The 450,819-nt window shown below is 70.3% G+C and carries 427 protein-coding genes, 11 tRNA genes, 3 rRNA genes, 1 other RNA gene and 3 pseudogenes (2 of these 445 running past the window's edge); 232 read left to right on the top strand and 213 right to left on the bottom strand.

Annotated features, from left to right (window positions below):
• The 3 genes in view from AMR74_RS00470 to AMR74_RS00480 are tightly spaced (at most 39 nt apart) and all read right to left on the bottom strand, a layout consistent with a single transcriptional unit that may run on beyond the window.
• Nucleotides 1-66 carry the beginning of an extracellular solute-binding protein gene (locus AMR74_RS00470; RefSeq protein WP_053770124.1) on the bottom strand. 1,089 nt of this gene lie to the left of the window's left edge, so only the first 66 of its 1,155 coding nucleotides appear in the window; its start codon is at nt 64-66; its stop codon lies beyond the left edge, outside the window.
• A gap of 39 nt (nt 67-105) precedes the next feature.
• Nucleotides 106-1,287 carry an alpha-1 4-glucan-protein synthase gene (locus AMR74_RS00475; RefSeq protein WP_053770125.1) on the bottom strand — a complete coding sequence of 394 codons (1,182 nt, stop codon included), beginning with the start codon at nt 1,285-1,287 and terminating at the stop codon, nt 106-108.
• Nucleotides 1,288-1,317: 30 nt separating this feature from the next.
• The gene (locus AMR74_RS00480; protein ID WP_053770126.1) at nt 1,318-2,451 is read right to left on the bottom strand and encodes a lysylphosphatidylglycerol synthase transmembrane domain-containing protein; all 1,134 of its coding nucleotides are present in this window, start codon (nt 2,449-2,451) and stop codon (nt 1,318-1,320) included.
• A gap of 120 nt (nt 2,452-2,571) precedes the next feature.
• Between AMR74_RS00480 and AMR74_RS00485 the strand changes: the two genes are divergently transcribed.
• The gene (locus AMR74_RS00485) at nt 2,572-2,874 is read left to right on the top strand and encodes a hypothetical protein (protein ID WP_053770127.1); all 303 of its coding nucleotides are present in this window, start codon (nt 2,572-2,574) and stop codon (nt 2,872-2,874) included.
• Between the two features lie 61 nt (nt 2,875-2,935).
• Nucleotides 2,936-3,496 (top strand): rhomboid family intramembrane serine protease, encoded by a 561-nt coding sequence (locus AMR74_RS00490; RefSeq protein ID WP_053770128.1) that lies wholly within the window; start codon nt 2,936-2,938, stop codon nt 3,494-3,496.
• A gap of 101 nt (nt 3,497-3,597) precedes the next feature.
• On the opposite strand, the gene rpsJ is transcribed toward AMR74_RS00490, so the two are convergent.
• From rpsJ to AMR74_RS00510, 4 genes are all read right to left on the bottom strand, one after another.
• Complete coding sequence (gene rpsJ, locus AMR74_RS00495) at nt 3,598-3,906, bottom strand: 30S ribosomal protein S10 (RefSeq protein WP_004048854.1); 309 nt, start codon at nt 3,904-3,906, stop codon at nt 3,598-3,600.
• 3 nt (nt 3,907-3,909) lie between these two features.
• Nucleotides 3,910-5,175 (bottom strand): translation elongation factor EF-1 subunit alpha, encoded by a 1,266-nt coding sequence (gene tuf / locus AMR74_RS00500; protein ID WP_053770129.1) that lies wholly within the window; start codon nt 5,173-5,175, stop codon nt 3,910-3,912.
• Between the two features lie 174 nt (nt 5,176-5,349).
• Nucleotides 5,350-6,342, bottom strand: coding sequence for a homoserine dehydrogenase (locus AMR74_RS00505; RefSeq protein ID WP_053770130.1), 993 nt, complete (start codon nt 6,340-6,342; stop codon nt 5,350-5,352).
• Nucleotides 6,339-6,962, bottom strand: a complete 624-nt coding sequence (locus tag AMR74_RS00510) for an amino acid-binding protein (protein ID WP_053770964.1) — start codon at nt 6,960-6,962, stop codon at nt 6,339-6,341. The genes AMR74_RS00505 and AMR74_RS00510 overlap by 4 nt, the downstream gene beginning before the upstream one ends.
• A gap of 368 nt (nt 6,963-7,330) precedes the next feature.
• Here AMR74_RS00510 and AMR74_RS00515 point away from each other — a divergent pair, with 368 nt between their 5' ends.
• A complete protein-coding gene (locus AMR74_RS00515) occupies nt 7,331-7,822 on the top strand; it encodes a DUF3592 domain-containing protein (RefSeq protein WP_053770131.1) in 492 nt (163 codons plus the stop codon).
• Nucleotides 7,823-7,895: 73 nt separating this feature from the next.
• On the opposite strand, the gene AMR74_RS00520 is transcribed toward AMR74_RS00515, so the two are convergent.
• Nucleotides 7,896-10,085 carry an elongation factor EF-2 gene (locus tag AMR74_RS00520; RefSeq protein WP_053770132.1) on the bottom strand — a complete coding sequence of 730 codons (2,190 nt, stop codon included), beginning with the start codon at nt 10,083-10,085 and terminating at the stop codon, nt 7,896-7,898.
• A 217-nt stretch (nt 10,086-10,302) separates the two neighbouring features.
• Between AMR74_RS00520 and AMR74_RS00525 the strand changes: the two genes are divergently transcribed.
• Entirely contained in the window at nt 10,303-10,947 is a 645-nt protein-coding gene (locus tag AMR74_RS00525; RefSeq protein WP_053770133.1) for a bifunctional 4-hydroxy-2-oxoglutarate aldolase/2-dehydro-3-deoxy-phosphogluconate aldolase, read from the top strand.
• A gap of 210 nt (nt 10,948-11,157) precedes the next feature.
• On the opposite strand, the gene polC is transcribed toward AMR74_RS00525, so the two are convergent.
• From polC to rnz, 13 genes are all read right to left on the bottom strand, one after another.
• Complete coding sequence (gene polC / locus AMR74_RS00530) at nt 11,158-16,254, bottom strand: DNA polymerase II large subunit (RefSeq protein ID WP_053770134.1); 5,097 nt, start codon at nt 16,252-16,254, stop codon at nt 11,158-11,160.
• Between the two features lie 40 nt (nt 16,255-16,294).
• Nucleotides 16,295-16,714 (bottom strand): PPC domain-containing DNA-binding protein, encoded by a 420-nt coding sequence (locus AMR74_RS00535; RefSeq protein WP_053770135.1) that lies wholly within the window; start codon nt 16,712-16,714, stop codon nt 16,295-16,297.
• Nucleotides 16,715-16,950: 236 nt separating this feature from the next.
• Nucleotides 16,951-17,331 (bottom strand): iron-sulfur cluster biogenesis protein NfuA, encoded by a 381-nt coding sequence (locus tag AMR74_RS00540; protein WP_053770136.1) that lies wholly within the window; start codon nt 17,329-17,331, stop codon nt 16,951-16,953.
• A gap of 78 nt (nt 17,332-17,409) precedes the next feature.
• Nucleotides 17,410-17,739 (bottom strand): DUF5783 family protein, encoded by a 330-nt coding sequence (locus tag AMR74_RS00545; protein ID WP_053770137.1) that lies wholly within the window; start codon nt 17,737-17,739, stop codon nt 17,410-17,412.
• A gap of 293 nt (nt 17,740-18,032) precedes the next feature.
• Complete coding sequence (gene katG / locus AMR74_RS00550; RefSeq protein WP_053770138.1) at nt 18,033-20,162, bottom strand: catalase/peroxidase HPI; 2,130 nt, start codon at nt 20,160-20,162, stop codon at nt 18,033-18,035.
• 319 nt (nt 20,163-20,481) lie between these two features.
• Nucleotides 20,482-21,909, bottom strand: a complete 1,428-nt coding sequence (gene lpdA, locus AMR74_RS00555; protein ID WP_053770139.1) for a dihydrolipoyl dehydrogenase — start codon at nt 21,907-21,909, stop codon at nt 20,482-20,484.
• Entirely contained in the window at nt 21,909-23,543 is a 1,635-nt protein-coding gene (locus tag AMR74_RS00560) for a 2-oxo acid dehydrogenase subunit E2 (RefSeq protein WP_053770140.1), read from the bottom strand. The genes lpdA and AMR74_RS00560 overlap by 1 nt, the downstream gene beginning before the upstream one ends.
• Nucleotides 23,544-23,588: 45 nt before the next feature.
• Nucleotides 23,589-24,575 (bottom strand): alpha-ketoacid dehydrogenase subunit beta, encoded by a 987-nt coding sequence (locus AMR74_RS00565; RefSeq protein WP_053770141.1) that lies wholly within the window; start codon nt 24,573-24,575, stop codon nt 23,589-23,591.
• Nucleotides 24,576-25,679, bottom strand: coding sequence for a pyruvate dehydrogenase (acetyl-transferring) E1 component subunit alpha (gene pdhA / locus AMR74_RS00570; RefSeq protein ID WP_053770965.1), 1,104 nt, complete (start codon nt 25,677-25,679; stop codon nt 24,576-24,578).
• Nucleotides 25,680-26,031: 352 nt separating this feature from the next.
• Nucleotides 26,032-26,436 (bottom strand): CopG family transcriptional regulator, encoded by a 405-nt coding sequence (locus AMR74_RS00575; protein WP_053770142.1) that lies wholly within the window; start codon nt 26,434-26,436, stop codon nt 26,032-26,034.
• 138 nt (nt 26,437-26,574) lie between these two features.
• Nucleotides 26,575-27,225 (bottom strand): RPA family protein, encoded by a 651-nt coding sequence (locus tag AMR74_RS00580; protein ID WP_053770143.1) that lies wholly within the window; start codon nt 27,223-27,225, stop codon nt 26,575-26,577.
• A 1-nt stretch (nt 27,226) separates the two neighbouring features.
• Complete coding sequence (locus AMR74_RS00585) at nt 27,227-28,153, bottom strand: replication factor A (protein WP_053770144.1); 927 nt, start codon at nt 28,151-28,153, stop codon at nt 27,227-27,229.
• Nucleotides 28,154-28,845: 692 nt separating this feature from the next.
• On the bottom strand, nt 28,846-29,775 hold the full coding sequence (gene rnz, locus AMR74_RS00590) for a ribonuclease Z (protein WP_053770145.1): 930 nt from the start codon (nt 29,773-29,775) through the stop codon (nt 28,846-28,848).
• A gap of 138 nt (nt 29,776-29,913) precedes the next feature.
• Between rnz and AMR74_RS00595 the strand changes: the two genes are divergently transcribed.
• Together AMR74_RS00595 and AMR74_RS00600 are read left to right on the top strand one after the other, a co-directional pair.
• A complete protein-coding gene (locus tag AMR74_RS00595) occupies nt 29,914-30,189 on the top strand; it encodes a DUF7538 family protein (RefSeq protein WP_053770146.1) in 276 nt (91 codons plus the stop codon).
• A 220-nt stretch (nt 30,190-30,409) separates the two neighbouring features.
• Nucleotides 30,410-32,353 (top strand): ABC transporter ATP-binding protein, encoded by a 1,944-nt coding sequence (locus AMR74_RS00600; protein WP_053770147.1) that lies wholly within the window; start codon nt 30,410-30,412, stop codon nt 32,351-32,353.
• Between the two features lie 39 nt (nt 32,354-32,392).
• Here the strand turns inward: AMR74_RS00600 and AMR74_RS00605 are convergent, their stop codons facing one another.
• On the bottom strand, nt 32,393-32,728 hold the full coding sequence (locus AMR74_RS00605) for a DUF5789 family protein (protein WP_199236339.1): 336 nt from the start codon (nt 32,726-32,728) through the stop codon (nt 32,393-32,395).
• Between the two features lie 106 nt (nt 32,729-32,834).
• On the opposite strand from AMR74_RS00605, the gene AMR74_RS00610 reads away from it, so the two are divergent.
• On the top strand, nt 32,835-33,596 hold the full coding sequence (locus AMR74_RS00610; protein ID WP_053770149.1) for a creatininase family protein: 762 nt from the start codon (nt 32,835-32,837) through the stop codon (nt 33,594-33,596).
• Between the two features lie 14 nt (nt 33,597-33,610).
• Here AMR74_RS00610 and AMR74_RS00615 read toward each other — a convergent pair whose 3' ends face one another.
• The 3 genes from AMR74_RS00615 to AMR74_RS00625 all read right to left on the bottom strand — a co-directional run bounded on the left by AMR74_RS00615 (nt 33,611) and on the right by AMR74_RS00625 (nt 35,232).
• Nucleotides 33,611-34,009, bottom strand: coding sequence for a DUF5790 family protein (locus AMR74_RS00615; RefSeq protein WP_053770150.1), 399 nt, complete (start codon nt 34,007-34,009; stop codon nt 33,611-33,613).
• Between the two features lie 127 nt (nt 34,010-34,136).
• A complete protein-coding gene (locus tag AMR74_RS00620; RefSeq protein WP_053770151.1) occupies nt 34,137-34,352 on the bottom strand; it encodes a hypothetical protein in 216 nt (71 codons plus the stop codon).
• A 79-nt stretch (nt 34,353-34,431) separates the two neighbouring features.
• On the bottom strand, nt 34,432-35,232 hold the full coding sequence (locus tag AMR74_RS00625; protein ID WP_053770152.1) for an aldo/keto reductase: 801 nt from the start codon (nt 35,230-35,232) through the stop codon (nt 34,432-34,434).
• Nucleotides 35,233-35,420: 188 nt separating this feature from the next.
• Between AMR74_RS00625 and AMR74_RS00630 the strand changes: the two genes are divergently transcribed.
• Nucleotides 35,421-37,100, top strand: coding sequence for a methyl-accepting chemotaxis protein (locus tag AMR74_RS00630; protein ID WP_053770153.1), 1,680 nt, complete (start codon nt 35,421-35,423; stop codon nt 37,098-37,100).
• A gap of 1 nt (nt 37,101) precedes the next feature.
• Nucleotides 37,102-37,866 carry a bacteriorhodopsin gene (locus AMR74_RS00635; protein WP_053770154.1) on the top strand — a complete coding sequence of 255 codons (765 nt, stop codon included), beginning with the start codon at nt 37,102-37,104 and terminating at the stop codon, nt 37,864-37,866.
• A gap of 58 nt (nt 37,867-37,924) precedes the next feature.
• Here the strand turns inward: AMR74_RS00635 and ahbB are convergent, their stop codons facing one another.
• Both ahbB and AMR74_RS18905 read right to left on the bottom strand, forming a co-directional pair.
• Entirely contained in the window at nt 37,925-38,983 is a 1,059-nt protein-coding gene (gene ahbB / locus AMR74_RS00640; protein ID WP_053770155.1) for a siroheme decarboxylase subunit beta, read from the bottom strand.
• Nucleotides 38,984-39,091: 108 nt separating this feature from the next.
• Nucleotides 39,092-39,250: a DUF7317 family protein gene (locus AMR74_RS18905; RefSeq protein ID WP_167551882.1), complete on the bottom strand. Its 159-nt coding sequence runs from the start codon at nt 39,248-39,250 to the stop codon at nt 39,092-39,094.
• A 327-nt stretch (nt 39,251-39,577) separates the two neighbouring features.
• On the opposite strand from AMR74_RS18905, the gene AMR74_RS00645 reads away from it, so the two are divergent.
• Together AMR74_RS00645 and AMR74_RS18910 are read left to right on the top strand one after the other, a co-directional pair.
• Nucleotides 39,578-40,675, top strand: coding sequence for an anthranilate phosphoribosyltransferase (locus AMR74_RS00645; RefSeq protein ID WP_053770156.1), 1,098 nt, complete (start codon nt 39,578-39,580; stop codon nt 40,673-40,675).
• A 243-nt stretch (nt 40,676-40,918) separates the two neighbouring features.
• Entirely contained in the window at nt 40,919-41,068 is a 150-nt protein-coding gene (locus AMR74_RS18910; RefSeq protein ID WP_167551883.1) for a DUF7563 family protein, read from the top strand.
• A 94-nt stretch (nt 41,069-41,162) separates the two neighbouring features.
• Here AMR74_RS18910 and AMR74_RS00650 read toward each other — a convergent pair whose 3' ends face one another.
• From AMR74_RS00650 to AMR74_RS00660, 3 genes are all read right to left on the bottom strand, one after another.
• Complete coding sequence (locus AMR74_RS00650; protein ID WP_053770157.1) at nt 41,163-41,996, bottom strand: NAD+ synthase; 834 nt, start codon at nt 41,994-41,996, stop codon at nt 41,163-41,165.
• Between the two features lie 127 nt (nt 41,997-42,123).
• Nucleotides 42,124-42,762 (bottom strand): NUDIX hydrolase, encoded by a 639-nt coding sequence (locus AMR74_RS00655; protein WP_053770158.1) that lies wholly within the window; start codon nt 42,760-42,762, stop codon nt 42,124-42,126.
• Entirely contained in the window at nt 42,759-43,142 is a 384-nt protein-coding gene (locus tag AMR74_RS00660) for a hypothetical protein (RefSeq protein WP_053770159.1), read from the bottom strand. Before AMR74_RS00660 ends, AMR74_RS00655 begins: the two co-directional genes overlap by 4 nt.
• A 128-nt stretch (nt 43,143-43,270) precedes the next feature.
• Between AMR74_RS00660 and AMR74_RS00665 the strand changes: the two genes are divergently transcribed.
• The 4 genes and pseudogenes from AMR74_RS00665 to AMR74_RS00680 all read left to right on the top strand — a co-directional run bounded on the left by AMR74_RS00665 (nt 43,271) and on the right by AMR74_RS00680 (nt 46,884).
• Nucleotides 43,271-44,227 carry a DUF5787 family protein gene (locus AMR74_RS00665; protein ID WP_053770160.1) on the top strand — a complete coding sequence of 319 codons (957 nt, stop codon included), beginning with the start codon at nt 43,271-43,273 and terminating at the stop codon, nt 44,225-44,227.
• Nucleotides 44,228-44,261: 34 nt separating this feature from the next.
• Nucleotides 44,262-44,669, top strand: coding sequence for a CBS domain-containing protein (locus AMR74_RS00670; RefSeq protein ID WP_053770161.1), 408 nt, complete (start codon nt 44,262-44,264; stop codon nt 44,667-44,669).
• 114 nt (nt 44,670-44,783) lie between these two features.
• The gene (locus tag AMR74_RS00675; protein ID WP_053770162.1) at nt 44,784-46,148 is read left to right on the top strand and encodes an LLM class flavin-dependent oxidoreductase; all 1,365 of its coding nucleotides are present in this window, start codon (nt 44,784-44,786) and stop codon (nt 46,146-46,148) included.
• A gap of 363 nt (nt 46,149-46,511) precedes the next feature.
• A pseudogene (locus AMR74_RS00680) lies at nt 46,512-46,884 on the top strand (tautomerase).
• A gap of 46 nt (nt 46,885-46,930) precedes the next feature.
• On the opposite strand, the gene AMR74_RS00685 reads toward AMR74_RS00680, so the two are convergent.
• Nucleotides 46,931-47,404, bottom strand: coding sequence for a deoxyuridine 5'-triphosphate nucleotidohydrolase (locus AMR74_RS00685; protein WP_053770163.1), 474 nt, complete (start codon nt 47,402-47,404; stop codon nt 46,931-46,933).
• 275 nt (nt 47,405-47,679) lie between these two features.
• Here AMR74_RS00685 and AMR74_RS00690 point away from each other — a divergent pair, with 275 nt between their 5' ends.
• Complete coding sequence (locus AMR74_RS00690; protein WP_053770164.1) at nt 47,680-49,665, top strand: aconitate hydratase; 1,986 nt, start codon at nt 47,680-47,682, stop codon at nt 49,663-49,665.
• 246 nt (nt 49,666-49,911) lie between these two features.
• On the opposite strand, the gene AMR74_RS00695 is transcribed toward AMR74_RS00690, so the two are convergent.
• From AMR74_RS00695 to AMR74_RS00735, 9 genes are all read right to left on the bottom strand, one after another.
• Nucleotides 49,912-50,565: a 30S ribosomal protein S7 gene (locus tag AMR74_RS00695; protein ID WP_053770165.1), complete on the bottom strand. Its 654-nt coding sequence runs from the start codon at nt 50,563-50,565 to the stop codon at nt 49,912-49,914.
• The gene (locus AMR74_RS00700) at nt 50,562-50,990 is read right to left on the bottom strand and encodes a 30S ribosomal protein S12 (protein ID WP_006111505.1); all 429 of its coding nucleotides are present in this window, start codon (nt 50,988-50,990) and stop codon (nt 50,562-50,564) included. The genes AMR74_RS00695 and AMR74_RS00700 overlap by 4 nt, the downstream gene beginning before the upstream one ends.
• A gap of 202 nt (nt 50,991-51,192) precedes the next feature.
• On the bottom strand, nt 51,193-52,005 hold the full coding sequence (locus AMR74_RS00705; protein ID WP_053770166.1) for a DUF7537 family lipoprotein: 813 nt from the start codon (nt 52,003-52,005) through the stop codon (nt 51,193-51,195).
• A gap of 44 nt (nt 52,006-52,049) precedes the next feature.
• The gene (locus tag AMR74_RS00710) at nt 52,050-52,469 is read right to left on the bottom strand and encodes a NusA-like transcription termination signal-binding factor (RefSeq protein ID WP_053770167.1); all 420 of its coding nucleotides are present in this window, start codon (nt 52,467-52,469) and stop codon (nt 52,050-52,052) included.
• Nucleotides 52,469-53,683: a DNA-directed RNA polymerase subunit A'' gene (gene rpoA2, locus AMR74_RS00715; RefSeq protein WP_053770168.1), complete on the bottom strand. Its 1,215-nt coding sequence runs from the start codon at nt 53,681-53,683 to the stop codon at nt 52,469-52,471. The genes AMR74_RS00710 and rpoA2 overlap by 1 nt, the downstream gene beginning before the upstream one ends.
• Nucleotides 53,676-56,609: a DNA-directed RNA polymerase subunit A' gene (locus AMR74_RS00720; protein WP_199236338.1), complete on the bottom strand. Its 2,934-nt coding sequence runs from the start codon at nt 56,607-56,609 to the stop codon at nt 53,676-53,678. Before AMR74_RS00720 ends, rpoA2 begins: the two co-directional genes overlap by 8 nt.
• Nucleotides 56,610-58,439, bottom strand: coding sequence for a DNA-directed RNA polymerase subunit B (gene rpoB / locus AMR74_RS00725; protein ID WP_053770170.1), 1,830 nt, complete (start codon nt 58,437-58,439; stop codon nt 56,610-56,612).
• Between the two features lie 2 nt (nt 58,440-58,441).
• On the bottom strand, nt 58,442-60,007 hold the full coding sequence (locus AMR74_RS00730; protein WP_053770171.1) for a DNA-directed RNA polymerase subunit B'': 1,566 nt from the start codon (nt 60,005-60,007) through the stop codon (nt 58,442-58,444).
• Nucleotides 60,004-60,234, bottom strand: a complete 231-nt coding sequence (locus tag AMR74_RS00735) for a DNA-directed RNA polymerase subunit H (protein ID WP_004599097.1) — start codon at nt 60,232-60,234, stop codon at nt 60,004-60,006. The genes AMR74_RS00730 and AMR74_RS00735 overlap by 4 nt, the downstream gene beginning before the upstream one ends.
• 276 nt (nt 60,235-60,510) lie before the next feature.
• On the opposite strand from AMR74_RS00735, the gene AMR74_RS00740 reads away from it, so the two are divergent.
• Together AMR74_RS00740 and AMR74_RS00745 are read left to right on the top strand one after the other, a co-directional pair.
• Nucleotides 60,511-60,583 (top strand) — tRNA-Asp (locus AMR74_RS00740).
• 30 nt (nt 60,584-60,613) lie between these two features.
• Nucleotides 60,614-60,686: transfer RNA gene (locus AMR74_RS00745), tRNA-Asp, on the top strand.
• A gap of 106 nt (nt 60,687-60,792) precedes the next feature.
• Here the strand turns inward: AMR74_RS00745 and AMR74_RS00750 are convergent.
• The 3 genes from AMR74_RS00750 to AMR74_RS00760 all read right to left on the bottom strand — a co-directional run bounded on the left by AMR74_RS00750 (nt 60,793) and on the right by AMR74_RS00760 (nt 63,772).
• Nucleotides 60,793-61,797, bottom strand: coding sequence for a histone deacetylase family protein (locus AMR74_RS00750; RefSeq protein ID WP_053770172.1), 1,005 nt, complete (start codon nt 61,795-61,797; stop codon nt 60,793-60,795).
• Nucleotides 61,798-62,229: a histone family protein gene (locus AMR74_RS00755; protein ID WP_004599099.1), complete on the bottom strand. Its 432-nt coding sequence runs from the start codon at nt 62,227-62,229 to the stop codon at nt 61,798-61,800. It abuts the gene before it with no gap.
• A 79-nt stretch (nt 62,230-62,308) separates the two neighbouring features.
• On the bottom strand, nt 62,309-63,772 hold the full coding sequence (locus AMR74_RS00760; protein WP_199236337.1) for a single-stranded DNA binding protein: 1,464 nt from the start codon (nt 63,770-63,772) through the stop codon (nt 62,309-62,311).
• Nucleotides 63,773-64,020: 248 nt separating this feature from the next.
• Here AMR74_RS00760 and AMR74_RS00765 point away from each other — a divergent pair.
• Nucleotides 64,021-64,093 (top strand) — tRNA-Arg (locus AMR74_RS00765).
• Nucleotides 64,094-64,463: 370 nt separating this feature from the next.
• Here AMR74_RS00765 and AMR74_RS17040 read toward each other — a convergent pair.
• Complete coding sequence (locus tag AMR74_RS17040) at nt 64,464-64,820, bottom strand: hypothetical protein (RefSeq protein WP_077152239.1); 357 nt, start codon at nt 64,818-64,820, stop codon at nt 64,464-64,466.
• Between the two features lie 196 nt (nt 64,821-65,016).
• On the bottom strand, nt 65,017-66,852 hold the full coding sequence (locus tag AMR74_RS00770; RefSeq protein WP_053770174.1) for a cation:proton antiporter domain-containing protein: 1,836 nt from the start codon (nt 66,850-66,852) through the stop codon (nt 65,017-65,019).
• A 451-nt stretch (nt 66,853-67,303) separates the two neighbouring features.
• On the opposite strand from AMR74_RS00770, the gene AMR74_RS00775 reads away from it, so the two are divergent.
• On the top strand, nt 67,304-67,582 hold the full coding sequence (locus AMR74_RS00775; RefSeq protein ID WP_233561675.1) for a hypothetical protein: 279 nt from the start codon (nt 67,304-67,306) through the stop codon (nt 67,580-67,582).
• A 141-nt stretch (nt 67,583-67,723) separates the two neighbouring features.
• On the top strand, nt 67,724-68,440 hold the full coding sequence (locus tag AMR74_RS00780; protein ID WP_053770176.1) for a hypothetical protein: 717 nt from the start codon (nt 67,724-67,726) through the stop codon (nt 68,438-68,440).
• Nucleotides 68,441-68,454: 14 nt separating this feature from the next.
• Here AMR74_RS00780 and azf read toward each other — a convergent pair whose 3' ends face one another.
• From azf to mutS, 3 genes are all read right to left on the bottom strand, one after another.
• Complete coding sequence (gene azf, locus AMR74_RS00785) at nt 68,455-69,357, bottom strand: NAD-dependent glucose-6-phosphate dehydrogenase Azf (protein ID WP_053770177.1); 903 nt, start codon at nt 69,355-69,357, stop codon at nt 68,455-68,457.
• A gap of 121 nt (nt 69,358-69,478) precedes the next feature.
• Nucleotides 69,479-69,829 (bottom strand): cell division protein SepF, encoded by a 351-nt coding sequence (locus AMR74_RS00790; RefSeq protein WP_053770178.1) that lies wholly within the window; start codon nt 69,827-69,829, stop codon nt 69,479-69,481.
• Nucleotides 69,830-69,878: 49 nt separating this feature from the next.
• A complete protein-coding gene (gene mutS, locus AMR74_RS00795) occupies nt 69,879-72,674 on the bottom strand; it encodes a DNA mismatch repair protein MutS (protein ID WP_053770179.1) in 2,796 nt (931 codons plus the stop codon).
• A gap of 142 nt (nt 72,675-72,816) precedes the next feature.
• Between mutS and AMR74_RS00800 the strand changes: the two genes are divergently transcribed.
• Nucleotides 72,817-73,710, top strand: a complete 894-nt coding sequence (locus AMR74_RS00800; protein ID WP_053770180.1) for a hypothetical protein — start codon at nt 72,817-72,819, stop codon at nt 73,708-73,710.
• Nucleotides 73,711-73,738: 28 nt separating this feature from the next.
• On the opposite strand, the gene AMR74_RS00805 is transcribed toward AMR74_RS00800, so the two are convergent.
• Nucleotides 73,739-74,314 (bottom strand): DUF7344 domain-containing protein, encoded by a 576-nt coding sequence (locus AMR74_RS00805; protein ID WP_053770181.1) that lies wholly within the window; start codon nt 74,312-74,314, stop codon nt 73,739-73,741.
• Between the two features lie 273 nt (nt 74,315-74,587).
• On the opposite strand from AMR74_RS00805, the gene AMR74_RS00810 reads away from it, so the two are divergent.
• Complete coding sequence (locus AMR74_RS00810) at nt 74,588-75,457, top strand: hypothetical protein (RefSeq protein WP_053770182.1); 870 nt, start codon at nt 74,588-74,590, stop codon at nt 75,455-75,457.
• 101 nt (nt 75,458-75,558) lie between these two features.
• Here the strand turns inward: AMR74_RS00810 and AMR74_RS00815 are convergent, their stop codons facing one another.
• Nucleotides 75,559-76,089, bottom strand: coding sequence for a DUF7344 domain-containing protein (locus AMR74_RS00815; protein WP_053770183.1), 531 nt, complete (start codon nt 76,087-76,089; stop codon nt 75,559-75,561).
• A gap of 392 nt (nt 76,090-76,481) precedes the next feature.
• Between AMR74_RS00815 and AMR74_RS00820 the strand changes: the two genes are divergently transcribed.
• The 10 genes from AMR74_RS00820 to AMR74_RS00860 all read left to right on the top strand — a co-directional run bounded on the left by AMR74_RS00820 (nt 76,482) and on the right by AMR74_RS00860 (nt 87,952).
• Complete coding sequence (locus tag AMR74_RS00820; RefSeq protein WP_053770184.1) at nt 76,482-77,984, top strand: vWA domain-containing protein; 1,503 nt, start codon at nt 76,482-76,484, stop codon at nt 77,982-77,984.
• Nucleotides 77,985-78,107: 123 nt separating this feature from the next.
• Nucleotides 78,108-79,436 carry a choice-of-anchor W domain-containing protein gene (locus tag AMR74_RS19485; protein ID WP_082356839.1) on the top strand — a complete coding sequence of 443 codons (1,329 nt, stop codon included), beginning with the start codon at nt 78,108-78,110 and terminating at the stop codon, nt 79,434-79,436.
• A 97-nt stretch (nt 79,437-79,533) separates the two neighbouring features.
• Nucleotides 79,534-80,988 carry a SipW-dependent-type signal peptide-containing protein gene (locus AMR74_RS00830; RefSeq protein WP_053770966.1) on the top strand — a complete coding sequence of 485 codons (1,455 nt, stop codon included), beginning with the start codon at nt 79,534-79,536 and terminating at the stop codon, nt 80,986-80,988.
• Nucleotides 80,989-81,114: 126 nt separating this feature from the next.
• Nucleotides 81,115-82,821 carry a vWA domain-containing protein gene (locus AMR74_RS00835; RefSeq protein ID WP_053770185.1) on the top strand — a complete coding sequence of 569 codons (1,707 nt, stop codon included), beginning with the start codon at nt 81,115-81,117 and terminating at the stop codon, nt 82,819-82,821.
• Nucleotides 82,822-83,023: 202 nt separating this feature from the next.
• Entirely contained in the window at nt 83,024-83,806 is a 783-nt protein-coding gene (locus AMR74_RS00840) for a hypothetical protein (protein ID WP_053770186.1), read from the top strand.
• Nucleotides 83,803-85,233 (top strand): DUF7467 domain-containing protein, encoded by a 1,431-nt coding sequence (locus tag AMR74_RS00845; RefSeq protein WP_053770187.1) that lies wholly within the window; start codon nt 83,803-83,805, stop codon nt 85,231-85,233. Before AMR74_RS00840 ends, AMR74_RS00845 begins: the two co-directional genes overlap by 4 nt.
• Nucleotides 85,233-86,267, top strand: a complete 1,035-nt coding sequence (locus tag AMR74_RS00850) for a signal peptidase I (RefSeq protein WP_053770188.1) — start codon at nt 85,233-85,235, stop codon at nt 86,265-86,267. Before AMR74_RS00845 ends, AMR74_RS00850 begins: the two co-directional genes overlap by 1 nt.
• Nucleotides 86,264-86,905: a hypothetical protein gene (locus AMR74_RS19490; protein ID WP_053770189.1), complete on the top strand. Its 642-nt coding sequence runs from the start codon at nt 86,264-86,266 to the stop codon at nt 86,903-86,905. The genes AMR74_RS00850 and AMR74_RS19490 overlap by 4 nt, the downstream gene beginning before the upstream one ends.
• A 2-nt stretch (nt 86,906-86,907) precedes the next feature.
• A complete protein-coding gene (locus AMR74_RS18915) occupies nt 86,908-87,066 on the top strand; it encodes a hypothetical protein (protein WP_158293557.1) in 159 nt (52 codons plus the stop codon).
• An 88-nt stretch (nt 87,067-87,154) separates the two neighbouring features.
• A complete protein-coding gene (locus tag AMR74_RS00860) occupies nt 87,155-87,952 on the top strand; it encodes a ZIP family metal transporter (RefSeq protein WP_053770190.1) in 798 nt (265 codons plus the stop codon).
• 25 nt (nt 87,953-87,977) lie between these two features.
• Here the strand turns inward: AMR74_RS00860 and thiD are convergent, their stop codons facing one another.
• On the bottom strand, nt 87,978-88,820 hold the full coding sequence (gene thiD / locus AMR74_RS00865) for a bifunctional hydroxymethylpyrimidine kinase/phosphomethylpyrimidine kinase (RefSeq protein WP_053770191.1): 843 nt from the start codon (nt 88,818-88,820) through the stop codon (nt 87,978-87,980).
• A gap of 110 nt (nt 88,821-88,930) precedes the next feature.
• Here thiD and AMR74_RS00870 point away from each other — a divergent pair, with 110 nt between their 5' ends.
• Nucleotides 88,931-89,590 carry a DsbA family oxidoreductase gene (locus tag AMR74_RS00870; RefSeq protein WP_053770192.1) on the top strand — a complete coding sequence of 220 codons (660 nt, stop codon included), beginning with the start codon at nt 88,931-88,933 and terminating at the stop codon, nt 89,588-89,590.
• A 43-nt stretch (nt 89,591-89,633) separates the two neighbouring features.
• On the opposite strand, the gene AMR74_RS00875 is transcribed toward AMR74_RS00870, so the two are convergent.
• The 4 genes from AMR74_RS00875 to AMR74_RS00890 form a co-directional block, all read right to left on the bottom strand.
• Nucleotides 89,634-90,494, bottom strand: a complete 861-nt coding sequence (locus AMR74_RS00875; RefSeq protein WP_053770193.1) for a phosphatase PAP2 family protein — start codon at nt 90,492-90,494, stop codon at nt 89,634-89,636.
• Nucleotides 90,491-92,359, bottom strand: coding sequence for an ABC transporter substrate-binding protein (locus AMR74_RS00880; protein WP_053770194.1), 1,869 nt, complete (start codon nt 92,357-92,359; stop codon nt 90,491-90,493). The genes AMR74_RS00875 and AMR74_RS00880 overlap by 4 nt, the downstream gene beginning before the upstream one ends.
• A gap of 108 nt (nt 92,360-92,467) precedes the next feature.
• A complete protein-coding gene (locus AMR74_RS00885; protein ID WP_053770195.1) occupies nt 92,468-93,661 on the bottom strand; it encodes a hypothetical protein in 1,194 nt (397 codons plus the stop codon).
• Between the two features lie 82 nt (nt 93,662-93,743).
• Nucleotides 93,744-94,046 (bottom strand): DUF7091 family protein, encoded by a 303-nt coding sequence (locus AMR74_RS00890; RefSeq protein ID WP_053770196.1) that lies wholly within the window; start codon nt 94,044-94,046, stop codon nt 93,744-93,746.
• A 114-nt stretch (nt 94,047-94,160) separates the two neighbouring features.
• Between AMR74_RS00890 and AMR74_RS00895 the strand changes: the two genes are divergently transcribed.
• Nucleotides 94,161-94,592: an HIT family protein gene (locus AMR74_RS00895; RefSeq protein ID WP_053770197.1), complete on the top strand. Its 432-nt coding sequence runs from the start codon at nt 94,161-94,163 to the stop codon at nt 94,590-94,592.
• Nucleotides 94,593-94,672: 80 nt separating this feature from the next.
• Entirely contained in the window at nt 94,673-95,491 is an 819-nt protein-coding gene (locus tag AMR74_RS00900; protein WP_053770198.1) for a cell division inhibitor, read from the top strand.
• A 24-nt stretch (nt 95,492-95,515) separates the two neighbouring features.
• Here the strand turns inward: AMR74_RS00900 and AMR74_RS00905 are convergent, their stop codons facing one another.
• Complete coding sequence (locus tag AMR74_RS00905) at nt 95,516-96,067, bottom strand: DUF7858 family protein (protein WP_053770199.1); 552 nt, start codon at nt 96,065-96,067, stop codon at nt 95,516-95,518.
• A gap of 163 nt (nt 96,068-96,230) precedes the next feature.
• On the opposite strand from AMR74_RS00905, the gene AMR74_RS00910 reads away from it, so the two are divergent.
• Nucleotides 96,231-97,235: a transcription initiation factor IIB gene (locus AMR74_RS00910; protein ID WP_053770200.1), complete on the top strand. Its 1,005-nt coding sequence runs from the start codon at nt 96,231-96,233 to the stop codon at nt 97,233-97,235.
• 344 nt (nt 97,236-97,579) lie between these two features.
• Here AMR74_RS00910 and AMR74_RS00915 read toward each other — a convergent pair whose 3' ends face one another.
• Complete coding sequence (locus tag AMR74_RS00915) at nt 97,580-98,425, bottom strand: HFX_2341 family transcriptional regulator domain-containing protein (RefSeq protein ID WP_053770201.1); 846 nt, start codon at nt 98,423-98,425, stop codon at nt 97,580-97,582.
• A gap of 128 nt (nt 98,426-98,553) precedes the next feature.
• Here AMR74_RS00915 and AMR74_RS00920 point away from each other — a divergent pair, with 128 nt between their 5' ends.
• The 6 genes from AMR74_RS00920 (at nt 98,554) to AMR74_RS00945 (ending at nt 106,751) form a co-directional block, all read left to right on the top strand.
• Nucleotides 98,554-100,203, top strand: coding sequence for a GTPBP1 family GTP-binding protein (locus tag AMR74_RS00920; RefSeq protein WP_053770202.1), 1,650 nt, complete (start codon nt 98,554-98,556; stop codon nt 100,201-100,203).
• 220 nt (nt 100,204-100,423) lie between these two features.
• The gene (locus AMR74_RS00925; protein ID WP_053770203.1) at nt 100,424-102,079 is read left to right on the top strand and encodes an ABC transporter substrate-binding protein; all 1,656 of its coding nucleotides are present in this window, start codon (nt 100,424-100,426) and stop codon (nt 102,077-102,079) included.
• Nucleotides 102,080-102,285: 206 nt separating this feature from the next.
• On the top strand, nt 102,286-103,281 hold the full coding sequence (locus AMR74_RS00930; protein ID WP_255410388.1) for an ABC transporter permease: 996 nt from the start codon (nt 102,286-102,288) through the stop codon (nt 103,279-103,281).
• On the top strand, nt 103,281-104,267 hold the full coding sequence (locus AMR74_RS00935; protein WP_053770205.1) for an ABC transporter permease: 987 nt from the start codon (nt 103,281-103,283) through the stop codon (nt 104,265-104,267). The genes AMR74_RS00930 and AMR74_RS00935 overlap by 1 nt, the downstream gene beginning before the upstream one ends.
• A 1-nt stretch (nt 104,268) precedes the next feature.
• Nucleotides 104,269-105,390: an ABC transporter ATP-binding protein gene (locus AMR74_RS00940; RefSeq protein WP_053770206.1), complete on the top strand. Its 1,122-nt coding sequence runs from the start codon at nt 104,269-104,271 to the stop codon at nt 105,388-105,390.
• A complete protein-coding gene (locus AMR74_RS00945) occupies nt 105,387-106,751 on the top strand; it encodes an ABC transporter ATP-binding protein (protein ID WP_053770207.1) in 1,365 nt (454 codons plus the stop codon). The genes AMR74_RS00940 and AMR74_RS00945 overlap by 4 nt, the downstream gene beginning before the upstream one ends.
• 64 nt (nt 106,752-106,815) lie before the next feature.
• On the opposite strand, the gene AMR74_RS00950 is transcribed toward AMR74_RS00945, so the two are convergent.
• The 3 genes from AMR74_RS00950 to AMR74_RS00960 all read right to left on the bottom strand — a co-directional run bounded on the left by AMR74_RS00950 (nt 106,816) and on the right by AMR74_RS00960 (nt 109,057).
• Nucleotides 106,816-107,313 carry a hypothetical protein gene (locus AMR74_RS00950; protein WP_053770208.1) on the bottom strand — a complete coding sequence of 166 codons (498 nt, stop codon included), beginning with the start codon at nt 107,311-107,313 and terminating at the stop codon, nt 106,816-106,818.
• A gap of 68 nt (nt 107,314-107,381) precedes the next feature.
• Nucleotides 107,382-107,759 (bottom strand): dihydroneopterin aldolase family protein, encoded by a 378-nt coding sequence (locus AMR74_RS00955; protein ID WP_053770209.1) that lies wholly within the window; start codon nt 107,757-107,759, stop codon nt 107,382-107,384.
• A gap of 65 nt (nt 107,760-107,824) precedes the next feature.
• Entirely contained in the window at nt 107,825-109,057 is a 1,233-nt protein-coding gene (locus AMR74_RS00960; RefSeq protein WP_053770210.1) for an LEA type 2 family protein, read from the bottom strand.
• 108 nt (nt 109,058-109,165) lie between these two features.
• On the opposite strand from AMR74_RS00960, the gene AMR74_RS00965 reads away from it, so the two are divergent.
• The 9 genes from AMR74_RS00965 (at nt 109,166) to AMR74_RS01000 (ending at nt 117,968) form a co-directional block, all read left to right on the top strand.
• Complete coding sequence (locus AMR74_RS00965; protein WP_053770211.1) at nt 109,166-110,485, top strand: amidohydrolase; 1,320 nt, start codon at nt 109,166-109,168, stop codon at nt 110,483-110,485.
• 567 nt (nt 110,486-111,052) lie between these two features.
• Nucleotides 111,053-112,231: a hypothetical protein gene (locus AMR74_RS00970; RefSeq protein ID WP_053770967.1), complete on the top strand. Its 1,179-nt coding sequence runs from the start codon at nt 111,053-111,055 to the stop codon at nt 112,229-112,231.
• A 123-nt stretch (nt 112,232-112,354) separates the two neighbouring features.
• Nucleotides 112,355-113,644, top strand: a complete 1,290-nt coding sequence (locus tag AMR74_RS00975) for an adenosylhomocysteinase (protein WP_053770212.1) — start codon at nt 112,355-112,357, stop codon at nt 113,642-113,644.
• A 73-nt stretch (nt 113,645-113,717) separates the two neighbouring features.
• Complete coding sequence (locus tag AMR74_RS18920; protein WP_017341828.1) at nt 113,718-113,867, top strand: hypothetical protein; 150 nt, start codon at nt 113,718-113,720, stop codon at nt 113,865-113,867.
• Between the two features lie 89 nt (nt 113,868-113,956).
• Complete coding sequence (nucS, locus tag AMR74_RS00980; RefSeq protein ID WP_053770213.1) at nt 113,957-114,709, top strand: endonuclease NucS; 753 nt, start codon at nt 113,957-113,959, stop codon at nt 114,707-114,709.
• Nucleotides 114,710-114,837: 128 nt separating this feature from the next.
• Complete coding sequence (locus tag AMR74_RS00985; RefSeq protein WP_053770214.1) at nt 114,838-115,368, top strand: 50S ribosomal protein L16; 531 nt, start codon at nt 114,838-114,840, stop codon at nt 115,366-115,368.
• Between the two features lie 138 nt (nt 115,369-115,506).
• Nucleotides 115,507-117,561 carry a DEAD/DEAH box helicase gene (locus AMR74_RS00990; protein ID WP_053770215.1) on the top strand — a complete coding sequence of 685 codons (2,055 nt, stop codon included), beginning with the start codon at nt 115,507-115,509 and terminating at the stop codon, nt 117,559-117,561.
• A gap of 73 nt (nt 117,562-117,634) precedes the next feature.
• A tRNA-Pro gene (locus tag AMR74_RS00995) sits at nt 117,635-117,705 on the top strand.
• 189 nt (nt 117,706-117,894) lie between these two features.
• Nucleotides 117,895-117,968, top strand: a tRNA-Phe gene (locus tag AMR74_RS01000).
• Nucleotides 117,969-118,175: 207 nt separating this feature from the next.
• On the opposite strand, the gene AMR74_RS01005 is transcribed toward AMR74_RS01000, so the two are convergent.
• The 3 genes from AMR74_RS01005 to AMR74_RS18925 all read right to left on the bottom strand — a co-directional run bounded on the left by AMR74_RS01005 (nt 118,176) and on the right by AMR74_RS18925 (nt 125,266).
• On the bottom strand, nt 118,176-124,157 hold the full coding sequence (locus AMR74_RS01005; RefSeq protein WP_053770216.1) for a PGF-pre-PGF domain-containing protein: 5,982 nt from the start codon (nt 124,155-124,157) through the stop codon (nt 118,176-118,178).
• 557 nt (nt 124,158-124,714) lie between these two features.
• Nucleotides 124,715-125,008, bottom strand: a complete 294-nt coding sequence (locus tag AMR74_RS01010) for a zinc ribbon domain-containing protein (protein ID WP_053770217.1) — start codon at nt 125,006-125,008, stop codon at nt 124,715-124,717.
• A gap of 87 nt (nt 125,009-125,095) precedes the next feature.
• Nucleotides 125,096-125,266, bottom strand: coding sequence for a hypothetical protein (locus AMR74_RS18925; RefSeq protein ID WP_167551884.1), 171 nt, complete (start codon nt 125,264-125,266; stop codon nt 125,096-125,098).
• Nucleotides 125,267-125,325: 59 nt separating this feature from the next.
• Here AMR74_RS18925 and AMR74_RS01015 point away from each other — a divergent pair, with 59 nt between their 5' ends.
• On the top strand, nt 125,326-126,045 hold the full coding sequence (locus tag AMR74_RS01015) for an HAD family hydrolase (protein WP_053770218.1): 720 nt from the start codon (nt 125,326-125,328) through the stop codon (nt 126,043-126,045).
• On the top strand, nt 126,042-127,037 hold the full coding sequence (locus AMR74_RS01020) for a phosphotransferase family protein (RefSeq protein WP_053770219.1): 996 nt from the start codon (nt 126,042-126,044) through the stop codon (nt 127,035-127,037). The genes AMR74_RS01015 and AMR74_RS01020 overlap by 4 nt, the downstream gene beginning before the upstream one ends.
• Nucleotides 127,038-127,100: 63 nt before the next feature.
• Here AMR74_RS01020 and AMR74_RS01025 read toward each other — a convergent pair whose 3' ends face one another.
• Nucleotides 127,101-127,691 carry a hypothetical protein gene (locus AMR74_RS01025; RefSeq protein ID WP_053770220.1) on the bottom strand — a complete coding sequence of 197 codons (591 nt, stop codon included), beginning with the start codon at nt 127,689-127,691 and terminating at the stop codon, nt 127,101-127,103.
• Between the two features lie 185 nt (nt 127,692-127,876).
• On the opposite strand from AMR74_RS01025, the gene AMR74_RS01030 reads away from it, so the two are divergent.
• Complete coding sequence (locus AMR74_RS01030) at nt 127,877-128,071, top strand: cold-shock protein (RefSeq protein WP_004599158.1); 195 nt, start codon at nt 127,877-127,879, stop codon at nt 128,069-128,071.
• Between the two features lie 183 nt (nt 128,072-128,254).
• Here the strand turns inward: AMR74_RS01030 and AMR74_RS01035 are convergent, their stop codons facing one another.
• The gene (locus AMR74_RS01035) at nt 128,255-128,569 is read right to left on the bottom strand and encodes a 2Fe-2S iron-sulfur cluster-binding protein (RefSeq protein WP_053770221.1); all 315 of its coding nucleotides are present in this window, start codon (nt 128,567-128,569) and stop codon (nt 128,255-128,257) included.
• A gap of 160 nt (nt 128,570-128,729) precedes the next feature.
• Between AMR74_RS01035 and AMR74_RS01040 the strand changes: the two genes are divergently transcribed.
• The 4 genes from AMR74_RS01040 (at nt 128,730) to AMR74_RS01055 (ending at nt 131,977) form a co-directional block, all read left to right on the top strand.
• Entirely contained in the window at nt 128,730-129,797 is a 1,068-nt protein-coding gene (locus AMR74_RS01040) for a DUF7093 family protein (RefSeq protein WP_053770222.1), read from the top strand.
• A 90-nt stretch (nt 129,798-129,887) separates the two neighbouring features.
• Nucleotides 129,888-130,271 (top strand): DUF5611 family protein, encoded by a 384-nt coding sequence (locus AMR74_RS01045; RefSeq protein ID WP_053770223.1) that lies wholly within the window; start codon nt 129,888-129,890, stop codon nt 130,269-130,271.
• Nucleotides 130,272-130,453: 182 nt separating this feature from the next.
• Nucleotides 130,454-130,912 (top strand): universal stress protein, encoded by a 459-nt coding sequence (locus tag AMR74_RS01050; RefSeq protein WP_053770224.1) that lies wholly within the window; start codon nt 130,454-130,456, stop codon nt 130,910-130,912.
• Between the two features lie 87 nt (nt 130,913-130,999).
• Nucleotides 131,000-131,977, top strand: a complete 978-nt coding sequence (locus AMR74_RS01055; RefSeq protein WP_053770225.1) for an ROK family protein — start codon at nt 131,000-131,002, stop codon at nt 131,975-131,977.
• A gap of 27 nt (nt 131,978-132,004) precedes the next feature.
• Here the strand turns inward: AMR74_RS01055 and AMR74_RS01060 are convergent, their stop codons facing one another.
• On the bottom strand, nt 132,005-133,015 hold the full coding sequence (locus AMR74_RS01060) for a PrsW family intramembrane metalloprotease (RefSeq protein WP_053770226.1): 1,011 nt from the start codon (nt 133,013-133,015) through the stop codon (nt 132,005-132,007).
• Between the two features lie 165 nt (nt 133,016-133,180).
• On the opposite strand from AMR74_RS01060, the gene AMR74_RS01065 reads away from it, so the two are divergent.
• From AMR74_RS01065 to AMR74_RS01075, 3 genes are all read left to right on the top strand, one after another.
• Complete coding sequence (locus AMR74_RS01065; protein WP_053770227.1) at nt 133,181-133,573, top strand: DUF7532 family protein; 393 nt, start codon at nt 133,181-133,183, stop codon at nt 133,571-133,573.
• A gap of 2 nt (nt 133,574-133,575) precedes the next feature.
• Nucleotides 133,576-135,060 (top strand): DUF402 domain-containing protein, encoded by a 1,485-nt coding sequence (locus tag AMR74_RS01070; RefSeq protein ID WP_053770228.1) that lies wholly within the window; start codon nt 133,576-133,578, stop codon nt 135,058-135,060.
• Nucleotides 135,061-135,242: 182 nt separating this feature from the next.
• Nucleotides 135,243-139,127, top strand: coding sequence for a glycoside hydrolase family 97 catalytic domain-containing protein (locus tag AMR74_RS01075; protein ID WP_053770968.1), 3,885 nt, complete (start codon nt 135,243-135,245; stop codon nt 139,125-139,127).
• A gap of 36 nt (nt 139,128-139,163) precedes the next feature.
• Here AMR74_RS01075 and AMR74_RS01080 read toward each other — a convergent pair whose 3' ends face one another.
• From AMR74_RS01080 to AMR74_RS01090, 3 genes are all read right to left on the bottom strand, one after another.
• The gene (locus tag AMR74_RS01080) at nt 139,164-139,499 is read right to left on the bottom strand and encodes a NifU family protein (protein WP_053770229.1); all 336 of its coding nucleotides are present in this window, start codon (nt 139,497-139,499) and stop codon (nt 139,164-139,166) included.
• A gap of 136 nt (nt 139,500-139,635) precedes the next feature.
• Nucleotides 139,636-139,974 (bottom strand): hypothetical protein, encoded by a 339-nt coding sequence (locus AMR74_RS01085; protein WP_053770230.1) that lies wholly within the window; start codon nt 139,972-139,974, stop codon nt 139,636-139,638.
• 84 nt (nt 139,975-140,058) lie between these two features.
• Nucleotides 140,059-140,673, bottom strand: coding sequence for a 2Fe-2S iron-sulfur cluster-binding protein (locus AMR74_RS01090; RefSeq protein WP_053770231.1), 615 nt, complete (start codon nt 140,671-140,673; stop codon nt 140,059-140,061).
• A gap of 146 nt (nt 140,674-140,819) precedes the next feature.
• On the opposite strand from AMR74_RS01090, the gene AMR74_RS01095 reads away from it, so the two are divergent.
• Nucleotides 140,820-141,302 carry an RNA-binding protein gene (locus AMR74_RS01095; protein WP_053770232.1) on the top strand — a complete coding sequence of 161 codons (483 nt, stop codon included), beginning with the start codon at nt 140,820-140,822 and terminating at the stop codon, nt 141,300-141,302.
• Nucleotides 141,303-141,330: 28 nt separating this feature from the next.
• Here AMR74_RS01095 and AMR74_RS01100 read toward each other — a convergent pair whose 3' ends face one another.
• The gene (locus tag AMR74_RS01100) at nt 141,331-141,549 is read right to left on the bottom strand and encodes a YgaP family membrane protein (protein WP_053770233.1); all 219 of its coding nucleotides are present in this window, start codon (nt 141,547-141,549) and stop codon (nt 141,331-141,333) included.
• 108 nt (nt 141,550-141,657) lie between these two features.
• Here AMR74_RS01100 and AMR74_RS01105 point away from each other — a divergent pair, with 108 nt between their 5' ends.
• Entirely contained in the window at nt 141,658-142,494 is an 837-nt protein-coding gene (locus AMR74_RS01105; protein WP_053770234.1) for an endonuclease/exonuclease/phosphatase family protein, read from the top strand.
• A gap of 10 nt (nt 142,495-142,504) precedes the next feature.
• Here AMR74_RS01105 and AMR74_RS01110 read toward each other — a convergent pair whose 3' ends face one another.
• Nucleotides 142,505-143,245, bottom strand: a complete 741-nt coding sequence (locus tag AMR74_RS01110) for a DUF1028 domain-containing protein (RefSeq protein WP_053770235.1) — start codon at nt 143,243-143,245, stop codon at nt 142,505-142,507.
• Nucleotides 143,246-143,708: 463 nt separating this feature from the next.
• Between AMR74_RS01110 and AMR74_RS01115 the strand changes: the two genes are divergently transcribed.
• Genes AMR74_RS01115 through AMR74_RS01130 form a run of 4 tightly spaced genes read left to right on the top strand, consistent with a single transcriptional unit; the run spans nt 143,709 to nt 151,613 of the window.
• Entirely contained in the window at nt 143,709-145,784 is a 2,076-nt protein-coding gene (locus AMR74_RS01115) for a PrkA family serine protein kinase (RefSeq protein ID WP_053770236.1), read from the top strand.
• Nucleotides 145,785-145,786: 2 nt separating this feature from the next.
• Nucleotides 145,787-148,192 carry a kinase anchor protein gene (locus AMR74_RS01120; protein ID WP_053770237.1) on the top strand — a complete coding sequence of 802 codons (2,406 nt, stop codon included), beginning with the start codon at nt 145,787-145,789 and terminating at the stop codon, nt 148,190-148,192.
• Nucleotides 148,183-149,571, top strand: a complete 1,389-nt coding sequence (locus AMR74_RS01125) for a DUF444 family protein (RefSeq protein WP_053770238.1) — start codon at nt 148,183-148,185, stop codon at nt 149,569-149,571. The genes AMR74_RS01120 and AMR74_RS01125 overlap by 10 nt, the downstream gene beginning before the upstream one ends.
• Nucleotides 149,568-151,613 carry a SpoVR family protein gene (locus AMR74_RS01130; protein ID WP_053770239.1) on the top strand — a complete coding sequence of 682 codons (2,046 nt, stop codon included), beginning with the start codon at nt 149,568-149,570 and terminating at the stop codon, nt 151,611-151,613. Before AMR74_RS01125 ends, AMR74_RS01130 begins: the two co-directional genes overlap by 4 nt.
• Before the next feature lie 114 nt (nt 151,614-151,727).
• Here AMR74_RS01130 and AMR74_RS01135 read toward each other — a convergent pair whose 3' ends face one another.
• The 10 genes from AMR74_RS01135 to AMR74_RS01180 form a co-directional block, all read right to left on the bottom strand.
• Nucleotides 151,728-152,408 carry an alpha/beta hydrolase gene (locus AMR74_RS01135; protein ID WP_053770240.1) on the bottom strand — a complete coding sequence of 227 codons (681 nt, stop codon included), beginning with the start codon at nt 152,406-152,408 and terminating at the stop codon, nt 151,728-151,730.
• A 1-nt stretch (nt 152,409) separates the two neighbouring features.
• A complete protein-coding gene (locus AMR74_RS01140; RefSeq protein ID WP_053770241.1) occupies nt 152,410-153,024 on the bottom strand; it encodes a VOC family protein in 615 nt (204 codons plus the stop codon).
• A gap of 146 nt (nt 153,025-153,170) precedes the next feature.
• A complete protein-coding gene (locus tag AMR74_RS01145) occupies nt 153,171-153,377 on the bottom strand; it encodes a hypothetical protein (RefSeq protein WP_053770242.1) in 207 nt (68 codons plus the stop codon).
• Nucleotides 153,378-153,467: 90 nt separating this feature from the next.
• On the bottom strand, nt 153,468-154,292 hold the full coding sequence (locus AMR74_RS01150) for a hypothetical protein (protein WP_053770969.1): 825 nt from the start codon (nt 154,290-154,292) through the stop codon (nt 153,468-153,470).
• Nucleotides 154,293-154,386: 94 nt separating this feature from the next.
• Nucleotides 154,387-154,462: transfer RNA gene (locus AMR74_RS01155), tRNA-Cys, on the bottom strand.
• 130 nt (nt 154,463-154,592) lie between these two features.
• A 5S ribosomal RNA gene (gene rrf / locus AMR74_RS01160) occupies nt 154,593-154,714 on the bottom strand.
• Nucleotides 154,715-154,847: 133 nt separating this feature from the next.
• Nucleotides 154,848-157,764 (bottom strand): 23S ribosomal RNA (locus AMR74_RS01165).
• Between the two features lie 276 nt (nt 157,765-158,040).
• A tRNA-Ala gene (locus AMR74_RS01170) sits at nt 158,041-158,112 on the bottom strand.
• Nucleotides 158,113-158,279: 167 nt separating this feature from the next.
• Nucleotides 158,280-159,749: ribosomal RNA gene (locus tag AMR74_RS01175) — 16S ribosomal RNA — on the bottom strand.
• Together the 16S, 23S and 5S rRNA genes with 2 tRNA genes alongside form the textbook arrangement of a ribosomal RNA operon.
• A gap of 509 nt (nt 159,750-160,258) precedes the next feature.
• A complete protein-coding gene (locus tag AMR74_RS01180) occupies nt 160,259-160,588 on the bottom strand; it encodes a non-histone chromosomal MC1 family protein (RefSeq protein WP_053770243.1) in 330 nt (109 codons plus the stop codon).
• A gap of 345 nt (nt 160,589-160,933) precedes the next feature.
• Between AMR74_RS01180 and AMR74_RS01185 the strand changes: the two genes are divergently transcribed.
• Nucleotides 160,934-161,137, top strand: a complete 204-nt coding sequence (locus AMR74_RS01185) for a hypothetical protein (RefSeq protein WP_049931938.1) — start codon at nt 160,934-160,936, stop codon at nt 161,135-161,137.
• A gap of 97 nt (nt 161,138-161,234) precedes the next feature.
• A complete protein-coding gene (locus AMR74_RS01190; RefSeq protein ID WP_053770244.1) occupies nt 161,235-162,290 on the top strand; it encodes a quinone-dependent dihydroorotate dehydrogenase in 1,056 nt (351 codons plus the stop codon).
• A gap of 30 nt (nt 162,291-162,320) precedes the next feature.
• Here AMR74_RS01190 and AMR74_RS01195 read toward each other — a convergent pair whose 3' ends face one another.
• Together AMR74_RS01195 and AMR74_RS01200 are read right to left on the bottom strand one after the other, a co-directional pair.
• Nucleotides 162,321-164,966: a valine--tRNA ligase gene (locus tag AMR74_RS01195; protein ID WP_053770245.1), complete on the bottom strand. Its 2,646-nt coding sequence runs from the start codon at nt 164,964-164,966 to the stop codon at nt 162,321-162,323.
• A gap of 93 nt (nt 164,967-165,059) precedes the next feature.
• Nucleotides 165,060-165,314, bottom strand: coding sequence for a hypothetical protein (locus AMR74_RS01200; RefSeq protein ID WP_053770246.1), 255 nt, complete (start codon nt 165,312-165,314; stop codon nt 165,060-165,062).
• 436 nt (nt 165,315-165,750) lie between these two features.
• On the opposite strand from AMR74_RS01200, the gene AMR74_RS01205 reads away from it, so the two are divergent.
• Nucleotides 165,751-165,993: a ferredoxin gene (locus tag AMR74_RS01205; protein WP_053770247.1), complete on the top strand. Its 243-nt coding sequence runs from the start codon at nt 165,751-165,753 to the stop codon at nt 165,991-165,993.
• Nucleotides 165,994-166,346: 353 nt separating this feature from the next.
• On the opposite strand, the gene hemB is transcribed toward AMR74_RS01205, so the two are convergent.
• From hemB to AMR74_RS01215, 3 genes are read right to left on the bottom strand one after another with little or no spacing between them, the layout of a single operon-like run.
• Nucleotides 166,347-167,327 carry a porphobilinogen synthase gene (gene hemB / locus AMR74_RS01210; RefSeq protein ID WP_053770248.1) on the bottom strand — a complete coding sequence of 327 codons (981 nt, stop codon included), beginning with the start codon at nt 167,325-167,327 and terminating at the stop codon, nt 166,347-166,349.
• Between the two features lie 48 nt (nt 167,328-167,375).
• A complete protein-coding gene (locus tag AMR74_RS18930) occupies nt 167,376-167,540 on the bottom strand; it encodes a DUF6757 family protein (RefSeq protein WP_006114727.1) in 165 nt (54 codons plus the stop codon).
• A 25-nt stretch (nt 167,541-167,565) separates the two neighbouring features.
• A complete protein-coding gene (locus tag AMR74_RS01215; protein WP_053770249.1) occupies nt 167,566-168,495 on the bottom strand; it encodes a PHP domain-containing protein in 930 nt (309 codons plus the stop codon).
• A gap of 146 nt (nt 168,496-168,641) precedes the next feature.
• Here AMR74_RS01215 and AMR74_RS01220 point away from each other — a divergent pair, with 146 nt between their 5' ends.
• The gene (locus AMR74_RS01220) at nt 168,642-168,926 is read left to right on the top strand and encodes a DUF5789 family protein (protein WP_053770250.1); all 285 of its coding nucleotides are present in this window, start codon (nt 168,642-168,644) and stop codon (nt 168,924-168,926) included.
• A 140-nt stretch (nt 168,927-169,066) separates the two neighbouring features.
• Here AMR74_RS01220 and AMR74_RS01225 read toward each other — a convergent pair whose 3' ends face one another.
• Nucleotides 169,067-170,116: a DUF5784 family protein gene (locus tag AMR74_RS01225; protein WP_053770251.1), complete on the bottom strand. Its 1,050-nt coding sequence runs from the start codon at nt 170,114-170,116 to the stop codon at nt 169,067-169,069.
• 125 nt (nt 170,117-170,241) lie between these two features.
• Between AMR74_RS01225 and AMR74_RS18935 the strand changes: the two genes are divergently transcribed.
• Entirely contained in the window at nt 170,242-170,409 is a 168-nt protein-coding gene (locus tag AMR74_RS18935; RefSeq protein WP_233561650.1) for a DUF5786 family protein, read from the top strand.
• Between the two features lie 102 nt (nt 170,410-170,511).
• On the opposite strand, the gene AMR74_RS01230 is transcribed toward AMR74_RS18935, so the two are convergent.
• Both AMR74_RS01230 and AMR74_RS01235 read right to left on the bottom strand, forming a co-directional pair.
• Entirely contained in the window at nt 170,512-171,192 is a 681-nt protein-coding gene (locus tag AMR74_RS01230; protein WP_053770252.1) for a DUF7530 family protein, read from the bottom strand.
• Nucleotides 171,189-172,133 (bottom strand): NAD(P)H-binding protein, encoded by a 945-nt coding sequence (locus AMR74_RS01235; RefSeq protein ID WP_053770253.1) that lies wholly within the window; start codon nt 172,131-172,133, stop codon nt 171,189-171,191. Before AMR74_RS01235 ends, AMR74_RS01230 begins: the two co-directional genes overlap by 4 nt.
• 80 nt (nt 172,134-172,213) lie before the next feature.
• Here AMR74_RS01235 and AMR74_RS01240 point away from each other — a divergent pair, with 80 nt between their 5' ends.
• The 4 genes from AMR74_RS01240 to AMR74_RS01255 all read left to right on the top strand — a co-directional run bounded on the left by AMR74_RS01240 (nt 172,214) and on the right by AMR74_RS01255 (nt 175,003).
• Nucleotides 172,214-173,128, top strand: coding sequence for an MBL fold metallo-hydrolase (locus AMR74_RS01240; RefSeq protein ID WP_053770254.1), 915 nt, complete (start codon nt 172,214-172,216; stop codon nt 173,126-173,128).
• A 111-nt stretch (nt 173,129-173,239) separates the two neighbouring features.
• Complete coding sequence (gene pspAB / locus AMR74_RS01245) at nt 173,240-173,845, top strand: PspA-associated protein PspAB (protein ID WP_053770255.1); 606 nt, start codon at nt 173,240-173,242, stop codon at nt 173,843-173,845.
• Between the two features lie 22 nt (nt 173,846-173,867).
• Entirely contained in the window at nt 173,868-174,374 is a 507-nt protein-coding gene (locus AMR74_RS01250) for a hypothetical protein (protein ID WP_053770256.1), read from the top strand.
• Entirely contained in the window at nt 174,371-175,003 is a 633-nt protein-coding gene (locus tag AMR74_RS01255) for an IMPACT family protein (RefSeq protein ID WP_053770257.1), read from the top strand. Before AMR74_RS01250 ends, AMR74_RS01255 begins: the two co-directional genes overlap by 4 nt.
• 39 nt (nt 175,004-175,042) lie before the next feature.
• On the opposite strand, the gene AMR74_RS01260 is transcribed toward AMR74_RS01255, so the two are convergent.
• Nucleotides 175,043-176,710 (bottom strand): DNA-directed DNA polymerase II small subunit, encoded by a 1,668-nt coding sequence (locus tag AMR74_RS01260; protein WP_053770258.1) that lies wholly within the window; start codon nt 176,708-176,710, stop codon nt 175,043-175,045.
• A gap of 129 nt (nt 176,711-176,839) precedes the next feature.
• Between AMR74_RS01260 and AMR74_RS01265 the strand changes: the two genes are divergently transcribed.
• Nucleotides 176,840-177,919 carry a S26 family signal peptidase gene (locus AMR74_RS01265; RefSeq protein WP_053770259.1) on the top strand — a complete coding sequence of 360 codons (1,080 nt, stop codon included), beginning with the start codon at nt 176,840-176,842 and terminating at the stop codon, nt 177,917-177,919.
• Nucleotides 177,920-177,962: 43 nt separating this feature from the next.
• Here the strand turns inward: AMR74_RS01265 and AMR74_RS01270 are convergent, their stop codons facing one another.
• Together AMR74_RS01270 and AMR74_RS01275 are read right to left on the bottom strand one after the other, a co-directional pair.
• Nucleotides 177,963-179,771 (bottom strand): Cdc6/Cdc18 family protein, encoded by a 1,809-nt coding sequence (locus AMR74_RS01270; RefSeq protein ID WP_053770260.1) that lies wholly within the window; start codon nt 179,769-179,771, stop codon nt 177,963-177,965.
• A 922-nt stretch (nt 179,772-180,693) separates the two neighbouring features.
• Nucleotides 180,694-181,446, bottom strand: coding sequence for a TetR/AcrR family transcriptional regulator (locus AMR74_RS01275; protein ID WP_053770261.1), 753 nt, complete (start codon nt 181,444-181,446; stop codon nt 180,694-180,696).
• Nucleotides 181,447-181,910: 464 nt separating this feature from the next.
• On the opposite strand from AMR74_RS01275, the gene AMR74_RS01280 reads away from it, so the two are divergent.
• The 4 genes from AMR74_RS01280 (at nt 181,911) to AMR74_RS01295 (ending at nt 185,149) form a co-directional block, all read left to right on the top strand.
• Entirely contained in the window at nt 181,911-182,552 is a 642-nt protein-coding gene (locus AMR74_RS01280) for an Era-like GTP-binding protein (protein ID WP_006114713.1), read from the top strand.
• Nucleotides 182,552-182,965: a DUF2073 domain-containing protein gene (locus tag AMR74_RS01285; protein WP_006114712.1), complete on the top strand. Its 414-nt coding sequence runs from the start codon at nt 182,552-182,554 to the stop codon at nt 182,963-182,965. Before AMR74_RS01280 ends, AMR74_RS01285 begins: the two co-directional genes overlap by 1 nt.
• Nucleotides 182,966-183,604, top strand: a complete 639-nt coding sequence (locus tag AMR74_RS01290) for an OapC/ArvC family zinc-ribbon domain-containing protein (protein ID WP_053770262.1) — start codon at nt 182,966-182,968, stop codon at nt 183,602-183,604. It abuts the gene before it with no gap.
• A gap of 363 nt (nt 183,605-183,967) precedes the next feature.
• On the top strand, nt 183,968-185,149 hold the full coding sequence (locus AMR74_RS01295) for an aspartate kinase (protein ID WP_053770263.1): 1,182 nt from the start codon (nt 183,968-183,970) through the stop codon (nt 185,147-185,149).
• A gap of 26 nt (nt 185,150-185,175) precedes the next feature.
• On the opposite strand, the gene AMR74_RS01300 is transcribed toward AMR74_RS01295, so the two are convergent.
• Nucleotides 185,176-185,601, bottom strand: a complete 426-nt coding sequence (locus tag AMR74_RS01300; protein WP_053770264.1) for a hypothetical protein — start codon at nt 185,599-185,601, stop codon at nt 185,176-185,178.
• A gap of 89 nt (nt 185,602-185,690) precedes the next feature.
• Here AMR74_RS01300 and AMR74_RS20020 point away from each other — a divergent pair, with 89 nt between their 5' ends.
• Together AMR74_RS20020 and AMR74_RS01305 are read left to right on the top strand one after the other, a co-directional pair.
• Nucleotides 185,691-185,780: a hypothetical protein gene (locus AMR74_RS20020; RefSeq protein WP_443984494.1), complete on the top strand. Its 90-nt coding sequence runs from the start codon at nt 185,691-185,693 to the stop codon at nt 185,778-185,780.
• A complete protein-coding gene (locus AMR74_RS01305) occupies nt 185,780-186,661 on the top strand; it encodes a DUF7089 family protein (protein ID WP_053770265.1) in 882 nt (293 codons plus the stop codon). Before AMR74_RS20020 ends, AMR74_RS01305 begins: the two co-directional genes overlap by 1 nt.
• Before the next feature lie 30 nt (nt 186,662-186,691).
• On the opposite strand, the gene AMR74_RS01310 is transcribed toward AMR74_RS01305, so the two are convergent.
• On the bottom strand, nt 186,692-187,270 hold the full coding sequence (locus AMR74_RS01310) for a DUF7090 family protein (protein WP_053770266.1): 579 nt from the start codon (nt 187,268-187,270) through the stop codon (nt 186,692-186,694).
• Nucleotides 187,271-187,508: 238 nt separating this feature from the next.
• On the opposite strand from AMR74_RS01310, the gene AMR74_RS01315 reads away from it, so the two are divergent.
• Both AMR74_RS01315 and AMR74_RS01320 read left to right on the top strand, forming a co-directional pair.
• Entirely contained in the window at nt 187,509-188,081 is a 573-nt protein-coding gene (locus AMR74_RS01315) for a magnesium transporter (RefSeq protein ID WP_053770267.1), read from the top strand.
• Nucleotides 188,078-188,653: a magnesium transporter gene (locus tag AMR74_RS01320; RefSeq protein WP_053770268.1), complete on the top strand. Its 576-nt coding sequence runs from the start codon at nt 188,078-188,080 to the stop codon at nt 188,651-188,653. Before AMR74_RS01315 ends, AMR74_RS01320 begins: the two co-directional genes overlap by 4 nt.
• Before the next feature lie 22 nt (nt 188,654-188,675).
• Here the strand turns inward: AMR74_RS01320 and AMR74_RS01325 are convergent, their stop codons facing one another.
• Nucleotides 188,676-189,119, bottom strand: a complete 444-nt coding sequence (locus AMR74_RS01325; RefSeq protein WP_053770269.1) for a hypothetical protein — start codon at nt 189,117-189,119, stop codon at nt 188,676-188,678.
• Between the two features lie 66 nt (nt 189,120-189,185).
• Here AMR74_RS01325 and AMR74_RS01330 point away from each other — a divergent pair, with 66 nt between their 5' ends.
• From AMR74_RS01330 to AMR74_RS01355, 5 genes are all read left to right on the top strand, one after another.
• On the top strand, nt 189,186-189,863 hold the full coding sequence (locus AMR74_RS01330) for a class I SAM-dependent methyltransferase (protein WP_053770270.1): 678 nt from the start codon (nt 189,186-189,188) through the stop codon (nt 189,861-189,863).
• 459 nt (nt 189,864-190,322) lie between these two features.
• Nucleotides 190,323-192,773, top strand: a complete 2,451-nt coding sequence (locus tag AMR74_RS01335; RefSeq protein WP_053770271.1) for an ATP-dependent DNA helicase — start codon at nt 190,323-190,325, stop codon at nt 192,771-192,773.
• Nucleotides 192,770-193,357, top strand: a complete 588-nt coding sequence (gene cgi121, locus AMR74_RS01340) for a KEOPS complex subunit Cgi121 (RefSeq protein WP_053770272.1) — start codon at nt 192,770-192,772, stop codon at nt 193,355-193,357. The genes AMR74_RS01335 and cgi121 overlap by 4 nt, the downstream gene beginning before the upstream one ends.
• A gap of 362 nt (nt 193,358-193,719) precedes the next feature.
• Nucleotides 193,720-194,313, top strand: a complete 594-nt coding sequence (locus AMR74_RS01350; RefSeq protein WP_053770273.1) for an IMP cyclohydrolase — start codon at nt 193,720-193,722, stop codon at nt 194,311-194,313.
• 81 nt (nt 194,314-194,394) lie between these two features.
• Complete coding sequence (locus tag AMR74_RS01355; protein WP_053770274.1) at nt 194,395-196,524, top strand: S9 family peptidase; 2,130 nt, start codon at nt 194,395-194,397, stop codon at nt 196,522-196,524.
• Nucleotides 196,525-196,548: 24 nt separating this feature from the next.
• Here AMR74_RS01355 and AMR74_RS01360 read toward each other — a convergent pair whose 3' ends face one another.
• The 4 genes from AMR74_RS01360 to AMR74_RS01375 form a co-directional block, all read right to left on the bottom strand.
• Nucleotides 196,549-196,923, bottom strand: a complete 375-nt coding sequence (locus AMR74_RS01360) for a helix-turn-helix domain-containing protein (protein ID WP_053770275.1) — start codon at nt 196,921-196,923, stop codon at nt 196,549-196,551.
• 55 nt (nt 196,924-196,978) lie between these two features.
• Nucleotides 196,979-197,218 carry a hypothetical protein gene (locus AMR74_RS01365; RefSeq protein ID WP_053770276.1) on the bottom strand — a complete coding sequence of 80 codons (240 nt, stop codon included), beginning with the start codon at nt 197,216-197,218 and terminating at the stop codon, nt 196,979-196,981.
• Between the two features lie 38 nt (nt 197,219-197,256).
• A complete protein-coding gene (locus AMR74_RS01370) occupies nt 197,257-197,943 on the bottom strand; it encodes a DUF5828 family protein (protein WP_053770277.1) in 687 nt (228 codons plus the stop codon).
• Between the two features lie 92 nt (nt 197,944-198,035).
• A complete protein-coding gene (locus AMR74_RS01375; RefSeq protein WP_053770278.1) occupies nt 198,036-198,293 on the bottom strand; it encodes a hypothetical protein in 258 nt (85 codons plus the stop codon).
• A 157-nt stretch (nt 198,294-198,450) separates the two neighbouring features.
• On the opposite strand from AMR74_RS01375, the gene AMR74_RS01380 reads away from it, so the two are divergent.
• Together AMR74_RS01380 and AMR74_RS01385 are read left to right on the top strand one after the other, a co-directional pair.
• Nucleotides 198,451-198,834 carry a cupin domain-containing protein gene (locus tag AMR74_RS01380; RefSeq protein WP_053770279.1) on the top strand — a complete coding sequence of 128 codons (384 nt, stop codon included), beginning with the start codon at nt 198,451-198,453 and terminating at the stop codon, nt 198,832-198,834.
• Nucleotides 198,827-199,459, top strand: a complete 633-nt coding sequence (locus AMR74_RS01385; protein ID WP_053770280.1) for a hypothetical protein — start codon at nt 198,827-198,829, stop codon at nt 199,457-199,459. Before AMR74_RS01380 ends, AMR74_RS01385 begins: the two co-directional genes overlap by 8 nt.
• A 90-nt stretch (nt 199,460-199,549) precedes the next feature.
• Here AMR74_RS01385 and AMR74_RS01390 read toward each other — a convergent pair whose 3' ends face one another.
• The 4 genes from AMR74_RS01390 to AMR74_RS01405 all read right to left on the bottom strand — a co-directional run bounded on the left by AMR74_RS01390 (nt 199,550) and on the right by AMR74_RS01405 (nt 203,242).
• Nucleotides 199,550-201,436, bottom strand: a complete 1,887-nt coding sequence (locus tag AMR74_RS01390; protein WP_053770281.1) for a carbon starvation CstA family protein — start codon at nt 201,434-201,436, stop codon at nt 199,550-199,552.
• Between the two features lie 224 nt (nt 201,437-201,660).
• On the bottom strand, nt 201,661-202,614 hold the full coding sequence (locus AMR74_RS01395) for an ArsA family ATPase (RefSeq protein ID WP_053770282.1): 954 nt from the start codon (nt 202,612-202,614) through the stop codon (nt 201,661-201,663).
• A 28-nt stretch (nt 202,615-202,642) separates the two neighbouring features.
• Nucleotides 202,643-202,939: a hypothetical protein gene (locus tag AMR74_RS01400; protein ID WP_053770283.1), complete on the bottom strand. Its 297-nt coding sequence runs from the start codon at nt 202,937-202,939 to the stop codon at nt 202,643-202,645.
• Nucleotides 202,940-203,032: 93 nt separating this feature from the next.
• Nucleotides 203,033-203,242 carry a hypothetical protein gene (locus AMR74_RS01405; protein ID WP_053770284.1) on the bottom strand — a complete coding sequence of 70 codons (210 nt, stop codon included), beginning with the start codon at nt 203,240-203,242 and terminating at the stop codon, nt 203,033-203,035.
• A gap of 116 nt (nt 203,243-203,358) precedes the next feature.
• On the opposite strand from AMR74_RS01405, the gene AMR74_RS01410 reads away from it, so the two are divergent.
• Complete coding sequence (locus tag AMR74_RS01410) at nt 203,359-204,618, top strand: CobW family GTP-binding protein (RefSeq protein WP_053770285.1); 1,260 nt, start codon at nt 203,359-203,361, stop codon at nt 204,616-204,618.
• A gap of 30 nt (nt 204,619-204,648) precedes the next feature.
• On the opposite strand, the gene AMR74_RS01415 is transcribed toward AMR74_RS01410, so the two are convergent.
• Together AMR74_RS01415 and AMR74_RS01420 are read right to left on the bottom strand one after the other, a co-directional pair.
• Nucleotides 204,649-204,888: a hypothetical protein gene (locus AMR74_RS01415; RefSeq protein WP_053770286.1), complete on the bottom strand. Its 240-nt coding sequence runs from the start codon at nt 204,886-204,888 to the stop codon at nt 204,649-204,651.
• Between the two features lie 104 nt (nt 204,889-204,992).
• A complete protein-coding gene (locus AMR74_RS01420) occupies nt 204,993-205,319 on the bottom strand; it encodes a hypothetical protein (RefSeq protein WP_053770287.1) in 327 nt (108 codons plus the stop codon).
• 58 nt (nt 205,320-205,377) lie between these two features.
• Between AMR74_RS01420 and AMR74_RS01425 the strand changes: the two genes are divergently transcribed.
• The 4 genes from AMR74_RS01425 (at nt 205,378) to thrC (ending at nt 208,089) form a co-directional block, all read left to right on the top strand.
• On the top strand, nt 205,378-205,623 hold the full coding sequence (locus AMR74_RS01425; RefSeq protein WP_053770288.1) for a hypothetical protein: 246 nt from the start codon (nt 205,378-205,380) through the stop codon (nt 205,621-205,623).
• A gap of 99 nt (nt 205,624-205,722) precedes the next feature.
• A complete protein-coding gene (gene upp / locus AMR74_RS01430; RefSeq protein ID WP_053770289.1) occupies nt 205,723-206,400 on the top strand; it encodes a uracil phosphoribosyltransferase in 678 nt (225 codons plus the stop codon).
• A gap of 82 nt (nt 206,401-206,482) precedes the next feature.
• Nucleotides 206,483-206,698, top strand: a complete 216-nt coding sequence (locus AMR74_RS01435) for a DUF7569 family protein (protein WP_053770290.1) — start codon at nt 206,483-206,485, stop codon at nt 206,696-206,698.
• Between the two features lie 107 nt (nt 206,699-206,805).
• Nucleotides 206,806-208,089: a threonine synthase gene (gene thrC / locus AMR74_RS01440; RefSeq protein WP_053770291.1), complete on the top strand. Its 1,284-nt coding sequence runs from the start codon at nt 206,806-206,808 to the stop codon at nt 208,087-208,089.
• Between the two features lie 230 nt (nt 208,090-208,319).
• Here thrC and serA read toward each other — a convergent pair whose 3' ends face one another.
• Entirely contained in the window at nt 208,320-209,924 is a 1,605-nt protein-coding gene (serA, locus tag AMR74_RS01445) for a phosphoglycerate dehydrogenase (RefSeq protein ID WP_053770292.1), read from the bottom strand.
• A 170-nt stretch (nt 209,925-210,094) separates the two neighbouring features.
• Between serA and AMR74_RS01450 the strand changes: the two genes are divergently transcribed.
• Nucleotides 210,095-211,369, top strand: a complete 1,275-nt coding sequence (locus AMR74_RS01450) for a hemolysin family protein (protein WP_053770293.1) — start codon at nt 210,095-210,097, stop codon at nt 211,367-211,369.
• A gap of 10 nt (nt 211,370-211,379) precedes the next feature.
• Here AMR74_RS01450 and thpR read toward each other — a convergent pair whose 3' ends face one another.
• Complete coding sequence (thpR, locus tag AMR74_RS01455; RefSeq protein ID WP_053770294.1) at nt 211,380-211,955, bottom strand: RNA 2',3'-cyclic phosphodiesterase; 576 nt, start codon at nt 211,953-211,955, stop codon at nt 211,380-211,382.
• A 122-nt stretch (nt 211,956-212,077) separates the two neighbouring features.
• Between thpR and AMR74_RS01460 the strand changes: the two genes are divergently transcribed.
• Together AMR74_RS01460 and AMR74_RS01465 are read left to right on the top strand one after the other, a co-directional pair.
• Nucleotides 212,078-212,974 (top strand): alpha/beta fold hydrolase, encoded by an 897-nt coding sequence (locus AMR74_RS01460; RefSeq protein ID WP_053770295.1) that lies wholly within the window; start codon nt 212,078-212,080, stop codon nt 212,972-212,974.
• Nucleotides 212,975-213,218: 244 nt separating this feature from the next.
• Nucleotides 213,219-213,863, top strand: a complete 645-nt coding sequence (locus AMR74_RS01465) for a helix-turn-helix domain-containing protein (RefSeq protein WP_053770296.1) — start codon at nt 213,219-213,221, stop codon at nt 213,861-213,863.
• Nucleotides 213,864-213,894: 31 nt separating this feature from the next.
• Here AMR74_RS01465 and AMR74_RS01470 read toward each other — a convergent pair whose 3' ends face one another.
• The gene (locus AMR74_RS01470; RefSeq protein WP_053770297.1) at nt 213,895-215,661 is read right to left on the bottom strand and encodes an excinuclease ABC subunit C; all 1,767 of its coding nucleotides are present in this window, start codon (nt 215,659-215,661) and stop codon (nt 213,895-213,897) included.
• A 145-nt stretch (nt 215,662-215,806) separates the two neighbouring features.
• On the opposite strand from AMR74_RS01470, the gene AMR74_RS01475 reads away from it, so the two are divergent.
• The 3 genes from AMR74_RS01475 (at nt 215,807) to AMR74_RS01485 (ending at nt 219,240) form a co-directional block, all read left to right on the top strand.
• On the top strand, nt 215,807-217,423 hold the full coding sequence (locus AMR74_RS01475) for a methyl-accepting chemotaxis protein (protein WP_053770298.1): 1,617 nt from the start codon (nt 215,807-215,809) through the stop codon (nt 217,421-217,423).
• 155 nt (nt 217,424-217,578) lie between these two features.
• A complete protein-coding gene (locus tag AMR74_RS01480) occupies nt 217,579-218,970 on the top strand; it encodes a cytochrome P450 (protein WP_053770299.1) in 1,392 nt (463 codons plus the stop codon).
• Nucleotides 218,971-218,973: 3 nt separating this feature from the next.
• Complete coding sequence (locus AMR74_RS01485; protein ID WP_053770300.1) at nt 218,974-219,240, top strand: hypothetical protein; 267 nt, start codon at nt 218,974-218,976, stop codon at nt 219,238-219,240.
• Between the two features lie 10 nt (nt 219,241-219,250).
• On the opposite strand, the gene AMR74_RS01490 is transcribed toward AMR74_RS01485, so the two are convergent.
• The 3 genes from AMR74_RS01490 to mdh form a co-directional block, all read right to left on the bottom strand.
• Nucleotides 219,251-219,826: a 2'-5' RNA ligase family protein gene (locus tag AMR74_RS01490; RefSeq protein WP_053770301.1), complete on the bottom strand. Its 576-nt coding sequence runs from the start codon at nt 219,824-219,826 to the stop codon at nt 219,251-219,253.
• Between the two features lie 13 nt (nt 219,827-219,839).
• A complete protein-coding gene (locus AMR74_RS01495; RefSeq protein ID WP_053770302.1) occupies nt 219,840-220,028 on the bottom strand; it encodes a DUF7554 family protein in 189 nt (62 codons plus the stop codon).
• 66 nt (nt 220,029-220,094) lie between these two features.
• Complete coding sequence (mdh, locus tag AMR74_RS01500; RefSeq protein WP_053770303.1) at nt 220,095-221,009, bottom strand: malate dehydrogenase; 915 nt, start codon at nt 221,007-221,009, stop codon at nt 220,095-220,097.
• Between the two features lie 107 nt (nt 221,010-221,116).
• Here mdh and AMR74_RS01505 point away from each other — a divergent pair, with 107 nt between their 5' ends.
• The 3 genes from AMR74_RS01505 to AMR74_RS01515 all read left to right on the top strand — a co-directional run bounded on the left by AMR74_RS01505 (nt 221,117) and on the right by AMR74_RS01515 (nt 225,073).
• Entirely contained in the window at nt 221,117-221,710 is a 594-nt protein-coding gene (locus tag AMR74_RS01505) for a DUF7474 family protein (RefSeq protein WP_053770304.1), read from the top strand.
• A gap of 35 nt (nt 221,711-221,745) precedes the next feature.
• Nucleotides 221,746-223,158, top strand: a complete 1,413-nt coding sequence (locus AMR74_RS01510; protein ID WP_053770305.1) for an MFS transporter — start codon at nt 221,746-221,748, stop codon at nt 223,156-223,158.
• A gap of 79 nt (nt 223,159-223,237) precedes the next feature.
• Nucleotides 223,238-225,073: a sensor histidine kinase gene (locus tag AMR74_RS01515; RefSeq protein WP_053770306.1), complete on the top strand. Its 1,836-nt coding sequence runs from the start codon at nt 223,238-223,240 to the stop codon at nt 225,071-225,073.
• 55 nt (nt 225,074-225,128) lie between these two features.
• On the opposite strand, the gene AMR74_RS01520 is transcribed toward AMR74_RS01515, so the two are convergent.
• From AMR74_RS01520 to AMR74_RS01530, 3 genes are all read right to left on the bottom strand, one after another.
• Nucleotides 225,129-225,872 (bottom strand): DNA polymerase sliding clamp, encoded by a 744-nt coding sequence (locus AMR74_RS01520; protein WP_004599283.1) that lies wholly within the window; start codon nt 225,870-225,872, stop codon nt 225,129-225,131.
• A 61-nt stretch (nt 225,873-225,933) separates the two neighbouring features.
• Nucleotides 225,934-226,239, bottom strand: a complete 306-nt coding sequence (locus AMR74_RS01525; RefSeq protein WP_053770307.1) for a hypothetical protein — start codon at nt 226,237-226,239, stop codon at nt 225,934-225,936.
• A gap of 130 nt (nt 226,240-226,369) precedes the next feature.
• Nucleotides 226,370-227,773, bottom strand: a complete 1,404-nt coding sequence (locus tag AMR74_RS01530) for a phosphoglucomutase/phosphomannomutase family protein (RefSeq protein ID WP_053770308.1) — start codon at nt 227,771-227,773, stop codon at nt 226,370-226,372.
• Between the two features lie 144 nt (nt 227,774-227,917).
• Between AMR74_RS01530 and AMR74_RS01535 the strand changes: the two genes are divergently transcribed.
• The 7 genes from AMR74_RS01535 to AMR74_RS01565 all read left to right on the top strand — a co-directional run bounded on the left by AMR74_RS01535 (nt 227,918) and on the right by AMR74_RS01565 (nt 234,661).
• Complete coding sequence (locus tag AMR74_RS01535) at nt 227,918-228,472, top strand: NADPH-dependent FMN reductase (RefSeq protein WP_053770309.1); 555 nt, start codon at nt 227,918-227,920, stop codon at nt 228,470-228,472.
• A gap of 70 nt (nt 228,473-228,542) precedes the next feature.
• Complete coding sequence (locus AMR74_RS01540; protein WP_053770310.1) at nt 228,543-228,914, top strand: rhodanese-like domain-containing protein; 372 nt, start codon at nt 228,543-228,545, stop codon at nt 228,912-228,914.
• A gap of 83 nt (nt 228,915-228,997) precedes the next feature.
• Entirely contained in the window at nt 228,998-229,546 is a 549-nt protein-coding gene (gene hjc, locus AMR74_RS01545) for a Holliday junction resolvase Hjc (protein WP_053770311.1), read from the top strand.
• Nucleotides 229,547-229,612: 66 nt separating this feature from the next.
• Nucleotides 229,613-230,581 (top strand): serine/threonine-protein kinase Rio1, encoded by a 969-nt coding sequence (gene rio1 / locus AMR74_RS01550; RefSeq protein ID WP_053770312.1) that lies wholly within the window; start codon nt 229,613-229,615, stop codon nt 230,579-230,581.
• 103 nt (nt 230,582-230,684) lie between these two features.
• Nucleotides 230,685-231,227, top strand: a complete 543-nt coding sequence (locus AMR74_RS01555) for a KH domain-containing protein (RefSeq protein WP_053770313.1) — start codon at nt 230,685-230,687, stop codon at nt 231,225-231,227.
• An 809-nt stretch (nt 231,228-232,036) separates the two neighbouring features.
• Complete coding sequence (gene thsA / locus AMR74_RS01560) at nt 232,037-233,692, top strand: thermosome subunit alpha (protein ID WP_053770314.1); 1,656 nt, start codon at nt 232,037-232,039, stop codon at nt 233,690-233,692.
• A 312-nt stretch (nt 233,693-234,004) separates the two neighbouring features.
• Entirely contained in the window at nt 234,005-234,661 is a 657-nt protein-coding gene (locus tag AMR74_RS01565) for a lactate utilization protein (protein ID WP_053770315.1), read from the top strand.
• A 136-nt stretch (nt 234,662-234,797) separates the two neighbouring features.
• On the opposite strand, the gene AMR74_RS01570 is transcribed toward AMR74_RS01565, so the two are convergent.
• A tRNA-Lys gene (locus tag AMR74_RS01570) sits at nt 234,798-234,871 on the bottom strand.
• A 105-nt stretch (nt 234,872-234,976) separates the two neighbouring features.
• On the opposite strand from AMR74_RS01570, the gene AMR74_RS01575 reads away from it, so the two are divergent.
• Entirely contained in the window at nt 234,977-236,308 is a 1,332-nt protein-coding gene (locus AMR74_RS01575; RefSeq protein ID WP_053770316.1) for a M20/M25/M40 family metallo-hydrolase, read from the top strand.
• Nucleotides 236,309-236,340: 32 nt separating this feature from the next.
• Here AMR74_RS01575 and AMR74_RS01580 read toward each other — a convergent pair whose 3' ends face one another.
• On the bottom strand, nt 236,341-237,003 hold the full coding sequence (locus AMR74_RS01580; protein WP_053770317.1) for a DUF7119 family protein: 663 nt from the start codon (nt 237,001-237,003) through the stop codon (nt 236,341-236,343).
• A gap of 83 nt (nt 237,004-237,086) precedes the next feature.
• Nucleotides 237,087-237,785 carry an SdpI family protein gene (locus AMR74_RS01585; protein WP_053770318.1) on the bottom strand — a complete coding sequence of 233 codons (699 nt, stop codon included), beginning with the start codon at nt 237,783-237,785 and terminating at the stop codon, nt 237,087-237,089.
• Between the two features lie 108 nt (nt 237,786-237,893).
• Here AMR74_RS01585 and AMR74_RS01590 point away from each other — a divergent pair, with 108 nt between their 5' ends.
• From AMR74_RS01590 to AMR74_RS01600, 3 genes are all read left to right on the top strand, one after another.
• Nucleotides 237,894-238,757 (top strand): tetratricopeptide repeat protein, encoded by an 864-nt coding sequence (locus AMR74_RS01590; RefSeq protein WP_053770319.1) that lies wholly within the window; start codon nt 237,894-237,896, stop codon nt 238,755-238,757.
• Nucleotides 238,758-239,057, top strand: a complete 300-nt coding sequence (locus AMR74_RS01595; protein WP_053770320.1) for a DUF424 domain-containing protein — start codon at nt 238,758-238,760, stop codon at nt 239,055-239,057.
• A gap of 115 nt (nt 239,058-239,172) precedes the next feature.
• Entirely contained in the window at nt 239,173-239,475 is a 303-nt protein-coding gene (locus tag AMR74_RS01600) for a hypothetical protein (RefSeq protein ID WP_053770321.1), read from the top strand.
• 33 nt (nt 239,476-239,508) lie between these two features.
• Here the strand turns inward: AMR74_RS01600 and AMR74_RS01605 are convergent, their stop codons facing one another.
• Nucleotides 239,509-240,618, bottom strand: coding sequence for a pyridoxal-phosphate-dependent aminotransferase family protein (locus AMR74_RS01605; protein ID WP_053770970.1), 1,110 nt, complete (start codon nt 240,616-240,618; stop codon nt 239,509-239,511).
• Nucleotides 240,619-240,814: 196 nt separating this feature from the next.
• Between AMR74_RS01605 and AMR74_RS01610 the strand changes: the two genes are divergently transcribed.
• Nucleotides 240,815-243,193: an amino acid permease gene (locus tag AMR74_RS01610; RefSeq protein WP_053770322.1), complete on the top strand. Its 2,379-nt coding sequence runs from the start codon at nt 240,815-240,817 to the stop codon at nt 243,191-243,193.
• A gap of 42 nt (nt 243,194-243,235) precedes the next feature.
• Here AMR74_RS01610 and AMR74_RS01615 read toward each other — a convergent pair whose 3' ends face one another.
• The 4 genes from AMR74_RS01615 to AMR74_RS01630 form a co-directional block, all read right to left on the bottom strand.
• A complete protein-coding gene (locus AMR74_RS01615; RefSeq protein WP_049932058.1) occupies nt 243,236-243,493 on the bottom strand; it encodes a DUF7561 family protein in 258 nt (85 codons plus the stop codon).
• Nucleotides 243,494-243,898: 405 nt separating this feature from the next.
• A complete protein-coding gene (locus tag AMR74_RS01620) occupies nt 243,899-245,041 on the bottom strand; it encodes an ABC transporter ATP-binding protein (protein WP_053770323.1) in 1,143 nt (380 codons plus the stop codon).
• The gene (locus AMR74_RS01625) at nt 245,031-246,839 is read right to left on the bottom strand and encodes an ABC transporter permease (RefSeq protein WP_053770324.1); all 1,809 of its coding nucleotides are present in this window, start codon (nt 246,837-246,839) and stop codon (nt 245,031-245,033) included. The genes AMR74_RS01620 and AMR74_RS01625 overlap by 11 nt, the downstream gene beginning before the upstream one ends.
• Nucleotides 246,840-246,866: 27 nt before the next feature.
• Complete coding sequence (locus AMR74_RS01630; RefSeq protein ID WP_053770325.1) at nt 246,867-248,096, bottom strand: thiamine ABC transporter substrate-binding protein; 1,230 nt, start codon at nt 248,094-248,096, stop codon at nt 246,867-246,869.
• A gap of 84 nt (nt 248,097-248,180) precedes the next feature.
• Here AMR74_RS01630 and AMR74_RS01635 point away from each other — a divergent pair, with 84 nt between their 5' ends.
• From AMR74_RS01635 to AMR74_RS01655, 5 genes are all read left to right on the top strand, one after another.
• Nucleotides 248,181-249,020 (top strand): hypothetical protein, encoded by an 840-nt coding sequence (locus AMR74_RS01635; protein WP_053770326.1) that lies wholly within the window; start codon nt 248,181-248,183, stop codon nt 249,018-249,020.
• Nucleotides 249,021-249,339: 319 nt separating this feature from the next.
• Nucleotides 249,340-250,080: a 1-(5-phosphoribosyl)-5-[(5-phosphoribosylamino)methylideneamino]imidazole-4-carboxamide isomerase gene (gene hisA / locus AMR74_RS01640; RefSeq protein ID WP_053770327.1), complete on the top strand. Its 741-nt coding sequence runs from the start codon at nt 249,340-249,342 to the stop codon at nt 250,078-250,080.
• 416 nt (nt 250,081-250,496) lie between these two features.
• Entirely contained in the window at nt 250,497-251,093 is a 597-nt protein-coding gene (gene hisB / locus AMR74_RS01645; protein WP_053770328.1) for an imidazoleglycerol-phosphate dehydratase HisB, read from the top strand.
• A gap of 65 nt (nt 251,094-251,158) precedes the next feature.
• Nucleotides 251,159-252,055 carry a YkgJ family cysteine cluster protein gene (locus AMR74_RS01650; RefSeq protein WP_053770329.1) on the top strand — a complete coding sequence of 299 codons (897 nt, stop codon included), beginning with the start codon at nt 251,159-251,161 and terminating at the stop codon, nt 252,053-252,055.
• A gap of 75 nt (nt 252,056-252,130) precedes the next feature.
• Nucleotides 252,131-253,915, top strand: coding sequence for an L-aspartate oxidase (locus AMR74_RS01655; protein ID WP_053770330.1), 1,785 nt, complete (start codon nt 252,131-252,133; stop codon nt 253,913-253,915).
• A gap of 19 nt (nt 253,916-253,934) precedes the next feature.
• Here AMR74_RS01655 and AMR74_RS01660 read toward each other — a convergent pair whose 3' ends face one another.
• The 7 genes from AMR74_RS01660 to larE form a co-directional block, all read right to left on the bottom strand.
• The gene (locus AMR74_RS01660) at nt 253,935-254,213 is read right to left on the bottom strand and encodes a DUF7861 family protein (protein WP_053770331.1); all 279 of its coding nucleotides are present in this window, start codon (nt 254,211-254,213) and stop codon (nt 253,935-253,937) included.
• On the bottom strand, nt 254,210-254,833 hold the full coding sequence (locus AMR74_RS01665) for a GNAT family N-acetyltransferase (RefSeq protein ID WP_053770332.1): 624 nt from the start codon (nt 254,831-254,833) through the stop codon (nt 254,210-254,212). Before AMR74_RS01665 ends, AMR74_RS01660 begins: the two co-directional genes overlap by 4 nt.
• A gap of 71 nt (nt 254,834-254,904) precedes the next feature.
• Complete coding sequence (locus AMR74_RS01670) at nt 254,905-256,038, bottom strand: Brp/Blh family beta-carotene 15,15'-dioxygenase (protein ID WP_053770971.1); 1,134 nt, start codon at nt 256,036-256,038, stop codon at nt 254,905-254,907.
• Complete coding sequence (locus AMR74_RS01675) at nt 256,031-256,864, bottom strand: lycopene cyclase domain-containing protein (RefSeq protein WP_053770333.1); 834 nt, start codon at nt 256,862-256,864, stop codon at nt 256,031-256,033. The genes AMR74_RS01670 and AMR74_RS01675 overlap by 8 nt, the downstream gene beginning before the upstream one ends.
• Nucleotides 256,865-256,970: 106 nt before the next feature.
• A complete protein-coding gene (gene serB, locus AMR74_RS01680) occupies nt 256,971-257,621 on the bottom strand; it encodes a phosphoserine phosphatase SerB (protein WP_053770334.1) in 651 nt (216 codons plus the stop codon).
• A 180-nt stretch (nt 257,622-257,801) separates the two neighbouring features.
• Nucleotides 257,802-258,005: a hypothetical protein gene (locus tag AMR74_RS01685; protein ID WP_053770335.1), complete on the bottom strand. Its 204-nt coding sequence runs from the start codon at nt 258,003-258,005 to the stop codon at nt 257,802-257,804.
• Nucleotides 258,006-258,101: 96 nt separating this feature from the next.
• The gene (larE, locus tag AMR74_RS01690; protein WP_053770336.1) at nt 258,102-259,046 is read right to left on the bottom strand and encodes an ATP-dependent sacrificial sulfur transferase LarE; all 945 of its coding nucleotides are present in this window, start codon (nt 259,044-259,046) and stop codon (nt 258,102-258,104) included.
• Nucleotides 259,047-259,178: 132 nt separating this feature from the next.
• Between larE and AMR74_RS01695 the strand changes: the two genes are divergently transcribed.
• A complete protein-coding gene (locus tag AMR74_RS01695) occupies nt 259,179-261,194 on the top strand; it encodes a MutS-related protein (protein WP_053770337.1) in 2,016 nt (671 codons plus the stop codon).
• A 49-nt stretch (nt 261,195-261,243) separates the two neighbouring features.
• Here the strand turns inward: AMR74_RS01695 and AMR74_RS01700 are convergent, their stop codons facing one another.
• Nucleotides 261,244-261,624 carry a RidA family protein gene (locus AMR74_RS01700; protein WP_053770338.1) on the bottom strand — a complete coding sequence of 127 codons (381 nt, stop codon included), beginning with the start codon at nt 261,622-261,624 and terminating at the stop codon, nt 261,244-261,246.
• Nucleotides 261,625-261,741: 117 nt separating this feature from the next.
• Here AMR74_RS01700 and AMR74_RS01705 point away from each other — a divergent pair, with 117 nt between their 5' ends.
• Nucleotides 261,742-261,990 (top strand): hypothetical protein, encoded by a 249-nt coding sequence (locus AMR74_RS01705; RefSeq protein ID WP_053770339.1) that lies wholly within the window; start codon nt 261,742-261,744, stop codon nt 261,988-261,990.
• Between the two features lie 24 nt (nt 261,991-262,014).
• On the opposite strand, the gene uvrA is transcribed toward AMR74_RS01705, so the two are convergent.
• On the bottom strand, nt 262,015-264,966 hold the full coding sequence (uvrA, locus tag AMR74_RS01710; RefSeq protein ID WP_053770340.1) for an excinuclease ABC subunit UvrA: 2,952 nt from the start codon (nt 264,964-264,966) through the stop codon (nt 262,015-262,017).
• A gap of 97 nt (nt 264,967-265,063) precedes the next feature.
• Nucleotides 265,064-267,280: a twin-arginine translocase subunit TatC gene (gene tatC, locus AMR74_RS01715; RefSeq protein ID WP_053770341.1), complete on the bottom strand. Its 2,217-nt coding sequence runs from the start codon at nt 267,278-267,280 to the stop codon at nt 265,064-265,066.
• Between the two features lie 156 nt (nt 267,281-267,436).
• Here tatC and AMR74_RS01720 point away from each other — a divergent pair, with 156 nt between their 5' ends.
• Nucleotides 267,437-268,672, top strand: coding sequence for a twin-arginine translocase subunit TatC (locus AMR74_RS01720; protein ID WP_053770342.1), 1,236 nt, complete (start codon nt 267,437-267,439; stop codon nt 268,670-268,672).
• Here the strand turns inward: AMR74_RS01720 and AMR74_RS18350 are convergent.
• Nucleotides 268,614-269,138 carry a DUF4440 domain-containing protein gene (locus AMR74_RS18350; RefSeq protein ID WP_139042951.1) on the bottom strand — a complete coding sequence of 175 codons (525 nt, stop codon included), beginning with the start codon at nt 269,136-269,138 and terminating at the stop codon, nt 268,614-268,616. The two genes, AMR74_RS01720 and AMR74_RS18350, sit on opposite strands and share 59 nt — an antisense overlap.
• Nucleotides 269,139-269,894: 756 nt before the next feature.
• Here AMR74_RS18350 and AMR74_RS01725 point away from each other — a divergent pair.
• Nucleotides 269,895-271,592, top strand: a complete 1,698-nt coding sequence (locus AMR74_RS01725; RefSeq protein ID WP_240471119.1) for a choice-of-anchor I family protein — start codon at nt 269,895-269,897, stop codon at nt 271,590-271,592.
• A gap of 676 nt (nt 271,593-272,268) precedes the next feature.
• On the top strand, nt 272,269-272,532 hold the full coding sequence (locus tag AMR74_RS18355; protein WP_139042952.1) for a hypothetical protein: 264 nt from the start codon (nt 272,269-272,271) through the stop codon (nt 272,530-272,532).
• 461 nt (nt 272,533-272,993) lie between these two features.
• On the opposite strand, the gene AMR74_RS01730 is transcribed toward AMR74_RS18355, so the two are convergent.
• Entirely contained in the window at nt 272,994-273,647 is a 654-nt protein-coding gene (locus AMR74_RS01730; RefSeq protein WP_053770343.1) for a helix-turn-helix domain-containing protein, read from the bottom strand.
• Nucleotides 273,648-273,784: 137 nt separating this feature from the next.
• On the opposite strand from AMR74_RS01730, the gene AMR74_RS01735 reads away from it, so the two are divergent.
• Nucleotides 273,785-274,516, top strand: coding sequence for a TlpA family protein disulfide reductase (locus AMR74_RS01735; RefSeq protein ID WP_167551885.1), 732 nt, complete (start codon nt 273,785-273,787; stop codon nt 274,514-274,516).
• 511 nt (nt 274,517-275,027) lie between these two features.
• On the top strand, nt 275,028-275,183 hold the full coding sequence (locus AMR74_RS18940; RefSeq protein ID WP_167551886.1) for a hypothetical protein: 156 nt from the start codon (nt 275,028-275,030) through the stop codon (nt 275,181-275,183).
• A gap of 47 nt (nt 275,184-275,230) precedes the next feature.
• Here AMR74_RS18940 and argF read toward each other — a convergent pair whose 3' ends face one another.
• The 14 genes from argF to AMR74_RS01805 all read right to left on the bottom strand — a co-directional run bounded on the left by argF (nt 275,231) and on the right by AMR74_RS01805 (nt 290,903).
• Entirely contained in the window at nt 275,231-276,130 is a 900-nt protein-coding gene (gene argF, locus AMR74_RS01740; protein WP_053770345.1) for an ornithine carbamoyltransferase, read from the bottom strand.
• Nucleotides 276,131-276,187: 57 nt separating this feature from the next.
• Nucleotides 276,188-277,351, bottom strand: coding sequence for a [LysW]-lysine hydrolase (locus AMR74_RS01745; protein WP_053770346.1), 1,164 nt, complete (start codon nt 277,349-277,351; stop codon nt 276,188-276,190).
• Nucleotides 277,351-278,478: an aspartate aminotransferase family protein gene (locus tag AMR74_RS01750; protein ID WP_053770347.1), complete on the bottom strand. Its 1,128-nt coding sequence runs from the start codon at nt 278,476-278,478 to the stop codon at nt 277,351-277,353. The genes AMR74_RS01745 and AMR74_RS01750 overlap by 1 nt, the downstream gene beginning before the upstream one ends.
• Nucleotides 278,475-279,407 (bottom strand): acetylglutamate/acetylaminoadipate kinase, encoded by a 933-nt coding sequence (locus tag AMR74_RS01755; protein ID WP_053770348.1) that lies wholly within the window; start codon nt 279,405-279,407, stop codon nt 278,475-278,477. Before AMR74_RS01755 ends, AMR74_RS01750 begins: the two co-directional genes overlap by 4 nt.
• Complete coding sequence (gene argC, locus AMR74_RS01760; RefSeq protein WP_053770349.1) at nt 279,404-280,477, bottom strand: N-acetyl-gamma-glutamyl-phosphate reductase; 1,074 nt, start codon at nt 280,475-280,477, stop codon at nt 279,404-279,406. Before argC ends, AMR74_RS01755 begins: the two co-directional genes overlap by 4 nt.
• Nucleotides 280,474-281,391, bottom strand: a complete 918-nt coding sequence (gene lysX / locus AMR74_RS01765) for a lysine biosynthesis protein LysX (protein ID WP_053770973.1) — start codon at nt 281,389-281,391, stop codon at nt 280,474-280,476. The genes argC and lysX overlap by 4 nt, the downstream gene beginning before the upstream one ends.
• A 41-nt stretch (nt 281,392-281,432) precedes the next feature.
• Entirely contained in the window at nt 281,433-281,621 is a 189-nt protein-coding gene (gene lysW / locus AMR74_RS01770; protein WP_004599337.1) for a lysine biosynthesis protein LysW, read from the bottom strand.
• A gap of 222 nt (nt 281,622-281,843) precedes the next feature.
• Nucleotides 281,844-283,358, bottom strand: coding sequence for an argininosuccinate lyase (argH, locus tag AMR74_RS01775; RefSeq protein ID WP_053770350.1), 1,515 nt, complete (start codon nt 283,356-283,358; stop codon nt 281,844-281,846).
• Nucleotides 283,359-284,597 (bottom strand): argininosuccinate synthase, encoded by a 1,239-nt coding sequence (locus AMR74_RS01780; protein WP_053770351.1) that lies wholly within the window; start codon nt 284,595-284,597, stop codon nt 283,359-283,361.
• Between the two features lie 359 nt (nt 284,598-284,956).
• On the bottom strand, nt 284,957-286,294 hold the full coding sequence (gene hemL / locus AMR74_RS01785) for a glutamate-1-semialdehyde 2,1-aminomutase (protein WP_053770352.1): 1,338 nt from the start codon (nt 286,292-286,294) through the stop codon (nt 284,957-284,959).
• A 97-nt stretch (nt 286,295-286,391) separates the two neighbouring features.
• Nucleotides 286,392-288,119, bottom strand: a complete 1,728-nt coding sequence (locus AMR74_RS01790) for an ammonium transporter (RefSeq protein WP_053770353.1) — start codon at nt 288,117-288,119, stop codon at nt 286,392-286,394.
• A gap of 497 nt (nt 288,120-288,616) precedes the next feature.
• Nucleotides 288,617-289,648, bottom strand: a complete 1,032-nt coding sequence (gene radA, locus AMR74_RS01795; protein ID WP_053770354.1) for a DNA repair and recombination protein RadA — start codon at nt 289,646-289,648, stop codon at nt 288,617-288,619.
• A 227-nt stretch (nt 289,649-289,875) separates the two neighbouring features.
• A complete protein-coding gene (locus AMR74_RS01800; RefSeq protein WP_053770355.1) occupies nt 289,876-290,376 on the bottom strand; it encodes an ACT domain-containing protein in 501 nt (166 codons plus the stop codon).
• 56 nt (nt 290,377-290,432) lie between these two features.
• Entirely contained in the window at nt 290,433-290,903 is a 471-nt protein-coding gene (locus tag AMR74_RS01805) for a hypothetical protein (protein WP_053770356.1), read from the bottom strand.
• A gap of 186 nt (nt 290,904-291,089) precedes the next feature.
• On the opposite strand from AMR74_RS01805, the gene AMR74_RS01810 reads away from it, so the two are divergent.
• Entirely contained in the window at nt 291,090-293,306 is a 2,217-nt protein-coding gene (locus AMR74_RS01810; protein ID WP_053770357.1) for an ATP-dependent DNA helicase, read from the top strand.
• Nucleotides 293,307-293,366: 60 nt separating this feature from the next.
• Here the strand turns inward: AMR74_RS01810 and AMR74_RS01815 are convergent, their stop codons facing one another.
• Nucleotides 293,367-293,726, bottom strand: a complete 360-nt coding sequence (locus AMR74_RS01815; protein WP_053770358.1) for a DUF7473 family protein — start codon at nt 293,724-293,726, stop codon at nt 293,367-293,369.
• A gap of 80 nt (nt 293,727-293,806) precedes the next feature.
• Nucleotides 293,807-294,367 carry a TATA-box-binding protein gene (locus AMR74_RS01820; protein ID WP_053770359.1) on the bottom strand — a complete coding sequence of 187 codons (561 nt, stop codon included), beginning with the start codon at nt 294,365-294,367 and terminating at the stop codon, nt 293,807-293,809.
• 84 nt (nt 294,368-294,451) lie between these two features.
• On the opposite strand from AMR74_RS01820, the gene AMR74_RS01825 reads away from it, so the two are divergent.
• From AMR74_RS01825 to rpiA, 3 genes are all read left to right on the top strand, one after another.
• Nucleotides 294,452-295,501 (top strand): RNA methyltransferase, encoded by a 1,050-nt coding sequence (locus tag AMR74_RS01825; protein ID WP_053770360.1) that lies wholly within the window; start codon nt 294,452-294,454, stop codon nt 295,499-295,501.
• A gap of 147 nt (nt 295,502-295,648) precedes the next feature.
• Nucleotides 295,649-296,773, top strand: a complete 1,125-nt coding sequence (locus AMR74_RS01830; protein WP_053770361.1) for an ORC1-type DNA replication protein — start codon at nt 295,649-295,651, stop codon at nt 296,771-296,773.
• A gap of 102 nt (nt 296,774-296,875) precedes the next feature.
• A complete protein-coding gene (gene rpiA / locus AMR74_RS01835; RefSeq protein ID WP_053770362.1) occupies nt 296,876-297,607 on the top strand; it encodes a ribose-5-phosphate isomerase RpiA in 732 nt (243 codons plus the stop codon).
• Between the two features lie 84 nt (nt 297,608-297,691).
• Here the strand turns inward: rpiA and AMR74_RS01840 are convergent, their stop codons facing one another.
• On the bottom strand, nt 297,692-297,859 hold the full coding sequence (locus tag AMR74_RS01840; protein ID WP_004047560.1) for a DUF1931 family protein: 168 nt from the start codon (nt 297,857-297,859) through the stop codon (nt 297,692-297,694).
• Between the two features lie 303 nt (nt 297,860-298,162).
• Here AMR74_RS01840 and larB point away from each other — a divergent pair, with 303 nt between their 5' ends.
• From larB to AMR74_RS01850, 3 genes are all read left to right on the top strand, one after another.
• Complete coding sequence (larB, locus tag AMR74_RS01845) at nt 298,163-298,930, top strand: nickel pincer cofactor biosynthesis protein LarB (protein WP_053770363.1); 768 nt, start codon at nt 298,163-298,165, stop codon at nt 298,928-298,930.
• 136 nt (nt 298,931-299,066) lie between these two features.
• Entirely contained in the window at nt 299,067-299,219 is a 153-nt protein-coding gene (locus tag AMR74_RS18945) for a DUF7563 family protein (RefSeq protein WP_004599353.1), read from the top strand.
• Between the two features lie 110 nt (nt 299,220-299,329).
• Entirely contained in the window at nt 299,330-299,578 is a 249-nt protein-coding gene (locus AMR74_RS01850; RefSeq protein WP_053770364.1) for a GIY-YIG nuclease family protein, read from the top strand.
• 15 nt (nt 299,579-299,593) lie between these two features.
• Here the strand turns inward: AMR74_RS01850 and hisG are convergent, their stop codons facing one another.
• On the bottom strand, nt 299,594-300,484 hold the full coding sequence (hisG, locus tag AMR74_RS01855; RefSeq protein WP_053770365.1) for an ATP phosphoribosyltransferase: 891 nt from the start codon (nt 300,482-300,484) through the stop codon (nt 299,594-299,596).
• Between the two features lie 497 nt (nt 300,485-300,981).
• On the bottom strand, nt 300,982-301,395 hold the full coding sequence (locus AMR74_RS01860; RefSeq protein ID WP_053770366.1) for a hypothetical protein: 414 nt from the start codon (nt 301,393-301,395) through the stop codon (nt 300,982-300,984).
• 129 nt (nt 301,396-301,524) lie between these two features.
• On the opposite strand from AMR74_RS01860, the gene uvrB reads away from it, so the two are divergent.
• From uvrB to AMR74_RS01885, 5 genes are all read left to right on the top strand, one after another.
• Nucleotides 301,525-303,579 carry an excinuclease ABC subunit UvrB gene (uvrB, locus tag AMR74_RS01865; protein ID WP_053770367.1) on the top strand — a complete coding sequence of 685 codons (2,055 nt, stop codon included), beginning with the start codon at nt 301,525-301,527 and terminating at the stop codon, nt 303,577-303,579.
• Between the two features lie 98 nt (nt 303,580-303,677).
• Nucleotides 303,678-304,208, top strand: coding sequence for a hypothetical protein (locus AMR74_RS01870; RefSeq protein ID WP_053770368.1), 531 nt, complete (start codon nt 303,678-303,680; stop codon nt 304,206-304,208).
• A 76-nt stretch (nt 304,209-304,284) separates the two neighbouring features.
• Nucleotides 304,285-304,875: a hypothetical protein gene (locus AMR74_RS01875; protein ID WP_053770369.1), complete on the top strand. Its 591-nt coding sequence runs from the start codon at nt 304,285-304,287 to the stop codon at nt 304,873-304,875.
• Between the two features lie 425 nt (nt 304,876-305,300).
• Nucleotides 305,301-306,329: a ribonucleotide-diphosphate reductase subunit beta gene (locus AMR74_RS01880; protein ID WP_053770974.1), complete on the top strand. Its 1,029-nt coding sequence runs from the start codon at nt 305,301-305,303 to the stop codon at nt 306,327-306,329.
• 1 nt (nt 306,330) lies between these two features.
• Nucleotides 306,331-308,019 (top strand): ribonucleoside-diphosphate reductase subunit alpha, encoded by a 1,689-nt coding sequence (locus tag AMR74_RS01885; RefSeq protein WP_053770370.1) that lies wholly within the window; start codon nt 306,331-306,333, stop codon nt 308,017-308,019.
• Between the two features lie 146 nt (nt 308,020-308,165).
• Here AMR74_RS01885 and AMR74_RS01890 read toward each other — a convergent pair whose 3' ends face one another.
• Nucleotides 308,166-309,377, bottom strand: a complete 1,212-nt coding sequence (locus AMR74_RS01890; RefSeq protein ID WP_053770371.1) for an SPFH domain-containing protein — start codon at nt 309,375-309,377, stop codon at nt 308,166-308,168.
• Between the two features lie 159 nt (nt 309,378-309,536).
• Here AMR74_RS01890 and AMR74_RS01895 point away from each other — a divergent pair, with 159 nt between their 5' ends.
• Complete coding sequence (locus tag AMR74_RS01895; protein WP_053770372.1) at nt 309,537-310,841, top strand: O-acetylhomoserine aminocarboxypropyltransferase/cysteine synthase family protein; 1,305 nt, start codon at nt 309,537-309,539, stop codon at nt 310,839-310,841.
• A gap of 339 nt (nt 310,842-311,180) precedes the next feature.
• Here the strand turns inward: AMR74_RS01895 and AMR74_RS01900 are convergent, their stop codons facing one another.
• The 5 genes from AMR74_RS01900 to AMR74_RS01920 form a co-directional block, all read right to left on the bottom strand.
• Complete coding sequence (locus AMR74_RS01900; RefSeq protein ID WP_053770373.1) at nt 311,181-311,927, bottom strand: archaellin/type IV pilin N-terminal domain-containing protein; 747 nt, start codon at nt 311,925-311,927, stop codon at nt 311,181-311,183.
• Between the two features lie 234 nt (nt 311,928-312,161).
• The gene (locus AMR74_RS01905; RefSeq protein ID WP_053770374.1) at nt 312,162-313,301 is read right to left on the bottom strand and encodes an aminopeptidase; all 1,140 of its coding nucleotides are present in this window, start codon (nt 313,299-313,301) and stop codon (nt 312,162-312,164) included.
• A gap of 454 nt (nt 313,302-313,755) precedes the next feature.
• Nucleotides 313,756-315,555: an oligoendopeptidase F gene (gene pepF, locus AMR74_RS01910; protein ID WP_053770975.1), complete on the bottom strand. Its 1,800-nt coding sequence runs from the start codon at nt 315,553-315,555 to the stop codon at nt 313,756-313,758.
• 90 nt (nt 315,556-315,645) lie between these two features.
• Nucleotides 315,646-316,146 carry a ribosomal protein S18-alanine N-acetyltransferase gene (gene rimI / locus AMR74_RS01915; protein ID WP_053770375.1) on the bottom strand — a complete coding sequence of 167 codons (501 nt, stop codon included), beginning with the start codon at nt 316,144-316,146 and terminating at the stop codon, nt 315,646-315,648.
• Between the two features lie 67 nt (nt 316,147-316,213).
• Nucleotides 316,214-317,830, bottom strand: a complete 1,617-nt coding sequence (locus AMR74_RS01920) for a PAS domain-containing sensor histidine kinase (RefSeq protein ID WP_053770376.1) — start codon at nt 317,828-317,830, stop codon at nt 316,214-316,216.
• Between the two features lie 188 nt (nt 317,831-318,018).
• Here AMR74_RS01920 and AMR74_RS18950 point away from each other — a divergent pair, with 188 nt between their 5' ends.
• The 3 genes from AMR74_RS18950 (at nt 318,019) to AMR74_RS20025 (ending at nt 318,560) form a co-directional block, all read left to right on the top strand.
• Nucleotides 318,019-318,186, top strand: a complete 168-nt coding sequence (locus AMR74_RS18950) for a hypothetical protein (RefSeq protein ID WP_158600067.1) — start codon at nt 318,019-318,021, stop codon at nt 318,184-318,186.
• A 27-nt stretch (nt 318,187-318,213) separates the two neighbouring features.
• Nucleotides 318,214-318,286 (top strand) — tRNA-Arg (locus AMR74_RS01925).
• Between the two features lie 118 nt (nt 318,287-318,404).
• Nucleotides 318,405-318,560 (top strand): DUF7386 family protein, encoded by a 156-nt coding sequence (locus AMR74_RS20025; RefSeq protein ID WP_449272029.1) that lies wholly within the window; start codon nt 318,405-318,407, stop codon nt 318,558-318,560.
• 43 nt (nt 318,561-318,603) lie between these two features.
• On the opposite strand, the gene AMR74_RS17045 is transcribed toward AMR74_RS20025, so the two are convergent.
• Complete coding sequence (locus AMR74_RS17045) at nt 318,604-319,020, bottom strand: type IV pilin (RefSeq protein ID WP_077152240.1); 417 nt, start codon at nt 319,018-319,020, stop codon at nt 318,604-318,606.
• Nucleotides 319,021-319,221: 201 nt separating this feature from the next.
• On the opposite strand from AMR74_RS17045, the pseudogene AMR74_RS19495 reads away from it, so the two are divergent.
• The 7 genes and pseudogenes from AMR74_RS19495 to AMR74_RS01960 form a co-directional block, all read left to right on the top strand.
• Nucleotides 319,222-319,437 (top strand): annotated as a pseudogene (locus tag AMR74_RS19495) (hypothetical protein); the annotation flags it as partial.
• A 189-nt stretch (nt 319,438-319,626) separates the two neighbouring features.
• Nucleotides 319,627-319,845 carry a DUF7511 domain-containing protein gene (locus AMR74_RS01935; protein WP_053770377.1) on the top strand — a complete coding sequence of 73 codons (219 nt, stop codon included), beginning with the start codon at nt 319,627-319,629 and terminating at the stop codon, nt 319,843-319,845.
• A gap of 139 nt (nt 319,846-319,984) precedes the next feature.
• Nucleotides 319,985-320,863 (top strand): hypothetical protein, encoded by an 879-nt coding sequence (locus AMR74_RS01940; RefSeq protein WP_240471121.1) that lies wholly within the window; start codon nt 319,985-319,987, stop codon nt 320,861-320,863.
• Between the two features lie 202 nt (nt 320,864-321,065).
• The gene (locus AMR74_RS01945; protein WP_053770378.1) at nt 321,066-321,395 is read left to right on the top strand and encodes a hypothetical protein; all 330 of its coding nucleotides are present in this window, start codon (nt 321,066-321,068) and stop codon (nt 321,393-321,395) included.
• Between the two features lie 168 nt (nt 321,396-321,563).
• The gene (gene ppk1, locus AMR74_RS01950) at nt 321,564-323,945 is read left to right on the top strand and encodes a polyphosphate kinase 1 (protein ID WP_077152241.1); all 2,382 of its coding nucleotides are present in this window, start codon (nt 321,564-321,566) and stop codon (nt 323,943-323,945) included.
• A gap of 388 nt (nt 323,946-324,333) precedes the next feature.
• Nucleotides 324,334-324,906, top strand: coding sequence for a peroxidase-related enzyme (locus AMR74_RS01955; protein ID WP_053770380.1), 573 nt, complete (start codon nt 324,334-324,336; stop codon nt 324,904-324,906).
• An 82-nt stretch (nt 324,907-324,988) separates the two neighbouring features.
• Nucleotides 324,989-325,993 carry a Gfo/Idh/MocA family protein gene (locus tag AMR74_RS01960; RefSeq protein WP_053770381.1) on the top strand — a complete coding sequence of 335 codons (1,005 nt, stop codon included), beginning with the start codon at nt 324,989-324,991 and terminating at the stop codon, nt 325,991-325,993.
• A gap of 86 nt (nt 325,994-326,079) precedes the next feature.
• On the opposite strand, the gene kdgK1 is transcribed toward AMR74_RS01960, so the two are convergent.
• From kdgK1 to dgoD, 5 genes are all read right to left on the bottom strand, one after another.
• Complete coding sequence (gene kdgK1 / locus AMR74_RS01965; protein WP_053770977.1) at nt 326,080-327,036, bottom strand: bifunctional 2-dehydro-3-deoxygluconokinase/2-dehydro-3-deoxygalactonokinase; 957 nt, start codon at nt 327,034-327,036, stop codon at nt 326,080-326,082.
• A gap of 164 nt (nt 327,037-327,200) precedes the next feature.
• A complete protein-coding gene (locus AMR74_RS01970) occupies nt 327,201-327,653 on the bottom strand; it encodes a type II toxin-antitoxin system VapC family toxin (protein WP_053770382.1) in 453 nt (150 codons plus the stop codon).
• Nucleotides 327,650-327,958 (bottom strand): AbrB/MazE/SpoVT family DNA-binding domain-containing protein, encoded by a 309-nt coding sequence (locus AMR74_RS01975; protein WP_053770383.1) that lies wholly within the window; start codon nt 327,956-327,958, stop codon nt 327,650-327,652. Before AMR74_RS01975 ends, AMR74_RS01970 begins: the two co-directional genes overlap by 4 nt.
• A 184-nt stretch (nt 327,959-328,142) precedes the next feature.
• Nucleotides 328,143-328,973 carry an SDR family NAD(P)-dependent oxidoreductase gene (locus AMR74_RS01980; RefSeq protein WP_053770384.1) on the bottom strand — a complete coding sequence of 277 codons (831 nt, stop codon included), beginning with the start codon at nt 328,971-328,973 and terminating at the stop codon, nt 328,143-328,145.
• Nucleotides 328,974-329,013: 40 nt separating this feature from the next.
• Nucleotides 329,014-330,165 carry a galactonate dehydratase gene (gene dgoD / locus AMR74_RS01985; RefSeq protein ID WP_053770385.1) on the bottom strand — a complete coding sequence of 384 codons (1,152 nt, stop codon included), beginning with the start codon at nt 330,163-330,165 and terminating at the stop codon, nt 329,014-329,016.
• A gap of 196 nt (nt 330,166-330,361) precedes the next feature.
• Between dgoD and AMR74_RS01990 the strand changes: the two genes are divergently transcribed.
• A complete protein-coding gene (locus AMR74_RS01990; RefSeq protein WP_053770386.1) occupies nt 330,362-331,000 on the top strand; it encodes a bifunctional 4-hydroxy-2-oxoglutarate aldolase/2-dehydro-3-deoxy-phosphogluconate aldolase in 639 nt (212 codons plus the stop codon).
• An 84-nt stretch (nt 331,001-331,084) separates the two neighbouring features.
• Here AMR74_RS01990 and AMR74_RS18955 read toward each other — a convergent pair whose 3' ends face one another.
• The 3 genes from AMR74_RS18955 to pheS all read right to left on the bottom strand — a co-directional run bounded on the left by AMR74_RS18955 (nt 331,085) and on the right by pheS (nt 334,649).
• Nucleotides 331,085-331,240 (bottom strand): hypothetical protein, encoded by a 156-nt coding sequence (locus tag AMR74_RS18955; protein ID WP_158293540.1) that lies wholly within the window; start codon nt 331,238-331,240, stop codon nt 331,085-331,087.
• A gap of 119 nt (nt 331,241-331,359) precedes the next feature.
• Nucleotides 331,360-333,120, bottom strand: coding sequence for a phenylalanine--tRNA ligase subunit beta (gene pheT, locus AMR74_RS01995; protein WP_053770387.1), 1,761 nt, complete (start codon nt 333,118-333,120; stop codon nt 331,360-331,362).
• On the bottom strand, nt 333,120-334,649 hold the full coding sequence (gene pheS / locus AMR74_RS02000) for a phenylalanine--tRNA ligase subunit alpha (protein ID WP_053770388.1): 1,530 nt from the start codon (nt 334,647-334,649) through the stop codon (nt 333,120-333,122). Before pheS ends, pheT begins: the two co-directional genes overlap by 1 nt.
• 123 nt (nt 334,650-334,772) lie before the next feature.
• On the opposite strand from pheS, the gene AMR74_RS02005 reads away from it, so the two are divergent.
• On the top strand, nt 334,773-335,078 hold the full coding sequence (locus AMR74_RS02005) for a HalOD1 output domain-containing protein (protein ID WP_053770389.1): 306 nt from the start codon (nt 334,773-334,775) through the stop codon (nt 335,076-335,078).
• A gap of 27 nt (nt 335,079-335,105) precedes the next feature.
• Here AMR74_RS02005 and AMR74_RS02010 read toward each other — a convergent pair whose 3' ends face one another.
• From AMR74_RS02010 to AMR74_RS02045, 8 genes are all read right to left on the bottom strand, one after another.
• Nucleotides 335,106-335,801 (bottom strand): peptidase, encoded by a 696-nt coding sequence (locus tag AMR74_RS02010; RefSeq protein ID WP_053770390.1) that lies wholly within the window; start codon nt 335,799-335,801, stop codon nt 335,106-335,108.
• A 75-nt stretch (nt 335,802-335,876) separates the two neighbouring features.
• A complete protein-coding gene (locus AMR74_RS02015; RefSeq protein WP_053770391.1) occupies nt 335,877-336,527 on the bottom strand; it encodes a nucleotide-binding protein in 651 nt (216 codons plus the stop codon).
• Entirely contained in the window at nt 336,524-337,369 is an 846-nt protein-coding gene (locus tag AMR74_RS02020; RefSeq protein WP_053770392.1) for a DUF7857 domain-containing protein, read from the bottom strand. Before AMR74_RS02020 ends, AMR74_RS02015 begins: the two co-directional genes overlap by 4 nt.
• Before the next feature lie 24 nt (nt 337,370-337,393).
• Complete coding sequence (locus tag AMR74_RS02025) at nt 337,394-338,206, bottom strand: DUF7856 family protein (RefSeq protein WP_053770393.1); 813 nt, start codon at nt 338,204-338,206, stop codon at nt 337,394-337,396.
• Nucleotides 338,203-338,541 carry a DUF7855 family protein gene (locus tag AMR74_RS02030; protein ID WP_053770394.1) on the bottom strand — a complete coding sequence of 113 codons (339 nt, stop codon included), beginning with the start codon at nt 338,539-338,541 and terminating at the stop codon, nt 338,203-338,205. Before AMR74_RS02030 ends, AMR74_RS02025 begins: the two co-directional genes overlap by 4 nt.
• Before the next feature lie 106 nt (nt 338,542-338,647).
• A complete protein-coding gene (locus AMR74_RS02035) occupies nt 338,648-338,947 on the bottom strand; it encodes a DUF7854 family protein (RefSeq protein WP_053770395.1) in 300 nt (99 codons plus the stop codon).
• A complete protein-coding gene (locus AMR74_RS02040) occupies nt 338,948-344,587 on the bottom strand; it encodes an LAGLIDADG family homing endonuclease (protein WP_053770396.1) in 5,640 nt (1,879 codons plus the stop codon).
• A gap of 92 nt (nt 344,588-344,679) precedes the next feature.
• Entirely contained in the window at nt 344,680-345,042 is a 363-nt protein-coding gene (locus tag AMR74_RS02045) for a TRAM domain-containing protein (protein ID WP_053770397.1), read from the bottom strand.
• Nucleotides 345,043-345,241: 199 nt separating this feature from the next.
• Between AMR74_RS02045 and AMR74_RS02050 the strand changes: the two genes are divergently transcribed.
• Both AMR74_RS02050 and AMR74_RS02055 read left to right on the top strand, forming a co-directional pair.
• Nucleotides 345,242-347,584, top strand: a complete 2,343-nt coding sequence (locus AMR74_RS02050) for a DEAD/DEAH box helicase (RefSeq protein WP_053770398.1) — start codon at nt 345,242-345,244, stop codon at nt 347,582-347,584.
• Nucleotides 347,585-347,672: 88 nt separating this feature from the next.
• The gene (locus AMR74_RS02055) at nt 347,673-348,440 is read left to right on the top strand and encodes a topoisomerase DNA-binding C4 zinc finger domain-containing protein (RefSeq protein ID WP_205625941.1); all 768 of its coding nucleotides are present in this window, start codon (nt 347,673-347,675) and stop codon (nt 348,438-348,440) included.
• Nucleotides 348,441-348,461: 21 nt separating this feature from the next.
• Here AMR74_RS02055 and AMR74_RS02060 read toward each other — a convergent pair whose 3' ends face one another.
• The 3 genes from AMR74_RS02060 to AMR74_RS02070 form a co-directional block, all read right to left on the bottom strand.
• Nucleotides 348,462-349,448 carry a tyrosine--tRNA ligase gene (locus AMR74_RS02060; protein ID WP_053770399.1) on the bottom strand — a complete coding sequence of 329 codons (987 nt, stop codon included), beginning with the start codon at nt 349,446-349,448 and terminating at the stop codon, nt 348,462-348,464.
• A gap of 120 nt (nt 349,449-349,568) precedes the next feature.
• Complete coding sequence (locus tag AMR74_RS02065) at nt 349,569-351,617, bottom strand: DUF460 domain-containing protein (RefSeq protein ID WP_053770400.1); 2,049 nt, start codon at nt 351,615-351,617, stop codon at nt 349,569-349,571.
• 75 nt (nt 351,618-351,692) lie between these two features.
• Complete coding sequence (locus tag AMR74_RS02070; protein WP_053770401.1) at nt 351,693-352,877, bottom strand: CBS domain-containing protein; 1,185 nt, start codon at nt 352,875-352,877, stop codon at nt 351,693-351,695.
• 84 nt (nt 352,878-352,961) lie between these two features.
• On the opposite strand from AMR74_RS02070, the gene AMR74_RS02075 reads away from it, so the two are divergent.
• A complete protein-coding gene (locus AMR74_RS02075; protein WP_053770402.1) occupies nt 352,962-353,342 on the top strand; it encodes a cupin domain-containing protein in 381 nt (126 codons plus the stop codon).
• Here AMR74_RS02075 and AMR74_RS02080 read toward each other — a convergent pair whose 3' ends face one another.
• Together AMR74_RS02080 and AMR74_RS02085 are read right to left on the bottom strand one after the other, a co-directional pair.
• On the bottom strand, nt 353,343-354,146 hold the full coding sequence (locus AMR74_RS02080; RefSeq protein WP_053770403.1) for a succinylglutamate desuccinylase/aspartoacylase domain-containing protein: 804 nt from the start codon (nt 354,144-354,146) through the stop codon (nt 353,343-353,345). It lies immediately after the preceding gene.
• 81 nt (nt 354,147-354,227) lie between these two features.
• Complete coding sequence (locus AMR74_RS02085; RefSeq protein ID WP_053770404.1) at nt 354,228-354,779, bottom strand: DUF309 domain-containing protein; 552 nt, start codon at nt 354,777-354,779, stop codon at nt 354,228-354,230.
• Between the two features lie 105 nt (nt 354,780-354,884).
• Between AMR74_RS02085 and AMR74_RS02090 the strand changes: the two genes are divergently transcribed.
• The 12 genes from AMR74_RS02090 to AMR74_RS02145 all read left to right on the top strand — a co-directional run bounded on the left by AMR74_RS02090 (nt 354,885) and on the right by AMR74_RS02145 (nt 367,340).
• Complete coding sequence (locus AMR74_RS02090; RefSeq protein ID WP_053770405.1) at nt 354,885-355,766, top strand: EamA family transporter; 882 nt, start codon at nt 354,885-354,887, stop codon at nt 355,764-355,766.
• Between the two features lie 60 nt (nt 355,767-355,826).
• Nucleotides 355,827-356,879 (top strand): PAS domain-containing sensor histidine kinase, encoded by a 1,053-nt coding sequence (locus AMR74_RS02095; protein WP_053770406.1) that lies wholly within the window; start codon nt 355,827-355,829, stop codon nt 356,877-356,879.
• A 30-nt stretch (nt 356,880-356,909) separates the two neighbouring features.
• Nucleotides 356,910-356,993: transfer RNA gene (locus AMR74_RS02100), tRNA-Leu, on the top strand.
• A gap of 166 nt (nt 356,994-357,159) precedes the next feature.
• On the top strand, nt 357,160-358,485 hold the full coding sequence (locus AMR74_RS02105; RefSeq protein WP_053770407.1) for an outer membrane protein assembly factor BamB family protein: 1,326 nt from the start codon (nt 357,160-357,162) through the stop codon (nt 358,483-358,485).
• Nucleotides 358,486-358,596: 111 nt separating this feature from the next.
• Nucleotides 358,597-360,252, top strand: coding sequence for a CTP synthase (locus AMR74_RS02110; protein WP_053770408.1), 1,656 nt, complete (start codon nt 358,597-358,599; stop codon nt 360,250-360,252).
• Nucleotides 360,253-361,170 carry a glutamine-hydrolyzing GMP synthase gene (gene guaA, locus AMR74_RS02115; protein ID WP_053770409.1) on the top strand — a complete coding sequence of 306 codons (918 nt, stop codon included), beginning with the start codon at nt 360,253-360,255 and terminating at the stop codon, nt 361,168-361,170. It abuts the gene before it with no gap.
• Nucleotides 361,170-361,550, top strand: coding sequence for a DUF7126 family protein (locus tag AMR74_RS02120; RefSeq protein WP_053770410.1), 381 nt, complete (start codon nt 361,170-361,172; stop codon nt 361,548-361,550). Before guaA ends, AMR74_RS02120 begins: the two co-directional genes overlap by 1 nt.
• Nucleotides 361,547-361,855: a glutaredoxin family protein gene (locus tag AMR74_RS02125; RefSeq protein ID WP_053770411.1), complete on the top strand. Its 309-nt coding sequence runs from the start codon at nt 361,547-361,549 to the stop codon at nt 361,853-361,855. The genes AMR74_RS02120 and AMR74_RS02125 overlap by 4 nt, the downstream gene beginning before the upstream one ends.
• 80 nt (nt 361,856-361,935) lie before the next feature.
• On the top strand, nt 361,936-363,135 hold the full coding sequence (locus AMR74_RS02130) for a metal-dependent hydrolase family protein (protein WP_053770412.1): 1,200 nt from the start codon (nt 361,936-361,938) through the stop codon (nt 363,133-363,135).
• Between the two features lie 82 nt (nt 363,136-363,217).
• The gene (gene ligA, locus AMR74_RS02135) at nt 363,218-365,386 is read left to right on the top strand and encodes an NAD-dependent DNA ligase LigA (RefSeq protein WP_053770413.1); all 2,169 of its coding nucleotides are present in this window, start codon (nt 363,218-363,220) and stop codon (nt 365,384-365,386) included.
• Between the two features lie 71 nt (nt 365,387-365,457).
• Complete coding sequence (locus tag AMR74_RS02140; RefSeq protein ID WP_053770414.1) at nt 365,458-366,528, top strand: ABC transporter ATP-binding protein; 1,071 nt, start codon at nt 365,458-365,460, stop codon at nt 366,526-366,528.
• Nucleotides 366,525-367,340, top strand: a complete 816-nt coding sequence (locus AMR74_RS02145) for an ABC transporter permease (RefSeq protein WP_053770415.1) — start codon at nt 366,525-366,527, stop codon at nt 367,338-367,340. The genes AMR74_RS02140 and AMR74_RS02145 overlap by 4 nt, the downstream gene beginning before the upstream one ends.
• A 474-nt stretch (nt 367,341-367,814) precedes the next feature.
• Here the strand turns inward: AMR74_RS02145 and AMR74_RS02150 are convergent.
• Nucleotides 367,815-367,888, bottom strand: a tRNA-Val gene (locus AMR74_RS02150).
• Nucleotides 367,889-367,949: 61 nt separating this feature from the next.
• Between AMR74_RS02150 and AMR74_RS02155 the strand changes: the two genes are divergently transcribed.
• Both AMR74_RS02155 and AMR74_RS02160 read left to right on the top strand, forming a co-directional pair.
• Nucleotides 367,950-368,429 (top strand): DUF192 domain-containing protein, encoded by a 480-nt coding sequence (locus tag AMR74_RS02155; protein ID WP_053770416.1) that lies wholly within the window; start codon nt 367,950-367,952, stop codon nt 368,427-368,429.
• A gap of 64 nt (nt 368,430-368,493) precedes the next feature.
• Nucleotides 368,494-368,907 (top strand): SHOCT domain-containing protein, encoded by a 414-nt coding sequence (locus AMR74_RS02160; protein WP_053770417.1) that lies wholly within the window; start codon nt 368,494-368,496, stop codon nt 368,905-368,907.
• A gap of 48 nt (nt 368,908-368,955) precedes the next feature.
• On the opposite strand, the gene AMR74_RS02165 is transcribed toward AMR74_RS02160, so the two are convergent.
• From AMR74_RS02165 to AMR74_RS02180, 4 genes are all read right to left on the bottom strand, one after another.
• Complete coding sequence (locus AMR74_RS02165; protein WP_053770418.1) at nt 368,956-370,074, bottom strand: ABC transporter ATP-binding protein; 1,119 nt, start codon at nt 370,072-370,074, stop codon at nt 368,956-368,958.
• 102 nt (nt 370,075-370,176) lie between these two features.
• A complete protein-coding gene (locus tag AMR74_RS02170) occupies nt 370,177-371,121 on the bottom strand; it encodes a carbohydrate ABC transporter permease (RefSeq protein WP_053770419.1) in 945 nt (314 codons plus the stop codon).
• A complete protein-coding gene (locus tag AMR74_RS02175; RefSeq protein WP_053770420.1) occupies nt 371,118-372,104 on the bottom strand; it encodes a carbohydrate ABC transporter permease in 987 nt (328 codons plus the stop codon). Before AMR74_RS02175 ends, AMR74_RS02170 begins: the two co-directional genes overlap by 4 nt.
• Before the next feature lie 53 nt (nt 372,105-372,157).
• Nucleotides 372,158-373,456, bottom strand: coding sequence for an ABC transporter substrate-binding protein (locus tag AMR74_RS02180; protein ID WP_053770421.1), 1,299 nt, complete (start codon nt 373,454-373,456; stop codon nt 372,158-372,160).
• A 171-nt stretch (nt 373,457-373,627) separates the two neighbouring features.
• On the opposite strand from AMR74_RS02180, the gene AMR74_RS02185 reads away from it, so the two are divergent.
• The 5 genes from AMR74_RS02185 to AMR74_RS02205 all read left to right on the top strand — a co-directional run bounded on the left by AMR74_RS02185 (nt 373,628) and on the right by AMR74_RS02205 (nt 378,049).
• A complete protein-coding gene (locus tag AMR74_RS02185) occupies nt 373,628-374,284 on the top strand; it encodes a DUF4013 domain-containing protein (RefSeq protein WP_053770422.1) in 657 nt (218 codons plus the stop codon).
• Between the two features lie 60 nt (nt 374,285-374,344).
• A complete protein-coding gene (locus AMR74_RS02190; protein WP_053770423.1) occupies nt 374,345-375,394 on the top strand; it encodes an AAA family ATPase in 1,050 nt (349 codons plus the stop codon).
• The gene (locus AMR74_RS02195; RefSeq protein WP_053770979.1) at nt 375,391-376,044 is read left to right on the top strand and encodes a protein sorting system archaetidylserine decarboxylase; all 654 of its coding nucleotides are present in this window, start codon (nt 375,391-375,393) and stop codon (nt 376,042-376,044) included. Before AMR74_RS02190 ends, AMR74_RS02195 begins: the two co-directional genes overlap by 4 nt.
• 88 nt (nt 376,045-376,132) lie before the next feature.
• Nucleotides 376,133-376,783: an HVO_2922 family protein gene (locus AMR74_RS02200; protein WP_053770424.1), complete on the top strand. Its 651-nt coding sequence runs from the start codon at nt 376,133-376,135 to the stop codon at nt 376,781-376,783.
• 105 nt (nt 376,784-376,888) lie between these two features.
• The gene (locus AMR74_RS02205) at nt 376,889-378,049 is read left to right on the top strand and encodes a DNA primase (protein ID WP_053770425.1); all 1,161 of its coding nucleotides are present in this window, start codon (nt 376,889-376,891) and stop codon (nt 378,047-378,049) included.
• Between the two features lie 55 nt (nt 378,050-378,104).
• On the opposite strand, the gene AMR74_RS02210 is transcribed toward AMR74_RS02205, so the two are convergent.
• Complete coding sequence (locus AMR74_RS02210) at nt 378,105-378,320, bottom strand: DUF7472 family protein (protein WP_053770426.1); 216 nt, start codon at nt 378,318-378,320, stop codon at nt 378,105-378,107.
• 176 nt (nt 378,321-378,496) lie between these two features.
• Between AMR74_RS02210 and AMR74_RS02215 the strand changes: the two genes are divergently transcribed.
• The gene (locus AMR74_RS02215) at nt 378,497-379,138 is read left to right on the top strand and encodes an SWIM zinc finger family protein (RefSeq protein WP_053770427.1); all 642 of its coding nucleotides are present in this window, start codon (nt 378,497-378,499) and stop codon (nt 379,136-379,138) included.
• Here AMR74_RS02215 and AMR74_RS02220 read toward each other — a convergent pair.
• From AMR74_RS02220 to AMR74_RS02235, 4 genes are all read right to left on the bottom strand, one after another.
• A complete protein-coding gene (locus tag AMR74_RS02220; RefSeq protein ID WP_053770428.1) occupies nt 379,119-379,310 on the bottom strand; it encodes a hypothetical protein in 192 nt (63 codons plus the stop codon). The two genes, AMR74_RS02215 and AMR74_RS02220, sit on opposite strands and share 20 nt — an antisense overlap.
• 121 nt (nt 379,311-379,431) lie before the next feature.
• Entirely contained in the window at nt 379,432-379,776 is a 345-nt protein-coding gene (gene rpl12p / locus AMR74_RS02225) for a 50S ribosomal protein P1 (RefSeq protein ID WP_053770429.1), read from the bottom strand.
• Between the two features lie 16 nt (nt 379,777-379,792).
• Nucleotides 379,793-380,833, bottom strand: a complete 1,041-nt coding sequence (locus tag AMR74_RS02230; RefSeq protein ID WP_053770430.1) for a 50S ribosomal protein L10 — start codon at nt 380,831-380,833, stop codon at nt 379,793-379,795.
• Entirely contained in the window at nt 380,830-381,468 is a 639-nt protein-coding gene (locus AMR74_RS02235; protein WP_053770431.1) for a 50S ribosomal protein L1, read from the bottom strand. Before AMR74_RS02235 ends, AMR74_RS02230 begins: the two co-directional genes overlap by 4 nt.
• A 294-nt stretch (nt 381,469-381,762) precedes the next feature.
• On the opposite strand from AMR74_RS02235, the gene AMR74_RS02240 reads away from it, so the two are divergent.
• A complete protein-coding gene (locus tag AMR74_RS02240; protein ID WP_053770432.1) occupies nt 381,763-383,307 on the top strand; it encodes an acyl-CoA carboxylase subunit beta in 1,545 nt (514 codons plus the stop codon).
• Nucleotides 383,307-383,630, top strand: coding sequence for a hypothetical protein (locus AMR74_RS02245; protein WP_053770433.1), 324 nt, complete (start codon nt 383,307-383,309; stop codon nt 383,628-383,630). The genes AMR74_RS02240 and AMR74_RS02245 overlap by 1 nt, the downstream gene beginning before the upstream one ends.
• Nucleotides 383,631-383,928: 298 nt before the next feature.
• Here AMR74_RS02245 and AMR74_RS02250 read toward each other — a convergent pair whose 3' ends face one another.
• Entirely contained in the window at nt 383,929-384,141 is a 213-nt protein-coding gene (locus AMR74_RS02250) for a hypothetical protein (protein ID WP_053770434.1), read from the bottom strand.
• A gap of 86 nt (nt 384,142-384,227) precedes the next feature.
• Between AMR74_RS02250 and AMR74_RS02255 the strand changes: the two genes are divergently transcribed.
• Nucleotides 384,228-386,102, top strand: a complete 1,875-nt coding sequence (locus AMR74_RS02255; RefSeq protein WP_053770435.1) for an ATP-binding protein — start codon at nt 384,228-384,230, stop codon at nt 386,100-386,102.
• Nucleotides 386,103-386,107: 5 nt separating this feature from the next.
• On the opposite strand, the pseudogene AMR74_RS19870 reads toward AMR74_RS02255, so the two are convergent.
• Nucleotides 386,108-386,335, bottom strand: a pseudogene (locus AMR74_RS19870) (3-keto-5-aminohexanoate cleavage protein); the annotation flags it as partial.
• Between the two features lie 99 nt (nt 386,336-386,434).
• On the opposite strand from AMR74_RS19870, the gene AMR74_RS02265 reads away from it, so the two are divergent.
• From AMR74_RS02265 to AMR74_RS02275, 3 genes are all read left to right on the top strand, one after another.
• Nucleotides 386,435-386,782 carry a hypothetical protein gene (locus AMR74_RS02265; protein WP_053770437.1) on the top strand — a complete coding sequence of 116 codons (348 nt, stop codon included), beginning with the start codon at nt 386,435-386,437 and terminating at the stop codon, nt 386,780-386,782.
• Nucleotides 386,783-386,928: 146 nt separating this feature from the next.
• The gene (locus tag AMR74_RS02270) at nt 386,929-387,402 is read left to right on the top strand and encodes a TRAM domain-containing protein (RefSeq protein WP_053770438.1); all 474 of its coding nucleotides are present in this window, start codon (nt 386,929-386,931) and stop codon (nt 387,400-387,402) included.
• 126 nt (nt 387,403-387,528) lie between these two features.
• On the top strand, nt 387,529-388,014 hold the full coding sequence (locus AMR74_RS02275) for a Tfx family DNA-binding protein (RefSeq protein ID WP_053770439.1): 486 nt from the start codon (nt 387,529-387,531) through the stop codon (nt 388,012-388,014).
• 28 nt (nt 388,015-388,042) lie between these two features.
• On the opposite strand, the gene AMR74_RS02280 is transcribed toward AMR74_RS02275, so the two are convergent.
• Complete coding sequence (locus AMR74_RS02280) at nt 388,043-389,158, bottom strand: succinylglutamate desuccinylase/aspartoacylase family protein (protein ID WP_053770440.1); 1,116 nt, start codon at nt 389,156-389,158, stop codon at nt 388,043-388,045.
• 124 nt (nt 389,159-389,282) lie between these two features.
• On the opposite strand from AMR74_RS02280, the gene AMR74_RS02285 reads away from it, so the two are divergent.
• Nucleotides 389,283-390,110, top strand: a complete 828-nt coding sequence (locus tag AMR74_RS02285; RefSeq protein WP_053770441.1) for an MBL fold metallo-hydrolase — start codon at nt 389,283-389,285, stop codon at nt 390,108-390,110.
• 56 nt (nt 390,111-390,166) lie between these two features.
• The gene (locus AMR74_RS02290; protein ID WP_053770442.1) at nt 390,167-391,255 is read left to right on the top strand and encodes a molybdopterin-dependent oxidoreductase; all 1,089 of its coding nucleotides are present in this window, start codon (nt 390,167-390,169) and stop codon (nt 391,253-391,255) included.
• A gap of 6 nt (nt 391,256-391,261) precedes the next feature.
• On the opposite strand, the gene AMR74_RS02295 is transcribed toward AMR74_RS02290, so the two are convergent.
• The 3 genes from AMR74_RS02295 to AMR74_RS02305 all read right to left on the bottom strand — a co-directional run bounded on the left by AMR74_RS02295 (nt 391,262) and on the right by AMR74_RS02305 (nt 394,377).
• Nucleotides 391,262-391,654 carry a PIN domain-containing protein gene (locus AMR74_RS02295; protein ID WP_053770443.1) on the bottom strand — a complete coding sequence of 131 codons (393 nt, stop codon included), beginning with the start codon at nt 391,652-391,654 and terminating at the stop codon, nt 391,262-391,264.
• Nucleotides 391,651-391,863 carry a DUF7557 family protein gene (locus tag AMR74_RS02300; RefSeq protein WP_053770444.1) on the bottom strand — a complete coding sequence of 71 codons (213 nt, stop codon included), beginning with the start codon at nt 391,861-391,863 and terminating at the stop codon, nt 391,651-391,653. Before AMR74_RS02300 ends, AMR74_RS02295 begins: the two co-directional genes overlap by 4 nt.
• A 69-nt stretch (nt 391,864-391,932) precedes the next feature.
• A complete protein-coding gene (locus AMR74_RS02305) occupies nt 391,933-394,377 on the bottom strand; it encodes a DEAD/DEAH box helicase (protein ID WP_053770445.1) in 2,445 nt (814 codons plus the stop codon).
• Nucleotides 394,378-394,714: 337 nt separating this feature from the next.
• Here AMR74_RS02305 and AMR74_RS02310 point away from each other — a divergent pair, with 337 nt between their 5' ends.
• Entirely contained in the window at nt 394,715-395,155 is a 441-nt protein-coding gene (locus AMR74_RS02310; RefSeq protein ID WP_053770446.1) for a DUF5807 family protein, read from the top strand.
• 44 nt (nt 395,156-395,199) lie between these two features.
• Here AMR74_RS02310 and AMR74_RS02315 read toward each other — a convergent pair whose 3' ends face one another.
• The 3 genes from AMR74_RS02315 to AMR74_RS02325 form a co-directional block, all read right to left on the bottom strand.
• A complete protein-coding gene (locus tag AMR74_RS02315; RefSeq protein WP_053770447.1) occupies nt 395,200-396,852 on the bottom strand; it encodes a long-chain fatty acid--CoA ligase in 1,653 nt (550 codons plus the stop codon).
• Between the two features lie 498 nt (nt 396,853-397,350).
• Nucleotides 397,351-398,634, bottom strand: coding sequence for a homoserine O-acetyltransferase MetX (gene metX / locus AMR74_RS02320; RefSeq protein WP_053770448.1), 1,284 nt, complete (start codon nt 398,632-398,634; stop codon nt 397,351-397,353).
• A 1-nt stretch (nt 398,635) separates the two neighbouring features.
• On the bottom strand, nt 398,636-399,937 hold the full coding sequence (locus AMR74_RS02325; protein WP_053770449.1) for an O-acetylhomoserine aminocarboxypropyltransferase/cysteine synthase family protein: 1,302 nt from the start codon (nt 399,935-399,937) through the stop codon (nt 398,636-398,638).
• A 197-nt stretch (nt 399,938-400,134) separates the two neighbouring features.
• Here AMR74_RS02325 and AMR74_RS02330 point away from each other — a divergent pair, with 197 nt between their 5' ends.
• Nucleotides 400,135-401,553: a single-stranded-DNA-specific exonuclease RecJ gene (locus tag AMR74_RS02330; RefSeq protein ID WP_053770450.1), complete on the top strand. Its 1,419-nt coding sequence runs from the start codon at nt 400,135-400,137 to the stop codon at nt 401,551-401,553.
• A 595-nt stretch (nt 401,554-402,148) separates the two neighbouring features.
• Here the strand turns inward: AMR74_RS02330 and AMR74_RS02335 are convergent.
• Nucleotides 402,149-402,712, bottom strand: coding sequence for a HalX domain-containing protein (locus AMR74_RS02335; RefSeq protein ID WP_053770451.1), 564 nt, complete (start codon nt 402,710-402,712; stop codon nt 402,149-402,151).
• A gap of 144 nt (nt 402,713-402,856) precedes the next feature.
• Between AMR74_RS02335 and AMR74_RS02340 the strand changes: the two genes are divergently transcribed.
• On the top strand, nt 402,857-403,588 hold the full coding sequence (locus AMR74_RS02340; RefSeq protein WP_004597593.1) for an RAD55 family ATPase: 732 nt from the start codon (nt 402,857-402,859) through the stop codon (nt 403,586-403,588).
• Nucleotides 403,589-403,615: 27 nt separating this feature from the next.
• Here the strand turns inward: AMR74_RS02340 and AMR74_RS02345 are convergent, their stop codons facing one another.
• Nucleotides 403,616-403,954: a helix-turn-helix domain-containing protein gene (locus AMR74_RS02345; protein WP_053770452.1), complete on the bottom strand. Its 339-nt coding sequence runs from the start codon at nt 403,952-403,954 to the stop codon at nt 403,616-403,618.
• A gap of 187 nt (nt 403,955-404,141) precedes the next feature.
• Between AMR74_RS02345 and AMR74_RS02350 the strand changes: the two genes are divergently transcribed.
• From AMR74_RS02350 to AMR74_RS02380, 7 genes are all read left to right on the top strand, one after another.
• Entirely contained in the window at nt 404,142-404,480 is a 339-nt protein-coding gene (locus tag AMR74_RS02350; protein ID WP_053770453.1) for a hypothetical protein, read from the top strand.
• A 191-nt stretch (nt 404,481-404,671) separates the two neighbouring features.
• Nucleotides 404,672-405,262, top strand: a complete 591-nt coding sequence (locus AMR74_RS02355; RefSeq protein WP_053770454.1) for an SHOCT domain-containing protein — start codon at nt 404,672-404,674, stop codon at nt 405,260-405,262.
• A 325-nt stretch (nt 405,263-405,587) separates the two neighbouring features.
• On the top strand, nt 405,588-406,178 hold the full coding sequence (locus AMR74_RS02360; protein ID WP_053770455.1) for an archaellin/type IV pilin N-terminal domain-containing protein: 591 nt from the start codon (nt 405,588-405,590) through the stop codon (nt 406,176-406,178).
• Nucleotides 406,179-406,180: 2 nt separating this feature from the next.
• Nucleotides 406,181-406,861: an archaellin/type IV pilin N-terminal domain-containing protein gene (locus AMR74_RS02365; protein WP_053770456.1), complete on the top strand. Its 681-nt coding sequence runs from the start codon at nt 406,181-406,183 to the stop codon at nt 406,859-406,861.
• A gap of 169 nt (nt 406,862-407,030) precedes the next feature.
• Complete coding sequence (locus tag AMR74_RS02370) at nt 407,031-407,606, top strand: archaellin/type IV pilin N-terminal domain-containing protein (protein WP_053770457.1); 576 nt, start codon at nt 407,031-407,033, stop codon at nt 407,604-407,606.
• A 2-nt stretch (nt 407,607-407,608) separates the two neighbouring features.
• Nucleotides 407,609-408,280, top strand: a complete 672-nt coding sequence (locus AMR74_RS02375; RefSeq protein WP_053770458.1) for an archaellin/type IV pilin N-terminal domain-containing protein — start codon at nt 407,609-407,611, stop codon at nt 408,278-408,280.
• A gap of 82 nt (nt 408,281-408,362) precedes the next feature.
• On the top strand, nt 408,363-409,139 hold the full coding sequence (locus AMR74_RS02380) for a DUF7500 family protein (RefSeq protein WP_053770459.1): 777 nt from the start codon (nt 408,363-408,365) through the stop codon (nt 409,137-409,139).
• Between the two features lie 787 nt (nt 409,140-409,926).
• Here AMR74_RS02380 and AMR74_RS02385 read toward each other — a convergent pair.
• The gene (locus AMR74_RS02385) at nt 409,927-410,382 is read right to left on the bottom strand and encodes a zinc ribbon domain-containing protein (RefSeq protein ID WP_053770460.1); all 456 of its coding nucleotides are present in this window, start codon (nt 410,380-410,382) and stop codon (nt 409,927-409,929) included.
• A 208-nt stretch (nt 410,383-410,590) separates the two neighbouring features.
• Here AMR74_RS02385 and AMR74_RS02390 point away from each other — a divergent pair, with 208 nt between their 5' ends.
• From AMR74_RS02390 to flaJ, 10 genes are all read left to right on the top strand, one after another.
• Nucleotides 410,591-412,957, top strand: coding sequence for a BGTF surface domain-containing protein (locus tag AMR74_RS02390; RefSeq protein WP_053770461.1), 2,367 nt, complete (start codon nt 410,591-410,593; stop codon nt 412,955-412,957).
• 121 nt (nt 412,958-413,078) lie between these two features.
• A complete protein-coding gene (gene cheY, locus AMR74_RS02395; RefSeq protein ID WP_053770462.1) occupies nt 413,079-413,435 on the top strand; it encodes a chemotaxis protein CheY in 357 nt (118 codons plus the stop codon).
• On the top strand, nt 413,435-414,625 hold the full coding sequence (locus AMR74_RS02400; RefSeq protein ID WP_053770463.1) for a chemotaxis protein CheC: 1,191 nt from the start codon (nt 413,435-413,437) through the stop codon (nt 414,623-414,625). Before cheY ends, AMR74_RS02400 begins: the two co-directional genes overlap by 1 nt.
• A complete protein-coding gene (locus AMR74_RS02405; protein WP_053770464.1) occupies nt 414,622-415,209 on the top strand; it encodes a chemotaxis protein CheD in 588 nt (195 codons plus the stop codon). The genes AMR74_RS02400 and AMR74_RS02405 overlap by 4 nt, the downstream gene beginning before the upstream one ends.
• 171 nt (nt 415,210-415,380) lie before the next feature.
• Complete coding sequence (locus tag AMR74_RS02410) at nt 415,381-417,201, top strand: FlaD/FlaE family flagellar protein (RefSeq protein ID WP_053770465.1); 1,821 nt, start codon at nt 415,381-415,383, stop codon at nt 417,199-417,201.
• Complete coding sequence (locus tag AMR74_RS02415; RefSeq protein WP_053770466.1) at nt 417,191-417,664, top strand: flagellin; 474 nt, start codon at nt 417,191-417,193, stop codon at nt 417,662-417,664. The genes AMR74_RS02410 and AMR74_RS02415 overlap by 11 nt, the downstream gene beginning before the upstream one ends.
• Nucleotides 417,665-418,159 carry a flagellar protein G gene (locus AMR74_RS02420; protein ID WP_053770467.1) on the top strand — a complete coding sequence of 165 codons (495 nt, stop codon included), beginning with the start codon at nt 417,665-417,667 and terminating at the stop codon, nt 418,157-418,159.
• Nucleotides 418,159-418,908, top strand: a complete 750-nt coding sequence (locus AMR74_RS02425; protein ID WP_053770468.1) for an ATPase domain-containing protein — start codon at nt 418,159-418,161, stop codon at nt 418,906-418,908. The genes AMR74_RS02420 and AMR74_RS02425 overlap by 1 nt, the downstream gene beginning before the upstream one ends.
• 69 nt (nt 418,909-418,977) lie before the next feature.
• Complete coding sequence (locus AMR74_RS02430; RefSeq protein ID WP_053770469.1) at nt 418,978-420,651, top strand: type II/IV secretion system ATPase subunit; 1,674 nt, start codon at nt 418,978-418,980, stop codon at nt 420,649-420,651.
• Between the two features lie 46 nt (nt 420,652-420,697).
• Nucleotides 420,698-422,434 (top strand): archaellar assembly protein FlaJ, encoded by a 1,737-nt coding sequence (gene flaJ, locus AMR74_RS02435; protein ID WP_053770470.1) that lies wholly within the window; start codon nt 420,698-420,700, stop codon nt 422,432-422,434.
• A 30-nt stretch (nt 422,435-422,464) separates the two neighbouring features.
• Here the strand turns inward: flaJ and AMR74_RS02440 are convergent, their stop codons facing one another.
• Nucleotides 422,465-423,403, bottom strand: coding sequence for an NAD-dependent epimerase/dehydratase family protein (locus AMR74_RS02440; RefSeq protein ID WP_053770471.1), 939 nt, complete (start codon nt 423,401-423,403; stop codon nt 422,465-422,467).
• Between the two features lie 140 nt (nt 423,404-423,543).
• On the opposite strand from AMR74_RS02440, the gene htpX reads away from it, so the two are divergent.
• Both htpX and AMR74_RS18960 read left to right on the top strand, forming a co-directional pair.
• Entirely contained in the window at nt 423,544-424,413 is an 870-nt protein-coding gene (htpX, locus tag AMR74_RS02445; RefSeq protein ID WP_053770472.1) for a zinc metalloprotease HtpX, read from the top strand.
• Between the two features lie 212 nt (nt 424,414-424,625).
• Nucleotides 424,626-424,766: a hypothetical protein gene (locus AMR74_RS18960; RefSeq protein WP_158295105.1), complete on the top strand. Its 141-nt coding sequence runs from the start codon at nt 424,626-424,628 to the stop codon at nt 424,764-424,766.
• A gap of 73 nt (nt 424,767-424,839) precedes the next feature.
• Here AMR74_RS18960 and rnpB read toward each other — a convergent pair.
• Nucleotides 424,840-425,202, bottom strand: an RNA gene (gene rnpB / locus AMR74_RS05105) — RNase P RNA component.
• A gap of 129 nt (nt 425,203-425,331) precedes the next feature.
• On the opposite strand from rnpB, the gene AMR74_RS02450 reads away from it, so the two are divergent.
• Nucleotides 425,332-425,934: a TIGR00296 family protein gene (locus AMR74_RS02450; RefSeq protein ID WP_053770473.1), complete on the top strand. Its 603-nt coding sequence runs from the start codon at nt 425,332-425,334 to the stop codon at nt 425,932-425,934.
• 40 nt (nt 425,935-425,974) lie between these two features.
• On the opposite strand, the gene AMR74_RS02455 is transcribed toward AMR74_RS02450, so the two are convergent.
• Nucleotides 425,975-427,132 carry a nicotinate phosphoribosyltransferase gene (locus AMR74_RS02455; RefSeq protein ID WP_053770474.1) on the bottom strand — a complete coding sequence of 386 codons (1,158 nt, stop codon included), beginning with the start codon at nt 427,130-427,132 and terminating at the stop codon, nt 425,975-425,977.
• Nucleotides 427,133-427,240: 108 nt separating this feature from the next.
• The gene (locus AMR74_RS02460) at nt 427,241-428,992 is read right to left on the bottom strand and encodes an Hvo_1808 family surface protein (RefSeq protein WP_053770475.1); all 1,752 of its coding nucleotides are present in this window, start codon (nt 428,990-428,992) and stop codon (nt 427,241-427,243) included.
• A 180-nt stretch (nt 428,993-429,172) separates the two neighbouring features.
• Here AMR74_RS02460 and AMR74_RS02465 point away from each other — a divergent pair, with 180 nt between their 5' ends.
• The 16 genes from AMR74_RS02465 (at nt 429,173) to AMR74_RS02535 (ending at nt 441,142) form a co-directional block, all read left to right on the top strand.
• On the top strand, nt 429,173-429,745 hold the full coding sequence (locus tag AMR74_RS02465) for a cysteine hydrolase family protein (protein ID WP_053770476.1): 573 nt from the start codon (nt 429,173-429,175) through the stop codon (nt 429,743-429,745).
• Nucleotides 429,746-429,897: 152 nt separating this feature from the next.
• Nucleotides 429,898-430,458: a hypothetical protein gene (locus tag AMR74_RS02470; RefSeq protein WP_053770477.1), complete on the top strand. Its 561-nt coding sequence runs from the start codon at nt 429,898-429,900 to the stop codon at nt 430,456-430,458.
• A 131-nt stretch (nt 430,459-430,589) separates the two neighbouring features.
• A complete protein-coding gene (locus AMR74_RS19770) occupies nt 430,590-430,721 on the top strand; it encodes an HVO_2523 family zinc finger protein (RefSeq protein ID WP_255409708.1) in 132 nt (43 codons plus the stop codon).
• 158 nt (nt 430,722-430,879) lie between these two features.
• Nucleotides 430,880-431,845 (top strand): phytoene/squalene synthase family protein, encoded by a 966-nt coding sequence (locus AMR74_RS02475; RefSeq protein ID WP_053770478.1) that lies wholly within the window; start codon nt 430,880-430,882, stop codon nt 431,843-431,845.
• A 9-nt stretch (nt 431,846-431,854) separates the two neighbouring features.
• Entirely contained in the window at nt 431,855-432,064 is a 210-nt protein-coding gene (locus tag AMR74_RS02480; protein WP_053770479.1) for a hypothetical protein, read from the top strand.
• 38 nt (nt 432,065-432,102) lie between these two features.
• Nucleotides 432,103-433,380 carry a histidinol dehydrogenase gene (gene hisD, locus AMR74_RS02485; RefSeq protein WP_053770480.1) on the top strand — a complete coding sequence of 426 codons (1,278 nt, stop codon included), beginning with the start codon at nt 432,103-432,105 and terminating at the stop codon, nt 433,378-433,380.
• Between the two features lie 386 nt (nt 433,381-433,766).
• Nucleotides 433,767-434,789, top strand: a complete 1,023-nt coding sequence (gene phnD, locus AMR74_RS02490) for a phosphate/phosphite/phosphonate ABC transporter substrate-binding protein (RefSeq protein ID WP_053770980.1) — start codon at nt 433,767-433,769, stop codon at nt 434,787-434,789.
• Nucleotides 434,790-435,620, top strand: a complete 831-nt coding sequence (phnC, locus tag AMR74_RS02495; protein ID WP_053770481.1) for a phosphonate ABC transporter ATP-binding protein — start codon at nt 434,790-434,792, stop codon at nt 435,618-435,620.
• Nucleotides 435,621-436,421, top strand: a complete 801-nt coding sequence (phnE, locus tag AMR74_RS02500) for a phosphonate ABC transporter, permease protein PhnE (protein WP_053770482.1) — start codon at nt 435,621-435,623, stop codon at nt 436,419-436,421.
• On the top strand, nt 436,421-437,215 hold the full coding sequence (gene phnE, locus AMR74_RS02505) for a phosphonate ABC transporter, permease protein PhnE (RefSeq protein ID WP_053770483.1): 795 nt from the start codon (nt 436,421-436,423) through the stop codon (nt 437,213-437,215). Before phnE (AMR74_RS02500) ends, phnE (AMR74_RS02505) begins: the two co-directional genes overlap by 1 nt.
• The gene (locus AMR74_RS02510) at nt 437,212-437,979 is read left to right on the top strand and encodes an HAD family hydrolase (protein ID WP_053770484.1); all 768 of its coding nucleotides are present in this window, start codon (nt 437,212-437,214) and stop codon (nt 437,977-437,979) included. The genes phnE (AMR74_RS02505) and AMR74_RS02510 overlap by 4 nt, the downstream gene beginning before the upstream one ends.
• Before the next feature lie 83 nt (nt 437,980-438,062).
• Nucleotides 438,063-439,211, top strand: a complete 1,149-nt coding sequence (locus tag AMR74_RS02515) for a mechanosensitive ion channel family protein (protein WP_053770485.1) — start codon at nt 438,063-438,065, stop codon at nt 439,209-439,211.
• A gap of 157 nt (nt 439,212-439,368) precedes the next feature.
• Entirely contained in the window at nt 439,369-439,743 is a 375-nt protein-coding gene (locus AMR74_RS02520) for a HesB/IscA family protein (protein ID WP_053770486.1), read from the top strand.
• Between the two features lie 75 nt (nt 439,744-439,818).
• Nucleotides 439,819-440,064 carry a DUF5816 domain-containing protein gene (locus AMR74_RS02525; protein WP_053770487.1) on the top strand — a complete coding sequence of 82 codons (246 nt, stop codon included), beginning with the start codon at nt 439,819-439,821 and terminating at the stop codon, nt 440,062-440,064.
• 212 nt (nt 440,065-440,276) lie between these two features.
• Nucleotides 440,277-440,615 carry a DUF7116 family protein gene (locus AMR74_RS02530; RefSeq protein ID WP_053770488.1) on the top strand — a complete coding sequence of 113 codons (339 nt, stop codon included), beginning with the start codon at nt 440,277-440,279 and terminating at the stop codon, nt 440,613-440,615.
• A 92-nt stretch (nt 440,616-440,707) separates the two neighbouring features.
• Nucleotides 440,708-441,142, top strand: coding sequence for a pyridoxamine 5'-phosphate oxidase family protein (locus AMR74_RS02535; protein WP_053770489.1), 435 nt, complete (start codon nt 440,708-440,710; stop codon nt 441,140-441,142).
• Nucleotides 441,143-441,203: 61 nt separating this feature from the next.
• Here the strand turns inward: AMR74_RS02535 and AMR74_RS17055 are convergent, their stop codons facing one another.
• Nucleotides 441,204-441,839: an IS6 family transposase gene (locus AMR74_RS17055; RefSeq protein ID WP_077152242.1), complete on the bottom strand. Its 636-nt coding sequence runs from the start codon at nt 441,837-441,839 to the stop codon at nt 441,204-441,206.
• Nucleotides 441,840-441,943: 104 nt separating this feature from the next.
• Here AMR74_RS17055 and AMR74_RS02540 point away from each other — a divergent pair, with 104 nt between their 5' ends.
• The 5 genes from AMR74_RS02540 (at nt 441,944) to AMR74_RS02560 (ending at nt 446,555) form a co-directional block, all read left to right on the top strand.
• Nucleotides 441,944-442,144, top strand: a complete 201-nt coding sequence (locus AMR74_RS02540) for a dodecin (protein WP_053770490.1) — start codon at nt 441,944-441,946, stop codon at nt 442,142-442,144.
• A 351-nt stretch (nt 442,145-442,495) separates the two neighbouring features.
• Nucleotides 442,496-443,713, top strand: a complete 1,218-nt coding sequence (locus AMR74_RS02545) for a serine-tRNA(Ala) deacylase AlaX (RefSeq protein WP_053770491.1) — start codon at nt 442,496-442,498, stop codon at nt 443,711-443,713.
• Nucleotides 443,710-444,714: an AIR synthase-related protein gene (locus AMR74_RS02550; RefSeq protein WP_053770981.1), complete on the top strand. Its 1,005-nt coding sequence runs from the start codon at nt 443,710-443,712 to the stop codon at nt 444,712-444,714. Before AMR74_RS02545 ends, AMR74_RS02550 begins: the two co-directional genes overlap by 4 nt.
• Nucleotides 444,715-444,798: 84 nt before the next feature.
• The gene (locus AMR74_RS02555; RefSeq protein ID WP_053770492.1) at nt 444,799-445,971 is read left to right on the top strand and encodes an acyl-CoA dehydrogenase family protein; all 1,173 of its coding nucleotides are present in this window, start codon (nt 444,799-444,801) and stop codon (nt 445,969-445,971) included.
• Nucleotides 445,968-446,555: an HAD family hydrolase gene (locus AMR74_RS02560; RefSeq protein ID WP_053770493.1), complete on the top strand. Its 588-nt coding sequence runs from the start codon at nt 445,968-445,970 to the stop codon at nt 446,553-446,555. Before AMR74_RS02555 ends, AMR74_RS02560 begins: the two co-directional genes overlap by 4 nt.
• A gap of 45 nt (nt 446,556-446,600) precedes the next feature.
• On the opposite strand, the gene AMR74_RS02565 is transcribed toward AMR74_RS02560, so the two are convergent.
• Nucleotides 446,601-446,978, bottom strand: coding sequence for a DUF5822 domain-containing protein (locus AMR74_RS02565; protein WP_053770494.1), 378 nt, complete (start codon nt 446,976-446,978; stop codon nt 446,601-446,603).
• A 134-nt stretch (nt 446,979-447,112) separates the two neighbouring features.
• Between AMR74_RS02565 and panB the strand changes: the two genes are divergently transcribed.
• A complete protein-coding gene (panB, locus tag AMR74_RS02570) occupies nt 447,113-447,919 on the top strand; it encodes a 3-methyl-2-oxobutanoate hydroxymethyltransferase (protein ID WP_053770495.1) in 807 nt (268 codons plus the stop codon).
• Between the two features lie 21 nt (nt 447,920-447,940).
• On the opposite strand, the gene AMR74_RS02575 is transcribed toward panB, so the two are convergent.
• The 4 genes from AMR74_RS02575 to AMR74_RS02590 all read right to left on the bottom strand — a co-directional run.
• Nucleotides 447,941-448,819 carry a CPBP family intramembrane glutamic endopeptidase gene (locus AMR74_RS02575; protein WP_053770496.1) on the bottom strand — a complete coding sequence of 293 codons (879 nt, stop codon included), beginning with the start codon at nt 448,817-448,819 and terminating at the stop codon, nt 447,941-447,943.
• Between the two features lie 85 nt (nt 448,820-448,904).
• On the bottom strand, nt 448,905-449,489 hold the full coding sequence (locus AMR74_RS02580) for an NUDIX hydrolase (RefSeq protein WP_053770497.1): 585 nt from the start codon (nt 449,487-449,489) through the stop codon (nt 448,905-448,907).
• Nucleotides 449,490-449,593: 104 nt separating this feature from the next.
• Nucleotides 449,594-450,028, bottom strand: coding sequence for a hypothetical protein (locus AMR74_RS02585; RefSeq protein WP_053770498.1), 435 nt, complete (start codon nt 450,026-450,028; stop codon nt 449,594-449,596).
• A gap of 63 nt (nt 450,029-450,091) precedes the next feature.
• Nucleotides 450,092-450,819 carry the 3' end of a Y-family DNA polymerase gene (locus AMR74_RS02590; RefSeq protein WP_053770499.1) on the bottom strand. The gene runs 739 nt beyond the window's last position, so the window shows 728 of its 1,467 coding nt (coding positions 740-1,467); its start codon lies beyond the right edge, outside the window; the stop codon is at nt 450,092-450,094.

Raw genomic sequence — 450,819 nt, forward strand, 5'->3', positions numbered from 1 at the left:
GGCCGCGAGGAACTTCCGTCGTCGAACGTCGCGTCCGTCGTTGGAGGTGGAATCGTGAATCGTCATGTGTTTTAGGCGTGCCTAAATGGTTTTAGTCGTGTCGGTTCAGTCGTCCGCGGGCGCCGGCGTCCGCCGGATCGCGTCGAGGCAGTCGAGCCAGTCGCGCATGTACTCGCCGCAGTGGTTGAGGAACGCGCCGTTGTTCCACTCGTCGAAGTCGCCCTCGGCGAGCGCGTCGGCCATCGCGTCGAAGACCGCCGCGTACGAGTCGGCGTCGGCCCCAGCGTCGTCGATGACCTCCCAGACGTGTTCGTTCAGCTCCAGTCCGGCGACTTCGTTCGCGAGGTCGTCGAACGTCGAGCGCGGGGCCTTGTTGTGTTCACAGAGCGGGTCGCCGTTGTAGATGCGCTTGCCGAGCACGTCGCAGGCGCGTTTCAAGAACAGCCCCGACCAGATGTCGTCGAACCGCCCCACGTCCCACTCGTTGTCGTCCATCGGCAGCTGGTAGAACGCCGGGATCACCTCGCGGCGGAACGCGAGGTTCATCGAGCAGACGGTGAGGTAGTTGCCGCGCGCGGCGACGAAGTCGTCGCCGAAGTCGTCGGCGGTCGTCCGCGTCTGCGCCTGGCCCTCCAGGTCGCCATCCATCAGGATCCGGACCGCGTCGAGGTCGGGGACGTTCGTCCACAGCCCCTGCGAGGCGACGACCTCGCCGGACTCGACCTCGACCGCGTCGGCCTCGACCGTCTCGTCCATCGCCGAGTAGGGGTAGCCGCGCGGGTAGAGGCCGTGCTCGTCGGCGTTGTCGTAGAGGACGTTGACCCAGTCCTCGTCGGAGCTGACGCGCTCGACCTCGCCGCCGAACGCGAGGTTCTCCATGTGGCGCCCGAAGTAGTCGACGTCGTCGTGCGGGAGCGTGTCGTCGTCGATGAAGACGCCGTAGTCGAACGACTCGTCGGCCCACATGTACAGCAGGCCGAAGCTCGTCTCGGCGTGGCTCGCGGCCGGGACGACGTGGCCGTACTCCGCGACGTCGTTGGCCTCGTACCACTCCTCGCGGCGGCTGCCGTCGAACACCTCGCCGGAGACGTCGAGGTCGTCGAGCATGGCGCGCATCTCGTCGGTCTCGCAGAAGTCCTCGGTGACTAAGAGGAAGTGGAGCCGCGAGACGTCGAAGCCGTGCTCGCGGGCGTTCGCGACGTACGCGCGAAGACACTCGTACTCTCGAATCGTCGGGACGATCACGCAGATGTCCTGACCGTCGCTGTTGGGGTCTGTCGGGCTCATACCCGATCGTTTTTAGGCTGACCTAAAAGACTAGCGGTCCGTCGTCGGCCGCGTGGCGCCCGCGTCGGGCTCCCGGTCGGAGTCGTCGGGGGCGCGCGTCACGGAGAGGTCGAGCGCGGCCGCGACGAGGCCGCCGCCCGCGAGCGTGACGGCGTTCTTCAGCGCGTGGTCGAGCGCGGCGGCGGCGAGCGCGACCGCGGCCGGGATCGGCGTGGCGGCGACGACGATGCCGGTGAACGCCGCCTCGTACAGCCCGATGCCGCCCTGCGAGAGCGGCAGCACCTTCGCGAGGTTCCCGGCCGAGACGGCGAGGGTGCCGACGACGCAGAGCGCGACCGGGTCGACCGCCGTACCGAACCCGCCGAGGAGCGCCGCGAGGACGAGGACCGCGGTCGCCACGTCCGCCGCCCACACGACGCCGCTCGCGAGCGACACCCGGACGAGCGCGCCCGCGTCGGCGGCGACGACGCGGACCGCGGCGCCGAACCGGACGGCGGCGTCGACGGCGCCGGACAGTCGGGACTCCGCGGCGCGCTCGCGGAGCGCCGGACCGAACCGGCGGTCGCTCCGAGCGACCGCGACGACGCCGGCCGAGCCCACCGCGGCCGCGAGCGCGAGCGCGGCGGCGGCCGCGACGGCCCGCCCCGACCCGTCCGGCGCGACGGTGCGTCCGTCGAGGAGGAGGACCGCGAACGCCGCGCCGCCGAGCGCGCCGAGCGCGACGAGGTCGAACGCCCGCTCGACCGCCAGCGACGCGACGCCGGTCGGGTAGGGGACCTCGCGCCGGTCGTGCAGCAGGTACGCCCGCACGCCGTCGCCGGCCCGGGCGGGGACGATCAGGTTCGCGGTCTGGCTCGCGAACACCGCCGCCGTGAGGAACGCCGTGCGACACCGGTGGCCCATCGGCGCGAGCACGTCCCCGTATCGGCGGCCGCGGACAGGCCACGACGCGAGGTAGACGACGAGCGCGGCGGTAAGGAACGCCGGGTCCGCGTCGGTCGCCGCCGAGACGACGGCCTCGACGTCGAGGGTCCGCGTCAACACCACGCCGCCGACGGCGAGGACGAGGACCGTCCCCGCGACCGGGAGCGCTCCCCGAGGGAGCCGCTCCCGGAGGCGGAAGAAGCGTTCGCGGAGTCGAGCGGCGGCGACGCGCGGCTTCATGTGTTCGTTTAGGTAGACCTAAAGAATAAAACGCTGGCGGTTCGGGGCGGCGAGCGCCGGCGGAGCGGGCCGGACCGTCCCGCCGCAACGCGTTTGTGTGTGTGAATCGAAATACTACGCATGAACGCTGACGAGGCGGCCCCCGGCGCCGCGACCGAGCCCGTGCGGATGTGGCTCGTCGAGCGCACCTACTCCGACGACGAGCAGAACATGGTGATCCTGACGTACGCGACCCCGGACGGCGAGCGCTACTTCCGCAAGGAGCGCGCGCTCACCTCGTTCTCGGACGTGCGCGACACCACGGCCGCCGTCGACGCGGCGCCGTCGAACGTCGGCACCGTCGACGACCCCGACGACCGCGAGCGCTACGCCGCCGAGGCGGCGCGGATGGCGCGCGCCCACGACCCCGACGACGTGATCTGAGTCGGTTCCGCGACGGTCGGCTCACCCACCCTTTTCACCGCGCGGTCCCAACCGTCGCCAGATGCGCGCCACACTCGAAACGCTCGGAATCACCCTCCTCGTCGGCGCCGCGCAGGCCCTCCTGAGCCTCGTCGGTCTCTTCGGACTCCTCGCGCTGTCGACCCCGCTCTCCGTCGCCCCGTGGACTCTCGTCACGAGCGTGTACGCGCACCGCTCCGTCGGTCACCTCGTCGCGAACGCCGTCGCGCTGCTGCTCGTCGGCCCGCTCGTCGAGCGCCGGACGACCCGTCCGCGCTTCCACGCGTTCGTGATCGCCACGGGCGCGCTCGCGGGCGCGGCGCAGGTGACGCTCGGGGGACTGCTCGGCCCGCCGTCCGCCGTGCTGGGGATCAGCGGCGCGGTGTTCGCGCTCGGCGGCTACCTGCTCGCCGGCAACGTCGTGAGCGCGACGCTGTTCGACCGCCTGCGGCTCTCCCCGCGGGCGCAGTTCCTCCTGTTCGGGCTCGTCGCCGTCGTGCTCACGGCGACGACCGCCGCGCCGGGCGTCGCGCTCGTCGCGCACGCCACCGGGGCGTTCTGCGGGCTCGCGGCCGGTCGCGTCGGCCTGCTCGACGCGCGGTGACCGAGACGGTGACGCGGTACCGCCGCGGTCGAAGCCGAGGGACGGCGCCGTCGCTGGGCGGGGTGAAAAACGGAGGAGGTGAAAGAGAAACGCCCTAGCGCTCAGTCTTCGAGAACGATCTCGATGCTGACGTCGTTCGGCACTTGGACGCGCATGAGCTGGCGGAGCGCGCGTTCGTCGGCGTCGATGTCGATCAGACGCTTGTGGACGCGCATCTCCCAGTGCTCCCACGTCGCCGTCCCCTCACCGTCCGGGGACTTGCGCGACGGGATCTCGAGCGTCTTCGTCGGCAGCGGGATCGGGCCCGACAGGGCGACCCCCGTCGAGTCCGCGATCTCGCGGACGTCGTCGCAGATGTCGTCGAGGTCCTCGGGGCTCGTGCCGGCGAGGCGGACGCGTGCCTGCTGCATCGATTATCGCTCGTTGACTTCCAGCACCTTGCCGGCCGCGATGGTCTGACCCATGTCGCGGATGGCGAAGCTGCCGAGCTCCGGAATCTCGCCGGACGGCTCGATGCTGAGCGGCTTCTGGGGGCGCACGGTGACGACCGCCGCGTCGCCGGACTTGATGAAGTCCGGGTTCTCCTCGGCGACCTCGCCGGACGACGGGTCGATCTTCTGGTCGATCGACTCGATCGTACAGGCGACCTGCGCCGTGTGAGCGTGGAAGACCGGGGTGTAGCCGGCCGTGATGACCGACGGGTGCTGCATGACGACGACCTGGGCCTGGAACGTCTCGGCGACGCTCGGCGGGTCGTCGGCCGGGCCACAGACGTCGCCGCGGCGGATGTCGTCCTTGCCGATGCCGCGGACGTTGAACCCGACGTTGTCACCGGGCTCGGCCTTGGGCACCTCTTCGTGGTGCATCTCGACCGTCTTCACCTCGCCGCCCACGTCGGACGGCTGGAACGAGACGTTGTCGCCGGTGTTGAGGATCCCGGTCTCGACGCGTCCCACGGGGACGGTCCCGATGCCGGAGATGGTGTAGACGTCCTGGATCGGCAGGCGGAGCGGCGCGTCCGTCGGCGGCTCGGCCTCCGGCAGGTCGTTGAGCGACTCCAGCAGGGTGGGGCCGTCGTACCACGGCGTGTTCTCGGACGCCTCGGCGACGTTGTCGCCCTCGAACGCCGAGATCGGCACGAACGTGGTGTCGTCGGTCGCGAAGCGGACCTGGTTGAGCAGGTCCTCGACCTCGCCGATGACCTCCTTGTAGGAGGACTCCTGGTAGTCGACCAGGTCCATCTTGTTGACGCCGATGATGAGCTCGTTGATCCCGAGCGTGCGGGCCAGGAACACGTGCTCGCGGGTCTGGGGGGCGACGCCGTCGTCGGCCGCGACGACGAGCACCGCGTTGTCGGCCTGCGAGGCGCCCGTGATCATGTTCTTCACGAAGTCACGGTGGCCCGGACAGTCGACGATGGTGAAGTAGTACTCGTCGGTGTCGAACTCCTGGTGGGCGATGTCGATCGTGACGCCGCGCTCGCGCTCCTCGGCGAGGTTGTCCATCACGTAGGCGAACTCGAAGCCGCCCTTGCCCTTCTCTTCGGCTTCCTCGCGGTGCTGCTCGATTACGTGCTCGGGGACGCTCCCCGTCTCGAAGAGGAGGCGACCCACGAGCGTACTCTTGCCGTGGTCGACGTGGCCGATGATGGCCAGGTTCTGGTGCGGTTTGTCACTCATGGGGTAATCACGCGCTAAGGCGCTCTGTGAGTAGGTTTCGGTAGATTCCACTAAAACGGTTTCGATACGGCCCACAGAGCATCGCGACGCCGTCTGTCGATTCTCGACAACGCGGGGCACGACAGATCGGCACACGCCCCGGCCCGTGGCGACGGGACCGGTGACCGGAGCGGCCTACTCCAACCGGCCGACGTCGCCGAGGACGGCGCTCGCGGTCTCGGGGCCGCCCGCGCCGCGGCCGGAGATGTTGAGCCGGCCGGCGTGGGAGGTCTCGATCTGGACGATGTTCTGGGTGCCGGAGACCGCGAGCGTCCCGTTCTCGGGGACGAGCCGCGGCGCGACGCGGACCGTCTCGCCGGTCGCCTCGCCGATCAGCCGCACCGTCCGCCCGTCCTCGGCCGCGAGCCGGAGCGCGGAGCCGGGCACGTCGCGGATCCCTGACACGTCCGCGTCGTCGAGCGTGAACTCCCGGGCGTCGGCCGGGTCGTCGGCCGCGCCGAAGGACAGCACGTTCGCGAGGATGACGCACTTCAGCGCCGCGTCGGTGCCGTCCACGTCGAAGGAGGGGTCGGCCTCGGCGACGCCGAGGTCCTGCGCCTCCGCGAGCACGTGGTCGTAGTCGAGCCCCTCGGCGGCCATCCGCGTCAGGATGAAGTTCGCCGTGCCGTTGAGCACGCCCCGGACCGCGGTGACGTGGCCCGGCTCGATGTCCTCGACGGTCGAGACCGCTGGGATCGCGCCGCCGACCGTCGCCTCGAACCGGATCTCGCCGTCGCTGTCGTCGACGGCCGCCCGGAGGTCGCCGAACCGCTCCGCGACCGGGCCCTTGTTCGCGAGGACCGCGTGGCGGTCGCGCTCCAGCGCGCGAGTCACGTGCGAGAAGCCGGGCTCCGCGTCGCCGAGCGTCGTCGGCGTCGCCTCGACGAGCACGTCGTAGTCCGCCTCGAGGGCGTCCTCGGGGTCCGCGTCGCCGACGATCCCCCGCTCCGCCTTCCGCGCGACGACCGCGTCGGGGTCGACGCCGGCGGTCCGGCTCCCGGCGCCCGTTCCGTCCGCGACGACCGCCGTCGAGGAGTCCGCGAGCGCGACGACCTCGTGGCCGTGTTCGCCGGCCAGGTCGACGACGGAGCGCCCGACCGCGCCCGCGCCGATGACGGCGAGCCTCACGCGTCCACCCCCGTGAGCGGCTCGACGACGCGGAAGTCCTTCTCCGCCGCCAGCTCGCGGACCGCCGCGAGCGCCGCGTCCGTCTCGCCGGCGCGGGCCTCGAGCCGGAGCCGCGCGCTCGACACCTCCTCGGTGCCCTGCGGGGCCGCGAGCGACACGTCGGCGACCGACGCCGACTCGCAGGCCTCGATCCGCGAGAGGGTGTCGGAGAGGTCGGTGTCGATGAGGTGGCCGAACAGGAGCAGCGTCACCTCCTCGGCGTAGCGCTCCGTGCCCGCCTGCATCACGTTCACGCCCTCGCTGCGGAGCGCGTCGACGATCTCCTGGAACCGCTCGGGGGTCGCCTCGAAGTCGACCTCGACCGGGATCCGCCCGCGGGGCGTCTTGTTCCCGCGCTCGTGGTAGATCGACAGGAGGTTCCCGCCGTTGTCCGCGATCGGGTGGAGCGCGGCGAGCAGCTGGCCGGGCTCGTCGACCAGCTCCAGCCGCACCGTGTGCGTCGAGGGGGCCGCGGCCGCGTGGCCGCCGTCCGGAGAGGCCGGGTCCGCGCTCTCCGCGGCGTCGGTCGCGTCCTCCGCGTCGAGCGCGGCCGCCGGCGTCCCGTCGCGACGGTCGCTCACGGCGCCACCCCCGGCGCGGCGGCGCGCCGGTCCGGACCGCGCGGTCGCGGGCACGCTCCTGTCCCGGGGCCGGAGCGGTCGCTCGGTGGCTCCGTCGCGGTGCGCCGGGGTGGAGTCGTACCCGTCTGCATACCCGAACGGAGTCGGACGATCGGGTATAAGCCTTCGGCGATGGCAGGCGTTGCCTCGCCGCAGCGGGTGCCAACGTACCGCACGGTTCGGGGAGCCCCCACATATTTGACCGACGGGGCTCGACGACTCCGCGTGCGACACCCTCCACGCAGTCCGCCGAGCGTCGTAACGCGGTCCGCCGCGCCGACCCACCACGTCCCGATCCACCGCTCCCCGAACCGAGGTGTGCGCCCCGTATGAGCGACGGCCTGTCCATCGACGGCCCGAAGACGCTGAAGGGCGCGCTGCTCCTGTTGGCGGTCGGGCTCGCGGTCACCGGCTACGGCGCGTACGACTACACGCAGCAGTCCGACGCGGTCGACGACGCCGTCGCGGTCGACGCCGCGATCACCGACGTCGGCGTCGAGTCGACCTCGACCGGGAGCAGTCCGGGCGCCGACTACCGACCGACCGTCCGGTTCACCTACGAGTACGAGGGGACCGAGTACGCGAGCACCAACGTCTACCCCTCGGCGATCACGTCGAACTACGACACCGAGTCGGCGGCCCGCGAGGTCGTCGCGGCGTACGCCGTCAACGAGTCGACCACCGCCTACGTCGACCCGGCCGATCCGGACGGGGCGTTCCTGAAAGCGCAGACGTCGAACGCGCCGCTGTTCGCGGCCGCGCTCGGGCTGTTGCTCGCCCTCGGCGGCGGGGTGTCGGCCGTCGGGCGGATCCGCGGCTGACGGTCGCGCCGCTGGGGGAATCGAGCGCGGAAAGGAGAATAGAAACCCGACTACCGCGGACCGCGTCGTCGACTCAGAAGTAGTCGATCGACTGCGGCAGCTCCAGCTTCATCCCCTTGCGCTCGCGGATCTCCATGATCTTCTCGCGCTGGAGGTTGTCGACGAGCACGCGGAAGCCCGCGTTCTCGGTGTTCCACGAGGCGCGGCCCTCGGTGGCCGAGCGGATGTCGGAGGAGAACCCGATCATCTCCTCGACGGGCGCGATGCCCTCGACGACCATGAGGTCGCCCTCCTGGTACATGTCGTCGACGCGGCCGCGGCGGCCCTGGATCTCGCCGGACGCCGCGCCCATGTGCTCCGAGGGCACGTCGATCCGGACGTCCTGGATCGGCTCCAGCAGGCGGACCTCGCCGTCGATCAGCGCGCGGTGGACCGCGTCGCGGACCGCCGGGATGACCTGCGCCGGACCGCGGTGGATGGTGTCCTCGTGGAGCTTCGCGTCGTGGAGCCGGAACAGCGACCCCTGGACCGGCTCGGCCGCGAGCGGCCCGTCGTCGAGCGCCTCTTGAAGCCCCTCGAGGACGAGCTCCATCGTCTCGTTGAGGTGCTGAATCCCCTTCGTGTCGTCGATGAGGATGTTGGTCCGGTGGATGTCCTCGACGTTCTGCGAGGTGTCCTTGTCCATGCCGGCCTCCTGCAGCGCCTCGCGGCGCTCCAGTTCGGGCATGTCCATCGAGACCTCGCCGAGCTGGATCGCGTCGACGATGTCCTGCTCGAGCGGCTCGACGGTGATGTAGAACTTGTTGTGGCGGTTCGGCGACTGCCCCTCGACCTCGCGGGACTCCTCCTGGGGCTGCTCGCGGAACACGACGATCGGTTCGCCGGTGATGACCGGGATGCCCTGGTTGTCCTGGATCCGCTGGGTGATCACTTCGAGGTGGAGCTCGCCCTGCCCGCTGATGAGGTGCTCACCCGTGTCCTCGTTGATCTCGATCTGGATCGTCGGGTCCTCCTTGGCGACCTGCTGAAGCGTCTCGATGAGCTTCGGCAGGTCGTCCATGTTCTGCGCCTCGACGGACTTCGTGATGACCGGCTCGGAGATGTGCTCGATCGACTCGAACGGCGTCATCTCGACCGAGGAGACCGTCGAGCCGGCGATGGCGTCGCGCAGGCCCGTGACCGACGCGATGTTCCCGGCGGGGACGCGATCCACTTCCTCCCGCTCCGACCCCATGAAGAGGCCGACGCTCTGGATGCGGTTCTTGCCCGCGGTGCCGGAGACGTACAGCTCCTGGCCCTTCTCCAGCGTGCCGGAGAAGACGCGGCCGGTCGCGATCTCGCCGGCGTGCGGGTCCATCGAGATGTCGGTGACCATGAAGACGACCTCGCCGTCCTCGTCGACGAGCTGCATGCCCTCGGCGAGGTCGGTGTCGGGATCGCCGCGCCAGATGCGCGGGACGCGGCGGGGCTGGGCGTCGACCGGGTTCGGGAAGTGCTCGCAGACCATGTCGAGCACGACGTCCGAAAGCGGCGTGCGCTCGTGGAGCTCCTGCCGCTTGTCGTTCCGTTCCAGCTCCATGATGTCGCCGAAGTCCATGCCGGTCCGCTGCATCGAGGGCATCGAGACGCCCCACTTGTACAGCGCGGAGCCGAACCCGACCGTGCCGTCCTCGACGGAGACGGTCCAGTCGTCGGGGATGTCGTCCATGTTCTCGGCCATCCCGCGGATGAGCTCGTTGACGTCGGCGATGACGGACATCAGCCGTTCCTGCATCTCCTGGGGCCCCTCCTGAAGCTCGGAGATGAGGCGGTCGACCTTGTTGATGAACAGCGTCGGCTTCACGCCCTCGCGGAGCGCCTGCCGGAGCACCGTCTCCGTCTGGGGCATCGCGCCCTCGACGGCGTCGACGACCACTAAGGCGCCGTCGACCGCGCGCATCGCGCGGGTGACGTCGCCCCCGAAGTCGACGTGGCCCGGGGTGTCGATGAGGTTGATGAGGTGGTTGGTGTCCTCGTACTCGTGGGTCATCGAGACGTTCGCCGCGTCGATGGTGATGCCGCGCTCCTGCTCGTCCTCCTTCGTGTCCATCGCGAGCTGCTCGCCCGCGGTGTCCTGGGAGATCATGCCGGCGCCCGCCAGCAGGTTGTCGGAGAGCGTCGTCTTCCCGTGGTCGACGTGGGCGGCGATGGCGATGTTCCGGATGTGCTCCGGGTTGTCCATCAGCCGCTCACATTCCTGAACGATCTTCTTGCGTCGGCCCATTATACCGACTGTTACCGAAAGCAGGGTCAAAAGGGTAGTGTTTCGTCGCGGCCGTTTCGCGGCCGAGTACCCCCGATCGCCGCCGATTTCGTGTCGACCGGTGTCACGGAGGGGCCGCGGAGCGACGCCCCGTCGCGACCGGACGGGTCGCCCGCGTCGGCGGCAGCGCCCGCGGGCATCGGCGCGGTTTTAAGTACCGACTCGGGAAACGGAGAGTATGAGCGAGACGCTCTCACGGCTCGTCGACAGCGGCGTCGTCGCGGTGCTGCGCGGCGTGCCCGCCGACCAGCTCATCGAGATCGCCGAGGCGCTGCGCGAGGGCGGGGTCACCGCCGTCGAGATCACCGCCGACACGCCGGACGTCGCCGACCTCATCGGCGAGGTCGCCGGCTCCTTCGACGACGAGGTCGTCGTCGGCACGGGGACGGTCCTCGACAGCGAGACCGCGCGGGCCACGCTGATGGCGGGCGCCGAGTTCGTCGTCTCGCCCAGCCTCCACGAGGACGTCATCGAGACGTGCAACCGCTACGGCGCCGTCACCGCGCCGGGCGTGATGACCCCGACCGAGGCGGTCCGGGGCTACGAGGCCGGCGCGGACTTCGTGAAGGTGTTCCCGGCGAAGACCGTCGGCCCGGACCACCTCGGCGCGATGAAGGGACCGCTCGGCCAGATCCCGATGATGCCGACCGGCGGCGTGAGCCCCGACAACGCGGCGGAGTACATCGACGCGGGCGCGTTCGCGGTCGGCGCGGGCGGCGCGCTCGTCGACTACGAGGCCGCCGAGCGCGGCGACTACGAGACCATCACCGAGACCGCCCGCGAGTTCACGCGGGTCGTCGAGGAGGCGCGCGACGACGACTGACCGCTCGGTCCGCACGGTCCTGCCACCGCGTGCCACAGATTCAATAGCGTGGAGACATAACGCGCGATCGGCTTCCGGCCGGCCGACGAGAGGCACGGGCTGGAAGTCGCTCGCAACACGCTGTCGGTATACCCAACCACGCTCGCCGTTTCCTCCCCGCCCGGGGAGGTCGACCCCGTCGTCGCGGAACAGGACGCGACGGCGGGGTCGTCACATGAAGTCCGCGATCCCGGACTGCTTGTTCGTGTCGTCCTCGAATATCGACTCCAGCGACCCCTCTAACACCTTCAGCCGCTGTTTCGTGTAGGGCCGGCAGTCGAACCGCTCGGCCACCTCGATGGCGGTGTCGACGTACTTGCTCACCGACCCCTCGTGGACCGTGAGGTTCACCCGGCCGCCGCACTCGCGGCAGTCCCCGGTCAGCGGCATTCGGCGGTACTTCTCGCCGCAGTCGAGACAGCGCGTCTCCTGCCGCGAGAACGCGCGGAGGTTGCCGATGATGTCCGGCAGGAAGTGGTACTCGATGACGCGCTCGGCCACGTCGGTCTCGTCGACCGCGCGGAGCTTCCGAGCCAGCTCCAGCTGCGCGTCCATCTTCTCCATCATGTCGCCGAGCGTCTTGTACGCCGAGAGGTCCGGGCCCATCGCGATGTCCGTCGTGTCGTGGGTGTGGTCGAACCCGTGGTACTCGTCGTCGGTCCCGAGCGTGTCCTCGCCGATCCGGATCAGCTCCTCGACCGCCTCCGGGTCGGCCAGCTCGCGCGACGCCTCGTACAGCTCCAGCGGGTACTCCCGCACGATGTCGACGTTGTGCGCCTCGTCGTCGATCTCCGAGGGGTCGATTCGCGAAGACATCACTAAGGGTGCATCCATCCGCCCGCCGCGTTGGTCTGGTAAGAAAGTTTTGGAAAAATTAAGTAAACCGTCCATGAGCAGCATTACGCAATCCTCGTCTCCATCGCACTGATCGACCGACAGATCGTTCGCGACGAGTGAATGCGTGTCCTCAACGGTGAGACAGTACACGTGGTCGACGTCGCTCTCGACAGCCTCGACCTCAGCGACGTCTTCGACGAGATACTCGCCGGACCCGCCGTCAGACGCTTTTCGCGCGTACGGTTCGACGGACGAGACGTTCTCAGTCAATCGGTCCTGCTTCCGGGAGAGGTGGAATCCGGCGATTTCGGAGAATCGAACGGCGTCGTGTGACGAGACACTGAGGACGTACGTCTGTGCGGTCATCCGCGTGTCGCTGTCGTCGTAGAATTCGGGGAACTTATCACGGAGCTGAACCCGCTCGGGTCGGTCGACGCTCGCGTGGACTTCGAGCCGCCGCAGAAGGCCGAGCAAGTCTTCGCGAAGCTCTTCGCTGACCGTCGTTGCCGTGATTCGGAGCGATCCGTCGTCGACGCTGCCGTCGCCGCTGAAGTATCCGCTCAGATACGCACCGATGATCTCGTCGGATACGTCGAATATTTGATCGGGGACGCGCTTCGTGTGTGCGTACACGCCGGAGTCGAGCACCGAGTCGAAGAACGCACGCAACAGGCGACCGGAGACGGTCACTTTCGCGTGGTTCTCTTCGTACGGGTCGACCCCGAACTCCTCCCGCAGAACGTCGAGGAAGAACTCCCTCGCTTCCGTTTCCGTCCCGCAGATCGTTGTCTGGTGGATCGTCCCCTTCGGCGTCTCCTGCTCGCGGGCGAACCCCTCCGCCGCGTAGTACCCGAGCAGCGTCGCGACGCGCTCGTTGAGATCGACGAACCGATCGATCTCCGTGCGATCGCGTTTCATTCCGAGCGAGACGTCGTCCGGAACGAAGGCGAGCATCTCGTCGAGCGAGGAGAAGCACCGCAGGAGATACGACACGGGGAAGCTCTCTCTGTACAGGTAGTTACTCAGCGTCTTCTTGTTCGTCCCGAAGACCTCCGTCATGCTCTGGAGCGGGTAGAATCCCCCCTCCCAGTCGTCGGCGAACGCGTCCTCGAAGAGCTCGTACAGGCGGTCCTTGTCCAGCCCTTTGATCATGAGACGGTCGGTCGGAACCGCGTCGGACCGAATAAATTCGGCGAGCAAATCGAACCGGCGTGAGTCGCGGTCGACGTCGTCGACCCCGACCGAATCGGGAATTACGAGTCTGTCGTCCGCGTCGATTTCCCGCGCTTCCTTGCCGGCGACTGCGTCCCGTTCGCCGTCGTACACGTGGACACCGTGGTCAGGAGTGACGGTTATCGATCTGCCGGATTCGGTCCGGACTCGGACGAGGTGGTCCGGTGCGTCGTGCTTGCTGACCGCCTCTACCGGACGAGAGACGCGATCTCCGTCCGCGGTCAGCGACGGAACGCGCAGGTCGCCGTCGACATGTTCCAGTTCGCCGACGGCCGTTCCGAAGTCGTCGAACTCGACCTCAGACCGATCGAGGTACCTCTCGACGAACGCTTCGATTTCGTCGTATCGTAGCTGACCGGTCTCGTCCTCGTACCAGAGTTTCGTCTCCGGGTGGAAGCAGTTCCGCCGCTTGGCGGCGTGGAAGTACGGATGAGCGTATCCCACCGCGGCCGATGTGAATCCTACCACTCTACCGACAGTTGCCGCGCTCGTGTGGGGCGCCATCCCGAAGACGAGCTCGCCGACGAGGTCGTCGCGCTCGTTGACCTCGTAGAAGCGGTCGAGCCCGTAGAACTGTTCGAGCAGGTCGTCGACGAAGTCGGCGGTCTTCAGCATGTGCTCGGCCGCGCCGTCGGAGAGGACGATGTCCTGGACCCGGAGCTCGACCACCTGGTCGTCGTGGCGGAGGGGCTCGCCGTCGATGTCGGTCTCGTACCCGAGTTCGCGGAAGTGGTCCGCGGTGACGTCGAGCTCCTCGGGCCGGACCGCGGTGACCGGGAGGTCGGTCATGTCGTACCGGACCGTCCCGTCCTTGAACGACGTGACGCCGTTCTTCGCGCGGAGGACCCCCTTCTCGATCGGCTCGGGCGTCTTGTTCCGCGAGGTGAGCCCCTGGACCCCCTTCAGGATCTCGAAGGCGGACTCGCGCTCGCCGACCCGCTCCAGCGCGGAGCGGTACGCGTCGTTGACGTCGACCTCTTGATAGCTCGCGGCCGTCACCTCCCACTCGCAGTTCGGGCACTCGACGCGGCCGGCCTCGTCCGGCTCGCAGACGGTGCCGCAGTCGTTACACTCGTAGTGCGGCTCGGTGTGCGTCTCGCAGTCGGGACAGAGCGCGGCGTAGGTGTGCTCGCCGCAGTCGGGGCAGACGCGGTCGGAGACCTCTAGTTCGTGCCGCCCGCGGCGGCCGGTGTCGTCCATGACGCCCGCGGCCTCCGCCACGTCGCGCTGCGGGCCCCCCGCCTCGTTGATCGGGAAGAGCGTGTGGACCGCGGGCGAGAGGTCGCGGCTCTCGGACTTCTCCGGCCGACCCATCCGGTTGCCGATCCGGGTCGGCGCGCGCTCGCGGACCTCGAACGGGGCGACCTCGTTGACCGCGCGAATCGCGTTCTCGCCGTCGGCGTACTCGCGGGCCGCCGCCGAGAGGTCGTCCGCGTCCCACTCCCTGCGGAGGCCGTCGTCGATCCCGAGCGACCGCGCGAGCGGGCGCCACGTCGGGATCCGGAGCGCGTCGGGAGTCGCGGCGTGTTCGACCAGCAGCGACTCCAGGGCGTCCCGGACCGGCTCGGTGCGCTCGATCGCGAGGACGCCGTCGGCGACCTCGCCGGCGGCGACGGCGTCGGCCAGCGCCGCGAACGCGTCGACCGAGACGTCGTGCCAGAGGTAGGTGTACTCGGGGTGGAGCGGGCAGTCGTACTCGCGAGCCCACGCGAGCGCCCGGTCGACGCCCGGGTGTTCTAAGTCGACGTGCGGGTCGTCGCCCATGGCCTGTACGTCGGCGCCGGCCGCCTCGAACTCCTGGACCCACCACTCGGGGGCGTACGACGCGGGCGCGAGCGGGTGGTTGTTCTCGACGAACTCCCCGTAGTTGACGAGGTACTCGCCCAGGTCGAGCACCTTCTCGACCCCGTTGCTGACCGCCTTCGCCTCCTCGGGGTCGTCGATCCGCCGCACCTCGCCGTTCGCCAGGCGGACCGTCGGCCCCTCGATGGAGTCGACGGGGACGACGCCGTGGGCCTTCCCGGGCCGCTCCGTCTTGATCTGCGTGCCCGCCGCGAGGAAGTCGTCGACGATGTGCATGGTCGCCGGGTGGACGCCGCCGGTCGCGAACCCGTGGTTGCGCGCGCGACCGTACCGGAGGCGGAAGCCGCCCGCCTCGCTCGGGTGCGTGAAGACGGGGCGGCCCGCGATCAGGTCCCGGAGGAACTTCTGGGAGGGGTCGGCGCGGGGCGGGCCGTCGGGCGAGTCGTCGGCCGCGGGGTCGGCCGCCGGCTCGTCGGGTTCCCCGTCGGCGTCGTCGCCGTCCTCGTCCGCGTCGCCCTCGGACGCCGGCGCGTCGCCGTCGCCCGCGCCGTCCTTCCCGATCGTCCCGTCGATCAGGTCCTGGAGCCACGGCCAGTCGACCTCGTCGAGGTTCCGGGTGTACCGCTGGATCTTCGGGGCCTTCAGCGCGATCCCCTCGGCGGCGACGAGACACATCCCGCCGCGCGCGGAGTTGGTGTCGACCCGTTCGAGGTCGCGGAAGCCCGAGACCTCCTCGTCGCTCGTCGCCTCCCCGTCGAGCATGACGGGGATGTGCTTCGCGATGAACTTCGACTCCTTGTCCTTCGGGGTGTACTGGAGCCCGGTCTCCTTGTCGTATAAGGCGATCTCCTCGGCGTAGCGCTCGACCTCAACGTCGCGGGGCTTGTACTCGTCGACGTCGAGCAGCGACCGGGCGTAGTCGGCGACGAGCACCGACAGCGCCTGGGCGGTCCCGCCCGCCGAGCGGATCGGGCCCGCGTAGTAGACGTTGACGAACTCGGTGCCGTCGTCGTTCTCCAGCAGCTCCACGCGGTCGATCCCCTCGATCGGCGCGGCGACGACGCCCTCGGTGAGCAGCGCGACGGCGGTCCGGACGGCGCCCTCGATCTTCCCCTCGCGGGAGTCGTAGTCGCCGACGTTCCCGTCGACGAAGTCGGTGACCAGCTCCAGCGCCGCCTCCTCGCGGGACATCTCGCCCTCCAGCTCGCGGACGCGCTCCGCGACGCCGTCGATCCCGAGGATGTTCTCGACGCGGTCCGCCATGTCGCGGGCGACCGGGATCTCGATCTCGGGCTCCGGGTCGCGGCCCTGCTCTTTGGCCGTCTCGGCCACGTCCCACGCCTCGTCGAGGCGCTCCTCGATCCGCGCGAAGTAGCGCTCGTCGTCCGGTCTCATCGCGGCTCGGTCGCGGGGGAGACGCGGTGCGCTCGGCGGGTCACAGCCACAGGTCCAAGTCGGTGGCCTCGTCGTGCGAGCGCTCCAGCGGCTCGGCGAACGCGCGCAGGTGGCACTCGCCCGCCCAGACGGTCGCCGAGTCGAGGTGCCCCGCGAGGGCCTGCCCGCTCGGGCGCGAGAGCACCGCGTGGGTGTGGGCGAACACGTCCCCCTCCAGAAGCGAGACGTTGCCCACGCAGGCGGCCACCTCCAGCGGCTCGTCGAACGTCACCGACCGGTACTCGGTCTCCTCCTGGTCGTAGAACCAGACGTCCGCGTCCTGGACCGCGCCGAGCGCCGTGAACCAGCCGGCCTCAACGTCCTCCTCGCGGGCGAGGGCCTCTATCTCCTCGCGCCAGTCGGCGCCGGTCTCGAACCGCGCGACGTACTCCGCCGTGGGTTCGACCTCGCGATGGTACATAGCGATTCCCCACGGCTGCCGGGGAGAAAAAGGCTTCAGTCGGACTGAGATCGGGGCGGCGTACGAATTTGATATAGCGCCATAAGATTTACTCCGGGATCCGGTTCGATAACCGTATCCCACGGATTCAGCTCCGAGGAGGCCGCTTCCGTGCGAAATCGGCTACTGGGCGGTGGACGGCGATGCGACTCGGGAGTCGGAGAGAAAGGGAGAGAGAAACCGTCGGTCGAACCGATTCAGAACGGGGCCTGCGGGCCTTCGTCGTCGCCGCCGTCGTCGTCGGTCGTCTCGCCGGGGAAGGAAGGAGACATCCCGCCGCTGCTGGTCCCGCCGAGGTCGCCGTCGGCGCCGGCCGCCGCGCCGGTGTCCGCGTGGACCGTCTCGATCTCGGGGATCTCCTTGACCATCCGGGACTTGATCGCCTGGATCGTCATCGGCGAGATGCCGCAGCCGGAACAGGCGCCGCCGAGCTGGACCGTCACCTCGCCCTTCTCGCGGTCGAGGTGGGCGATGGCGGCGCTCCCGCCGTGCATCTGGATCTGCGGGAAGTTACGCCGCAGGAAGTTCGTGATCCGCTCGCGGAGCTCGTTTTCCGCGTCAGTCGTGTCCGTGCTCATGCCCGCGAGTTGGCGGGCGGCGGGCTTATGCCTTTGGTTCGGCCGGATCCGGGCGCGACGCGGACCCCTCACGGTTGGTCACTCCGGGCGGTCGACGCCCAGCGTCCGGTACAGCTCGGACTCGATCCGCTCGACGTACTCGTCGAGCGTCTCCTCGAACGTCTCGTCGTCGACCGCGACGGCGCCGCGGATGCGCTCGCGGGGGTTCTCCGGGAGTTCGACGCGGAACTCGCCGTCCTCGTAGAACGGCTCCGACTCGTTGAGCACGGTCTGGTCGATGCCGTGGATCAGCTCCGAGTCGTGCCGGTCGTTCATCTGGTTGAACGCGTTCTTGTACGCCCGCTGGAGCTCCTGGAAGTAGTTCGCGTACTTGTCTTCGAACTTCTCCGGGTCGAACTCGTCGGCCATGTCGCGAACGAGGGCCCGGCGGGAAAAAAGGCGGTCGATCGCCGCCGAGACGCCGGTTCGGGCCGGGAAATCGGGCCTGCGGTCGAACGGGAGATTCGGCCGTCGGCGCAGTAGTAAATCACATGTCGCGATATAGAATTCGTTGCGCACGGCGATAGCCGGAAAGCCAGCCGTCCGTTACAAGCCGAGGGTTCGGCAGGTGAGAGGGTCGATTCGGGCCGCGTCGGCGAGGAAGAGCCGGAGCTACCGGAACCGCGCTGCGAGACCGAAAAAATCCGACTGCGACGGGGGCGTTACTCGAGGTCGAAGCGGTCGAGCGTCATGACCTCGCTCCAGACCGCGACGAAGTCCTCGACGAACTTCTCCTCGTCGCTGGCGTACACGTCGGCGATGGTGCGGAGCCGCGCGTTCGAGCCGAAGATGAGGTCCGCGCGCGTCGCCTCCCACGCGACCTCGCCGGTGTCGCGGTCGCGGACCTCGTAGACGTCCTCGGCGTCGGTCACCTCGTCCCACTCGTACGCCATGTCGAGCAGGTTCACGAAGAACTCGTTCGTCAGCGTCCCGGGCTCGTCGGTGAACGCCGTGCGGTCGCCGTAGGTCGCGCCGAGCGTTCGCAGCCCGCCGGCCAGCACGGTCATCTCGCTGGCGCTCAGGTTCAGCAGGTCGGCCTTGTCGACCATGAGGTCCTCGACGTCCTCGTCGGTGTCGCCGAGGTAGTTGCGGAACCCGTCGGCCTGCGGCTTGAGCGCCTCGAACGACTCCTCGTCGGTCTGCTCGGCGGTGGCGTCGACGCGACCGGGCTCGAACGGCACCTCGACGTCGTAGCCCGCGTCGGCCGCGGCCTGCTCGACGGCCGCGGTCCCGCCCAGCACGATGAGGTCGGCGAGCGAGACGCGCACGTCGTCGGAGCGCGACTCGTTGAACTCGGCCTGTACGTCTTCGAGCGTCGAGAGGACATCGGCGAGCCGTTCGGGCTCGTTGGCCTCCCAGCTCCGCTGCGGTTCGAGGCGGATGCGGGCGCCGTTGGCACCGCCCCGCTTGTCGCTGTCGCGGTAGGTGGACGCCGCCGCCCACGCGGTCTTGACGAGCTCGCCGGTCGAGAGGCCGGAGTCGAGGAGGGCGCCCTTGAGGTCGCCGACCGCCGCGTCGCCGATCGGTTCGTAGTCGGCGTCCGGCAGCGGGTCCTGCCAGATCATCGTCTCCTCCGGGACCTCGGGGCCGAGGAACCGCTCCGGCGGGCCCATGTCGCGGTGGATGAGCTTGTACCACGCCTTCGCGAACGTCTCCTGGAACTCGTCGGGGTCGTCGCGGAACTCCTCGAGGACGGCCCGGAAGTCGTCGTCGTGTTTCAGGGCGACGTCCGTCGTGAGCATCATGACGTCCTCCTTGTCGTCGGGGTCCGCGACGCCCGGGGCGGCGTCGTCGAGCTCGTCGTTCTTCGTGGTCCACTGCCACGCGCCGCCGGGACCCTTCTCCGGCTCCCACTCGTACTCGAGCAGGTTGTCGACGTAACTCGTGTCCCAGACGGTCGGAGTGGCGTTCCACGGACCCTCGATGCCGCTCGTGATCGTGTCGGGGCCCATCCCCTCGCCGAACTCGTTGTCCCAGCCGAGGCCCTGGAGGTCGATGGGGGCGTCCTCGGGCTCCGGACCGAGGTTGTCGCCGTCGTCGGCGCCGTGGACCTTCCCGAAGGTGTGGCCGCCGGCGATGAGCGCGACGGTCTCTTTGTCGTTCATCGCCATCCGACTGAACGACTGGCGGATGTTCTTCGCCGAGCCCTCGAGGTCGGGCTCGCCGTTCGGCCCCTCGGGGTTGACGTAGATGAGGCCCATCACGGTGTTCCCGAGCGGGGCCTTGAGGTCGCCGTCCTCGTCGAACCGGTCGGGGGAGGTGGCCTCGAACTCGCTCTCGGGGCCCCAGTCGACGGCGTCGTCGCCGCGGAAGTCGTCCGCGCGGCCGCCCGCGAAGCCGAACGTCTCGAAGCCCATCGACTCCAGCGCGACGTTGCCGGCGAGCACGATGAGGTCGGCCCACGAGAGCTTCTCGCCGTACTTCGTCTTGACCGGCTCCAGCAGCCGCCGGGCCTTGTCGAGGTTCACGTTGTCCGGCCAGCTGCTGATCGGCGGGAGCCGCTGGTGTCCGCCGGCGGCGCCGCCGCGCCCGTCGAGCGAGCGGTACGTGCCGGCGCTGTGCCACGCCATCCGGATGAACAGCGGGCCGTAGTGCCCGTAGTCGGCGGGCCACCACTCCTTCGAGTCGGTCATCACGTCTTCGAGGTCGGACTTGACCTCGTCGAGGTCGAGCTCCTCGAACGCCGCCGCGTAGTCGAACTCCTCGTCGTACGGACCGATATCGGCGGCGTTCTGGTCGAGCAGTTCCAGATCCAGCTGATCCGGCCACCACTCTTTGGTGTTACCAGCCATCAAAAAACGGTCGCTCCTCTTCGCAGATAATATTGTCTAATTCTGTGAGGGAAACATCGTTATAACGGAGGGTTTCTATCGAAATAATGAAGTTCTATTTGCGGATCCACGAATTCCCCGTCGGAGACCGTAGCGGCGCTCCGAGGGGTTTACCGCTCGGAGAGGCCCGCTGCCGGCGCATATCTGTCAGAATTCCGGTAATTCGACGGGTGTGAGCGAGAGTAACACGCGAGGGTCCGGCGGCCATCAGTACGCCTCGTCGGGGGACCTCCGCGGGACGGGACCGGGGTCACGCGTGACGGGGAGGGATCGAACGCGGTCAGCGGTTCAGCGTGTGGATCGCCTGCCCGCGCGCGTTCTCCGCGGCCTCCATCACCGCCTCCGCGAGCGTCGGATGGGTGTGGACGGTGGCGGCCACGTCCTCGAGGGTGGCGCCCATCTCGACCGCGAGCGCGACCTCGGCGATCAGCTCCGACGCCTCGGGGCCGACGATCTGTCCGCCGAGGACGAACCCGGTCTCCTCGTCGGCGACGATCCGGACGAACCCCTCGGTGTGGCCGGTCGTCATCGCCCGCCCGGAAGCGTTGAACGGCATCTCGCCGACCGCGGGCTCGAAGCCGGCCTCGGCGGCCTCCGCCTCCGTCATCCCGACCGTGCCGATCTCGGGGTCGGTGAACACCGCGGCGGGGACCGCCTGCCTGTCGAGCGCGGCCGGTTCGCCGGCGATCACCTCGGCGGCGACGACCCCCTCGTTGGAGGCCGCGTGCGCGAGCATCGGGTCGCCGGCCACATCGCCGACGGCGTGGACGTGCTCGACCGCCGTGCGGGTGCGGTCGTCCGTCTCGACGAACCCGTGGTCGTCCGTCTCGATCCCGGCGTTCTCCAGGTCGAGCCCGTCGGTGACGGGCTGGCGACCGACCGCGACGAGGATCTTGTCGACGCCGTACGTCGACTCCTCGCCCTCCTCCGTCTCCGTGCGGAGGAGGTAGCCGCCGTCGGGCGCCTCCGCCCACTCGCTCGCGCCCTCGCCGAAGTTGAAGTCGACGCCGAGCTCCTCGGCGCGCTTGCGGACGACGCGCTTCACGTCGTCCTCGTAGGGGTCGAGGATGTCGTCGAGCATCTCGACGACCGTGACCTCGGCGCCGAGCTTGGCGTACGTCGTCGCCAGCTCCATGCCGATGTAGCCGCCGCCGACGACCCCGAGGCGGTCCGGGACCGTGTCGGCGTCGAGCGCGTCGGCGGAGCTCCAGACGTGGTCCTCGCCGAAGTCGAAGCCGGGGACCTGGATCGGCCGCGACCCGGTGGCGATCACCGCGTGTTCGAACTCCAGCGTCTCCGAGCCCTGCCCGTCGCCGCCGTGCGCGACCCGGACGGTGTTCTCGCCGACGAACGAGGCGACGCCCTCGACCAGGTTCACGCCGTTCGCCTTACAGAGCTTCTCGACGCCGCCCGTGAGCCGGTCGACCACGCCGTCCTTCCACTCGATCATCTTCCCCATGTCGACGGCGGGGTCCGCGTGGACGCCCATGAACTCCGCGTTGCCGGCCTCGTGGGCGAGCCCGCTTCCCGTGATCAGCGCCTTCGAGGGGATACAGCCGCGGTTGAGACAGGCGCCGCCGTAGGCGTCCTTCTCGACTAAGGTCGTGTCGAGCCCCTCCTGTGCGGCGCGGATGGCGGCGACGTAGCCGCCCGGCCCCGCGCCGATGACCAGTACCTCCGTTCCCGTGGTGACGTCTCCGACGACCATTATTCGTTGAGTAGCAGCAGGGGGGTTTCTAAGTGTTCCATGACGGTGTTCGCGAACTCGGCCGCGACCGCGCCGTCGACGACCCGGTGGTCGATCGACAGGGAGAGCGGCAGCGTCGGCGCCGGGACGACCTCGCTGTCGCCGCCGTCGCCCTCGCGGACGACGGGGCGCTCCTCGATGGCGCCGAGCCCGAGGATCGCGGTCTCGGGGTAGTTGATGATCGGCGTGGCGTACTCGCCGCCGATGGCGCCGAAGTTGGTGATCGAGAAGGTGCCGCCCTTCATCTCCGCGGGCTTGAGCTTCCGCTCGCGGGCGCGGGCGGCGAGGTCGTTCACCTCGTCGGCCAGCTCGAAGAGCCCCTTCTCGTCGACGTCCTCGACGACCGGGACCATGAGGCCGGCGTCGGTCGCGACCGCGATCCCGAGGTTGTAGTCGCCTTTCAACACGATCTCCTCGTCGTCCTCGCGGAGCTCGCTGTTGAGGTACGGGTACTCCTTCAGGCCGGCGACGATGGCCTTCATCACGAACGGCATGTAGGTGAGCTTCACGCCCTCGGCCTCGGCCTTCGGCTTCAGCTCCTCGCGGGCCTCGACGAGCGCGTCCACCGCGGCGGTGTCGTGGTGGGTGACGTGCGGCGCCGTGTACTTGGACCGCTCCATCTGCTTCCCGATGGTGCGCCTGACGCCGCGGTAGGGGACGGTCTCGTCGCCCTCGGCGCTCACGGCGGCGTCGGTCGCGGCGGTCGCGTCCGGCGCGGTGTCAGCGTCGACGGTCGCCGGCGCGGTGTCAGCGTCGACGGTCGCCGGCTCCGGCTCGGACGGCGACTCCAGCGCGTCGGCGTACGCGTTCACGGCGTCGACCGTGACGAACGCCTCGCCGTCGCGGGTCTCGTCGGTCGGCACGTCGTCGAGGTCGACGCCGCGCTCGCGCGCGACCTTCCGGGTCGCGGGCGTCGCGAGCGTCGTCTCGCGGCCCGCGGGCTCGGGCGCGCCGGCGGCGGTCGCCGACGCCCCGTCCGAAGAGTCGCCGCGCTTGCTGACCGCGGACTTCCGGCCGGTAGAGCCGGTGTCGGTCGGCGCGGGGCGGGGTTCGGGGCCGTCGTCCGCGCCGCCCGCGTCGGCGGATCCGCCGCCCTCGGCGTGGGCGCGCACGTCGGCCTCGGTCACGCGACCGCCGGGGCCGCTCCCGTCGACCGCACCGACGTCGACGCCAAGCTCGCGGGCGAGCCGGCGGGCGGACGGCGGCGCGAAGGTGCGACCCGAGGGCGTGTCGGGCTCGCTCGTCGTCCCGTCGTCCGCGTCGGCGGTCGCGTCCGGCGCCGGCTCGTCGCCCGCGTCGGCCTCGGGCTCCGGTTCGGCTTCCGCCTCGGCGGTCGCCCCGCCGTCGCCGTCCTCGTCGATCCGGAACGAGATGATCACGTCGCCGACCGGGACCATGTCCCCCTCGTCGACGAACAGCTCCTCGACGGTCCCGTCGTAGCTCGACGGCACCTCGACGAGCGCCTTGTCGGTCTCGACCTCCGCGACGGGCTGGTCCTCCTCGACGCGGTCGCCGGGCGCGACCAGCCAGCTGACGAGTTCGCCCTCCGCGACGCCCTCGCCCACGTCGGGCAGCTTGAACTCCTCGACCGTCACGCGTCGGTCACCTCGGCGTTCATGGGTGTATCTCCGGCGGCCATGTTAAAATTCGACCGCCTCCAGGATGCCGTCCTCGATGCGCGCCGCCGACGGGAGGTAGTAGTCCTCCAGCGCGTACAGCGGGTACGGCACGTCGAACCCGGTGACGCGCCCGATCGGCGCCTCCTGGTACAGCAGCGCCTCCTCTTGGAGGATCGCCGTGACCTCGCCGGCGAGCCCGCCCGTCTTGGGCGCCTCGTGGACGACGACCGCGCGGCCGGTCTTCTCGAACGCCTCGACGATCGCCTCGCGGTCGAGCGGGGAGACCGTCCGGAGGTCGACGACCTCGCACTCGATCCCCTCCTCGCCGAGCGTCTCGGCGGCCTCCAGCGTGGGGCGAGTCATCGCGCCGTAGGTGAACACCGCCACGTCGTCGCCCTCGCGGCGCGTGGCCGCCTCGCCGATGGGGACCGTGTACGGCTCCTCGGGCACCTCCTCGCGGAACGCCCGGTAGATCAGCTTCGGTTCCAGGAAGACCACCGGGTCGGGGTCGCGGATCGACGCCGCGAGCAGGCCCTTCGCCTCGTACGGCGTCGAGGGAATCACCACCTTCAGCCCCGCCTCGTGGGCGTAGAACGCCTCCTTCGACTCGGAGTGGTGTTCCGGTGCGCGGATGCCGCCGCCGTAGGGCGCCCGGAGCGTCATGGGGAGCGTGAACCGCCCGCGACTGCGGGTGCGGAACCGCGCCATGTGCGAGACGACCTGGTCGAAGCCGGGGTACATGAACCCGGAGAACTGTATCTCCGGGACCGGGCGCATCCCCATCGCCGCCATCCCGACCGCGGTCCCGACGATGCCCGACTCGGCGAGCGGGGTGTCGATCACCCGGTCGCCGCCGAACTCGTCGTAGAGCCCCTCCGTGGCGCGGAAGACGCCGCCGTTCTTCCCGACGTCCTGGCCCATCACGACGACGTCGTCGTCCTCGCGCAGTTCGGTGTGTAGTCCGTCTCGTATCGCCTGTACCAGCGTGAGGTTCTGTGTGTCAGTCATTCAGTCCTCCAGGAACGCCGCGTCACCGCGTTCGTCGCGCAGCGCGGCGAACTCCTCGTACTGCCGCTCCAGTTCGGGCGGGAGCTCCGCGTAGGCGTGCTCGAACAGCTCCCGCGGGTCGGGCCGCGCCATCGACTCCGCCGCGTCGATGGCGTCCGCGACCCGCGTCTCGACCGACGACTCGACCTCGGCCACGCGCTCGTCGTCGAGGACTCCCTCGTCCCGGAGGTACGCCTCCAGTCGGTCGATCGGGTCCTTCCGCTTCCAGCGCTCGACCTCGTCGTCGTCGCGGTAGACCGTCGGGTCGTCGGCGGTCGTGTGCGCGCCGAAGCGGTACTGGACCGCCTCGATGAGCGTCGGCCGCGGGCGGTCGGCGCCGGGGTCGCGCGCCTTCTCCAGGGCCGCTTCCGTGACGCTGTACACCGCGAGCGGGTCCATGCCGTCGACCTGGACGCCGTCGATGCCGTACGCCTCCGCCTTCTGCGCCAGCGTCGCGCTCCTGGTCTGCCGCTCGCGGGGGACGGAGATGGCCCACTGGTTGTTGTTACAGAAGAAGACGGTCGGCGTGTCGAACACGCCGGCGAAGTTGACTCCCTCGTGGAAGTCCCCCTCGCTCGTCGCGCCGTCGCCGAAGTAGCAGAGGAACGCGTCCTCCTCGCCGCGGAGCTTCGAGGCCCAGGCGGCGCCCGTCGCGTGGGGCACCTGCGACGCGATGGGGACGGCGACCGGGAAGACGTTGACGTCGTCCGGCGCGCGGTTGCCGTCCTCGTGGCCCATCCAGTAGAGCAGCGTCTGTTTCAGCGGGAGCCCGTGGACCAGGGCGGCGCCGTGTTCGCGGTACGACGGGATCATCCAGTCGTCGTCGGCGAGCGCGTACGCCGAACCGATCTGGGCGCCCTCCTGACCGGAGAGCGGGGGGTACGTCCCCATCCGGCCCTGCCGTTGGAGGCTCACCGCGCGGCCGTCGAAGTGCCGCGCCAGCCGCATGTGCCTGTACATCTCGACGAGCGACTCGTCGTCGAGGTCGGGGACGTCGCCGACGACCTCGCCGTCCTCGTCGAGGACGCGAACCGTATCGTCGTACGCCCTGTCGAACACGGTCACGGTCGAACCCACCTTCGCATGTCCGATCCGTCCACCGCCCGGGTAATATCGTTTTCGTAAATAATTTAGTATAATCAGAAATAGCGCCTTCGCACTGAGAAACCGTCCATCGCACTGGAAGAGAATCGGACGTTTCTGAACAAACTTCGGGCCATCCGGCAATATTTTCGCCAAGATGTGCGGTTCGGCGGTCAGTAACGGACGAACAGGAAGGTTTTCGCGCCGGGGGTCGCCGGTCGGAGCGGGACCCGGGCGGCGCGGCGCCGCGGCTCGGCGGGCGAGCGCGGCGAGAGAAGCGCCGGGGCGGACGGTCTCGGTCGGAGCGGAAGGCGGTCCGGGGCGACGTGTGCCCCTATCCGAGTCGGAACGACGGCTCGTCCGACTCGCCGTCGAGGTCCTCTAGGTGGATCACGTCCTCGTCGTCGCCCTCGACCTGCTCCCGGAGGTGGTTGATGTACCGCTTGTGCTCTTCGAGCTGTTCGCGGAGGTGTTCGGCCTCGAGCTCTAGCCGCTCGTGCTCCCGGACGAAGCTCTTCGGCACCTCGACCCGGGGCGGGAAGGCCTCGCCGTCGCCGTCCGCGTCGGTCAGCTCGTGTTCCGGGACGACCCGGACCTGACCGTCGTGGGCAACGAGCATGTCCACGTAGTCCCGGAAGACCGCCGACAGCGAGATGTCCCGCTCCTCGGCGATGTCGCGGAGCGCCTCGAACGCATCTTCGTTGACGCGGAACGAGACCGTCTTGTTCTTGTTGCCCATTAGCGGGTCGTAGGTCTCGCTGCGTACTTAACAGTTTGTCAGACGGTCGCACGGCGAGCGGCGCCGTCGGGGCGCCGGGCGGGCGTCCCCCGGATCAGGGCTGCAGCGCGCTCGCCTCAGGGCTGCGGCGCGCTCGCCTCAGGGCTCCGGTGCGCCGGCCGAGTCGGACCCGTCGGGGGCGTCGCCGAGCGCGGCGTCGTCGCCGGCGAGCTCGTCGCCGCTCTCGTCGAGGTCCTCTAACGCCGACAGCGCGGCGGCCTTGTACGTCTCGGGGTCGAGGTCGTACTCCTCGCGCGCCATGCGCGCGTACTCGTTGCCCTCGTCGTCGAACGCGGCGACGCGCTCGACGGTGCGGCGGGCGGTCTCCGCGACCCAGCGGTCGCGGGTGGCGGCGTCGACCTCGGTGATCGACTCGGGGCGGACGGAGACCCGGACCGTGCCGTCGTCGGTCTCGTAGGTCCGGGGCTTCCCCACGACTGCGACGTAGGCCGGGGGCTCCAGGTCCCGGAGCTTGGAAGCGGCTTCCGGCTGGTACTGGCCGGCGTACACGAAGAACGTGCCCGTCGGGTCGACGATGCGGCCGCGCCAGTACTCGCTGTCCTCGCCGACGTCCTCCTTCTCCGTGAGCGTGCCCACGAAGAACACGCGGTTCGAGGACTCGCCGGTCGGGAGCAGCGCGTAGACGGGGGCGCGCTCGTCGTCGGACTCGGTGAACGTGTAGCCGGCGTCGTCGAACTCGCTCGCGAACACGCGCCGGGCGACCTCTCGGGTGGGTGCTGACCCGCTCATTTCAGATCGACCTCGCTTCGATCAGCGCGCTTTCAACGTCGACCGCGCCGGGGTCCTCCATCTCGTCGACCAGGACGTACCGGCCGAAGGTGGGGCCGGTGACCCGGTAGTAGCGGCCGAGCACGTCCTCGCCCATCTCCTCGGCGACGACGGTGGTGTCGAGCGCGTCCATCGCCATGTCCTTGGCTTCCTCCAGGGTCATGCCGGTGAGCTCCTCGGTGGCCTCGCGGTCGAAGATGACCTCGGTGACCGTCTCGCCGTCGTCTAAGACGCCCTTGATCCGGAGGTCGAACTCGCCTTCGACCTGGCCGTGTTCGGAGCAGCGCCCGTTCTGGAGGACGCGCGTACAGTCCTCCTCGGGGCACCGCTTGATCAGCCCGGAGCCGGACTGGATGTCCACGAGAGCGCCCTCGACGGTGTCGGCGTTGTCGCCGACCTCGATCGCCTCGTCGATCTCGGTGATACCAGTCGTCCGGTTGAGCTTCACCGAGTAGCTCCCCTCGTACTCGTCGGTGACGACGTTCGAGAGCTCGTACGCCTGCCCCTCCGTCAGCTCGGGGAGGTCGGAGGTCTCGAAGGCGACGAACTTGATCGTGCCCGACTCGTCGCCGAGCAGGCCGACCTGCGAGATGGAGTCGCTGCGCGGCTCCCAGAGGTCGACCAGCGTCACGCGTAAGTCGACCCACTGCTCGTCCTCGTCGATGTCGTTGACGAGGACCTCCTCGCTGCCGCCGCGGCCGAGCTCGTCGCGCTCCATGCCGGCGTCTTCGAGGTAGCTGTTGGTGACGCTCCGGCTTGCCTCGTCGAGCGGCACGCGGTACTCGTCGACGAGCGTTTCGAGGCGCTCCTCGACGTCGTCGGGGTCGACGTCGGTGTGGTCCGAGAACTGTTCCGCTATCGCTTCCGCTTCCTGTCGCAGTTCGCTCATGGGGTGTCTCCGCCTCCGGTCTTGTTTTCAGTGGGAGGCGTACGACGGTTGGTTCCAGATGGTATTAAAACGTACGTGACCGCGGTGAAAGTGGAACGAAACGCCCGCCTGAGGCCCGCTACGTGGAGTTCTTTCGATCCGCGGAGATCGACCGACGGGACGACCTCGCTCGCGTCAGACGCCCGTCAGCCGTGCGCGGGCTTCGTTTCAAGTGGAACTGTTTCACGGGTCAGAGTGACACAAAAGCGGATCCGACGGAGGTGACGAAGCGAAGCGGTGGCGTCGCCGGCGGCTCTGCCGCCGGCTGCAAGAGGCGCGTCGCGCCTCACTGCGTGCCTTCGAGCGCCCGTCGGGCGCGAGGAGCACGCGCGAGGGAGTCGCGAACGCAGTGAGCGACGAGGCTGGGGAGGCGTGAGGTGCGGTCGCTGTGCGGGCGGGACTCGAAGGGGCAGTCGCGAGGCGGGCGCAGGCGACGCAAGCACCGCGGCGAAGGAGCGAGCAGCACGAGCGACTGAGCGAGGCGCACAGCGATCGTGCGCCCGCCTCGCGACTGGGGCTTCAGCGGTCTCCGTGTCGAACGACCGTTTATGAGTAAAACCGTCATCGTACGGTCGAGCGACCGGGGCTTCGGCAGTCTCCATGCCGGTCACGAAGTCATCCGAGTGGGACCGGCCGGTCGAACCCTCAGCGACTCAGTCCGCGTCGGGGAACGGCACCTCGATGAGGTCGCCGTCGTCGGGCAGGAGACACTCGCCGTCGAACGCCTCGCGGGCGTCCCGGAGGATCGGGCTCGGGTCCGCGGCGTAGCGCGAGGAGATGTGGACCAGGGCGAGCCGCTTCGCGTCCGCGCGGTCGGCGATCGACCCCGCCTCGCGGCCGGTGGAGTGGGCCGTGTCGCGGGCGCGGTCGGCCATGTCGTCGGCGAAGGTGGCGTCGTGGATCAGCAGGTCGGCGCCCTCGGCGGCCTCGACGGTGCTCTCTCGCGGGCGGGTGTCGGCGGTGTACGCCAGCTTCCGGCCCGGGCGCGGCGGGCCGACGACCTGCTCCGGCTCGACGACCGTGCCGTCCTCGGCCTCGACCGCCTCGCCCTCGTGGAGGCGGCCGAACTTCGGGCCGACGGGGACGCCGAGCGCCTCCGCCTTCGGGCGGTCGAAGCGGCCGGGGCGGTCGTCCTCCTCTAAGACGTACCCCTGCGAGACGGTCCGGTGTTCCGTCTCGAAGGCGCGGACCGCGTACTCGTCGGTCTCGTAGGCGACCTCGCCGGGGGCGACCGGCTCGATCCGGACCGGGAACGCCGGGTCGTGGCCGACCGCGTGGACGAGATCGCGGAGGTGGTCGTCGGTCCCCGGCGGGCAGTGGACCGTCAGCGGGTCGGTGCGGTCGTTGAACCCGAGCGTCTGGACGAGGCCGGGGATCCCGAGGACGTGGTCGCCGTGGAGGTGCGAGACGAACACGCGGTCGACGGCGAACCCCGTGCCGCTGCGCATCATCTCGCGCTGGGTGCCCTCGCCGCAGTCGAAGAGGAAGCGGTCGCCCTCGCGGTTGACGAAGACGGCGCTGGCCGCGCGCTCGACGGTCGGGACGGCGCCGCCCGTCCCGAGGAACGTGACGCGAAGAGACATGGCGGGTCATCGGGACGGCGGTTGTAAACCGGTGTCGATGCGGGCGGAGCGGGGAGCGGGCGACCGAGCGCGCCGGCGAATAGCCTCGGTCGCGACCCCGGCCGACACCCACATGTGTCCGGGCCCCCGAGCGCGGCCATGCGAGACCCGATCGCCGCCTTGGTCAGACAGGAGGGGTGGCGCGCGGAGGGCGCGGCCGCCCGCGTCCACTACGAGGGAGGCAGCGACCGATACGCGGTGGAGTTCTACGCCGAGACGCCCCGCGTCCTCTACTGGTCCGTCCCGACCGACGACGAGGGCGAGACGGCGGCGCCGGTCCCCCGCGACGGGGTGCCGGACCCGCTGCGCCGACGCATCCGGGAGGACCTCGACGAGGCCGGGGTCGACCCCGACGTGGAGCGGCGCGAGCTGTGAGGCCGACCCCGGGCCGCGAGGAGCGAGTCCGCGGTGCGGTCGTCGGAGCCGGGACCGGCGCGCGCGACGGTCGCGCTCTCGGATCGGCCGAGGCGTCCGCGCGGCGACCGCGGTCGGCCGGGCGAAATCGCCCGAACGGCCGCGCGCTACCGGCGTTTTCTGCCGATGTATTTCGGTTCGAAGGAAACCTATTTGCCCGCCTGACTGATACGACCGTGTGATGAGTGGCGTCGAATGGGAGGAAGACGATCCCTTCGAGGAGCAGCGGGACAAGATCGAGAATCCGATGAAGCGGCTGTTCGTCGAGTACGGCCGCGACTACGTCCCGCAGGTGACGGTGGGGATCCTCGCGAGCGTCTTCGCGCGGCTGCTCGACCTGCTCCCGCCCCTAATGTTAGGGATCGCTCTCGACGCCATCTTCCGCGGCGAGGCCGCGTTCGACGAGCAGATCCCGCTGGTGCTACTGCCCGACGCGTGGCTCCCGACGACGCAGGTTGACCAGTTCTGGTTCACGATCGCGGTGCTGGTCGGCGCGTTCGCCTTCGGCGCCGGGTTCCACTGGGTCCGGAACTGGGGGTTCAACGCCTTCGCCCAGAACATCCAGCACGACATCCGGACCGACACGTACGACCAGATGCAGCGGCTCAACATGGACTTCTTCTCGGACAAGCAGACCGGCGAGATGATGTCCATCCTCTCGAACGACGTGAACCGCTTGGAGCGGTTCCTCAACGACGGGATGAACTCCGTGTTCCGGCTGTCCGTGATGGTGATCGGGATCGGCGTCCTCCTGTTCTGGATCAACTGGCAGCTCGCCTTGGTCGCGTTGCTCCCCGTCCCCGTCATCGCCGGGTTCACCTACGTGTTCATCAAGATCATCCAGCCGAAGTACGCCGAGGTGCGGTCGACGGTCGGCAAGATGAACTCCCGGCTGGAGAACAACCTCGGCGGCATCCAGGTGATCAAGGCGGCCAACACCGAGTCCTACGAGTCCGAGCGCGTCGACGACGTCTCCTTCGACTACTTCGACGCCAACTGGGACGCGATCGAGACGCGGATCAAGTTCTTCCCCGGCCTCCGCGTGCTCGCGGGCATCGGCTTCGTCCTCACGTTCGTCGTCGGCGGGCTCTGGGTGTTCCAGGGGCCGCCGGGCCCGTTCACGGGCGAGCTCTCCGAGGGGATGTTCGTCGTGTTCATCCTCTACACTCAGCGGTTCATCTGGCCGATGGCACAGTTCGGCCAGATCATCAACATGTACCAGCGCGCCCGCGCCTCCTCCGCGCGGATCTTCGGGCTGATGGACGAGCCCTCGAAGCTGGAGGAGGACCGCGACGCCGAGGAGCTCGTCGTCGACGACGGCCGCGTCGTGTACGACGACGTCTCCTTCGGCTACGACGACGAGACCATCGTCGAGGACATCGACTTCGCGGTCGAGGGCGGCGAGACGCTCGCCTTGGTCGGCCCGACCGGGGCCGGCAAGTCGACCGTGCTCAAGCTGCTCCTCCGGATGTACGACGTCGACGACGGGGAGATCCGGATCGACGACCAGAACGTCAGCGACGTGACGCTGCGGTCGCTGCGCCGCGCGATCGGCTACGTCGGGCAGTCGTCGTACCTGTTCTACGGCACCGTCCGCGAGAACATCACCTACGGCACGTTCGACGCGACCGACGAGGAGGTCCGCGAGGCGGCCGAGGCTGCCGAGGCCCACGACTTCATCCAGAACCTCCCCGACGGCTACGACACGATGGTCGGCGAGCGCGGCGTGAAGCTCTCCGGCGGCCAGCGCCAGCGGATCACCATCGCCCGCGCCGTGTTGACCGATCCGGACATCCTCGTCCTCGACGAGGCGACCTCCGACGTCGACACGGAGACCGAGATGCTGATCCAGCGCTCGCTCGACCGCCTCACGGAGGACCGGACGACGTTCGCGATCGCCCACCGGCTCTCGACGATCAAGGACGCGGACACCATCCTCGTTCTGGAGGGCGGGAAGGTCGCCGAGCGCGGCACGCACGACGAGCTGCTCGACAACGACGGGCTGTACGCGCACCTCTGGGGCGTTCAGGCCGGCGAGATCGACGAGCTGCCACAGGAGTTCATCGACCGGGCGCAGGAGCGCACCGCCCGGATCGTCGAGGACGCCGAGAGCGACGACGACTGACCGCGGTCGATCGGAGCGACCCGTCGGCCCGGTCGACCGTCACCGCGGCAGCCGAGTCCACTCGTCGGCGGGCGCCGGGGAGTCGTCGGCGTACCCGAGCGCGTCGAGGACCGCCTCGCGGACCTCTGCGGGGTCGCGGAACTGCGTCTCCTCGCGGCCCTCGAGCAGGCTGTCGAGCCGCTCCGTCGTCGTCTCCGCCTCCAGCGTCGCGGCGCCGTACTGCTCTATCAGCTCCGCCGCCGTCACCGGGTAGCGGTGCTCGCGGAGCGCCCGCTTCAGCGGGCCGAACGTCACGGCGGGGGCCGGCTCGTGCGCCTCCGAGTCGTGGTCCGCGTTGTCACCGCTCATGCGGCCCGGATCTACGGGGAGGGGCATAATACCTCGGGAGCGCCCGCGACACCGGTCTCGCCGCCAGTGGCCGCCGGACGGCGGCGTCGGCGGTGACCGCCGCCTATACCACGCCGCGCGCCGAGGTGCGGATATGCGCCTCAGCGAGGTCACGTGGACCGACGTCCGCGACGCCGACGTCGACGTCGCGTTCCTCCCGGTCGGCAGCACGGAACAGCACGGGCCGCACGCCCCGCTCGGCACCGACACCCTGAACGCCGTCGCGGTCGCCGAGGCGGGCGCCGACGCCTACGAGGCGGCGGCGTCGAGCGAGGCCGCCGCCGCGGAGCGCGGAGGGGTCGCGGTCGCGCCGGCGGTCCCGGTCGGCGTCGCCGAGGAACACCGCGCGTTCGACGGGACGATGTGGGTCTCGCCGGAGACGTTCCGGGCGTACGTCCGGGAGTCCGCCGAGTCGCTGGTCTCGCACGGGGTCGACCGCGTCGTGTTCGTCAACGGCCACGGGGGGAACGTCGAGGCGCTCGCGGAGGTCGTCCGGCGGTTCTCGCGCGACGACGCCCACGCGGGGTACGGCGTCGCGTTCACCTGGTTCGAGGCGGTCGGCGACCACGCGAGCGACATGGGTCACGCCGGGCCGCTGGAGACCGAGCTGCTGCGCGCGACGAACCCCGACTTGGTCCGCGAGGAGCGGGTCGACGAGGCGAGCGCGGGCGCCGCCGAGCGGTGGGGCGAGTGGGTCGCCGGGGTGAACCTCGCGCACGACTCCGACGAGTTCACCGACAACGGCGTGGTCGGCGACCCGCGGGCGGGCGACGCGGAGCGCGGGCGGGAGCTGCTCGACCGCGCGAGCGCGTCCCTCGCCGAGCTGGCGGCGGCGGTGGTCGACCGGGAGACCTGAGGAAGCGAGAGGGGCTACTCCTCGTCGGCCGCGTCCTGGAGCGCGCCGCGGATCGCGGGGACGGTGCCGGTGAGGGAGGCCACCTCGTCGGCCGCGCTCTCGATGTCGCCGACGAGCGACTCCAGCTCCTCTATCTCCGCCTTCAGGTCGTCGGCGTCGTCGAACGCGTCGGCCCGCTCGCCGAGGACGTACGCCTTCTTCGCCGAGCGCACGCTGTCGACCGCGTCGCCGGCGTCGAGCGCGGACTTCAGCCCGTTGAGCGCGCCGAGGACGTTGTCCGCGTCCGTCTCCCACACCGCGTCCGGGTCGGGGAGCTGGTCGCGCGCCGCCGCGAGGTGCTCTTCGACCTCCGCGCGGGTCTCCTCGGCCGCCTCGCCGAACAGGTCGTCGTCGTCGAACGTGGACTGAGCCATGTCCGGACTGTCGTGCCCGCACCTTTTAAAAACGCGCCCGAAAGCGGAAGTGAAACCACCGGGGAGGACGGATCCGCCGGCGGATCGGGGGGATCTGGCGTTCAGTTTCGGTCCGGCGGCGGACGGGTCAGAGACGGACGAGCAGTTCCAGCGCGATCAGCGTCAACAAGAGACCGAGGAGGCCCGCGAGGGCGGCGAGCGTGCGGAGCCGGTCCGACACCGCCTCCGGGTCGGGCGTGGCGGCGAGGAGGGCCGGACGGTCGCGGGGACCCGACTCGCCGTCCGCGTCGCCGTCGGCTTCCGGGGCGGGGCCGCGGTCGGACCGTGGGCTCGACTCCGGCACACACTATCACTCGACACGGAAGACCGTTAAACCGACTATGAGGGGACAGTAGCGGTATTGAACGCTCCGGAGCGCGGGCTCAGTTCCAAGGGGCCTCCGCGAAGTCGACGACCCGCTCGCCGCGGTCGAGCCCGTCGATCCGGGCGATCTGCTCGTCGGTCAGGTCGATCTCGCGGGCGGCCCAGTTCTCCTCGACGTGACCGTGGTCGGCCGCCTTCGGGATCGGCGCGACGCGCTCCTTGGAGAGCAGCCACGCGAGGCTCACCTGCGCGGGGGTCGCGTCCTGCGCCGCGGCGACCTCGCGGAGCGCGTCGACGTCGGCGACGCGGTTGCGCGCGATCGGCGAGTAGGCGACGAGCCAGTGACCGTCCTCGACCGCGTACTCGCGGAGCCGCTCCTGTTGGAGCAGGGGGTGACACTCGACCTGGTGGGCGAACACGTCGTGGTCGAGGCGGTCGATCGCCTCGTCCAGTTGGTCCGGCTCGAAGTTCGAGAGCCCGATCCGGTCGATCACGCCGTCGTCGACGAGGTCGTCGAGCGCGGGCAGCGTCTCCTCGGGGTCGTAGCTGTTGATCGGCCAGTGGACGTACAGCAGGTCGATCGAGTCGACGCCGAGCCGGTCCCGGCTGGCGCGGGCGGTCTCGACGGCGTCGTCGTACGAGAGGTTGTCCGTCGAGAGCTTCGTCGCGACGAACAGGTCGTCGCGGTCGACGCCGCTCCGGTCGATCCCGTCGCCGACCGAGGCCTCGTTGTCGTACCCCTGGGCGGTGTCGACGTGGCGGTAGCCGGTCTCGATCGCGTGCGCGACCCCGGCCGCGCACTCCTCGCCGTCCGCCAGCTTGTACGTCCCGTATCCGAGCCTGTCGAAAGCGGTCGCCATGTCTCACCGTGCGGCCGGCGGCGGCCTCAACGTACCGGTCCGGAGCGGGTCGAGAGACCGGCCTCGGTCGGACCGCGTCGCCGGAGTCGCCTCCCCGCGACCGCCGGGCGCCGCGCCGAGAGTGATTATCACTGTTAATATCCTGGGGAGGGTTATTATCACGGCGCGATCCCTGCGGTCGAGTACACATGCAAGCAGGATCGGCCCCGGGCGTCCGATCGAGCTACGGCGCGAAGCTCGCTCTGTCGCTGGTCGGGGTCATGGGGGTCTCAGTCTCATACGGAGTTATCGTCTACCTTCGCGCCGAGGCGGCCGGCGCCGCGGGCGAAGCGGTGCGGTCCGGGCTCGTCGGGATGACGCTGTTGACGGTGATCGGGCTCGCGCTCATCGGCGTCACGATCGGATCGAACACGGTCATCTCCCTGCGGCAGCTCACGGGTAAGGCCGAGCGGATGGCCGAGGGCGACCTCGACGTGCGGCTCGACACGGGCCGGACCGACGAGCTCGGGCGGCTGTTCGGGGCGTTCGACGAGATGCGCGGCTCGCTGCGCTCGGAGATCGCCGACGCCGAGTCGGCCCGCGAGGAGGCGGAGCGGGCGCGGCGGGAGGCCGACGCGCGCGCCGAGACGGTCGAGGAGAAGGCGACCGAGTACGAGACCGCGATGCGCGCGCTCGCCGACGGCGACCTGACGCGGCGGGTCGACCCGGAGAGCGACAGCGCGGCGATGGCGCGCGTCGGCGCCGCGTTCAACGAGATGGCCGACGAGCTGGAGGGGACGGTCGCGTCCGTCGCGACGGTCGCCGAGGACACCGCCGACGTGGCCGGGACCGTCGACGACCGCACGGACGACCTGCGGGCGACGACTGGGACCGTGAGCGAGGCGGTCTCGGAGATCGCCGAGGGGGCCCGCACCCAGCGCGACGACCTGCGGGCGGCGACCGACGAGGCGGAGAACCTCGCCTCGTCCGCCGAGGAGGTCGCCTCCACCGTCACCGACGTCGCGGAGACCGCGGAACACGCGGCCGAGGTCGGCGAGGAGGGCCGCGAGGCCGCCGAGGAGGCGCTCGCGGAGATGGACGCGGTCGAGGAGACGACCGCGGAGACGACCGCGGAGGTCGAGGCGCTCGCGGCGGAGGTCGAGGAGATCGGCGAGGTGGTCGACACCATCTCGGAGATCGCCGAGCAGACGAACCTGCTCGCGCTGAACGCCTCCATCGAGGCCGCCCGCTCCGGCGCCGAGGGCGCCGGCTTCGCGGTCGTCGCCGAGGAGGTGAAGTCGCTGGCCGAGGAGACGCAGGCGTCGGCCAGCGAGATCGAGGCCCGGATCCACGCCGTTCAGGAGCGCGCGGAGACGGGCGCCGACGCGATGGCGCGCACCGAACAGCGGATCTCCGCCGGCGTCGACACGGTCGAGACCTCCATCGACGCCTTAGAGCGCCTCGCGGAGGCCTCCGAGCGTACCGACGCCAGCATGACCGAAATCACCCGCGCCACCGAGACGCAGGCGGACTCGGTCGACGCGGTCGTCGGCCACGTCGAGGACGTCTCCGCGATCAGCGCGCAGACGGCCAGCGCGGCCGGCGACGTGACCGGCGCGGTCGACGAACAGGAGCGGACCCTGGGGGCGGTCGAGACCGCGGCCGGGTCGCTCTCCGACCGCGCGCTCGCGCTGCGCGACGCGGTCGACGACTTCGCGTTCGCGACCGACGAGGGCCTCGACGGCCCGAACAGAGCGACGGGGCGCGGCGCGGCGCCCGACGCCACCGCGGTCTCCGACGGGGGGGCCGCGGGCGGCGCCGGGACCGAGTTCGATTTCTCGCGCGACGACGGCGGCGACGGCGCGGCCGCCGGGGAGGAGGTGAACTGAGATGCTCGTCGACACCGCCGTCTGGGCGTGGATCGGCGCCCTCGCGATGGGCGCCGGGACGGTTCCCCCGCTGTGGGCGTGGTTCTCCCGGTCCTCGGAGGCCGGCGAGTCGCACGCCGTCTACTACGGCACCCTCGCCGGCGTCACCGGTATCGCGGCGGTCGCGTACCTCCTGATGGCGCTCGGGTTTGGCAGCGTCTCGCTGTCGGCCGGGGAGCTCGACGTCGCTCGATACGTCGACTGGCTCCTGACGACGCCGCTTCTCCTCCTCTACCTCGGGCTGCTCGCGCGACCGTCGCGGCGCGTACTCGCCGGGCTGATCGGGGTCGACGTGGTGATCATCGCCGGCGGTATCATCGCCGCCGCGACGACCGGAGCGGTCTCGTGGGTCGCCTTCGGCGTCGCCGGGGCGGCGTACCTCGCGCTCGTCTACGGGCTCCTCGTCTCGCTCCCGCGGTCGGCCTCGGCGGCGGGCGACCGAGTCCGTGCCGTCTTCGGCACGCTCCGGAACATCACGGTGGTGCTGTGGACGCTGTACCCGGTCGTGTGGCTGCTCGCGCCCACCGGGCTCGGGCTGCTGACGCCCGCGACGGAAATGCTCGTGTTCGTCTACCTCGACATCGTCTCGAAGGTCGGCTTCGTCGTCGTCGCGGTCGCGGGCGCCGACGCGCTCGACCGCCTCGGCGCCGACCGCGGCGTCGCCGCCGGCGACGGCGTCGGGACAGACGCCGCCGGCGGGCGGACGACCGCCCTCGGCGACGACTGAGCCGCGGTCCGGTCCGGCTCGCGTCGCCCGTCCGGTCCCTCCCGCTTCCCGCCGCCGGTCAGTCCCCGTCCGCGACCAGGTCCTCGTAGCGCGCGCCGGTCTGTTTCAGCGTCTCGGTCGAGTAGAGCCGCTCGTGGGCGAACGGGAGGTGGTCGGCCGCCAGCTCGTCGATCTTCGCGTCGACCGCCTCGGCCTCGCGGCCGTGGATCATGGTGAACATGTTGTACGGCCAGTCCCGGTCGGGGCGGCGCGGTCGGTGGTAACAGAGGGTGACGTACGGGAGGCTGCCGACCGCCTCGCCGCGCTCGTCGAGCTCGTCGTCCGGCACGTCCCAGACCACCATACAGTTGTTCGTGAACCCGGTGACGACGTGGTTGACGATACAGCCGACGCGCTTGATGCAGCCGTCGGCGAGCAGGCGCTCGACCGCGGCGAGCACGTCGTCGACGGGGGCACCGATCTCCGCCGCCACGTCCTCGTAGGGGGTCGCGGACAGCGGAAAGCCGTCCTGGATCGCCAAGAGGAGGTCGGCGTCGAGCGCGGAGAGGTCGCCGCGCGCGTCCTCGGAGATGCGGGTGGCGGACACGTCGGTCTCGTCGAGGGACTCGCGCGCGAACCGGTCGGCGTTGACGACGGGGAACTCCAGGTCGATGTAGTAGTCAGTGAGCATCGGCAGGGCGAGGACCTCGCAGCCGGTCCGTTCCTCGATCTCGTCGAGGATCTCGTCGCGTCGCTCCCGCGAGCCGGCGGTGACGACGAACCACTGGTTCCACTCGTGGTCGCGGCGGTAGTTGTGGTTCACCTGCCGGTAGCCGTTGATGACCTCGGCGACCTCGTCGAAGCGGTCCTCGGGAGCGCGCACCGCCGCCAGCGTTGAGGAACCGATGACCGGCGGGTTGAGAACCGCGCCGAACCGGCGGAACACGCCGCGCTCGCGGAGGTCGCGGACGCGCCGGAGGATCTCGTCGGCGTCGACCGCGGCGCCCGTCTCGGCCGCTATCTCGTCGGCGACCCGCTCGAACGGGCGCTCCGCGACGGGGAAGCCGCTCTGGTACTCGTCGATGAGGGCCGCGTCGACGGCGTCGACGTCGGCCCGCCAGTCGGCGTCCAGACTCATTACCTCGAATAGGGGGCGGGCGTACGTACGGGTTTCGGAGGGCGTCGAGCGTCAAGCGTCAGCGCGTCGAGCGTCAGCGAGACGGGTGTCGATGCGGACGAGCGCGCGTCAGTCGTCGGCGGGGGGCTCGCCGGGCGTCGCCGCGAACGCCCGGGCGCTCTCCTCCAGCTGCGCCGTCGAGCAGCCGCCGACGGTCGCGGCCTGTTCGAGCGTCAGCGTGCGGGACCGGTACAGCGTGAGCGCGGTGGCGACGGATTTGGACGTCATCGGGTACAGCCGGCCAGTAGATGGACAAACATATAACTCTAACGCTGATTAGGCCCTGATACAGAATTAGAAAAGCGCAGAACAACCGAAACGTATTACATTTCTTTGTATAAACAGACATCCATACGGTTATTGTTTGCGAACAACTACCACGATTCCCGAGAGAGCGACCCGGTCGGCCGGGCCCGGCGCTCGCGCGCGATGCGAGGGACGGGCGGGCGCGCGTCGCCTGCGGTGGCGTTCCAAAGAGACGGTCCCGACCCGACGCGTTCCCGACGCGCGGGAGTCGAACGGGGGACTTTTCGTCCGAGAACCCGAACGATGCGTATGGCTCAGGCGACCCAGGAGTTCGGCGACTGGCCCCTCAAGCGGCTGATGACCGAGGTCTGCGGCTCCGGCCACAAGTCGGCCGACGACCTGACGCGCGCGCAGGCGACCGAGGCGTTCGAGCGCATCCTCGCGGACGAGCCGGACCCGACGACGCTCGGGGCGTTCTGGCTCTCCAACCGCTGGAAGCGGAACACGCCCGAGGAGCTCGGCGCGTACGTCGACGTGATGTGCGACCGCGTCGAGTACGCCGAGCCCGACGCCGACCCCGTCGACTGCGGCGCCAACTACGACGGGAAGGGCCGGACCGCAATCTTAGGCGTCGCCGCGGGCGCCGTCGCGGCCGCGGCCGGCACCCCGGTCGTCGTCCACTCCGGCGACCGCGTGCCGACCCAGAAGCAGGACGCGTACAAGCACGTCTTAGACGAACTGGGCGTCCACACCGAGCTGACGCCCTCGGACTCCGCCGACATGGTCGACGAGACCGGCTTCGGCTTCTACTACCAGCCCGCGTTCAACCCCGCCATCGACGACCTGTTCGACCGGCGCGACCAGATGGGCGTCCGGACGTTCGTCAACACCGTCGAGACGCTGGCGAACCCCGCCGGCGCCTCCGTCCACCTCGGCTCCTTCTACCACCTCGCGTTCGCGAAGAAGGTGGTCGACACGTTCGTTGAAAGCGAGTTCCACGACCTCGACCGCGTCCTGATGTTCCAGGGCATGGAGGGGTACGACGACGTGCGCCCGGGTTACACGAAGGTCGCCGAGTGGGACGCCGCGGGCGACGACGGCGACGAGGCCGGAAGCGAGGGCGCCTCCTTCGACGACTTCGAGATCGAGACCGCGGAGTACGGGATGGACCTCGAGGAGGAGGACCTCGCGGTCGACGACGTGGCCGCCGACTCGGCGGCGGTCACGGAAGAAGTGCTGGCCGGCGAGCGCGACGGCGCCTTCGCCGACGCGGTCGCGGTCAACGCCGCGCTCCGGATCTACGCCGGCGGCGACGCCGACTCCATCGAGGACGGCCTCGACGCGGCCCGCGAGGTCATCGACGACGGGAGCGCCTACGACGTGCTCGACGCCCTGCGCGAGTTCTGACCGCCGGGCCCGTCGGCGGCGCGTCGCGCGGAGCGATCGACGGTCGCGGGGAGAGCGGCGGCGCGACGGGACCGCGTCGCCGTCCCGCCCGCTAACCCCCTTCTCGGCCCGCGTTTTTCGCCCGTGTTCCGGCTTCGGTCCCCCAATTTGGGCCTGATTTGGGACGGAGTTTGAAAAGCGCTCTTGAGGTCTGGGCACCAAGTGAACGTGTGTCGAATATGACCCGCGATACCATTCACCGCCATGCCGACCTGTGAACACTGCGAGGCGCACGTCTCCGAGCGGTTCGTCCAGGTCTTCGGGGACGACCGGAGACGGGTACACGCGTGCCCGAACTGCTCGGCGAACGCCGGGATCGCCGAGGTGGCGAAGGAACGGGCGCAGAACGCCTGACCCCCGCTGACCGCTCCGGCTCGCCGTCCCGCACGGTCCTCCCGACCCCGGCGGCTCCCCGCCGCTCCGACCCCTCTTACCGCTCTGAGCCCTCTTACCGCTCCGGCGCCGGCGGCATCGCCCGCTTGTGGGCGCTGCGCTCGTGGAGGTCGACCACGCGGTCGACGGCCGCCTCGGGCACGTCGAGTTCGCGGACCGTCGCCGCCCGGGACAGCCCGCCGTCGACGTGGACCGCGAGGATCGCGTCGACGGTGTCGTAGTCGAGTCCCATCTCCTCGGCGTCGGTCTGCCCCTCCCACATCCCCGCGGTCGGCTCCTGCATCACCAGTTCGCGGGGGACCCCGACGTGCGCGGCCAGCTGGCGCACCTGCTGTTTGTAGAGGTTGCCGATGGGGTTACAGTCGACCGCCTGGTCGCCGTACTTCGTGTAGTAGCCGGTCATCGCCTCCGCGCGGTTCCCGGTCCCGAGGACGACGCGGTCCTCGGCGTTGGCGACGAAGTAGTTCAGCACGGCGCGGGTGCGGACGTAGACGTTGCCCGCGGCCGTGCGGTCGTCGGCCGCGTCGGGGACGGCGTCGAAGACGGCCTCCGCGATCGGCTGGATCTCGACCACGTCGTACTCGATGCCGAGGTCCGCGGCGACCCGCTCGGCGTCGCTCATCACGTCCGGGTCGTTGACCGCGGAGGGCATCGTGAGCCCGTGGAGGCCCTCCTCGCCGAGCGCCTCGACCGCGAGGTACGCGGTGAGCGTGGAGTCGATACCGCCCGAGAGGCCGAGGACCGCGCCCGTCGCGCCCGCGTCGTCGACCACGTCGCGGATGAACGAGACGATCCGCTCGCGGGTCGCCGCAAGCTCCGACTCCGAGAGGCGGAGGTCGAGCGGGGGGTCGTCCGACAGCAGCACCGACTGCTCCGAGGTCTGGCTCATGACAGAGTACAGGGGCCGAGGCGACTAATACCTCCCCGTCGGCGCCCGAAACTGGACGCGCGTCGGGTTCTGCGCCGGTTCGCGGCGACGGTCGGGCACCGACGGGTCGCGGTCCGGCGGCGGGCGCCTACAGCAGTCCCTCGCGCTCGGCGAGCAGGAGCCCCTCAAGGGTCGCGTCGTTCGTCGGCGGCTCCCGCGCGGTCGCCAGCGCCTCCTCGACCGGGACCGACCGCGGGGCGAGGAACTCGTTGCTGTCGTGGTCGACGTCGACCGGCTCCAGCCCCTCGGCGAACACGTAGCCGCGCCGGTGGCGCAGCACGCCCGTCGAACACCACACCTCCTGGAGCAGCGAGGTCGACGACGGCTCGAAGCCGGTCTCCTCGGCGAGCTCTCGGGCCCCGGCCTCGGTGTACGACTCGCCGGCCTCGACGACCCCCGCCGGGAGCTCCAGCTGCGTGTTCCGCACGGTGGGGCGGTACTGCTCGACGAACAGCACGCGGTCGTCGGCGACCGCGACGATGACGGTCGCGGGCGACAGCTCCGCCCAGTAGTACTTCTTCTCCGTCCCGTCGGGCTGTTCGACGCGGTCGTAGCCGCCGACGAACCACCCCTCGTCGTACTCGACCGCGACCTCCCTGACGGGCCACTCCGGCTCGCCCGGCAGCGAGTGGTTGCGGCCGTCGGAGAACGCGGGGAGGTCGCGGAGGTCGGCCGCCGGCGCGTCGGCGGGGGCGTCGCCCGCGTGCCCGCCGCGGTCGCCCGTCACGGTCGGACCACCTCGGCGTGGTACACCTCGCCGTCGCGGCGCACCCGCACGCCGCCCTCGGTCGCGGCGCCGGGCACCTGTTGGGTGAGCGCGTCCACCTCGTCGAACGGCGTGTGCGTGAACCACTCCTTCACGCCGTACGGGCCGGTCTGGTAGCCCTTCGACCGACCGTCGTCGCTCTCTATCGCGCCGATCAGGTACGGGTACCGGCGGTCGGAGACGTTGTTCACGTCGGCCGCGGTGCCGTTCGTCTCGATCGGTTCGACCGTGAGGTAGTAGGGGTCGCCGCTGCCGAGGTAGCTGGGGAGCGCGCCGAGCGCGAGCAGCGCGACGACGACCAGCGCGATGGCGACGACGACGTTCCGGGTGACCCGGCGCATGGTCGGGGTAGGTACCCGCGGGGAATACCGGTTTCGACCGGCGGCGGGGCGACGACCGGGGGCGGGCGGAACCGGAGCCCGAGCGCGGTCGCCGACGCGCTTTAGCCCGCCGCGTCCCTTCCTCACCCATGGAGTACCGGTTCGAGCTGGCGCTGTGCGCCGCGCTCGAATCCCCCGACCGGGTCGTCGCCCGCCAGCTCGGCGCGGGCGTCGAGACGCCCGGGACGCGCATCGTCGACGTCTGCCTGCTGTCGCGGGGGCCCGGCTTCGACGACCGGGCCGCGATCAGCGCCGAGCGGATCCCGGACCCCGCCGTCGAGGCCGCCGTCGGCCCGGGCGAGGCCGTGCCCGTCGCCGACGCGTTCGACCTCCCGCCGGACCGGGCCGCGGCCGTCGTCGACCGGGCCGTCGAGGTCGGCTACCTCGAACGCGAGCGACGGAACGGGCGGGACGCCGTGCGCGCGACGGCGCGCTACCCGGACGACTGGGTCGGCGGCCTCGTCGCCGTCGAGAACAAGCCCGATCTCGGCACGCCGGGCGACCTGGAGGCGCAGCTGCGCTACGACGCCGCGCTCGGCCTGTTCGACGAGGTCGTGCTCGCGACCGCCTCCTACGTCACCCGCGCGCACCTCAACCGGATCCCGGAGGCGGTCGGCGTCTGGCGGTTCGACCCGGAGACGGGCGAGCGCGAGGTGGTCCGCGAGCCGACGCCGCTCGACCCGGACGCCCCCGGCGTCGAGATCCGCGCCGAGCGCCCCTCCCGCACGGACGTCGCCCTGGTCAATCCCGAGGCGAAGGCGCGCAAGCGGCGCCGGGTCGCCGAGCGCGCGTACGGGAAGGGGTGGCGCCCCGAGCCGCCGGCGTGCGCGCACGGCGAGGCGACCGCCGACGGCCGGCCCCGCTGCGCGCACTTCGACCGCGTCGTCGACCCCGGCCGCGAGTGCGGGAGCGGGTGTCCCGCCTTCGAGCCGGCCGACCCGACCACGGCGGACCGCGACCGCCTCCGCGACGAGCGGACGGCGTGGGTCGCGGAGCCCGAGGGGGCCGGGCCGCGCCGGCAGTCCGGGCTCTCACGGTATCTGTGAGAACGCTTATACGGTGAGGGCGGCTGTTTCGGGTATGGACGAGATCGAAGACGTGTTCGTCGCGCGGCTGATGTCGACGGACCTCCACACGGTGACGCCGGACACGCTGGTCGAGGACGCGGCCGCCGTGCTGCTCGACAACGACATCAGCTCGGTGCTGGTCGTCGACGACGACGGGGAGCTCGTCGGAATCTTGACCTCCACGGACTTCGTCGACATCGTCGCGAAGAGCCGGCCGAAGGCAGAGACGACCGTCGAGCGGTACATGACGCGCGATCCGATCACGGCGGGCGCGCAGGACGGCGTGGCGGCCGTCGCCGAGACGATGCTCGAACACGGGTTCCACCACGTCCCGGTCGTCGACGGGGGGACGCCCATCGGCATCATCACCACCTCCGACTTCGCCGCGTACGTCTCCTCGCCGGAGTCGGTCTCGGCGTAACGCGCCCCGCGTCGACCTCGGCCGCGGTCGTCGAGTCCCGGGAGTCCGTCCGTGACCGCGACAAGTCCCGCCACTTCCTGTGCCCGTATTACCCCGGAGCGCGTACCGAGGGCCGTGTCCGATCACCTACACCTCAACCTCTTTACCATGGCCTCGGTGGAGCACGTCTCGCCCGGGTCGTGGCGGTACCCCGGCGACCGGTCGGCGGACTACGCCGACCGCGAGTACTGGACCGAGGTCGCGCGCACCGCCGAGCGCGGGGGGTTCGACGCGGTGTTCTTCGCGGACGTGCGCGGCATCTACGACGTGTACGGCGACGACCGCGAGACCGCCGTCGAGAAGGCCGTCCAGACGCCCGCGAACGACCCGCAGCTCGTCGTCCCCGCGATGGCGGAGGTCACGGACGACCTCGGCTTCGCGGTGACGCGCTCGACGACGTACACTCACCCCTACCAGCTCGCGCGGGAGTTCTCGACGCTCGACCACCTCACCGACGGGCGGGTCGCGATCAACGTGGTCACCTCCTACCTGGAGTCGGCCGCCGAGAACCTCGGGCTCGACGAGCGGATCGACAAGGAGACGCGCTACGACCGCGCCGACGAGTTCCTCGACGTCTGCTACAAGCTGTGGGAGGACTCCTGGGAGGAGGACGCCGTCGAGGGCGACCGCGAGGCGGGCCGGTACACCGACCCGGAGAAGGTCCACGCGGTCGACCACGAGGGCGACCACTTCTCGGTGCCGGGGCCGCACGGCTGCGAGCCGTCGCCGCAGCGCACCCCGGTCGTCTACCAGGCCGGCTCCTCCGACTACGGCCGCTCGTTCGCCGCGCGCAACGCCGAGGCCGTCTTCGCCAGCCAGCCGACGGAGGAGGGCGTCGTCGAGTACATGGAGGACGTGAAGGCGCGCGCGGCCGACGCCGGCCGCGACCCCGAGAGCCTCCGCTTCTTCATCGGCGTGGTGCCGGTCGTCGGCGAGACGCAGGCGCTCGCGGAGGCGAAGCACGAGGAGTACAAGCGGCACGTCGACGTCGAGGCGACGCTCGCGCTGCTCTCCGGCTTCCTCGACATGGACCTCTCCGAGCTCGACCCCGACCAGAAGGTCGAACACATCGAGACGGACGCGATCCAGGGGACGATGAACGCCTTCACGAAGGCCCAGCCCGACCGGGAGTGGACGGTGCGCGAGGTCGCAGAGTTCTGCGGGCTCGGCACCACCTCGCCGAAGATCGTCGGGACCCCCGAGCGCGTCGCCGCCGAGCTCCAGCGCTGGCACGAGGAGGTCGGCGTCCACGGGTTCAACGTCAAGGAGGTCGTCCGCCCGGACTCGCTCGTCGACTTCGTCGACCTCGTCGTCCCGGAGCTGCGCGAGCGCGGCCTCGTCCCCCCGGCCGACGCCGAGCCCCCGGGGGAGACGCTCCGCGAGCGGCTCCTCGGCGAGGGGCAGACGCGGCTCCGCGCGGACCACCCCGCACGGCAGTAGTCGGGTCGGATCGACAGACAGATCGGCGGTCGTCGGGTCTCAGTCGGGCGGATTCCCGGTTCCTGTTGACCGCGTGTTGTGAACGCGTCGCCGCTGACTAATACGACAACGCTGCCGCCCCCGGCACGCTTAAGTGTCTACCACCGCTTGTTCCAGGTGACGCTTCGCTTGGAGGGCCGAAGCGTCAGCGGGGACCTACAGAACGACACGCTCGTGCCATCTTTTCCCGGCACGGGCGTGCCGTTCGTTCCTTTCCGTACCGAGCGACGCGCTCGCGCAGCCGCCGCGCGCGCCGAGGCGTCCGCACGCGAAGTCGCACTCCTGGGGCGATAGCGCGAAGTCGCACCCGGCCGAACCGCGGGTATGCCCCTGTTACACTTCTCGACCACGCTGTCGCTGTCGCCCGCGGAGCGGGAGTCGTTCGTCGCGTTCGTCACCGACCGGTACGCCGAGGAGATGGAGGACGGCCGGACACGTCGCCGTGACGATCGCCGAGCGCGAGCCGTCGGCGATGGCGATCGGGCGGGCGGTCGACGGCCCGCTCCTGTTCTTAGACGCCGAGATCCGCGAGGGCCGCCCGTTCGAGTACAAGCGCGCGTTCGCGCTGGCCGTGATGGAGCGGGCGGTCGAGGCGTTCGGCGTCCCCGGGCCGAACTGTACGGTCGCGTTCACCGAACACGCGGGCGAGGACATGATGGGCATCGACCGCGTCGGCGGGGACTGGGACGAGGCGTAGTCGCCCTCGGGGGGTTCCCGGACGGGGGCGGCCCCGGACCGCCCGCTCAGAGGTTCTCTTCCTGGTAGGCGCCCTCGTACGTCCCGTCGTGGTCGGCCGCGGCGAGGACGAGCTGCGCGATCCGCGCGCCCGGCTCGATCTCGATCGGGTGGCCCACGTCGAGCCGGCCCTCGCCGACGCCCTCGTAGCCCGCGTCCCACACCGCGGTGTCGAGGGTACAGGCGTTCCGCAGCAGCGTCGAGCGCGGGAGGACGAAGCCGATCCGGCCCTCGGGGATCCGCACCGGCTCGCCGTAGCGCACGACGTAGCTCCCGCGTTCGAGCCGGTAGCAGTCGCCACGGGGCTCCAGCTCCCGCCGCTCGCCCACGCGCTTGCCGTCGCGTCCGAGGCGGCCCGGTTCGGTCTGTGCGAACACCGCGTCGACGGTGAGGTCGACGCCGTTCGGCTGTCGCTGCGCGTCGTCGAGGTCGGCGCCGGCCGCCTCCAGCGCCGCCGCGACCGCGGCTCCCGAGTCGAACATGCGCGTCCGGAACCGCGGGCGAGCCAAAACGGTGTCGCCCGCGAGTCGCGGCGCCGGCGGGGGAACCGGCCGGTATCACCGGGACCGCCTATTCGGCCGATTTTGGCCGTTTCAGGCGTTTAATGTCCTAAGACACTCGGGACGGCTACGTATTTCACGGTGCGTGGTACCACGCGGAGATCGGGGCGAAGGTTGCCGTATCGCGGGATCTAACACGGTCGATCTTCTGGAAACTCGCGGGTTTTATATCCACGGGAGGGCCATCATCGCGTACTATGGGACAAACGATTACCGAGAAGATCCTCGATGACCATCTCGTCGAGGGCGAGCTGACGCCCGGCGAGGAGATCGGCATCGAGATCGACCAGGTGCTGACCCAGGACACGACGGGGACGATGGTGTGGCTCCAGTTCGAGGCCCTCGAGATGGACGAGGTCCAGACGGAGCTCGCCGCGCAGTACTGCGACCACCAGACGTACCAGTTCGACTTCAAGAACACCGACGACCACCGCTTCCTCCGCTCCGCGGCCGGCACGTACGGCGCCTACTTCTCGCGGCCCGGCAACGGCATCTGCCACCAGGTCCACAAGGAGAACTTCGCCGCGCCCGGCAAGACGCTGCTCGGCTCCGACTCGCACACGCCGACCCCCGGCGGGCTCGGCCAGCTCGCGATCGGCGCGGGCGGGCTCGACATCGCCGTCGCCATGGGCGGCGGCCCCTACTACGTCGAGATGCCCGAGGTCGTCAACGTCCACCTCGAGGGCGAGCTGCCCGAGTGGGCGACCGCCAAGGACATCGCGCTCCACCTGCTCGGCGAACTCACCGTCAAGGGCGGCGTCGGCAAGATCTTCGAGTACACCGGCCCCGGCGCCGAGAAGCTCACGATCCCCGAGCGTACCACGATCACGAACCTCGGCACCGAGCTCGGCGCCACCTCCTCGATCTTCGCGACCGACGAGAAGACGAAGGACTGGCTCGCGCGCCAGGACCGCGAGGACGAGTACGTCGACCTCCAGCCCGACGACGACGCGGAGTACGCGGAGACGATCGAGGTCGACTTAAACGAGCTCGAGCCGCTCGTGGCCGCGCCCTCGATGCCCGACAACGTCGCCCCCGTCAGCGAGTACGAGGGCACCGACGTCGAGCAGGTCATCGTCGGCTCCTGTACCAACGGCGCCTACGAGGACATCCTCCCCAGCGCGAAGATGCTGGAGGGCCGCGAGGTCGCCAAGCAGACCGAGATGATCGTCGCGCCCGGCTCGAAGCAGGCCTCCGAGATGCTGGCCCGCGAGGGCTGGACCGCGGAGATGATGGCGGCCGGCGTCAACTTCTCCGAGGCGACCTGCGGCGCGTGTATCGGTATCGGCCACGTGCCCGCCTCCGACTCCGTCTCGCTGCGCACCTTCAACCGCAACTTCGAGGGTCGCTCCGGCATCGAGGACGACTCCGTCTTCCTCTGCTCGCCCGAGGTCGCCACCGCGGCGGCCATCGCCGGCGAGATCGTCGACCCGCGTGACCTCGCGGACGAGCTCGGCGACCTCGAGGCCCCCGGCCTGGAGATGGGGACGAAGTACGGCCCCGGCATGGGGAAGGACGACTCGGACATCATCTCGCCCGACGAGGCGATCGACGACGGACTCGTCAAGGGCCCGAACATCGGCGACGTGCCGCTGAAAGACGGGATCGACGTGGACGGCGGCGAGGCCCTCCTCAAGATGGAGGACAACATCACCACCGACCACATCATCCCGGCGACGGCGGACATCCTGAAGTTCCGCTCGAACATCGAGAAGCTCTCCGAGTTCACGCTCTCGCGCGTCGACGACACGTTCGCCGAGCGCGCGCTCGACGCCGACGGCGGCGTCCTCGTGGCCGGCGAGAACTACGGCCAGGGCTCCTCGCGCGAACACGCCGCGCTCTGTCCGATGTACCTCGGCATCGAGGCCGTCTTCGCCCAGAGCTTCGCCCGCATCCACAAGGCGAACCTCTTCAACTTCGGGATCGTCCCGCTGGCGATCGACGAGGAGACGTACGAGAAGATCGACCAGGGCGACGACCTCGAAATCGTCGACGACGTGCCCGCGGGCGTCCGCTCCGGGCAGGAGGAGTTCACCGTGAGCGTCAACGGCGAGTGGGAGTTCACCGCCGACCTCGACGCCTCCGAGCGCGAGCGCGACATCCTCGCGGCCGGCGGCAAGCTCTCGTGGGTCAAACAGCAGCACGCCGACGGCGGCTCCGGCGCGGCGCCGGCCGACGACTGAGCCGACGGCCGAGCGGACCGCTCGACGCCGACGGCCGAGCGGACCGCTCGACGCCGACGGTCTCGTTTTTTCACGCGCCGACAGCGACGGTGCGACGCCCGGCTATTCCGACCGGTACGCGACGAATTTACTGACCGACGAGAAGTGGGGACGCGACGACGGAATCGACGACCGGCGACCCGATCGGGACGGACCCGCGGGTGGCCGACGGGAGAGAGACGAGAGAGAAAGCGCCGGCGGCCGAGTTCAGCGGGCCGCGGCGGCGACGCGCTCGCGCTCCTCCTTCTGCGAGATGGAGTAGGAGCCCTCGACGTCGTAGTCGGCGGCGGCGACGAGTTCGTTCGCGAGCGCCTCGGCGGCGGGCGTCGACGACTTGTACGTCGCGCTGGCGACGGCGTCGGAGATGAACAGCAGCGCCTGGTCGACGCGGCGCTGGGGCGCGACGTCGACGGCCTTCGGGACGGAGATGCCGCCGTACTTCAGGCGGACGGTCTCCTCGCGGGGCGCGGCGTTCTCGACGGCCGTCACGAGGATCTGGACCGGGTTCTCCTCGGTCCGCTCGTGGACGATGTCGAAGGCGTCGCGGACGATCCGCGTCGCCTGCTGCTTCTTGCCCGTGTTCTCCTCGGTCTGCATCAGGCGGTTGATCAGCCGCTCGACCAGCGAGATCTCGGACTTCTTGAACTGCTTGGACGCGTGGCGACCCATCGTATGGGCGATGGGCGTCACCGTCATGTACCGCTTCGTCGAGGGGTCCTCGTAGGCGATCTCGGTGACGTCCCAGACGCCGAACAGCTGGGCGTTCTCGTTGGCGGCCTCGCTGGAGGCGGGCGCGTCCGGGTCCGGCTCGTCGGCGGCGACGTCCTCCTCGGACGGCGCCTCGGTCTCCTCGCCGCTCATCTGACCGGCTTCTCCGCGTTCCCGCGAACCAGTTCGATCATCGACACGCCGTTGACCTTCTCGACCTTGTAGTTGACGCCGGAGAGGTCGCCCATCGCGCGACCCTTCGCACCGCCGATCCCGGCGATGGTGACCTCGTCGTGCTCGTCGATAAAGGAGATCGCGCCGTCACCGGGACAGAACGCGGTGACCTGCTTCCCGTTCTTGATGAGCTGAACCCGAACGCACTTTCGGATCGCCGAGTTCGGCTGCTTTGCCTCGATGCCGACCTTTTCGAGGACGATGCCGCGCGCCTGCGGGGCACCCTCCAGCGGGTCGGACTTCGTCTTGAGCCCGCGCTCTCGCCGAGCGTACTCGGAGTCGGACCAGCGGCGCTTCTGCCGGTCCTTTTTGAGCTTACGGGCCGCGTACTTGCCGTTCGCCATCGTATGCCTACTTCCGAACGGAGCTACTTAAGCGTCGTCTTTCTCCGTCGCGAAACGGCCTCAGATCCTCCGAGCGGTACCTCTCGACGGATCTGAGGGTGTTTCACGAGGCGTCGATGGTCGGAAACGACGGACGTTCGCTCCCGCTGAGCCGGTAAGCGGGCGAGAGCGCCCGTCGTTTCGTCCAGAACGGGACGGGGCGTCAGCCGCTCGTCTCGTCGCGCGCCGTCGCGACCCACGCCGGCTCCGTCACCGTCGCGCCGAGGTCGCGGTAGCCGATGTCGACGTCGACCGTCGCCCCCTGCCCGTCGTGTTCGCCCGCCCACGACTGTTCGAGCCGCGGCACGACGCCGGACTCGTACACGTGGACGGTCGCCGACGCCGTCTCGACGGTCTCGGGAACGTTCCGGTCGCCGTCGAAGGAGTCGGACGCGAACCGCGCGGTCGGCTCCCCGCGCACCTCGCCCGCGCCGTCGCTCGTCGGGGCCCAGAGGTTCAGCCCCTCGTACGCCGTCTCGCCGCTCGCGGTCTCGTTCCCGACGCGGATCCCAGTCAGGACCTCCGCGCGCATCGCCGATTCGAGCTCGCTCGCCGAGCGGTCCGTCGACTGCCGACCGTACCGCGTCCCGTCGGCCGTCTCGCGACGGATCAGCGCCACCCCGTCGGCGACGTACAGCTCCGAGACGTCCGGCTCGTCGGTCTCGGTCACCTCTTGTCGCACGTACTGGCGGCCGTTTTCGAGGTCGTAGGCGGCCTCGTACTCCTGTGACGGGAGCCACGGGGTCGGCTCCGCGTCGCCGTCGTGGCTCGTCGCCGCCGTCGAGAACAGCGTGGCGCCCTCGGCGTCGACGAGCGCGGCGGCGTGCCGCTCCGCGAGGGTCGCGACGTCGAGGCCGTCCTCGCTCCGCCAGTCGGCGTCGGGGAACGGCCGCTCCGCCGAGTCGCCGCCGAGACAGCCGGCGGCGCCGACCGCGGCGCCGGCGCCGACTCCGGCGAGGAAGCGTCTCCGGTCCATGCGACGAGGAACGGGCGCGTCGGCAAAAGGGCGTGGGTTCGCCGTCAGGTCAGCTGCACGTCGTCGACGTCGTAGTGCCGCTCCGCGAGCCGGCGGGCGGTCTCGATGTTCGCGCCGTCCGCGCCGATGGCGACGCCGCGGTCGGCCTCCGGGACCTCGACGTACGCCACGCGGTCGTTCTGCTCGGAGATGGTGACGGCGTTGACGGCCGCCGGCGCGAGCGTGCTGGCGACGAACGCCTCGGCGGTGTCCGCGTCCTCGACCAGTTCGATCGACTTGTCGAGCCGCCGTTCGGCCTCCGCGACGGTCTCGCCGCCCTGGCCGATCGCGGCCGCCATCTCGCCGGCCGGGACCACGAACACGAGCCGGTCGCCCTCCACGAGGCAGTCGGTCGGCGTGACCCCGGTCAGATCGTCGAACCGGCCGATGTACCGCCGCGCCTCGTCGGAGAGCTCGACGCGCATTAGTCGTCGCTCACGACGCGCGACCCCATCCGGAGGTCGACGTCGCCGGTCCCCATCGAGATGGGCTTGCCGGCGATGACGTTCTCGATGACGCCGTCGAGGTCGTCGTACTCGCCGTGGATCGCGGCGTCGAGCAGGTGGTTGACCGTCACCTCGAACGCCGCGCGCGCGAGCACCGAGTCCTTGTTGCCGGAGATGCCGTGCCGGCCGATCGACTCGATCTCGCCGTTGTTCGTCATGATGTCGGCGACGAGCATGAGGTGCCGGACGTTCACGTCGTCGAGCCCCTGCTCTTCGAGCGTGTTCTTCGTCTCGTCGATGATCGTCTCGCGGGCCGCCTCGACCCCGAGGTTCCGGTAGATCTCGTGGATGTTGTTACACGTCGTCCGCGAGGCGTCGACGCCCTCGATGTCGAGGGTGTCGCCGAACGCCGACCCCTCGGTGTAGAGGACGAACTCCTCGTCGCCGTCGATCTCCTCTTTGCGGATGACGACGCGCTCGATCTCCTCGATGCCCTTGAACACGATCTCCCGGAGCCGCTCGACGAGCTGGAGCAGCTCACGGTAGCTCGGCTCGTTGGGGCCGAACTCGATGACCGTGCCGGCCTGTCGGGTCTCGACGCCGAGCGAGTCCTCGATCGTCTCGGCGATGATCTCCGCGACCTCCGTCGGGTCAGAGTGGGTGGGCCACCGCTCCAAGAGGGTGTCGTCGTTCAGGTCGATCCGGACCAGCATGTCCGCGACGTTCGTCGACACGTCGCCGAGCGCGAGGATGCGCGTCGCCTCGATCGACCAGACGACTTCGTGAGCCTTCTCGCGGTCGGTCGCGTACTCGCCGTCGAGGTGGACCGTCATCATCGGCGTGTCCGGCGTCTTCCGGGCGTCCACCAGCTCGATGAGCCGGGGGAGCCCCTGCGTGACGTCGATCTCCGCGACGCCCGCGTAGTGGAACGTGTTCATCGTCATCTGCGTCCCGGGCTCGCCGATCGACTGCGCCGAGACCGTCCCGACGGGGTCGAGGGGGTCGACCCGCGTCTGCTCGTAGCGGTTCACGACGCCGTCGACGATGTCGGTCGCCTGCTCGATGGTGACCTCGCCGGCCTCCTCGGCCTTCCGGTCGATGGCCTCGTACACCTTCGTCTTGAGCCGACGTGGGAGCTCGGTCGCCTCCACGACCGCCTCCATGTCGTCGGTGACGTGGTCGTACTCAGTCATCGGACTCCACCCCCGGCCCGCCGGCCTTGTTCAGCCCCGGCCCGGCGTGCTCCGAGAGGTTCGTCGGCGGCTCGCGCTCGCCGAGGAACCGCTCCTTCTCCTCGTCCGAGGCGAACTCCGCGTCGACCACGCGGTCGACGATCCCCTCGACGTCGATGCCGTCTTCCTCGCCGGAGGAGACCTTCACCGGCGAGGTGCCGTCCTCGCCGAACTCGAACTGGACGATCCGGCCCGAGGTGTCCCGGACCGTGCCGTCGTACTGCGCCTCCAGCTCGGAGAGCGCGTTGATGAGCCGGCGCTGGAGGTAGCCGGACTTGGAGGTCCGGACCGCCGTGTCGACGAGCCCCTCGCGGCCGCCCATCGCGTGGAAGAAGAACTCCTGGGGCGTGAGCCCGCCGCGGTAGGAGTTCTCCACGAAGCCGTGGGCCTCCGAGGAGAGGTCGTTCGGCCGGTAATGCGAGAGCGTCCGGTCCTCGTAGCCGCGGTTGATCCGCTCGCCGCGGACCGCCTGCTGGCCGACCGAGCCGGCCATCTGCGTCAGGTTCAGCATCGAACCGCGGGCGCCGGAGCGGGCCATCACGACCGCCGGGTTGTCGTCGCCGAAGTGCTGGTCGGCGATCTCGCCGGCCGAGTCGCGGGCCTTCCCGAGCGTCTGCATGATCTTCATCTCCAGGGTCTCGTCGACGCCGCGGCCCGGGAGCGACTCCAGCTCGCCGGCCTCGTACGTCTCGATGAGCTCCTGGACGCGGTCGTAGGCGCTCTCGATGGCGTCGTCGACCTGCTCTTCGGCCTCCGGCGGGATCGACTCGTCGTCGATCCCGATCGAGAACCCGAAGTTCATGATCGCGCGCATCGCCAGCGACGCGATCTCGTTGATGAACACGCGGGCGCGGGTCTCGCCGTACTCCTTCGTGAGCGTGTCGACGACCTCGCCGCCGAACGCGCCGACCGCGTCCTCGTCGATGGTGCCCTCGATCAGCTGGCCGCCCTCGATGACGACCTCGTCGCCGGCCGAGGAGGCGAAGGAGAGGTCCAGGTCGTCCGGGAGCAGTTCCGAGAACAGCGTGCGACCGGTCCAGAACTCGCGGCCGTCGTCGTCGACGCCGTCGGCCTCGGGCAGCTCGTCCACGCGCGTGGCGCGGAGCAGGTCCAACGCCTGGGTCTCCGTGAACTCGGGGTTCGAGTGGGTGAGCAGGTAGGTGCCGGAGATGTGGTCCTGGATGGCGCCGATGATGTTCCCGCCGAAGCGGGGCGAGAGGATCTGCTCCTGGACGCGCATGAGGACGCGGGCCTCGGCGCGGGCCTCCTCGTTCTGGAGCGCGTGCATGTTCATCTCGTCGCCGTCGAAGTCGGCGTTGTACGGCGGACAGACGACGGTGTTGAGCCGGAACGTCTTGTACGGCATCACCACGACCTCGTGGGCCATGATGGACATCCGGTGCAGCGAGGGCTGCCGGTTGAAGATCACGATGTCGCCGTCCACGAGGTGGCGGTTCACCTCCCAGTCGGCCTCGACCTTCTCGGCGAGCTCCTCGCAGTTCTTCTCGGTCACCTTCAGGCGGCGACCGTCGGGGCGGCGCACGTAGTTCGCGCCGGGGTGGGCCTCGGGCCCGTTCCGGACGTACTGCCGCGCCTCCTCGACGTTGCGCTCGGTGACGTTGAGCGTCTGGGTCATCTCCTTGGCCACGCGGTCGGGCACGCCGACCTCGTTCAGCGAGAGCGTCGGGTCGGGCGAGATGACCGTCCGGGCGGAGAAGTTGACGCGCTTGCCGGACAGCGAGCCGCGGAAGCGGCCCTCCTTGCCCTTCAGCCGCTGGCTGAGGGTCTTCAGCGGGCGCCCGGAGCGGTGTCGCGCCGGGGGCGTCCCGCTGATCTCGTTGTCGACGAACGTGGTGACGTGGTACTGGAGGAGCTCCCAGAGGTCCTCGATGATCAGCTGCGGGGCGCCGGCCTCGCGGTTCTCCATGAACCGCTGGTTGATCCGGATGATGTCGACCAGCTTGTGGGTGAGGTCGTCCTCGGAGCGCTGGCCGTTGTCCAGCGTGATGGAGGGACGGGTGGTCACCGGCGGCACCGGCAGCACCGTCAGGATCATCCACTCCGGCCGGGAGTGTTCGGCGTCGATGCCGAGCACTTCGAGGTCCTCGTCCGGGATGTCCTCGAACCAGTCGCGGATGTCCGAGGGCATCAGCTTGTTCATGTCCTCCTCGGTGAGGTCGACGTCGAGCGCCTTCTCGATGGCGCGGCGGTCCTCCTTGCGCGGGCGGAACTCGCCGGCCATGATCTCGTTGATCCGGTCGAGGGCGATGTCGGTCGCGTCGGCGAGCTCCTGCGGGGAGGTGCCCGGGTCGTCCTCCTCCTCGTCGGGCTGCATCGCGGCCGCGATGCGCTCGGAGTAGTCGCCCGAGAGCACGTCCTGGACCTCGTAGTAGGTGGTCGGCTTCTCGTGTTTGATGTCCGCCTGCGGCTCGCCGCAGAACGGGCAGGTCGACGCCTTCCGGGCCTGCCGGACGGCGGCCTTCAGCACGTCGTGCTCGTCGTCGCCAAGCTCCTTCGCCCGCTCGTAGCGGTCGCGGAACTCGTCGCGCTGCGCGTCGTCCAAGGCGAGCCGCCCGCACTCGCGGCACGTCGAGCGGAGCAGCCGTCGGATGAGCTTCGTGAAGCCCACGTGGATGACCGGGGCGGCCAGCTCGATGTGGCCGAAGTGGCCGTTACAGGACCCGGAGTGGGAACCGCAGGTTCGGCACTCCAGGCCGGGGTCGATGACGCCCAGTCGCGGGTCCATCAGCCCCATGTCGATCGGATAGCCGTCGTCGTCGTACGTGTCGGCCGTGATCACCTTCGTCGCGGACATGTCCCGGTACGTCTCCGGGTCCATGAGGCCGAAGTCGATCCCGCCGAGCACTTTCGGTGTTTGCGTTGACATCTAAATCGCGTCCTCCAGTTCGAGTTTCGGTCGGATGCCGAGGGCGATCATCTCGTCGAGCAGGAGCTTGAACGCGTAGCTGACCTCCAGCTCGTGGATGTCGTCCTCGTCGCCCGTGACCGGGTCGTACACGCGGCGCTGCTCGCGGTCCTCGACGGCGACGAGCCCGGTCTCCGCGGAGACGTGGACCGTCTCGGCGTCGGAGGACTCCAGGAGTCGCTCGTTGAGCACCATCGACGCGCCGTGGCCGATGATCGTGTCGCGCTCCATCTCCCCGACGCGCAGGCCGCCCTCGCGGGCGCGCCCCTCGGTCGGCTGGCGCGTGAGCACCTGGACCGGCCCGCGCGAGCGGGCGTGGAGCTTGTTCGACACCATGTGGTACAGCTTGTGGTAGAAGATCGTCCCGACGAAGATCTCGGCGTCGATCTTCTCGCCCGTGACGCCGGAGTACATGACCTCCTTGCCGGAGGACTTGAAGCCGTACTCCTCGAGCTGGTCGCGGAGCTCCTCCTCGTCTTCGCCCTGGAACGGCGTGCCGTCGACCCGCGAGCCGCGCAGCGAGCCGACCTTGCCGCCGAGCATCTCCAGCACGTGGCCGACCGTCATCCGCGACGGCAGCGCGTGCGGGTTCATCACGAGGTCGGGGACGACTCCCTCCTCGGTGAACGGCATGTCCTCCTGGGGCGCGAGGTGGCCCACGACGCCCTTCTGTCCGTGTCGGGACGCGAACTTGTCCCCGAGCTCGGGGACCCGCTGGTCGCGCACCTTCACCTTCGAGAGCTTGGAGCCGTCCTCGCCCTCCATCAGCGTCACGGTGTCGACGACGCCCGACTCGCCCGAGCGCATCGTCACCGAGGTCTCGCGGCGCTTCTGCGGGGAGAGCCCGCCCATGTCGTCCGGCTCTTCGAGGAAGCGCGGCGGGCTGGTCTTGCCGAGCAGGACGGAGGACTCGTCGACCTTCGTCTCCGGGTTGACGAGGCCGTCCTCGTCGAGGTGCGTGTAGGCGTCCTCGCCGCGGGCGCCGCGCACGTCCTGGTCCGGGATCTCGAAGCGGTCCTCCTGGCCGCCGGGGTAGCGGCGCTCCTCGCCCTCGTAGGTCCGGAAGAAGTGCGAGCGGGTGAGCGCGCGGTCGACGGAGCCCTGATTCATCACCAGCGCGTCCTCGATGTTGAACCCCTCGTAGGACATCACGGCGACGACGAAGTTCTGCGCCGCCGGCCGCTCGTCGAAGCTGATCTGGTCGGAGGTCTGCGTCTTCACCATCGCCAGCTGCGGGTAGTGGAGGAGGTGCTGGCGCGTGTCCGGCCGGATCCGGTAGTTCGCCGAGGGGAGCCCGAGCGACTGCTTCATCATCCCCGCGCCCATGGTAATCCGCGGGCTAGCGTTGTGTTCTGGGTACGGGATCATCCCCGCGCCGATGCCGAAGACGAGCTGCGGGTCGATCTCGAGGTGCGTGTGGTCCTCGGTCACGTCCTCCTCGTCGACGGCGACGAGGATGTCCTCCTCCTCCTCGGCGTCGATGAACTCGACGTAGCCGCGCTCAACGAGGTCCTCGAACTCGACGTCGCCGCGTTCGAGGGCCTCGATCTCCTCGTCGCCGAGGAGCGGCTCGCCGTTCTCGACGACGATGAGCGGGCGCCGCGCCCGCCCCGCGTCGGCGTTGACGATGACCTCGCGGGTCCGGTCTTTGACCGAGACGTTCACCATCTCCGAGACGTCGCCCCGGCGGCGCGCCTCGCGGATCTGTTCCGCGAGCTCGTGGGGGTTCTCGTGGGTGCCCACGAGGCTCCCGTTGACGTACACCTTCGCTTCGCGTTCTGCTTGTGCCATGATCAGTCGTCCGCCGTCTGTCGGTCGACGCCCTCGATGCCGGGGATCCCCTCGACACCCATCGACGCCAGTTCTCGTTTCAGCCCCTGTTCGTCCTCGACCGTCTGCGAGAGCTCCATCGCCTGCGCGAAGTTCTTCACGAGCCCGCAGTTCGGCCCCTCCGGGGTCTCGGAGGGACAGATGCGACCCCACTGGGTCGCGTGGAGGTCCCGCGCCTCGAAGTGCGGCTGCGACCGCGACAGCGGCGACCGCAGGCGCCGCAGGTGCGAGAGCACGCCCATGTAGTCCGTCCGGTCGACGAGCTGGGAGACGCCCGAGCGGCCGCCGACCCAGTTGCCCGTCGCGATCGGGTGTTCGAGCCGCTCGGTCAGCACGTCCGAGCGGACGACCGTGTTGACCGTGAGCTGCCGGTTCCGCATGTTCGCGCGTTCGAGCTGGTACTTCACGTCGCGCGCCAGCTTGTTCAACGCGGTGCGGAACAGGTCACGCATGAGGTCGCCGGAGACCTTCAGGCGCTTGTTCGCGTAGTGGTCCTTGTCGTCGGCCTCCCGGCGGTCTAAGGCGAGCTCGAAGCACGCCTCGGCCATCCGGCAGAGGTAGTACGCCTTGTTGATCCGCACGTCCTCCTCGTCGACGCCCTCCTCGTGGAGGTGCGGGAGCAGGTAGCGGTCGATGACGTAGTTCGCCCGCTTGAGCTGGTAGTTCTTCCCCTGACCGGAGGCGACGCGCTCGCCGAGGGTCTCGATGGCCTCCTCGGTCGTCTGGACCGAGGCCTCCTCTAAGTTCTCCAGCATGAACTTCACGATCTCGGGGTCGTCCGAGACGCGGTGGACGATCTCCTCGTCGGATTCGAGCCCGAGGGCGCGGACCAGCGTCACGAAGTCGATAGAGCCGGAGACGGAGGGGAACGACACTTCGAGCAGCCCCTCGCGGTTGCGCTCACAGAGGACCAGCGCGCGGTACCCGCGGCGCTGGGAGAACGTCTTCGCGACCTGGATCTCGTCGCCGTACTTCGAGTCGTACTCCGCGAGGATCTTGTTCGGCGCCAGGTCCTCCGAGGTCATCAGCACGCGCTCGGAGCCGTTGACGATGAAGTAGCCGCCGGGGTCGACGGGGTCCTCGCCGATGTCGATGAGCTCCTCGTCGGAGAAGCCCGCCATGTTACACTTGTCCGAGCCGACCATGATCGGCATCCGGCCGACCTTGGTCTCGGTCGTGTCGACGACCTGTTCGGGCTCGTCCTCGCCGCCGCGCACGATGGACATCTCCATGAACACGGGCGCCGAGTAGGTGATGTTCCGGAGGCGCGCCTCCTGCGGGTAGAGCAGCTCCTCGGAGCCGTCGGCCTCGCGGACCCGCGGGGTGACCATCCGCACGTCGCCGAGCTCGACGTACACCGGTTCCTGGCCCTCCTTGTCGCCGATGTCCGTCTCGATCGTCTCCTTCTCGTCGACCACCTCCTGCATGCCGCGGTCCAGGAAGTTGTTGAACGAGCGGAAGTGGTGTTCGGCGAGCCGTTCGTCCGAGAAGTACTCGCGTGAAACCACGCGTCGGTCTTGCCTGTTCATGAGACGACCAGTCGGTACACGACCGCCTCGTCGGTCGTACGGGAGTCGCGGACGATCTTCACCACGTCACCGACTTCGGCCTCGTCGGGGAGCGCGGGGTCTGTGCGCTTGATCTTCGGTAAATTCGTTTTCTTCACGTCGTACTCCGCCAGGACCTCCTCGACCTCCTCGGGGTCGTCGAGGAGAACGTGGTCCGGGACGAGTTCGTGTTGGCTTACGTCTACCATGGGTGCTGGTGGTGGGGAGAAGCTATCACGAGATACTACAGATTCGTATATACGCCAGCGGCATAAGAGTTACCAAGCGCGCCGCGCACGGCTCACGGTCGCGGGGCGAGCGACACTCCCACACACGCGCGGTCGGCACAAAAGCATACCGGCCGCGACCCCGACCGGCCCCGCAACGTCGCGGCCCGCAGGCCGCAGTTCCCTGTCACCCACCCGCACTCCCGCCAGGGATGACAAGCCTTATTTGCCAGACAGGGATACGAACTGATGCGACAAGCCCGGATGGTGTAGTGGCCCATCATACGACCCTGTCACGGTCGTGACGCGGGTTCAAATCCCGCTCCGGGCGTCCCCACGTTTCGGGGCGCTGTCGCTGTCTGCCCGGATGGTGTAGTGGCCCATCATACGACCCTGTCACGGTCGTGACGCGGGTTCAAATCCCGCTCCGGGCGTTCTTCTCGACGCCGACTACGAACGAGGAGCGGTAGCGACGAGCGAATCCGGCGTCGACGTACCCAGAAGGGATTTGAACAAGAAAGCGAAGCGACTCCCCGCGCCTTACAGGCCCAGTTCCGCCCGGAGGTCGTCGACGAGCGACTCCGTCTTGGCGTCGGGATCCTCGTCGGTGTCCACGGGCGGCCGCCCGTCGTACGTCTCGTGGACCATCGAGACGCCCTCGGCCAGCGTGTCCAGCCCGTAGCCGCCCTCCAGCACGTACGCGTCCGCGGCGCCGACGTTCTCGGCGAGCGTCCGGATCCGGTCGGTTAACAGCGCGTACCCCTCCGAGGAGACGCGCATCCGCGAGATGGGGTCGTGGCGGTGCGCGTCGAAGCCCGCGGAGACGATCAGCAGGTCGGGGTCGAACCGGTCGACGGCGGGCGCGATCCCCTCGTCGACGGCGTAGAGGTAGTCGGCGTCGCCGGCGCCGGCCGCCAGCGGGAGGTTCGCGGTCGCCCCCTCGCCGTCCCCCTCGCCGGTCTCGTCGAGATCGCCGGTGTCCGGGTAGAGGCCGTCCTCGTGGAGCGACGCGTAGAAGACGTCGCCGCGGTCGTAGAAGATGTCCTGCGTCCCGTTGCCGTGGTGGACGTCCCAGTCGAAGATCGCGACGCGGTCCGCGAGGTCCTCGTCGAGCGCCGTCTGGGCCGCGACGGCGGCGTTGTTGAAGAAGCAGAAGCCCATCGCGTCGTCGGTGACCGCGTGGTGGCCCGGGGGGCGGCCGAGCGCGAACGGCGTCTGTCGACCGGTCGAGCCGTCGAGCGCCGCGCGGGCCGCCCACTGGGCGAGGCCGGCGGAGGCGAGCGCGGCGTCCCACGTCCCGTCGCTTGCGACGGTGTCGGGGTCCCAGCTCCCGCCGCCGTCCGCCACGAACGACTCGAGCTCGTCGACGTACGCGGCGTCGTGGACCGCCGTGACCGCCGCCTTCTCGGCGGGGTCGGCCTCGACGTACTCGACGCCGTGGCGCTTGGCGAGCCCGCGGCGGATCGCGCGGAGCCTGTCCGGGTTCTCCGGGTGTCGTTCGCCGGTGTCGTGGTCGAGGCACCGCTCGCTGTAGCCGAACCGCATCTACTCGAACAGCGCGAAGTACGTCTCGATGTCCTCGGCCTGTACCGTCCGTCGGTCCGCGTGGCGGGCCAGCGTCGCGGCCGCGCTCGCGACGTTGTCCGCGTAGTCCTCCAGGATGTCCGCCAGCGCGACCCGCGCGTCGACGCCCACGCGGTACCGGTCGTCGATCCGGAGCCGAGCGATCCGGTCGATGGGCGCGACCGGCAGCGTGAGGTCCTCGCGGCTGACGACCTGCTCGACCCCGAAGTCGGCCGCCATCAGCGTTTTCCGACCGTCCGCGGTCGCCCGCTCGGCCGCGTCGACGGCCAGCTCCGCGCCGTGCGACTGGATCCGTCGCGCGAGCTCCTCGGCGGCGTCCGCGCTGACGCGGAGTTCCCCCGCGTTCCGCCGGATGATCCCGTCGACCGGCGCGAACGGCAACTCGACACTCATACACACAGTCGCGTCCGTGTATCGTATAACGCTTTCCGTTACCCGCGTGGCCGCCGGTTCCGGAGGGGAGCCGGCCGCGTCAGAAGACGTCGTCGGCGTCGATGGTGCCGTCTCGCTCCGGCCCGCGAACGGTAATCTCCTCGCCGAGGCGGAGGCTCGCGTCGGTCTCGACCGTCTTCGTCCGCTGGCCGTCGTCGAGGACGACCGGGTCGCCCGTCTGGACGACCGTCCCGGTGAACTCCACCGCCTCGCCCGACTGCTCCGCCGTCGCGGCCGCGGCGCCGCCCGCGCCGCTCGCCTCGTCCTCGCCGCCCTCGCCGGCGACGGCCTCCGCGGCCGCCTTCCGTCCGTCCTCGGCGAAGGCGCCGAGCCCGGTCTCGTCGGCGTCGCGGTCGTCGCCCGAGCGTCCGCCGCCGGCGGCGTCCGCCGCGTCGCCCTCTCCCTCCAGGACCGAGACGGTCGAGCGCCAGTTCGCGGACGCCTCCAGGTCGTCCTGCCAGCCGTCCTGGATCTCCACGTCGGTGAAGACGACGCGGTCGGCCAGTTCGATCTCGCGGTCGGCCTTGTCGCCCCACAGCGCGACGCGGATCTCGCCCGTCTCGTCTTTGATCCGGACGTTGCGGACCTGCCCCTCGCTGCCGTCGTCGCGGTCGAACGTCCGTTTCGGGTCCGTCTCGATGACGCCGCCGGCGACGTCGACGGTCTCGCCGATCTCGAGGTCGGCGATGTCGGTCGTCTCCGGGACGTACTCGACGTCCTCGTCGACGCGCTCGACGGTGCCGCGGTCGCCGACGTGGAGCTCTAAGTCGCCGTCGCGCTCGCGGACGTAGCCGTCGCCGACCTCGACGACCTCGCCGGGGTCGAACTCCCCGGCGAGGTCGGCCTTCCCGTCCCACAGCGTGACGCGGACGCGGCCCGTCTCGTCGCCGACGGTGAGGTTCGCCACGCGCCCCTCGCTGCCGTCGTCGCGGTCGAACGTCCGGATCGAGTCGGTGTCGAGCACCTGACCGACGAGGTCGACGTCGGACGCGCCGAGCGTGAGGTCCTCGACGCGGTAGGTGTCGAGCACCTGGACGTCGACCTCGGCGTCCTCGTCCGGTTCGACCTTGTCCGCGCTCACTTCGAGGCCGCTGTACCCCTCCTTGGGGCGGCCCATGACGCGGAGGACCTGCCCGACTTCGAGCTCCTCCTCGGCGGCCGCGGCCATGTCGTCCCACAGCGCGACCCGGACGGAGCCGGAGGCGTCCGCGACGTCGACGTTACACACCCGGCCCTCCTCGGCCTCGTCGTCGTCGCGCTCGAAGGTCCGGACCTCGCCGATGGCGGTCACCTTCCCGAGGAACTTCACCTCGTTCATTCCCGGCTCGATGTCGGCGATGGTGTCGGCCTCCTCGTCGCGCAGCTCGTGCGCGATGAGCATCGCGGCGGTCTCCTCGTCGGCGAGCCCGCCCATCTGCTCGACCTTGTCCTCGACCGCGGCCTCGAACTCCTCGAACTCGACCTCGGTGTCGAGGTCCTCGTACACCTCTTCTATGGCTCCCATACTCGTCCCTCCGTGGTCGGCGAGGTCGCGCATAAGCGTTGCCGTTGCCCGGGGTTCGCGCCGGCTCCCGGCCGGTCGGCGGGGCGACCGGCGCGGGGCGCGGTCGCGGCTCGAAGGCGTCGCATAGCGGTTCATGGTGCCCGTCGATACAAAAGGTGTTCATCCCGCCCGGAGAGTCCGTGCGGACCGGGAGCACGCGGCCGCCGGACCGTAACCGTCTTAAGTTCTACCGCGATACGTAGAGATGAGTCCTGGTAGGGTAGTGGACTATCCTCTTGGCTTGCGGAGCCAGGGACCGGAGTTCAAATCTCCGTCAGGACGTTTTCGGACACACAATACGGCGAGCGTAGCGAGCCGTGCGTGTGTCCGAAAACTCCACGGAGATTTGAGCAGGAACGTCGCAGCGGCCGAGCGAAGCGAGGCCGACCGTCGTTCCGAGTTCAAATCTCCGTCAGGACGCTCACTTTGCGGCTGTCTCACTTCGTTCGACAGCCGCTGCGTTCGGTCCTGACGGGCCCTGCGCTCGCTTCGCTCGCGCAGGACTCCGTCAGGACGCCTCGTTGGTGCGGCTCGGCTCTGTTGAAATCCTCAGGCGGTGACAGGTTCCGGGCTACTGTGGTCAGTACAGGTGAACCGCGGATCGCTCAAGACGGAACAGTAGTAGACTGGTCAGTACAAGAGATCAGGACTGTCAATCAATGTCTTCTGATCCTTCAGCAGTTGTTTGTCGAGTAGGAAATATCGCTGTGTCGGGTGCGTTGAACGGACTGTTTGGTCCGGTAAGCCACGCAGAGAGGTAGACAACACAGGCGGCGATGACAGCCACCGGCAGCTGGCGCATAAAAATGCCATAGGCAACCGTGACAGCGATCGCAGCACGAGTGAGCGTATGACGTTCGGAATCGCCGTAGTACACCAGTGCCGCGACACCAAATGCTGAAAGCGTCAACCACGCTCCAATTATGACTTGACCAGTCAGTACCGAATACGCCAATCCAATGATACCGATCAGTACCAACACCGCCGCAATACGTTTTGAGGAGGGCATATGAAACTCGTTATGTCCGAATGTCTTAAATTACAGTCATTAGTCACGAAGCGGATCTCACCGACCGGCTGTTTCGGACGAGAATATGTCTGAATGGTGGTATTTCAACAACGCCTACGGCTGCTAAATGGCTCAAAATCAGGTCATCAGCCGCAGTTCCCCCACCGCGAGCGGTTCGAACGCCGTAATGTACGTCTTAGTCGTGCGGGTGGAAGCGCTCCATCGCGCGGCGGACCCCGTCGGTGTCGCCGATGAACGTCAGGTGGTCGCCCACCTCGACGACGCTGTCCGCCGAGGGGACGCGGTTGTCGCCGTCGCGGCTGACCACGGCGACGAAGGTGCCGTCGGGGATCTGCGCGTTGAGGTCGCGGATGCTCTGCCCCGCGAGCGTCTCGGAGGTCACCTCGATCTCCTGAACGTCGTGGCTGTCGCCGAGCTCGTTCATCCAGTGGGTGAGCGCGGGCCGCTCGATCTCGTCGTCGATGGCGACCGCGGTCGCGGTCGTGGCGTCGATGCCGGTGACGCCGATGCTGTCGAAGGCGTCGACGTTGTCCGGGTCGTTCACGCGCGAGTAGACGGACTCGACGTCGAACTTAGTGATCGCGAGCTGACAGGCGAGGAGGTTGATGTCGTCGTCGGCCGTCGTCGTGATGAACCGCTTGGCGTCCTCGATGTGCGCCTCGCGCAGCGTCTCCGTGTCGCTGCCGTCGCCCTCGTAGACGGTGAACCCGGCCGAGCGCGCGCGCTCGACGACGTCGGGGTCCGTCTCGACGACCACGACGTACTCGCCCCTGTTCTCCAGTCGCGTGGCGAGCGCCTGGCCGACCCGACCCCCGCCGATGATTATCGTGCGCATTGGTGACACTCCGAGGAACTCTCCGATCTGCCGCGCGAGCCCCGCCTCCACGAGGACCGTCGCGAAGATGACCGCGAACACCGTGCCGACGAGCAGCTCGCCGGCGGCGACGCTGCCCGCGAGCTCCAGCTCGATGGCGAACAGCGTCGCCACGCTCGCCGGGATGATCCCCCGCGGGCCGACGCTCGCGAGGAACAGCCGCTCGGGCCGGGTGAACCGCTCGACGCCGGCCGTCGCGATGAACGCCCCCAGCGGCCGGAGGACGAGCATGACGACGACCACGATCGCGACCACGCCGAGCCCGAGGCCGGCGATCGCCTCCACGTCGATAAGCGCCGCGAGCGAGATGAACACGAACGATAAGACGATCGTGGTGGTGTTCTGCGCGAACCGCTCGATCTCCTCGCGGTTGTCGATCCCGAGGTTCCCGAGGAGGATCCCGCTCGTCGCCGCCGCCGCGATGCCCGCCTCCGCGGCGACCGCCTCCGCGGCCGCGAACGACCCGATCGCGGCCGCGAGCACGAGGAACTGCGACGCCTGCACGTCGCGTTCGGGGACGAGGTCGCTCTCCAGCAGCGCGTAGATGACGACCGTGGCGAGCAGCCCCGCCGCGACCCCGACGCCGAACCGCTGGAGGAACGAGACCACCGTCGCGGGGACGCCGAGGTCGTCGAGCAGCAGCGTCTCGAAGATGACGACCGCGACGATCGCGGCCGTCACGTCGTTGACGATCCCCTCGGTCTCCAGCGCGGTCGCGACGTGGTCGCGCACTCGGACGACGTCGAGGATCGGCGTGATGACGGTGGGGCCGGTGGCCACGAGCAGCGCGCCGATCAGGAGCGCGATCTCCCAGGTGCCGTCGGTGAAGGCGCGGACCGCGGCCGCGGTCCCGACGAACATCACGAGGGCGCTGACGGTCACCAGCCGGAGCGACGCCGTCGACGCGCGCCGGATCCGGTCGATCCGGAGCGCGAACGCCCCCTCGAAGACGATGATCGCGACGCTGAGCCCGACGATGATCTCCAGGCCGTCACCGAACGTCTCCAGCGTCACCAGCCCCAGCAGCTCGGGCCCCAACAGCACCCCGATCGCGAGGTAGAAGATGACGCTGGGGACCCGCAGTCGGTGCGCGAGGAGCTGGACCCCGAGCCCCGAGACGAGGACGACCGCGATCACCGGGAGCAGGCTACTGGACACGGCTACCGGCGATACGCTCCCGGCCTTCCTTAGTGTACTGGTGATCGGGGGGCGTGGCCGGTCGGCCGCGACCGCCGGGCGCGGCATTGGGTCACACACACGAGCAACTATTAACTCGATTCCGTTTCTGGGTGAGAATACGCCCGGTCGGTCCCCACCGCCGGGTCGAACCCATGACCGTCCGCGACCCCATCCCGACGTTCGCCCCCCGCCGGAGCGTCCGGAAGGTCCGCGGGCCGGTCGCCGCTCTCCTCGGCGCCGTCGCCGCGTGACCCCGACGCGGGGACGGCCGGCTCGTCCACCGAGGCGAGCCCCCCACCGCTCCCTTCGCCGACGCGACGGCCTCGACTCGTAGCGCGTCCCGCCGTTCTCGACGGCCGAACCGACTCGACCCGCGAGGCGTCCGCCTCGCACCACACCCCATCCGACGATGAACGCAGACCGATCCCCCTCCGGACGCACCGCCCGCCCCGACCCGAACGCGGGTCCCCGACCGTCCGAACCGCTCCCGTCGCGCGGCGCGATGGTCGCCTTCGCGGCGCTGCCGGTCGCGACGGTGGCGGCCCTGTCGTTCCCGACCGCGGCCGCCGTCGCGCTGGCGGCCCTCTGCGGTGCCGTCGCCGGCGCGGCGGTCCACCGGCGCTACCCCGCCACGGTCGACCGAACGGTCCGCCTGCCGGACGACGACGGCGCCGTCCGGGAGGCCTGATCCGGCGGCCGGTCCCGATTCCGCCGCTGACGCGCCGCCCTCCACTTCCCCGCTGACGCGCCGCCTTCCACTCCCCCCTGACGCGCCGCCCTGCCGGCGCGGAACTCGACATTTATCATGCGCCGTCGCCGACCGTGAGGCGTGACCGACCGCCACCGCGGTCCGGATCGAGGCCCACGCGACGCGCCCGGCCCGTCAGCCGCGCTCGGGGCCGGCGCCGCGCTGTTCAACGAGCGGCGCTTCCTCGCGGCGCGCGTCGCCTGGGACCGGGGCCGACGACCCGCCCCCGACGAGCGCGACGGAGACACCGATTCGGCCGGCGAGACCGGTCCGGGCGACGGCGAGCGCGACCGCGCCGACGAGCGATTGCTCCGGGCGCTCGCCGCGACCGCGGCGGCGTCGCACCGGGCGGCCGACGGCGACCGCGCCGGCGCGGCGGCGGAGGCGGACGACGCCGCGGCGGCGCTGAGGGGCGTCGCTGACGTGCGGGGCGTCGCGCTGGCTCCCGCCCGGGAGTGGGCCGAACGGCTCGCGGCCGATCCGGGGGGAGCGGACCCCGCGAGCGCGCCGCGGATCCGGGTCGGCGGCGAGGCGCCGACGGTCGACGGCCTGTCGCTCGCCGCGGCCGGGGTCGCGGCGCCGGCGCTCGCGACGGCGGGCGAGCCGGGCGACCCGGAGACGCTCGCGACCGCGGCGGCCTTCGCCCGGGAGGAGCGCGGGACGGGTCGGACCGAGTTCGCCGAGTTGCTGTTCGCGTACCTCCGGACGCCCGACGCCCGGCCGCAGGTGGCCGCGCGGCTCGGCGATCACGTCGACCGGGAGGAGCGGAAGCGCCGCGACGTCGACGGGCTGTTCTGAGCGCGGCGGGCTGGTCAGGCGTCGTCCGGGTCGGCCGGGAAGTTCGGGTCGGCCGGCGACTCGTTGGCGGGGCGGTCGGCGTCCGGCGCGAAGGACTCGGGCGCGTAGCGGTCGCCGTCCGCCTCGGCGTCGCGGTCGGGCTTCGGCTCGCCCTCGAAGGTGTAGTCGGCGGAGTTGTCGGCGGGGTCGTACCCGAGCGCCTCGCGGGCGCGCTCGATGGAGTAGTAGCGGCGGTCGTTGTCCGAGATGCCGTACACGATCTCGTAGCCGTACTCCGCGCGGAGACAGCGGTCGAACAGGTGCGCGCAGTCGCGGTGCGAGAGCCACATCGCCTGCCCGCGCTCGTACTCGCGGGGCGGGTGGTCCTTGGTGAGGTTCCCGACGCGGACGCAGACGACGCTCATGTCGAACTCGTCGTGGTAGAAGCGGCCGAGCGACTCGCCGGCCGCCTTCGAGACGCCGTAGAGGTTGCCGGGGCGGGGCAGCTCGCTCCCGTCGAGCCGGTAGTCGTCCTCGGCGCGGTACAGGTCCGGGGTCCGCTCGGCCGTCTCGTAGCCGCCGACGGCGTGGTTCGAGGAGGCGAACGCGAACTTCTCGACGCCGGCCTCGGCGGCGGCGCGCATCACGACCTGCGTCCCGTCGATGTTGTTCCGGAGGACCGAGTCCCACGGCGCCGTCTTCCGCGGGTCGCCGGCGAGGTGGATCACCGCGCCGACGTCGGCGACGGCCTCGCGGACGGCGCGCTCGTCGGTGATGTCGGCGACGTACCGGTCGGCGTCGGTGACCCCGTCGGGCACCTTCGCGGCCGGGAGCGGCTCGCGGTCGAGGAGCCGCCAGTCGTACTCGTCGCCGAGACCGCGGAGGATGGCCTGTCCCACCCGTCCGCCGGCGCCCGTCAGGAGGACCGGCTCGTCCATTCGACTCTACGTGGGCGGGAGAACGGCATATATGACACGGTTCGACCGATACGGGCGAACGCGGGCTACAAAGGGGTGCCTGCGGGAGAATCGGAGAGAGAAGATCGCCGGAACGCGGCGCTTACAGCTTCTGCCGCGAGACCTTGACGCCGGTCGGGGTGACGATGATCTGGTCGTCGCCCTTCTGGACGATGTCGCCGTCGACCTCCTGGACCACCTGGCGGAGCTCGTCGTAGACGTGTTCTATCGTCCGGTCCGACGTGGAGTGGCGAGTGATGTCCGCGATGACGAAGTCGCCGTCGTAGACGGCGTCTTTGATCGGGATGACGTCGCTCTGGTCGCCGATCTCGGCGAAGTGTACCTGCGTCCCCGTCTCCGCGTGCGCGTCGGCGAAGTCGTCCGAGTCGAGCTCGACGTAATCGTCGACGGAGCGGCTCCCACTGCCGCCGAGGATCTTGCTCATGATGCCCATACACACCACACGACGAGGTCAGACATTAGTTCTTACGTCAGACGCGCCCTCACTCCAGCCGCTCCTGCCACTTCTGGACGCGGGAGAGCAGGTCCACCGGCGCCGTCGCCGCGACGTCGACGTCGCTCAGCTCCTCGATCACGGCGCGGGTCTCGGGGTCGAGGCCGTCGGCGGGCCCGGAACTCTCGGGCTCGCCGCCGCCGGTCGCCGTCGACTCGGCGGCTTCCGCCGGTTGGGATCCGGGGGCCGCGCCGTTGCGACCCGCCTCGGGGACCGAGGTGTCCGCGGTCGCCCCCTCGGCGTCGCCGCCGCCCGAGAACGACCCCGACGAGAGGTCGAACACGACCTGCTGGGTCCCGCCGTCGCCGGGGGACCCGTCGGTGGCGTCTCCCCCGTTCCGCGAGCCGCGGGCCTCGATGGCCTTCTCCTCGCGGAGCCGGTCCAAGACCTCGTCCGCGCGGGAGACGACGGGGTCCGGCACGCCGGCGAGGTCGGCGACGTGGACCCCGTACGAGCGATTCGTCGGGCCGTCGCGGACGGTGCGGAGGAAGGTCACCTCGCCGTCGCGCTCGTCGACGGCGACGTGGACGTTCGCGACGCGCGGGAGGTGGTCCGCGAGCGTCGTCAGCTCGTGGTAGTGGGTGGCGAAGAGGGTCCGCGCGCGCACCTCGTTGTGGAGGTACTCGGTCGCGGCCCACGCGATGGAGATGCCGTCGTAGGTGGCGGTGCCGCGGCCGACCTCGTCGAGGATGACGAGCGACTCGTCGGTCGCGGAGTGGAGGATGTTCGACAGCTCCTGCATCTCGACCATGAACGTCGACCGCCCCTGCGCCAGCTCGTCGAGCGCGCCGACGCGGGTGTAGATGCCGTCGACGAGCCCCACCTCGGCTGCGCGGGCGGGGACGAACGAGCCCGCCTGCGCGAGCAGCTGGATCAGCGCGGCCTGGCGCATGTACGTCGACTTCCCGCTCATGTTCGGGCCGGTGACGATGAGGAAGCCGCGCTCGGCGTCGAGCCGGAGGTCGTTCGGGACGAAGTCGGTCGTCCCCTCGACGACGGGGTGACGCCCGGCCTCGACGTCGAGGCGGCGCTCGTCGGTCAGCTCCGGGCGCGTCCAGTCGTTGCGGGCGGCGTGGGTCGCGAGCGAGGCGAGCGCGTCGAGCTCCGCGACCGCCCGGCCGGCGTCCTGGAGCAGCTCTGCGCGCTCGGCGACGCGCTCGCGCAGCTCCTCGAACAGCTCGTACTCCAGGTCGCCGCGGGCCTCCTCCAGGCGGAGGACCTCCCGCTCCTTCTCCGCCAGCTCGTCGGTGACGAACCGCTTCGAGTTCTTCAGCGTCTTGATTTCGCGGTAGCCCTCGGGGACCCGATCCGCCACCGACTTCCCGACCTGGATGTAGTAGCCGTCCGTCTTGTTGCGGTCGACGGTGACGTGACTGAGCCCGTGCCGGCGCTTCTCGCGCTCCGCGAGTTCGTCGAGCCACGACTTCACCGACTCGTGGCGCTCGATCAGCTCGTCGAGCTCGTCGTCGTAGCCGCACTTGAGGAGCCCGCCGCCCGTCTTCGCCTTCGGCGGGTCCTCGGCGAGCGCCTCGGCGAGCTCCTCCCGGAGGGCGGCCGCGCGGTCGCGGTCGACGCGTTCGAGGACGGCGGCCGCGGGCGAGTCGGCGAGGGGAGTGTCGGCGACCGCGTCGGCGAGGTCCGGCAGCAGCGCGAGCGTGTCCCGCACCGAGAGGAGTTCGCGTGCGCCCGCGCTTCCGCTCGTCGTCCGCGCCGCGAGCCGTTCGAGGTCGTAGGCGTCGCCGAGCACCTCGCGGATCCGGTCGCGGGCGAGCGCCGCGGACGCCAGCGCCTCCACGGCGTCGAGGCGGTCGGCGAGCGTCTCGCGGTCGCGCCGGGGGCGAGTGAGCCACTCCCGGAGCAGCCGCCCGCCGGCGGCGGTGACGGTGTGGTCGACGGTGTCGAACAGCGAGCCGTCGGCGTCGCCCCGCATCGTCTCCGTGATCTCGAGGTTGCGCTGGGTGGTCGCGTCCACGTCGACGCGGTCGTCGGCGCCGTAGGCGGTGAGGCGGGTCATCGACGCCAGCACGCCCGCGCCCGTCTCCTCGACGTACGAGAGGACCGCGCCCGCCGCGCGGACCGCGAGGTCCGCGTCCAGCCCGACGCTGTCGGTCGTCTCGCGGCCGAACTGCTCGCGCACGGCGTGTCTCGCGCGGCCCGCCGCGAACGCCTCCGCGTCGAAGGCGGTCACGCGCCCGGAGAGGTCCTCCCGGACCGCGCCGAGCAGGCCGTCGTCGTTGCGGACGTGCGGGCCGGGCAGCACCTCCGCGGGGTCGAACCGGTAGAGCTCGGCGCGCAGGTCGCCGCCGTCCTCGACCGTCGTCGCGAGGAACCGCCCCGTCGTCACGTCGGCGAAGGCGAGCCCGTAGGGGCCGTCGGCGGCGTCGACCGCGCCCGTCGCGCCGCCGGCGTCCCCCTCCCGGACGACGGCCGCGAGGTAGCGCGCGTCGTCGTCGCTCGTCTCCAGGACCGTGCCGGGCGTGACGACGCGGACGACCTCGCGGGCGTGGCCGCCGTCGTCGGTCTCGTACTGGTCCGCGACCGCGACCCGGTATCCCCGCTCGACCAGCGCGTTCACGTACGGCGTCAGCTCCGAGAGGGGGACGCCCGCCATCGGGTACGACGAGCCGTGGGAGGACTTCTGCGAGATGGAGAGGTCCAGCTCGTCGGCGACCAGCTCCGCGTCGTCCGCGAAGAACTCGTAGAAGTCGCCGCACTGCATCGCGAGGACGTCCGCGTCCGTCTCCGCCTTGAGATCGAGGAACTCCCCGACGATCCCCGTTGCCATATGTCCGTACACCCGCCGTGCGCGGCTAAAACCCTGCGGGTATTAGACGGGCGGTAGTGAGCGGCCGGACCGCGACGGGCGGCGAGACTGGTCTGCCCCAGCGCGTCCGTAATTACAAGCACCCGCCCCGCGTAGGCGCGGTATGGACGCGTCGGGCAGCGGGGTCGTTGATCGCCTCCGCCAACCGGAGTACACCGGCGAGAATCGCTGTACCCCCTGTACCGCTGTCAACGTCACGATCGGCGTCGCGCTCGGCGCGGCGGTCGCCGTCGCCGTCGATCCCGTTGTCGGCGCGGCCGCGACGGGGCTCTCGCTCGCGGCGATCTGGCTGCGCGGCTACCTCGTGCCCGGCACGCCCGAGCTCACGAAGCGCTACCTCCCGGAGTCGGTGCTCCGGCTGTTCGGCAAGGCGCCGCCGGCGGCCGGGGTGGAATCGGGGGCTTCGGCCGCGATCGGGACGCCGACGGACGAGGCCGACCCGTCGGGCGAGTCGGCCGAGGGCGTCGCCGTCGACCCGCAGTCGTACCTGCTCGCCGCGGACGCGCTCGTCGAGACCGACGACGGGAGCGACCTGACGTACGCGCCGTGGTTCGCGTCCGCGTGGCGGAGCGAACTCGAGACCGCCCGGGAGACGGCCGACGGTCCGGCGGTGGCGCGGCTCGCCGACGTGCCGCCCGACGACGAGCCGAGGCTGTCGGTCGAGGAGCGCGGAAACGCGGTGGTCGCGGCCGTCGACGGCGAGCGGGTCGGCCACTGGGTGTCGCGGCCGGCGTTCCTCGCGGACGCCGCCGCCGACCGCGTGCTTCGCGCGAGCGACGACGAATGGACCGACCTCCCGCAGGCGGCGCGCAGCGGGGTGCTCGGCGGGCTCCGACTGTTCGTCGAGGAGTGTCCGGCTTGCGGGGCCGAGGTGACGCTTAGCGAGGAGGTCGTCGCCTCCTGCTGTACCGCTCGGGACGTGGTCGTCGGGCGCTGTGACGGGTGCGAAGCGCGGGTCTTCGAGCTGGAGCCCGCCGCGCTCGACGGGGTCGAGTGACGGGAGGCTGCGGACGCTCAGCCGCCGCCTACCCCAGTCGGTTCCGCTTCGTCGACAGCCGATGGAACAGTCCGGACACGCCGAATATCCCGGCGAAAAGCACCGCGTACGCGTATCCGGAGACGGCGTCGAACGGGGCGGTGCCGGTCCACGCCGCGGCCGCCAGCAGCCCGCACACGGCCGCGAGCCCGACGTAGTACTCGCTCCAGAGGATCTCGTTTTCCGAGACGACCTCCAGATACACCTCAAGCTGCCGGCTCTCCTCGGTGAGCGACACCAGCCCGCGGTCGCGCTCGTAGTCGATGAACCCGCTTTCGGCCAGCTTCGGGAGGTGCGACTGGTGGAGGGCGGTGTACACGCGCTTGCGCTGTTTGTACGTGACCTCGTTGATCTCGACGTCGTTCTCCCAGGCCGCCAGCTGCTCGGCGATGTCGCGGACTCGCGCCTCCGAACCGTTCGTTTTCAGGTACTTGATGACGTTCCGCCGCCGCGCGTTACTCAGCGCGGTGAACACCTCGTCGCGCGAGGGACCGGCGGCGTCCCGCGAGGAGCCGTCCTCGCCGTCGGCGAGCGATGCTTCCGACCCAGTGAGTTGTGGTGTCATGGCTCATCCATTCAAGTTGAAGCTAGATTATCAGGAGAGGTCTTATCAGTTGCGGTTAACAATAATTTGAGATGTCGCGATCCAATAGTGCGGTAGAATCACGCCGTTCAGGGCTTCAAAACGGCGCTGACACCGATCAAAAGAACGCTATTACAGTCTACTTCTGCTATACTCTCTATATAGTATATTTTGTGACTTTTCGAGACGGCGAATCGGGCACGACTGGGTGGTAGGCGGCCCATACATAGGTCGGTTCGCCGCCGTTCCGTGTGTATGAACGCGTCACGCGCCACGCTGTCGGCCAGACTCGGACGACCCGCCCGGACCGCCGTCGACCGCCTCCGGCAGCCCGAGTACACCGGCGAGAACCGTTGTCTGCCGTGTACGGTCGTCAACGTCGGGATCGCGGCGGTCGGCGCGGCGGCGGTGACGGCGGTCGGCGCGCCGCTCCTCGGCGCGGCCGGGTTCGGGGCCTCGCTCGCGGCGATCTGGCTGCGCGGCTACCTCGTCCCGGGGACGCCCGAGCTCACGAAGCGCTACCTCCCCGAGCGCGTCCTCGCGCTGTTCGGCAAGGCGCCCGGCGAGACGAAACGCGGGACGCGTCCGGCGGGCGACGTCGACCCGGAGGCGTACCTCCTCGACGCCGGCGTCCTCGTCGAGACGCCGGGGGGCGACGACTTCGCGTTCGCGCCCGACTTCGCCGCGGCGTGGCGGGCGGCGGTCGACGCCGACGCGCCGACCGACGGCGACCTCGACGCGCTCGCGTCGCTCACCGGGGTCGACCGCGACGAGCTGGCGATCGACTGGTACGAGGGCGTCGGCTTCGCGTACGCGGGCGACGAGAAGATTGGCCACTGGGAGTCGCGCGCGGCGTTTCGGGCGGACGCCGCGGCCGACCGCGTGCTGACGGCGACCCGCGACGACTGGACCGACCTGCCGCTCGCGGACCAGAGCACCGTCCTCGGGGCCCTCCGGCTGTTCGTCGAGGAATGCCCCGCCTGCGCCGGGGACGTGGCGCTCGAAGAGCGGGTCGTCGAGTCCTGCTGTGCCAGCTACGACGTCGTCGCCGGGCGGTGTGCGGGCTGCGACGCCCGACTGTTCGAGCTTCGGCTACCGCCGTCGCTCGCGGCCGCGAGCGAGTAGGAAAGCCAGGAAATCGAACCGACGGAAGAGAACTGAAGCGACGGAGGGGAATCGAAGGGAAGTGGTCGAAAATCGAGTAGGAGCTGTTTTTTCGAGCCGAGTCACCGCGGCCGTAGCTGTCGCAGCACCGAGAAGCGGTTGACCCACAGCTGGACGGCGCTCGCGGCGGCGAAGGCGCCGAGCGCGAGGCTGGTCCAGAGGACCGGGTCGACGGCAGACACGAGCGGGGCGTCGAGGAGCGCGGCGAGCACGACGAGCAGCGACGCCACCGCGAGCGCCCGGTAGATCTCAGACCACGTCGCGCCGCCGGGCGCGAGGATCTCCGTGTAGAGCCGGACGTCTCGCGCGCGTCGCGAGAGCTCGATGGTCTGTGAGTCCCGGTCGTACGTGATGACGCCCGCGTCCGCCAGCTTCGGGAGGTGGGTCTGGACGAGCGACGTGTACACGCTCTCGCGACAGCGCTTCGGCGGCGGGCTCTCGCCGGTCTCGCGCCCCGCGACGAGCGTCGACAGTTCGTTGACCGAGACGGGCCCGCCGACGGACCTGAGCTGTTCGATCGCGCGCCGTCGGCGCTCGTTCGCGAGGATGGTGTACACCTGCTCGGCCGGAAGCACGTCGGTTCGGAGTTTCATGGGTGGGGATCCGGAGACCGCGCTCGGCGGCGTCCGAGGTCTGTCGCCTACTGCGTCAGACAGGGGTATATGTATGAACTCGCTACCCGGTGAGATCCCCCTTCGAGCGGCGGGAGTACGAGGTCCCTGTCGGATTCGGCCCGACGAGTACGGTCTCCGTGCCGCGTTCCGAGGCGGCGGTACGGGGGCCATACCGGCAATATCGGCCGGAGTAGGGGCGCCGGACCGCCGGTCGAACGCTCCGTTCGACTCGGCGACTGAGACGTTCTATCACGTGGAATCGGTCGTTCGACGGTGACATGGGAGCGCGTAACTACGTCGGTATCCCTCGGAGGGGGAAGTAACCGATTCGGCTGTCCGGTCGCGGACGGGGGCGGGTCGGGGGAGAAAGCATGAGCCAAGACACAAACGACACAATCGGACTCTCGCGGCGCAAAGTCCTCGCCGGCCTCGGGGCCGTCGGCGTGGCCTCCGCGGGCGCGGGACTCGGTACCACGGCGTACTTCAACGACACGGAGGCGTTCGAGGGCAACACGCTCACCGCGGGCGAGCTGGACCTGAAGCTGGACTACAAGTCGACGTACCTCGGCGGCCCCGGCCGCCTGGAGCACGTCCAGTCCATGGGCTACCCGGACGCCGAGGACCTCGGCGACGGGCGCTACCTGCTCGACCAGGCGCCCAGCCCCGCGGACATGCAGGCGTGGGAGGACCTCGTCCAAGACGAGGAGTTCGACTTCTGTTCGCCCGAGGCCGACGAATTCCTTGTCAACGGCGACGGAATCCCGGTGTTCACGCTCGACGACGTGAAGCCCGGCGACTCCGGCGAAGTCACCATCAGCGTCCACATCTGTGACAACCCCGCGTTCCTCTACCTCGCGGGCGAGCTGACCGAGAACGCGGAGAACGGGCAGAGCGAACCCGAGATGGAACAGGAAGGCGAGGACACCGACGGCATCGGCGAGCTCGCCGACGCCATCGAGGTCTGCGTCTGGTACGACGAGGACTGCGACAACGTGTACGAGCCCACGGGCACGGGCCAGCAGAACGAACTGGAAGTCGCCCTGGTCAGCGACGTCTCCGGTTCGATGGGCGGCAGCAAGATCGCGGCGTTGAAGACGTCCGCGACGAGCTTCGTCGACAACCTCTCCTCGCCCGACGAGGCCGCCGCGATCTCGTTCGCCTCGTCCGCGAACGTCGACCAGGAACTGACGACCGACTACCAGGCGGTCAAGGACGCGATCGACGCATACAACGCGAGCGGCGGCACCTCGATCGCGGCCGGCGTCAGCGCCGGTGAGAACGAACTGCTCAACGGGACGATAGCCACCGCGGGCGCCTCGAAGGTGATGATCGTCCTGAGCGACGGGCAGTCCAACGCCAGCGCGGCCATCGCGGCGGCCGACGCGGCCAAGGCGAACGGCATCCGCATCTTCACCATCGCGCTCGGCGCCGGCGCGGCGACGGGGCTGCTCGAGGACATCGCCACCTCGCCCGACGACGCCTTCGTCGCTCCCGACGCGGCCGACCTCGACACCGTCTACGCGGAGATCGCGCAGGTCGTCCTCGCGGGCGAACAGAAGATCTTCGAGGGGTCGATGGCCGACTTCTTCGGGACCTTCCTCGCCGACGGGCACGCGCTCGACGGCGACCGGCAGGAGGAGGGTCGCCAGCCGTACCCCGGCGCGACCACCCAGTGTATCGGCTTCGAGTGGACGCTCCCGGCGGAGGTCGAAAACGAGGTCCAGACCGATTCGGTGGAATTCGACATCGGCCTCTACGCCGAGCAGTCGCGCCACAACGACAACCCCCAGGTGACGTTCAACGGCACGGAGGCGAACAGCACCAGCCCCGGTCCCGCACCCAACGGGACCGGCAACGTGAGCGGGCAGAACTAGCTCCTCGGAGCAACGCGGCCCTCCGGACGACGAGACACGTCCGGGTCCCGGTTCGGCGCCTTCGGGCGGCCGACTCGGCGGTTCGCGACCGCCGCCGGGGGTTCCCTTCGGGGATGATACACAATGAACGACGACACAATCGGACTATCGCGGCGGAAGATGCTGGTCGGCCTCGGAGCGGTAGGCGTCGCCTCCGCCGGCGCCGGGCTCGGCACCACGGCGTACTTCAACGACACGGAGACGTTCGAGGACAACACGCTGACGGCGGGCTCGCTCGACCTGTTCGTCCACGTCGACTACTCCGAGGACCAGGGCAGCTACGCGCAGTACTCGACGCCCCCGGGGAGCTTCATCAACGGCAACGTCGTCGGGCAGCTCGTCGACGGCGAAATCGTCACGCAGGAGGGCGAGGGCCTGAGCATCCGGGTCTCCGACCTGAAGCCCGGCGACTCCGGCGAGGGCGAGTTCTGCTTCTCGATCGTCGACAACCCCGCGTACATGTGGATGTGCGGCGAGTTGACCGCGAACGACGAGAACGGGATGACGGAGCCGGAGACGGACGACGACGAGACTTCCGGTGGAGACCTCGCCGACGCGATGGAGGTCACCGTCTCGTACTGTACGCCCGACGGCGAGAAGGGCGAGGAGATCCTCTCCGGATCGCTCGCCGATGTCATGGACGCGCTCATCGAGGGCGTGCCCCTGTCCGGTGACGGCGACGCGAGCGCGGCGGTCGCAGACCGCCCCGCGTTCGAGGGCGTCACCGAACCGTTCGTCGACGGAGTACCGAACGTCGCGGAGCAGTGCGTCTGCTTCGAGTGGGTCGTCCCCACCAGCGTCGAAAACGAGATCCAGACGGACTCGGTTAGGTTCGACTTCGAGTTCTACGCCGTCCAGTCGCGGCACAACGACGGGACCCACAACCCCTGCGTCGAGAGCGTCGAGGGCGAGGGCTTCCCCGAACTTGAGGACAGCGTCTGGCACGCCCGCGGTATCTACGGTGACGGCGGCGGCGCGGCGAACCGCGAGCTCGACATCCGACTCCCCGACGACACGCCCGTTCACAGCGGGAACGAGAACGTCGCATGGCCGAACGGCCAGCCCGTTCCCTTCGAGCTCACCATCGACGGCGGCGACGCGAAGTGGACCGTCGACGGCTCCGAGGTTACCGTCTCGCCCGCGCCGATGCCGACCAGCGACACGGTCGTGGTGATGGCGAAGGCGTCGAGCGCCGACTCGACCATCGAGGTTAACGACATCGCGTTCAACGGCAGTTCGCCGACGGGCGCCAACTCCGTCTCCGCCGACGGTAACGTCGGCGAGCAGCAGAAGGTGAGCCTGAGTACGGTCGCCTTCGGCGAGGGCGACGTCATCACCGGCACGGTGACGATGTCGTGGCCCGCCGGGTCGCCCCCGAACCGCGAGGGGCTGGGCTTCCGTATCGACGTGTAACGCCGCGACAGCGGCACCCTCCCATTCCGGACCCGCGCGGGCGGCCGGGACGGCGGTTCGACTCCGTCGGTGGGACTCCCCTCGGGGAATGACAATCATGGCAGACAACGACAACGGCAGGACAATCGGACTCTCGCGACGCAAGATGCTGGTCGGCCTCGGAGCGGTCGGGGTCGCCTCCGCCGGCGCCGGACTCGGCACCACGGCGTACTTCAACGACACGGAGACGTTCGAGAACAACGAGCTGACGGCGGGTGAGCTGGACCTGTTCGTCCACGTCGACTACTCCGAGGACCAGGGGAGCTTCGCGCAGTACGCCACCCCCGAGGGGACGTTCATCAACGGGAACGTCGTCGGCGGCGGCGAGGGCGAGCCCCTCAGCATCGACGTGGAGGACTTAAAGCCCGGCGACTCCGGCGAGGGCGAGTTCTGCTTCTCGATCGTCGACAATCCCGCGTATCTGTGGATGTGCGGCGAGCTCACGGCGAACGACGAGAACGGCCAGACCGAGCCCGAGGCGGACGACGACTCGACCGGCGGCGACCCCGGCCCGGGGATGGGCGAGATCGCCGACGCGATGGAAGTCAGCGTCTCGTACTGCACCCCCGACGGCGAGGTCGGGAACGAGATCGTCTCCGGGTCCCTCCGCGACGTGATGCTGGCGCTCCGCGCCGGCGTCCCGCTGTACGGCGACGGCGACCCGAGCGCGCCGGTGGCGAACCGCCCCGCGTTCGAAGGGGTCGAGGCGCCGTTCGACGAGAGCGACGAGCCGGTCGTCGCCGAGCAGTGCGTCTGCTTCGAGTGGGTCGTCCCCACCAGCGTCGGCAACGAGATCCAGACGGACTCGGTCACCTTCGACTTCGAGTTCTACGCGGAACAGGCCCGCCACAACGACGGGACGAACAACCCCTGCGTCGAGTTCGACACCGTTCTGACCACGGACGCCGACACGGGCGTCGACCGCGACGGCGACGGCCAGGGCGACGCGGAGGGTAACTGGATCACCGCGCGGGTGAGCAGCGGCCCCACCACGGTCGTGCAGGTGGAGCTCGACGGCGACATGTACGGCGGCGGCAGCTCCGGCCTCGGCGAGTGGCCGAGCAACCCGAACTCCTACGTCGTCGAGGCCAACTTCGACGTCGACACCGACGGGCTCGGTGAGAGCCCGAACGACGACTTCCGGTTCGGCTTCGGCAGCGCGAGCTCCGGGGCCCGGTCCGCGGGCATCGCGAACAGCACGAGCGGCGCGAGCGGCGACGGCGGCTACATCCGGCGCAACACCGGCACGGGCGGGACCAACAACCGCACCGACACCGCCGCGGAGGACGCGCCCGGCTTCCTCGCGGTCGAGAGCGCCGACCGGCTGACCTACACGTTCGTCATCGACTGGACGAGCGGCCTGCCGGCGCTGTCGAGCGTCCCGACGCAGTTCGTGGTCAACGAGGTCTTCGCCAGCGACGGCGGCGAGGGGGTCGCGTCGTCGAACAGCTCGAACGACGGGCGCGCGGCAATCGACAACGTCACCGACGCGTCGGGGACCATCACCGTCTGATCGGCGCGTGGCGCGGCGGGCGCGACGGCGCCCGTCCGACCGACCACCACCCATTCCGGACCCGCGCGGGCGGCCGGGACGACGGTTCGACTCCGTCGGTGGGACTCCCTTCGGGGAATCACAATCATGAACGACAAGGAAAACATCGACACGATCGGACTGTCGCGGCGAACCGTGCTGGCCGGCCTCGGCGCGGTCGGCATCGCCTCGGCCGGTGCGGGCCTCGGCACCACGGCGTACTTCAACGACACCGAGTCGTTCGAGGGCAACCAGCTGACCGCCGGGCAGCTCGACCTGCTCGTCGACTGGCAACAGACCTACGACTTCGGCGACGGGCGCCAGTTCGTCAGCGCGCACCCCGACCACGACGGCGACGGCGAGCAGTCGATCGAGATCGACGGCGAAGTGTCCAAGTACAGCGACTTCCCGGACGAGGAGGACGAGGACAGCAACGGCGCGAACATCCCGACCCTGGACTGTGAGACCATCCCGCCGCTCTCGGAGGCGAACTTCAACGTCGACCCCGTCACGGGCGAGGAGATGGAGACGCTGGTCCAGCTCACCGACGTGAAACCCGGCGACTCCGGCGAGATCACCTTCTCGCTCCACCTCTGTGACAACCCCGGCTACATCTGGATGCAGGCGGGCAACATCTCCGAGTCCGGCGGCGCCGGCACCGAGCCGGAGCTCATCGTCGACCCGGACAACATGGGCGACCTCGGCGACGCGATCAACGCGAAGCTCTGGTACGACGAGGACTGCGACAACGTCTACGACGCGGCGCGGCCGGTCGACATCATGCTGACGCTCGACTTCTCGGGCTCGATGCTGTACGACCGGTTCGGCGGCGTGGTCAGCAGCGACCCGATCGCGATCAACGGGAGCAACTACACCGAGACGACGAAGATCGACCTCGTCGAGCTCGGCACTCGGCAGTTCATCGACTTCCTACAGAGCGCGGGCGCGGACGTGCAAGTGGGCGTGGCGTACTTCGACGGCGAGAAGCAGGGCGATAACGAACCCCGGACCGGCATCCTGCAGACGCTGACCAGCGACCTGTCCGTGGTCGACGGCGCGCTGTCGGGCCTGCGGCAGAAGCTCGCGAACGTTGTGAGCGGCAGCGCTGGTTCGACCCCGTTCGACGGCGACGGGGACCCGAACCCGTTCGCTGGCGGCGGCATCGCGACGGGCACCTACATCGGTGAGGGCGTCGACGACGCGCAGGGCGAGCTCGACGCGAACGGCCGCGCGAGCGCCGACAAGCGCAACATCGTCCTCTCGGACGGCGAGTCGTTCAACGGGACCGGCAGCACCCAGTTCTCCTCGCCCATCGGCGCGGCCGACGACGCCCGCGCGGCGTCGCCGAGCCCGGCGACCGACGTGTTCACGATCAACGTGAACGGCAGCGCCAGCACGCTGCTCGCGATGGCCGGCCCGGCCGGCGGCTCGGGCGGTGACTCGACGTTCTTCAACGACCTCGACGACCCGCTGAACATCCCGACGGTGTTCGGGAACCTCGCGGCGCAGGCGACGCAGGAGAAGATCATCATGGAGGATTCGCTCGCGAACGTCCTCGCCGAGCTGGCGGACGGGAACGGCATCCCGCTCGACGGCAACCGCTCGACGCTGTACGACGAGCTCTCGGACCCGGCGGACGACCCGGACCGCGACGCCTTCCGCGGCGACGGCGTGATGCACTGCGTCGCGCTCGAATGGGAGCTCCCGCTCGACGTGGGCAACGAGGTCCAGGGCGACACGCTCGGCTTCGATCTGAGCTTCTACACCGAGCAGGCGCGGCACAACGACGGCGCGGGTCCGTCCCAGACGGCCTGATCCGGCGGTTCGGTCCCGCCGCGGCGCCGTCGAGCGAGACCGACCGACGGTCGAGCGGATCGAGCGACCGCGGACGGGTACGGTACCCGTACCGTCGGGGTACGGAGCCCCGGCCGCACGGGTAGGACGCGCATACATACGAGCACGGTGGGAGTAGGGAGGGTGTCGACGACACGGCCGTTCGGAGCCGCGACGACAGATAATGACACAGAAGGAATCAGGACTGACGCGGCGGGAGGCACTCGCGGGCGCCGGAGCCGTCGGCTTCGCCGCCCTCGGGGCCGCCTCCGGTCGACCGACGGGCACGGACAGCTGGGGTGAGTACACGGATTACACGTACGCGCAGACGGACCGGCCGTGGGACCTGCTCGTCGGCTGGCGGCGCACGGAGAACGGGACGGTCGTCGATTCGAGCCCGACCGACGCCGAAGACGACGTCGAGGCGGCCGGAATCCGCCTCGTCGACGTCGACAACGCCCTCCCCCACGACGCCGGGACCGCGAGCGTGGGCCTCCGCTTAGAGGACCCCGCCGGCGCGGCGCCCGACGGCGTCCGGGTGTGGCTGAAGATAGGCTCGGCCCTCGACGACGCGGACGCCGCGAGCCGCGCGCTCGCCGACCGCATCCGGCTGGAGGTCCGGTACGACACCGGCCTCCTCGGCGTCGGCGCGTGCGCGGGCGCCGAGAGCGACTTCGCCGGCTACGGCGAGCTGATCGCCGCCGGCACGCTCGCGGAACTCAGCGCCGCCCCGGTGGCGACGGGGATCGAACTCGATCCAACGCTGCTCGGGAACGGCTGTCTCACGACCGAGGAGCGCCGCTGCCTGACCTTCACCTGGGAGTTCGACGGCGAGGGCGGCAACGCCGGACAGGGCGGCGCCGTCGACTTCGACGTGCGGTTCGCCGCCGACGACTGCTCGGCCGAGGGGAACCCCTTCGCGATGAGCGACGCGACCGGCGGCGACGCCGCCGAGGTGGGGCAATGACCCCCGGAGACGGCGCCGGACGGCGCCCGAGCGGGCTGAGCCGCCGCCGGCTGCTCGCCGGGATCGGCGGCGTCGGCGCCGTCGGGATGGCGAGCGGCATCGGCACGGGCGCGTACCTCGCGGACCGCGAGACGTTCGCGAACAACGTCTTCGGCGCCGGCGAGGTCGGGCTGACGGTCGACGGCACGCCGACGAACGGCGTCGTCACCGTCGGGCCGCTCGCGGTCGACCGGACGACGTTTGCCGACCGGCCCGAGCCCGAGACGTTCGAGGTAGAGGCGTCGGCGAACCCCGTGCGGGTGTGGCTCGCGACGGACTGCCCGGACGGCGACTCGCTCGGGAACGCCCTCGAAGTCGAGGTCGTCGTCGACGGCGAGTCGGTGACAGGCGGCTACCGCCCCCTCGCCGAGGTCGAGCGCGACCTCGCGACCGGAGTGCGGATCGACGCCGGCTGCCTCGACCCGGACGGCGACCCGATCGTCGTCGAGGTCGCGCCGTACCTCCCGGTGGATTCGCCCGACGTGGGCGGGCAGGCGACGGACCTGACCGTCCGACTGTACGCCGAGCAGTGCCGCCACGTCTCTGAGGAGCAGGCGAACGCGCCCGGGGGGAACCCCTTCGCGGCCGTCGTCTGCGAGGAGACGGACTGCCCCGAGTGCGTCCCGTTCGGCAAGGCGGACTTCGGCGCGTCGACCGCGGTGGGCGACGTGCTCCCGCTGGAGATGCTGCTCGACGGCGCGGGGCCCCACCAGATCGAGATCACGGGCGTCGAGACGAAGGACGACGGCGAGGTCGTCGGCGTCGCGTTCCGACTCCGAGACGCCGACGGCGACTCGGGACCGGACATGTGTACGGTGGTGGTCAAGGGCGGCCCGGACCGCGACCCGGACCCCGTCGCGGTCGACCCGGTCGACCCGGAGACGGACGGGATCGTGTTCGCGCCAGTGAATCCCAAAAACGGCACGCGGTACGGAGTCAGCAACGTCACGATCGGCGTCTGTATCGACACCGTCGAGACGGGCGGCGGGGGCGACTGCGTCGTCTGCGACGACGAAGCAGTCTCGCTCGCGTCGCTCGACATCGGCTACCGTGGCAGCGACGAGCAGTCGATCGCGGTCGTCTCGACGAAGGGCGGCACGAGCGGGACGCTCTTCGCGGGCAGGGTCGCCGACGGAGACGCGTTCACGCTCGACGGGAGCGATGTGACTCGGAAGGGTAAGAACGGCAACACCAACGGCGGCGGCCCGGCGGACAGACTCGGGCCGGAGATCGAAATCGCGGTCGACGGCGGAGCGACGATACCCATCCACGTGAGCTGTTCGGAGCCGCTCGCGGTCGGGATGCGGTTCGGCCCCGCCGACGAGTTCGAGATCGTGGGTGGAACGACCACGGACGACGAGCCGCTGTGCGGCACGGAGGCGAACTGATGACACAACTACTCACATCACGGCGGGCGAAGCGCGCGGCGAACGTACTCGGGATCGTCCTGCTGATCGCGGTCGTCGCGCCGTTCGCGGTGTTCGCGGTCCCCGAGGTCGTCGGCGCCGACGAGAGCTTCGTGGTGCTCACGGCGAGCATGACGCCCGCCATCGCGCCGGGCGACGTGGTCATCGTCGCCGAGCGCGACCCGACCGCGATCGCCGAGGGCGACGTGATCACGTTCGTCCGCGGCACGAGCGACGTGCCGGTGACGCATCGGGTGATCGGCGTGAGCGGCGAGGGAGCGGCGCTCGCGTTCGAGACGATGGGCGACGCCAACGAGGGGCCGGATCCGGGGCTCGTCCCGGCCGGGAACATCGTCGGCGTCGTGGCGCTGACGATCCCGTGGATCGGCTACGTCATCCAGTTCGCGGGCACGCGCGTCGGGTTCGTCGCGCTGGTCATGCTCCCCTTCGGCCTGCTCGCGGCCACCGAGGTCTGGTCGATCGTCCGCGGCCGCAGCGAGTCCGAGGGACGGACCCCGACGACCGCCGAGCCGGTCGGAGAGTCGGACGACGACACGGGCGCGGAGGCGGTCGGGCCCGAGCCCGCGACCGGGTCCGACGCCGCCCCGACGGCGGACGCCGCGGGCGGTTCCGGCGGCGTCTCGGTCGACGCGGTCGGGGGCGCGGCGGCGGTGCTGGCCGCGGTCACCCCGTACGCGATTTACGTCGCGTTCGAGCTGCGCACCGCCGTCGCCATCGCGGTGGCGGTCGCGGCCGCGACGCTCCTGCTGGGCGCGCTCGCGGCGTGGATCCCGGCGAGCGGCGTCCTCGACCGGAGCGGCTCGGGCGCGGCGTCGGCGGAGACCGACGCGCCGGCCCCGACAGCCGACGGCGGCGTGTCCGAGACCGACGGGGGCGCTGACGCGGCGACGACCGGCGCCGGGGAGGCCGACGTCGACGCGATCGACGACCCGGATCGGGGGATTCCCGCGACGACGCCGGCGCCGGCGGACGGCACCGCGGAGGCGGACAGATGACCGCGAACCGCGGACTGGTCGCGCTCGTCGCCCTCGCCGTGTTGGTGTGGGGCGTCGCGTTCGCCGGGGGGGCCACGATCGCGGTCCTCACCGCGAACGCCACCGTGACGACGACGTTCGAGACGCCGGACGAACTCCGGCAGATAGACGAGTCCGCCGGCGAGGGGTTCGCCGTCGCGGCCGTCGCGAACGGAACGGCCGAGGTGAACGGAACCGCGCCGACGGCGACCGCCGCCGGCCCGGGCGAGAACGTCTCGGCGCCTCCCGACGGCAACACTTCAAGCCCGACCGACGGCAACGTCTCGGCACCGACCGACGGCAACACGTCGAGCCCGAGCGAAACGGCACCGTCCACAGACGGTAACGCCTCTGCGCCCGACGGTGACGGCGCTTCGGTGCCGGGGGACGGGAACGCATCGAGCCCGCCAGAGACGGCATCGACCGCGGGCGGTAACGCCTCGTCGCCCGCGGACGGCGGCGAGTCGAGCCCGAACGAAACGGGCACGGAACCGTCGGAGACCGGCGAGCGGTCGACGGACGAGTCGAGCGGCGCGGAGAACTCGACGGCGGTCTCGGCCCCGGCGAACGCGTTCGACGCCGATCCGCGGCCCGCGTCCGACCGGTCGAACGGGACGTGATCATGGACGCGCCGAACCGCTCGCAGCGGACCGGAGAGGAGCGTGGGAGGAGACCGTGCGCGCTGCGACCGGCGATCGGGATCAAGCTCACCGCGCTGCTGCTCTTCGTCGCGCTGCTGCTGCTCGCGTTCCTCGCCGCCACGATCCGCGGGCTCGGGTGATCGGACCGGGCCCGGCGGGCGACCGATTCCCGGATCGTGGGGGCATCCCGCGGAATTATCACCGGGAGCGTCGTAGTCTCGACACGGAATGGCCGCTATCGACGCCTACGCGTTCGTGTTCGTCGCCGGGCTGATCACGGCGCTGGCGACCGGGATCGGCGCGCTCCCGTTCTTCTTCTTCGAGACGATCAGCGACCGCGGGAACGTGGCGCTGTGGGGCTTCGCGTCGGGGATCATGCTCGCGGCGTCGCTGTTCGGCCTCGTTCAGGAGGGGCTCGCGGAGGGGACCGCCGTCGAGATCGGCGTCGGGATGCTCGCGGGAGTCGTCCTCGTCGTCCTCGCCCACGAGGTGCTGCTGGACGCCGACATCGATCCGCGGGAGTACGCGGAGGCGGACTTCAAGAAGCTGATCCTGATCCTCGGCGTGCTGACGGTCCACAGCTTCCCCGAGGGGATCGCGGTCGGCGTCTCCTTCGCGGACCTCGGACTCGAGGGCGGGACGGAGCTGTTCGGCTTCACCGTCCCGCTGTTGGCCGTGTTCATGACCGTCGCCATCTCGATCCACAACGTCCCCGAGGGGACGGCCATCTCGATCCCGCTGCGGTCGATGGGCGTCTCGAAGTGGAAGATGGTGTGGTGGTCGGTGTTCTCCAGCCTCCCGCAGCCGATCGGGGCGGTGATCGCGTTCGCGTTCGTGCGGTACGCCCGCGAGTTCCTGCCGTACGGCTTCGGCTTCGCGGCGGGCGCGATGATCTACCTCGTGCTCACCGAGTTCGTCCCCGAGGCGCTCGAAACGGGCGCCGACCTCCCGCGGGGCGGCAAACCGGTCCTCGTCGGCGGGATCGCGCTCGGCGTCGCGCTGATGGTCCCGCTGGCGTACCTGTGATCGCCCGGGTCCGAGCGGGCGGCCCTCACTCAGCGCCCAGCACGGTCGGGTTGACCGCGCCGGGCCCCTCGCCCACGTCGTAGCCGCGCCGGACCGCCTCGGTCATCCCCTCGACCGCGGCCTCGACCGCCTCGCGAACCGATTCGCCCCGCGCCAGCCGCGCCGCGATCGCGCTCGACAGCGCGCAGCCGGAGCCGTGCGTCGCCGCGGTGTCGACCCGCGGCGTCTCGAAGCGGTCGACCGCGACCCCGGACTCGCCCTCCTCCTCGGCGCGGACGAGGGTGTCGACGACGGTGTCGTCGCCGCCGTCTCCGCCCGTCAGGTGTCCGCCCTTCACCAGCGCCGCGTCCGCGCCGAGCGCGACCAGCTCGCGCCCGGCCGCCGCGGCGTCGGCCGGCGTCTCGACCGGGTCGCCGGTCAGCACCGCGGCCTCGTCCGCGTTCGGCGTGACGAGCGTCGCGGCCGCGACCAGGTCCTCGTAGGCCGCCTCGGCCGCGGGCGAGAGCAGGCGGTCGCCGGTGGCCGCGACCATCACGGGGTCGACGACGAGGGGAACGTCGGCGTCCGCGACCGCCTCGGTCACCGTCTCGACGATCCCTGCGGTCGCGAGCATCCCCGTCTTGACCGCGCGCACGTCGAAGTCGTCGGCGACCGCCGCGTACTGGCTCGCGACGTGGTCGGCCGGGAGCGGGTTCACGTCCGCGACGCCGCGGGTGTTCTGGGCGGTCGTCGCCGTCACGACCGAGGCGCCGAAGACGCCGTGGGCGGTCATCGCGGTCAGGTCGGCCTGGATCCCCGCGCCGCCGCCGCTGTCGCTGCCGGCGACCGTCAGCGCGACCGGCGGGTCGACCGGGTCGTACTCGGGCATACGCGGTGGTACAACGTAGTTGTATTAATTGGTAGTGATCTGGTCGCGCGCGCTCGTCGGCGCCTGCCGTCGCCGAACGGCCTTTTCGGCTCCGCGGCGTACCGGCGGGCATGGCAACCGACTCCGACGCCGCGGCCGGCGCCGACGAGCGCGAGGCGATCACCGTCTACTCCGACTACGTCTGTCCGTTCTGCTACCTCGGTCGGCGGTCGCTCTCGCGGTATCAGGAGACGCGCGAGGAGCCGCTCGGGATCGACTGGCACCCGTTCGACCTCCGCGCGGGACAGCGCGGGCCGGACGGCGAGATCGACCACGACGCCGACACCGGGAAAGGCGACGAGTACTACGAGCAGGCCCGCGAGAACGTCCGGCGCCTCCAAGCGGAGTACGGCGCCGACGAGATGGAGCTCGAACTCGCGACCGAGGTCGACTCGCTGCCCGCGCAGGTCGTCTCGGTCCGCGTGCGCGAGACCGCGCCGGACGCGTGGCTCGCGTTCGACGAGGCCGTCTTCGACGCGCTGTGGCTTGAGGGCCGGGACATCGGCGACCGCGACGTGCTGGCCGACATCGCGGCGGAGGTCGAGGGGCTCGGCGCGGGCGTCGTCGACGAGGCGCTCGGCGACGACGACCTCCGCGAGCGCGTGACCGACATGTTCGACGCCGCGCGGCGCCGGGGGGTCTCCGGCGTCCCGACGTTCGCGTACGACGGCCACGCCGCCCGGGGCGCGGTCCCGCCCGAACAGCTCGAACGGCTCGTCGAGGGCGTCTGATCGGGACGAGATCGCCGCGCCGACGGGACGCCGGAACGGGCGGTCAGTCGCCCGCGCCGGCCTCGGACCGGTCCTCGCTCGCGTCGCTCCGCGACTCGACGGGGTCGCTCCGCGGGTCCACGAGGCGGAACGCGAGCGCGACGCAGCCGAACGCGAGCGCGAACCCGGCGACGACGTCGGTGAGCCAGTGGATCCCGAGGTACATGGTCGCGACGACGACCGACAGCGAGAGCGGGACCGCCAGCGGCGTCCACCGCGGGAACGCCTCGCGGGTCAGGACCGCGAACGTCCCCACGGTGACCGCCAGCGACGTGTGGAGCGACGGGAAGACGTTCGTGTTCACGTTCACCTCGCTCGCGAGGCGCATCACGTCGGGCTGGTTGGTGAACAGGAGCGGCGTCACCATGTCGGGTATCACGTTCCGCGGACCGTAGGCGAACACGAGGGTGTACAGCGCCAACCCGATCCCGTAGTTGAGCGCGTAGGCGACGAGGAGCCGCCTGAGCGCCGTCGTCCGCGGGAGCGCGAGGTACGCGATCACCGGGAACGAGAGGAGGAAGGCGTAGCCGTACACGTACACCCACGAGAAGTACGCGGTCAGCGCGGGGGTCGCGAACGTCGCCTGGACCCACGCGACGAACCCGCCCTCCAGCGCGTAGATGAGCGCCGTCGCCTGAACGCCGAACAGCCTGGAGACGGTCTGGAGCGAGCCCCGGCCGACGGCGCTGGCGAGCAGCACCACGCAGACGAGCGCGATCGCCCGACGGGCGTCCCAGATCCGGTCGCGGAGCCCGCGCCACGCCGCCCGGATCCGGGCGGGACCGAGCACCGCGAGCGACGCGGCGGTGAGCATCGCCCCGACCCACGCGACGACCGACGCGACGACCGAGAGGAACGGCGTCATTGGCCCCGCGAGAGCAGCCGCCCCTCGTCGTCGAAGCGATACCCGATCTCGCGGAACGCCTCGCGGGCGGCCGCGACGTCCAGCGACCCGTCGTCGTCGAAGAACGGGTGGACGGGGTCGGTCCCGTCGGTCCACGCGAGCGACTGCGGCACCGCGTCGGGCGACGCCGCCAGCGGCGACGCGGCCGCCTTCGCGTACCCGTCGAACGCCTCGTCGACGAGCGCGGCCTTGTCGATCAGCCGGGCGACGACCGCCCGGAATCGGGGGTTCGACAGCGGGCTCCGCCGCGCGTTGTAGCCGACGTGGTAGAACGCCGCCGACCGGCCGCTCACGAGCCTGGCGGCGTCCGAGCGGCCGATCCGCGGGACGGACGCCGGGCCGAGGTTCGCGGCGGTCGCGTCCGCGAGCCCCTCGGCGACCGCCTCCACGGCCGAGATGTCCGACGGGAGCACCTCGACGCGGAGCCGGTCGAAGGCCGGCTTCCCGTGGTACCGCGACGGGATCCCCGCGCGGGGGGCCGCCGTCTCGTCGTCGGCGTCCGGCGCCGGGCGGACGAGGAAGTGGTCGGGGTTCCGTTCGAAGACGACCGACTCCTCCGCGGTCGCCTCGACGAAGCGGAGCGGGCCGCTCCCGACCGGGTCGGGGTTGTTCGAGACCACCGCCTCCGTCGTCTCGAAGTCGAACTCGAAGCCGGCGATCGTCGCCGCCTCGGTCCGGTCGGCCCAGACGTGTTCCGGGAGGACCGGCACCTGAAGCGCCCGGGCGGCGACCCGGTCGTTGACCTCGGGCAGCGTGAGCCGGACGGTCGCGTCGTCGAGGGCGCGCTCGTCCTCGACGAGGGAGCTCCGCCCGCGGAACCGCGGCGTCGGCACCGAGGTCTCGACGCTCCCCAGCGAGGTGTCGCGGAGGAACCGGTAGGTGAACGCGACGTCGTCCGCCGTCACGGGCTCGCCGTCGTGCCACCGGGCGTCGCGGAGCGTGACGTCGACGGCGGTCGCGTCGACCCGCTCCCAGTCGGCCGCCAGCCACGGGAGGATCGACTCCCCGTCCGCGCGGACGAGCGGGTCGTACAGCAGCCCGGTGAACGTGCCGTGCCGCCGGAACTCGGCCGCGATCGGGTTCCAGTTCTGCGTGATCCGGTCGTCGGTCGTCACGAGCCGGAGCACGCGCTCGGACTCGTCGTCGGCGTCCGCGGCCGTCGCGTTGCCGCCGGTCGCGTCGCCGTCGCCGGCCGATCCGTCCTCCGGGGGCGCGGGGTCCAAGCCGAGCAGTCCGGAGACCGACACCGGCTGGCGGTCCTCCGTCCAGCCCTCGAAGCGGTCCCCTTGGACGGCGGTGAGGGCGTCGGGGAACGCGACGACGGAGAAGGGCTGGAGGTCGCACACCGTCTCCTGGAGCGCGGCGACGGCGTCGCTCCGTTCGTCGGCGGTCGCTCGGCGCTGTCGCTCCAGCAGGTCGTCGACCGCGATCTCCGTGAGCCCGAACGGGTTCTGCCACCCCGGCTCCGCGACGAACCGCGAGTGGGTCAGCCCGTACAGCGCGTCCGGGTCGAAGGGGTCCGTCTCCACGAACTGCCCGACGTAGACGTCGAAGTTCTGGTTTATCAGCACCTTCCGCCAGAGGTCGGTCTGTCCGACGGTGTTGAGTCGGACGTCGACGCCGACGGCGGTCAGGTGCTCCTCGAGCTGCCTCGCGATGCGGATGCCGTTCGGGTCCGCGTCCGCGGGCGTGGTGTTGATCTCCAGGGTCAGCTGCGAGTGGGGGTCCCGTCCGGCGATGTTCTCCGTGCGACCGAGACAGCCGGCGCTGGCGGCCGCGAGGCCGAGTCCGGTGAGCGCGGCTCGTCGGCTGATCGGTCGCGCCATCGGTTCGTCTCCCCCTGTTTTCCGCCACCGGATATATCTCTTCTGTGCTGTCGGCGCGCCGAGAGGTCGCGTCGAGGGCGCTGGGCGCCGCGAGCGTCCGTGACGCCCTCAGATCAGGTCCGCCAGCGGGAGCGCCAGGCCGACGGCCCACGCCGACAGCCCGGCGACGGCGACGGGTCGGTCGGCCGTCGCCCGCCCGATCGCGACCACGGCGAGCGCGGCCAGCAGCGCCACCCGGTGGACGATGAGGTCGGGTGGAACGGTCACCCCGAGCGCCGCGAAGTCGGCGAGGAAGCCGGCGCCGAGGCCGACGACGACGGCCGCGGCGGCGGCCGCCGGGTCGGACCGCGGCGCGCGCCGGGCGACCAGGGCGGGCAGCCCGGCCGCGAGGACGAGGTACAGCGGGGCCGCGATGGCCTTCGGCGACACGGCCGGGAACGCCGTCTCCAGCGCCACGCCCGCGACGCGGACGCCGACGAGGACGGCACCGAGCGCGACCCCGAGCGTCGCGGCCGCGGCGTGTCGCCGCGCGTCGGTCCGCAGCCGGCCGAGGAGGTCGACGGCCGCCTCGCGGGTGCGCCGGCGGAGCAGCGCCCCGGCGAGGGCCGCGGTCGCCGCCAGCTCGATCACGGAGAGCCAGCCGTCGCTGCGCCCGCCGTCGATGCCGCGGTACTCGCGGCGCACGTCGGTCGCGCGGCCCGACTCGACGAACTCGTCCTCCAGCCGCGTCGCGGGCGCGTCGATGTCGGGGACCGTGTGGCGGAGCCGGAACCAGTCGTAGTACTCCTCGTGGGCCTGGATCGCGGTGTAGGCACCGTCGGGCGACTCGTACGCGCGGAGGTGGTCGCGGACGCCGAGGTACCGCCCGTCGTGGAGCTCGAACGTCTCGGCGAGCCACGCGCCGCCGTCCGGCCCCTCGACGTAGGAGTAGCGGAGCGAGCCGCGGGCGTCCCGCCAGTCGCGCCCGACGACCTCGCGGAGCTGGTCGTCGTCGCCGGCGGTCGCCGCGGCCTCGTCCGGGGGCGTCTCCTCCCAGTCGGTGCCCGGGTCGCCCTCGATGGCGGCCCGGGTCGCCTCGGCGTCGGCGTGGAAGACGACGTTGATCGCGAGGGTCCGCCCCTCGACCGTCCGGCTCCGGCTCGTGTACGGCCAGAGCCGGTAGTCGCCGTCGACCTCGATGAGCCGGTCGTCCGCGACGTCGTCCGCCCGCGGCTCATCGGCGACGCCCGCGAAGGCCCCGGAGAGGGCGAGCCCGACCCCGACGACGGCGAGGAGCGCGACGACCGCGCCGACCCGGTTCATGCGCCGCACCACGGCGCCGGGGAACAAACCCCTTCGGGCGGGACGCGGCGCGACCGCCCGGGCGTCCCGCCGGTCCCGGCGCTCACCACGTCTCGACGAACCCGTCGCGGACGTCCTCCGCGCAGCCCTCGCAGTCGGGGTGTCCAGACTCGAAGCAGGCGGGACGCCCCTCGTCGTCGACCGGCACGGTCCGGCGCTCGGCGTGGCGGCGGCAGACGATTCGGGCGCGCCCGGCGTCGTCCGTCGGCAGGCCGAACCGCGCCGCGGCGGCCGCGCTGCCCTCCGGGTCGTCGCGCCCCTCGGCGTAGGCGCGTCTGGCCTCCTCGAACTGCTTGCCCGCCTTCCGGAGCTGCTGGCGGATGACGCGTTCGAGCCGGTCGTCCATACGGCCCGTTTCGGCGCGGCGGATATAGGTCCGTTGGCGGCGGGGAGTGGGCGGACCGCCCCACGCCCGCCGCCGCGGGAAACCTTGATGAGAGCGCCGAGCGATCGGTCGGCCATGTCCGACGACTGTATCTTCTGTTCGATCGTCGCCGGCGACATCCCGGCGCGGACCGTCCACGAGACCGACGCCGTGCTGGCGTTCCTCGACGCCAACCCCCTCGCGCGCGGCCACACGCTGGTGATCCCCAAGTCGCACGCCCGGCACGTCGGCGACCTCGACGCCGACCTCGCGAGCGACCTGTTCGACGCGGTCGCGGCGCTCACGCCCCGGATCGAGGCGACGGTCGACGCGGACGGCGCCAACGTCGGCGTCAACGACGGCGAGGCGGCCGGCCAGGAGGTCCCGCACGTCCACGTCCATATCGTCCCGCGGTTCGAGGGCGACGGCGGCACGGCGATCCACGCGGTGGCGGGCGCCCGCCCCGACCTCTCGGACGACGAGCTCGACGCCGTCGCCGACGAGGTCGCGACCGCGATGGCGGAGTAAGGGGACGAGCCGCACCGCGGTCCGGCGAACCGCGGCCCGGCTTCGCGATTTTTACAAGCGACCTCCGGCGAGGGCGGCGTATGAACGCGACGACGCTCGCGCTGGTCGGGGCGACCGGCGGCGCGGGGACGACGCGGACGGCTGTCGAGCTGGCGGCGATGGGCGCGCGCGACGGGGCCGAGGTCGCGGTCGTCGACGCCGCGTTCACGACCCAGGGACTCTCGGAGTACGTGACCGGGCGGATCGACCCCGACCTCACCGCGCTCCTCACCGACGACCCGGACGCGGCGCTGTCGGCGGCGGCGTACCCGATCGCCGGCGCCGGTGCGGCCGCCGAGCGTCCCGGGGTCGGCGACTCCGGCGACGACGGGGGGAACGCGACGGACCTCCCCGGGCGCGTCGACGCGGTGCCGGCGCGGGCCCCCTTCGAGCGGGTCGCGCGGGCGAAGACGGCGGAGGCGGCCCGGAAGCTGGAGCGCCGGATCGACGAGGCGGCGGCGACGTACGACGCGGTGGTCGTCGACGCCGCGCCGGTCGGGTCGAACGAGGCGGTCGCGGCCGCGACGACCGCCGACCGCGCGGTCGCGGTCAGGCCGGCGACGGCCCACGGGCGCGACGCGGCCCAGCGGCTCCGCGGGCGCGTCGCCGACGTTGGCGGGGGCCTCGACGCGACGCTCGCCGTCGAACGGGCGGGGTCCGGAGACGACGAGGACGACGGGAGCGAGTCCGGCGTCGTTCGCGTGCCGGCGACCGATCCGGACGTGGCGGCCGCGCCGACGGCGGCGACGGGGAACGGCGCGTACGCGCGGGCGGTCGCGACCGCCTACGAGGCGGCGTTCGACGCGTCGCTCGGCGTGGAGTTCCCGGAGCCGGAGCTCGTCGAGCGGTTCACGCCCTGAGACGAGTTGAGGAAGAGCCGCGGTTCAGCGGAGCCCGTCGGTCGAGCCGAGCGCGTCGCCGAGTGGGTCGTCGGCGCCGAGGCCGTCGCCGAGTGGGTCGTCGGCGCCGAGGCCGTCGCCGAGCGGCGCCGACCCGGCGACCTGCGCGTCGACCGCCTCCGCGAGGGGCTCGACGGGGTCGTGGGTCTCGACGTACGTCGCCAGCGCGAAGTCCGCCTCGTCGCCGCCGGCGAGTTCGACGGCCTCGCTGCGCGAGGTCCGGCCGGCGAGCCAGTCGCGGACCACGTCGCGGCCGGTCGGCGAGAGCGGGCAGACGCCGGCGACGCCGCACCGGTGGAGCGCCTTCGCGGCGGTCATCGGGGAGACGCCCGCCTCGCGGGCCGCGTCGCCGACGCTCCGGCCGGCGGTGTAGGCGTCGACGAGCGTGGCGGTCGCCTCGGGCGTACACGGGAGCGCGTCGGCGTGGGCCGACAGGCGGTCGACGAGCGGCGTCTCCGTGTCGTCCGCGAGGGCCACGCCCCGATCGCGCTGGCGGGAGGTGACCTCGACCCCCGCCGCGATCTCCGACAGCGTCATGCGAGGTGATGGCGCGGGCGGCGGGTTAAAACCACCGTACTGCGGCGCCGTCGGCCGCGCGATCACCGACCGATAACCGGTCGGTTCGGCGGCGCCGATCCGGCCGATCGACCGCCGATTCGCCCGGGTTTAAGTAAGGCATCGGGCCGGAGTTCGACGTGTGATGAGTGACGCACGCTCCACCCGCGTTCGTTCGCCCCGGACCGAGACCGACGACGCCGCGACGACGGACCGCGCGGCGACCGGTGACCGCGCCGCCGTCGCGGAGCGGAGCCCGACCGGCGACGGGAGTCGGACGGCCAACGAGACCGGCGACCGCGAGACGTGTCCGGAGTGCGACGGCCGCACGCGCGTCGAGGACGCGGAGCGCGTCTGCGCCGACTGCGGGCTGGTCGTCGAGGCGGACCGGATCGACCACGGCCCCGAGTGGCGGTCGTTCGACGACGAGGACACGGACCCGAAGCGCACCGGCGCGCCGCTGACGCGGTCGCGGCACGACCGCGGCCTCTCGACGGAGATCGGTCGGTCGACGAAGGTGAAGGGGCGCAAGCGCCGGCGGCTCGCCCGGATGCGGACTCAGCACAACCGCGCGCAGATCTCGACGAAGCGCGACCGCAACAAGGTGTACGCCTACACCGAGATCCGTCGGCTCACCGGCGTCTTGGAGCTGCCCGACAGCGTCCGCGACAGCGCCTGCGCGCTGTTCGACTCCGCGCAGGAGGAGAGCCTGCTCCGCGGGCGCTCGCTCGAAGGGTTCGCTGCGGCCTGCGTCTACGTCGCCTGCCGCACCGCCGACGTGGCCCGCACCGTCGGCGAGGTGTGCGCCGAGGCGAAGGCGACGGAGGACGAGCACCGGGCGGCCTTCGACGCGATGAACCGCGAGCTGGGCCTCCCCATCGCGCCGAGCGGCCCGGCGGAGTACCTCCCGCGGTTCGCCAGCGACCTCGGCTGCGACCCGGCCGTCGAGCGCCGCGCCGGCGAGCTGGCCGAGCGCGCCGTCGAGGAGGGGATCGCGAACGGCCGCAACCCGGTCGGCGTCGCGGCCGCCTGCCTCTACACCGCGGCCCGCGAGCTCGACGCCGAGTGTACCCAGCAGGAGGCCGCCGACGCCGCCGGCGTGACGCCGGTGACCGTCCGGCGGACGTACGTCGACCTAACGGAGGAGTGAGGACGCGGCGGAGAACGGCGACGGCGGCGCCGTCGCCTCGTGACGATCCGTCGGACGGCCGCGGCGGCGTCAGCGGGGACCGTCGCCGGCCGGAAGCCGGCGGCGACCGACCGCCGCCGGTTGGGGGCGGCGACCGACCGCTGATAGCGGACAGGCGGTGTGGAGGGCAGGGAGGGCGCCCCGACCGCCCGGCGGGCGTCACGCATCTGTATCGAAGGGCGGGGCACAATTCTACGTTAGTCGTCGATAGTACGGACGGACCGAACAACACGTTCGAATCGGACCGGTCACGCGGTGCGTGTCGGAGCCACCGTTCGGCGAGCGAGCGAGCGAGCGCGGCCCCGCTACCCGTCGATCTTGTGTTTGAACGCGAAGAAGACGCGGCGACCGACCTCGGTGAGCCGGACGGTGTCGGACCGGCCGATGTCCTCCAACTCGACGTAGCCGCGCTCGCGCAGCGGCGAGAGCACGTGCGTCTCCAGCGCGCGGTACTTCGCCGTCCGGCTCTCGCCGGCCTCGCGGAGGAACGTGAGGCCGCGCTCGCGCGCCCACTCGATCAGGTTCCACTTGTCGGTGGTCAGACTCTCCTCCGCGCGCTCGTGGAGCCGACCGAGGACGGCCACCTGGTCGGTGGTGGGCGCGTCCATCGGGTAGATCGGGAGGTCGACGGTGCGGGCGACGCCCTCGGTGAGCGGCTCCTGGCGCCGGTCGTGCCGGTGGCGCTCGGGCTCGACGCTGTACGGGCGCGCGCCGACGATCATACAGGCCAGCGCGACGCCGACAGCGGCGATCCGCGGCCCGGTCGAGACGTTCCCGAAGAGCCGGTCGCCGTCCTCGGCGCCGGCCCGGTGGCGGGCGGCGACCGTCGTCGTCACGCCGAGCACGTCGTACACGTCCGCGAGCGCGACGGGGATCGGCCTGACCTCGGCGAACTCGGCGACGGCCGTCCACGCGTCGCGCTGGTAGTCGGTGAGCCCGTCGGGGTCGACGCGCGTGTCCGCGGGGTCGGCGGCGCCGGCCGCGTCGAAGTCCACGTCGCCGCGGTCCCCGTCGCGGTCGGGGGCGTCGACGAGGAGGTAGGCGACGTCGGCGCCGTGGCGCCGGAGGGGTTCGACGATCCGGTCGCGCTCGTAGCCGAGCGGGACCACGTGGACGCGGCGTTCGGCGACGCTGGGGACCGAGGTGTCCATACAGTCGTTGTCCGCGGCGGTCGGTTAAATAGCTCGCCGGAGCGCTCCGGAGGAGCAGCGAGCGATCACGTGTCGTGGGGGCACGTACCACGAAAACCGTTAAGCCCGGCCCTCGCCTACGATCGAACATGAGCGCTGACCGGTCCGCCCTCAGGCGGGCCATCGAGCGCGGCGAGCGGGACGGCGGCGCGATCGAGTTCAAAGAGCGGCTGACGCGGGAGGTCCACCTCGCGGACGGGCGCATGGAGTCGCTGGTCGCGCAGCTCCGGCACCGGGTGCTCTCCGGCGACGGCGAGGCGACGTACGCCCTCGGAGTCACCGACGACGGCGGGCTCGCCGGGATCTCCCCGGAGGCCTTCTCCGAGACGATGGACGTGCTCTCCCTCCTGGCCGACGAGGCGGACGCCCACATCGCCGACGCCGAGACGTGGAGCGCCGGCGACGGCGGCGACGGCGACGAGGCGGGGCTCGTCGGCCTCGCGACCCTCCGCGACGGCGGCGTGTTCGAGGCCGACGAGGACCACCTCGTGGTCGGCACCGCGGGCCACGTCGACCACGGGAAGTCGACGCTGGTCGGCACGCTGGTCACCGGGCGCGCCGACGACGGCGAGGGCGGCACGCGTGGCTTCCTCGACGTCCAGCCCCACGAGGTCGAGCGGGGCCTCTCGGCTGACCTCTCGTACGCCGTGTACGGGTTCGCCGACGACGCCGACGAGCCGGTGCGGATGGACAACCCGCACCGGAAGGCCGACCGCGCGGGCGTCGTCGAGGCGGCCGACCGGCTCGTCTCCTTCGTCGACACCGTCGGGCACGAGCCGTGGCTGCGGACGACGATCCGCGGGCTGGTGGGACAGAAGCTCGACTACGGACTCTTGGTCGTCGCCGCCGACGACGGGCCGACGAAGACGACCCGCGAGCACCTCGGGATCCTCCTCGCCACCGAGCTGCCGACCGTCGTCGCGGTCACGAAGGCGGACGCCGTGAGCGACGAGCGGCTCGCCGCGGTGGAACGCGAGGTCGAGTCGATGCTGCGCGACGCCGGGCAGACGCCGCTGCTCGTCGGCCGCCACGGGGTCGACACCGCGGTGGCGGAGGTGGGCGACGGCGTCGTCCCCCTGCTGCGGACCAGCGCGGTGACGAAGGACGGGATCGAGACGCTCGACCGGCTGTTCGAGCGGCTCCCGAAGCGGGCGACGCCCGACCGCGAGACGTTCCGGATGTACGTCGACCGCAGCTACAAGGTGACCGGCGTGGGCGCGGTGGCGTCGGGCACGGTGAACTCGGGGACCGTCGAGACCGGCGACGAGCTCCTGCTCGGCCCCATGCCCGACGGCTCGTTCCGCGAGGTCGAGGCGCGGTCGATCGAGATGCACTACCACCGGGTCGACAAGGCGACCGCCGGGCGGATCGTGGGCATCGCGCTGAAGGGCGTCGACGAGGACGAGATCGAGCGCGGGATGGCCCTGGTCCCCCGCGACGCGGAGCCGGACCCGGTCCGCGAGTTCGACGCCGAGGTGATGGTACTCAACCACCCGACCCGGATCCAGGAGGGGTACGAGCCCGTGGTCCACCTCGAGACCCTCTCCGAGGCGGCGGCGTTCTTCCCGGAGCAGGGGCGACTGCTCCCGGGCGACACGGGCGAGGCGCGCGTCCGCTTCAATTTCCGCCCGTACCTGGTCGAGGAGGGACAGCGGTTCGTGTTCCGCGAGGGGTCGAGCAAGGGGGTCGGGACCGTGACGGACACCGACAGCGACGGGGCGTCGTCGGACGGGCGCTGAGCGGTCGCCCGGCGCGGCGCGCGCGAGGGTCGAACGCTCCGGCCGACGCGTCCGACCGCGGACCGACCGGCGTATTTCGGATCCCGGCAGTCGTTTCTTCCTGATTCGGACGGCGTTCGTGGAAAAGAATACGCACAAAATGATGATAAATCAACCGGAGATGACCGTATGGGCAGGGCCTCCCAAAATACTTATTAGAGTGAAACAAGAGGACGGTTGTATGCGTCGACAACACACACAACGCATTTCGCGACGAAAGGTCCTCGCCGGCGGCGCGGCCGGCACCTCGCTCCTGCTCGCCGGGTGTGCCGGCGGGGGGGACGGCGGCGACGGGTCCGACGGCGGCGACGGCGGTGACGGGTCCGACGGCGGCGACGGCGGTGACGGGTCCGACGGCGGCGACGGCGGCAGCGCCCCGACCCTGTACTTCGCGCAGGCGAAGGGCCCGCTCGACATGGACCCCGTGGTCATGAACGACGTGCCGTCCGCGCAGATCGCCGGGCGGATATTCGACGGCCTCTACGAGTACGGCGACGGCGTCAGCCTGGAGCCGAAGATCGCCGCGGACATGCCCACCGTCGAGCGCGACGGTACGCGGTTCATCGTCCCGATCCGCGAGGACGCCCAGTTCCAGAACGGCGACCCGGTCACCGCGGAGGACGTCGTTCACACGATGATGGCGCCCGTCGAGGAACAGACCGAGAATGCCTCCGAGGTGGACATGATCGACACCGGGGAGGTCGTCGACGAGACCACCGCGCAGTTCGACCTCAAGTACCCGTACGGCGCGTTCACGATCGCCATGGCGCGGAACGTCGTCAACGCCTCCGTGCGGCAGGAGGACACCGAGGCGTACAACATGGACCCGGTCACCTCCGGGCCGTTCAAGCTCAGCGAGTGGGAGCCGGAGAGCTACGCGACGCTTGAGCGGTGGGACGACTACTGGGACAGCGACAACCTCCCGGAGATTGGCGCCGTCGAGTTCGAGCCGATCGTCGAGCAGACGACGCGCGTCACCGAGCTGGAGACCGGGAACGTCGACATCATCGAGTCGATCCCGCCGCAGCTGTACGAGACGGTCGAGGCGAACCAGAGCGCGACGCTGACCGAGGAACCGGGCATCGGGTACTTCTACCTCGCGTTCAACTGCGGCGAGGGACCGACGAGCGACCCGCTCGTCCGCGAGGCGGTCGACTACTGCGTCTCGATGGACCAGGCGGTCGAGAACTTCGTCGAGCCGGCCGGCGTCCGGCAGACCAGCCCGTTCCCGTCCTCGATCTCCGAGGAGTGGGACTTCCCGACCGACGAGTGGTCCGACATCCAGCACGATCAGGACCTCGAGGAGGCGCAGGCGCTGTTCGAGGAGGCCGGCGTCCCGATGGACTACAACTGGCGGATCATCGTGCCGCCGGACGACAAGCGCGAACAGATCGGCATCTCGATCGGCGACGGGCTCCAGAACGCTGGCTTCCAGAACGTCGAAGTCCAGCGCCTCGACTGGGGCACCTTCCTCGACGCGTACGTCACCGGCAGCGAGGACGACTACAACATGTACACCCTCGGTTGGTCCGGCTCGCCGGATCCGGACACGTTCGCGTACAACCTGCTGAGCCAGGAGACGGAGGGCGTGACGAACGGGACGTTCCACGACTACGAGGAGGCCTCGCAGAAGCTGACGCAGGCCCGCGAGTCGGCCGACCGCGAGGAGCGGCGGCAGCTCTACATCGAGGCGACGACCTCGCTGCTCGAGGGGCGCGTCCACCTCCCGGCGTACAACCTGAACAACTCCTACGGCGTGCGCAACGTCGTGGAGGGCTTCAGCTCGCACCCGATCTCGACGGAGATCCAGCTGGGCGGCGTCACGGTGACCCGGTAATCGGACGCGCCGACCGAGAGATCGGATCCGCGGAGCGGACCCGGGCGGTCCGCGCCCGGGTCGGAATCGAGACGTAAACGCGGCCCTTCGGGGCGGTCGGCGACGGGGCCGGCCGCCCGCTCGCGGCGCCGAATTGGTGCCTCGGCGGGAGCGAAACGGATAAGCGACAGCAAAAACCGAATCGAAGCAACGAGGAATCCACGACAGTGAGTTTACTTCGGTACACACTCCGGCGGTTCGCACAGGCGATACCCGTACTGATAGGTATCGTGACGATAACCTTCTTCCTGGCAAACCAGATCCCCGGCGACCCGGTCGACATCATGCTCGGGCCGACGCCGGCCCAAGAGCAGGTCGAGGCGATCCGCGCCCGGTACGGCCTGGACCGACCGATACACGTGCGGTACTTCGCGTACCTCAGCAGCGTCGCGACGGGCGACCTCGGCCTCAGTATCTACTACGACCGCCCCGTCCTCGAGATGATCATCCTCCGGCTCCCGGTCACGCTGCTGCTCATGCTGTCCGCGTTCGCGTTCGCCATCGTCACGGCCATCCCGCTCGGCGTGATCTCGGCGAAGCGGCGGAACGAGCCGGCCGACCACGTCTCCCGTATTATCTCGCTGATCGGCGTCTCGACCCCGTCGTTCTGGATCGGGCTGGTGTTGATCATCGTCTTCGCGTTCCACCTCGGGTGGTTCCCCGCGCGGGGGCTCGTCCTCCCGTGGGAGAGCCCGGCGAACGTCCGCGGGGCGGCGACGCAGGTGGAGGTGATACGCCAGTCGGCGCATCACCTCTTCCTGCCGATGATCGGGCTCGGAACGCTTCAGATGGCGCAGATCACCAGGATCGAGCGTTCGTCGATGGTCGACTCGCTCCAGGGCGAGTACGTGAAGCTCGCCCGCGCGTACGGCGTGCCCGAGTCGACGATCGTCCGCAAGCACGCGTTCCAGGTGGCGCAGCTGCCGGTGATCACCATCATCGGGCTCGGGCTCTCGACCGCGCTCGGCGGCGCCGTCCTCACGGAGACCGTCTTCGGGATCCAGGGGATGGGGAGACTGATCATCACGGCGATCCAGAACCAGGACTACCAGCTGATCATGGGGACGACGCTCGTGTTCGGGTTCGTCTACGTGATCGGCGTGATCGTCACGGACATCACGTACAGCTACCTCGACCCGCGGGTCACTTACGGTGACGAGTAATGTCTTTTAACAGCGCGACTTCGGACGACGACACGCCGGACGACGGGGACGAGAGCGGCGGGCCCGAGGAGGTCGAGGCCCGCGTCGGCCTGCGGTACACGCTCAAGCAGGTCAGACAGGACACGACGGCGCGGATCGGGACCTACATCGTCGGGTTCATGACCTTCGTCGCGATCTTCGCCGCGTTCGACTACTACGTCCTCGATTACGCGATCGCGGAGGCGGTGCTGTACAACCCCGAGGCCGACCCGGAGAACGTCCAGCGGCTCCTCCCGCCGGTCGGTATGGAGAACCAGTTCGGGCAGGGGATTATCGAACACCCGCTCGGCACCGACCACCGCGGTCGCGACCTGCTCTCCCGGACCATCTACGGGACGCGGATCGCGATGACAGTCGGGTTCCTCGCGACCGCCATCGGCCTCGGCGGCGGCACCGTCATCGGCGCCGTCTCCGGCTACTACGGCGGCTGGGTCGACGACGTGCTCCAGCGCGTCACCGAGACCATCTACGCGATCCCGTTCCTCGTGCTGGTCATCGCGTTCATGACCGCGTTCGGGCGGGACCTCACGTTCGCGATGATCGGCGTCGGGATCACGGCGGTCCCGGTGTTCAACCGGCTCATCCGGTCTCGCGTCGTCTCCATCCGCGAGGAGGACTACGTCGAGGCCGCCCGGGCCGCGGGGGTGAAAGACCGGAACATCATTTTCCGGCACATCATCCCCAACAGCTTCGCGCCGGTGCTGGTCCAGGCGACGCTCCAGGTCGGCGTGAGCATCCTCATCGTCGCCGGCCTCTCGTTCCTCGGCTTCGGCGCGCAGCCGCCGACGCCGTCGTGGGGGCAGATGCTGTCCGCCTCGCGCGGCTACATGCTCCCCGCGCCGACGTTCAGCATCTTCCCCGGCATCGCCATTCTGATCACCGTCATCGGCTTCAACATTCTCGGCGACGGCCTCCAGGACGCCCTCGATCCGCGGATCAACAACTGATATGAGCGAACCACTACTCAGCGTACGCGATCTCAAGACACAGTTCTTCACCGAAGACGGGACGGTCCGCGCCGTCGACGGCATCTCCTTCGACGTCAACGAGGGGGAGATCGTCGGGCTCGTCGGCGAGTCGGGCGCGGGCAAGTCAGTCGCGACCTCCAGTATCCTCCGGCTCGTGGACAGCCCCGGCGAGATCGTCGGCGGCGAGATCGAGTTCAAAGGCGAGACGATCTTCGGCCTCGAAGAGGGCGACGGCGGCGAGTTGCGCCCGCGCGACGAGATGCTCACCGAAGAGGAGATGCGGAAGCGGATCCGCGGCCGCGAGATCGCGATCATCTTCCAGGACCCGATGGAGTCGCTGAACCCCGTGTTCACCGTCGGGGGACAGCTCCGGGAGTTCATCGAGATCAACCGCGACCTCGGGGCACAGGAGGCGAAAGCGGAGGCGATCGACATGCTCAGAGAGGTGGGGATCCCGGCGCCGGAGTCCCGGTACGACGAGTACCCCCACCAGTTCTCCGGCGGGATGCGACAGCGCGTGCTGATCGCGATGGCGCTGGCCTGCCAGCCCGACCTGATCATCGCCGACGAGCCGACGACCGCGCTCGACGTGACGGTCGAAGGCGAGATCCTGGAGATGGTCAAGGAGCTCCAGGAGAAGTACGACACCTCGTTCATCTGGGTCACCCACGACATGAGCGTCGTCGCGGAGATCTGCGACCGGGTGAACGTGATGTACCTCGGCGAGATCATCGAGCAGGCGGAGGTGGACGACCTGTTCTACGACACGAAACACCCGTACACCTCGGCGCTGCTCGACTCGATGCCGCGGCCCGACCGGACGGTCGACGAGCTCAGGCCGATCCAGGGGGTGATGCCGGAGGCGATCGATCCGCCCTCGGGCTGTCGGTTCCACTCGCGGTGTCCCGAGGCCAGGGAGGTGTGCCGCGAGGTCCACCCCGAGCCGCGGGACCTGAGCGAGGCGGGCGAGCCGCCCCACACCGCGGCGTGCGTGAAACACGACGCGTTCGAGGTCGGCTACGACGAGAGCCCGGCGATCGAGACGGAGGCCACCGGCGGGTTCTCCGCCGGCCTCACCGAGACCGGGGGTGAGGCGGAATGAGCCGAGTCGGCCCGCCGGAGTCCGACCCCGAGGCGCTGTTACAGGTCCGCGACCTCTGCAAGTACTTCGACAACGAGAGCGGCCTGCTGGCCGGCGTCGAGCTCGACGACGAGTTCCCGTACGTCTCGCGGTCGACCTCCGACGTGCGCGCCGTCGACGGCGTGAGCTTCGACATCAAGGAGGGGGAGACCCTCGGGCTCGTCGGCGAGTCCGGCTGCGGGAAGTCGACGCTGGCGCGCACCGTCCTCCGGCTGCTCGAACCGACGAGCGGGAGCGTCTACTTCCAGGGCGAGGACCTCGCCGAGCTGTCCGGCGAGCCGCTGCGGCGGATGCGGAAGGACATGCAGATGATCTTCCAGGACCCGCAGTCGTCGCTCGACCCCCGGATGAAGGTCGGCCCCATCGTCGAGGAGCCGATGAAGGCCCACGACATGCTCGACGAGGAGGGGCGGGAGGCCCGCGCCAAGGAGCTGTTAGAGAAGGTCGGGCTCGACCCGCAACACTACAACCGGTACCCGCACGCGTTCTCCGGCGGGCAGCGCCAGCGCGTGAACCTCGCGCGGGCGCTGTCGGTGAATCCGGACTTCATCGTCTGCGACGAGCCAGTGTCGGCGCTCGACGTGTCGATCCAGGCGCAGGTGCTCAACACGATGGAGGAGCTCCAAGCGGAGTTCGACCTCACGTACCTGTTCATCGCGCACGACCTGAGCGTCATCCGCCACATCTCCGACCGCGTGGCGGTGATGTACCTCGGGAACATCGTCGAGCTGGCCGACAAAGAGGAGCTGTTCGAGAACCCGAAGCACCCGTACACCCGGGCGCTGCTGGACGCCATCCCCGTCCCGGACCCCCGGAGCGGCGGGCGGACGGCGCTGCTGTCCGGCGACGTGCCGTCGCCGATCGACCCGCCCTCCGGCTGCCGGTTCCGGACGCGGTGCCCGGAGGTGATCCAGCCGGACGAGTACGACATGAGCGACGACGCCTGGCGGAACGTCATAGCGTTCCAGCGGGCGGTCGACCGCCGGGAGTTCGAGGAGACCGACCCCGACGCGCTCCGGTCGCGGTACTTCGCGGACGCGGCGCCGAGCGGCGAGGCCGGCACCCTGCTCGACGAGGCGCTCGGGCACATCGAGCGCGACGAGTTCGACGAGGCCGAGCGGCTCCTCGTCGAACGGTTCGCGGACCGGAGCGTCTGCGCGACGACGACGCCGGCCTACGAGGTGCCGTCCGACCTCACCGACGGCCGTCACTACGCGGCGTGTCACCTGCGTCGCGACGAGGCGCTCGCGAGCGCCGTGGACGAGGCCGCGGCGGACGTCACGGCTCCCCGCGGCGCGGAAGCGCCCGAAGCGGACGACTGAGCGCCGGCGGTCTTCGCCGGCCGCTCCGGGAGGGAATCTTCTTTCGGGAGCGCGAGTCGCCGGGCTATCGGATCCGGATCTGCGTGGCGTCCTCGTGGCGCTCGTCGGCGCCCGGGACCGGTACGAACACGGAAACCGTGTGGTCCCCGCGCTCGGCCCGGACGGACCGGTCGAGCCCGTCGTCGTCGGTGCGGCGGAACCGACCGTTCCACGTGGCCGTCGCGCGCTTCGTCTCGCCGGCCCGGAGCGACAGCGACGAGCCCTCACCGCGGACGTAGCGCCGCTCGTCGGTGGCCTCGACGACGCCGTCGACCGCCCACCCCCACAGGCGGCCGGTCGACGTGGGGACCTCGACCGGGACCGGGAGGCGGTTGCGGATCGCGACGGTGATCGCGACCGGCTCGTCGGGCGCATACTCGGCGGCGTCGGTGCTGACCGTCACCTCGATCGCTCGCCGCGCCACCGACCGCGGCACGACGCGGCCGATGGCTTCGGAGAGGTAGTTCTTCGTCTCGTCGAAGCCGGTCCGGTCCGACTGGCTGTCGTGTCGTCTGTCGACCATGTGCGTCTCTGAAGGCGGGAACCCGGCGATGCCGGCGGCGTTCGGGTCGCGGTAGGCGCGTCGCGGTACTAAGCGTTCGGGTCCGCGGACTCCGACGACTCGCCGCCGTCGACCACGTCGACCAGTTTCATCAGGGGGTAGCCGTCCTCCATTTCCATCCGGGTGCGGACGGTGACGCCCGCGTACTCGATCCGCATCTCCACGTCCATCAGCGAGCCGGTGAGTTCGGTGTAGCCGTTCTCGTGGTCGACGGCGTCGGCGACGCGGTCGTCGTGGACCGTCACGTCGACCGCCTCACAGAACGGCTGGTTCTCGATCGCTTCCGCCATCGCGGCCTCCAAGCTCCGCGTGCTGGACGTGCTGACGGGCGTCCCGGCGAACTGGTGGTACAGCGAGCCGAACTTGATCCCCGCCTCGAAACACGCCTGCTGGGCGTCGGTTGCCATGGCGGAACGCGGCCGCGAGCGGGCAAGAAGGTTCGGACGGCGGCCGACGCGGGTCGGGCGCGCGGCTATCCGTCGGCGCTCAGCGGGAGCAGGCCGTCGTCGTCCCCGGACCCGTCGTCGCTGGTGTTGTCCCCGCTCGTGCCGTCGCCGGAACCGCCGTCGGTCGTGTCGTCGCCGCTCGTGTCTCCGCTCCCGTCGGTAGTGTTGTCGCCGTCATCGGTCGTCCCGTCGTCGCTCGCCGTCTCGTCGCCATCGGTCGCGGTTCCCCCGTCGTCGGAGCCGTCGTCACCGGACGAGCGGTCGGCGCTCGTTCCGTCTCCGCGATGGAGCCCCTCGTCGAAGATGTCCGTCTCGATCGTCTCCTCGTACGTCAGCGCGTCCAGCGGGACGGTGAACTCCTCGCCGGTCGGGAGCTCGACCACCGCGTAGAACTCGATCCGGAGGTCGCTCACCTGGTGGCCGTTGACGGACTCGTCGAGGTGGGTCACCCACCACTCGTCGAGGCGCTCGTTGCGGAGCGCGGCCGTGAGTTCGACCGTCTCGGAGCCGTGCGAGGGGATGACGTACTCCTCCTCGGTCGACCCGGAGCCCATCGCGACGCCGTTCATCGTCACGTCGTAGCCGATCTCGGTGACGACGTACGGTTCGAGGTTGGGGTTGTAGACGTCGAACTCCATCTCGATCGGCGTCTCGGCCTCGCTTACCGTTCCCCAGCGGCCGCGCGTCTCGTTGACGTAGAGGACCGGGTCGTCCACGAGCGGCGCGTCGGCGTTCACCGGGCGCGTCTCCTCGGACGCGAACGCGCCGATGAGGTCAGTCTCGATCTCGCGGGTGCGGGTGAGGTCCGCGCTCCGGCCGAGGAGGTCGGAGGTGACCGTCGCGTCGATCGCGACCGTCGTCCGCTCGCCGTTCCGGACGTGGCTGGTCCACCACGGCGGGATCGCGTCGTTCGCGAGGGCCGTCTCGAAGGCGATCGAGGAGTTGCCGGACGCGACGCCGATCCCCTCGCGGCCGCCGCGCGCCATCTCGACGTCGTTCATCGAGACGGTGTAGTTGACCGAGACGCCGTCGAGGCCGACGCCGACCGGGTTCGGGTTCGAGACGACGAGGTCGGTCTCGACGACCGTCGTCTCGGTCGTCACGTCGCCGAAGGAGTTGTTCACGGCGGCGACGCTGGGGACGCCGAGGACGCCGAGCGCGAACGCCCCGCCGACGGCGGCGGCGACGACGAGCAGTCCGACGAGCGCGACCCGCAACTTGCCAGCGGTGAGCGCCGAGACGAGGCCGTTCAGAGCCATACGAGTGCGTTTCGATCGGCGGATAAAGGCGTGTCGCTCGGGGGGCGGGAGTCGGCGGGCGGGGAGGCGAACCGAAGGCGTTTGGTGCGGCGGGCGGAACGGGCGGACATGAACTACCTCCGCGTCACCGGCGGACGAGTGCTCCGGCCGGACGGCCGGGTCGAGCGGGCGGACGTCGCGGTCGACCGCGACGAGGGAACGGTCCGGGCCGTGGGGCCGCCGGACGAGGTGGACGAGGCGCTCGGCGGGGCGGCCGCCGAGACGCTCGACGCGTCGGGGTCGCTGGTGATGCCGGGGCTCGTCAACGCGCACACGCACGTCGCGATGACGCTGCTCCGCGGGTACGCGGACGACAAGCCGCTCGACCCGTGGCTCCGCGAGGACATCTGGCCGGCGGAGGCCGAACTGACGCCCGACGACATCGAGGCGGGCGCCGAGCTGGGCGTCCTAGAGATGATCCGGTCGGGCACGACCGCGTTCGCGGACATGTACTTCGCGATGGACCGCGTCGCCGACGTCGTCGACCGCGCGGGGCTGCGCGCGCGGCTCGGCCACGGCGTCGTGACCGTTGGGAAAAACGACGCGGACGCACGCGCGGACGTCGCGGAGAGCCTCGCGGTCGCCCGTGACCTTGACGGCGCCGCGGACGGGCGGATCCGCACCGCGTTCATGCCGCACTCGCTGACGACGGTCGGCGAGGAGTTCCTCCGCGAGGGGGTCGCCGAGGCCAGGGCGGCGGGGGTCCCCGTCCACCTCCACGCGAACGAGACGACGGACGAGGTGGACCCCATCGTCGACGAGCGCGGGCAGCGACCGATCGCGTACGCCGACGACCTCGACGCGCTCGGCCCGGACGACTTTTTCGCGCACGGCGTCCACGTCGACGGCTCGGAGATCGACCGGCTCGCCGAGGCGGGGACCGCGGTGGTCCACTGCCCGGCCTCGAACATGAAGCTCGCGAGCGGGATGGCGCCGGTCCGGCGCCTGCGCGAGGCGGGCGTGACGGTCGCGCTCGGCACGGACGGGGCGGCCTCGAACAACGACCTGGACGTGTTCGACGAGATGCGCGACGCCGCGATGCTCGGGAAGCTGGCCGCGGACGACGCGAGCGCGGTCCCCGCGGCGGCGGTCGTGGAGATGGCGACGGCCGGCGGCGCGGACGCCTTGGGCCTCCCGGGCGGTCGGATCGAGGCGGGCGCCGCGGCCGACCTCGCGGTGGTCGACCTCGACGCCCCGCACCTGACGCCGGTCCACGACCCCGTCTCGCACCTCGCGTACGCGGCCCGCGGGAGCGACGTGCGCCACACGGTCTGCGACGGCGAGGTCCTCATGCGCGACCGCGAGGTGCTGACGCTGGACGCCGACGCGGTCCAAGAGCGCGCCGCGGCCGCCGCGAACGGCCTCGTCGACCGGGTCGAGGGGAACTGAAACGGGCGAACACCCGCGCGAGAACGACACGGAGACGGTGGCGCGCGCCTTCGAGCGGCCGCCGACGGCGGCCGCGAGACAGCACGCGCGAGGGAGTCGCGAACGAAGTGAGCGACGAGGCTGGGGAGGCGTGAGGCGCGGGTGCGATGCTGTCGGGTGGGGCTCAAAGGGGCAGCCGTGAGGGCGGCGCAGGCGACGTGAGCACCGCAGCGAGTGAGCGGAGCGAACGAGCGAGGAGCGCAACGAGCGTGCGCCGCCCTCACGGCTGGGGCTTTGGAGGTTTTCGCTGCCGACCGATTATGCGTTGTTTATAAGAGAACAGCTAGGGATTCGGTCGTGGTTATCGTGACACTCCCTCTGGACGCGACTGCGTAATCGTATCGCGCACGAGCGGCGACCGACGCGCGTCCGGGCCCGAAACGGTCCGATCGCGCCCGAAACCGGCTCCCGACTCCCCGATCACCCGAAACAAACGGTACAGCGCCGTTAAGCCGAATACAAACCGAATTAAACCGCGTTAAGGGAGTTCGCTCTTTATGTGTGAACAGGGGATGGACCCGAGTGGACATGAGCGAACGCACGACAGCCATCCTACTGATCGCGGTCGTCACGCTCGGCGCGATGACCGGCGTCGCGGCCGCCGACGGCCACCTCGAAGTGGCGGTCGACGACGCGGACGGCGAACCGACGGCCACGGTGACGGAGAACGGCACCGCGGTCGAGAACGCGACGGTCCTCGTCGAGGTGGTCGACGAGGAGAACGAGTCGTACGCGGGAGCGGGCGAGTACGAGACGGACGCGAACGGCACCGTCGAACTCCCCGCCGCCGAGGAGGACGTGACCGTCGAGGTGACGGCCGGCTCGGGTAACGACACCGCCTCGGCGACGGTCGACCTCGAGGCGCCCGACGGCCTCGAACTGGAGGTCGACGACACCGACGGCGAGCCCGTCGTCACGGTGACGAACGACGACGAGCCGGTCGCGAACGCTTCGGTCGTCGTCGCGCTCGCAGACGACGCGGACGAGAACGCCTCGTACGCGGGGACGGGCGAGTACGAGACCGACGAGAACGGCACCGTCGGACTCCCTGCCGCCGAGGAGGACGTGACGGTGAACGTCACGGCCGAGTACGAGAACGAGAGCGTCTCCGGGACGGTCGATCTGACCGTCGAAGAGGAGGACGACGAGTCCGAAGCGGGAACGCCGTTCGGCCAGCTCGTCCGGGAGTTCATCGAGGGGCTCGAAGACCGGGAGGGCGGCATCGGCGGCGCCGTCTCGGACTTCGTGACGGAGAACAACCCCGGTAACGCGCCGGACCACGCCGGCGGCCCCGGCGGCCCCGACGAGGCGGACGACGATGACGACGAGGCCGACAACGAGACCGACGCGCCCGGCAACGGCAACGCGCCCGAGGGCGTCGGCAACGGTCAGGGCGGCCCGCCGGACCACGCCGGGAACGGCGACGACGATGACGACGACGCGGACGAGACTGAGGAAGACGACGCGGGCGAGGACGAGACCGAAGAAGACGACGCAGAGGAAAATGAGGCCGAGGAAGACGACGCGGACGAGGACGAGACCGAAGAAGACGACGCAGAGGAAAATGAGGCCGAGGAAGACGACGCAGAGGAAAATGAGGCCGAAGAAGACGACGAGGACGAGGAGGACGACGAAGAGGAAGCGGATGACGACGAAGGCGACGACGGCGGTCCGCCGGACCACGCCGGCGGCCCCGGCGGTAACTGACGGCTCGAACCGAGCGGCGAACTGACGGCCTGACCCGGCCCTCCTTCGGACGACGCGGGATTCTTTTCGCGGTCTCGGTCCGGTGTCGGCAGGGTTTAGTGCGCCGTGAGCGAAGCGATCGGTATGAGCGAGACCGCGTATCCGCCGGTGTCACAGCACCTCTCGGACGTCGATACGGCCCGAGAGGAGGGGCGCCGGAAGATGGACTGGGCGCTCCAGCACATGCCGATATTGAACGCCCTCCGCGAGGAGTTCGTCGACGAGCAGCCGCTCGCGGGCGAGACGATCGCGATGGCGATGCACGTAGAGGCGAAGACGGCGAACCTCGTCGAACTGCTCGCAGAGGGCGGCGCCGAGGTCGCGATCACCGGCTGTAACCCCCTCTCGACGCACGACGACGTGTCGGCCGCGCTCGACGCCCACGAGTCGATCACCTCCTACGCCGTGCGCGGCGTGGACGACGACGAGTACTACGACGCGATGCACGCCTGCATCGCCCACGAGCCGACCATCACCGTCGACGACGGGATGGACATGGTGAAGCTCGTCCACGAGGAGTACCCCGACCTGATCGACTCCATCGTCGGCGGCGCCGAGGAGACGACCACGGGCGTCGACCGCCTGCGCGCGATGGACGCCGACGGCGAGCTCCACTACCCCGTCTTCGCCGTGAACGACACGCCGATGAAACAGCTGTTCGACAACGTCCACGGCACGGGCGAGTCGTCGCTCGCGACCATCGCGATGACGACGAACCTCTCGTGGGCCGGGAAGGACGTCGTCGTCGGCGGCTACGGCCAGTGCGGCAAGGGCGTCGCCAAGAAGGCCGCCGGACAGAACGCGAACGTCATCGTCTGCGAGGTCGACCCCCGGAAGGCGCTCGAAGCGCACATGGAGGGGTACGAGGTGCTCCCCATGGCGGAGGCCGCGAAGAAGGGCGACGTGTTCATCACGACGACGGGCAACCGCGACGTGATCACCCGCGAGCACTTCGAAGAGATGAGCGACGGCGTCCTCCTCGCGAACGCCGGCCACTTCGACGTCGAGGTGAACCTCGGCGACCTCGCCGACCTCGCCGTCGACCGTTACGAGGTCCGCGACGGCGTCGAGGGGTTCGAGATGGAGGACGGCCGCGTCCTGAACGTCATCGCGGAGGGGCGGCTGGTCAACCTCGCCGCGCCCATCGCCCTCGGCCACCCGGTCGAGGTGATGGACCAGAGCTTCGGCGTTCAGGCGGTCGTCGTGCGCGAGCTGGCAGCGAACGGCGACGCGTACGACGCCGGCGTCCACGACGTGCCCGACGAGCTCGACCGCGAGGTCGCGGACATCAAGCTGGCCGCCGAGGGGGTCGAGTACGACGACCTCACCGACGAGCAGCGCGAGTACATGGGCAGCTGGGAACACGGGACCTGAGACGGCGCGGGACGCCCGGCGGCCGCCCAGCCGCCTTCGACCCGTTTTTGTGCCGCCCGACCGTACCGATCCCATGAACCTCACCGCGGTGTTACACGCCGGATTCGGCGTCTCGGTGCTGGCCGGAATCCTCGTCTCGGACACGACGCTTCGGATCGCCGCCTTCGCGCTCGGCGTCGTCCTCTTCGTCGCCGGTATCGTCGTCTCGCGGCGCGGCGACTGAGAGGGAGCGGACGCGCTGACGGTCCCGACCGAGCGGCTACGGCCCCCGGCGCGCGCCCTTTTTCACTCGGAACCGCCTACGACGCACCAGTGACAGTCACGAGCGTCCACGACCCGAGCCACCGCGAGGCCCTCTGGGAGCTGGAGGACGCCTTCGGACGCGGGGACCTCGTCAGCCTGTTCGGCCGCTGTACGGTCTCCTACGAGGGACGCGCGGCCTCTGACCTCGGCGCCGGCGACCGGCTGCTCGTGTTGAAGCCCGACGGCGCCGCCCTCGTCCACACCGACGAGGGGCGCCAGCCGGTCAACTGGCAGCCGCCGGGGTCGGAACACCACGCCGCGGTCCGAGAGGGGCGGCTCCGGGTGCGCTCGACCAGGAGCAACCCCGACGAGACCCTGACGGTCCGCTTTTCGGACGTTCACCAGCTCTCGGCGATGGCCGTCACGGGCGGGCGCGACCTCACCCTCCACGGCAGCGAGGAGGACCTCCGAACCCGGATCGTAGAGCGCCCCGAGCTCGTCGAACCCGGGTTCGAGCCCCGCGAGACCGAGCGCCCCTCCAGCGCCGGGCCGATGGACGTCTTCGGCGTCGACGCCGACGGGACGCCGGTCGTCGTCGAGCTGAAGCGCCGCCGGGTCGGCCCGGACGCCGTGGGACAGCTGGCGCGGTACGTGCGGGCGCTCCGCGAGGAACTGGGCGTCGGCGACGCGGGCGAGGCCGACGACGACTCCCCCGCGGTCCGCGGCATCCTGGTCGCGCCGTCGGTCACCGACCGGGCCGCGGAGCGGCTCGCGGACCGCGGGTTCGACCACGTCGCGCTCGAACCGACGCCCGAGGAGTGAGCCGAGCGGCGTGCCAACGCGGGACGCGATCGGGCCGAACGGCGGCGCTGACGCCCGCGGAGCCGACGAGGACGCCTCGCTATCGAAGGGTTTATCGCCGCAGCGAGGGCTACTTCGGACAAGTAGCCATGTCTGACAAACCCGCCTCCATGTATCGGACGATCGACAAGCCGTCGTACACCCGCCGCGAGTACATCACGGGCATCCCCGGCTCGAAGATCGCCCAGCACAACATGGGCGACCTCTCCGCGGAGCCGGACGACTACCCCGTCCAGATCAGCCTCCGCGTCGAGGAGGAGCTCCAGGTCCGACACGGCTCGCTCGAGAGCGCGCGCCTGTCGGCGAACCGCCACCTGATCAAGGAGCTCGGCGAGGGCAACTACAAGATGACCCTCCGCAAGTTCCCCCACCAGGTCATCCGGGAGAACAAGCAGGCGACCGGCGCCGGCGCGGACCGCGTCTCCGACGGCATGCGCCAGGCGTTCGGGAAGCCGGTCGGCACCGCCGCGCGGCTCGACAAGGACGACGTGATCTTCACCGCGTACTGCGACGTCGACCAGGCGCCCGTCGTGAAGGAGGCGTTCCGCCGCGCGTACAACAAGCTCTCGCCGCCGTGCCGGATCACGGTCGACCGCGGCGAGAAGCTCCTCGTCTCGTAACGACCCCCGACCGCCCCGTCCGTGAGGCGGGTTCTTCTCCGCGCGTTCGCGTGACGTAGCCGCGGGACTGCGCAGCCGTCCGGGGCGCCGCGCGGCGAGCCGAACTCCTGAAATACCTCGCTCGCGTACCGCACGGCAGTGTCACAGCAGCTGGCCGAGGTCGAGACGCTGTTCCTCCACGAGTCGCGGAGCGACTACACCGTGGTCGCGAACCGCGACGGCAAGCGCGTGCTCCGGGGGCGGCTCGAACTCAAGGAGACCTCCGCGGGCCCCCGCCCGGGGAAGTTCCGAGTGATCCGCGACGGCGAGGACCACCCCCGCCAGCCGGACGAGTTCGTCGACCTCGCGCGGGCGGCCGGCCGGATCCGCATCTCCGAGCAGACCACGCCCGAGAACCGGGCGCGGCTGAAGGAGATGCTGGACGGCTACCAGCTGGAGGCGACGGCGGTCCGGACCTGCCGGCGCTGCGCGAGCGACGGGCGGTACGGACCGATCACGAGCGAGGACGCGATCGAACACAACGGCGAGCTGATCTGCCGGGACTGTGCCCGCCGAGAGCTAGAGCGGGAGCTGTCGTACAAAGGCGAGTTCACGGGTGCGGCCGAGGAGCGCTTAGAGGAGCTGCTGTACGAGTCGGGCGACTTAGACCGGATCGTGAGCCTGCTTCAGGGCGGGCTCGACCCCGACCTCACGAAGTACGACGAGGTCTCGGCGAACGTCGACGACGTCTCGCCGGTGCGGACCGAGGACTTAGCCCTCCATCCGGACCTCTCCGCGCACCTCCAGGGCCGGTTCGAGGAGCTGCTTCCGGTCCAGAGCCTCTCGGTGCGGAACGGGCTCTTGGACGGCGACGACCAGCTGGTCGTGAGCGCGACCGCGACGGGGAAGACCCTCGTCGGCGAGCTGACCGGGGTCGACCGCGCGCTGAAGGGCGACGGGAAGCTGCTCTTCCTGGTGCCGCTCGTCGCGCTCGCGAACCAGAAGCACGAGGACTTCGAGGACCGCTACGGCGACCTGCTCGACGTGTCGATCCGCGTCGGCTCCTCGCGGGTGAACGACGACGGCAACCGCTTCGACCCGAACGCGGACGTGATCGTCGGCACCTACGAGGGAATCGACCACGCGCTCCGAACGGGGAAGGACCTCGGCGACGTGGGCACGGTCGTCATCGACGAGGTCCACACGCTGAAGGAGGGCGAGCGCGGCCACCGGCTCGACGGGCTCATCTCGCGGCTGAAGTACTACAGCGAAGAGCGGATGCGGACGCGTTCGGGATACGACGGCACGCAGTTCGTCTACCTCTCGGCGACCGTCGGGAACCCCGAGTGGCTCGCGGAGAAACTGCGGGCGACACTGATCGAGTACGAGGAGCGGCCCGTCCCCATCGAGCGCCACGTCACGTTCGCGGACGGCCGCGAGAAGGCGCAGATCGCCGACAAACTCGTGAAACGCGAGTTCGACACGAAGTCCTCGAAGGGGTACCGCGGGCAGACGATCATCTTCACGAACTCGCGGCGGCGCTGCCACGAGATCAGCCGGAAGCTGCGGTACGACTCCGCGCCGTACCACGCCGGCCTCGACTACGGGCGTCGGAAGAAGGTAGAACGCCAGTTCGGGAACCAGGACCTCTCCGCGGTCGTCACCACCGCGGCGCTGGCGGCCGGCGTCGACTTCCCGGCCTCGCAGGTGATCTTCGACTCGCTGGCGATGGGGATCGAGTGGCTCTCCGTGCAGGAGTTCTCGCAGATGCTCGGGCGCGCCGGGCGCCCCGACTACCACGACCGCGGCCGCGTCTACCTCCTCGTCGAGCCCGACGGCGTCTACCACGGCTCGATGGACCGCACCGAGGACGAGGTGGCGTTCACCCTCCTGAAAGGCGAGATGGAGGACGTGGCGACCCACTACGACGAGACCGCCGCGGCCGAGGAGACGCTCGCGAACGTCGTCGTCGCCGGCAAGAAGGCCAAGCGCCTCAACGACCGCATGATCGGCGAAGTCCCCACCAAGCACGCGCTCGGAAAGCTGTTGGAGTGGGAGTTCATCGACGGCTTCGAGCCGACGCCGCTCGGTCGGGGCGTCACCAGGCACTTCCTCGCGCCCGACGAGGCGTTCTTCATCCTCGACGCGGTCCGGAAGGGGACCGACCCCTACGACATCGTCGCCGACCTCGAACTGCGCGACGACGAGGAGTGAGGGCGGCCGCGGTCGACCGCGGCGCGGAGCGCAACGAAACCCTTTAGCGGCCGATGCGGGTAGATATAGGCGCGGGACCGTGGGTTAGTGGTATACTCCGGGCCTTGGGTGCCCGTGACCCCGGTTCGAATCCGGGCGGTCCCACTCCTGCGGCGCGAGCGACTCCGCAAGCGCCGCGGCCGTGGAGCGGATTCGAAGCAGGGAGCGGAGCGAGCGACGTGAGCGGAGCGACTGGGGTTCGAATCCGGGCGGTCCCACTCCTGCGGCGCGCGATCGGTCGACTGCGGTCTTTCGAAATCCTTTTGTTCGGAATCGGCGTTAGTCCGAGTGCGAGCCGCCTTAGCTCAGACTGGGAGAGCACTCGACTGAAGATCGAGCTGTCCCCCGTTCAAATCGGGGAGGCGGCATAGTTCGAGACGGTGAGCGGAGCGAACCGTCGAGAAAACGACGCCGGGACGATTTGAGCACGGAAGTCGCGCGCAGCGAGGCGAGCACGTCTTCCGGAGTTCAGATCGGGGAGGCGGCATGGCTTTTCGGCGCAATTCACATTCGTCAGTCGTGACTGAAAATCGGATCGACTCCGTCCCTGCAGGTGAAGACCGGTAAGCCCGGGGTCACGCCGACCGACGGCGGGCGAGCGCGGCGGCCCCGGCGAGCGCGGCGAGGGTCGCCGGCAGCCCGAGGCCCGGCACGCTCTCGTCCGACGAGCCGGTGGCGTTCGCGGGTGCGGAACCGTCGGCGGTGCTACCCTCCGAGGCGGACGCGTCGCCGGAGTCGGCCGTCGACTCCGCATCCGTCCCGTCGTCGGCGGCGCCCTCGCCGTCGTCCTCCGAACCGTCGTCTCCCGCCTCGCCGCTGGCCGCGTCGCCGGCGGAGACCGCGAGCGTGCCGGCAGTGGTGTTCCCGACGGTGAGCCGGTAGTCGCCGGGCTCGTCGAAGGCGACCGTGACGCCGGTCGTCACCGTCGACCCGGGGGGCACCGAGACGCTCCGGGTGGCAACGACCTCGTCGCCCGCGACGACGGAGAACGCGCCGTCGACGCGCCAGCCGGCGTCGTTCACGAGCGTCGCGGAGACGGTCATCGGTTCGCCGACCGCAGCGGTCGACGCGCCGGCGGTCGCGCCCGCGATCCGGAGGGCGTCGGCGCTCGCCGTGCCGACGGCGAACGTCGAGAAGCCCGGGGTCTCCGCCCGCAGGAGGTACGAGCCGTCATCGCAGGCCGCGACCGCGGTTTCGAGCCGGCGCCACGCGCCGTCGTGGTAGCGGTAGACGGCCGCCGTCTGCGGGTCGACGGCCACGTCGGCGAAGCGGTCTGCGTCGACGCGGACGCGGACGGTCGCGCCGGTCACCGCGTCGTCAGGCATCGAGTGTTCGACGGTGAGGTACCCGACCGCGCGGCCGTCGAAGGCGGGCGCGTCGGGGGCGGCCGTCGGCGACGACGAGACGGACAGCGAGTAGTCGGTCGGCCGGTCGACCGAGACCGAGAGGTCAGCGACGGCGACGGGGCCGTCCGTGGCGTTCCGGAGGTCGATCCCGACCGGAGCGCCGACGCCGGCGTCCTCGACGGTCACCGCGGCCGCCGTCGGTCCGGTCGGCGCGACGGAGACCGTCGGCTCGCGGTCGCCGCCGGCCCCGCGGTCGCCCCCGCTCGCCGCGCCGCCGGCCGTCCCGCTCGGGCCGCCTCCGCCCCCGGCTACCGGCCGCGCGCTCGCGGCCACCGCGACCGAGGCGGACTGGCCGTCGGCGCCGTTCGCCCCGGCGCCGGCCGCAGCCTCGAACAGCGTCGCGGTGTAGTCGCCGGCCGCGTCGACGGCGACCGTCGCCGTGTACGTCCCGTTCGCCTCGGTAAACGCCTCGCGGGTGAGCGTCGTCGCGTCCGGGCCGGAGACGGCGACGCCGACGTCGGCGAGCGGGGTGTCGCTCCGGAAGGAGACGCGGAGCCGCCGGTCCGCGGGGCTCGTCGCCGAGAAGTCGGAGACGGCCGGGCCGGCGGGCGCCGCGTCGGTCGGACCGACGGTGACGCTGTTGGTCTGGCCGCTCGCGCCGTCGTCGCCGTCGGCGTCCGCCGCGGTTCGGAGGACGGCGGTGTAGGTGCCGTTCGAGGAGCCCTCGTAGGTCGCCGTGTAGGTGTTCCCGTTGGTGGCGAACGCCGCCTCGGTCAGCGTCGCCGACTCCGCGCCGGAGATGTCGACGGTGACGTTCGCCAGCGGTTCGTCGCTGCCGAACGCGACGGTGACGTTCTGGCCGCTCGGGTTCGAGGCCGCAAACCCGGAGATGATCGGGGTCGCCGTCGTGACGTTCACCGTTCCCGAGCGGTCTGGCGCGTCGTTGCCGAAGGCGTCGACGGCGCCGGTCACCGTCGCGGTGTACTCGCCGTCGGTGTTGCCGGTGTAGCCGACGACGTACGACCCGTCGACGACGGTCGGGTTGTCCGTGCTGACGCTCGCGGTCTCCGGCCCGGAGAACTCCACGGCGACCGTGTCGATCGGCTCGTCGGCGTCGAAGTGGACTCGGACCTGTCGGCCCGAGGGGTTCGTCACCGAGAGGTTCGACAGCGTCGGCGGGGTCGTGTCGACCTCGACCGCCGCGGTCTGTCCGTCCGCACCGTCGTTTCCGAGCCCGTCGTCCGCGGTGACGAGCGTCGCGTTGTAGACGCCGTCGGCGCCCTCGTCGTACGTCGCGGTGTAGGTGTACGGTCCTGACCCGGTCTCCGAGAGCGAAGAGAGGGTCTCCGTCGTGGAGGGCGTCTCCAGCTCGACGGCGGTCGCCGACAGCCGCTCGCTGGCGTCGAAGCTCACGTTCACCGTCTGGCCGCTCGGGTTCGACGCCGAGAAGTCGGAGATCGTCGGCGTCACGGTGTCGACCTCGACGGAGTCCGACTCGCCGCCGGCGCCGTCGTTACCGGCGGCGTCCGCGGCGGTGTTGAGGGTCGCGTCGTAGGTGCCCTCGGTGCCGTCGTTGAACGTCGCCTCGTACGTGTACGGGCCGGTGCCGGTCTCGGTGAAGTTCGACAGCGAGAGGGCCCTAGTGGAGGCACCCGAGACGTCGACCGACAGCGCGCCGAGCGCCTCGTCGGTCTCGACGGCCACCGTGACGGCCTGCCCGCTCGGGTTCGACACCGAGAACGACTCGACGGTCGGCGGAGTCGAGTCCACTTCGAAGGCCCCGTCACTCACGTCCGACCCTGTGTTGCTGCTGTTGTCGCTCGCACTCACTCGAACGAGCGCGTCGGTCGTGTCGTCGTCGGGAACCGTCCAGTCGTAGGCGCCGTCGTTCGCGCGGCCGGACGCCACCGGCTGCCACGACCCCCCGCCGTCGGACGAGTACTCCACGACCACGTCGTCCGTGACAGTGACGTTGTCCGTCGCGGCCCACTCGACCGTCACCGTCTCGCCGCCGCGGTAGAGGCCGCCGCCGTTCGGCGCGTCGACGGTCACGTCCGGGACCGCCTCGTCGACGAGGACGGACGCGGTCTGCCCGGCGGCGCCGTCGGTCACGCCGTCGTCGGCGGTGTCGAGCGTGAAGTCATACGTCCCGTCGGTGCGTCCCTCGTAGGTCGCGTCGTAGTCGAAGCCGTCGCCGTTCGGCGTGACAGAGAAGTCCGCGAGCGAGAGGGTCGCCGTCTCGGCGCCGGAGACGGAGACGGACACGGCGTCGAGCTCGTCGGAGGAGGAGAACGAGACGCTGACGTTGCGCTCGGAGGTGCCGGTGTCGCTCGCGGAGAAGCCCGAGACGACCGGCGGGGTGTCGAGCGCGAACGAGAAGGCGGTCTGGTCGGCGTTGCCGGCGGCGTCGGCGGCGTCGACGGTCACGTCGATGCTGCCGTTCGGGAGCGTCGGCACGCCCGATCCGGCGGGGTCGACGGTCAGCGTTACCCCGTCGAAGGCGACGCCGTCGGTGTTCGTGCCGGCCCCGGCGAGGATCGTGTCGGTGTCGTTCGACAGCGTGACTTCGATCGTCGACGCGTCGACGCCCGCGGTCGCGTCGGCGACGTCCACGGAGACGACCGACCGGTCGTCGGTCACCGTCTCGTCGGCGGGCGCGGCGTTCGAGAACTGCGGCGGCGTCGTGTCGACGGTGAAGGAGAACGCGGTCTGGTCGCCGTTGCCGGCGTCGTCGGCCGCCGAGACGGTCACGTCGACGGCGCCGTCGACGAGCGAGACGCCCGCCTCGGTCGTGTTCACCGTGAGGGTCGCGCCGTCGACGGAGATCCCGGTCGTCGCGTTCGTTGCGGCGTCGAACTCGGCGCCGTCGCCGCCGTCGGCGTCCGCGACCGTCACCGCGACGCTGGAAGCGTTCACCCCACGGGTGGCGTCGGTCACCTCGATGGAGATCTCCGGCCGGTCGGTCGTGACGGTCGCGCCCGCCGGCGACGCCGCCGAGAACGTCGGCGGGGTCGTGTCCACGGTCGCGGTGTCGCTGTCCCCGGCGGCGCCGTCGTTTCCGGCGGCGTCCGCGGCCGCATCGAGCGTCGCGGTGTAGTCGCCGTCCGCGCCGTCGTACGTCGCCGTGTACGCGTAGGGCGCGCTCCCGTCAGCCGTCGTCGGGGTAAGCGTCGTCGACCCGGTCGGCGTGTCGAGGTCGACGGACGCCGTCGGGAGCGCCTCGTCGCTGTCGAACGACACCGTGACCGTGCCGTCCCCGTCGTGGACGACTGAGAAGTCCGAGACGGTCGGCGTCAGCGTGTCGACGGTGACGGCGCCCGACTGGTCGGGGTCCGGCGTCTGCGAGTTCCCGACGGCGTCTTCGACACCCGCGACCTCGACCGTCGCGGTCGCCTCCTCGTCGTCGTCGGCGACGGTGACGCTTCCCGTCCAGGTCTGGCTGTCAGTGAAGCTCCCCGTCACGTCGTACGACCGGTTCAGCCCGAGGACCGTCACGTTCGGCGCGACGCTCGTGTCGACGGACTGGTTGAACGTGACGGACACCGACTGCGCGGTCCCGGCGTCGCTGGCGTTGACCGTGCCGTCGCCGACCGACACCGACGCCACGCCCGGCCGGACCGTGTCCTTCGTCACGGTCACGGGCTGGACGAACCCCTCGGCGTTCTCGAAGCCGCCGTCGAGCGCGCGCGAGGTCACCGTGAGTGGCCCGTCCGCGAGCGACGAGACGTCGATCCCCGAGACGGTGACCGAGTCGCTGCCGCCCGTCGAGGCGGTCTTCGTCACGTTCGTCGTCCCGTCTGAGACGCGGACCTCCACCGTCTCCGCGTTCGAGCCGCTCACGAGGTCGACGGTCGCCGCGTAGGTCGTGGCGTTGCTCGCCGTGACGTTCCCGGCGACGGTGTCGACGGGCGCGATCGGCCCGCGGGTGTCAACCTGAAAGGTGTTCGAGTCGTCGGGGTCCGGCGACTGGACGTTCCCCGCGAGGTCGGTCGCGTTCGTCACCCGGATCGTGGCGGTGGCCGCCTCGTTGTCGTCGACGATGGTGACGGTCCCCGTCCACGTTCGGGCGTCGTCGAAGCTCCCCGTCACGTCGTAGGTCCGGTTCAGGTTCGACCCGAGGACCGTCACGTTCGGCGCGGCGCCCTGGTCGACGTCCTCGTCGAAGTCGACGGTCACCGTCTGTGCGACGCCGGCGTCCTCGGTGCCGATCGTCGCGTTCGTGATCGTCGCGTCCGCGACGCCCGGGAGGTCGGTGTCCTTCGTCGGCGACGCGAGGCCCGCGCCCGTCGCGTCGTTGCCGCCGTCGTCGGTCAGCGTCGCGTCGACGGTCACCGCGCCGTCGGCGAGCGACGAGACGTCCAGTCCGGTGAACGCGATAGTGTCGGGGTCCGCGTCGCCGTCGTCCTCGCTGGCGACGGCCTTGCTCTCGGTGACCATCCCGCCGTTCGACAGCGACACCGCGACCGTCCCGGCCTCGTGATCGTCGGGCAGGTCGACGGTGAGGTCGTAGCCCCCCGCGTTGCTCGCGTTGATCACGCCGGCCGTCGCGTCGACCGGCGCGCTCGGGTCGAGGGTGTCGGCAAGCGCGAGGTCGGCGGTCGGCGCGTCGTTCCCCGCGCCGTCCGCGATCGCGCCGGCGGCCGCCGCGACCGTGTCGTTGCCGAGATCCGTGGCGGTCACATTCGCGTCGAGCGTCAGCGTGGCCGTATCGGCTCCTACCGTGTGAGACACCGCGTCCACGCCGGTCGCCCCGCCAGATTCCACGTTCCCGTAGGTGAAGTTCGACGCCGAGAGCGCGCCGCCGTCGCTGGCGTTCACGCTCTCGTTGAACGACACGTTCACGGTGTCGCTCCCGACTTCGGCTTCGACGCCGGCGATCCCCGGCGGGACCGTGTCGACGGAGGCGGAGTCGTCGAGTTCGGCGCTCGTCTGGTTGGTCCCGGCGTCGTTGCCGACGGCGTCGACCGCGGACGTGACCTCGACGGTGTACTCGCCGTCCGAGCTCCCGTCGTACGTCAGATCGTACGTGTACGTGCCGCTGGCGTTGGTCTCGGTGAAGTCGCCGAGTCCGAACGTCGCGGTTTCGGCACCGGTGAGTTCGACGGTCGTCGCGTTCAACCGCTCGTTCGTGGTGAACGAGACGTTGAGGTCCTGTCCGGAGGGGTTCGTGAGGGTGACGTCGGAGACGTACGGTGTGACCCCATCGATCATGACTTGATCCTCGTTTGCGTACGTATCGGAGGATAAGTTCTGCCCGGGTGAGAGCGAGTCAGTTTCAACTGAAAAAAGCGTGTAAGTCCCGTTTAGTCCGGAGGTTTCAGCACCAGGAAACGTCCCAGTTTGACTACGATCGTCGAGACTCGGAATAGAAATATTCCTCTCACCAAGGTCGAACTCTTCATCATCGTCTTCGTCGATTACGACGAATATTTTATTTCCGTCATCAGAAGTATTGTTGTCGTCATAAACATCGAATGCTAGGTCCTCTCCGGGCTGTATCGAATCCTCAGCAACTTCAAGCGTATATATACTACCGACGGCCACGCCCGCGAACACTGTTACTGACACCAGTACGACCGCAACGAGCGAGACCGCGAGCACGGTCCGTGCCCGCTGTGAAGGTATCATGGGGTGTGATTCGGCGCGTGCGCCGCAGTCGGCCGGCCGTGGTCCGTTCCTCGGAACGAACGCCGATCAGGTAATAAACAGTTCGCCCCTGATTCCGAGAGTTGATAACTTTGAGAACGGTCAGTCGGGAATCGTCAACGTCACGGGTCAGGCCCGAGCGGCGCCGCGCACTCGCGACAGAACGTGAACTCGGCGTCGTTGTCCGCGCCGCACTGGGGGCAGGTCGAGGGCGTCTCCGCGACGCCGTCCGAATCGGGCGGCTCGCGGTCGTACACCGGGTCCATCGTGTAGCGTTCGAGCTCGCCCTCCCGGCGCTTCCGGCTGCGCTCGCGGCCTTCGCGGAAGACGCCGACGAGGGCGCGGAGGCCGACCGCGAGCGCGGCGAGCAGCAGCGCGCCGGCGGCGACGAGGTAGACCGTCCCGACGTCGAGCATGGGGCGGCTACGAACCGGAGACGTAGGTATTGTGGGGCGTCACCACGGAACGTGACGAGCGCCGACCCGGGCGGCTTCGGCCGAGACTCACTCGTCGCCGACGAGGACGGTCGCGAGCCGGTCCCCGCAGTGCGGGCAGTTCAGCGTCTGCCACGTCTCTGGGTCGAGGTCGCCGAACGGTTCGGAGCGGCGGGCGTCCGCGACGGCGACGCGCGCGCCGCACGTCTCGCAGTCGTACGTGTCCTCGGAGTCGGTCATCGTCGGGGCTACGGGCCGGTCGCCGAAACCGACTTCGCCGCGCGGCGCCACCTCCTCCCATGAGCCGGTTCGCGGCGGTCGCGTTCGACCTCGACGACACGCTGTGCCGCCACGACCACGACGTGGACGCCCTCTACCGACGGGCGTTCGAGCGGGCGGGCGTCGAGCCGTTCGGGGAGCCGTCAGAGCTGTGGCCCCTCCTCGACGGGCCGCCGGACCCCGACGACCGGGTCGGGTACCTCGGCGCGGGGTTCGCGCGGCTGGCGGCCCAGCACGGCCGGGACGTGGACCCCGTCGCGCTCGCGGCGGCGTTCGAGGCGGTCGCGGACGAGTCGCGGGTGGCGTACCTGCCGGGCGCCGCCGACGCGCTGGCGGCCGCGGCGGACGCGGGCCCCGTGGGCGTGCTCACGAACGGTCCCGAGGCGCGCCAGCGGGCGAAGGTGGAGGCGCTCGGGTTGGCCGACCGCGTCGACGCGATCGTGTACGCCGGGGACCTCCCGCGCCGGAAGCCCCACGCGGAACCGTTCGAGCGGCTGGCGGCGACGCTGTCGGTCGAGCGGCGAGAGATGCTGTACGTCGGGAACTCGCTGGCGTACGACGTCGCCGGCGCGCACAACGCCGGCCTCCGGTCCGCGTGGCTCCGGCGGGACCCCGACGACGCGGCGGCCCCGTACCGCCCGGACTACGTCGTCGACTCGCTGGACGAGGTGGCCGCGCTGCTGACGGCGGACGGCGGGACGGGAGGCGAGGCGGCGACCCGGACGGAGGAGAACGGGTGAGCGACGCCGTCCGCGAGCGGGCCCTCGCGGCCACGCGCCCGAGGGCGACGCCCGTGAGCGTCGAGTCGTTGGAGCGGGGGAACCGCAAGCGGACGGAGGTGGTGCGGTTCGCGGCCGAGCAGCCGGTCGTCGTCCAGTGCTCGGAGGCGCCGGGGGCGACGAGGACCGAGGCGGCGCTGCTGGCGGCGATCGACGCGCGGACCGACGTGCCCGTCCCCCGACCGCTCGGCGACGGCGTCGTCGACGGCACCGGGTGGCTGGTCACGCCGCTGATCGAGGGGCGCGACCTCCACGGGGCGTTCGTCGACCTCGACCCGACCGACCGGCGCGGGGTCGCGCGCTCCTTCGGTCGGTTCCTCGCGACGCTCCACGAGGCGTTCCGGTTCTCCGGGTGCGGGGGGCTGACGGCCGACGAGTCCCCGGCCGACGAAGCGACGGGAGCGGAATCGGCCCCCGAGCACGGCCCGTCGCTGTCCGTCGGCGACCCCGCCGACGCCGCGGAGTGGGTGCGGCGGTTCGGCGAGCGGCACGCGGCGCGGCTGCCGGCCGACTTCGACGACCTCCGGGAGCGGGTCCGCGACGCGCTCCGGGGGCCGATCGGGGCCGACGGCGACCCGCGCCTCTTCCCGTGGGACTTCCGCCCCGGGAACGCCCTCGTCGCGGACGGCGCGGTGACGGCCGTCCTCGACTGGGAGGCGCCGCTCGCGGCCCCGCCCGGAGTGTCGGTCGCCAAGGCGGAACACCTCGTCGTCGACTGGTACGTGCCCGCGGGCGAGACCGGACCGCTCCGCCGGGCCTTCCGCGAGGGGTACGAGTCGGTCGCCCCGCTGCCGGCGGTCGAGCGCGCGCACCGCGCGGCCGCCGTCGCGAGCGCGGTCGTCGACGGCGGGGGCGCGGTGACGAACCCGCGGTACCCGCCGGTCGACCGCGACGCGGCCGTCGAGTTCCACCGCGCGGCGCTCCGCCGGGCGCTCGACGGGACCGACGGCTGAGCGGGGGGAGGGAGTGCGGCCGTCGGGGCGGGGAGACGGGAGCGGGCTGGGGGACGGGGCGAGTCAGTACAGCGCCGTCGCCGCGAGGATCCCCGCGGTCTGGCCGAGGCCGACGAGCGCGATTCCGGCGACGACGCCGGTCTGGGAGCCCGCGAGCGCGGCGACGGCGGCGCCCGCGACCGAACAGGCGGCGGCGACGCCGTGGACCGCCGACCGCCGGCCGTCGGGGTCGCGCAGGGCCGTGTAGCCGAACGCGGGCGCCGGCAGCAGCATCCAGCCGTAGAAGGCGACGGCGAGGAGCGCGTCGGCCGGCACCGCGGCCGCGAGCACCGGCGCGGCGCCGTCGCGCGCGAGGAACCCGGCGACGCCGGCGACCGTGACCGGCGTGCCGGCGAGGATCACCAGCTTCCACGCGCGGAGGACCCCCGTCGCCATGTCGCGCCACGAGGCGGCGACGAAGGCGACGAGCAGGACGCTCATGACGACGTGCGCGACGAACAGCGCGTGCGCGGAGACGAGGCCGACGACCGCTCCCGCGGCGACTCCCCACGCCGCCGGGACCAGCAGGGCGGGGCCGTTCTCGCGGAGGAGCAGGCCGGGGCCGTCCGCTCGGTGCGCGTGAGACACACGCGCCGTTTTCGCGGCCGGACGCATAAACGTCCGCGTCGGAGGGCCCGTCGGAGAACTCGACGGATCGACCGGCGTCGGAGCGAGAATCCGTCGTTCGGTCAAGATTCGCCCCGGAAAGCGGGGTTTTTCGAGAACGAACGTTCAGCGAGCGTCGTGGTAACTGTACACTCGCAATTCTTATCCCGGGTCGGGGCCTCTCTACAGTCGCAATGGCGACCGGAAAGGTTGATTTCTTCAACGACACTGGCGGCTACGGATTTATTGAGACTGACGACGCGGACGACGACGTGTTCTTCCACATGGAAGACGTCGGCGGCCCGGACCTCGAAGAGGGCCAGGAGCTCGAGTTCGACATCGAGTCCTCCGAGAAGGGCCCCCGCGCGACCAACGTCGTTCGGCAGTAAGCCGATCCGAAAGGTGGGTCGGTCCGGCTGGCGCCGAACGCGACTCTGACACACGGTACCAAACGTTTTCGTCCGCGTCGCGGGCTCACGTCCGCTGCGGCCGTATTTCAGCCTCGACCAGCGCGCCGCTCGTCGCGCGCCGTCGAGCCTCGAAGAGAGTCCGCGAGAGCGGCGCGTCCGCGCTCAGATGTGCTGTCCGAAGAGCCCGCGGCCCTTCGTGACGGTCACGTCGCCCTCGACTTTCGTCTGACAGGCGAGGCGGACGTCGTGGTTCGGGTGGTGCGGCGGGAGCCAGAGGCGGGCGCGCTCCTTCTTGCTCGGCTCGCTGACCTCTCCCTCGACCTGGACCGCACAGGAGCCGCACGACCCGGCGCCGCGGCAGTTGAGCTGTTCCATCTTGCCGTTGTAGACGGAGAGACCGGCCTCTTTGAGCACGTCGCGTAGGTTGGCGCCCTCCTCGCACTCGATTTCCTCGCCCTTGTAGGATACAGTAGGCATGTCGACGGAGGGTACGCGAGCGATCCACAAAGAGTCTGTGTCCGCGGGGCGCGAGGCCGGACCCGGACGGGACGCCGGCGTCGGGCGGCGATACCGGTCGTGTGCCGAGCGTCGGACGCCGACGGGGCGTTTTTTACCCTCGGCACCGCAGGGTGGCACAATGGGACTCAGGTGTCTGCTCGGACACGACTTCGGCGAACCCGAACTCCGGCGCGAGCGCGAGGAGGAGGGCGACGAGGTCGTCACGACCGTCAAGGAGGTGAAGACCTGCGCTCGCTGCGGCGAGACGCAGATCGTCAGCGAAAACACCGAGGTGACGACGATGGAGCAACTGGCGGACGAGGCCGCCGCGGACGCGGACGCCGGGAGCGACGCGGGCGCGACCGCGACGCCGGGGGGCGGTCCCGCGCCGGACGCCGGCGACGGGGCGGCGCCGGGGACCGTCGACGGGGACGGCGCCGCGGCCGGCGCCGAGGGACTGACGCTCGACGAGGAGCCCGGCGCCGGGAGCGACGACGCCGTGATCCTCGACGACGGCGCGGCGGGCGACGACGAGGCCGAGCCGCCGCGGGGCGACGACGGCCCGGCCGACCCGAGCGCAGCGGGCGCGTCGGACGCCGCGGCGGAGTCGGACCCGGCGGACGAGGACGCGGAGCTGTTGGACGCCGGCGGGGAGTCGGCGGCCGCGTCGTCGTCCGCGGCCGACGCCGAGCCGGAGGACCGGCCGACCGACGAGGCGGACGCCGAGACCGACGACGGCGTGATCCTCGACGAGGGGACGGCGGACGCCGACGACGACAGGGAGCGGGGCGCGTGGCCGTCCGTCGACGAGGCGGACGCCGAGGCGGGCGGGTCGACCGCCTGGCCCGACCACGGCGGCGAGGACGAGGGGTTCAGCGCGGAGGTCGGCGAGGGCGGCGACGCCGAGGTGGAGTTCGGCGACGGGCTCACCCCGGAGGCCGCGGATCGGCCGGAGGACGGGGAGCAGACGGAGTACGTCGAGGCGCCGGACGACGGCGAGGCGGTCTCGTTCGACGCCGGCGACCCGGGAGAGACCGGCATCACCCGCGGCGAGAGCCCCGACCTGGAGACGATGGGGGACGACGAGCCGACGGAGTACTACTGCCCCGAGTGCGGGATGGTCCGGGCCGCCGGCGGGAGTTCGATGCGCGCGGGCGACATCTGCCCGGAGTGCAAGCGCGGGTACGTCGACGAGCGGCCGCGGTAGTCGGGCGGTAAAAGGCGTCGCGTTGCCGGCCGAACCCGCCGAGCGGCCGTGACGAAACTGGTTTACGCCGGCCTGTCGAACGGTCGCGGCATGAAGGAGTACAAGATGCGACGCGGCGAGCATCTGGACGACCGCATGCCGGACCTGAAGGGCTCCATCGAGGAGTACTTCGGCGAGGTCACGGGCACCGAGGAGTGGGAGGGCCACGAACTGTACGTCGTCTCGGACCCCGACAACCCGGTGTTCGACCGGATCGTCGCGGGCGCCGCCGAGTACGGGAGCAAGAAGGACAAGCTGGCGGTCCACTTCGAGGAGCGGCCCGCCGAGGACGTCATCGCCGAGGGCAACGCCGACGCCGCCGCCGACGCCGTCGACGCGAAAAACGAGTTCCTCCTGGAGGCGACCGGCCGCGACGCGAAGTCCCGCCGCGACTCGCTGAAGCGCGAAGTCGAGGACGACGCCCCCGATTACTGACCGGACCCCGCCGCCGTTTCTCGTCGACGCCCCGTTCCAGGAGCCGTCAGCTTCGCGTTCGATCGGCCGTTAGTCGCGACGCCGCGCGCCGGCGGGAGTGTCAGGATCGATCGGGCGAATGTTTATTCAGATTCGAGTTAAAACTCCACCAATCTTAACTCGGTCGGGGACGAAAGGCCTGTATGAGCATCGAGACGGTCGTGCTGGCGGTCGGGAGCGCAGACGAGAAACGGACCGAGCGGCTCGCGAACGAGCTCATCGCGCTCGCGGGGCCGGCGGACGCCGAGGTCGTGTTGACCCACGTGTTCGACGAGGAGGAGTTCGACGAGACGCGCGCGCGGCTCGGCTTCGACGCGGACGCGGAGAACGCGACGCCCGACGCGGTCGCGGGGCGACACAGGACCACCCGGGAGCTCTCGAACCTCCTCTCGGCGGCCGGCGTGCGACACTCGATCCGCGGCGCGGTCGGCGACCTCGCGACCGAGGTCGTCGAGACCGCAGAGGGGGTCGAGGCCGACCGCGTCGTCGTCGGCGGGCGGCAGCGCTCGCCGACCGGGAAGGCCGTCTTCGGCAGCGCGGCCCAGGAGGTCATGCTCTCTGCGCCGTGTCCGGTGACGTTCGTCCGCGAGACCGCCTCGTAACGCGGTTTCGCGCCGCCGCGCTTCTTTACCCCCGCTCGACCGCCCGAAGCGTCCCGCTTAAGTGAGACGGGGTCGCGCTTACACCCGATGTACTACGTGGGCGTCGATCTCGGGGCGACGAACGTCCGAGCGGTCGTCGGCGACGAGACCGCGGCCGTCCTCGGCGCCGCGTCGCGAGGCACCCCGCGAGGACCGAACGGCATCGCCGTCACCGAGGCCGTCTTGGAGGTGGTCCGGGGAGCCTGTACCGACGCGGGGATCGCGCCGAACGAGGCGGTCGCGGCCGGGATCGGATCGATCGGCCCGCTCGACCTGGCGGAGGGGGTCGTCCAGGGCCCCGCGAACCTCCCGGACACCGTCGAGCGCATCCCGCTCGTCGGCCCGGTCGGGCGGCTGCTCGACACCGACGAGGTGTACCTCCACAACGACACCATCGCGGGCGTCATCGGCGAGCGGTTCCACTCCGAGCGCAACCCCGACGACATGGTGTACCTCACCATCTCTTCGGGGATCGGCGCCGGGGTGGCCGTCGACGGCAACGTGCTCTCCGGATGGGACGGCAACGCCGGCGAGGTCGGCCACATGACCGTCGACCCGCACGGGTTCATGACCTGCGGCTGCGGGCTCGACGGCCACTGGGAGGGGTACTGCTCGGGGAACAACATCCCGAACTACGCCCGCGAGCTGCACGAGGAGGACCCGATCGAGACGAGCCTCCCCATCGAGGACCCCGACTTCTCCGCGGTCGACGTGTTCGAGGCCGCGGGCGAGGACACCTTCGCCGACCACGTGATCGACCAGGTCGCCCACTGGAACGCCATGGGGATCGCCAACGTCATCCACGCGTACGCCCCGCTCGTCGTGAGCGTCGGCGGCGCGGTCGCGCTCAACAACCCCGACCGCGTCCTCGACCCCATCCGCGAGAAGCTCCCGGAGATGGTGTTCATCAACGTCCCGGAGGTGCGGCTCACGGACCTCGGCGACGACGTCGTGGTGAAGGGAGCGCTCGCGAGCGCGCTGACGGACGGCACCGGCGACCGCTCGCGGGTCGAGGCGCGGCCCTGACGGCGGCGAGGGGTCCCGGTCCGCTGACTACTGCTCGAACTCGTCGAGCTCCGGCGCCACGTCCTCGCCCACCGCGTCGCGCGTGTCGAGGTACGCGTCGCGGTACCGCCGGATCTTCCGGAGGAGGACGTACCCGAACGTGCCCTGGAACACGAGGACGAAGCCGAACAGCGCGACGACCTGCGGGAGGCCGAGCAGGCCGGAGGCGACGCCGGTGACCGGACCGACGAGCGTGTTGTACAGCGCGTGGATCGCCGCCGCGAGGACGAGCCCCTTGACGATGATGGGGCCGCGGTTCTCCGGGTTGAACTTCGCGAGCCCGAGGTAGTAGCCGGCGAACGCCGAGTAGACGACGTGGCCCGGGCCCGCGAGCGCCCGGAGGGCGGCGATGCCGTCGCCCGCGCCGAGCGTCGCGATGCCCACCGACAGCTCCCCCATGTCGACGTTCTGGGCGATGTAGACGAAGTTCTCGATGACGACGAAGCCGAGGCCCGCGAGGGCGCCGTAGACGGCCCCGTCGATGACGGCGTCGAAGCGGTCGTCGGTGTACGCGTACAGCCGCACCGCGAGCAGCTTGACCGTCTCCTCTATCGGGCCGACGACGACGAAGAAGAACACGACGAGTCCGAGGAAGCCGAACGGCCGGAAGTACGGCTGGAGCACGCTGTTCAGTATCGCCGCGAAGGTGGCGGTGAGGATGGAGAGCAGGAACGTCGCGACGAGCAGCGACAGCGGCTCGGCGGTCGTCACGTCGGACCGGTACACGTACGCGGCCAGGCCGAGGGCGGGAACGGCGGAGAGCCCGAGGAGGATGGCGATGGCCGGATCGAAGATGAGCCCCAGCCCGAACGAGCCGAGGATCGCCAACAGACCGACGAAGGCGACGAAGACGACCCCCGCCTTCGCCGACCGCGTCAGCAGCCAGTACAGGGCGACCGACAGCCCGTCGAGGGAGGTCCGCTCCTCCCACGTCGCGACGTCGTAGAGGTCGCGGTCGTCGTCGGCCCGGGACGCGATCGGGTCCTGCTCGGATGGCATGCGAGCGGATTACCCCCGCGGTGACTTAACCGTCGGTGTCGGCGGAAGACTCGCGGGGAGCCGAAGGCGGCGCCGGCCCGGACCGCGCGGCGGCGGTGGATCGGAACCGGGGGCGCGGGGCGACGCGGCCGACAGGATTGAAACGGCGGCGCCCGAATGCGGGGTATGCACTTCGATCCTCGGGTCCAGCGCGCCCTCCGGGAGGCCGGGCTGGACGCGGACGCGGTCGCGGACGCCTCGGACCGCGTCGCCGAACTCGTCGCGCGGGACGCCGACCGCCTCCGGTCGTTCTTCGGCGCGGAGGGCCCCTACCACTCGGACATGGAGATGGCCCACAGCGCGGACGCGATCCAGGAGCACCCGACCGCCGAGGTCGACCTGTTCACTCACGGGAGCGACCTCCGCGGCTACCTCTCGCTCGACGGCTGGGGCGTCCCGGTCGAGGGCGGGCGGATCCTCCGGGAGGACGACGGCGGCGAGCCGGTCGTCGTCGAGCTCTCGCTCGGCGACACGGTGAACGACCGGGTGCGGTTCGCGCGCGAGCGCGGAGAGCTGTGACGATGGCACGGGCCCGCGTGCGCGGCATCTACGCGACGGCGCTCACCGCGCGCCTGCTCGACGCCGGTCACGAGGTGGTCGACGCCTCGCCGCCGATCCGCCGGCGGTTCGACGCCCCGTTCGGGACCGACCCGCCGGACGTCCGGGTCGAGACGAGCGACGACCGGCAGGGCGTCGGCGCGCACGGCGACCCGGACGCGCTCGATGCGGTCCGCGACCTCTTGGTCGACGCCGGCCGCGACGCGCTCGCGTGGGCGGACCCGACGCCGCCCGGCGCGGTCCTCGACGGCGAGGTGACGGAAACGCTCGGCGGCGGCGCCGTCGTCGACCTCCGGGTCGGCGGCGAGGGCGGGGAGGCCGCCAGCGCGCCCGCTACCGCCGCCGAGGGGTACCTCCCGTACGGCGCGGTCGACGCCCGGGTGGAGACGGGGGACGCGGTCCGCGTCCAGGTGCGCGAGTCCGCGGCGCCGTGGACCGACCGGCGCCCGGAGCTCGCCGGGGAGCTGCGGGTCGGCGGCGACCTCGTCGCGCTCGAACCGGGCTCCGGGACGCGGGTCGACGTCCGGGACGACGAGGCCGCCCGCGAGCTGTCGGGGATGCTCGACCTGCTCGACCTCGACCCGCCGGACGGGTGGCGCGCGGTGTGGCGACCCCCCGCGGTCGACGCCGACACCGAGGCGCTGAGCGCGGGCCTCGACGCGGCGGTCGACGCCGCCGAGGATCTGCGCGACGCGGCCGCGTCGGCAGACGGGACGGGGTCCGGGGTCGGCGTCCTCGACGACCGGGGGCGGCTCCGCGACGCGCCGGTCGCCGCGCCGGACGCCGGCGTCTGGGTCTGGTTCGGCCGCGAGAGTCGGTTCGGGCTCGACGACGCGCGCCGGGGCGCGACCGCGACGATGCCGGGCCACCACCGCGTGAAGGCGGGCTCGGCGGACGCCTCGGCCGGCGTCGACCTCGCGGAGGCGCTCTGTGACCCCGACCCCGACGCCGAGTTCCCGTTCGCGGTCGTGAGCGACGCGTTCGGGCCCCGGGAGGGCGACGCGCTCCGGATCGACCACGGCAAGCCCGACGGGCGGCTGATCACCCTCGGCGAGGCGACCGTCACGGGGGTCGACCCCGACGGGACCGTCACCGTCGAGCGGGAGATGAGCGGCGGCGGCACCTACGACGGGCTCGGGGTCGACCGCGTGGCCGGCGACGTCGCCGAGACGAGCCTGAAGGAGGGGCGCTGGTGGTACCCGACGACGTATCGCGGCCGCGACGGGAGCGTCCGCGGGACGTACGTCAACGTCTGTACGCCCGTCGAGGTGTTCCCCGACGCGGCCCGCTACGTCGACCTCCACGTCGACGTGGTGAAGCGGCCGGACGGGACGGTCGAGCGCGTCGACGACGACGAACTCGACGAGTCGGTCGCCGCGGGGCGCACGCCGGAGCCGCTGGCCGAGAAGGCGCGGCGCGTCGCGTCGGCGCTGGAGAACGCGCTGTAGCGACCGATCCGCGGACGGCACGGCGATCGACGGGGGCGTCGACTCGGTCGTTTCGAAATCCAATCACTTCGATTGGTTACAATAGCATTATTGTTCATCATATACACGGTGTTGACGGAATGCGTGAGAAACGATCACAGCAAACGTCGAGCGGGACGACGCGCCGCGGCTTCCTCGGGAGCGTGGGGGCGCTTGTGGCGGCGGCCGCCTACTCGCGGGACGTGTCGGCCGACGACGCCGCGCCGGTGGCCAACGACGCCGACGACCCGGTTCAGACGATCGAATCGCCGGACGGGTCGATCGCGGTGACGGTCGACGTCTCGGACGGCGTCCCGACCTACGAGGTCGCGCGGAACGGAACGAGCTACGTCAGCCCGTCGCGGCTCGGGTTCGACTTCCGGAACCAGTCGGCGTTCGGCGCGAGCGCCGGGGGGGCGGACGGGCCGGTCGCGGTCACCGGGACGATCCGGGCGGTCTCGACCGAGGAGTGGGAGCCGGTGTGGGGCGCCTACGACGAGGTCGAGGCCGAGTACAACGCCCTCAGCGTCGGGCTCGCGGACGCGGCCGCCGACGGCTCCCCCGCCGAGGACGGCCGCACCGCCACCCTCCAGGTCCGCGTGTTCGACGACGGGATCGGGTTCCGGACGGTGCTGCGCGAGGAGTTCGCGAGCAACTCGGAGAAGGCGGTGATCGACGCGGAGAACACCGGAGTCGACTTCGCGGACGACTACGACGCCTGGTGGATCGCGAACGCGGTGACGAACCCCCGGTTCGAGCAGGAGTACGCCGAGACGCCGCTGTCTGAGATCCCGGGCGGGGTCGAGAACCGGCGACCGAACGGCACGCCGATGCGAGAGGGCGCGCACACCCCGCTCACGGTGGACGCGGGCGACGCGTACCTCAGCGTCCACGAGGCGAACCTCGACGACTACGCGGCCGCGACGCTCGCGCCCCGGAGCGACGGCGGCGGGACGGCGTTCGCGACCGAGCTCACCCCGCTGCCCGACGGGTCGCGGGCCTCGCTCGATCTCCCGGCGGCGACGCCGTGGCGGACGATCCAGGTCGTCGACCGGCCGGGCGAGCTGATCGAGTCGCAGCTGGTGCCGCTGCTCTCCGACCCGCTCGACGAGGAGGCGCTGCCGACCGCCGGCGGCGCGCCCGACACCGACTGGATCGAGCCCCGCAAGTACGTCGGCATCTGGTGGACGATGATCGCGGGGCAGGCGAACTGGGAGTACAAGACGGACGACGAGGTTGCGAACGACGGCGGGAACCCGGCCGCGTACGTCCACGGCGCGCGCACCGAGCGGATGAAGCGGTACATGCGCTTCGCCAGCGAGAACGGCATCGACAGCGTGCTCGTCGAGGGGTGGAACCAGGGCTGGGACACCTACCCCGGCGACGGCACCGGGTTCGGCTTCGGCGTCGACGACTCCTATCCCGACTTCGACGTGCCGGAGGTGACCGGCTACGGCGCGAACCTCCCCGACCCCGTCGAGATGACGATCCACAACGAGACGGCGGGGAACATTCCGCAGTACGAGGCCGCGATCCTCGACGAGGACGTGTTCGCGGGCTACGAGGCCGAGGGGATCAACTCGATCAAGAACGGGTACGTCTCCGACCCCGGGCTCGGCATCGACGGGGACGGCGCCGACCCGACCCACAACCAGCACAACCAGCTCGCGGTGAACCACCACCGGCTCGTGATCCGCGAGGCGGCCGCGAACCGCCAGCTGTTAGAGATCCACGAGGGGATCAAGCCGACCGGCGAGATCCGCACCTACCCGAACGTGGCGAACCGCGAGGTCGTGAAGGCCCAAGAGTACGACGGGTTCGGCCAGCTCGGCTCGAACGTCGGCCGCGACCACCACGTCACGCTCCCGTTCACGCGGAACCTCGCCGGCCCGGTGAGCTACCAGCCGGGCATCTTCGACATCACGTTCGGCGACGACCGCGGCGACCAGATCCAGACGACGCGGGCGAAGCAGCTCGCGATGTACCCGACGTACCTCAGCGGGCTCCAGATGGCCGCCGACCGGATCGAGGGGTACGTCGACGAGACGTTCGGGGTCGGGGAGGCGCTCCAGGCCGCCGCCGGCGACCTCGACGGCCTCGTCACCGACGACTCCTGGCGGGACGCGTTCGGCACCAACTTCGTCGCCGTCGACCCCAACCGCGCGCCCAGCGGGTCGTCGGTGTCGTTCGCGGTCGAGGACGTGCCGAGCGCCGGGACGTACGACCTCCACCTGCGCTACGCGAGCGACGCCGAGGAGAACGCGGGCCGCGTGATCGACGCCGGCACGCCGCGCGCGACGCTGCGCGTCAACGACGCGCGGGAGACCATCGAGCCCGACTTCACCGACTACTGGGACGACTGGCAGGTGTTCACGACCGAGGTCGAGCTCGACGCGGGCGACAACGAGGTCGCGATCGAGCTCGACTACGAGAGCGGCGACGACGGCTTCAGCGGCGACGTGGGCGGGTTCAACCTCAACGCCGTCGCCGTCACCGAGTCCGGCGAGCCGTCACCGGTCCCGGCCGAGTACGAGGGGTACGTCCCCGAGAACGAGAACTTCGAGGCCGAGCCCGAGTTCGGCTTCATCGAGTCCGTCCCGGCCGCCGGCTGGGACGAGACGCGCGTCGTCGGCTCCGCGATCGGCGACTACCTCGCGATCGCCCGGCGGCGCGGCGACGAGTGGTACGTCGGCGCCATGACCGACGGCGACGGCCGCGCGGTCGACGTGCCGCTCGACTTCCTCGCGCCGGGGAACTCCGGCGACGCCCCCGGCAACGCCGGCAACGCGCCGGGGCGCGGCAAGGGGAAGGGCAAGGGCCGTGGCAAGGGGAAAGGCAAGGGCCGCGGCAAGGAGAATGGCAAGCGAAACGGAAACGGCCGCGGGAAGGGCCGGAACGGCCCGAAGTACGTCGCGGAGATCTACTCCGACGCGGTCGGGACCGGCGTCGATCGCGACCCGACCGAGGTCCGCATCGACGAGGCGGTCGTCACGCCCGACGCGACCCTGCTCGCGTCGCTCGCGCCGAGCGGCGGGACGGCGGTGAAACTGCGCCCGGCGCGGGGCCGCGAGGTCAAGCGGCTCCCCGAGTACGAGCGGCCGGAGCAGACGTTTTCGGCGTCGATCGCCGACGAGGCCGACCTCGGCGAATCGTTCGTCACCGCGACGGGGTCGAACGACGCCGCCTTCGTGGGCGGAACGACCGTCGAGGTCACCGTCGACGGGGATGTCGCCGCGCTCGACAACGTCCGACTGCCTCCGAATTCGACTGACGCGACGGTGGGCCTCGGATTCAGCATATCTCGGATCGGGACGTTCGACGTCGCCGTCCGGGAGGCCGACGGCGGCACCGAGTTGGCGTCGGAGACCGTCACGGTCGCGCCCGGCGACCTCGTCGCCGAGTTCACCGACCCGCAGGGCGACGACGACGGCCCCGGCGAGTACGTCTACCCGACCGACGGCGCGTTCCAGGACGGCGCGTTCGACCTGCGCTCGTTCCGGGTCCTGGAGACCGACGAGGAGTACCGGTTCGCCTTCGAGGTGGAGAACCTGTACGACACGTTCGGCGGGACGTTCTCGCCGCATTACTTCGTCGTGTACCTGCGCGATCCGTCGGCCGAGGGCGGACGGACGACGGAGCTCGGGGGGCTCGGGATCACCGCCGAGTTCGCCGAGCCGTGGCAGTACCGGGTCGACGCGAGCGGCTTCAGCGCCGGGATCGTCGACGCGGAAGGGAACGGGCTCGGCTCGCCGACCACGTTCGCCAGCTTCGGCGCGAACGTGGCGATCGTCTCGATTCCGAAGGCGGCCCTCGGCGGAGTAGACATCTCCGACTGGGAAGTCCTCCCGGTCGTCGGCTCGGAGGACTTCGGTTCGTTCCGCGACGTCCAGGAGGACGCCGGCGGGTTCGTCTTCGGCGGCGCGAAGCAGGGCGCGGCGGGCAACGCGCCCCGCGTGATCGACATGATCACGCCGGAGGGCGTCTCGCAGTCCGACGCGCTCGCCTACGACGCCGACACGCTCGCGTCGCTGCCGTTCACGCCGCTGTAGGGGAGAAGAGAGAGGCGACGAGAGCGCCCGTCGCGTTCAGAAGTGGTTCGCGGACTCGGTCTCGTGTTTGAGTTCGCCGCCGCGGCCGCCCTCGACGGTGGACGCGCCGTTGTCGCCGGAGGAGGCGGTCCGGACGGTCACGTCGTCGACCTCCTCGAAGTCCATGATGAGGTCGCGACGGATGTTGTCGGCGGTGATGTTCGAGATGCCGCACCCGGAGCAGGTGCCGCCGAGCTCGACGACGACCTCGCCGGTCTCGGGGTCCGCCTCGCGCACGACGCTCGTACCGCCGTGCATCTGGATGATCGGCATCTGTCCGACCATCCACTGCTCTACCCGGTCCGCAAGGCTCTCGTCGCTCTCGTCGCTCATTACCCCTCATACATCGCCGACGGTATGGAAAGTTGCGGTTTAGGAGCCGGCGGCCGCGCCGAAAGGAACTGTGTCATCGTCGATGAGACGGAACGGCGCCGAGAGGGACCGCGACGGGGCGCGTCCGCGTCGCCCGCTATCGCTCCGGGTCGTCGCCCGGGTCCGCCGACTCCCCGGACTGGCTGGGGAGTTGGGTGGGGTCGGCGGCGGCGTCGCCGTTCATCGAGTCGTCGCGTTCGAGCAGGTAGAGGAGCGGGCCGAGCACGGTCAACACGAGGACGCCGGGGAGCGGGGCGTCGGGCACGAGGACGAACGTGACGAGGCTCGCGCCGCCGGTGAGGACGACGAGCGCGGCCCAGGTCGCCGGCGAGCCGAGGTCGACGCCGACGCGGGCGGCGTCGCGGTAGACGGCCGCGGCGATCAGCGCGACGGTGACGGCCCCGCCGCCGCCGACGAGCGCCGTGGTGACGGTCATGCGATCGGTTGGAGCGAGACGCGAAAAAGGGTGTCGCGAGCGGACGCGGTGAGAGGAGACGGAAGAGAGAGTGCGAGCGCGGTGCTACGGCGCCTCGCCCGTCTCGATGCTGAAGGAGTCGCGGGGGTAGGCGACGCAGGTGAGCGTGTAGCCGTCGTCGATCTCGGCCTCTTCGAGCATCTGCTGGTTGTCGTGCTCGACGAAGTCCTCGGAGGGGCCGTCGGCGATCCGGCCGGCACAGGAGACGCACTGCCCCTGCCGGCAGGCGTACGGGAGGTCCCACCCCTCGTCTTCGCCCTGGTCGAGGATGGGCTTGTCGTTGGAGAGTTCGACCGTCTCCCCCTGCTTGACGAACTCGACCTCGAAGTACTCCACCTCGTCTTCGGGGATGTCGCCGGGGCCGGAGCTGACGGTGCCGCCCTCTTCGAGCTCGCTCTCCTCGCCCTCGGCGCCGCCGGCCGGGATGGCCCCGCCGCCGCCACCGCCGCCGACGGCGCGGTTACCCGGCTCGGGGAACTCCGTCTCGGGGACCGCGGACGCGCGGTGTTCGAGGACTTCTTCCGAGATGTCGGTCGTGGGTTCCCACCCTGTCCCCTTCACCGAGGTGACAAGGACCACGAGCAGCGTCGCGACCGCCGCGAGCACGATCGCTGGGGGGTTCACGATCGCCACGAGCACGATCGCCAGTGGGTTGAGCATACGAAGTGATATGGAGAGGTGGTTTAAGGCCGTTTTGATCGGTCCAACGAGTCGAGACCGGCCTCAGGGGCGGCAGCGCGAAGCGATCGCCGACCGCCACGGCGGGGAGCGGTCCATTTATCGGCCGAGCGGTCGACGGGACGCGCATGGAAGTGAAATCCCGGCACCACCTCCGAAGCGACGAGATCACGGCGATCCGCGAGGCGGTCGCCGACCACCTCGGGGTCGACATCGAGGGGGACACCTTCGAGTTCGTGGAGTTCGTCGACGCCGGCTACGAACTCGTCTTGGTGGACGGCGACCCCGCCGTCTTCTACGTCGACGACGACGAGCCGTTCCTCACCGTTCGGGGCGCGAACGACTTCGACCCGGAGACCGGCGTCGTCACCGTCGACGCCGGCGCGATCTCGTTCGTCTCCGACGGCGCCGACGTGATGCGCCCGGGCATCGTCGAGGCCGACGAGACGATCCGGGAGGGAGACCTGGTCGTGATCGCCGAGGAGACCCACGGGAAGGTGCTGGCCGTGGGCCGCGCGCTGGCCGACGGCGACGACATGGTCGGCGACAGCGGGAAGGTGGTCCGGTCGATCCACCACGTCGGCGACGACCTCTACGAGTTCTCGGTCTGACCGGCCCGCCCCGCGGGCGGTCGGAGCGTCAGTCGACCGGACAGCGGTCGATCCCGAGCGCCCGGTACAGCAGACACCGGCGGGTGGCACCTTCGACGATCAAGACGACGCCGATCACCCCGAGGCCGACCGCGGAGAAGACCGGGACGCTGACCGCCCCGACGGCGACGGCGACCGCGAGGACCGCGACGGCGACCCCCGCGACGACCCGGACGAGGGCGTCGATCCGACCGACGTTGCGTTCCATACTCGTCCACCGGGCCTCGGCGGCGATAAATGCCCTGTGCTGGTGGGGGCGCCCGCCGGGCGGGACGCTCCCCGCGTTTTAATCCCCCCGCCCGCGAGACCCGAGGTAATGACCGCGATCCGGGTGTTAAGCTACAACGTCCGCTACGCCAACCGGGGCGACCACCACGACGCCTGGCACGACCGCCGGGACGCGGTGGGGCGGCTCGTTCGGTTTCACCGGCCCGACGTCGCCGCCTTCCAGGAGCCGCTGCCCGAGCAGCGGCGCGACCTGCGCGAGCGGCTCCCGGAGTACGAGTTCGTCGGCCGCGGGCGCGAGGCGGACGGCGAGGGCGAGGGGTGCCCCGTCGCGGCGCGGAGCGACCGCTGGGAGGTCGTCGACGACGGGACGTTCTGGCTCTCCGAGACCCCCGACGAGCCGTCGACCGGGTGGGGCGCCTCGCACCCGCGGATCGCGACGTGGGCCCGGGTGCGCGCCGTCGGCGGAGACGCGGCGCTCCGCGTCGTCAACACGCACTTCGACCACGTGAGCGCCCGCGCGCGGCGCGAGTCTGCGCGCCTGCTCCGCGAGCGGCTACCGACGGTAGCGACGGCGGACGAGGGCGGGGCCGACGCGAGGGCGCCGCTCCTCCTCGTCGGCGACCTCAACTGCACGCCGGGCTCCGACCCGCACGGGATCCTCCTCGATGACGAGTCCGGCGTTGAAGACGGCGCTCCGTCGGGCGACGCCCCCTCGCTCCGGGACGCCGCGGCCGAGGCGGACCTCCGACACGGGCCGGAGACGAGCCTCACCGACTTCGCGCGCCTCATCGACGGCCGTCGGATCGACCACGCGCTCGTCTCGCCCGCGGTGTCGGTCGAGGCGTTCGCGACCCTCGCGGACCGGGACGACCGCGGCCGGTACCCCTCCGACCACCTGCCGATCCTCGCGCGGCTGTCGGTGTAGCGAGGGCCCGCTACTCGTCGGCCGCGTCGTCGGCCGCGCCCCCGTCGTCGTCGCTCTCGTCGTCCGCCGCTTCCTCCTCGGCGTACTTCTCTAAGATGGTCTCGTAGCCGCGCTTGGCGGTCTCGTACGTCTCGCGGAGGTCCGCGACCGGCGTCTCGCTCGCGTCGACCCGGAGGTCGTTGTAGTAGGGATCGTCGGCCTCCTCCTCGGTGTTCCGCACGAGCAGCGCCGCGGACTGAACCTCGAGGTCCTCGCGCTTGTCGCCGCCGGCGGCGTGGCCCGCCGCGAGGGCGTCGATCAGGCGCTCGGCGAGCGGCGCGTCGCCGTGCGCGTCGGACTCGTAGGCGGCCGCGGTGTCCGCGATCACGTCCTCGCCCGTCAGGAGGTTGCCCGCGACGGTGTAGTTCTCGCCCTCGCGGTGGCCGTACCAGTCGTTACACTCGTCGCCGGAGAACGCGAACGTCCCGTCGGCGTCGACGCCGTGGAGCTGGCGCTGGGCGCTCCCCTCGTCGGCGTTCAGGAGCGCCTGGAGGGCGTCGTCGACGGCGAGCCCGTCCCCGAGGTACTCGACCCCCTTCCGCCCCAGTTCGACGTTGACGAGCGACTGGGTCGCCACCGCGCCGTCGGACGACGCGAAGGGGCACAGCGTGCCGACGCCCGGCAGCCGAGTGGTCACCGCCACGCCGAACCGGATCTGGTCGTCGCCGCCCTCGTCGGTGTACCGCTCGCGAGCGCAGATGCTGAACGTCACACCGGGTCTGCGGCGGCGACTCGCAAAAGGGTGCCCTCCGGGGCCGATGGTTCCGGTTCTCGGCCGGCGCTCGCGAGCGGCGACCGCGACTGCGACGCGCCCCGCCGCGTCCGGACCGCGCGCGAGGGCTTCGCGGGGGGTCGCGACGCGCCCCCGCCGTCGATCTCACGAGCCGCTGATAAGACCGACTGACGGACCGTCGGCGAACCGGCCGGATCCGACGAGGGCGAGGGCCCCGAACGGATCGCGGCGGGTGTCAACTGGCGACATACTTATCCGTGCCAATCCCTCCCACATATATAGCCTCGGATACGGGCGAGGCGTCCACCGGCACCGACGCGCACTCCGACGACGCGCCGCTCGCGGCTCGACGAGTTGCCGACACGCGCACGGAGAGCCGCTGCTCCGGCCGTCGCGTCGCACGCCGGCGACACCGCCTCGCGGTCCGAGCGAACGTGATACGATGGCAGACCGACACACGCTCGAACGGCTCAGCGAGGAGTACCGGACGGAGGTCCCCGACGACCTCAGAGCGGCGCGCTCGTTCGACTGGTACCTCGACGCGCTGTACGACGACCCCGAGATCGCACGGAACGCACACCAGCGCGTCGCGGACATGTTCGACCACTACGGGACGCACTACGACGAGGAACACGGCGTCGTCGAGTACGCGCTCGCCGCCGAGGACCCGCTCCACGACGGCGAGAACGTCTTCTACGGCCGCGAGGTCCACGAGGCGATCCACGAGTTCGTCAACAAGGTGAAGTCCGGCGCCCGCGGGCTCGGCCCCGAGAAGCGGATCAAACTCCTCTTGGGCCCGGTCGGCTCCGGCAAGTCGCACTTCGACTGGCTGGTGCGCCGCTACTTCGAGGCGTACACCCGCGAGGACGCCGGCCGGATGTACACCTTCCGCTGGGTCGACCTCTGTTCGGTGATCGACGACCAGGACCCGGACGACGACGTGGTCCGCTCGCCGATGAGCCAGGACCCGCTCGTCCTCCTCCCGAGGCCGCAGCGCCAGGCGGTGATCGACGACCTCAACGAGCGGCTCGACGCGCCCTACACGCTGCGGAACGAGCAGCACCCCGACCCGGCCTCGGAGTTCTACCTGAACGAGCTGCTCGCCCACTACGACGACGACCTCCAGCGCGTCCTCGACGAGCACGTCGAGGTCGTCCGGCTCGTCGCCGACGAGAACCGCCGGCAGTCCATCGAGACGTTCGAGCCGAAGGACAAGAAGAACCAGGACGAGACCGAGCTCACCGGCGACGTCAACTACGCGAAGCTCGCCGTCTACGGCGAGTCCGACCCGCGCGCGTTCGACTACGCCGGCGCGTTCTGTAACGCGAACCGCGGGCTCTTCTCCGGCGAGGAGCTGTTGAAGCTCCAGCGGGAGTTCCTCTACGACTTCCTCCACGCCTCCCAGGAGTCGACGATCAAGCCGAAGAACAACCCGCGGATCGACATCGACCAGGTGATCGTCGGTCGGACGAACATGCCGGAGTACCGCGAGAAGACCGGCGACGAGAAGATGGAGGCGTTCAACGACCGCACCAAGCGGATCGACTACCCGTACGTGTTAGAGTACGAGAGCGAGGCGAAGATCTACGAGAAGATGCTCGCCAACGCCGACGTGCCCAACGTCAACGTCGAGCCGCACGCCTTGGAGATGGCCGGGCTCTTCGGCGTGCTCACCCGCTTAGAGGAGCCGACCGACGAGACGGTGACCCTCGTCGAGAAGGCGAAGGCGTACAACGGCGAACTGGAAGACGAGGAGATCGACCGGCGGAAGCTCCGCGAGGACGCCGCCGAGTCCGCCGACATCGGCGAGGGGATGGACGGCATCTCCGCGCGGTTCGTCGGCGACGAGATCGCCGAGGCGATCATGGACGCCACCCACCGCGACCGCAGCCACCTCTCGCCGCTGTCCGTCTTCGACCACTTCGAGGCGAACCTCGGCGGCCACGGGTCGATCGCGGCCGAGGACCTCGACCGCTACGAGCGCCTGCTCGACCTGGTCCGCGAGGAGTACCGCGAGCGCGCCATCGAGGACGTGCGCCACGCGCTGGCGTACGACGTCGACGAGCTCCGCCGGCAGGGCGAGAAGTACATGGACCACGTGATGGCGTACATCGACGACGACACCGTCGACGACGATCTGACGGGCCGGGAGACGGAGCCGGACGAGACGTTCCTGCGCGCCGTCGAAGAGCAGCTCGACGTCCCCTCCGACCGGAAGGACGACTTCCGGCAGGAGGTGTCGAACTGGGTGTCCCGACGCGCCCGCGAGGGCCGCGGGTTCGACCCGCAGGAGAATGACCGGCTCCGCCGGGCCCTCGAACGGAAGCTGTGGGAGGACAAGAAGCACAACATCAACTTCTCGGCGCTGGTGTCCGCGACCGACCTCGACGACGAGGACCGGAGCGCGTGGGTCGACGCCTTGGTTGACCGGGGCTACTCCGAGGACGGCGCCGCGGAGGTGCTGGAGTACGCGGGCGCGGCGGTCGCGCGCTCGGAGATGGCGGACGACGGGGACTGAAAATGAGCGACCGCACCAGATCCGGCGGCGAGCGGTTCCGGAGCGCGGCCGACGAGGCCCTCCGGGGAGCGTACGACCCGCCGATGGACCTCGCGTCCTACGTCGACCGCGTGTTGGAGCACCCGACCGCGGCCGCGTCCGGTGCGGGGTACGTCCTCGCGGCCGTCGAGTCGTACGGGACCCGCGAGGTCCGCGAGCGCGGCGAGACGCTCGACCGATACCGGTTCTTCGACGACCCGGCGAACGACGGCGAACACGCCGTCCTCGGCAACACCCGCGCGCTCAACGGGTTCGTCGACGACCTGCGCGCGGCCGCGACCGGGCGGGGCAACGACGAGACGATAGTCTGGATCGACGGCCCCACCGCGACGGGGAAGTCGGAGTTCAAGCGGTGCCTGGTCAACGGGCTCCGCGCGTTCTCGAAGACGGACGCCGGCCGGCGGTACACCGTCGAGTGGAACGTCTCGGGCGCCGGCGGGGTCGGCGGCGGCGGCGCCGCGTCGCTCTCGTACGGCGACGGCGGCGACGCCGGGGAGTGGTACCGCAGCCCGGTCCAGTCGCACCCGCTGTCGGTGTTCCCCGAGACGGTCCGGGAGTCGATCGCCGACGCGGTCGACGACGACGCCTACCCCGTCGCGGCCGACGTGGAGCTCGACCCGTTCAGCCGCGAGGCGTACGACCACCTGGAGTCGGCCTACCGCGAGCGCGGGCGCCGTGACCTCTTCTCGGCGATCACCGACCGCGACCACCTCCGCGTGACCAGTTACGTGGTCGACGTGGGGCGCGGGATCGGCGTCCTCCACGCCGAGGACGACGGGACGGCGAAAGAGCGGCTCGTCGGTTCGTGGATGGGCGGCATGCTCCGCGAGCTCGACTCCCGCGGGCGGAAGAACCCGCAGGCGTTCAGCTACGACGGCGTCCTCTCGCAGGGGAACGGCGTCGCCACCGTCGTCGAGGACGCGAGCCAGCACGCCGACCTGCTCCGGCGGCTGCTCAACGTCCCCGACGAGCGGCGCGTGAAGCTCGACAAGGGGATCGGGATGGACTTGGACACCCAGCTCGTCGTCATCTCGAACCCCGACCTCGACGCGGAGCTGGACCGCCACGCCGAACGCGGCGACGCCGACCCGCTGAAGGCCCTGAAGCGCCGGCTCTCGAAACACGAGTTCCGGTACCTCACGAACCGCCGGCTGGAGGCGCGGCTGCTCCGCCGCGAGATCGCCGGGGCGACCGCGGTCGAGGAGGCGACCGGCGGCGCCGCCGACCCGTCCGGCGTCGGCCGCGGGGGCGCTCCCGACGAGGGGGCCCGGGACCCGGGGGCGGCGCCGCTGTCGATCGAGGTCCGGGAGGCCGACGGGAGGGCGGTCGAGCGCGAGGTCGCGCCGCACGCGATCGGGGCCGCGGCGCTGTACGCGGTCGTCACGCGCCTCGACGGCGACGACCTCCCCGGCGACCTCGACCTGATCGAGACCGCGACGCTGTACGAGACCGGCGAGGTCCGGCGCGGCGACGACGCGGTGACCGTCGACGACGTCGACCTCGCCGCGGGCGACGGCCGGAACGGGATCCCGGTCACCTACGCCCGCGACGCGGTCGCCGACCTGCTCGCGACGACCGCCGACCGGAGCCACCCCGACCTGCCGGTCGAGCGCGTCGTCACCCCGACGGACGTGCTCGACGCGATGGCGGACGGGCTCGCCGACGCCCCCGTCTTCTCGCGGGCCGAGGCCGCGGAGTTCGAGGGGCGCCGCGGGCCGGTCGCGGCGCGGATCCGCGAGCGGCAGCGCGAGGACGTGATCGACGCGATGCTCGCCGAGGAGACCGTCCCGACCGAGACCGTTGCGGAGTACGTCGAGCACGTGTACGCGTGGGACGAGGCGGACCCGACGGCGCGCGACCGCGAGGACGCGGCGCCGGACCCGCTCGCGATGAAGGTGTTCGAGACGGAGACGCTCGGGCGGTTCGACGAGGACGAGTACCGCGGGACCGAGCCCGGCCGCGACGTCGAGCGCTTCCGGCGCGAGCGGGTGATCCGCGGACTCACGCGGTACGCGTGGCGCAACCGCGGCGAGGAGTTCAGCGTCGACGAGGTCGACCTCGGGGAGGTGCCCGAGCTGAAGGCGGTGATCGACGCGAACGACCTCGCGGACGTGAAGCGGCGGTTCCCGGACCTCGACCCCGCGGCGTGGTCCGACCCGCCCGCCGACACCGAGACCGAGCGGGTGAAGGCCGAGACGATCGACCGCCTGTGCGAGCGCGGGTACAGCCGCGCGTCCGCGGAGCTGGCGAGCCGCGCCGTGATGGCGGACGTGCGCGACGAGTGGCCCGACGTCGACGGCGGGGACGCCGACGGCGAGGCGCCGGACGGCGGCGCCGGCTCCAACGGGGGTGACGACCCGTGGGACTGACCGAGGACCGCGAGCGGTTCCGCGAGGTCGGCGAGACGCGCCGGGAGGACCTCGCGGAGTTCATCGGCCACGGCGACCTCGGCGGCTCCGACGCCGACCGGATCCGGATCCCGATCAAGGTGGTCGACCTCCCGTCGTTCGAGTACGACCAGCGCTCCGCCGGCGGGGTCGGGCAGGGCGGCGACGGCCAGCCGCAGCCCGGCCAGCCGGTCGACCCCGAGCCGGGCGACGGCGACGAGGAGGGCGACCCGGGGGAGGAGGGCGGCGACCACGAGTACTACGAGATGGACCCCGAGGAGTTCGCCCGCGAGCTGGACGAGGCGCTCGGGCTCGACCTCGAACCGAAGGGGAAGCGGGTGGTCGAGGAGGTGGAGGGCGACTTCACCGACACCGCGCGCTCCGGGCCGCGCGGCACCCTCGACGTCGACGAGTTCTTCAAGCGCGGGCTGAAGCGGCACCTCGCGACCGACTTCGACGGCGACTACGTCCGCGAGGGACTGTTCGTCGACGGCGCCGACGTGGACGACGTGTTCGCGTGGGCGCGCGGCGAGGGGATCCCCGTCTCCCGGGCGTGGATCGCCGACGCGGCCGCGACGCTCGCCGAGGAGCGGGGCGAGCCGGTCGCGGCGCTCGACCGCTGGGAGAGCTTCGACGCGCTCGACGAGGCGGTCGACCGCGAGCCGGTCACCCAGCGGATCCGGCGCGAGGGGCTCGACAGCGTCCCGTTCCGCCGAGAGGACGAGCGGTTCCGTCACCCGGAGGTGATCGAGAAGCGCGAGCGCAACGTCGTCGTGATCAACGTCCGCGACGCGTCCGGCTCGATGCGCGAGACGAAACGCGAGCTCGTCGAGCGGGTGTTCACCCCGATGGACTGGTACCTGACCGGGAAGTACGACGCCGCGGAGTTCCGCTACGTCGTCCACGACGCGGAGGCGTGGGAGGTCGACCGCGAGGAGTTCTTCGGGATCCAGTCCGGGGGCGGCACCCGCATCTCCAGCGCGTACGACCTCGTCGAGGAGCTCCTCGAAGAGTACCCGTACAGCGAGTGGAACCGGTACGTGTTCGCCGCGGGCGACTCGGAGAACGCCGGCAGCGACACGACGGAGAACGTGATCCCGGCGATGGAGTCGATCGACGCCAACCTCCAGGCGTACGTCGAGACCCAGCCCGGCGACGGCGCCGCGAACGCCCGCCACGCCGACGAGGTCGAGGCCGCGTTCGCCGACGCCGACGACGTGGCCGTCGCGCGCGTCTCGGAGCCGGACGACGTGACGGACGCCATCTACGAGATCCTCAGCACCGAGTCGTCGAGCGACGGCGGCGCGGGCCGCGGCGGGCCCGCCGCCCGCGGGCGGACCGACGGGGGTGACCGGCGATGAGGGACGACCGCGTCGAGGCGAAACGCGAGGCCGCGGCCCTCGACGAGCCCGCCCGGGAGGCCCGCGAGCTGGCGGAGCGGCTCGGACTGGAGCCGTACCCGGTTCGGTACTGGATCGTCGACCACGATCAGATGAACGAGCTGATCGCCTACGGCGGGTTCCAGCGGCGCTACCCGCACTGGCGGTGGGGGATGAACTACGAGCGCCAGCGGAAGAAGGACCGCCACGGCTTGGGGAAGGCGTTCGAGATCGTCAACAACGACGACCCGGCGCACGCCTTCCTCCAGGAGTCGAACTCGGCGGCCGACCAGAAGGCCGTCATCACCCACGTCGAGGCGCACGCCGACTTCTTCGCGAACAACGAGTGGTTCGGGCTCTACGCCGACCGCGGCGACGACGGCCCGAACGCGGCGGCGCGGCTGGAGCGCAACGCGGACCGGATCGCGGCGATCGCGAGGCGGACGGACGTCGACCGCGACGAGGTCGAGCGGCTGATCGACGCCGTGAGCGCCCTGGAAGACACGATCGACCAGCACAGCCCGGTCGACGCCGCCCGCTCCGTGGCGGACCCGGGGATCGCCGCGGACGTGAGCGACGGCGACGAGGACCCGCTCGCGGCGATCGAGGCGCGGATCGACGACCTCGACCTCTCCGAGGAGGTGCGCCGCGACGTGTTCGACGACGAGTGGCTCGAAGCGCGCGGGGAGGGAGTCGAGCCGGAGGCGCCGCGCCCGGACGTGCTCGCGTTCCTGCGCGACCACGGCAAGCGGTACGACCCCGAGAGCGGGAAGGCGGTCGACCGGGAGCCGTGGGAGACGACCGTCATCGACGCGATCCGCGAGGAGGCGTACTACTTCGCCGGACAGAAGCAGACGAAGGTGATGAACGAGGGGTGGGCGACGTACTGGGAGTCGGTGATGATGGGCGGCGAGGGGTTCGCCGGGCCCGACGAGTTCCTGACGTACGCCGACCACATGGCCCGCGTGCTCGGCTCGCCCGGCCTCAACCCCTACAAGCTCGGGTTCGAGCTGTGGACGCACGTCGAGCTGCGGGCCGCGCGTCGCGAGGTGCTCGACAAGCTGCTCCGCGTCGAGGGCGTGACCCCGGAGAACTTCCACTCCCGGATCGACCTCGACGAGGTCGCCGACCTGCTCGAACCCCACCCGGCGATCGCGGGCGCCGGCCCGGCGACGCTGGACGAGTTGGCCGAGATGGCCGCCGACGGCGACCCGCGAGTCGACGGCGAAGCGGTGGACCGGGCGCTGTCCGCCGGCGACGGGCCCGAGGGGATCGACGTCGAGCGGTACCCGTGGAAGCTGCTCACGCGCGAGGGGCTCGCGGAGCGTCACTACGTCCTCTCGCGGCCGGAACACCGGGGCGCGCTCCGCGACGTCTCCCGAGAGGTGCTCGAAGAGCAGGCCCGGTACCTGTTCGACGTCGACCGGTACGAGACGGTGGCCGCCGCGATCGACGACGTCGACCGCGGGGCGGGCTGGGAGCGCATGTTCGAGGTGCGCGAGAGCCACAACGACGTGACGTTCATCGACGCGTTCCTCACCGACGAGTTCGTCCGCGAGGGGAACTACTTCACCTACGAGTACAGCCGGGCCGCCGGGGAGCACCGCGTCGCCAGCGTCGACGCCGACGACGTGCGCAAGAAGCTGCTCCTCCGGTTCACCAACTTCGGGAAGCCGACGATCGTCGTGTTGGACGGGAACTTCCGGAACCGGGGCGAACTGCTCTTGGGGCACCGGTACAACGGCGTCGCGCTCGACGAGGAGCGCGCGAGGGCGACGCTGAAGCGCGTCTTCGAGCTGTGGGGGCGCCCGGTGAACCTCGCGACGATCCGCGTCGAGTACGACGACGGCGAGGTCCGACGCGCCAAGCGGCGCGGCGAGGAGCCCGAGGGCACCGAGGTCGGCGTCCGCTTCCAGTACGACGGCGGCGAGGTGACCGAACACGACCTCGACGACGCGATCGAGGCGCGGATCGCCGCCGACGAGGCGGACTACGACACGAAGCCCGACGACTGGCTGGCGTGAGCGGGAGAGCCGCCGCGAGCCCCCGCGGATCGGGACCTGTCGGCGGGCCGTTCGCGGCGGCGCTGCCGGCGCTGCGGCCGTCGGTCGCGACGTTTCGTGACGAACGGGGGCGAGCTACGCCAGCGACGCGACCAGCTCCGACACCGCCGCGACCTCGTCGTCGTTGATCCCGTGGCCCATCCCCTCGTAGATCCGCTCGTCGACGTCGGCGCCGAGCGCCTCCAGCACGTCGGTCGTCTCGTGGACCCGCTCCTCGGGGATGTGCGGGTCGATGTCGCTACACCCGACGAACGTCGGGGTGCCGGCGAGGGGGTCGTCGCCCGCCGCGAGGTAGCCGTCGACCGCGACCGTCTCGCCGATCAGCCCGCCGCTGAAGACGGCGAGCCCGCCGTAGCGGGTCGGGTTGCGGGCGACGAACTCGCTCGCGAGGCAGGCGCCCTGCGAGAAGCCGCCGACGAGGACGCGGTCCCGGGCGATCCCGGCGTCGACCGCGCGGTCGACCGCGGCGCCGACCGCTCGCAGCCCGGAGCTCCGCCCGGGCTCGTTGTCGGCGACCGGCGCGAGGAAGGAGTTCGGGTACCAGGTGTTGCCGGCGGCCGCGGGCGCGAGAATCGCCACCTCTCGGTCCCCCGCCAGCCGCTCGCCCAAGTCGACGACGCTGCGGGCGGTCGCGCCGCGGCCGTGGACGAGCACGAGCGCCGCGGCCGCGTCGTCGAGCGACGCGCCGGCCGTGACCAGCGGCTCGTCGCCGTGCGGGTCGTCGCCCGCGTGCGGACCCGGGTCGCGCCCGGTCATCTCAGACCCCCACGCCGGCGTCGGCGTCCGGTAGGTCGTGCTTGTTCACCGGGAGGCCGAGCTCTTCCAGGGCCCCCTCCATGTGACGGTCCTGCGCGAAGTCGGCGTCGTCCTCCTCGCGGAGGCGCTGCGCGGTCGCCAGCACCTCGCCCTTCCGGTCGGCCGGGATCTCGTACTTGTCGGCCGACAGCTCGACGACGAGCCCGTTGTTGTCCTGCGTGTAAATCGAGTGGAAGATGCCGCGGTCGAACACGTTGTACCCCTTGCCCGCCTCCTTGAGCGCCGCCATGATGTCCTCGTACTCGTCGGGTTCGACGCTGAAACACAGGTGGTGGACGGCGCCCGTGCTGACGCGCTGGCCGCGCGCGGACGCGCGCTCGTCGCTCACGAACACCGTGAGGATCCGCCCGTCGCCGGTGTCGAAGAACAGGTGCGTCTGCGAGGGGTCGTCGAGGTTCGGCTGCCGCAACACGAGCGGCATCCCGAGCAGGTCGCGGTAGAAGGCGAGGGTGTCCTCCTGGTTGCTCCCCCAGACCGTGATGTGGTCGGTGCCGCTGGTGTGGAACGGTGCGTCCGGGAGTTCCGGCGTGACGGCCGCCGGGTTCTCGTCGCTCATACCGATCGGAAGGCGGCCGAGCCGTATAAAAACGAAAGGGACGGGACGGTGACCGGCTGACACCGGTGTTATCCGTCGACCGCCGCGGCGTCAGTCGGCGGACGCACACCCGGCGGGGCGGGACCGTCGACCGCGGCGGCCCGCCGTCACCGCCGCCAGACGGGCGGCGCGACGCCGAGCGCCCGGACCGCGACGGGATACGCGACGGCGATGACGAAGACGATCACCAGCGACGCCGCGAGCCCGACCTCGCCGGCGAGGCGCTCGACGCCAGCCAGCGCGACGAACATGACGATGAACATCACCGCCCAGTGGGGCGCGAGCTGTCGTACCTTCTCCGCTGTCGAAGTCATAGGCCCCGTAGCGGTCCCGCCGAGTAGTGGTTGTCGGTGAAAATGCGGTCGGTAGAACGCGGCCGAAGAAAATCGCCCGTTCGGCGTCGATCAGTACCGCGACGGGATGAAGGCCATCCCGGCGAGCATGATCGACGAGAGCACGGAGAGAACGAGGACGCGCGTGAGACCGCTGTTGTACTGTTTGAACCGTTCTATCTCGGTGACCTGCGCCTGGTACGACTCGACGTCGGTCGTCATCCGAAGCGTCGAGGCGTCGGGGAAGTGCGCGGCGTAGTCGGTGTCGCCGATGGTCACCGTCGACTCCTGGGCGATCTCGACCGTCTCCGTCTCGGTGGTCTCCCACACGAGGACGGCGCCGCCGGCCGTCACCTCGTCGACCGTAACCGTCTGTCCGTCGTATTCGAGCGTGTCGCCCGACGGGTGCGTCCGCTCCTCGGGCGCGGGGAAGTACTCGTCGGCGGGCACGAGCGTCCGCTCGCCGCTCTCGTCGGTCACCGCGACGTACTCGCCGTCGTCGAGCGTGACCGTCTCGTTTTCGGCGTCGTCGTCGGCCTCAAGGATCGCCTGTCGGTCGAGCACCTCGACGAGCGTGAACTCTGTGGCGTTCTCTCCGCCGATCTCGACGCGCCACTCGCGGTCGTCGACCGAAACCGTCGACCCGTTCGCCCAGGTTTCGGAGGTCTGCGTCGTGAACTCGCGTTCGAGTGTCCCCGAGATGACCATCTGTCCCGCGTCGTTCTCGCTTTCCGAGATGTCGGCCACCACGTACGACTGGCCGCCGACCTCGATCGACTCATTTTGCGAGGCGTCAATCTCCGGGTTCTCGAAGGCGATTTCGGGACTCTCAGCCGTCGCAGTCAGCGCGCCCGCCACGCCCGCGACACCGAGGAAGAGCGCGACGAACACGGCCACAGCGCGTCGTTGCATAGTTGACGCATGGGTCACCCGGTGTTTAACGGTTACTAAGCGGGGCAGTTTGCGGGCACGACGGAGGCGAAGAAACGGAAGCCAAGGGCCGGATTTGAACCGGCGTTGGGCGGCTCTGCAGGCCGCTGCGTCTGACCGGACTCTGCCACCTTGGCGCCGTCCGAACGTACCGCTGTTGAGCGTTTAAGTTTAGCGGTCGGCCACGGGCCTGCGGCTCGTTGGATATGAAGAAAGCCCACGGACGCGCTGTCCGTGGGCTGTAGTGGGAGTATTCCCGTATGAGTGGGCAGGCGGCGACTCGTGGTTCCCAGAGGATCGCTCACTCCAGTACTTCACGATACGCTGGTGGGCTTAACTTCCGTGTTCGGAATGGGTACGGGTGTTTCCCCACCGCTCTGGCCGCCTTCATGCCGACTCTCGGACTCGAACCGAGACGCTCTATGAGCGACGCCTGTGTCGGTCGTGGTTCGAAACAACCGTGTATACGTGCGATCCAGATACCGCCTGAACTCATGCGAGTTCGTGGCGCGTCAGCGCCAATGAATGTGGCTCGGTCTGTTAGTTCTCGTGGGCTTAACACCTCGTTGCCTCGGTGCGTACACCCCGAGTCTATCGAACTCGTCTTCTACGAGTGACCTCGGTGGTACCTCTTTTCCATGTGGGTTTCGAGCTTAGATGCGTTCAGCTCTTACCCCGTGTCGCGTGGCTACTCGGCATCTGCCCTTCCGGACAACCGATACACCAGTGGCGACCAAACGTAGTTCCTCTCGTACTATACGTTCGTTCACGTCAGGTACCTCACACCCCCAATAGATAGCAGCCGACCTGTCTCACGACGGTCTAAACCCAGCTCACGACCTCCTTTAATAGGCGAACAACCTCACCCTTGCCCGCGTCTGCACGGGCAGGATGGAGGGAACCGACATCGAGGTAGCAAGCCACTCGGTCGATATGTGCTCTTGCGAGTGACGACTCTGTTATCCCTAAGGTAGCTTTTCTGTCATCTACGGGTCCCATTCCGGAACCTCGTAGGTTCGCTAGACCACGCTTTCGCGTCAGCGTTCCTCGTTGGGAAGAACACTGTCAGACCATCTTTTGCTCTTGCGCTCTTCGCCGGATTCCCGACCCGGCTGAGATGATCTTCGGGCGCGCTCGATATCTTTTCGAGCGCGTACCGCCCCAGTCAAACTGCCCGGCTACCGGTGTACTCCTCCCGGAGTGAGAGTCGCAGTCACCGACGGGTAGTATTTCAATGCTGTCTGGGTGGCGTGCTAGCGCACGTACCTCTGTAACGACTCCTACCTATGCTGCACATCGGCGACCACGTCTCAGCGACAGCCTGCAGTAAAGCTCTATAGGGTCTTCGCTTCCCCTTGGGGGTCTCCAGACTCCGCACTGGAACGTACAGTTCACCGGGTCCAACGTTGGGACAGTGGCGCTCTCGTTTATCCATTCATGCAAGCCGCTACTGAAGCGGCAAGGTACTACGCTACCTTAAGAGGGTCATAGTTACCCCCGCCGTTGACGGGTCCTTCGTCCTCTTGTACGAGGTGTTCAGATACCCGCACTGGGCAGGATTCAGTGACCGTACGAGTCCTTGCGGATTTGCGGTCACCTGTGTTGTTACTAGACAGTCGGAGCGCCCGAGTCACTGCGACCTGCTCCGTCGAGAGCAGGCATCCCTTCTTCCGAAGGTACGGGACTAACTTGCCGAATTCCCTAACGTCGGTTCTCCCGACAGGCCTTGCCTTGCGCTGGCAGAGCACCTGTGTCGGATCTCGGTACGGACATCATGCTTGCCTTTTCACGGGCCCTATGTACGGCTGACTTTCGCTGTCTCGCGTTTCGCTCGCTTCGTACCGTGACGGTTTCCACGAGTTTCCACGATTCGACCGGGCGAGTGCCCGGCTCAGCGTTCCACACGGCGTCGGCGTTTACTGCACGATGGCGCTGGAATATTAACCAGCTTCCCGTCGGTGTAGTCAAGTTGTGGTACACCTTAGGACCGGCTAACCCTCGGCTGAACGGCAGTGCCGAGGAACCCTTGCTCTTCAGGCCGTCGAGGTTCTCACCCGACTATCGCTGCTACTGTGACCAGGATTGTCGTTACTGGACGGTCCACACGAGCTCTCGCCCGGGCTTCCGTCCGACCAGTACGCCAACCTACGCGGTTATCCTTTGACGGATACGGCCAGGTCTCGGTGGTAGATTTGAGCCCCGATCATTTTGGGCGCCTCAAACCTCGGCCGGTAAGCTGTTACGCTTTTCTTAGCGGGTAGCTGCTTCTAAGCTCACCTCCCGGCTGTTTAGGGCTTGAGACCACCTTCGAATCGCACTTAATCTACACTTTGGGACCTTAACCCGGCTCTGGGTTGTTCCCCTCACGGTACACAGGCTTACCCCGCGCACCGGACTCCCTTCGTCTACAGCGCCTGCGGGTTTGGAGTTCGACAGGATGGCCGACTCCTCTCGGAGGCGGGTCATCCAATCGGTAGCTCTACCCCGCGGGCTACCTCGGAAGAGGTCATGCTTCGACATGTTTCGGTTGGAACCAGCTGTTGCCAGGCTCGATGGGCCTTTCACCCCTACACACGAGTCACGAGAGGGTATTGTAGAACACCAACTCTAACAGGCCTCCACGTGGCTTTCGCCACGCTTCACCTTGCTCGCGCGTAGATCGCCTGGTTTCGGGTCGCACCCGATTGACTCCCCGCGCTTGAACACGGTGGCCCTCGCACGAATGTGCTGCGGCCGTATCGGTTTCCCTGCGCCTTCCCCGGTTCACGGGTTAGACTCGCCAATCAAGTGCACTCCCTGGGTCGTTTTTCAAAACGCACGACACGACGCCGGCTCGTCTCTTTTCCTACTAGAGAATCGCTTCTCGGTCGTTTCAAGAGACGCCTTGTACGCCCTGTCGCTCGATCGCCAGCTGATTTCAGGCCCTATTGCACCGCCCTTTTCGGGGTGCTTTTCAGCGTTCGCTCACGCTACTTGTTCGCTATCGGTCTCGAGGAGTGTTTAGCCTTCTCAGGGGATGCCTGAGGTGTTCACAGAGGATATCCGACCCCTGCTACTCTGGATTTGACGCCAACGGTACTGTTCTCTCATACGGGGTTGTCACCCTGTTTCACGCTCCGTTCCAGGAGACTTCTGAGAGAGGGTCGCGTTTTGGTTGTCAACCCGAACACCACATTGGTCCGAAGACCTTCGGTTTGGGCTGTGTCGCGTTTACTCGCGGTTACTGACGACATCGCTGTTGCGTTCTTTTCCTGCCCTTACTGAGATGTTTCAATTCAGGGCGTTCCCTATTGCGCGTGGCAATTGTTGAACGGATTCCGATTGGGAGATCTCGTGTTCTTTCCCTCCATGCGGGTCCCACGAGCTTTTCGCAGCTTGGCACGTCCGTCGTCGGCTCTCGAGCCGAGCCATTCACCAGCTGGCACAGTAGCCAGTAGTGTGTCAACGAACTCTCGAAGGAGAGTTGTTGACGGTGTCAGAAACACTCGTCAGAGTGTTCCGACTGTATATGGTTCACTGACGTTCCACGAACTCGGATGAGTTCAGTGGACGTCTGGATCGCACGTATACACGGTTGTCATTGAATCGCCCCGGGTGTGACGGGGCGTTCRTCGAACCCTTCCCATCCGCGGTTTCCCGGGATGGTGCATCGGTCGTCGTGTCCRAATCGAGTCGCGTCTCCCACTTAAGGGGACGGATTCGCTTCGGACGGACATGGACTCACTGGGATTCGAACCCAGGGCATCCTCCTTGCAAGGGAGGCACTCTACCGCTGAGCTATGAGCCCACCTTCCCCGAAGGGAAGGTTGTCTCGCGTGTTGTGTGAGCCGTGGTCGTTCTGAAGTGTCCAAGCCGGTGGRTGGGCGGACGGACACAGTCCAATGCGAATGAGTAGTGACCGTCTTAGGAAGACGGTCGTAAGGTGAGCCTCCCGTGTGGGAGGTCTCGGGTCGGTGGAGGTGATCCAGCCGCAGATTCCCCTACGGCTACCTTGTTACGACTTAAGCCCCCTTGCGAAGCCCAGATTCGACGTTCGTGGAACGCCTCATCCGGACCTCACTCGGGTGCTTTGACGGGCGGTGTGTGCAAGGAGCAGGGACGTATTCACCGCGCGCTTGTGACACGCGATTACTACCGAATCCAGCTTCATGTGGGCGAGTTGCAGCCCACAATCCGAACTACGATCGAGTTTCTGAGATTACCGTCTCCTTTCGGAGTTGGAACCCTTTGTCTCGACCATTGTAGCCCGCGTGTTGCCCAGCACATTCGGGGCATACTGACCTACCGTTGCCCGTTCCTTCCTCCGTGTTAGCCACGGCGGTCCCCCTACTGTCCCCAGCTACCTCGCGGTACTGCTGGCAAGTAAGGGTGCGGGTCTCGCTCGTTGCCTGACTTAACAGGACGCCTCACGGTACGAGCTGACGGCGGCCATGCACCTCCTCTCTGAAACTCGGACAAGGTCATCAACCTGGTCGTCATTATTACAGTCGATGCTGGTGAGATGTCCGGCGTTGAGTCCAATTAAACCGCAGGCTCCTCCGGTTGTAGTGCTCCCCCGCCAATTCCTTTAAGTTTCATCCTTGCGGACGTACTTCCCAGGCGGTCTGCTTAGCGGCTTCCCTACGGCACAGCACCCACTCGTAGTGGGAGCCACACCTAGCAGACATTGTTTACGGCCAGGACTACCCGGGTATCTAATCCGGTTCGAGACCCTGGCTTTCGTCCCTCACTGTCGGATCCGTTCTCGCGACGTGCTTTCGCCATCGGCGGTCCGTCCAGGATTACGGGATTTCACTCCTACCCCGGACGTACCCGTCGCGCCTTCCGGTCCCAAGCCACGCAGTTTCTACCGGGCGCCCACCTGTTGAGCAGGTGGATTTCCCGATGGACTTGCGCGGCCAGCTACGGACGCTTTAGGCCCAATAAGATCGGCCATCACTTGGGCTGCCGGTATTACCGCGGCGGCTGGCACCGGTCTTGCCCAGCCCTTATTCTGGTACCGCCTTAGGGTACCGAAAAGCACAGGCGCTATGCCTGTGCACTTGGGATCCCCCTATCGCACTGTCGTGCAGTGTAAAGGTTTCGCGCCTGCTGCGCCCCGTAGGGCCCGGAATCTTGTCTCAGATTCCGTCTCCGGGTTCTCACTCTCATGACCCGTACCGATTATTGGCACGGTGGGCCGTTACCCCACCGTCTACCTAATCGGCCGCAGCCACATCCTTCGGCGCCGGAGCGTTTGGCATACCACTCATTCCAGTGGTGGTATGGGATACACTATTAGCCTCAGTTTCCCGAGGGTATTGTGTTCCGAAGGGTAGTTTGGCCACGTGTTACTGAGCTATTCGCCACGAGTCTGAACTCGTGCGACTAGCATGGCTAAATCGGATCCCAATAGCAATGGCCTCCGGCAGGATCAACCGGAATGTATGTCCTTCRRGCCTGATTCCCGGCTCGAAGGGGGTGTTGGCGGGTGTCAACGTAGTGTTGACACACCATTGCATTGGTCTGTGTGGTGTCCGGGCCAGCCAACGGCTTGGATGGCACCGAACGACCACGGCTCACATCAGATCACCGCTTACGCCGGAGCGCAGGGGGCGTGATCCTCATCCTTCGCGGACCTGAACGTACCGGACGACGGGTGATAAACCCATCGGAACGGTACGGGTCCTGCGAAACCGGGCCGGATTGAACGGCCCGAGTCCGCGATGCGTCCTTCGCATTTCTTCGAATGCCCGGGTTGTACTTAACCCCGTCGAACCATCGGCGCCACGTCATGCGGTTTCATGCCGAGAGACGGGAACTGCCCGGATCCGATCGAACCGGCGACGCGACTGTTCGGGGCGGTCACTCTGCGGCGCAACGGTGATCATGCCCGAAACGTTCCGGTCGACCGGCGGCTAAAACGAGAGATCGGGATCGGAGTGCCCGGGGAACTACTCCTCGTCGAGGTACTCGATGCCCTGCTTCGAGACGTTGGCTTTGGTGATGTTGTCGAGGTCGTTGAGCCAGAAGTCGTCGTCGGCGTCGTCCACCTCCGGGGCGCCGTCCTTCCACGCCCAACCCTCGTACTCGTGGACCTTCTGCGTCCCCTTCTCGCGGAGGCGGAGCGTCGTTCGCTCGGCCTCCTCCTCCGAGGGCGCCGGGTCGAGCGTCCGAGCTGCCTTCAGCGCCGCCTGACGCGGCATGTTGCCCGAGAACTCGCTCGGTTCCGATCCGTCTTCCTCCCGAAGGGCAAAGTTTCGCTTACCGTCTTCACGTACCATGGTTTTGCCTCCGTGTGACACCAGCACACAGTCTGTAATAAATATATCGGGGAAATGAAAGCTGCACGCCACAATTTTTATATACTATCCCGGTCGCTGGTTGCGATTTTCGCTCTCTGCGACGCGAGACGGGAGGCGGACACCAGTTCGCGATGAGGCGTTCGCTCCGGCCGGCCGTCGATTCGCGGCCCGCGTGACGGCTCGGGTCACCCCGCAGAGCGCGGACGGCGCCTCAATGTCCGTTCCGGGTCACGTCGACGCACGCGCGCAGTCTGGGACTCCCGCCGACTGCGGGTAAACAACACTTATGTGTCTGCTATGGCGACATGCGACAACACACCCGCGATGGTCCGTAAAAAGAAGCTCAGCCCCAGTGGCGCCAAGGACGACGAGGGGGAGTACCACAACGTCCACGTGAACCTCCACGAGGACGAACTCGCCGTCGCCGGCATGGAGATCGGCGACGAGGTGTTCGTCCGGGTCCGAGACGGGAAGATAATCATCCAGAAAGCGGACGCCAACCCGGAGCAGCTGGAACACGACTTCTGAGACGGACCGCGGGGTTTCACCGGATCGATGCCCGCGAGCGGCCGCGACGCGGACCGCGGTCGGCGGATTGATTGTCGCTCGTGACGAGGCCCAGACGATGGGCGCGTACGACCTGTTGAAGCCGGCGCTGTTCCGGCTTCCACCCGAGACCGCACACGGACTGGTGCATCGACTGCTCGGCGGCGTCCAGGGGACGCCGGTCGCCGCCGCGCTCGCCGAGCGGTACGCGGTCAACGACGAGCGGCTCGCGGTCGACGCGGTCGGGTCGTCGTTCCCGAACCCGGTGGGCGTCGCGGCCGGGTTCGACAAGAACGCGCACGTCCCGCGAGCGCTGGCGTCGCTCGGGTTCGGCCACGTGGAGGTCGGCGGCGTGACCGCCGAGCGGCAGCCCGGGAACCCGCGACCGCGACTGTTCCGACTGAAGGCGGACGAGGCGCTCGTCAACCGGATGGGGTTCAACAACGAGGGCGCCGACCGCGTCGGGAAGCGCCTCGACCGCGACCCGCTCCCGGACGTGCCGGTCGGGATCAACATCGGGAAGTCGAAGTCGACGCCGCTGGCCGAGGCCCCCGACGACTACCGCTACACGTACGAGCGCGTCGCGGACGCGGGCGACTACTTCGTCGTCAACGTCTCCAGCCCGAACACGCCGGGGCTCCGCGAACTCCAGAACCGCGAGGCCTTAGAGCGCATCCTCGGGACCCTCGACGACGCCGGCGCGGACCCGCTCCTCGTGAAGCTCTCCCCGGACCTCCCGGAGCCGGCGGTCGAGGACGCGCTCGGCGTCGTCGACGACCTCGACCTCGACGGCGTCATCGCGACCAACACGACGACGTCGCGGCCGGACTCGCTGCGGAGCCACAACCGGGCCGAACGCGGCGGCCTCTCGGGGAAGCCGATCGAGTCGCTCGCGACGGAGCGGGTGCGGTTCGTCGCGGAGCGCACCGACGTGCCCGTGATCGGCGTGGGCGGCGTCTCGGACGCCGCGGGCGCCTACGAGAAGATACGGGCGGGCGCCTCGCTCGTCCAGCTGTACACCGGGCTCGTCTACGAGGGACCGGGGCTCGCACGCGATATCAACGAAGGGCTGCTCGAACTGCTCGAACGGGACGGGTTCGACTCGGTCGGAGACGCCGTCGGCGCCGATCTGTAATCGAGTCGAATACGAGAAGGAGAGGCGCGGTTACGCGTCGTTGCGAACGATGACGACGACGCCGTCCGCCTGGAGCAGCTCCCCCTCGTCCTGATACTGACGTTCTTCCTCGACCGTGAACTCGTCGCCGACGAGCGTGACGCCGGCGACGTGAAGCTCGTCGCCGTCGAGTTCGTACTCCTCCTGAGCCAGGGCGGCCTCGATGTCGCCGACCTGGTCGCCGTACTTCGGGCCGACGGTGGCGTAGTCGAGGTCGATCCCCGTGATCACCGTCTCGACGGGCGCGTCGCCGTCCGGGTGGACCGCGAGGTCGTCGACGTGCATCACGCCGGTGATGTCGTCCTCGAACCCGCGCACGTCGGCGTACACCTCCACCGCGTCGAGCGCGGCGGTGAGGGGGAGCTGGTTCTCGCTCTTGTACTTGCGGAGCGCGCCGACGACCGCGGTCGCGGCGGTCCCGGCGTCGCGGTCGGCCTCGATCCCCAGCGGCTCGGGCCAGTCGGTGAGGTGAACCGAGTCGGTCGCGCCGCCCGCGAGCCCGGCCGCCGCCGCGTCGCCGGCGTACATGTCGTGCCACAGCTCCTCGGTGACGTGCGCGAGGAGGGGCGCGAACAGCTTCAGGAACCGGCGGTGCGCGGCGCGGAGCGTGTACGCGGCCGCGTCGTCCTCGCGCTGTTTCGCGATCTCGAGGTAGTCGTCGCAGAACGTGTTCCAGAAGAAGCTCCGGAGCTCGTCGCGCGCCTTCGAGAACGCGCGGTCGTCGAGGAGGTCGGTGAGCCGCTCGACCTCGGCGTCGAGCTCGGCGAGCAGCCAGCGGTCGAGCTCGCGGAGCTCGTCGTCCGGCTCGGCCGGGAACGGCTCCGGCGCGAGCGACTCGACGAGCTTCGAGGCGTTCCACAGCTTCCGGATCAGCTTCTCGCCCGCGCGGAGGTCCTTCTTCTTGAAGGGGAAGTCGTCGCCGACGGCGGTGCCGGCCGCCCAGTAGCGCGTGGCGTCGACCGGGAACTCCTCCAGCACGGCCTCGGGCTCGACGACGTTGCCGACCGACTTCGACATCTTCTCGCGGTTCTCGTCGAGCACGTGACCGTTGATCATCGTCTCTTCGAACGGGACCTCGCCGGTGTGCTCGTAGCACTTGACGATCGTGTGGAACAGCCAGAAGCTGATGATGTCGTGGCCCTGCGGCCGGAGGTCGAACTGATACAGCTCCGGGCGCTCCATCGTGAACTCCCCAGCCGCCTCGTCCCAGTCCCAGCCGGCGTTGATGAGCGGCGTCAGGCTGGAGGTGGCCCACGTGTCGAGCACGTCGTCCTCCGGCTCGAACTCGTCGTGCCCGCACTCGGGACAGGCGTCGGCGGGCGGGTCGTCGGAGAGCGGGTCGACCGGCAGGTCGGCCTTGTCGGCGATGACCGCCTCGCCGCAGTCGGCGCAGTACCACACCGGGAACGGGATGCCCGACGAGCGCTGGCGGGAGATGAGCCAGTCCCACTGGAGCCCCTCGACCCAGTGTTCGTACCGGGTGAACATCTTCTCGGGCGACCAGTCCATCTCCCGGCCGACCTCGAGGTACTCGTCGGTCTTGTCGAGCATCTCGATGTACCACTGCTCGGTGACGAGGAACTCGACGCTCGTCCCGCAGCGCTCGTGGACGTTGACCGTGTGGGTGATGTCGCGGCGGTCGAGCAGCGCGCCCGCCTCGTCGAGGTCCTCGACGATGGCCTCGCCGGCCTCGTCGGCGTGGAGCCCCTCGTACTCCTCCGCGACCTCGGTCATGTGCCCGGACTCGTCGATGGCGACGCGCAGGTCCAGGTCGTGGACCTGGTACCACTCGATGTCGTTCTGGTCGCCGAACGTACAGCACATCACGATGCCGGAGCCCGTCTCCATGTCGACGCGCTCGTCGGCGATGATCGGCACCTCGTGGCCGAACAGCGGGACCTCGGCGGACTCGCCGACGAGGTGCTGGTTCTCGTCGTCGTCCGGGTGGACGAAGACGGCGACGCAGGCGGGAAGGAGCTCGGGCCGCGTCGTCGAGATGGTGAAGGTCTCGCCGTCGCCGCCCGCGACGGGGAAGGCGATGTCGTTGAAGTGGCTGCCCTGCTCGTCGTCCTCGGTCTCGACCTGCGAGATGGCGGTCTCGCACTCGGGACACCAGATCGCGGGCGCCTTCTCGCGGTACTCGCGGCCCTGCTCGTAGAGGTCGACGAACGAGAGCTGGGAGACGCGCTGGACGCGCGGCTCGATGGTCTGGTACGTGTGGTTCCAGTCCACCGACACCCCGAGCGACTGGACGTTCTCGGTGAACTGCTGCTCGTAGTCGGCACAGACCTCCCGGCACTTCGCCTGGAACTCGCGCCGCTCGAACTCCTGGTGGCGGATGTCGAGCTCGTCCTCGGTGAGCCGCTCGGAGGCGATCCCGTTGTCGTCGTAGCCGAACGGGAAGAACGTCTCGCCGCCGTTCATGCGCTCGAAGCGCGCGACGAAGTCCTGGAGGGTGAACCCGTACAGGTGGCCCATGTGGAGGCTCCCCGATACCGTCGGCGGGGGCGTGTCGATGGAGAAGACGGTGTTCGGATCGACCGGGTCGTCGTCGGAGTAGGCGTACGTCTCCTCGTCGACCCAGCGCCGCTGCCAGCGCGGTTCGACGGCGTCGGGGTCGTACTCACCACTGGGCATTTCGGTCACACGTTCCGCCGGTTCCCTCTTAACGGACTCGGTTGTGTGGGGCGGCGTTGCGCGGTCGAGCGCGGTGAGGTGCGGAGAGCGGGGTCAGACCCGGTCGTCGAGGTCGTGGTCGGCCGCCATCTTCGACGCCTCGGTCGCGAACCGCTCGACCTCCTCTTCGGGCGTCTCGCCCAGGGCGCTCTCGTCGACCTCGCGGCCGGCGGTGATCCCGTCGCCCGTGACGAGCCGCTGTTCGGCCAGCTCCTTCGTGTGGACGCGCTCGCCGTCCTCGGTGGCGTACGTGAGTCGGACGAGCCCCTTCGAGTCGAACTGCCGGTCGACGAGCCAGACGGTGGGCATGCGCGGGGATCCGTCCCTGCGAGGCTTAAGAAGGACGGTCGGCGCGCGGCGAGATCGGTAGTACCCTCTTTTTGATCGACCGAACGAATCCGGTCGGCGCGTGCCGACGAACGCCCTGCGGGCGTGAGTCGCACGCGCGAGGGAGTCGCTGGCTCCCGGAGCGTAGCGGAGGGTGCCAGCGACGAGGCTGGGGAGGGGTGAGGTGCGGTCGCGGTGCGGGGTGGGATCCAAAGGGGCGGTCGAGAGGCGGGCACAGACGACGCAAGCACCGCAGGGAGCGAGTGGAACGAGCGACTGAGGAGCGCAGCGAGCGTGTGCCCGCCTCCCGGCCGGTGCTTTGGGGGGTTCTCCGGTGACCTGTCGGCGGGTCCAAATCGACCGGACTCTCACTCGTCTCGTCGCCACGGCTTTGTATCGGCTCGCCGAACCGGTGATCATGTACGTCGAGTTCGACCGCGACACCTGCGTCGGGATGTACCAGTGCGTCGCCGAGTGGGACGCCTTCGAGAAGAACCTGAACGACGGGAAGGCGGATCTGGCGGGGAGCACGGAGGAGGACGAGGACCTGTTCGTCGTCGAAGTGCCCGACGGGGAGGAGCTCGACGCGAAGTTCGCGGCGCGCTCGTGCCCGGTCGACGCCATCGAAGTGTACGACGACGACGGCGAACAGGTGGTGTAGCCGGTTCGAGATCCGAGAGGTTGCTGTGTGTCGAGGGAGACCACCTCCAAAGCCCCAGCCGCGACGGCTCGCGCGGCTCGGTGCGCTCCTCGACCGCTCACTCCGTTCGCGGTCTGCGGTGCTTCCGTCGCCGTGCTTCGCCCTCGCGGCTGCCCCTTTGAGTCCCGCTCCGCACAGCACAGCTACCACAGCCTCACCCTCCCCAGCCTCGCGGTTCGCTCGGGGCTCCCTCCGGTCGCCCCTCACTCACCGCGTCCCTCGCACGCGCTCCTCGCGGCCGCCGGGGGCGGCCGCTCGCAGGCGCGCGCCGGGGGAGTATTTGAGAAAGCGCGTCTGCTCCCCTCCGGCTTTATTTATAAGTGATCGGCCACGTCCTCGGCGAAGTACGTGATGATCAGGTCCGCGCCCGCGCGCTTGAGCGCGGTGAGCGACTCCAGCGCGGTCGCCTCTAGGTCGAGCCACCCCTTCTCCGCGGCGGCGTGGAGCATCGCGTACTCGCCGGAGACGTTGTACGCGGCGATGGGGCGGTCGAACTCTCGCCGGAGGTCCCCGACGACGTCGAGGTACGGCAGGCCGGGCTTCACCATCAGCACGTCCGCGCCCTGCTCGGCGTCGAGACGAGCTTCCCGGAGCGCCTCGCGGCGGTTCGCGGGGTCCATCTGGTAGTGCCGGCGGTCGCCGAACGCGGGCGCGCCGTCGGCCGCGTCGCGGAAGGGGCCGTAGAAGGCGGACTCGTACTTCGCGGCGTAGCTCAGGATGGCCACGTCCTCGTGTCCCGCCTCGTCGAGCGCCGTGCGGATCGCCCCCACCTGCCCGTCCGCCATCGCGGAGGGGGCGACCACGTCCGCGCCCGCGTCGGCCTGCGAGACCGCGGTGCGCGCGAGCAGGTCGAGCGTCTCGTCGTTCTTCACGGTGAGCGTCGGGTCCGACTCGGCGGTCTCCTCGATGACCCCGCAGTGGCCGTGGTCGGTGTACTCACAGAGGCAGACGTCGCCGATCACGGTGGCGTCGGTCTCGGCCGCGATCCGGCGGATCGCGCGCTGGACGACGCCGTCGTCGGCGTACGCCCGGCTCCCGGACGCGTCCTTCGACTCGGGGACGCCGAAGAGGATGACGGCCTCGACGCCGGTCTCGCCGATCTCGGCGACGCGGTCGACGGCCTCGTCGACCGGGACGCGCTCGTGGCCGGGCATCGTCTCGATGGGCACGCGCTCGTCGGTCGTCGCGTCGACGAAGACGGGCGCGACGAGGTCCGACGCCGAGAGGTCGGTCTCGGCGACGAGCGGGCGAACGCCGTCGGTCCGGAGGCGCCGCGGCCGGTCCGTGAGGTCCATGCCGACCGGTTGGTCCCGCGCCGCCTTTTACCGTTCGTCTCGGTCCGGCTACTCCGAGGACTCGATGTCGATCCGGTCGCGGAGCTCGGCCAGCTCGTCCGACTCGGCGAGCTCCTCGACGCGCTGTTTGAAGTGGGACTCGCAGAGGCCGACGACCACGCCGCGCTGCTCCGCCTCGTACGTGGCCTCCCGGTCGCAGTAGTGACACCGCATACGCGCCTCTCCGGCCGGCGCGGGCTTAATCCTGTTCGTCGGGCGCCGTGACGGAGGGCGACCGGACGGGGACCGGTTCGGGGAGCCGTTCGCGGACGGCTTCGAACGCCGATTCCGTCAGCCCGGCGACCCCGAGGGTGCGCTCGTGCGCGTCCGTGCCGCCGGTTCTGAGCAGGCCGGCCTCGGCGGCGACGCGGTCGATCCGCTCGTCGTCGACGGCGCGACCGTACGGGTAGAAGCGCTCGATCGCGCCGATCGCGTCGCGGTCGCGGGCGACCCCGAGCGCCTCGTCGACGCGCTCGTACCGGAACGGGTGCGCGAGCCCGACGAGCGCGCAGGCGTCGGCGAGCAGGTCCAGCCCATCGTCGAGCGGGGTCACCTCACGCGCGACGTAACAGGGGCCGTCGTTCCCGATCAGTTCGTCGAACGCGCCGGCGTAGTCGTAGGGCGCGTCGGACTCCTCGATCGCCCGCGCGATGTGCGGGCGCCCCAGTCCCTCGCGGGGCGCCACGTCGAGGTCGACGCCGAGCCGGTCCTCGACCGCGTCGAGGATGGCGGCGCCGCGCTCGCGGCGGTCGCGCTGGAGGCGCTCGACCTCCGCGTCGAGCGCGTCGGTGTGTTCGACGCCGTACCCGAGGAGGTCGAGGCGCTCGAAGCCGGCGTCGACCCGGAGTTCGATCCCCCTGACGACCCGGACGCCGTCGCGTTCGACGACCGGCGCGTCGAGTCCGGGGTGGATCCGGTCGTGGTCGGTGACGGCGACCCAGTCGACGCCGGCCTCGCGGGCGGCCGCGGGCACCTCGTCGAGCGTCAGGGTCCCGTCCGAGACGGTCGTGTGCGCGTGGAGGTCGGCGACGACGGAGTCGACGGAGTCGGCCTGGGCAGCGGAGTCCGCCGGTTCGGCGGAGTCGGTCGATCCGGCGGAATCGACGGAATCGGCGGATTCTGGGGGCATGGGAGCGAATAGCCCGCCCCGGCACTAAGCGACGGCGGTCCGGTTCGCGGCCGCGGAACTCGCATATAAGGAGGTATAAGGTATCCCCTCCGACTAAGGTCGTACATGGACAATCATTAAGAACCATCGGCGGTTTTCAACTATTGATGCGCTTGAACGGCGTCGACGACCGACTCGAACGGCACCAGTACCCGACCACCTCTGAGGAGATCATCGCGGCTCACGGCAACGCGACCGTAGAGCTCGCGAACGGGTCCGAGCGGCTCGGCGACGTCTTGGAGCGGTTCGGCGACCAGACGTTCGAGGACGCGGAAGACGTGTTCACCACGCTCCGGGCCGGCGTCTGTCACCGCGGCGTCGGTCGCCGGTTCTACTCGGACCGCGACCCGACCACCGACGCGGAGGACGGGCCCGCGCCAGTCTCGTTCTGACGCGGCGAACCGCGCGAAGTCCATACCCTTCTTTCCGAAGCCCGACCGCGGAGCGTCGCCGATCCGCAGATTCCGGACGCCGCGACCCGCGACGCGGCTACGACACGCCGTCGACGACGAGCGACGCGACTGCGACGCGGCTACGACACGCCGTCGACGACGCCGGAGAGGTCGAGCGGGACCGACCCCTTCCGGTACCCCTCGATCGACCCGTCGGGCTCGGCGCGGTACACGACCGCGGGCTTGTGACGGACCGCGGGCTCGGCCGCGCGCACGGCGGCCCACTCGTCGGCGGGGAACGACGAGCAGTCGACGAACAGCGTGACGCCGCCCGCGTGGGCCGCGAGCTGGCCGCTGGTCTTCGTCTCGGCGGTGTCGCGGACGGCCGCGACGGGGTCGTTCGCGGAGCGGCCGGCGGTCGGCTGCGGGCGCGTCACCTCGACGAGGTGGCCGGCGCCGGTCGCGGGATCGGTCGCGCGGAAGTCGAGCGAGTGCCCGGTCGTCACCTCGATCTCCGGCGTGATCTCGTACCCCGCGTCGGAGAGGATCCGGGCCGCGGCGAACTCGGCTATCGCCGCGCTCATGCGGACGAGGTCCCGCGACGCGGAGGTGCCGAGCTTCCCGGCCATGACTTCGCGGTAGTCGTCCAGCGTCCCCGGCCGGAGGGTCTCCTCGACGAAGCCGGTGCCCGCCTCGCGGGTCGCGTCCGGGAACCCGGCGGCGTGGTCGCGGAAGAACGCCCGGCTCGTCTCCGCGCCGTCCTTCGAGCAGAACACCGGCAGGAAGTACCACGAGACGTGCGGGTAGTCGGCCAGCCACGGCTCGTCGTCGTGGAGCCCGGCGAGGAGCTCGCGCTGCGCCCACCGGGAGACCGGGTAGGGCGCCTCGTCGAACCCGTACTTGTCCGTCCGCCAGAGCTCGCTCGGGGTCTCCGTGTTGCCCAGCCAGTACCCGACCGGGCCGCCGTCGGCGCCGGCCGGCGGGTCCGAGTCACTGTTGGTCCAGCAGAAGAGCGCGAACGACCCGTCGTCCATGTCGAACCGACGCGCCTCGTAGTCCGGCGGCGGGGCGAACCACGGGTCGCCGGCGGTCGCTCCGAGGTTCTCGTCGAGGGGACGAGCGAGCTGCGACCGGACGCGGTCCGCCGTCCACCGACCGGGCGAGCGCCTGAAGCGGAGCGGTTGTGCCACGCCCGTTCGGTATCACGCCGCGCGGTTAATCGATTCCGGTGGCCGGCCCCGAACGTTCACGGTCTTTGATGCGTTTACCGACAGGTATATTACAGGAAACGGCCAAGTGTAGTCGTACCATGTCAATGGGTGCCTATGACGAGACCGAACACGAGCGTCGCGAGAAGAAGACCAGCGAAGTCGACGCCGACTTCGACGCGGAGCGGCCCGAGTACTCCGGCTCCCTGACCTACGACTCGGGCGACTCGACGGAGGCACTCCTCGACAAGTTCGAAGAGCTTCAGGGCGAGTGACGCGGCCGCGGCGACGCCGCGTTTTCTGATTCCGTTCTCACCCGCCGAGTACGAAGCCGTAGGCGACGACGACCGCCGAGTGGCGACGCCGCGAGCGACGGCTCAGGTGAGCCAGATCGCGAGCGAGCAGACGACGGCGACGGCGATGACGTGCCCGACCACCGCGCCGAGCAGCACGGGCTCGGTGAGCAGGAACGGGACGAGCGCCAGCTGGACGAGCGAGAAGCCGATGTTCTCGGCGTCGAGCCGGCGGACGGTCGCCCGCTCCTCGTCCGGGAGGTCGACGTGGACCGCGCGCCACAGCGCCACGACCGCGCTCCACCACGAGGTGCCGATCCGGTAGGTCAGGTCCCAGAGGACGAGCAGCGTGAGGTAGACGACGGGGAGCGGGGGGTCGTCCCCGAACAGCCGGTCGATGAGGGTCGGCCCGCCGGTCGCGTCCCACGCGAACAGGTAGGTGAGCAGCGCGATGAACGCCAGCACGCCCAACACGATCTCGATGCTCGACCCGAACAGCAGGCGCTTGTGCTCGGGCGGCGTGCCGAGCAGCCGGTTCTTCGCCCCGAGGCGGTGCATCTCGACGCTGCCGACGGCCGCGACGACGACCGCGACCGTCCCGGCGACGACGGCGTCCCAGGTCCCGTAGTACCAGCCGAGCGCCACCACGCCGACCTCGAAGATGGCGAACTGGAGCGCGACCGCCAGCGTGCGCGAGACGTCGAGCCCCGGGATCCCGCCGACGAGGCTCTCGTACACCCACGTCTCCCCGTACTCGCGGCTCACGGCGAGACCCCGGGCAGCGCGCTCAGCGGCGACGCCTCCGCGTTCTGCGACTCGGTCAGCGCCCGGGCGACCGCGAGCTCGAAGGGCGTGCGCTCGACGGGCACCAGCTCCCGGATCCGGTCGTCCTCGACGATCACGGTGTTTCGGAGCCCCTCGACCAGCGACCGGGCGAGGTAGGGGTTCACGTCGGTGACGAGCCGGAGCCACCGGGCTGACAGTCCGGGGCTCAACACCGGGACCCGCACGATCCGGAGGGAGTGGCCGAGCTGGCGCCTGGTCCGGCGGAGGATCTCGGCGTATGTCAGCACTTCCGGTCCTCCGATCTCGAACGTCTCGCCGGCGGTCTCGGGGGCGGAGAGGACCCCCGCCAGATACGCGATCACGTCGCCGATCGCGATCGGCTGGCACAGCGTGTCGACCCACTTCGGCGTGACCATCACGGGGAGTCGCCGAGCGAGCCCGGACACCACCTCGAAGCTCGCGCTCCCGGCGCCGATGATGATCGCGGCGCGCAGCGTCGTGAGCGCCGGGTCGCCCTCGGCGAGGATCCGCTCCACCTCGCGGCGCGACCGGAGGTGCTCGGAGAGCTCCTCGCGGTCTTCTCCGAGCCCGCCGAGGTAGACGATCCGGTCGATCCCGGCGGCCGACGCGGCCGCAACGAAGTTCCTCGCGCAGTTCCGGTCGCGCTCCTCGTACCCCGGGCCGCCGTCCATCGAGTGGACGAGGTAGTACGCGGCGTCGACCGCCTCGCCGTCGAGTTCGAACGCCGGGGGGAGCGTCTCCGGTTCCAGGAGGTCGCCCTCGACGACCGAGACGCCCTCGGGCGCGTCGTAGCCGTCGGCGTCGCGGACGAGCGCGACCACGTCGTGGCCGCGCGAGAGGAGCGTCGGGACGAGCCGGCTCCCGACGAATCCGGTCGCGCCGGTGACGAGCACTCGCATACCGTCTCCTGGGGCGGAACGACCATAAGCCTCGGCCCCCGGACCGATCGCTAGAAGTGCCCTCGGGTTCCTCCTCCGGTATGCGCGCAGGCGAGTTCGAACCGGTCCGCGGCGTCGAGGACCTGTACGTCCACGACACCGGGATGTTCGACACCGACGAGTACGGCGCCGTTTACGTGTACGACGCCGAGCGACCGATCGTGATAGACACGGGGACGGGGGCGAACCGGGAGTCCCTGTTCGAGAGCATAGAGGCGATCGGGATCGACCGCGAGGAGCTCGCGTGGATACTCCCGACCCACGCCCACCTCGACCACGCGGGCGGCGCCGGGTACCTCGCGGAGCGCTATCCGAACGCCGAGGTCCGGGTGCCCGAGAAGGGCGTCCGCCACCTCGTCGACCCCGACGCGCTCGTCGCCGGCACCAAGTCGGCGGTCGAGGAGCAGTGGGAGTACTACGCCGAGCCGCGGCCGGTCCCGGACGAGCGGATCGCGGGCGTCGCCGACGGCGACCGGATCGACCTCGGCGACCGGGAGCTCGTCGTCCGCGACGCGCCGGGGCACGCCCCCCACCACGCGGTCTATCACGACCCCGACGCGGACGTGGTGTTCGCCGCCGACGCCGCCGGCATCTACGTCCCCGCGGTCGACGCGGTGACCCCGACGACGCCGCCGCCCCAGTTCGACTTCGAGCAGTGCCTCGACGACATCCGGCTGATCGAGGAGATCGACCCCGAGACGGTCTGTTTCGGTCACTTCGGCCCGCGGACCTGCGACGAGGCCCTGATCGGCGAGGCGAAGCGGGCGTACGTCGAGTGGGTCGAGCGCGTCAGGGAGAAGCGCGCCGAACTCGGCGACGACGAGGCGGTCGTCGAACACTTCGAGTCCGCGAGCCGCGACGTCGACTACTGGAACCGCGAGCGCGCGCGGGCGAACGCGAGCCTGAACGCGAGAGGCGTGTTGACGTACCTCGACCGCGCCGGCGACGAGGCGTGACTCGTCGGAGGGGGGCGAAGGGCAGGAAAGCGACTCGGCGGGAAGCGGCGACGGAGGCGCGGACCCGGCGAGAGAAACGCCCTAAACCCCGCCGCCCGTAGGCCGCGGCAGATGGGCATCTTCGACACGATCCGGGCCGTGCTCGGGACGAGCGCCGAGACCGACGCGACCCGCGAGGCGGACCCCGAGGACCTCTTCGGGATGTCGACCGCGTACATGACGATGGAGGCGGACCTCCGCTACGACCACTGCGGCGAGGCCGCCCTGTGCTTCTCCGGGATGGACAGCACGCGCTTCGACGAGGCGGTCGAGACCGTCGAGGCCATCCTGGAGGCCGGCGAGATCGACACCGGCACCGGCTTCCACCGGTACGAGGACGACCACGGCTACCAGTGGTTCGTGCTGGAGGACGACGACCCCGAGGACCTGGTGACGAGCGTCCACTTCGCGGCCGACCAGTTCATCGAGGAGGGGTTCGGGTCGCGGCTGCTCGCGGCCGTCTTCGGCTTCGAGAACGACGACGGTCCGGTCTACTGGATCTACTCGTTCCGCCGGGGCGCGTACTACCCGTTCGCGCCGCGGGGGACGAACGACCGGAACCAGCGGGTCGAGTTCAAGCTCCAGTCCGTCCTGGACGGCGAGCTCGGCTTAGAGGACGACGAGTCGTACTGGTACCCGCTGTGGCCCGACGCGCCCGGGAGCCACCCGTGGGAGTGACCGCCGAGCCGACGGTGGTCCGATGAGCGACGGCCGCGGCCCGACCGGCGGGCCGGAACTCGGCGTCGGGTCCGACGCGGACGGTCGGAACGCCCCGAAGAAGCGCCTGCTCCGCGGCGTCGCCGTCCAGGCCGCGGCCGTCGCGGCGGCGGTCCACCTGCTGTGGGCGTGGCCCCGGCTCGGCTCGCCCCCGGACGCCCGCCCGTACCTCTTCCTCGCCGGAAGCGCGCTCGCCGCGGCGGTCGCCGTCGCGACGCTCCGGGCGGGCGAGTACCGTCGTCTGTACGCCCTCGGGGCGGGGACGCTCGGGACGTTCCTCGGCGGGTTCCTCGCGTGGCACGGGACCGGCGCCTCCGCGGCGCTCGCGGCCGAGCCGCTGGCGGTCGTCGCGGCGATAGCGGAGGTCGTCGGGGTCGTCGCCTTCCTCGCGCTGTACCGCCTCGCGCCGCCGACGAGCGTCGCCCTCGAACGGCGACGGGACGAGGCACCGGACGAGGCGTCGGGGGACGGGGGGGAGGGGCCGCCGTGAGCGACGCGTACCTGACGGTCGCCGAGCGCGCGACCGCGCGGTTCGAGATTCAAGGGTCGGAGTTCCTCGGCCACGTCGCGCCCGTCGACACGGTCGAGGCGGCCGAGTCGTTCGTCGCGGCGGTCCGCGAAGAGTACGCGGACGCGACCCACAACGTGCCCGCGTACCGCGTGCCCGCGGGCGAGCCGTCCGAGCGGACGCCGGGGTCGGAGCCGATGCTCAGGGAGTACTCGTCGGACGACGGCGAGCCGACCGGATCGGCGGGCAAGCCCGCGTTGAACGTGCTCCAGCAGCGCGAGGTCCGGAACGTCGCCGCGGTGGTGACGCGGTACTACGGCGGGACGAACCTCGGGGTCGGCGGGCTCGCGCGCGCCTACTCGCGCGCGGTGAAGGACGGTATCGACGCCGCCGGCGTGGTCGAGGAGCGGCCGCACCGCGCCCTCGTCGTCGAGACCGAGTACGACGACTCGGGGACGGTCCGGGGCGTGATCGAGTCGGCGGGCGTCGAGTTCGACGCCGACTACGGCGAGCGCGTCCGGTTCGATCTCCGGGTTCCTGTCGAGGAGGTCGAGGCGCTCCGCGAGCGGCTCAACGACGCGACGAGCGGACGGGTCGAGATCGGACGCTAGCGGTCGCCGGAGACCCGGAACGCGGTCCGAGGGCTCCACCTACGAGAACTTCCGGACCGTCATGTCGAGGGTGTCGAGGTCGAGGATGGGGGCGTAACCGGCGTCGGGGTCGATGTTGACGGACTTCTGGAAGTCGGTCTGGGCCTGCCAGCAGCCGGAGTTGACCGCGAGCACGTTGTGGTACTTCCCCCAGCCGAGCTTGTGGACGTGGCCGGTGTGGAACACGTCGGGCACGTCCTCGATGACGAGGTAGTCGCGCTCCTCGGGCGCGACGCGGGTGTGACCGCCGAACTGCGGGGCGACGTGGCGCTTCTTCAACAGGTGGTACATCGCCTTGTGCGGCTCGTCGTAGCTCGCCTTCTCCTCCGGCAGCTCCGCGATCGCCTCGTCGAGCGAGACGCCGTGGTACATCAGGACCTCCACGCCCTCGACCGAGACGGTGGCCGGGTTCGAGACGATCCGGGCGTCGTGGACGTCCAGAATCTCCCGGATCTCGTCGTCGAAGCCCGGCTGCGGCTCGGCGAGCCGGACCGCGTCGTGGTTGCCGGGGATCATCACGACCTCGGTGTCGGCGGGCACCTCCTTGAGGTGCTCCGAGAAGGCCTCGTACTGCTCGTAGATGTCGACGATGTCCAGCTCCTCGTCCTGATCGGGGTAGACGCCGACCCCCTCGACCATGTCGCCCGCGAGGAGGAGGTACTCCACGGGGTCGGCCTCGGGGGTGTGGAGCCAGTCGGTGAACGAGTGCCACGCGTCGGCCATGAACTCGTCGCTGCCGACGTGGACGTCGGAGATCAGCGCGGCCTGGACGTGGCGGTCCGCGCCGCCCGGGCGGTGGGTCCGAGGGACGTCCGGGAAGTGGAGCGAGTCGGCGAAGAGGATGCCGGCGTCGTCCGCGAGCGACCCCTCGACGGCGACGCACTCGTCTAAGAGGATCTCGTCGACCACGTCGGCGAGGCCCTTGTCCTTCATGACGAGGGCGGGGAAGGTCCCGGTGGTGTCCTCCAACTCGATCAGCCAGTGGCCGGACTTCGTGGAGCGCACGTCGTTGACGAGGCCGATCATCGCGGCGTCGCTGCCGCCCGGCATGTCGGCGATCGCCTCCGCGGGCCGGTGGTTGACGCGGCCGCGGAGGATCTTCGAGAGCCGCTCGTAGCGGTCGCGGAACGTCGTGACGAAGTCCGTGTACTCGCCGGTCCCCGTGCTGCGCCCGGTCATGTCGTTGCCGACCGCCAAGTCGCGCAGGTCGGGGTCGCCGCGGCGTTCCGAGTTGTCGGAGGAGGCGGCGGTGGCCTCGGCGACCTCGGCAGTCCCGGCGGCTCCGGCGGTGTTGTCCGTCCCGGCAGCGTCGGCGGTCTCGACGGGATCGTCCGTCTCGACGGCGTCCGCGGTCGCGGTCGGTGCGTCGGCGGTCCCTCGCGAGGCCGCCCCGACGTCCGCCGGTTCCGGATCCGCAGACCCCTTCGTTTCGACTGGAGATTGTCCCGTTTCGTCGGGAGAGGCGTCCGATCTGTCGGCGTCACCGATCGCCTCGCGGACGTGGTCGGCGGTGATCCGCAGGGCGTCGTCGGGGGCGCGGTCGACGGCGGCCGCGACGGCGGCCGTCGGGTCGGTCGCGCCGGCGAGCAGGGTGACCGCCTCGCGCTCGGCGTTGTAGCCGCGCTCGGCGAGGGCTTTCGCGATCCGGGCGTTCGACTCCAGCGGCACGCTACCCGAAAGGGGGGTCGCGGGCAAAACCGTTCCGGAGGCGTCGGAGGAAGTCGGTGCGCGGGAGCCCGAGCCCCCGGAACGCGGGGACCCGGAAGCTTATGAACGGAACCCTCCAAGGCCGACGTAATGTATGAAGGGGATCGGCCGACGGACTCCGACGAGTCGGCCGGTCGAGACGAGCGGACGGACGAGGAGTCCGCGGCGGCGTCCGAGGGCTCGGATGACGGAGCGTCCGGCGAATCGGCCGACCGGTTTTCTGACGAGTCGGCAGACCGGCTTCCCGAGGAGTCGGATAACCAACCCCCTGACGAGTCGGACGACCGACTTCCCAGCGAGTCCGCCGCTCCGACCTCCGTCGGCGAGGGCGACGTGCCTCCCGATTCCGAGGCCGACGCTCAGCCTCGGGACGAACCCGGGTCGCTTGGGCAGAGCGACGCCGCGACCGGGCAGCGGAGCGCGTCGAGAGCGGGAGGGGAATCGGGAATCGAGTCGGGAGAGCCGACGGCGGACGAGTCGCTCGTACACCGGTTCCGGCACGATCGGGAGGGCGCGCTGATGTGGATCCGGGAGATGCTGTCGAGCGTCGCCGTCGTCCTCCTGGTCGGACTGCTGCTGTTCGGCGTCAGCGGCGTGTGGCCGCCGATGGTCGCCGTGGAGTCGGGGAGCATGGAGCCGAACATGCAGGTCGGCGACCTGGTGTTCGTCACCGAACCCGGCCGGCTCGCGCCGGACGCGGCCGAAAACGGGGTCGGCGTCGTCACCCACGAGGTGGGCCAAGAGGTCGACTATCGGACGTTCGGGTCCTACGGGTCGGTGGTGATATACACGCCGCCCGGCCGGACCGGGGCGCCGATCATCCACCGGGCGATGTTCCACGTCACCGAGGGCGAGAACTGGTACGACCGCGCCGACGCGGAGTACCACAACGCCGTCGACTGCGGGTCGCTCGCTAACTGCCCGGCGCCGCACGACGGGTACATCACCCTCGGCGACAACAACGGCGCCTACGACCAGGCCAGCGGCCTCTCGCCGCCGGTCAGGGCCGAGTGGGTGAACGGAGTGGCGCGCCTCCGGGTCCCGTATCTCGGCTACATCCGGCTGATCGCGACGGGACAGGTAGAGCTGAACGAGGCGATAGCGGGGGCGGTGGGAAGCGGCCTCCCGGCGACCGGACCGGTGGGCGCTTCGACTGCGCCGGCGGCGTAGCTTCTGGGGGATCCGGTATTAAGGAAACCTCGACGGACCGAGATTAGTTGTCGAACCGCGCCTGGACGAACGGCTGCGCGTTCTCGATGTCGCCGAGCCGCGAGTCCGACAGGAGCACCGCCTCCGTCTCCTCGACGGGCACGGAGAGGCCCATCTCCTTCGTCCGGCCGTAGCGGCCCTTCGAGACGACGACGGCGTTGACGATCCCGAGCATGTCGAGTTCGCTGATGAGGTCGGTGACCCGTCGCTGGGTTAAGACGTCGGCGTCGATCTCCTCGCAGAGGCGCTTGTAGATGTTGAACACCTCGCCCGTGTTGATGTTGTGGACGCCGTTCTTTTCGAGGAGGATCACCGCGAACAGGACGATCTTGCTCTGCGTCGGGAGCGTGCGGACGACCTCGACGACGCGGTCGAGCTCGATCTTGTCCTGGGCCTGTCGGACGTGTTTCTCCGCGACGATCTCGGCCTGCGAGCGCTCTGCGAGCTCGCCGGCGGTGCGGAGGAGGTCGAGCGCGCGTCGGGCGTCGCCGTGTTCTTGAGCCGCGAAGGCGGCGCAAAGCGGGATCACGTCGTCGGTGAGCGCGTCGGGCTTGAACGCGGTGTCGGCGCGGTGCTGGAGGATGTCGCGGAGCTGGTTGGCGTCGTACGGCGGGAAGACGATCTCCTCCTCGCCGAGGCTCGACTTGACGCGGGGGTCGAGGAAGTCGGTGAACTTCAGGTCGTTCGAGATGCCCATGATCGAGATGCGCGAGCGGTCGAGCTCGGAGTTCATCCGGGAGAGGTTATAGAGGGTGTCGTCGCCGCTCTTCTCGACGAGCTTGTCGATCTCGTCGAGCATGATCACGACCACGCGCTCGTGGTAGTCGACCGCCTCGAAGAACGTCGAGTAGACGCGGTCGGTTGGCCAGCCCGTCATCGGCACCTCCTCCATCTCGTCGGCGTCCTCTTCCAGCGTCTCGATGCGGTCGTCGAGCTCGTCGACCGAGTCGAACTCGGTGTCGGCGAGGGCGGCGGCCGGGTCGCGCCCGGCGGTCTCCGCGGCGTCCGTCGCGTCGGCGCGGAGCCCTTCCAGCCGCTCTAACCGGTCGGCGATCACCGCCTGGTTCTCCTCGATGAACGTGTTCGCGAGCTGGGCGAGGACGCGGTACTGGGTGTCGGTCACCTCGCAGTTGATGTACTCGACCTCGCAGGGCACGTCGTACTTCTGGGAGGTGGACTCGAGCTCCTGGGAGACGAACTTCGCCGAGGCGGTCTTTCCGGTCCCCGTCTTCCCGTAGATGAGGATGTTCGAGGGGGTCTCGCCGCGGAGCGCGGAGACGAGGATGGTCGCCATCCGGTTGATCTGATCGTTGCGGTGGGGGAGCTCGTGCGGCGTGTACGAGGGGCGGAGGACCTCCTTGTTCTCGAATATCGGTTCGCCGGAGAGGAGGTCGTCGAACAGCCCCTGGTTGTCGTCGTCGTCGTCGAGCACGACGCCGTCGAAGTCGACGTCCGGCGACGACCGGTCGCGGCCGCCGTTGTCGAGCCCCGCCGTTTCGGGTCGAGCGTCGGTCGAGAGGGAGGCCGCGTCGGGGTCCGAGTCGGCGTCCGAGACGCCGAAGTCCGATCCCACGTCGACGCCGGTGTCGGACCCGGTCGGAGCGTCGGGGTCGAAATCGTCGACGTCGGGAGAGTCGGACCTTTCGTCCCCGGACTCGGCGGTTGCGGAGCCAGTACGCTTGACGTCGTCGGGATCGGTCGCCGAAGATCGGTTCGACGGCGAGTCCTCGGAGCCGCTGCTATGATCTGATTCGTCGCCGTCGTCCGGGTCGATGCCGCCGTCGGCCCGTGGTGTGTGATCGCCTTCGTCCATGTGAACCCCTCTGTTTCAGGTGGAGACTGCGACGGAAAACCCGTCAGACGCCGTCTCCGGTCGGAAACACGCGTTCGCGGTCGGAATCGAGGCCGACCACGTCCAGTTGATACAGTCGAACCAGATGAAGAGACGGTACAAAAGTGTTCCTCTCTGGAGTTGAAACGCCCCCCTCGATCGAGGCGTCGGGGCGATGGAGGGGTCGATTCGGGTCGGACGACGCGTCGGTCGGACCTATCGGGAAACGGATCTGACTCGGACGAGGGCCGGACAGATCGCGAGGCATCTCGACGGGAACAAGACGTGTTGTGGACATCGGCCGCCGTTGCGGTTATTTCGCCCTTCGGCGATTGTCTCGGCAATGTCTGTATCCGAACCCCGCGCACCGCCTCGTTCTCGGCGATTTCGGGCCCCGGTTTCTCGCTCGGAGAGCCGCGTCGGCCGGGGATACCCCCACACCCCTTCGTTTCGGGTGGAACGACGGATAGGTGGGGTGGGGGTGTTAGGCCGTCTATAGATAGCGGGAGTTTTAATACAAATACTATACAACAGTACCCTCGACAATCTACTAAAGATTATATTTGTAGAGTTGTGGTTATTTTATTTGATCTCTACCCTGATTTTATCTGGTGGGATTCCAACTGACACCCGAGCGGCCACCATCCGCCCCGGCAGTTCTCCGGGTTCCACCTGAAACGAAGGGGTGGGGGGCTACCGTCCGACCCTGATAGGTCACCGACCTGTCTCGGGTAGCGACAGACCCCAGCCGGGCTACGGCGACGTCGTCCGCTTCGAGGGGTCCAACCGGCTCCGCGACGGCCGCAACGGCCGCGACCGGGCCGGTCTGCGGCTCGTCGCGGTCGACGGTTCCTGACGGCACAAGACGGGCCGGAAACGACTCTTTCGACTTCTTGCCGCCTTCCTACTCGCTCCCGTTCGACTGCTCGCCTGCTCCGCTACTCTCGGTCCGTTCGAGCGACTCGAAGATGAACTCGTCCATCGCCTGCCGGGCCTCCTCGGGCGCGTCCTCGTGGCCGAGCGAGATCCGCCGCCCGCGGGCGGCGTGGATGACGTCGGTCACCAGCTGGCCCATCCGCTCCGCGTCGACGTCCCGGAAGACGCCCTCCTCGATCCCCTCCTCGACCACCTCGACGATGCCGCCGCGGATGCGATCGTAGTGCTCGTTGAACACCTCGCGGTGTTCGCCGTCGTTCTGCGCGTGCGTGTACAGCTCGTGGTACACCTTCATCCGGTCCCAGTGGCTGAACTCCTCGAACTCGGGGCCGAACATACACTGGTCGACGCGGGCTCGGAGCTCCGTCCACGGGTCCGCCCCGCCGTCGACGACCACGCTCCCCTCGTACTGGTCGATGATGTGTTCGAGGAACGAGGACATCAGGTCGTACTTCCCGTCGAAATGGTAGCGGATGACCTGCCGCGTGAGGTCCATCTCCTCGCCGATGTCGCGCATCCGGAGGTCCTTGTACCCGTGCTTGCTCAGCGCGCGGAACGTCGCCTCCATGATCACCTCTTTCGTGTCCTTCGAGGAGACCGTCTCCTCGCCGGACTCGTCCGAGGGGCCGTCCGCCGGAGGGTCTCGATCGGACCCGTCGGCGCCGGCGTCGCTCGGGGACTCGACGGAGTCGCCCGCCGGTCCGCCCTGTGATTCGCTCATACCCACACTCTACGGGTGGGGTAGATAATACGACTGCCTCTTGATGGGCTACAACCCGGGAAAATTCAACCCCTCGATCAAATCCTATCCTCGAACATGACACGGAACATCGTGCGAAGCGGGACCGTCGTCTCCCTCGACGCTGCGACCTGTCGCGACGAGGCGAGCGCCCCCTCGACCGGTCGCGACGAGGCGTAACCGGTGACTGGTCGCGACGAGGCGTAACCGGTGACTGGTCGCAACGAGGCGTAACCGGTGACTGGTCGCGACGAGACGTGACCGGTCCCGCGTTTCGGGTCCGTCCGGCGTCGACGCTCCGGATCGGGGATGTCTGACGCAGTTCTTAAGTGAGAGCGGCGAGGACCCTACCGTAATTCCCCGAACGGGCGTCGAGCGCGCGGATCGAACGGCGTCGCGAAACGACCGCGGTGTTCGGGTCAACCACACACGGACTGGAGGTCAGGATGGGACTGCTCACGAATCTCAGAGACAGCATATCGCGGGTCACGGACGGCCTGTTCGCGGCCGACGAGCCCAAGCGGATCGGGATCTACGGACCGCCGAACGCCGGCAAAACGACCCTCGCAAACCGGATCGCACGCGACTGGACGGGTGACGCCGTCGGGCCCGAGAGCCACATCCCCCACGAGACTCGCCGGGCCCGCCGGAAGGAGAACGTGGAGATCGAGCGCAACGGGCGTAAGGTCACCATCGACATCGTCGACACCCCCGGGGTGACGACGAAGGTCGACTACAAGGAGTTCCTCGACCACGACATGGAGAAGGACGACGCCGTCCGCCGGTCGCGCGAGGCGACCGAGGGCGTCGCGGAGGCGATGCACTGGCTCCGCGAGGACGTCGACGGCGTCATCTACGTGCTCGACTCTACCACCGACCCGTTCACGCAGGTGAACACGATGCTGATCGGGATCATCGAGTCGCAGGACCTGCCGGCGCTCATCCTCGCGAACAAGACGGACTTGGAGGGGTCGGACGTCCAGCAGATCGCGAACGCCTTCCCGCAACACGAGACGATCCCGCTGTCCGCGCTGGAGGGCGACAACATGGACGAAGTGTACACCAAGATAGCGGAGTACTTCGGCTGATGCCTGGCCCGAAAGCCAACGTCGACGCCGCGGACGACCCGGACGACGGCGACGACGGCGTCCGGATCGACATGATAAGCGGCGCGCGGATGGAGGGGCTCACGGGGATGGAGAAGATCCGGCTCATCCTCGACGGCGTCCGCGAGGGCAACATCGTCATCCTCGAAGAGGGGCTCTCCCCCGACGAGGAGTCGAAGCTCATCGAGGTGACGATGACCGAGATCAGCCCCGACGACTTCACAGGCATCGAGATAGAGACGTACCCGAAGGCCGAGGCGGGCGACCAGAGCTTCCTCGACAAGCTGATGGGCCGCGAGTCGACCCAGAAGCTCACCGTCATCGGCCCGGCGAACCGCATCGAGACCCTCCACAAAGACGAGAACCTCATCAGCACGCTCGTCTCCCGCAAGTAGATGCCCCACCAGTGTACCTCCTGCGGGCGGACGTTCCCCGACGGCTCCAAGGAGATGCTGTCGGGCTGTCCCGACTGCGGCGGGAACAAGTTCCAGTTCAAGCCCGCCGGGGCCGCGGACGACGCCGGCGCCGACGCGGGCGGCCGGGCGTCCGAGTCCGCTCCCGACCGGTCCGACCGGACGGCACCGAGCCCGGACGACTCGTCGCCGGCGACGCCCGACGAGCCCGCGGCGGACCGCCGTCCGACCGAGCCCGCGGACACGGCGTCGAGCGACGCCTCCGCGAGCGTTGACGCCACGGGCGAGTCCGACGGCACCGAACAGATCGCCGACCGGAGCGACGAGGACACCGCGCAGGCGAGCGCCCGCTCGGAGGTGGTGTCGCCGGACGAACTCGACCGCGCGAGCCGCGACGTCGAGCCCGCGGAGACGCCGGCGGCGGAGGAGCCCCAGCCCGGCATCGACGCGCTCCGCGACGAACTGAACGACCAGTTCGAGAGCATCCGCATCGTCAGCCCCGGGCAGTACGAGCTCAACCTGATGGAGCTGTACGACAGACAGGAGTACATCATCTCCCTCCAGGAGGACGGCCGGTACGTCATCGAGATGCCCGACGCGTGGGGCCTTCAGGACGAGTAGGGACCTCTCCGCCCCGACCCCGCGGGCCCGGACTCCCCGACTCCCCGGCCCCTCGGTTCCGCGGTCGCCACGCCGCGTTCCGCGACTGCTTCCCCCGTCGATCGACGCCGTCCAGATCTCCGGTGATCGTTCGTTTCGATTTCCCGGTGTCTCCCCCGTCCTTTCGTGCGGTTCTGCGATTCGGGCGACCCTTGTCGAAGAGGATACTGTTATCCGGCTTCCTCCGCTACGCAGTGGCATGTTTACCGATCGCCGCAGACCGAGCCGGGACTCCGGCTCCGGTTCGGGCCGCGCCGTCCCGCTCGCCCGCCGCCGACCACACCCCCGACACCGAGCGCCTCGCGCTTCCGACGAGGTAGCCGCATGCGCGTAGTCGCGAAGTTCGGCGGCACGAGCCTCGGGAGCGGCGACCGGATCGAGCGCGCGGCCGACTCGGTCGCGAGCGCGGTCGCCGCCGGCCACGAGATCGCGGTCGTCGCGAGCGCGATGGGGTCGACCACCGACGACCTCCTCGACGACATCACCTTCGAGACGGACGACGCCGACCGCGCCGAGATCGTCTCGATGGGCGAGCGCACCAGCGTCCGGATGCTGAAGGCTGCCCTGTCGGTCCGCGACGTCGACGCCGTCTTCCTCGAACCCGGCCACCCTGACTGGCCGGTCATCACGGACGAGCTCGGGGAGGTCGACGTGGCGGAGACGAAGAAGCGCGCGCGGGAGGTCGCCGCCGACATGGACGGCGTCGTCCCGATCATCACCGGGTTCCTCGCCGAGGACCACGACGGCAACGTCACCACGCTCGGGCGCGGCGGGTCGGACACGACCGCGGTGATGCTCGGCAACTACGTGGACGCCGACGAGGTCGTGATCGTCACCGACGTCGAGGGCGTGATGACGGGCGACCCGCGCGTCGTCGAGGGCGCGCGCAACGTCGGGCAGATAACCGTCGACGAGCTGCGAAACCTCTCGTTTCGCGGGGCCGAGGTCGTCGCGCCCTCCGCGCTCTCGTACAAGGACGAGGACCTCGCCGTCCGGGTCGTCCACTACCAGCACGGCGACCTCCTCCGGGGCGGCACCCGGATCGAGGGCGAGTTCGAGAGCCTGATCGACATGCGCGAGGAGCCGCTGGCGTGTCTCACCATCGCGGGCCGGGCGATCCGCAACCGACCCGGGATCCTCTCGGAGCTTTCGAACGCGCTCCGCGCCGAGGAGATCAACATCGACGCCGTCGCCTCCGGCATGGACTCGGTCACCTTCTACGTCGACGTCGAGGTCGCCGAGACCGCCGAGGCGCTGCTCCACGAGGCGGTCGTCACCGACGAGGCGCTCTCCTCGGTCACCGTCGCCGACCCCATCGCCGTGATCCGCGTCACGGGCGGCGAGCTCCCCAACCAGTCCGGCGTCATCCAGGACATCATCGCGCCCATCGCGGACGCCGGGATCAACATCATCGACCTGATCACCAGCGCCACCTCCGTCGCGGTGTTCGTCGACTGGGACGACCGCGAAGAGGCGCTCGGCATCGTCCAAGAGCGGTTCGACTGACCGGATCGATCCGACCTCACCGGCTCTCAGCCGCCCTCCTCCGGATCGAACCGATACCGCGTCGTCGCACCGTCGATCCGCGGTCCCGAGCCGACCGCCCGGAACCCGACCGCCTCGGCCGCGTCGGCCGCGGTTCTGTCGGCCGGCAGGACGGCTTCGACGGTCATCCCTTCCCGGGTCGCGAACCCCACCGGCTCCTCGAACAGGCGCTCGACCGGGTCGGGGGCGCCCTCGACGTTCGTCACGTGGACGACGCCGTCCCGCACGTCGAACGCGACGAACCCCGCGACCGCGTCGACCGCGGTGTCGTCGCCGGCGTCCGCGTCGGCCCCGTCGGTCACGCCGACGCGAACCGACCGATCGTGGATCATGTCGCGGACGACGCCCTCGGGGCGCCCCGTCATCGACGCGAGGGCCGCGGCGTCGGCCTCGACCCCGTCGCGAACTCGCATACCTCCGCACTCTCCCCCGACGACATAAAATCGCCGCCCGGTCGCCGCGGACCGGATGATTTTAACGACCGGCGCGCCCAGTGGCACGCATGAACAAATCGACCCAGATCGTGGTTGGTACGATCGGCGTCTCGGCCGTCCTCTCGGTGCTCATCGTCCTCTCGTACGTCTTCGCCTGATGTTCTCGTCCCGGTCGCTCGACGACGACCTCGCGGCGGTCCGCGACCGGTACGCGCCCGGGTCGCCCGTCCTCGACGTCGACGCCGACTTCGAGACGCTCCCGCCGGCGGCCGCGGAGGACCTCGGGCTCTTCGTCGACGGGCTCGACCCCGCCTCCTACCCGGCCGAGTGGCTCCCGGACTCGGTCCCGGACCTGCTCCGGAAGCACGCCGGGCCGGCGTTCACCGTCGGGCTGCCCGGCGACGGTACGGTCGTCCGGACGGCGCAGACCGACCCGCCGGCCGTCCTCGTCAAGCGCCGCGCGGAGGGGACGCCGGACGACTTCCTCGCGTTCCTGATCGCCGAGCGGCTGGTTCAGATCGGCCGCGAGCCGGCGCCGGGCGCGGTCCACGGCGACGCCTCGAACGGCGGCGACCCGGTCGGCCTCCCCGAGTCGTTCCTCCCCTTCTTCGGCGAGCGCTACCGCGACCTCGACGCCGCGATCCGCCGCCCGGACCCGGAGACCGGCGAGTCGACGACCGGGTTCGGTCCGACCGACGTCTTCCAGGTCGCGAACGCGCTGTTCGACGCGCGGGTCGGGCTCCACGCCCGCGACGCGTTCGCGTCGTGGGAAGACGAGTATCCTCGGCTGTTCGACGCGTGGGTCGACGCGGGCGACCGGCTCTCCGGGCGGCTCGGCGACCTCTCCGGCGAGGTGGCGCGCGGCGACACCGACTTCCCGGCCGCGACGGAGTACGCCTGCTCGGCGGTCAAACACGACCTCGACCCGCCGGCGCCGTACGGCGCGCTCGACACGACCGCCTACCGGGAACGCGGGGCGCCCTACGCGGTCGCGTGGGCGGAGAAGACGTTCGCCGCGCTCGTCGACGACGAGGAGTAACGGGGCGCCCGCTCGCGGCGAAACCGCCGTTCAGATGTCGACGACGACGTTGCCGTCGCCGTCGAGGTCGATGACGCCGTCGAACAGGTCGCGGAACCGGTCGAGAGTCGCAACCTCGTGGACCTCCTCGGAGAGGTGGAAGATGCCGACCGCGTCGTGTTCGTCGAGCAGGTCGAGGATCTCGGCGGCCGCCTCGTACACGGCGTCGTCGTCGGCGTAGTAGGCCATCTCGGTGAGCGAGTCGACGGAGACGCGTCGCTTCCCCTCGTTCTCCGTGAGGAACCGCTCGACGCGGTCGACGACGCCGTCGAGGTCGTCCGGCGCGGAGACGTAGTAGACGTCGTCGGACGTGCGGCGCGAGTAGCCGCGCTCGACGGAGAGCGTGTCGAGGATGGTCGCCTTCGTCTCGTCGACGTCGTAGTACTCCAGCTTCTGTTCGACCTCGCGCGCCGTCGTCCGCGTCGAGACGACGAGGAACGCGTCGGTGTCGGTCTTCAGGAAGTCCGTGTCGATCCGGTCCGTCTCGCCGATGCTCGGGTGAATGAGGAGCAGTCCGGTCCCGCCCGGTATCGCCTCCGGCCCGTTCTCGATGGCGAGGGAGTAGTCCATGGGATCGGAACTCGCCGGACCGACTTAACGGTGCGGGCCGGGGCGTCCGAGACCGTCGGACGCGAGCGGGTCGCTCGGTCCGCGTCCGGCCGGCATTGCGCTCGATCGCGTCCACCCCTTCGTTTCGTTTGGAAGTTCTGATAGGTATGCGTCTGTCGGTCGGCCGACCGCCCGCAAGCCGACGGCTCTCGGGTCGCGCCGGTCGGTTTTTTTGCCCCGCCCGCCGTCGGTGCGGTCGATGCCCGGGCACGACTCCGCGCGCGACGTCTACCGGCAGGCGCTCCCGGTGATAGCCGTCAGCCTGATCGCCGGGCTGTTCGCGGGGACGATACTCGCCTCCGAGACAATGCGCGCGAACATCGCGGAGGTCCCCGGCCTCCTGCTGCTGCTGCCGGCGTTCCTCGCGACCCGCGGCGGGGTGTACGGCTCGCTCGGCGCCCGGCTCTCGACCGGCCTCCACCAGGGGATCATCGAGCCGCGGTTCCGCCCGGACCGCCGGCTCACCAACGCCGTCGTCGCCTCCTTCCTCAACGGGATGACCGTCTCCGTGTTCATCGCGGTCGTCACCTACGCGACGCTCGTCCTGTTCGGCGACGGCGGCAGCCTCTTCCAGCTGGTCGGCGTGATGGTCGTCGCCGGCTTCCTCTCCGCCGTCCTCATGATCACCGTGCTGATCGCGGTCATCTTCGTCGGCTACCGCCGCGGGCTCGACCCCGACAACGTCATCGGGCCGGTCGTCACGACGCTCGGCGACGTGTTCGGGGTGTTCTTCCTCCTCGTCGGGGTGGCCGTCGTGGGGGCCGTCTCGTGACCGAGCCGCAGTCGACCGTCGTCGACGAGTGGTCGGTCCGGCGGATCGTCCGGACGATGATCCCGCTTTTGGCCGCGCTGTCGGTGCTCCAACTCGTCTCAGGCACCGTGCTGGAGACCTACGAGGCGGTCCTCCTCCGGTACCCGGCCCTGCTCGTCCTCGTCCCGGTCCAGATCGGGACGGCCGGCAACCTCGCGTCGATCACCTGCTCGCGGCTCACGACGCAGCTGTACCTCGGGACCTACGAGCTCAGCCCGTCGAACCCCGCGCTCCGGGCGAACGCGGGCGCGGTGTTCGCGCTCGCGGCGACCGTCTTCGGCGCCGTCGGGATCGCCGCCTGGGCCATCGGGCTCGCGCTCGGCGGATCGCTCGCGCTCGGCCGGGTGCTACTGATCTCGCTTGTCTCCGGCATGGCGCTCGCCGCGCTCGTCGTCGCCGCCAGCGTCGCCGCCGTCGAGGCGTCCTACCGGATCGGGCTCAACCCCGACGACACGACGATTCCGGTGGTGACGAACCTCTGTGACATCGCCGGCGTGTTGATCCTCTTCGCGGTCGTCTCGGTCGTGCTGTGAGGACCGACCGGCTCGAACCCGACTAGAACACGCTGTCGGCGGTCGCGGCGCCGACGACGCTGAACACGGCGCCGACGGCGACGGCCTTCGCGGTCGTCGCGACCACCGCGCCGTCGCCGATCCCGCCCTCGACGAGGAACGTTTCGGGCGCGTCGAAGATCAGCGCGAGCAGGAGGACGGAGCCGAACGCGACCGTCATCAGCGAGACGAACCGCGTCGGGATCCCGACGAGGTCCGGCTCCTCGTCCACGTCGCGGCCGGTGTCGGCCCGGTACAGCGCGGCGTAGCCGATCAGCCCCACGAGCACGGCGGTCACGGTGGCCTGGATCCAGTTCATCCCCGCGGCGAGCTCCCACACCTCCGCGGTGACGACGAACGGCCCCGCGAGCAGGAAGCCGCCGACCGACTGCTGGGCAATGTCGGCCACCCGGAAGTGCGGTCGGCGGAGCGCTCGCGGGCGTTTCATGTCCACCTCCGGGACCGGAGTCGGTAAAACACCGCCGTTTTTCACCGCTCTCCCCGTTCGGCCGGTATGAGCGTTCGCGAGGAGTTCGACGAGTGGGCGGCCGCGGGGAAGGACCGCGGCATGGAGGACCGGCACTGGCACACCGCGAAACACGTCTTGGCGCGGATGCCGGTCGAGGCGGGCGACGCCGTCCTCGATCTGGGGACCGGCTCCGGCTACGCGCTCCGCGCGCTGCGCGAGCGGGGAATCGGGCGGGGGTACGGCCTCGACGGCGCCCCGGAGATGGCGACCAACGCCCGCGAGTACACGGACGACGGCGCGGTCGGCTACCTCGTCGGCGACTTCGACGAGCTCCCCTTCGCCGACGACTCGCTGGACCACGTCTTCTCGATGGAGGCGTTCTACTACGCGAGCGACCCGGTCCACACCCTCGAAGAGATTCGTCGGGTACTCCGGCCGGGCGGCACCTTCTACTGCGCGGTCAACTACTTCGAGGAGAGCGAGACGACCCACGCGTGGCAGGAGAACATCTCGGTCGAGATGACGTTGTGGTCGCGCGAGGCGTACCGCGAGGCGTTCCGCGAGGCCGGGCTGTACGTCGCCGAACAGGACGCGATTCCGGATCGAGAGGTGGAGATTCCGGAGGCGTCGGAGTTCCCGACCGAGGGGTACGAAACGCGCGAGGCGATGGTCGACCGGTATCGGACGTGGGGGACGCTGTTGACGGTCGGCGTCGCTCCCTAACGCGTATTCCCGTTCGATCGACGGCGTCCGTCCCGATCCCTCGTGAGCGACTGCTCTCGTGAGGGCCGCCGCCGAAGCCCCAGCCGTGAGGGCTCGCGCGGCTCGCTGTGGTCCTCGCTCCGTCGCTCGTTTCACTCGCTCCGTCGCTCCGGTCCTTGCTTCGCCGTGCTTCGCCCTCACGGCTGCCCCTTCGAGCCCCGCCCTGCCGCGACCGCCCCGCACCTCACGCCTCCCCAGCCTCGGGGTTCGCTCCGGGCTCCCTGCGGTCGCCCGTCGCTCACCGCGTCCCTCGCGCGTGCTCCTCGCGACCTCCGCTTCGCTCCGGCCGCTCGCAGGCACGCGCCACCGCGGTTCTGTTTGTGCGTATCCGTCGCCGTCGGCGGTCGCGGCCGCCTTCGTCGTCTCCCGCCATCGCGCTCTTCCGACGGTTTAAATCGAGTCGGGGCCCAGACTCCGGTAATGGAACCGAGTTCGCTCTCCGGGCTCCCCGCGGGCGTCGGCGAGGCGCTCGAGGCGGAGGGCGTCGCGGAGCTGTACCCGCCCCAGGAGGCGGCCGTCGACGCGGGCGTCACCGACGGCGAGAGCCTCGTCGCGGCCGTGCCGACCGCGTCCGGCAAGACCCTGATCGCCGAGCTCGCGATGCTCTCCTCGGTCGAACGCGGCGGGAAGGCGCTGTACATCGTCCCGCTGCGCGCGCTCGCCAGCGAGAAGAAGGCCGAGTTCGAGCGCTGGGAGGACCACGGCGTCACGGTCGGCGTCTCGACGGGCAACTACGACTCCGACGGCGAGTGGCTCGCCAGCCGCGACGTCATCGTCGCCACCTCGGAGAAGGTCGACTCGCTCATCCGCAACGGCGCGCCGTGGATCGACGACCTCACCTGCGTCGTCAGCGACGAGGTCCACCTCGTCGACGACTCCCACCGAGGCCCCACGCTCGAAGTCACCCTCGCGAAGCTCCGCAAGGTGAACCCGGGCCTCCAGACGGTCGCGCTCTCCGCGACCGTCGGTAACGCCGACGTCATCGCCGACTGGCTCGACGCCGAGCTGGTCGAGTCCGACTGGCGGCCCATCGCGCTCCGCACCGGGGTCCACTTCGGCAACGCGATCAACTTCGACGACGGGAGCCAGCGCGAGGTGCCCGTCGAGCGCGGCGAGGACCAGACCGCGAGGCTCGTCGCGGACGCCTTGGACACCGAGGAGGACGGGCAGGGCGGCTCCTCGCTCGTCTTCGTCAACTCCCGACGCAACGCCGAGTCGTCGGCCCGCAAGCTGACCGACGTGACGGGCCCCCGGCTCACCGGCGAGGAGCGCGACCGCCTCCGCGAACTCGCCGAGGAGATCCGCGGCGTCTCCGACACGGACACTTCCGAGGACCTCGCGGACGCGGTCGAGCGGGGGTCGGCGTTTCACCACGCCGGGCTCGCGAGCGAGCACCGCAGCCTGGTCGAGGACGCGTTCCGCGACCGGCTGATCAAGTGCGTCTCCGCGACGCCGACGCTCGCGGCCGGCGTCAACACCCCCGCCCGCCGGGTGATCGTCCGCGACTGGCGCCGCTACGACGGCGAGTTCGGCGGCATGAAGCCGCTCGACGTCCTCGAAGTCCACCAGATGTGCGGCCGCGCGGGCCGCCCCGGCCTCGACCCCTACGGCGAGGCGGTCCTGCTCGCGAACAGCGCCGACACCCGCGAGGAGCTGTTCGACCGGTACGTCTGGGCCGAGGCCGAGCCGGTCCGCTCGAAGCTCGCGGCCGAGCCCGCGCTCCGGACGCACGTCCTCGCGACGGTCGCGTCCGGCTTCGCCGCCACCCGAGACGGGCTGCTCTCCTTCCTCGATAACACCCTCTACGCGACCCAGACCGACGACGAGGGGCGACTCGCCGCCGTCACCGACACCGTCCTCGACTACCTCGACGTGAACGGCTTCGTCGAGCGCGACCGCGACGGCGGGAGCGAGGGCCTCGCGGCGACCGGCATCGGTCACACCGTCTCGCGGCTCTACCTCGACCCGATGAGCGCGGCCGAGATACTCGACGGGCTCCGCACCGTCCCGGACGGCGCGGACGACGGGGGCGCCGGCGACTTCGTGCCCGCCGACGGCGCCGCCCCCGGCCCCGACGCGGACGCCGACGACGCCGGGTTCACGACCTACACGCGGGCGAACGACGACGGGAACGAGCCCGCCGAGACGACCGAGTCGGACGCCGGCGACGGTCCCGCCGTCACCCCGCTCGGTCTCTATCACCTCGTCAGCCGGACGCCGGACACCTACCAGCTGTACCTCAAGTCCGGCGACCGCGAGGAGTACACGGAGGTCTGCTACGAGCGCGAGGCCGAGCTGCTCGGCGACACCCCCTCCGAGTACGAGGACGTGCGGTTCGAGGACTGGCTCGCCGCGCTGAAGACGGGCCGCCTCCTGGAGGACTGGGCGAACGAGGTCGACGAGGACCGGATCGCGGAGCGGTACGGCGTCGGGCCGGGCGACATCCGCGGAAAGGTCGACACCGCGGAGTGGCTCCTGCGCGCCGCCGAGACCCTCGCGCGCGACGTGGATGGCATCGACGGCGACGTGGTCGTCCAGGTGCGCGAGGCCCGCAAGCGGCTGGAGTACGGCGTCCGCGAGGAGCTGCTCGACCTCGCGGGCGTCCGCAACGTCGGCCGCAAGCGCGCCCGCCGCCTCTACGAGGCCGGCATCGAGAGCCGCGCCGACCTCCGCGAGGCGGACAAGGCGGTCGTCCTCGGCGCGCTCCGCGGCCGCGAGCGCACCGCCGAACGCATCCTGGAGAACGCCGGCCGCGAGGACCCCTCGCTCGACGGCGTCGACCCCGACAGCTCGGCCTCCGCGGCGGCGACCGCGGGCGCGGACGCCGACGGCGACGGCGACGGGCAGGCGAGCCTGGGTGACTTCGGATGACCGACGCCGCGGTCGACGCTGACGCGGAGCCGGATCCCCCGGTCCGCCTCGTCGCCGGCACCTTCGCGATAGCCGACCTCGACGACTTCCTTGCCGACCTCGACGAGATCGCCGAAGCGACCGGCGCGGTCGTCCAGGCGTTCGACGCCGACCTCGTCGTCTCCGGGACGCAGCTCCGCGAGGCGGCGCGGCTCGCCGCCCGGGCTATCGCCCGCGGCGAGGCAGTCGCGCGCGACCCCGGCGTCGAGGTCCTGCTGTACGCCGCCGGGCGCCGACAGATCGACCGCGCGCTCGAACTCGGCGTCGCGGAGGACGAGCCTCGGGCCGTCGTCCTCGCCGCGGACTTCGGCGACGTGCCCGGCGCGGACCGTCCGCCGGCGGACCTCGACGGGGCGGTGGAGGCGGTCCGGGGACTCGCGCTCGACTCGGCCGAGCTCGCCGAGGGGGACGCGCCCGCGACCGGATTCGACGAGGAGCGCGTCCGCGAGTTCTACGGCATCACCGACCGCGAGTTCGCCGCGACGAACGGCGGCCTCGCCGACGCCGTCCGCGAGCGCGTCGCGCTGCTGGACGTCGAGAAGTGACCGCGGACGCTCCGCTGCCACCCCTTCGTTTCGACTGGAGACCGCGGGACGGCGGCGCCGCTCGGTTCTAGGCGAAGCGAGACGCGAGAGAAGTAGTCCATCCTGGATTCGAACCAGGGTCGTTGCCCCCAGAAGGCAACAGGATTGGCCACTACCCCAATGGACTCCGTACCCATCGATAGCCAGTACGTCTTTGTAAGCGTTGCGCGTTGCGGCCGCCGTGCGATCGGTTGACGGGACGGCTTCCCGGCGGGGCGCGGTCGGGAGGGAGGGGTGGCCGCGCCGGGGCCGACCACCTCTCGCCGGATCGCGTTCGTGGGCATATCGACGCGCTTTACAGGACCGAATCCGCACGACCCTGTATGTACGTCGGACGATTCGTCGTCGTCGCGCCCGGCATCGGCGGCTACCGCGTCTCCTCGCGCTCGTTCCCGAACCGTCGCGTCCGCGACTGCGGCGGGACGCTCACCGTCGGGCCGACGGCGGACGCGCCCGAGACCGACAACCCGTACGTCTCGTACAACTGCGCGCGGGCGGTCGAGACCCCGACCGGGGAGCCGCTCGCGGTCCTCGGCAACGGCTCGCACGTCGACCCGATCGCGGAGAAGCTGGCGCGCGGCTACCCCACCCGCGACGCGCTCGCGTCGGCGCTGCTCGCGCTCGACTACGAGAAGGACGACTACGACACGCCCCGCGTCGCCGGCGTCGTCGGCGCCGACGCGGCGACGATCGGCACCGTCCGCCGCGACGCGCTGCTCGTCGAGTCGGTCGAGGAGCCGACCGTCGTCGCGACCTACGAGACGGACGCCCCCGAGCCGTACGACCTGACGGCGACCGACGCCGGGTCGGTCGCGACCGAACTGCTCGGCGCCGACCTCGAACACCCCGTCTGCGCCGCGGGCGCGACCGTCGACGGCGACGGCGTCTCGCTCGCGTTCGACAACGGCGGCGACTGATCGTCCCCGCCCGAGAATATCGACCGCCGACCGCCTTTCCGCCTCCCGACGCCTTTTGGCTCCCCCGTCCGAGTGACGGGCATGGAGCCGATCACCGCCGCCGACTACCACGATCTCGCGGTCCCGTCCGACCCCCGCGTCTCGCCGGACGGCGACCGCGTCGCCTTCGTGCGCCGACAGCCGAACGGCGACGACAGCTACGAGACCACGGTGTACCTCGTCGACGCCGCGGGCGAGGGCGAGCCGCGCCGCCTCACCCTCTCGGAGGGTTCGGACGCCGAGCCGCGCTGGAGCCCCTCCGGCGACCGCCTCGCGTTCACCTCCACCCGCGGCGCCGACGACGACCGCCAGCAGCTGTGGGTCCTCCCGCTCGACGGGGGCGAGGCCCGCCGCGTCACCGACGCCGTCGGCGGCGTCTCGCAGATCGCGTGGTCGCCCGACGGCGAGCGGATCGCGTTCGTCCAGTCCGCGACCGCCGACGACCGCGAGGCCGACCGCGACCTCGCGGTGCCGGACGGCTACGAGCCCGAGGAGCACCCCGACCCGCGCGTCATCGACCGGACCGTCTACCGGGCCGCGGAGCGCTACTTCGACGGCCGGCGCCCCGGCGTCTACGTCGTCGACGCCGACGCCTCGGTGGGCGGCGTCACCGACCCGGATCCGGCCGAGTCGGGCGCCGTCGAGCGCGTCACCGACCGCGACGCCGACTTCGCCGCCCCGTCGTGGGGCGACGCCGACACCCTGTACTACACCGAGGCGGTCGGCGACGACCCCGACGACTCCGTCGAGATCGCGATCTGCGCCCACGACCTCGCGAGCGGCGAGTCCGAGGCAGTCCACACGACGACCGGCTGGGGCGCCGCGCTCGCGGCGACCGCCGACGGCCGCGTCGCCTTCACGCACGCGGAGCCGGAGCAGGTGTCGATGCAGCCGACCGACCTCCGCGTCCTCGACGCCGAGTCGGGCGCCGTCACCGACCTCACCGGCGGTATCGACCGGGGACTCGCCCGCGACACGGCGCCGCAGTGGGGCCCGGACGACGAGACGCTGTACTTCGCCACGCCCGACGAGGGGAAGACCGCGCTGTGGCACGTCCCCACCGACGGGAGCGCCGAGCCCGAGCGCCTGCTCCGGCCCGGGACCGTGTCGGGCGCGACGGTCGGCGGCGACGCGGGCGCCGACCCCGAGTCGGTGACCGTCGCCTACGCCGCCAGCGAGTGGGACCACCCCGGCGACGCGTTCGCGTACGACGCCGCCGCGGACGAGACGACGCGGCTGACGGAGCTGAACGCCGACTACCTCGCCGAGCGCGCGGTCGGCGAGCCGGAGGAGGTCCGCTTCGAGTCCGACGGCGTCGAGATCCAGGGGTGGCTGCTGACGCCGCCGGCGGCCGACGGGGACGCGGCCGCCGACGCCGACGAGCCGTACCCGCTCGCGGTGGAGATCCACGGGGGGCCGCACGCGATGTGGTCGACCGCGGGGACGATGTGGCACGAGTTCCAGACGCTCGCCGCCCGGGGCTACGCCGTCTTCTGGTCGAACCCCCGCGGCTCGACCGGCTACGGCGAGGCGTTCATGCAGGCGATCGAGCGCGACTGGGGCGCGGTCACCCTCGACGACGTGATGGCGGGCGTCGAGACGGTCGCCGACCGCCCCGAGATTGACGCCGACAACGCCTTCGTCACCGGCGGCTCCTTCGGCGGGTTCATGGCCTCGTGGGCGGTCGGGCAGACCGACTACTTCCGCGCGGCCGTCGCCCAGCGCGGCGTCTACGACCTCACCGGCTTCTACGGCTCGACCGACGCCGCCTACAAGCTCGTCGAGGGCGACTTCGATACGGTGCCCTCCGAGGAGCCGCAGTGGCTCTGGGAGCAGTCGCCGACCGGCCACGCCGACGCGGTCGACACGCCCACGCTGCTCATCCACTCCGAGGACGACACGCGGACGCCGATCTGTACGGCGGAGCTGTACCACCGGATCCTCCGCAAGAACGGCGTCGACACGCGGTTCGTCAGGTACCCCCGCGAGGGCCACGAGCTCTCCCGGTCGGGCGAGCCGGCACACGTCGTCGACCGCATCGAGCGGATCGCGCGGTGGTTCGACGGCTACTCCGAGCATCACGACGCCGAGCGCGCGCTCGACCGCCCCGAGGACGACGGGCTGACGGCGGGCGCGGACGGGGACGGCGAGGGGAACGGCGACGAGTCGTAACCGGAACGCGCCCGCAGCGCCCGCTCAGCGCTCGTCGGGGTCGAACCCGTCGATGGCGTCGTGGACGTCCGCGACCCACTCGTCGAGCGCGTCGTGGAGGCGGCGCTTGGCCTCCGGGACCGGGATCGCGGTGTACTGGTACACGTAGCCGCCGGAGTCGAGCAGCCGGCGGCGGCGCTCGACGAGCCCCTTCTCCCGCAGGGTCGACAGCGACCGGTTCACGTTCGACCGGTCGCGGTCGAGCGCGTCGGCGAGCTCCGAGACGGTGCTGCCCGGGTACTCCAACAGCGCGAGGTACGCGCGGCTCTCGTGGTCGCGCACGCCGAAGACGCAGGAGAGGACGTGTTCGAACGACGGGGAGGCGTCGCCGACGAGGTCCTCTATCTCGGGGTCGCTCATGTCACTCGTTCCGCGCGCGGCGGTGTTAAACCTCCGTCATCCCCGCGCGGCGCGGTCACTCCTCGGCCGCGTAGCCCATCTGGTCGAGACAGCCCCGCATCCCGGACTCGTCCGCGTGCCGGTGGAGGTTCGTCGGCGTGTCGCAGTGGTACGTCTCCCCGTCGTACCGCAGCGCGACCTCGTGGTTGGCGCCGGCGACTTCCACGTCGACGAGGATCCGCCGGCCGTCGTTGAGCGCGTCGATGAGTTCGTCGGCGGACAGCTCGCCCGCCTCGACTCGGAGTACCTCGCTCATGGATGCGATTCGGCGGTCAGCGAGTTAAAAGCGACCGATCACGTCGTCGTCGAGTCCGGGCCGCCCTCCTCGGCGGGCGGCTCGACGCCCTCGGCGGCCGCGACGTCCTCCGTCCGCTTCTCCGCCTCGACGTGCCAGCGGTCGATATCGGCCTCGTACTCGTCGAGGACCGCGGACACCTCGTCTTTCAGCTCGTCGTCGTTCACGTTCACCTCGAAGACGAACGTCTCGCCGTCCTCGGCGCGGGCGACCTCCTGGATGTTGGCGCTGACGAGCTCGTTGTCGAAGTAGTACGGCGCCATCTGGGTCATCACGTTGCGGTAAACGGCGTCCTCGACCTTCCGGAGCGCCTTCCGACTGGCGGAGTCGGCCGCGCGGGCGACGTGTTCGATCGACTCGCCCCAGCTCTCGCGGGCGCTCTCCGTGTCGTTCTCCTCGACCTTCTCGTAGGACTCCGTGAGCTTCTCGCCGGCCGTCTGGAGGTCGTCGCCCGGCGACTGCCCCGCGCGCTCGCCTTCCCCCTCGTCGACTGACGCCTGCGCCGCGGTCTTCTCCGAGACGTCCTCGTCGATCCGCTCGTGGGTCTTGGGACGCCACTCGTCGAACTCGTAGTAGGCGTCGCCGTCGACGCCGACCTCTCGGAGCGCGAGGGCGATCCGCTCGCCGTGTTCGACGACGTCGCCCCAGTCGCCGCGCACTTTGAAGCCGGAGATGCTCTCTTCCATCGGTTGCCACCGTTACGGAACGGACGCGTATAAGTCTCCCCGAACTGACGTGACCTGCCGCTCGCGGGTCGACGGCCGAGCCGCGGCCGACGCTACTTACCGTACGCGACCCGGCGCGCGAACGCGTCCAGCCGATCCTTGAGGTCGCCGAGGTACCCCGCGGGCGAGACGCGCCGGACCGCCGACTCGTCGACCTCGATCCGGTCGCCCCGGAAGGGATCGCGCTCGGCCCGCTCCTCCGGCGACTGGTCCTTCGCGACCGCCCCGACGACCGTCGACATCGAGCAGCGCCCGCACGCCTCCGCCTCGACCGACTCGTCGGCGCCCGTCCGGTCGGCCTCGTCTGTCATGGTCGTTCACCGTGCGATACGGTGTCGCGGGTCTTAAATCCGCGGCTCACTCCGAGCGAGGCGGGTTCGCGCCCGCCGCGCGCTACCGCCGCCGCCCGAACCGCCGCTCGCTACCGCCGCCGACGCCCTTTTGACCCCCTCCGTGGAATGCGTTCGCATGGGATATCGCGTCGTGGACGTCGACGCCGTCGAACCGGAGCCGGACCGCCCCTGCGAGTGTCGAAAACTGTCCGACCCCGGAGGGCTCGACGCGGCGGCCGTCAACCGGTTCCGGGCGGCGCCCGGCGAGCAGCTGCCGCTCGCGTACCACTACCACGAGACCCAACAGGAGGCGTTCTACGTCCTTGACGGGACGCTCGCGGTCGAGACGCCCGACGAGACCTACGAGGTCCCGGCCGACGACCTGTTCGTCGTCAACCCCGAGAGCCCGCAGCGCGCGTACAACCCGGCCGACGCCGACGACCCGGTGACGGTGCTGGCGATCGGCGCCCCGCCGGCCTCGGGCGACGCCGTCGCCTACGACCCCGACGACGATGAGTGAGAACGCGGCGCCGGGCGAGGCCCCCCGTCGCGACCCCGAGGAGCTGCCGGCGGAGATCCGCGAGGCGGTCCCCGACTACGACGACGAGTACCTCGACCGCGTCTCCGACCGGCTGATGTACAGCTACGACCTCGACCGCGACGTCGTCGTCGACGGCGAGCGGTTCGACATGACCGCGGAGATGCGGGTGCGCAACCAGAAGCAGTTCCTCCACCCCGCGCTGAGCTACGCAGACCACGACATGCGAGAGTTCGTCTTCGCCCGCCGGGTGGCGACGCCGAGCGTCGACGAGGCCGAGCGGCTCGTCGAGTTCGCCCACGGCGTCGCCGACGAGCGGGTGGACGCCCACGAGGAGCACTACGGCACCGACGTCACCGTCGTCCTCGTCGCCGACCGGATCCCCGACGACGTCGCCGAGTTCGTCGACGGGTTCCGCGACCGCACCCTCCTGACGTTCGGGTACTACGGCCACTACGAGGTGAACCTCGTCGTCGTCGCGCCCGACCGAGAGTCGCTCGTCGCCAGCGAGAACGCCGACACCGCGGCCGCGTTCCGCCTGTGGGAGCGGGTCGACTCGCAGGACGAGGGGTTCCTCTCGCGGTTCGCGAAGCGCTTCTGGAGCTGAGCCGCCGACCGGGCGGCGCCGTCGCTCCCCGTCCGGGCCGTCGAGTCGGCGAAAAAATCCGTTCCGCGACGAACGCGACCGGAGCGCCGGTCAGTCGTCGCTCGGTTCGGCGGCCGCCCCGCTCCCGCCCCGCACGCTCGTGATGTTGCCGTAGCCGATGCGCACGAGCGACAGCGCGAGATAGATGAGCACGAACGCCAAGCCCATCTGGACCACCGCCGATATCTGTCCGCTGAGCGCGGTGACGTTCCCGAGGATGAGCTTCTGATAGAGGTTGTCCCACAGCGCCACCCACGACAGCCCGAGGACGGTGATCGTCACCATGATCGTCATCGGGACGCCGGTGGAGGCGAGCTGCTTGGACTCGTCCCAGTTGGCGAGCCAGACGGTCGCCGCGAGCAGCGCCAGCGCGGCGAGCAGCTGGTTCGCGCCGCCGAACAGGGCCCACAGCGTCACCCACTCGCCGGAGATGACGAGCAGGTACGCGACGAGCGACTGGACGACGGGGTTGGTGTACCGCCCCTTCGCGAAGCTGCCGAGGTCGGTCGAGAACCCCGTGGTCGTCCCGCTCCCCCGGGTTCCGACGATCTCCTCCATCATGTACCGACCGAGCCGCGCCGCGGTGTCGGTCGAGGTGAGGAGGAAGCTCACCAGCACGAGCGCCATGAACGGCGCGCCGAAGCTCTGCGGGATCCCGAGGCTGGTGAGGATGATCCCGCCGCCGGTCGCGAAGTTCGGCAGCGCGCCGCCGATGCCGCCGCCGGCGGCCGCCGAGGTCGCGCCCGCCACCGCGAGCGTCGAGATCGCGACGGACGCGAGCAGCCCCTCACCGAGCATGCCGCCGTAGCCGATGAGGCGCGCGTCGCTCTCCTTGTTCAGCTGCTTGGCCGTCGTCCCCGACGACACCAGCGAGTGGAAGCCGCTGATCGTCCCGCAGGCGATGGTCACGAACAGCAGGGGGAACAGCGGCGTGATCCCTCTGGTGTCGATCGCGAGTTCGCTGCCGAAGAAGCCCATGTACGCCCCGATCGAGGGGTCGATCGTCAGCGGCTGCGCGGAGGTGCCGAGCAGCGTGCCGACGATGATCGCCAGGAGCGCCCCGCCGACGCCCGAGTACAGCAGGAACGACGACAGGTAGTCGCGCGGCTGGAGCAGCACCCACACGGGGAGCGCGCTCGCGAGCGACGCGTAGATGAGGATGACCGGCACCCACGCGGCGACGTTCGGCTGGAGGATGGCGTCGGCGCTCATCACGGCGCCCGGCAGCCAGGCGCCGTTCCCGAGGAACTCGAAGAGCACGATGGTCCCCGCGGGGTAGGCGCCGGTCTCGACCGCCGGGAACAGCGCGAGCGGGTACTGGATACCGAGCCAGACGCCCGCGAACACGCCGGCGACGAACACGACCGTCCCCGGCAGGAACGGGCCGTCGAGCTGGTAGAGGTAGACCCCGAACGCGAACGCGAGCCCGATGTACACGAGGCTCGCGGTCGCGGCCGACGGGAACGCGTTCAACACGATTCCGACGACCAAGGCGAACACCGCCACCACGAGGATGATGGTGAGGAACGCGAACCACAGCAGCATGTTCTTGCCGCGCTCCCCGACGTACTCCCCGATGATGTACCCGATCGACTTCCCCTCGTGTCGCATCGACCCCGACAGCGAGATGAAGTCGTGGACCGCGCCCATCAGCGGGTTGCCGATGGCGACCCACAGAAGCGCCGGGACCCACCCCCAGATGGCCCCGGCGGTGATCGGGCCGACGATCGGCGCGCCGCCCGCGATGCTTGAGAAGTGATGCCCCAGTAGCACCGGCTTCTTCGCCGGTACGTACTCCTGGCCGTCCTCGTACTTGTGTGCCGGCGTCTCCCGGTCGTCGTCGAGTTCGACGAACCGAGAGAGGTACCGCGAGTAGCCCATGTATCCCACGGTGAACGTACTGAGCACGGCGACGACGATCCAAATTACACTTGTCATGAGTTCCCTGCCTCGTGGTACCGGTTCACTATGCCGAACTTAAACGTTACTTTCGTTCATGATGGTTAACGACAATATCTGCCAGTCGCACTTTCGTCGCCGCGGGGATTCGATTTATTTCTCCAGTTAATAGATAAAATCCGATCCGTCGTCGCCCCGATCGACCTCGCGCGCGATCCGGGGCGGCGGTGCGGTCCGGCGGAACTCGGCCGGCGCGCCGCGCGTCACGGCTCGACGTCCAGCGACGCGGCCACGTCGGCGAGCACGTCGCCGCGGACCTCCGTCGTGCGCGACTCGATCTCGGCGACGAGCGGCGGGTCGAACCCCTCGCGCACCTGCGCGAGGCGGTCCCGTTCGGTCTCGACCTTCTCGCGGAGGTAGCGCGCGCCGCGCCCGGTCTCGTCGTCGTCCGGCGACGGCGTGAGCTTGTTCGCCACCAGGCCGCGGACGCGCAGGTCGCGGTCGGTGAACCCCTCGATCGCCCGCGCCGTCTCGTTGACCGACAGCTGGTCGGGGTTGAACACGAGGAAGAAGGCGGCCTCGTTTCGCATCGTCTCGCCGGCGTACTCGAAGAACTCCTTGCGCTGCTGGAGCCGCTCGATCACGGGGTCGCCCTCCAGCAGGCGTCGCGGCTCCATGTCGCCGACCGCGGCCTTCTCGAACAGGTCGATCGACTGCTTGCGCTTGTACAGCAGCCGGTCGATCCAGTCCCCGAGGAAGTCGGGGAGCCCGAGCAGCCGCAGCGTCGAGCCCGTGGGCGCGGTGTCGAAGACGACCCGGTCGTACGGCTCGCTCTCCGTGCGCATCACGTCGACGAACGCGTCGAACAGCGCCGACTCGTACGCGCCGGGCGTCCCGTGAGACATCTCCAGCTGGCGATTGATCTCCGAGACCATCGCCGCCGACACCTGCTCCGAAAGCGACTCGCGGATCTCGTCTAAGTGCCGTTGCATCTCGTCTTCGGGGTCGATCTCCATCGCGTCGAGCCCCTCGACCCCGGTGACCGACTCCGGCTCGTCGCCGAACCGCTGGTCGAACACGTCCGACACCGAGTGGGCCGGGTCGGTGGAGACGACGAGCGTCCGGAGGCCCTCGCGGGCGCAGCGGTGGGCGTACGCGCACGAGACGGTCGTCTTCCCGACCCCGCCCTTGCCGCCGAAGAAGACGAACTGCTCCATCAGTCGGGGAGTGAGCGCCGGGCCGTCATCAGAAGTGGTACTGCTGGCCCTTGCGCTCGATGAGGCTGTCGCGGTCCCACAGCCGCCGCTCCCACGCCTCGAACTCGTCTTCGAGGTACGGGAGCAGCTCGGCGGTGTAGTACGACACGGGTGACGGGATCCCGAAAGCGTCGGGGAAACACGCCAGCATGAACTCGTCTTCGGTGTCCTCGGCCTCCTTCTCGATCTTCTCGTAGGCCGGGTGCGTGATCATCCCGTGATACAGGCCTCGGGCCCACTCCTCGAGGACCGCGCGGAACCGTTCGATCCGATCGGCTACTGTCATCGTCTGTCATGACTCCCCTCGCGTGCTAAAAGCTGTCGCGGTCGGGGCGGCGAGGCTCGGATCCGGGGCGGGGGTCGCCCGCTACGTCGGTCCTCAAGCGGCGTTGCCGTCCGGGAGTTCGCTCGCCGACTCGTCGGACTCGCCGTCCTCGGCGTCGTCCAGTTCCGGTCGGTCGTCGTCGCCGGGGCTCGGGCTGTGGATGTCGCTGTCGAGTGCTCCCCAGACGAGGTACAGCATCGCGGCGACCATCAGCACCGTCACCGTGATGCTGACCAGCGAGACGGTAGCGGCGGACAGAACCATATCCCGAGTTCGACGACCACCGCCTATCAACGTATCGGCTCGGAACGCGCTCGGTCCGCCCCCGATCCGGCGGACGCCGCCGGGGGCTTGAAGAGCGTCGTGGCCGATCCGGCCGTATGGACGACCGCATCCCGGTGACCGTGCTCTCGGGGGGGCTCGGCGCGGGCAAGACGACGCTGCTGAACCACCTGCTCCGGAACGTCGGCGAGCGCGACGTCGCGGTCCTCGTCAACGACATGGGCGACGTGAACGTCGACGCGGACCTGATCGCCGAGGAGTCCGAGGTCGGCGTCGAGGGCGTCACGGAGCTGTCGAACGGCTGTATCTGCTGCGAGCTCCAGGACGACCTCGAGAGCGCCGTGGTGCGGCTCGCCAACGAGCGCTCCTTCGACGCCCTCGTCGTCGAGTCGTCGGGCATCTCGGAACCCGCGCCCGTCGCGCGGCTGTTCACGACCGAGTCCCGCGCGGCGGCCCGGTACCGCGTCGACGCGCTCGTGACGGTGATCGACACCCGCCAGTTCCTCGACGCGTTCGCCGGCGACGAGGCGCCCGAGCGCCGCGTCGACCCGGACGCGGGCGGCGGAGACGCCGACCGGCCCCTCTCCGACCTCCTCGTCGAGCAGGTCGAGGTGTCGAACCTCGTGGTGTGTAACAAGGCGGACCTCTGTACCGGGGCGGAGATCGACGAGGCGGTTGACCTCGTCGGGGCGCTCCAGCCCGACGCGGAGACGGTCGTCACGGAGTTCTCCGCGGTCGACCCGGACCGGATCCTCGACGTCGGCCTGTTCGACGAGCGCGCGCTCGGCGACCTCCCCGGCTGGAAGCGCGCGCTGGCCGAAGCCGATTCGAACGGCGGCGAGCACGGTCACGGCGACGACGGCGGCCACGACCACCGCCACCCCGACGAGGTGTACGGCGTCACCTCCGTCACCTACCGCCGCCGGCGCCCGTTCCACCCCGACCGGATCGCCGCCGTCCTCCGCGACCTCCCGGCGGGCGTGGTCCGCTCGAAGGGGACGCTGTGGGTCGCAGGCACCGGCCAGCGCCAGCAGGTCGGGCAGGCGGGGCGCTCGGTCCGCGTCACCGCGCTCGGCCCCTGGATCGCGAGCGTCCCGGCGGTCGAGCGGGACATGCTCCGCGCGAACCGCCCCGACCTCGACTGGGACGACGAGCGCGGCGACCGCCGGACGGAGTACGTCGTCATCGGCACCGAGTTCGACGCGGACGGGCTCGTCTCGCGGTTCGACGACGCGCTGCTGACCGACGCCGAACTCGCGGAGCTCGGCGACCCGGGCGTCGGCGACGACCCGGCCGCGGTCGACCCCGCGCCCTTCCCCGCCGAGCAGGGTGACGAGGTCGCGCTCCGGGAGCCGTAGAACCGTTCGAAACCGTGGCCGTTCGGCCGCTCAGCAGGCGCAGCCGCTCCCGGTCGCGCGCTCGAAGCGCATCGCGTCGCCGCAGTCGGGACAGGTCGGCGTCCCCTCGGCGTCGCGGTCGAGCCCCTCGTCGTCCACGTCGACGTCGCGGACGCGGACGCCGCAGCCGTCGCACCAGTACGCCCCCTCGGAGCCGTCGTCGCCCGCGGTGCCGGGCGCCCGCTGCGTCGAGCCCGCGAGCGCGTCGGTCACCGTGTCGAAGATCCCCATGCCCTAACTGTCAGCATCGATCGTCTTAGTCTCCCGGTGTCGTGCGATCGAGTCGCACAGCCGACTCGCGGTCCCGAATCGCCCCGCTCGGCCCCGCCGCCCCGTCACAAAAGCGGCAGCGTGAGCGCGAGGAACGCGACGCCCAGCCCGACCCCGGCGTACAGCAGCCGCTCGAACCGCTGTCCGGAGGGGAGCGGGCCGGCGTCGACCGGCGGCGCCGACCGGACCAGCCGCCGGTGCGCGACCAGCGCGACCGCGGCGAACCCGACCGCCGAGGCGGCGAGCGCGAGGGGGAGCGACAGCCCGTAGGCGAGCCCGTACAGCGGCCCGAACGAGAAGACGAGCGTGAACGCGAGCCCGGTCGTCACGAGGAACGGGACCGGGTCTATCGGCTCGCCGCGGCGGTTGCGTGGGCGGGGCGCTGCGACCATGGCCGCCGTACGTCCCGGACGGACAAGAGCTAAGTGGCGCACACCCGCCAGTCGGCGTATGAGCGCCGAGGAGAGCGTCGACGGGGGAGACGACGAACGGGGCCCCGGGATCCGCGAGGGGGTCGAGCGCTCCTCGGGGGACCCGAAGGTGCTGCTCGCGATGAACGCCGTGCTCTCGACGTGGTTCGCGTGGATGGTCGTCTGGGGGCTCGACCTCCTCGGCGCGGCGACGCTGTCGGCGCGCAACGTCGCGACGCTGGCGCTGATCCTCTTCGCCGCGACGTACGTCGCCGTGCTCCGGTAGCGGTCGGCCGGTGCGGCCGGCGACTCTCGGCGTCGACCGCCGTCGGTCGAGCGGCCAACACGCCACGTTTTAAGACCGTTCCGGCCGCGGTTCCGACCAATGACGATCGAAGACCGCGACGACGCGTACCTCATCACGCACGCGCTGGCGACGGACACCCTCTCGCGGCTGCGCGACGCCGAGACGGAGCAGGTCGCGTTCCGGAAGGGCCTCGTGAAGCTCGGCCGCATCTGCGGCTACGAGATCATCGACGGCGCGATGGAGACCGAGTACGTCCCGGTCGAGACCCCGCTGGAGGAGACCACCGGCGAGCGCGTGAAGGGCCTCGACGACGTGGTGATCATCAACGTCCTCCGCGCCGCGACCCCGTTCGTCGAGGGGCTCCTGAAGGCGTTCCCCCGCGCGAAGCAGGGCGTCATCTCCGCCGGCCGCGACGAGGAGGCCGGGATGACCGAGGACGGCGAGTTCCCGATCACCGTCGACTACGTGAAGCTCCCCGAGATCCGACCGGACGACACCGTCATCGTCGCGGACCCGATGCTCGCGACGGGCTCGACGATGGTCGCCGTCCTCGACCACGTCCTCGACGAGGCCGAGGACTTCGAGGACCTGTTCGTGCTGTCGGCGGTCTCCGCGCCCGCCGGCCTCGTCCGCGTGAGCGAGGCCGTCCCCGAGGCGGACCTCCTGACGGTCGCCATCGACGATCACCTCGACGACGACGGGTTCATCGTCCCCGGCCTCGGCGACGCGGGCGACCGGGCGTTCCGTACGGTGTGAGGTTCGCGGCAGGCGCGTCGCCCCCGCGAGGCCCCGCTCCCGTCGACGTACTTTTAAGAGCCGCCGCCGCGACCGGTACGACATGAGCGACGCGCCGACGACCGAGCCCTGCGACGCCTGCGGCGACCCCACCACGGACGCGCTCGCGCGCACCGTCCGGCTGAGCGTCGACCGGGCGAACATCGACACCCAGCGGCTCTGCCCCGACTGCTTCGCCGACTGGATCCAGCGCTACCAGGACCGCCTCGGCTCCGGCGGCGAGGAGAGCGACGACACCTCCGAGATCATCGTCGACTGAGCCCCGCGGCGGTCGCTCCGAGCGGGACGGCCGAACACCTTCGCTCCGGCCGGCAACGTCCGTTCCGACCGGCCGGCTTAAGCGTCGGCGGGACGGACCCCGTGGTAATGGATCTCGCCATCGACGCCCCGGCCCCGGCGGCGCCCGACTGCGCCGCCGACGGGACGTGGCTCGCGTGTATCGACTGCGACGAGACGTTCGCCCCCTTCGAGGACGTCCGGTACACCTGCGACGAGTGCGACGGCCTGCTCGAAGTGCGGTACGACGACCCGCCGTCGTTCGACCAGTTCGGGTCGGGCGCGCCGACCGACGGCCCCGAGCGCGGCGTCTGGCGCTACCGCGAGGCGCTCCCCTTCGACCTCGGCGTCACCCTCCCCGAGGGCGACACCCCCCTCCACCGCGTCCCGCGCATCGAGGAGGCCGTGGGCGTCGACGCGCTCCGGATCAAACACGAGGGGATGAACCCCACGGGCTCGTTCAAGGACCGCGGGATGACGGTCGGCGTCCGCGTCGCGAAGGAGCTGGGCGTCGGCGCGCTCGCGTGCGCGTCCACCGGCAACACCTCGGCCGCGCTCGCGGCCTACGGCGGCCGCGGCGACATGCAGACGCTCGTCCTCCTCCCCGCGGGGAAGGTCGCGGCCGGGAAGGTGGCGCAGGCGAGCCTCCACGGCGCGCGCATCCTGGAGGTGGACGGCAACTTCGACGCCTGCCTCGACATCGTCCAGGCGCTGGCCGCCCGCGGCGAGGCGTACCTGCTCAACTCGCTGAACCCGTTCCGTCTGGAGGGACAGAAGACGATCGGCTTCGAGATATTAGAGGAGTTCTACGCCGACTACGGTGCGTTCCCGGACCGGATCGTCCTCCCAGTCGGCAACGCGGGCAACACCTCGGCGCTGTACAAGGGGTTCCGCGAGCTCGTCCAGGCGGGCGCGCTCGACGTCGACGAGGTCCCCAAGCTCACCGGCGTCCAGGCAGAGGGGGCCGCCCCGATGGTCGAGGCGATCGAGGAGGGGAACGACGAGATCCGGCGCTGGGAGGAGGTCGAGACGCGCGCGACCGCGATCCGCATCGGCAACCCGGTCAACGCGCCGAAGGCGATCCCGGGGATCCGCAACACCGGCGGCACCGCGGTCGCCGTCAGCGACCCGGAGATCACCGCCGCCCAGCGTCACCTCGCCGCCGAGGGGGTCGGCGTCGAACCGGCCTCCGCGGCGAGCCTCGCGGGCCTGAAGAAGCTCCGTCGCTCGGGCGTCGTCGGCGACGACGAGCGGGTCGTCTGCCTCACCACCGGGCACCTCCTGAAGGACCCCGACGCCGCCTACGAGGCCGGCGGCGAGCCCGAACCGGTCCCGAACGACGTCGACGCCGTCGTCGAGCACCTGCGGGACTGAGTCCCCCGCGACGATCCTCGCGGTCGCCGACCTCTCGGTACCCCGCCGCTCGGACGCACGGGCGGCACGGCTCGTAGTAAATACCGGCCTACGGTACAACAGACGCGTCGGTAGACCGCTCGATGACGGCGCCGGACGACCTCGTCGCGCCGACGGGGGCGCTCGCGGCGGAGGAGTGAGCGGCTCGGCCGCGCCGGTTTCCGCTCGCCGGCGCGTCGGTCAGTCCGGTTCTACTCGTCGGCGCGCCCGCTGGCGCCGTCCAGCGTGATCTCGGTGATCTCCACGACGCGGCCGTCCGCGAGCAGCTCCTCGATCGCGGCGTCGGGGACCGCCGAGTCGAGGTTGTAGACGGTGAGCGCCTGCCCGCCCTGGGTTTCCCGGCCGTTGAACATCCCGGCGATGTTCACGCCGTGGTCGCCGAGGACGGTGCCGATGAGCCCGATGACGCCGGGCTCGTCGGTGTTGCGCGCGACGAGCATGTGGCCGTACGGCACGGCGTCGACGCGGAACCCGTCGATCCGGACGATGCGGGCGTCCTCGCCCGCGAACAGCGTCCCCTCGACCGCGATCTCGTCGTCGCCGTTGCGCACGGTGACGCGGACGAGGCTCTGGAAGTCGTCGGTCTGTCGGGTCTTCGACTCCGTCACCTCGATACCGCGCTCCTCGGCGAGCCGCGGTGCGTTCACGGCGTTCACCTGCCACTCCAGCGGCTCGAAGACGCCCTTCAGCGCGCTCGCGGTGACGAGGTCCACGTCCTCCGCGGCGATGTCGCCCTCGTAGGTCGCCTCGACCTCGGTGATCCGGCCGTCGAGCAGCTGGGCGGCGACCTTCCCGGCGGTCTCGGCGACGTCGATGTACGGCTCGATCCGCGGGAAGGCGCTCTCGTCGACCGAGGGCGCGTTGAGCGCGGTCAGGACGGGCTCGTCGTCGAACGCCGCCAACACCGCCTCCGCGGTGTCGACCGCGACGTTCTCCTGGGCGGCCTCCGTCGAGGCGCCGAGGTGGGGCGTCAAGACGATCTCCTCGACGTCGAGCAGCGGCGAGTCCTCGGGGAGCGGCTCCTCCGCGAAGGAGTCGAGCGCGGCGCCCGCGAGGACGCCGTCGTCGACCGCCGCGGCGAGCGCGCCCTCGTCGACGATGCCGCCGCGCGCGCAGTTGATCAGGTAGCCGCCCTCCAGCTGGGCCAGCTCGGCCTCCCCGATCATCCCCTCGGTCTCGGGGAGGAGCGGGGTGTGGATCGTCGCGAAGTCGCCCGCGGCGAGCGCGTCGTGGAGGTCCTCGACGAGTTCGGCGCCCATGCGGTCGGCGCGCTCCTCGGAGATGTACGGGTCGTAGACGACCAGGTCCATCCCGAGCGAGTCGAGGCGCTTGGCGACCTCCTGGCCGACGCGGCCGAGGCCGACGATGGTGAGCGTCTTGTTGTTCACCTCGGTGCCGAGGAACTCGCCTTTCGCCCACTCGCCGCCGACGAGGCGGCCGTGCGCCTGCGGGATCGAGCGCGCGACGGCGAACGTCATCGCGACGGTGTGCTCGGCGGCGGCGCGGACGTTCCCCTCGGGCGCGTTCGCGACGATGACGCCGTGGTCGGTGGCGGCCTCGATGTCGATGTTGTCGACGCCGATGCCGGCGCGGCCGACGATGACGAGGTCGCTCGCGGCCTCGAAGACGGCCTCGCTCACGTCGGTTCCGGACCGCACGATCAGCGCGTTGGCGTCGGCGACGGCGTCGAGCAGCGCCTCCCCCTCGGCCTCGTAGTCGGTGACGACCTCGTGGCCGGCGTCTCTGAGTCGGTCCAACCCCGCGTCCGCGATGGGGTCGGTCACGAGTACCTTCATGCCGAAACGCACCCGCGGCGCGGGGTTAACGCTTTCCTCATCGCGCCGTTTTGCCGCCCGATCGGATCCGCGCACGTGGGCATCGACCCCTGCGTTTCGGGTGGAGAATGCGCGTTCGTGGGTACCTCCCGCGTCGGTATTCCCTTTTATACCCGTCCGCATGGGACGGTATGGACCTCACGATCGCGTTCGTCGGCGTCGGCGCCATCCTCGCGTTGACCGCCGTGAGCGCCTTCTTCTCCAGTTCCGAGCTCGCGGTGTTCTCCGTGCCCACCCACCGGATCGACTCGCTCGTCGCGACGGACGCCCCGGGCGCCCGGGCGCTGTCGGCGCTGCGCGACGACTCGCACCGGTTCCTCGTCACGGCGCTGGTGAGCAACAACGTCGCCAACATCGCGGCCGCGTCGGTGGCGACCGCGGTGTTCGTCCGGTTCGGCTTCTCCGGCGGCGAGGCCGCCACGGGGTCGACACTCGTCACCTCGGTGTTCGTCATCGTCTTCGGCGAGATCGCGCCGAAGTCGTACGCGGTCGCGAACGCCGAGAGGCACGCGCTCCGCGTCTCGCGGATCGTCGTCGCGATCCAGCGCGTGCTCCGCCCGGTGCTGTACGTGTTCGAGGCGCTGTCGGGCGTCGTCAACCGGGTCACGGGCGGCGAGTCGGACATCGAGTCGTACCTCACCCGCGAGGAGATCGCGACGCTGGTTCGCTCGGGCGAGGCCGCGGGCGCGCTCGACCCCGACGAGGGCGCGATGATCCGCGGCGTCCTCGATCTGGAGACCACGACCGTCGCCGCGGTGATGGTCCCCCGCACCGACGTGGTCTCGCTCCCGCGGACGGCGACCCCGTCGGACGCGCTCTCGACGGCCGCGAGCGAGGGCGTGACCCGGATGCCCGTCTACGGCGAGAACCGCGACGACGTGGTCGGCATCGTCGACGTGCGCGACGCGATCCGCGCCGAGGAGAGCGGCGCCGACCTCGCGAGCGCGCTCACCGAGCCGGCGTTCGTCCCCAAGACGAAGCCCCTCGACGAGCTGTTCGCGGAGATGCGCGCCAGCGAGGCGCGGATGGTGATCGTCGTCGACGAGCACGGCGCGGTCGTCGGGATCGCGACGCTGGAGGACCTCTTCGAGGAGGTCGTCGGCGAGCTGGTCGGGCGATGGGAGACCGACGCCGTCGCCGTCGTCGCCCCCGACGCCGCCGTCGTCCGCGGCTGGACGACCGTCTCGCACCTCAACGAGGCGCTCGGGCTCGCGCTCCCCGCGGACGCGGGCGCCGAGACCGTCGCGGGGCTCGTCACCCGACAGCTCGGGCGGCTGCCCCGGGAGGGCGACCGCGTCGCCGTCGGCGCCGTCACGCTCGCCGTCACCGGGGCGACCGCGACGCGCGTGACGCGCGTCCGGGTGGAGCACGCCGACGAGAACGGGTTCGCCGTCGACGCCGCGTGAGGGCGCGGCCTCAGGCGAGCGGGAACCGCTCGACGACCTCGTACTCGGGGCCGGACGGCGTAAGCGTCGATTCGACCAGCCGGACCTCGTCGACGGCGAAGGTCCCGACTTCCGGGGCCTCGGCGTCGAGCGCGTCCCGGACCGCGTCGGCGCCGGCCGCGTTCTCCACCCTCGCCAGCGTGACGTGCGGCGTGAAGTCGTGATCGGCCGGGTCGACCCCGAGCGCGGTCGCCTCCGCTTCGAGCGCCTCGTGGAGCGCGGCGAGGGCGTCGCCGCCGCGCTCGACCCCGGCCCAGGCGACGGAGACGTACTCGCGATTCGGAAAGACGCCGAGCCCCGCGACCTCGGCCTCGAACGGGGCGACGCCCGCGCGGTCGACGGCGCGCTCGCCGGCCGCGATCACGTCGTCGAGCGGGGGGTCCCCCCCGTCGCCGCGGCCGCCGATTTCGCCGAGGAACTTCAGCGTCACGTGCGCCTGTTCGGGGTCGACCGGGTTGACGCCGGGCGCGTCGGCGAACCGGGCCTGCGCGTCCGCGACGGCGGGCGCGAGAGGGTCCGGGAGGTCGACGGCGAAGAACGCGCGCATCTCGGTCGAGGGATCGGCCGAGGGACGGATACGGCTTGGGGCCGGGCCTCCGAGCGACACGTAAATACTCCCGTATCAGTCCGGCACCAGTCCCACCACTGGCGCGGTCGTAGTCGACATCGATGGCTACCACCGACTCCGCGCGGCCGGAACCGACCCCGGAGCCTCGGGTCTCGGAGCGTCGAGCACCGAGCGTCGTCCGGACCGACGACGGCCGTCGGATCGCGTACGCGACGTACGGGCCTCCGACCGGCGACCCGCTCGTCTTCCTCCACGGGACGCCCGGGTCACGCCGACTGGGGGCGCTCCTCGAACCGTCCGCGCGGGCGAACGACGTCCGCGTCATCGCGCCCGACAGGCCCGGATACGGTCGGTCGTCGCCGAAGCCGGGCCGGACAATCGCCGACGCCGCGGCGTCCGTGCGGCCCGTCCTGGACGACGCGGGCGCCGAGCGCGCGCCCCTCGTCGCGTTCTCCGGCGGGGCTCCCTACGCCCTCTCGACGGCGGCGACGCTGGGTGACCGGGTCACCTGCGTCGACCTCGTCGCCGGGGCGACGCCGCCCTCCTTCACCGAGGACGCGCCGGCGGTACAGCGGTTGCTGACCGGTCTCGCGTCCGCGACGCCCTCGGTCCTCGGGGCGCTGTTCCGCGGACAGGCGTGGGTCGCGGGCCGGGCCGACCCGTCGTTCGTGGTCGGGCAGTACGCCGCGGACGCCGACGCCGTCCCCGCCGACGCCGCGGCGACGGTGAAAGCGGACTTCCTCGCGGCGTTCGAGCGCCACCGGAGCGGCGCGGTCACCGAGTTCCGGGTCGCTGGGGGCGACTGGGGGATCGACCTCGGCGCGGTCGGCGTCCCGGTGCGCCTGTGGCACGGGACGGCCGACGCCAACGTCCCGATAGCCGGGGCCCGGCGACTGGTCGAGGCGCTCCCGACGGCCGACCTCCGCACCCTCGACGGCGCGGACCACCTCGGGACGCTCCTCCGGGCCGCCCCCGAGGCGCTGGCGCGTCCCCGTTGACCGCTTCGGCCCTCCAGGTTCCCGCTGACCCCTCCCACCCATCCCGCGTTCCCGCTGACCGATCTCGCCCCCTCCGCGTTCCCGCTGACCGCTTCCGCCCGCTCCGCGTTCCCGCTGACCGCTTCCGCCCGCTCCGCGTTCCCGCTGACCGCTTCAGTCTGCCCCGCCTCTCGAACCCGTCCCGAAGCCGCGCCGAACCATGCGGATTGATGTGTAGGAGCGCCGAACGGGGAGCGAGCGCCGCATGAAACGGATCCGGTTCTCGGCCGCCTACCCGGAGCGGCTCCGCCACCCCCTCCACCGATCGATCGTCGGTGAGTCGCCGATCGCTCGCGCCGAGTTGCTGATGTGGAGTCCGACGGCGGACGCGACGACGCTGCTCTGGTTCGACGGCGACCGCGACGCGACGACCGCCGCCGTCGAGGCGCTCGACTCGCTGGTCGCGCGCAGCCTCGTGCGCGGCGCGGGCGGGACCTACGCCTTCCTCCGACAGGACGACTACGAGTTCCCGGCGGCCCTCCTCGACACCGTCGCGTCGTCGCGGGTGATCTTCCTCCCGCCGGTCGTCTTCCGCGAGGACGGCGACGTGCGGTTCGAGGCGGCGGGCGCGACCGAAGCGCTCAGCGCGTTCCACGACGACCTCGCCGACCTCGCCGACCTCACCATCGAGCGGGTCCGGGAGTTCGAGCGCCGGCGGACCCCCTCCCGGCTGACCGACCGACAGCGCGCGGCGCTGGAGGCGGCGGTCTCGGCGGGGTACTACGAGGTGCCCCGCGGGGGGACCGTCGCGGACGTCGCGGCCGCGCTCGACTGCGCGACGAGCACGGCCGGGGAACTGCTCCGCAAGGCGGAGGCGGCGGTCGTCGAGCGCGCCGTCGAGTCGGAGTAATCGGAGTCCGCCGCGAAAGAGAGACCCGCGTTTACAGCCGCTCGCGGAGCGTGTCCGCGGTCGCGTCGCCGACGCCGTCCACGTCGATGAGGTCCTCGCGGGAGGCCTCGCGGACGTTCTCCACCGAGCCGAAGCGGCGCAGGAGTCGGCGGCGCGTCTCGGGGCCGACGCCGGGCACGTCGTCGAGGACAGTCGCCACCTCGTCGCGGACGGTCTGGTGGTACGCGACCGCGAAGCGGTGCGCCTCGTCGCGCACGCGCTGGAGGAGGTGGAGCTCGGGCGCGCCGTCGTCCCACCGCCGGGTCCCGGTCGGGGTGACGACCAGCTCCTCCGCCTTCGCGAGGGCGACGACGGGCACGTCCCACCCCGTCTCCGCGAGCGCGTCGCGGGCGGCCCCCAGCTGTCCGTCGCCGCCGTCGATGAGGAGGAGGTCCGGGTCGGGGCGGTCGTCCGAGCCGTCGAGCGCGCGCTCGGCGCGCCACCGGACCAGCTCGCGCATGTTCGCGTAGTCGTCGTTGCGCTCGGTCAGCTTCTTCCGGCGGTAGTCGGCCGTCTCCGCGCTCCCGTCGACGAAGCACACGTCGGAGCCGACCACCGCGGTCCCCTGCGCGTGGCTCACGTCGAACCCCTCGATCCGCTCGGGGCGGGCGATCCCGAGCCGCTCGCCGAGCGCGCCCACGGGGTCGTCGCGGCCGCCGCGCTTCCGGGCGTTCTTCAGCGCGAGCTCGACCAGCTTCGCCTCGCGGCCGGCGCCCGGCACGCGGACCGCGACCCCCTCGCCCTCCAGCCAGTCGACCACGTCCGGGTCGGCGGGCCGCTCGGCGAGCAGGACCGCGTCCGGGAACTCCCGCTCGGCGTAGTACTGCGCGAGGAACGCCGCGAGGACGGCGGCCGGGGTGTTGGCGTCGGCGGACGAGGGGCCGCCGTCCGCGCCCTCGACCGCCGCGGCGTCCAGCCGGTGCCGGCTCCGGTCGACGAGCTGGCCCCGTTCGCTGTGGAGCCGGGCCACGCGGGCGGCGTCGCCCTCGACGGCGGCCGCCAGCACGTCGACCGTGCGGTCGTCGCTCCGGTCGCTGACGGCCTCGCCGCCCTCGCCGTGGAACGCCTCGACGGCCTCCAGCCGGTCGCGGAGGTTCGCGGCGCGCTCGAACTCGTTCGCCTCGGCGGCCGCCTCCATCCGGCGGCGGAGGGGGTCGGCGAGGACGCCGGTCTCGCCCTCGAAGAAGCGCCGCGCCGCGGCCACGTCCTCGGCGTACTCCTCCGGCGGGATTTCGCCCGTACACGGCGCCGAGCAGATGCCCATTTCGTAGTCGAGGCAGGGCCGGTCGCGGCCCTCGTACTTGTGGTCCGAGCAGCCGCGCAGCCGGTACTCGTCGCGGATCGCCTTCACGACGGTCTCGACGCGTCCCACGTCGGTGAAGGGACCGTACGCGACCGCGCCCGCCTCGGGGTCGCGGGTCACTTCGATCCGGGGCACCTCGTGGTCCGAGAAGGCGACCAGGGGGTACGACTTGTCGTCCTTCAGCCGGACGTTGTAGCGCGGCCGGAGCCGCTTGATGAGGTTCGCCTCCAAGAGGAGCGCCTGCGTCTCCGTGTCGGTGACCGCGAACTCGATCCGGTCGGCGCGCTCGACCATCCCCCTGATCCGCCCCGAGCGCGGGTCCGCGTACGACCGCACCCGGTCGCGGAGGTCGAGCGCCTTCCCGACGTACAGCGTCGCCTCGCCCGCCCGGAACTGGTAAACCCCCGGCTCCGTCGGGAGGTCTCGGGCCCGCTCGCGCACCGCGTCGGCGTCCATCGGTCTCGGACCGACGTAGCCGCCCGACGCCATTGAACGCTGCGGGGCGCGGTCCCCGCCGCCCCGAGGCCGCTCGTCGAGGTTATCAGAATCGAATATCGGGACGGACGCTTTATGATGGCGCTTGGGAGACGGTGACGTAGACATGAGTAGACTTCGCGAGCGCCTGCGGAACGCACTCGGGTGGGGGAGCGATTCCCGGTCGGTCCCCGACGGGGGCGTCGTCGTTGAGGACGGCGAGGGAACGGACGCCGGGACGGCCGCGGCGGACGAGGCCGTCGGCCCGGGCGAGGAGGGGCACGGCGTCGCCGACGAGGCCGGCGTGAACCGCGCGGCGACGCTCGCCGGCGCCGGCTTCGAGCAGGTGTTCAACGCCACCAGCATCCCGACGTTCATCCTCGACTGCGACGGGAACGTCGCCGAGTGGAACGAGTCGATCGCGACGCTCACCGGCGTCGACCGCGACGAGGCGGTCGGGCACGGCCACGTCTCCGAGCTCTTCTACCCCGACGGCCGCCGGGCCGACACGCTCGCGGACAAGGTCCTCGACGCGCCGACGAACGCCGACGAGGTGTACGGCGTCGAGCCGTGCGACTCCGCGCGCGACCGCTACCGCGACGCCAGCACGATGGTCGACCGCCACGGCGAGGAGCGCCACATCGAGTTCACGGCGACCGCGCTGTACGACGACGGCGAGCTCGTCGGCGTGACCGAGGTCGTCATCGACCGGACGGAGACGGTGAACGAGCGCGACGCGACGAGCGAGCTGGTCGCGGAGGTCCGCGAGACCGCCGAGGCGATCGGCGAGGGGGACCTCGACGCCCGCGCGGGCCACCGCGACTCCTTCGAGCACCTCGACGGCGACCTGATCCGCGTCGTCGACGTCGTCAACCGGATGGCCGACAACCTCGACGAGCTCTCCTCGGGCGTCCACGAGAAGGCGCGCGACCTCGACGAGACGGTCGAGGAGGCGAGCGCCGCGGCCGCCGACATCGCGGAGAACGTCGACGAGCAGAACGAGCTCTTGGAGGAGAGCGTCTCGGAGATGCAGTCCTTCTCCGCCGGGATGGAGGAGGTCGCCGCCACCGCCGACCAGGTCGACTCCGCGGCCGTCGCCGCGAGCGAGGCGGCCGACGAGGGCCTCGACGCCAGCGAGGACGCCCGCGAGGCGACCGAGGACGTCGTCGAGATCGGCGACGAACTAGTCGAGAGCGTCGGCGCGCTCTCCGAGCGCATGGACGACATCGAGGAGGTCATCGAGGTCATCTCCGACGTGGCCGAGCAGACGAACCTGCTCGCCCTGAACGCCAACATCGAGGCCGCCCGCGCCGGCGAGGGCGGCGACGGCTTCGCGGTCGTCGCCGAGGAGGTGAAGAAGCTCGCCGACGAGACCCGCGGTTACACCGAGGAGATCACGGAGAGCCTCGACAAGCTCCAGACCCAGTCGGCGGAGACGACGACCGCCGTCGAGCGTTCCCACGAGCGCATCGAGGACGCGGGCACCGAGATCGAGACGGTGCTCGACTCCCTCGAAGAGATCGCCGACGCCGTCGACGAGGCGGCCGCGGGCGTCGCGGAGGTCGCGCGGACCACCGACGACCAGGCCGCGACCGTCGAGGAGCTCACCTCCTCGCTGGAGGCGGTCCGCGAGCGCTCCGACCGCACCGAGGACGCGACCGAGCGCATCGTCGACGCCACCGACGACCAGGAGGCGGCCGTCGACGAGCTGATCGCCCGCGTCGAGCGCCTCGACGCCCGGTAACGGCCCGTCGACGCCGCGGCCCGCCCGCTCTTCCGGCAACGCCCCGTCGACGCCGCGGCCCGCCCGCTCTTCCGAGGTCTCGTTCTCCGCGTTTTTCCCCCGCGTACCCTTCCCCTCCGCCGAACGTTTAACCCCGCTCAACCCCCAGAAATCGTATGTCCGTTACGCCGCCCGGACCGCTCGGCGACCCCCTCTTCGGGAACGGTCGCCAGTTCGCTGACGACCCGTTCGGATTCCTGCGCGCCTGCGCCGACAGCTACGGCGACGTGGTGGGGCTTGACCTCGGCCCGCGAGAGACGTACCTGCTCACGAACCCCGCCGACGTCGAGCGCGTGCTCGTCGCGGACGCCGAACGCTACCGCAAGCCGCAGTTCGACGACGCGATGGACACGCTCCTCGGTGACGGCCTCCTGCTGAGCGAGGGCGACACGTGGAAGCGCCAGCGCCGGCTCGCGAACCCCGCCTTCCACAACCGCCGGATCGGCGCGCTCGCCGGCGTGATGGCCGACCACGCCGAGTCGCACGTCGCCGACTGGGAGGACGGCGACGTCGTCGACGTCCAGCTGGAGCTTGCGCGGCTCACCGTGAAGATCATCGTCACGGCCATGTTCGGTGCCGACATCAGCGACGAGGAGGTGAAGACGGTCCAGGAGAACCTCGAACCGCTCGGCGCCCGGTTCGAGCCGGACCCCCGCCGGTTCCTGATCCCGGACTGGCTGCCGACTCGGGAGAACCGCGAGTTCGACGCCGCCATCGACACGCTCGAATCGGTGATCGACGACATCGTCGCCCGCCGCCGCGGTACGGAGCGCGACCCGAGCGTCGACCCCGCCGGGCCCGACGGCACCGGCGTCCGCGGGCCGCCCGGCGACCCCGACGCCGACCTCCCGATGGACCTGCTCTCCGTCCTGCTCCGCGCCCGCGACCGCGGCGAGCAGACCGACGAGAACCTCCGCGACGAGCTGGTGACGATGCTGCTCGCCGGCCACGACACCACCGCGCTCGCGTTGACGTACGCGTTCTACCTCCTCTCGAACCACCCCGAGGCCCGCGACCGCGTCGCGAGCGAGGCCCGGGAGGCGACGGCCGACGGCCCCCTGACCGCGGCCGCCGTCCGCGACATGGACTACACCGAGCGCGCCCTCAACGAGTCGATGCGGCTCTACCCGCCGGTGTACACGCTGTTCCGCGAACCGAAGCTCGACGTGAAGCTCGGGGGGTACCGCATCCCCGAGGGGTCGGCGCTGATGGTGTCCCAGTGGGCGATCCACCGGTCCGGGCGCTGGTACGACGACCCCGAGGCGTTCGACCCGGACCGCTGGACCCCGGAGCGCCGGAGCGAGCGCCCCCGGTTCGCGTTCTTCCCGTTCGGCGGCGGGCCTCGCCACTGTATCGGGAAGGCGTTCTCGCTCCTGGAGGCGAAGATCATCCTCGCGACGGTCTGCTCGCGGTTCGACCTCGATTACGAGGGGCCGGACCTCTCCTTACGCGGGTCGCTGACGATGCACCCGAACCACCCGGTGCCGATGCGGATCCGCGAGCGCTGAGGGATGGCCGGCGCCGACGAGGCGACCCCCGACGGCGAGGCGACCCCCGACGGCGAGGCGACCTCCGAGGCCGACGTCTACTGCGCCCGCTGCGGCGATCCGCTCTCGCGCGGCCTCGTCGCGAGCGGACGGCGCGCCTGCTGTCTCAACGCGACCCCCATCGCCGGCGTCTGCCCGACGCACGGTCCGGTGGGGCCGCACCACGCGGTCGAGGAGCCGAACGACGACGAGGCGGCCGACGCCGGCGTAACGCCGACCGACCCCGCGTGACCGCGTAACGCTACAGCTCAACGCTCGACGCGACCTCCCGGAACTCCGGGTCCCACACGTCGAGCGCGTGGACCCGCCACCGGACCGGGTCGAACGCGGCGTCGACGAGGTCGGCGACGACGCCCGGCTCCGGGTTCCCGCCCCGCGCCAGCGTGACGTGCGGCACGTAGTCGTCGCCCTCGATTCCCTCCACCGCCCCGAACGCCGCGCAGAGCCGTCGGTGGAGCCGATCCAGCCCGTCGCCCTCGACGGTCAGGTAGACGACCGGCCGCGACCCCGACCGCGGCGCGTCGAAGACGTCGATCCCGGTCACGGCGACCTCGAAGGGGCCGACGCCGGCGAGCGGCCGACGAAGCCGCTCGCGCAGGCGGTCGAGGGCTTCTTCCCGAGGCGGCGGCTCCCGACTCCCTTCCCGCCCACCTCCTTCGTCCCCGTCGCGCTCCCCGTCCCGTACGTCCGCGACGCCGAACCGCTTACAGACGAGGGTGCGGCGCTCGCGGACGCGGTCGAACCCCGACAGTTTCGGGTGGAGATCGGCCGCGAGGCGGTCGACGCCGGGCGGCAGCGGGACGTTGAGGCTGAACACGTCGGCGGGCGCCTCAGATCCGATCGGTGAGGTGTAAGGCGATCACGACGACGAGCGCGATCCCGATCAGCGTCGGGAGCGCGTCGAGCAGCCAGAACGCGACCTCCAAGACGGTCCCGACGATCTCCAGGAGAAGCCACACGACGACGAGCAGTAACACGACCTTCAGCAGGTCGTCGGTGTCGATCTCGGCGCGGTTCATGCTCCGAAGCGACGCGGCAGCGATAAAAATCCGGTGGGTGTCGGCGGCCGACCCCCGCGAACGGCCCTACGCGATCTTCTCGTACTGCTCGGAGAGCTTCTCGGCGGCCTCGTCGAGCAGATCGGCCTCGTACTCGTCGAGGTCCCACTCGACGACCTCCTCGACGCCGTTCGAGCCCAGCTTCGCGGGCACGCCGAGCGCCGTGTCGTCGTAGCCGTACTCGCCGTCGAGGACGACCGAGCACGGGAGCACCTCGCCGGTGTCGTTGAGGATGGCCTCGACCGTGTGGGCGACGCCGGTGGCGGGCCCCCACTGCGTGGCGCCCTTCCGGCTGATCACGTCCATCGCGGACTCCTGGAGGTCCGCGAGGATCTCTTCCTTCTCGTCGGCGTCGAACGACGGGTCCCGGCCGTCGACGCGCACCTTCGAGAAGACCGGCGCCTGCGCGTCGCCGTGCTCGCCGAGGATCGTCGCCTCGACGTTCTTGACGGGCGCGTCGAAGCGCTCGGAGAGGACGTAGCGGAAGCGCGCGGAGTCGAGCCGGCCGCCGAAGCCGATCACCTTGTGGCGGTCGCGGTCGCCCGCCTCGTAGAGGTGGCGGTTGAGCAGGTCGACCGGGTTCGACGTGGTGACGGTGACGAAGTCGTCGTTGTGCTCGGCGATCGACGACCCGATGTCCTCCATGATCGGCGCGTTGTCGCCGGCCAGGTCGATTCGGGTCTGTCCCTCCTTCCGCGGGATGCCGGCCGTGATGACGACGACGTCCGATCCGGCCGTGTCCTCGTACTCTCCCTGCCGGACGGTCGTGTTCGAGTCGTAGGCGACGCCGTGGTTCGCGTCGGCGGCCTGTCCGATCGTCGTCTCGCGCTGGTCCGGGATGTCGACGAAGACGAGCTCGTCGACCACGTCGCGCAGCGCGAGGTTGTAGCCCGCCGCGGCTCCGACGGTCCCCGCCGCACCGATAACGCTGACCTTTGTCATACCGTCTTGATCCGCGACCGGACGGCGAGTAAACGTTTCGGAACCCCCCAACGTCCGCGGGCGCCGTCGCGAAACCCCTAACTCCCGCGGCGTCGAACCGTCGCCTCGTGCCGACGTTCCGCTACCCGTGCCCGGGCTGTCGGACGACGAACAGCCTCCACGACGCCGACTGCGAGTTCGAGGGCGTGAGCTGGCCGACCGTCGAGAAGGCCTACACGGACCTCCTCTCGGTGCTGTCCGCCGAGCCCGACGGCCTCTCGGAGGCGGCGCTGCGGGACGCGGTCCCCGCCGACTGGGGCGGGCTCCACAAGGCCGCGCTCGGCGCGCTCCGCCGCGACCAGCGCGTCGTCGAGGACGGCGACCGGCTCCGCCTGCTCACGGCCGCGGAGTTCAAAGAGCGCGTCTCCGAGCCCACCCGCGAGCCGATGCGCACCGTCTACCAGCACGGCTCCGTGCCGGGCTGTCACGACAACGCCGTCTTCGCGATGGTGGCGTGGTACGAGATGGTCGGCCTCTCGTGGCCCGAGACCCGCAAGAACGTGATCGAGTGGCTCCGCGAGTCGGGGGCGTGGGACCGCGGCGGCTTCGAGGAGTCGACGCCGGGGGAGCTCGTCGACGCCAAGCGCCACGTGTACGAGGAGGGGTACGGCTGGAAGGAGAAGGGCCAGGCCGCGAAGCGCGTCATCGAGCGCCACCTGTAGCGCCGACTTAAGTCGCCCCGCGACCTCTCGACACCGTGACACACCCGGAAGCCGGCGCCGCGCCGACCGCGGACCCCGACGCGGCCGCCGTCAGTGACGCCGACGCCGCCGACGCCCCCGACGGCGACGGCGCCGACCGCCCTCCGGCCGTCGCCAACCCCCGCCGCGCGCTCGCCGTCGTGATCGGCGTCGTGTTCATCGACCTCGTCGGCTTCGGGATCGTGATCCCCATCCTCCCCTTCTACGTCCGGTCGTTCGGCGTCAGCGACGCCTTCATCGGGCTGCTCGCGGCCTCCTACTCGCTCGCGCAGTTCGTCGCGGCGCCCACGCTCGGCCGGCTCTCCGACCGGATCGGGCGCCGCCCCGTCCTCCTGGCGTCGCTCGCGGCCGCCGGCGTCGCGTGGGTGACGTTCGGCTACGCCGGCTCGGCCGGCGCGCGCTTCGGCCCCGTCGCCGCGCTGGCGGTGCTCTTCGCCTCCCGCACGCTGGCCGGCGCGATGGGCGGCAACATCGCCGCCGCGCAGGCGTACGTCGCCGACATCACGCCCCGCGACCGGCGGGCGGGCGCGCTCGGCCTCGTCGGCGCGTCGTTCGCGCTCGGGTTCGTCTTCGGGCCGGCGATCGGCGGCCTGCTCGCCGCCGACGCCGTGGTGGCCCGCGCCGACGCGCTCTTCCCCGCGTTCGTCCCCGCGACGCCGTACTCCCTGTCGAGCTTCGCGGCGGCGGGGATGAGCCTCCTCGCGGTCGCCGTCGGGTTCCTCCTCCTCGAAGAGCCGGCGCGGACGCGACCCGCGGGTGACGCGCCGGGCGCCCGCACCACCGCGATCGGCCAGTTCCGCGACGCGCTCGCGTCCGCGTCGCTCCGGCCGCTGACGGTCGCGTACTTCGTCGTCGCCGTCGCGTTCGCGGGCGTCCAGGTGATGTTCATCCCGTACGTCGCGGACGCGTTCGGTTACGACGCGACGGCCGCGGCGTTCCTGCTCACCTACGTCGGCGTCCTCGGCGCGGTGAACCAGGGCGTCGTCGTCGGTCGGCTCTCGCGGGTCGTCCCCTCGCGGACGCTCGTCGCCGCCGGGTCCGTCGTCCTCGCGGGCGCGCTCGCCGCGATCCCCGCGACCGGACTGGTCGACCGGGTCGCGGGCGGAGTCGCCCTCGGCGGGCCGGGGTGGCTCACGCTCCCTCTGCTCGCGCTGCTCGCCGCGCTCGCCGCGCTCTCGCTCGGCAACGCCCTCGTGAACGTCTCGCTGGCGACGCTCGTCTCCGCGTCGGCCGACGACGCCGACCAGGGGGCCGCCTTCGGCGTGACGCAGGGCGCGTCGAGCCTCGGGCGGACCGTCGGCCCGCCGCTGATGGCGGTGCTGTACACGGTCGCCGTCGCGTCGCCGTTCCTGATCGGCGCGCTGCTCCTCGCGCCCGTGGCGCTCGCGTTCGGACGCCGGGCCGGGTGAGCGCCCCGGGCGGGCGGTGAGCGGCCGTCCCGCCTCCGCACGACAGTTTTACGCCCGCCGTCGCCGTCGTGCCTCGCACATGGCCCTCGACCTCGTTCCCGCCTGGCCCGCCGTCGGATCCCTCGCGGGCGGGGCGGGGGCGGTCGCGCTCGCGTGGGCGATCCGCCAACACCGCGGCCGCCCCGGCGTCGACTGGTTCCTCGGCGTCTTCGCCGCGCAGGCGACGTGGTGCGTCTCCTACGGCGTCGGGCTGCTCGTCGCCGACCCGGCGGTCCGCGCCGCGCTGGAGACGGCGATGTGGCTGGGCGTGATCTGGACCGGGGTCGCCTTCCTCGGCTTCGCCTTGGAGTACACCGGCCGGAGCGACGTGGTCCGGAGCCGCCCGTTCGGGGCGGTCGCCGGGTTCGGCCTCCTCTCGTCCGTCCTCGTCGCCACGAACCCCCTCCACGGCGCCTTCTGGACCGACCTCTCGCGCGCCCCCGTCTTCGGCGTCGAGACCGTCTCGTACGCGTTCGGTCCGTGGGCGTACCTCACCGTCGCCGTCGAGACCGTCCTCGTCGCCAGCGCGGTCTTCCTCCTCGTCGACACGCTGCTCAGCTACGGGCCGCTGTACCGCCGCGAGAGCGCGGCGGTCGCCCTGAGCTCGCTGCCGCCGGGGTTCGCCTTGGTCGCGTGGACGCTCCAGCTCGGCCCGGTCCCGCAGCTCCAGCTCGCGCCGGTGATGTTCGTCCCGCACGTGATCCTGGACGCGTACGCGTTCGACCGCGCGGAGATGTTCGACCGGAACCCGACCACCAGCCGCGCCGCCGAGCGCACCGCGATCGACGACCTCCGGGACCCGATCGTCGCGCTCGCGCTCGACCGCCGCGTCGTCCGGCTCAACCCCGCCGCAGAGACGGTGTTAGGCGTCGACGCCGAGACCGCCCGCGACCGGCCGCTCGCCGACTTCCTCGACCTGCCCGTCGGGATCGGCGACGAGGCGATCGACGCCGCCGACGACGACCCCGGCGACGACGAGGCGGGCGGCGGCTCCCGCGAGACGGTTCAGGTCGACACCGCCGACGGCGCCGGTCGCCGCACGTACGCGGTGTCGGTCTCTCGGCTGACCGATCCGAACGGAACCCACGTCGGCTACACGGTCGTCCTCTCGGACGTCACCGAGCGCGAGCGCCGCCGCCAGCAGTTAGAGGTGCTCAACCGAATCTTGCGCCACAACCTCCGCAACGACGCCGGCGTCGTCCGCGGCTACGGCGAGATCCTCCGCGACCGCCTCGACGACCCGGAGCTGGTCCGGATGGCGGACGCCGTCGAGCGCCGCGCCGGCGCGCTGGCCGCGCTCGGCGAGAAGGCGGGTACCGTCGAGCGGCTCCTCGCCGACAGCGACGCCGGGGCGACCGACGTCCGCGACCTCGTCCGCGCGGTCGTCGCCGACGCCCGCGAGCGCGACCCGGACGCCGTCGTCGAACTCGCGGTCGCCGGCGAGCCCGACGCGGAGACCGACGGCGGCGGAGCGGCCGACTGGACCACCCACGTGAGGCCCGACGCGCTCCGCGCGGTCGTCGAGAACACCGTGGAGAACGCGGTCGACCACCACGACGGCGAGGGCGTCGAGCGCGACGACGGCGGGGCCTGGGTGCGCGTCTCGCTCCGCGGAGAGGGCGGCGCGACGGGCGAGTCCGAGGGCGACGACCCCCGATTCGTCCTCACCGTCGCGGACGACGGGCCCGGGATCCCCGACCACGAGGTCGAGGCGGTCGAGTCCGGGCGGGAGACCGCCCTCGAACACGGCTCCGGGCTGGGACTGTGGGTCGTCGCGTGGGGCGCCGCCGCGGTCGGCGCCGAGGTGGAGTACGCCGAGCGGGAGCCGCGGGGAACGCGGGTGACGGTGTCGATCCCGGTCGTGGACGGCGAGTGAGTCGGGTCGGAAAACGAGACCGCTGTTCCTCCCGAAAAGGCAGAATTCGGGCGCGTTAGTCGCTCTGAATGCGCGGAGCTAGCATGAAGGTCACGTTCCCCAGCCCCTCGGCGAAGCCGTAGTGGAGCTTGACGGGGAACTCCTCGCCGAGCTCGACGGTGACCTCGGCGTCGGAGGGGATCGCCTTGTTCATGTCCTTGAGGTAGTCGAGGCTGAACAGCGAGTCGGCGGGGCCGGCGGTGAGCGCGATGAGGTCCTCGCGGTCGAGCTTGAGGTTCACGTCGTCGGTGTCGCCCTCGGCCTCGATGAAGAACGCCTCGTCGGTCTCGTCGACGCGGAGGCGGATGTGGTCGGAGACCATGTCGGCGGCCTTGATCCCGCGGTCGAGCTGGGCGCCCTCGACGACGATCTCGGAGGCGAGATCGAGGTCCGGGATGTCCGGCTCCTGGCGGATCGAGTCGGGGTCGATGAGCGCGAGGGTGTACGAGAGGCCGTCGATCTCGATGTGGAGCTTGCGGGTCTCCTCGTCGAGTTCGAGGTGGATCAGGTCGCCGGAGTTGGCCATGCCGGCGATGTCCTCCAAGCGAGCGAGGTTGACGCCGATGACGCCGCCGTCCGCGTCGTACGACTCGAACGCGGCCGCCTCCAGCGTGAGGTCGACCATGCCGACGTTGGCGGGGTCGACGGCCCGGATGGAGAGCTCCTCCTCGTTCAGGCGGATCTTACACTCGTCGACCAACACGCTCACCGAATCGAGCGCGTCCTGAAACGTCGACGCGCCCACGATGGCCTTGAACATATACGTTCAGCTTGGGCGGTATCACCTAAAAAGGCACCCGATCGGAGCGGCGACCGCCGGCTCAGAGCGACCGGATGAGGCGGGCGACGACGACCGCGAGCGTGACGACGGTCCGCCACAGTCGGAGCCGTTCGAGCCGGTATTCGCGCGTGTCGGGCTCGCCCGCCTCGTCGGCCTCGGCCTCCGGCCCGCGGTCGCATTCGCAGGCCGCGTCGCCGTCGGACCGGTCGGGCGGCGGATCGGTCGTTCGGTCCGGCTCGGCTCGGGCGCTCCGATCGGTCGCGTCGCGCTTCGGCGGCTCGCCGCGCTCGGTCGGGCTCGGTTCGGCGTCGGTGCGTTCGGTCGCGGGCAGCGGCTCGTCGGGCATGGTGTCTCTCGGCCGCGTCGGGCCGTACGCGACGATACGCGGTTAATTTATAAATAAACGAGCCGAACGCAAGGCGGAACTGAAACTCGTCCGGGCGGCCGGGGCTCCGATCGGTCGGCCCGCCCCGTTCTCAGACCAGCGGCTCGACGAGGTCCCGCCCCTCGTCGAGGAGCTCGTCGACGGCGGCCTCCGAGTCCGCCTCTGCGTACACGCGCAGCTTCGGCTCCGTGCCCGAGGGGCGGACGAGCAGCCACGAGCCGCTCTCCAAGAGGAGCTTGAACCCGTCGAGGGTGACGACCTTCGCGACGGGGGAGCCGCGGACGGACTCCGGGATGTGGTCCTCCAGCTCGTCGAGGACGCCTTCCTTCCGGTCGTCCGGGCAGTCGAGGGACACCTTCCCGGCCGCGATATGCCCGTGCTCGTCGAGCAGGCGGTCGACGCGCGCGTCGAACGGCTCGGCGGCGTGGGTCGCGGCCGCGAGCAGCGCCATCAGCACGCCGTCCTTCTCGCGGACGTGGCCGCGGAGGGCGAACCCGCCCGACTCCTCGCCGCCGAACAGCGCGTCGTGCTCGCCCATCGCCTCGGCGACCCACTTGAAGCCGACCGGCGTCTCGTACACCGATTCGCCGTGTGCCTCCGCGATGCGGTCGACGAGGAACGTCGTCGAGACGGTGCGGACCGCGGGCCCGGAGTCGGCCTCCAGCAGGCGGTCGTAGCAGGCGGCGTAGAAGAGGTTCGCGTCGAGGACGCCGCGGTCGGGCGTGACGACCGCGATCCGGTCGGCGTCGCCGTCGTTTGCGATCCCGAGGTCCACGTCGCTGTCGGGGTCGGTGACGCGGTCGGCCAGTTCCCCGAGATGTTCCGCCGAGGGCTCGGGGGAGTCGCCGCCGAACGTCACGTCGCGCTCGCAGCGCAGGCGGACGACCTCCGCCCCCGCAGATTCGAGCAGCGCGTCGGTGACGCCGCGCCCGCTCCCGTGCATCGCGTCGTACGCGACCGTGAGCCCGGAGAGGTCGACGCCGCCCTCCGCCCCGGCGAGGTTGCCCACCACCTCGCGGGCCGCGTCGGCGTGGTCGCTCACGAGGTCGACGCGCTCGATTCCGCCGCGCTCGGCCTCGGGCAGCAGGGCGGGCTCCGCGAGCCGGTCGACGACGTCCTCGGTCACGTCGGGGAGCGCGGGCGCGCCGTCGTGGGGAATGAACTTCACGCCGTTGTACTCGGGCGGGTTGTGCGAGGCGGTGACCATACACGCGCCGGCGAGCCCGCGGGCGACGATGGCGTGGGCGATGACGGGCGTCGGCGCGTCGCGCTCGGGCAAGAGTACGTCGAAGCCGTTGCCGGCGAGCACCTCGGCGAGGCTCTCGGCGAACCCCTCGGAGGTCTCGCGGGCGTCGTACCCCACCGCGACCGGTTCGTCGCGACCGGCCGCGTCGAGGTGGTCGGCGACCGCCTGCCCGACGATCCGCACGCGCTCGTCGGTGAAGGTGTCGAGGGTCGCGCGCCAGCCGTCAGTGCCGAAGGCAATCTCGTCCATACCGACCACGTCGGCGGCGAGGGCAATAATGCCCCGTGCCGGTCGCGAGGCTTGCGACGGGCGCGGCGAGCGGCGGAGCCTGGTGAGCGCCCGACGGCTCCGTCGATCGACCGCGTTTTTGTGGTCGGACCTCGAACCCGAATCATGACTCGAATCGCCGCCGTCTCCGGCAGCCGGAGCGCGGACAGCACCACGCGGGCCGCGCTCCGCGTCGCGCTCGACGCCGCGGCCGACGCCGGCGCGGAGACCGACCTGATCGACCTCGCGGCCGTCGACCTCCCGCTGTTCCATCCCGACGAGGGCGCGCAGGGCGACAGCGAGGCCCTGAAGCGCCGCGTCCGCGAGGCCGACGGCGTCCTCGCCGGCACGCCCGTCTACCGCGGCTCCTACTCGTCGACGTTCAAGAACTTCCACGACTTCTGCGGCTCAGACGAGTACGCGGACACGGCCGTGGGGCTGCTCGCGACCGCCGGCGGCGGCTCCTACGGCGGGACCTTGGAACACCTCCGGTCGACGTTCCGGAACGTTCACGCGTGGACCGTCCCCCACGAGGTCGGGATCCAGGGCGCCTCCTCGAAGGTCGAGACGGCGGCGGCCGCCCCCGACCGCGGGCCGCGGATCACCGACGGGGACATCCGGCGCCGCACGGAGCGGCTGGGCCGGGTCGTCGTCGAGCACGCCGAGCGGATGCGGGAGTGAGAGTGGTCCCGGTCGCCGAGTGCCGGCCGCGGTCGGCAGGGGTTTCCCCCGCGAGGCCGTCCGTCCGCCCATGAGCCGCATCCGCCCGGACGAACTCGACGAACGCCTCGGCACCGACGACGAGCCGTTCCTGCTGGACATTCGGCCCGAGTCGGACTACGGGCGCCGCGCGATCGACGGGAGCCGGAACGTGCCGGTGTACGACGACCTCCGGAGCGGCGACGACGCCCAACTCCGCCGCCGGCTCGACGAGATCCCCGACGACCGCGAGGTCGTCACCGTCTGTAAGATGGGGATCGTCGCCAAGCGCGCGACCCGCGTGCTCGACGAGGCGGGTTACGAGGCGTCGACGCTCGCCGGCGGAATAAGCGGGTGGAGCGGGTACCAGCGCGGGTCGCTCGGCTACAGGATCCGGTCGCTGTGGTGGCGGCTGCGAGGGTGATCGCGCGCGGTCGCGGCACTCGGGCGCCGGAACCCGCCGCCCTTTTGCCCGCCTCGCGCCTACGGCGCCCATGACCGAACCGGGTGACGACGACCGTGTCCGCTAACCGGAAGGGGGACCGCCGCGAGCGCGAGCTGGTGAACGCCTTGGACGAGGCGGGGTTCGCGGTAATGCGCGCGCCGGCCAGCGGCTCCGCCACGGAGCGCGAGCTGCCCGACGTGCTCGCCGGCGACGGCGAGACGTTCTACGCCATCGAGGCGAAGTCGAGCGCGGGCGACCCCATCTACCTCACCGGCGAGGAGGTGGAGGCGCTGCTCTTCTTCGCGCGGAACTTCGGCGCGAAGGCCCGGATCGCGGTCCGGTTCGACCGCGAGGACTGGTACTTCTTCCACCCGGGCGACCTCTACACCACGGACGCCGGCTCCTACCGCGTGAAGAAGGAGACGGCGCTGGCCGACGGCACCGACTTCCCCGAGTTCGTCGGTGAGACCGAGAAGGTGACGCTCGGCGAGGTCGGCGGGGGCGACGGCGACGCGGACGAGGTCGACCCCGAGACCGGGGAGCGGCGGACGATCCTAGAGGCCGTCCGCGACGGCCACATGCCGGTCGAGGACGCGCTCGACGTGTTGTAGCGCGGCGGACCTCCCGCGCCGCGCGACCCCCTCGCTTATCCCTCGTCGCGTCGAACCCCGGGACGAATGAGCGAGGACTTCGGCCTGCTCGAACCCGCGGACCAGCCCGGCGACGAGTGGGAGCAGCTCGACGTCTCCGACACCGAGGCCGACCGGATCGCCCGGCGGCAGGACCGCGAGTTCGACGAGTTCCGCAAGCGGATCAAGGACACCGAGCAGTTCAAGCTACAGGAGTCGGTGTTCGATGACGCCACGCTCGCGGCGGTGTACAAGCTGGTCCAGGACGGCTACGTCGACGCCTTCGGCGGGCCGGTGTCTACGGGGAAGGAGGCGAGCGTCTTCGAGGCGCTCGGCGGGCAGGCCGGCGAGCGACCGGAGCCGGGGTCCGAGGCGGCCGGCGGCGGCCCCGAGGGCGTCGCGCCCGATCGCGAGGTCGCGGTGAAGGTGTACCGGATCAACTCCTCGAACTTCCGGCAGATGCGCGAGTACTTAGAGGGCGACCCGCGCTTCGAGGGGATCGCGAACGACAAGAAGGCGGTCGTGTTGGCGTGGACCCGCAAGGAGTTCGCGAACCTCGAACGCGCGCGGCAGGCGGGCGTCCGGGTCCCCGAACCGATCGCGGTCCAGCGGAACGTCCTCGTGATGGAGCTGGTCGGGCACGCCGAGGACCGCGCCCGGCGGCTGAGCGAGGTCGACGTGGAGAACCCCGAGACCGCCTACGAGGTCGTCCGCGAGTACATGCGCCGCCTGTACGGCGCCGGGCTGATCCACGGCGACCTCTCGGAGTACAACATGATCATCCACGAGGGCGAGCTGGTGATCATCGACCTCGGGCAGGCGGTGACGGTCCACCACCCCAACGCCGGGGAGTTCCTGACGCGCGACTGCGAGAACGTGGCCGCCTTCTTCACGCGTCAGGGGATCGACGTCGACCCCGACGACCTCCGCGCGTACGTGACGGAGCCCGAACCGGATCCGACGGGTGAGCCGGGAGCGGACGGCGAACCGGAGTCGGACGAAGGGGCGACCGAGTAGACCGACGCGGGCTCCGGCGTAAGCGGCCGAAGACCACCGTCACGCGGCCACACACCGCCCGCGGCGGAACACGCTTAAAAGGCTCCGCCGGGTACCCCGTGGCATGCAACACGTGACGGTTCCGCAGGACCGGATCGGCGTCGTCATCGGCGCCGGCGGCGAGACGATGCGGGAGATCGAAGAGCGGGCGAACGTGCGGCTCGACATCGACTCCGAGTCGGGGAGCGTCGCCATCGAGGAGCGCGACGACCCGGTCGCGGCGATGGTGGCCCCCGACGTGATCAAGGCGATCGGCCGCGGCTTCAAGCCGGAGACGGCGCTGTCGATCCTCGACCACGACCTCCGGACGCTCGATCTGATCGACCTGTCGGAACACACCCGCAACGACAACGACCTCCAACGCAAGAAGGGCCGGATCATCGGCGAGAACGGTCGCACGCGCGAACTGATCGAGGAGCTGTCGGGCGCGAACGTCGTCGTCTACGGCTCGACGGTCGGCGCCGTCGGCCAACCCGAGGAGCTGGAAGTGGTCCGGCGCGCGGTCGGGATGCTGCTCGACGGCGCCCCGCACGGCGCGGTGTACTCGTACTTGGAGCGGATGTCGAACGAGCTCGACGACGACGTGAGCTTCAGCGCGCCGCAGTAAGCGATATTCGGTCTCGATCTCTGGGCCGTTGATATCGTTCTCTGATTGGTCTCCGCGTGACCCGTAACCGAGGATCAGCGGAGTGTACTAACAGTCGCATATCACGAATACGAATTAAATAGGATCGACCCAGAGAGAATGAGCAAGACCCCAAACGCAACTTGAGGCACAATCGCAAAGAGAAACGATAGGCCAGCAATCATGAGTCCGATACCGAGAAGGGTTGGGACCGTTCTCCCTTCGAATAATCTCGCAGAGTCCTTTGGTTTCGGGGAACCGTCCGTTGCCATGCGAGCACGTCGACATGGACATTATAATAAGTTTTGGTGCTTGGAATAAAATAAACCGGCCACACAGTTACTATCTCTATTCGGCATGCGGTCGGAACCCCCCAGAACCAGTAGTTTCCAACACAGCCGTTTCTGTTTATCATTCCGTGAGCAGTACGGACACTCCCGACTGCCCATTTGAGTCCCGCCCGACCCCGACCGCCACCGCAGCCTCGCGCCTCCCCAGCCTCGTCGCTGGCACCCTCCGCTTCGCTCCGGGATCCAGCGTACTCCCTCGCGCGTGCGACTCACGCCCTTCGGGCGTTCGTCGGCACGCGCCACCGCAGTCCGTTCACAAACACCCAACGCCCAGTACGTGATCTGAAGTTCCATATAAAGGGCCGTGTGAACGCACCGCATGACTCTCGCTAATACCTCCACCGTGTTGCGGTTTCTCACGCACCGAGCAAAGGATTTATATAGAATCACAATCAATCAAAGGCTGTAATGTCACAGCGTCAGCGGATGGGCAATCAGCCCATGATCGTACTTTCTGAAGAGTCGCAGCGTACCTCCGGAAAGGACGCGCAGAACATGAACATCACGGCCGGCAAGGCGGTCGCGGAGTCCGTCCGCACGACGCTCGGCCCGAAAGGGATGGACAAGATGCTCGTCGACTCCGGCGGGTCCGTCGTCGTCACGAACGACGGCGTCACCATCCTGAAGGAGATGGACATCGACCACCCGGCGGCCAACATGATCGTCGAGGTCTCCGAGACGCAGGAGGAGGAGGTCGGCGACGGCACCACCTCCGCGGTCGTGGTCGCCGGTGAGCTCCTCGACCAGGCCGAGGAGCTCCTCGACCAGGACATCCACGCGACGACCCTCGCGCAGGGGTACCGCCAGGCCGCCGAGAAGGCCAAGGAGATCCTCGACGAGGAGGCCATCGACGTCTCCGCCGACGACCGCGACACGCTCGTCGAGATCGCCGAGACGGCGATGACGGGCAAGGGCGCGGAGAACTCCAAGGACCTCCTCGCCGAGCTCGTCGTCGACGCCGTCCTCGCGGTCCAGGACGACGACGGCATCGACACGGAGAACGTCTCTGTCGAGAAGGTCGTCGGCAGCTCCATCGACGAGTCCGAGCTCGTCGAGGGCGTCATCGTCGACAAGGAGCGCGTCGACGAGAACATGCCCTTCGCGGTCGAGGACGCCGACGTCGCGCTGTTCGACGGCGCCATCGAAGTGAAGGAGACGGAGATCGACGCCGAGGTCAACGTCACGGACCCCGACCAGCTCCAGCAGTTCCTCGACCAGGAAGAGGAGCAGCTCCGCGAGATGGTCGACCACCTGACCGAGATCGGCGCCGACGTCGTCTTCGTCGGTGACGGCATCGACGACATGGCGCAGCACTACCTCGCGCAGGAGGGCATCCTCGCCGTCCGCCGCGCGAAGTCCGACGACCTCAAGCGCCTCGCCCGCGCGACCGGCGGCCGCGTCGTCTCCAACCTCGACGACATCGAGACGGACGACCTCGGCTTCGCCGGCTCCGTCGCCCAGAAGGACATCGGCGGCGACGAGCGCATCTTCGTCGAGGACGTCGAGGAGGCGAAGTCCGTCACCCTCATCCTCCGCGGCGGCACCGAGCACGTCGTCGACGAGGTCGAGCGCGCCATCGACGACTCGCTCGGCGTCGTCCGCACGACGCTGCTCGACGGGAAGGTGCTGCCCGGCGGCGGCGCCCCCGAGGCCGAGCTGGCGCTCCAGCTCCGCGACTTCGCCGACTCCGTCGGCGGCCGCGAGCAGCTCGCCGTCGAGGCGTTCGCCGACGCGCTGGAAGTCGTCCCGCGCACCCTCGCCGAGAACGCGGGCCTCGACCCCATCGACTCGCTGGTCGACCTCCGCTCCCGCCACGACGGCGGCGAGTTCGGCGCCGGTCTCGACGCCTACACGGGCGACGTGATCGACATGGAGGCCGAGGGCGTCGTGGAGCCGCTCCGCGTCAAGACCCAGGCCATCGAGTCCGCCACCGAGGCGGCCGTCATGATCCTCCGCATCGACGACGTCATCGCCGCGGGCGACCTCAAGGGCGGCGGCACCGACGACGGCGGCGACGACGGCGGCGGCCCCGGCGGCGCGCCCGGCGGCATGGGCGGCGGCATGGGCGGCATGGGCGGCATGGGCGGCGCGATGTGAAGTTCGGCGAGAACTCACACAGCCCCCCTGACCCCGACCTGACGCCGAGCCGCACCGCCTCTCGACCGACCGTCGCGCGCCCCTCCGGGCCCGACGACACGCGACGTTTATCGACGACCGGACCCGCGTAGCGACGCGCTCGTTCCTCGATCCGGATCTACACCTCTCCCTACCGAGTCCCGCGCTACCGACCCCCACATTCGGCTCGCGCGACACGAGGGTAACACCCGCGTCACCACCGGACGGCGGTGTCCGCGAGCGGTTAAGTGACTCCCGACCCTCCGTTCGCCCGACGAGGTTTTCACGTTCACCATGCCACAGCAGAAGGCCGATTACGCAGCCGACGCCGATATCGACGCGGAACTGGACGAACTCCCCGACGACGAGACGGTCGAGGAGACGGTCGCGAACTTAGAGGAGCGCGGCTTCGACGCGGTCGTCGTCGACGACGCCGACGAGGCGCTGGAGGCCGTGACGTCGCGGATCCCCGCCGGGGTCTCCGTGATGAACGGGCACTCGACGACGCTCGAAGAGATCGGGTTCGACGAGTTCCTGAGCGAGGGCGACCACGAGTGGGAGAGCCTCCCGGACCGGATCTGGAACATCGACGACGACGCGGAGCGTCAGGCCGCGCGGCGCGAGTCCCAGACCGCGGACTACTTCCTCGGCGGCATCAACGCGGTCGCGCAGACGGGCGAGCTCGTCGCCGCCGACCTCTCCGGCAGCCGGATCGGCGCGTACCCGTTCGCGGCGGGTAACGTCGTCATCGTCACCGGGATCAACAAGATCGTTCCGACGCTCGACGACGCCCTCGACCGGCTCGAGTCGGTCGCGTACCCGCTGGAGAACGAGCGCGCGCAGGAGGCGTACGGCGTCGAGTCCGCCATCGCGAAGCAGCTGATCTACCGCCGCGAGACCGAGGAGGGCCGCACGACGGTCGTCCTCGTGCGCGAGCAGCTCGGGTACTGAGCCCGCGCCGACGCTCCAGGCGCTTTTTCCTCCTTTCGACGGCCTCGCCTACTCCGTTCGCTGCGCGCGACCGGTCTCTTCGAATCCCTCCCGATCGGTTCGCTCGACGGTTCGCGCTGCTCACCGTCTCGCTGTACGGGCCGGGAGGGATTCGAACCCCCGACCGTCCGGTTAAAAGCCGGACGCTCTCCCTAACTGAGCTACCGGCCCAGACGAACTGTCGTAGGGTCAGCCGACGGATAAACGTTTAGAACCGCGGTAGGGGTCGGCGTCGCCACCCGAAACGGTTTCCCGGCCCCCGCCGTCGCCGCAACCATGGACTTCGACATGCGCGCGTTCGCCGCCGACCTCTGTCGGCACCGCTCGACCGCCGGCGAGGAGGCGGCCGCGGCCGCGTTCGTCGCGGAGCGACTCGCCGACCTCGGCTTCGAGACGTACGCCTGGGACGCCGACCCCGCCGTCCTCGCGGACCACCCCTCCTTTCCGGACGACCTCGACGCGGCGGCCGTCGAGGGGCGGCGCAGCGTCGCGGGCGTTCTCGAACTCGGCGACGCGACCGACGCGACCGACGCGGGCGACGGGGACGACTCGGTCCCCACCCTCGTGTTGAACGGCCACCTCGACGTCGTCCCCGCCGAGCCGGCCGAATGGTCGAGCGACCCGTTCGAGCCGGTCTGGGGCGACGGTGCGGCCCGGGACGCGCCGCCCGGCCGCGACGGCGAGACGCTCACCGCCCGCGGCGCCGCCGACATGAAGTCGGGGCTGGCGGCCTGCGTCGGCGCCGCGGTGGACGTCCGCGAGGGGGTCGCGGACGGCTCGGTCGACCTCCCCCCGTCCGGGCTCCGGCTCGTCGTCGAGGCCGTCGCGGGCGAGGAGGACGGCGGCTACGGCGCCGCGACCGCCGCGCTCGCGAGCCCGTTCCCCTTCGAGCGCGACGCGGCGATCGTCGCGGAGCCGACCGAGCTGCGCCCCGTCGTCGCCTGCGAGGGGTCGCTCATGGCCCGGCTGGAGATCGACGGGCGGAGCGCGCACGCGGCCACCCGGTGGCGCGGCGAGGACGTGCTCCCGGGGTTCGAGGCCGTGCGAGAGGCGTTCGCCGACTTAGAGGCCGAGCGCGCCGAGTCGGTGTCGCACCCGCTGTACGAGTCCTTCCCGGTCCCGTGGCCGGTCGTCTGCGGTCGGGTCGAGGCCGGCTCGTGGGCCTCGACGGTCCCGGCGACGCTCGACGCGGAGTTCCGGATCGGCGTCGCGCCCGGCGAGACCGTCGCCGAGGTGGAGGCGGCGTTCCGCGAGCGGCTGGACCGGGTCGCGACCGACGACCCCTGGCTGCGCGAGCACCCGCCCCGGTTCGAGCGGTTCTCGGTCCAGTTCGAGCCGGCCGAGATCGCCGTCGACGAGCCGGTCGTGGAGGCGGTCCGCGCCGGCCTCGCCGCGACCGGCCACCCGGACGTCGAGCCGCGGGGCGCGACGTACGGCGCGGACTCGCGACACTTCGTCGCCGCCGGGATCCCGGCGGTGCTGTTCGGTCCCGGCACCATCGACGAGGCGCACTACCCGGACGAGACGATCGCGTGGGAGGAGGTCGTCGCGGCGCGGGACGCCGTCGCCGCCGCCGCCGAGCGGTTCGCGACCGACTACGCCGCCTAGTCGGCGACGCGCGGTTCCCTCGGTCTCGTCGTCTACCGGTCGTCGCCGAGGTACTCGTCGAGCGCGTCCGCGACGATCGCGCCCGGATCGACGGTCTCCATGGAGGCCCGGCGGCGCAGTTCGACGTAGGTGTCCGCCGGGAGCCGGAGCTGAAGCCGGCCGAGTTCGACCCCCGCGTCGCGGACCGCGGCCGCGACGTCCGCCCCGTCGTTGACCGCCGACGCGACGGCGCGCACCTCGCGGACCGTGAGGTCCCCGTCTATCGTCGCCCACGCGAGCAGGTAGCGGTCCCGCCCGCCGAGCCGCGCGACGTGCTTCGCGGCGCTGGGCGCGATCCGCCCGTTGGCGACCTGCCGCCGGACCGCCTGCGGCAGGTCGTGGACCCGCGCCCACTTGCGGATGAACGCGACGGAGACGCCCTCGCCCCCGCGCTCGGCCGCCTCTTTGTACGACCCCACGCCGCGGACGAGCGCCGCGCAGGCGGCGGCGCCGCGCAGCATCAGGACGTTGTCGTCGTCGCTCACGTCGCCGGCCGCGAAGCGGGCCACCGTCTCCGCGGCCTCCGCGACGCTGTCGGGGTCGTTCGGGTCGAACCCCACCGCGTCCGCGGCCCGGTCGCCCGTCACCGCCGGGTCCGACCGGACCACCGGTTCGCCGACGGGGGACCGCCGGTCAGCGCGTGACTCCTCGGTCATACACGTCCCTTCGGGGCCGCAGGTATAAACGCCGGGCACCGGGGCGGAACTCGCCCGAACGCGGGACGCCCCCGGCGCGGGCCTTACTTCGCCGTCCGGGCGCTCGCGTCGCCGTCGTCCCCCTCGTCCGGTCCGCGCGCGTACAGGACGTACGAGTACGCGACGGTGGCCGCGGCGGTCGCGAGCGCCGGCCCGACGAGGAAGTACACCGCGTACTCGCCGGCGAAGAGGCCGACGACCGCTATCGCGGCGGAGAGCTTGAACAGCCGCGCGCCGAGCGCGTGGGTCCGGTCCCACACGGCGTCGTCGCTGAGCGTCCACGGCGTCCGGATCCCGACGAACCAGTTCGGCTCGACGTGCGGGAGCAGCGTCCCGAGGTAGTAGAACAGCGCGGCCGCGCCGGCCACGGCGAGCGTCGTCACGTCGACCGCGTAGCCGAGGTTGACGGCGAGCACGGCGAGGTGAACGGCGACGAGGAACGCGGTGACCACGACGACGAACCGGTCGTAGTGGACGCGGAACGCGGCGATGTTCTCCCCGAGGGGGTCGATCTGCGGGAGCAGCGCGAACAGGCCGATCAGCCCGGCCGCGAGCCCCGGCACGAACCACATCCCGAGCGTTCGCGGGAGGGTTCCGGTCGGCTCGCCGGCGCCGTTCCACTGCGTCACCATCCGCTCGGGCAAGCCCGGTGCGACCGCGAGGCTGGCGGCGGCGCCGACGGCGACGAGGAGGGCCGCGACGCCGAACCGGAGCCGCGTGGAGAGTCGGGAGTCGGAGGGCATACGCGCGGAGAGACGGGCCCCACCGACGAAAAGCTTCACCCGTGGGAGTCGCCCCCGCGGGCCCGGCACGACGCAACCCTTACGCGTCGTGACCGCCAATCCGGGCGTATGACCGACGAACGCGACGACGACGGCCACGAGTTCTCCTCGGGACAGGGCGTCGACGCCGACTACGACGCGTTCACCCTCGACCCGCCCGAGTTAGGCGAGGACCCGAGCCGCGTCGACCCCGTCGACTCCCGGGTGCTGACCGAGGAGCTGGACCGCCGGAACATCGGCAGCGAGGACGTCGACGTCGAGCAGCTGATCGACGTCGGCCTCTCGTACATGGGGATCAACCGCTTCGAGGAGGCGACGGAGACGTTCGAGCGCGCCGCCAACTTCGCCGAGGAGGGCTCGCTGGAGGCCCAGGAGGCGTGGGTGAACAAGGGCGCCGCCCACGCTCAGTTGGAGGAGTTCGACCAGGCGATCGGCGCCTACCAGGAGGCGCTGCGCATCGACGAGGAGTCCGAACACGCCGCGACCGCCGAGACCAACCTCGCGTACGCCCTCTGGGAGTCCGGCCGGGGCGAGCAGGCGCTCGAACACGCCGAGCGCGCCGTCGAGACCGACCCGCGCTTCGCCGAGGCGTGGTACAACCGGGGGTTCCTCCTGGTCGAGCGCGGCCTCGCCGAGGACGCCGTCAAGTGCTTCGACAACGCGATCCGCCTCGGCTACCGCGACGCGGGCGTCTTAGAGGAGAAGGCCCGCGCCCTCGAGGAGGCCGGCGACCACGAGCAGGCCGAGGAGGTCGCCGACCGCGCCGAGGAGCTCCGCCGCGAGGCGGAAGAGCAGATGGTCGAGGAACAGACCGGGCAGGCGCCCGGGCCGGGCGGCCAGCCCCCGCGGGGCGGTCGCGGCGGTGCCGGCGGTCGCGGCGGCGAGGAGGCCCCGGAGCGCGAGCTCCAGGGCGAGGGGCCCGAGGGCTTCTGAATGCTGCTCCGCGAGCGCGAGACCGCCGAGGGACGGCTCGTCTCCGTCTGCGACCCGGACTGTCTCGGCGAGACGTACGACAACGGGCGCGCGACGCTCACCGTGAGCGAGGCGTTCTACGGCGGCGACGACGCCGTCGAGGCGACCGCCGACGAGGTGGTCGAGGGGCTCCGGCGCGCGCAGGTCGCGAACATCGTCGGCACCGAGGCGGTCGGCGTCGCCGTCGAGGCCGGCCTCGTCGACGAGGAGACCGTCCTGGAGTTCGACGGGACGCGGCACGCGCAACTGCTCTGGCTGTAGACGCGGCCCGGTCCGACTGACTCGGACGCGCGGTCCGTCGACGTCGCGGTCGCCGTCGCCCGCCGTCTCGCCGGGATCCGAACCGGCTAAGGGCAAGCGCGACGAGGCGGATCCGATGAGACGACTCACGCGGAGCGAACTGGCGTCGCGGCTGGGGCCGCGGCAGCCGTCGGACGCGTTCTGGCGCCGCGCCGTCGACCGGGGGGAGGCGGCGCTCGGCGTCGGTCCCGACGCGGTCGCCGCGGCGGCGAGCGGGGGCGCGACCGCGGACGGCGGCGACGAGCGGCGCGAACCGCTCGCCACCGGCGACATCGTCGATGTCGGCGACCACGCGTTCGTCGTCGTCGACGCGACCCCGACCGAGGCCGACGGGCGGACCTACCGGATCGAACTGGTCGCCGACCGCGACGGGGACTGACGCGGCTCGAACTCGGTCGGTGCGGGCGCCGGATTACAGGTCCGCCACGTCCTCGATGGCGTCGGTGAGCGCTTTCACGCTCTCGACCGTGTGCTCGCCCATGTGGCCGATCCGGAACGTCTCCTCGCCGAGGTCGCCGTAGCCGTTCGAGAAGGCCATGTCGTACTCCTCGTTCACCTCCTCGATCGTCGCGGCCACGTCGATCCCCCGCGCGTTCTCGATGCAGGCGACCGTCTGCGACTCGTAGCCCGCCTCGGGGAACATCGCGAAGTGCTCGTCGGCCCAGTCGTGGACGTACTCCATCATCTCGCGGTGGCGCGCGTCGCGGGCGCGGTGCCCCTCGTCGAGCATGCGCTTCATCTGCGTGCGGTACGCCAACATGATCGGGATCGCGGGCGTCGAGTGCGTCTGTCCCTTGCGGTCGTAGTAGTCGATGGTGCGGCGGAAGCCGCCGTACCACGAGGAGTCGCCCTTCTCGACCTCGCGGTCGTAGGCGTCGTCGCTCACGACGCAGACGGCGAGCCCCGGCGGCATCGCGAACGCCTTCTGGGTGGACGCGAAGACGGCGTCGATCCCGTGTTCGTCGATGTCGACGTAGTCGCCGCCGAGCGAGGAGACGGCGTCGACGGCGAAGTAGGTGTCCGGGTACTGCTTGAGGACGTCGCCGATCTCCTCGACCGGGTTCCGGACGCCCGTGGAGGACTCGTTCATCACGCCCGCGACCATGTCGTAGTGGACGTCCGCGGACTCGATCGCGTCGCGCACGTCCTCGGGCTTGACCGCCTCGCCCCACTCGTACTCCAGGCGGTGGACGGTCTTCCCGAGGCGCTCGGCGACGTTGGCGTAGCGCTCGCTGAACGCGCCGCAGGTCGGCACGAGGACGTGCTCGTCGACGAGGTTGAGCGTCGTCGCCTCCCAGAACTCCGTGCCGGAGCCGGTGAGGATCACGACCTCGTTGTCGGTGCCGAGGAACTCCTTCGTGTCCTCGACGATGGTGGTGTAGAGGTCGGTCATCCGGTCCATCCGGTGGCCGAACATCGGCTCGGCCATCGCCTCGATGACGTCGTCGCGGACCTCGGTCGGGCCGGGGATGAACAGCGTCTTCTCGTCGTAGTCGTCGCGGTATTCGCGTTTCTTCGTCACGGGATCCACCTGTTAGATCGTACCGGGGCGCGTGAGGGTATGGTCCTTGTGTTCCGTTCAAAAGGCGCGACGCGCGGTCGCCGTCGCCTCACGGAAACGGTGCCGTCGCCCGGATCAGCCGGGTTTATACGACCGGGCGGTTGAATTGTGGTATGATACACGCACCGAGAGTCGCAACCGCCGGAGGTGGCCCGCCGTGAGCGGCGACGAGGAGCTCGCGAAGGACCTCGGTCCGCTCGCGGCGCTCACCATCGGGATCGGGACGATGATCGGCGCCGGGATCTTCGTGCTGCCCGGCACCGCGGTCGCCCGCGCCGGCCCGCTCGCGGCGTTCACCTTCGTCCTCGGCGGCGTGATCGCCTTGTTCACCGCGCTGTCCGCCTCCGAGCTGGGGACCGCGATGCCGAAGTCGGGCGGGGCGTACTTCTACGTCAACCGCGCGCTCGGCCCCATGTTCGGCTCCGTCGCGGGGTGGGCGAACTGGCTCGGGCTCGCGTTCGCGTCGGCGTTCTACATGTACGGCTTCGGCGAGTACGTCAACGCCTTGGTCGGCCTCGGGCCGATCGGGCTCGGATTCGTGACGCTGGAGGCGGCGCAGGTGATCGGCCTCGCGGGCGCGCTGCTCTTCATCGCCGTCAACTACTTCGGCGCGAAGGAGACCGGCGGGCTCCAGATCGTCATCGTGATGTCGCTTCTGGGCATCCTCGCCGTCTTCACCGTTGTCGGCCTGCTGAACGCCGAGATGTCGTCGCTTCGCCCCCTCGCGCCGCCGGGGACGACGAGCGAGGTGCTCCCGGTCACGGGGATCATCTTCGTCTCGTATCTGGGCTTCGTCCAGATCACCTCGGTCGCCGAGGAGATCAAAAATCCCGGGCGGAACCTCCCGCTCGCGGTCCTCGGCTCGGTGATCATCGTTACGGTCGTCTACGCGCTGTTCCTCCTCGTGCTGCTCGCCGCGGTGCCGAACGAGCTGGTCGCGAACAACGAGACCGCGGTCGTCGACGCCGCCAGGCTGCTGTTCGGCGAGTACTCGCTGTTCGGCTTCTCGCTGGGCGCCGTCGGCGCCGCCATGCTGCTGATCGGCGGGCTGCTCGCGACCGCCTCCTCCGCGAACGCCTCGATCCTCTCGTCGTCCCGGATCAACTTCGCGATGGGCCGCGAGAAGATCGTCACCCCGAAGCTCAATCAGATCCACGAGCGGTTCGGCACCCCGTACAAGTCGATCGCGCTCACCGGCGCGCTCATCGTCCTCTTCCTTGTCGCCGGGAGCGTCGAGTCGCTGTCGACGATGGGGTCGGTGCTCCACCTCGTGGTGTACGGCCTGCTCAACCTCGCGCTCATCGTGATGCGCGAGTCGGAGGTCGAGGGGTACGACCCCGACTTCGAGGTCCCCTTCTACCCCGTCGTCCCGATAATCGGCGCGGTGTCGTCGTTCGCGCTGATCTACTACATCGACCCGACGATCATCCTGCTGTCCGCCGGCCTCGTCGTCTTCGCGCTGCTCTGGTACCTGCTGTACGCCCGCGGGAAGGTGGAGTCGCGCGGCGTGCTCGGGACGTGGATCCTCGACCGCTCCGAGGACCTGCCCGAGCCGGCCGTCTCGGCGGCGACCTCCGTCCAGCCGAGCGGCGGCGACTACCGCGTGATGGTGCCGCTCGCGAACCCCGCGACCGAGGAGCACCTGATCACGCTCGCGTCCGCCATCGCGAAGCAGCGCGACGGCACCGTCGTCGCGGTCAACATCGCGAACGTCCCCGACCAGACCTCCCTGGAGGCGGCCCGCGACCGCGGCGCCCACGAGGCGGCCCACGGCCTCCTCGACCAGGCCCGCGAGGACGCCGAGACGTTCGGCGTCGACGTGGAGACGCACGTCGTCCTGTCGCACCGCGTGTTCGAGGAGGTGTTCGACGCCGCGCGCACCTACGGCGCCGACATGACCGTGATGGGCTGGGGGAAGGACTCCCACGGGGCGCCGGGGCGCGCCGAGTCCGCCGTCGACGAGCTGGCGTACTCGCTCCCCTCGGACTTCCTCGTGTTCCGCGACCGTGGCTTCGACGCCTCGCGCATCCTCGTGCCGACCGCTGGCGGTCCGGCCTCCGACCTCTCCGGGGCGGTCGCGAAGATGCTCCAGACGGAGTTCGACGGCGAGGTCACCCTGCTCCACGTCGCCGAGGATGGCGAGGAGGAGGGCCGCGCGTTCCTGTCCGAGTGGGCCGACGAGCACGACCTCTCGGACGCGGCGCTCCGGATCGAGACCGGCGACGTGGAGGACAGCATTGAGCGCGCCGCCCGCGACGCGACGATGCTCATCATCGGCGCGACGCAGAAGGGGCTGCTCTCGCGGCTGGTCCGCGGCTCGCTCGTGTTAGACGTGCTCAACGAGGTGGAGTGCTCCGTGCTGCTCGCGGAGAAGCGCAGCGACCGCGGCATCCTCGACCGGCTGTTTGGGAGCGGCGCGCGGTCGAACGAGGTCACCGACGGAGCGGAGACGCCCGCCGATACCGGCGTCGAGCCGGCGCCGTCCACGCCCGAGATAGACGAGGGCGGGTCCGGCGAGGAGTCGAAGGCGGACTGACGCGGCGGTCGCTTTTTACTAGCGGAGGGCGAGTGCCCCGCGTCAGCCCCAGTGCCAGAAGTGGTTGTCGTCGTCCTCGACCGGGTCGGTGCGTTCCCGGAGGGCGGCCACGTCCTCGGCGGTCGGCTCGTGGTCGTCCGGCAGCCGTTCCATGCAGTCGAAACAGAGGAAGAACTCCGAGCCGTCGGTGAGTTCGAGCGTCAGTCCCTGCGTCGACTCGAACGCGAAGTTCCACAGGTCGCCGATCCCGCCGGCGATCCGGACGGACCGCTCGCAGACGTCGCACGCCTCGGAGGCCATACTCGGAGGTAACGGGGCGCGCGGGGTAAGGCGTGTCGCCTCGATACGTGTACTACGTGGCTGGTTTCGATGGAACTGTTCGGTAGACGGCCGTTAGCGAGTCGACAGACGACACCGCCAAAGCCCCAGCCGGCGAGGCGGGCGCACGCTCGCTGCGCGCCTCACTCGGTCGCTATCGCTCCCTCGTTGCGGTGCTTGCGTCGCCTGCGCCCGCCTCGCCGGCTGCCCCTTTGAGTCCCACCTCGACAGCACAGCAACGCACCTCACACCTCCCCAGCCTCGTCAGTCGCCGTCGCTGCGCTCCGGCGACCGACTCCCTCGCGCGTGCTCACTCGCGGCCTCCGCTTCGCTCCGGCCGCTCGCAGGCACGCGCCACCGCACGTATTTATAACTAGTCGGTGCCGTTCACCGCGATTCGACCCCGATCACGTGCGCGTCTTCGGGGTCGAACCCGACCGCGACCGCGCCGTCGATCGGGTCCACGACGCGGACGACGAGCTCGCGGTCGCCCCAGTCGAGCGTGACGCGCGTCGTCTCGCCGAGGAACTCCGCGCTGGCGACGGTCGCGCGCAGCGCGTTCTCGCCCGCGGGGGCCGCGGCGTCTCTGGGACCTCCGTCCGCGCCGGCGACGCGGAGGTTCTCCGGACGGACGCAGAAGGCGATCCGGTCGCCGACCGACGGGGCCGCTCCGGGGTCGTCGTCGGTCCGCACGCGCAGGGTCTCGTCGCCGCCGTCGACCTCGACCGCGAGTTCGCCCGCCGCGGACGCGTCGGTCACCGTCCCGGCGAACACGTTGTTGTCCCCGACGAACTCGGCGACGAACCGCGTCGCGGGCTGACGGTAGACCGTGCGGGGCGCGGCCACCTGCTCGGGGGCGCCGTCGTTCATCACCGCCACGCGGTCGGAGATCGCCAGCGCCTCCTCCTGGTCGTGGGTGACGTATATCGTGGTGATGTCCAGCTCGGACTGAATCCGCTTCACCTGCGCGCGGAGCCGCTCGCGGAGCCGCGCGTCGAGCGCGCTCATCGGCTCGTCGAGCAGGAGCACGTCGGGCCCGGGCGCGAGCGCCCGCGCCATCGCGACCCGCTGCTGTTGCCCGCCCGAGAGGCTCTCGGGGTCGCGGTCGGCGGCGTCGGGCAGGTCGACCAGGTCGAGGAGCTCGGCGACGCGCTCGTCGCGCGTGACGCCCTCGGGCGGGTCGGCGAAGTTGAGCCCGTACGCGACGTTCTCGCCGACGGTCATGTGCGGGAACAGCGCGTAGCTCTGGAAGACGACGCCCACGTCGCGGTCCTCCGGGGGCACGCCCGCGACCGACGCGCCAGCGAAGCGGACCGTCCCGCTCGTCGGCTCCTCGAACCCCGCGATCAGGCGGAGCGTGGTGGTCTTCCCGCAGCCGGAGGGCCCGACGAGCGTGAAGAACTCCCCCTCGCGCACCCGGAGCGTCACGTCGTCGACGGCGGTCGTCTCGCCGTAGCGCTTCGTCACGCCGTCGAGTTCGACCGCGACCTCGCCGTCGCTCTCGAACGCCGCGTCGCGCTCAGAGCCCACGGTGATCACCCCCGAGCCGCTCGATGACGACGAAGCTGAGCGCCGTAACGACCAGCAGGACGACGCCCATGGCGGTCGCCGGTCCGAGCCGCCGCCCGATGAACCGTTCGATCGCGACGGGCATCGTGTACGCGTCGGCGCCGGTCGAGAGCACGACCGTCGAGGTGAACTCGCCGATCGAGACCGCGAACGCGAACGCCGCGCCCGCGACGACCGCGGGCCAGACCAGGGGGATCTCGACGTCGCGGATCACCCGCGCCCGCGAGGCGCCGAGCGCCCGCGCGGACTCGACGAGCGAGCGGTCCAGCCCGGCGAGCCCGGGCGAGACGGTGCGCACGACGAACGGGTACCCCGAGACCGCGTGCGCGACCACGATGGCGACCGCGCCGCCGGCGGCGATCCGCCACCCGGCGACCTCGACGCCGAAGACGAGCCCCCGCAGGAGCCCGAGGCCGACGATGATCCCCGACACCGCCAGCGGCGCCATCGCGGCCGCGTCGACCAGCGTCCGCCCGCGGTAGCGTCGCGTCGTCAGCACCGCGACGACGACGCCCATCGGGAGCGCGAGCAGGGTCGCCGCCGTCGCGAACGCGAGCGAGTTGTAGATCGCGGGCAGCGGCCGCACCTGGAACGCCGCCCCCGTCCGCTGGCGCTCGACCAGGAACCGGTAGTGCTCCAGCGTGAGCGCGCCGTCGCCGCCCGTTAGCGACGCGAGGACCATCGACGCGATGGGCGCGACGAAGACGACCCCGGCGACGACGGCGTAGGCGGCCAGCCCCGCCCGCGGCAGCAGTTCCCGGAGCGTGGGCGCGGGCGGTGACAGCGAGCGCCGGGGCAGCGGGCGCGCCCCTCGCGCGCTCGTCGCGTTCCGGGCCTCGTACCGGAGGTACGCCAGCAGGACGGCGAGCGACACCGCGAGCTCGACGATCGCGAGCGCCGCGGCCTCGGCGTAGCTCAGGTCGCGGACCAGCCGGTAGACGAGCACCTCGACGGTCACGAGCTCGAACCCGCCGAGCGCCAAGACGATGGGGAAGGTGCCGAAGGTGAACACGAACGTCAGCGCCGCGCCCGTGAGGACCGCGGGGTACACCTGCGGCGCGACCACGTCGTAGAACGCCCGGACCGGTCCCGCCCCGAGGCTGCGGGCGGTCTCGACCGCGCTGGCGTCGACCGACTCCCACGCCGCGGTCGTCACGCGCGCCACGAGCGGAGCGTTGTAGAAGGCGTGCGCGATCACCACCGCTTCGAGGGTGAACATGAGTTCGACCCGCGGGAGCCCGAGCGCGGTCAGGGCGGCGTTCAGCGTCCCGTTCTCGCCGAACGTGGCGACGAACCCCACCGCGACCATGATCGACGGCAGGACGAACGGGACGATGGTGAGCGAGCGCAGCGTCCGCCGGCCGGGGAACTCGTAGCGCGCGAGCAGGTACGCGGCCGGGAGCCCGAGGGCGACGCTCGCGAGCGTCGAGAGGACCGCCTGGTACGCGGTGAAACCGACGACCCCGAGGCGGCGGTCGGGCGAGAGCAGCGACCGGGCGACGGCGGCCGGCGGCTCGCCGGACAGCAGCCGCGCCAGCTCGCCGAAGTAGAACGGGTCGGTGAGCACGTCCGCGAAGACGCGGAGGGTGACGGCGCCGTCGACGACGACCGCCTCGATCAGGACCGTCGCGGCCGGGTAGTAGAACGCGACGACGAGCGCGGCGCTGGTGAGGACCGCGAGCGCGGTCAGCGCGTTCGCCTCGACGCCCTCGCGCAAGCGAGCCAGCCGCCCCGCGCGGCCGCCGTCAGGTCCCGTCACGCGCTCGGCCCCACGTCGGCCACGCGCTTAGTTCCCGGCGAACTGCCGCTCCCAGGCCTCGACCCACGCGTCGACCGAGCCTTGGAGCTCGTCGTAGGTGAACGTCACCGGGTCGCTCGGCTCCTTGGCCAGCTCGGCGTAGTCGCTCGGCAGCTCGGCGCCTTCCGTCGCGGGGAACGCGACGTTGCGCTGGGCGATCTCGCCCTGGACCTCGGGCTCCAGCATGAACGACATGAACCGCCGCGCGAGGGCGGGCTCGTCGGCGTCGGCGAACAGGGCCATCCCCTCGGGGTTCGCGTACGCCTGGTCGTTCAGGAAGCGGATCTGGTGTTCCTCGAGGTCCGCGCCCTCCATGTCGGCGAACACCTGGTCGGTGGAGTAGGAGACGACGATCGGCGCCTCGCCCTCGCTCCAGGCCGAGTACGCGTCGTCCCAGCTCCCCAGCACGCGCACGTCGTTGGCCTGGAGGTCCGCCCAGTAGTCGAGGTAGTCGTAGTCGGGGTCGCCGTCGCCGCCCTCGATCGCCTCCCCGTCCCCGTCGCTCGCGACGCCGCCGTCGCCGAAGCGGCTGATCGTGTGGAGGAGGAACGCGCGCCCGGTCGAGGAGCCGCCGGGGTTCTGCGCGATGAGCGCGCCCGCGTGCTCGTCGTCGAGCAGCCCCTCGAACGTCTCGGGCGCCTCCGTCGTCGTGCCGTCGTACACGAGGCTGACGTACCCGGTGTCGAACGGGACCGCCCGGTCGAACGGGTCGAACCGGAGGCCCTCCTTGACCGCGTCGCGCCCCTCGACGTCGCCGGCCTCGGCGAAGAGGTCCTCGTCCAGTTCGCCGTCGACGCGCACGAGGTCCTCGGTGGTGAGGCCGACGTAGAGGTCGGCGTCGATCCCCGCGCCCGACGCGGCGCGCTCGATGTAGTAGTTCACCTCGTTGTCCGGGGTCGCCCACTCCAACTCGGCGTCGTACCGGCTCTCGAACTCCTCTTTGAGCCACTCGCCCGGGCTCACCGAGGGCGCGTCGATGAAGTTCGTGTACGTGGCGACCGTCAGCGTCGGCGTCTCTCCGTCGCCGCCGTCGGTGCCGTCCTCGTCCGCCCCGTTCCCGCTGCCGTCGCCGCCGTCGGACCCGTCGCCGTCGTCGACCCGCTCGGCGCTGCAGCCGGCGAGCGCGACGGCCCCGGCCGCCCCGGCCGCGGTCAGGAAGCGTCGTCGGGTGCGTGGCCGGGCCGATCGCCGCCGCGTCTCGCTCTCGTCGGTGGTCATCACTCGGTTGTTGTACTCGGTGGTTACATAAGCGATCCGTGTCGACGGCGACACGAATTTCCCCGTCGCGCCCGTCGAATTCGCATGGGAGAGGCACCGAGAAACGGCTCCGCAGAGAATTCGGCGCAGTTCGGGCCGACCACCCGACGGCGGCTGCTCGCCGGCGGCGCGGCGGTCGGCGTCGCCGGCCTCGCCGGCTGTCTCGGCGGCCGCGACGGCCCGGTTCCGGCCCCCGAGGTGACGAGCGACCGCATCGAGGACTGGCGGCGGACGGACGCGTCCGAGGGCACCGCGTCCGAGCAGTCGTACGGCCCCGTCACCGTCCGGGCGCTCGAACGCACGCGGATCTTCGAGTACGCGCCCGTCGCGGACGCGCTCGCGGAGATTGTCGACGCTGACGGGTCGCCCGTCGTCTTCTTCGCGACGCGGGTCGACCTCCGGCCCGCGATCGACCGGCTTCCGGGCGAGGTCGGCCGCGACCGGGTGATGAGCGAGGTCGAGACGGCGGCCGTCGACGCCTTCCGAACGCGGCTCCGGAACGCCGGCATCGAGGACGTTCAGGTCGCCGACGAGGGGATCACCACCGTTCGGTCCGGTCACACCGCGACGGCGTGGCGGCTGACGGGCGCGCACGCGATCGACGGCGCGATTCCCCTCCCGAACGGCACGACGGCGGAGATAGACCGGCGGCTCGAAATCGGGGCCCGGCTCGGCGTCTGGCACGACGGGACGGACGTCATCGTCTCCGGCGGCGCGTACCCGACGGAGCGGCTGACGGCCGTTCTCGACGAGTCGCTTCCCGACGCGGTCGACGCCGAGACGGTCGTGCGACGGGTCGCCGACGCGGAGACCGCCGAGGCGCTCGCGACCGACCCCGCGGAGTTCGACGTCGAGGTCTCGCAGCTGCTCATCTCGGTGGCGTGAGCGGGGAAGGGATCCGGAATTTCCGAGTTCCGTCGAAATATATTGCTTAGAGAAGTGCGGCGGCGCGTGCCTCCGAGCGGCCGCCGCCGGCGGCCGCGAGGAGCACGCGCGAGGGAGCGGTGAGCGCTCGGAGAGCGCGAACCGCGAGGCCGGGGAGGCGTGTGGCTGCGGTGCTGTGCGGGGCTTTGGCGGTGTCCGCCCTCGATCTACCGTGCCTATTGATACACGGGCGACTGAGCCTTCCGAGACGTCCACCGCGTACTCCTCCGTTTCGTCTCGAACCGACCCGTTTAATCGGCGTCCCCGACTCTCACCCCGCATGAGCGACTTCCCGGAGTTCGAGGTGATCCCCGCCGTCGACGTCCAGGACGGCGAGGTCGTCCAGCTGGTCGGCGGCGAGCGCGGGACGGGCAAGCGCTACGGCGACCCGGTCGCGGCCGCCGAGCGCTGGATCGAGGCGGGCGCCGAGACGCTCCACCTCGTCGACCTCGACGGCGCCTTCGAGGGCGAGCGCGTCAACGCGGCGGCGATCGAGGCGGTCGTCGGGAGCGTCCCGGACGGGGTCGGCCTCCAACTGGGCGGCGGCATCCGGACCGCCGATGGCGCGCGCGACCTCCTCGATCTGGGACTCGACCGCGTCATCCTCGGCACCGCGGCCGTCGAGACGCCCGAGATCGTCGACGAAATCGACGCGACTCACCCCGGGAGCGTCGTCGTCAGCCTCGACGCGAAGGACGGCGAGGTCGTCGTCTCGGGCTGGACGGAGGAGACCGGACTGGAACCGGCCGCGGCCGCCGCGCAGTACGAGGACCTCGGCGCGGGCGCCATCCTGTTCACGAACGTCGACGTGGAGGGTCAACTGGAGGGGATCGACCGCGATGCCGTCGCGAGCGTGGTCGACGCTGTGGACATTCCCGTGATCGCGTCCGGGGGCGTGGCGAGCGTCGAGGACGTTGTTGATTTAAAAGAGGCCGGCGCGGCCGCGGTCGTCGTCGGCACCGCGCTGTACGAGGGCGAGTTCACGCTGCGAGAGGCGCAGGACGCGGCGGACGAGATTTAAATAGTGGACTCCGGATGTATCGCTGATTGCTTATAAACAATTGACTGCGGGTCGCCGGCGAATATCTTCAAAGCCCCAGCCGGGAGGCGGACGCACGCTCGCTGCGCGCTTCAGTCGCTCGCGGTGCTCGCTCCTTCCAGTGCTTGCGTCGCCTGCGCCCGCCTCCCGGCTGCCCCTTTGAGTCCCACCCAACCGCACCGCAACCGCACCTCACACCTCCCCAGCCTCGTCGGCCGCCGTCGCTTCGCTCGGCGCCCGACTCCAGCGAGGGACCGAAGGTCCCTCTGGCAGCCGGCGCGTAGCGCCGGCGACCTCGCGCGTGCTCCTCGCGGCCTGGCGGCCGCTCGCAGGCACGCGCCACCGCGAGGCGCGATTTCACCCGCAACCGACTTACGAATCCCCCGCGACGGGCCGGTATGAGCGAGCACGACCGGACCGCGGCCGTCACCCGCGAGACCTCGGAGACGACGATCGAACTCACCCTCGCTGTCGACGGCGACGGCGACAGCGAGGTCTCGACGGGGATCGGCTTCTACGACCACATGCTGGCGTCGTTCGCCAAGCACGGCCTCTTCGACCTCACGGTCCGCTGTGACGGCGACTTAGAGATCGACGACCACCACACCGTCGAGGACGTGGCGATCTGCCTCGGCGAGGCGTTCGACGAGGCGCTCGGCGACAAGCGCGGCATCCGTCGCTACGCCGACCGCCGCGTCCCGCTCGACGAGGCGGTCGCGAGCGTCGTCGTCGACGTGGCCGGGCGCCCGTACTACGAATTCGACGGCGAGTTCTCCCAGGAGTCGGTCGGGGAGTTCACGAGCGTCATGGCCGACCACTTCGCGCTGTCGCTGGCACACAACGCCGGGCTGACGCTCCACGCGACCGTCGAGAAGGGCGACAACGCCCACCACGAGGTCGAGGCGCTGTTCAAGGCGATGGCGCGGGCGCTCGACGACGCGACCCGCCTCGACGAGCGCCGCAGCGACACGCCCAGCACGAAGGGCGAGCTGTAGCCGGAACCGTCGACTCCGCCCCGCCGCCGATCGCTTATCACCGCGCGAACCGTTACCACGGACGTATGGAACTCGATTGCGAGGGGTGTGCCGGCTGCTGCGTCGACTGGCGCCCGCTCGACCCGGCCGCGGCGGGCTCCGACCGCACCGGCCCGCGCCCCCCGCTCGACGACGTGTACGCCCTCGCGCCGCTCACCCGCGACGAGGTCGCGCGGTTCGTCGGCGACGGCCTCGGCGACGCCCTCGCCCCCCGACTCTTCGAGCCGGCCGAGCGGGACGAGGCCGTGACCGTCGACGGGACCGACCTCGCCGCGGTCGACGGGCGCCCGGTCTTCGTCGTCGGCCTCCGGAAGCCCCCGAAGCCGGTCGCGCCGATCGGCACGGACGAGCCGCGCTGGCTCGGCGCCTGCGCCTTCCTCGACCCGACGACGCTCCAGTGCCGGATCCACGACACAGACCGCTACCCGCGCACCTGTTCGACGTACCCGGGTCACAACCTGGAACTCGGCGCCGAGACGGAGTGCGAGCGCGTCGCGGCCGCCGGCGGCGGCGAGCGCCTCCTCGACGACGAGCCGCCCGCTGACCTCCCGGCGCCCGCGTTCGGCCCGCAGGCGCTCGGCGCGACCGTGTTCGCGTACCCCGACCCCGCGGATCTCGACGGCGTCGTCGCCCGACTCCGCGACGGGGAGGCGACCGCCGACGACCGCGCGCGCTTCGTCGGCGCCGCCGTCGGCTCTCGCCCGGGATCGCTGTCGGTGACCCGCGACCGCATGAGCGACGCGCGCGAGGCCGCCCGCGACGCCGACTCGTGGGTCGGCGCGGCGATCCGCTCGTGGACCGAGCGCGCCGGCGGCGACGGCGAGCGCGTCGGCCTCGGCCGCGACGCCCGCGACCGGCTCGTCCGCGAGGTCGAGGACGACGCGGGCGCGCCCGGAACCCCGGGATGGGACGCCGAGCGGTAGGCGGAGCCCGGCCCCTCGTTTGCGCGTGCGCACACGCGCGTGAGGCTTACCAGTGTGCGGCCCCTCCCTTCGCACATGGCCGAACTGACATCGACTGACGAGCCGGTCGAGTACGCGCGCGAGGACGTGTCCGTCCTCGTCGTCGGCGCCGGCGCGGCCGGCGCGCGCACCGCCATCGAGCTGGCCGAACGCGGGGTCAAGGACGTGCTCGTGCTCGGCAAGCGCGGACACGGCGACGCGCACACCACCTGGGCGCGGGGCGGGATCAACGGTGCCCTCGGCACCCACGACCCCGAGGACTCGCCGGCGATCCACGCCGCCGACACGCTCAACGAGGGCCACTTCGTCAACGACCCGGCGAAGGTGGAGACGGTAACCGAACAGATGCCAGAGCGCCTCCGCGAGCTCGACGAGTGGGGGATGGCGTACTCGCGCACGGACGGCGGCGAGATCGACCAGCGCTTCTTCGGCGCGCAGTCGTTCCGCCGGACCGCCTTCGCGGGCGACCACACCGGCGAGTCGCTGTTGGACACGCTCGTCGAACGCGCACAGGAGCTGTCGGTGCCGTACCGCGAGAACGTGATGATAACGAAGCTCGTCTCCGACGGCGACGCGGTCCACGGCGCCGTCGGCTTCGACATGGACACGGGCGAGTTCCTCCTGTTTAACGCCGGTATCGTCGTCCTCGCGGCCGGCGGCCACGCGGCGATATACGACCGCCACACGTCGCGCGACGACGAGAACAACGGCGACGGCGCGGCGCTGGCGTACGACGCCGGCGCGTCGCTCATGGACATGGAGTTCATGCAGTTCCATCCCACCGGGATGGCGGTCGACGAGACCGACCCGGAGTGGGCGCCGTGGAGCGGTCGGCTCGTCACCGAAGCCGTCCGCGGCGAGGGGGGCCGCCTGTTCAACGCCGAGGGCGAACGCTTCATGGAGCGCTACTCGCCGGACCAGATGGAACTCGACGCCCGCGACGTGGTCGCCAGGGCGATCGCGCGGGAGATCGCCGAGGGGCGCGGCACGGAGAACGGCGGCGTCTACCTCGACATCTCCCACCGCGACGCCGACTTCGTCCGCGAGCGCCTCCCGCGGATGTACGAGCGGTTCGACGACCTCGGGGTCGACATGGCGGAGGAACCGGTCGAGGTGGCGCCGACCTCCCACTACGGGATGGGCGGCGTCGCGGTCGACGACGACGGCGAGACCGACGTGGACGGGCTGTTCGCCATCGGCGAGACGATGGCGGGGGTCCACGGCGCCAACCGCCTCGGCGGGAACTCGCTGGCCGAGACCGTCGCGTACGGCGTGGTCGCGGGCGAGCGGATCGCCGACCGCGCCGACGGACCGGGCGAGGTCCCGACCGACCTGCGCGAGACGCTCGTCGATCCGCACCTCGCCGACCTGCGGGCGATGGCCGACAGCGACGGCGAGAACGAGGTTGACGCGGTGCTCGCCGACCTCGGCGAGCTGATGTGGGACCACACCGGGATCCTCCGCGACGAGTCGTCGCTCCGCGAGGGACTCGACCGCCTCGCCGACGTCCGCGACCGCGCGGCCGACCTCCGCGTCGGCCCGGTGACGAGCGAGTCGTTCGAGCTCGCGGTCGACCTCGGATTCATGATCGTCGCCGCCGAGGCGGTGCTCCGCGGCGCGCTCGAACGCGAGGAGTCCCGCGGCGCTCACTACCGGACCGACTTCCCCGACCGCGACCCCGACTGGCGGCGTAACCTCTACTTCGACGCCCCCGACGTCGGCGGCATGGCGCTCAGGAGCGAGCCGGTCGACGAGCCGAGCGAGGCGGTCCAGGCCGCGCTCGACGAGGGGCACGAGCTGGACTACCACCAGTTGGAGTAGCGGTGTCGAAGGCTCCGGATCACCCGCCCCGCTTCCGGTACCAGACGCGCTCGCCGACCGGCGACTCCCCCTCCGCGGTCGGTAGCCGGCTCACGAACAGGTCCCTGACGGCGAACGTGATCACCAGCTCGATCGGCCCGTCGTCGCCGTCCGCCTCGCCCTCCGATTCGGCTTCCCCGACCGGTCGCACCGTCACGACGCAGTGGCCGTCGCGCTCCCCGACCGACTCGACGACGCCGACGGACCACCGGTCGACGTGGTGCGACGGCTCCCTCGCGTGGACGCGGTCGTGGTTCACGACCGGCCCGCTCCCGGGTCGACCTCGTCGTCCGCGACCCGTCGCACCGCGAGCGCTCCCTCGCAGACGCACTCGCCCTCGCACTTCGGACACTCGTCGGCCGACCGCTCGATCGGGTCGCGGTGGACCGTCTCGTAGCCGTGCGCGTCGAACAGCTTCTCCGGGGAGTCGTCGCCGCCGTGGTACCACGAGTCCGCGAGGAAGCAGTCGACGCCGCGGTCCGCGCCGACCGCGTGGAGGCGTTCGAGCAGCCGGCTCCCGATCCCGCGCCCGGTCGCGTCCGGCCTGACGTACCCCATCTCGAGGTGCCCGTACAGCCCCGCGTCGGGGAGCAGGTCGGGGTCGTCGAAGAAGTACATCTCGTCGGCGACGGCGTCGGGGGACGCGAGCTCCCGGAGCGCCATCACCCCGAGGATCCGGTCGCCCTCGCGGCCCCCCTCGGCACCGGTCTCCCCCGCGTCTTCCGCGCCGGCCTCGACCGCGACCAGCACGTGGTACGTCGGGTCGTCGAGCCCGAGGTCGACGCCGTAGGAGCTCCCCTCGCTGAAGTGCGAGGTGATGAGCGCCTCCAGCGCCTCGGCGTCGTCCGGCCGCGGGTCCCGGATCGCGATCTCGTCCATCGACGGAGGGAACGTCGCCGCGGAGTAAGAGCGATGCGGTGCCGGAACCCCGCCGGCCCCGCGGCCCGCGGTCACCGGCCGGCGTCCGGCCGCCACACCGCCTGCCGGCGGTCGAGCCACGTGACCACGGCGACGTGCGGCAGCGTCATGGCCGCGATGGCGACCAGGGACACGGCGAGCAGGTCGCCCGGCGCCGCCACGCCGGCGGGCACCGAGACCCCGACCGCGCCCACGACGAGGAACCCGCCGAGCGTGAGCGGCGCGGCGTCGCGGCCGAAGCGGGCGAGCGCGCCGACCGCGTCGCCGGCCGACGCCGCGCTCGCCGCCTCGGGGTCGACGAGGACGAGCCGCCCGACGTGCCGGAGCGCGTGCCACAGCGCGAAGTACACCCCGACCGCGAACACCGGCGCCGCGAGCAGGAACCACGCCCACAGCACCGCCAGCTCGCCGACGTCGCGGCGCCACCCGCCCGCGTCGCGGCCGCTCCTCACGCGACGGTAGCCGAGCCCGACCGACGCCAGCGTCGCGGCCGCCATCCCGACCCCGACGCCGACCCGGACGCCGGGCGCGAACAGCGGATCGACCGCGGCCGCCGCCGCGCCGGCGTCGACGAGGAACAGCCCGACGATCCACTCGGCCACCAGCCGGTACTCCTCGGGGTGCGCGAGGAGGGGGACGCCCATCGGGAGGCCCCCGCGGACGACGAGCGCCAGCCACCGCTCCGCCGACGTGGGGAGGTGGTCGACGCCGGCGATCGCGAGCGCCGCCACGTCACCCTGGCCCCAGTGGAGCCACGTGAGCGCGATGAACCCGACGAACGCGGCGACGGGCGCCGCGAAGAACGCGGCGACGACCGCGCCGCCGAGGACCGCGTAGACGACCGAGACGACCGCGATCGACCGCCGGAGCGACACGCTCGGGTCGGCCCGCAGGGGGACGAGGTGGTCGACCGCGCCGTGCGCCATCCCGACGGCGAGGGTGCCGAGCGCGAACGTCGCGACGCCGACTTCGACCGGAAACAGGGGGGTCACGGCGCCGATCGGCAGCAGCGCGGCCAGCGCCAGCGCCGGGCGGCGCGCGAACCAGCGGTCGACGCGCTCGTTCGCGGCGTCGGCCGCCTCCGGCGCGTCCCCCGCGCCCGCTCCTGGGTCGCGCGTCGCCGCGGTCCGGGACTCGGCCGCGCCCGTCGACGCCGCCTCAGTCATCGACCACGTCGGGGTCCGGGTCGGCGGGCGGTTCCGGGCCGGGAACGTCGCGCTCACCGTCGCCCGGCGGGGACGGCTCCCCGACCGCCCGTCCCCGGCGGTCGTTCCAGTCGAGCACCCACTCGAAGAGGACGAGTCCGTTGACGGTCATCACGCCGGCCGAGGCGAAGAACAGCATCTCCTCGATCGGGAGTCCGAGAACGGTGACGCCCGTCGTCAGCTCGGGCGAGAGGTACCACGTGCCCATTCCGATCGCGATCCGGTCCGCGATCCAGAAGTACGCGGCCGGGAGCAGCGTGGCCGCGAGCCACATCTTGGGCGTCCGCACGAGGTACCCGCCGCCGACCCCCCACTGGAGCGCGAGGACGGGACCGACCCACGCGATCAGCCCGCCGAGGTAGAGGAACGAGGGGTCGAGGAGGACGAGTCCGAGCCCGATCGGCACCATCGCGAGGCCGACCGCGACGCCGGCGATCCGCGGCGCGCGGTCGAAGTCGCCCTCGCGGAACGTCGGGTCGAACCCGATCAGGTGGAGCGCGAACGCGGTGACGACGGTCTGGATCGCGAAGAAGAGGTACTCGCCGAGCGGGATCGACAGCGCGCGGACGAGCACCGCGCCGTCGGCGTACCCCCACGCGCCCTGCCGGATCATGTAGCTGATCCACGGGGTCGTGTAGAGGTACGCGATGGCGACGAGGATCGCGATCCCGGCCGTCGCGCGACGCCGCCGGACCGCGTCGTACCGCGGCGCGAGGTACCACAGGAGCGCGAGGACGGGGAGGCTGAAGACGAGGTGAAACTGGAGATACGTCAGCGTCGGCAGCATCGAACCACCCCAGCAGAGACACTCATACCAGTATATTTCCCTTCGTTTCTCTTTAACCCTTCAGCCGAACGTCGTCAGGTACCGCCGGACCGAACCGGTTCGGGCGTCACTCGTCGGCCGCGAGGACGCCGTGCGCCTCCAGCACCTTCCCGAGCCGGTACATGGAGGCGACGACCGAGTCGCAGACGGGGCGGACCGCGGACTTCGGGACGAAGCCGACCGCGAGCCCCGCGGCCTCCAGCATCGGCAGGTCGTTCGCGCCGTCGCCGACCGCCACCGTCTCGGTCATCGGGACGCCCACCTCCGCGGCGAGGTCGGCGAGCGCGTCGTCCTTCGTCCCCTCGATCAGCGGCCCCTCGGCCTCGCCGGTGAGCGCGCCGTCCGCGTCGGTCGGCAGCCGGTTGGCGACGATCGTGTCGACGGCGACGCCCTCGCGGTCGAGCGCCGCCTCGACGCCGCGCTCGAACCCGCCCGTGAGCACGGCGACGTGGTGCCCCTCGTCGCGTAAGCGCTCGATGAGGCGCGCGGCGCCGGGACGGATTCGGACCGCGTCGAAGGCGTCCTCGGCGTCGGCCGCCGACAGGCCGGCCAGAAGCTCCGCGCGCCGGTAGAGGCTCTCGGCGTAGCCGATCTCGTCGTTCATCGCCCGCTCGGTGATCTCGGCGACCTCGTCGGTGGCGCCCGCCCGCTCGGCGAGCAGGACCGTCATCTCGGAGTCGGAGAGCGTCCCGTCGAAGTCGAACGCGATGAGACTCATGGCGTTCGTTCGTCGCGGCGGGGCCTTGAAGCGCGCGGTCGGCCGCGAATGTCGCCGACGGAAACGTCCGTCGAGCCGCCCGTTCACAGCCGCTCGCCGCGGTACTCGACGTACGTGACCGCCTCGGCGCAGCCGCACTCGCTGTCGCAGCCGCTGCGACCGACTTCCGGCCGCGCTCGCTCACTCGCCGTCCGCGTCGGCGAGGAACTCCACGTCGCCGGCGATGACCGCGCTCGCGATGACTCCCACGCCGACGAGCGTCGCGACCCCGAGGGTGGTCAGCGTCACCGAGAGCGCCGACCCGCCGACCGCGACGCCGACGAACGCCCCGACGGCCCCGCCGACGCCGCCGGCGATCACCGCCAGCGTCTGTGCCTCCCGCATAGGTGTCGATTCAGCAACACCGTTTATAAGCGTTCCTGCCGGGTTCTCTCGGGTGATAACGCCGAACGGCGTCGCGTCAACCCCCTCTCCGGCCTCTCAGCGCGGGTACTGCCGTCCGAGGTCGCCGCCGGCCGCCGCCGACTCGCTTCCGTCCGCCCCGTCCGCGCCGTTCGCGTCGTCCGCGGGCTCGCCCTCGCCGCCCGGACTCACGCTGCCGGTCCGGTAGCCGGCCATGTCGAGGGTGACGTACTCGAAGCCGAGGTCGGTCAGGTGCTCGTGGACGGCGTCGGCGAAGGCGGGATCGAGCGCGCGCTCCAGCTCGTCGGGCGCGATCTCGACGCGGGCGAGCCCGTCGTGGTCGCGGACGCGGAACCCCTCGAAGCCCCACTCGCGGAGCACGCGCTCGGCCTTCTCGACGCGGGTCAGCCGCTCCTCGGTCACTTCGAGGCCGGTCGGGATCCGCGAGGAGAGACACGCCATCGACGGCTTGTCGGCCACGGAGAGGTCGTAGGCGTCGGCGATCGCGCGGACCTCCTCCTTCGCGATTCCGGCGTCCAGGAGGGGGGAGAACACGTCGAGCTCCTCGACCGCGCGGAGCCCGGGTCGGTGCCCCTCGCCCGGGTCGTCCGCGTTCGTCCCGTCACAGACCGTGTCGATCCCCCGTTCCTTCGCCGTCTCGTACATCTTCCCGAGCCGCATCGTCCGGCAGTGGTAACACCGGTCGCCGTCGTTCGCGACGAAGTTCGGGTCGTCGAGCTCGGAGAACGCGACCGTCTCATGGTCGATCCCGATCTCGTCGGCGACCCGCCGCGCGTCGTCGAGCTCCGCCGCGGGGAGCGTCTCGCTGCGGGCGGTACACGCCACGGCGTCCTCACCGAGCGCGTCCCGGGCCAGCGCCGCGACGACCGCCGAGTCGACGCCGCCCGAGAACGCGACGAGCACGCCGTCCCGCTCGGCGAGCGCGCCGCGGGCGCTCGCCGCCTTCGACGCCGTCTCGGGGCCGAGCGACCCGTCGCCGACGGGCCGCGCGTTCTGACTCATGGCCGGCGTTCGCGGCCCGCGCGAAAAAGCCCGTCGCACGCGGAACCGACGGCGGCCGTCCGGGGTTCGGCAGCGGCGGCCCGCGGGAGCGACCCGCACGCTTTAGACCGTTGCCGCGATACCGGCCGGTAGATGGATCTGGAGGCGATCCCCGGCGTCGGCGCCAAGACGGCCGCGGCCCTGCGCGAGCTCGACGACCCGGCCGCGACCGTCGAGTCCGGCGACGTGGCCGCCATCGCCCGCGCGCCGGGCGTCAACGAGGCCCGCGCGGCCCGCATCGCGCGCGGGGCGATCCGCCGCCGCCACGGCGACGACGGGCGGGTGCTGGCCACCGACCGGGCCCGCGAGCTGTACCGGGAGGCGATCGACCTGCTGCGCGAGCGGACCGTCACCGACTACGCCGCGAAGCGACTGGAGACGTTCTACCCGAGCGCGTCCGCCTCGCGCATCGACGAGGCCCAGGCGTTCGCGGCCGCCGCGACGGAGCGCGACCCCGACCCGGCGGTCCGCGAGGCGCTCGCGGACTGCGCGCCGCTCGCCGACCCCCCGACCGTGCGCGTCCGCGACCGGTGCCTCGCGAGCGCCGACGCCGAGACGCTCGCGCGGGCCGAGGCCGAGGTGCCCGAGCTCTCCGTCGAGACGGTCGAGGACGCCCGTGACGTCTCCGAGCTCGGCCGGTCGTACGCCTCGGTGATCGTCTTAGACGAGTCGTTCGCCGGCCTCGACGTGGAGGGCGACGTGAGCGTGCGCCCGGACGCGCTGGAGACCCCCGCGGAGACGGTTCCGGAGCGCCTGCTCGCCTTCTTCGCGGAGAACCGCGAGCGGCTGGAGGCGGCTGCGGCGGTCCACGAGGCCGCCGCGGCGGCCGGGGACCCCGTCTCGGACGGCGACCCCCCCGTCGACATCGACCGCCTGCGCGACGCGCTCTCGCGGCTCGACGACGACGGCACCATCGCCGGCGACGCGGAGTTAGACCGGTTGACGGCCGCCGTCGACGACCTCGACGCCGCGGTGTCGACGGCGGCGTCCGTCGCCGACGACCGGCTGCGCGAGGCGATCCGCGAGCGCGACGTCACCATCGAGGGGACCGACTTCCTCTCCCTCGTCGAGCAGGGCGCCCGCGTCGACTCGCTGCTCGACCGCGAGCTGGCCGACGAGTACGACGCGGCGGTCGACGCCGCCCGCGAGCACCTCGCCGACGCGCTCCGCTTAGAGCCCGAGGAGGCGGAGCTGGCGGAGCGCGTCTTCGGCGGCGACCCCTCATTTCCGGTCGACCACGACGAGAGCGCGGTCTCGCGGCTGCGCACCGAGCTGTCGGCGGCCCGCGACCGCCGCGCGGCGACGCTGAAGGCCGACCTCGCGAGCGACCTCGGCGACCTCCGGGAGCCGGTCGAGGCGCTGGTGCGCGACGCCCTCGAACTCGACGTGGAGCTGGCGATTTCGCGGTTCGCGCGCGACTTCGACTGTGCGATGCCGGAGGTCGTCGGACCGGAGGACGCCGACGCGGACGCCGGCTTCCGCATCGAGGGCGGCCGCTCCCCGCTGCTCGACGTCGACTTCGCCGCCGTCGAGCCCGTCGACTACGCCGTCTCGGGCGCGACGCTCCTGTCCGGGGTCAACTCCGGCGGCAAGACCTCGACGCTCGACTTGGTCGCGCTGGTCGTCGTCCTCGCGCAGATGGGCATGCCCGTGCCCGCCGAGTCGGCCACCGTCGAGCGGTTCGAGGAGATCCACTACTACGCGAAGTCGCAGGGGACCCTCGACGCGGGCGCGTTCGAGGCGACGCTGCGGGACTTCGGCGACCTCGTCGACGGCGCGGACGGCCGGCTCGTCCTCGTCGACGAGCTGGAGTCGATCACGGAGCCGGGCGCCTCCGCGAAGATCATCGCGGGCATCCTGGAGGCGCTCGACGACCAGGACGCCACCGCGGTCTTCGTCTCCCACCTGGCCCGCGAGATACGCGACGCCGCCGACTTCGCGGTCGCGGTCGACGGTATCGAGGCCGCGGGGCTCGTCGACGGCGAACTGCGCGTGAACCGCTCGCCGAAGAAGGGGCACCTCGCGCGCTCGACGCCGGAGCTCATCGTCGAGAAGCTCGCGGACGACCGCGGCGGCGAGTTCTACGGCGACCTGCTGGAGAAGTTCTGAGGGCGGGGCCGCCGCGCTCGGCCGTTCGCGCCGCCGCGTTCTGCCGGCCTCAGTCGCCGTCGAGCTCCGCCGTGACCGTGATCTCCACGTCGAGCGGCGCGGGGAGCCGAGACACCTCGACGCAGGTCCGCGCCGGGTACGGGTCCGAGAGGAACGACCGGTACGCCTCGTTCACCGCGTCGTAGTCGTCCATGTCCGTGAGGTAGACGGTCGCCGACACGATCGCGTCCGGGATCGTCCCGGCCGCCGCTACGATCGCGGCGACGTTTTCGAGCGTCTGCGTCGTCTGTTCGCCGACCGACTCGGGCGCCTCCCCCGTGTCGGGGTCCACGCCCGTCTTCCCCGAGACGTGGACCGTGTCGCCGGAGACGATTCCCTGTGAGTACGGGCCGAGCGCTTCCGGCACGTCGTCCGTCGTGATCTCTCGCATGACCGGGGGACGACGCGCCGCAGCATCAAGATGCGGGTCGCGGGGGTCACCCCGCCCGCTCCGGATGCTTTCCCCCGCGCCGACATATTCATACAGGCTCGGTCGGAACCGAGCCGTATGCCTGCCGTGTCCCCGTTCGGCGTCCTCCTCTTCGCGGCGCAGGCCGGCGTCGGCGCTCAGGTGTCCCGCTCGCTCCCCGACCGTGACCGCGCTCGTCGCGCCGCGGTCGGGCTCGCCGTGGCGGTACTGGGTCTCTTGGTCCTGTTCAGATTCGGCGTCGTCGCGGCGCTCGCCGCCGACCTGATCGCGCTCCTCGCCGTCGCGAGGGTGACGGGGACGTCCGGTCGCCGCCCGCTCCGAGGGTAGACGCCGGCCTCGCGGTGGGGCGTCTCAGTCGTCGTCGGCCACCGCCGGCTTCCGGCGGTCGTCGCGGGGGCCTTCGAGGTCGACCTTCGGGAGCATGTCCCGGAGGTAGCGACCGGTGTGAGAGGCGTCCACGTGGGCGATCTCCTCGGGCGTGCCGTCCGCGACCAGCTCGCCGCCGCCGTCGCCGCCCTCGGGGCCGAGGTCGATCACGTGGTCGGCGTTCTTCACGAGGTCGAGCTCGTGCTCGATGACGACGACGGTGTTGCCGGCGTCGACGAGCCGGTGGAGCACGTCGATCAGCTTGCGCTCGTCCTCTTTGTGCAGGCCCGTCGTCGGCTCGTCGAGGAGGTACAGCGTGTCGCCGGTCGCGCGCTTGCCGAGCTCCTCGGCGAGCTTCACGCGCTGGGCCTCGCCGCCCGAGAGCGTGGTCGAGGGCTGGCCGAGTTCCATGTAGCCGAGCCCCACGTCCTTCAGCAGCTTCAGCCGGCGTTCGAGCCCGCGGTGGCTCTCGAAGAACTCGTGGGCCTCCGCGACGCTCATGTCGAGCACGTCGGCGATGGTCTTCCCTTTGTACTCCACGTCGAGCGTCTCGTCGTTGTACCTGGCCCCGCCGCACTCCTCGCAGGGGACGTACACGTCCGAGAGGAAGTTCATCTCGATCTTGACGGTGCCCTGCCCGCCGCACTCCTCGCAGCGCCCGCCCTTCACGTTGAACGAGAAGCGCCCCTTCTCGTAGCCGCGACGCTTCGAGAGCTTCGTCTCCGCGAACAGCTCGCGGACGTGGTCGAACACGTCCGTGTACGTGGCGGGGTTCGAGCGCGGTGTCCGCCCGATCGGCGACTGGTCGATGAGCCGCACCGTCTCGACGTCGTCGAGCCCCTCGATCGCGTCGTGTGCGCCGGGGTCGACCGAGGTGTTGTCGTTCATCTCGCGGGCGAGCCCCTTGTAGAGGATGTCGTTGACGAGCGTCGACTTCCCGGAGCCGGAGACGCCGGTCACCGTCGTCAGCGTGCCGAGCGGGATCGGCACGTCCAAGTCCTTCAAGTTGTGCTGGCGGGCGCCGCGCACGACGAGTTCGCCCTCGGGCTCGCGCCGCTCGTCGGGCACCGGAATCCCCTTCCTACCCGCGAGGTAGTCGGCGGTCACCGACTCGTCGGCGGCGACGACCTCGTCGAAGTCGCCCTGCGCGACGACCTCGCCGCCGCGCTTGCCCGGGCCGGGGCCCATGTCGATGATCTCGTCGGCGCGCCGCATCGTCTCCTCGTCGTGCTCGACGACGAGGAGGGTGTTGCCCAGGTCGCGGAGCCCTTCGAGGGTGTCGAGCAGCCGGTCGTTGTCGCGCTGGTGGAGCCCGATGGAGGGCTCGTCCAAGACGTAGAGGACGCCGACGAGCCCCGACCCGACCTGCGTCGCGAGCCGGATGCGCTGGCTCTCGCCGCCCGACAGCGTCGACGCCTCGCGGTCGAGGGTGAGGTACTCCAAGCCGACCTCCTCCATGAAGCCGAGGCGCGCGCGGATCTCCTTGAGGATCTCCTCGGCGATGGTCGTCTCGCGCTCGGTCAGCTCCGCCTCCATCCCCTCGAAGTGCTCGCGGGCCTCGGCGATCGACAGCTCGTTGACCTCGGTGATCGACGTGCCCGCGACCAGGACGTGCCGCGACTGCTCTTTCAGGCGCGTCCCCTCGCACTCGGGACAGGTCGTCACGGCCATGTACTCCTCGATGTGGTCGCGGGCGCGCTCGGAGTCGGTCTCGACGTGGCGGCGCTCCAGGTTCGGGATGACGCCCTCGAACCGCTCGGTCTTCTCGCGGGTGCCGTTCTTCGTCGTCCACTCGAAGTGGACCAGGTCGTCGGTCCCGTAGAGGAACTGCCGCCGGATCTCCTCGTCGAGCTCCTCGAACGGCGCGTCGAGGTCGACGCCGAAGTGGTCGGCGACGTTGTCGAGCTGTCGCGAGTAGTAGGTGCGGTCGTAGCTCCACGGCTCGAACACGTGCTTCAGCGGCTTGGAGGGGTCCTCGATCACGAGGTCCTCGTCGACCTCCTTCGTCGAGCCGATCCCCTCGCACTCGGGGCAGGCGCCGTACGGGCTGTTGAAGGAGAACGAGCGCGTCTCGACCGCGGAGAACTGCACGTCGGAGTTGGGGTTGCCGAGCTCCTCGGAGAACTCCACGACGAGCCGGTCGTCGCCGTCGGCGTCGGCCGCGAGCGACCCCGTCGAGCGCGCGTTCGACGCGAACGGCACGTCCTCGGGCGGGTCCGGGACGATCAGCTTGAGGACGCCGCCGGCCGCTTCGAGGGCGGTCTCGACGGAGTCGGTGATCCGCGAGCGGGCGTCCGGCGAGACGGTGACGCGGTCGACGATCACGTCGATCGTGTGGTCGTAGTTCTCGTCGAGCTCGGGGTCGTCGAGCGTGAGGTCGACCGGCTCGCCGTCGACCTCGACGCGGCTGTACCCGTCCGACACCAGCTCCTCGAACAGGTCCTCGAACGCGCCCTTCTGGTCGCGGACGATGGGCGCGGCGATCTTCGCGCGGGTGTCCTCGGGGAGGTCGAGGATCTGGTTCACCATGTCCTGGGCGGACTGCTCGCCGACCTCTTCGCCGGTGACCGGGTCGTACTGCGTGCCGATCCGGGCGTACAGCAGGCGGAGGTAGTCGTGGAGCTCCGTGACGGTCCCCACCGTCGACCGGGGGTTGTTCGCGGCGTTCTTCTGGTCGATGGAGATGGCCGGCGAGAGCCCCTCGACGGACTCAACCTGCGGTTTGTCCATCTGTCCGAGGAAGTTGCGGGCGTACGCGGATAGTGACTCGATGTAGCGCCGCTGCCCCTCGGCGTAGACGGTGTCGAACGCGAGCGACGACTTCCCCGAGCCCGAGAGCCCGGTGACGACGGTGAACTCCTCGCGCGGGATCCGGACGTCGAGGTCCTTGAGGTTGTGCTCCTCGGCGCCGCGGACCTCGATGTAGTCCTTGCTCATTTCTACTCTGCCGTTGCGGGCGCGCGCGGGAATAGTCGTCGGTCGCGGGGGCCTCGCCAGGCCGTTGCCGCCGGCGACCGCGCCGAGCGCGCGGGCCTCACTCCCCGATGAACTCCGCGGGCGGCGAGAGGTCGCGGCGCCCGCCGAAGGTGACGAGGAAGAGGACGCCGACGCCGATCCCGTACGCCAGCATTAGCGGGATCGTCGCGAGGAACATCGTGATCACGTCGGCGGGGGTGAACACCGCCGCGACGAGCATGATCCCGATCGTCACCTCGCGCCAGCGCTCCCGGAACACGCGGTACGGGACGCCCGCGTTGTTGAGGAGCACCATCGCGATGGGGATGTCCGCGAGGAAGCCGATCCCGATCGTGGTGTAGATGACGAGCCAGAGGAAGTCGCTCACCTGGTAGGTGATGACCATGTCGGCGAGGCGCGCGTCCGTGACGAGCCAGCCGATGATCCCGGGCGCGATGGTCGTGTACCCGAGCGCGAAGCCGCCGATCATCCCGGCGCCGAGCGCGCCCGCCCAGAGGTACACCTGGTAGATCCGCCCGGCGACGAAGCCGCGCTCGCGGAGCGCGGGCCACGCGTAGTAGAGGGCGACGGGGAACGCGGCGAAGATGCCGAGCATCACCGAGAACTTCACCATGAAGATGAGCGCCTCGACCGGGTGGAGCGTGATGATGTTGATCCCGCCCTCCACCTCCGCCGGCACGCGCCGTTCGAGGTCGGCGCGGACGGTGCCGAGGCCGCCGAGGTACAGCCACGTGAACGCGGCCGCCATCACGGCGCCGAACACCGCGACGATCCGGAACGACCGCGTGCGCAGCGAGTCGAAGATGAACTTGAGGTCCTTGTAGTAGCCGCCGATGTCGTCCTCGGCCGCCTCCTCGTTGCCGTCCGTCAGCTCGGCGAGGAACGTCGAGCCGGCGCGCGAGGTCCGGTTCTGGACGGAGCCGACGAGGCCGCCCCCGCCGCCCCCGGCGTCGCCCGCGGCGTCGGCGTCGCTCGCGTCCGACTCGCCGTCGTCGTCGCTCCCCTCGTTCACCTCGTCGTAGCGGTCGAGGATCGCCTGCGCCTTCTCCGGGTCGTCGTCGTCGATCGCGGCCTGTGCCAGCGCGAGCGACTCCTCTTCGCCCATCTCGGCGAACGCGTCCGCGGGGGCCGCCCGCACCCCCGCGGCGTCGAGCTCGCCCACGTCGATCGCGGTCGGGTCGCCGTACTGCGCGCCCGCGCTCGTCGTGTCGAGGTCGGTGTACACCGCCCACAGCGTCGCGACGGCCGCGAACGCGAGCGCCCAGAGGGCGGCGTAGACCCAGAGCGCGGTCGCGGGGTCGAGGCCGAGCCCCTCGCCCGGCGCGAGGAAGCGGCGGGTGCTCCCCGCGAGCCGCAGGAGGCCGTTGACCGCGGTCCGGCCGCCGTACTCGTAGAAGCCGTACACGAGCGCGCCGCCGAGGACGGTCGCGCCCCCGACGACGTTCCAGTGGTCCCGGACCGCGCCGAGCACGTGGATGCGGTCGGAGCTCCGCTTGGCCGTGACGACGAGCTTCGCGAGGTAGAGGCTGAACCCGTACAGCGCGACCAGCGGGAACGCCCACAGGAGCTGCGTGAACGGGTCCGGCGGGGAGAAGACGGCGCCGAACACGAAGATGGCGACGACCGCGTAGCGCCACTTGTCCCGGAACGTCTCGTACGGGACGATCTCCGCGTACGACAGCCCGGTGATGAGGAGGGGCATCTGTCCGGCGAGCCCGAAGGACAGCGAGAGGAAGACGATGAACTCCGTCCACATCACGATCCCGTAGGTCGGCTGAATGTCGGCCTCCAGGCCGAACTCGGCCAGGAAGCCGAACATCAGCGGGAAGAAGGCGAAGACGCCGTAGGCGACGCCGGCGGAGAACAGGCCGGCGCCGAGCAGCCCGAGCAGCGCGAGCTTCCACCGAGCGATCGGCGACTGCGGCCACATCCCCCGGGCGCGGAGCTCGTCGCGGGTGACGTAGATCAGCGGCGGGATCGCGGTTATCGCGCCCACGATCAGTCCGATCTTCGCTTGGAGGAGGATCACCTCGAACGGAGTCGTCGCGATGATGTCGGCCTCCTCGGCGACCGCGGCGCTCATGTTCGATTCCGTCACCTCGCGGAGCCGGTCCCAGATGTACGTGCGCAGCGCCCAGAACGTCGCGAGGAAGCCGATGAGGAAGACGACGAACACCTTCTGGAGGTCCTTCTGGATCGAGCGAAGGAACGCCTTTGCCGTCTCCTGGCCCTCCGCGATCGACCGTTGGGTGTCCTCGTCGAGGGCGCTCGCCATACGGAGGGCGAGGGCCGTCGCCGTTATCAACCTTTTCGACCGCGGGCGCCGCCGCCGGCGCCGTTCCGGGACGGCCCGCGGAGCGACGCCGATCGGTCCCGCGCGGCGCCGCTATCCGAAAAGGTTGATAACCGCCCGGTCGCGTAGGGAAACTGAATGGACGACTCGGACCGGTCGCGCGACGACGACTCGGCCGCCGCTGACGGGTCGACCGACGAGGCCGAACCCGAGAGCGACGGCGCCGTCGACGACGGGTCCGAGACCGACGCGGAGCCGTCCGCGGGCGTCGAGTCCGAGGTGACAGCCGAGGTCGAGCCCGAGGTCGGGTCGACCCACGGCGACGACGACTCCGCGGCGGGCGAGACGGACGGCGACGACGACGGGTCGCCGGAGACGCTCTCGGACCCGGACGAGGTGGTTGAGGCCGAGGACGCCGGTCGGTCGGCCGCGCTCGACGACGGTGACGAGGCCGACGAGGAGTCGGTCGAGGCCGAGGCGTCTGCGGACGACGAGGCGTCTGCGGACGGCGAACTGTCGGCCGACGACGCGACGGTGGACGACGCCGAGGCCGCCGGCGACGGCGGCACCCCGGCGACGACCGCCGAGGCCGCGGACCCCGCGACCGCCGGCGTGCCGACGACCGAGGACGACGAGCCGTTCGACGGGATCGAGGGCCCCGAGACGGACGAGGAGATGCCGCTCGCCGTGCACATCGAGGAGATGATGCGCCGGCTCGCGGTCGTGTTCCTCATCGGCGGCCTCGCGACGCTCGTCGTCGTCACCGAGTCGACGGAGCTCATCAACTACTTCTGGAGCTACCACATCCCGGCGCCGATGGAGAACCGGCCGCGACTGTACGGCCCGCTCGAACTCCCGCTCACCCGGCTGAAGGTGGCCGGCCTCGCGGGCGTCGTGGTCGGGCTCCCGGCGTTCGTCTACGAGACGTACCGGTTCATGCGGCCGGGGCTGTACCAGACCGAGCGGCGCTACTACCTCGCGGCGGTGCCGACGAGCCTCATCCTCGGCGGGATCGGAATCGCCTTCGCGCACTTTCTCGTGTTGCCAGCGATCTTCTCGTATTTCACCACCTACACCTCCGACGCGGCGACGATCGCCTTCGGGCTCGCGGAGACGTTCAACCTGATCGTCATCATGCTCGCGTTCATGGCGATCGTCTTCCAGATCCCGCTTTTCATCATGCTCGCGATCATGATGAACCTCGTCACCCGGCAGTGGCTGGAGGCGAAGCGGCTGATCTTCTGGGGGACGTTCCTCGGGATCGCGTTCCTGTTCAGCCCGGACCCGACCGGGATGGCGCCGATCATCGTGACGCTCACGATGATCGCCCTCTTCGAGGGGACGCTCGCGATACTGCGCTGGACCGGGAATTAGATCCGGGCGGTGTCGCTCGTTTGGCTTCGTTGAACCCCTCAGTAGGTGATATGTCTTTAGAGCTGTGCTGCATAGAGAGCGCGAGTCGGTCAGCGACGACGGGACCCAACTCACTCGTCGATTGGCGTCTGTTGATGAGAGCTGAGTCGCCAAGACCCGTCGACCCGGACATATGTCGTGGTGATGAACGCCGTGTATCGGACCCGTCCTCACTACGTTCTGCAACCGCCCGATATACCAGCTGGAAAATGTCGTCGTCGATTTTGAGCAACTGTTCGTCGCCGAACTCGATACGTTGCCACCTGTTGGCTCCACCCAGTGATTCAAGCACAGCCGAACGGTCCAGTATGCCGGTCGGCTCCGGGAACACCATCACGGCATCCTCAGAGAGCTTGTCTCGATAGAACTCCTCGTCGGCGTTCCACAACTGGCGCTCCAGTTCCAGTAACGACTCCTTGGAGCCCATAATCAAGAGCAGAACAGCGCTCAGGATAATTCTACCGCCAGCTTGCTATCAGGAGTGCTGGCACGCATGAACGCCGTGACAGTGTCGAGGGACTTCCGCTGCCGTATACACTCTCTGTATTCAGCATTACCTCAGAAACCTCCCCGAACGCTGTCAGAAAAGGCGTGCAACACTCAGAGTGTGGATACATTATGCCTGCTAACGTGCCTCGGTAGGTATTGTTCCCGAGAATCAGGTCGCTACGGTGTGGAACGTTCGCCGCCAAGTCGCTCGCCTTGACGATGACGTGCTGACAGTTCGCGTCCGGTCGGAGGGCAAATGATCCGTCCGGGTAATGTTCGACGTACACCTCAACACCGTGACTGTGGCCGTGGTCACTTATTTGATCTAACAGTGAGCGCCGTCGGCCACCGCTTCGACGACCGATCGTACCCTCCTGTGGGGTAATCGTGGACAGCTCCAAACCGTTTGCCGCCGGTCTCCACACCCAACTTGAGATGTCAGAAGAGAAATATAGAGCTTGATATGGGCATAGGCGACTTGTTGTCTCCGAACCTCTCAATATATAAATTATAAAAGAATATCACATAACTCTAAAAGTGACTATCTGTGAAACAACCACAACAGACGGACGATTTGAAACGCCGGACCGTCCTCAGTCTGGCTGGTGGGACCGCTTTAGGACTGCTTGCGAGCACGGCCGGTGCGAGCGAGTCGGGGCTGACGAGCGGGGCGTCAGGTGCCGAGGCGGCAAGTGTGTTCGACGGATCGCAGACCGTCAGGCTAGAACAGATCGGTCGCTACGAGGGGCAGGATCTTTTCGATGAGGGTGGGGCGGAGATCGTCGCCTATCACGCCCCGACCGAGCAGCTGTTCGTGGTCAACGCCAACATCGGCGGCGTCGAGGTGCTCGACGTCGCGGACCCGTCCGATCCGACGCCCGTAGAGAACAGCCCGATCGACGCCGTGGGCTCCCTCGATGCCGTGGCGTCTGCGAACAGCGTGGCGACGTCCGAAGAGCTCGTCGCCGTCGCGCTCGAGGCGACCGTCGCACAGGACCCCGGGCTGGTCGGCTTCTACGACCCCGAGACGCTCGAGTTCCTGGGTACCGCGCCTGTCGGCCCGCTCCCGGACAAAGTCACCTTCACTCCCGATGGCGAGCGGGTGCTCGTCGCGAACGAGGGTGAGCCGACGGAGAACTACGCGTACGACCCGCGGGGCTCGGTCAGCATTGTCGACCTCTCCGAAGGCGTTGACGACGCCACGGTCGACACTGCAGGATTCCAGCGGTTCAACGGCCGAGAGAACCAGCTCCGCCGACAGGGCATCCGTATCTTTGGGCCGAACGCGAGCGCCTCGCAGGACTTCGAGCCGGAGTACGTTACGATCAGCGACGACTCTCGGACTGCCTGGGTCTCACTCCAGGAGAACAACGCCATCGCGGAAATCGACATCCGGCAGGCGCGGGTCACACGCCTACTGCCGCTGGGGTTCAAAGACTTCAGCCAGACAGGGAACGAACCCGACGCTAGCAACGAAGACGGCGGTGTGAACACCCGCAACTGGCCGATCAACGGCATCCTCCAGCCCGACGCTATCGGCGCGTATAGCCCGAACGGGCAGACCTACATCGTCACGGCGAACGAGGGGGACAGTCGCGACTACGACTCGTTCAGCGAGGAGGTGGAGGTGTCGGAGCTCCGACTCGACCCCGACGCCTTCGACTTCGACGAGATCGAGGGCATCGACAGCGTCGAGGAACTGCAGGCACCCGAGAACCTCGGGAATAAGAACGCGACGACGACGCTCGGCGACATCGACGGCGACGGGCTCTACGAGGAACTCTACGTCTTCGGCGGGCGGTCGTTCAGCATCTTCACCACGAACGGCAAGCTGGTGTTTGACAGCGGGAGCGACTTCGAGGAGATCACGGCCGAGCGGTTCGGCGAGGACTTCAACAACGACAACACGGAGAACACGGGCGACAGCCGCAGCGACAACAAGGGTCCCGAACCCGAGGGGCTCGCGCTCGGTCAGGTGGGTGACCGCCACTATGCGTTCATCGGCCTCGAGCGCGTCGGCGGGGTCATGGTTTACGACATCACCGACCCCGAGAAAGCCACGTTCGTCGATTACGTCAACAACCGGGACTTCGATTTCGACATCCAGGGCGAGATCGCCAACGGCGACGCCGAGGCGAGTGCCGCCGGCGACCTCGGTCCCGAAGGGCTCGACTTCGCGACTGCCGGGGAGAGCCCTACAGACGACCCGCTCGTGTTCGTCGGCCACGAGATAAGCGGGACGACAGCGGTGTTCCGTGTGATTAGCGAAGAGCAGGGTATCGACGACGACGAACGCGAGGATGGCGACGATCGCGGAGACGACGATGAGGACCGGGGTAATGGGAAGGGCCCTCATAACAGTAACGGGAAGGGTAATGGCCGCGGTCGGTGACGCCGACCCGGTAGCCGTCGAGTCGTCCCCTTGGCCCCGGAACGACTCCCCGGACCGTCGCGGCTGACCTGAATGGTGCCTGCCTCCTCGGGTCACCACCGTCCCCTGACCGTTTAGAAATTAGTGGCTCTGTTGAAATCCTCACTCGGTGATATGTTTTCAGACCCGTGCTGCATAGAGGGCGCGAGTACGGTACGACTTGATTTCATTTGTTAGCAATCGACACTAAGAAGAACGACTGTTCCTACTAGTTTTCGTCAATCCGGTTAGAAACTAATCTCCCGACAAATCGTGGGAGGTAAAGAGGATTTCAATGGAGTCGGCTTTTCCCAGCTTTCGGAATAATGTCTCAACTATCAAAAACTGGAATATCTTTATCAACAAAAAATAGTCTCAAACAATTCTTTGACCCTTCATGGCTTTTTCGTCTAATAGACTTAATTGACAAATTGTGATGCCCTCCGATCAGCCCCGCCGGACCTTCCTCAAAACGAGCGTCCCTATGACAGTAATTATTGCTGGTTGTCTGAGTACACCGTCTGATACGACCCAATCAGGTGACCCTAGGCAGGGACCTCCACGGACAACCCCTCAGTGGTTACACGAAAATGTCGAATGTGAGTCCATGGAGCCACCAGAAGACGGACCACATAAAACGAGCCTTACCCTCGATTCGGTGGCTGACGAACTCCGTTCATCTGCACCATCGATCGGATTCGAATCACTCTCATCAGACACACGCATGGTAGTCGCCTTTGCGGTGGATCATGGATCCGCCGAAACGTGCGTTTATCCTCCCCCAGACCCGTTTCGAGAACTTGCAGACAGAATCCGTGACATCATCGTTACAGCCGAAAAAAGGCCAGAAAACGTCTATATCGAGAAGGGAACAAATTATTACGATATCAGCTTTCAATCGGCCGATGCGGTCTATATTTAACACCTATTGATCCGGCATTTATGCGTCACCGATACGGACACAATAAAGTCTTGTACTGCGATATTACATTCTCAAAACCGCGGTTCGCTCTTTTATAGGGATTGTTGATATTGTTGAGTTGATGCCTTTGAGTCGAAGAAGACAAATATACCGCGTCTGCGGTGTCCGACACGAATCATTCTGGACAAGGAGACGACAAATGCGAAACGAATAGCCTGTGTTGACCGATCCGACCTGATCGAATCTGGAGATAACTCTGTGCGAGATTCACCCTCTGTATCGGTCAGGCCGATACTGACAGGAGACGAGTGGTTCAGCTGATTCGTGCTGCATGGAGGGCGCGAGTCTTGCATAGAGAGTTCTTTCGAAATCACCTCGAAAAGTAATCTATCGATCGTTTTCATCACCCATTCATGGAGTCGAATCCTACCGGATACGGAGGCTCGCGCGACCGAGTTGGTTTAGGAACGGAATGCCTCGAACACCCGAGACTCGATTTTCTGGAGGTGTTCGCCTACCGTTCCAGCAGAAAGCTCCAATCGGTCTGCGATATCCCGATGGGTCGTTTGGCGTGGTACGTCATAATACCCGAGATCGAGGGCGACATTGAGCACCTCTCGTTGACGGTCCGTCAACTGGACAGGCAGCGGCGTCCCTGCCTCCAAATAGGGTCCGATCCGTTCAATCGACACGTCGAGTGTTGGTGGTAGATCGGCGAGGGCCTCCTGTATCACCTGGTTCGTTTCCCCGATCAGAACCACTCGGAGTCGCCCGTCCTGCGTGCTCCCGATGGGGAAGTCGAAGAACACCTCGTGCGTACGTGGTAACTTGAGGAACTCCTTGAGTTCGGGTGGTGGGTGGGCATGGACGTACACAAGCGCGCTCCCGCCCTGCTCGCTGGAGATGCTGTGACCGAGGACGTCCGCGTTTTCGCTCAACAACCTCGCCGCGTCGTCCATATCACCGCGCAGCCGGCCGAGCAGGACAACAGTTTCGTCCGCCAGGATGTTCAGGTGATGAATTCGATCCCGTTCGAACTCCGAGTCCGGGCCGAACATCCGAGAGGAGATATGCGAACCGGAAGGCTGTCCGAGGGTGAACGTGACCGCTCTCATACGACGTACGTTTCTCGCTTCGGTCCTCGCTGCGGACACCAATCAACGCCTCTCTCACCGGCTCTCATATATACTACCGATAGTGCTAGGCAGTAGCCTAACTCTTCCCCCCACCGTACCCAACTGCTATGAGTGCCATGGAAACGCCCGAAACAGCCCGCAGAGATGTCACAGATACGTACAACTACCGGCATTTCGGGCCGGAGTACTACGATTTCAAGCGATTCGACGGTCCCAGACCGGGTGACGAGGCCCCCGATTTCGAGGCGACCACGCTCGATGGGAATGCCGTCAGCCTCTCCGACTTCGGGGGATCCTGGGTAGTCTTAGAGACGGGAAGCCTCACGTGTCCGATTACCGATTCGAAGGTCCAGGCTATGGATAAACTCTCTCAAAAGTTCGAAGACGTCGTATTCATCCTCTTGTACACGCGGGAGGCCCACCCAGGAGAGAACTGCGAGGCGCACCACTCGTTCCAGGACAAACTGGAACGCGCGAGGAAGTTTGAGGCCGACTACGATGTCGAGCGCACGGTCCTCGTGGACGATATCGAAGGAACGGGCCACCGGAAGTACGGCGGTATGCCGAATTCGGTGCACGTCATCAACCCGGACGGAGTCGTTGTGATGCGGGGCGACTGGAACCACGTGAGCAAGGTCAGGGAGATACTTGAGCGACGGGAGGACGATCGGATATACAAACGGGATATCTACCGGGGGCGGCCGCTTTTTTTCACCCGAAAGAAGGGTGCCATCCGAGTGCTAGTTGAGGCGGGCCCGAGAGCTGTCTGGGACTTCCTGAAGAACATGCCGGTGCTCGGCTGGATGCATCTGAAAAAAGAGTTCAGAAGCAAGTCGTCGAACAAGTAGTTAAGATACGATCCGCCGCAAAAAGCCCGGAATTCCGCTCAATCGTGATGATCGGTTACCGGTCACGCCGGGCCCGTTAATCCGATGCCGTGATAGATACACGCTCTGTATCTCGCACGGCGATCCTATCCGTTCTTTAGGGTTTCAACGGAGCCGTGATAACGGACCGTCGGCGGACACCGCCAATGCCCCCGCCGTGAGACGGGCGCACGCTCGCTGTGCTCCTCAGTCGCTCGCGCTGCTCGCTCCCTGCGGGCTGCCGTCGTCATCAGAGCGCGGAGCGTTCTGATTGGCTCACGAGCGGTTGCCCTCGTGAAGGCCCGTGCCCGCTCACGGCTGCCCCTTTGCGTCCCGCTCCGCACAGACCGCACCTCGCGCCTCCCCAGCCTCGTCGGCCTCCCTCCGGTCGGCCGACTCCCTCGCGCGGTGCTGTTCGCGGCCGCCACCGGCGGCCGCTCACGGGCGCGCGCCGTCGATACGCCTTTGTCGCCGGACGAGCGAACGGTCGCGTATGGTCCTCGGTCTCCTCGTTCCGGCAGCGGTCTCGTTCGTGTTCGCCGCGATCGCGGCGTACGTGGGCGCCCTCCGCGCGCTGGAGGTGTACTTCGACCCGCATCAGGACAGCGTCTTCCTCATGGACGACCGCGACCCGCCGCGGCGTCAGTGAGGACGCGGCGGCCCCCCGACGCGTCGCCCGCCGAGCGCCCGCAGGCCTCAGTCGTCGCCGAGCAGTTCGACGAGCAGGGCGTTCTGCGCGTGCATCCGGTTCTCCGCTTGGTCCCAGACGAGCGCGCGGTCGGATTCGAGCACGTCGTCGGTGATCTCCTCGCCGCGGTGCGCGGGGAGGCAGTGCATCACCCTCGCGTCGGTGCCGGCGAGCAGGTCGGCGTTCACCTGGAACCCGTCGAAGGCGGCGAGCTTCTCGTCGCGCACGTCCTCCTGGCCCATCGAGATCCACACGTCGGTGTACACCACGTCGGCGTCCTCGACGGCGGCCTCGGGGTCGGTCGTCGGCGTCACGTCCAGCCCGAACTCGGCGGCGCGGTCGAAGACGGAGGGGTTCATCCCGTAGTCGGCGGGGGTGGCCACCTCCACGTCGATCCCGGCCATCGCCGCGCCGACGACGAACGACTGCCCGACGTTGTTGCCGTCGCCGACCCACGCCACCGTGGCGTCCGCGCCGACCGTCTCGCGGATCGTGAGGAGGTCCGCGAGCGTCTGGCAGGGGTGCGCCTCGTCGGTGAGTCCGTTGATCACGGCGCAGTCGGCGTACTCCGCGAGCACCTCGACGTCCGCGTGGTCGAAGAGGCGCGCCATCACGCCGTCGACGTAGCGGCCGAGGACGCGCGCGGTGTCGCGCAGCGGCTCGCCGTGGCCCAGCTGGATGTCGTCGGGGCCGAGGAACATGGCGTGGCCGCCGAGCCGCGTCATCCCGGTCTCGAAGGAGACGCGGGTGCGCGTCGAGGGCTTCTCGAAGATCATCCCGAGCGTCGCGTCCGCCAGTCGGGGGTCGGTCTCGCCCGCCTTCATCGCGGCGGCGCGGTCGAGCAGGGCGTCCAGTTCGGCGGGCGTCACGTCGTCGATGTCGAGGAAGTCGTCGGTGGCGAGTGGCATCGTTGGGTGGTGTGGTGTCGTTGGAGACCGGTCGAGTTCGAAGGTCGCGGCGGTCGGTCAGCGTCGCTCGCGGCAGACCTCGGTCAGCACGGACACGGCGCGGTCGAGGTCGGGCAGCGGGAGCCGCTCGTCGGGCGCGTGGTCGAGGTCGGAGTTCCCGGGGCCGTAGGTGACCATCGGGCAGTCCCACGCGGCCGCGAAGAGGTTCATGTCGCTCGTGCCGGTCTTCCGGAGCAGGCGCACGTCGCCGCCGGCGCCCCGGATCGCGACGCGGAACGCCCGCGCGAGGTCGGTCCGGGGGCTCTCCATCACCGGCGGCATCGGCTCGCCCCAGTGGACCGAGCCGGTGGTCAGCTCGGCCTCCGCCAGCTCGTGGATCTCGTCGACCGGCCGCGAGGGCGGGACCCGGAGCTGGACGTCCATCGTCGCCTCGACGGCGAGCCCGTCGTCGCTCAGGCCGCCGTCGACCGAGATGGGCTTCGTCGTCACCTGGTCGAAGACGGCGGTCTCGTCGTCGTCGGGGGTGAACGTCTCCTCGACGCCGTGCCACCAGTCGATCGCGTGCTGGATCGCGTTCGGCTCCGGCCGCGAGGAGTGGCCCGACTCGCTCGTGTTCACGTACGTCCCCTCCAGCAGGCCGCGGTAGCCGAGGGTGATCCCCCGCCAGCCCGACGGCTCGCCGTTGATCACCGCCTCGGGCGCGTCGCGGTCGCCGATGAGGGCGCGCGCGCCGCCGGAGTCGACCTCCTCGCGGACGACGCCCGCGAACGAGACGCCCGTCTTCACCGCCGCGACCGCCATCGCGACGAGCGGGCCGGTCGCGTCGACCGCGCCGCGGCCCCACAGCACGGGGTCGCCGGGATCGCCGACGCGCACGTCCGAGGGCTCGGGCAGCTCGCCCTCGGGCGGCGCCGGCCGCACCTCGACGGGGATGTCGCCCGGCACCGTGTCGACGTGGGAGGTGAGGAGGACGGCGTCGTCCGCCGGCGCGCGGACGTTCCCGGCGTCGTCGATCCACGCCTCCCGGCCGTTCGCCTCGAAGAAGTCGACGAGCCGCTCCGCGGCCCGCTCCTCCTCGCCCGACGGCGAGGGGATCGAGACCATGTCGTACAGCAGCTTCCGGGCGGGCGTGTCGCAGGCCGCCGGGTAGCCGCCGCCGGCGACCACGTCGCCGCCCTCCTCGGACGCGGCGTCGGCCTCACGTCCCTTCCCGGCCGCCATCAGCCGATCACCTCCTCGATCGCGTCGACGACCGCGTCGGCGTGCCCGCGTTCGATCGTCAGCGGCGGGAGCAGGCGGAGCACGGTCCGCCCCGCGGGGAGCGCGAGGATCTGGTGCTCGATGGCGAGGTCGCGCAGCAGCCGGTTCGAGCCGCGGCGCACCTCGATCCCCACCATCAGCCCGTCGCCGCGCACGTCGCGCACGTCGTCGCCGAGGCGGTCCCGGAGCTCGCCGCGGAGGTACGACCCCACCTCGTCGGCGTGCGCGGGCAGGTCCTCGCGCTCGATCACGTCGAGGGTGGCGCCCGCGGCCGCGGAGACGACCGGGCCACCGGAGAACGTCGAGCCGTGGTCGCCGGCGTCCGCGGCGATCCAGTCGCGGCACAGCGTCGCGCCGATCGGGAGCCCGCTGCCGAGTCCCTTCGCGGTCGTGAGGATATCCGGGACCACGTCGTGATTCTCCGCGGCCCACATCGACCCGGTCCGGCCGAGCCCGGTCTGGATCTCGTCGAGGATCATCGCGGCCCCGCTCGTCGCGGTCGCGACCCGGACGGCCTGGAGGTACTCGGTTGAGACGGGGTTGATCCCGCCCTCGCCCTGGAGCGGTTCTAGGATGACCGCGGCGGTGTCCTCGTCGACGGCCTCGCGCATCGCGTCGGCGTCGCCGTACTCGACGAACTCGACGCCGCCCGCGAGCGGGCCGAACCCCTCCTTGTACTTGTCCTTCCACGTCGTCGCGAGCGTCCCCATCGTCCGGCCGTGGAACCCCTGCGTGGTCGCGACGATCTTCTCGCGGCCCGTCGCGTGCCGGGCGAACTTCAGCGCGGCCTCGTTCGCCTCCGTGCCGGAGTTACAGAGCCAGACGTTGTCGATGTCGACTGGCGCGAGCTCGGCCAGCCGCTCGTACAGCGCCGTCCGCGCCGCGTGCGGGTACGACGCCTGAACGTACATGAGCTCCTCCAGCTGGCTCGTCGCGGCGTCGACGACCTCGGGGTGGCAGTGGCCGACCGGCGTACAGGCGTAGCTGGCGCCGAAGTCGAGGTACTCGGTGCCGTTCGCGTCCGTGAGGTGGACCCCGTCGCCCGAGGCGATCTCGATCGGCTTCTCGGAGAAGACGAAGCCGCTCACGCGGTCTCACCCCCTTCCTCGGGGGCCTCGCCGCCGCCGGCGTCGTCGCCCGCGCCGTCGCCGAGCGCGGACCGCTCGATGGCCGTCCCCTCGCCGCCGAGCGCGGCGACGACCGGGTCGCGGACGTTGGCGTCCGCGATCACGACGCGGCCGGCGCCGCCCTCGAGCGCCTCCGTCGCGGCCATCACCTTCTTGCCCATGAACCCCTCGGCGGCGTCCTCGACGGCCGCCAGCTCCTCGGGCGTCGCGGCCGCGTCGATGCGCGTCTCGGGGTCGTCCGGGTCGGCGTACACGCCCGACACGTCGGTCAGGAGGACGAGGTCGGCGCCGAGCGCGCCGGCGACCGCCGCGGCCGCGCGGTCGGCGTCCGCGTTGACGGGTTTCACCTCGCCGTCGCCCTCGTCGCCCGCCATCGGCGGCGAGACGACCGGGGTGTAGCCGTCGTCGAGGAGGCCGGCGAGCAGGTCGGCGTTCACCGACTCGATCCGTCCGGAGTGATCGCCGCGGCGGATCTTCCGCTTGCCGTCTTCGACGACGCGGACCGCCGACTTGCGGGGCCCGGAGAGGAGCCCGCCGTCGACGCCCGAGAGGCCGACCGCGTCGACCCCGGCCGACCGGAACCGCGCCGTCAGCTCGGTGTTGAGCTTGCCCGCCATCGCCATCGCGAACGCCTCCATCGTCGCCGCGTCGGTGAAGCGACCGGTGACGCCGGAGGCGGACTCGACGTATTCGGGCTCGATGCCGAGCCGTTCGAGCGTCTCGTCGACGACCGTCGAGCCGCCGTGGACGACGACGACCTCGCGGCCGTTCGCCGTCAGGTGCGCCACGTCGCCGACCGCGCCGGCGGGGTCGACCGCCTTCGCGCCGCCGACCTTCACGACGACCGGGGGCTCGTCGGCGGCCGCGCCGCCGGTCCGCTCCCCGCTCATGGCGATCCCACGGGGTGGAGCCCGTCGAACTCGAGGCCGGCGGTCTCGGGCAGCCCGAGCGCGACGTTCGCCGCGTGGACCGCCTGTCCCGCCGAGCCCTTGGTCATGTTGTCGATGGCCGAGAAGACGACGACGCGCCGGTTCCCGGGGTCGAGCTCGAAGCCGACCTCGCCGTGGTTCGTCCCGGCGACCGACTTCGGCTCGGGGTAGCGGTAGACGCCGCCCCCGCCCGAGACGATCCGCATGAACGGTTCGTCGGCGTAGGCGTCGCGGTACGCGCCCCACAGGTCGCCCTTCGAGACCGGCTCGTCGGGGAAGACGTGGCAGGTCGCGCTCGCGCCGCGCACCATGTCGACCGCGTGGACGGTGAAGGAGACGGAGAGGCCGAGGTACGCCTCGATCTCCGCCTCGTGGCGGTGCCCCGTGGGCGCGTACGGGCGCACGACGCCCGACCGCTCCGGATGCGAGGAGGCCGCGCCGCCGCCGGCGCCGCCCTCCGAGGAGCCGACCTTCACGTCCACGACGACCTCGCCGGCCTCGGGACCGAGCGCGCCCGCGTCGACGAGCGGCTTCAGCCCGAGGATCGCCGCGGTCGCGTTGCAGCCGCCGCCGGCGATCAGGTCGGCGCCGGGGAGATTTTCGCGGTTGATCTCCGGGAGCGCGTACTCGGCGCGTTCCAGGTACTCGGGCGACTCGTGGCCGTCGTACCACTCGTCGTAGGCGTCGGCCTCGGGGAGCCGGAAGTCCGCCGAGAGGTCGACGACCGTGTCGGCCGCCTCCAAGAACTCGTCGACCCGGCCCATCGAGACGCCGTGCGGCGTCGCCGCGAACAGCACGTCGACCGACGCCAGGTCGTCTGGGTCCGAGAAGCGCAGGTCGAGCCCGCGCAGGTTCGGGTGCGAGCGCCCGACGGTCATGTTGTCGGCCGACCGCGAGGTGGCCTGGACGACCTCGAATCCCGGGTGGCCGGCGAGGAGCCGCAGCAGCTCGCCGCCGGTGAAGCCGGTGCCGCCGACGACGCTCGCGGTGTACGTCTCCGCGGTCGCGTCGCCGCCGTCGGTCGTGTTCACGCGTCCACCCCCGCGACCGATCCCTCGGCGAACTCGCCCGCTTTCGCCTCCAGCCAGTCGACGACCCGCGCCGGAACGTCCACATCGGTGGCCGCGTCGAGCGCCTTGAACTCGACGGTGTGGTTCACCTCGTGGACGGTGTAGTCCTCCGCGCCGCCCTCGGCGGGGTCGGCGTCCGCGTCGACGCCCACTTCCATCAGGTCGACGCCGAGCATGCCGCCGCCGACCGCGTCCGAGGCCTTCTCGACCAGTTCCGTCGCCCGCTCGTCGAGGTCGAACGACTCCGTCTCGCCGCCCTTCGCGGCGTTCGTGAGCCAGTGGTCGGACGACCGCGTCATCGCCGCGACCGGCTCGCCGTCGACCGCCAGGACGCGGACGTCGCGGCCGGGCTTGTCGACGAACTCCTGGACGTAGAACACCTTGTGCTCGTAGTGGCCGAGCGTCTCCTTGTGTTCCAGTATCGCCTCGGCGGCGTTGCGAGAGTCGATCTTCGCCATCAGCCGGCCCCACGAGCCGGTGACCGGCTTGAGGACGCACGGGTAGCCGAACTCCTCGATCGCTTCCAAGGCGGCCTCCTTCGTGAACGCCACCTCCGTCGCCGGGGTCGGCACGTCCGCCTCGGCGAGCGCGAGCGAGTTCCTCGCCTTGTCGGCGCAGACGTCGCCCGTCTCGGGGGAGTTCACCACCGGGACGCCGTAGCTGTCGAGGAAGCGGGTCGCGTACAGCGACCGACTCGTCGACAGGCAGCGGTCGACGACGAGGTCGAGGTCGTCGACCGCCGCCGTCGTGGACTCCAGCCCGAACCGCTCCTTCCGGACGTCGATCTTCTCGACCTCGTGGCCCCGGTCGCGAAGCTCGTCGAGGAGGAGCTTCTCGTCTTTCCGGATCCGAGAGTAGAGGACCCCTACGCGCATGTCGACCACTCGCGTGTCGCGGCCGTGGCGGTCGTCGCCATCTACTCGCCCCAGTCCTCCTCGAGCTCCGGCGCCTCCTCCAAGACGACCGGGTCGAGCGAGATGACCTCCAGTTCGGTCCCGGTGACCGGACTGTCGATGATCTCGCCGACCTCGACGTCGGCCGGGATCTCGATCTCCTCGCCCGTGATCGGGTCCTCCGCGGTCAGGGTGTCGGTGTCGCTCGTCATCGTGCTCACATCTCCGCCGTGAACGGGCATAAAGGCTTCGAACTTGTAAGATAATTTATACAAAGTAGACCGGCCGCTAACGGAAGCAGATCGGCGAAATACCGGCGTGTCGAGATCGAATGTCAGATCTCGGTAGTAAGTATGTCCCCCTACGGGGACGGTCGTCGTCGTCGGTCGGGTCGGTCCCGACCGAGCCGACGCCGACCTCGCGGGCGTCGCGGCTCAGACATAGCGGTCGACCTCCGCGTCCAGCGCCTCGCTTGCGTCGGCGAGCGCGTCGCGCTCGGCCGTCAGCGCGGCCTCGTCTCCCTCGATCCCCGCCTCGGCGTCGGCGAGCGCGTCGGCGAGCGCGTCGGGCGCCGGTCCCCCGACGGAGTCGCGGCTCGCGACGCTTTCGGCCGGGTCGAGCGTCGACTCCACGTCCTCGCGGCTCACGTACGCGGAGAGGGGCTCGCCCGTCACCTTTCGAGCGGCCTCGTCAACTTTTGCGGCCGCCGCGGCCGGCGAGTCGTCGTCCGCGACCGTCTCCGCCGCGGCCGCGACGATCTCGTGGGCCGTCCGGAAGGGTAACCCGCCGGTCGCGAGCAGGTCGGCGACGCCCGTGGCCGTCGAGAACCCCTCTCCGGCGGCCGTCGCGAGCGCCGCCTCGTCCCACTCGGCGGTCGCGACCGCGCCCGCGGCGACCTCGGTCGCCTCCCGCACGTCGCCCGCGACCTCGAAGACGCTCGCGTGAGCGCGCTGGAGGTCGCGGTTGTAGGCGCGCGGGAGCCCCTTCAGCAGGCTCAGCGTGCCGGTCGCCTCGCCGATCGCGTCGCCCGCCACGCCGCGGGTCAGCTCCAGCGTGTCGGGGTTCTTCTTCTGGGGCATGATCGAGGAGGTGGAGGCGTACGCGTCGGCCAGTTCGACGACGCCCTTGTTCGAGAAGACGATCAGGTCCTCCGCGAGCCCCGACAGCGTCGTCGCGAGCGTCGCGAGCGCGCTCGCCGACTCCGCGAGGAAGTCGCGCGCGGAGGCGGCGTCCATCGAGTTGCGGACCGTCCCGTCGAAGCCGAGCAGCCCGGCGGTGCGGTCGCGGTCGACGTCGAACGGGGTCCCCGCGAACGCGGCCGCGCCGAGGGGCGACCGGTTCACGCGGTCGTACGCGTCGAGCAGCCGCTCCGTGTCGCGCGCGAGCCCGCCCTCGTACGACAGCAGGTAGTGTCCGACCGTCGTCGGCTGGGCCGGCTGGAGGTGGGTGTACCCCGGCATCACCGTCTCCGCGTGCTCTTCGGCGACCTCGACGAGGGCCTCGCGGGCCGCGACCGTCGCCTCGACGGCGTCGAGCAGGTCATCGCGCAGGCGGTAGCGGATACACGTCGCCACCTCGTCGTTGCGCGAGCGGGCGGTGTGCATTCGGCCGCCGTCCGGGCCGACCCGGTCGATGACCGCGGTCTCGATTGCCTCGTGGACGTCCTCGCCGGCGGGGAGTTCGCCGTGCCCGGCGGCCTCGACGGCGTCGAGCGCGCCGAGGATCTCGCCCGCGACCGCGTCGTCGACGATCCCCTGTTCCGCGAGCATGACCACGTGCGCGCGGTCGACCGCGAGGTCCGCCTCGAAGATGGCCGCGTCGGCCGCGAGGCTCGACAGGAACTCGCGGGCGGGGCCGCCGCTGAAGCGGTCGCGGCGGACGGCGGTGTCGCTCCCGCCGCTCGCTCCGCCGTCGGCGTCCGCCGCGGCGTCGGGATCGTCGTCGGTCATCTACTTCCCGTCGTCCGTCGCGTCCGGTTCACCGGATCCGTCGGTGGCCAGTTCGGGCTTCGAGACGCTCGCCTTCACGTCGTTCGCGAGGCGCTCCTGGAGGCCGTGGTACTTCGCGACGCCCGTCGCGTCGGACTGCGCGATGCCCGCCACGTCCTCGGTGTTGAACGAGGCCATCTCCTCGGAGTAGACGGCGTACTCGGAGTCGCGCGCGACGACGCGGCAGTCGCCGCCCGAGACCTTCACCGTCGCCGTGCCGGTGACCACGTCCTGCGTCTCGTCGACGAAGGCGTTCAGCGCGTCGACGACGGGCGCGAACACGAGCCCCTCGTAGGCCTTCTCGGACCACTCCTGCTCGATCCCCTTCTTGAACGAGCGCTCGTTCTTCGTCAAGACGAGGTCTTCGAGCGCCTGGTGGGCGGTCAAGAGGACGGTCGCGGCCGGGTGCTCGTAGTTCTCGCGCACCTTCAGCCCGAGCATGCGGTCCTCCATCACGTCGGTGCGGCCGACGCCGTAGCCGCCGGCGTACTCGTTGAGGTGCTGGATGAGCGGGACCGGGTCCATCGCCTCGCCGTCGACCGCGACCGGGACGCCCGCCTCGAACGTCACCTCGATGGTGGTCTCGCCCTCGGGCTCCGCGGTCCACTCGTAGATGTCCTCCGGCGGCTCGTAGTCCGGGTTCTCCAGCTTCCCGCCCTCGACCGCGCGCGACCAGATGTTCTCGTCGATGGACCAGACGCCGCCGTCGCCGGCCTCGACGGGAAGGTCCTTCTCGGCGGCGTAGTCGATCTCCCACTCGCGGGTGAGGCCCAGCTCGCGCACGGGGGCGATCACGTCGAGGTCGGAGCCGCGCCAGACCGCCTCGAAGCGGAGCTGGTCGTTGCCCTTCCCCGTACAGCCGTGCGCGATGGCGTCGCAGCCCTGCTCCTCGGCGACGCCGAGGATCGCCTCGGCGATGACCGGACGCGCGAGGGCGGTGCCGAGCGGGTAGCCCTGGTAGCTGGCGTTCGCCTTCACCGCATCGAAACAGAGGTCCGCGAACTCGTCTTTCGCGTCGACGACGTGGATGTCGAGCCCCAGCGCCTCCGCGGTCTCTTCTGCCTCGTCGAACTCCTCCGTCGGCTGGCCGACGTCGACGTTGACGCCGATGACCTCGTCGTAGCCGTACTCCTCTTTCAGCAGCGGTACGCAGACCGTGGTGTCGAGTCCCCCGCTGAACGCGAGTGCAACGCTCGTCATTACCAGTGTACACCCGGCCTAGACCTTTAAATTCAGCGGTTTTAATACTGTAAGAAAAACACGGGGCGGCCGCTCGCGGAACGCGGAGTCGGGACTCTTCGGAACGGAGCGGCGCGAACGCGACGAGAGGTGAGGATTACTGGCCCGAAGGGCCTCGTCGTCGCGCCGCGCCGGAGGCCGGTCGCGGCGGTCGGACATCTCGTCGCGGTCGCAGGGCTCGTCGGTCTCGGAGAAGGGCGGCGTCGAGACGAGCCGCTGCGGTCATCACGTGTACGTATCCGATCTCCGGTATAAAACTGTTCCGCACCGCTCCACCGTCGCAAGGCTTGCCGGACCGGTTCCCGAGGGCGTCCGCCCGACTACAGCGCCTCGCGGTACGCCGCCAGCGTCTTCTCGACGTCCTCCTCGGTGTGCGCGTAGGAGGTGAACTGGCACTCGAACTGGTTCGCGGTGAGGAACACGCCGCGGTCTTTCATCTCCTGCCAGAACACGCGCTCCCAGCGGTCGGTCGCGGCGTCGGCCACGTCGGCGCCCGTCTTCGGGCAGGCGTCGTACCGGGCGCAGTCGGGGTCCTGTCGGCAGCCGCCCGCGCAGCAGGCGTCGACGTCGTCGGGCGCCTCGCGGGTGAACACCGTCTTGAACATCGAGTCGGTGCCGACGACGGTGTACTCCGGCGCGCGCTCGGCGCAGATCTCGGCGATCCCCTCGCGGAGCTTCCGACCGAGGCGGTTGACGTGCTCGTACACGTCGTTCTCGGCGGCGTACTCCAGGCCGGCCTTCCCGGCGGCCATCGTCACCGGGTGCCCGGAGAAGGTCCCGGACTGGAACACCTCGCCGGCCGGGGTGAACCCCTCGACGATCTCCGCCTTCCCGCCGATGGCGCCGACGGGGAAGCCGCCGCCGATGATCTTGCCGAACGTCGTCACGTCGGGGGTGACGCCGAACTTCGACTGCGCGCAGCCGAGGCCGCCCACCCGGAACCCGGTGATCACCTCGTCGAAGATCAGAAGCGAGCCGTGGTCGTCACAGAGGTCCCGCAGCGTCTCGTGGTAGCCGTCGACGGGCATCACGATCCCCATGTTGGCTAAGATTGGCTCCACGAGGACGGCGGCGATGTCGTCGCCGTGCTCCGCGAACACCTCCTTGGCCGCCGCCGGGTCGTTGAACGGGATCGGCAGGGTGTGTTCGGCGAACGACTCGGGGATCCCCGCCGTCGAGGGGTGCGCGTCCCCCGGCGACCCCTCGACGAGGGTCGACTCCTGCGCGCCGTGGTAGCCGCCCTGCATCACGACGATCTTGTCGCGGTCGGTGTGGCCGCGGGCGAGCCGCACCGCCGACACCGTCGCCTCCGTGCCGGAGTTGACGAAGCGGATCGACTCCACGCTGGGGACGTGGCGAGCGACGAACTCGGCGTGTTCGACCTCGACCTCCGTGGGCGCGCCGTACATGGGCCCCTCCGCGACGTGGGACTGGACCGCCGCCTCGACCGGGTCGGGGAGGTCGTGGCCGTACAGCAGCGGCCCGTACCCCATCACCCAGTCGACGTAGCGGTTCCCGTCCGCGTCGATCACGTGGCCGCCGTCGCCGCGCTCGACGAAGAACGGATGCGGCATCGTCGCCCGGACCGAGGAGTTGACGCCGCCGGGCATCGCCGACAGCGCGCGGTCGTACAGCCCGCGCGAGCGCTCGTGGTTCATACCGATCGGTTGGGGCGTCGGGCTGAAAGTAGTTGCCGAACCGGGCGAACCGCTTCGGACGCCGAAAAAACGACCCGTCGGACCGCGCGTCGCGCGCCTACACCGCCTCCGGACCGGTCGCGCCCGTCCGGACCTGTAGCGCGTCCTCGACGGGCATGATGAACACCTTGCCGTCGCCCGCCTCGCCGGTCTTCGCGGCGTCGGCGATGGCGTTCGCGACCTCGTCGGCCGGGATGTCGGCGACGACGACCTCGACTTTCACCTTCTGGTGGAGGTCGACAGTGAACTCCTCGCCGCGCCACTGGCCGGTCTTCGCGGGCTGGGAGCCGCGACCGGAGACGTTCGTGACGGTGAGCGACGGCGCCTGCACCTCGGCGAGCGCCTGCTTGATGTCGCCGAGCTTGTCGGGCCGGACGACCGCCGTGACCATCTTGATCTGCGTGCCCGCCTCCGCGCCGCCGTCGGCGCGCGGCGACCCGCCGTCGGACTCGGTCGTGTCGACGACGGCCGGGCCGCCGTCGGTGGCGACGCGGTCGCCGCCGAACTCGGGGTAGGTCTCGACGCCGTGCTCGGAGATGTCGAGCCCCTCCTGTTCGTGCTCCGGCGTGACGCGCGCCTCGCCGGACGTCTTGAGCACGTACCAGACCGCGGCGGTCGCGGTGATCGTCCAGCCGCCGATGATGACCACGCCCACGAGCTGGGCGACGAAGTGCGCGCCGATGCCGGCGCTGAGCTGGCCCGGCGCGGCGACGAACGGGAACAGCAGCGTGCCGAGCACGCCCGCGCTCCCGTGGACCGGGAACACCGCGCAGACGTCGTCGATCTTCAGCGTGTCGGAGACGAACTCGAAGACGATCGGGAGCTGCGCGCCTGCGAGGCCGCCGACGACGACGGCGCCCCACCACGCCGTGGTGTCGGGGATGGCGGTGATGCCGACGAGACCGGCGAGCAGGCCGTTCGCGACGTACAGCGTGTCGACCTTCCCGGTCTTGAGCCACACGACGAGCGCGGCGCCGATCCCGCCCGACGCCATCGCGATCGTCGTCCCCATCGCGACGAGGTTGAGCGTCAGCGTGTTGAACACGCCGCCGCTGACGACGGACGCCGTGCCGACGTTGAAGCCGTACCAGCCGAACGCGAGGACGAGCGTCCCCAGCACGGCGAACGTCAGCGAGTGGCCGGGGATGACGTTCGTCGAGCCGTCCTTCGCGTAGCGGTCCATCCGCGGACCGAGGACGGCCGCGGCCGTGAGGCCCGCGATACCGCCCATGCCGTGGACGATCATGCCGCCCGCGAAGTCGTGGAACGCGACGCCGGTCAGCTGAGCGACGAGCCCGTCACCGGAGGCCGACCAGGTGAACGCGATGACCATCGGGTAGATGACCGCGGCCAGCAGGAACGTGTACGTGACGTACGCGCGGAGCTTCGCGCGCCCCGCGACCGCCCCGGAGACGATCGTCGCGGCGGTCATCGCGAAGACGGCGCCGTAGAGCCAGTTGACGTACGGGCCGACGACGCCGGACTCGACGGCCATCTCGCCGCCGGAGAACAGCGCGCCCGCCGCCGACATGATCCCCGCCGACCCGTTCACGAGGCTCGTGAACGCCGTGCCGATGAGGAAGAACACCGTCACCCCGACGCTCCAGGTCAGGAGGTTCTTCGTCAGCTGGTTCGCGACGTTCTTCGAGCGTACCTGGCCCGCCTCTAGCATGGCGAAGCCGGCGTGCATGAAGAAGATGAGGAAGGTGACGACGAGGATCCACGTTCCGTTCATCGCGGACGCGAACGTGCTCGGGTCGATCGTCGCGAGGACGCCGGCCGTCACGCTTCACCCACCTCTACTGAACGCGCGTCTGGTTCGAACCGTGTTTCGCTCGTGTTCATGCGTTGAATCACGTCTCGACTCCCGGGAACGCCCACATATAAACGTTCGAGTTGGGTTTCTCAAAAAATGTGTTTGATAATACGCCGTACGTCAGATATAAAGACGAAGATATGTAATATAAGGATGTTTAACGCGAGATTCCGCGGCAATCGTTGCGAGAGAACCGAACGGACGTATTATCAAAAAGTTGCTATTTCACCGCCGATCGGGTGGAATCCGGCGCATCGCGCCGAGGCGCGGGCGGTCGTGGCAAAAATCGCCACAGCCAAATCGCGTCTACCGGTGAAAAAGGCCCCCTACCTGTCGATATCGGGCGTTTCGGCGGCGTTCGAAGAAAGTTGACGTTCGTCAACCGGCCGCGCGGTCGGGCGACCGCCCGTCCGATCCGCGCGAGCCGCCCGCCCGACGCGCCGCCCGCGGGGAGACCGACCCGCCGGTCACTCGGGCTTCAGCCCCTCGTTCTGGACGCGCATCACGGCCTCGCCGTCGGCGAGGTTCGGCGCGTCGACGAGGCGGACGATCCGCTTGTCGCCCTTCGACTTCCGGAGGTAGATCCGGAAGGTAGAGGCGTGCCCGAGGATGTTGCCGCCGATCGCCTGGGTCGGGTCGCCGAAGTAGGAGTCCGGGTTCGACGCGACCTGGTTGGTGACGAGGATGGCGGTGTTGTACAGGTCGCCGAGGCGCATCAGGTCGTGGAGGTGCTTGTTGAGCTTCTGCTGTCGCTCGGCGAGCTCGCCGCGGCCGACGTACTCCGCGCGGAAGTGCGCGGTGAGCGAGTCGACGCAGACGATCCGGATCGGCCACTCCGTCTCCTCGTGTTCGCCGGCAAGCTCCTTCGCCTTCTCGGCGAGGAGGATCTGGTGGTTGGAGTTGAACGCCTTCGCGACGTGAATCTGGTCGAGGAACGCCTCGACGAGCGCCGCTAACGCCTCCTCGTCCGAGGGCGTGCCCTCGATCTCGCGGCGCTCCATCTCGTCGGCGAGGATCTCGTCGTCGAGCCCCCGGACCATGTCGTCGATCCGCTCCGGGCGGAACGTGTCCTCGGAGTCGACGAAGATACAGCCGCCGTCGAGGCCGCCGTTCTCCGGCTCCAGCTGGACGTTGACCGCCATCTGGTGGGTGACCTGCGACTTGCCGGACCCAAACTCGCCGTACACCTCGGTGATCGACTGGGTCTCGATGCCGCCGCCGAGGAGGTCGTCGACCTCGTCGATCTGCCAGGAGAGCTTGCCGATCTCCTGGCGGCGCTCAAGCACGCTCGCGCCCGTCTCGAACCCGCCTACGTCGGCGGCGTCGCGGGCGGCGTTGATGATGTCCGCGGCGGACGACTCGCCGATGTCGGCGGTGTTGGACATCTCGCCGGGGCTCGCGACCGCGATCGACTGGTAGCTCTCGAATCCGTTGTCCACGAGCTTGTCCGCGGTCGCCGGGCCGACGCCGGGGAGGTCCTCGAGTTCGTCTTCAGGCATGTACACGGTCCTTGTTCGCCATCGGGTATAAAGACTGGTTTACACCCGAGTGAAAGTGAAACGGACGCGGCGAGTCCGCTCGCTCGCGGTTCGCTCGCTCTCGAACGGACTCGCCGGAGCGGATGCCCCGACGGGCCGGTGAAACTGGTCGGAGGGGCGCCGCCGCGGCGGGTGCGCGCCTCGGGCGTCGCCGCCGCGAAAAGGACGTGACGCCGACCGAGGGGGCCTCAGAAGCCGACGCGGCGGACGTAGTCGAGGTCGCGGATCTCCACGAGCAGGTCGCCCGACAGGTCGGCGTCGGTGATCACGTACAGCTTCGGGTCGTCGGTGAACTCGGGGTCCTCGCTCAGCACCTGTCGGATCGAGACGCCACGGTCGGCTAAGATTCCGGTCACCTCGGCGACGATCCCGGCCTCGTCGGCGGCCGCGACCTCGATGGTGAGCACCGTGAGGTCCAGGACGGGCGCTAAGTCCATCAGGCTCGGTACCGACGAGATGTTGGTGAAGATGCGCTTCAGCTCGGGGTCGGCCAGGATCGCGTCCGTCGTCGAGTCGACGACGCGGCGGTCGACGTCGAGCTCGCGCGCGATGCCGGTGTACGGGATCTCGATCCCGCCGGAGACGACCCGGCCCTCCTCGTTGACCGAGAAGCCGCGCTCCAGGAACAGCCGGATCACCGCCTGCTGGCTGGGTGACCCCTCGAACTTCTCGAGGATCTCGTCGAACATTCGTTGCTACGGATCGGCGATACGAGGGGTTAAAAAACGGGGTCCCGTCGCAGCGGTCAGTTCGCCATCGCCGAGTAGACGCCCCCGAGGACTGCGCCGTAGACGACGTGGCCGACGAGGCTCTCGACTCCGACGTTCGGCAGCGGAGGCGCGCCCGCGAAGCCAACGGCGCCCAGCCAGATCGGCATCACGACGACGGCGAGCGCGACCCACACGACGAGGCCGTAGCCCGCGCCGGCGCCGACGCCTGTCCCGATCGAGTCGCCGAGAGCGGGTCTCAGGCTCGCGATCGCGACGAGTCCGAGACCGATGATCGCGCCGTGGGACACGTGGATCACCCAGCCGAGGGCGCCGGCGGGCCCCGCGATGCCGTACATCGCCGGGATCCCCATCTTGAGGACGCCGGGCGTCAGTATCGACATCATCGCGCCGAAGGCGAGCGCTCCGACGATGCCGCCGGTCACGCCCGCCTGCCAGCGTCCGGTCTCGGTCGGTACGTCGGTCGCAGTCGCAGTTTCTGTGGCCATGTCACTACCGAGGTGGCCTGAGAACCGGTAATAGATGCCGGAATAATGCGACTCGCTCGCACCGACCCCAAAGAAATATATATTTGTTGAAGCCTCAAATACGGACTAAAATCGGCTCGCCCCCCGCCGGACCACTTCCGCCTCGCCACCCCACCCCTTTTGGCCGGTGGCGCCGAACCCCACCCCGTGTCAGAGTCGCCGCACCTGCGGTTCTTCCCGTACGAGGAGCCCTACCCGAACCAGCGCGAGGCGATGGACAGGGTCGCCAACGCGTTAGACCGGGGGCAGGACGTGCTGTTCGAGGGGGCGCCCGGGACGGGCAAGACGCTCTCCGCGCTCGTGCCCGCCCTGGAACACGCCCGCGAGCACGACCGCACGGTCGTCATCACGACCAACGTCCACCAGCAGATGCGGCAGTTCGTCGAGGACGCCCGCGCCATCACCCGCGAGGAGCCGATCCGCGCCGTCGTCTTCAAGGGGAAGTCGTCGATGTGCCACATCGACGTCGACTATCAGGAGTGTCAGACCCTCCGGGACACCACCCGCGAGATGGTCGAGACGGAGTCGGAGGTCCGCGAACTGGAGTCGCGACAGCGCGAGCTGTTAGCCGAGAGCCGCGAGGGCGACGCGAGCGCCGCGGAGGCCCGCGAGGCGATCATGGACGAGCTCGACGAGCTGGAGGGCGAGCTCGACGAGTACGAGGCCGCGAACGTCTGCGAACACTACCGGAACAACCTCACCCGCGACACCGACGAGTTCTTCGGCTGGCTGTTCGAGGACGTCCGGACCCCCGAAGACGTGTACGCGTACGCCGACGAGCGCGAGCTGTGCGGCTACGAGCTGCTGAAGGAGGGAATGGAGGGCGTCGACCTCGTCGTCTGTAACTACCACCACCTCCTCGACCCGAACATCCGCGAGCAGTTCTTCCGCTGGATCGACCGCGACCCGAGCGAGATAATCACCGTCTTCGACGAGGCGCACAACATCGAGGACGCCGCGCGCGACCACGCCACCCGGACGCTGACCGAGAACACCTTAGACGCCGCGCTCGACGAGCTGGCCGACAGCGACGATTCCCGCGCGGAGCCCGCGGAGAACGTCCTCCGCGCCTTCCGCGACGCCCTCGTCGAGACCTACGAGGACGGGCTCGGGTTCGGCGGGGTCGACGAGAACTGGGAGGACGTCTCCATCGCCAACGACGACCGCCGCGACGACCTCACGCTGGCGTTCCTCCGCAACTACGAGGGGCGAGGGATCGACGCCGAGGCCGAGCTCGCCGTCCAGCTCGGGCAGGCGATAGACGAGGAGTACGAGCGCCGCTACCGCGACGGCGAGGCGACGACCCGCTCGGAGTCGCAGACGCTCGCGGCCGCCCGGTTCGTCGCGACGTGGATGGACGAGGGGGCCGAGTTCGGCCAGTATCCGGTTGTCTCCGTCCGGCGCGACGCGGGCACCGACGAGGTGTACGGGCGGGCGGAGCTGTACACCTGTATCCCGCGGAGCGTCACCGGCGAGCTGTTCGACGAGGTGGCCGCCTCGGTCCTGATGAGCGCGACGCTGCGCCCGTTCGACGTGACCGAGGACGTGCTGGGGCTGGAGGACGCCGCGTCGATGGCCTACGAGATGGGCTATCCCGAGGCGAACCGCCGGACGTTCGCCGCCGACGTGCCGCCGCTTTTCGCCTCGGACCGCAACGACCCGGAGACCCAAGAGGCGGTGTCGTCGCTGCTCCGCGACGCGATCCGATTCACGCCGGGCAACACGCTCGCCTTCTTCCCCTCGTACGCGGAGGCCGAGCGCTACCACGAGCGGCTCACCGGTCCGGGCGGGGCGGCGTCCGGCGGCGTCGCCGAGGGCTCCGGCAAGGCGGGCGCGGCCGACCTCGGAACCGTCTACCTCGACGGCCCGGGCGTGGACGAGGAGCGGCTCCGCAGCGAGTTCGTCGAGAGCGACGGCGCCGCGCTGTTCACGTCGCTGTGGGGGACGCTCGGCGAGGGGGTGAGCTTCGACGGCGACGACGCACGCACGGTCGTCGTCGTGGGCGTCCCGTACCCGCACCTCTCGGACCGCACCCAGGCCGTTCAGGACGCCTACGACCGGGCGTTCGCGGACCGCGACCGCGCCCGCGACCCGGGGTGGACCTACGCGGTCGAGATCCCGACGATCCGCAAGACGCGGCAGGCGCTCGGGCGCGTGATCCGCGGGCCCGACGACTTCGGGGTTCGAATCCTCGCGGACCGCCGCTACACGACCGCCGACATGGGGAAGTACTCGGTTCGGTCCGCGTTCCCGCCCGAGGAGCGCGAGGAGCTGCTCGACGTCGACCCGACGAAGCTGAAGTTCGCGATGCTGAACTTCTACCAGGACCACGACGCCTACAACGGCCAGCCGCCGTCGCCGTGAGGCGGTCGCGGGCGGGGTCCGCCGCCGCGCCGCGGTCGTTCGCGAGGACCGCCGGCGACCCTACCCCGGCATCGACGCGATCAGGATCGAGGCCACGAGCAGGAGCCCGCTGAGCAGCGTCGTGACCACGCCGTGGATCAGCGTCATCGCGAGCACCGTCCGCCGCGGCTGCTCGTAGCTCCACCAGAACATCGTCCCGTCGACGAGGAGCGCCGCGAGGAGGATGAGCGCCCCGGAGAGTTCGAACGCGTTCCCGACGACGCTGATCACGGCGGGCAGGGGCCCGACGTAGAGGGCGCGCCGGGGGTCGACGTCGCCGAGGACGTTCCGGGCCGCGATGTGCGCGGTCACGGAGAGGAACAGCGCCAACAGGACGGTCGTCCCGAGCACGGAGACCGGCGTCACCGTCTGTAAGAGCATGGTCGGTCTACGGGGCGACGACTAAAAGTGGTCGCGGAACGCGGCCGCGTCGGTCCCGCTCCCGTCGCGGGGTCGCGGCGTCACCCCAGCAGTCCGAGCCCGTTCAGCTCCTCGACGATCACGTCGACGGCGGCGGCCGCGTCGTCGGCGCTGGTGCCGCCGGTGACGACGACCTTGCCGCTGCCGAACAGCAGCGCGACGACCTCCGGCTCGTCGAGGCGGTAGACGAGCCCGGGGAACTGCTCCGGCTCGTACTCGATGTGCTCCAAGCCGAGGCCGATCGCGATCGCGTTCAGGTTCAGGCTCTCGCCGAGGTCGGCCGAGGTGACGATGTTCTGGACCGTTATCTCCGGGTCCTCGATCGGGATCTGGAGCGCGCGGAGCTCCCCGAACACGGTGTCGAGGCTCTCGTGGACCGCCTCGATCGAGTTCGCCCCCGTACAGACGATCTTCCCCGACCGGAAGATCAGCGCGGCCGATTTCGGGTCCGTGGTCCGGTAGACGAGCCCGGGGAACTGCTCTGGGTCGTAGTCGGCGCCCTCGAGGTCCATCGCGACGCTCTGGAGATCGAGCTCCTGTCCGATCCCCGTGGAGGCAACGACGTTCTCTACGGTGATCGTCTCCTTCGGGTCGGCCGTCATCACCTCGATTCTCGCCCGAACGCACTTAAATGGTGGCCGGCCGGAACCGCCACGCTATTGCCGCCGCCGCGCGGAGCCGTCGGCGTGTACTGGCTCGAACTCGCCGGCGAGACGGACGCCTTCGCGGCCCGCGAGGCCGCGACCGCCGCGACCGGCGTCGACCTCCTCGCGCCGGGAGTCGCGCGCACCGGCGGGATCGATCCCGATCACGCCGGCCGGCTCGCGTACACTCGCGCCGCGCACGAGGCGATCGCGCGGACGGACGCCGACGTCGACGCCGCGGCCGCCGCGCTTCGGGCCGCGCCGCTCGACCGATCCGGGAGCGTGGCGGTTCGCGCCCGCGACGTCCGGGCCACCTCCGGCGTCTCGACGGGGGCGGCCGAGCGCGCGCTCGGCGGCGTCCTCGTCGACCGCGGGTTCGAGGTCGACCTCGACGACCCGGACCACGTCCTCCGCGCGCTGTTCGCGGCCGGCCCGCGCGCCGAGCACGACGCGGTGGCCGGCGCGGACGGCGGCGACGCGGACCTGTGCGCCCTCGGCTGGGTCGCGGTCGAGGCGGCCCGCGACTTCGCGCCGGACCCCACCGACCGCCCCTTCTTCCAGCCGGGGAGCATGGCCCCGGCCGACGCCCGCGCCTACGCCAACCTCGCGGGCGCGGCCCCGGGCCGGACCCTCCTCGACCCGATGTGCGGCACCGGCGGCCTCCCGCTGGAGGCCGGCCTCGTCGGCGCCGACGCCGTCGCCTGCGACGCGCAGGCGAAGATGGTCCGCGGCGCGCGGCGGAACCTCCGCGAGTACCTGGGCGACGCCGGCGGCGAGGGGTCCCCCGACTGGCACGTCGCGCGCGGCGACGCGACCGCGCTCCCCCTCCCCGACGACGCCGTCGACGGCGTCGCGTTCGACGCCCCGTACGGCCGGCAGTCGAAGATCGCTCGCCACGAACTGGCGGACCTCGTCGGGGGCGCGCTCGACGAGGCCGCCCGGGTCGCGCCGCGCGCGGTGCTGGTCGCGGACCGCGACTGGCGCGCCCCCGCCCGCGCCGCCGGCTGGACGGTCGACGCGGCGTTCGAGCGCCGGGTCCACCGCTCGCTGACGCGGCACGTGCTGGTGCTGCGCCGCGGCGACGCGAGGTGATCGGCGGCGAGCGCGGCGGGGATCCCGCCGGACCGAGAGTGAACGACCGATCGGCGGAATCGATTCTCTCCGGGGCTCGCGCGACAAGTTTCAGTTTCGCCCCGGCGCCGGGCAACGGTTAAGTGCGCGGCCTCTCGTGGTACTCGCATGACCGGGGACGCCGGGGACATGCTCTCGTGGGACGAGTCCGTGTTCCGCGACGAGTCGGTGTTCGAGATCGACCACGTCCCCGAGACGTTCCGCCACCGGGAGAGCCAGCTGGAGAACCTGAAGTACGCGCTCCGCCCCGCGGTCCGCGGCTCCCGCCCCCTCAACACGATGGTCCGCGGCCCGCCCGGGACCGGCAAGACCACCGCGGTCCAGAAGCTGTTCGGCGAGCTCGGCGCCCGTACCGAGGTGCGCACGGTCCGCGTCAACTGCCAGGTCGACTCCACGCGCTACGCGGTGTTCTCCCGGCTGTTCGAAGGGATATTCGAGTACGAGCCGCCCTCTTCGGGGATCTCGTTTAAGAAGCTGTTCGGACAGATCACGGACCGGCTCGTCGAGGAGGACGAGGTCCTCGTCGTCGCCTTAGACGACGTGAACTACCTGTTCTACGAGAACGAAGCCTCCGACACCCTCTACTCGCTCCTGCGGGCCCACGAGGCGCACTCCGGCGCGAAGATCGGCGTCATCGTCGTCTCCTCCGACCTCGGGCTCGACGTGATCGACGACCTCGACACCCGGGTCCAGTCCGTCTTCCGCCCCGAGGAGGTGTACTTCCCGGTCTACGACGCGACCGAGATCTACGACATCCTCGCGGAGCGCGCCAAGCGCGGCTTCCACGAGGGGGTCATCGGCGACGCCGAACTGGAGCGCGTCGCGGACCTCACCGCCGAGAGCGGCGACCTCCGTGTCGGGATCGACCTCCTGCGCCGGGCGGGACTCAACGCCGAGATGCGCGCCTCGAAGACGGTCTCGGAGGCGGACGTCGAGGACGCATACGACAAGTCGAAGCACGTCCACCTCTCGCGGTCGCTCCGCGGCCTCTCCGACTCCGAGCGCGACCTCGTCCGCGTCCTCGCCGAACACGACGGCGAGCGCGCCGGCGCGGTGTACGACGCCTTCAACGACGCGACCGACCTCGGCTACACCCGCTACTCGGAGATCATCAACAAGCTCGACCAGCTCGGCGTGATCGACGCCGAGTACGCCGACGTCGACGGCCGCGGCCGCTCTCGCGAGCTCTCCCTCGCCTACGACGCGGAGGCGGTGCTGGACCGGTTGGAGTGAGCGGTCCCGCCCCGTCCCGCCGTCTCCGCCTCGTATCGCCCTCTCCGCCCCGCCGTCTTCCTCCCCGACGCCTTTTCAACGCCGCCGCACGCACTCGACCACATGAAGACGAGCGGCGGGAGCGACGCGGCGAAGCGACGCGCCGGCGAGTCGGCGGCCGAGGCGGTGACCGACGGGGACGTGGTCGGGCTGGGGACCGGGTCGACCGCGGCGCACGCCATCCGGCGCCTCGGCGAGCGGGCCGACGCCGGCCTCGACGTGCGCGGCGTCCCCACCTCCTTCGCGAGCCGCGAACTCGCGGCCGAGGAGGGGATTCCGCTCCTCGATCTCCCCGACGCGGTCGGGCCCGAGGGCCCGGGGATCGACGTCGCGATCGACGGCGCCGATCAGGTGGCCACCGGCGCCGCGGGCGACGACCCCCTCTCCGGCGGCGCGCTGATCAAGGGGGGCGGCGCGGCCCACGCCCGCGAGAAGCTCGTCGACGCCGCCGCGGACCGCTTCCTCGTCGTCGCCGACCCCTCGAAGGAGTCGCCGCGACTGGACCGGTCGGTGCCGGTCGAGGTGCTGTCAGCGGGGCGGACCGCGGTCGCCGCGGCGGTGCGAGACGCGGGCGGGGAGCCGACGCTGCGCCGCGCGGAGCGGAAGGACGGCCCCGTCGTGACGGACAACGGGAACCTCGTGACGGACTGCGCGTTCGGCGAGATCGCCGACCCGGCCGCCCTGTCGGCGACGCTGTCGGCGGTCCCGGGCGTCGTCGAGCACGGGCTCTTCGTCGGGCTCGCGGACGAGGTTCACGTCGGCACGGAGTCCGGCGTCCGGGTCGACGAGGTCTGAACCGTCGCCGAGCGGCGACGCGAGCGACGGCGCGGCCGCTGGCCGGTCGGCGTCCAAATAAAGTGGAACGGAAACGGGTCCGGCTTACAGGTCGCGCGGCTGGACCGTCTTCCGGTCGTTGGCCTCGGCGCGGCGCGCGGCGTCTTCGAGCAGCTCGTCCACTTCGTCGTCCAGCGCGTCGTAGAAGTCCGAAGCGACGTTCTTGTCGTCCAGGGCTTCCTTGACGGCCGCTTTGACAATGAGGTCTGCCATGCGATCGGGCCTACCCGGTGATGGTTAATAAGAGTTCCTGAATTCGCCCGCGAGGGGCGCCGTGACGCCGGTTCGCGGGGGGTTGCGAGGATAGTCGCTTATAAGCCTTGTGGGATTCTCGTCCGCGCTCCGCCTCAACGACGCTCGGAACCGCCGCTGACCCCGGGTCGGTCCGGCCTCGCTCGGGCCGCGTCCCCCGTCGCGTGACCCCCGGGGGCCCGCTCCGCCCCCGGCCGAAGTCGGCGCGCGGCGGGCCGGACCCGAACCGACAGGTTCGACCGGGGCCGCCGCGCACCACCGTCCATGCGAGAGACGCTGGCGGCGCTCGAGGCGGGCGACATCGGGATCGAGGAGGCGGAGTCGCGGCTCGCGGGCTACGCGACCACGGACGCGGGGCGGTTCGACGCCGCCCGCGAGCGGCGGCGCGGGATCCCCGAGGCGATCCTCGCGGAGGGGAAGACGCCCGCGGAGGTCGCCGCGCTGGCGACCACGGCGCTCGACACCACCGGCCGGGCGCTCGTGACCCGCGCGGACGAGGCCGCCGCGTCCGCGGTCGCGGCGGCGGTCGGCGACGTCGAGGCGGACGCGACGGTCGACCGCGACGACCGCGCGGGCACCGTCGTCGTCCACGCGGCCGACTTAGAGCCGCCGTCGCTCGACGCCGCGGTCGCGGTCGTGGCCGCCGGCACCGCGGACGCGGCGGTCGCCGGCGAGGCGGCGGTCGTCGCCCGCGAGGTCGGGGCCGCGGTCGACCGGGTCGACGACGTGGGGGTCGCCAACCTCGACCGGATCCTCGACCAGGTCGACCGGGTCCGCGAGGCCGACGCGGTCGTGGTCGCGGCCGGCCGCGAGGGCGCCCTCCCGACCGTCGTCGCCGGCCTCGTCGACGCCCCCGTGATCGCCGCCCCGGTCTCGACCGGCTACGGGGTCGGCGGCGAGGGGGTCGCGGCGCTGGAGGGCGCGCTCCAGTCGTGCTCCGTGCTCACAACCGTCAACGTCGACGCCGGGTTCGTCGCCGGCGCGCAGGCCGGCCTGATCGCCCGCGCGGTCGACGCGGCCCGGGCCGAGTAGGGGGGCCCGCCGACCGCGGGCTCCGGCCCGGATCTCGGCTCGCATTAAACGCGCGAATACCGGAAGTCGACGGGCCCGAGAAAGGGTATTTGTTCGTCCAGCCCCTACCGATCGTGCCGACGCACGTCGGCATCACATGCCACGCTGTGACCACTGCGGGTCGCACGTCTCGGACCGCTTCGCGCGCGTCTTCGCGGACGAGCACGGCGACCTGAACGCGTGCCCGAAGTGCTCCGCGAACGCGGGCATCGCCGAGGTGTCTCGCGAGCGGACGCGAACCGGGGACTGACCGCCGAACCGCCGGTGTGAGACCGAGCGCACGGGGAGCGGCGGCTCCGTCCGGGTCCCCCCGCCGGGCACATCCCTACTCACTTTGCGCTCGCGCTCGCACGGCCGTTCGTGGCCGACCACTACGTGTACGTGATCGAGTGCGCCGACGGCACCCTCTACACCGGGTACACGACCGACGTCGAGCGCCGCGTCGCCGAACACGACGCCGGAGAGGGCGCGAAGTACACCCGCGGTCGGACCCCCGTAACGCTGCGTCACGTCGAGTCGTTCGACTCGCGGTCGGCGGCGATGTCGCGGGAGCACGCCGTCAAGTCGCTGTCGCGCGCCGAGAAGGAGCGGCTGATCGACGACGAGTAGGGCCCCGTCCCGGCCTCACTCCACGAGCCGTTCGATCTCCGTGACGAGGATGCCGGTCGCGCCCACCGAGCGCAGCTCCGAGATGGTCTCGAACACGTCGCGCTCGTCGACGACGGCGTGGACCGCGACCATCCCGTTGCCGTTCTCGTCGGCCTCGACGTCCATCACGGTCGGCCCTCCGAGCCCGGGGATCACGTCCTTCACCTCGTCGAGCCGCGCCTTCGGGGCGTTCATCATCAGGTAGCGGCGGCCGTCCGCCGCGAGGACCGACTCGAAGGCGGTCAGCACCTGCTCGACTTTCGGGCCGTCGACCACGTCCGGGCGGGCGAACAGCCGCACCGAGGAGTCGAGCACGTCGTCGATCACGGCCAAGCGGTTCACCTTCAGCGTCGTCCCCGTCGAGGTGATGTCGACGATGGCGTCGGCCATGTCGACGTGCGGCGTGAGTTCGGTCGCGCCCGTCACGGTGACCACGTCGGCGTCGACGCCCACGCGGTCGAGGTACGCCTCCGTGACGCTCGGGAACTCGGTGGCGACCGTCCGTCCGGCAATGTCCTCGACGGCCGCCACGTCGCCGTCCTCCGGCGCCGCGAGGACGAGCTTACAGGAGCCGTAGCCCAGGTCGAGCAGGTCGACGAGGTCGCCGTCGGCCGCCTCGTCCGCGGAGCCGACGACGCCGCCCGACTCGGCCGCCTGGTCGAGGCCGGTGACGCCGAGGTCGGCGGCGCCGTCCCGGACGTACTCCGGGATATCGGCCGCCCGCGCGAACAGCACCGTCACGTCCTCGTCGACGGTGTCGGCGTACAGCTGGCGGTCGGCGGTCTCCTCGACGTGGAGCCCGGCGCGCTCCAACAGCGAGAGCGTCGGCTCGTGTAGGCGGCCCTTGTTGGGGACGGCAATGCGCATACGCCACGCCTCGCGGGGACAGGGGGAAACGTTTTCGTCCGGAGCGCGAGGAGCACGCGCGAGGTCGTCGGGCTCCGCCCGGCTGCCAGAGGGACCTTCGGTCCCTCACTGGAGAACGAAGTGAGCGACAGGGCGAGAGCGAAGCTCTCGCTTGAAACCGGACGTAGTCCGGTGACGAGGCTGGGGAGGCGTGAGGTGCGGGGCTGTGCGTTCCCGCGAGCGCAGCGAGCGGGAGCACGGAAGTCGCTGCCCGCGCAGCGAACGGAGTGAGCGAGCAGGACCGTCTTCCGGAGGGGCGGGACTCGAAGGGGCAGTCGCGGGGCCAGCGTAGACGAAGTAAGCACCGCAACGAGGGAGCGAACGGAGTGAGTGACCGAGTGAGGAGCACAGCGAGTGTACGCTGGCCCCGCGGCTGGGGCTTTGGAGGTGTTCGCGGCCGGTCCGTGAGCGGCCGTTTGTGAGCGAGCGACCGGCGCTTTGGGGTGTCTGCCGTCGATCTACAATCGATTATTCATAGGCGAGCCGCCGGTCGCGTCGAACCTCCTTCTGACCACCAAGTACGCGAGGGGGAGACAGCCGGCGAACGCGACCGGCCAGACGGTCAACTGCGAGGCCGGGTCGGGCGGCGAGACGAGGCTCGCGGCGACCAGCCCCGCGGGACCGGCGACTGCGACGGCGGCCGCCCCTCGCTCCCACCGTGACGGGGGATACCGGCGGCCCCGTCCGGGGCGCCACCACAGCAGGTAGTACAACAGTACGATCCCCGAGAGCGGCGCGAGGACGCCCCAGACACCCGGGTGGTCGCTTCCGCGGGCGTGGGCGTCGAAGTTGACCCACGCGCCGATGGCGACCCAGACGAGCAGGAAGCAGAGGACGCCGACGGCGACGACGGGCGTGAGTTGGAGGGACACGCTCCCCCGTCCGTCCGGGCGACACGTAGGTCTTCCCTCGGAACCCGAGACGCGCCGTCGCGGTCGCGTCGTCGCCGTCGTCCCCGCGGCCGCGCCGCTCAAGTGTATCGCCGCCCAACGACGCGTATCGTGAGCGACGCCGACTCCCCCCTCTCGGAGGACCGCCCGACCGTCGACCGCCCCCTCCGCGTCGACGCCCCGTTCGAGCCCGCGGGCGACCAGCCCGAGGCCATCGAGGGGCTGGTCGAGGGGTTCGAGTCGGGCGCCGAGAAGCAGACGCTCCTCGGCGTGACGGGGTCCGGGAAGACGAACACCGTCTCGTGGGTCGCCGAGGAGCTCGACCAGCCGACGCTCGTCTTGGCCCACAACAAGACGCTCGCGGCCCAGCTGTACGAGGAGTTCCGCGAGCTGTTCCCGGACAACGCCGTCGAGTACTTCGTCTCCTACTACGACTACTACCAGCCGGAGGCGTACGTCGAGCAGACGGACACGTTCATCGACAAGGAGATGTCGATCAACGAGGAGATCGACCGCCTCCGCCACTCCGCGACGCGCTCCCTTTTGACCCGCGACGACGTGATCGTCGTCGCCTCCGTCTCGGCCATCTACGGGCTCGGGGACCCCCAGAACTACCGCGACATGGCGCTGCGCTTGGAGGTCGGCGAGCGGATCGGCCGCGAGGAGCTGCTCACCCGGCTCGTCGACCTGAACTACGAGCGCAACGACGTGGACTTCACGCAGGGCACGTTCCGCGTGCGCGGCGACACAGTCGAGATCTACCCGATGTACGGCCGGTACGCCGTCAGGGTGGAGATGTGGGGCGACGAGATCGACCGGATGATCAAGGTCGACCCGATGCACGGCGAGGTCGTGAGCGAGGAGCCGGCGGTGATGCTCCACCCGGCGGAGCACTACTCGATCCCGGACGACAAGCTGGAACAGGCGATCGCCGAGATCGAGGACCTGATGGAGAAGCGGGTCAGCTACTTCGAGCGGCAGGGCGACCTCGTGGCGGCCCAGCGCATCGAGGAGCGAACCACCTTCGACATCGAGATGCTTCGCGAGGCGGGCTACTGCTCGGGGATCGAGAACTACTCGGTCCACATGGACGACCGCGAGTCGGGCGACGCCCCCTACACCCTGCTCGATTACTTCCCCGACGACTTCCTCACGGTCGTCGACGAGTCCCACCAGACGATCCCCCAGATCAAAGGGCAGTACGAGGGCGACAAGTCGCGGAAGGACTCGCTGGTCGAGAACGGGTTCCGGCTCCCGACCGCCTACGACAACCGCCCCCTGACGTTCGAGGAGTTCGAGGAGAAGACGGACCGCACCCTCTACGTCTCGGCGACGCCCGGCGACTACGAGCGCGAGACCTCCGACCGGATCGTCGAGCAGATCGTCCGCCCGACGCACCTCGTCGACCCGAAGGTGGAGGTGACCGACGCGACGGGGCAGGTCGACGACCTCTTGGAGCGCGTCGACGACCGGATCGAGCGCGACGAGCGCGTCCTCGTCACCACGCTCACCAAGCGGATGGCCGAGGACCTCACGGAGTACCTCGAGGAGGCCGGCGTCGACGTGGCGTACATGCACGACGAGACGGACACCCTCGAACGCCACGAGATCATCCGCGACCTCCGGCTCGGCAACATCGACGTGCTCGTCGGCATCAACCTGCTTCGCGAGGGGCTCGACATCCCGGAGGTGAGCCTCGTCGCCATCCTCGACGCCGACCAGGAGGGGTTCCTCCGGTCCACCACGACCCTCGTCCAGACGATGGGCCGGGCCGCGCGCAACGTCAACGGCGAGGTCGTCCTCTACGCCGACGAGGTGACCGACTCGATGGAGGCGGCCATCGAGGAGACCCAGCGCCGCCGCGAGATCCAACTGGAGTACAACGAGGAACACGGCTACGAGGCGACCACCATCGACAAGCCGGTCAGCGAGACGAACCTCCCCGGGTCGAAGACGGACACCTCCAACGTCAGCGTCGGCGACGTGGAGAGCGAGGACGAGGCGAAAGCGCAGATCGAGGCGCTCGAAGACCGCATGGACGAGGCCGCGAGCAACTTGGAGTTCGAGCTGGCGGCCGACATCCGCGACCGGATCGCGGAACTGCGGCGCGCCTTCGAGATCGACGCGGGCGACGAGGGCGTCCCGGCGCCGGCGATCGACGAGTAGCGACCCTCTGCGCCGGCGATCGACGGGGGGTCGCCCGATTCTCAGTCCGTGTCACCGTGACGGCGGGATTTTTACCTCGGTACGTCGCAGTCGAGGTCGTGTACCGTCGCGCCGTCGTCGCCGGAGCGCTCGCCGTCGCCACCGGCGGGTGCGTCGACCGCCTCCACGACGTCGCCGCCTCGACGCCCGGCGACCTCGGCGTGCGGAGCCGCTACGTCGACGGCAACCCGATGGTCGACTCGCGCAGCGTCCTCGCCCGGCCCGAGGAACTCCTGACGCACGCGGCCTCCTTCCGATCTGCCTCGTCGGCCCGCCGCGCGCTCAAGCCCGACGCGACCGAGTCGCGGGAGTTCGTCGAGCGCACCGACTTCGTCGACGACGGCGGCGACGCGGTGCTGGTGATCGCCCAGCGGCTCACGGCGCCCGAGGTCAAACTCCGGCTCGGCGGGATCAGCCGGACCGGCGACCACTCGCTCCGGATCGCGGTCGACCAGAGCGGCGTCCGCGGCGAGATCGAGACCGACGACCCGGTGGTCAAGACGCTCTTGTTGCGGCTCTCCGACGAGCGCGGCCCGCCGGAGCGGGCGATCGTCGTCATCGGGGACGGCCGCGCCGGGATCACGATCTGACGGTCGCGGTCCTCCGCCCCGTCGACCGCGGTCCCGTCCCGCGATCGTTTTGTGCTCGGAACGTCTCCCCCCGACCATGTCACTCCGCAGTCGCCTCCTCGGATCGGCCCTCCTCGTCGCCGCCGCGGCCGCGCTCGCGGCGACGGTCTCTCTCGCCCCCACGGTCCCGCCCGAGTCGGCGGCCGGGTCCGTGTCGGCCATCGCGCCCACGCCGTACTCCTTCGTCGCCACGCCCCCTCTCCTCGCGGTCGGGTCGGTGCTCCTGATCGGCGGCGCGGCCGCGCTCGCGAGCGCCGACCTCTCGGCGCGCGCGGCCCTCTTCGCGCCGGCGCTCGGCGGCGCCGCCGCGTTCGCGCTCGTCGCCGGCGTCGCCGCCGCGCCCGCGGCGATCCTCTCGGCGCTGGCCGATCCCGCCGCGCTCGCTGCCGCCGTCGCCGGGGCGCCCGGCACCGTCGCGACCGGCGTCGTCGCCGGAGGCGCCGTGGCCCCGGTGATCCGCGCGACGACCACCGAGGACACGGCCGCGCTCGTCGCCGGCGCCGTCCTGTTGCTCGCGGCGCTCGCGGCCGGCGCCTCGGACCCCGTCTCGCTTCTCACCGGCGGCCTCGGCGGCGCGGTCGCCGTCGGCCTGCTCTGGGCGGTCGACCCCGAACGCTGGCGGCCCTGAGTCCGGGGATCAACCGCTCACGTCTCGACGCTCCCTCGTTCGCGCCCAGATTCGAGTTCGTCCCTCTCGCCGAACTGTCCGGCGGAGCCCTCGCGATTGGACCAGCGTCGACGCCGCCAGTTGGGTGCTGTCGCGACCTCCCGTAACCGGAACTCACCGCTGAGTCACCGTCACGGCACCGCTCGTTCGTCAATCGGACGAACGACTCCGATCTCGCAGTATGAAAGTGAATTTGTAGTATTACAACTTTGTTGGTAATACTTATACCAGTGGAGTCTGTGTGGTCTGACACGGTTCACGCGGCTACGCTCACGTCACGCTGTGAGACCGTCCCCCGAGCGACACGACTGCGGTCGGACTCACCGGACCGACGCTGGAGTGGCAGAGGCAACCCAACGAAATCGGTCACGTTCGAGATGACCAAGATGAGTGAAAGCGACAACGCGAACACGAACGCGAGCACAGGCGCAGATACGGAGAGGGACATCTTCTCGGAGAGAACGCAGCTGAAGCCCTACGAGTACGGCGAGTTTCTCGACTACGTCGAGGCGATCCGGAACAGCTACTGGGTCCACACGGAGTTCAACTTCGACGGCGACGTCCAAGACTTCAAGGTCAACACGACTCCCGCCGAGCAGACCGTTATCAAGCGGACGATGTTGGCCATCGCACAGATCGAGGTACAGGTGAAGACCTTCTGGTCGGACATCTACGCGGAGATGCCCAAAGCCGAGGTCGGGAACGTGGGCATGACCTTCGCGGAAAGCGAGGTGCGCCACATGGACGCCTACAGTCACCTCCTCGACGTCTTGGGGATCACGGACGACTTCGAGCAGGTGACGGAGGAGCCGGCGATGAAAAAGCGGATCGAGTACCTCGACGAGTACCTGGGCAAGAGCGAGAGCGACGACGAACGGGAGTACGTGATGAGCATCCTGCTTTTCAGCGCGTTCGTCGAGCACGTATCGCTGTTCAGCCAGTTCCTCATCATGACGAGCTTCGACAAGCACGAAAAGAAGTTCACGGGGATAGCGAACGCCGTCGAAGCGACCAGCAAGGAGGAGCAGATTCACGGGCTGTTCGGGGTCGAACTGGTAGAGACGATCAGAGCGGAGAACCCGGACCTCTTCGACGACGATTTCGAGGACGAGGTCCAAGCGGCCTGTCGGCAGGCCTACGAGGCGGAGACGGAGATCCTGGACTGGATATTCGAGGACGGGGAACTGGAGTTCCTCCCCCGCCCCCACGTCGACGCGTTCCTGCGAGACCGGTTCAATCGGAGCTTGGACAACGTCGGCGTGGACCCGATATTCGAGCCGGACGACGACCTGCTCGAAGAGACGCGCTGGTTCGACGAGGACATCATGATGACGAAGGATAACGACTTCTTCAGCAAGCGGTCGACCACGTACAACAAGCACACGCAGAGCGTTACCGCGGAGGACATGTTCTAAAATGGCACAAACAGCACTCGACGGCGTTTCGGAACAGTACACGGAACCGTTCTACTGGTTGAACGAGGACAGCAGGGAGTTTCTCAGAGAGGGGTACCTGATCGAGGGCGTCGAAGCGGAAGAGCGGGTCAGACAGATCGCCGAGCGCGCCGAAGAGATCCTCGGTGAGGATGGGTTCGCGGACCGGTTCTACGAGTACATGAGCCGCGGCTTCTACAGCCTCGCCAGCCCGATATGGGCCAACTTCGGACTGGACAGGGGGCTTCCCATCAGCTGCTTCGGCAGCTACATGGAAGACAACATCGAGAGCATCCTCTACACCCAGGCCGAGGTGGGTGAGATGACCAAGCAGGGCGGCGGCACGAGCGGGTACTTCGGTGAGCTGCGGCCGCGGGGCAGTCCGATAACGAACAACGGCAAGAGCAACGGGAGTTACAGCTTCACGGAGCTGTTCGACACGATCATCAACGTCATCAGCCAAGGGGAAACCCGGCGCGGGCAGTTCGCCGGCTACATCGACGTCGAACACGACGACCTGGAGGAATGGCTCAACATCAAAACCGAGGGGGACCCGGTACAGGACATCTACTACGGCGTCATCGTCGGTGACGACTGGTTCCAGGCGATGATCGACGGCGACGAAGAGAAGCGGGAGACCTGGGCGGACATCATCGAGACCCGGATCAACGTCGGCGTTCCGTACATCATCTTCCGGGGGAACATGAACGAGGGGAAGCCGCAGGTCTACAAGGACAAGGACTACCAGATAAACGCGTCCAACCTCTGTACCGAGATAGCGCTGCCGGCCACCGCGGACGAGAGCTTCGTCTGCTGTCTCTCGAGCATGAACGCGCTCCACTACGACGAATGGAAGGACACCGATGCGGTGGAGACGCTGACCCGGTTCCTGGACGCGGTGATGGAGGAGTTCATCCAGCGCACGGAGGGCGTCCGGTTCATGGAGCGGGCCGTGCGGTTCGCGAAGCGACACAGAGCGATAGGGATCGGCGTCCTCGGGTGGCACAGCTACCTCCAACGCAACATGATCCCCTTCGACAGCATGGAGGCGATGGAGAAGAACGAGGAGATATTCCGGACCATCAGAGAGCGGAGCTACGAGGCGAGCGAAGCGCTCGCCGACGAGTTCGGGGAGCCGGAGGTGCTCGAAGGGTACGGCAGGCGGAACACGACGACGATGAGCGTGGCTCCGACGAAGTCGAGCAGCGTCATTCTGGGGCAGGTCAGTCCGAGCATCGAGCCGCTGAAGTCGAACTACTTCGTGCGGGACGGTGCGAAGCTGAAGTCGACGCAAAAGAACAGGTTCCTTCAGGCGATACTGGCGGAGCGAGGCGAAGACACCCGCGAGGTCTGGGACAGCATCGCGAACAAGGACGGGAGCGTCCAACACCTCGACTGCCTGACCGACCGAGAGAAAGAGGTGTTCAAGACCTTCGCCGAGATTCCGCAGATGGCGATCATCAATCAGGCGGCACAGCGGCAGAAACACATCGACCAAGCACAGAGCGTGAACGTCTCGATCGACCCGAGCGAAGTGAGCGTGAAAGAGATCAATCAGCTCTACATCGAAGCGTGGAAGAAGGGCGTCAAGAGCCTCTACTATCAGCACAGCGTGAACGCCGCACAGAAGTTCAGTCGAGACATTCTCGAGTGTCGGGCCTGTGAGAGCTGATCGCTGCTCGTAGTCGGCCTGCCCGTTACCCCGGTCCCTCCGTCTTCGAATCCAGGTCGTCGTCGGGCTGCTCCGGGCTGTCGACCCCGAGACCGCCGGCGGCCTGAGAACGCGCCCCGTCGCGCGGCCGCGACCCCGCTCCCGGCCTAATCGCTCGGCCGCTCGCTCTCCGTTTCGAGGTCGATGTCGACCTCGTCGACCTCGAACTCCTCCACCTCGGCGTCCGGGATCTCCTCGCCGTCGCGGCTCGCCGAGAGGTTCTCGTCGGAGTAGCTGTCGAGCTCCTCCAACGCGGACTCGATGTCCTCCAAGCCGAGCATCTGCTCCGTCTCCGCGTCGAACTCCTTGCCGTCGAGCCCCTCCATCTGCTGGACGTCGGAGCCGGAGAGGGCCTTGCCGTAGCGGCCGACGAGGCTGGTGAGCTCCTGCGGGAGGACGAACGTGGTGGACTCGCCCTTGCCGATCTCTTCGAGCGTCTCCATGCCGCGCTCGATGATGGCGCGCTCGCCCATCGACTCGGCCGAGCGGGCGCGGAGGACGGTCGAGATGGCGTCCCCCTGCGCTTCGAGGATCTGGGACTGCTTTTCGCCCTGTGCGCGGATGATGTTCGACTGCTTGTCACCCTCCGCCTGCTCGACGGCGGAGCGGCGTTCCCCCTGCGCTTCGAGGATCATCGCGCGCCGGCGGCGCTCGGCGCCGGTCTGTTGCTCCATCGCGTGCTGGACCTCCTGCGACGGGCTCACCTCGCGGACCTCGACGGCCTCGACGCGGATCCCCCACTCGTCGGTGGGCTCGTCCAGCTCCTCGTTGATCCGGTCGTTGATGAGCTCCCGCTGCGAGAGCGTGTCGTCGAGCTCCATGTCGCCGATGACGGCGCGGAGCGTGGTCTGCGCGAGGTTCGAGACGGCGTTCTTGTAGTTGTCGACCTCTAAGAACGCCTTCTTCGCGTCCATCACCTTGATGTAAACGACGGCGTCGGCGGTCACGGGGGAGTTGTCGCGCGTGATCGCCGACTGGCTCGGCACGTCGATCGTCTGCGTCCGCATGTCGAACGCGTACGTCCGCGAGACGAACGGCGGGATGATGTGAACGCCCGGGTCCAGCAGCTTGCGGTACTCGCCGAAGACGGTGAGCGCCTCCTTGTCGTAGGCGTCGACGATCTCGACGGCGCTGACGACCGTGACGGCCGCCAGAAGCACCGCGAGCGCCGCGACGCCGAAGACGAGGCTCTGCCCGAGGAGGGCGACCCCGACGAGGAGGGCGACGCCGAGCGCGAGGTACTGCCAGACCCCGTCCGGGACCTCCGCCAGCAGATCCTCCAGCTCGGGGGACTCGCCGCGCGGACCTTGTGTTCCCATACCCGGAGTTACGGCCGGACGCTGTTAACGGTTCGCACGAGCCCGCGCCCGATCCGCGTCGCGCCCGTCGATTCTCCCCCGCGGCGTCGGACTCCGAGATACCGGAAAGGTCGGCACGGGCCGGCCGGCTTTAATTGGGCGGCGGCCGAACCTGATAGCATGCCATCCGACGAGGAGACAGACGGCCCCAAATTCAGCACACGAAGCGTCCACGCCGGCGAGGACCCGGACCCGGCGACCGGCGCCCGCGCGACGCCCATCTACCAGACGACCGCCTACCAGTTCGACGACGCCGACCACGCGGCGGACCTCTTCGCCCTCGAAGAGGCCGGCAACGTCTACTCCCGGCTGATGAACCCGACCAACGCCGCCCTCGAAGAACGGATCGCCTCGCTGGAGGGCGGCGTCGGCGCGGTCGCGACCGCCTCGGGCATGGCCGCGCTGGACGTGACGACGTTCCTGCTCGCCTCGGCGGGCGACAACATCGTCTCCTCGTCGGCGCTGTACGGCGGCACGTACACCTACCTCACCCACTCGGTCGAGCGCCGCGGCGTCTCGACGCGGTTCGTCGACCCGCTCGACTACGAGGGGTACGCCGAGGCCATCGACGAGGACACCGCCTACGTCCACATCGAAACGATCGGCAACCCCGCCCTCGTCACCCCGGACATCCAGCGGATCGCGGACATCGCCCACGAGCACGGCGCCCCGCTGTTCGTCGACAACACGTTCGCGACGCCGTACCTCTGCCGGCCGCTCGATCACGGCGCCGACCTCGTCTGGGAGTCGACGACGAAGTGGCTCACCGGCAACGGCACCACCGTGGGCGGGGTCGTCGTCGACGGCGGCTCGTTCCCGTGGGCCGATCACGCCGAGAAGTACCCGGAGATCGCGCAGGACAACCCCGCGTACCACGGGATCAACTTCGCCGAGCGGTTCGGTGACGCCGCCTTCACCTTCGCCGCGATCACCCGCGGCCTGCGCGACCTGGGCGACCAGCAGTCGCCGTTCGACGCCTGGAACACGCTCCAGCAGACCGAGTCGCTCCCGCTGCGGATGGACCGTCACTGCGAGAACGCCGGGATCGTCGCCGAGTACCTCGCGGACCACGGCGAGGTCGCGTGGGTGAACTACCCCGGCCTGGAGGACCACGAGACCCACGAGGAGGCGACGGAGTACCTCGACGGGGGGTACGGCGGCATGCTCACCTTCGGCCTGGAGGCCGGCTACGAGGCGGCGCGCGCGACCGTCGAGGAGGCGGACCTCGCCTCGCTGGTCGCGAACGTCGGCGACGCGAAGACGCTCCTCATCCACCCGGCGTCGACGACTCACCAGCAGCTGACCGAGGACGAACAGGAGGCCGCCGGCGTCACCGCCGACATGGTGCGCCTGTCGGTCGGCATCGAGGACCCCGCGGACATCGTCGCCGACTTAGAGGCCGCCATCGAGGCGGCGACGGCGTAACCGCGGTCCGCCTGCCTCCGACTGGGTGGCTCCGTTACTACGCCTTCGGACTGACACGATCTGCGTGCGAGATACAAGGGATACAGTCAGCACGAGGGCTGCGATATCTTTGTTTGACCGCTGTATCAACCGATAGAGCGTACCCTCTGTATCGTCCGATACCCTGTTCGACCGCGAAATCTGGATCTTCCGAACGAGCGGGCAAGTAGCGTCGTGGACCAGCGAATACACCGCCTGCGAGCCGGGAAGCCGCGTCGTATATCATGGGGAAGACATCACCTCAGGGCCAGTGTCGACCCCGTGGCAATATGTGCGCGGTTCCGCGACGGTCGACGAGTTTCAGGGACACGCCGGCTTGTCCCGCTCCGTGGGTTCGCCAGTCGCCGCGGTTGCGACTGCGGTCGTTTTGGCGATGGGCTGTTCGTCGTTGACGCCGATGAAGAGGATCTCGACCGAGTCTCCCGGCTCCATCGGGCGGTCACCGCTGAAATAGACCGGATACCTGTTTTCGACTCGGAAGAAGGGCTCGTCGCCGCCGCGAGCGATGTCGTTCTGGTTCGACTCGACGTACTGCTCACCAATATCTTCCACATCGGTCCCGGTTCCCCCCGCTTGATACCGGTTGTGTGCCATCCGGATCGCCAGCGTTTCACCGACGGCGAAATCGCCGGTACAGAACTCGCCGACGTCGTCGTCGTGAAACGTCTGATTGGTGTCTGCGTCGAAGCGGTTCGGGTTCAGGAACCGGACCTGACCGCCCTCGCCGTCGCTGCCCTCCCAGCGAACCAGTATCGAACCGATCTCGTCGCCCTGGAAGGTCGGCCCCGAGACGTAGGGCACTCGAACGACGTCAATGTCTCCGCGAGGTGGGGTACTGTTCCCATCGTTCCATCCGCCCCACGCTCGGTGTTCGGGACCGAGCGTTACCTCGGCGTCGCTGAACCCGCGCAGCTCTTGCGGTTCGGAGAGCCCGCTCTCGAAGTCAAGAACGGCGACGCCGATAGTCGCAGCGATTATCACCACGATCGCAACCATGAGAATCGTGGCAACGACGGTAGTGACGCCGCGGTCACGGCTACCGTCCATCGCTCACTTCGGCGCAGGCGACCTGACTGCCACTCATATCAGCACGGCGGTCTGTCACGGTGGTATACATTCCGATCCACGTATCAGTTCTAATATCGCCCATCACTGTCCGGTCACACGCCAACTGAGGGCCGGAAATACGCGCTCTACATTCAGCGCGCCTATGGGAACGTGCCACTAGTTGCGGATTTCGACGGCGCCGGCGGCCTCTCACGGAGCGACCGTCCTTCCGGCCTACTCCTCGAACCCGCCTTCCCACCGGAACGTCCCGTTCCGCTGGACGACCTCGCCGTCGACCTCCATGCGCGAGTCGGCGCTCACGTCGGTGATCATGTCGACGTGGACCGCGCTGTCGTTCCCGGACTCGTCTTCGGGGAGGCAGGCGTCGTAGGCGCGGCCGACCGCGAGGTGGACGGTGTCGCCCATCTTCTCGTCGAAGAGGATCGAGTCGGTGAACCGGTCGATGCCGCGGTTCATCCCGATGCCCAGCTCGCCCAGCCGCCGGGCGCCCGGGTCGGTGTCGAGGATGTCCGCGAGCGCGTCCTCGCCCGCCTCGGCCGAGAAGTCGACGACCTCGCCGCCCTCGAACGCGAGGTGAACGTTCCGGACGCGCGTCGCGTCGATGGTCATCGGCACGTCGAAGAAGACCTCGCCCTCGGTGTCGTACGGCGCCGTGAACACCTCGCCCGAGGGGAGGTTGTGGGAGTCGTACGCGACGGAGGCCGCGGAGTTGACCGCAGTGCGGCCCGCGATCGACATCCGCACGTCGGTGTCGGGCGCGCCGTCGCGCTCGGTGACGATCCGGACCTCGTCGCCCGCGTCGAGCACGTCTTTCATCTGCGCCATCTCCTCGGCGAGCGACTCCCAGTCGCGGAGGACGGCGTCGTACACGAAGTCCTGATACTCCTCGTAGGCCATCCCCGCCTGCTGGGCGAGGGAGCGGGTCGGGTGGACCGTCGACACCCAGTCGGTGTCCATCCGCGCCTCGCGGACGCCCTTGCGGGCCGTCGCGTACGCCTGCCGGGTCAGGCGAGCGACGTCCGCGGACGCGGTGGTGTTGCGTCCGCCCCCGATCCGGAGGTAGGCGTCGGCGGCCTCGAAGATCGCGCGGTCGACGGCGGGGTCCGAATCGAAGTCGCCGGCCTCGACGTCGCCGTCGGTTCCGGCCTCGACGCCTTTTAAATAGGCGCGGGAGAGTTCGTCGGAGCCGTACAGCGTCGTGACGTTCGCCCCGCGCTCGCCGAGGGCTTCGGCGACCGCCACGCCCAGCTCGTGGGCGTCCTCCGCGACGCTGACGACGACGTCGTCGCCGGCCTCCACCCGCGCGCTCCAGTCGACGAGCACCGCGGCGTGCTCGCGTACGCGTTCATCCATGAGTACTCGTCTTGCGGGGGAGCGGTAAATCGGTGCCGGGACGGAGAGTATTCATAAGCGGTCGACGCCGTATCGGGAACGGGTCCCGCTATCCGCTCAGTTGGTGGTTTATAAACACTCGACCGGAGACTAGGTGAACACCGGCAAAGCCCCAGCCGCGAGGGCTCGCGCGGCTCGCTGCGCGCTTCACTCGGTCGCTTCGCTCCCTCGTTCCAGTGCTTACGTCGCCGTGCTTCGCCCTCGCGACTGCCCCTTTGAGTCCCACCCCGCACCGCAACCGCAGCCTCACGCCTCCCCAGCCTCGTCGGGCGCGTCCGTCGGGCTCCCCGCGGTCGCCCTCGGTGCGCCCGACTCCCTCGCGGGCGGTTCGCGGCCGCCGGTGGCGGCCGCTCACCGGCGCGCCACCGCATTTTTATTTATAAAATGGAACGTCCGTCAGATCGCGCCGAGCCGACTATTCGAGGTCGAGCAGCGCCGCGATCTCGTCGAGGTAGTCGTCGTAGACGCCGACCGCGGACTCGATCGGGTCGGGCGAGGCCATGTCGATGCCGGCGAGTTCGACCACGTCGAGCGGGTACTCGGAGCCGCCCGCCTTCAGCATCTCGCGGTAGTCGGCGGCCGCGGACTCGCCCTCGTCGAGGACGCGCTCGACGATGGCGGCCGCGGCGGAGATGCCGGTCGCGTACTGGTAGACGTAGAAGTCGTAGTAGAAGTGCGGGATGCGCTGCCACTCGCGCTCGATGCCGCCGGTCAGCTCGGCGGGCGCGTAGTAGTCGCTCTTCAGGTCGCCGTACATCTCGTCGAAGGCGTCGGGCGTGAGCGCGTCGCCGGCCTCCACGCGCTCGTGGATCCGCTGTTCGAACGTCGCGAACATCGTCTGGCGGAAGAGGGTCGAGCGGAAGCGTTCGAGGTACTCGTCGAGGACGTGCGTCCGGAGTTCGTCGTCCTCGACGGTGTCGAGCAGGTGGTGGGTGAGCAGCGTCTCGTTGACCGTCGAGGCGATCTCCGCGACGAAGATCTCGTAGCTCGCGTCGTGCCACGGCTGCGCGTCGCCGGCGAGCTCGGAGTGCATCGAGTGGCCCAGCTCGTGGGCCAGCGTGTACATCGACGCGATGTCGTCCTGGTAGTTCATCATGATGTACGGCTGGGTGTCGTAGGTGCCCGAGGAGAACGCGCCCGAGCGCTTCCCGCGGTTCTCGTACACGTCGACCCACCGCGAGTCGAGTCCCTCGGCCAGCCGCTCCTGGTAGGCGTCGCCGAGCGGCGCGACCGCCTCGATCACCCACTCGCGGGCCTGCTCGTACTCCACGTCCGGCCCCTGGTCGCCAGTCAGCGACATGTAGAGGTCGTGGCTCTGGAGCTGGTCGACGCCGAGCGCCGCCGCCTTCAGCTCCGCGTGGCGGTGGAGCACGTCGAGGTTGTCGTCGACGGTGTCGACGAGGGTGTCGTACACCTCGACCGGGACGTTCGAGTCGTCGAGGGCGGCGGCCCGCGCGGAGTCGTAGTCGCGGATCTCGGCGCTCGTGACGTGCTCGCGGACGGCCTTCTCCAAGGAGGTGCCGACCGTGTTGCGCACGTCGGCCCACTCGTCGTAGAACGTCTCGTGGACGCGCTCGCGGAACTCGCGGTCCGGGTTCGTCTGGAGCTTCGTGAAGTTCGCCTGCGTGATCTCGACCTCCTCGCCGTCCGGGTCCTCGACGACGCCGTAGGTCATGTCGGCGTTCGTCAGCATCGAGTAGATCTCGCTCGGCGCGTCGGTGACCTCCGAGAGGTCCGCCAGCACCTCCTCGACCTCGCTCGACCGCGTGTGCGGCTTCTTTCGCAGGACGTCGTCGAGGTAGTGCTCGTACTCGGCGAGGGCGGGCTCGTCGTCGACGAACGCCTCGACGTCCGACTCCGTGAGCGACTGGATCTCCGGTTCGAGGTACGAGACCGCGCTCGACGCCTCGGAGCCGAGCGACGACGCCCGCGCGGACATCGCCTGGTACTCCTGGTTCCGCGTGTCCTCGGCGCTGCGCAGGCGGGCGTACGTCATCACCTGCTGGAGCTCGCGGAATATCTCCTCGCGCAGTTCGAGCAGTTCGAGGAGGGTGGCGGCGTCCTCGACCGCCCGCCCCTCGTAGGCGGCCAGCTCGTCGATCCGGTCGGCGACCGTCTCGTAGGCCGACTCCCACGCCTCGTCGTCGGCGTAGATGCCGTCGAGGTCCCACTTGTACTCGGTGTCGATCTCGGACCGCTCGGGAACCGAACTCATACCGTTCGGGTCGGCCTCCCGCACACTAAGCCTTGTCAAACCCCGCGCGGCGGACCGATATGCGTGCGAACCGGAACCACCCGTGGCGTGTCAACGCGGCTCGCCCCGTCCGCCGCTTTCATCGCCCTCGGCCCACGCCGCGAGGTCGACGACGAGCACGAGCGCGTCCTCGCCGTCGCGGTAGTAGCCGCCGACCCGGCGGATCGGCTCGAACCCCTCGTCGGCGTACAGCGACCGCGCCGGGTCGTTCCCCTCGCGCACTTCGAGCCGGACGACGGCCACGCCGGTCGCACGGAGGCGGGCCAGCGCCGACCGGAGGAGGGTTCGGCCGACCCCCTCGCCGCGGGCGTCGGGGTGAACGGCGAGGTCCTTGACGTGGCCGATGTCGCGGCCGTGGTTCGGGGTCCGGTCGGCGACGACGAACCCGACGACCGCGCCCGCCCGCTCCGCCACGAGGAACGCCGGCTCGTCGAGCAGCCGCTCGAAGGCGTCGTGCGGCCACGGGTCCGAGAAGCAGGCCCGCTCGATCCGGACCACCGCGAGGAGGTCGGCGGACTCGGCGCCTCGGATCGTGACGTCGGCGGCGCTCACGGGTCAGTTTGCGGCCCGCGGGGAATAAACGCGCCGGGTCGACCGGGGCGGCGGCGCGCCGCCTCGCTCACGCCTCGATCCAGGGCTCGCCCGGGTCGGCGTCGGCGGGGTCGGGCGCGCACACCTCAAAGCAGGCGCCGTCCGGCGGCCGGAGCCGACGGCCGTCGGCGAGGCCGACGGGGCCGTCCGCGGTCGTCCGAAGGTCGACGCGCCACCCGTGCGACTCGACCACCTCGCGGACGATGTCGAGCCCGTAGCCCGTCCCGTCCGCTCGCGTCGTGTACCCGGAGTCGAACACGGACTCCCGGTCGTCGGGGTCGATGCCGGTCCCGTCGTCGGCGACGAGGAACCCCTCGTCGGTGGCGGTGACGAGGACGGTGAGGTCGTCTGCGTCGCCGCCGGACTCGGGCACGTCTTCCCCCGATTCGGGTGCCTCAGACTCGTTTGCGTCCGGATTCGCGTGTTCGGTCGCGTTGCGGAACAGGTTCTCTAAGGCCTGTCGCACCCGACCGCGGTCGCCGTACACCCGGGCGTCGCGGGCGACGACCAACTCCGCGTTCTCCTCGCCCTCGGCGGCGGTCTCCCAGGCGTCGCGGGCGACGCTCGCGAGCGCGAACTCCGTCGGTTGGTCCATGCCGGTCCCCTGTCGCGCGAGGGTGAGCAGCTCCGAGACGAGCTGGTCGATCCGGTCGACGGCGCGCTCGCCGCGTTCGAGGGGCTCCGTCTCGCCGCGCAGCCGCGCCATCTCGATCGACCCCCGGATCACCGACAGCGGGTTCCGCAGGTCGTGCGAGACGATGCTCGCGAAGCGGTCGAGCCGCTCGTTCCGGTCCGTGAGCCGCCGCTCGCGCGCCTTCCGAGCGCTCACGTCCCGGGAGTTGATGAGCAGTTCGCCCACTGGGCTGTCGGCCGGCAGCGAGCGGGTCCGCGACTCCAGCCAGACCCAGTCGCCGTCGGCGGTGCGGTAGCGGTACTCCAGCGTCGGGGACGCGTCCGGCTCGCCGAGCGCGCGATAGAACCGCTCCGTCACGCGCTCGCGATCGTCCGGATGGACGTAGCCGAGCGGCGAGCGCCCGACGGTCGACCCCTGCTCGTAGCCGAGCACCTCCGCGACGGAGGGGCTCTCGTAGACGACGACCCCGTCTCCGTCGACGACTGTGACGAGGTCGCTGCCGTACTCCAGGAAGGCGCGGTAGCGCTCCGGGAAGGTGCGGTCGACGTCGACGCGCCGGACCGTGACGATCCGCCCGGCGAACTGCGGGGCGAGCTCCTCGTCGACGACGGACTCGACCCACGCGTACCCGCCGCTCGCGCGGCGGATGCGGTGGGTGACCGTCCGGCTCGTCGCGACCGCGGACAGCGCGTCGGCGACCGGCTCGCGGTCGCTCGGGTGGACGCGGTCGAGGAGGTCGCTGCCCACGAGTTCGCCGCGGTCCACGCCGACGACGTCCGGCGCCGACGGCCCCGCGAACAGGACTTCGCCGTCGACGGCCACGGCCAGCAGGAACCGGTCCGCCTCGGTGACCCGGGACCGGCTCTCGGCGGGCGTCGCGTCCGCGCCGGCCGACGCCGATGCGGTGTCCGTGCGGAGGGCGTCGACCGCCGATCGGTCGTCGGTGTTCGAAGCGTCGCCCTCGTCGGCGCCGCGGCCCGGCGTCGACGTGTCGGATGGCCGGAGGGTCACAGTCAGTTCTGCTAGATAGTACGACTACGATAGCATAAAACTGCGCGCCGTCGGAATCAGAATTGATAATTGACTATCGCGCAGCCGATGGATCCCGGCCGCGTACCACCGTTGGTGTCCGACGAAGCCTCGCGGATCGTGAGACGTCGCCGCTGCGAGGCCCACACCTCTCTGACGGCGGCGCGGACATGGTCGAACATACTTGGCGGGAGCGGCACCGAGACGTCGACGCCGAGAGCGACGCGACTGACCGCGCCCGGACCGACGGCGGTACTGACGCGGCGGTCGACGCCGGCGCCTTCGAGTGGCAGACTGATCCGCGACCGGCGGCCGAGGATCCGAGTCAGAAGGGTTAAACGCGCTCCGCGGGTATCGCCTCGTGAGGGCGCGTAGCTCAGCGGACAGAGCACTTGGTTCCGGACCAAGATGCCGCGGGTTCAAATCCCGTCGCGCCCGTCACGTTTTCTGACGGGCAAATTGACAGAAATGAGCCGTTGAACCGACCTCAAGATCACCGACAGACGCGAGCGACGGCTCGAAAGAGCGAGTGAGGTTGTGGTGAGCGATCCCGGCGATGAGCGTGGTAATTCACGTGGCGCTGGCGCACCTGATCAAGTCAGGGGAGAACATCCTCGAAGCTCGCGACGAACTAAATTGCCTGACGATCCAGCAGTTTAAAACTGACGTGCTTGGGCTGCGGTACGGGATAATAGAAAACTGGGGGAGGTAGCCCAGATTAAATCTATCTCACCGGAGACATTTGGTTACGGTGTTTACGGGATGTCAACGGTGTCTTGGTAGATTGCGTTACCACTGGGATCATGGATTATCCTAATGACAGCACCATTGGTACCTGAATTGTTGTGTGCTATCGACTTTGACTCTCCAGACTCCCAAGTATCATTGCCACCCCAAGTCTCTGTGTCCTGCCGGTCTCCGTTAACTGAGAGAACAAGATTCGTCTTATCGATCGGTTCCCCACCTGTCTTCGTAATTGTGATATTGGTACTGTCTACGTCTTGAACTGTGAACGACGCCTGCGGAGCGGTATCTCCTAACTGATCGCCGAGTCCGAGCACGAACGTCCCGATAACGGCCGCCAAGATGACAGTGATTGCGACCATGAGGATGACGCCGATGACGGGACTCACTGCCCTGTCGTCCGCGTTGGATTGGTTGCTTGGTTTCATTGTTTGAACCCAGCGGCCACCGATGAACGAGATCTCGGAGACGTAAGCGCCGCCGCCGACGTCTGTCTGTCTCTGTCTTCGTTCGGATCGGTTGCTGGTTGTACACCCATTCATCTAACTGCCTTATGTACTTATTGGCATGAGTATCAGCGTAGAAAATTGGACGGAGAGAGTCAAAATTGTTGATGTGAATTAATTTCTCTGGACCCCACGGCGAAGGCCCTCGCTCGAACTCACAGCGATCGCGTGTATCCAGGGCCCGTGGGAGAAGGTTCTCGATTACCGCCGTGTTCGCGGGTACGCTGCCGAACACCGGACGCCGGACGGGTCCGCGTCGGTCGCGCGCTCGACCGCCCTCCCGAGCGCGTTCGCGGGTGGCTCAAGGACACCGTTCCGGACCACGTCCGGGACCGCGACATCGGCGTGTTACTTTGACCGAAGGCAGTCGTAGTTAACACTCAGAATGAGGTCGTCTTCGCCGAGCGAGACCGAGCGTAACGGACCGGTCACGACGAGTATATAGTCCACTGGTCAGATGCCGACGCGTTCGGTCACCTATTATAAGGGTTCAAGCACCGGCCGCCGAATCCCCCGACCGAGTAACGGATGACAACGGACACTAATCGGACGCCGACGACCCCCGAGACGACCGGACCGAAATCGACGACCCCCCCGTACACAGATCTGGTTCATCAGGTCGACAGGCGCTCGTCGGGCCCCGACCGGGTCACGGTGTTCCCGGCTGACGCGACTGACGACGAGCGGATGTCGGCGTGGGTGACGGTTGATCTCGACTCCGTCATCGAGCCCGAATGCTTCCGGTAACCGCCCGAACACACCCCGAGCGCGGCCGGAGAGAAGGGCGAGGGGTTCGACGCAGTTCGCCCGGGACAGGTCCACCGCCCCGGCCGACGAGTACCCAGGTGCCTTCCCCGGTAACGGGTGAGGTTGAGGTGATCCCTCGGTGGGTCTGAAACGACGGGAACTCCTTGGCTCCGCGCTGGATCGAGTCGCGTTCGGGGCCGTCGTCTCCTCTGTGGTCGACCCGTCCGATCTGCGGTCCGTGGCGTCGTCTCTCTTCTCTGCCGAACCGACGCGGCCAGCACCCGTCGACGAGGGCGGTGCGGCCTCCCGAGAACGGACTGCGGACGGCTACGCGATGACGTACGAGTGGACGGACCGGGCGGGGCGAGAGTGGCGTCTGGAGTTTCGACTCGAGCGGTCCGCGTACAGACAGGCGGTCGACGAGACGCACGGATACCTGAGCGGCTTCGAGGCGGCGAAGGCGAGCGGTCACGCCGAGCGGCTCACGGACCTGCTCGCGGACGCGAGCGTGACGGATGACCGCGCTCACCGGTCGCTCCCCGAGTCGGTTCGGTTTGAAGGAGCGATCGGACTCGTCCACTCGCTCGAGTACGTGACCGACGCGGAATCGACGGGACTGCCGGACTACATTCGAACCGTCGAGGAGACCCTAGTCGACGGCCGTGGTGACTGTGAGGACCTCACGTACCTGCTGGCCGGAATGCTCTCCCAGCCGGCGTTCGGCTATCGAACCGCGGTGGGGGTCCTCCCCGGTCACATGCTGGCGGCCGTTCACCAAGACGACCTCCCGGGAGCGTACGCTGACGCGCCGACGCTGCCGGGAGACACGTACGTCGCAGTGGAGTGTACCACGTCTCGCCCGATCGGCGACTTCCGAGACGAGCCGGTCCTGGCGGTGTATGGCGACGGCATCGAGTACATCGATCGGTCGGCGATCGCCGACGCAGGACGGGGGTTCCTCCGAGATCCGACGCAGTTTCAGACGATCGCCGACGCGTCGGAGCTCCGCCAGCATTAGCTATCAAGACATGGGTCCTCCAACGAGGCTACCAAGGCGAATATCGTCCGCAGCACTATCACACACGAACAGCGGTTCATACGAGGATCGTTTCGAACGTTGGGCCTCGACCGAGAGCTAGACCGTATATTGTTACATATGTCATATTGATATATAGACCTATTAATAGGGATTCTTATAGCTAGCAGTTCACCGATTGGCTATGAAACCGGCCGTGGTCCTTCGGTGTCCGATCTGTGACGCTGTCCGCGCGCTTGGAGGCCGACGAAACGAGTACTCGAAACAGAAACTGTCCTCGCAGGCGGAGACTCACTTGCGCGGCCACGATCTCGATGAACCCAAGGTGGCAATCCGGAAGTACGGGATCGTTTCGGACGCGACCGAAATTGTGGTGCCCTCGGAGAGCCACCGCCGACTCCCGACCAAAGAGTGGACCGGCCGCGACGACACATGGCTCCCGGACGGCGCACTGTCCGGCGGCGAACGGTCCCAGTCAGCGTCAACCTCTTCCGTCGAGGTTTCGTCTCTCTAGTTCGATGTTGAGGCGTAACCGTCCACGCTCAGGTGGATTCACCGACCGAGCGCCGCTCGCTCGTCCAGATGGAGCCGCCGTCACCGTGTCAGCGGCGGCACGGCAGCTCACATCTCACACGTTCCGGAGTCGCTCCGCGGTATCGACGCTCTCCGCGCGGGTGATGCCGTGACCGAGAGAGACCTCACGGACTCGGAGTACTACCTCAACAGAGAACTCTCCGAGTTGGCGTTTCAAAAGCGAGTTCTCCGAGAGGGAATGGACGATCGGAATCCGCCGCTCGAACGGCTCCGGTTTCTCGCGTTCTTCACGAAGAACACTGACGAGTTTTTCATGAAGCGCGTCGGCGGACTCAAACAGCAGATCGACGCCGGCGTGACGAAGACGACGCCCGACGGACGCACACCGAAAGAGCAGTGGGTCGAGGTGCTCGACGCCGCGCGACCACTGTTCACACAACAGTCAGCGTACTGGCAGTCCGTTCTCAAGCCGACGCTCGCTGACAACGGGATCGAGATCTGTACCCCTGCCGAACTCTCCGACGAGAATCAAGCACAGCTACGGACGCACTTCGAGGAGTCCATCCTACCGACGCTGACGCCGCTCGCGTTCGACCCCGCTCACCCGTTCCCGTTCATCTCCAACCTCTCGCTTTCGCTCGCCGTTCTCTCGTCGACCGGGAGCGACGAGCCGACGTTCACTCGCATCAAGGTCCCGCCGAACCAACCCCGCTTCATCACCGTCCCCGGTGAGGCAGACCGGTACGTTCTCATCGAGGACCTCATCGAACGGAATCTCGATCTGCTACTTCCGGACCTCGACATCCGTGACGTCTCGAAGTTCAAGGTGACGAGGAACGCAGAGGTGCGGCGGAACGAAGAGGTCGCCGAAGACCTCGTCGATATGGTCGAAGACGTTATCGAACAGCGACGCTTCGCGACGGTGGTCCGGCTGGAGGTCGACGCCGACATGCCCGACGAGTCGCTGGCGATTCTCAAAGATCAACTCGAGGTCGCCGACCGGGAGGTGTTCCACCGCGAGGGGCCGATCGACTTCGAGGACTTCTTCGAACTCATCGACCACGACCGGCCCGACCTCAAACTCCCGGCGTGGTCACCCAAGCCGCATCCGCGACTGGGTTCGGTGACGAGCGAGGCCAGCGACGAGACGGCGCGGATATTCGACGAGATCAAGAACGGCGACATCCTGGCGCATCATCCGTATCACTCGTTCGAGGGTACCGTTCAGCGGTTCCTCAACGCGGCGGCGACCGACCCCGACGTGTTGGCGGTGAAGGCGGCAATCTATCGAACGGCGAGCGACTCGAAGGTCATTCAGAGTCTCATCAACGCCGCCGACAACGGGAAGCAGGTCGCGGTGATGGTCGAACTCAAGGCTCGCTTCGACGAGAAGAACAACCTCGAATGGGTACGGCAACTTGAGGAGGAAGGGATCCACGTCGCGTACGGCACTGTGGGACTGAAGACGCACACGAAGACGGCACTCGTCGTGCGCCAGGAAGACGACGGCGTTCAGCTCTACTCGCACATCGGGACCGGAAACTACCATTCCGGGACCGCGAAAGGGTACTCCGACTTGGGGCTGTTGACGGCCGACCGGGACATCGGGTTCGATCTCACGAAAGTGTTCAACTTCTTTACCGGACCGACGATCGACGATCGCTTCCGGAAGCTCCTGATCGCGCCCGTCACGATGCGTGAGCGGTTCACGGAGATGGTCAGACGCGAGGCCGAGCACGCTCGCGCCGGTCGACGGGCACGGATGGTGGTCAAGGTAAACGGGCTCGAGGACCCGTCGATGGTCGAGGAACTCTACCGTGCCTCGATGGCCGGCGTCGAGATCGACTTGATCGTCCGGGACATCTGCCGACTCCGTCCCGGTATCGACGGACTGAGTGAGAACATCACCGTCCACTCGATCGTCGGTCGATTCCTCGAACACGCGCGGATATTCTATTTCGAGAACGGGGGCAGCCCCGAGTGGTACATCGGGTCCGCCGATTGGATGACCCGGAATCTCGACTATCGAGTGGAAGCGGTCACGCCGGTCGAAGACACGCAACTGCGCGAACAGCTCCGGTTCATCTTGGAGGCGTCGCTAACGGACAACCGCCGTCGATGGCTGATGCAAAGCGACGGGACCTACGAACCGGTCTCTTCCGACGACGAATCGGTGCGAGACATCCAAGAGATTCTGATGACGGCCACGGAAGCAGCGCTTGACAACGGCTACGGTCCGGGGATGATCGTCGATACGGATCTGGTCGAGGAGGAACTCCTCGTCGAGGATGCGGCGGAGACCGAGACAGACGCTAGCCCCGAAGGGTCGAACGAAGCCTCCTCCGATACCGACGACGAACAGACCTACTCGGACGGCGGAGACGCGTCTGCGTTCGACGTGTACGCTGACCACTGGTACCGTCCTGATAGCGAGACGTACGATTGGGCTGTTCGAACGGCGGAGGGCGAACGGCGATACTTCAAAACGCGCGACGGAGCACGGAATCGGCTTCGGACAGAGTATGAGTGACCTCTGCCGGAGTTCCGTTTATCACGGTAGTGAATATTCACCGCCGGCGGACCTCCGACTACCGAGGCCGCCTGCGTGGAGTCGTTCGGGCCGGGTCGACGCTCTTCGAGCGAGCGCGCTCGATGACTCGTCGCCTCGACGGTGAGGGATTCGTCGGTTCGGCAGTCGTCGGCGGCGAGCGTTCCGCCGTAGGCGCGGCTGATAGCGAGGCCGACGGCGCGAGAACGCCCAGCCGGGGGGTCACCGGTGAACAAAAAGCGTGTCGTCGGGAACTGTCACGTCGCGCCCTCCCGGAGGTTCCGCGAGCGCAGGCGTTCGCGCTTCCGGACGGACGGGCGCGGAATCGGTAGGGGGAACGGCTATGTTGTCTCAGCGTGGCCCTGCGATCATGAACGATGACGCGATGCGACGGTTCCCAGTGCCTGAGTACGAGGACCTCCCGGAGGACCTCCGCAACAGGATTGACGAGGAGACCGAGGACGCTGGATTCACTCCCAACGTGTTCTCGGCGTTCGCTTACAAGCCCAGTCACTTCCGCGCGTTCTTCGCGTACTACGACGCGCTCGTGACAGACACGCCGCTCGCGCGTGAGGAAGTCGAGATGATCGTGGTGGCGGTGTCGGGCGCGAACGACTGTCTCTACTGCGTGGTCGGTCACGGGGCGCTCTGTCGTATCTACGCCGGAGCACCGAAACTCGCCGACCAGCTCGCGACGAACCACCGACAGGCGGACATCTCGGACCGCCACATGGCGATGGTGGACTTCGCCGTCACACTCACGAACTCCCCCGAGAGCGTGGCCGCCGAAGATATCCAGCGACTCCGCGACGCCGGATTCTCACAAGAGGAAGTGTGGGACGTGGCCGCTGTGGCTGCCTTCTTCAACCTCTCTAACCGCATGGCGACCGTGGCCGACATGCGCCCCAACGACGAGTTCTACGCGATGGGCCGAGGCGACTGACCGGCTCGATTGACTTGGGACCCGACCGCCGTCGCGCTCACCGACCCCAACCGACTTGCCCGGGGGGCGCGTCGCCCCGGCCATGTCCGATTCATCGGCCGGCTCGACGAGCCTCGAATTCGGCGTCCTCGGCACCGCGTCGATCGCCCGTAAAGCGGTGATCCCGGCGATCGCCGCCAGCGGTCACGCCGTCGGCGCGGTGGCGTCCCGCGACGCCGCCCGCGCGAAGCGGTTCGCGACCGAGAACGGAATCCCACGCAGCTACGGCTCCTACGGGGCTCTGCTCGACGACGACGAGCTCGACGCCGTCTACGTCCCGCTCCCGAACGGAAGCCACGCCGAGTGGACGAAACGCGCGGCCGACGCCGGGCTGGACGTCCTCTGCGAGAAGCCGCTGGCCGCAGACGCCGACGAGGCGCGCGACGTGGTCGCCCGTTGCGACGAGCGGGGCGTCACGCTGATGGAGGCGTTCATGTACCGCTATCACCCCCGCACCGAGCGCGCCGTCGCGCTCGCGGCGGACGACCTCGACGACGTGCGCACGGTGACGGCCACCTTCCGCTTCCCGCTGTACGACCGCCCGAACGACGTGCGGCTCGACGCCGACCTCGCGGGCGGGTCGCTGATGGACGTGGGCTGTTACCCCGTCTCGATCGCGCGGACGATACTCGGCGAGCCCGACCGCGCCTACGCCCACGCCGGCGACACCCGCGGCGCCGGGGTCGACACGGAGCTCGCGGGGGTGCTCTCGTACGACGACGGCCGCTCGGCGCGGGTCGCGTCCGGGTTCGACACGCAGCTGGTCCAGCGGTACCGCGTCGACGCGACGAACGGCTGGGTCGAAGTCGAGCGCGCGTTCGACGCGCCGACCGACGAGCCCGTCGAACTGACGTACGAGATCGACGGCCGGCACGGCGTCGAGACGTTCCCCGCCGTCGACCAGTACCGGCTCCAGGTCGAGCACTTCGCCGAGCGCGTCGCCGACGGGAGCGCCCCCCTGACCGGCGGCGAGGAGGCGGTCGCCAACATGGCGGTCATCGACGCGCTCGCCGAGAGCGCCGCCGACGGCGGCCCGGTCGACCTCTGACCGCCGGAACCGGGCCCGACCCGCCCTCGCCGGGCGCCGGCGCAGCGCCCCGAGAGTCCGTCAGTCTCCGCTCGGCGCCGCCCGGCTCACCGGTCGATCCCGCCCTCGCCGTCGATGACGCCGCGGACCTCCGCCCGGGTCGTCACCGCGAGGTCGCCGTCGGTGGTTCGTTTCAGCGCCGCGGTCGCCGACCCCCACCGGAGCGCCGCGGAGAGGTCGCCGCCGCGCAGCCGCTCGGCGACGAAGCCGGCGACGAACGCGTCGCCGGTGCCGATCGCGTCGAACGTCTCCGCCTCGTACACGTCCTGTTCGTACACCGAGCCGTCGTGGAGCGCGACCGCCCCCTCCAGCCCGCGGGTGACGACCACCGTGTCGAAGCCGAACTCCGTGGCGAGCCCGTGGGCTATCTCGACGGCGCCCCCCTCGCGGTCGAGCACCTCCCGGGCGTCTCGCCGCGGGACGAACAGCGTGTCGACGTCCTCGAACAGGTCTTCGTAGGCCGCCCGCGCGGTCTCCGGGTCCCAGAGCTTCGCCCGGTAGTTCAGGTCGAACGAGCGCGTCGTCCCCGCCTCGCCGGCGGTCCGCAACAGCGCGCCCGTCGTCTCGGCGGTCGCCTCGGAGAGCGCGGGCGTGATCCCCGTCGTGTGGAACCAGTCCGCTTCCGCGACCGCGTCGGTGGGGAGCTCGTCGGGCTCGACGGTCGTGATCGCCGCGTCGGCGCGGTCGTAGATCACGTTCGTCCCGCGCGGCTCGCCGCCGTGTTCGAGGTAGTAGGTCCCCACGCGGCTCTCGTCCGGGTCCGCCCACGCGACGCTCGGAGTGACGCCGTGGCTCTGCAGTTCGGTCGCGATCCGCCGGCCGAGCGGCGAGTCGGGGAGCTTCGAGAGCCAGCGGGCGTCGGCGCCGAGCCGCGCGGCCCCGACCGCGACGTTGCTCTCCGCCCCGCCGGCCTGGACGGTGAACTCGCGCGTCGTCTCCAGCCGCTCGCCGCGCGGCGGCGACAGCCGGAGCATCGTCTCGCCGAACGTGACGAGGTCGGTCATCGGCGCCACCCCGCGGCGCAGGTCTCGGACGGGTTCATATTGGGTGCTACTCTCGGCCGATTATAAGAGGGGGTGATCGCCGTCGACCGACGAGTGTCGGGTGCGTCAGTAGCCCTCACAGTATATGAGAAGTATCGGGCCCACGCTCTCAGTGGGTCTCCGGGCTATGCGCTTCCGTGCCGGAATCGTTCGATGGACAGGCACGCGTCGGCATCAGCAATTATCTCATTGTAATCGTCGTCCCCACCGATCAGTAGCGTCGCTCCAAGGCGGTCAGCAGTTGCGAGTGCGTATGCGTCACCGAGTGCGGGGTTGTAGTCGAGGATGTAGTCGGAAGCAGTCTCCCAAACGCGTTGCCCTTGAGTGGGATGGATACCGATCGTGCCGAGCCACTCGAAGTATTCGTCAGCGACGGATTCGCCGTATTTTCGGCCGAGGATGTAGCGTACTTCGGTCGCGTTCACCCGGTTCAAATACCCTTGTGAAACCCCGTCCGCAACAGCATCGAGGTATGCGGCAACCTTCTCATAGCCCGGTTCTTCATCCGCGTGCGCCACCAACGGCTCGGCGTCGAAGACGATCTCGGGCGGCGGCGAGTAGACTTCGCGACCGCTCACTCGGAATCACGCTCGGCTTTGTCGGCTTCTCGCTTCTCACGGAGCATTTCGCTCGCTGGATTGTCTGTCGACGGCTCACCAGAGCGAGCCGCGAATCCAGCCATCTCCTGCGCGGACCGGACGCGTTCGATCACCACCTCACCGTCATCGGTCTCGCGGAACGTCACCTGTCCCGGAGCGTCAATACCGAGCTTGTCACGGAACTTTTTCGGAATCGTTGCTTGTCCCGACGACGATACAGACACCGTCGCTGAGGTGTCCTCACCGCCTGATTCAGTCTCGTTTTTCGACCTTGATTCGCTCATACTCTTAATTTACGAGCGTTAATAATATAGTTTGGGTATTAATTTTCGGGACTTACTAATTCTCCCGTTAGAGATTCGCGAGTCACTTCTGAGTGCCGGGCGGGGCACAATCATATACGAACAGTGAGTGTGACGGGAGCCCTCGCGGTGCCCAGCCTCCCAGTCTCAACCGCGCAGTCCACGCCTACTCCGCGTCCTCTCGCGCCCGGTAGTCCGGGAGGGTGTCGTCCTGCATCACCGCGCCGCGGCCGCCGTCGACGAGCAGCGCCGCCCCAGTGACGAAGGCGGCGTCATCGCTCGCGAGGAAGGAGACGGCGCCGGCGACGTCGGCCGGCGTCCCGATCCGCCCGGCCGGGTGGATCGCCTCGACCTCCTCCAGCCGCCCCTCGGGGAGCTCCTCGCGCGTCCGCTCGACCTCCACCCAGCCGGGGACGACCGTGTTCACCCTAACCTGGGGGCCGAAGTCGACCGCGAGCGACCGCGTCATGCCGTTGATGCCCGCCTTGACCGCGTTGTACGGGAAGTGTGCCGGCATCGTCGCGTACGCGTGGTTCGACGAGACGTTCACGATCGCGCCGCGGTCCATGTGTTCGAGGGCGGCCCGCGCCGCCAGCCAGTACGCCCGGAAGTCAGTCTCGACGACGAACGCCCAGTCGTCGAGCGTCGCCTCGTCGGCGGCCGTCTCCGTCTGGACCCCGGCGTTGTTCACGAGCACGTCGACCGAGCCGTAGCGCTCGGCGGCCGCCTCCGCCAGCGCGGCCACGTCGTCCGGGTCGCGCATGTCGGCGCGGACGAACGTCGCGTCTCCTCGCTCGCCTCCCGCCGCGATCCGCTCGACGACGGCCTCGCCGGCCGCCTCCGAGCGCCCGCTGACCACGACGTTCGCCCCCTCGGCGGCCAGCCGCTCCGCGACGCCGGCGCCGATGCCCCGAGTCGACCCCGTCACGACCGCGGTCTCGCCGGCGAACCGGCCCGGGACCGCGCCCTCGGTCGGCGACTCCGGTCGACGGGTCATCGGCTCTCCCCCCGTCGCCGCGGGTCGATCGCCATCGGGATCACCACTCCGCGACCGACCCGTCGTCGTGGCGCCAGACGGGGTTGTGCCAGTCGACCGCCTCCTCGGCCTGCTCGCGCACGTGCGCCTCGTCGACCTCGATCCCGAGCCCGTCGCCGTCGGGGACCTCCACGAACCCGTCGCGGTACTCGAACACCGAGGGGTCGGCGAGGTAGTCCAAAACGTCGCTCGTCTCGTTGTAGTGGATGTCGAGCGACTGCTCCTGGATGAGCGCGTTCGGCGTGCAGGCGTCGACCTGGATGCAGGACGCGAGCGCGATCGGGCCGAGCGGGCAGTGCGGCGCGACCGACACGTCGTACGCCTCGGCCATCGAGGCGATCTTCTTCAGCTCGGTGATCCCCCCGGCGTGGGAGACGTCCGGCTGGATCAGGTCCACCGCGTCCGCCTCCAACACTTCCTTGAAGTCCCACCGCGAGTACATCCGCTCGCCGGTCGCGATCGGGATCGTCGTCGACGCCCGGATCGCCGGCAGCGCGTCGTTGTTCTCGGGCAGCACCGGCTCCTCGATGAACATCGGGTCGTACGGCTCCAGCGCGGCCGCGAGCCGGCGGGCCATCGGCTTCGCCACCCGGCCGTGGAAGTCGACGCCGACGTCGACCTCGTCGCCCACCGCCTCCCGGACGGCCGCGATCCGGTCGGCCGCGGCGTCGACCGCGGCCGGCGAGTCGATCGACTCCAGCTCCGGGGTGGCGTTCATCTTCAGCGCGGAGAAGCCGGCGTCGACCTTCTCGCGGGCGGCCTCGCCCACGTCCGCCGGCCGGTCGCCGCCGATCCACTGGTAGACGCGGACCCGGTCGCGCGCGCGACCGCCGAGCAGCTCGTGGACGGGCGCCCCGATCCCCTTCCCCTTGATGTCCCACAGCGCCTGGTCGACGCCAGCGATGGCGCTCATCAGGACCGGCCCGCCGCGGTAGAAGCCGCCGCGGTACATCGCCTGCCAGTGGTCCTCGATCCGCGCCGGGTCCTCGCCGAGCAGGTAGTCGTCGAGCAGCTCCTCGACGGCCGCGACGACCGTGTGGGACCGCCCCTCCACGATCGGTTCCCCCCAGCCGACGGTCCCGTCGCTCGTCGTGAGCTTCAGGAACAGCCAGCGGGGCGGCACTTCGAACAGCTCGTAGTCGGTGATGTGCATGGTGTGTTGGGGTCTCCGGACCGGTCCGACGGCCGCGGGACTCGGGCGTCGTCCGTCGCCGTCGCCGTCCGACGCGGACCGGTCCGTCGCCTCGGTCGTACTTGCCCGTCCGCCGGTTAAATAGCGGGCGGGTGCGGTCGTCCGCGCCCGATCCCCACACGGCCGATTTAAGCCCCCCCGCGGGCAGGTACCACGCATGCGAACCGACCGACTCGGCCGGATCACGGACGGCGGCGTGATCGCGATCCTCCGCGGCGTCGAGCGCGACGACGCCGTGCGGGTCGCGGACGCGGTCGTCGACGCCGGCGTGACGGCGCTGGAGGTGACGACGGACACGCCGGACGCGACGGCGTCGATCGCGGCGATCGCCGACCGCGTCGACGACGCGGTCGTCGGCGCCGGCACCGTCCTCGACGCGGAGACCGCGCGCGCGGCGCAGTTCGCCGGCGCCGAGTTCCTCGTGACGCCGACGGTGAACCGCGGCGCGATCCGCACCGCGAACCGCTACGGGACGCCGATCGCGGTCGGGGCGTACACGCCGACCGAGGCGCTCGACGCCTTCGAGGCGGGCGCCGACCTCGTGAAGGTGTTCCCCGCGGCGACCGGCGGCCCGGACCACGTCGCGGCGATCGGCGGCCCGCTCGGTCAGATCCCGCTCGTGCCGACCGGCGGCGTCGGCGCGGACGACGCCGGCGAGTACATCGACGCGGGCGCGGCCGCGGTCGGCGTCGGCAGTTCGATCGCCGACGGCGAGGCGATCGCCGCCGGCGACTTCGACGCGGTCCGGGCGAACGCGCGCGCGGTGGTCGAAGCCGTCGCGGCGGCCCGCGAGTGACCGCTCCGCTCTCCGGCGCGCCGGGAGCGGCCGCTCCGCGCGCCGACGCTCCGGCTTCGGCGTCGCCGTCGCGGGCGACGCGCGCTACTGCGCGGTCGAGCGCGTCTCGTCGCCGGCCTCGGGCGACGAACCGCGGACCGCGTCCCACCCGTTGATACAGGCGTCACACAGGTAGTACGCGAAGCCGTCGACGTCCCGGTGCGCGAGCGAGGCGTCGACGCCGCATCTGTCGCAGTTCATGCCCGGCGAGTACGGCAAGACGAATATATGTCTTCTGCTCCGGATCGGACTCGTGATAATTCGTGACGGAACCGCCGAACCGGAAGTTCCGTCGTCCTCCGATCGAGCCTCCCGGCCGCTCAGCGCAGCGCGTCGAGGTCGAACTCGAAGGCCGCGACCGGGACCTCCAGGTCGTGCTCGACGAGCACCGCGGGGTGGAGCTCGCCGATGACGCCGACGCGCTCGCCGTCGATCGCGACGGCGGCGGCGCGCCCCTCGATGAACGAGGGGTGTTCGGTCCGCGGGGTCGCCAAGTCGGCGTCGAAGTCGTCACAGAGCGCCTGGAGCCGTCCCTTCGCGGCCTCGTAGGAGGCGTCGCGGCGGGCGACCGCGCCCGCGACGCGGCGCGACTCGGCGACGTTCGTGTCCGCGTCTTCGTCGCGCTCGGCGACGAAGCCGACCTCGGCGACGTCCTGCGGGTAGGCGTTGTGGGTGTTCCGCTCTAAGAGCATCACGAGCGACGGGAGCGCCCAGGTGCGGAGCTGGGTGTACTCCTCGCTGTACGGCTCCGTGATCTCGACCGGCTCGCCGCCGCCGAAGACGCCGTCCCCGTCGACCGCGGCGCCGCCGGCGCCCGGCTCGATCCGCATCCGGTCGTAGTTCTCGGTCCCGCTCGTCATGTGGAAGTTCAGCAGGTCCTCGAAGCCGAGCCCCACGAGGCTCGTCCGGACCGCGTCCTCCAGCCGGGAGCGCTCGTGGCGCCCGCCGACGGTGCCGACGTCGGGGTAGCGCGGCTCCAGCTCGTCGAAGCCGTACGCCCGCCCCACGTCGTCGACGAGGTCGAGCGGGTGGAGCACGTCGACGCGGTACGGCGGGATCTCCACGTCGTACCGGACGTCGTCGCCGAGCGTGTAGGATGCGTCGAGGCCGGCGCGCTCGAAGCAGTCGACGACCTCCTCGGGCTCGAAGTCGACGCCGAGCAGCGTCTCGATCCGGTCGTGCGAGACGCTCTTCTCGTCGGTGTCGAGGTTCGGGCGGACCAGCTCGGCCCCGTACTCGCTCGGGTGCGTCGCGCCGTCGGCGTAGTTCACCTCGACCTCCTCGATCGTCGCGCCGCGAGCCGACAGCGCGTAACAGATGATGTTGCACATCCGGTCGATCGTCCACTGGTCGGTGCCGGTGAGCTCGACGAACAGCTCGCGCGAGCCGGTCGTCACCTCGGTCCGCTTCCCGTTGATGACGGGCGGGAACGAGAAGAGACCGAGCTCGTCGTAGATCGCCGGGTAGCGGTCGAGGCCCTCGACGAGGTCCGCGTAGGTCGTCCCCGTGTCGTGCTCCGCCAGGACCTCGGCGGGCGTCAGCTCGTCGTTCGCGTCGAGCGGGACGAACGCGTCGCCCTCGGGGTCGACGCCGCGGTAGGTGATCGACGGCTCCGCGCCCTCCTGGAGCGGCGCGCCCTTCACCATCGCGAGGTCGTGGATCCCGATGGCGCCCTTCGCGCGGCCGCGCCCCATCGTCGCGTGGAGCTTCTCCTGGAGCTGGATCAGCGACTCCAGCGCCGCCTCGTCGAGGTCGACGCCGCGGACCACGGCGCCGGTGACGAACGGCCGCTCGTCGGGCACCGACTCGTCGACCTCGATGGTCCACTCGGGGTCGTTCGCGCTCGGCACGTAGACGCCGCGCGCGTCGCCGTAGTGGTAGCGCAGCGAGCGCGCGACCCCCTCGACGGAGAGCCGGTCGAGGCGGTCGGGCGCGAACTCGAACTGGAACATGCCGTCGTCGGTCTCGCCCTCGAACTCTAAGCCGAGCCCGAACAGGTCGTCTTTCAGCTCCGCGTCGCCCTTCTCGTCGTGGCCGGTGAGCTCGCGCAGCTCGTCGGGGTCGACGTCGACGACGGGCATCAGTAGCTCACCTCCGCGTTCCGCAGGAAGTCGATGTCGGCGAGGGTGCCGTGGAGGTCGCGGATGTCCTCCGCGCCGGTGGTTAACATCGCGAGGCGTTCGAGGGCGAGCCCCCACGCCATCACGTCGCAGTCGACGCCGAGCGGGCCGGTGACCTCCTCGCGGAAGACGCCGGAGTTCCCGATCTCGATCTCCTCGCCCGTCTCCGGGTGCTCGCCGAACAGCTCGAAGGAGGGCTCGGTGTAGGGGTTGTAGTGCGGCTTGAACCGGATGTCGGTGATGCCGAACTGCCGGTAGAACTCCTCGAAGGTGCCCATCAGGTCGCGCACCGAGAGGTCCTCGGCCATCACCCACCCCTCGATCTGGAAGAACTCCAGGAGGTGCGTCGGGTCGAGCGTGTCGTTGCGGTACACCTTCTCGACGGAGAAGTAGCGCTGGGGGGGCTCCAGCTCGGCGCCCGCGACCCCGGAGAGGTAGCGCATCGACAGCGACGTGGTGTGGCCGCGGAGCGCCACCTCGCGGGCGAAGTCGGCCGACCACGGCGAGTGGTAGCCGTCGCCGTCGAGCCCCCACCCGTCGCGGTGGGCGGCCTCGACCCGGGCCATCAGCTCGTCCGGGATCGAGTCCATCGGGTCCACGTCGAGCGCGAACCGGTCCCAGTGGGTCCGCGCCGGGTGGTCCTGGGGCATGAACAGGCAGTCGTTGATCCAGAAGTCGGCGTCGGCGTGGGGGCCCTCCATCTCCTGGAACCCCATGCCGACCAGCACGTCCTTCACGCGGTCGGCGGTCCGGCGGAGGACGTGTTTGCGGCCGCCGCGGGCCGTCTCCGCCTCGGCCTCGACGTTGTACTCGGCGAACTCGGCGTCGCGCCAGTCGCCGCTCGCGAGGAGCTCGGGCGTGAGCGCGCCGACCGTCTCGGTCGCCTCCACGCCGGTCATCAGCGCGTCGACGCCGTCGTCGGTCAGCGTCACCGTCCGGGTGACCGACTCGCCGACCGCCACGAGCCCGCGCGAGTCGAGCTGCTCGATCACGGCGCCGTCGACGCCGAGGGCGTCCGCGTCGAGCCCCTCGCCGCCGGCGTCCGCGAGCGCCGCGAGCGCCGCCGCCTCGGGGTCGGCGTCCGGGTCGGCGTCCGGGTCGACCGAGAGCTCGCCGCCGTCGACGCTCCCGAGGCCCTTCCGCGCGAAGTTCGCGAGCGCGATGTCGACCTCGGGACCGTCCAGGTCCGCCTCGCCGATGACCGCGCCCATCGCGGCCGGCTCGGCGTCGGCGCCCGCGTCGAGCCCGGCCCGGTAGAGCCGCGTCTCCGGCAGCCCCGCCTTGACGTAGCGCCGCCCCTCGTCGGTGAGATCGAGCGTCTCGTCGGTCGCCGAGCCGACCTCCACGAGCCCCTCGTCGGCCAGGTCGAAGGCGGCGCCGGCGACCGTCTCCGGCCTGAGGTCTGTCCCGTCGGCTATCTCCGCCACCGTTCGTTCGTCCGTCGCGCTCGCGGCCTCGAGGACCGCGAGCTGTCGTTCCGGGAGTCGCATTCGAGTTATCCCTACACGCGGGCGGCTGGTTGGTAACGGTTCCGGGACCGGACCGCGACCTTCGATAATCATTTCTGATAAGTTGAACGACTGAGTTATATAGTATATGCGAGTAGAGTGGGTATGAGCAGCGTAACGGCCGAATCGAGCGATTCCGGACCGGTCCCGGAGACGGCGCGCGTCAGTCACGGCGGCGACGGCCCCGCGCCGAGCCTCGCCGTCGTCGAGGCGATCGCCGAACTCGCCGGCGTCGACCCGACCGAACTCCCCGAGGAGGGCGTCGTGCTGTACGACCACGTCGATCCCGACGCGCTGAACGCGCTCGTCGCCGGTCGCTCCGGCGCGGACGTCGACGTCTCGCTCACGGTCGCGGGCTACGACGTCCGCGTCGGCCCCGACTCCGCGGTCGCTCGCCGGGCGCGGAACTAACTCGGGAATCGGTTCCGAACGCCGCCGTTACTCACCTTCCGCCGCCCGTTCGCGGAGCCGCGCGATCCGGTCCCCGAGCGGCGGCTGGACCTCGAACCACGTCGACCAGTCGCCGGTCTCAGGCTCGGCGCCGCGGCGCGCCGCGACCCGCTCGAACGCGTCCGCGACGCGGGCGGCGCCGACGGCGTCCGCGGCGCGGCCGTCCGCCGCGTACTGGACGCGCCGTCCGGCCCAGAAGGAGACGAGCCCGACGGCGACGAGGGCGGCGAAGCCGGACTCGAACGGGACGAGCGCCGTGACGACGGCCGAAAGCGCCGCCAGCACCGCCCCGACCGCGACCGCGCGGAACTCGGCGTAGTACGTCGCGACCCGCCCCGCCTCCGCCGCGAACAGGCCGATCGCGGCGTCCTCGTCGAGGTCGGTCAGCACGTCCTCCGTGAGGAACAACACCCGTCGGCCGGGCGGTCCCCGGACCGACACCTCCGCGGGGCCGGCGGCCGCCGAGGCGCCGTCGACGCCCGCCGCGTTTTCCTCGTCGACGGACTCGATCGCGATCCGGTCGACGCCGAGCCCGCCGGGGTCCGCGAGCGCCGCGATCTGCGCCCGCTCGGCGTCCGTCGGCTCCCGGAGGTCCCGGAAGCGGTCGGCCGCGTACAGCGGTCCGACGGCGACGGCGAGCGCGGCGACGACGGCGACGCCGACGACGAGCGCGACCCTGATCATCGCTCTCGCCGACGGGACGCCCGGAGTAAAAAGGCGCGGTGTCGCGACGTGCCGCCGGGTCGCCGCCTCCGCCGGTCACTCCGGAACGCGGCGAGCGAGCGCCCGGACCGCCGCCGCGGCCTCGCTGTCGGGCGCGGCGCCGACGACCGGCCGCTCCCCGGCGACGGACCGGCCGACGCGGGGATCGGCCGGGATCACCTCGACCGGCGCGCCGAGCGCGTCGCCGATCGCTTCGACCGGCGGCGGCTCTGTCACGCGGTTGACCGCGCAGCCGACCAGCCCGGCGTCGAGTTCGCGGGCGAGCTCTCGGGTGCGGATCGCGTCGGCCAGCGCGAACGCCCGGGGCGAGACGACGAGGAGGCAGGCGTCCGCGACCGCGAGCGGCACGCCGGCGTCGGCGCGGCGCCCCGCGGGACAGTCGAGGACGACGGTCCCGAACTCCCGTTCGACCGCGGCGACCGCCCCCTCCAACCGCGTCAGGTCGGCCGCCCGCGCCCCTGCCAGCGTCCGGCCGCACGGGACGATGTCGACCGGTCCCGGCCGCACCGCATCGACAGGGTCCGCCGCGCCGCCCAGCACGTCGTGGAGGTCGGGGCCGCGGCCGTCCGGCAGGTCGGCCATCCCGAGGTCCGCGTCGACGACGATCCCGCCGAGCGCGGCGGCGACGTTGTACGCCAGCGTCGTCTTCCCCACGCCGCCCTTCCCGCCGGCGACCGCGAGGATCACGCCAGATCCTCCAGCGCAGCGGTCGGCACCTCGCTCGCTTCCGCCCGCTCGGCCAGCGCCGCGGCGCGGTCGCGGACCGCCCGCAGCCGCTCGGCGTCTGCCGCGACGCGCTCGTCGAGAGACGCGACCGCGTCGAGGCCGCCGGCCTCCTCGACGACCGCGGTCGCCGTTTCGAGGTCGGCGCCGCTCAGCCGCTCCGCCCGCTCGACCCGGTCCTCGACGGCCGCGAACCACGCGTCGACCCCGTCGGCCGCCGTCGCAGTCGGCGGTGACTCGGCTGTCGCCGACCGCTCCGCGTCGCCCTCGGCGGCCCCCCCGCTCGCGTCCGCGTCGTCGTCGGTTCCCGGGTCGCCCCCGCTTCGCGCCCGCTCGGTCTCGTCCTCGTCCGAGTCGCTCGCTCTCGCGCTCCCGGATTCGTCGCCGTCGCTCACGTTTCCGTCACCGTTGACCGCCCCCGCACCGTCGACCACCTGCCGCGGAGGACGATGGGAGTCGAGGTCGCGGACCGCTTCCCGCACGCGGTCCGCGTCGCCTCCGGTCGCCGCGTCATCCCCGTTCGGCTCCGCGGTCGCGGGCTCGACCCCCGCGATTTCGACCGGCGGGTCGACCGGCTCCGCCACCGCCGCGAACCCGAACGCCGCGCGCTCGCCCGGGTCGATCACCGCGGTGACGCCGGTCGCGTCCCATCCGCGTTCGGGGACACCGCCGCGACGCGGCGGCAGGACGGGACCGTCCAGCCGGCTCTCGATCCGGACCCGCCGCGGGACCGCCCCGTCGTTGCGAACCCGGACACCCACGAGCGACGCCTCCCCCTCGCGGTCGACGGACCAGTCGAGTTCCATGCGCCGACTCCCGCGGAATCGTATTTAACCGTCGGGGTCGGACGCCGCGCGGACGTCGGGGGTCCGGAGCAGCGACCTCGCCGCTCGGTCGGCGGCCGCGATCCTCCGGGCCGCGTCCCCTCGCAGTTCGACGGCGCCGTCGAGCGCCGCCACCCTGACCGCCGCGAGCGACGCCGCGACCGGGTCGCCGTCGTACGCGTCGGGGGCCGCGCCGGCGGCCCCGGGATCGCCGCCCGGGACGACCGCGAGCGCGCGCCGAAACGCCGGATAGATCCCCTCGGCGAGTTCGCGGCGGGCGGCGCGGCGGCGGTTCCGGAGCCGGTCGCGGAGCCGCAGGCGCCGTCGCCGCTCGTCGCGGTTCCGGGCCGCCTCCGCCCGCGCGCGTTCGAGCGCCTGCTCGGCGGCGATCGCCTCCGTCTGCGCGGCCGACAGCTCCGCCGCCGCCGCCTCCAGGTCGTCGAGCGCGTCGTCCGCTTCGGCGTCGACCGCGCGGCGCGCCCGGGCGTCGCCGCGCAGCGCCGCCACCCGCTCTTTCAGGCGCTCTATCTCGCCGCTCGTCTCGGCGACCCGCCGCCGCGCCGCGGTCAGGTCCACCGGTTCGACTTCGATCGCCGCGAGCTCCGCCTCGATCTCGTCGATCTCCGCCGCGACCGACGCGGTCCGTCCCCGCGAGCGCGCGGCCGCCGCGAGCTGCCGACGGAGTCCCGCGTCGGTGGGGAGCCGCCGGAGCACCGCGCTCGGCTCCGACGGTCCCTCGACCGCGGCCGACTCGTCCTCGTTGCCGTCGGCCTCCCCTTTCCGGTCCGGCCCCCGCGGTGTCGGTCTCGTCTCGGTCACAGCTCTCTGCCGCGCATGGCGTCCGGGTCCGGGTGGTCCGTCCCCGCCGCGAACGCCGCGTACGGCGTCGACTCCGCGCTCCGGTCCGCGTAGGCCGCGGCGGCCTCTCGGACCGGCTCGTCGACGGCGACGAACTCGTTGAACGGCTCGGTGCGCTCGATCTGGACGTCCCCGCCGTGCGACTCGCGGAGCCGCAGCGCGAGGAACGCGGCGTACACCGTCTCGTCGAGCAGCGCGGCGCGACCGAACCGCCGGGCGACGACCGCCTCGTGGCGGCGACACAGGTTCCGGAGGCCGGTTCGGGCGGCCGCCGAATACGTCACGACCAGCAGCACGCCCGCGGGTGGTCGATTTTCCAATTTATCCGTTCCGGACCGGAACGTTTCAGTCGGCTTCAGCGACCGCCCTCCCGGCCGACGCTCCCGCCTTCGAGGCCGGTCCTCAGAAGCGCTCGACGTCGAACGCCGGCCCGTCCCCGCCGTCCGGGTCGCGCTCGCCGTCGACGCCGCTGGCGGCGAGGACGCGCTCCCGGGCCGCCGGCTCCGAGGGCGCGACGACGACGGTGCCGTCGACGGGCTCGTCGCCGACCGCGCGGAACACGTCGCCGTCGCCGTCGAACTCGGTTGCGTACGTGCGGAGGACGGCCGCGACGCGCCGCTCCGTGGCCGCGAGGTCGGCCTCGCCGTCCTCGAACTCGCGGAGCGCGTCCTCGACGTTCCGTATCGCTGAGATGCGGTCCATCTACGTCGTCCGGAGGTGGCCCTGCTTGGGCTCGTACACCTCGCCCTTCGTCCGGAGCTTCTCGATCTCCTGTTCCGCCTTCCCCGGGTCCATCCCGATCTCGTCGGCGCGGTCGAGCACCTCGTCGACCGGCGCGCCCTCCTCGTACTCCTCCTCGATGTCCGCGATGAGCCCCTTGATGTTCTTGATGCGGTCGCGCTGGCTCTTCGAGGTGCCCGTCTCGACCACGTCGGCGTCGAACTGCCCCGTCTCCGGGTCGACGCCGATGTCCTTGAGACACGACTCGACGATGTCGGTCGCGCGGTCGGCGTCCTCCCGCTCGACCGTGTCCGACAGGCGGACCCGCGCGCTCGCCTCCGAGAGGCGCACCAGCGCCTCCAGCTTTCGCGCGGTGACCGGCACCGGCGCGTCCTCGTCGGCGCCCTTCGACCGGAGGTCGACGTAGAACTCCTCGATGATGTCCTTCGCCTCGTCGGTCATCGTCGGGTAGCAGTTCCGCTTCGCGTGGGCGATGTACTTCCGTAACAGCTCCGCGTCGATCTCCGGCGCCACCTCCTCCGTGACGCTGTCGACCTCCTCGGCCGTGAACTCCGAGGAGGGCACCTCCGCCCGCTGGGTGTTCAACTCGCCCGCGTAGTTGGTCTTGAGGATGTGCTGGGCCAGCCGGGAGTCGTGCTCCGGGTCCGGGCTGTCCGTCACGGTGAAGATGAGGTCGAACCGCGAGATGAGCGCGGGCTCTAAGTCGATCTGCTCGCCGATCGGCTCGTACTGGTCGAACCGACCGTACTTGGGGTTCGCGGCGCCGAGCAGCGAACACCGCGCCTTGAGAGTGGCGTTGATCCCCGCCTTCGAGACCGAGATCTTCTGCTGTTCGAGGCCCTCGTGCATGGCGGAGCGGTCCGAGGAGTTGTGGACGACGAGCCCGTTCGCGACGAAGTTGTGCGTCCCCTCGACGGTCAGGTCGTACACCCTCGGTCGCTCGCCGTCGTCGATCCGGGAGAGGATCGACCGCAGTTCCGCCTTCACGGCGCCGACCTCCTCAACGACGGCCTCGCGCAGGTCGTCGAGGTGGTCCGTCTCGACGGTACCGGACAGCCACCGCGACACGGTCGCCTGACTCACGTCGAGCTCCGACGCCACGTCCGCCTGACTGACCCCGTACGCGTCGAGCGCCGCCGACAGCGCCGCTCGCGTCTCGCCGACCGGACCGCGGTCGAGCAGGTCGCGAGCGCGTTCTTCCGCCGTGTCGGCCGGCCCGCCGACGACGTCGGCGAGACGCTGCCGGAGCACCTCGCCGCGGTGCTCGACCGACCCGGGCGGGACCGTCTCGACCGACTCGACCCGACGCCACTTCACGTCGCCGCGGACGAACTCGCGGAGGTCGCCGAGGTCGGTCTCCGCGACATCGGTGAGTACCTCTCGGAGTCGCGCGGCCACCGTCCGACGGACCTCGTCGCTCTCCCCCCACTCGCGGGAGACCTGCTGCTGGGACAGCGTCGTCCCCTCGGCTAACTCGGACTGCGAGACGTGGTATCGACTCCGAAGCTCCGAGAGCGTCTCCCACGTCGGCGTCGCGTCGAGCGCGCCGCGGTCGTCGGCCGCGCGTTCGCGCCGCCCCTCGAACGCCGCGAGTATCCGCTCCGCGCGGTGGAGCGAGACGTTCGCGCTCCCGGTCTCGAAGTCGTGGTAGGTGACGGCGCCGATACCGCACTCGCTCTGGTGAAGCCGGAGCGAGTCGCGACACCGCGCCAGCACGTCGTCGACCTCCGGGACCACGTCGAGAATCGTGCGGTCGCCGTCGGCGGCGTCGACGACGCGGTCGAGGGCTTCGGCCTTCCGCGTGGCCGTGAACCCGACGTACCGCCGGAACGCCGCGAGCGAGTCCGCGTCGGTCACCGTGAGGTAGTACACGTCGCGCCCGCCGTCTCGCTCGCGGTGCTGGAGCTGGCTCGACACGCCGAACTGTAAGAGGAGGTTCTTGGTGCCGCGGAGGAGGTCTCGGCTCGCCGACGCTATCCGAACGTTGCCCGCCGACTCGTCGACGTGGCCCTCGCTGTCGGCCAGCGCGCGGACGAACGCGGCCTTCGCCGCGCGGCTCCCCGTCGTCACGGCGGTCGGGAAGCACTTCTCGTCGTACCGACCGAGGTTCATCCCCGCGTCGAGGACGGCGTCGGCGTGCTCCTTCCCGGCGACCCGGACCGTCTCGACGCCGTCGTCGCGCCGTTCGCTCGGCGGCCGCACCGGCTCCGCGTCGAACGCCGCCCGCGCCGCGCGCTCGAAGTCGTTCAGGAGTTCGTCGTCCGTGTTCGTGAACCGGACGCCGTAGACGCCCTCGTCGCGGTCGTAGTAGACGTTGCCGTCGCCGGAGAGGTACCCGAGGACGCTCGCCGTGGCGGGGTCGACCCCGTCAGCGTCGACCGTCGGGCCGTCGCCGGGCTCGGTCGCCGGCCCCCCTCCCCCGCTCGCGGCCACCGCTCCGCCGTCCGCCGCCCTCGTCGGGATCTCGCGCGGGACGTACACCCAGTCGCCGTCGTTCAGCGCGGCCGCCTCGCGCTCGACGCGCTCGCCGTCGTCGAGGACGAAGAACGGGTGGTCGGCGGTCGCGGTCAGCGACTCGCCCGTCTCCGTCGTCACTCGGGTCAGTTCCGACGGCACGTCGTACTCGTGGACCGCCGAAACCGACCGCTCGACGAGGTTTCCGTCCTCGTTCATCGACCAGACGTCGAGGTCGACGTCGCGGATACGTCGCCCGTTCGAGAGCTCCTCGACCTCGCCGTCCTCGGCCGCTTCCCGCGCCAGCTCTCCGATGCGCTCGACGCGCCCGTCGGCGAGAGAAACCAGCGCGTCGCCGGTGACGCAGTCCATCTTGTCCAGCTCGTCGACCGCCGCGATCCCCTTGTCCGCGAGGACAAGAGCACCGGCTTCGAGCGACCACTGCTGGCCGTCGCCGAAGTCGTCTCTCACGGCCGCGGCGGTGAGGCCCGCCGCAGACGACCCCTTCCCGGAGGTGTACACCGAGCGGGGAGCGATGTTTTCTACGTACGAAATCATCTGCGAGTTGTGCGAGACGACGCCGTTTCCGAGATACGTGTGGGTGTCTGCGACCTCAAGATCGTAGACCCACTCATAGCTTGGATCGACCGATTCGATCGACTCGATCCGGTCCCAGTGAACGTCGTTCGCACACAGACGATCGAGTTCGGAGACATCTTGCGCGACCGATAAGGCCTCATCGAGACGATCCAAAATCACGCCCTTTGCGTCCGCGACCTGTCCACCGTCGGGAGCAACGTCGTTCCGCTCGTAGTAGCTGATCGCCGTTTGAGAGACGTCCATTCCCTCTGAGAGCATCTTCTGAGAGATGTTCAGTTCCTCCCGCAGCGTCTCGACTGCCTGCCAGTTACCGTCCAGCAGTTCTCCACGCCTCTCGCGAAGCCAGTTCAGCCGAGTTTCGAACGCGTCGACAACCGCTCTCAGACTCGATCTACTCGGGTTTCTGTCGCCACGTTCGTAGTGTTGATACGTCGGACGCGGCAGTCCGATATCGAATTGCGACAACGCGAGCGCCTCTCGGATCCGCCGGAGGTCGTCACTCAGTCCGGGAATCACGTCGGTGTTTGTGTTCTCTGGAACGTCATCGAACGCGTTCGAGGCCGTCGCCTTACGATTGGTAACGAATCCAATTTCGTCGACGTACTTGACGAAATCCCGTCCACTGATGCGCAGTCGATAGCTATCGTTGTGTCGTTCTCGAAGATGGCTCCGGATCCCGAAGGCGAGGAGTAACGTCTGTACCCCGGCCAGAAGTTCTCTACTCATCGAAGAAACTGTGATCTCGCGTTCTTTGGCTGAGACCGTCCCCTCGCTGTCAACGTACGCCTGTAGGAATCCCTTCTTATTCTCGGGACTCGCCCGTTTGAGACAATCAGGGACGAGTTGATCCTCAGTGTTTTTGAGGATTGCCGGTTCGATTCCTCTGAGGAACCGGACGAACTCCAACGAGGAACAGCGGACGATTTCGGCAGTCTCGTGATCTCGCTTCTCTAGGCGGGACCATCGAACGCCCAACTCGCGGAAGCAGTTCTCCACGTCCGCTAGTATCTCGTCGTCGACGTTCGTAACCTCGGTAGCGGCACTCGATCCTGAGAGATAGGTGTGACCCTCAGCGATGATATAACTGAGGAGTCGAGCCAGAGTGGGATCGATTCGAGTGGGCGGCGTGAACGAATTCGCGTTGTAGGCTTCGACCTGCTGGAACGAAACGTCAAGCGAATCGTCCCAATCCGCGTCGATGTTTCCGGGAACAGCAATGAGATCACCCTCGCTTAATTGGTCTGCCCGTTGGGGGGACAACCCTCTGTTCAACTGTTTGAACAACGGGTGCGACGGTGTTACCTCTACTTCGCGCCCCGATGCCATCGAAATTCTGTACATCCTATCCGGCGCTTCCCGTTTCCAGACTTTTGTCGCGGTCCCAGTCTCGACGGCTCCCGATTCCGTTACTGTTTGAACGTCGACATTTACCGGTTCGTACACCCCGTCGTCGACTTCTATCGGGTCTTCGAGATTTGACTCTACTATATCTCCGATGGCCCGTTCTGTCCCGTCAGCAAGTGTCACTTCAGTGTCGTATTTTTGACACTTCCCGGTACCAGGGTCGCCGATCAGGAGCATGTGGAGGTCGCCGCGGATCCGCGAGCCGTCGGGGAGGTGCTTCGTGACGCCGGAGAACAGCTGGAGGATCATCGCGAGCTTCTCCTCCTCGTAGCCGTAGATGGCGGGTGCGATGGACCCGACCATCGCCTCGTAGATGTCGTCGCGCTCGGAGAGCTCGATGATGTCGCGTTTGTCGGCGTCGGTGATGTCCATGTCCTCGAACTCCTCGTCCTCGATGGCGATGGAGACGCCGTCCATGTACAGGTCGAAGATGGCGGACTTCTCGTTGCCCTGCTCGACCTGTTCGATGTGGAGGACGCCGACGCAGGTGACGTGGTCGCCGGGGCTCACCTCGCCGGTGATGTCGTCGATGATGTCGACGTCGAGCGACTGGGGGGTCTCGCCGCCGCGGAGGCCCTCGGGCGACTCCTGGATGCGGAGCTTCTGGGAGTCGACGAACTCGGACTGGTCGAAGTTGACCCGGAACGGGCCCTGTCGCTCGCAGCCCTGACACTCGTGAGGCTCCTGGAAGCCACCGTCGGACTGGGGGATGTACGTCATCGTGCCGCAGCGCTGGCACTCGAAGGCGGCCTCGGTCACCTTGGGGCGGACGTCCGTGGCCTTGCGGACGATGCCCTGGATCGAGACGAGTTTGCCGATGTGGTCGTCGTGGACCCGAATGCCGCGGATGTCGACGCTCTCGGGGAGGTCCTCGATGCGGACGTGCGCGCGGCCGAGGCTCACGTCGGCGGGGAGGTCGTAGAGCCGCAGCGCCTCCTCGGCGTACTCGCGCATCTGTTCCGGCTTGTTCAGGAAGTCCTCGGCGAGGTCGCGGTCGAACTGGAAGAGGTCGTCGTAGGAGACGTACAGCGAGCGCTGCTCGTTGGGGTACCGCTGGGCGAGCTGTCCGATCTCCTCACGGTAGTAGTTGCGATAGAACTGGATGAACCGCTCCGTGAGGTCCTGGGTGCCGGCCTGAGCCATTGCGACACCACTTCGTCGGCATCACGTATGAACCTCCGGTTCGGAGCGGACGTGGTCTCGGCCGCCGTCTCGCTCTGCCGGTCCGCCCTCGGCTACGCGCGTTCGACGAACGTCGCGTCGGCGGAGGTGCGGCCCTCGTTGAAGGAGAGCACCTTCGCGCGGATCACGTCGCCCGGTTCGAGCCCGCTCGGGATCTCCTCGGTGAAGACGACGAACCCCTCGACCTTCCCGACGGCGACCTCGTCGCCGGAGTGGTGGTCGGTGAGCTCGGTGACGCCGAACTCGTAGGTCTCGCCGATCTCGACCGGCGGCTCGCGCTCCTGTGCCGCCTCGTGGGCGCGTTTCGACTCGCGCGCCTCGCTCGACGGCCCGCGGAGCCGGCGGGCGAGCACGAACAGCGCGAGCAGCGCGACCGCCACGGCGATACCGACGACGAGCGGCGACGTTGGAATCATACCCGGGCGGTCGGCCGCGGTCACCTAAACGGTGTGGGTACGCGGCGCCGCGGGACTGATCACCTCGCCTGTGTCTCCCTCGACCGCCTCGGCTTCCCCGCGGGCGCATGAGAAACGCCTTTGCCCTCGAAGCCCCCCTCTCGATCCGAATGCGACACAGCCGCGGATCCCGACGACTCGTGCACGGGTGTGGTGTGCCGTGAAGGTCGCGGACGCGGTGCCGGAGTTCGCCGACGCCTTCGGCTTCGACGAGTTCAACCGGATGCAGCGGGAGGCGCTGCCGGGCATCTTAGAGACCGACCACAACGTGGTCGCGTCGGCGCCGACGGCCTCCGGGAAGACGGCGCTCGCCGAGCTCGCCATCTGTAAGACGCTCGACGCGGGCGGGACGGCCCTCTTCGTCGCGCCGCTGCGCGCGCTCACCAACGAGAAGGAGAGCGAGTGGGAGCGCTTCGAGGAGCTGGGCTACTCCGTCTACGTCGTCTCCGGCGAGCGGAACCTCAACCCGCGCCGCGCCGAGCGCGCCGACGTGCTGGTGACGACGCCCGAGAAGGCCGACAGCGCGACCCGGAAGCACGACTCCGCGCGCTACTCCTTCATCACCGACGTGGACTGCGTCGTCATCGACGAGGTCCACCTGCTCGACTCCGAGAAGCGCGGCGCGGTGCTGGAGGTGACCGTCTCGCGGCTCCGCCGGCTCCAGGACCCCCGCGTCGTGGCGCTGTCGGCGACGATGCCGAACATCGACGACGTCGCCGAGTGGCTGGACGCGCCCGCGGAGACGACCTACGCCTTCGGCGACGAGTACCGCCCGGTCGACCTCGAAACGGGCGTGAAGACGTACTCGCACGGCTCGAACGCCTTCGCCGACAAGTACCGGCGGCTCTACCGCGCGCTCGACCTGGCCGAGCCGCACGTCCGCGAGGACGGGCAGGCGCTGGTGTTCGTCTCCTCTCGGCAGGACACGGTTCAGGCCGCCAAGAAGGCGCGCGACGAGATAACCGAGCGGGACATCCCGATCGACTCACGCGACGACTACGACTTCCACAACGAGGCCAAAGAGCTCACCAACGACACGCTCCGCCAGTCGGTCACGGACGGCGTCGGCTTCCATCACGCCGGCCTCGGGAAGGACGACCGCGACCGCGTCGAGGAGTGGTTCAAGCAGGGGAAGATCAAGGTCCTCTTCTCGACGTCGACGCTGGCGTGGGGGGTGAACCTCCCCGCGCGCTGCGTCGTGATCCGCGACACCAAGTACCACGACCCGCTGGAGGGTGAGACCGACATCTCGCCGCTGGACGTGCTCCAGATGCTCGGGCGCGCCGGCCGGCCGGAGTACGACGACGTGGGGTACGGCTGGGTGGTCTGCGACCGCGGGGACGCTGACAGGTACCGCAAACTGTTGCGCGACGGCAAGGAGATCGAGTCGCGGCTCGCCGCCGACCTCGAGTCGCACCTCAACGCCGAGATCGCGATGGGGACGATCCGCGGGCTCGAGGACGTGATTGCGTGGCTGGAGACCACCTTCTACTACGTCCGCGCGCAGTCGCAACCGGAGCAGTACGACTTCCCGACGCTCCGCGACCGCGTGCGCGACCACCTCGAATCGCTCGTCGACGACGGGTTCGTCGCGGCCGACGACGACCTCGCGATCGAGCCGACCGCCCTCGGACGGCTCGCCTCCAAGTACTACCTCCGGCTCGACACTGCCCGCCGCTTCCGCCGCCTCGCCGACCGCGAGACGCTGACGGTCGATTCCGTGCTGGAGACCGTCGCGTCGGCCGGCGAGTTCGACTCCGTCTCGGCGCGGTCCGCCGAGTCGGACGCGATCGACCGGGTCCTCGACGGGCGCGACACCGACCTGGAGGACGGCCACCGCAAGGTGTTCGCCATCCTGCTCGCCGGCATGGCGGACTCGATCCCCTCGGACCTCCGGTCCGACGCGTGGGTGATCCGGCAGAACGCGCTCCGCCTGCTCGCCGCCCTCGCGGAGTTCCTCGACCGCTTCGCCGGCCCGCGCGCCGCCAACCTCGCCCGTCGCGTCGAGGCGCGCGTCGAGCACGGCGTCTCCCGCGAGGCGGTCGCGCTCACGGCGATCGAGGGGGTCGGCTCCGGGCGCGCCGAGCGCCTCGCGGACGCCGGCCTCGCCTCCCCGGTCGACGTGGTCGACGCCGGCGCGGCGGACCTCGAACGCGCCGGCATGAGCGACTCCGTCGCGGAGCGGATCGTCGACGCCGCGCGCGACTGCCCCCGCGTCGACGTCGACTGGGGGGACTTCCCCGAGGCCATCGCGGTCGGCGACAACGAGATGTGCGAGGTCGCCGTCGAGGCCGTCTCCGGAAGCGCCCGCGCGGGGATCCGCGTCACGGTCAACGACGTGGAGATGACCGCGACGACGACGTACCTCGACGGGACGGCAACGGTCCCGGTCGGCGTGTTCGGCCCCCCAGACGCCGACGAGCTGGAGTTCGTCGTCGAGGTCGTCTTCCCCGACCTCCCGCTCCTCCCCGTCACCGCGACGCGGACGGTCCGGGTGGAGTGACGGCGTCGCCCCGCCCGCTACCGGCGCTCCGCATCCCGGATAAACCCCGTCACGAGCGCTTTTCAGCCATTCCGCGGCCAGTCGCCCCATGCCGCAGCGACTCCGCGTGCTGGCCGGCGACTGCGAGGTAACCGACCGCGGCGACCGCACCCGCACCCACCGGGGACGGGTCGTCGTCCTGATCAAACCCGACGACACGACGCTCGTCCACGACGCCGACGGCTACCAGCCCGTCGCGTGGCTCACCCGCCCCGAGAGCGTCGTCGTCGAGGGCGACGGCGACGGGTTCACCGTCACCGCCCGCGACGGCTCCCGGCGACTCCGCGTCGTCGCGGCGGAGGCGACCGCGAGCCGGGTCCTCCCCGTCACCGAGGCCGGCGTCCCGGTCGGGACCTGCCCGGACGACGGCGGGCCGCTCGTGCGCTCGCGCGGCGACGTGGTCTGCCTGGACTGCGAGGAGCGGCGGGGGCTGCCGGCGGGCGCCAGCGTCACGGACGCCACCTGCGACGACTGCGGGCTCCCGAAGATTCGCGTCGAGCGCGGCGAGCCGTTCCACCTCTGTCTCGACCCGGGCTGCGACCCCATGGCGGAGGCAGTCAGCGACCGCTTCGACGGCGTCTGGGACTGCCCGGACTGCGACGGCGACCTCCGGGTCCGCTCCGCGCCCGGCCGCGTCTACCTCGGCTGCGAGAACTACCCCGACTGCGAGACGACCTTCTCGTTCCCGGCCGGGGTCGTCGTCGACGAGTGCGACTGCGGGCTCCCCGTCTTCGAGACCGCGGCGGGGCTCGGCTGTCTGGACGGGGCCTGCGCCCTCGACGGTCGCGCGGCGAGGAACGAGGCGGACGCCGAGTGAGGGCGCCGCGGAACGACCGACCTACTCCGCGAGCTGCTGGCGCCCCGGCGCGATGAGGCGGTCGAGGTACTCCGCGAGCGCGCCCTTCGCGTCCGCGGGGTGGAGTTCGCCGGACTCCAGGTCGCCCTCCAGGTCGTCGTAGGCGTCGTACTCCAGGTTCCCGCCGTACTCCTCGGGGCGCTCGACGGTCACCGCGTCGAACCGCGGGAAGACGTGGTACTCGAACACCTGGAGGACGGGGTTCTCGCGCTCGGCGCCGTCGTCGGTCGGCTCGGGGTCGGCCGTCGGCGGGCAGTAGGCGTCGTTCACCTTCGACTCGATGTCCTCGCGGGAGTCCTCCATCGAGATGGTGACGCCCTCGCTGGAGGACATCTTCCCGCGGCCGGTGCCGAGGTCGGCGATAAGCGGCGTGTGGAGGCTCGTCGGCGGCTCGCGGTCGATGCTCGGGAGCACGTCGCGCGCGAGCATGTGGACCTTGCGCTGCTCCATCCCGCCGACCGCGAGGTCGACGCCGAGGTACGGGATGTCGAGCGCCTGCATCAGCGGGTAGACGGCCTGCGACACCTTCACCGAGTCGCCCGAGCTGATCTCCGCCATCGCGCGCTCGGCGCGGGAGAGGGTGGTCTCCAGTTCGAGGGCGTGGAGGTCGAGCGTGTAGTCGTCGTCGAGCTGGAAGTCGGAGCCGAGCACGAACTGCGTGTTCGACTCGTCGAGCCCGTAGGCGATGAACTGGTCGCGCATGCGCTCGGCGGTGTGGCGGATCTCCTCGAACGATCCCTTGTCGTTGAGGTAGGCGTGTACGTCGGCCAGCAGCACGGTGACCTCGAAGCCCGCCTCCTGGAGGTCGATGAGCTTGTTCGCGGTGAGCATGTGACCGATGTGGAGCACGCCCGAGGGCTCGTAGCCGACGTACGCCCGCTTGCCCTCGGGGTCGTCGGCCAGCGCCTCGATCTCCGCCTCGGTGACCACCTCGGCCGCGTTCCGGGTGATCAGCTCGTGAGCGTCCATACCTCCGAGTGTGCGTTCCCGGACATATGACTTCTGGATGCGTGCCGACGACTCACGGGGAGCGCCGCCAGCGCGGCCGTCGACCGCCGGTTCCTCGGTTTCGAGGCGACCGGGTCGGGGTCACTCCTCGGTCTCGGGCAGCGTCCGCCCCGCGCGGTGCTCGGAGATGATCCGGTCGATCCGCTCGGCCTTCTCGTCGCGGCGGCGCTGCTCGGCGCGCTCCTCCCACTCGTCGACGGCCTCGACGAGGGCCTCCTCGCTCGCGACCGCCAGCTCGTCCACCTCGCGGACCGGCACCGCGTCCGCGGGCACCACCGGAACCGCCCGCTCGAACAGCACCTCGTCGGCCACGTCCGAGAGGTTCCCCTCGCCGCGGATCACCGCGCGGGGCTCCGCCTCGGCGAGCCGCTCGGCGGTCCGGCGACCCGCCCCGGAGGCGTCCCGGAGGAACACCACGTCGCCGGCCACGAGCCCGTACGCCTCGTCGGCGGCGTCGAGCGCGTCGAGCGTGAACTGCTCGACGACCTTCACGCTCACGAGGCCCTGCCCCTCGGCGACGTCGCCGAAGTTCGAGTGGTCGAGCCGCCACAGCTCCTTCAGCGTCTCCACCTTCCGTTCGAGGTCCTCGACGCGCTCGCGGGCCTCGTCGCGCTCGCGCTCCAGCCGGTCCGTCTCGCGTTCGAGCCGCGAGACCGCCCGCCGCGTGCGGGCCTCGATGCGCTCCTCGCGTTTCGCCTCCTCCAACTCGGACTCCAGCTCCGCGATCCGGTCGTCGCGCTCGTCGAGGTCTTCCTCCAGCGACTCGGCGTGGGACTCCAGCCGGTCGACGCGCTCGCGGAGCCGGCGGATCGTCTCCTCCTCCTCGGTGCGCTCCGGCTCCGTCGGGTCCGCCTCCGCCTCGTCGCCCCCGTCGTCGCCGGCGCCGTCGTCCTCGCTCAGGTCCTCGACGACGGCCTCGACCGACGAGCCGCCGGCGACGACGCCGGCGATCACCGCCTCGCGGTCGAGCCGCGGCGGCGTCTTCGCCGCGATCCGCTCGAACTGGTCCTCGTGGTCGTCGTAGGCGTACAGCGCGGCGGCGAGCGCGTCGCGCTCGTGGTCGTTGTCGTAGCTCGCCTCGCGGGTGCGGTGGAGCTTCTCGTCGACCGGGAGGTCCGTCGTGGGGCGCCACCCGGCCGCGTCGAACGAGCGCCGGAACTTCTCGACGGTCTCCGGCATCGGCTCCACGTCGGCGGCGACGATGATCGGTCGCCCCTGCTCGACGATCCACTCGGTCACCTCGGCCGTGTCGCCGGTACGCGAGGAGTACAGCGCGTGGACGGTGCCGTCGAGGCCGACGACCGCGGCCGCGGTGGTGGTGCCGGGGTCGATGCCGACGATGACGCGGTCGCGCCGCTTCACCAGCGGCTCGTACTCGATGCCGTCGCGGCGCTCGCGCTCGACCTCGACGCGCACGTCGCCGGCCCGCGAGTCCGAGACGGGGATGTCCTCGGGGCGGGCTTCGACGGTGAACGTCGCGTTCGCGTAGCCGCCGTACTTCTCGGTCACGTCGCGCTCGAAGTCGAGGTTCGCCTCGTTCAGCTTCGACTGGACCTGCCGCGTCCGCTTCCGGACGTTGCCGTGGATCCGCCGGGTGTAGCGGTCCTGGCTCCACCCGCCCTTGCCCGTCGAGCGGCCGCGGGACACCTTCACCGTCGTCTCGTCGGTGAAGGCGGTCACCTCGTGGCCGACGTTGGCCGCGGCGAGCCGCGCGGCCGCCTCCGCCTCCTTCATCGGCTCCTTCCCGTAGGGGATCCCGTGCCGGGAAGCGACCCGCGAGAGCGGCTCCGGGCGCTCGGCGCCGGTCACCTGGACCAGCCGCGTCCCGTCCGGCAGCGACCGGAGGAAGCCGACCAGCTCGTTCTTATCGGCCGCCAGCTCGTAGGCGTTGTCGGTGGCGACGTAGAGGGGCTCGCGGTCGTCGATCAGCCGGCAGAGCTTCCGGAAGGAGACCACGTCGCGGGTGACCCGGGCCATCGGCCCGTCCGCGTCCGGGGCGTCCGGGTCGTCCTCGTCGACGGGGTCGAGGATGACGAGCGCGTAGGAGGGGCTGTCGCCGCGGACGTCGCCGCTGTGGACGTCGACGCCGAACACCGGCCGGTCGCGGGCGCGGATGGTCCGGGTTGTCACGTACCGAGGTAGGTCGTTGCCGCGTATATACCCCACGCCGGGGGGTGCGGCCGGCCGTCGCCGGGGCGCGAGCGGTCAGAGGATCCGCGACTCGTCGCCGGCCCCCTGTCGTCGGCCGCTGATGACGCCCGGCGTGCCGCCGGTCTGGATGATGTTGAACGCGGTCATCAGGTCCGACCGCGAGATGAGCCCGACGAGCGCGCCGTCGGCGTCGACGACCGGGAGGCGCCCGACGCCGTGCTCCTGCATGGTCTGGAGCGCGGTCAGGGCGTCGGCGTTCGGGTCGGCGGCGACGAGGTCGGTCGCCATCACGTCGTCGACGCGGTAGGCGTCGCGCTCCACCTCGCGGACCGACCGCGCGTCTTCGAGCGTCACCATCCCGACGAGGTCGTCGCCGTCGAGGACCGGGTAGCCCGTGTGGCGCTCCTCGAACATCCGGCTCATCAGGTCGGCGACGGAGGTGTCTTCAGTCACCGTGTGGAGGTCCTCGCGGGGCGTCATCACGTCGGTGACGCTGACGCCCTCGAAGGCGGCCTTCAGGGTCGTCTGCTGGGCCTCGCCGGAGGCGGCGATGTAGACGAAGAAGGCGAGGACGATGAGCAGCAGCTGGAAGGTGAACAGGCCGATGATCCCCATCAGGAACGCGAACACCTTCCCCACGGCGGCGGCCCGCTGGGTCGCCTGCGCGTGCGGCTGGTTCCGCGCGAGCAGCGCCCGGAGGACCCGGCCGCCGTCCATCGGGAACGCGGGGAGCATGTTGAACACCGCGAGCACGACGTTCAACAGCGCGAGGTAGCCGAAGACGAAGAGGACGGCGTTCGAGCCCATCGGCGCGACGAGGACGACGGCGTAGCAGGCCGCCCCGACCGCGACGCTGACGAGCGGGCCGGCGATCGCGATCCAGAACTCGTGTCTCCAGTCCTCGGGGAACTCGGCGAAGCTGGCGAGGCCGCCGAGCAGCCACAGCGTGATCGACTCGATCTCGTAGCCGTACCGCATGGCGACGAGCGAGTGGCCGAACTCGTGGAGCAGCACGCCGGCGAACAGCCCCACCGCGGCCGACAGGCCGAGGATCCACGGCGTGGTCCCGGTCGCGACCGCGGCCGTGTCGATGCCGAGCCCGGCGACCTCGTTCATCACCTCCGCGATGGTGCTCACTTCTCCGCCGATGAGGTACGCGAACAGCGGCAAGACGAGCAAGAACGTCCAGTTGAGGCGGATCGGAATACCGAACGCGCTCCCGACCTTGATTCCACGCATACCCTCCGGTTCGGCCGGTGATCGGTTAAGTCACCGGGTCAGTGCGGTGATCGGTTAAGTACCTCCCGCCCGTCACGGACGCCCATGAGCGACACAGCCGATCCCGGGGCGGTCGTGAAACGCGCCGACGCGGTCGCGTCCGAGCCGGTCGACGCCGCCGAGGGGCTCTCGAAGGCCGTCCTCCTCGACGAGTCCGACGGCGCCCCGAACTTCGCGATGCGCCGGTTCGAACTCGCGCCGGGCGCCGAGGTCCCGCGCCACACCAACGCGGTCGAACACGAGCAGTACGTCCTTTCCGGCGAGTACGTCGTCGGCGTCGGCGACGAGGAGCATCGGGTGTCGCCGGGCGACGCCCTCCTCATCCCCGCGGGCGTCGAACACTGGTACCGGAACGCGGGCGACGAGCCGGGCGCGTTCATCTGCGCGGTGCCGAACGGCGACGACGCCATCGAACTCGTCGAGTAGCTACTCCAGCGTGCCGACCCGGTCGGCGACGTAGCCGAACTGGTCGCGGTAGCCGTTCGGCGACAGCAGCACGGGGTAGAAGGGCTCGTCGGCGAGCAGCGGCTCGCCGTCCGCGGCCGCGAACCGCTCGCCGGACTCGACGCGCTCGAAGTTGCGCGCGAACACCTCGTACGCCTCGGCGTCGGGCTTCGGGATCCGCTCGCGGAGCCGGAACACGGACACGTCCTCGCGGCCCCCGGCGTCGAGGACGTCGTCCGCGCCGGGCGCGGTGATTGCGCCGGTCGCCGCGAGGAACGCGCGGGCGAGCCAGTAGGCGTTGTCGGCGGCGCCCTCGGAGCCCTGGAGCCCGGCCTCCACTTCGAGCGTGTGCGGGTGCTCGATGAGCCGGCCCTCGGTGAACGCGTCGGTCTGGATCACGGCGTCGACGGGGAGGTGCGGCGCGACCGCGCGGGTCACCTCGTCCATCGAGTCGATGACGGCGAACGGCTCGGCGTACGACTGCGTCGAGTGGATCGCGAGGGTGGTACACCCCGCCAGCGCGTCGACGAGGTCGGCCGCCAGCCGCACCTCGTGGGCCGCCGCGTCGGGGTTGCCCGGAAACGCCCGGTTGAGGTCGGCGTCGAGGTACCGCTCGCCGGCGTCGAGCGCCGCCTCGTTGGCGACGATCAGCCGCACCGGACGCTCGGGGGCGAGGTCGGCGTCGAGCAGGCGCTCGACGGCGCGGGCGCCGCAGGGCTCGTCGCCGTGGATCGCGCCGACCACGGCGACCTCGGGCTCCCCGTCGCCAAGGTCGTGAATCTCCATACGACCTCCAGGCGGGCGGCTGATAAGTGGCGTTCGGATCGGCGGCGGCCGCGAGCCCTCGCCCGCGTCGTCGGCCCGCCCTCAGTGCCTCTCGTCGACCCGCTCCGCGTACTCGTAGTCCGCGGGGTACGCCGGGGGCCGCGCGCCGTCGAGCGTGATCTGCCAGCCGTCGACCGCGCTCGGGTCGTCGAGCGCGGCGCGGAGCGTCTCTCGGACGTCCGCGACGTCGACGCCGTAGAAGTCGCTCGGGACGCCGTCGAGGTACTGGAGGGCCGTCTCGAACAGCGACTGCATCCCGGCGTCGTTCTCGAAGTCGACGCGCTTGTACGCGCCGGCCGCGACCTGGACCATCCCGTGGAGGAAGGCGCTCTCCGCCGTGCCGCTCCCGTAGTTGTACCACTCGTCCTCGAAGCAGTCGTGGCTCTCGTGGTAGGCGCCGTCGTTGAACAGCCGGACCCCGTGTTCGGTCGCGCGCCGCAGCGTCGCGTGCTCCCAGTACCCCCCGACGGCCCCCGCGTCGGCCGCGCCCTCCGCCGACGCCTCCCCGTCGCCGGACGGCTCGCCGCCCGCGTGCCACCCGGTCGGGTTCCCGAGCGGCGGGGCGACGCCCGGGTCGCGGGTGTGGTCGTCCATGTGCGCGGCGTTCTCGCGGCAGCGACCTAACCGTTTCGCGAGGCCCGGCGCCCGGCGGCCCCGGATCGAACCACTCTTTCCGCCGGTCGCGCTCGGGGCGAACGAATGGACGCCGGGCTCCTCTTCGCCGTCGCCGCCGCCGTCGTCTGGGGGACGTATCTCTTCGTCCTGAAGCGCGCCTTCGCCGACTATCCCCCGGCGGCGCTGACGGTGGCGGTCAACGCCGCGGCGCTCGGGTGGTTCCTCGCGGGCACCGGGCTCACGGTCGGGTTCGGCGACGCCGCGGCCGGGCTGGCCGGGATCGCCGTCCCCCGGCGGTTCGCCGTCGTCGCCGGCACGTGCGTCGCGACGGCCGCGGCCTTCGTCCTCTTCCTGCGGGCCATCGAGGACGGGGCGGTCTCGTACGTCGCGCCGATCAACAAGGTGGTCCCGATGTTCGTCCTCCCGCTGGAGGTCGGGCTGCTCGGTCAGGTGTTGGCGCCGATCCAGGTCGCCGGCGTCGTCGTCACCACGCTCGCGGTGTACGTCGCGAACTACGAGCCGGGGAGCTTCTTCGCGCCGCTCGCGCGGGCCGCCCGCTCGCGGCCCGCCCAGCTGGCGCTCGCGAGCGCGGCCTGCTACGCCGTCGGCGACGTGGGCAAGCGGGTCGCGCTCCAGGAGCTCGCGATCCCCGGCACGCTCTGGGTGCCGCTGCTGCTCGCCGGCGTCGCGGTCGTGCTGCTCCCGGCGGCGGTGCGAACCCCGATCGACGCGAGCCGCGAAGACGTTCCGAAGTTCCTCGCGGCCGGCGCGCTCGTCGCCGTCGGCGAGCACCTGACCACGGTCGCGTTCGCGGCGCTGCCCGCGAGCGTCGCCTCGCCCGTGATCAACACGCAGGCTATCGTCGCGGTCGTCCTCGGCGGCGTGCTGCTCGGCGAGCGCCACTTCCGGCTCCGGCTCGTCGCGGCCGTCCTCGCGGTGGTCGGCGTCGCCATGATAGCCGGGTGACTCGCCGGGCGCGCCGTCGGTCACCCGAGAGGACTTTACGGCTCGCCCCGTAGCGACCGCATGGAACCCCCGTCGGAGTCGAGTCCGATCGACCACGCCGAGTCGATCGTGAACGCCCTCGGCGACGGGGCCTACGTCCTCGACGCCGACCGGACCCGGGTGTTCGTCAACGAGCGCCTCCGCGAGGTGACCGGGTTCGACGAGGCCGTCCTCCACGGGAGGCACCCGGAGCGGCTCGTGGAGGCGGGGTACTGGAGCGCGGAGACGGGGGGCCGCTACCGGGCGGCGGTCGAACGGGTCCTCGACGGCGAGGCGGACGACGAGCGCGTCCAGCTCACGACGACGCTCGCGGACGGCAGCGACGTCACCACCGAGACGCGGCTGACGCCGATCGAGAACGACGGGTCGATCGTCGGCGCGGTCGGGGTCATCCGCGACGTGACCGAGCGGGTCGAACGCGAGCGCGAGCTGAAGCGGCTCAACGAGCGGCTCGAACGCCTCGCCGGCTTCCTCTCGCACGACCTCCGGAACCCGCTGTCGGTCGCCCGCGGCTACGTCGACCTCGCGCGCGAGACCGACGAGACGGAGGGGCTGGCGGCGGCCGAGGACGCGCTCGACCGGATCGAGACGATGATCGACGAGGCGCTCGTGATGGCCCGCGAGCCCGAAGCGATCGAGACCGAGGACGCCGCGGTCGACCTCGCTGAGCTTGCGGCCGACTGCTTGGAGTCGGGCGACTTCGGCGACTGCCCCCCCGACGCCGACCTCGTCGTCGACGAGGCCGGTCCCGTCACCGGCGACCCGACGCTGCTCCGGCGCGCCACCGGCAACCTCATCGGCAACGCCTTCGAGTACGGCGGGGACGCCCCCACGGTCCGCGTCGGCGTCGACGACCGGGGGGTGTACGTGGCCGACGACGGCCCGGGGCTGCCGGACGACGAGCAGGCGCGCGCGGCGCTGACCGACTTCGGCGTCTCCCCCGGAGGCGGAACCGGGATCGGGCTCGCCATCGTCCAGCGCGTGGCGGCCGCGCACGACTGGACGCTCGAAATCGACGAGTCCGCCGCGGGCGGGTTCCGCGCGACGCTGGTCGGCGCGGAACCGACGGCGTAAAGGAGGCGCCCATCTAACGCCAGCCCGCGTGCGAGGGTAGCCAAGCCCGGAAACGGCGGCGGACTCAAGATCCGCTCCTGTAGAGGTCCGTGGGTTCAAATCCCTCCCCTCGCATCGCCGGGGTCCACCCCCCGTGATGCGGAAGACGCTCTCGGAGCGCTCTTCCCTCGCAAAACTTCACTCGGACCGCTGCCTCGACCAGCCGCGGCCGCGTCGCGTCCCGCGACCCACCTCGCTCCGAGCGAGGTGGATTTTTATCCTCACCCCCGAACCGGTCCCTATGAGAGATCGCACGCGCCGCGACTGGCTCCGCGTCGCCGGCGGCGTCGGCGTCGCCGGCCTCGCCGGGTGTAGCTCGATCGGCGGCGACTCGCCGGGCGACGGCGACTCGCCCGCCGCCGGCGCCGGGTCGGGATTCGACGGAGTCGACCTGCCCCTGGATCTTACCGCCCGGCCGCAGTCGTCGGACGGGCTCACGTCGCAGTTCCGACAGGGGCTGCGGAACCACGGCCACATCAACGCGACGATACCCGAGAGCGTCGAGGTGCGGTGGTCGGTGCCGGCGAACCGCGGCGAGCACTCCGCCTCGAAGGGCAGCCCGATGCCGACGCCGGCGGGCGACGTCCTCGTCGCCGACGACACGGGCCGGATCCAGTCGATCGCGGTCGACGGGACGACGAACTGGGCGACGGACCTCTCCGACGCTAAGTGGGGGAGCCACGGCACCCCCGCGGTCGCCGAGGGGTCGGCGTACGTCGGCACCTACGACGGCGTCGTCTCCGCGGTCTCGGTCGCGACCGGCGATATCGAGTGGCAGACCGACGTCGGCGACGCGGCCGCCGCCAGCCCGACGTACCACGACGGGACGCTGTACCTCGCCGTCGAGTTCACGCCGCCGAGCGGCGCCGCCGTCGCGCTGGACGCCGAGAGCGGCGAGGAGGTGTGGCGCGACGGCCGGCCGACCGACCACCCCCACTCGACGATCGCGGTCGACCTCGACCGCGACCGCTTCCTGTTCGGCGCCAACGACGGTCGCGTCTACGCGTGGTCCGTCTCCGACCGCGAGCGCGCGTGGACCTTCGACACCGGCGGCGACGTCAAGGCCCCGATCGCGGTCAGCCGCGGGATCGCGGTGGTGCCGTCGTGGGCCGGCACCGTCACCGCCGTCGACATCGCCGACGGCTCCGGGCTCTGGGCGTTCGAGACGGACGAGTCCGTGTCGCCGTCGGGCGATCCCGACCCGATCCGCACGGGCGGCGTCATGTGCGCGCCGGCGGTCCACGACGGGACGGTGTACGTCGGGAGCCACGACACGAACGTCTACGCGATCGACTTGGCGACCGGCGAGGAGCTGTGGTCGACCCCGACGGACGGGTGGATCACCGGGAACGTGACCGTGACGAACGGGCACGTCCTCGTCGGCTCGTACGACCACCACCTCTACGCGCTCGACCGCGGGGACGGCTCGGTGACCTGGGCGGTCGAGGGCAACGGCGAGGTGACCAGCGCCCCGTTCGTCACCGACGACGGGGTCTACTACACCGAGCGCGCGCCGGAGGACACCGACGAGCCCGGCATGTGCTACCGGCTCGCCGCGCCGGAGTGAGTCGGCCGCACCGCCGTCGAACGGTCGGGCGGAGCCTCGGCAGATAGCCACGAACGTCCAGCGAAACGCGGGGTCCGAAACGGTTTTGCCCCGGCCTGCCGGACGGTCGATATGCCAGCAGATCCCGACACGGGGTACGACCCCTCGCTGGGTCGGAAGTTCGTGTTCGTCACGGGCGGAGTGATGTCCGGGCTGGGCAAGGGCATCACGGCCGCCAGCACCGGGCGCCTTCTCGCCAACGCGGGCTTCGACGTGACCGCCGTCAAGGTGGACCCGTACCTCAACGTCGACGCCGGGACGATGAACCCGTACGAGCACGGCGAGGTGTACGTGCTCAAGGACGGCGGCGAGGTCGACCTCGACCTGGGCAACTACGAGCGCTTCCTCGGCACCGACATGACGTTCGACCACAACGTCACCACGGGGAAGACGTACGAGCACGTCATCGAGCGCGAGCGCGCCGGCGACTACCTCGGGAAGACGGTCCAGATCATCCCGCACGTCACCGACGACATCAAGCGGCGGATCCGCGAGGCCGCCGAGGGCTCCGACGTCTGCCTCGTCGAGATCGGCGGGACCGTCGGCGACATCGAGTCGATGCCGTTCCTCGAGGCGCTCCGTCAGTTCGCCCACGAGGAGGACGACGAGGACATCCTCTTCACGCACGTCACCCTGGTCCCGTACTCGAAGAACGGCGAGCAGAAGACGAAGCCGACCCAGCACTCCGTGAAGGAACTGCGCTCGATCGGGCTCCAGCCGGACGTCCTCGTCGGGCGCTCCGAGGACCGGCTCGACCCGGAGACCAAAGAGAAGATCGCCCTGTTCTGCGACGTGCCCACGGACGCCGTCTTCTCGAACCCCGACGTGGAGGACATCTATCACGTCCCGCTGATGGTCGAAGACGAGGGGTTAGACGAGTACGTGATGGAGCGGCTCGGCCTCGCCGACGAGGCGTTCCCGAAGGCGGAGCGCTCGACCGAGTGGCGGGACCTCGTCACCCGCGACCGCGACGAGGAGATCGACGTGGCGCTCGTCGGCAAGTACGCCCTCGAAGACGCCTACATGTCGATCCACGAGGCGCTGAAGCACGCCGGCATCCAGACCGGCACCGAGGTGAACGTGCTGTGGGTCGACGCCGACGAGACGCGGGCGGAACACGAGCAGCGGCTCGCGACGGCCGACGCGGTCGTCGTCCCCGGCGGGTTCGGCTCCCGCGGCACCGACGGGAAGATCGAGGCGGTCCGCTACGCACGCGAGAACGACGTGCCGTTCCTCGGGCTCTGCCTGGGCTTCCAGATGGCCGTCGTCGAACACGCGCGGCACGTCCTCGGGCTCGACGGCGCCCACTCCGCGGAGATCGACCCCGACACGCCCCACCCCGTCATCGACCTCCTCCCCGAGCAGTACGAGACGGAGGACATGGGCGGGACGATGCGGCTCGGCGCCCACGAGACCGACATCGAGCCCGACACCCTCGCGGCCGAGGTGTACGGCGCCGACGCCTGTACGGAGCGCCACCGCCACCGCTACGAGGTGAACCCCGAGTACATCGACGCCCTGGAGGCCGACGGCCTCGTCTTCTCCGGCCGCGCGGACAACCGGATGGAGATCCTCGAACGCGCCGACCACCCGTTCTTCTTCGGCACGCAGGCGCACCCCGAGTTCCGGTCGCGTCCGGACCGCGCGAGCCCGCCGTTCGTCTCCCTCGTCGAGGCGGCGCTGGGATCGACGGACACAACCGAGCGGAACGCGGACGTGAGGCTATAGATGGTCGAGACGGAAGACTTCATCGCGGAGGCGAAAGCGGAGATCCGGGAGGCGATCGGCGACGCGAACGCCGTGATCGCCCTGTCCGGCGGGGTCGACTCCTCGGTCGCGGCGACGCTCGCGTACGAGGCGGTCGGCGACCAGCTCACCCCCGTCTACGTCGACACGGGGCTGATGCGGAAGGGCGAGACCGACGAGATCCGCGACACGTTCGAGTTTATGGAGTCGCTGCGAGTGATCGAGGCGCAGGACCGCTTCTTCGACCGGCTCGCGGGCGTCACCGACCCCGAGGAGAAGCGCCACGTCATCGGCGAGGGGTTCATCGACGAGTTCGAGACGGTCGCGCGCGACGTGGACGCCGACTACCTCGTCCAGGGGACGATCTACCCCGACCGCATCGAGTCGGAGGGGAACATCAAGTCGCACCACAACGTCGGCGGGCTCCCCGAGGTCGTCGACTTCGAGGGGATCGTCGAGCCCGTGCGCGACCTCTACAAGGACGAGGTCCGCGAAGTCGCCCGCGCGCTCGGCCTCGAAGCGATCATCTCCGAGCGAATGCCGTTCCCCGGGCCCGGTCTCGCGGTCCGGATCGTCGGCGAGGTCACGCCCGAGAAGGCCGCGGTCGCCCGCGAGGCGACCCACGTCGTCGAGGAGGAACTGGCGGAGTACGACCCGTGGCAGGCGTTCGCCGCGGTCCTCGGCAAGGCGACGGGGGTCAAGGGCGACAATCGGGTCCACGGCTGGGTGGTCGCGGTGCGCTCCGTCGAGAGCCGCGACGGGATGACCGCCCGGGCACAGGAGCTGGACTGGAGCACGCTCCAGCGGATCCAGAGCCGGATCACCGGCGAGAACGAGAACGTGGCGCGCGTGGTGTACGACGTGACCCACAAGCCGCCCGCGACGATCGAGTACGAGTGATGGCGGGGACCCCCGCCCGCCCCGACGGCGGCCGCACAGAGGGCCGACTCGCGGTCGTCGCCGGCCCCGACCGGCACGGCCTCGGCGAGGAGCTCGCCGCGCTCGGCGTCGAGGTCCGTCGGGTCGAGGGGCTCGTCACGGCGCCGAAGCTCGAGGACGCCGGCGTCGCCGACGCCGCCTACTTCGTCCTCACCGACGTCGAGGAGGCGACCGGCATCCCGGTCGCCAAGGAGCTGAACCCCGAGGTCCGCGTCGTCACCTACGCGAGCCGGTCGCTGCCGGAGTTCGTCGCGACGGTCGCCGACCTCGCGGTCGACCCCGACCTGCTGGGCGCCGCGACGGTCGCCGAGGAGCTGCTCTTCGACGACGGCGAGCCGTGAGCGGGGACGACGCCGGCGACCCGGCCGGACGCGAGGACGCCGCGGACGCGACGACCGTCCCGGTCACCCTCTACACCCGCGAGGACTGCTCGCTGTGCGTCGTCGCCCGCGAGGCGATCGAGTCGGTCGCGGCCGACCTCGACGGCGTGACGGTCGCCCTCGACGTGGTCGACGTGGACGCCGACCCCGAGCTCGCCGACGAGTACGGCGAGCGCGTCCCGTACGTCCTCGTCGACGGCACCCCGGCGTTCAAGTACGAGGTCGACGAGCGCGACCTGCGGCTGAAGCTCTTGGCGGCGACCTGACGCGGTCGGCGTCCCGGGCACCGTCCGCCCCTCCTACCGCGACCCGACCCTTTACCTTCGCGTCTCCCTCTCTGATCGGCATGACACAAAGCGGCGCACACCTGTTCACCGGGGGTCGAGTCGCGGACGCAGAGGGAACGCGGCTGGCCGACGTGGCGGTCGTGGACGGCGATATCGCGGCGGTCGGCGACTCCGAGGCGGTCGAGCGCGCGGTCGACGACGTTCCGGACGCGGACCTCGAACGCGTCGACGCGAGCGGCCGCGTGGTCGCGCCCGGGCTGATCGACGCGCACGTCCACGTGATGATGGACGGCCGCCCGGACGTCTCGACCGCGGTCTCCGAGAGCGACTACACCGCGAGCTACCGGGCCGCGGGCAACCTCGACGCCGCCCTCTCGGCCGGCGTCACCACCGTCCGGGACCTCGGCAGCCGCGGGACGCTCGCGCTCGACGCGGGCGAGGCGGTCGCCGCGGGCGAGATCGACGGCCCGCGCGTCCTCGCGTGCGGCCGCAACGTGATCATGACCGGCGGCCACGGGAACTGGTTCGGCCGCGAGGCGGACGGCCCCGCCGAGGTGCGGAAGGCGGCCCGCGAGCAGCTGAAGGCCGGCGCGGACGTGCTCAAGTGTATGGCCACCGGCGGCGTCCTCACCGAGGGCGCGGTGACCGGCGCGCCGGAGCTGACCCCCGAGGAGCTGGCCGCGTTCACCGACGCGGCGGCGCCGACCGACACGCCGACCGCGGCCCACGCCCACGGCGAGGAGGGGATCAAAAACGCCGTCGAGGCCGGCATCTCCAGCGTCGAACACGGGACGTTCATGGACCGCGAGGCCGCCGAGATGATGGCCGAGCGCGGCACCTACTGGGTCCCGACCGCGAGCGCGCTCCGCGGCATCGCCGACCACGGCGTGGAGGCCGGCATCCCCGAGGACGCGGTCGCGAAGGCCGAGGACGCCGTGGACCGCTTCGACGACGCGTGGGACCACGCCCTGGCGGCCGACGTTCCCATCGCGATGGGGACCGACGCCGGCACGCCGTTCAACTTCTTCGCCGACATCCCGCAGGAATTGGCGTACATGGTCGACTACGGGCTCTCGCCGGAACGGGCGCTCGAAGCCGCCACGGTCAACGCGGCCGACCTGCTCGGCCTCGACGACGTCGGCCGCGTCGCGGAGGGGTACGCGGCGGACCTGGTCGTCCTCGACGCCGACCCGACCGAGGACGTGACGGCGTGGCAGGACCCCGCGGCCGTGTTCGCGCGCGGCGACCGCGTCGCCTGACCGAGGCCGACCCCGGACCGCCCGCTCACCCACCGCCGCCGGAACGGGCATTTTTACCCCGAGTCGGCCCCATATCCGGTCGATGACGACTCCGTCGACCCGGCACGCGGACCCGGCCGAGAACCCGTACGTCGAGGACCCGCCGACCGACTTCGACCCGGTCGACGACCTCTCCGCCGACGAGGCGGCAGAGCAGGCCGAACTGCTCCGCGCGGCGGTGCGCGAGCACGACCACCGGTACTACGTCGCGGCCGACCCCCTGATCTCGGACGCGGCGTACGACGCGCTGTTCGCCCGGCTGGAGGAGCTCGAAGCCGCCTTCGACCTCCCGACGGAGGGCTCCCCGACCCGGCGGGTCGGCGGCGAGCCCCTCGAGGAACTGGCGACCGTCGAGCACGTCGCGCCGATGCGCTCCATCGACAACGCGACCGACGCGGCGGCCGTCCGCGAGTTCGACGAGCGCGTCCGCGGGGGGCTCGCGGACGCCGCCGAGGCCGGCGACCTCACCGATTTCGACCCCGCCGACCTCGCGTACGTCTGCGAGCCGAAGTTCGACGGGCTCTCGATCGAGGTGATCTACGAGGACGGCGAGTACGTCCGCGCGGCCACCCGCGGCGACGGCCGCGAGGGCGACGACGTCACCGAGCAGGTCCGGACGATCCCCTCCGTCCCCGGCCGCCTGCGCGGCGACGACCGCCCCGCCCGGCTCGCCGTTCGGGGGGAGGTCTACATGCCCCGCGACGCCTTCGAGGCGTACAACGAGGAGCTGATCGAGCGCGGCGAGGAGCCGTTCGCGAACCCGCGCAACGCCGCCGCCGGCACGCTCCGCCAGCTCGACCCCGCGGTCGTCGCCGAGCGCCCCCTCGACGTCTTCTTCTTCGACGTGCTCGCGTGGGAGGCGGGCGAGGACGGCCCGGAGCGCCCCGCGCGCCACCGCGACGCGCTCGACGCGTTCAGGTCGCTCGGGCTCCGCCGGAACGACCGGGTCGAGGTCGTCGACGATGTCGAGGCCGCGATCGAGTACCGCGACGCGGTCCTCGACGCCCGCGACGACCTGAACTACGCGGTCGACGGCGTCGTGATCAAGGTCGACGCCCTCGCGCACCGCGAGGCGCTCGGGAGCACGTCGCGCGCGCCGCGCTGGGCGTTCGCGCACAAGTTCCCGCCGCGGACCGCGACGACGGCCGTCGAAGGGGTGACGGTCCAGGTGGGCCGAACCGGCCGGCTCACGCCCGTCGCCGAGCTGGACCCCGTCGACGTCGGCGGCGTCACCGTCTCGCGCGCGACGCTCCACAACCCCGCCGAGATCGAGGCCCTCGGCGTGAACGTCGGCGACCGCGTCCGGATCTACCGCGCCGGCGACGTGATCCCCTACGTCCCGGAGGTCGTCGAGAAGCGCAGCGAGGGGACCTACGAGTTCCCCGACGAGTGTCCGGTCTGCGGGGCCGCGGTCGAGCGCGACGGCCCGCTCGCGTTCTGTACCGGCGGGCTCGGCTGTCCGGCGCAGCTGGAGCGCGCGGTCGAGCACTGGGCGCGCCGCGACGCGCTCGACGTGGAGGGGCTCGGCCCGGAGCGCGTCGAGCAGCTCCGCGAGGCCGGCCTCGTCGAGTCGCTGCCGGACCTGTACGACCTGACCGCCGCGGAGCTCGCCGAACTGGAGGGGTGGGGTTCGAGGAGCGCAGAGAACCTGATCGCCGAACTGGACGCGACGCGGAACCCGCCCCTCGACGACTTCCTCGCCGGGCTCGGGATCCCGGACGTGGGCGCGACGACGGCCCGGGCGCTCGCCGCGCACTTCGGGACGCTCGACGCGCTCCTCAACGCGGACGAGGACGCGCTCCGCGAGGTGGACGACGTCGGCCCCGAGGTGGCCGCCTCGATCCGGTCTTTCCTCGACCGCGAGGAGAACCGCGCGGCGATCGCGGGGCTCCGCGAGCGCGGGGTCGACCCCGAGCCGTTCGAGACCGACGCGGCCTCCGGCCCGACCGACGCGCTCGACGGGCTCACCTTCGTGTTCACCGGGTCGCTGTCGGTGCCCCGCGGCGACGCGCAGGCGCACGTCGAGGCGCACGGCGCGAACGCCACGTCCAGCGTCTCCGGGAACACCGACTACCTCGTCGCGGGCGAGAGCCCGGGTCGGTCGAAGCGCGACGACGCCGACGCCGAGGGCGTCCCCGTCCTCGACGAGGACGCGTTCGCCGACCTGCTCGCCGAGCGCGGCGTGGCGTGGCCGCCCGCAGGCGACGCGTGAGCGCCGCGACGCCCGCGCGACGCTCGCCCCGACCCGCAACCCTTTATCAACTCACGCCGGAACCGGAAGGCATGACCGCCATCGAGCTACGGGGCGTGACCAAGCGGTTCGACGAGGTCACGGCCGTTCGCGACCTCGATCTCACCGTCGAAGACGGCGAGGTGTACGGGTTCCTCGGGCCGAACGGCGCGGGCAAGTCCACGACGATCGACATGCTCCTCGACCTCGTCCGCCCGACCGCGGGGACGGTCCGCGTGCTCGGCGCAGAGGTCGCGACGGACGGCGTCGAGATCCGGCGGCGGACGGGCGTGCTCCCGGACGGCTTCTCGGTGTACGACCGGCTCTCCGGGCGAAAACACGTCGAGTTCGCCGTCGAGTCGAAGGACGCCGCCGACGACCCGGACGCGCTGCTCGACCGCGTCGGCCTCGCGGACGCCGCCGACCGCGCCGCCGGCGAGTACTCGAAGGGGATGCGCCAGCGGCTCGCCCTCGCGATGGCGCTCGTCGGCGATCCAGACCTGCTGATCCTCGACGAGCCATCGTCCGGCCTCGACCCGGCCGGCGCGAAGGAGATGCGCGAGATCGTCCGCGCCGAGGCCGAGCGCGGCGCCACCGTCTTCTTCTCCTCGCACATCCTCGAACAGGTCGACGCCGTCTGCGACCGCGTCGGCATCCTCCGCGACGGCGAACTCGTCGCCGAGGACTCCGTCGAGGGGCTCCGCGAGGCCGTCGGCGGCGAGGAGACGCTCGAAGTCGCGGCCGCGGGCGCCGACGGGGACGCGGTCGCGGCGGTCCGCGCCGTCGCCGGCGTCTCCGGGGTCTCCCGCGACGGCGACGAACTGGTGGTGAACTGCGCCAGCGAGGCGAAGACGGGGGTCATCGCGGCGCTGGAAGACGCTGGGGTCGCGGTCGACGACTTCCACACCCGCGAGGCCTCGCTGGAGGACCTCTTCTTGGCGTACACCGAGGGCGACGCGGCCGGTTCGGCGCCCGACGGGACCGACTCGGGACCCGCCGCCGCCGACTCGGCGGCCGATCCCGACTCGGCGGCCGATTCCGACTCGACGGCCGATCCCGACTCGACGGCCGATCCCGACCCGACGCCCGAGGACGGTCCGGCGACCGAGGAGGTGGACCGATGAGCCTCGCCGCCGTCGCTCGGAAGGACTTCCGCGAGACCGTCCGGTCCCGCGGCATGATCGCGCTGGTGGTGCTGTTCTCGCTGCTCGTCGCGGCGTTCGCGTACGCGGTGCGGCCCACCGGCGAGAGCGAGCAGTTCGCCACGGAGCTACTGTTGAGCGCCTTCGTCGGCCGCTTCCTCGTCACGACGCTGATCCCGCTCGTCGGGGTCGTCGTCGGCTACAACGCCGTGAGCGGCGAGCGCGAGTCCGGCTCGCTGAAGCTGCTCCTGTCGCTGCCGCACTCGCGGGCCGACGTGGTCTTAGGCAAGGTCGCCGGGCGCGGCGCGGCGCTCGCGCTCGCGGTGTTCGCCGGGTTCCTGCTGCCTGCGCTGGTGTTGATCGCGGCGCCGGTCGTGTTCAACGCCGGCGCGTTCCTCGGTTACACCGTGTTCGCGGCCGCGCTCGGCGTCGTGTTCGTCGCCATCTCCGTCGGCTGTTCGGCTGCGTTCTCGACCCAGCGGCGGGCGCTCATCGGCGGCGTCGGGGTCTACGTCCTCTTCGTCCTGCTGTGGGGCCCGCTCACCGGCCAGCTCGTCGGCGCCGTCGGGCCCTCCCTCGACGCCCTGCCAGTGTCCGCGACGCAGGTCGACGTGTTCCTCCGGGCCTCGAACCCGACGACCGCCGTCGAGGCGCTGTCGAGGGCCTTCCTCGCTGAGCGGCTGTTCAGCGGCGAGACCGCCAACCAGCAGCTGTCGGCGGCCGCGATGTTGGTGTTCTGGACGCTCGCCCCGCCGCTCGCCGGACTCCTGAAGTTCGACGCGGCCGACCTGTGACGGACCGGCTCGGGCGCTGTCCGCGGCGCCGATAGTGGGCTCGGGCGGGTTCGAACCTCACTCACTCCGCTCGCTTCGCTCGCTCCGTTCCCTGCTTCGAACCCGCCCTCAGACACGCACCTCGCTGTCGCTCGCGGTTTTGCTCGCGACAGCAACAGTGGGCTCGGGCGGGTTCGAACCCGTCCTCAAACAGTCACAGCGGCGTTGCTCACGAATTGTTCGCGGCGCCGATCGTGGGCTCGGGCGGGTTCGAACCGAAGAAAGACGGTCGTCTCGCTTCGCTCGACGCTGCGTCTTTCAGGGTTCGACCGCCCTCGGGTACATTTCTGTGACTCACTTCGTTCGTCCCAGAAATGGGCTCGGGCGGGTTCGAACCGAAGAAAGACGGTCGTCTCGCTTCGCTCGACGCTGCGTCTTTCAGGGTTCGACCGCCCTCGGGTACATTTCTGTGACTCACTTCGTTCGTCCCAGAAATGGGCTCGGGCGGGTTCGAACCGCCGATCTCAGCCTTGTAAAGGCCGCGTCATAACCAGCTAGACCACGAGCCCTCACCCGTCTGAACCCGCCGGGAGCGGAAAACGGTTTCTTTCTCGGGCGCGAGGATCGACCGTGAATCGCCGCCTCGTCGGTGTCGCGGCCGCGCTCGCGCTGATCGCCCTCGCCGCCGTCGGCGCCGCCGCCGCGAACCCGGCCCTCCTGATCACCGGGTACGACACCGCCACGGTCGAGGCCGTCGACGGCGAGACGGGCGAGACGCTCGCGACCGTCGAGGTCCGCGTCGCCGACGGCTTCGTGAAACGCTACGTCGGGCTCTCCGCGACCGACGACCTCCCCGCCGGCGAGGGGATGCTGTTCGTCCACGGCGAGACGGCCGAGCGCGCCTACGTGATGCGCGACATGGCGTTCGCGCTCGACATCGTCTTCGCCGACGCCGACGGGACCGTCACGACGGTCCACGAGGCGGCGCCGGAGTCGCCGCCGCTCACCCGCTACGAGGGGCCGGGGCGGTACGTCCTCGAAGTGCCGCGCGGGTGGAGCGAGCGCCACGGCGTCGGTCCCGGCGACCGACTCGTGATCGACCGGGAGTGACCCCGCCGCGGCCGCCAGGTCGGTCGACGAAACCGCTTTGGGCCTCGCCGGCGTCGCCTCGACCATGACCGGACTCCCCGGCCGGATCGCGTGGAACCCCCGCCACCGCTGGCGGCGGGTGTTCGCCCTCTGCGTCGTCGGCGCCGGCGTCGCCGCCCCGCTCCTCACCGGGGTCTGGTGGTGGCTCCCGCTCGTGTGGTTCTTCGGGCTCGTCATCGTCCTGCCCGTCTTCCACGTCCTCACGAAGCCGGTCCCCGAGGACGACGCCGACGACCGCGCGGACGCCACCGGCGACCCCGCACTCGACGCCCTCCGCGAGCGCTACGCGCGCGGCGACATCGACGAACGGGAGTTCGAGCGCAAGCTTGACCGCCTCCTGGAGACCGAAGACGCCGAGACCGTCACCGACTCGGGCGGCGACGTCGCCGACCGAGTGCGAGAGAGCGTCCGGCGAGAAGTGGACCGCATCCGGGAGTGACGGCGCCGGGACAGCTGTCGACGCCGACGCGGAGGGAGACCTCCGGAACTACTCGTCGATCTCGCGGTTGTGGACCGCGTCGCCGGTGGTCCCGTCGAAGAGGTGGATCGTCTCCTCGGGGATCTCCACGTGGACCTCGTCGCCGACCGAGATCTGCTGGAGGCCGCCGACGGTCGCGATGAACGTCTCGCCCTCCGGCGCGTCCTCGAACCGCAGGTAGACGGTGTTCTCGTCGCCCATCGGCTCGACGACCTCGACCACCGTCGAGAAGGTGTGCTCGCCGGTCGGGTCGTCGGCCAGCGAGATGTCCTCGGGCCGGATCCCGAGCGTGAGGTCGGTGATGTCGCCGACGTCGCCGAGGGTGGGCTCGGAGAGCGGGTAGTCGAAGGCGTCGCCGAGGAGGGTGTCGGCGTCGCGCTCGACATCGAAGAAGTTCATCGACGGCTCCCCGATGAACCCGGCGACGAACCGGTTGGCCGGCTCATGGTAACACTCCAGCGGCGTCGCGACCTGCTGGAGCTCGCCGGCGTTGAGGATCGCGATCCGGTCGCCCATGGTCATCGCTTCGGTCTGGTCGTGCGTGACGTACATCGTCGTCACGTCCAGTTCGGCCTGGAGCCGCTGGAGCTCCGTCCGCATCTCCGAGCGGAGCTTGGCGTCGAGGTTGCTGAGCGGCTCGTCCATGAGGAACACCTCGGGGTCGCGGACGATCGCCCGCCCGAGCGCGACCCGCTGCTGCTGGCCGCCGGAGAGGTCCGACGGTTTCCGGTCCAGCAGCTCGCCGATCCCCATCGTCCCCGCGGCGTCGGTGACGCGCGTCTCGATCTCGTCGTCCGAGAGGTCCGTCGACTCCTCCAGTCCGAACGCCATGTTCTCCTGTACCGTCATGTGCGGGTACAGCGCGTACGACTGGAACACCATCGCGATGTCGCGGTGCTGGGGTTTCACGTCGTTGATGACGCTCCCGGCGAGTCGGATCTCGCCGTTGGTCACCGTCTCCAGCCCCGCGACCATCCGGAGGGTGGTCGACTTCCCGCAGCCCGAGGGGCCGACCACGACGAGGAACTCGCCGTCGCGCATCTCGATGTCGACGTCGTCGACGGCGACGACCTCGCCGTCCCCGTCCGGGAACACCTTGCTCACGCCGTCGAGTTCGAGCGTCCCCATGCTATCGCCCCCGCGGAACGGCGCGGCGGTTTGAGAGCGATACCTTCGGTCGGCTGCGTGGTTGCTGTCGAGTCATGGATTGCTGCCCGCGAGCGGCGCCGTTCATGTCGCCACCCCCTCGGCGAACTCCTCGCCGAACGCGATGTAGACCGCGAGCGTCGGGAGGGCGGCGATGAACGCGCCCGCCATGCGGAGCGCGAAGTCTTGTCCTTCGAGCGACGTGCCCAGCCCGGCGAGGATCAACACGATCGGCGCCGCCGCGCTGGATTCGGTCTGGACCAACACGAGGGTGAACAGGAGGTCGTTCCAGATCTGCGTGAACTGGTAGATCAGGACCACCGCGAACATCGGTCCCGAGAGCGGGAGCACGATGCGGCGGTAGATCCGGCGGATGGACGCGCCGTCCAGCCGCGCGGCCTCGATCATCTCCTCGCTCATGTTCTTGTAGTACGACCTGAACAGGACCGTACAGATCGGGAGCCCGTAGGCCACGTGCGTGACGATCAGTTCGAATATCCCGGTGTAGTCGTTGTTGATCCCGAGCGCCCACAGGAAGCCGAGGGCGTCCTGGAGCGGGATCATCGACCAGAACTGCGAGAGCGGCACCAGCACCGCCTGGTACGGGATGAAGATCCCCGCGACGAACAGCGCGAGGACCGGCGCCTTGTACCGCTGTTTCCAGTCCGACTGCGTGAGGCCGTACGCCGCGAAGCTCCCGAGCAGCGCCGAGATGACGGTCGCCGGGATGGCGTACAGCGCGCTGTTTATCAGGCCGCGTCCGAGCGCGTCGAACGCCGTGCGCCATTTCTCTAAGGTGAACGTGCTCCCCGTGGGCGGCGCGAACGGGAGCGACCCGGTGACGCCGCTCGACGTCTTGAACGAGGTGACGAGCCCGGACTCGATCGGGATCATGAAGAACGCCAGGATCCCGAGGAGCCCGAGGTACAGGAGGACCCGGTACCCGTCGACCTCCGCGAGCGGCCCCGCGGACGCGCCGGAGTCCGTCGCCGATGCCGTGCCGCCGTCCGTTCGTGCGTCGTCGTTCATAGGTTCCCCCGGTTGTACTGGTAGTAGAGGTACGGGCCGACGATCCCGAGCGTCATCACGAACAGGGTGATGGCGATCGCCGACGCGTACGCCCAGTTCAGGTTCGCGTACGCCTCGCGGACCATCTTCGTCGCGAGGATGTCGGACCCGTTGGGCGGTCGGTAGCCGCCGACGAGCGAGTAGAGGAAGTCGAACGCCTTCAGCGCGAACACCATCAGGACGACCGAGGCGCTGATGGTCGACCCCTTCAGCTGCGGGATGATCACGCGCCAGTACATCCGCGCCGTCGAGGCGCCGTCCACCTTCGCCGCCTCGTAGTGCTCGTTCGGGATGGCCCGCAGGCCCGCGAGGAACACGACCATCGCGTACCCCGCGAACTGCCACATCAGCGCGAACATCACCGCCCAGAGGACGATGTCTGGGTTGCCGATCCAGTTGACTCGGCCGAAGCCGAGCGACGTGATGACGATGTTGATGACCCCGTTGTTGAAGTTGAACATCCACGCCCAGAACTGGGCGGTGACCACGAACGAGAGGCTCATCGGCAACAGGTAGATCGTCCGGAACGTGTTCTCGAACCGGATGTTCCGGTCTATCAGGATCGCCAGTCCGAGCCCGATCGCGAGCGTCACTAGGGTGAACCCGACGAGCAGGATGAAGGTGTTGATCGCGGCGTCGACGAACCCGCTGTCGGCCAGCGCGCGGCTGTACATCTCGAGGTCCAGGTCGCCGTAGTTCGGGGTCCCGAAGCCGCTGAAGTCCGTCAGCGAGATCAGGAGGTTCCAGATGATCGCCCCGTAGACGAAGAGGCCGACCAGCAGGAACGGCGGCAGCCAGAACTGCGAGGACTCGACGAAGTCGCTGCCGAAGCGCTCGTTCAGCGCGTCGATCGGACTGAACCCGGACCCGCCGCGCTCCTCGGCGACGCCGCCGTCCGTGACCGCGTCGCCACTCTCGTCGCCGGTGTCAGTGTTCCGTGTCATGTGGGTCGTCGTGTGCCGAAACCGCTAAAATCCGGTCGCATCGAGGACCGGTGTCAGTTAGAGACCGCGTCGACGAAGCCCTGCGTGGCGGCGTCGACGTTGTACGGTCCGGAGAACTCGCTGGAGATCACTTCGTTCAGCGCCGTCATCGTCTCCGAGGGGACGCCGAGCCCGTGCTGTAGGTTCGGCGGCCGCTGCTCGGCGCTGGCGAAGTCTTCCTGCGTCTCCTGGAGGTACGGCCCGAACTCGCTCATGTCGACGTCGGTCCGCGTCGGGATCGAGCCCTTGTACTGGTTGAACGCGACCTGCGCCGCCTCGCTCCCGACGAACGAGAGGAAGGTCTTGGTCGCCTCCGGACTCGGGTTGTCCGACGGGTAGAGGAACGAGTCGAAGTGGAGCATGTACATGTTCTCCGAGCCGGGGTACGTCTTGAAGCCCCAGTCCTCGTTGTAGCTGAAGTCCTCGGCGTTCCGGTAGGCCCCGGCGGCCCAGTTACCCTGGTGGATGAACGCCGCGTTCCCCTCGATGATGTTCTGGTTGGACTCCGTGAGTCCGATCGAGGAGGCGTCCTCGTTGATGTAGTTCCCGAGGATCTCGGCGAGCGACTCGAAGGTCGCGCGGACGGCCGCCTCGTCCGGGCTCCCCTCGATGAAGCTCATGTACGCGTCGTACCCTTCCTGCCCGAGCATCGTCGAGGCGAACAGCTGGGTCGTCGTCCAGGTACCGCTCGCGCCGTGCGTCATCGGGATCGCGTCGGTCTCGCTCTGGACCGTCTCCAGCGCGTCGATGAGCGCCGACACGCTCGTCAGCGAGTCGGGGTCGACCCCCGCCTCCTCGACGACCGAGGTGTTGTAGAACAGGCAGTTCAGGCGGTGCGAGCCGAGGGGGACGCCCCGATAGGCGCCGTTGTACTGGTGGAGGTCGACCGCCTCCTGTACCATCACGTCCTCGAAGCCCTCGGACTCCCAGATGTCGCCGACCTCGCCCAGCACGCCCTCGTACCGCTGGAGGTTCGGGCCGGGCCAGTTCGCGAACGAGCTCGGCGGGTCGCCGTTCTGGAGCCGGTTCGCGACGACCGCGTCGAGGTTCTGGTTCCCGCCGCCGCCGATCGGGTTGAACTCGTGTTCGACGTCCGGGTGCTCCTCGTCGAAGGCGGTGACGAGCGCCTCCGCCGCGCGGGCGCCGTCGCCGCCGGTCCACGCGTGAAGAACTTCGAGCGTGTTGCCGCTTCCGCCGTCGCCGCCGTCGCCGCCGTCGCCGCCGCCGGAACAGCCGGCGAGCCCCGCGAGCGTCGCCGCCCCCGTCGCTCCGACGAAGTGTCGCCGCGATAACCGCTTGTCTTGGTCTGTCATGGTACTTCACGATACACAATGGATGATTGCCATATATACTTACTCATTCTTTGAGAACTATTTTCGAAGTATCTATCCGGCGTCACCCACAGTCGTAATCGGAGTTCTTTACGTCCGGTCGGACGGCGACGGACCGACGGGCATACTACGGTCCGGCGGATGGGCGTACGCATGCGCCCCTCGACCGCCGCCGTCACGTATCCCGTCGCCGGCGACGCCCGGGAGCGGCCCCTCCTCGCCGTCTGGCTGCTGTTCGCGCTGGCCGTCGTCGTCCCGGTCCTCCCGGCGCTGCCGGTCGTCGGCTACCTCGTCCGCGTGCTGACCGCCAGCGAGCGGGGCGACTCGATGCCGCCCTTCCTCGCCGACGGTCGGACGCTCCTCCGCCGGTCGCTCGGCGGGACGGCCGTCTGTCTGGTGTTCCTCGGAGTCCCGTTCGCGGCCCTCCTCGTGACGCTCTACGGCGTCGTCACGCTCGACCCCGGCGCGAACGCGCCGGTCGGCCGCATCCTCGCCGGCTCGACGGCCGTCCTCTTCGTCGGCGTCCTCGGCACGTACCTCGCGCCCGTCTCGCTGATCACCTACGGCCGGGAGGAGTCGCTCCGCCGGGCCTTCTCCCCGAGCGCCCTCCGGCCGGTCGCCGGTCACGCCGCCTACTTCTTCGGGTGGACCCTCGGCTTCACCGCGCTCGTCGTCGCCGTCGGCGTCGGCGGCGCGCTGTTCACCGTCTCGCGCGCGGGGCCGCTGTTCGGGACGTTCGTCCTCGCGTACGGCCTCCTCGTGGCCGCGTACCTCTGGGGTCGCGCGGTCGAGCGCGCCCGGCGACGGTAGGGCGACGACGCGGCGCCGCGACCGACCGATTCTTGACCGCCCGGTCCGGATCCGCACGACATGGACGGACCGCTGTGGACAGACGCGCACGCGCCCGACCTCGACGAGATCCGGCAGGACGAGGCCCGCGACCGCCTGCGTCGGGCCGTCGACGAGCCGATGAACCTCGTCGTCCAGGGGCCGCCGGGAGTCGGGAAGACGGCGGCGGCGCGCGCGCTCGCGGCGGCGTCGCACGCCGACCCGGACGCCGACCTGATCGAGATCAACGTCGCCGACTTCTTCGGGCGGACGAAAAAGGAGATCCGGACCGACCCGCGGTTCGAGGGGTTCCTCGCGGGCCGAAGCTCGATGGCGAAACGCGACATGATAAACCGCGTGCTGAAGGAGTCCGCGTCGTACGCGCCGATGTCCGGCGAGTACAAGACGGTCCTGTTGGACAACGCGGAGGCGATCCGCGAGGACTTCCAGCAGGCGCTGCGCCGCGTGATGGAGAAGCACCACCGCACCACCCAGTTCGTGATCGCGACCCGCCAGCCCTCGAAGCTCATCGCCCCGATCCGGTCGCGCTGCTTCCCGGTCCGCGTCCGATCGCCGACCACCGACGAGGCGATCGACGTCCTGGAAGCGATCTGCGAGCGCGAGGGCGTCGACTACGACGGCGACGGGCTGGAGTTCGTCGCCAGCGCGGCCGGCGGCGACCTCCGGGAGGCGATCCTCTCGGCGCAGGCGACCGCGGTCGAGGGCGGCGAGATCTCCATGTCGACCGCCTACGAGACGCTCGGCGACGTGGGCGACGACGACGCGATCCGCGCGGCGCTTGCCGACGCCCGCGCCGGCGACCTGGCGGACGCCCGCTCGGCGCTCGACGACCTGCTCGACGAGGGGTACGACGGCCAGGAGCTGCTCCGCGAGACGCTCCGCGTCGCCCGCGCCGGCTCCGAGTACGGCGGCGACGACCTCGCGCGCCTCCACGCGCTCGCGGGCGAGGCCGACCTCGACCTGTCCGACGGGCTCCACGACACGACCCACCTCGTCCACCTGCTCGCGGCGTGGGCGGCGGGGCGGACCGAGCTCTCGCCCGGTCTCCGGGACGCGGAGGCGGCGCCGTGACCCGCCGCCCGCCGCTCTCGCGGCTGCTCCCCTTCCCGGTCGTCGACGCCGCGTGGGACCTGGCGCTCGTCCCCGCGCTCGCGGGCGCCGTCGCGCTGCCGTTCGTCCCGCCCGTCGGCGCCGCGCTCGTCGCGCTCGCCGTCGTGGTCCTTTGGTTCCACCGCGACCCGGCGCGCGACCCGCCGAGGGGCGACGAGACGGTCGTTTCCCCGGCCGACGGCACCGTCTCCGTGGTCCGCGAGGAGGGCTCGCGGCTCCGCGTCGGCGTGTTCATGAACGTCACCGACGTGCACGTGAACCGCGCGCCGCTCGCGGGCGAGGTGCGCGAGGTCCGCCACCGTCCCGGCGCGAACCGCCCGGCGTTCGACAAGGAGTCGGACCGCAACGAGCAGGTCGCGATCGACTTCGGGGAGTACGAGCTGCTCGTCATCGCGGGCTGGTTCGCCCGGCGGATCCACCCGTCGGTCGAGCCGGGGGACCGCGTCGAGCGCGGCGACCGCGTCGGACACGTCTCGTTCGGCTCTCGCGCCGACGTGGTGCTGCCCGCGGACGTGAGCCGCGACGACCTGCTCGTCGCCGAGGGCGACGGCGTCCGCGCGGGCGAGACGATCATCGCGGAGCGGCCGGACGCGGCCGACCCCGCGGCGTGACCGTCGAACACCGATCGACTGAGATACCACGCGAGACCCCGGATTTCGGGCGTACACTTTTCTTTGGCGGCGGTGACGCTTCTCGCGCATGCCCGACGACACCATCCACGAGTCGAGTCGGTCGCGGACCCGACAGGGGCTGGCCACGTACCTCCGCCGGATCGCCCGCGCGCTCGGTCGCGGCGAACCCGTACCGGTCGACGAAGGCGGGACGGTGACGGTCGACGCGGCCGGGACCGGCGACGTCGAGGTCGAACTCGAACGGGAGGACGGCACGGTCCGCTTCGAGATCGAGGTGGAGTGGCCCGACGAAGAGGTCGCCGTCGACGAGGACGCGAGCGCGAGCAGGGCGACGTTCGAGCTGTTCCGTGACAAGGCCGACGAGTACCGCTGGCGGCTCCGCCACGAGAACGGCAACATCATCGCCGACGGCGGCGAGGGATACGCCGACAAGCGCGACGCCAGCTCCGGGATCGAGAGCGTCCAGCGGAACGCGGCGGGCGCGCACGTGATCGACGTCTCGCGCGACGAGGAGGCGCCCGAGGAGGGCGGCAGCGACGCCGCGTTCGAGCTGTTCCGCGACAAGGCCGACGAGTACCGCTGGCGGCTCCGCCACGAGAACGGCAACATCATCGCCGACAGCGGACAGGGGTACGCCTCCAAGCAGAAGGCGAAACAGGGCCTCACCAGCGTCAAGTCGAACGCGCCGGGCGCGGCCGTCGAGGAGCCGGACGAGTAGGTCTCGGTCCAGCGGCGAGGCGCCCGCGGTCCGACCGCCGCCCCGCCGGCGGCGCGACCGCGGACCGCACCGCTTATTCGCCGGCCTTCACTACCTCTGAGCGACATGGACGCGCTCGACGCCAAGTACCCGTTCTTCGCGAGCGCCCGCGAGGCGGTCGCGTCGGCCGCGGTGTCGCTGCCGGAGCTCGTCGCGACCGACGCCCCGGCGGTCGACCGCGCCCGCGAGCGCGTCGAACGCGCCCTCCTCGAGGGGACCGTCGCCTCGGAGAGCGGCGCGTTCCCCGGCGAGTCCGCGTACGACGCCCAGGCGGAGCTGCTCTCGTACCCCATCGCGCGGATCCTCGTCTCGCTGCTCGACTCCGACCCCGCCATCGAGAAGTACGCCGCCGCGGAGGCGGCGACCGCCGTGGAGCGGGTCCGCCGCGACTTGGAGACCGACGACGAGCTGCGGTCCGTGTCGACCGCGACGGTCGGGCTCGACGACCTGCTCGCCGAGTTCGACCTCGCCGACGCCGTGCGACCGGACGCGACCGCGCCCGCCGGCGCCCGCGGCGCGGGTGCGGCGGCGGGCGGCGGGGCCGGCCGCGACCCCGACAGCTACCGGATCGACGTCGGCCCCTACCTCCGGCTCACCTCCCCCGAGTGGGGCGACTCGTGGCGGCTGGTCAACCGGGCGCTCGCCGACGGCGCGGTGCGGGTCTCCCGCGAGGAGCTGCTCGCGGCGCTGGAGGCCGCCGTCGAGGCGCGGGTCGCCGAGGGGCTCCCCTTCGAACTCGGTGCCGACGAGGAGATCGCCGCGGCGCTGGAGTCGCGCGTCGCCGACCTCCGCCGGCTGCTCTCCGAGCGGACGTACGCCGAGCCGCCGGACGTCGTCGCCCCCGCGCTGTTCCCGCCGTGTATGACGAACCTGATCGAGAAGGCGGAGCGCGACACTGCGCTCTCCGCGGCCGAGTCGTTCGCGCTGATGGCGTTCCTCGTCGGTATCGGCATGACGCCCGACGAGGTCGTCGCCTTCTGCGCCGACACCAGCCTCGACGCCGAGGGGATCCGTTACCAGACCGAGTTCCTCACCGACGACCGCGGGACCCAGTACCCCCCGCCGACCTGCGAGACGCTGGCGAACTACGGCATCTGTCACAACGAGGACGACCACATGCAGGTCGCGCCGGACCCCCTCTCGTACTACGAAAAGCGAGTGGCGGCGGCCGACGACGTGACCGACTGGCGGGCGGACCGCGAAACCGACGGGACGGGAGCGGCGTGAGCGCGGCGAATCGAACGCGGCGACAGAAACAGCGGACCGCTGCGGCTCGACGGCCTTACGAGCCGCCGTTCGCCCGCATCAGGAAGGTCCCGACGCCGGCCATCAGCAGGACGAACCCGGTCAGGAGCCCGACGAGCGCGATCGCCCCCGCCTCCGGGAGGACCGTCGACCCGCCGAAGGTGACCCCGATGGCGACCAGCCCGACGATGAACACCGCGGCCGCCGCCAGCGAGACCGCGATCTGCCGACGGAACTCCGCATCGATTTCCATGTTCGCGGCTTCCCGTCGCCGCTAAAAAAGGACTTCGATGAGGGCGGCACCCCGCTCTGGGCGCGAACAGGGCCGAACCGGGGCGAAACACCCGATTCTCCGCGGTTCGCCGGTGCGTTTACCAGTCTCGGGTCCCTATCTTCGGTCGAAGCGAGGCCCCCGCCTCGCGGTCGCCCATGACGCACACCCGAAACACAGCCGCGTCACCCGCCGATCCGAACCGCTCCGACACGCCCCGAGCGACGCGTTCGTCCCCGGCCGACGAGCGGGCCGAGCGGGCCCTCTCGGAGCCGATGACCGTCCGCCAGCTCCCGGACCGTCGGTACGTCGTCGACACCGACGGCGGCACGTACGTCGTTGCCCTCGACGCCGGGCGCTGTACCTGTCCCGACCACGCCATCCGCGGCGCCCGCTGTAAGCACCTGCGCCGCGTCGCGCTGTCGGTGACCGCCGGCGTCGTCCCCGCTCCCGACGAGCGCGTCGGCGCCTGCGCGGTCTGCGGGACGGCGACGTTCGTCCCCGCCGACGAGGGCAGGTCGTACCTCTGTGACGCCCACGCGTTCGACCCGGGAACCGTCGTCAGCGACCGCGAGACGGGCGACCGGCTCGTCGTGACCGCGGTCACGACCGAGCGCGCCGACGAGTACCGGACCGACGACGGCCGCCCCCTCGTCGACTACGCGTCGAACGCCGCGTACGGCGCCCACGAGCCCGCCGTCGAAGCCGTCTACGTCTCGTCGCTCCGTCCGGACTTCGCGCCCCGCGACGCGCGGACGTACGCCTTCCCGGCCTCGCGGCTCACCGCGCCAGAAACGTGATGTCCCGCCGCAGCGAGTACCCGCGCGGCACGCCGACGACCTCGACGCACTCCTCGCAGAGCACCCGCTCGTAGTCCCGGTTCGTGTCCTTCTCCAGCAGCGAGACGTCCGCGAGCGGGTACACCTCCCCGCACCGCGCGCACTCGGCTTTGTCTCCGTCGACGATGTTCATTACACACGTCTATCAGAGATTGACATATAAATTCGCGGACGACGTTATCACTCCGGATAGCGGGTCGTTGAAAAATCGGTACGGGTCGACGCGGTCGGCGTCGAGGGAGTCGCGCGCCGGCTCAGCCGAACAGCTCGCCGAGCCCTTCGCCGCCGTCGCCCTCGTCCTCGTCGTCGTCCGCCTCGTCGGCGGCGTCGGCCTCGTCGGCCTCGTCCTCGTCGTCGTCGTCCGCCTCGTCGGCGGCGTCGGCGTCGGCGGCGCCACCGGCGGACGCGCCGGCGGCCGGGGCCGCGGCGGCCGTCTCGATGGCCTCCTCGATGTCGACGTCCTCCAGCGCGGCGACGAGCGCCTTGACGCGGGACTCCTCGACGTCGACGCCGGCGGCTTCCAGCACGCCGGTGACGTTGTCTTCGTTGATCTCTTCGCCAGTCTCGTTCAGGATGAGCGCAGCGTAAACGTATTCCATTGGTGTGTACCTCGTGTTATCCGAACATCGCGCCGAGTCCTTCGCCGCCGTCGTCGCCGTCGTCGTCGGCGTCGTCGTCGGCCTCCTCGGCGTCTTCCGTGTTGTCGTCCGCCTGTTCCTCTTCCTCGTCGGCGTCGTCCGTCGCCGGCTCCGCGGCCGGCGCGGCCTCGACGCCCTGGAGCTCCTCGGGGAGCGCCTCCTCGTCGTCGATCTGCGCCGCAAGCGCGCGGAGCTGGGCGTCGGCCTTCCCGATCAGGTCGGGCACGACGTCCGGGCTCTCGATCTCCGCGAACAGGCCGACGGACTTCGCCTCGCCGGACGCCTTCGCGATGAGGGCGCCGGCGGTGGCGGCCGTCGGGTACGCGGCGTTGATCGAGAGGTTGCGCGCGGCGGCCGCGGCGGACCGGACGTCCGCCTCGTACTCGTCGACGTCGAGTTCGAGCTCGTCGGGCTCGAACAGCACGCCCTCGGAGTAGACGGCCTTCAGGTCGAGGCCGACCTCCTTGGGCTCGATGCCGAGCTCGACGAGGACGTTCGCGAGGTCGTCGTCGACGACCTCGCCCTCCTCCAGCACGGTCGAGTCCTCGGTCACCTTGATCGAGCCGTCCATGATGCGGGCGGCCGCGCCCACGGTCTGGAGCTCGCCGACGAACGGCCCCGGGTCGACGCCGGTGTCGCCCTCGGGGATCACGATGTCGTTGGGGGCCACCTCGCCCGCGTTGATCGGGGCGGGGGTCTTCGAGGCTTCGAGCTGCTTGAAGAGGCCGAACGGGTTGTCGTTGGTGCCGACGAGCGCCACCTGGCCGCTGACGTACTCCGTCAGCGCCTCGACGCCGTCGCCGACCTCCTCGAGCGCCCGGTTCGTGAGCGTGTTGCGGCTCATGCGGACGGCGGCCGAGCCGTGGAGCTCCCGGCGCATGGCCTGGAGCTGCCGGCTCGGGATGCCGGACACGCCGACGATCCCGACGGACTGGTAGGAGTCGATGAACTCGACGAGCTCGTCGACCTCCTCCCGCTTCCACTCGGGGATCGTCTCGGTCTTGCGGACCGAGCTCATACGGGCACCTCCTTCGCGGGACCCATCGTGGTCTTCACGTAGATCCCGTCGATGTTGAGCGGGCCCTTCTCGAGGTTCGCTTCGAGTCGCCGGATGATGACGTCGATGTTGTCCGAGATCGCGTCGGCGCCCATGTCCTCGGCGCCGACGCGGGTGTGGAACGTGCGCCGGTCGCGCGACCGGAGCTGCACCGTGTTCTTCATCCGGTTGACTGTGTCGACGACGTCGTCGTCCGGCTGCAGTGGGGTAGGCATCTTCCCGCGCGGACCGAGGACGGTACCGAGGTACCGACCGATGTCCTGCATCAGGTTGGCCTCGGCGACGAAGAAGTCGGTGTCGTCGGCGAGGTCCTTTGCGCGGTCGTCGTCGTCTCCGAGGTCTTCGAGGTCGTCGCTGTCGAGCACTTCGTCAGCGACCTCCTCTGCGCGGACGGCGGTTTCGCCCTCCGCGAAGACGACGATCTGTGTCTCCTGCCCCGTTCCAGCCGGCAGCACGACGGACTCGTCGATACGGTTCGACGGATCGTTGAGGTCGAGGTCTCGCAGGTTGATCGCGATGTCCACGGTCTCGCGGAAGTTCCGCTCGGGCGCATCGTCGAGTGCGAGGGTTACGGCCTCTTGTATTGTGTCTGCCATTTTCACCTCCGTAGTACGCAGGTCGCTCCTACGGGTCAGTGAAACAGGCGAAGCCTGTCTCATCGGAGAGTGGTTCATCGGAGGTTTAAAAGCGTCGAACCGCCGGTCGCCGTGTGAACCGGCGACAGGGCCGCTCCGGGTCGTTCGCGCGCTCACGTTCGGATCCGGCGCCCGTCGTCGGCCGCCGCGGGACGGATTCGACGGGCGTCGAAGGCCGAAACGTCGGATAGGGGAACCCTTTTGACGGCGGTCGCCGACCCACGAGGTAATGACGCAGGGTGGTCCGCCGTGACGATGGACGACCGTATCGAGGACCTCCGCGAGCGCCGCGAGCGGGCGGCGAAGGGCGGGGGCGAAGACCGGATCCAGTCGCAACACGACAAGGGGAAGATGACCGCCCGCGAGCGGATCGACTACTTCCTCGACGACGGCACCTTCCACGAGTTCGACCGGTTCCGCACCCACCGCAACCACACGTTCGGGATGGAGGAACAGCAGATCCCGGGCGACGGGGTGGTGACCGGCTACGGCGAGGTGAACGGCCGGAAGACGTTCGTGTTCGCGCACGACTTCACCGTCTTCGGCGGGTCGCTCGGCGAGGTGTTCGCCGAGAAGGTGTGTAAGGTGATGGACAAGGCGATGGACGTGGGCGCGCCGGTCGTCGGCCTCAACGACTCCGCGGGCGCCCGGATCCAGGAGGGGGTCGCCTCGCTCGGCGGCTTCGCGGAGATATTCCGGCGCAACACGGAGGCCTCGGGCGTGATCCCCCAGATCTCGGCGATCATGGGGCCGTGCGCGGGCGGCGCGGTGTACTCCCCCGCCATCACGGACTTCACCTTCATGGTGAAAGAAACCTCCCACATGTTCATCACCGGGCCGGACGTCATCGAGACGGTCACCGGCGAGGAGGTGAGCTTCGAGGAGCTCGGCGGCGCGGTCACTCACTCGTCGACCTCCGGCGTGGCGCACTTCGCCGAGGAGAGCGAGGAGGAGGCGCTCGACAACATCGCGCGGCTGCTGTCGTACCTCCCCGCGAACAACGTGGAGGACCCGCCGCGCGTCGAGCCGTGGGACGACCCGGAGCGCGCCGACGAGGAGCTCGCCGAGATCGTCCCCGACGCGCCCCGGAAGCCGTACGACATGAAGGACGTGATCGCGAGCGTCACCGACGAGGGCTCCTTCTTCGAGGTGCACGAGAACTTCGCGAAGAACATCGTCGTCGGCTTCGCCCGCCTCGACGGCCACTCCGTCGGCGTCGTCGCGAACAACCCCCGCGTGAACGCCGGCACGCTCGACATCGAGGCGAGTCAGAAGGGCGCGCGGTTCGTCCGCTTCTGCGACGCGTTCAACATCCCCATCGTCACCTTCGAGGACGTGCCCGGCTTCATGCCCGGCACGGACCAGGAGCACAACGGGATCATCCGCCACGGCGCGAAGCTGCTGTACGCCTTCTCGGAGGCGACCGTCCCCCTGCTCACCGTCATCACCCGGAAGGCGTACGGCGGCGCCTACTGCGTGATGTCGTCGAAGCACATCGGCGGCGACGTCAACTACGCGTGGCCCACCTCGGAGATCGCCGTGATGGGGCCGAAGGGCGCGGTAAACGTCCTCTACCGCGAGGAGCTGGCCGAGGCCGACGACCCCGACGCGCGCAGGCAGGAGCTCATCGACGAGTACCGCGAGGAGTTCGCGAACCCCTACACCGCCGCCGACCGCGGCTTCGTCGACGACGTGATCGAGCCGACCGAGACGCGCGCGCGCCTCGTGGAGGACCTGAAGATGCTGAAGGGGAAGAACTCGGACCAGCCCGCCAAGAAGCACGGCAACATCCCGATCTGATGGCGGCCGACGACCACCCGGACGAAAGGGGGGCGACCGACCCGGCGGCGACCGCCGACCCGGCGGCCGCGCTCGCCGGGCTCTCGATCCCCGACGACGCCCGCGACGACGAGGCGGCCGCCATCGCCGCCGCGGTCGCCGCCCACCTCCGCGACGGCGAACTCGCCGCCGCGGCCGCCGCGAGCGAGGCGGACGACGGCCGCGACGAGGACCGCTGGGCGTTCGCCGGCCGGATCGAGCGACTCCGCCGCCGCCGGGTGCGCGTCCCGGCCGACGCGCCCGCGGACCCGTGGACCGCGGCGGGCAGGAGCGACCGGTTCTGACGCGCCGACGCGCCGCTCCGCCTTTCGGCGTTCGTCCGCCCGACCCGTCCCTGGTCGAGTCCTCGACACGTCGAACGGCGCCGCCGGACGCGGCGGCGTCCGACCGCGTACATTCCCCCGACAGCGCGGCGTCGGTCCGCCGCGCCGTCGATCCGGCCTCTACTCAGAGCGCGTCCGCAGATACGTCCGCTGACATATATACCTGTGGTAGCGGCTCACGCGGTCGGCCGGCGCGCCCGCTCGTCGCCGGCGAGGACGCCGGCGGTCGCGCGGCCCGCGTCGGTCGCGTCCGTCGCCGTTACTCCGCCGTCTCGTCGCCGTCGTCGGGGTCGGTCGGGCCGCCTCGGCCGCCGAGGAGTCGATTGAGGACCACCGGCACGACGGCCACGAAGACGAGGAGCGCGCCGATCCGGACCGGCAGCGAGGCGTCGGTGGCCGCGGTGAGTCCGAGGTAGACGGCCGCGCCGACCAGCACGGACGGCAGCACGTACGGGTTTCCCGCGTCGAGCATGCCTCAACCTGGCGCCCGCGGTCCCCTTAACCGTCTCGGCACGGACCGACAGAGTTTGGTAGCAGTTGGTGGAAGAACCGACAGGAATGTTCGATAAGGTTCTCGTGGCGAACCGCGGCGAGATCGCGGTCCGCGTGATGCGCGCCTGCGAAGAGCTGGGCGTCGACACCGTCGCCGTCTACAGCGACGCCGACAAGCACGGCGGCCACGTCCGGTATGCGGACGAGGCGTACAACGTCGGGCCCGCCCGCGCGGCCGACTCGTACCTCGACGGCGAGGCCGTCGTCGAGGCGGCGCGGTCGGCCGGCGCGGACGCGATCCACCCCGGGTACGGCTTCCTCGCGGAGAACGCCGACTTCGCGGCCCGCGTCGAGGCCGCCGACGGGATCACCTGGGTCGGGCCGTCGAGCGACGCGATGGAGCGGCTGGGCGAGAAGACGCACGCGCGGCGCGTGATGGACGACGCCGACGTGCCGATCGTCCCCGGGACGACCGAGCCCGTCACCGACGCCGAGGCCGTCACGGACTTCGGCGACGAGCACGGCTACCCGGTCGCGATCAAGGCCGAGGGCGGCGGCGGCGGCCGCGGGATGAAGGTCGTCGAGGGCGCGGACAAGGCCGCGGAGGCGCTCGAGTCCGCCAAGCGCGAGGGCGAGGCGTACTTCTCGAACGACTCGGTGTACCTCGAACGCTACCTCCAGACCCCCCGCCACGTCGAGGTCCAGGTCGTCGCCGACGACCCGAACGGCTCGGTGAGCGAGAGCGACGTGGTCCACCTCGGCGAGCGCGACTGCTCGCTCCAGCGCCGCCACCAGAAGGTGATCGAGGAGGGGCCCTCCCCGGCGCTCTCCGACGAACTGCGCGAGAAGATCGGCGAGGCCGCCCGCCGCGGCGTCGCCGCCGCCGACTACACCAACGCCGGGACGGTCGAGTTCCTCGTCGAGGAGGACCCCGACCGCGACCCGTCGGAGCCGCTCGGTCCCGACACGCCGTTCTACTTCCTCGAAGTCAACACCCGGATCCAGGTCGAACACACCGTCACGGAGGAGCTGACGGGGATCGACATCGTCAAGGAACAGCTCCGGGTCGCCAGCGGCGAGGGCCTCTCGGTCTCGCAGGACGACGTGGAGCTCGAGGGCCACGCGATCGAGTTCCGGATCAACGCCGAGAACGCCGCCAACGACTTCCAGCCCGCCAACGAGGGGTCGCTGGAGACGTACGACCCGCCGGGCGGGATCGGCGTCCGCGTCGACGACGCGCTCCGCCAGGGCGACGAGCTGGTCACCGACTACGACTCGATGATCGCGAAGCTGATCGTCCGGGCCGGCGACCGCGAGGCGTGTCTCGCGCGCTCGAAGCGCGCGCTCGCGGAGTACGACCTGGAGGGCGTCGTCACCATCGTCCCGTTCCACCGGCTGATGCTCGACGACGAGCGCTTCGTCGACGGGACGCACACGACGAAGTACCTCGACGAGGAGCTCGACCGCGAGCTGGTCGCCGACGCGCAGGAGAAGTGGGGGACGGAGTCGGCCGCCGCGGGCGACGACGAGGAGGAAGCGGTGACCGAGCGCGAGTTCACCGTCGAGGTGAACGGCAAGCGCTTCGACGTGGAGTTAGAGGAGCGCGGCGCGCCCGCGATCCCGGTGCCCGAGAGCGGCGGCGGAAGCGGGAGCGGCGGACAGCAGCGCCCGCCGCAAGCCACCGACGACGACGGCGGCGACGATTCGGGCGTCGACGTGGCCGAGGGCGGCGAGGCCATCGACGCGGAGATGCAGGGGACGATCCTCTCGGTCGACGTCGACGAGGGCGACGAGGTCGCCGCCGGCGACGTGGTCTGCGTCCTCGAGGCGATGAAGATGGAGAACGACGTGGTCGCCGAGCGCGGCGGCACCGTCGCGAGCGTCCACGTCGGCGAGGGCGACAGCGTCGACATGGGCGACGTGCTGATCGTGCTGGAGTGAGCGGGCTACCGACCCCGGAGCCCCAGTAGCTCCCGCGTCTGCTCGGGCGTCGCCACGGGCCGCCCGAGTTCCTCGGCGAGCCGCGCCGCCCGCGCCACTAACTGCTCGTTCGTCGCCAGCTCGCCCCGCTCGTAGTACCGGTTGTCCTCTAAGCCCACCCGGACGTGCCCGCCGAGCAGCAGCGGCTGGGTCGTCATCGGGAGCTGGTGCGGGCCGAACCCGACCACGTTGAAACCCCGCGTCGGGGCGCACGCTCCGCTCCGTTCCGAGCCGATTCGATCCGGTCCGATCTGACCGACGCTGTTTAACCGACCGCCCGAGAACGGATGGCCATGGAGCCGGTCGACGACTGGCGGTCGGCGATCGACGAGGCCGGAGAGCTGACCGGCCCGATCGCGGCGGCGATCGTCGATGCCCACGGCGACCGGGGACAGCGCGCCATCGAGGCGGTCGGCGAGGGTCGCGTGAAGCGTTACCGCGACTTCACCGTCGTCGTGGGCCACGAGGACGAGTACGTCGTCGAGGGGGGTGAGTGTAACTGCGCGGACGCGACGTACAACCTCGACGCCGACGACCCCGACCAGCGCTGCTGGCACGCCATCGCGGTCGACGTCGCGGACGCGCTCGACGCCGTCGACCACCACGACATGTGGTACTCCGAGGTCCGCGAGTTCCTGTGAGGCCGCCGGGGTCCGCGCCCCGCCGCGCTCCCCGCTCTCTCCCCGTCTCGAAGCAGCCGCCGCTCGCCCGCGTGAATCGGCCGTTTTCGCGAACTTCGGTCTGAGAGTCGAAAACGTTTACAACGGCGGCCGGTCTCCCCTACGGTATGGCGGACTGTCCACTCGCCGACGACTGCCCCAGCTTCGACGAACGGATCCAGGGGATGGGGTGTCAACACTACGGCAACAAAGGCGGCGCGGAGTGGTGTAACCACTACGACATGCCGATCTACGAGCTGAAACAGCAGCCGGTCCAGCCCGGCGAGGCGGTCGTCGTCGAGGTCGACGACATCCACGAGAGCGGCGCCGGCGTCGGCCGCACCGACGACGGGTTCATCGTCCTCGTCGACGGGCTGCTTCCCCCGGCGCGCGCCGAGGTCAAGATCCACCGCGTGAAGTCGAGCCACGCGACGGCGCAAGAAGTGGTCGAGCGCCTCCCGGACGACCCGGACGAGGAGTCCGACGGCGAGGCCGCGGACGGCGACGAGGGGGACGACGAGGACGCGGACGACGAGCGCAGCCGCCGCGACCGCCCGGACCGCGAACGGCTCGGCAGCCGCGAGAACTTCTGGGGCAAGTGACGGCGTCCCGGGGGAGCCCCGCCCCACGGACAGTCCGGACGCCGTCGATTCTCCGCGCGACGCGAGCCCGTCTCCGCCCGCCCGCGAATCCGCCGTTTTTTGACGGCCCGGCCCGTCGGTGACCACATGGTGGCAGACGAGGAGCGGCCGGATCCGGCGGACGTCGACGCCGATTCGATCCTGGAGCGAGCCGGCTTCGACGCCGACGAGAGCGTGCTCACCCGTCGGCAGGCCGAAGTGCTGGCGCTCCGCGAGCGCGGGCTCCGGCAGTCGGACATCGCGGACCGCCTCGGCACCTCGCGGGCGAACGTCTCCAGCGTCGAGGCGAGCGCCCGCGACAACGTCGAGCGCGCCCGCGAGACGGTCGCGTTCGCGGAGGCGCTGTCGGCCCCGGTCCGCGTCGAGATCGACGCCGGGACCGACCTCTACGACGCGCCCAAGCGCGTGTACGACGCCTGCGACGAGGCGGGCGTGAAGGTGAACCAGACCGCGCCCGAGCTGATGAAGTCGATCGGCGACCGCGCGGGCGACGCGGTCCGCGGCCGCGAGGTCCGCAACCGGCTCTTCGTGACGGTCGCCGCCGACGGACGGATCCGCGTCCGCCGGCCGTAGCCGCTCGTTTCGCCCGCCGGCCGCCTCGTTACTCCCCGTCGATCCGCTCCGCGACGCCGACGAGCGTCGCGCCCGCGGTGACGGTCGCCTCCCGCGCGACCGAGTACGCGATCCCGTCGCGGTCGGCGCGCGCGACCTGGAGCGTCTCGAACGTCGTCGGGTCGAACACCTCGCCGACCCGCTCGCCCGCCGCGACGCGGTCGCCGACGGCGAGGTCGGGCTCGGGGACGAACAGCCCGGAGTCGTCGGCGATCACGCGGCCGAGGTGGTTGCGCGCCACGACGCCGTCCCACGGGTCGGGCTCGCCGCCGAGCAGCCCCTCGCGTCGGAGGACGCCGAGGGTTCCCGCCACGCCGGTCTCGACCGCCCCGGGCACGATCTCCTTGCTGTGGGCGAGCTCGGGCGTGATCGTCGGGATCCCCTCGCGCGTGGCCGCGACGCGGAGCTTCCCGGCGAAGCCGCGCTCGGCCCACTCGGTGTCCGCGTCGTCACCAGAACTCGACGAGTTCTGATTGGCTCGCAAATCTTCCGATTTGCGATCGTCCCCGGCCGCCTCCGCGAGCAGGAGGTCGGTGCCGAACGCCTCCGCGAGCCCGCGGCAGGCGTCGTCGCCGCGCATGTACACCGTGTGCGTCGCCATCGACGGCGATCCGGTGTGGAGGTCGACGATCGCGTCCGCCTCGCTCGCGAACGCCCAGAGCCGGGCCGCCATCCGCTCGTGGAGCGACCCCTCGGGGTCGCCGGGCCAACAGCGGTTCATGTTCGGCTGCCGCGAGTCGAGCGACTCCGGCGTCGTGTACGAGGCGCGGTCGAAGGTGAGCGGGTCGGCGACGGGCACCGTCACGAGCGTCCCGTCGAGGTCGGCGGCGCTCGGTCCGTCGGCGCGCTCCGCGTCGCCGGTACCGGACCCCTCCGCCGCGTCGCCCGTGAGCCGGTCGTGGAGGCGCCGGAGGACCGCCGTCCCGTTCACCTCGCGGCCGTGCTGGGCCGCCTGCGCGTACACGACGGGACCGTCGCCCGGCGCGTCGAGGACGGGGCCGTCGTCGCCGTCGACGAGCCGCCCCTCGCCGTACGCGTGGACGGTCGTCCGGATCGGTACGCCAGAGGGGAGCCGCGCGAGGGTGAGGGTACGACTGGTGTGCACGGTTCGGATCGGGGCGGCGCGGAGTTATACGTCCGGGGTGCGAGCGCGACGCGGTCGCCCCGGGTCGCCGGCCGCGGCGGCCTCGACCGCGGACGCTAAGGCCGTGGCCCGCGCATCTCGTCCCATGCGGGTCACCCTCCTCGGGACGGGCGACACGACGGGGACGCCGACCGTCGGCTGCGACTGCGACACCTGCGAGGCGGCCCGCGAGCGCGGGGTGTCGCGGTCGCGCTTCTCCGTCCACGTCGCCAACGAGCGCACCGGCGAGTCGCTGCTCGTCGACTTCAGTCCCGACTTCAGACAGCAGTTCCTCGCGGCCGACGTCCCCCTCCCGGACGCCGGGCTCGTGACGCACATCCACTTCGACCACCTCGACGGGCTGGGGAACGTCTACCGGCTCGTCGACGGGCTCCCGGTCCACGCGCCGAACGAGACGGACCCCGCGACCGACGAGAGCGTCGCGGAGACGATCCGGCGCAAGTACGACTACCTCGAAGACCGGATCGGCGTCCACGCCCGCGACCCGTTCGAGCCGTTCGAGACCTGCGGCTTCGAGGTGCGGTTCGTCCCCGTCGACCACCCGCCGCTCGTCTGTTACGGGGTCGTGATCGAGGACCCCGAGACGGGCGCGACGCTCTCGCTCACCGGCGACACCAGCTACGACGTTCCGGAGCGCTCCCGCGACGCGCTCGCCGGCGCGGACCTCCTGCTCGCCGACGCCATCGTCCCCGCGTCGCTGTGCGAACACCACCCGATCGGCGGGCGCCACGAGGGGCCAGACGGCGTCCCGCGGACCTTCGGCACGAAGCACATGACCCGGGAGGGGGCGCTCGCGCTCGCCGACGAGCTCGACGCCGACCGCACCCGCCTGGTCCACCTCGCGCACTACTACCCGGCCGACGAGGCGTTCGCGGAGCCGCTGGCGGTCGACGGCGAAGTGTACGAGCTGTGAGTCACGGCGCGCCGCGGGCTGTACCCTTTTGTCTCGCTAGCGCCTATCGCGCGTAGATGGCCGCGACGGACCGCCTCCGGACCGCGCTCGACCGCGTAGAGCCGCCGCCGCGCGCGGTCGACTGGTCGCTGTTCGCGTTCGTCGTCGCCGAGGCGCTCACCGGGCTGGTCTCGTTCACCGTCGGCGTCCCCGAGGGGTGGCCGCTGTTCTGGCTCCACCGCGCGCTCGGCGTCGGCATCGTCGCGCTGCTCGCGTGGAAGCTCGCGCGCGTCCGCCGCCGGCTCACCGACCCGAACCTGTGGCGGCGGTCGACCGCGCTCTCCGCCCTGACGCTCGTCGCCGCCGTCGGCGCCATCGGGACCGGGGTCGCGTGGGTGTTCGGCCTCGACGTGCGGATCTCCTACTGGACGCTGCTCTCGGTTCACGTCGGGTTCGGCCTCGCGCTGGTCCCGCTCGTGGCCGCCCACGCGTCCACTCGGTTCCGGCTCCCGCGCCGCGTCGACTTCGAGCGCCGGCGCACCGCCGTCACCTACTTCGCGCTGCTGGCGGCCGGCGGCGCGACCTACCGGATCCAGCAGGGGGTCAACGACGCGCTCGACACCGCCGGCGCCGACCGCCGGTTCACCGGCTCGCAGCCGCGCGAGGGCGCGGGCAACGGCGCCTTCCCGATCACCTCGTGGGTGGCCGACGACCCGGACCCCATCGACCGCGACGACTACCGACTGACCGTCGCGGGGCTCGTCAGCGACCCCGTCGAGCTGACCGCCGACGAACTGGCGGCGGGCCACGAGACGGAGGCGCTGCTCGACTGTACGAGCGGCTGGTACACGGTCCAGGAGTGGGGCGGGATCCGCGTCGGCGACCTGCTCGACGCCGCCGGCGACCTCGACGACGACGCGGCGTACGTCCGGTTCACGTCCGTGACGGGCTACCGCTGGAGCCTCCCGATCGAGGAGGCCGAGGACGCCCTGCTCGCGACGCACGTCGGCGGCGAGCGACTCTCACACGGCCACGGCGCGCCGGCGCGGCTGGTCGCGCCCGACCGCCGCGGCTTCCAGTGGGTGAAGTGGGTGACGCGCGTGGAGGTCCGCGCGGAGTACGACCTCGGGCAGTGGGTGGTGACGCTGGTGAGCGGGTTCGACTGAGCCCCTTCAGACGAAATCGAAATCGAGTGCGTCACGAATCCCGTCGACGGTGAAGTCGGTGTCCGACACGGCGAGCCGTTCGTCTTGTGCGACGGCGGCCCCCGCGATGAAAGCGTCGCGGGCCGCGAGGGGATCTCCTCGATCACGGAGCGCATCCTGAAGCACCGCCGCTTCGAGAGCGACTGCCGCCGACGTATCGATCACATCTATCCAGTCCAGCGCCTCGTCGACCGCGCCGAGGTCCGTCGCTCCCGACTTGAACACCTCTCCTTGATACACTTCGAACAGCACGAGCGGCGGTGCGACCGCACGCTCGTCAGCGTGAGACTCGACATACTCGACGGCGGAGGATCGTCCCGCGAGGTAATCGATGAGGACGCTACTATCGTACAGGGTCACCGCGAGTCGACCCCGCGTTTCATCTCCCGGCGTTTCTCTCGGGCGCGCTCCGGCGCGTCGCTTCCCTCCCACAGGCCGGCCCCGGACCGGATATCCTCGCGGCGCTCGCGAAGCAACCGCGTCAGCAGGTCGTCGAAGGTCTCGTCGTCGCCTTTCAGTGAGGCGAGCGCGGCGTGTGTCTCCTCGTCGACGCGGATGCTCTTGCTCATGTCTACTCGTATACTACCTCGTATACAATATCCTTTCGCCGCTGTTGTCGTTCGTCCCTTCGATCAACGCTACTCGTACTCGCTGCCGACGACCTCGCGGATGCGCTCCGCGGTCACCTGCCCGACGCCGTCGACCTCCAAGAGGTCCGCCTCGCGCGCGGTCATCACGGCCTCGACGGTGCCGAAGTGCTCCAGGAGCGACCGGGCGGTGACGGGACCGATGTCGGCGATGGAGGAGACGACGTACTCCTGCTGTTCCGCGCGGGTCTTCGTCGTCTTCTCGCCGTGGACGCTCACCTCGCGGTCGCGCGTCTCCTGCTCGCGCCCGGCGATGGTGGCGAGCAGCTCGGTGGTGTCCGCCTCGTCCTCGGTGCGGAGCACGCTCACGTCGAAGTCGACCGCGAGCGACGCCAGCGCGCCGCGGATCGCGTTGGGGTCGATGTCGCGCTGCCCGTAGAGGTTCGTGCCCTCGACGACCATCACGGGGCGGGCGTACGCCTGCGAGAGCTCGCCGACCTGTTCGAACATCGAGCGGTCGGCGTCGAGCATGGAGTCGACGAAGTCGGCCGCTGACTTGCGCTCGACGGCGACCCGGTCGGAGAGCACGTAGTCGCCGACCGCGAGCGTCTCCAGCCGGGTGACGAGCCCGTCGCGCGTCGAGAGGTCCTTGGCGATGGAGGAGTCGAGCTCGCGCTGGTCGACGACGACCTCGACGCCGTCCTCGACCCCGGCGATCGCGACGACGCCGTCGTCGTCGGAATCGGCTGCGGCCTCCTCGCTCTCGCCGGTGGCGTCGCCGTCGCCTTCGTCGCTCTCGCGCACCGCCTCCGCGAAGTCGGTGAGGCCGGCGTCGCCGCCGTCGTCCGCGCCGGTCTCCCCCTCGCCGCCGGCGTCCTCGGTCGACTCCGCGTCCCCGCCGGACTCGTTTGTGAACGCGTCGAGGCCGGCCTGTCCGTCGTCGCCGACGGAGTCCTCGATGTCGTCGGTCGCCGCTTTCAGCTCCGCGAGCTGGCTGGCCATCTCCTTCTCGCGGCGGCGCGAGATCCAGAAGAACGCCTCGTCGCGGGTGTCCTCGGCCATCAGGACGACCACCTTCCCCTCGGCCTGCCGGCCGGTTCGGCCCTTGCGCTGGATCGACCGGATCGCGGTCGGGACGGGCTCGTAGAAGCAGACGAGGTCGACCTCGGGCACGTCGAGCCCCTCCTCGGCGACGGAGGTGGAGACGAGCACCTCGAACTCGCCGGCCTTGAACTCGTCGAGCGTCTCCTGCTGCTGTTTCTGGGTCATCCCGTCGGAGCCGTCCTTGTCGCCCTGCCCGACGAACTTCCGCACGTCGAAGCTCGCGGAGAGAAAGTCCACGAGCGCCTCCGCGGTGTCGCGCGACTCGGTGAACAGGATGGCGCGCTCGCCGCCGTCGATCCCGAGCGTCTCGGCGAGCAGGATCCGGGCCTTCGAGAACTTCGGGTGGAGCCCGTCGAACGACTCCGCCTTCCGCATCGCCTCGCGCACCTTCGGGTCCGCGACCATCCGCTGGCTCGCCTTCGAGGCGCCCGAGGAGCGCGCGGCCTCGCGCTGTCGCTCGAAGTAGCGCCGGACCGACTCGACCGACTGCGTCTCGACCAGCTCGGTCGCGCGCCGGAGCTTCATCACCTCGGCGTGGGTGCTCATCCCCTTGTACCCGTCAGACTGGTCGTTGTCCATCATCTGCTTCAGCTGCCCCCGCATCTTGTTGAGGTCCTTCTGCGAGAGGTCGGGGTTCGTCGTGTTCGTCACCCCGAGCCGCTTCAGCTTCTCTAACCGGTCCGTGATCACCTCGTTGAGGGCGTCGCGGATCGCGAGGACCTCGTCCGGGAGGGTGACCTGCTCCCACTGGACGTCGGTGTCGTGCGTGTACTCGTCGACGTCCGCGTCCTCCTCGGTCATCACCTCGACGTTGCCGAGCCCGAGGTTCTCACAGACCGTCTCGATCTCCTCGGTGTCGCCGCCCGGAGACGCGGACATGCCGGTGACGAGCGGGTCGGCCGCGTCGGCGTGGTACCGCTCCGCGATGTAGACGTACGCGTAGTCGCCGGTCGCGCGGTGGCACTCGTCGAAGGTGAGGTGCGTCACGTCCGCGAGCGAGATCCGGTTGCCGACGAGGTCGTTCTCGACGACCTGCGGGGTCGCGATCACGACCCGCGCGTCGTCCCACAGCGCGGCGCGGTCGGCGGGCTTTACGTCGCCGGTGAACACGGCGATCTCGTCGTCCGGAATCTGCAGCGCCTCGCGGTAGAAGTCTGCGTGCTGCTGGACGAGCGGCTTGGTCGGGGCCAAAAAGAGCGCCTTCCCGCCCGCCTCGCGGAGCCGCTCGGCGGTGACGAGCAGGCTGACCGTCGTCTTGCCGAGGCCGGTCGGCAGACAGACCAGCGTGTGTTCGTCGGCGGCGGCGTCCGCCAGCTGGAGCTGGTACCGGCGTCGCTGCAAGAACCCGTCGACGAGCAGATCCCTGTCGATCCCGGCGGCCTCGGTCGCCATCGGCGGTGCTTCGCCGCCGTCGGCCTAAAGCCTTCGCGAAGCGGGGTGAAAGTTATCCGTCGGCGGAGCGCTCCTCGCGGAGCTCTTCCGGAACGTCCTCGTCGACCAGCTGTGCCCACTCAGCGAGCCGGTCGCCGGATCGGGTTTTCGCACTCATCACGCGACGGATCTCCGTGATACGTCTTAACAGTTGCCCCGATTCTACATGATTTAGCACGGGTCCGGCCGGATCTCGCCGGTCGGTCGACCGCGACGCGCGCCGCCTTCGGTCGGAAGGGCCCGCTCGGCGCTCGGGCCGACTCGCACGCCTTTTACCGCTCACGCGCCTCCGACCGCCATGAGCAACCTCGACGAGTTCCTTGCGGGCGAGCGGCTCGACGACGTGGTCTTCTACCTGAGCGACGAGTACCTTGACGACGACTCCCGGCTGCGCGCGGTCGGGACCGAGACGGCGGGCGGCGTGCGACTGATCCTCGACGGCGAGACCGGGCGGTCCGCGTTCCAGGCCGGCACGGGCATGGGCGCGATGGAGTTCGCGAAGACGGCGATGGACGCCGACGGCGAGATCGCGCGCTCGCTAGACGACGGGGCGTGCCCGTTCGCGGACGACGCCGACGCCGACGACCACGCGATCCGGTTCGTCTTCGCGTTCGCGGAGGCGCAGAACGAGGAGGTCGGCGGCCTCTACGCCGAGGGCGACGTGGTCCACGCGTACGCCCACTGCACGTGCGGCGAGAGCTACTCGCACAAGTGGGTGATCGGCGACCGCGACGACTGAAGTCTGGGCGAGCGCACGGTGCGCTCGCTGCGCGCGGCGGCGCGTTACTCCCCGTCGGGGGCGTCGTCTTCCGGCACGGCGCCCTCGACGAGCGACTGGTCGCCGTACTGCTCGCGCAGGTCCTTCTTCGAGAACTTCCCGGTGGCGGTCTTCGGGACCTCGTCGATGAACTCCACCGCGTCGGGCACCCACCACTTGGGGTAGTCGTCGCGGAGGCCGGACTCGATCCGGTCGACGAGGGCCTCGCGGTCGACGCCCTCGGCCACGACGACGAACGCCACGGGCCGCTCCTGCCAGCGCTCGTGGGGCACGCCGACGACGGCCGCCTCGCTGACGCCGTCGTACGCCATGATCGCGTTCTCCAACTCGACGCTCGATATCCACTCGCCGCCGGACTTGATCACGTCCTTCGTCCGGTCGACGAGCTGCATGTAGCCGTCCTCGTCGACGGTGACCACGTCGCCGGTCTTCAGCCAGCCGTCGACGAACTCCTCCTCGTTGGCCTCGGGGCGCTTGAAGTACTCCTTCGTGACCCACGGGCCGCGGATGCGGAGCTCGCCGAACTCCTCGCCGTCCCACGCGATCTCCTCGCCGTTCTCGTCGATGACCTCGAACTCCAAGCCGGGCGCGATCAGGCCCTGCTTCGAGCGCTTGTTCACCTGCGTGTCGTAGTCGGCCTCGCGCAGGTCGCTCTTCAGGTGCGAGACGGTGCCGATCGGCGACAGCTCCGTCATCCCCCACGCGTGGAGCACCTCGACGTCGCGCTCGTCGTACCACTCGATGAGCGCCTGCGGCGCGGCCGCGCCGCCGATGATCACGGTGTCGAGCGTCGAGAGGTCCACCTCGTTGCCCCCCTCGATGTACTCGCGCAGGCCGAGCCACACGGTCGGTACGCCCGCGGAGATGGTGACGCCCTCCTCCTCGATCAGCGCCGCGAGGTCGGCCGGGTCCGGCGACGGCCCGGGGTAGACGTGCTTCGCGCCCGCGGCGGCCGCGGTGAACGGCATCCCCCACGCGTTGACGTGGAACATCGGGACGACGGGCATCACCACGTCGGAGTCCTCCATCGGGATCCCCTGCGGCGTCTGGGAGGCCATCGTGTGGCTCCACAGCATCGACTGGGTGTACTCGACGCCCTTCGGCTTCCCCGTCGTGCCGGAGGTGTAACAGAGGCCGGCGGGCTGGTCGCCGTCGAGGTCGGGCCAGTCGTACTCCGTCGAGTGGTCCGCGATGAACTCCTCGTAGGCGGGCGCGTCGAGCGCGTCGATCCCCTCGGAGCCCATGGCGACGAAGTCGACGCCCTCGAACTCTTCCGCGCCCTCCGCGGCGCCCGCGATCTTCTCGGCCAGCGACGGGTCGACGAAGACGATCTCGTCGTCCGCGTCGTCGACGATGTACCGGATGTGTTCGTCCGGCAGCAGGGGGTTGATCGTGTGGAGCTGCGCGCCCGTGTTCGGGACGCCGAAGTACGTCTCGAAGTGCCGGGTGTGGTTCCAGCAGAACGTCGCGACGCGGTCGCCGCGCTCGATCCCGTGGTCGTCCAAGGCGTTCGCCAGCTGCGCGGTCCGGCCGGCGTACTCGGCGTAGGTGTGCCGCGTCCGCCCCTCGTGGGTGCGCGAGACGATTTCCGTGTCGGGGTACAGTCGTTCCGCGCGCCACATGAACGGTCGCAGGGTCTGAGCGTGTCCGCCTGGCATACCTCTCACACCACGCGGTCGGGAACTATGAACGTTATCATGATTGATCGTGATTGTAGGACGCGGGCGACCCCGACGCTGATCGGTGCGATGTTGTTGCCGCCACGGAGAACACTACCGAAGCCCCAGTCGTGAGGACTCGCGCGGCTCGTTGTCGCCCGAAAATCTTCGATTTTCGGGATGACGAGAGAGCTTTGCTCTCTCGAACCACGCGCTTCAGTCGCTCACTTCGTTCGCTCCTTCCAGTGCCGCCGGCGGCTCCGCCGCCGGCTGCCCGTGGCGCGTCGCGCCACGCTGCTTACGTCGCCGTGCTTCGTCCTCGCGACTGCCCCTTCGAGTCCAGCCCCGCACAGCACCTCACGCCTCCCCAGCCTCGTCAGCCGCCGTCGCTTCGCTCCGGCGACTGACTCCCTCGCGCGCGCTCCTCGCGGCCGCCGGAGGCGGCCACTCGGAGGCGCGCGCCACCGCATATGGGTTCAAGGGGACCGATTCGGACGATTACCCCCGAAACAGGCTCGCGTGGACGGGCGCGTGGTCCGAGTCGGGGCGCGGGTCGTCGCCGTCGTCGCCGCCGTCGTCGGAGACGGCGCGGCCGTCGACGCCGTCGGCGAGGAAGTCTCGGACCGGCGGGCCGACGTGTTCGGGCTCGACGAGGAACGCGTCGTGGCCGTGGTCGGAGTCGACGACGTGGTGCGCGACCGGCACGCCCGTCTCGCGGAAGGCGTCGGCGAGCGACCCGGACTGCTCGACGGTGAAGTGCCAGTCGGCGGTGAAGCTCATCAGCAGGGCCTCGCCCTCGAACGCGCCGAGCGCGCCGGCGTCGGTGCCGTGGCCGGCGGCGAGGTCGTACTCGTCCATCGCGCGCGTGAGGTAGAGGTAGCTGTTCGCGTCGAAGCGGTCGCCGAACCCCTCCGCCTGGTAGTCGAGGTACGACTCCACCTCGCGGTACGGGAAGAAGCCGGCCGTCGGCTCCGGCGGCAGCCCGAGGTCGCCGTCCTCGCGCGTCAAGGAGTCGCGACCGGCCGACCGGCGCCCGAACTTCCGCTCCATCGACGCCTTCGAGAGGTACATGACGTGCCCGATCTGTCGGGCGATGGCGAGCCCCTCGGTCGGGTCCGGCCGGTCGTCGCCGTAGTAGTCGCCGCCGTTCCAGTCGGCGTCGGCGCGGATCGCCCGACGCGCGACCGCGTCGAGCGCGAGGCACTGCGCGTCGAGCCGCCCCGCGGTCGCGATGGCGACCACGCGGTCGACGTCGTCCGGGTACCGCTTCGCCCACTCCAGGGCGTTCATCCCGCCGACGCTGCCCCCGACGACAGCGCGCAGCCGCCCCACCCCGAGGTGGTCGAGGAGGCGGCGCTGCGCGCGCGCCCAGTCCTCGACCTGGACCGGCGGGAACGCGGTCCCCCACCGGTCGTGGTCGGGCTCCTCGCGCAAATCGAGGTCCGCCGGCCGCTCGCTGGCGGGGCCGGTGGTCCCGTAACAGGAGCCGGGGACGTTCGCGCAGACGACGTAGTACTCGGTCGTGTCGATGGCCTTCCCCGGCCCGACCACGTCGTCCCACCACGCGCGGGCCTGCCCGGCCGTCCCGGCGTCGCGCTCCGGTTCGGGCGACCGCGCGACGTTCTGGCTCCCCGTGAGCGCGTGGCAGATCAGCACGACGTTGTCGCCGTCGAACTCGCCGTGGGTCTCGTAGGCGACCTCGAAGTCGGGGACCGACTGGCCGCACTCGAAGGTGAACTCGCCGAGCTCGGCGACCCCGTGGTCCGTCGGGACGGCGCTCATTTCAGCTCCCCTCCTCGGCTCCGACCGCACGCTCGCCCGCCGCCAGCCCCGCGTCGAGGTCGGCGATCACGTCCTCGGGGTCCTCGATACCGACCGAGAGCCGGAGCATCTCGGGGTAGACGCCGGCGTGCCGCTGTTGATCTTCGTCCATCTGCGCGTGCGTCGTGGAGGCCGGGTGGATGACGAGCGTCTTCGCGTCGCCGATGTTCGCGAGGAAGCTCGTCAGCTCGACCGACTCGCAGAACGCCTTGGCGGCCCCGTAGCCGCCGTCGACGCCGAAGGTGACCATCCCGCCGAAGCCGTCGAGGTACTCGGCGGCGTTCCCGTGGCTCTCGTGGCCCTCGAAGCCGGGGTAGCTCACCCAGTCGACCCGGTCGTCGTCGCGGAGGAACTCGGCGACCTCCCGCGCGTTCTCGCAGTGGCGCTCCATCCGCAGCGGCAGCGTGTTGAGCCCCTGAATCGTCTGCCACGCGTCGAAGGGGGACTGCTGGCCGCCGGTCGGGCGCACGCCGCGCTGGCGGACGACGTTGGCGAACGCGGCGTCGCCGAACCGCTCGACGAAGTCGATCGGGTACGCGGGCGATTGCCCGTCGAGCTCGTCGTAGTCGGCGTCGGGATGGTCCCACGGGAACTGCCCCCCGTCGACGACGACGCCGCCGACCGTGGTGCCGTTGCCGGTGATCCACTTCGTCGTCGACTCCCAGACGACGTCCGCGCCGTGCTCGAACGGGCGGCAGCAGTACGGCGTCGCGAACGTGTTGTCGACGACGAGCGGCACCGCGTTCTCGTGGGCGATCGCGGCGAGCCGCTCGAAGTCGGGCGTGACGAGCGAGGGGTTCGCGATCGTCTCGACGTGGACGAACGCGGTGCCGTCGTCGACCGCGTCCGCGTACGCCTCGTAGTCCAGCGTGTCGACGAGCCGCGTCTCGATCCCGCGGCGGTCCGCGATGCTGGTGAGGTACGCCGCGGTCCCGCCGTACATCTCGGAACTGGCCACGACGTTGTCGCCCGCGCTCGCGAGGACGGTCGTGATCGCGTCGAACGCGGCCATCCCCGAGCCCGTCGCGACCGCGTCCGACCCGCCGGAGAGGTCGGCGATCCGGTCTTCCAAGGCGTTCACCGTCGGGTTCGAGAGCCGGGAGTAGATGTGACCTTCCGCCCGGAGCGCGTACATCTCCGCCGCCGCGTCCGCGTCGTCGAAGACGTACGACGTGGTCTGGTGGATCGGCGTGGCGCGGGCGCCGGTGGCCGGATCGGGCTCGGCGCCGGCGTGGAGACTCCGGGTGGAAAACCCACGTGTCATGTTTGTTGCTCATACGTCTGCGAACTTCTATAACTGTCAGTTACGGCAATTGATGCCCCTTCGCCGGTGACGCCGGGCGTCGCCGGGACCGGGGCCACGCCGCGCCGGGCGCGCGTAGGCCCCGCGTCGGGCCATCCGGGCCGCGCTCGCCCCGCCGAAGCGTGCGTTTATGACCGGTCGGGCGCCAACCGGTGGTAATGGCAGTCGCCGCCCCAGTCCCCGACCTCGCCGACCGCGCGACCGACTGCGCCGACCGACTGCGCGAGGCCGGCCGGGTGCTGCTCGCGTCGCACATCGACGCCGACGGGATCACGAGCGCCGCGGTCGCCTCGACCGCGCTCGCCCGGGCCGGGATCGACCACGAGGTCGTCTTCGAGAAGCAGCTGGACGCCGACGCGATCGCCGGCGTCGCCGCCCGCGAGTTCGACGTCGTGCTTTTCACCGACTTCGGATCCGGCCAGCTCGACGTGATCGCCGACCACGAGGAGCGCGGCGACTTCGTCCCCGTCATCGCCGACCACCACCAGCCGGCCGACCGCGACACGCGCTACCACCTCAATCCCCTGTTGGAGGGGATCGACGGCGCGAGCGAGCTCTCCGGCGCCGGCGCGAGCTACGTCCTCGCCCGCGCGCTGGAGGGGCCGAACGGCGACAACCGCGACCTCGCCGCGCTCGCGGTCGTCGGCGCGGTCGGCGACATGCAGGACTCGGACGGCGGACTCGTCGGCGCCAACGAGTCGATCGTCGCCGACGGCGTCGACGCCGGCGTCTTGGAGGCCCAGACCGACCTCGACCTGTACGGCAGACAGACTCGCCCGCTCCCCAAGTTCCTGGAGTACGCCTCGGACGTGAAGATCCCGGGGGTCTCGAACGACGAGGCGGGCGCGATCGCCTTCCTCACCGACCTCGACGTCGACGTGAAACGCGACGGCGAGTGGCGGCGCTGGGTCGACCTCGACGGCGGGGAGCGACGGACTCTCGCGTCGGCGCTGATGCGCCGTGCGGTCGCCTCCGGCGTCCCGTCCGACCGGATCGAGGCGCTCGTCGGCACCGCCTACACGCTGGTCGACGAGAAGCCCGGCACCGAGCTGCGCGACGTCAGCGAGTTCTCGACCCTGCTCAACGCCACCGCGCGCTACGAGCGCGGCGACGTGGGGCTCGCGGTGTGTCTCGGCGACCGCGGCGACGCCCTCGCGAAGGCGCGCCGGCTGCTCCGCACCCACCGGCAGAACCTCTCCGAGGGGCTCCAGTGGGTCAAAAACGAGGGCGTCACCCACGAGGAGCACCTCCAGTGGTTCGACGCCGGATCCCGCATCCGCGAGACCATCGTGGGCATCGTCGCGGGGATGGCGGTCGGCTCCCCCGCGGTCGACCGCTCGAAGCCGGTGATCGCCTTCGCCGAGGAGAGCGCGACGGAGCTGAAGGTGTCCTCTCGCGGCTCGCACGCGCTCGTCAGACGGGGGCTCGACCTGTCCGCGGTGATGCGCGAGGCGAGCCAGGCCGTCGGGGGCGACGGCGGGGGCCACGACGTGGCCGCGGGCGCGACGATCCCGACCGACGAGCGCGACGCGTTCCTCGCCGAGGCCGACCGGATCGTCGGCGAACAGCTCTCCTGAGCGAGGACGACGGCGCCGCCCGCGGCAACCCGCTCGCCCGTCGCTTCAGGTTGACGATCGCCTGGTCGACCGGCCTGACCACGAACGCGGGCGTCCACCCCGTGGCGAGGTACGAGCCCGCGGCCGCGCCGGCCGCCGCCGCGAGCGGCGCGTCGCGCTGTTCGGTAACGTCGATCATACACTACCTCGGGATCGCGGTCACTTGAACCACGCCCGCAACGGCCGCTGCGCCCGCGGACACTGCCGTCGTCGCGCTGCGACCGAACGCCCGGGCCGGCCATCGCGCGTCTCGTCGCATCATGCCCCCGACGAGGTCGACGGCGGGGATATAGATTCTTCAACGACCGGACAACATCCGTTCGGAGTCCGCCTCGGATCCGTTCAAACTTCGTTCGGTATCCCGCCGCAGTCGGCGGGTTCGGGCAGTCGCTCTCGGTCGGAGCACCATAGACGTTTTCCGTCGGAGCGCGGTAACGTTCGGCTCGCGCGCGCGAGCGACGAAGAAACGCTGTTGCGTTCGGCGCCGCGTCGGAAGAATCGAGCGAGCGGTGGATCGCGGGTCGGTCCCACTGCGGGAACGCCGGGCGGCGGCGCGTCAGGCCTCGCCGAGGTCGCGGAACATCGCGCGGTAGTCGTCGGTCGACAGCGACTCGCCGAGGTCGTCGATGTCGGCGTCCAACTCCTCCAACCGGTCGACGAGTTCGGCGTACGCCTCGTTCCCCTCGCGCTGGGCGGCCGGCTTCTGCGAGCTCAACACGGCGCGCTTGCTGGCAAGCGCCGCGGCCTCCTGGACGAGGTCGTCGTACTCGCTGCGGGTCAGGAGGGTGTCGATGGCCGCGAGCAGCTTCGTGCGGCTCACCGGCTTGGTGAGGTACAGGTCGAACCCCATGTCGATGATGTCGAAGTCGGGCTCGACCGCGGTCACCATCGCCACGCGGCAGTCGTACCCCTCCTCGCGGATGTGTCCCAAGACGTCGTCGCCGCTCCCGTCGGGGAGGCGGCGGTCGAGGAGCACCACGTCGACGGCGGCGTCGACGCGGTCTATCGCGTCGGCGGCGGTCTCGGCCACGTCGACCGCGTATCGCTCCTCTAAGAAGCCGGCGTACAGCGCCGCGATGTCTGGTTCGTCCTCCACGATGAGTATCGACGGATCGGTCACCGTCGATCACCGCCGGGAGCGACCGGACACGCTTCACCGGGCATACACGAACGGGCGGCGTGTCGAGAGATAAAACTGTCGCCGTCCGTTCGCTCGGTGTACCGAACCGTCTTTTATATACTCCGGCCGTGTAAGGGGAGACGAATGTCAGAACTCGTCTCCACCGGGGTCGAGGGGCTCGACTCCATTCTCACCGGCGGCATCACCCAGCGGTCGACGGTCCTCGTCTCGGGGAACCCGGGCACCGGCAAGAGCATCTTCGGTATCCAGTACCTCCACCACGGCGTCTCCGAACACGGCGAGCGCGGCGTCTACGTCTCCTTCGAGGAGGACGAGGCGGACATCCGCGGCGCGGCCGAGTCCGTCGGCTTCGAGGGGTTCGACGAGATGGTCGACGACGGCGACATCGTCATCCTCGACAAACGCGAGATGCTCCGGGAGACCGACTTCTCGACCGCGGTCGACCGGCTGCTCGACACCGTCGAGGACGGCGACTTCGACCGGCTCGTCCTCGACTCGCTGTCGATGTTCCAGCTGTTCTTCGACGCCGAACAGGAGAAGCGCACGTACCTGCTGAAGTTCTCCGACATCCTCAAGGCGAACGGGCTCACCTCGCTGCTCATCAACGAGCAGGGCGCCGTCTTCCCCGACACGGAGGTCGGCTTGGAGAACTTCCTCACGGACGGGAACATCTACTTCATCCAGACCCCGACCGACTCCGGCGTCAACCGCTACGTCTGGGTGGCGAAGATGCGGAAACAGGACATCGACACCGACATCTTCCCGATGGAGATCGGGCAGGGCGGCATCACCGTCCACGAGCGCGCGGGCGGCTTCTCGATGATGGGCGGCTCCGACGACCAACCGTCGTTCTGACGGGTCGGAAACCGCCGGGGAACGGTGTTACTCCCGCGACGAGAGGTCGCGCCAGACGTCGTCGAGGCGATTCTTCACCGCCGACCGCTCCTCTACCTCGACCGTGAGCCCGTCGCGGAAGTCGACCTCGACTCCGTCGACCTTCCGACGGTACACCTTCACGCGCCGGTGTTCGTCGGAGAGCGGGCGGTCGTGTAGTTCGAGGAGGTCCGTCTCCTCTAACTCGTTGATCCGTCGGTAACACGTCGCGATCGGGACGTCCAGCTGATCGCTGAGGTCCTGCGCCGACTTCGGGTCGCCCGTCGCCGTCAGGATGTCCGTGTTGTATTTGTTACCGAGTACGGTGATCAGATCGTCCCCCACCATTCACGTTATCGAGATTGATTTTTATGGCTTATAAGGGTACCGGTGGCCCTCTCGGGCGACGAACGCGCTTGTTCGGCGCGCGGGACGGGGCCGCGACCGTCCTCGACCGCCCCGCGCCGTCGAACCGTGTTATCGCCGCTGATACCCGCTCCCGTGGGTTTATGACCGCCGTTCGAGCAGGAGGTGTATGGAGCTCATCGAGGGGTTGTACCTGGTGACGACCACCGTGCTGGCCGGCGCGAGCGCGACGCTCGTCGCGTTCGCGGTCGCGGCGTACCGGTCGTCGGGCCGCACGGCGATGGCGTACCTGGCGGTCGGCTTCGGTCTCGTCGTCGTCGCGGCGGTGGCGACTCCCGCGGCCGCCTTCTGGACCGCGTTCGGGAACGCCGAGGCGCTGCTGTTGGTCAACACCGGGCTGCTCGCCGCCTCGATGGCGCTCGTCGCCGGGAGCCTCGTCGTCTACGAGCCGGGCACCCAGGAGTTCGTGATCCCCGAGTCGGAACTGTCGCGCCTGCGCGACCGGTGAAAAACGAGGCCCCTTCCACCCGGTTCCGCTGTCTCGGTACGCCACCGAGCCGGCCTCCCCGACGCGTTTTTGATTTCGCGTCCCGTAGCGATGTCGATGACAAATCGCTGTCGTGGCGGGGGTGCGAGCGCGCGAACGGCGCCGCGCCGGTGCCGGACGGACGAATCGATCCGACGCTGGGAGCACCGGCGATGACGACTGCCGAGGCCCGCGGGGATCGCTCGACGGTCGCTCGCCTCTCCGACCTCGCCGCGCGCGCCGGCGTGGGAGCCGGGGTGACGGTGCTCGTGAGCGTCCTGCCGGTCGTCGGCCTAGTCGCGCCCGCGGTCGGCGCCGGCGTGGCGAGCTGGACCGACGAGGCCGAGGCGCCCCGCGGCCCGCGGATCGGCGCCGCGACGGGCGCGCTGGTCGCGCTGCTGTCGCTGCCGCTGACGTTCCTCGCGGTCTGGCTCGCCGCCGCGGTGTCGCCCGCGGCGACCGTCGGCGTCCTCGCGCTCACGCTCGTCGGCGCCGTGTACGTCGTCGGCAGCGGCGCGCTGGGCGGCTACCTCGCCGATCGCATCGCCGCGGAGCGCGCGTCCCCGCATGCGGCGCCCGCCGGTGACGACGCGACCGCGCCGGTGGAGCGCCTCAAACATCGCTACGTCGAGGGCGAACTCACGGACGCCGAGTTCGAGCGTCGGCTCGACCGCCTGCTGGCCGCCGACCGCGAGCGGGACCAATCCGAGACGCGGTCTCGGTCCGGGCCAGCAGACTCGAAGACGCGCGAACGCGAGCGCTGACGCCCCTCCGGCCTCCCGGCGCGGACGCGCGGCCCGACCCACCGGGCGCGTTCCCAATTTCTCCGACCGGCGATTCGCTCCGTCACCCGTCCGATGTCGAAGCGCGCTATCCGCCGGTTGGTTGTTCTCAGCAGATCCAACTCTGATACCACTGCGCGGATTTCGTTGATATATTCTGTAACTACTGATGTACAAATAATACTAAAAACGCACGACTGCAAGTGTTTATCAATCCAGATAATCGGACGCGTGATCTTAAGTAGGAATTCCCCATCGCTAACGATAACGCCCGCCGGGCAGGCCGGGGGCCGACGCAACACAACCAATGTTCGAAACCATACTGGACGAGGAAGAGCGCGGTCAGGTGGGGATCGGGACCCTCATCGTGTTCATCGCGATGGTGCTGGTGGCGGCGATCGCCGCCGGCGTCCTGATCAACACGGCCGGATTCCTCCAGACGCAGGCGGAAGCAACGGGGCAGGAAAGTACGAGTCAGGTGGCGGACAGGCTGCAGGTCGTGAGCCAGTCCGGTAACGTCACCGACGTTAACGGGAGTCAGGGCGTTGACGAGATCGACTTCGTCGTCGCCAAGGCGCCCGGCGCGGGTAGCATTGACCTGAACCAGACGAGCGTCGAGATCATCGGCACGAACGGGCAGGTCTCGTTCGAGCTTGAAGACCTCGGCGGGAGCGTCGATATCTTCACCGAGCCGGGAGAGAGCGACGTCGTTCTGACCGACAGCGCCGATCGCGCTGAGGTCAACGTCGTTCTCAACTCTTCCGATGTTAATTACGGCAACATCAGCGCCGGTGAGCGGGCCTCGGTGACGTTCACCACCGCGTCCGGCGCGACGACGACGACGGAAATCCGCGTGCCGACGACGCTGACGAGTGACCAGACTTCGGTGAGGCTGTAACAATGTTCGAGTTCATCACTAACAACGACGACGACCGCGGTCAGGTCGGTATCGGCACGCTCATCGTGTTCATCGCGATGGTGCTCGTCGCCGCTATCGCCGCCGGTGTGCTGATCAACACCGCCGGGTTCCTGCAGTCGCAGGCGGAAGCGACGGGCCAAGAGAGTACGGACCTCGTGTCCGAGCGCATCGACGTGACGAGCACGGTCGGCATCGTCAACAACAGCAGCGACGGCACGCTCTCTGAGATCCGTGTCGGCGTCGCCGGCGCCGCCGGCGCGGACCAGATCGACCTGAGTTCCGCGACGATACAGGCAGTCGGTCCCAACGGTCAACAGAACCTGATCTTCACGGGAACGAAAAAGCTCAATACGACTCAGGCTGACAGTGGTGCCGACGACCTTCAGAACGTCAGCGACATCCCTGACGGCGCGTTCGCGGTTCAGGATTCCGAGAACAACTTCGTCTCCGCGAGCAATGCGGTCCTGAACGACGATGAGCGGTTCACCATCGTCTTCAACCCCGAGACCAAGCCGTTCGGCGAGGGCGTTGGTAACAACACCTACTTCGGCGAGAGCGAACAGTCGTCGCTCGACATCGTCTCGCCGTCGGGCGCGACCACGAGCGTCGACCTCCGCGCGCCAGACCTCTTCAACACTGACAACGAAGCGGTCCGCCTGTAACGCTTCGAACCAGCGGTTCAATTTTTATTTTTCCTGGCACGTCGAGAGACATCTCTACGCATTCTGCTGATTATTACGTTCAATATATTGGACCGGTTCTTTATCAACCGGTCTCGCATCCGGTCGTGTAGAGCCCGGGAGCGGACCTTCGCGGGCGTCCGATATACAAATGTTCGACGAAACAACAAACGGCGACCGCGGTCAGGTCGGCATCGGCACGCTCATCGTGTTCATCGCGATGGTGCTGGTGGCGGCGATCGCGGCGGGCGTACTGATCAACACGGCCGGCTTTCTGCAGACGCAGGCGGAAGCGACCGGACAGGAGAGTACATCGCAGGTCTCGGACCGGATTCAACTCGTGAGCCAGTCCGGGAACGTGACCGGCGCACAGACGGTCGACCAGCTCCAGTTCGTGGTGGCGAAGGCCCCCGGATCGGGGTACATCGATCTGAACCAAACGACCATCGAGGTCATCGGGTCGCAGGGACAGGCGACCGTGCAGGTCGCGAACCTCGTCACCGACGTCGAGAACATTCTCGGCGCCGAAAACGACGTTCTCACGGACAGCAGTGACCGCGCGCTGGTGACGGTGGACGTCACCAGCGCGGACGTCGAAGGGTACAGCGCCCTCGACGAGGGCGAGCGACTGGCCGTGACCTTCACCACGGCGTCCGGCGCGACGACGACCGCGGAGATCCGCGTGCCGACGACGCTGACGCAGGACCAGACCTCGGTGAGGCTGTAACGATGTTCGAGTTCATCACTGACGACGACGGCGACCGCGGGCAGGTCGGTATCGGCACGCTCATCGTGTTCATCGCGATGGTGCTGGTGGCGGCGATCGCGGCGGGCGTGCTGATCAACACCGCTGGCTTCCTCCAGTCGCAGGCGGAGGCGACCGGGCAAGAGAGCACGGACCTCGTGTCCGAGCGCATCGACGTGACGAGCACGGTCGGCATCGTCAACAACACCTCGGACCCGACGACGCTCGCCGAGCTCCGCGTCGGGGTCGCCGGCGCCGCCGGCGCCGACCAGATCGACCTGAGCTCCGCGACGATACAGGCCGTCGGGCCCAACGGACAGAAGAACCTGATCTTCACCGGGACGAACCAGACCAACACGACCGTGGCGGGCGGTGCCGCCCGCATCGGGAACGTCAGCGACATCCCCGAGGGCGCGTTCGCCGTCCAAGACTCGACGGGCGAGTTCGTCCCCGCGAGCGACGCGGTCCTGAACGACGACGAGCGGTTCACGATCGTCTTCAACCCGGAGACGGCGCCGTTCGGCGCGACCGACGACGCCTTCAGCCAGGGGCAGGAGACCTCGCTCGCCATCGTCTCGCCGTCGGGCGCGACGACCAGCGTCGACCTCCGCGCACCCGACCTCTTTACCGAGGGCGGCGAAGCGGTCCGGCTCTGAGGAGTTCGAACGGCACGGAAACCACGCTGTGGCGGTTCGGCCGCCCGCAACACCTATTTTGCGGCGCACGCTATCACAACTCATGAGCGACCACGATCCCCCGGCGAACGACCCGGACGCGGTCCCGGCCGATCCGGAGGAACTCGACTTCACCGACGACGAGAACGTCGTCGAGATCGGGGAGGGCCGCTACGTCGTCGGGACGAACGGTCGCCCCAACGTCGGCCGATCGCGGGGGCAGCGCCGCGCGCCGCCGGAGGACGACTCCGGCTTCACCGCGGCCGACCCCGCGAGCCCGGACGAGCGGCGGCCCGCCGGCGACGACCCGCGGGCGAGCGCGGCCGGCCCCGGCGTCGGCGAACGCGGGCAACCCCCCGGCGGACAGGCTGGCGCTGGGCACCCTAGCGGCGGACAGCAATCCGGTGGACAGCCGGCCGGGGGCGGCCAACCGCCGCCGAACGCGCAGGGGCATCCTCGGGCCCAGACCGCGGCCGGAGCCGGCGCGGTCGACCGTCAGTCGGTGAGCCGATGGTTGGCCAACTCCTTCGACGGCGACGGGTTCGACTACGGGATCGACGCGACGCTCCACGCGAAGGGCGACACCACCCGGCAGCGGACGGTGTCGAACGACGTGACGGCGACGTTCGACACGCTCATTTCGTGGTTCGCGTCGAACGCCGGCCCCAGTTCGCCGACGCCGGAGGCGATCGGACTACTGCTCGCGGCCTCCGAGACGACCGTCGACATCCCGCCGGTGATGATAAAGCGGTTCGCGGCGAGTCAGGGCCTCACGGCGAGCGACAGCATCGGCGACCTGGTGCGCGCCGCCGAGGAGGAGGGCGGTTTCCGACTCGAGTGAGGCCCACAACAAACCTCCTGGATCGCTCTCCGGTCTATCGCGGACTCCCGCCGAGTTGACAGCGATCACACAACGGAATCTCCCGCCAGACCCGCTCAAACAGACTTATTCCGGGACGTTACACCGACCGATCCCCGCCGCAGTCACACGCAGACAAACGGGTGTCATACCTGCTCGCTGGGTCAGAGACCGTCACTGCGGTGTCGGCGAAACCTCCTGCCCGGGTGATCGCAGCCGTCACGGTGCCGGAAACCGCTCGCCGGCTGTGGGATCCGGCAGTTGACGTTCCAGCCCGGAGCGGGTCGTCTCCCTGCTGTGAGCGCCGGATATATCATAGCGAGAAAATCGCGGATCCGTTCGAACACCCCGGGTGTTCCCGGGGTGATCCGACAGAACGGATTCAATAATTCAATCATGGTATATATTTACCTGTGCGTGGCGTGTCTCTCTCCGTCGTTGCAGATTATGAATTCTCCCACGTTTTCGGTTATGAGGGCCTGATTCGACCGAACTGTGCTCACTCCCGCTCGTTCGGGTCCGGTTTCGGGGCGGCGTTGTCGCGTCGTGACACACGTTCGAACACGGATCCACTGCGGCGGGGCAAACGGGTGTCACTCGGGGAACAGTCGGCTGATTCGGCGTCTATTCGGCTGAAAGGACTAGATCCATGTGCCCGATCGTTTCACGGCGGCGGCGCTCTCGCTCGCGGCTCGGCGTCTCTAGTAACCAACACCTCCCAGGATATCTCCGTGCGTTGTGAAACAGCGCGCGATCTCGTTACCGACCGTCACCCTAGCAGCACGAACAGCGCGATCCCGATCAGCGCGAACACCGCGTAGGCCCCCGCCATCACCTCGCGCTTCAGCGGACTTCCGAGCGGCTCCGCGGTGAGCCGCCGGATCGGCGGCAGAATCGCGATCCCGCCGAGGATCAGCGGCCACGACTCCGCGGCCGGGACCCGCGTGAGCGCGACGACGATCGTCCCGTACCCGAGGACGTACGACCCGCGCCGCCACAGCTGTTCCCGGTCCGAGAGTTCTTCCATCGGGGGGAACGCGTCGCTCCCGGCCGACCCGCCGCCCTCCGGCTTCCCGCCGCCGCTGCCGCCGGCGACCTGCTCCGCCTGTCGCTGGACGTACTCGTCGAGTTCTTCCGCCGCGTCCTCCGTCTGCGGGGCGCCACACTGCGCGCAGTACCGCGCGTCGTCGTCGATCGGTGCGTCACAGCGGGGACACGATGGCATCTTGACGTGGATCGGGCGCCGCCCCGGCTTAATTCTTCGGACCGAGGACCTCGCCCACGTCGGGCGATTTCTGCGTCTACCCTTCTCTTCCCCCGATCTCGTTACACGCAATGATAATCGGGTGGGTACGCTTTAGTCGGCGACCCGCGGAGTCGTCGGCAACAAGGTGCGGGCCGGCCAACGGCCCGCACTCGTTGCCCACGCCCTCATGACACTAGAACGAAATGACACGACCGACACGCGCTCGACGGACCCCGCGGCGACCGACGGCGATCGGACGAGCGGCTCCGGACCGCGACGGCGACTCCGTTCGTTCGGCACCGACCTGTCGGGGCTCCAGGCGAGCGTGATCGGCCTCGCCGTCCTCGTCGTGCTCGCCGGACTTCTCGCGACCGCCCCGGTCGCGGCCGGCCTCGCGGTCGGTTCGTCCGCGTCGTCCGTCGCCGCCGAACCGACGGCGCCCGTCGCGGTCGAGGCTCCCGGTCCGGTCGGCCCGACCGACCGGCCGGAGATCAGCGGCGGGTTCTCCCGGGCGACCTACACCGGCGTCGCAGGGGACCCGGTCCGAATCAGATACACCGCTGATAATCCGGACGGAGCCGAGTACCTCCTGATCGGCGGCAACCGGCTCAGTGACACGGGGAAGACGGTCGGCTTCGTAGACGTAGTCAAGATATCTGGCACGAGTGAGACGACGATCAACACGCGAACAATCGGCACCGACGCGAGCAACGTCGAGAGCTGCGGCCTGGAAGGTACGACGTGCGATCTGGAGTTCGTCGACGAGAGCGGCGATACGGTCGCTGAGAACCTGAGCGCGCTCTCGGGGGCGACCGGCGCCGGCGGGCTCGCCCGGCCGCTCGTCCCGCAGCGCTACCGGCTCGCGATCACCAACGGGACGTTTATCGTGGACGACTCCGGCGTGGTGACGCCGGCCGCGGCCGCCGATCAGGCCGACCTCGTGTTGGAGAAGCCGCGGTTCAGCGAGGACGTCGAGGTGTTCACCACCGCCGACCGGGACGCGCTCGGCGAGGACGTCGACGCGGAGTCGCTCGGCGTGCTCCGCGAGAACGGGGCCGAGCGGTCCGCGGTGACCAAGGGGAACCGGATCGTCCTCGGCTTCGAGTCGACCGGCATCTGGGGGGCCCTGTCGCACTTCGCCGCGGAGCGCGGCGCGGGTCCGATCGAGGCCGGCGAGGCGGTCGACCACCGCGTGCTGGCCGACCTGTTGGAGAAGGAGTCGGGCGTGTCGCTCCGGGTCAGACAGACGAACGCGGGGATGAACGAACGCCCCGCGAAGCTCGACCTCTCGCGCGCCGACCCGGAGGACGTCTCGCTCATCGTCGCGGACGCGGCCGAGCTGGAGTCGCCCGACGCCCCCGGTCGCTTCTACCTCGTGATCGACACGAGCGACGGCGACCACTTCCCCGAGGAGCTCGAGCCGGGCGACGAGTTCTCCGTCGCGTTCGCGCTGGAGGGGACCGAGGGCGAGCGGTACGCGTTCGCCGACGGGCAGGAGCCGCCGGCCGCGTTCGCGTCCGCGTCGGGGCCCGACGACGCCCCCCAGTTCCCCTACTGGGAGGCGGCAGACAGCACGGTCCGCGCCGAGGCGTCGTTCACGGTCCGAGAGCGGTACCTCCGGTACGACCACGTCACCGACGACGGCGACCTCCTCCTCGAGGTGGACGAGGGACAGCTCACGGGGGCCACGTCGCTGCTGCCGCGGCGGGAGATGACCGCGACGCTCGTGAACGACGCCGGCGACGCGCCCTTCCGGGCCGAGTCGCCGCTGGAGATCGCTGACGGGAACTTCACGGTCGGCGTCGACCTCGACGAGGTCGTCCCCGGCACGCGGCTGAACTACGAGCTGTACGAGGGGTCCACGCTCCGTGACAGCCGGACGGTCATCGTCGTGAGCGACGTCGACAACCCGGACGAGCTGGTGATCGACGACGCCCCCGACAACGTCACGGTCACCGAGGGCGGGAACCTCTCCGCGCTCCGGGTCGTCGCGCGCAACGCGGGCGGGCTCACCGGCGAGGGCGAGCTCGCCCTCACCGTCGACAACGGCAGCCTCGGCGGCTCGTGGGGCGTCCGTCTCACGCCGGACGAGTCCCGGACCTACGACTTCGCCTCCGTACCCGCCGACCTCGACCCCGGCAGGTACCCGTTTACCCTCCGGCTCGACGGCGACACCCACGGCGGGACGCTGGTCGTCGAGCAGGACCCGGCGACGACGACGATCGACGACGAGGGCGACGGAAGCGCGGCCAACGGCACCGACCCTGACGACGACGGCGCGGCCGACGGCACCGGCGACGAGGCTGGAGCGGGCGGCGACGACGGCGACTCGGAACGAGACTCGACCGCCGCGAACGGGTCGGACTCGGACGCCGCCTCGAACGGCACCGAGACCGACGGCGACGGCGGCTCCGGCGAGACGAGCGACGGCGACGCGCCGGCAGGGGACGCCCCCGACTCCGTCGGCATGCTCCCGCTGCCGTTCGGCACCCGCGAGGCGCTCGGCGGCACGGTCCTCGTCGGCGCGGTCCACCTCCTCGGCCACTGGGTCTGAGACGCTCTGCCGGGCCACCGGCCCGAACGAGCCCGCCGCCTGGACCGTTTCACGTCCGTTCTCAGCGCTGAGAACCGCGGGGGAGCGATTAAGTGTTCGCCTTCCCCCGCTTCAGACAACAATGGTTACGCGGGTACTCATCGCCGACGACTCGGAGTTCATGCGGAATCTCCTCCGGGAGATCCTCGAAGGCGAGTTCGAGATCGTCGGGGAGGCGGAGAACGGCGTGGAGGCGGTGAACATGTACGAGGAGCACGGGCCGGACCTCGTGATGATGGACATCGTGATGCCGATCCGCGACGGGATCGAGGCGACGACGGAGATCCTCGAGGAGAACCCCGACGCGACGGTGATCATGTGTACCAGCGTCGGGCAGGAGGAGAAGATGAAGGCGGCGATCAAGGCGGGCGCGGAGGGGTACATCACGAAGCCGTTCCAGAAGCCGAACGTGCTCGACGCCATCGGTTCGGCGGTATAATGCGCGTCGACGTCCGCGCGCTCGGCGCCTGTAACCGCCTCGCGGAGCAGGGCGCGAAACAGGCCGCCGGCGCGCTCTCGGACCTGACCGGGACCGACCTCGCGGTGGAGGTCACGGGCGCGAGCGTCGCCAGCGGCGAGGACCTCGCCGAGGCGTTCGCGGGCCGGGAGTCGATCGGCGTGCGCGTCGGGCTCCGCGGCGGGCTGGACGGCGAGGCGGTCCTCGCGTTCGACGCCGTCAACGCCGACGCCCTGCTCTCGCTGCTCCCCGGCGGGGCGTCGATGGAGCGGAGCGCGGTGACGGAGGTCGGCAACATCGCGCTCGGCGGCTTCCTCGACGGGTGGGCGAACTACCTCGGGAAGGCGATCGACATGACGCCCCCGCGGTACTTCGAGGCCGACGGCGCGGCGGTGCTGCCGGACGGCGCGCTCGCGGGCGACGGCGTCTTCCTCTTCGAGAGCCGGCTGGACGCGACGACGACGGACCTCGACTTCTCGATCTACATGCTGCCCGACTCGGGGCCGTTCCGCGACCTCATCGTCGGGAAGACGGCGCCCGCGGCAACCGCCGGCGGCGCGGCGAACGGCGGGACGGAGAGCACGGCGGTCCCGTACGAGTCGCTGTCGACGTTCTCCTCGCTGGCGAAGAAGGGGTCGGCGAACGCCGCCGACAACATCGCGATGATGACCGGGTTGGAGACGAGCGTCGACGTGAGCCGGCTCCGGTTCGTCCCGCTCGCCGACGTGCCCGCGGAAGTCGGTACCGATCCGCACGCGGGCACGGTGTTCGAACTCCAGGGCGAGCCGAGCGGCTACCTCGCCATCCTCTTCGAGGAGTCGTCGGCGGCGGCGGTCGCGGACGCGATGCTGCCGATGGAGCCCGACGAGCCGCTCGGTGACATGGCTCAGAACGCGCTCTGCGAGCTCGGCAACGTGATGACGAGCGGCTTCATCGACGGCTGGGCGAACGTGCTCGGCACGTCGATCACCCACTCCCCGCCGGAGTTCGTCCACGACATCGGCGCGTCGACGATCAGCCCGCTCGTCGCCAAGCTGAGCGAGCGACAGGACTACGGGTTCGTGATCGACACCGCGATTCGGACGGAGGGGGTCCAGGCGCGGTGCGACGTGTACGCGCTCCCCGACGAGCGCGAACTGGCCCGGGCGCTCGACCGGCTCTCCGAGCCGTGACCCGCTCGCTCTCCGACGATCGGCCGGACGCCCCGGCGGAGCGGACGGAGAGCGTCGGGACCACGGTCGCCGACGCGGAGCCCGTCGCCGTCACGGGCGGCGCGGCGAGCGACGACCCGGGTCGGATCAAGGTCGGCGTGGGTGAGCTGGCGGTCACCGACGGCGACGCCGTCCTGACGACGAGCGGCCTCGGCTCCTGCGTCGCGGTCGCGCTCGTCGACGAGAGGGCCAGCGTCCGCGGGCTCCTCCACGCCATGCTGCCCACGAGCGAGGGACGGTCGACCGCGGGCTCGCGGCCGGCGAAGTACGTCGACACCGGGATCGACTCGCTGATCGGGGCGCTCGACGACGCCGGCGCCGACCCACGCCGCTTGAAGGCGCGCGTCGCCGGCGGCGCCGAGATGCTCGACCTCACCGACGCGGTCGGCCCCCGGAACGTCGAGCGGGTCGGCGAGGTGCTCGACGCCGCGAACGTCCCGGTCGTTGCCAGCGACGTCGGCGACGCCGTCGGGCGAACGGTCCGGCTCGGTCCGGACGGACGGCTCGTCATCCGGGCCGCCGACGGCTTCGAGCGAGCCATCTGACCGCTCCTCCGGGGCCTCTCGTCGCCGTCACCGGATTGAATCGCCTCCGACCGGTACCGATTTCTCGGCGTTCTCCCCCATCAGCGGTCGCCGGCCGCCGTACTGCGCGCCTTCTCATTGTTGATATTTTGAGGGGTGAATTGAAGTGGGTTCTGCGGGTCGTACACGGTAATGGGCCTCGAACTATCGGTGTGGGGAGCTCCAACGGCCGTCTGGGCAGTCGCCACGCTGGGGCTCGTCGGTGCGAGCGTCCTCGACAGGTTCCTCGACGACGACGGGTCCGACGACGACGGTTCCGGTGGTATGGACGGCGACGACGATCCCTTCGGCGGCGGCATGGGCGGCGGCATGGGCGGCGGAGGGATGGGCGGCGGCATGAGCGACGGCGGAGGCGGCGGCGACGGGTTCGACGACTTCGACGGGATGGACGAGTGGGACGACGGGTTCGACGACGGCGGCGGTGGCGGCGGCGCGGCCACCGACGAGCTGGAGAACCGGCTCGACGAGCTCGAAAACGAGGTCGCGTCGCTCTCCTCGACCGTCTCGACGGTCCGCTCGGAGAACGAGGAGATCTCGAACGCCGTCGACGACATCGAGGAGGACGTCCGCAACCTGCTCGACATCTACGAGATGGTCACCCGCGGCATCAACCCGTTCGTCGACGACTCCGGCGGCTTCGACAGCGTCGCCGGCGGCGGCGAGGGGTCGTTCGGCATCTTCGACGACGACGACGGCGGCGAGGAGGAGGACCTCGACGAGGACGTCGCGAACGCCGACGCGGACGGGTTCTTCGACGACGACCTCCTCGACGAGGAGGAGGCCGACGGGTTCGACGAGGAACTCGACGACGACGGCGACGACGAGGAGTTCGACGACCTCGACGGCGACGACGGCTTCGACGACTTCGACGAGGAGTTCGACGAACTGGACGACGACAGCACGGACGACGCCGCGTCCGAGACCGAAACGGCGGACGACGGAGACGATATGAACGAAGACGGAAAGAGTTTCAGCGAACTGAAAGAAGAGTACGACTCCGGGGAGGCCGACTGGGCCGAAGAGGACGGCGACGGCGCGGACGACGACCCGTTCGACGACCCCGACGACGACACCGACTCGTTCGACGACGCCGACGACGGGTTCGACGACGACCTCGGCGGCGACCTCGAGGACGACGGCGTCGACTTCGACGAACCGGCGGATGCGGCCGACTCGGAGCCCGCCGACCGTCAGCCCGGCGGCGATCCGGCCGAGGCGACCGGCGGCTTCGAGTACGTCGGCGAGGACGACCTCTCGGGGAGCGGCGGCCGCGGCAAGCCGTACCTCACGGAGCTTCCCGGCGACTACGTCGGCGACCTCCTCGTGATGGAGTGGCTGGAGTTCCTCGTCTCCGAGAGCGACGTCACCGACGCGGTGCGCGCCATCAACTACTACGAGCGGATCGAGTGGATCGGCCCCGACGCCGCGGCGCGGCTCCGCGACTTCCTCTCCGGGTTCGGCACCATCGACCGTAACCTCGTCGACCGGCTGGGCACGGACCGGCTGGTCCGCGAGCACCACACCCGCAGCCTCCGGTACGTGACCCAGCTCAACGGCACGAGCAGCCACACCGTCCTCCTGGACCGCTGGGACGACCTCGCCGGCGGCTCGATGGTCGGCGGCGGGCCGGTCAACGCGCCCCGCGGCGGCCGTCGCGGCGGGCGGGCGAGTTCAGACCGGGGCGGACGCAACGGCCGCGACGCGCGGCCCGACCGGGGCGCGGCCGAGCGAAACGACCAGGACGGCGGTCGCCGGGACGCGCCCGGCGACCGCGAGCGGCGGACGAACGGCGCGGACCGCGACGACGCGGCGTCCGAAGCGGACGCCGACCGGCGCGACGGTCACCGCGACGACCGGCGCGAGCGGAACGGTTCCACCCGACCGATGAACGACCCGAATCCCCGTTCCGACCGCGCCGATCCGGCCGACGGAGGGTGGGGAGATGGGCGTTAGCGTCTCCGCGTCCACGGCCATCATCGTCGCGGGGCTGTTCTTCGCGTTCACGACGTTTTACCCCGTGGCGGCCAACGGGCTCGACCGCGTCTCCGACGCCCAGCACGGCGTCAACGAGCGCGCGCTCGAACGGCAGAACACCGAGCTTGCGGTGACGAACGCGACGTTCGACACGACGACCGACGCCCTCACCGTCAACGCCACCAACGAGGGGGCGGTCGGCCTCGTCGCCGGCGACGCGACGCTCGTGGTCGGCAACGAGTACGTCGACGTGGGCGGGCCGAACGCCACCACGACGGTCGACGGCGACGGCGACACGGAGCTCTGGCTCGGCGACGAGACGCTCACCGTGCGGGTCGCGCAGGGCGACACGGCCACGACGATCGGGGAGGGCACGCGCGTCGTCCTGGTCGTCGAGTCCGGCGTCCGCGACGCCGCGACCGTGACGGAGGTGAGCGCGTAGATGGCCAGCGTCCCCGTCTCGCACCTCATCCTGTTCATCGCCAGCTTGGTGATCGCCGCCGGCGTCGTCGGCACCATCACCACCGGCGTCGACCGGGTGAGCGCGGCCGTCGACGACGCCGGCCTCGACGCGACCGAGCAGCTCCGGACAGACGTGACGATCATCTCTGACCCCAGCGCGGGGGTGTACAACGCGAGCGGCGACCAGAACGTCACGCTGTTGATAAAGAACACCGGCACGTATCGGTTGGCGCCCGACGGCTCCGACCTCGACGTCGTCTTCGACGGCGCGTACGTCCGGCCGGACGCGACCTCCGGGGAGCTCGTCTCCGCGGACGGCGCGAACGCGTGGAGCCGCGGCGACGTGCTCCGGCTCACGATCGACGCCAACCGGATCGACGGCTCCGACGGGCTCGCCGACGGCGACCACCGGGTGTTCCTCTCGGTGAACGGCGACGAGGAGCTGTTCCAGTTCCGCGTGGAGGGGGGTAACTGATGCCCCACGACAACCTCCTCTCCCTGGGCCTCGGCGACCGCGACCGGCTCAACAAGGAGCTCGGCGGCGGCATCCCCCGCGGGAGCATCGTGCTCATGGAGGGCGACTACGGGGCCGGGAAAAGCGCCATTTCCCAGCGGTTCGCCTACGGCCTCGTCCAGGAGGGCGCGTCCGTCACGATGATGTCGACTGAGCTCACCGTCCGCGGGTTCATCGACCAGATGCACTCGCTGGAGTACGACATGGTGAAGCCGCTGCTCCAGGAGGAGCTGCTCTTCCTCCACGCCGACTTCGACTCCGGCGGCGCGTTCTCCGACGGCGACGGCGAGCGCAAGGAGCTGCTCAAGCGCCTGATGAACGCCGAGGCGATGTGGAACTCCGACGTCGTCTTCCTCGACACGTTCGACGCCATCTTCCGGAACGACCCCACCTTCGAGGCGCTGGTCCGGAAGAACGAGGAGCGGCAGGCCGCCCTGGAGATCATCTCCTTCTTCCGCGAGATCATCTCGCAGGGGAAGGTCGTCGTGCTCACCGTCGACCCATCGGCGGTCGACGACGACGCGATCGGTCCGTTCCGGTCCATCGCCGACGTGTTCCTCGAACTGGAGATGATCGAGGTCGGCAACGACATCCGCCGGCAGATCAACGTCAAGCGGTTCGCGGGCATGGGCGAACAGGTCGGCGACACGATCGGGTTCTCGGTGCGTTCCGGAACCGGAATCGTCATTGAGAGCCGCAGCGTCGCCTAACACCATGACCCGTCGACGCACAGCCGGTCCGCGCGCGCGGACCGCGACCACCCCGACCCGGCCCAAGACATGACCGAACACGGCACCGCCCAACCGTCCGAAGAGCTCCGAAAGGCGGCCATGCGCCGCCCCCACCTCCGGGAACACCTCCGCGAGTTCAAACAGATCACCGGGGAGTTCCCGCAGTTCATCGAGGAGCCGAAAGACGAGTACGAGTCCCCGCGGCCGAACGTCATCTATCCGGTCGGCGGCCCCATCTACAGCCACATCTACGGCGACCTCGGGCAGGACACGAAGTACTACGCCATCGAGCCCGAGGTGTCGGGCCCGCAGGCGGAGATCCTCAACGAGGTGAAAAACCGGCTGCTGACCGTGAGCGGCCAGCACAGCGCGCCGGAGAACGAGGCCGAGTACGACGACCTCATCGAGGAGCTGTTAGAGGAGGTCACCCACGTCGACGACACCTCGTCGGGGTTACAGAAGGGCCTCTCGAAGGTCAAGAACTTCGGGAAGCTGTCCGTCACCGAGGAGACCTACGAGAACATCCGGTACCGGCTCAACCGCGACATCGTCGGGCTCGGGCCGCTGGAACCGGTGATGCGCGACCCGGCCAACGAGGACATTCACGTCATCGGCCCCAAGGAGTGCCACGTCGACCACGGCACCTTCGGCATGCTGGAGACGACCGTCGACTTCGGCACGCCCCAGGAGTTCGACAGCTGGCTGCGCAACATGGGCGAGCGGATCGGCGACCCGCTGTCCGACTCCGATCCCATCGTCGACTCCACGCTGCCGGACGGGTCGCGTATCAACATCATCTACTCCGACGACGTGTCGCTGAAGGGCTCCTCGCTCACCATCCGCCAGGGCGAGGAGGTGCCGCTGTCGATCAACCAGATCACCAACTGGGGGACGCTCTCGCCGGAGCTGGCGGCGTACCTCTGGCTCTGCCTGGAGAACGAGCAGACGGTCTTCGTGGTCGGGGAGACGGCCTCCGGGAAGACGACGACGCTGAACGCCATCCTCTCGTACATCCCCGACGACTCGAAGATATACACCGCGGAGGACACCGCGGAGGTCATCCCGCCGCACAACACCTGGCAGCAGCTGCTGACCCGCGAGGGCGGCGGCGAGGGCTCCTCCGACGTGGACATGTTCGACCTGGTCGCCGCCGCGCTGCGGTCGCGCCCCGACTACATCATCGTGGGCGAGGTCCGCGGCGCCGAGGGGCGCATGGCGTTCCAGGCGGCCCAGACCGGCCACCCGGTCATGCTGACGTTCCACGCGTCCGACATCGTCTCGATGATCCAGCGGTTCACCTCCGAGCCGATCAACGTCCCGGAGACGTTCATGGACAACGCCGACGTGGCGCTGTTCCAGAACCGCGTGAAGCAGGGCGACCAGGTCCTGCGCCGCGTGACGAGCGTCCAGGAGATCGAGGGGTACTCCAAGGAGATGGAGGGGGTCGTCACCCGCGAGGTGTTCAGCTGGGACCCCGTCGAAGACGAGATCGTCTTCCAGGGGATGAACAACTCCTACGTGCTCGAAGAGCAGATCGCGACGCTCCTGGGCTACGCCGACACCCGCGACATCTACGACGACCTCGACTTCCGCGCGGAGCTGATCGAGCGGATGATCCAGGAGGGAATCTTAGGCTACCACGAGGTCAACGACGCGATCAACTCGTTCCAGCGCGACGGCGTCGAGGGGCTCCCCTTCGACATGCACCGCAACACGATGTGACGATGCCCGGCGAATCACCCACCGCGACGACGGAGGCACCCTGACGATGGCGGTCAAGCAGATGGGCGACGGGCTCGCGACGGCCGCCAGGCTGACCTCCGAGGTCATGGAGTCGTACGAGCAGCTCGACATCTCCAAGGGGAAGTACGTCGGCCTCGTGCTGGTGCCGGCCGTGTTCGTGTTCGTCGGCAGCGTCGTCGGCCTCGTCGCACTGCCGCTCCCCCTCGCCGCCCGCGTCCCGATCCCGATGTTCGGCGGGCTCGTCCTGTTCGCGGCCGTCATCTACCCGAAGATCTACCTCTCCAGCCTGGAGACGAAGATCGACAACCAGCTACACCTCGTGATGACGCACATGACGGTGCTGTCGACGACGAACATCGACCGGATGGAGGTGTTCCGGACGCTGGCGCAAGAGGAGGAGTACGGCGTCGCCGCCGAGGAGATCGGCCGCGTCGTCCACCTCGTCGACACGTGGAACCAGAGCCTCGACGACGCCTGTCGCCGCCGCGCGCAGGAGGTCCCCTCCGACGCGATGGCCGACTTCTTCGACCGCCTCGGCTACACGATGGGCGCGGGCCAGTCGTTAGAGGAGTTCCTCGTCTCCGAGCAGGACGTCATGCTCGCGCAGTACGAGACCCGCTACGAGTCCGCGCTCTCGAACCTGGAGGTCATGAAGGACCTGTACATGTCGATGATCCTCTCGATGACGTTCGCGCTGGTGTTCGCCGTCGTCCTCCCGATCCTCACCGGCAACGACCCGACCGCGACCGTGGCGGCCGTCATCGTCCTCTTCGTCTTCGTCCAGCTCGGATTCTACGCGATGATCCGCGCGACGTCGCCGTACGACCCGATCTGGTACCACCCGGACGAGCGGGCCCCCGGCGACCTGAAGCTGTGGGCCTCGCTGATCGGCGGCGGCGGGCTCTCGTTCCTGCTCATCGGGATCACGGCCGCCGGGATGTTCGGGTACGGCCCCGGGCTCCCCGGCCTCCTCTTTTTCCTCGACGACGTCCGGCTGCCCCTGTACCTCGCGGTTCCCATCTCGCCGCTGATCATCACCGGCGTCGTCCTCCGGCAGGAGGAACGGGCGATCACCGCCCGCGACGGCGAGTTCCCCTCGTTCGTGCGCGCGCTGGGCGCGACCGAGAGCGCGAAGCAGTCCACGACCACCGACGTGCTGACGACGCTGCGCGACAAGAACTTCGGCGAGCTCTCCGAGGCCATCGAGCGGCTCTACCGCCGGCTCAACATGCGGATCAGCACCGAGGGCGCCTGGCGGGCGTTCACGCGCGACACGCGCTCGTACCTCATCCAGAAGTTCTCCGAGATGTATCTCGTCGGCCGGCGGATGGGCGGGGACCCGAAGCTGCTCGGCGAGCTGATATCGAAGAACATGAACGCCGTCAACCAGCTGCGCGAGCAGCGCCGGCAGGCGGCGATGACGTTCATCGGGCTGCTGTACGGGATCACCGCGGCCGCGACGTTCGCCTTCTTCATCGGGCTGGAGATCGTCGCCATCTTGGCCGACCTCACCGCCGACTTCGGGCTCGACCAGATGGACATCGGGCAGATCGTCTACCCCGGCGCCTACGACATCCCGCTCATCGAGTACCTCCTCCTCACCGTCGTGTTGTTCAACGCCGCGCTCTCCTCGCAGATGATCCGCCGGATCGACGGCGGCAACCCCGCGAACGGCTACATCCACTTCGTCCTCCTCACGTGGCTCGGCGCGGGCACCGCCATCGCGACGCGGACGCTCGTCAACGCGATCCTGTCGATCTGACCGCGGACGGGGTTCCTCTCTCGGGTCCGCTCACTCCTCGAACAGCGTCGGCCCGGCGACCGCCGCGTCGGCCGCGTCGCGCCACGAGCGCGACGGCGTCCACCCGAACAGCCGAGACGCCTTCTCGATGGCGTAGGCGCCGCGGTCGTCGCCCTCGGCCAGCGCGTCCGCGTCGACCGCGCAGTCGTCCGGAACCTCGCCGTAGGACTCGCGCAACAGGTCGAGGAGGGGACGGCCGAGCGCGTTGTCGGCCGCCACGCAGTTGACCGCCTCGTGGGTCCCGGGGTCGACCGCCGGGTCGTCCCCGAGGAGGTCCGCGAGCGCGGCCGCGACGAGGTCGGCGACGTCGCGGACGTCGACGTACGACCAGAAGTTGCCGGCGCCCGCGTCGAGGTCGCCCACGTACTCGTCGGCGCGGCAGGCGTAGTCGCCGGGGTACTGGATCCACGACGGGCGGACGGAGACGGCGGGAACGTCGTGACGGCGCGCGGCCGCGCCGGCGGCCGCCTCCGCGGTCACCTTCGAGAGCCCGTAGGGGTCCTCCGGGCGGAGCGGGTGGGCCTCGGTGACCGGCAACTCGTCCGGGAACGGCGTGGGATCGGCGAAGAAGAAGCCGTAGGCGCCGTCGCTGGAGGCCTGGACGACCGGGGCGTCGGCGCGGCCCGCGGCGTCGCAGACGTGTTTCGCGGCGAGCGCGTTCGTCTTGAACACCCGCCCCTCGGGGTGGGTGCCCGCCACCGGGATCGCCGCCCAGTGGACGACCGCGTCGGGGTCGACGGCGGCGACGACGTCGAGCGCCTGGTCGCGCTCGGCGAGGTCGGCCGCGCGGAACGAGACGTTCGGAGCCGGATCGACGCCGAGCCCGGGGTGGTCGTAGTCGACGACGACGACGTCGTAGTCGCCGGCGAGCCGGTCGGCGACCCAGCGCCCGGAGGCGCCGCGGCCGCCGGTGACGAGGACCGTGTCCATGCGAACGCCTCGCGAAGCGACGGCAAAAGCGCGTTGCTCGACGACTTCCCGGCGACGGCGCCCCCGGTCCGGAGCGCCGGTCGGCAACCGCGGCTTCCCGCTCCGGCAACCTTTAACGCGCAGAACGGTAACCTACGCGCATGGATTGGAAGACAGACTGGGGGTTGCGTGGACGGATGGCGTTCACGATGTTCCTCCTGTTCGCCCTCTACGTCGTGTTCGTCGGAGCCCTGACGGTGTACTTCGGCGACTTCCTGTTCCCGTTGATCATGCTCGGCGGGTTCTCGCTGGCGCAGTACTTCTTCAGCGACAAGCTCGCGCTGAAGAGCATGGGCGCCCGCGAGGTCGACCCCGACGAGTACCCCGACCTCCACCGGCGGATCGAGCGGCTGAGCCAGCAGGCCGACCTCCCGAAGCCGACGGTCGCGGTCGCGAACACCCGCGTTCCGAACGCCTTCGCGACCGGCCGGAACAAGAAGAACGCGACCGTCGCGGTGACGACCGGGCTCTTGGAGAGCCTCGACGAGGACGAGCTGGACGGCGTGCTCGCCCACGAGCTCGCCCACGTGAAGAACCGCGACGTGATGGTCATGACCATCGCGTCGTTCCTCTCCACCATCGCCTTCTTCATCGTGCGGTGGGGCTGGCTGTTCAGCGGCGACAACCGGCAGGGCGCGCCCGTCATCGTCGCGATCCTCGTGTCGCTTCTGGTGTGGGTGGTCTCGTTCCTGCTCATCCGCGCGCTCTCGCGCTACCGCGAGTACTCCGCCGACCGCGGCGCGGCGCTCATCACCGGGAAGCCCGGCGCGCTCGCCTCCGCGCTGATGACCATCGACGGCCGGATGGACAAGGTGCCCAAGGAGGACCTCCGCGAGGAGGCGGAGATGAACGCGTTCTTCATCATCCCGATCAAGGCCGGCTTCGTCGGGAAGATCGCCTCCACGCACCCCTCGACGGAGAACCGCATCGAGAAGCTCCGCGAGCTGGAAAAGGAGATGGAGACGGCGTGAATTACGGGCGAACCGTCCGAGCTTCCGCCCGGTCGAAGCCCCGAACCGAGGCCGCGTCCGGAGCGTAGTCCGACGACGGCGATCCCGCGGCGGGACTCCGATACCGTCCGCCTCATCGCGACGAGCCGACCGCCCGACGCGGCACGGACCGGTCGGTGCCGGCGACGTGACACCAAAATTCTTTATTCGGGACTGGTATCCACATCGTGGTTATGGGTCCCCTGATCGCAGGCCACTCGATCGGCGTCCTCCTTCGGACCGGCGCGACGAGCGTCCTCGGAATCGTGCTGACGGTCGGCCTCGTCGTGGCTGTGAATGTTGTAATAAAACTGGTAGAAAAGATACTGGAGTGAGGACGGCGCGCCACCGGGCCTCCGCGTCGACGCGTCCCGCGTCGAGCGGTTGCGCCGCTCCGCGGCGCGAGCGGACTGAGGGGAGTAAGCCCCCTTCGGTTCGTCCCGACATTCGGCTGAGCGTCCGCGCCGCGGCCGGACTACCTTGTGGCGCGGACTTGCACCGGCGAGGATTCGCCGTTCCATCCGTTCCCGCCCGTCGGCCCTCGTCGGGTTAACTCCCTTCCCTTGCGGGTCGGTTCGCGCGTTCGCGGGTGACCCCGCGAACGCCGTCGGTCGCCGAGGCGACCGCACGCGACTCATCGGTCGGGGCGGGGGGTGTCGTTGCTGTTCCAGAGCCAGCCGTCTCCGACTCCGGGCGTGTGCCCGGTCGCCTGTCCGGCCGGTGGGGGGACTTTCCTCATGCCAAGGGCACGGGAGTCGGGCTCCCTCTGTCCGGTTCGCCGTTTCTCCCGCCGGCGAATAAGGCGTTCGGTCGGGCGCCTCTCGGGTGAGACGCCGCCAGCGCCGCGAGAGCGGTGCCACAAGGGAAGCGTTCAAGTCGTCAGCACTGTAATGGACTCTCATGTCCGAGGCTCAGACCGTTCAGCTGTCGTACGACGACGGTGCACGAGCGGTCGAACTCGCGCGGGAGGCGGTCGAGTCGTTCGTCCGACACGGGCAACGCGAACAGCCCGGGAGCATGCGAGAGGCGTTTTACGCCCGCACGGGCGCCTTCGTTCGGCTCCAGTCGACGCGGGGCCGCGGCCGCCTCCGCGGCTGTGCCGGCGCGTGGGACACGTCGGACCAGCTGGGCCACGCCATCGTCGAGGCCGCGATCAAGGCGGCGTCCGGCGACTCCTGCGGCTCCGAGGTGGAGCCGAAGGAACTCGACAACATCACCGTCTCGGTGTTCGTCGTCTCGAACACCGTCCTCACGAACGACCCCGCCGAGGACCTCGAGATCGGCACGCACGGGGTCGCCGTCGACAGCGGCAACGCCCACGGCTGGCTCTACCCGACGGTGCCCGTCGAGAACGGCTGGTCGGCCGCGGAGTTCCTCTCGCGCACCTGCCGGAAGGCGAAGCTCTTGCCGACCGCGTGGCAGGATGAGGACACGATGGTGACGCTCATCGAGGGCCAGGTCTTCCGAGAGCGCGCCGACGGCGGCGCCGTCGAGGAGCTGTAGCCCGCGACCCGCCCGCGTCTTTTCAGGCTCGTCGCCCGCGTCAGTCCGTCCCGTAGCCGACGGCCGCCGCGTCCGCGAGCGCCCGCTCCGCCGCCGCCGAGAGGTCAAACGCGTCGCCCGCGACCACCTCGCCGTCGCGGATCACGGGCTCCATGAGCGCCTCGGCGTCCGCCGGTCCCGAGCGGTCCGCCAGCCCGACGGCGTGGGCGCCGTCGTCGGTGCGGTAGACGGCCTTCGCGCCCGAGAGCTTCCCGCGCTTGGCGGCCGGCTCGCCGTCGACGGCGACGAGGTCGAGCGCGAAGTCGACGGGGTCCGCGTTGGAGACGTAGCCGCCGACGCCGAACCCGTCCACGACGTCGCGCAGGTCGCGGAGGTCCGCCGGGCCGAGGCCGCCGGAGACGTACACCGCCACGTCGCCGTGGCCGCGCGCGTCGAGCTCCCACCGCACCTCGCGGACGATGTGTCCGAAGTCGCCGCGCCGGGAGCCAGTCGTGTCGAGGCGGACGCCGTCGAGGTCGTCGCCCAGCGTCTCCACGGCGCGGAGGACCTCGTCGACCTCGTCGGAGTAGGTGTCACACAGCGCGATCCGGGGCGCGTCCGCCGGAACGCCCTCGTCGTAGGCGCGCCAGGCGGCCTCCTGCTCGCCGCGCCCGAAGCAGATGGCGAGCGCGTGCGGCATCGTCCCCGAGGCCTCCCGCCCGAGCAGGTCGCCGGCGGCGACGTGCGAGAAGCCGTCGAACCCGGCCGCCAGCGCGGAGCGCTCGACCGCCGCGGTCATCGCCGGGTGGACGTGCCGCGCGCCGAACGAGAGGACCGACGACTCCGGCGCGGCGACTCGGCAGTCCAGCGCCGCCGTCGCCATCCCGGACGCGTGCGAGAGGAAGCCCAGAAGCGACGTCTCCAGCCGCGCGAACGCCAGGTACGGCCCCTCGATCCGCATCACCGGGCCGCCGTCGAACAGCCGGCCCTCGGGGACCGCGTCGACGTCCACGTCGCGGCCGGCGAGCAGTTCGACGGCGTTCCCGAGCCCGGCGAACAGCTCGAACTCGCCGTCGGGGAACTGGTCCGCGGTCACCTCGGCGACGACGCGGGGGTTCCGCCCGGCCGCCTCCAGCGCCGCCTCGGTCCGCTCGAAGTACGCGTCGGTCGCGCGCCCCTCGCGGATCGCGGCCGCGTCGACGATGTCGAACTCGCTCATGCCCGACGGTTCGGTCGCGGGGACGAAAAGCCACCCGTGTCGCGGCGACCGCGGACCGCGCGGTCGTCCGGGGCGCGCGGCACTCGTCGGCGCGCTGCGAGCGCCGGGCTACGCCGACCGTCGCGCGGCCACCCCGAGCGCGGCCGCGAGGGCGACGAGCGCCGCCGCGACGCCGAAGCCGGGGGTGCTGTCGTTCGTGTCGCCGGCCCCTCCGTCCGCGCCGTCGCCGCCGTCCGCGTCGCCGCTCCCGTCGTCGCCGTCGCTGCTGTTGCCGTCGTCGCCGTCGGTGCCGTCCCCGCCGTCCCCGTCGCTTCCGTCCGCGCCATCGGTGCCGTCGGCGTCCGGGAGCGTCAGGTCGGCGTCCGGCCGGAGTTCGAGGACGCCCTCCGGCGACGGCGCGTGGGTTATCGTCACGCTCGTCCCGTCGCGCTCGACGCCGTAGGCGCCCGGGAAGTCGCTCTCCGAGCCGATCTCGTACACGGTCCCGGCCGCGTAGTCGCGCTCGCCGTGGGCGGTCAGCATCCGCACGTAGGCGTCGCGGAACGCCTCCGCGTCGTCGGCGGTCTGCCACTCGGTCGCCCAGACGTAGCCGTCCCGGTCGCCGTTCCGGTAGGGGTACAGCTCGTCGTCGGCCCAGCCGTCCGTCACGGGGTGGGCGTAGTTGTACACCGCCCGCGACTCGAGTTGGGCCTCCGTGTCGAGGTGGATCTGGACGTTCTGTCGGACGGTCGCGTCGGGCGCTAACACGGCGTGCCGGTACTCTAAGCTCTGGTACCAGAACATGACGAACATCGACGCCTCGCCCGCCGTCTCCGCGCCCTCGACGCCCTGGTCCGGGTAGGTCTCCCACCCGCCGGTCGCGGCGTCGTCGAACGTGACGTTCCCCTCCTCGTAGCCGGGGTCGCGGTGGATGACCTCCGCCGTCGACGCCGGCGGGTCGTTCATCGTCGCGTTGACGGCCGCCCACCCGCCCTCGTCGCGGAGTTCGCGGACGTACAGCGCGCCGTCCCCGTACGGCTGGAGGACGGTCTGGAGGATGCCGAAGTTGAACTCGGCGCCGCCGCCCCCGCCGCCGTCGCTCTCGGGCGGCTCGGCGCAGGTCCAGTTGTCGGCGCAGCGGGCGGCGTACCGCTCCTCGACGTGGACCGCCTCCCCCTCGACGATCCCGTCGACCGCGAGGTCGCCGTCCTGCGTCGCGCCGACGTAGCGCGGGTCGGTGAGGTCGTGATACTGGTCTTGCATCGCGTGGAGCAGCTCGTGCGCGAGCGTCGAGGGGTCGATGTCGGGCGACTCGCCGTCGGGGACGACGATGACGATCCGGTCCTGCGATGGCGAGTAGAAGCCGGAGACCGCGCCGCCGAACACCGAGTCGATCTCGTCGTTGGCGTTCGTGTCGTCGCCGACGACGAACAGCGCCTCCCACACCTGGTCGTTCCAGCGCCGGAACGCCTCGGAGCCGTTGCCGCTCGCGGTGTCGTTGGCGTACTCGCTCCGAGTGACCGTCTCGACCGGCACGTCCTCCCTGAACGGGCGCTGCCGGACGTGTTCGACCCGGGCCATCGTGAGGTCGGTCAGCGCCGACAGCTGGGACTCGTTGAGCCCGTCCGTCTCCGCGAAGTCGACGGACTCCTCGTAGTGGGTCCCGTTCCAGCAGCCCACCAGGTCGGGGCCGTCGCCGGGACTGCACTCGTCGGCGGACGCGGAGGGCACCCCGCCCGGCGCCGTCGGCCCGGTGCCAGACGCGGCGGGGACCGCGCCGGCGTCGGGAGCGGCGGCGACGCCGGCGGTGAACGCGACACAGAGGACGGCGACCGCGGCGACGGCGGCGGCCGCGGTCGAGAGGGTGAGAACCCGTCGCATACGAACTGTATCGGACGCCCCGGTAAGTAGTTTGTCGGTTCCTTCGGCGCCGCGGCCGGCGGATTTTTCCGCAGGCGGCGGCCCGCCGACGCCCCGGCGCGGCGTTCCCGCCGTCGTCGGGACGAACCGGCGGCCGCGAGCGGGACGACGGTTTTTGTCCCGTGCGCGGTAACCGGCGGTATGGCGTTCGATCCGACAGCAACCGCGGTGGTCGTCGTGGACATGCAAAACGGGTTCTGTCACCCCGACGGGAGCCTCTACGCCGAGCCGAGCGAGGCCGCGATCGAGCCGGTGACGGCGCTCGTGGACCGCGCCCGGGAGGCCGGCGCGTCCGTCGTCTACACCCGCGACGTCCACCCGCCCGAGCAGTTCGACGAGACCCACTACTACGACGAGTTCGACCGGTGGGGCGAACACGTCGTCGAGGGGTCGTGGGACGCCGAACTCGTCGACGACCTCGACGTGCGCGACGGGGACCACGTCGTCGAGAAGCACACCTACGACGCCTTCTACCGGACCGACTTGGAGGGACACCTCGACGCGCACGGCGTCGACGACCTGCTGATCTGCGGCACGCTCGCGAACGTCTGCGTCCTCCACACCGCCGGCAGCGCGGGGCTCCGGGACTACCGCCCGGTCGTGGTCGAGGACGCGCTCGGGTACATCACCGAGGAGCACCGGGAGTACGCCGTCGACCACGCCGACTGGCTGTTCGGCGAGACGACGACCCGCGACGCGGTCGCGTTCGCGTAGTCCCGGGCGCCGGGCCGGCGTCCTCGCGGCCGCGGTCGGACCGACGCCTCCGCGGTCGCGGACGCCGACCGGCGAACGTTCCGGATCTCCGCAATTATCGCGCGCGGAAATCGGCGTGTAACGCTTTTCACCGCCGGCCGGAACCGGGAGGCATGGACATCTCTCGACGGGGCGTGCTCGGGGGCCTCGGCGCGGTCTGCGCGGTCGGCGCCGTCGGCTTCGCGGGCGCGGCGACGGTGACCGACGGCGCGGCGGTCGACGGCCTCGGCGGTATCGGCGGCGACGGCCCGGCGGCGACGGGCGACGGGACGGACGAGGAGACGGCGCCGCAGTCGGCCGCCGTCGATCCCGAGGCGCCGTTCGAAGCGCGGCTGACCGGCGGCGACGGCACCGACGCGACGCTGTTCGGGGCGACCGACCTCGACGTGGTCAAGGGCGTCTTCGCGAAGGACGGGGAGTTCCTCGTGCAGGTCGTGCTCTCCGAGGCGGGCGTCGACGCGTTCCGGACCCGACTCGATGAGGCCGGCGCGACCGACGACCCGGCCGCGTTCGTGGTGTCGATGACGCTCGACGGGACCGAGGTGCGGCGCGTCGAACTCGACCGGGAGACGGTCGACGCGCTCACGGGCTCCGAGTGGGGAGGCGTGCTGACGCTCCCGTTCGGACAGGAGTCGGTCGCCCGGTCGGTGTACGAGCGACTGGCCGACGACTGACCAGTCAGGTTCGGCGCGGTCGCGACCGCGCCGCGGCCCGCCGGGCGCCGCGACTGCCGGGCCTCCACGGCCCGCCGGGCGCCGAGGGTCCGGTGGGGTAGCGTTTTGTCCCTCGCCCACGTATTTCCGTCGTGAGCGACGACCCGGCGAACGACGGCGGCCGCCCGTGTCCGGTCTGCGAGACGCCGATGTACCACCGACACTGTAAGTACGTCTGCCCGGCTCACGGCGTCGTCTACGACTGTAGCGACACCTTCTACTGAGCTCTCGCCGCCCCGCGCGCCGGTTCGATCGACGGACGCGACGGGGGTACCCGGGATCCAAACTGTGTCGTGCGAACTGTTATGTTCTTGGAGGCCGAATTTCCACTTATGATGGGCGACCCGTACGCGACCCTCCTTGCCGACCGCTCGGGGTCAGCATGGTAGAGCAAACACAGGTTGCCCGGAGCAAGCGGATCCAGCGCCGCACCGGGAAGACGTTCCACGTCGCCACCCGGCTACTGCCCCAGCGGATCCGCCACCCGACGTACGTGCTGTACGGGTTCTTCCGCATCGCCGACGAGGTCGTCGACGCCGAGGACACCGGACCGCCCGCCGAACAGCGGGCCGAACTCGACCGCCTCCGAGCGGCCGCGCTCGGCGAGGAGCCGACGGACGACCCGGTGTTGGAGGCGTTCGCCGAGGTGGTCGAGCGCAACGACATCCCCGACGAAGACGTCCACTCGTTCGTGGACGCGATGGAGAGCGACATCGACACCGACCGCTACGAGACGTACGCCGACCTGGAAGCGTACATGGACGGCTCCGCGGCCGCCGTCGGTCGGATGATGACGGCGATCATGGACCTCGACCCGGAGGAGGAGGCCGAGGCGCTCCCGCACGCGACGAAGCTCGGAGAGGCCTTCCAGATGACGAACTTCCTCCGCGACGTCCGCGAGGACGTGGTCGAGCGCGACCGCATCTACCTCCCCTTAGAGACGCTCCGCCGCCACGGCGTGAGCGAACAGCAGATCCTCGACTTAGAGTTCGACGAGGACGTCGCGGCCGCGATCCGGGAGGAGATGGCCCGCACCGAGCGGCTCTACGAGGAGGGCGTCGCGGGGATCAAGTACCTCCCCGAGGACTGCCAGCTGGCGGTGCTGCTCGCGGCGGTGCTGTACGTCGACCACCACCGGCTCATCCGGAACCGCGGCTACGACACCGTCTCGGCCACCCCGGAGCTGTCGCTCACCCGGAAGCTGTCGCTGCTCGTCCGCACGCGCTGGAAGTGGCAGTGGAACCGCGACCCGGAAGCGGTGTTCTACGACATGTGTACCGACTTCGACCCCGCCCGCGAGTCCCACGGGCACGGTCCCCACGGCGCGGGCGTCCCGCAGACGGACTGAGCGGCCCGCATGGACCGCTCCCGGTTCGTCTCGCTCGCGTTCGCCGCGTTCGGCCTCGTGTTCGTCTCCTTCCTCCTCCGCGGGACGACGCGGCTGGTCGCGCCCTACGAGGTCGCGGTCGCGGTGTCGGCCCCGGTCCTCTTCGCGGCGGCCGCGCTCCTGGCCGCCCTCCTCGTCCTCGCCGTCCTCGACGTGACCGGGATCCGGCGGCTGGGGTGAGTCGGAACGCCCTTGCCCCGCCGTCCCCGACGACCGGTATGGACGTACGAACCGTCGCGGACCTCTCGCCGGCCGAGCGGCGCGCCTTCTTCGAGCGCGACGCCGGCGTCGAGGGGGTCCGCGAAGACGTGCGAGAGATCGTCGGGCGGGTCCGCGAGGAGGGCGACGTCGCGGTCCGCGAGTTCGCGGAGGAGTTCGACGGCGTCGCCGTCGGGAACATCGACGTCACCGACGACGCGGCGCGGGCGCACGAGGAGCTGGCCGACGCGGGCGACCCGGTCCTCGACGCGGTCCGGGAGGCGGCCGCGAACGTCCGCGCGTTCCACGAGCGGCAGCACCCGGAGGACTGGCGCGACGACTTCGGCGGCCGCGAGCTCGGCCGGCGCTTCCGCCCGATCGACCGCGTCGGCGTGTACGTGCCCGGCGGCGCGGCCGCGTACCCCTCCAGCGCGCTGATGGGGATCATCCCGGCGGTCGTCGCCGGCGTCGACCACGTCGCGGTCGCGACGCCGCCGGCCGACGAGCTCAACCCCGTCACCCTCGCGGCCATCCACGAGGCCGGCGCCGACGCGGTGTACCAGGTCGGCGGCGCGCAGGCGATCGGCGCGCTCGCGTACGGGACGGAGACGGTGACGCGGGTCCAGAAGGTCGTCGGGCCGGGGAACAAGTGGGTCACCGCCGCCAAGTCGATCGTTCAGGGCGACGTGCAGATCGACTTCCTCGCCGGCCCGAGCGAGGTGCTCGTCCTCGCCGACGGGACGGCCGACCCCGACCTCGTCGCGGCCGACCTCGTCGCGCAGGCCGAACACGACCCCAACGCCTCCGTCGTCGCGGTCACCGACGACGCCGCCCTCGCCGAGGCCGTCGCCGACGCGGTCGACGCGCAGGCGGCCGAGCGCGACCGCGAGGAGACGGTCCGGGCCGCCCTCGACAACGCGGCCTCCGGCGTCCTCCGCGCGCGCTCGATGCCCGAGGCGGTCCTCTTCGCCGAGGAGTACGCCGCCGAGCACCTCTCGATCGTGGCGGACGACGACGAGGCGCTCTTGGACCGGATCACCAACGCCGGCTCCGTCTTCCTCGGCCCGTACTCCCCCGTCGCGGCCGGGGACTACGCGGCCGGGACGAACCACGTGCTGCCGACGAACGGCGGCGCGAAGCGGTACGGCGGACTCTCCGTCGACACCTTCCTGCGGTCCTCGACCGTCCAGCGGCTCGACCGCGACGCCCTCGACGACCTCTCGGAGACGGTCACGACGCTCGCCGACGCCGAAGGGCTGGAGGCGCACGCCGAGAGCGTGCGGAAGCGGTTCGAGTAGCCGGGCCCCCTCGGAGCGGTTTCGATAGCCCTATATAGCGCTCCGCGCCGAACACCTCGACTCAATAACAGAAACGGCGGTACTCACCGGATCGGAGCGGCCTGAACTACCACATTCGGCTCATAGCAGCCTTCTTACCCGCTAGGACGCCTGTTCGAGCCGTAATGGTGGACGACACCGACGGACGACGGGAATCGAACTCGCGGCGGAAGTTCCTCATCGCGGGCGGCGCGGCCGCGCTGAGCGGTCTGGCGGGCTGCTCCGGCGCGTCGAGTTCGGGCGGCGACGGCTCGGACGGCGCCGACGGGAGCGGCGGCGGTTCGAGTGGCAGCGGAGGCGACGGGAGCGACGGGAGCGACGGGGGCGACGGCGAGTCCGGCGACCCGATGCTGGCCGACGCGAGCGAGTTCGACCCCGCGGAACCGGCCTGGGACGAGCACAACTACCTGTCGACGGCGCTGGTCGACGCGGGCTACCAGCGCGGGTCGACGACCGACCTCGAGAACATGCGGAACCGGGAGGTCGAGGAGGTGCCGCACGGGGAACCCGTGCGCGAGACGCCCGACGACGAGAGCGAACTCCTCGACCCCGACACGCTGGTGTTCACCGAGAGCCCGAGCGAGGACGTCCAGGGGCGGTTCGAGGAGGACTTCCAGGCGGTCTTCGACCGCATCGAGGAGGAGACCGGCAAGCCGGTCGAGTTCAGCAAGGTCGACAGTTACGCGGCGTCAGTCGAGGCGATGCGCTCGGAGCGCGCCCACATCGCGAACTTCTCGACCGGCACGACCGCGTTCGCGGTCAACCTCGGCGGCGCGGTCCCGTTCGCGGTCGGGCTCACCCCCGAGGAGGAGTTCGGCTACCGGTTGTTCGCCACCACCCGCGCCGACGCCGACGACATCCAGAGCGTCGAGGACTTCGCCCGCGACGACGTGAAAATCGGCCACTCCGAGCCCGCCTCGAACTCCGGGCACCAGGCCCCCTCGGCCCTCTTCGACCAGTACTTCGACGTGACCGCCGAAGAGGACTACGAGGTCAACTTCTCGGGCGGCCACGGCAACACCACGCGCGGCATCGCCGCCGGCGACTACGACGCCGGCCCGATCTGTTCGACGTGTATGGTCGACACCGTCGAGGCCCAGAGCGACCTCAGCTTCGACGACTTCAAAGTGGTGTGGGCGTCGGCGCCGTTCCCGAGCGGCCCCGTCGCGTACCGCTACAACCTCAAGCCGGAGATCCAGGAGGGAATCGAGCGCGCGTACCTCGAGTCCGACTTCTCGGGGACGGCCTACCAGGAGCGGACGGGGTACAACAAGTTCGTCCCGATCGACTACAGGACGGTCTGGAAGGACATCATGATCATCCAGCGGTACAACGGCGTCGAGTACGAGCGGAGCGCGCTCGGGTCGTAGATGCTGCGAGTCACCGACCTCCGGAAGACGTACCCCACCGGCGACGAGGCGCTACAGGGCGTCACGATGTCGGTCGAGGGCAGCGAGACCGTCGCGATGATCGGCCCCAGCGGGGCCGGCAAGTCGACGTTCATCCGGTGTGTCAACCGGCTAACCGAGCCGAGCGGCGGCCAGGTCTACCTCGACGAGACGGAGCTGACCGGGCTCGGTGACGACGCGCTGCGGTCGGCCCGTCGCGACATCGGCATGATCTTCCAGGAGTACAACCTCGTCGAGCGGCTGACCGTGATGGAGAACGTCCTCACCGGGCGATTAGGGTACGTCTCCGCGTGGCAGGCGTTCCGGCGGTCGTTCCCCCCCGAGGACATCGAGCGGGCGTACCAGATCCTCGACCGCGTCGGGCTGGCCGACATGGAGAACAAACGCGTCGACGAGCTCTCGGGCGGCCAGCGCCAGCGGGTCGGCATCGCGCGGGCGGTGATCCAGCAGCCGAAGATCCTGCTGGTCGACGAACCGACGTCGAGCCTGGACCCTGAGACCTCGGACACGGTGATGCGACTGCTGACCGACATCGCCGCAGAGCGCGAGGTCCCGGTGTTGATCAACATCCACGAGGTCGACCTCGCGATGGAGCACGCCGACCGGATCGTCGGGCTCCACGACGGCGAGCTCGTGTTCGAGGGCCCGCCCTCGGAGCTCGACCAGCGCGGGCTCGACCAGGTGTACCGGGGCGCGGCGGTGCCCGAAAACACCGACGGCGAGAAGCCGCGGTCGCGGTCCGACGGCGACGCCCTGTCGAACGCGGACCGACCGCTCGCGGGGGAGCCCTGAATGGCCGCCGGCAACCGGACCTGGGAGCGGCCGACCGCCTTCCCGCGACGCGGGGTCAAGTGGGCGGTGTACGCCGGGATCGTCGGGTTCTTCCTCTGGTCCGGCGTCGGGGTCGGCGCCGATCCGGCGCGGATCGCGCAGGGGCTCGGGAGCGCCGGCTCGCTCGTCGGGGACTTCCTCCCGCCCTCGGCGACCCCGCGACAGGCCCAGCGGATCCTCGACAAGATGCTCGAGAGCGTCGCGATGGCGATGGTGTCGACGCTCACCGGCATCGTGCTGAGCGTCCCGATAGCGTTCATGGCCGCGGAGAACCTCTCGCCGAAGCCGCTGTACGCGATCAACAGGGGGTTCATCTCCGTCTCCCGGGCGTTCAACGCGATCATCGTCGGCATCATCGCGGTCAAGGCCATCGGGTTCGGACCGCTCGCGGGCATCCTCACGATCACGTTCAAGACGGTCGGCTTCTTCTCGAAGCTCCTCGCCGAGGACCTCGAAGACATCGACATGGGGTCGGTCGACGCGGTCCGGGCGTCCGGCGCCTCGCCGATCCAGACGCTCCTCTACGGGGTCGTCCCGCAGATCATCCCGCGGTTCGCCGGGCTCTCCGTGTATCGGTGGGACATCAACATCCGGACCTCGACGATCATCGGCATCGTCGGGGCCGGCGGGATCGGGTCGGTGCTGCTGACCGCGTTCAACCGGTACGACTACCAGTACGTCACGGCCATCCTGCTCGCGATCATCGCGGTCGTCCTCGTGGCCGAGGGCGTCAGCGCGGTCGTGCGACGGAGGTACAACTGATGGCGGTCGAGCAACCGAGCTGGGACCGGTTCGACCGGCGGCGACGGATCACCCGGTTCGTCCTCCTCCTCGCCGCCGCCGTCTCCGTGATCGCCTCCTGGCAGTTCATGGACACCGGCGTCGTCAGGCCGGAGACGATCCCGCGGGAGGTCGGCGACCTCCTGACCCGGATGTACCCGCCGGACGTGGCGTACACCACGCGGATCGTCCAACCGCTGATCGAGACGGTCCAGATCGCCGCGCTGGGGACGCTCGGCGCCCTAGTGCTCGCGATTCCGGTGGCGCTGCTCGCCGCCGAGAACACCACGCCGAACGGCGCGACCTTCTGGCTCGGGAAGCTCATCGTGACGGTGAGTCGGTCGGTCAACACCATCATCTGGGCGCTGTTTTTCGTCGTGCTGTTCGGGTCGGGACCGCTCGCCGGCGCCGTCGCCATCGTGTTCCGCTCGGTCGGCTTCCTCGGGAAGCTGCTCGGCGAGGAGATCGAAGAGATCGACTTCGGGCAGGTCGAGGCGGTGCGGGCGTCCGGCGCGTCGCAGGCGCAGGTGCTGCTCTACGGCATCCTCCCGCAGGTCAAGCCCGCGCTCGTCGGGCTGTCGATCTACCGGTGGGACATCAACATCCGCGACTCGACGGTGCTCGGCTTCGTCGGCGCGGGCGGTATCGGCGTCGAGCTGTTCCGCGCGGTCAACGCCTTCGCGTGGCAGTCGGTCGCGATGGTGCTGATCGTCATCCTCGGGGTCGTGGTCGTCACCGAGAGCCTGTCGGCGTACACTCGGGGGCTGGTCCGATGAGCCCGCCCCGACCGGACGGCTACGAGACGGTCCTGTTCGACATGGACGGCGTCGTTCTCGAGGGTCGCGAGACCGCCCCGGCGGTCCGCTCGCGCGCCCTCGACGACGTGCTCGCCGACCGGGACGTGACCGTTTCCCCGGCGCGCCGCGAGTCGCTGGCGCGCCCCGCCTACGACGACGCGTTCCGCGCGGCCTGCGAGGGGCTCGGCCTCGACCCCGCGCGCCTCTTCCGAGAGCGCGAGGAGCGGAGCGCGACGCGCGCCGTCGAGCGGCTGGCGGCCGGGATGCGACGGCTCCACCGGGACGTGACGGTCTTCGACGCGCTGGCCGACCGCGCGACGCTCGGCCTGGTGAGCAACAACTACCACCCGACCGTCGAGTTCGTCGTCGACCACTTCCGGCTCGACGAGTTCGCGTTCGTCCGCGGCCGCGACCCCGGTCCCGACGGCTACGGGCGTCGGAAGCCCGACCCGCACTACCTCAACGAGGCCCTCGACGCCCTCGACGCGACCGACGCGATCTACGTCGGCGACCGGGCGACCGACGTGATCGCCGCCGACCGGGCCGGGATCGACAGCGCGTTCCTGCGGCGCGACCACAACGCGGACCGCGACCCCGACGTCGAGCCGACCGTGGAGATCGAGAGCCTCCGCGAGCTGCTCGCCCTCGCTGGCGGCTCGTCCTCCGACCCGTCCGCGGCGCCGTCGGATCCCTCCGCCGACTCGCCGAACTCGGACGCGGACCGCGGTCGCCCGTCGGAATAGGGTCGCGCCGCCCCGGTCGCCGCACCCCCGGACCGGCGCGTCCCCCCAGCAACGGTTATCACCCGTCACCGCGTCTCGGAGGCATGATACCGTCGCTCGGGACGCTGTTCGAGGGGTTCACGGCGGTGGAGGCGACGGTCGCCGTTCTCCTCGTATCGCTCGTCGCCGCCCTGGGGATGGAGTTCGTCGTCCTCCGCGTCGCCCGGCGGTACGTCTCGGCGACGGACACCGGCTACGACGACATCGTCATCGCCTCGCTGCGGGCGCCGCTCGTCGTCACCGCGGCGCTCGCGGGGGTGTTCGTGCTCACGCAGGTCCCCGCGGTGCGCGCCTCGGTGCTCGTGGAGCCGCAGTTGCTCGACGCCGTCTTCGGGCGCCCGTCGCTGTCGGTGATCGTCCTCGTCTGGGCGTACGCGGCCAACGCGGTCGTGAACCGGGTCGTCGCCGCGGTCAACGCGGAGGGCGGGCGGTTCGACTTCGCGCCCGTCTTCTCGAACGTCTGGACGCTCGCGGTGCTGGTCGGGAGCGTCGGCACCCTGCTGTGGCTGTGGGGCATCGAGATCACGCCGCTGCTCGGCGCCGCGGGCGTCGCCGGCATCGCCGTCGGCTTCGCGGCGAAGGACACGGTGGCGAACTTCTTCGGCGGGATCGCGCTGTACTTCGACGACACGTACAAGATCGGCGACTACATCGTCTTAGACGACGGCACCGCCGGGACCGTGATCAAGGTCGGCGTGCGCTCGACGACGCTGCTCACCCGCGACGAGGTGCTGGTGACGGTGCCGAACGCGGCGCTCAACGCCGCGAAGGTGACGAACGAGTCGGCGCCGCAGCGCCGCCGCCGCGTGCGGGTCCCGATCGGCGTCGCCTACGGGACCGACGTGGACGCCTTCGAGGCGCTGGCGATCGAGGTCGTGGAGGCGGAGCCGCTCGTCCTCGACTCCCCGAAGCCGCGGGCGCGGTTCCGCTCGTTCGGGGACTCGGCGCTCCAGTACGAGATCCTCTGCTGGGTGAACGGTCCGACGCGGCGCCGCCGCGCGCAGCACGAGCTCAACCGCGCGCTGTACGTGGCGCTCGGCGAGGCGGGGGTCGAGATCCCGTACCCGAAGCGGGACGTGACGATCGCGGGGGCCCCCGGAGCGGAGCCGTCGGGCGCCGGGACGGAGCGGGCGCCCGCGTCGCCGACGCCCGAGGCGGAGCCGGCCGAGCGACGGGCCGGCGACGGCGACTGAGCGTCGGGTCGCGGCGACGGCGACTGAGCGTCGGGTCGCGGCGACGGCGACTGAGCGACGGGTCGCGGCGACGGGGCCGGCGAACGTAACCGTCAGTGACAACGGGCCACGGGATTCCGCCGGCAGGGTTTTGACCGTGCGAACGGAACCGGGCTCTATGAGTACCGAACCGGCCGACACCGGGACCGAGGGGAACGACCCGGCGATCGAGGTGACCTCGGACGCCGCCGAGGAGGCGCTCTCGCTGCTCGAAGGCGAGGGACTCGACACCGACGTCGCCGGGCTGCGGCTGTTCGTCCAGCAGGGCGGCTGCGCGGGGCTGTCGTACGGGATGCGCTTCGACACGGAGCCGGAGGACGACGACCTCGTCGTGGAGCACCACGGCCTCCGGGTGTTCGTCGACCCCGCGAGCAAGAACTACATCGGCGGGAGCACGCTCGACTACGAGCACGGCCTCCAGGCCGCCGGCTTCGAGGTCGAGAACCCGAACGTCGTCTCCGAGTGCGGGTGCGGCGAGTCGTTCCGGACGTAGCGCGCGCTTCGATTCCCCGTTCCTCACCGTCTCGCGAGTCCCCCGCTTAAGTCGCTCCGCCGGGTAGCGGGAGCCATGACCCTGGAAGCGACGACGACGCCGAGCGGCGAGCGGGTGTACACCGACCGGTCGCGGACCGAGCGCGGCGCGGACGGGCCCTTCTACCCCGTGTTCGCGGACGAGGCGGGCGAGTCCCGCTGGGGGTTCCGCTGCGGCAACTGCGGGTCGTTCGACACCGCGATGGACACGATGGGCCGGATCCAGTGTACCGAGTGCGGTAACCTCCGGAAGCCGGACCAGTGGGACGCGGCCCACGAGTGAGGCGGGGGCGGGCGGGTCGCCGTCAGCGGACGGGGGCGGGTCGCCGTTAGCGGCCGCGGGTTCCCCGGTCGACGGCCGTCTCCGGCGGAGCGGTCGGCTCCGGCGCTGGGCCGCGTTCGGGGCTCTCCGGACCGCTGCGGGGGGTGCGCCCGATTCTCTGAGCTCGAAATCGTGAGAAGGTTTATCACGGATGGTGCCGAACTTCGACGTAGATGGCCACTGCGAGCATCCCCCCGACGACCGAGGCCAGAGACGTCTTCCGCGAACTGGGATACACCGTCTCCGACGGCGGACGCGAGTTCGTCGCGGAACGCAAGTGGCGGCGCGTGTTCGTGACGGTGCTCTGTCTCGACGACGACGACCTCGACCCGTATCTCGCAGACGGGGACGACGCGGCGCGACTCCGGTGTTTCGTCACGTGGCGCGACCGCGCGGCCGACCTCCAGGAACGGCTCGTCGCCGCGAAGCCCCCCTACGACTGGGCGGTGATCGGCATCGACCGCGACGGCGAGGACTTCGCGGTGATGGAGGGCGCGCCCGGAAGCCCGTAGCCGCGCGCGACCGCCGTGCCGACGACGCTCTCCGCCTCCCGGCCGGCCCGCCCCGGAGGTGTCTATTTGCGACCCCGCCGCGTACGGGTCGCATGGAGCACGTCGAGTACGTCTACACCAGCGGCATGTCCGAGTCCGACGTCGAGGCCCGCCTCCGGGCCGGCGAACACGGCGTCCTGGCGCTGGCGAGCGACGGCGACGCGTACGCCACGCCGCTGAGCTACCACTACGACGGCGACCGCCTCCTCCTCCGCGTGAGCGACCACGACGGCGACGGCGAGAAGGGGCGCTTCCTCGCGGCGACCGACACCGCCACGTTCGTCTGCTACGCGGCGTCGACGGACGAGTCGTGGAGCGTCCACGTCCGCGGACCGGTCTCGCGGTCCGAGCGACGGGTCGACGAGGCGACGCTCAACGAGTGGTTTCAGCCCTTCCGCCTCTTCGACGAGGCGGTCGAAGACGTCGCGTTCACCCTCTACGAACTGGAGATGGAGACCGTCATCGGCCGCGCGACCGTGGACGGGTAGTCGGCGAGCCGGCGGGAAGGCCCCGGGCTCGCGCCCGACACGGCCGCCGCGACCCTCGTGTTCAGATAAGCTGATTCCATGCGAAAGCGAACGATTTTAGCCACTCGTCAGCAGTTTCTGCTTTGGCGTTGCTAAAACAGTTTGAGAAGCTGGTAGTTCTGCGTTTTACCTCACGAAAGACACGTTCAACGCTATTCCGATTTCCATGTCGTTCGTATCTGAAATCGAGGCTATGTTTTTCACATGCTCGATGAAGTGGAACCGCACCATCAATGAGAAATATCGCGTCATCCACGTGGTGCTTTTCACGGAGTTCTGCGAAAAACTGATCTGCGATCACGTTTGTTCTTGTCGGCTCAAGCTTTGTGTGGAGTAAATCGTTTGAGTCAGGATCGACGGCAGCGTACAGCCAATATTGTTCATCGTCAAGCTGAATCACGGTTTCATCGACCGCAACGTGATTCGGGCTCCGACCAGATTCCGGCTGTAGATCGGCCTTGTGAACCCAGTTGTGAACAGTGGATCGAACCCGATCAACACCGAATACCTCAAGAAACAAAACAGTATTCGAGAGAGACAATCCAGACAAATGTAGCTGAATACTGAGCTTCATCAACAGTTTCGGTGTTGCTTCTCGCTCCACAAACTCTAAGTTGATCTCGTCTAAACAGCCGCCGAGGCGGTCGTTTTCGGGCATAGACACTTTGAAAACGCACCGCCTCACCTTTCAATCCTTATCTGAACACCGCCGCCGCGACGACGCGTATTTTTATTTCCCCGTGTGCCCTACCAGCACGCGACATGGTGTTCAAGAAGATCACGTTGATCGGGACGAGCGAGGAGAGCTTCGACGCCGCGGCCGACGACGCAATCGACCGCGCCGAGGACACCCTCGACAACGTCTACTGGGTGGAGGTCGAAGAGTTCGGGGTGGAGCTGAAGGGCGCGGCCGACCGCGAGTACCAGGCCGAGGTCGAGGTCGCGTTCGAACTGGAGGGCTGAGGGGAGACGCGGTCTTACGATTTATAACTGATCGTGAGCCGTAGCCGGGCCTCCGTACGAACGAAGGGCATGGATAGGGCCGGAGGCCGCCGCCGCGCTCGCCGCTCACGTATCACGTCGTCTGTGGCGCCCTCGCGACTGCCCCTTCGAGTCCCGCCCCCGTACCGCACAGCACCTCACGCCTCCCCAGCCTCGTCGCCGGCGGCCGCGCCGCCGGCTGCCAGAGGCGCGTCGCGCCTCGCTGCCGCCGGTGGCGGCCGCTCGTAGGCACGCGCCGCCGCACCGCCTCGTTCACTTATAAGCAATTCCTCGGCGGCCACCTATTTATCCGACCGCCCCCACGACCCGGCAATGACCGCGTCACGCGCGCCGGCCGAGCCGACGGTCCGGGAGTTCGAAGCGACGGTCGAGTCCGTCGACGGCCGCGAGGTCGTCCTCGACGAGACGTACTTCTACCCGGCGTCGGGCGGCCAGCCGGCAGACAGGGGAACGCTCGACGGCCACCTCGTCGACGACGTGGTCGAGCGGGACGGAGCGGTCGTCCACGCGCTCGACCCCGACGCGGACGCCGCCCTCGCGCCCGGCGACGAGGTCACGGGCCTGATCGACGACGCCTTCCGCACCTACTGCGCCCGAGCGCACACCGCCTCGCACGTGCTGTACGGGGCGGCGCGCCGGGTCGCCGACGACCTCGGCTACGCCGGGTTCGACATCTCCGAGACGAAGGTCCGCGTCGACCTGACGACCGCCGAGCCGCTGGGCGACGGCGACCTGATCGAGTTAGAGCGGCTCGCCAACCGCGCCGTCTGGGACTCGCTGCCCGTCTCGTGGGCGACGCACTCGGCCGACGAGGCCCGCGACGTCGACGGCATCGCGTTCAACACCAAGACCGAGGAGGGCGCGATGAGCGGCGGCGACGCGGTCCGGGTCGTGACGGTCGGCGAGGCCGACGACCCGTGGGACGTCGCCGCCTGCGGCGGCACGCACGTCGCGAACACGTCGGAGATCGGGCCGATCGCGGTGCTGGAGCGGTCGAACCCCGGCGAGGGCGTGACCCGCGTCGAGTTCGCGGTCGGGCCCACGGCGATAGACGAACTCGGCGCGGTCCACGCCGCCGCGCTCGACGCCGCGACGGCGCTCGACGCGCGTGTCGGCGAGCTCCCCGACGCCGTTTCCCGCCTCCGCGACGAGGCGGACCGGCTGGAGGCGGAGCTCCGAGACGCCCGCGAGGAACTGCTCGCGACGCGCCTGCGCGAGTTCCCGACCGCCGACGTCGGCGGCGCGCGCTGGGCGGTCGGGACCGTCGACGACGCCGACCCGAACGAGCTCCGCGAGCCGGCGACGGCGGCGGTCGCGGCCGACGACCTCGACGCCCTCGCCGCGGTCGGGACCGGCGACGCCCCCTTCGTCGTGGTCGCGGCCGACGGCGACGCGGTCGACGCGGGCGACGCCGTCGGCGCCGTCACCGACGAGTTCGGCGGGGGCGGCGGGGGCGGCCCGACGTTCGCGCAGGGCGGCGGGCTCGACGCCGATCCCGAGGCCGTCGCGGCGTGGCTCCGCGAGCGATGACCGGCAAACTGGGCCCCGAGGCGCTGGCGGCGGCGCTCGCGGCGACCGGCGCCGACGACCCCGCAGTCGCGCAGGGCCCCGCCTACGGCGAGGACGCGGCCGCGATCGACCTGACCGGCGCCGGCGAGACGCTCGTCGTCGCGGCCGACCCCCTCTCGCTGGCCGCGGAGTCGGTCGGGACGCTCGCCGTCCACGTCGCCTGTAACGACGTCGCCGCGAGCGGCGCGGACCCCCGGTGGCTCACGCACACGCTGTTCCTGCCGGACGACGACCCAGACCGGCTTCGGGCGGTCGTCGACCAGGTCGACGCGACGGCGCGCGACCTCGGCTGCGCGGTCGTCGGGGGCCACACCGAGGTGCTCGACGCGCTCGCCCGCCCGCTCTGCGCGATGACGGCGATGGGGACGACGGACCGCTTCGTGTCGAGCGGGGGCGCCGAGCCCGGCGACCGGCTCCTGCTCACGAAGGGCGCGGGGATCGAGGCGACCGCGATCCTCGCGACCGACTTCCGCGAGGCGTGCCGCGAGGCGGGCGTCCCGCCCGCCACGCTCGACGCGGCCGCGGAGTTCCTCGGCGAGGTGAGCGTCGTGTCCGACGCGGCGGCGGTCCGCGACGCCGCGACCGCGCTCCACGACCCGACCGAGGGCGGCGTGGCGACCGCGCTCGTCGAAGCGGCGGCCGCGAGCGAGGCCGTCTTCGCCGTCGACCGCGATTCCGTCCCGGTCCGGCCCGAGACGCGGGCCTGCTGTGACGCGCTCGGCGTCGACCCGCTCGCGACGTTCGGCTCCGGCGCGCTGCTGGCGGCCGTCCCGCCGGAGCGCGTCGACGAGGCGCTCGACGCGCTCGACGCGGCCGGGATCGAGGGGGCCGCGATCGGTCGCGTCGAGTCCCCCGCCGACGAGCCGGCCGCGGGGACCGTCCGGATCGACGGCGAGCCCCTCGCCGAACCGCCGCGAGACGAGCTGTACCCGCTCTGGGAGGCGCGCGACGCGGGGGCGTAGCGGTCGGCGGCGGCCGCCCGCCTCCCACGGCCGGACCCCCCGCCGATCGCGCACCTTTTTCGGTGAGGGACCGAAGTCGGTGACATGACCGGAGCACGCGTCGGATCGGCGCTCACCGACGAGCAGGCGGCCGTCCGCGACCTCGTCGCGGAGTTCGCGGCCGAGGAGGTCCGCCCGACCGCGGCCGAGGCGGACGAGACGGAGACGTTCCCGGAGGAGGTGTGGGACGGGCTCGCGGAGCTGGGCCTGACCGGCCTCACCGTCCCGGAGGAGTACGGCGGCTTCGGCGCCGACGAGACGACCTACGCGGTCGCCAACGAGGCGCTGGCGCACGGGTCGCTCGCGGTCGCCACCGCGCTGTCCGTCCACTGCCTCGCGACCTCCTGTATCGCCGAGTTCGGCACGGAGGCGCAGCGCGAGGCGTGGCTCCCGGAGATGGCGGAGACGGGCCGCCCGGTCGGGATGTTCTGCCTCTCCGAGCCGCACGCGGGGTCGAACCCGGCGCAGATGTCGACGACCGCGACGTACGATCCCGAGGCCGACGAGTACGCGCTGAACGGCGAGAAGCAGTGGATCACGAACGGGAAGCGGGGCGGGGTCGCGGTCGTCTTCGCCAAGGTCGTCGACGACGAGCGCGACTCCGACGACGACGCCGTCACGCAGTTCCTCGTTCCCGCCGACGCCGACGGGTTCGAGGTCGGCAAGAAGGAGGAAAAGCTGGGGCTCCGCGCCTCGGACACGACCGGGATCACCTTCGACGACTGCCGGATCCCCGCCGAGAACCGGCTCACCGAGCCGGGGAAGGGGCTCTCCGCGGCCTTCCGGACGCTCACAGAGGGGCGGATCGGCATCGCGGCGCAGGCGGTCGGCGTCGCGCAGGCCGCGCTCGACGAGGCGAAGTCGTACGCCGAGGAGCGCGAGCAGTTCGACCGCCCGATCGGCGACATTCAGACGATCCGGCACAAGCTCGCGGAGATGTCGACCGACGTGTCGGCCGCGCGGCTGCTCGTCCGCGAGGCCTGCCGGCAGGCGGAGGCGGGCGAGGACTACCGCGTCGCCGCCTCGAAGGCGAAGTACCGCGCGAGCGAGGCCGCGATGTCGGTGACGAACGAGGCGGTCCAGATCCACGGCGGCTACGGCTACACGACCGAGTTCGACGTCGAGCGCCTCTACCGCGACGCGAAGATCACCGAGATATACGAGGGGACGACCGAGATCCAGAAGACGATCATCGCCCGCGGGGTGTTCGGGGAGTGAGCGCGGTCGACTCGCGGCTCGCCGGCTACGACGCGGTCGTCTACGACCTCGACGGCACGCTCGTCGAGCTCGCGGTCGACTGGGACGCGGTCGCGGAGGCGGTCCTCGACGTGTACGCCGAGCGCGCGCTGATCCCTCCGACCGAGGAGCTGTGGGGGTTACTCGGCGCGGCCGACGACTACGGGATCCGGGAGGCCGTCGAGGAGGCGATCGCGCTCCACGAGCGCGCCGGCGCCCGCGAGTCGACCCGGCTCCCGCTCGGCGACCGGCTCGCGGCCGGCGGCCCGGAGGGCGCGGTCGGCTCGCCGCCCAGCGCCGGCGTCTGCTCGCTCAACTGCGAGGAGGCGTGTCGGATCGCGGTCGAGACGCACGGGATCGCCGACGCGATCGCCGGGGACGCCGTCGTCGGCCGCGACACCGTCGGGAGCCACAAGCCGGACCCGGCGTCCCTGCTCGCGGCGATCGACCGGCTCGGCGCCGCCCCGGAGGACGCGCTGTTCGTCGGCGACTCGCGGCGGGACGCGGTCGCCGCCGAGCGGGGCGGCGTCGACTTCGCGTGGGCCGCGGACTTGCTCGCCGAGTAGCGGCACGGATCGTCGCACCGCGGGGCCGGCGCGCGTCGCCCCGACTCACCCAGTCTCGCCGTCGTCATCTCTCTCTTCCGTTTCGCCGTCCTCACTGCCTGCTTCGGGCCCGGCGTCGTCGCCGCCTGCTTCGGGCTCGGTGTCGTCGTCGCCTGCTTCGGGCTCGGCGTCGTCGTCGGCCGATCCGCCGTCGCCGGCGTCGTTCCGCCTCGCGTACACCGCGACGGCGACCGCGGTGACGAACCAGATGGGGGCGCCGACCCGGACCGCGAACGCGGCCCGCGCGCCCCACGACTCCAGCGCGACGGTCGTCGACAGCAGGGCCACGACGGGGGCGCCGACGAGGATGGTGACGACGAACGTCGTCTGCATCACCCACGCGTAGTCGATCCCCTCGTACTCGGCCCGCTCGACTGGTTGCACGCCACGGGCTCGGCGGCGGAGCGGCAAATCGGTGGCGGTCGGTCGGGGCGCCGACGCGTCCGGCGGCGACGGCGCGGCCGACTCGCTGTCCGGTTCCCGACGATTTTAGGGCGGTGCGCGGCCGACTCCGAGGCATGACCACGACGCGGGGACTCCGGGACGCCGAGGATCCGATCACGATGCTCACCGCCTACGACGCCCCGACGGCGGCGATCGTCGACGAGGCCGGGATCGACGTCGTCCTCGTCGGTGACAGCATGGGCAACGCCGCCCTGGGCTACGACTCCACGCTCCCCGTGACGTTCGACGAGGTCGCGAGCCGCACCGCGGCGGTCGCGCGCGCGACCGACGACGCCCTCGTCGTCGCCGACATGCCGTTCCTCTCCTTCGGCGTCGACGAGGCCGAGTCGGTCCGGAACGCCGGCCGCCTGCTGAAGGAGGCGAACGCGGACGCGGTGAAGATCGAGAGCGGCCCCCACACCGTCGAGACGACCCGCCGGATGACCGAGGTCGGGATCCCGGTGATGGCGCACCTCGGCCTGACGCCCCAGCACGTGAACCGGCTCGGCGGCTACACCCGGCAGGGGACCGAGCAGGACGCCGCCGAGGAGATAATCGAGCTGGCGGGCGGGCACGCCGACGCGGGGGCGTTCGCGCTCGTGTTGGAGCACGTCCCCGCGAACCTCGCGGGCGCGGTGACCGAGGCGCTCGACATCCCGACGATCGGCATCGGTGCGGGCTCCGACTGCGACGGGCAGGTGCTCGTGATCAACGACGCGGTCGGCCTCGGCGAGTGGTCGCCGCCGTTCGCGAAGCAGTTCGGCGACGTGCGCGGCGAGATGGTCGGCGCCGTCGAGGCGTACCGGGAGGCCGTGACGAGCGGCGAGTTCCCGGCCGAAGAGCACTCGCACGTCGAGGAGGATCTCGGGGACCTGTACTGAGCCGGCTCGCTCGACCGCGGCTCAGACGGGGAGGAACCCGAGCGCCGCCGGCAGGTCGCTCGGGTCCATCTGCGTGACCGTGACGTAGAGGACGGTGAAGATCACGGCGTTGTGGAGGCCGTGGAGCAGCGCCGGGACCACGAGGTTCTCCGTGTACTCGTACACCGCGCCGAACACGAGGCTCGGCACGAACAGGATGGCGACGGTCGTGAGCCGGGCCGAGAGCCCGCCGGTCAGCGCCATCACGTGGATGGTCGCGAAGATGGCGGCCGAGAGCAGGATCGACGGCGCCGCCGGCAGCGACTCGCGGAGCCGCCCCTGGACGACGCCGCGGTAGAGGATCTCCTCGCAGGGGCCGATGACGAGGAACGACGCGGCGACGAACAGCGGGATGATCGCCGGGTTCCCCATCGCCAGCTCCGCGCTCTGGTTCGCAGCCGTCTCCGTCCCGAGCAGCTGGACGATAGTCGAGACCACGAGGACCAAGATTAAGATTACGACCCAGCTGCCGAGGACGATCCCGAGCTCCTTGAGGCTCGGCACCCGGACGCCGAGGTACGAGACGATCCCACGCCGGTCGAGGCCGCGCCACGCGAGGTACCCCACCGCGAGCCCGCCGAAGGCGACGTACTGGCCGAGTATCAGCGTGAGCACGACGCTCGCGACCAGCGAGAGCCCGCCGGCCGCGGCGTCGATCGCGAAGACCGCGACGCCGCTCGCGAGCGCGATCACGGGGCCGAGGACGCCGAGAAGCAGGGCGGTCGCGACCGCGACGGCCGGCGACCCGCCGGCGTCCCCCGGGCCGCCCGCGTCGTCGGCGACGGGGTCGGGGTCGACGTCGTCGAACTCGTCGTGAACCCCGCCGTCCGGGGACGCGTCGCGGCTGGAGGGATCTGTCATCGCCCGGAGTAGGCGGCGCTCGGCAAAATGGTTGTCCGTGTCGGAAGCGTCGCGGACGGTCGCTCCTCCGGCGTCCGCGCGCCGGTCACCGGCGGAGCAGCTCGTACCACAGCACCGCGGTGACGGCCCGGCCGTCGCGCAGCCCGTCGTCGACGACCGCGGCGAGCAGGTCGTCGTACGGCACCGTCTCGACCGAGATCGACTCGTTGTGGTCCAGGTCGCGGTCGGCGGTCGGCTCGCAGCCGGTCGCCAGCACGTGGTGGTGAACCGCGTTCGCCATCCCGTTCGTCGGCTCGACGGTCGTCAGCCGCTCGAACGAGTCGGCCTCGTACCCGGTCTCCTCGGCCAGCTCGCGGGCCGCGGCGCGCTCCACCGCCTCGTCGGTGACGCCGCCGTCCGCGCCCCCGTCTCCGTCTTCGGGCTCCATCGTCCCCGCGGGGATTCCGCGGTTCACGCGCCCGACGGCCTGCCGCCACTCGTCGATGACGACGGCGTCGCCGTCGGGCGTCAGCGGCAGCACCACGACCGCCGGCGGCTCGTCGACGTAGTGGAACCCGTCGGTCTCGCCGTCCGGGAACCGCACCTCGTCGCGCCGCACGTCGAAGCCGGGGCAGGTGTAGTCGACGGCCGAGCCGAGCGTCTCCCACGCGAGGTCGTCGGGGTCGTCCATGGTCGCGGTCGTCGCTCGGCGCGTAAATACCCGGCCGTCGCGCGGTCCCGGACGCACCGACTCGGGCTCCGTCGCGCGCCCCGGACGCGCGCTCCCGCCGCCCGTCACGCGCCTCGGACGCGCCCGACGACGAGGCGGCCCGCCGTCCCGGCGGCCCAGCCGAGGGTGCCCGCCGCGAGCGCGGCGGCCCCGATCACGGTGAGGCCGTCGACCGCGAGGAGGGCGACGACCCGCTCGCCGAGCGAGCGCCCGGAGAGCCCCAGCAGGTAGTGGTCGACGCGGTGGCCGAGGAGCGCGGCGACGGCGGCCGCCCACGAGGCGACCAGTCCGCTCCGCCGGACCGCGAGCGCCGCGGCCGCGAGCAGGCCGACGGCGGTCGCGTCCCCGGCGACGAGGATCACTCCGCCCGCGACCTCGAAGACGCCGACCGCGTAGGCGACGAAGACGAGCGCGAAACAAAGCGGCGGCGCGGCGAGCCGCGGGTCGGGTCGCGGGCGGTCGCGGTCGGAGCCGAAGAGGAGCGCGCGCGGGGTGGGCATGCGCGACCGATCTCCGTCGCGGCCGAAAAACCTTAGCGCGCCGGCGGCGGTCGCTCGGGGCGCTCAGCCCCAGTCGCCGAGCGACGCCTGTCCCTCGTCGGCGTCTCGGCGGTCGCGCTCGGCGGTCGGCTCCTCCCCGTCGCCCCGGTCCGGCGGGCCGTCGACCCAGTCGGTGAGCTTGCCGCCGTCGCCCGCCCCGCCGCGCTCGCGACCGCTCCGTCGCTCGGAGTCGCCCCGGCGCTCGCGCCCGCCCCGGCGCTCGCGGTCGCCGTCGTCCCCCGCCGCCTCGAACCCGCCGAGCGTCGCCTGATCGGTCTCAGCGAAGTCGAGCTTGGAGACGCGGACGCCCAGCTTGCGGACCCGCGTCTCGTCGAACTCGCCGAGGAGGTCGAGCGCCACCTCCTCGACGAGGTCCGGGTCGTCGACGGGCCCGGGGAGGCTCCGCGCTCGGGTGTTCACGTCGAAGGGGGGCTCGACCGCCTTGATCCCGATGGTGCGGTAGAGGCAGCCGCGCTCGCGGGCGCGGCGGGCCACGTCCGCGGCGAGCGCCGTCACGGTCTCGCGCTTCGTCGCCTCGTCGGCGGTCGTCGGCAGCGCCGACTCGCGCGAGAGGCTCTTCGGGAGGCCGGTCGGCGTCACCTCGCGGTCGTCGTCGCCCGCGGCGCGCCGGGAGAGTTCCGGGCCGCGCTCGCCGAGTTCCTCGGCGAGGCGGTCGCGGTCGGCGGCCGCGAGGTCGCCCGCGGTCTCGATCCCGAGGTCCGCCAGCGTCTCCTCGGTCACGGGACCGACGC

This window comes from Halorubrum tropicale (assembly GCF_001280455.1).
Lineage (GTDB): Archaea > Halobacteriota > Halobacteria > Halobacteriales > Haloferacaceae > Halorubrum > Halorubrum tropicale.

Bases quoted from the DNA above. Each gene is read 5' to 3' on its own strand.
- AMR74_RS01960 (WP_053770381.1), top strand. From the start codon at position 324,989: ATGTCCGATTCATCGGCCGGCTCGACGAGCCTCGAATTCGGCGTCCTC.
- AMR74_RS01330 (WP_053770270.1), top strand. From the start codon at position 189,186: ATGAGCGTTCGCGAGGAGTTCGACGAGTGGGCGGCCGCGGGGAAGGAC.
- AMR74_RS00790 (WP_053770178.1), bottom strand. From the start codon at position 69,829: ATGGGCATCATGAGCAAGATCCTCGGCGGCAGTGGGAGCCGCTCCGTC.
- katG (WP_053770138.1), bottom strand. From the start codon at position 20,162: ATGGCTGGTAACACCAAAGAGTGGTGGCCGGATCAGCTGGATCTGGAA.
- AMR74_RS01525 (WP_053770307.1), bottom strand. From the start codon at position 226,239: ATGCCCGACGAGCCGCTGCCCGCGACCGAACGCACCGACGCCGAACCG.
- AMR74_RS00615 (WP_053770150.1), bottom strand. From the start codon at position 34,009: ATGGCTCAGTCCACGTTCGACGACGACGACCTGTTCGGCGAGGCGGCC.
- AMR74_RS00755 (WP_004599099.1), bottom strand. From the start codon at position 62,229: ATGAGTGTCGAGTTGCCGTTCGCGCCGGTCGACGGGATCATCCGGCGG.
- AMR74_RS02210 (WP_053770426.1), bottom strand. From the start codon at position 378,320: ATGGAAATCGATGCGGAGTTCCGTCGGCAGATCGCGGTCTCGCTGGCG.
- AMR74_RS00665 (WP_053770160.1), top strand. From the start codon at position 43,271: ATGGAGTACCGGTTCGAGCTGGCGCTGTGCGCCGCGCTCGAATCCCCC.
- lysW (WP_004599337.1), bottom strand. From the start codon at position 281,621: ATGACGAGCGACACCGACACCCTGACCGCGGAGGACCCGATCACGGGC.
- AMR74_RS01050 (WP_053770224.1), top strand. From the start codon at position 130,454: ATGAGCATCGAGACGGTCGTGCTGGCGGTCGGGAGCGCAGACGAGAAA.
- AMR74_RS00490 (WP_053770128.1), top strand. From the start codon at position 2,936: ATGCGCGCCACACTCGAAACGCTCGGAATCACCCTCCTCGTCGGCGCC.
- AMR74_RS02040 (WP_053770396.1), bottom strand. From the start codon at position 344,587: ATGGCTCAGGCCGGCACCCAGGACCTCACGGAGCGGTTCATCCAGTTC.
- AMR74_RS01285 (WP_006114712.1), top strand. From the start codon at position 182,552: ATGCCTGGCCCGAAAGCCAACGTCGACGCCGCGGACGACCCGGACGAC.
- AMR74_RS01180 (WP_053770243.1), bottom strand. From the start codon at position 160,588: ATGGTACGTGAAGACGGTAAGCGAAACTTTGCCCTTCGGGAGGAAGAC.
- AMR74_RS02410 (WP_053770465.1), top strand. From the start codon at position 415,381: ATGGGCCTCGAACTATCGGTGTGGGGAGCTCCAACGGCCGTCTGGGCA.
- AMR74_RS02055 (WP_205625941.1), top strand. From the start codon at position 347,673: ATGCCGCAGCGACTCCGCGTGCTGGCCGGCGACTGCGAGGTAACCGAC.
- AMR74_RS02315 (WP_053770447.1), bottom strand. From the start codon at position 396,852: ATGCCAGGCGGACACGCTCAGACCCTGCGACCGTTCATGTGGCGCGCG.
- AMR74_RS02425 (WP_053770468.1), top strand. From the start codon at position 418,159: ATGCCCCACGACAACCTCCTCTCCCTGGGCCTCGGCGACCGCGACCGG.
- AMR74_RS19485 (WP_082356839.1), top strand. From the start codon at position 78,108: ATGAACGACGACACAATCGGACTATCGCGGCGGAAGATGCTGGTCGGC.
- AMR74_RS19490 (WP_053770189.1), top strand. From the start codon at position 86,264: ATGACCGCGAACCGCGGACTGGTCGCGCTCGTCGCCCTCGCCGTGTTG.
- AMR74_RS00970 (WP_053770967.1), top strand. From the start codon at position 111,053: ATGAGCGAACGCACGACAGCCATCCTACTGATCGCGGTCGTCACGCTC.
- AMR74_RS18955 (WP_158293540.1), bottom strand. From the start codon at position 331,240: ATGAACTGCGACAGATGCGGCGTCGACGCCTCGCTCGCGCACCGGGAC.
- AMR74_RS01665 (WP_053770332.1), bottom strand. From the start codon at position 254,833: ATGGACGAGATCGCGATCCGGGACCCGCGGCCGGACGACGCCGAGGCG.
- AMR74_RS00685 (WP_053770163.1), bottom strand. From the start codon at position 47,404: ATGTTCGACTCGGGAGCCGCGGTCGCGGCGGCGCTGGAGGCGGCCGGC.
- AMR74_RS00815 (WP_053770183.1), bottom strand. From the start codon at position 76,089: ATGAAACTCCGAACCGACGTGCTTCCGGCCGAGCAGGTGTACACCATC.
- AMR74_RS02360 (WP_053770455.1), top strand. From the start codon at position 405,588: ATGTTCGAAACCATACTGGACGAGGAAGAGCGCGGTCAGGTGGGGATC.
- AMR74_RS18925 (WP_167551884.1), bottom strand. From the start codon at position 125,266: ATGACCGACTCCGAGGACACGTACGACTGCGAGACGTGCGGCGCGCGC.
- AMR74_RS00670 (WP_053770161.1), top strand. From the start codon at position 44,262: ATGGACGAGATCGAAGACGTGTTCGTCGCGCGGCTGATGTCGACGGAC.
- AMR74_RS02470 (WP_053770477.1), top strand. From the start codon at position 429,898: ATGGACATCTCTCGACGGGGCGTGCTCGGGGGCCTCGGCGCGGTCTGC.
- AMR74_RS02160 (WP_053770417.1), top strand. From the start codon at position 368,494: ATGACCGGACTCCCCGGCCGGATCGCGTGGAACCCCCGCCACCGCTGG.
- ligA (WP_053770413.1), top strand. From the start codon at position 363,218: ATGACGACTCCGTCGACCCGGCACGCGGACCCGGCCGAGAACCCGTAC.
- larE (WP_053770336.1), bottom strand. From the start codon at position 259,046: ATGAGTCAGAACGCGCGGCCCGTCGGCGACGGGTCGCTCGGCCCCGAG.
- argH (WP_053770350.1), bottom strand. From the start codon at position 283,358: ATGACCGACGACGATCCCGACGCCGCGGCGGACGCCGACGGCGGAGCG.
- AMR74_RS01310 (WP_053770266.1), bottom strand. From the start codon at position 187,270: ATGGACTACTCCCTCGCCATCGAGAACGGGCCGGAGGCGATACCGGGC.
- rio1 (WP_053770312.1), top strand. From the start codon at position 229,613: ATGAGCGAGGACTTCGGCCTGCTCGAACCCGCGGACCAGCCCGGCGAC.
- AMR74_RS00625 (WP_053770152.1), bottom strand. From the start codon at position 35,232: ATGGCGACCGCTTTCGACAGGCTCGGATACGGGACGTACAAGCTGGCG.
- AMR74_RS00760 (WP_199236337.1), bottom strand. From the start codon at position 63,772: ATGGGAGCCATAGAAGAGGTGTACGAGGACCTCGACACCGAGGTCGAG.
- AMR74_RS01650 (WP_053770329.1), top strand. From the start codon at position 251,159: ATGGAACTCGATTGCGAGGGGTGTGCCGGCTGCTGCGTCGACTGGCGC.
- AMR74_RS01215 (WP_053770249.1), bottom strand. From the start codon at position 168,495: ATGCCCCCAGAATCCGCCGATTCCGTCGATTCCGCCGGATCGACCGAC.
- rpoB (WP_053770170.1), bottom strand. From the start codon at position 58,439: ATGGCACAAGCAGAACGCGAAGCGAAGGTGTACGTCAACGGGAGCCTC.
- AMR74_RS00910 (WP_053770200.1), top strand. From the start codon at position 96,231: ATGAGTGACGCACGCTCCACCCGCGTTCGTTCGCCCCGGACCGAGACC.
- AMR74_RS00805 (WP_053770181.1), bottom strand. From the start codon at position 74,314: ATGACACCACAACTCACTGGGTCGGAAGCATCGCTCGCCGACGGCGAG.
- AMR74_RS00895 (WP_053770197.1), top strand. From the start codon at position 94,161: ATGTCCGACGACTGTATCTTCTGTTCGATCGTCGCCGGCGACATCCCG.
- AMR74_RS01370 (WP_053770277.1), bottom strand. From the start codon at position 197,943: ATGGAAGAGAGCATCTCCGGCTTCAAAGTGCGCGGCGACTGGGGCGAC.
- flaJ (WP_053770470.1), top strand. From the start codon at position 420,698: ATGGCGGTCAAGCAGATGGGCGACGGGCTCGCGACGGCCGCCAGGCTG.
- AMR74_RS02010 (WP_053770390.1), bottom strand. From the start codon at position 335,801: ATGATCAGGGTCGCGCTCGTCGTCGGCGTCGCCGTCGTCGCCGCGCTC.
- AMR74_RS01290 (WP_053770262.1), top strand. From the start codon at position 182,966: ATGCCCCACCAGTGTACCTCCTGCGGGCGGACGTTCCCCGACGGCTCC.
- lysX (WP_053770973.1), bottom strand. From the start codon at position 281,391: ATGCGCGTAGGGGTCCTCTACTCTCGGATCCGGAAAGACGAGAAGCTC.
- AMR74_RS18915 (WP_158293557.1), top strand. From the start codon at position 86,908: ATGGACGCGCCGAACCGCTCGCAGCGGACCGGAGAGGAGCGTGGGAGG.
- AMR74_RS00800 (WP_053770180.1), top strand. From the start codon at position 72,817: ATGGACGCGTCGGGCAGCGGGGTCGTTGATCGCCTCCGCCAACCGGAG.
- AMR74_RS00595 (WP_053770146.1), top strand. From the start codon at position 29,914: ATGCGAGACCCGATCGCCGCCTTGGTCAGACAGGAGGGGTGGCGCGCG.
- AMR74_RS00900 (WP_053770198.1), top strand. From the start codon at position 94,673: ATGAACGCGACGACGCTCGCGCTGGTCGGGGCGACCGGCGGCGCGGGG.
- AMR74_RS17055 (WP_077152242.1), bottom strand. From the start codon at position 441,839: ATGCCCGAAAACGACCGCCTCGGCGGCTGTTTAGACGAGATCAACTTA.
- AMR74_RS01820 (WP_053770359.1), bottom strand. From the start codon at position 294,367: ATGACGGCCGACCCGAAGGAGACGATCACCGTAGAGAACGTCGTTGCC.
- AMR74_RS01295 (WP_053770263.1), top strand. From the start codon at position 183,968: ATGCGCGTAGTCGCGAAGTTCGGCGGCACGAGCCTCGGGAGCGGCGAC.
- AMR74_RS01045 (WP_053770223.1), top strand. From the start codon at position 129,888: ATGAAGGAGTACAAGATGCGACGCGGCGAGCATCTGGACGACCGCATG.
- AMR74_RS00630 (WP_053770153.1), top strand. From the start codon at position 35,421: ATGCAAGCAGGATCGGCCCCGGGCGTCCGATCGAGCTACGGCGCGAAG.
- AMR74_RS01945 (WP_053770378.1), top strand. From the start codon at position 321,066: ATGAAACCGGCCGTGGTCCTTCGGTGTCCGATCTGTGACGCTGTCCGC.
- AMR74_RS01065 (WP_053770227.1), top strand. From the start codon at position 133,181: ATGCACTTCGATCCTCGGGTCCAGCGCGCCCTCCGGGAGGCCGGGCTG.
- phnE (WP_053770482.1), top strand. From the start codon at position 435,621: ATGGCCGCCGGCAACCGGACCTGGGAGCGGCCGACCGCCTTCCCGCGA.
- azf (WP_053770177.1), bottom strand. From the start codon at position 69,357: ATGGACGAGCCGGTCCTCCTGACGGGCGCCGGCGGACGGGTGGGACAG.
- AMR74_RS00940 (WP_053770206.1), top strand. From the start codon at position 104,269: ATGAGCGAACCACTACTCAGCGTACGCGATCTCAAGACACAGTTCTTC.
- AMR74_RS00875 (WP_053770193.1), bottom strand. From the start codon at position 90,494: ATGACGCCGTTCCTCTCGGTCGTCGCGTCGGTCGTCGCGTGGGTCGGG.
- AMR74_RS01135 (WP_053770240.1), bottom strand. From the start codon at position 152,408: ATGACCGGGCGCGACCCGGGTCCGCACGCGGGCGACGACCCGCACGGC.
- AMR74_RS02440 (WP_053770471.1), bottom strand. From the start codon at position 423,403: ATGGACACGGTCCTCGTCACCGGCGGCCGCGGCGCCTCCGGGCGCTGG.
- AMR74_RS00965 (WP_053770211.1), top strand. From the start codon at position 109,166: ATGAACTACCTCCGCGTCACCGGCGGACGAGTGCTCCGGCCGGACGGC.
- AMR74_RS02180 (WP_053770421.1), bottom strand. From the start codon at position 373,456: ATGACAGACCAAGACAAGCGGTTATCGCGGCGACACTTCGTCGGAGCG.
- AMR74_RS02285 (WP_053770441.1), top strand. From the start codon at position 389,283: ATGCGGGTCACCCTCCTCGGGACGGGCGACACGACGGGGACGCCGACC.
- AMR74_RS02265 (WP_053770437.1), top strand. From the start codon at position 386,435: ATGGAGCCGGTCGACGACTGGCGGTCGGCGATCGACGAGGCCGGAGAG.
- ahbB (WP_053770155.1), bottom strand. From the start codon at position 38,983: ATGAGTCTGGACGCCGACTGGCGGGCCGACGTCGACGCCGTCGACGCG.
- AMR74_RS01895 (WP_053770372.1), top strand. From the start codon at position 309,537: ATGCCATCCGACGAGGAGACAGACGGCCCCAAATTCAGCACACGAAGC.
- AMR74_RS02175 (WP_053770420.1), bottom strand. From the start codon at position 372,104: ATGACACGGAACACTGACACCGGCGACGAGAGTGGCGACGCGGTCACG.
- dgoD (WP_053770385.1), bottom strand. From the start codon at position 330,165: ATGCACATCACCGACTACGAGCTGTTCGAAGTGCCGCCCCGCTGGCTG.
- AMR74_RS01380 (WP_053770279.1), top strand. From the start codon at position 198,451: ATGGGATATCGCGTCGTGGACGTCGACGCCGTCGAACCGGAGCCGGAC.
- phnE (WP_053770483.1), top strand. From the start codon at position 436,421: ATGGCGGTCGAGCAACCGAGCTGGGACCGGTTCGACCGGCGGCGACGG.
- AMR74_RS02220 (WP_053770428.1), bottom strand. From the start codon at position 379,310: ATGAACATCGTCGACGGAGACAAAGCCGAGTGCGCGCGGTGCGGGGAG.
- AMR74_RS01830 (WP_053770361.1), top strand. From the start codon at position 295,649: ATGACCGGGGACGCCGGGGACATGCTCTCGTGGGACGAGTCCGTGTTC.
- AMR74_RS02090 (WP_053770405.1), top strand. From the start codon at position 354,885: ATGGACGCCGGGCTCCTCTTCGCCGTCGCCGCCGCCGTCGTCTGGGGG.
- AMR74_RS02355 (WP_053770454.1), top strand. From the start codon at position 404,672: ATGACGACTGCCGAGGCCCGCGGGGATCGCTCGACGGTCGCTCGCCTC.
- AMR74_RS18960 (WP_158295105.1), top strand. From the start codon at position 424,626: ATGGGTCCCCTGATCGCAGGCCACTCGATCGGCGTCCTCCTTCGGACC.
- AMR74_RS01900 (WP_053770373.1), bottom strand. From the start codon at position 311,927: ATGGACGGTAGCCGTGACCGCGGCGTCACTACCGTCGTTGCCACGATT.
- AMR74_RS02310 (WP_053770446.1), top strand. From the start codon at position 394,715: ATGAGCAACCTCGACGAGTTCCTTGCGGGCGAGCGGCTCGACGACGTG.
- AMR74_RS02350 (WP_053770453.1), top strand. From the start codon at position 404,142: ATGGAGCTCATCGAGGGGTTGTACCTGGTGACGACCACCGTGCTGGCC.
- AMR74_RS01055 (WP_053770225.1), top strand. From the start codon at position 131,000: ATGTACTACGTGGGCGTCGATCTCGGGGCGACGAACGTCCGAGCGGTC.
- panB (WP_053770495.1), top strand. From the start codon at position 447,113: ATGACCACGACGCGGGGACTCCGGGACGCCGAGGATCCGATCACGATG.
- AMR74_RS01565 (WP_053770315.1), top strand. From the start codon at position 234,005: ATGCCACAGCAGAAGGCCGATTACGCAGCCGACGCCGATATCGACGCG.
- AMR74_RS01070 (WP_053770228.1), top strand. From the start codon at position 133,576: ATGGCACGGGCCCGCGTGCGCGGCATCTACGCGACGGCGCTCACCGCG.
- AMR74_RS00520 (WP_053770132.1), bottom strand. From the start codon at position 10,085: ATGGGCCGACGCAAGAAGATCGTTCAGGAATGTGAGCGGCTGATGGAC.
- AMR74_RS01105 (WP_053770234.1), top strand. From the start codon at position 141,658: ATGACCGCGATCCGGGTGTTAAGCTACAACGTCCGCTACGCCAACCGG.
- AMR74_RS02365 (WP_053770456.1), top strand. From the start codon at position 406,181: ATGTTCGAGTTCATCACTAACAACGACGACGACCGCGGTCAGGTCGGT.
- AMR74_RS00915 (WP_053770201.1), bottom strand. From the start codon at position 98,425: ATGGACACCTCGGTCCCCAGCGTCGCCGAACGCCGCGTCCACGTGGTC.
- AMR74_RS02240 (WP_053770432.1), top strand. From the start codon at position 381,763: ATGGACGACCGTATCGAGGACCTCCGCGAGCGCCGCGAGCGGGCGGCG.
- AMR74_RS18945 (WP_004599353.1), top strand. From the start codon at position 299,067: ATGCCACGCTGTGACCACTGCGGGTCGCACGTCTCGGACCGCTTCGCG.
- AMR74_RS02085 (WP_053770404.1), bottom strand. From the start codon at position 354,779: ATGGACGACCACACCCGCGACCCGGGCGTCGCCCCGCCGCTCGGGAAC.
- AMR74_RS18350 (WP_139042951.1), bottom strand. From the start codon at position 269,138: ATGGGCTCCAAGGAGTCGTTACTGGAACTGGAGCGCCAGTTGTGGAAC.
- AMR74_RS00575 (WP_053770142.1), bottom strand. From the start codon at position 26,436: ATGGGCAACAAGAACAAGACGGTCTCGTTCCGCGTCAACGAAGATGCG.
- AMR74_RS01890 (WP_053770371.1), bottom strand. From the start codon at position 309,377: ATGGGAACACAAGGTCCGCGCGGCGAGTCCCCCGAGCTGGAGGATCTG.
- hisA (WP_053770327.1), top strand. From the start codon at position 249,340: ATGAGCGACTTCCCGGAGTTCGAGGTGATCCCCGCCGTCGACGTCCAG.
- AMR74_RS02330 (WP_053770450.1), top strand. From the start codon at position 400,135: ATGGCAGTCGCCGCCCCAGTCCCCGACCTCGCCGACCGCGCGACCGAC.
- AMR74_RS00955 (WP_053770209.1), bottom strand. From the start codon at position 107,759: ATGGCAACCGACGCCCAGCAGGCGTGTTTCGAGGCGGGGATCAAGTTC.
- AMR74_RS02535 (WP_053770489.1), top strand. From the start codon at position 440,708: ATGGAGCACGTCGAGTACGTCTACACCAGCGGCATGTCCGAGTCCGAC.
- AMR74_RS00540 (WP_053770136.1), bottom strand. From the start codon at position 17,331: ATGAGCACGGACACGACTGACGCGGAAAACGAGCTCCGCGAGCGGATC.
- AMR74_RS01030 (WP_004599158.1), top strand. From the start codon at position 127,877: ATGGCGACCGGAAAGGTTGATTTCTTCAACGACACTGGCGGCTACGGA.
- AMR74_RS01120 (WP_053770237.1), top strand. From the start codon at position 145,787: ATGAGCGACCGCACCAGATCCGGCGGCGAGCGGTTCCGGAGCGCGGCC.
- polC (WP_053770134.1), bottom strand. From the start codon at position 16,254: ATGAGACCGGACGACGAGCGCTACTTCGCGCGGATCGAGGAGCGCCTC.
- AMR74_RS01655 (WP_053770330.1), top strand. From the start codon at position 252,131: ATGGCCGAACTGACATCGACTGACGAGCCGGTCGAGTACGCGCGCGAG.
- AMR74_RS00920 (WP_053770202.1), top strand. From the start codon at position 98,554: ATGAGCGCTGACCGGTCCGCCCTCAGGCGGGCCATCGAGCGCGGCGAG.
- AMR74_RS01730 (WP_053770343.1), bottom strand. From the start codon at position 273,647: ATGAGAGCGGTCACGTTCACCCTCGGACAGCCTTCCGGTTCGCATATC.
- AMR74_RS00840 (WP_053770186.1), top strand. From the start codon at position 83,024: ATGACACAGAAGGAATCAGGACTGACGCGGCGGGAGGCACTCGCGGGC.
- AMR74_RS01090 (WP_053770231.1), bottom strand. From the start codon at position 140,673: ATGCTCAACCCACTGGCGATCGTGCTCGTGGCGATCGTGAACCCCCCA.
- rpsJ (WP_004048854.1), bottom strand. From the start codon at position 3,906: ATGCAGCAGGCACGCGTCCGCCTCGCCGGCACGAGCCCCGAGGACCTC.
- AMR74_RS00810 (WP_053770182.1), top strand. From the start codon at position 74,588: ATGAACGCGTCACGCGCCACGCTGTCGGCCAGACTCGGACGACCCGCC.
- AMR74_RS01955 (WP_053770380.1), top strand. From the start codon at position 324,334: ATGAACGATGACGCGATGCGACGGTTCCCAGTGCCTGAGTACGAGGAC.
- AMR74_RS02290 (WP_053770442.1), top strand. From the start codon at position 390,167: ATGGCCGCGACGGACCGCCTCCGGACCGCGCTCGACCGCGTAGAGCCG.
- AMR74_RS02585 (WP_053770498.1), bottom strand. From the start codon at position 450,028: ATGCCCACCCCGCGCGCGCTCCTCTTCGGCTCCGACCGCGACCGCCCG.
- AMR74_RS00700 (WP_006111505.1), bottom strand. From the start codon at position 50,990: ATGGCGAACGGCAAGTACGCGGCCCGTAAGCTCAAAAAGGACCGGCAG.
- AMR74_RS01115 (WP_053770236.1), top strand. From the start codon at position 143,709: ATGGCAGACCGACACACGCTCGAACGGCTCAGCGAGGAGTACCGGACG.
- AMR74_RS01990 (WP_053770386.1), top strand. From the start codon at position 330,362: ATGCGAACCGACCGACTCGGCCGGATCACGGACGGCGGCGTGATCGCG.
- AMR74_RS20025 (WP_449272029.1), top strand. From the start codon at position 318,405: ATGAGCGTGGTAATTCACGTGGCGCTGGCGCACCTGATCAAGTCAGGG.
- AMR74_RS01485 (WP_053770300.1), top strand. From the start codon at position 218,974: ATGGCCGGCGCCGACGAGGCGACCCCCGACGGCGAGGCGACCCCCGAC.
- AMR74_RS02520 (WP_053770486.1), top strand. From the start codon at position 439,369: ATGAGTACCGAACCGGCCGACACCGGGACCGAGGGGAACGACCCGGCG.
- htpX (WP_053770472.1), top strand. From the start codon at position 423,544: ATGGATTGGAAGACAGACTGGGGGTTGCGTGGACGGATGGCGTTCACG.
- AMR74_RS01685 (WP_053770335.1), bottom strand. From the start codon at position 258,005: ATGCGGGAGGCACAGACGCTGGCGGTGATCGCCGGCGGCGTCGGCGGG.
- lpdA (WP_053770139.1), bottom strand. From the start codon at position 21,909: ATGGTCGTCGGAGACGTCACCACGGGAACGGAGGTACTGGTCATCGGC.
- AMR74_RS01015 (WP_053770218.1), top strand. From the start codon at position 125,326: ATGAGCCGGTTCGCGGCGGTCGCGTTCGACCTCGACGACACGCTGTGC.
- thpR (WP_053770294.1), bottom strand. From the start codon at position 211,955: ATGCGCGCGTTCTTCGCCGTCGACCTCCCGGACCCTCTCGCGCCCGCC.
- AMR74_RS01040 (WP_053770222.1), top strand. From the start codon at position 128,730: ATGGGACTCAGGTGTCTGCTCGGACACGACTTCGGCGAACCCGAACTC.
- AMR74_RS01010 (WP_053770217.1), bottom strand. From the start codon at position 125,008: ATGCTCGACGTCGGGACGGTCTACCTCGTCGCCGCCGGCGCGCTGCTG.
- AMR74_RS00750 (WP_053770172.1), bottom strand. From the start codon at position 61,797: ATGCGGTTCGGCTACAGCGAGCGGTGCCTCGACCACGACACCGGCGAA.
- AMR74_RS01365 (WP_053770276.1), bottom strand. From the start codon at position 197,218: ATGAGCGAGGTACTCCGAGTCGAGGCGGGCGAGCTGTCCGCCGACGAA.
- AMR74_RS01555 (WP_053770313.1), top strand. From the start codon at position 230,685: ATGCAACACGTGACGGTTCCGCAGGACCGGATCGGCGTCGTCATCGGC.
- AMR74_RS01360 (WP_053770275.1), bottom strand. From the start codon at position 196,923: ATGAGCGACCCCGAGATAGAGGACCTCGTCGGCGACGCCTCCCCGTCG.
- AMR74_RS01705 (WP_053770339.1), top strand. From the start codon at position 261,742: ATGCCTGCCGTGTCCCCGTTCGGCGTCCTCCTCTTCGCGGCGCAGGCC.
- AMR74_RS00985 (WP_053770214.1), top strand. From the start codon at position 114,838: ATGTCTGACAAACCCGCCTCCATGTATCGGACGATCGACAAGCCGTCG.
- AMR74_RS00480 (WP_053770126.1), bottom strand. From the start codon at position 2,451: ATGAAGCCGCGCGTCGCCGCCGCTCGACTCCGCGAACGCTTCTTCCGC.
- AMR74_RS20020 (WP_443984494.1), top strand. From the start codon at position 185,691: ATGAACAAATCGACCCAGATCGTGGTTGGTACGATCGGCGTCTCGGCC.
- AMR74_RS02305 (WP_053770445.1), bottom strand. From the start codon at position 394,377: ATGGCGACCGAGGCCGCCGGGATCGACAGGGATCTGCTCGTCGACGGG.
- AMR74_RS18935 (WP_233561650.1), top strand. From the start codon at position 170,242: ATGGGTGCCTATGACGAGACCGAACACGAGCGTCGCGAGAAGAAGACC.
- AMR74_RS02200 (WP_053770424.1), top strand. From the start codon at position 376,133: ATGCCCGACGACACCATCCACGAGTCGAGTCGGTCGCGGACCCGACAG.
- thrC (WP_053770291.1), top strand. From the start codon at position 206,806: ATGGATCTCGCCATCGACGCCCCGGCCCCGGCGGCGCCCGACTGCGCC.
- AMR74_RS01975 (WP_053770383.1), bottom strand. From the start codon at position 327,958: ATGAGCGAATCAAGGTCGAAAAACGAGACTGAATCAGGCGGTGAGGAC.
- AMR74_RS02480 (WP_053770479.1), top strand. From the start codon at position 431,855: ATGGACCGCTCCCGGTTCGTCTCGCTCGCGTTCGCCGCGTTCGGCCTC.
- AMR74_RS02325 (WP_053770449.1), bottom strand. From the start codon at position 399,937: ATGACACGTGGGTTTTCCACCCGGAGTCTCCACGCCGGCGCCGAGCCC.
- AMR74_RS02170 (WP_053770419.1), bottom strand. From the start codon at position 371,121: ATGAACGACGACGCACGAACGGACGGCGGCACGGCATCGGCGACGGAC.
- AMR74_RS01145 (WP_053770242.1), bottom strand. From the start codon at position 153,377: ATGACTTCGACAGCGGAGAAGGTACGACAGCTCGCGCCCCACTGGGCG.
- AMR74_RS00660 (WP_053770159.1), bottom strand. From the start codon at position 43,142: ATGCGCCGGGTCACCCGGAACGTCGTCGTCGCCATCGCGCTGGTCGTC.
- AMR74_RS01980 (WP_053770384.1), bottom strand. From the start codon at position 328,973: ATGACCCGTCGACCGGAGTCGCCGACCGAGGGCGCGGTCCCGGGCCGG.
- AMR74_RS02120 (WP_053770410.1), top strand. From the start codon at position 361,170: ATGGCGGGGACCCCCGCCCGCCCCGACGGCGGCCGCACAGAGGGCCGA.
- AMR74_RS02575 (WP_053770496.1), bottom strand. From the start codon at position 448,819: ATGACAGATCCCTCCAGCCGCGACGCGTCCCCGGACGGCGGGGTTCAC.
- AMR74_RS02385 (WP_053770460.1), bottom strand. From the start codon at position 410,382: ATGCCATCGTGTCCCCGCTGTGACGCACCGATCGACGACGACGCGCGG.
- AMR74_RS00830 (WP_053770966.1), top strand. From the start codon at position 79,534: ATGGCAGACAACGACAACGGCAGGACAATCGGACTCTCGCGACGCAAG.
- AMR74_RS01745 (WP_053770346.1), bottom strand. From the start codon at position 277,351: ATGGCGGCCGGGAAGGGACGTGAGGCCGACGCCGCGTCCGAGGAGGGC.
- AMR74_RS01580 (WP_053770317.1), bottom strand. From the start codon at position 237,003: ATGACCGAGGAGTCACGCGCTGACCGGCGGTCCCCCGTCGGCGAACCG.
- pheS (WP_053770388.1), bottom strand. From the start codon at position 334,649: ATGCGACTCCCGGAACGACAGCTCGCGGTCCTCGAGGCCGCGAGCGCG.
- AMR74_RS02550 (WP_053770981.1), top strand. From the start codon at position 443,710: ATGACCGGCAAACTGGGCCCCGAGGCGCTGGCGGCGGCGCTCGCGGCG.
- thiD (WP_053770191.1), bottom strand. From the start codon at position 88,820: ATGCCCGAGTACGACCCGGTCGACCCGCCGGTCGCGCTGACGGTCGCC.
- hisG (WP_053770365.1), bottom strand. From the start codon at position 300,484: ATGCGCATTGCCGTCCCCAACAAGGGCCGCCTACACGAGCCGACGCTC.
- AMR74_RS01575 (WP_053770316.1), top strand. From the start codon at position 234,977: ATGGACTTCGACATGCGCGCGTTCGCCGCCGACCTCTGTCGGCACCGC.
- AMR74_RS01335 (WP_053770271.1), top strand. From the start codon at position 190,323: ATGGAACCGAGTTCGCTCTCCGGGCTCCCCGCGGGCGTCGGCGAGGCG.
- AMR74_RS00475 (WP_053770125.1), bottom strand. From the start codon at position 1,287: ATGAGCCCGACAGACCCCAACAGCGACGGTCAGGACATCTGCGTGATC.
- AMR74_RS02555 (WP_053770492.1), top strand. From the start codon at position 444,799: ATGACCGGAGCACGCGTCGGATCGGCGCTCACCGACGAGCAGGCGGCC.
- AMR74_RS02145 (WP_053770415.1), top strand. From the start codon at position 366,525: ATGAGCCTCGCCGCCGTCGCTCGGAAGGACTTCCGCGAGACCGTCCGG.
- AMR74_RS02300 (WP_053770444.1), bottom strand. From the start codon at position 391,863: ATGAGCAAGAGCATCCGCGTCGACGAGGAGACACACGCCGCGCTCGCC.
- AMR74_RS18940 (WP_167551886.1), top strand. From the start codon at position 275,028: ATGGTCCTCGGTCTCCTCGTTCCGGCAGCGGTCTCGTTCGTGTTCGCC.
- rpl12p (WP_053770429.1), bottom strand. From the start codon at position 379,776: ATGGAATACGTTTACGCTGCGCTCATCCTGAACGAGACTGGCGAAGAG.
- AMR74_RS02515 (WP_053770485.1), top strand. From the start codon at position 438,063: ATGATACCGTCGCTCGGGACGCTGTTCGAGGGGTTCACGGCGGTGGAG.
- AMR74_RS00935 (WP_053770205.1), top strand. From the start codon at position 103,281: ATGTCTTTTAACAGCGCGACTTCGGACGACGACACGCCGGACGACGGG.
- AMR74_RS18930 (WP_006114727.1), bottom strand. From the start codon at position 167,540: ATGCGGTGTCACTACTGCGACCGGGAGGCCACGTACGAGGCGGAGCAG.
- AMR74_RS00535 (WP_053770135.1), bottom strand. From the start codon at position 16,714: ATGTACCATCGCGAGGTCGAACCCACGGCGGAGTACGTCGCGCGGTTC.
- AMR74_RS02270 (WP_053770438.1), top strand. From the start codon at position 386,929: ATGGCGGACTGTCCACTCGCCGACGACTGCCCCAGCTTCGACGAACGG.
- AMR74_RS01600 (WP_053770321.1), top strand. From the start codon at position 239,173: ATGAGACGACTCACGCGGAGCGAACTGGCGTCGCGGCTGGGGCCGCGG.
- AMR74_RS18950 (WP_158600067.1), top strand. From the start codon at position 318,019: ATGGTCGAACATACTTGGCGGGAGCGGCACCGAGACGTCGACGCCGAG.
- AMR74_RS01305 (WP_053770265.1), top strand. From the start codon at position 185,780: ATGTTCTCGTCCCGGTCGCTCGACGACGACCTCGCGGCGGTCCGCGAC.
- AMR74_RS02255 (WP_053770435.1), top strand. From the start codon at position 384,228: ATGTTCGATAAGGTTCTCGTGGCGAACCGCGGCGAGATCGCGGTCCGC.
- AMR74_RS02035 (WP_053770395.1), bottom strand. From the start codon at position 338,947: ATGGACCGCATCTCAGCGATACGGAACGTCGAGGACGCGCTCCGCGAG.
- AMR74_RS00515 (WP_053770131.1), top strand. From the start codon at position 7,331: ATGAGCGACGGCCTGTCCATCGACGGCCCGAAGACGCTGAAGGGCGCG.
- kdgK1 (WP_053770977.1), bottom strand. From the start codon at position 327,036: ATGACCGACCTCGTCACGTTCGGCGAGACGATGCTCCGGCTGTCGCCG.
- AMR74_RS01735 (WP_167551885.1), top strand. From the start codon at position 273,785: ATGGAAACGCCCGAAACAGCCCGCAGAGATGTCACAGATACGTACAAC.
- AMR74_RS02580 (WP_053770497.1), bottom strand. From the start codon at position 449,489: ATGGACGACCCCGACGACCTCGCGTGGGAGACGCTCGGCTCGGCCGTC.
- AMR74_RS02450 (WP_053770473.1), top strand. From the start codon at position 425,332: ATGTCCGAGGCTCAGACCGTTCAGCTGTCGTACGACGACGGTGCACGA.
- AMR74_RS01530 (WP_053770308.1), bottom strand. From the start codon at position 227,773: ATGGACGAGATTGCCTTCGGCACTGACGGCTGGCGCGCGACCCTCGAC.
- AMR74_RS00705 (WP_053770166.1), bottom strand. From the start codon at position 52,005: ATGGACCGGAGACGCTTCCTCGCCGGAGTCGGCGCCGGCGCCGCGGTC.
- AMR74_RS01515 (WP_053770306.1), top strand. From the start codon at position 223,238: ATGGCCCTCGACCTCGTTCCCGCCTGGCCCGCCGTCGGATCCCTCGCG.
- AMR74_RS01080 (WP_053770229.1), bottom strand. From the start codon at position 139,499: ATGAGCGACGAGAGCGACGAGAGCCTTGCGGACCGGGTAGAGCAGTGG.
- AMR74_RS02460 (WP_053770475.1), bottom strand. From the start codon at position 428,992: ATGCGACGGGTTCTCACCCTCTCGACCGCGGCCGCCGCCGTCGCCGCG.
- AMR74_RS01325 (WP_053770269.1), bottom strand. From the start codon at position 189,119: ATGAAACGCCCGCGAGCGCTCCGCCGACCGCACTTCCGGGTGGCCGAC.
- AMR74_RS00975 (WP_053770212.1), top strand. From the start codon at position 112,355: ATGAGCGAGACCGCGTATCCGCCGGTGTCACAGCACCTCTCGGACGTC.
- AMR74_RS00950 (WP_053770208.1), bottom strand. From the start codon at position 107,313: ATGGTCGACAGACGACACGACAGCCAGTCGGACCGGACCGGCTTCGAC.
- AMR74_RS00885 (WP_053770195.1), bottom strand. From the start codon at position 93,661: ATGAACCGGGTCGGCGCGGTCGTCGCGCTCCTCGCCGTCGTCGGGGTC.
- AMR74_RS01805 (WP_053770356.1), bottom strand. From the start codon at position 290,903: ATGGCCACAGAAACTGCGACTGCGACCGACGTACCGACCGAGACCGGA.
- AMR74_RS17045 (WP_077152240.1), bottom strand. From the start codon at position 319,020: ATGAAACCAAGCAACCAATCCAACGCGGACGACAGGGCAGTGAGTCCC.
- AMR74_RS00565 (WP_053770141.1), bottom strand. From the start codon at position 24,575: ATGACTGACACACAGAACCTCACGCTGGTACAGGCGATACGAGACGGA.
- AMR74_RS01395 (WP_053770282.1), bottom strand. From the start codon at position 202,614: ATGGAGCAGTTCGTCTTCTTCGGCGGCAAGGGCGGGGTCGGGAAGACG.
- AMR74_RS00525 (WP_053770133.1), top strand. From the start codon at position 10,303: ATGAGCGAGACGCTCTCACGGCTCGTCGACAGCGGCGTCGTCGCGGTG.
- AMR74_RS02370 (WP_053770457.1), top strand. From the start codon at position 407,031: ATGTTCGACGAAACAACAAACGGCGACCGCGGTCAGGTCGGCATCGGC.
- thsA (WP_053770314.1), top strand. From the start codon at position 232,037: ATGATCGTACTTTCTGAAGAGTCGCAGCGTACCTCCGGAAAGGACGCG.
- AMR74_RS02380 (WP_053770459.1), top strand. From the start codon at position 408,363: ATGAGCGACCACGATCCCCCGGCGAACGACCCGGACGCGGTCCCGGCC.
- AMR74_RS01880 (WP_053770974.1), top strand. From the start codon at position 305,301: ATGAGTGAAAGCGACAACGCGAACACGAACGCGAGCACAGGCGCAGAT.
- AMR74_RS01465 (WP_053770296.1), top strand. From the start codon at position 213,219: ATGAAACGGATCCGGTTCTCGGCCGCCTACCCGGAGCGGCTCCGCCAC.
- AMR74_RS01585 (WP_053770318.1), bottom strand. From the start codon at position 237,785: ATGCCCTCCGACTCCCGACTCTCCACGCGGCTCCGGTTCGGCGTCGCG.
- cheY (WP_053770462.1), top strand. From the start codon at position 413,079: ATGGTTACGCGGGTACTCATCGCCGACGACTCGGAGTTCATGCGGAAT.
- AMR74_RS02215 (WP_053770427.1), top strand. From the start codon at position 378,497: ATGACGCACACCCGAAACACAGCCGCGTCACCCGCCGATCCGAACCGC.
- AMR74_RS01355 (WP_053770274.1), top strand. From the start codon at position 194,395: ATGGAGCCGATCACCGCCGCCGACTACCACGATCTCGCGGTCCCGTCC.
- AMR74_RS02130 (WP_053770412.1), top strand. From the start codon at position 361,936: ATGACACAAAGCGGCGCACACCTGTTCACCGGGGGTCGAGTCGCGGAC.
- upp (WP_053770289.1), top strand. From the start codon at position 205,723: ATGACGATCGAAGACCGCGACGACGCGTACCTCATCACGCACGCGCTG.
- uvrA (WP_053770340.1), bottom strand. From the start codon at position 264,966: ATGAGCAAGGACTACATCGAGGTCCGCGGCGCCGAGGAGCACAACCTC.
- hemB (WP_053770248.1), bottom strand. From the start codon at position 167,327: ATGGACCTCACGGACCGGCCGCGGCGCCTCCGGACCGACGGCGTTCGC.
- AMR74_RS02245 (WP_053770433.1), top strand. From the start codon at position 383,307: ATGGCGGCCGACGACCACCCGGACGAAAGGGGGGCGACCGACCCGGCG.
- AMR74_RS02005 (WP_053770389.1), top strand. From the start codon at position 334,773: ATGAGCAGCGTAACGGCCGAATCGAGCGATTCCGGACCGGTCCCGGAG.
- AMR74_RS01780 (WP_053770351.1), bottom strand. From the start codon at position 284,597: ATGACGAGCGTTGCACTCGCGTTCAGCGGGGGACTCGACACCACGGTC.
- AMR74_RS01350 (WP_053770273.1), top strand. From the start codon at position 193,720: ATGTACGTCGGACGATTCGTCGTCGTCGCGCCCGGCATCGGCGGCTAC.
- AMR74_RS02095 (WP_053770406.1), top strand. From the start codon at position 355,827: ATGGAACCCCCGTCGGAGTCGAGTCCGATCGACCACGCCGAGTCGATC.
- guaA (WP_053770409.1), top strand. From the start codon at position 360,253: ATGGTCGAGACGGAAGACTTCATCGCGGAGGCGAAAGCGGAGATCCGG.
- AMR74_RS02375 (WP_053770458.1), top strand. From the start codon at position 407,609: ATGTTCGAGTTCATCACTGACGACGACGGCGACCGCGGGCAGGTCGGT.
- hisD (WP_053770480.1), top strand. From the start codon at position 432,103: ATGGACGTACGAACCGTCGCGGACCTCTCGCCGGCCGAGCGGCGCGCC.
- AMR74_RS00835 (WP_053770185.1), top strand. From the start codon at position 81,115: ATGAACGACAAGGAAAACATCGACACGATCGGACTGTCGCGGCGAACC.
- AMR74_RS01755 (WP_053770348.1), bottom strand. From the start codon at position 279,407: ATGAGCGGGGAGCGGACCGGCGGCGCGGCCGCCGACGAGCCCCCGGTC.
- AMR74_RS00600 (WP_053770147.1), top strand. From the start codon at position 30,410: ATGAGTGGCGTCGAATGGGAGGAAGACGATCCCTTCGAGGAGCAGCGG.
- AMR74_RS02190 (WP_053770423.1), top strand. From the start codon at position 374,345: ATGGACGGACCGCTGTGGACAGACGCGCACGCGCCCGACCTCGACGAG.
- AMR74_RS01535 (WP_053770309.1), top strand. From the start codon at position 227,918: ATGACTCGAATCGCCGCCGTCTCCGGCAGCCGGAGCGCGGACAGCACC.
- AMR74_RS01470 (WP_053770297.1), bottom strand. From the start codon at position 215,661: ATGGACGCCGACGCGGTGCGCGAGCGGGCCCGAGACCTCCCGACGGAG.
- AMR74_RS01410 (WP_053770285.1), top strand. From the start codon at position 203,359: ATGGACGACCGCATCCCGGTGACCGTGCTCTCGGGGGGGCTCGGCGCG.
- rpoA2 (WP_053770168.1), bottom strand. From the start codon at position 53,683: ATGACTGAGTACGACCACGTCACCGACGACATGGAGGCGGTCGTGGAG.
- AMR74_RS00925 (WP_053770203.1), top strand. From the start codon at position 100,424: ATGCGTCGACAACACACACAACGCATTTCGCGACGAAAGGTCCTCGCC.
- AMR74_RS01840 (WP_004047560.1), bottom strand. From the start codon at position 297,859: ATGGCAGACCTCATTGTCAAAGCGGCCGTCAAGGAAGCCCTGGACGAC.
- AMR74_RS01885 (WP_053770370.1), top strand. From the start codon at position 306,331: ATGGCACAAACAGCACTCGACGGCGTTTCGGAACAGTACACGGAACCG.
- AMR74_RS02110 (WP_053770408.1), top strand. From the start codon at position 358,597: ATGCCAGCAGATCCCGACACGGGGTACGACCCCTCGCTGGGTCGGAAG.
- AMR74_RS00650 (WP_053770157.1), bottom strand. From the start codon at position 41,996: ATGAGCCAGACCTCGGAGCAGTCGGTGCTGCTGTCGGACGACCCCCCG.
- AMR74_RS00610 (WP_053770149.1), top strand. From the start codon at position 32,835: ATGCGCCTCAGCGAGGTCACGTGGACCGACGTCCGCGACGCCGACGTC.
- AMR74_RS02250 (WP_053770434.1), bottom strand. From the start codon at position 384,141: ATGCTCGACGCGGGAAACCCGTACGTGCTGCCGTCCGTGCTGGTCGGC.
- AMR74_RS01595 (WP_053770320.1), top strand. From the start codon at position 238,758: ATGCTGCTCCGCGAGCGCGAGACCGCCGAGGGACGGCTCGTCTCCGTC.
- AMR74_RS00720 (WP_199236338.1), bottom strand. From the start codon at position 56,609: ATGTCAACGCAAACACCGAAAGTGCTCGGCGGGATCGACTTCGGCCTC.
- serB (WP_053770334.1), bottom strand. From the start codon at position 257,621: ATGAGTCTCATCGCGTTCGACTTCGACGGGACGCTCTCCGACTCCGAG.
- AMR74_RS01520 (WP_004599283.1), bottom strand. From the start codon at position 225,872: ATGTTCAAGGCCATCGTGGGCGCGTCGACGTTTCAGGACGCGCTCGAT.
- AMR74_RS01905 (WP_053770374.1), bottom strand. From the start codon at position 313,301: ATGGATGAACGCGTACGCGAGCACGCCGCGGTGCTCGTCGACTGGAGC.
- AMR74_RS01450 (WP_053770293.1), top strand. From the start codon at position 210,095: ATGGACCTCACGATCGCGTTCGTCGGCGTCGGCGCCATCCTCGCGTTG.
- hemL (WP_053770352.1), bottom strand. From the start codon at position 286,294: ATGAACCACGAGCGCTCGCGCGGGCTGTACGACCGCGCGCTGTCGGCG.
- rpiA (WP_053770362.1), top strand. From the start codon at position 296,876: ATGAAGACGAGCGGCGGGAGCGACGCGGCGAAGCGACGCGCCGGCGAG.
- AMR74_RS01935 (WP_053770377.1), top strand. From the start codon at position 319,627: ATGACAACGGACACTAATCGGACGCCGACGACCCCCGAGACGACCGGA.
- radA (WP_053770354.1), bottom strand. From the start codon at position 289,648: ATGCCTGAAGACGAACTCGAGGACCTCCCCGGCGTCGGCCCGGCGACC.
- AMR74_RS17040 (WP_077152239.1), bottom strand. From the start codon at position 64,820: ATGCCCTCCTCAAAACGTATTGCGGCGGTGTTGGTACTGATCGGTATC.
- AMR74_RS02070 (WP_053770401.1), bottom strand. From the start codon at position 352,877: ATGCGTGGAATCAAGGTCGGGAGCGCGTTCGGTATTCCGATCCGCCTC.
- AMR74_RS01130 (WP_053770239.1), top strand. From the start codon at position 149,568: ATGAGGGACGACCGCGTCGAGGCGAAACGCGAGGCCGCGGCCCTCGAC.
- phnC (WP_053770481.1), top strand. From the start codon at position 434,790: ATGCTGCGAGTCACCGACCTCCGGAAGACGTACCCCACCGGCGACGAG.
- AMR74_RS00845 (WP_053770187.1), top strand. From the start codon at position 83,803: ATGACCCCCGGAGACGGCGCCGGACGGCGCCCGAGCGGGCTGAGCCGC.
- AMR74_RS00485 (WP_053770127.1), top strand. From the start codon at position 2,572: ATGAACGCTGACGAGGCGGCCCCCGGCGCCGCGACCGAGCCCGTGCGG.
- AMR74_RS01220 (WP_053770250.1), top strand. From the start codon at position 168,642: ATGCGCTTGAACGGCGTCGACGACCGACTCGAACGGCACCAGTACCCG.
- AMR74_RS01415 (WP_053770286.1), bottom strand. From the start codon at position 204,888: ATGGGGATCTTCGACACGGTGACCGACGCGCTCGCGGGCTCGACGCAG.
- AMR74_RS01300 (WP_053770264.1), bottom strand. From the start codon at position 185,601: ATGCGAGTTCGCGACGGGGTCGAGGCCGACGCCGCGGCCCTCGCGTCG.
- AMR74_RS18910 (WP_167551883.1), top strand. From the start codon at position 40,919: ATGCCGACCTGTGAACACTGCGAGGCGCACGTCTCCGAGCGGTTCGTC.
- AMR74_RS01475 (WP_053770298.1), top strand. From the start codon at position 215,807: ATGAGTAGACTTCGCGAGCGCCTGCGGAACGCACTCGGGTGGGGGAGC.
- AMR74_RS01035 (WP_053770221.1), bottom strand. From the start codon at position 128,569: ATGCCTACTGTATCCTACAAGGGCGAGGAAATCGAGTGCGAGGAGGGC.
- AMR74_RS00605 (WP_199236339.1), bottom strand. From the start codon at position 32,728: ATGCCCCTCCCCGTAGATCCGGGCCGCATGAGCGGTGACAACGCGGAC.
- AMR74_RS00880 (WP_053770194.1), bottom strand. From the start codon at position 92,359: ATGGCGCGACCGATCAGCCGACGAGCCGCGCTCACCGGACTCGGCCTC.
- AMR74_RS18920 (WP_017341828.1), top strand. From the start codon at position 113,718: ATGAACCTCACCGCGGTGTTACACGCCGGATTCGGCGTCTCGGTGCTG.
- AMR74_RS01205 (WP_053770247.1), top strand. From the start codon at position 165,751: ATGTACGTCGAGTTCGACCGCGACACCTGCGTCGGGATGTACCAGTGC.
- AMR74_RS01800 (WP_053770355.1), bottom strand. From the start codon at position 290,376: ATGTTCGACGAGATCCTCGAGAAGTTCGAGGGGTCACCCAGCCAGCAG.
- AMR74_RS02530 (WP_053770488.1), top strand. From the start codon at position 440,277: ATGGCCACTGCGAGCATCCCCCCGACGACCGAGGCCAGAGACGTCTTC.
- AMR74_RS01280 (WP_006114713.1), top strand. From the start codon at position 181,911: ATGGGACTGCTCACGAATCTCAGAGACAGCATATCGCGGGTCACGGAC.
- AMR74_RS01405 (WP_053770284.1), bottom strand. From the start codon at position 203,242: ATGGTTCTGTCCGCCGCTACCGTCTCGCTGGTCAGCATCACGGTGACG.
- AMR74_RS00710 (WP_053770167.1), bottom strand. From the start codon at position 52,469: ATGCGCGTCGAGCTCTCCGACGAGGCGCGGCGGTACATCGGCCGGTTC.
- cgi121 (WP_053770272.1), top strand. From the start codon at position 192,770: ATGACCGACGCCGCGGTCGACGCTGACGCGGAGCCGGATCCCCCGGTC.
- AMR74_RS01420 (WP_053770287.1), bottom strand. From the start codon at position 205,319: ATGGTCGCAGCGCCCCGCCCACGCAACCGCCGCGGCGAGCCGATAGAC.
- AMR74_RS01590 (WP_053770319.1), top strand. From the start codon at position 237,894: ATGACCGACGAACGCGACGACGACGGCCACGAGTTCTCCTCGGGACAG.
- AMR74_RS02475 (WP_053770478.1), top strand. From the start codon at position 430,880: ATGGTAGAGCAAACACAGGTTGCCCGGAGCAAGCGGATCCAGCGCCGC.
- AMR74_RS01265 (WP_053770259.1), top strand. From the start codon at position 176,840: ATGTATGAAGGGGATCGGCCGACGGACTCCGACGAGTCGGCCGGTCGA.
- AMR74_RS00945 (WP_053770207.1), top strand. From the start codon at position 105,387: ATGAGCCGAGTCGGCCCGCCGGAGTCCGACCCCGAGGCGCTGTTACAG.
- AMR74_RS00870 (WP_053770192.1), top strand. From the start codon at position 88,931: ATGGCAACCGACTCCGACGCCGCGGCCGGCGCCGACGAGCGCGAGGCG.
- AMR74_RS01200 (WP_053770246.1), bottom strand. From the start codon at position 165,314: ATGCCCACCGTCTGGCTCGTCGACCGGCAGTTCGACTCGAAGGGGCTC.
- AMR74_RS01390 (WP_053770281.1), bottom strand. From the start codon at position 201,436: ATGACAAGTGTAATTTGGATCGTCGTCGCCGTGCTCAGTACGTTCACC.
- AMR74_RS01190 (WP_053770244.1), top strand. From the start codon at position 161,235: ATGGGCGCGTACGACCTGTTGAAGCCGGCGCTGTTCCGGCTTCCACCC.
- AMR74_RS00820 (WP_053770184.1), top strand. From the start codon at position 76,482: ATGAGCCAAGACACAAACGACACAATCGGACTCTCGCGGCGCAAAGTC.
- AMR74_RS01400 (WP_053770283.1), bottom strand. From the start codon at position 202,939: ATGACAGTAGCCGATCGGATCGAACGGTTCCGCGCGGTCCTCGAGGAG.
- AMR74_RS00580 (WP_053770143.1), bottom strand. From the start codon at position 27,225: ATGAGCGGGTCAGCACCCACCCGAGAGGTCGCCCGGCGCGTGTTCGCG.
- AMR74_RS02235 (WP_053770431.1), bottom strand. From the start codon at position 381,468: ATGGCAGACACAATACAAGAGGCCGTAACCCTCGCACTCGACGATGCG.
- AMR74_RS02510 (WP_053770484.1), top strand. From the start codon at position 437,212: ATGAGCCCGCCCCGACCGGACGGCTACGAGACGGTCCTGTTCGACATG.
- AMR74_RS01695 (WP_053770337.1), top strand. From the start codon at position 259,179: ATGGATCTGGAGGCGATCCCCGGCGTCGGCGCCAAGACGGCCGCGGCC.
- AMR74_RS01095 (WP_053770232.1), top strand. From the start codon at position 140,820: ATGGAAGTGAAATCCCGGCACCACCTCCGAAGCGACGAGATCACGGCG.
- AMR74_RS00645 (WP_053770156.1), top strand. From the start codon at position 39,578: ATGGCTCAGGCGACCCAGGAGTTCGGCGACTGGCCCCTCAAGCGGCTG.
- hisB (WP_053770328.1), top strand. From the start codon at position 250,497: ATGAGCGAGCACGACCGGACCGCGGCCGTCACCCGCGAGACCTCGGAG.
- AMR74_RS01540 (WP_053770310.1), top strand. From the start codon at position 228,543: ATGAGCCGCATCCGCCCGGACGAACTCGACGAACGCCTCGGCACCGAC.
- AMR74_RS01670 (WP_053770971.1), bottom strand. From the start codon at position 256,038: ATGACTGAGGCGGCGTCGACGGGCGCGGCCGAGTCCCGGACCGCGGCG.
- tuf (WP_053770129.1), bottom strand. From the start codon at position 5,175: ATGAGTGACAAACCGCACCAGAACCTGGCCATCATCGGCCACGTCGAC.
- AMR74_RS00860 (WP_053770190.1), top strand. From the start codon at position 87,155: ATGGCCGCTATCGACGCCTACGCGTTCGTGTTCGTCGCCGGGCTGATC.
- AMR74_RS02275 (WP_053770439.1), top strand. From the start codon at position 387,529: ATGGTGGCAGACGAGGAGCGGCCGGATCCGGCGGACGTCGACGCCGAT.
- AMR74_RS01615 (WP_049932058.1), bottom strand. From the start codon at position 243,493: ATGGCCTCCGAGGCGTGCGACGTCTGCGAGCGGTCCGTCCGGATCGCC.
- metX (WP_053770448.1), bottom strand. From the start codon at position 398,634: ATGAGCGCCGTCCCGACGGACCACGGGGTCGCCGAGCTCGGCGAGTTC.
- AMR74_RS02230 (WP_053770430.1), bottom strand. From the start codon at position 380,833: ATGAGCTCGGTCCGCAAGACCGAGACGATCCCCGAGTGGAAGCGGGAG.
- AMR74_RS02400 (WP_053770463.1), top strand. From the start codon at position 413,435: ATGCGCGTCGACGTCCGCGCGCTCGGCGCCTGTAACCGCCTCGCGGAG.
- AMR74_RS02045 (WP_053770397.1), bottom strand. From the start codon at position 345,042: ATGATTCCAACGTCGCCGCTCGTCGTCGGTATCGCCGTGGCGGTCGCG.
- AMR74_RS02105 (WP_053770407.1), top strand. From the start codon at position 357,160: ATGAGAGATCGCACGCGCCGCGACTGGCTCCGCGTCGCCGGCGGCGTC.
- AMR74_RS02185 (WP_053770422.1), top strand. From the start codon at position 373,628: ATGCGCCCCTCGACCGCCGCCGTCACGTATCCCGTCGCCGGCGACGCC.
- argF (WP_053770345.1), bottom strand. From the start codon at position 276,130: ATGCCACTCGCCACCGACGACTTCCTCGACATCGACGACGTGACGCCC.
- AMR74_RS02340 (WP_004597593.1), top strand. From the start codon at position 402,857: ATGTCAGAACTCGTCTCCACCGGGGTCGAGGGGCTCGACTCCATTCTC.
- AMR74_RS02390 (WP_053770461.1), top strand. From the start codon at position 410,591: ATGACACTAGAACGAAATGACACGACCGACACGCGCTCGACGGACCCC.
- AMR74_RS01025 (WP_053770220.1), bottom strand. From the start codon at position 127,691: ATGCGTCCGGCCGCGAAAACGGCGCGTGTGTCTCACGCGCACCGAGCG.
- AMR74_RS02345 (WP_053770452.1), bottom strand. From the start codon at position 403,954: ATGGTGGGGGACGATCTGATCACCGTACTCGGTAACAAATACAACACG.
- AMR74_RS02080 (WP_053770403.1), bottom strand. From the start codon at position 354,146: ATGGAGATTCACGACCTTGGCGACGGGGAGCCCGAGGTCGCCGTGGTC.
- mdh (WP_053770303.1), bottom strand. From the start codon at position 221,009: ATGACAAAGGTCAGCGTTATCGGTGCGGCGGGGACCGTCGGAGCCGCG.
- tatC (WP_053770341.1), bottom strand. From the start codon at position 267,280: ATGGCGAGCGCCCTCGACGAGGACACCCAACGGTCGATCGCGGAGGGC.
- serA (WP_053770292.1), bottom strand. From the start codon at position 209,924: ATGAAGGTACTCGTGACCGACCCCATCGCGGACGCGGGGTTGGACCGA.
- AMR74_RS01195 (WP_053770245.1), bottom strand. From the start codon at position 164,966: ATGCCCAGTGGTGAGTACGACCCCGACGCCGTCGAACCGCGCTGGCAG.
- AMR74_RS00850 (WP_053770188.1), top strand. From the start codon at position 85,233: ATGACACAACTACTCACATCACGGCGGGCGAAGCGCGCGGCGAACGTA.
- phnD (WP_053770980.1), top strand. From the start codon at position 433,767: ATGCTGGCCGACGCGAGCGAGTTCGACCCCGCGGAACCGGCCTGGGAC.
- AMR74_RS01375 (WP_053770278.1), bottom strand. From the start codon at position 198,293: ATGACAGACGAGGCCGACCGGACGGGCGCCGACGAGTCGGTCGAGGCG.
- AMR74_RS01275 (WP_053770261.1), bottom strand. From the start codon at position 181,446: ATGAGCGAATCACAGGGCGGACCGGCGGGCGACTCCGTCGAGTCCCCG.
- AMR74_RS01060 (WP_053770226.1), bottom strand. From the start codon at position 133,015: ATGCCATCCGAGCAGGACCCGATCGCGTCCCGGGCCGACGACGACCGC.
- AMR74_RS01720 (WP_053770342.1), top strand. From the start codon at position 267,437: ATGGACGACTCGGACCGGTCGCGCGACGACGACTCGGCCGCCGCTGAC.
- AMR74_RS02420 (WP_053770467.1), top strand. From the start codon at position 417,665: ATGGCCAGCGTCCCCGTCTCGCACCTCATCCTGTTCATCGCCAGCTTG.
- larB (WP_053770363.1), top strand. From the start codon at position 298,163: ATGCGAGAGACGCTGGCGGCGCTCGAGGCGGGCGACATCGGGATCGAG.
- AMR74_RS18905 (WP_167551882.1), bottom strand. From the start codon at position 39,250: ATGACGTCCAAATCCGTCGCCACCGCGCTCACGCTGTACCGGTCCCGC.
- AMR74_RS01385 (WP_053770280.1), top strand. From the start codon at position 198,827: ATGAGTGAGAACGCGGCGCCGGGCGAGGCCCCCCGTCGCGACCCCGAG.
- AMR74_RS00890 (WP_053770196.1), bottom strand. From the start codon at position 94,046: ATGGACGACCGGCTCGAACGCGTCATCCGCCAGCAGCTCCGGAAGGCG.
- AMR74_RS01480 (WP_053770299.1), top strand. From the start codon at position 217,579: ATGTCCGTTACGCCGCCCGGACCGCTCGGCGACCCCCTCTTCGGGAAC.
- AMR74_RS01630 (WP_053770325.1), bottom strand. From the start codon at position 248,096: ATGACCACCGACGAGAGCGAGACGCGGCGGCGATCGGCCCGGCCACGC.
- AMR74_RS02020 (WP_053770392.1), bottom strand. From the start codon at position 337,369: ATGGAACTCGACTGGTCCGTCGACCGCGAGGGGGAGGCGTCGCTCGTG.
- AMR74_RS00730 (WP_053770171.1), bottom strand. From the start codon at position 60,007: ATGAACAGGCAAGACCGACGCGTGGTTTCACGCGAGTACTTCTCGGAC.
- AMR74_RS02165 (WP_053770418.1), bottom strand. From the start codon at position 370,074: ATGGGGACGCTCGAACTCGACGGCGTGAGCAAGGTGTTCCCGGACGGG.
- AMR74_RS02545 (WP_053770491.1), top strand. From the start codon at position 442,496: ATGACCGCGTCACGCGCGCCGGCCGAGCCGACGGTCCGGGAGTTCGAA.
- AMR74_RS00775 (WP_233561675.1), top strand. From the start codon at position 67,304: ATGAACGCAGACCGATCCCCCTCCGGACGCACCGCCCGCCCCGACCCG.
- AMR74_RS01700 (WP_053770338.1), bottom strand. From the start codon at position 261,624: ATGCGAGAGATCACGACGGACGACGTGCCGGAAGCGCTCGGCCCGTAC.
- AMR74_RS02060 (WP_053770399.1), bottom strand. From the start codon at position 349,448: ATGGACGCTCACGAGCTGATCACCCGGAACGCGGCCGAGGTGGTCACC.
- AMR74_RS00905 (WP_053770199.1), bottom strand. From the start codon at position 96,067: ATGACGCTGTCGGAGATCGCGGCGGGGGTCGAGGTCACCTCCCGCCAG.
- rnz (WP_053770145.1), bottom strand. From the start codon at position 29,775: ATGTCTCTTCGCGTCACGTTCCTCGGGACGGGCGGCGCCGTCCCGACC.
- AMR74_RS01635 (WP_053770326.1), top strand. From the start codon at position 248,181: ATGGGAGAGGCACCGAGAAACGGCTCCGCAGAGAATTCGGCGCAGTTC.
- AMR74_RS00635 (WP_053770154.1), top strand. From the start codon at position 37,102: ATGCTCGTCGACACCGCCGTCTGGGCGTGGATCGGCGCCCTCGCGATG.
- AMR74_RS02540 (WP_053770490.1), top strand. From the start codon at position 441,944: ATGGTGTTCAAGAAGATCACGTTGATCGGGACGAGCGAGGAGAGCTTC.
- AMR74_RS02455 (WP_053770474.1), bottom strand. From the start codon at position 427,132: ATGAGCGAGTTCGACATCGTCGACGCGGCCGCGATCCGCGAGGGGCGC.
- AMR74_RS00695 (WP_053770165.1), bottom strand. From the start codon at position 50,565: ATGAGCGGCGAGGAGACCGAGGCGCCGTCCGAGGAGGACGTCGCCGCC.
- AMR74_RS00690 (WP_053770164.1), top strand. From the start codon at position 47,680: ATGGGACAAACGATTACCGAGAAGATCCTCGATGACCATCTCGTCGAG.
- AMR74_RS02075 (WP_053770402.1), top strand. From the start codon at position 352,962: ATGAGCGACACAGCCGATCCCGGGGCGGTCGTGAAACGCGCCGACGCG.
- AMR74_RS01100 (WP_053770233.1), bottom strand. From the start codon at position 141,549: ATGGAACGCAACGTCGGTCGGATCGACGCCCTCGTCCGGGTCGTCGCG.
- pheT (WP_053770387.1), bottom strand. From the start codon at position 333,120: ATGCCCGTCGTCGACGTCGACCCCGACGAGCTGCGCGAGCTCACCGGC.
- AMR74_RS01425 (WP_053770288.1), top strand. From the start codon at position 205,378: ATGAGCGCCGAGGAGAGCGTCGACGGGGGAGACGACGAACGGGGCCCC.
- AMR74_RS01815 (WP_053770358.1), bottom strand. From the start codon at position 293,726: ATGCTCTTACAGACGGTGACGCCGGTCTCCGTGCTCGGGACGACCGTC.
- AMR74_RS01140 (WP_053770241.1), bottom strand. From the start codon at position 153,024: ATGAGCGACGAGAACCCGGCGGCCGTCACGCCGGAACTCCCGGACGCA.
- AMR74_RS00960 (WP_053770210.1), bottom strand. From the start codon at position 109,057: ATGGCTCTGAACGGCCTCGTCTCGGCGCTCACCGCTGGCAAGTTGCGG.
- pepF (WP_053770975.1), bottom strand. From the start codon at position 315,555: ATGAGTTCGGTTCCCGAGCGGTCCGAGATCGACACCGAGTACAAGTGG.
- AMR74_RS01240 (WP_053770254.1), top strand. From the start codon at position 172,214: ATGCGCGCAGGCGAGTTCGAACCGGTCCGCGGCGTCGAGGACCTGTAC.
- AMR74_RS01185 (WP_049931938.1), top strand. From the start codon at position 160,934: ATGGTCCGTAAAAAGAAGCTCAGCCCCAGTGGCGCCAAGGACGACGAG.
- AMR74_RS01875 (WP_053770369.1), top strand. From the start codon at position 304,285: ATGTCACTCCGCAGTCGCCTCCTCGGATCGGCCCTCCTCGTCGCCGCC.
- AMR74_RS02465 (WP_053770476.1), top strand. From the start codon at position 429,173: ATGGCGTTCGATCCGACAGCAACCGCGGTGGTCGTCGTGGACATGCAA.
- AMR74_RS01250 (WP_053770256.1), top strand. From the start codon at position 173,868: ATGAGCGACGGCCGCGGCCCGACCGGCGGGCCGGAACTCGGCGTCGGG.
- AMR74_RS02140 (WP_053770414.1), top strand. From the start codon at position 365,458: ATGACCGCCATCGAGCTACGGGGCGTGACCAAGCGGTTCGACGAGGTC.
- AMR74_RS02415 (WP_053770466.1), top strand. From the start codon at position 417,191: ATGGGCGTTAGCGTCTCCGCGTCCACGGCCATCATCGTCGCGGGGCTG.
- AMR74_RS01235 (WP_053770253.1), bottom strand. From the start codon at position 172,133: ATGCGAGTGCTCGTCACCGGCGCGACCGGATTCGTCGGGAGCCGGCTC.
- AMR74_RS01315 (WP_053770267.1), top strand. From the start codon at position 187,509: ATGCCCGGGCACGACTCCGCGCGCGACGTCTACCGGCAGGCGCTCCCG.
- AMR74_RS01270 (WP_053770260.1), bottom strand. From the start codon at position 179,771: ATGGACGAAGGCGATCACACACCACGGGCCGACGGCGGCATCGACCCG.
- AMR74_RS02205 (WP_053770425.1), top strand. From the start codon at position 376,889: ATGGACGCGCTCGACGCCAAGTACCCGTTCTTCGCGAGCGCCCGCGAG.
- AMR74_RS01435 (WP_053770290.1), top strand. From the start codon at position 206,483: ATGAGCGACGCGCCGACGACCGAGCCCTGCGACGCCTGCGGCGACCCC.
- AMR74_RS01085 (WP_053770230.1), bottom strand. From the start codon at position 139,974: ATGACCGTCACCACGGCGCTCGTCGGCGGCGGCGGGGCCGTCACCGTC.
- AMR74_RS00545 (WP_053770137.1), bottom strand. From the start codon at position 17,739: ATGGCCGACGAGTTCGACCCGGAGAAGTTCGAAGACAAGTACGCGAAC.
- AMR74_RS01005 (WP_053770216.1), bottom strand. From the start codon at position 124,157: ATGATCGATGGGGTCACACCGTACGTCTCCGACGTCACCCTCACGAAC.
- mutS (WP_053770179.1), bottom strand. From the start codon at position 72,674: ATGGCAACGGGGATCGTCGGGGAGTTCCTCGATCTCAAGGCGGAGACG.
- AMR74_RS02525 (WP_053770487.1), top strand. From the start codon at position 439,819: ATGACCCTGGAAGCGACGACGACGCCGAGCGGCGAGCGGGTGTACACC.
- AMR74_RS02430 (WP_053770469.1), top strand. From the start codon at position 418,978: ATGACCGAACACGGCACCGCCCAACCGTCCGAAGAGCTCCGAAAGGCG.
- AMR74_RS01675 (WP_053770333.1), bottom strand. From the start codon at position 256,864: ATGCTGCCGACGCTGACGTATCTCCAGTTTCACCTCGTCTTCAGCCTC.
- pspAB (WP_053770255.1), top strand. From the start codon at position 173,240: ATGGGCATCTTCGACACGATCCGGGCCGTGCTCGGGACGAGCGCCGAG.
- AMR74_RS00735 (WP_004599097.1), bottom strand. From the start codon at position 60,234: ATGGTAGACGTAAGCCAACACGAACTCGTCCCGGACCACGTTCTCCTC.
- AMR74_RS01495 (WP_053770302.1), bottom strand. From the start codon at position 220,028: ATGAACCGCGCCGAGATCGACACCGACGACCTGCTGAAGGTCGTGTTA.
- AMR74_RS00585 (WP_053770144.1), bottom strand. From the start codon at position 28,153: ATGAGCGAACTGCGACAGGAAGCGGAAGCGATAGCGGAACAGTTCTCG.
- AMR74_RS01460 (WP_053770295.1), top strand. From the start codon at position 212,078: ATGGCTACCACCGACTCCGCGCGGCCGGAACCGACCCCGGAGCCTCGG.